A 391,033-nucleotide genomic window follows, 5' to 3' on the forward strand; every position below is an offset into this window, starting at 1 on the left:
CCAGGGCGCAGGCGTGATGGTCGGCTTTACCGACGTCCAAGCCGACGTAGACGTCGAAGTGGTGCTCGGATGGGTCCATCGCGTCCTCCTGGTCGCCGTCGACGCACACGCGGCAGGCCAGCCCGGACCCCCGCGTCGCAGCCACGTTACGAACAGCGAACGACTCCGCAGGTCCCTATCAGCGATCACCAGTGCCCACCCGCCGCCGGTGGCAACACCCCCCAGATCATCGGTGCACAGGGGAACTCAGCCGTGCCGGCGGCGGTGGCCTGCCACCCCATCGCTGGGGTGATCAAAAAGGTAACGGGGGAGGGGTGGTGACGTCGGAGTTCGCGCGCAGCGCTGTGCTGCCCCACCTGGAAGCCCGCCGCTCCTGCCAGCAGAACACCTGCTACCGGCCGCACGCCCACGACGCCCTCTCGGTCGGGCTCGTCGAGGAGGGCGCGTCGGTCTTCACCGCTCCCTCCGGCGACGCCGTGCAGCTCCACGTCGGGGACGTCGTCGTCATCGCCGCCGGGCAGGTCCACCAGTGCAACCCGCGCAGCGGGCCCTGGCGGTACCAGATGGTGCACGTCGACCAGGACTGGGCGGCCGCGCAGGCCGCGAGGACGGGGGCGGGGTCCCTCCTGGCGGGCGTCACGGTGCTGCGCGACGCCCGCGCGCACCAGCGGTTCCGGGAGTGGAGCGAGCTGCTCTTCTCCCCTCGCCCCGTCGAGGACGCCGACAGCATCGAGAGCGGCTTCCGCAGCCTCGCCCGGGCGCTGGCTGAGGCGGCGCCGGCGCACACCGTGGCGGGCGGCGTCGACCCCGTCGTGCTGGAACGGGTGCGGCCGGTGCTCGAGCGGCTGCGAGACGACGAGACCAACCCGCGCCTGGACGAGCTCGGCAGGCTCGTGGGACTGTCCCGCTTCCAGCTCGTCCGGGCGGTCAAGAGCGCCACCGGGCTCGCCCCGCTGGCGTGGCGCCAGGACCAGAGGGTCACCCGGGCACGCCACCTGCTGCGCCAGGGGACCTCCGTCGCGGATGCGGCGCACGCGCTGGGCTTCGCCGACCAGAGCCACTTCCACCGCGTCTTCCGCGCGCACGTCGCCGCGACCCCGAGCACCTACCGAGGCTGATCCCCAGGCTGAGGGCAACATCGTTCAAGACACCTCGCCCGCCGGTGGCTGACCGTGGTCGCAACGGTCCAGCGGACGACGGGGAGTGGCGTGGAGCAGTTCATCGCGGTGGCGGTCGCGCACTTCCTGGCACTACTCATCCCCGGAGTGGACTTCTTCCTCATCTCCCGCACCGCGATGGTGAGCGGCTGGCGGAGCGCGAGCGGGGTCTGCTGGGGGATCGCGGCCGCCAACGGGATCCCCATCACCGTGGCCTTCTGCGGCCTGTCCCTCATCTCCTCGCCGCTGGTGCTGCTGGTCGTGCAGCTCGCAGGCGGTGCGTTCCTGACGCACGTCGGAGTGGTGTTCGTCCGGTCCGCCGGCCACACCGACCTGGAACCTGCTCCGGCTGCCAGGCAGCTGACGTGGCGCAGGAACGTCGGGCTCGGTCTGGCCTCCGGGCTGCTGAACCCCAAGAACGCGCTGTTCTACGTGAGCCTCGCGTCGGTCATCGCCGGGGCCGCCCCGCACGTCCTGGTCGGCTACGGGGTGTGGATGGTCGCCGTCGTGCTCGCCTGGGACCTCCTCGTCGCGGGTGTCCTCGGGTCTCCGCGGGTGCTGGCCCGGTCGACGCGCGTCGTGCCGTGGGTGACGCGGGTCGCGGGCTCGTTCCTGTTCGTGTTCGGCATCGGCACGACCGTCGGCGCGCTGCTGCGCCTGGTCGCTCGTGGTTGAGCAGGTCCGCTGGTGCGAGCGTGGTCCGCTGGACTCCCGGCGTCACGCGAGGAGGCGGCTCCACCCGCGGGCGCCCGCTGCGCTCTGCACCAGGTGGCTCAGCGCCTGGACTGCGACGGCGTCTGCGGCGACCTCCTGGTCAGCCGTCAGCCCGCGGTGACCGATCGCGCACCAGGTGGAGTAGGCCAGGGCCCGCAGCTGGCTGTTGAGGAGCCCTGCGAAGCGGAGGGAGGCAGGTGCCTGGTGCTGCCCTCCTGACCTTCCGTAGGCGTCCAGCGCTCGTCGGACGTCCGACGGGCTGGGGGAGTGCGGCGGCACCCGCAGGAAGGACCACAGGGTGCGGAGCCACTCGAGGTCAGGGACCTCCGGCCCTGCGCTGTCCCAGTCGAGCAGCACCGGCCCGTCGGCGGTGACGAGGACGTTCTCCGGTGTCAGGTCGCCGTGGCACAGGCGCGACAGCTCGGCCAGGTCGAGGACGGGCTCGACGTGGGCCTGCACGTCGAGCACGACGGGCAGGGACGCTCGGAGGCGGTCACCCACCTCTCGGCCGCGGTGTCGGGCCTGGTCCGCCCAGTCCCGCCACTCCTCAGCGGGGAACGTCCGGTAGGTGGAGCCCAGAGGCGACCGGCTGCGCAGGCCGAGCCCGTGGAGGGTCGCCGAGGTCTGGGCCGCCCACTCCAACAGCTCGGGATGGGCTGAGCCGCTCGGCGTCGAGCCGTCCACCCACGTGTGGACGCGGTAGGTGAGCGTCTGCCCACCGGTCGGGAGCTCGGCGAGGACGTCCGCGAGCGGCTCGGCGGGTGCGACGGGTCGTGGCATCCGCACACCCGCTGACTGGGCCGCCAGCTCCAGTGAGGTGCTCTCCTGGAACCCCTGGAGCCACCAGTCCTCGTGGACGCGCTGCACCTGCTTGACCGCCCAGGTGCCGCGGTCCGTCGTCAGGCGGAAGAGCCGGTGGGTGTTGCCCCCGGGGACGCGCACGAGCTCGGAGGTCGGGGCGCCCAGGCCGAAGCGCCGGGCGATGAGCTGCGCCGCCGTCACCGACGGTCCGCCCAGCGCTCCTGGAGCCACGTCCTCGCCCCTGCCAGCGACCGCCGCTGGTAGGCCAGCAAATCCGGGACGCTGTCCGGACGGGCGCGGAACGCCGCCTCCGTCCAGTACCCGGCGAGCACCGCGAGGTGCGCGTCGACGGCGCGCGCCTCCGCGCCGCAGGACAGCGGGCTCGCCGCGAACAGCGCCGCGGCGTCGTGGCCGTCGCCCTGCGCGGTGACCAGGAACGTCACGAGGTCCACCCACGGCGCGCCGAGGCAGCCGCGGCTCCAGTCGATCGTCCAGACCTCTCCGGTGGCGTCGTCGACGAGGTAGTTGTCGGTCCGAGGGTCGAAGTGGCACAGCGTCTCTCCCGCCGACGCCGCCGGCCACGCCGCCTCCAGCGCAGCGAGCTCGCCGAGGCCCTCGCGCGCCCAGTCGTCCAGGTCCGTCACTGCGAGTGCCCGCTCGCGTCCCGCGGCGAGGTCGTTCCACACCCTGAACGCTGACCCGACCATCTCCGCCACCGACCGCAGCGGCGCCACGGGGCTCGGCGTCAGGAGTCGCCCCCTCCTCTCGACCGCCGCAACCACTGCCTCGACGTCGGGCGCCGTCCACGGCTGCGCCGCCAGGTGCGCGTGCAGCGCGTCGAACCACAGGACCACCCACTCGCCGTCGACAGTCCACCCGCGCAGCCTCGGCGCCGGCAGGGCCCCGGGCAGTTGCGCGCCGATGCGCGCCTCGGTCAGGTGGTCCGCGCGTCGCTCCGGGTCTCGCGACGCCTTGACGAACACCTCTTCGCCGTCCTGGAGGACGACGACGGCTGCCGCGTCCGAGGCGTAGGTCCCCGCTGCCGCCGTCGCCGTCACCGGTGCGCTGGTGAGGTGCCGCTCCAGGACGGCGACCAGCGTCGCGGGCAGGTCCACCGCGGCAGTGTCGGCGTCAGTCCTCGATCACGTCCAGGCCCTGCTCGCGCAGACGCGCCAGCCCGGCGAGCATCCCCTGCAGCACCTCGGGGGAGTGGCCCTGCCAGTCGGCCACCTCGCCGACCACGCGCAGCGGGTGCAGGGTCCGGTACGACCCGGTCGGGTTGCCGGGGAACTTCTTGTCGGTGACGTTCGGGTCGTCCTCGAAGGGGCCGAGCGGCTCGACGACGTACACGTGCCCCCGTCCGGGCTCCAGATCGGCCTCGCCCGTCAGCGCGGTCGACAGCTCCGCGCCCCAGACGGCCGTCTCCTCCTTGGCGGTGAAGTAGACGTGCCGCAGCGCTCGCTCGCGGAACGCCGAGCGGTGACCCGGCACCAGCTCGTCGCCGACCGCGAGCGCTGCGCGCGTGCCGTGGAAGAACGGCCCCTCGACCTGGTCGCAGTGCTCGTAGGTCACCGGCACCCGTGGCTGCGGCGTGTTGGCGTCGGCGCTCACTGGTCCGAGCTCCGCCCCGCGAGCGCGCGCGCCGCGGCGGCTTCGTCGTCGTCGAGGCCCTCGTGGTCGACGGCGGCGTGCTGGCGGACCTGGTGGTCGATCCACCGCTGGTGCGCCTCCCACGCGGACTGCTTGCTGATGCCGAGGGCGTCTCCGATCTGCGACCAGCTGGCGCCCGCCGCGCGCGCGGTCCGGACGGTCAGCTGCCGGCCGTAGCCGGCCTTGCGGGTCAGCACCTCGCTGAGCGCCAGCAGCTCCAGCGCGCTGGTCGGGTCGCCGACGGCGGTGTCGACGCCGGCGGAGTCGGCGATCTCCTCGCGCCGCAGCGCGTCGTAGCGCGCGGCGGCGGTGAGCAGCGTGTGCTCGCGCTCCAGGGCTGCAGGCGTCGTCATGGTGCCAGCCTGGTCGTCAGTCTGTCCTGACGTCAACCCTCGTAGGCTGGGTCCGTGGTCGAGGTGCCCGGGGCGTTCGCGCGCATGCCGCGCTGGTGGCACGACGACGCCGGGCGGGCGTGGCTCGACGAGCTGCCCGCGCTCGTGGGTGACCAGTGCCGCCGGTGGCAGCTCGTGGTGGACGGCCGGCCCTGGAACGGGTCGAACGCGCTGGTCGTCCCGGTCCGCGCGGCCCGCGGAGGTGGCGAGCCGCTGGCGCTGCGCCTGGCGCCGCCCGGAGACGAGGTCACCACCCACGCGCGGGCGCTGCGCCTGTGGGCCGGACGCGGCGCCGTGCTCCTCCACGACGTCGACGACGACCACCGCGCCCTCCTGCTCGAACGCCTCGACGGCAGCGCCACGCTCGGCGGGGTGCCGCTGCCCGAGGCGGTCGAGGTGCTGGCGGGGCTCGCCGTGGTGCTCGCGGTGCCGGTCCCCGACGACGTCCCGAGCACCGCGTCGGCCGCCGCAGATCTCGCCTCCTCCATCGGGGGTGCCTGGGAGGCGCTGGGGCGTCCCTTCCCGCGCCTCCAGCTCGACGCGGTGCTCCGCGCCGCCCGAGCCAGGGCCACCGCGCCGTTCCCCGACCTCGCCGTCGACGGCGACCTCCACCCCGATCAGGTGCTGCGCGGGCGCCGCGCGCCCTGGCTCGTGGTCGATCCGGTGCTCCTGCGCGGAGACCTCGAGCACGACCTCGGCCGTGTGCTCTGGAGCCGCCTGGACGAGGTCGACGACGATGCCGGCGTGGTGGCGCTCTTCGACCGCTTCGTCGACGCCGCCGGGGTCCCGCGCGAGCGCGCCCGGGACTGGGTGCTCGTGCGCGCGGCGTCCTACCTCGTGTGGGGGCTGCAGCGCGGCCTCACGCTCGACCCGCCGAGGTGCCGCCGTCTCCTCGACGTCTTCACGTGAGGCGTGCCAGGTCGGTGCGCAGGACGGCGTAGAGCACGCCGTCGCGGTAGGCGCCGTCGCGCCACTGCCCGCCGCGCACCACGCCTTCGCGCAGCAGCCCGGCCTTCTCCAGGCTGCGCTGCTCGGCGAGGTTCTCCACGTCGGTGTGCGCCTCGACGCGGTGCGCCGCGGTGTGCGTGAAGAGCAGCTCCACCAGCTGCTGCTGGGCCGCGCTGCCGACACCCCTCCCGCGGTGCGTCGGGCGCAGCCAGATGCCGATCATCGGGCAGCCTGACGCGGCGTTGGGGCCCCATCGCCGGGCCTGCCAGTGCCAGCTGACCTCGCCGGCCACCTCGCCGTCGTCGTCGAGGACGGTGAGGGCGCCGCTGTCCTCGAGGTCGCAGTCGGCGGGCTGCGTCGCCGGCCGCCGGGGGCCGAAGTCGTCGAAGGGGCTCTCACCCCCGGTCAGCAGCGGCAGGTCCTCGGGGAGCTGGGGGCGCAGGACGACCACCTGCCGCAGTCTGCCCGGCTCTGAGGCTCATGCAGTGTCGTGATCATGCAGAAGACCCGCACCGGCTGGCCCGGGGTGCGGGTCTTCTGCATGAGCATCGAGCGAGGGGAGGGTCAGCGGCCGCTCGCGGCGGGAAGGCCTGAGGCTGCGAGCGCTGCGGCGGAGGCGGCGAGCAGCCGCTGCACCTCGGCCGTGCTTCGGCTCGGCGGGTTCCACACCTCCACGCCCACCACGAGGTCACCGACCCGCGCAGCCCCGCGGGTGGAGTCTCCGCCGCCGTCCGCGAAGGAGGCCGCCCACGCCTCGTCGGCGCCCGGCACGCTGGCGGCGCCCAGTGACGTCGGGTCGCTCATCCACCGGCACGCACCGGTGTCCTCCACGGCGTCCCGGAAGGCGCGGGCGCCTCCACCCGTCGGCCAGCCGGTCACCACCATCGTCACGCTGACCTGCGTGAGGTCGTTGGACTGCGGGTCTTCCGCCCAGCTCCACTGCCGGCCGGCCACGGTGTCGACGTCGGCTCCGTCGCAGAACTGCCCCGGCACGGTCGGCTCCAGCCGGTACTGCCCGAGGTCCTGGCCGAGCTGCACGCCGGGAGGCAGCGCCGCCGCGGTCGACGCGGCGGTGGCGACGTCGGGGATCTCGTACGCCACCGCGAACGGGTTCCAGCCGGGGGTGTCGCGCGCGGGGAACGTCTGGCCCGGGGAGAGCGGAACCACCGTGGCGCTCGGCGCCTGCAGGCCCTGCTCGCTGCCGGGCACGGCGGTCGGGGTGCTGTCAGGGAGGCCGGTGGGTCCGATGCCGGTGAGGGTCGGTGTAGGTGTCACCAGAGGTGGCCCCGCTGTGGGCACGACCGTCGCCGTCGGCTGCACCGTCACGGCCGAGCCGCCGACCGGTGCCGACGGCGGCAGCGCGCTCACCGTCACCGCCACGATCCCGGCGGCGCACGCCGCAGCGATGACCCCCGCCAGTACGGGCACCCCCTGCGCGCCGGGTGCGCGCGCCGGCCGGCGCCGCGCCCCTCGCCGCCGCACCTCCTCCAGGTCCAGAGGGCGGGCCCCGCTCTCGCCGTCCACGCCGCGCAGCGCCTCCCGCAGTCCCGCTTCGAAGGACGACGACGGCGCAGCCGCGCCCGAGCGAGCACCGCGGGCGTCGTCGTCGCGGTCGAGGTCCTGGACGGGCTGGTCGGAGGGAACGCGGTCGTCGGTGTTCACAGCACCGCCTCCTCGCTGGTCGTGGGGCTGGTCGTGGGGCTGGTCGTGGGGCCGGTGGCGCCGAGGCGCGCGCGCAGCGTGCCGAGGGCGCGGGAGGCCTGGCTCTTGACGGTGCCCTCGCTGCAGCCGAGGGCCTCAGCGACCTGCGCGACGGACTGGTCCTCCGCGTACCGCAGCAGCACCACCGCGCGCTGGCGGGGCGGGAGGGCGCGCACGGCCTCCAGCACCTGCTCGGCGGTCTCGCCGCCCGTGGTCGGGGCCGCAGCCGGGGAGGATCGCTCGGGCAGCAGGTCGTGCACCACCTCCAGGCGCCGCCACGGCCGCCGGCCGTCGGACACGAGCACCCGCACCAGCGTCGTGCGGGCGTAGGCGGCGGGGTTGCCGTCGGAGCGCACGCGCGGCCAGGCCGCCCACAGGCGTTCGAGGGCCTCCTGGACGAGGTCGTCGGCGCGGTGCGCGTCGCGGCACCAGGCCCTGGCCAGGCGTCGGAGCCCGGGCGCGGCCGAGGTGGCGAACGCGTCGAAGGACGCCTCCAGGTCGGCGGTCACAGCACCCCCTCGGACTCCGTGCAGCAGCGTCACAGCAGTACTACGCGTCGCGACCCCGCTGAGGTTGCACGAGGACGACGACGAGGAGAGCGCCAGCGCTGGAGACGGCTGGCGCGGCGCGCTGGCGCTGGCCCGCCGCGGTGCGCGACCCTCGGCCATGACCACCGTCGACCACGTGAGGCCGGTGTCCGTGCGACGCCCGCGCGGGGGGTGGCGCTGGACGGCCGCGGGCACGGTCGCCTTCCCCGTGCTGTGGGCCCTGTCAGCGCTGCTCGTCGGATCGCTCGGCATGCACCCGGTCTGGGGGGCGGTGCACGTGGCCGTCCTGGGACTGGCGGTGTGCGTGGGCCTGGGCCACCGCTGGGCGTACACCGGCGTCGTGGTGCTCGGGTCGGCGGTGTTCGTGGACAGCGTCACGAACCCGGGGATGCTCGCTGCCGCGGGCTGGGTCTTCGGGACGCTCTACCTGGCGATCGGCGTCGCGCTGCTGCTCGCGTCCCGCCGCGGCGCCAGCGCCAGGTCCTGACGAACCATCAGGCTGCTGAGGCCGGACCTGGCCTCGAGACCCTGACGCTCCGACCCGACCTGGTACTGCGAGGCTGGTGCTCCCGCCACCGCGACCCTCGGGACCCCCACTGGACAGCGACCGCCGGCACGCCGCACGCCCCCGCTCCGCGGGGTTCGCCGTCGCCTCGACAGCCCTCGTCCTCATCTTCGTCTCAGCCGGGACGCCGATCCCGCTGTACAACCTCTACCGCGCCGAGGACGGGCTCTCCACCGCCGACCTCACCGTCGTCACCGCCGCCTACCTGGCCGCCGCCGCGCTGTCGCTGCTGGTGCTCGGTCGGCTGTCCGACCACCTCGGCCGCAAGGTCGTGGGCGTGGCGGCGCTGGTCTGCTCGGCGCTGGGCCTCGTCGTCCTGCTGGGGGTCGACGGCGTCGCGCCGCTGGCGGTCGGGCGGCTGCTGCAGGGACTCGCCACGGGGATGGCCTCCAGCGCGCTCGGTGCGCTGGTCGTCGACACCGCTCCGGAACGCCGCCGGTGGCTTCCCGCCGTGGTGACCAGCGCCGCTCCGACGCTCGGCATCCCGCTCGGCGCGCTGCTGTCCGGCGTGCTGGTCGACCACGCGCCAGCACCCCACCTGCTCGGCTACAGCACCGTGCTGGTGCTGCTCGCGGCGGTGGCCGTCGGCGTGGCGCTCGGCCCGGAGACGTCCACGCGCACGTCGGTGCGCGCGGCGCTCGGCTCGCTGCGGCCGCACGTCACGGTGCCGGCGGGGGCCGGCCGGCAGCTGGGTGCCGTCGCCGGGTTCATCCTCGCCACGTGGTCGCTCGGCGGCTTCTACCAGGCGTTCGGGCCCACCATCGCCGAGCAGCAGCTCGGCTCCAGCACGGCGCTGCTGGCAGCGGCCGTCTTCGCGTCCTTCACGGTGCTGGCGGTGGTCGGCGGGCCGGTGTCCGCGCGGTTCCGCCCCGACCTGGCCCTGCGCTGGGGCGCGGTGGTCTACCTGCTGTGCGTGGGCGGGATCCTCGCCGCACTGGCCGCCGCGGCCACGGGACCGTTCCTCGCCGCGAGCCTGGCCGCCGGCGTCGCCCAGGGCGTCGCGCAGACCGGCGGCATGCGCGCGCTGCTCGCCCGCACCGGCCCCGCCGACCGCGCGGGCGTGCTGTCCACGGTCTTCCTCGTCAGCTACAGCTGCGCCGCCGGTCCGAGCCTCGTGGCGGGCCGCCTGACGGACACCTCCACGCTGGTGCAGATCAGCGCCGGCTACGGAGCGCTCGCGGTGGCGGGCGTCGTCGTCGTCCTGCTGGTCGCCCGCCCGCCACGTCCGTGATGCCACCACTCGACCCGAGCGCGTGCTCCTCGTGGTCGAGGTGGTCTCACCCGGGTCGGAGACGACCGACCGCGTGGTCAGGCGCGACCAGTGCGTGAGGTGCTCACCACGGTCCTCAGGACCACTGCCCTGTCCGTGCTGGAGGTCGACCTCCGCCGTCTGTGGGCCGCTGGCTGCGGCTTCTCAGAGCTGCCGGCCGAGCTGGGAGTCCATCCACCGCAGCGTGGTCCAGTCCGCCTGCTGGTCGGCCTCGACGAAGAGCTTGAAGTCGTGGCCGAGCGGCTCGCGCTGGTAGGGGAAGTCGACGCCCTGCTGGGCGAACAGGTCCACCACCTGCTCCACGCGGTCGCCGTTGAGGTCACCGCCGACCAGCCGGACCTGCGGTCGCTCCGCCTCCACACCGGACAGGAACTCCAGGTAGGACTGCGGCTCGCGGCTCATCGCGCCGTCCACCGACCACACCGCGGCGAAGTCCGCCGGGTGCTCCACCCCGAACCGGAACGCGCCGTGGCCGCCCATCGACCAGCCCACCAGCAGCCGCTGCGCGGCACCGGGCTCCACGCGGTACGTCGACTCGACGTGGGGGATGAGGTCGTCGATGAAGTGCGTGTCGTACGCGCCCTCCCACCGGCCGTCCTCGTTGCTGTCCGGCGTGACGATGACGACGTCGCGCAGCGCCCCCGCCTCCACCGCCGCCCGCAGCCGCTCCGCCTCGGGCAGGAAGGTGGCGTTGGACTGGTCGCGGCCGTGCAGCGCGTAGAGCACGGGGTAGGTCCTGCACGCGGTGTAGTAGTCCGCCGGGAGGCTCACGCTGTACGGGACCGCCTCGCCGTCGGCGCCGGTCATCTCCGTGTCGAAGCGCAGGTCGCCCTGGGTCGAGCTGTCGCAGCCGGCTGACCCGCTGGGCGACGACGACGGCGGCCCCGCCACCGGCACCCCGCCCACGCTGACCCCGTCCTCGCCGCGCTGGCGGAGCTCGCGGACGGCCAGCGCCGCTGCCGCCACGAGCACCACCGCCACCGCGGCGGCGATCACGGCGGCGAGCTGCGTGCGCCGACGAGGGCTCGGAGAGGACGGGGAGGCTGCCACCCGACGAGTCTGCGCCACGGAGATCGTTCCAGGCACCTCGCAGACCGCCGATCGGGCGCCTTCGCCCCCGCGCGCCGCGGGTGGCGCGGGACAGCTGCTCTCAGGCGGCCCCGACCTCAGCCTGGAGGGCCCGGACGACGTCGGCGAGCACGCCGGAGCTCAGCAGCCCCGGTCCCAGCGGACCGGCGGAGTCCGCGCCGAGAGCCGGCAGCTGCCGCAGCGCGGCCCGCACCTGCGGGTCCAGGAGCGCCACCTGCGCGACGACCTCCCGCTCCAGCGCTCCCGCGCGGTCAGCGGCAGGTGCTGCCAGCGACGCCGCCTTCGCGGCGTAGGCGGCGGCCCCCAGCGCGTGCGCGCCCATGTGCGCCACGCCGCTGGCCTGACCCGCGGCCCAGGCGGCGGCCTTCGCGGCCGGTGAGGTCACCGCGCTCGCGGCCCGCCCGGCGACCAGGCGTCGCCTGATCTCGCCCGCGGCGTCGAGGTCTCCACGGCTGAACGCGCGGGCCCGGGCGATCCCGTCCCGGGGGCGTCCGTCGTCGGGGGCCTCGGCGGTGAACAGGGGCAGTGCGCGCTCCGCGCAGTCCGCCGCCCATGCGGCCACGCACCGGCGGTCCGCCTCGCTGAGGGTCTGCGGTGACACCACGCGAGCACCTTCCCACGCGTCCGCCCCATCACCGGCAGCGCACGTGCGGCGTACTCGCGAGGTGCAGTGGGCCGGTCAGGCGGGGAGCGGACCGCCGCGCGCGTCGAGCAGGGCGTGCAGCACCGCCAGCTCGCTGGTCTGCGAGCTGACGATCGCCTGGGCGAGCGAGCGCTCGGCGGTGTCGGACTCGGGGAAGAGGTCGAGCGCGACCTGAGCCATCTCCACGCCGGCCTCGTGGTGGGGGATCATCAGCTGCAGGTAGAGCCGTTCGGCGTCGGTGCCCCGAGCGGCCTGCAGCCTGGCGAGCTGGTCGGAGGTGGCCATGCCGGGCATGGAGTCCACGCCGCTGGCTCCGGCGCTCGGGCCCGCACCCCCGTGGTCCATCCCGTGCATGCCGCTCATGCCGTTCATGCCGTCTCCAGCACGAGCCATCCACGTCATCACCGGCTGCGACCCGGTCTGCGGCAGCCCCCACAGCTCCAGCCAGCCGTGCATCTGACCCGCCTGCTGCTGCTGGGTGAGCAGGACGTCGGTGGCCAGCTGCCGGACCTCGGCGTCGTCGGTGGCGCCCAGCACGGACAGCGACATCGTCACCGCCTGCCGGTGGTGCGCCTGCATGTCACGGGCGAAGCCCGCCTCGACGGACGTGTCGGTCGGCACCGCGAGCGACGCCCCCGCCGTCGGGCCGGCGGGGGCGCGAGCCAGCAGGAACACCCCGAGCACCACCACCGCAGCCAGCGCCACGGCGACGAAGACCGCCAGCGCGGTGAGCACGGGTGGTCGCCCTGCCCCCGCAGGACGCTCCGCGGCGACGTCGTCGAACGGGTCGTCGCCGCGCCCGTCGTCGTCGCCGTCAGGAAGGCTCTGCGGGGGGTGGCTCACGCGGGCGTGCCCACCCCGCCGCTGCACGGGGCACCGGGCTCGGGGGTCTGCGGGCCCTGGACGTACTTGCGCAGGAACAGCGCCAGGCGCGGGTCGTCGGCGCTGGACAGCTGCAGCTGCTCGCCCCACGCGCTGGCGACCACGGGGCTCGGCACCCCGGCGTACGGGCTGAGCAGCGTGTAGTCGCTCACCGAGACGGCCTCGCGCAGCGTGGCCACCTGGTCGGCGGGCAGCGACGGGTCGTAGGTGACCCACACCGCGCCGTGCTCGAGGGAGTGGACGGCGTTGCGGTCGGCCACCTGCGCCTGGTCGGTGTAGACGCCGCAGTTCTGCCACACCGCGTCGTGGTTCCCGCCCACCGGGGGCAGCGGGTCGTACGTGACGGGGGTGGTGACGTGCTCGCGGCCGAGGTCCTTGCCGTACGTCCCGCCGAACTCCTGCACGCCCTCGATCGGCTTGGCCGCCTCCGCCGCGACCGCAGCGTCCTTGCGCTGGTCGACGACGATGACCGTCGCCACCGCCCCCACGACGACGGCGACAGCCCCCGCCGTCAGGGAGATGACGAGCGTGCGGTGCCGCTTCTCGCGGCGCTCGGCCTCCTTGCGGGCAGCGGCGGCTCGTGCGGCGCGCTCGGCGCGGTCGATCTTCTTGGCTTCGGCCACACCACCGATCGTCGCACGGCGTCAGCGCACGTCACGGCAGGTCACGGCGGGTCACCGCGGTCTGGCCTGCACGTGCAGCAGGACGGCTGTCCACCGCGTGGGCAGCGTCACAGCCAGCGCACCCCCGGGCGCCTGCGCGGTGGAGGCGTCGCTGGAGCGCGGGAAGACCACCGAGGCCGATGCGGGGTCGAGCCCGCCGGGCAGCGCGAGCTCGGCCGTCGCGTCGTCGTCGTCCCTCCTCCACACCGCCAGCAGTGCGCTGCCGCGGGCGGCGTCGTGCAGGCCGTGCGCCACCCAGCCGTCCTCCCAGCCGGGCAGTCCCAGCGGCCAGAAGGCCGTCGAGGCGGGGATGCTCGCCCGGTGCGCCTTGTAGGCGGTGACCGCCTCCGCCACCAGCGCCTTCTGGTGCGCGTCCATGTGGTCCAGGTGCCCGGACAGGTGCACGCGTCCGAGCAGCGGGGCGACCAGGGTGAAGGCGATCTCGTCGTCGGTGTGGCCGGGCTGGGGGTAGGCCCAGCTGGCGGCCTGCTCGGGGAGCACGGACGTGGCCGCGGCGGCGGCGATGGGCGGGTAGCGGCGCAGGTCCTGCTGGTCGGAGGTCGACTGCACCTGCGCCCGTGACATGACGGCGTGGTCGACGCGCATCCCGCCGGAGGCGCAGCTCTCCAGCACGAGGGTCGGGTGCCGGTCGAGCACCCCGTCGAGCCAGGCCAGGTGCGCCCGCTGGTGGCCGAGCAGCCCCTCGCCGGGGGAGGTGGCCTCGCGGTCGGTGCCGGAGCCGATGTCGATGTTGTGGTCGAGCTTGAAGTAGCCCACGCCGTGCTCGAGCACCAGCCTGTCGACGACGCCGTCCAGGTGCGCACGGGCTGCGGGGTGGCGCAGGTCGAGCTGGTAGCGGCCGTGCTCGACCAGCCGGCGACCCCGACGGCTGAAGAAGGCCGCCTCGGGCAGCTGGTCGGCCAGGGGGCTGCGGACGCCGATGACCTCGGGCTCCAGCCACAGGCCCGGCACCATGCCCGCGGCGCGGATGGCGTCCAGCACCTCGTCGACGCCGCCCGGGAAGCGGTCCGCGGCGGGCTCCCACGCGCCGACCCCGTCCCACCAGTCCTCGCCGACGCCGCCGTACCAGCCCGCGTCGATGCAGAAGACCTCCGCGCCCGCCTCGGCCGCGGCGGCCACCAGCGGCAGCAGCTTCGCCGTGGTCGGGTCCCCCATGAGGGTGTTCATGTAGTCGTTGAAGATCACCGGCAGGCCGGCGGTGTCGGGATGGGGGCGGCGCGTGGCGCGGCGAGCGGCGGTGAGCTCGGCGAAGGCGCCGGTGACACCGCCGGCGGAGACGGCCAGCGTCACGGGCACCGTGGTGAACGACTCCCCGGGCGCCAGCTCGGTGGACCACTGGTGCTGCGCGTCGGTGGGGCCGAGCGCCGACAGGTACGCACCGTCGGCGCGCTCGCCGACCTGCCAGTGCCAGCCCCCGGAGGACTCCACCTGCCACGCCAGCGCGAGGTCGGTGACCGGGTCGTGCAGGACGCCCACCGGCAGCGAGCCGTCGGTGGACCAGTTGCCGTGCGAGCCGCGCTCGAACGCGCCGCGCGGGTCGTGCTGGTGGACGGCGCGGTGCAGGTCGGGCAGCACCTCGCGCACCCCGGCGGAGGTCCAGCGGTTCTCGGCCAGCCAGTCGTTGTCCGCCCAGTGCAGCCGCAGCCGCTCCAGCGGTGCGCCCGGCAGCAGGCCCGCGAGCACGAGGCTGGTGACCCAGGCGACCTCGACCGCGTCCTCGCCGGTGTTGGTCAGCGTGGTGCGGGATCGGACCGCGCGGGCGCCCGGCAGCGCCTCGAACACCGTGCGCACGGCCAGCCCGGTGGGGCGGTGGAGGCTGTCGAGCGCCAGTGCGCAGGCGCCGTCGAGGGTCTCGGAGCCTGCGAGGAGGAGGCTCGGCGTGGTCGCGCTGTCGGCGTAGCGGCGCGCCGACCAGCTGCGTCCCAGCCCCACCAGGCCGACCTCCGCGGGGGGCAACGGGGCCTCGGGGTGGGCGACGGCGGTGCCGCCGAGGTCGAGGCGGGCGATGCGGGCCACGCCGTCGGCGTCGGTGCCGACGGTGAGGGTGAGGTCTCCAGCGGCCCAGGTCAGGGGCGCGGAAGAGCTGTCGGTGCTCGCTCGGAGGACGGCGCTCGCGCTGCTCTGCGCGACGCGCTCCGATGACGAACCGGTCACGGTGCTTGCCATGACGGGGATGTTACCGGTTACATTCCTCTCGTGGTTGTAACCGGTAACACGACGACGCCGTCCGGCCAGAGCGCCCCGGCTGCGTCCATCCGCGACGTTGCGCGCCAGGCCGGCGTGTCTCACGTGACGGTCAGCCGCGTCATCAACCACCACCCCAACGTCAGTCCGGCCACGCGCGAGAAGGTGCAGGCGGCGATCGAGGCACTGGGGTTCCGGCCCAGCTCCACGGCCCGGGCCCTCGCCTCCGGCGGGGCGCACCAGGTCACGGTCATCACCTCCGACACGAGCCTGTACGGGTACGCCTCCACGCTGCGCGGCGTCGAGGAGGCTGCGCGCGCTGCCGGGGTGGGGGTGGCCATCTCGGTGCTCGACTCCGCCGAGCCGCACGTGGTGCAGGCGGCGGTGGAGCGCGTGAGCGACCCCCGCGAAGGGGCGGTCATCGTGCTGGCCTTCGACAAGGCCGGGGTGCGGGCCATGGAGGCGCTGCCCGCGGGCGTGCGCACGGCGGCCGCCGTCGAGTCCATCGTCGGGCGGCGGGCCGGGTCGAAGAAGAAGGCCGCGGCGTGGGCGTGGTTCGACGACATCGCCGCCGCCCGCACCGCCACCGGCCACCTGCTGGAGCTCGGGCACCCGACGGTCCACCACCTCGCCATCCCCTCCTCCACCCGCGTCGGAGACCGCCAGCGCGGGTGGGAGCAGGCGCTCACCGAGGCGGGCGCGCCGGTCCCGCAGCCCGTGCCGGCCAAGGGCTGGGGCACGGCCGCGGCGCACGCCGCAGCGCTGGAGCTGCTGGGTGAGGGGCGCGACGGCGACGGCCACCCGGTGACCGCGCTGCTGTGCGGCAACGACGACCAGGCCCTGGGGGTGCTGCGCGCGGCGCGCGACCTCGGGCTGTCCGTGCCCGGCGACCTGTCGGTGGTCGGCTTCGACGACGTGCCTGGAGCGGCGTACTACGCGCCGTCGCTGACGACCGTGCGGTTCGACTTCGCCGCGCTGGGCCGACGCACCTTCGAGCTGCTCGGCATCGGCCAGCGCTCCGCGGACAGCACCGAGGTGGTCGTCCCCGCTCCCGAGCTGGTGGTCCGGGAGAGCTCCGGACCACCCCGCTGACCCCCGGCTCCCTCGAGGTGGGGGAGCCGGCTGCAGACCCCCGTCGCCACCGGGTGCCGGGGGTGTCCCGACCGACCGACAAGGCAGGACAGAACCATGGCACGACTGCTCCACAAGGTGGTGGCGCTCGCGACGATCGGGCTGGTGGCGGCGACGGCTGCCTGCTCCGACCCGGGGGCGGCCCCGGCCTCAGGTGGCGACGGCTCGGCATCTGCGGCCGCCTGGCCCGAGCCCACCGCGAAGCTCGACGGCACCACGCTGACCATCTGGGCCGCCCAGAACAGCAACACCATCCCCGCGGAGGTCGCGAAGGACTTCGAGGCCGCGACCGGGGCGAAGGTCGACATCGTCACCGTGCCGGACCCCTACGAGCAGGGCGTGCAGACCAAGGTCGCCTCCGGCGACAAGCCCGACCTCGCCTTCTGGCAGCCCACGGGCTCGCAGCTCACCGCGCTCAACGCCAAGCAGAACCTGCAGCCGCTCGACGGCGCACCGTTCATCGACTCCTACAAGCCCGCGCTCAAGGACGTCACCGGCATCCTCGACGGCACCCGGTACGCGGCGCTCGTCACCACGCCCGCCGTCGAGGGGGTCTGGTACAACAAGGAGGTCTTCGCCGAGTACGGGATCACCGAGACGCCGAAGAGCTTCGACGAGATGGTCGCCGACGCCGAGAAGATCAAGGCCGGCGGCGGCGTGCCCTTCTACGAGATGGGCGGCGACAAGTGGGCCACCCAGTGGTGGGTGCAGGTCCAGCTCGCCGACGCCGCGAAGAGCGGCCTGTGGGACGAGGTCAACAAGGGCCAGCAGAAGTTCACCGACCCCACCATCCTCGGCGCCGTCACGAAGTACGACGACCTCGTCAAGCAGGGCCTGTTCAACAGCAACATCACCTCGGCCACGTTCGAGGACCAGGGCCAGGCCGTCCTGTCCGGCGAGGCCGCGATGGCCGTGCAGGTCAACACCTTCTTCAGCCAGCTGCAGGCCAAGGCCAGCACCGACGAGCTCAACCAGAAGATCGGCTTCTTCCCGATCTCGCCGTCGGGCAACGTCGGCACCTTCATCCCCGACCAGTCCAACGCCCTGGTGGCCTTCAAGACCGGTGACTCCGCACGCGAGGCCGCTGCCCGCCAGTTCCTGTCCTTCTGGCTGTCGGAGACCGAGTACACCAAGTTCGTCGAGGCGCAGAACACCGTCTCGATCCTGCAGGGCGTGGACACCCCGGCCACCGTGCCGACGGCCCTGACGGCCAACGCCGACTCGATCGGCGACTCGGTGGGCTCCATGCAGGTCGAGGCGATCGTCAACCCGGACCTCTACCTCAACCTGGCCAACATGCTCGCCGGCCAGGCGACGCCGGAGCAGGTCGCGCAGACCACGCAGGACCAGTTCGCCCAGCTCGCCCAGGCGATCGGCGCCCCGGGCTTCTGAGCCCGCCACCGACCGGTCCCGCCTGCGCCGCCCTCCAGCACGGCGCAGGCGGGACCACCCCAGACCCCCGTCCCTACGGGCCGCGCATCCCCGGCCGGCCCGCGGGACGGGCCCCACACGGTCCTCGAGGAAGAGGCAGCGATGAGCACCACCTGGGTACGGACCCAGCACCCCCCGGAGGACCGAGCCGTGAGCACCTCGACACAGTCCACCCGCACCGGCCGCGTCCGCGGGCGCGAGCTCCCCGGGAGGAACCGTCGCCGGCAGCAGCCGCCGTCGCAGCCCAGCTGGTTCCTCGTCCCGGCCTTCGTGCTGCTGACGCTGTTCTTCCTGGTCCCGTCGGTCTACAACTTCGTCTACGCGTTCACCGACTGGTCCAGCTTCAAGTCCGCCATCGGCTTCGTGGGGCTGCGGAACTTCGAGAACGTGGCCAAGAACGGCGTCCTGCTGACGGACCTGCGGACCACCGTCCTGTACGCGGCAGGGGTCGCCGTCTTCCAGAACCTCTTCGGGCTGGGGCTGGCGCTCCTGCTGGAGGCCGACACCCGGCTCAACCGCTTCGCCCGCACGATGTTCTTCATCCCCGTGGTGATGTCGGCGCTGGCGGTGGGCTACATCTTCCAGGCGCTGCTCAAGCCCGAAGGTGCCCTCAACGCCCTCATCGGGCTCTTCACCGGAGGCTTCGACTACGCCTGGCTCGCCGACACCCGCTGGACCCTCCTGTGGGTCGTCCTCATCCACTCCTGGAAGTGGATGGGCCTGGCGATGATCATCTACCTGGCGGGTCTGAAGACCATCAGCGGCGACGTGCTCGAGGCATCCCGGCTCGACGGCGCGAGCCGGTGGCAGACCTTCCGCCTCATCCGGTTCCCGCTGCTCGCTCCCGCGCTGACGTTCAACGTCGCCACCGCGCTGCTCGGGTCGATGAACAGCTTCGACATCGTGCAGGCCACCACCGGCGGCGGTCCGGCGCAGAAGACGGAGATCCTCAACATCTTCATCTACCGGACCTTCGGGCAGGGCCTGTTCGCGCAGGCCACGACCATGAGCCTGGTCCTGTTCATCACCATCGCCGTGATGGCCTTCCCCACCATCTACCTGCTGCGCCGACGGGAGCGCGTCCTGTGAGCACCCCGACCTCCGTGCCCCTGCCTGCCGGTGCGCCGGCGGCGCCCACCGCTGCCGACACCGCTGGAGGACGACGACGGCGAACGCGTCCGGCGGTGGCCCCCGAGGGCGGAGGTGGTCCGCTGCACGCCGTCGTCGTCGTCCTGCTCACCGCGGTGGTGGTCGGCGTGCCGCTGTGGCTGGTGCTGGTCACGTCGGTGAAGAGCCAGGGTGAGGCGCTGCTGCCGAGCCTGGCGCTGCCGCGCGACGGGTTCCACCTCGTGGCCAACTACTCGACGGTCATCACCGACGGGCGCCTGGGCGCGGCGCTGCTCGGCAGCGTCCTCGTGGTGGCGCCGTCGGTGGTCTTCGTGCTGCTCCTCGCCTCGATGGCGTCCTGGGTGCTGGCGCGCCGCAAGGGCCGCTGGATCTCGGTGCTGTACGCCCTGGGCATCAGCGGGCTGATCCTGCCGCCGGCCGTCGTGACGCTCGTGCTGCTGCTGCGCCAGCTGCAGCTGGCGGGCACGGTCGGGGGCATGGTCATGGTCTACGTGGGCATCTACATGTCCACGGCGATCTTCTTCATCACCGGCTTCATCCGCACCATCCCTCCCGAGCTGGAGGAGGCGGCCCGCGTGGACGGAGCCGGTCCGGTGCGCACCTTCTTCACCGTGGTGCTGCCGCTGCTGCGCCCGGTGATGGCGACCGCGACCATCCTCATCTGCCTCTACATCTGGAACGACGTCTTCTACGCGTTCTTCGTCGTCGGCGGGCGGCTCGACACGCTGCCGCTGAACCTGTTCCAGGTGGCCAGCGCCGGGGCGTACCTCAACAACTGGCACCTGATCTTCGCGTACGTGGTGCTCATGAGCCTGCCGCTGGTGCTGGTCTTCGTCATCGCCCAGCGGCGGATCATCTCCGGCATCACCGGCGGCGCGGTCAAGTAGCCGACCCGGACCCACCGGTCTCGCCAGCAGCGGCCTGGTGCTCCTCGAGGAGCACCAGGCCGCTGCCGTCCGGGTCGTCGACGTGGAGCATCGGCGGCACTCCGTCCCAGCGCAGCACCTGGGCGTCGGGCGTGCCCAGGCCATCGGGCTGCGGACCCGTCGGTGCTTGACGACCGCGTACTCAGTGTCGCAGAGTAGTGCTACTTAGCGACGCTGAGTACTGGCTCGAGGGAGGCTCCGCTGGACAACCAGGCCGAGGTGCTCAAGGGCGTCCTCGAGGGGTGCGTGCTGCAGGTCATCGACCGCGGCGAGACCTACGGCTACGAGATCACCTCGACGCTGCAGGAGCTCGGCTTCACCGGCCTCGTCGAGGGCACCGTCTACGCGATCCTGCTGCGCCTGGAGAGGAACGGCCTGGTCAGCACCGACAAGCGCCCCTCCAGCAGTGGGCCGCCGCGCAAGTTCTACGCCCTCAACGACGCCGGCCGGCAGCGCCTCGCCGCGTTCTGGGGCACGTGGGACCACGTCTCGACCACCATCGACCACCTCCGGGAGGACAGCCGTGCGTGACCTGCTCACCAAGCTCGTCGGCGAGAAGAAGGAGTGGCGGGCCATGCAGGCCCGCGCCGCCGCGCTCCCGGTGGACTACCGCGTGGTGTACGCGGAGATCCAGAAGTACGTCTTCAACCTCGCCGGAGGTGACGGCCGCTCGATCATCGCCCTGCTGGAAGACCTGCTCGGCCTCTTCGAGACCGGTGCCGCCGACGGCCGGCGCGCGCTGGAGGTCACCGGCGACGACGTCGCCGGCTTCTGCGACGAGCTGCTCCGCAACGCCCGCACCTACACGCAGGACTGGCGCGACAAGCTCAACCGCACGGTGCACGAGAAGCTCGGCGGGCAGTCCTGAGGGACGACGACGACGGCGGGCGTCGCGTCAGGCGCGGCCCCACAGCTCGAACGGCGTCGCGCCGGGTCTGAAGCCGCACGCCTCGGCGAGCGCCGCGGCGTCGCGGAAGCCGTGCGCGAGGGCTTCCGGGTGGTGGGCGTCGCTGCCGAACGCCACCGCGTCACCGCCGGCCTCGTGCCACCAGCGCAGCACCCGGCCCTCCAGCGGCAGACGGGTGTTGAGCTCCAGCGCCCGGCCGGAGGTGGCGAGTGCCGACAGGGCCGTGCGGACGTCGTCCTCCAGCGCCTCCCAGGGGATCGGCCCGGCGGAGGCGGGCCAGGTGCGCAGCGGGTAGTCGATGTGGGCCAGCACCGCGAAGGGCGCGTCACTGGCGGCCAGGGCTGCGACCTCGGTGAGGTAGGCGCGGACCACGTCGACGGGGTGGCGCTGGTCGTAGCCGTGGCCGGTCTCCACGTGCTCGACGCGTCCACTGGCCGCGGCGTCGGGGTGCAGGTCGGGCAGGGCGTGCACCGAGCCGACCAGCCGCTCCGCGCAGGTGGCCCGGACGAGCTCGGCGACGGGGTCGGGGTGCCAGTGCGGTTCGCTGAGCTCGAGCCCGGACCAGATGCGCAGGCCCGGGAACGCCTCGCGGCAGCGCTCCACCTCCTCCAGGTACGCCTCCACCTGCAGGGCGTCGCCCAGGAAGGCGCCGTGGTCGTCGACGTGACCGCTGTAGCGCTCGGGCAGCGGCTGGCCGTGGAGGTTCCACCGCGTGAGGTCGACGTGCTCGGTGAACGCCAGCGCCGGCACCCCGACCTCCACGGCGCGGGCGCACGTCGCGCGCATGTCACCGGCAGGGGCGTCCCAGGAGAACTGGCTGTGGACGTGGCCGTCGGCGGGCAGCACCCTGCGACGCTAGCGCCGTGCGCGGTGGTGGGCAGGGGCGGCAGCCGGAGGACCCGTCGAGCGTCGACGAGCGCCTGGGGGTGCTTCCGGGCTTCCCCGGCTCGGCCGACCTCGGCGGGCTGCCCCTCGCAGGCGGTGGGAGCACGGCGCTGCGGCGCGTCATCAGGTCCGCCGTGCCGATCGCCCTGCCGATCGCCCTGCCGATCGCCCTGCCGATCGCCGTGGCGGACGCCTCGCCCGACGCGGTGGCCGGCGAGCTGCCGGACGAGCTGCGGCGGTCCGCGGAGCGCTTCGGGGTGAGGGCCGTCGTCGACCTGCGCTCTGACGCGGAGGCGCGCCTGCTGCCCCATCCTCTCGCTGACCTGCCCGGGTACCGGTTGCTCCCGCTGATCGACGTGGCCGCAGAGCCCCAGCGCGACGTGACCTCCGAGGCCACGTTCGGCGACCTGTACGCCCGCAGCCTGGGGCGCAACCGCAGGACGCTGGTCGAGGTCTTCCGCGCGCTCGCGGCCCACGCGCGGGCCGCAGCTGCCGGGCCTGGCGCTGGCGCTGTGCTCGTGTGCTGCGCCGCGGGTCGCGACCGGACGGGCATGGTGGCCGCGCTGCTGCTCGACCTCGCGGGTGCCGAGCGGGGGGCCGTCGTCGACGACTACCACCGCGCCGGCAGCGGCTCGCCCGTCGTCGACCCCCCGACGGCTCCCACGCCGCACCGGAGAGGGGGGCCCGACGTCGAGGCGATGCTCGACCACGTGCACGCCCGCTGGGGCGGCCCGGCGGACTACCTGCGCTGGCTCGGCCTGGACGACGAGGAGGTCGTGACCCTCCGGTCTCTGCTGCGTCCAGAGGGCGCGGCGTGAGCGAGAGCCTGTCATCGCGCGGCGCGCTGCACCACGTCGAGCTGTGGGTGCCCGACCTGGCGCGGGCGCTGCCGCGGTGGTCCTGGCTGCTCGGTGAGCTCGGCTACGAGCTCTTCCAGGCGTGGGAGGGAGGCGCGAGCTTCCGGCTGGGCGCGACCTACCTGGTGCTGGAGCAGTCCCCGGCGGTGACCGCTGACCGCCACGAGCGTCTGCGCCCGGGGTTGAACCACCTCGCGTTCCACGCCGGCACGCGCGAGCAGCTCGACGCGGTGGTGGCTGCCTGCGCCGACCACGGGTGGAGGCTGCTGTTCGCCGACCGGCACCCCTTCGCCGGGGGTCCCGAACACTGCGCGGCCTACCTCGAGGACGACGACGGCTACGAGGTCGAGCTGGTCGCTGAACCGCCCCTCGGGCCGGTCTCCGGGTCGGGCGCCGGAGCCTGACCGGGGCGGTGCGCCCGCCAGAAGGTGTCGACCCCCGCGGCCGCGCGCGCCCGGATGCGCTCGGCCGGAGGCGGCGGCTCGCCCAGCATGCCGCGGTCGAGGTCGGCGCCCATCACGAGGAAGGCGAACTGCTCGGCTGCCAGCTCCGGGCTGGCCACCGCCAGCCGACCCCGCTCGGTGAGCGCGGCGAACGTGCTGGCCAGGGCGACGAGCACGGCCTCAGGCGCACGACGCCGGTAGTCCGCGAGCAGGTCGGGGAACCGCTCGCCCTCGCGCGCCAGCAGCCGGCGCAGCGGCACCACCGGACCGGCGAGCACCGTCAGCGCCAGCTCCTCCGCGACCCGCCCCAGCCCCGCGCGGAGGTCGCGGGCCCCAGCCAGCTCGTGGACGTGTGCGAGCAGCTCACCGGTGAAGCGCTCGGCGGTGTCGATCGAGCGCTCCAGCGCGGCGCGGAACAGCGAGGCCTTGTCGGCGTAGAGGTTGAAGACCGTCCGCTTGGCCAGGCCCGCCTCCGCCGCGACCTGCTCGACGGTGGACGCGTCGTAGCCGTGCGCGAGGAAGCACGCGGTCGCGGCCGTCAGCACGCGCTGGCGCGAACGCGCAGCGCGCGGATCCTCGCCGCGCGCCTCGTCGTCGTCGTGAGTCTCGGCGGACGCCACGATCGCTCCCTCCGGGTGAGGTCCTGGGACGAGGGTCCCGTCGGGGCTACCGTACGACCAGCGGTGTTGCACCGATCGGTGCAACAGGAGGGGGTGGGGGTCGTGGCGAAGGACGAGCTCGACACGTCGGCGGCGGTGACCCGCAGCCTGCTGGGCTGGGGTGTGGTCGCGGGGCCGTTCTACGTGGTGGTCGGCCTGGTGCTGGCGCTGACCAGGCCCGGGTTCGAGCTGTCGCACCACGCGCTGTCGCTGCTGGTGCTCGGTGAGCACGGATGGCTCCAGCGCACCAACCTCGTGCTGACCGGGCTCATGGTGCTGGCCGCGGCGGCAGGCGCGGCGCGCGCTCTGCGCGACGGCCGCGGGCTGGCCATCGCGACGGCGACGGCGGTCTACGGCCTGGCGCTGCTCGCGAGCGCCGCCGCCCTGCCCGACCCGGCGGCGGGGTTCCCGCCCGGCTCGGCGACCGCGTCGACGTCGGCGATCAGCACGCACGGACTGCTGCACATCGTCTTCGGGGCTCTCGGGTTCCTCGCGCTCGCGCTGGGAGCGTTCGCGGAAGGGCGCTGGCGCGCATCGCTGGGGGAGCGCGGAGCCGCTGGGCGCGCGCGGATGCTGGGGGCCGTGGTGCTGGTCGGGTTCCTCGCCGGGGCGGCTCTGGCGCAGCAGGCGGTCGGGACGCTGCTGCTGTGGGTGGCCGTGCTCGCCGGCTTCACGTGGCTGGCGCTGGCGAGCGCGCGGCTGTACGCGCAGGTGCCGCACCCGCTGTACGCCCGGCGCTCCGCCGCTGCCGCCGGCTGAGGCCGCTGGCCGAGTTCGCTGACCGCGGCGGGCGGCGGGTGAACGTCACCTGATCTTGGCGATCGATCGGCTCGTCACGCCCCCAGGGCCGGCCGATCGCCAAGATCTGCACCATCCGGGCGGAGCACAGCGCGGCGGGTGGCTGGCGCCGGCGGGTCAGGCGTCCCAGCGGACGGGCGTCGTGGTGCCGCTGACCCAGTCGGCGCGCATGAGGCCGTGACCGATGCCGTCGAACAGACGGCCGCCCTCGCCGGGCCAGGCGGACCGGTAGTGCGACTCCTTGACGAAGCCGCACCGCTGCAGCACCGCGCGCATGACCGCGTTGTCGATGCGGGTGTTCGCCTCGATGCGCTGCAGCTGGGGGTCGCGGTCGGACAGGTGCTGGCTGAGCCAGCGCACTGCCGCTGTGCCGAGCCCCCGCCTGCGGTGGGACTCGTCGATGCGGAGGTCGAACAGCGGTGTGCCGTCGTCGACGTCGTCGAACCGGACCAGGCCCGCGCGCTCGCCGTCGGCCAGGAGCCAGTGGGCGTGGGTGTGGGGTCCGACCCAGGAGCCGTCGGCTGCACTGGCGAGCGCCTGCTCGCGCGTCCAGCGCTCGCGGACGTGGAACGGCCAGGCCTGCCGGGTGAGGAAGTCGGCGAGGTGCTCGGCGTCAGCGGACAGGTCGAGCGGAGCGGTGGAGAGCGTCATGCGCGTCGCTCGTCTCCAGGCTGGGCCGACCGCCCCGCGGTGAGTGACGCGCTGCGGGCCGTGACCGGGACCGCCGGCGCGGCTGCAGCCGGCGGCTCAGGACGAGGCGGGCGCGAGGCGCCGACGAGCGCCCCTGGATCGTCAGGGCCGCTGCTCTCCGCCTTCTGCACGCCGCGTCCCACCGGTCGAGCATCGTCAGCATCGCGGTCCGGCGTCCACCCGTTTCTGCCCGGCCAGCGGTCAGGCTGGCGTGAGGTTCCGCCGGGGGAGGGGGCTCGAGTAGACGACGCTCGTGGTGATGCCGCCGAGCGTCGCCAGCTTGCCGGTGATGCGCTCCAGGTCGCGCATGCTGCGCGCGAGCACCTTGAGGATGAAGCAGTCATCGCCGGTGACGTGGTGCGCCTCCACCACCTCGGGCAGCACGGCGAGCAGGTCGTGGAACGGCTTGTAGTTGCCGCTCGGGTACGCCAGCCGCACGAACGCCTGCACGGCGTAGCCGAGCGCCTCCGGGGCGACCACCGCTGTGTACCCGGTGATGACGCCGAGGTCGGTCAGCCGCCGCAGCCTGTCCGCGGTCGCGCTGGGGGAGAGGTTCACCGCGCGGGCGAGGTCGGCGACGCTCATCCGCCCGTCCCGCTGGAGGGCCTCCACGACACCCCTGTCGACGGTGTCCAGCACGATCTGCGGGTTCGACGGCACGAGCGGCAGGATGCCAGCCGATCCACGGCTGATCCGCCCCGTCGCCGTGGAACGCCCCTGTCCAGCGCAGCGCCGCGCCGGTTCCATGGACGTCATGAACGGTCTCACCACCTCAGCCACCGCAGCGATCTCCGCCGTCGGCTTCTTCGCCACCCGCCTCGCCCACCAGACCGACCCGGCCGACCTGGCGCACGCGCGCGCCACGGGCGCAGCGCCGCTCGTCCTCGACGTCCGCTCCGCCGCCGGGTGGGCGCAGGGCCGCATCCCCGGCGCCGTGCACATCCCCCTCGCCGAGCTCACCGAGCGCATCGGCGAGCACGCCCCCGACCTCGACGCCGACGTCGTCGTCTACTGCTGGGGACCCGGCTGCAACGGCAGCACCCGCGCCGGCCTCGCCCTGGCGCTCGCGGGCTACGGCTGCGTGAAGGAGCTCGTCGGGGGCTACGAGTACTGGGTCCGCGAGGGCTTCGCCGTCGTCAGCGACGCCGGTCGCAGCCGCCAGGTGCCCGACCCGCTCACCGCGCCCGCCGGGTGATCGGCAGGATGGGCGGGTGGTGCGCGAGCTGACCTACGAGCACGTCGGTGCCACCCGCCCTGCCGACGCCGACTGGCCGCCCGCCGCGGTCCCGGCCGGCTACCGCCGCCACGAGTCCACCGTGCTCATCGGTCAGGACGACGACGGCGAGGACGCCGTCTGGCGCGCAGCTTCCGCCGCCGTGCTCGCCTGGGGCGTCAAGACGCGCAGCGGCTTCACCGTCCACCCGCCCTCAGGCCCGGGCGGTGTCCGCGATGGCGAGGAGCTGTGGCTGCACGCCGCGCTGGGAGCTCGCGCCGCCACGGTCACCGTGCGCGAGCCGGTGCGCGTGGTCGCCGTCGTCGACACCGACGACCGCCGCGGCTTCGCCTACGGCACGCTGCGCGGCCATCCCGTCAGCGGTGAGGAGGCGTTCGTCGTCCACCGAGACCCCGAGGGCCGGGTGCACCTGACCCTGCGCTCCCTGACCCGCCCGGCGCCGGGCGGTCCGTGGCGCCTCGTGTTCCCTGCGCTGCTGGTCGCCCAGCGCGTCTACCGCCGGCGCTACCAGCAGGCCCTGGTCAGCCTGCGCTGAGGCACCCGTCGCGCAGCACCGGCACGCGGTCGCTGGTGTCGGGCTCGGCGGCCACGAGCACGTCGCCCCGGTGCCCGGCGGCCACCAGCTCGGCGCCGCTGGAGCACTCGAGGAGGGCGCTCCCGACGTCGTCCTGAGTCGCTGAGGAGGCAGCGCGTGCGGCGCGGGCCTCCTGCGACAGCCCGGTCCACCCCAGCGCCACCAGCCGGTCGACCACGGCGCCAGCGCCCCACACGTCCTCGACCGCCGGCCGCAGGCTCCCGTCGGGCCAGCGCTCCCCGGCGGCGACCACCGCCACGCTCGCGCTGTCGACTCCGCCCGCCAGGTCGGTCAGCCAGCGCGCCACCGCTGCGGCGTTCCGCAGGCACGCCGCCACCACCACCGGTGCTCGACCGGCCAGCTCCGCGCACAGGCGCGAGCCGTTCGGGGAGGGCAGCACCAGCCGCTGCGGCGATGCAGCGCGCAGCGACACCGGCGACAGGCTCACCCCTCCCGCAGCCCGCGCGCGAGAGCGCCCGACGGCGAGCACCGCGTCGTGCTGGAGCGCCAGCGCGGTGGCGCGCTCGTCGTCGTCCCACGGGCAGGGCCACACCCGGCCGCCGCCGTCCAGCACCACGCTGACCGCCGTCGTGAAGGACAGGACGTCGACGACGACGACCGCGGCGACGTCCTCGGCGATGGCCAGCGCCCCGGTCACCCCCTGCTCGAACCGGATCCTGGCGCTGCCCTGGCGATGGGCTGCCGGCACCGTCAGGCGAGCGCCGCCCTGGCAGCGGCTGCCTGGCCGACGCCCGGCCCGTGGACGAGGGCCTCGGCGAGCGTCGCGTGCAGGGAGACGACGCGGTTGACGCCGGTGATGGTCAGCAGCCGGACGGCCTGCTCGCTCGCGCCGACCAGGGCGAGGCGCCCGCCCAGCGCCAGCGTCCGGCGCAGGGTGTTGAGCAGCGCGCCGAGCCCAGCGGAGTCGATGAACTCCACCGAGGCGAGGTCGACCACCACGTCCGAGGCGCCGCCGGTGCCGTCGGCGGGCAGCGCGAGGTCGGTGGCCGAGCGCAGGCGGTGGATCGAGGCGATGTCGAGGTCGCCGACCAGCGTCATGACGCGCAGCGGCAGCGCCGATCCGGCACGGGAGTGGTCTTCCACGGCGACGCGCAGGCCACCGGTCCGCAGGGGGCGGTTACCGGACGCGCCGGCAGCTGAGCAGCTCATGGACGACCCATCGAGGAGGGCGCGTCGAAGACCGCGGGCGCGCGAGACCGAGGTGCGGGAAGCTCCGGAGCCGTCCGCCTGGGGCGGACGGTGCTGGAGATCACCCAACGTAGCCCTGTGGCTGCGGAGGATCAAGGCTGCGGAGGACGCACAGGGCAGACAGGACGCACCGCACCTAGCCTCGACGCATGGACCTGGGACTGAGCGGACGCGTGGTGCTCGTGGTCGGGGGCACCGGGCTCGTCGGGAGCGCCGTGGTGCAGCGGCTGCGCGAGGAGGGGGCGACCGCCGTGGTCGCCTCCCGCTCGACGACCCCTGACGAGCACGGAACGAGCCTGCGGCTCGACGCCCGCGACGACGCCTCCGCGGCCGCCGCCGTCGACGCGGTGCTCGCCCACCACGGACGCCTCGACGGCCTCGTGGTGGCCGCGGCGCCCAGCGCGCGCACGCTCGACGCCTCCCGCAACGACGACCCGGCCCAGGTGCTGGAGGCGTTCGACGCGAAGGCCGTCGTCTTCCTGCGGCTCGTCAACGCCGTCCTGCCGGCGATGGAGGGGGCCGGCTACGGGCGGGTGGTCGGCATCAGCGGCCAGAACGCCTTCCTCACCGGTAACACCACCGGCGCGGTGCGCAACGCGGCGCTGGTCGTGATCGCCAAGAACCTCGCTGACGCAGTGGCCGGCAGCGGAGTCACGGTCAACACGGTGAGCCCCGGAACCGTCACCCCGACGCCGGCCGCGGAGGTGCAGCCGGGACGGGGCGGGGAGTCGAGCCCCGACGAGATCGCCGACCTGGTGACGTTCCTGCTGTCGCCGAGGGCGCGAGCGATCTCGGGGGAGTCGATCGCCACCGGGCACCGCGTTCGCGGCGTCGTCTCCTGCTGACCCGCACCGTCAGGACGACGACGGGCGTCACGGCGGCAGGGCCGGTCCTCGCCGCGGCGGAGTCGAGGGTCACGACGGATCCGGTCCTGGCCCTCGACTCCGCCAGCGTGGAGAGCGGAGGTGGCACCGCCGAACTGCCAGCGGTCGGCCTGTTGACGCATCTGCCGTGAGCCGTCAGGCTTGGCCCCGCACCACCTGAACCACCAGCTCCACGTGTTCCACAGGTCATGAGCGTCAGCGACAAGCCCTGGCTAGCTGACCGGCAACCCTCGCTCTGCGGCGGGGTGCCCCAGGTGACGACCCGACCGGACCCGCACCACGCGGTCTCCGGTAAGCGCGAGGCCCCTCCTCGGGGCAGAAGACGAGGTGTCGCGATGTCCTCCCTGCACCTGGCGCTCGCCCTCGGCGGCGACCGCCCCAGCTCCCCGGCCACCTGGGCGCACCTCGTGCGCGAGGCGGAGGTCGGCCTGCTCGACCTCGTCACCCTCGACGTGCCCCCGAGCACCGTGACCGCTGCAGACGCCGCGGCGCAGGACGCCGACGGCCTCGACGCCGTCCGCGCGGCCACCCGCCTGGCCGCTACGACGCGGTCCATCGGCCTCGTGCCCACCGTGAACGTCGGGCGCACCGACCCCGGTCAGATCGCCCGCGCCCTCGACGCCCTCGACCGCGCCAGCGGCGGCCGCGCCGGGGTGCACCTGCAGGTGCCCGTGCCCGCCGACGAGCAGGGCTGGGTCACCGCCGTCCGCCGCCGCTCCGCGGCCACCCACCCGGGCGCCGGGCCGCTGGTCGCGCTGCCCGGCCGGCCCGGCCGTGGCAGGCACACGCTCCCCGGCCGTGCTGACCTGGCCTTCGTCACCCCGCGTGACGTCGCCGCCGCCCAGCGCCTCGCCGCGGCAGCGCGCAGCGCCGAGCAGGCGCCGCGGCACCTGCTCGCCGACGTCGTCGTCGTCCTCGACCACCACGAGGAGCACGCGCTCGAGCGCGCAGCGCACGCCGCCCACCAGGCCGCCCCGAGCACCGCACCCGACGGCGCGCAGGTGTTCGCCGGGACCCCCGCGCAGCTGGCCGACCTGGCCCTCGACCTCCACGGCGCCGGGCTGGCCGGCCTGCGGCTGCACCCCGCCGACCCCGCCCGCGACCTGCGGGGCATCACGCGCGGCCTGGTGCCCGAGCTGCAGCGCCGCGGCGCCTTCCGCCGGGCCTACCGCGGCACCGACCTGCGCGAGCGCCTCTCAGACCAGCGCCCGGCCGACCAGGACCTCGCCGCGCAGCACCGCACCGCCGCCTGAGCGGCCGTCGAGCCATCTGTCCACTGCTGGAACACCCGACAGAGAACGAGGAGACCGCACCATGCCGCTGCACCCGAAGGGTTCCGTCCTGACCTTCGAGCTCCACGGTGAGGGGGAGGGCGTCCTGCAGGAGGTCGCCATCACCGGCGGGCCGCACGTGGTCCGCGCCGAGGGCCACCCCGCGTTCGGGGGCACCGACAGCGCCCCCAGCCCGCTCGACCTCGTGCTCGCCGGCTACGTCTCCTGCAACCAGGTGACCTCGAAGATCGTGGCGCTGGGCCAGGGCGTCGAGCTGGGCGAGTTCCACGGCCGGGTCGACGCCGAGCTCGACAACTCCGTGCTCGTCTTCGGCGCCGAGGGCAACCCCTCCTTCTCGAAGGTGACGCTCACCGTGGAGCTGGAGACCGACCTCGACGACGCCGCCTTCGAGGCCTTCGTCGCCGAGGTCAGCCGCCGCTGCCCGGTGACGCAGCTGCTGCAGCGCGCCGGCACCGAGGTGGTCAACCGCTGGACGAACAAGGTCCGCGTCGCCGCCTGACCTGCGACGTCCCACGTCCGAGCGGGCCGGGGGAGCCCCTGGCACCCCCGGCCCGCCCGCGTGGCAGGGTCCACGTCAGCTCCACAGCTCCACCAGATGCACGGACCCACAGGTCATGAGCGTCAGCGACAAGCCCTGGCTCGCTGACCGGCAACCCCCACTCGCGGCGGGGTGCCCCAGGGGAAGACCCGGCAGGGCTCGACCGAGCCCCTGTCAGCGCGACAGCCCCTCCCCGGGGCAGGACACGGACGGACACGACCATGACGACGACGAGCGCCCTGCTGACGCGCCGCCGCCACGTCGACCTCCTGCGCACCGCCGCGCAGCGCTGTCGCCTCGTACGCCGCTCCGCCTGAGCCCACCGCCCTCCCGCCGGGCTCGGCGGCCCGCTGGCGCCCGGCGATCCGCCGACGCGCCCGCCACTCCTGGATCCACGCCCTGACGCACCCCTGCGCCGACTGCAGCGGGCGTGCGCCACCCCCTGCCCTGAAGGACCCCCGTGAGCGACAGCCCGACCGCCGTGCGCCCCGCGCCGGCACCCCCGAGACCCCCGGACGACGAGCGCGTCGTCCCGCTGCGCCACCCCTGGCGCTGGGTGGCCACCGCCCTCGTGCTGGTGCTGCTCGCGCAGGTGGTGCACGGGCTGGTGACCAACCCCTTCTACCAGTGGGACCGGTTCGGCTACTGGTTCTCGCGGCCCGTCATCCTCGAGGGGCTGCTCATCACCTTGCAGGTCACGGCGTACTCGGCCGTGCTCGGCCTGGCCGGAGGCGTGCTGCTGGCGCTCATGCGCCTGTCGGGCAGCCCCGTGCTGCAGGTGGTCAGCTGGACGTTCACCTGGGTGTTCAGGTCCGTGCCGCTGATCGTCGTCCTGATCTTCCTCTACAACGTCAGCGCGCTGTACCCCGAGCTCGGCCTCGGCGTCCCCTTCGGGCCGCAGCTCGTCACGTTCGGCACCGCCGACCTCGGCGACGAGATGCTCATCGCGGTGGTCGCCCTCAGCCTCAACGAGGCGGCGTTCGCCTCCGAGGTGGTCCGCGGCGGGCTGCTGTCGGTGGACGCCGGGCAGCGCGAGGCCGCCGCGGCGCTGGGCCTGCCGCGCGCGTACCGGTTCTGGCGGATCGTCATGCCGCAGGCGCTGCGCTCGATCGTGCCGAACTACGTCAACCAGCTCATCGGCATCATCAAGGGCAGCTCGCTGGTGTTCTACGTCTCCCTGCTCGACCTGTTCGGCACCGTGCAGACGATGGGCGCCACCTACCCCGGCGACGTCATCCCGCTGCTGCTCGTGGCCACCACCTGGTACGTCGTGCTGACCAGCGTCGTCTCCGCCGCCCAGTTCCACGTCGAGCGGGCCTTCGCCCGCGGCGCCGACAGGACCCCGCCGCCCACGCCGTGGCAGCGCGTCCGGGCCGGGGCCGGTGACCTGGTCGCGAAGGTCCGCGCGGCGTCGTCCCCGGCCGCCCCGGTCAGCCCCCGGCCCGGCGGCCCCGCCGGCGGGAGCGTCCGGTGAGCGCCGCGGTGGAGGTGGTGCGGGCGAGCAAGTCGTTCGGGGACCGCCGCGTGCTCGACGACGTGTCCCTGTCCGTGCCCGCCGGGCGCGTCGTGGCGATCATCGGGCCGTCCGGCTCGGGCAAGTCGACGCTGCTGCGCGCCGTCAACCACCTCGAGGAGCTCGACGGCGGGCACGTCGAGGTGGGCGGGGAGCTGGTGGGTGTTCGCCGGCACCGCGGCGTGCTGAGGGAGGTCGCCGAGCCGGTGGTCCTGCGGCAGCGCCGCCGGATCGGGTTCGTCTTCCAGTCCTTCAACCTCTTCGGCCACCTCACCGCGCTGGAGAACGTGGCGGCCGCTCCCGCCGCCACCGGACTGCTCAGCCGGGCCGAGGCCAGGCAGCGGGCGGCCGCGCTGCTGGCGCGCGTGGGCCTGGCCGCCCACACCGGCGCCTACCCGCGCCAGCTGTCCGGCGGGCAGGCGCAGCGCGTGGCCATCGCCAGGGCGCTGGCGATGGACCCCGAGGTCATCCTCTTCGACGAGCCCACCTCCGCCCTCGACCCGGAGCTCGTGGGCGAGGTGCTCGAGGTGATCCGCGACCTCGCGGCCAGCGGCACCACCCTCGTCATCGTCACCCACGAGATCGCGTTCGCCCGCGAGGTGGCCGACACCGTCGTCTTCCTCGACGCCGGCCGCGTCGTGGAGAGCGGACCGCCCTCGGCGGTGCTCGACGCCCCGCAGCACCCCCGCACCCGCGACTTCCTCCGCCGCGTCCGCTGACCGTCCGCCGACGCACCCCCGCCCCAGACCCCCTCAGCACCACCCAGGAGCCCGTCATGTCCCGACCGCACGCCCCCACCGCCCTGTTCGCCACCGCCGTCAGCGCCGTCCTCGCGCTGTCGCTGTCCGCCTGCGGCGGCTCGTCCGCCGACGCCGCCGGCAGCCCGTCGGCCGCGCCCGGCACCGTCACCGTCGGCGCCCTGTCCAACGGCGCGGCCACCGAGACCACCCTCGACGTGCCGGTCGTGCAGGAGATCCGCGACGAGCTCCCGGCCGAGGTCAAGGAGTCGGGCGAGCTCGTCATCGGCGTCGGTGCGCTGCCGTCGGGCTTCCCGCCGCTGGCCTACGTCGGCGACGACCAGAAGACCCTCACCGGCTCCGAGCCCGACATCGGCCGCCTGGTCGCCGCGACCCTCGGCCTGGAGCCCGTGCTGGAGAGCTCCACCTGGGAGAACCTCTTCGTGGGCATCGACTCCGGCAGGACCGACGTCGGGTTCAGCAACATCACCGACACCGAGGAGCGCCAGCAGAAGTACGACTTCGCCTGCTACCGCAAGGACGAGCTGGCGCTCGAGGCCCCCGAGGACGCCTCCTGGACGTTCACCGGCGACCCGTCGGTGCTCGCGGGGAAGACCATCGCGGTGGCTTCGGGCACCAACCAGGAGCGCATCCTCCTGGAGTGGCAGCGCCAGCTGCAGGCCGCGGGCCAGACCCTGGACGTGCAGCGCTTCGCCGACACCACCTCCACGTACACCGCGCTGAGCTCGGGCCGCATCGACGCGAACTTCGGTCCCAACCCGACGGCCGCCTACCACGTCACGCAGACGAAGGGCACGCCGCAGGCCACCAAGATCGTCGGGACGTCGTCCGGAGCGGGCGCCTCCCTGCAGGGCCTCATCTGCGCCACCTCCAAGAAGGACAGCGGCCTGGCCGAGCCGGTCGCCGACGCCCTGAACCACCTCATCTCCTCCGGTCAGTACGCCAAGACCCTGGAGGCCTGGAACCTCTCGAACGAGGCCGTGCCGACGTCGGAGATCAACCCTCCCGGCCTGCCGCTCACCGACCAGTGACGGAGGCTGTACCAGTGACGTCCTCTGCTCGCAGGGAGCACCTGCACCTCGCCGTCGCGCTGGACGGCGCGGGGTGGCACCCCGCCGCCTGGCGCGAGCCCACCGCCCGCCCCACCGAGCTGTTCAGCGCGGCGTACTGGACCGACCTCGTCCGCGAGGCCGAGGCCGGCCTGCTCGACCTCGTCACCGTCGAGGACGCGCTGCGCCTGCAGTCCGACGACCCCAGGTACACGGGCCGCCCCGACGAGCGCACCGACAGGGTCCGCGGCCGCCTCGACGCCGTGCTCCTCGCGGCGCGGCTCGCGCTGGTCACCGAGCACATCGGCCTCGTGCCGAGCGCCACGGCCACGCACACCGAGCCGTTCCACCTGTCCAAGGCCATCGCCACGCTCGACCACACCACCCGCGGGCGCGCCGGGGTGCGGGTGCAGGTCTCGCTGCGCCCCGACGAGGCCGCCCAGTTCGGGCGGCGTGCTGAGCTGGTGGCCCTCGCCGAGCTCGCGCCCGGCCGCACCCCGCCGCCCGCCCTCGTCGAGGACGTCTTCGACGAGGGCCGCGACTGGGTGGAGGTGCTCCGCCGCCTCTGGGACTCCTGGGAGGACGACGCCGAGATCCGCGACGCCGCCACCGGCAGGTTCGTCGACGCCGCCAAGCTCCACACCGTCGACTTCACCGGTCCGCGCTTCTCCGTGCGCGGCCCGTCCATCACGCAGCGCCCGCCGCAGGGCCAGCCGCTCGTGGCGGCGCTGTCGCACGTGCCCGTGGCGCACCGGTTCGTCGCGCGGTGCGCGGACCTGGGCTTCCTCACCCCCCACGACGACGACGAGGCGCGCCGGCTCGTCGCCGCCGTCCACGACGAGCGGGAGGTCCAGCCCCCCTGGCCGGACGGCGCGGGCGACCAGCCGCTGCGCCTGCTCGCCGACGTCGTCGTCGTCCTCGACCCCCGGCCCGGGGCCGCGGCGGAGCGGCTGGCCCGCCTCGACGAGACCGCCGGCACCCCGCTCTCCCGGAGCAGCGACGCCCTCGTCTTCGCCGGCACCCCCGGCGAGCTCGCCGACCTGGCCCTGGCGTGGCGCGACGCGGGGCTGGACGGGCTGCGGCTGCGGCCCGCCGCCCTCCCCGACGACCTGCACGCCATCACGCGCACCCTCGTGCCCGAGCTGCAGCGCCGAGGGGCCTTCCGCACCGCGTACGCCGAGCGCACGCTGAGGGAGCGCCTCGGCCTGGCGCGACCCGCCAACCGCTACGCCCTCACCGGCCACCACGACACCGCCACCACGGAGAGCAGCCGATGAGCCGCCACAGCACGCGCAAGCGCCAGGTGCACCTCGCGGCGCACTTCCCCGGCGTCAACAACACCACCGTGTGGTCCGACCCCGCCGCGGGCAGCCACATCGACCCGGACTCCTTCGTCCGCTTCGCGCAGACCGCCGAGCGCGGGAAGCTCGACTTCATGTTCCTCGCCGAGGGGCTGCGGCTGCGCGAGCACGCCGGGCGGATCTACGACCTCGACGTCGTCGGCCGGCCCGACACCTTCACCATCCTCGCGGCGCTCGCGGGCGTCACCACGCACCTCGGGCTGACCGGCACCATCAACTCGACGTTCAACGAGCCGTACGAGGTGGCCCGGCAGTTCGCCACCCTCGACCACCTCTCCGAGGGCCGGGCGGCGTGGAACGTCGTCACCAGCTGGGACGCGTTCACGGGCGAGAACTTCCGCCGCGGCGGCTTCCTGGGAGCCGGCCAGCGCTACGACCGCGCCCGGTCCTTCCTGGAGACGGCGCTGGAGCTGTTCGACTCCTGGCGCGGAGACGAGGTCGTGGCCGACCAGGCCACCGGCCAGTTCCTGCGGGCCCCCGGGCCCGGGGCGTTCTCCCACCGCGACGCCTTCTTCGACATCGCCGGCCACACCACCGTGCCCCGCAGCCCGCAGGGCCGGCCGGTCGTCTTCCAGGCCGGTGACTCCGAGGAGGGCCGCGAGTTCGCCGCCGAGCACGCCGACGCCATCTTCAGCCGCCACGCGACCCTGGAGGAGGGGCAGCCGTTCTACGCCGACGTCAAGGCCCGCCTCGCGAAGTTCGGTCGTCAGCGCGACGAGCTGCTCGTGCTGCCCGCCGCCACGTTCGTGCTCGGCGACACCGACGCCGAGGCCGAGGAGCTGGCCCGCGAGGTGCGCCGCGCGCAGGTCAGCGGCGCCACCGCCATCGTCTTCCTCGAGCAGGTGTGGAACCGCGACCTGTCGCACCTCGACCCCGACGGCCCCCTGCCCGACGTCGACCCCGTGGTCGGCGAGCAGGTGATGAGCCAGGGCCGCGCCAGCGTGCGGATGCACCGCGACCCGCTGGCCACCGCGAAGGCGTGGCGCGAGCGCGCCGAGGCGGAGGGCCTGTCGATCCGCGAGCTGATGATCGAGCAGACGGCGCGGCAGACCTTCGTCGGGTCGCCGACCACCGTCGCCGACCAGGTCGAGCACCTCGTGGAGGCGGAGGCCTCCGACGGGTTCATCCTCGTCCCGCACCTCACGCCAGGCGGCCTCGACCCCTTCGTCGACCAGGTGGTGCCGATCCTCCAGGAGCGCGGCGTGCACCGCACCGAGTACGAGGGCACCACCCTGCGCGACCACCTCGGCCTGCGGCCCCTGCCCGCCCCCGGCCTCCTCACGACGACGACGGGGGCACGCGCGTGAGCACGCCGCTGGCCGTCCTCGACCTGACGCCCGTCCCCTCGGGCAGCACGGCCCGGCAGGCGCTGGCGAACAGCGCCGACCTCGCCGAGTCCGCGGAGCGCTTCGGGTACGCCCGCTACTGGGTGGCCGAGCACCACCTCAACCCCGGCGTGGTGGGCGTCTCGCCCGCGGTCGTCCTGGCGCTGGTCGCGGGCCGGACGACCACCATCCGGCTCGGCGCAGCCGCCCTGCAGACGGGGCACCGCACGGTGCTGAGCGCCGTGGAGGACTTCGCGCTGCTCGACGCCGTCCACTCCGGGCGCATCGACCTCGGCATCGGGCGCCCCGGGGGGCCGCCGCGCGGACCCGACGGCTCGCTGCCGGCGCCCCCGCCGCCTCCCACGCGCGAGCAGGCCGAGGGGACCGTGGTCGACGGGCTGCGGGTGCCCGGGCCGTTCCCGCTGGGCCCGCTGCTCACGTCGCCGCGGTTCGCGGCGATCCCCGAGCTGGTCCCGGTGCCCGGGGCTGAGGCGCCGTCCTTCGCGCAGCAGGTCGACACCGTCCTCGGCCTCCTCGCCGGCACGTGGAAGTCCTCCACGGGCGTTCCCCTGCAGGTCCACCCCGGCACCGGTGCCGACCTGCAGCTGTGGCTGTTCGGCAGCACCGGCGGCACCACCGCCGCCGTGGCGGGGGAGCGCGGCCTGCGCTTCGGCGCCAACTACCACGTGGCCCCGCAGGGCGTCCTCGACGCCGCCCGCGCCTACCGGGCGGCCTTCCGCCCCTCCCAGGGCGCCAGCGGTCTGGCGCAGCCGCACCTGACGGTGTCCGCCGACGTCGTCGTCGCCGAGACCGACGAGGAGGCCGAGCACCTGGCCGCCGGCTACGGCCCGTGGGTGCGCTCCATCCGCACCGCCGCCGGGGCCATCCCCTACCCCAGCCCGTCCGAGGCCGCCGACCTGGCATCTCCGGACCACTGGACCGACGACGACGACGCCCTGGTCCGCGACCGGCTCGCGACGCGCTTCGTCGGGTCTGCGCGGACCGTGGCCGACGGCCTGGAGCGCCTGCGCAGCGCCACCGGCGCTGACGAGCTGCTCATCACCACCACCACCCACGACCACGCCGCCCGCGTCCGCTCCTACGAGCTGCTCGCCACCGAGTGGGGCGACCGGTGACCCAGCTCGCCCCAGACCCGCGCGGCGCGGACCTCCCCGTGCTCGACCAGCTCGACAGGTCCGTGTGGAACGCCCTCCACGGCCCGCACGCCGCGCTCGCGGTGCGGCGGGGCCGCGTGGTGACCTACCCCGACGACGTCGCCCGGTTCTCCTCCCTCCCGGAGCACCCGACGCCTGACGACTGGTCCGACGCCGCCGCGCTCGTGGGGACGCAGGGGATGCTCCTGCTCACCGGCGACGTCCCCGAGGCCCCCGCGGGCTGGACCGTGCTCATGGACCTGCCGGGCGTGCAGATGGTCGCCACCGACGCCGTGGCGTCGGCCCCTGACGCCGAGACCGTGCGGCTCGACCTGCACGACCCGGCCGACGTCGCCGACGCCCTCGCCCTGGTGGAGCACACCCAGCCCGGACCGTTCTTCGAACGGACGATGGCGATGGGCACCTACCTCGGCGTCCGCCGCGAGGGCCGGCTCGTGGCGATGGCGGGGGAGCGGCTGCACCCCGAAGGGGCGGTGGAGATCAGCGCCGTGTGCACCGACGCCGCGTGGCGGGGGCAGGGGCTGGGCACGCGCCTCGTGCACGCCGTGGCCCACGGCATCCGCGAGCGCGGGGAGGTGCCGTTCCTCCACGCCTCGGCGTCGAACACGGGCGCGATCCGCCTGTACGAGCAGCTGGGGTTCCGCCTGCGCCGGCCCACGCGCTTCGCGGCGCTGCGTCCGCCCGGCGGCACCGCCGAGCTCTCCTGACCCGGTCCGCCCTCCCGGCCCACCAGTGGGGCCGCAGCGCCACCCGGAGGCGTGTGAGAAGTCACTCAGTCGTGCATGCCGGACTGGGCGCGCGGCCCGGCGGCGACCTTCCTAGCGTCGGAGGAGCCGGTGGACGCCGGTGACCTTCGAGACGAGGAGGCGTGACGTGTCCGCAGTGGACAAGGCCAAGAACGTGGTGCAGCAGACGGTGGGCAAGGTCGAGGAGGCCGTCGGCAAGAAGACCGACGACGCCGAGCTGACCGCGCAGGGCCAGAAGGACCAGGCCATGGGCGCCCAGCGCCAGAACGTCGAGAAGGCCAAGGACGCCTACAAGGGCTGAGGCGGCCCCTGTGAGCACGCCGGTGGGCACGGTGACCGGTACCGGCGCCCCGTCGCTGGGCGCTGTCGCGCTCAGCGGGGCGGCCGAGCCCGTCGTGCACCAGCTCGTCAGCGCCGTCAGCTCCTCCGCAGAGCTGGCGGCGCTCGACCTGCACCAGCAGCTGTCGCTGCTCACCGCGGCCAGCGAGCCGTGGCGCCACCCGGACACCCGGCGCCGCTCGCGGGTGCCCGTGGTCCTGGCCCAGGCCCTGGGGCGGGAGTGGCCGAGCCGCATCCACGCCGGCCTCAGCGACCGCCCCGGTGACCCGGTGGCACCGCACCAGCTGCCGCACCTCGCCGAGGAGGTCCGGGCCGTCCTGGACGGTGACCGGGCCCGCCGCGACGAGTTCGTCGCCGAGGTGGTCCGCCTGCTGGGCGAGGGCCAGCCGCGCTGACCGGCTCGCGCGTCGGCCCGGGGTCTGTGACGGCGTCGTGGCGACGCCACCACCCTCGCCCGCTCAGCCCTCGCCCCGGACCGCTCCCGCGGCCGGGGCGTCGTGCTGGGCGGGTGTCGTGCTGGGCGGGTCCGGTGCCGGTGGGCCCTGCTGTCCGCGACCGCCGACGCGCCGTGTCGATCTGGGGCCAGTAGCGTGGTCAGCCGTGCTGACGGCGCCCTCCGACGACCCCGCCCTGACCGAGACGAGCTCGGACGCCACCCAGGTGGTGCCTGCTGACGTGGTGCTCCCCGAGGGCGAACCGCTCGCCGGACCCTGGCGGCAGGTGCCGCTGAGCGGGCTCCTCGCCCTGCTGGAGCACTCCGCGGGCGTGCCCGCGGGCCGCCCCCGCGTGGTGGCGGTGGACGGGCGCGGTGGCAGCGGCAAGTCCGCCCTCGCGGACCGGCTGCTGGCCGCCGTCGAGGGCGGCGTGCTGGTCCGCACCGACGACATCGCCTGGAACCACGGCTTCTTCGACTGGACCGACCTGCTCGTCGAGGGGGTGCTCCAGCCCGCCCGGGACGGGCAGGCCGTGAGCTTCCGGCCGCCGGCGTGGGAGGAGCACGGCCGCGAGGGCGCGATCGAGGTGCCCGAGGGCACGAAGTGGCTGTTCCTCGAGGGCGTCGGCGCTGCTCGCCGAGAGCTGGCGGACCACGTCGACGTGGCCCTGTGGGTGCAGTCCGACCCGGCCGAGGCCGAGCGCCTCGGCATCGAGCGCGACGTCGCCCTCGGCGTCAACGGCGAGCGCGAGGGCGCCACGCGGTTCTGGCACGAGTGGCAGGCCGAGGAGCTCCCCTTCATCGCGGAGCAGCGCCCGTGGGAGCGCGCCCGCATCGTCGTCGCCGGTGCTGGACTGGCGGGCGTGCTGCGCGAGGAGGTCGTGGTGGCGCCCCGCCCCCTCGTCGCGCCCGCCGGCACCCCGACCGGCATCTCCGCGGCCGAGGACGGCGGCGAGCCCGGCGAGATCACGTTCGACGAGGCGCGCTACCCGGCCCGTCCGCGCCGCCTGCGCCCGGCCGCCCAGCTGGAGACCCGCCGCCGCCGAGCGCCGCACCGGCGCACTGCTGACGGCACCAACCCCGCCTACGTGGCGTGGCTGGTGCAGCAGTCGATGCTCGCCGACGCCGAGGGCCTGTCCCGCCAGCTCAGCGGCAGCCCGGCGATGTGGCGCAACCCCTACGCCCGCCCGAACGCGCGCCGCGCGGTCTCCACGGCGTCGGTGTGGTTCACCGCCTACCCGATCTCCCTCATCACGCGGGAGGGGGAGTCCTTCCTGGCGTCGGTGGCCGACGAGCGCCTGTGGAGCGCCTTCGAGCAGATCGGCATCGACGGCATCCACACCGGCCCGGTGAAGAAGGCCGGAGGTATCACCGGCTGGGAGGAGACCCCCAGCGTCGACGGGCACTTCGACCGGATCAGCACCCAGATCGACCCGCTCTTCGGCACCGAGGACGAGTTCCGGGCCGTCTGCGAGGTGGCCGACGCGCACGGCGGCTCCGTCATCGACGACATCGTCCCCGGCCACACCGGCAAGGGCGCCGACTTCCGCCTGGCGGAGATGGGCCACGGCGACTACCCCGGCGTCTACCACATGGTGGAGATCCCCCGGGAGGACTGGCACCTGCTGCCCGACGTCCCGGAGGGCCGCGACGCCGTCAACCTCGACGCCATCACCGAGGCCCGCCTGGCCGACGCCGGCTACATCATCGGCGCCCTCCAGCGCGTGATCTTCTACGCCCCGGGCGTCAAGGAGACCAACTGGAGCGCCACCGCCGAGGTCACCGGCGTGGACGGCCAGGTGCGCCGCTGGGTGTACCTGCACTACTTCAAGCAGGGCCAGCCCTCCATCAACTGGCTCGACCCGACGTTCGCCGGCATGCGCCTCGTCATCGGCGACGCCCTGCACTCCCTGGCCGAGCTGGGCACCAGCGCGCTGCGCCTGGACGCCAACGGCTTCCTGGGAGTGGAGAAGTCCGCCGAGGGCGCCCCGGCGTGGTCGGAGGGCCACCCCCTGTCGGAGGCCGCCAACCACGTCATCGCCAGCACCGTCCGCAAGGTCGGCGGGTTCACCTTCCAGGAGCTGAACCTCGGCATCGAGGACATCCGCGACACCGGTCGCGTGGGCGCGGACCTGTCCTACGACTTCGTCAACCGCCCCGCGTACCAGCACGCGCTGGTCACGGGCGACACCGAGTTCCTGCGCCTCACGCTCAACACCTCCCTGGAGGTGGGCGTCGACCCCGCCTCGCTCGTGCACGGCATGCAGAACCACGACGAGCTGACCTACGAGCTGGTCCACTGGGCCACCGCCCACACCCACGACGAGTACCCCTTCCGCGGCCGCCCCACCACGGGCGCCGAGCTCGCCGAGGCCGTGCGCGCTGACCTGCTCCGCGGCATCACCGGTGAGGCCTCGGACTACAACCACGTCTTCACCACCAACGGCATCGCGTGCACCACGGCCTCGGTCATCGCGGCGTCCCGCGGCCACAGGACGCTGGACTCCATCGGCGACGACGACGTCGAGATGATCCGGCGGGCGCACCTGCTCCTGGCCATGTTCAACGCCTGGCAGCCGGGGGTGTTCGCGCTGTCCGGGTGGGACCTCGTCGGGGCGCTGCCGGTGCCGATCGAGCAGGTCGCGGCCCTCACCGACACCGGCGACACCCGCTGGGTGGAGCGCGGCGCGCACGACCTGCTCGACGTCGACCCGCAGGCCACCCACTCGGCCAGCGGCATGCCGCGGGCCCGCGTGCTCTACGGGTCCCTGCCCGAGCAGCTGCGCGACGAGGCGTCCTTCGCCTCCCGCCTCAAGGGGCTGCTGGCGCTGCGGGCCAAGCACGGGATCGCCACGGCCACGCAGGTGGACGTCCCCGCCGTGGCCCACCCGGGGATGCTCGTCATGGTCCACCGCCTCGACGGCGGCGACCCGAACCGCTCGGCCGGCCTGCAGGTGACGGTGCTGAACTTCACCGGCGAGACCATCGAGGGCACCGTCCGCTCGGAGCACTTCGAGCCGCGCATGGCGGTCCTCGACGCCCGCGACGACGGCGAGATCGGCTGGGTGGACGACCTGCGCAGCTTCAGCGTGTGGCTGAGCCCCTACAGCGGCCTGTTCCTCACCCTGAAGGACCCGGGCGCCCCCGAGGACGACCTGCGCCGCTCGGGCGCCCACCGCTGACGGCGGCCCCGGGGACGCTCCGGGGGCACGACGACGACGAGGGCCGGCCGCTGGGAAGCGGCCGGCCCTCGTCGTCGTCAGGTTGACGTCGGGTGGGGCGGTGCTGAGCGGTCAGGCCCGCCCGGCCACGCGCTCGCGCTGCGCCGTGCGCTCGACGCGGACGTCGCCGCGCTCCTCGCTGGTCGCCAGCAGGGACTTGTGCACCAGCGCGGCGATGACGCCGCCGACCAGCGGGGCCACGACGAAGAGCCACACCTGCCCGAGCGCCTCCGGGCCCGCGAACAGCGCCGGGGCGATGGACCGGGCGGGGTTCACGGAGGTGTTGGTCACCGGGATCGAGATGAGGTGGATGACCACGAGGGTCAGGCCGATGGCCAGCGGCGCGAGGCCGGGAGCGCCCTTGGGACCGGTGGTGCCGAGCACGACGAGCACGAACACCGCCGTCAGGACGACCTCGACCAGCAGCGCGGCGACGAGGCCGTACCCCTCGGGGGAGCGGTCGGCGTAGCCGTTGGTGGCGAAGCCGCCGGTGGGGTCGAAGCCCGCGCGGCCGCTCGCGACGCCGTAGAGCACGGCGGCCCCGGCCACCGCGCCGACGAGCTGGGAGACCACGTAGACGGGCAGCTCCCGCCACGGCAGGCGGCCCGCCACGGACAGGCCCAGGGAGATGGCCGGGTTGAAGTGGCCACCGGAGATGTGGCCGAAGGCGTAGGCGCCCGTGGTCACGGCCAGGCCGAACGCCAGGGCGACGCCCAGCCAGCCGATCGCCACCTGGGCGCCGGTGTCCCCGGGGGCCGCGGTGGTGGCGAGCACGGCGGCGCCGCACCCCGCGAACACCAGCCAGAACGTCCCGAGGAACTCAGCGGCGACCTTCTGCACCTCTCTGCTCACGGCAGTCCTCTCTTCGTCGAAGCCCCCGCGTCCGAGCGGTACCGGGGGAGTGCGGTCATGGGAACGGCGCGGGCAGGGCCCGCGCCGTCACGGCTTCTCATCGTGCGCGACAGGCCTCGGCTGCGCGATCCGGGACGAGGTCTGCCGCGCGGGTCCGAGGGTCAGCAGGACGCGTCGCCGGGGCCGGCCGCGTCCGTCGGGCCGGTGGCGCCAGCCGTGTCGACGACGTCGACCACCTCGACGTCGACGGCCGTGACCTCCAGGCCCATCAGCTCGTGCAGGGCCGTGGCCACGGCGGCGCGCACGTGCTCGGCCACCTCCGGAGCGCTCCGCCCCAGCTCGGTGACCACCGCCACGCCGACGCTGGCCTGCCGCTCACCGACCTCCACCTCCACGCCCGGGCAGCCGCCGCGGGAGGAGCCGGGGATCTGCTGGCGCAGAGCCGCCGCAGTCCGCTCGACCGTGCGCGCGGTGGGCGTGCCCAGGTCGTGCACGCCGGGGACCTCGCGCGCGGCGAGGCCCGCGAGGGTCGCGATGACGGCGTCCGTGGTGGTCGTCGCGCCGGCGGCGCGCACCGCTCGGGGAGCCGGTGCGGTCGCCCGCGTGAGGTCCGGCGCGCCGGGAGGGGCGGTCGAGAGTCCGCCGGCGCCGCTGGCGGTGCCGTGGAGCGTCGAGGTGCTCGGGGCGGCGGTCTCGGTCATGATCCTCCTCATCACGGCGGCGGCCGGGATGACCGCGGGCGCCGTGGGCCGGATCACCAGGCTTACACCGTAAGTGAGGGCCCGCCACTCGTGGGGGGTGCCGCGAGGCGCGTCGGCAGGGCGGCGAGGGGCCCTGCTCCGGACGAGCCCGACGACCTGCGCACCTCGCCGCAGGGTGACAACCTCAGCGGGTGACGATCAGCGATGGCCCCAGGAGCGGCGCTGCAGGGGGAGCGGGCGAGCCCGACGCGGACCTCCTGGCCGTGCAGGGCAAGGAGCCGCCCTCGGCGAGGGTGCCGCTGAGCCGCGAGCGCATCCTCGCGGCGGCCCTGGCCTTCATCGACGAGGAGGGCGTGGGCTCCCTGACCATGCGCCGCCTCGGCTCGCGCCTCGGCGTGGAGGCCATGTCGCTGTACCGGTACGTGCCCGGGCGGGAGGACCTGCTCGACGGCGTGGTGGACTTCCTCGTCACCGAGCTCGACCGCGATGAGGACGTGCTCAAGACCCCCGAGCACGGCTGGCAGGACTTCCTCCAGCGGATGGCGCACGGCGTGCGGCGCATGGCCATCGCGCACCCGAAGGCGTTCCCCCTCATCGCCTCCACGCCCCCGGAGGCCCCGTGGCTGCGGCCCCCGCTGCGCTCGGTGCGCTGGGTGGAGACCTTCCTGGCGGGGCTGCTGGCCGAGGGCTTCGACGACGAGCAGGCCGTGGCCGTCTACCGCGCCTTCACGAGCTTCCTGCTGGGCAACCTGCTGCTGGAGGTGTCCCACCGCGGCGGGGCCGTCGGCCCGCTCGACCTCGTCGACGAGGAGGTCCCCGCGCACGGCCTGCGCGACGCCCCGACCGTGGAGCGCCTGCGCGACCTCCTGGCCGACGACAGGTCGCTGCAGGAGTTCGAGGAGTCCTTGGAGAGCCTCATCGACAGGATCACCGTGCAGGTGGTGGGTGGAAGCGGGTCCTGATCTCGCGGAGGCGAGCGCTTACGGTGTAAGAATCTCGCCGTGCTCGACAGTCCCACCAGCGGGCCGACGGCGCCCGCAGAGCCCGTCGACGACGACGCGCGCGACCGCTCGGCCGCCGCGGCCCCCCTCGGGGCGGTGCGCGCCGTGGTCCGACAGCTCGACCGAGCCTGCTCCGCCGCCACGACCAGCACCGCCTCCTGGGAGGCGCTCGTGGTGGCGCTGCGGGCGTGCGCCGACGAGCTGGCCCGCCAGGACGCCGCCGCGTGGCGCCTCGCGGTCGGGTCCGCGGTGCCGCTGGAGCACTGGGTGGCGGGAGAGTGGGCGACCCGTCTGCGCGACGCCCTGGTGGACGACGGGTTCACGAGCCGGTGCGCGGTCCAGGCCGTCGAGGTGGTGGCGGTGCACCTGCAGCGCACCTGCCCGGCCGCGGTGGTGACCCCGAGCGGCTCCGGCGCCTCCAGCGCTCCCGGGGTCCCCGGGGCAGTGGGTCCGCTGTCCGCCTACCCGGTGCTGCAGCGGCTGCGCCCGCAGCTCTCCGCAGACACCGAGGGCGCCCCGGCGGCCTCGGTCCAGGCCCTCCTGGCGCAGGTCGCGGCGCTGCGCGCCTGAGGGGTCCGGACCGCCTCAGCCGCCCGCACCGACGTGAGCTGGCCTGCGCGGCCGGGTGAGCAGGACGACGACGACCCCCACGGCCACGCCGAGCAGCGTCTCCACGCCGCGGTCGGCCAGCAGGGCGGGCACCGGTACGGGGTGGGCGAGCTGGCCCATGAGCAGCGCGAGCGGCGTGATGACGAGCATGGCGGCGCCGTAGTGCCGCACCACGAGCAGCTCCGCGAGCACCTGCAGGACGGCGGCGACGGCCACCACGGCCACCGTCGGCAGCGGCAGCGACAGCAGCACCGCCGCCACGCCGAGGCCGGCGAGGGTGCCGAGCACGCGGTGCGCGGCGCGCACCAGCTGCGAGGACAGCGTCAGCGCGGTCAGCGGGGCGACGGCGGCGACCGCGGCCCAGTACGGGTGCTCGCTGGTGGTGGCCACGCCCAGCGCCCCGGCCACGGCCACCGCCGCAGCGCACCGGACCACCTGCACCCGCCGCCGGAGCGCTGGCCGCGCCGTCAGCGTCGACCGCGCAGCCGAGGTGGCGTGCGCACCAGGCGCCGCAGGTGTCACCGGGCGCGCCGCAGGACCCGGAGCCGCTGGGCCGGTGCCCGTGCGCGTGCTCGTGCTGGAGTCGGAGCTGGCCCTGCGCCGGGCCAGCCGGCGCACCAGAGGCCCCGACGCCGCGGTCAGCGCCAGGGCGAACGCCGCGGTGCCCAGCGCGGTGCCGACCGCTGCGACCGCTGCCACCGCGACGTCCACCGCGCCGCTGACGGCGCCACCCACCGGGACGGCCGAGCACGCCCCCACCGCGAAGACGCAGAAGAGCGGTCCGGGTGGCCGCCAGCCCTGCCGGTCGGACAGGTGCGCGGCGAGCGCCGCCCACGCCGCGGTCACGACCACCGCGAGCCACGCCCCGGCGCCGCTGAGGGAGACCGCGACGCCCGTGGCGACGGCCGCCACCAGCACCACGGCGAGCCGCAGCTGCACGCGCGGGTCCGCGGAGCCGTCGGGGCGGCGGCCGTAGACGGCGGTGAACGCCCCGAACGCGGCGTAGAGGGCGAGGTCCGTGCGCTCCAGCGCCACGAGCAGCCCCAGCGGCGCGGCCACGGTGGCCCCTGCCCGCAGCGCGGCGGGCAGCGTCCCCGACTGCGGGGAGTGGGTCACCAGTGCCCTGACCGCCGTGCCCGCCCGCGCTCCAGCCACGCCCCCATCTTCGCGGGCCGTCCGGTGATCACCCGGTCGACCGCCGGTAGCGTGCAGGGGTGACCACCCCTGACCGCGGCGCGCTGCGCGCGGTCAGGTCGGCGGTGCTGGCGCTGTTCGTGGTGGGCCTGTCCGCCGTCGGCCACGCCGCCGCGGGAGGTCACCTGCCCGGTCCCCTCGCGGCGACCGGCCTGGTCGCGGCCGTGCTCGCCTGCTGCTGGCTGGCGACCCGCTGGCACCTGCCCGCCGGTGCCGCGGTGCTGCTGCTGGCCGGCAGCCAGGTGGCGCTGCACGCCGCGCTCGAGGCCCTGGCCCCCACCCACCACCCGGGTGCTGCGCCTGCGCCCGCCCTGGCACCGCACCTCGCCGGGGCCGCCGGCCTCGACCACACCGGACACCTCGCCACCGCCGGGACCGCGTCGTCGCTGTGGCTGGGCGGTCCGTCGACGGCCGACGCGACCATGCTCCTCGCGCACGTGGTCGTCGCGTCGGCCCTCGCCCTGGTCTACAGCCGCGGCGAGGACGCGGTCTGGGCGCTGTGCGCCTGGCTGGCGCCGCTGGCGGCCGTGGTCGTCGCCCTGGTCCGGCTGCCCGTCGCCCCGCGTCCCCGGTCGCTGCCGGCGGTCGGCGTCGTCGTCCCGACCGGCCTGCTCGTCCTGCGCGCGGTGCGGCGCCGCGGCCCTCCGGCGGCCCTCGCCGGCTGACCCCGCACGGGGAGCGGCCGGCCTCGCGCCACCCGACCCGCCGGACCCCGGCCGCACACCCTGGAGCCCCACCGTGTCCTCGACGACCCCGTCGTCCCTGCCTGCCCGCCTGCCCTCCCGCCGCCTGCCGGCCGGAGCGCGCGCCGCCGCGACCGCCGCCCTGGCCGCGGGGCTGCTGCTCGTGCCCGTGGCCGCCGCCTCGGCGCACGTGCACGTCACTCCCGACACCACCGCGGCGGGCAGCTACGCGCTCCTCGACGTCCGCGTGCCGAACGAGTCGGCCACCGCCAGCACCACGAAGGTGGAGCTGACCCTGCCCACCGACCACCCCTTCACCTACGCCGCCGTGCAGCCGGTGCCGGGCTGGACCGCGCAGGTCACCGAGGAGCCGCTGGCCACGCCCGTCGTGGTGGAGGGGACCACCCTGACGAAGGCGCCCCGCACCATCACGTGGACGGCGCAGGCCGGCGCCGGCATCGCCCCCGGCCAGTTCCAGCAGTTCCCCGTCTCGGTCGGTGCCCTGCCCGCCGCCGGCACCACCGTGCAGCTGCCCGCCACGCAGACGTACTCCGACGGCACCGTGGTCGCCTGGGACCAGCCCGTCCCGGCGAACGGCGCTGAACCCGAGAACCCCGCCCCGGAGTTCACCACCACGGCCGCGGCGTCCGGCCACCACCACGACGACGAGAGCACCTCGGCGACCGCCTCCGCCTCCGGGGCGAGCGGGACCGGCGACGCCGGTGCGTCCGCTGGCGGCACGTCCGCGGGTACGTGGCTCGGCGCGACCGGTGCGCTGCTGGGCGCCGTGGCCCTCGTCGTCTCCCTGGTGCGCCGGCGTCCCGCGGCGGTGACCTCGTGAGCCGCGGTTCCCGACGCCTGCGCGGCCGGGCGCTCGCCCTGCTGGCCGGTGCCCTCCTCGTGCTGCTGCCCGCGCTGCCCGCGCAGGCGCACGACCGTCTCGAGGCGTCCTCGCCCGCGGACGGCAGCACGGTCCCGACCGCGCCGTCCGCAGTGGTGCTGACCTTCAACGCTCCCGCCATCGCGCTCGGCTCGAAGGTGGTGGTCACCGGACCGGACGGGGCCGTCGTGTCCGAGGGGGACGCGCAGTTCGTCGACACCGCCGTGACGCAGCAGCTGGCCGGTGACCTCCCCGCCGGGCAGTACCGCGTCGAGTGGCGCGTCACCTCCTCCGACGGCCACCCCGTCTCCGGGACCTTCGCGTACACGGCCTCCGCCCCGGCCGCGGGCAGCACCACCGCGAGCCCGTCGGGCACCCCGTCAGCGACCGAGTCGTCCACCCCGTCGGCCGCGGGGTCGGCGACTCCGTCGGAGGCGGCCTCCTCACCGGCAGGCCCGGTGCCGGATCCGTCGTCGACCTCCTCCGGGGCGCCGGCGTGGCTCGTGGCCGGCGGAGCCGTGGTGGCGCTCGCCGTGGTGGCGGCCGTGGCCGCTGCCGTCCTGCGCCGCCGCTGACTCGGAGGCTCTGTCAGGTGGAGCAGCAGCGCCAGGTCGTGGAGGCCGGATCCGGCCTCCACGACCTGGCGCTGAGCGTGGACCTGGGACTGCGGTGACCGACGTCCGCGCGGGTCAGCGCCGGTCAGCGCCGGTGAGCGCCGGTGAGCGCCCGTCAGTGCTCGGGGTGCAGCGCGGAGTGCGACGCGCCCAGCTGGTGCAGCAGCTCGTGGGCGGTGTCGTCTGCGAGGTGCCACCGGCTGAGGCGCCCGTCCCGCACGCGGTCCGCCAGGCCGCACGCGCGCAGCGCCGCCAGGGCCTGCGTGGTCGTGTTCGGCGACTGCCCGGTCGCCGCCGCCAGCGCCTTCACCGGCGAGCCGGGAGCGGCGTGGATCGCCACGAGCAGCTCCAGCCGGGTCGGGTCGGACAGGGCCGCGAAGCGGGCGAGCGCCTGCTGCAGCCCCGGGCGCGCCGCGGCGACCGCGTCACGCGCTGTGACCTCCAGCGGGTCCACCGCCGCCCCTTCCCGCTCCGCCCTGGCTGCCCCGACGTCATGTGTCTGCCCGCACACTTGTGACGGGCCTCCAGCACTTAGCATCCCGCCCATGGGCACCGCCACCACCGCCGGGCGGCACCCGCTGCTCACCAGCCACGGGCGGGCGGCGCTGCCGTTCCGCCGTCGCGTGGGCGCGGCGTTCGCCGTCGTCGCCGGCCTGCACCTGGTGGGGCTGGGCCTGCTCTCGCTGGGCGTCCTCGCCGGGGGCGCGGGCGCCGTCACGGTGGGGCTCGCGGCCGTGGCCTACCTGCGGGGGCTGGTGCACTCCTTCGACTTCGACCACATCTCGATGATCGACAACAGCACCCGGAAGTTCGTCGCCGAGGGGCGCAGCCCCGCATCGGTGGGCCTGGCGTTCTCCCTCGGCCACTCCACGGTGGTGGTGCTCACCGGAGTGCTCGTGATCGCCGGGGCCGGCTTCGTCCGCACCGCGCTCGACGAGTCCTCCAGGGCCGCGCGCGTGCTCGGCGTCATCGGCGTGAGCGTCTCCGGGCTGTACCTCGTGCTCGTCGCCGTGGCGAACCTCGCGACGTTCTGCCAGGCTTGGAGGCTGCGCCGCGCGCTGCGGCGAGACCCCGGCATGCACGTCCCGCCGCAGGCCCTCACCCCGCGCGGACCCGCTGCGGTGGTGATGACCGCGCCGCTGCGCCGCGTCCGCCACCCCTGGCACGTCTACGTGGTGGGCTTCCTGTTCTCCCTCGGGTTCGACACGTCCAGCCAGATCGGCGTCCTCGTGCTCACGGCGGGCGCCGCACTGGCCGGAGCCCCGGTCGTGGCCCTGCTCTGCCTGCCGGTGCTCTTCACCGCGGCCATGACCCTGGGTGACACCGCCAACGGCCTCATGATGGTGCGGATGTACAGCGCGGCCCAGGAGGACCCGGCCCGCAAGATCACCTACAACCTCGTCATCACCGGCGTCGGCATCCTCTCGGGCCTGCTCGTGGGCGCCCTGGCCGCGGCGACGCTGCTCAGCGAGCAGCTGGGCGTCACCGGCGGCGTGGTGGGCGCCCTGACCGCGCTCGACACCGAGCACGCCGGGTACGTGCTGGCGGGCTTCTTCGCGGTGGTGTTCGTGGTCTCGGGCGTCGTCTGGAAGCGTTCGCGGGCGTGACGCACCAGCCCGACCCCCCGAGCGACCTGCCGTACGACGCGGTCCTGTTCGACTGCGACGGGGTCCTCGTCGACTCCGAGCCCATCACCAACGAGGTGCTGCGCCTCATGCTGGCCGACCTCGGCTGGGACATGACGCCGCAGGAGTGCCTGCGCCGCTTCGTCGGGCGAGCCGTGGCCGACCAGGCCGACGCCATCGAGGAGCGCACGGGAGTGCGCATCACCCAGGCGTGGGTCGAGGAGTTCCGGCGGCGCCGCAGCGCGGAGCTGGCGGTGCGGGTGCAGGCCGTCGAGGGGGTGGCCGACGCCCTGGCCGCCGTCGCCGCCGCCTACGGGGGCCGGGTGGCGTGCGCCTCCGGCGCTGACCGCGCCAAGGTGCAGATGCAGCTGGACGTGACCGGCCTGGCCGCACCCTTCGGCGACCGGGTGTTCAGCGGCGTGGAGCTGCCCCGCAGCAAGCCCGCTCCCGACGTGTACCTCCAGGCCGCCAGCGCGCTGGGCGTCGACCCCCGCCGCTGCGCCGTGGTCGAGGACTCCCCGGCCGGGGTCACCGCGGGAGCGGCCGCGGGGGCGGTCGTGCTGGGGTACTGCCCGGGCGGGCCGGCGAGCAGCACCCCGGACGCCCTCGCGGCGGTGGGCGCGGCCACCGCGTTCACGTCCATGGACCAGCTGCCGGCCCTGCTCGGCGTCTCGCCGCGGTCGGTGGCCCCGGGCGCATGATGCGGCACGGACGGCGCCGCGCGGCGGCGCCGCGCCGGAAGTCGACCGTCGAGTTCTCCGAGATGGCGGACACAGCGCTGCGGCTGCCGCAGACTGGTGCCCGTGGCGGGGCAGACCGAAGGCAGCGGTGAGCGTCGGCGTGCGTTGGACGCCGAGCGCGCCGGCTCAGGACGGCGGGTCGCCGGCCACGTCGCGCCCGTCCTCCCGGTCGACTCCGCGCCCCCGGCTGCGCTGAGCCCGGAGTCGAGCCCCGCGTCGAGCCCGGCGCCGGCCGCCGCGGCCCGGGACCCGTTCACCACGCCGCCCGCTGGTGCGCCGGTCGTCCGGCCCGCGACCGGCGCCCACGCCAGCGCCAGCGCTCCCACGCCGCCGCTGGGAACCCCCCTGCCCAGCCGCCGCGACCGCGTCGCGCTGCGCCGCCCCACGGCCCTGGACGAGGCCGCCGTGCAGGCCTCCGACACCGCCGCCTGGCGCACCTCGCCGGCCCTGGAGGACCCCCGCACCGCCAGCGCCATCGCCCGGCCCTCGCCGCTCACGCACGCGCTGGCCCGCACGCTGACCGAGCACCTCGAGTCGCTGACGCCGCCCGCCGGCCTCTCCTCGACCCCGCCGCCGGCCTCGTCGACGACTGCGCCGTCCTCGCGCTCCGCAGGTGCGCTGCGCGAGGCGCCGTCGGTGTACGTGCCCCGGCGTCGTCCCGCCCCCGCCGTCTCCGGCCCCCTCCCCGTGGTCAGCGCGACGACGACGCCCGCCGAGTCCCGCCGCGAGCCGTCCTGGACGACCGAGCCCGTCGCGCCCCGCAGGTCGCAGCGTCCGGAGCCGCGCTCTCCGTTCACCTCCGCCCCCCTCGGTGCCAGTCCCCTCGGTGCTGGTCCGCTCGGTGCCGGCACGGACGGCGCCAGCCCCTTCGCCTCGGCCCCCGCCGCACCCCGCTGGTCCGGTGACCACAGCGAGCCCGAACTGCCTCCGCCCCCGCCCGCCGCGGAGGTCGAGGCCGCCGCCCGGGCGCGGGCCGCGCGGTTCTCCACCGCCCCGGTGCCGCCGCCGATGCCGGACCGGGTCAGCCCTGACCCGGCCGGCCGCACGTCCCTGGTGGTCCCCGGGCTGCCCACGACCGGCCTCCCCTCCTCGGCGGCACCCGCCGCCGGCGCCTCCGCTCCGTCGGGAACGGCCTCCTCGGGCCTGCCCACGACGGGCCTCCCGCCGGTGTCCGGGCCGACCGCCGCCCTGACCGCCGCCGACCTCGCGGTGCTGCGGGCTGTCACCGCCGACCGCACCGGTGCCACTCCCGCCGCGCCCGCCGCCCCCGCGGCCAGCTCGAGCGCCAGCAGGACCGCGAGCACGACGGCGCTGCCGTCCGAGCCCCGCCACGGCCGGCCGTCCCGCTCCTCCGCCCCCCGGACCGACCGCACCGCGCGCACCGGTCGCGCCGCGGGCCGCTCGGCGGGCCGCGGTGACCGCCAGGCCGCCGCTGAGGCCCCCACCACGTCGACCCCCTCGACGGACCCGCGCAGCGCAGACGGCGCAGCCAGCGCGGCCAGCGCCGGTCGCGGGGCCGCCAGGAGCGGCGGGAGCACCCGACCGCCGTCGCGCCCCGGTGCCCGTCCCGCTGCGGGCGGCCGCCGCTGGCACCAGCGCCGCGCCCTCGGGCTGCCGGTGGGCGTGCTGGCCGCAGCCGTCGCGCTGGCGGCTACCGTCGTCGTCGGCGTCGCCTCCAGCGGCACCGGTCACGACTTCGCCGCGGCGCTGACCTCCAGCAGCACCACCGACACCCCCGGCACGGCCACGCCCCCCGCTGCCTCTCCGGCCGTCGACGACGCGGCGAGCGCGGCGGCGAAGAGCACCGAGGAAACCGCGAAGGCGGCCGACGGCGCAGACAGCGCGGCCGGAGCCGCCGCTCCCGCCGCGGGGGAGCAGCAGAAGACCGCCGCCGAGCCGCCCGCCTCCTCCGCGCCCGCCGCGGCGGCCTCAGCGCCGGCCGCTGAGCCGCGCACCGCTCCGCTGGGCGACGTCACGTACGAGGGCTTCGGCACCGCGAAGAACACCTACGTCGAGCTCGGCACCAAGGACTCCCGCGAGGTCCACCAGGACCTCGGCGCCACGTTCACCAAGGCGGTGCCGGACTCCAAGGGCTGGCCCGGCTGGTACGTCGCGGTGAGCTCGCTGGGGCAGAAGAGCGACGGCAGCGTCGGTTGCCGCATCAAGGACGCCGACGGCACGGTCCTCGTCGAGCAGAAGTCCGACGAGGGCAAGCTGGTCATGTGCACCCTCGGGCTGCCGGCCGGCGTGAACTAGCCGCGGGCGAGCCCCCGCGCGGTGCGTACGGTGGGGCGATGAGCTCCACCCCGGACCCTCAGGACGAGGTCGTCAGCATCTGCCGCGACCTGCTGCGCATCGACACCACCAACCCCGGAGACGGCTCGGGCCCCGGTGAGCGGGCCGCTGCGGAGCTGGTGGCGGAGCTGCTGGCCGAGGTGGGCCTGGAGCCGCAGCTCTTCGAGAGCGAGCCGGGCCGGGCCAGCGTCGTCGTGAGGGTCGAGGGGGACCCCGACGGCACGCGCGAGCGGGGGGCGCTGCTGCTGCACGGGCACCTCGACGTCGTCCCCGCCCGCGCGGAGGACTGGACCGTCCACCCGTTCTCGGGAGAGGTCACCACCGAGACCACCTCAGACCCGGAGTCGCCCGAGCAGGAGTTCCTGTGGGGCCGCGGCGCGGTGGACATGAAGGACATGGACGCGATGCTCCTGGCGGTGGTGCGCGACCTCGTGCGCCGCGGCGAGCGGCCTCCGCGCGACCTCGTGCTGGCGTTCATGGCTGACGAGGAGGCCGGCGGCGTGCAGGGCGCGCACTGGCTGGTCGACCACCACCCCGGCCTGTTCGAGGGCGTCACCGCGGCGGTCAGCGAGGTCGGCGGGTTCTCCACCCAGATCGGTGGTCAGCGCGCCTACCTGCTGCAGACGGCCGAGAAGGGCATCGCGTGGCTGCGGCTGGTGGCGCACGGCCGCGCCGGCCACGGCAGCCAGGTCAACACCGACAACGCCGTCACCCGGCTGTGCGAGGCGGTGGCCCGCATCGGCGCCCACCCGTGGCCGGTGGAGGTCACCCCGACCGTGCGGGCCTTCCTCGACGGCGTCACCGACATCACCGGCGTCGCGTTCGACCCGGACGACCCCTCCGCTCTGCTCGACCAGCTCGGCACGACGGCGCGCTGGGTCGGCGCGACCCTGCGCGACACGGCCAACCCCACGCTGCTGGAGGCCGGGTACAAGCACAACGTCATCCCCGGCACCGCCACGGCGCTGGTCGACTGCCGCTTCCTGCCCGGTCACGAGGAGCGCCTCGTGCAGACCGTCAGGGAGCTCGCGGGGGAGTTCGTCGAGGTCCAGGACGTGCACCGCGACGTCGCGCTGGAGACGCCCTACGACGTGCCCCTGGTCGACCGGATGGTCGAGGCGCTGCTCGCCGAGGACCCGTCCGCCCGCGTGCTGCCCTACTGCCTGTCGGGGGGCACGGACAACAAGTCCTTCAGCCAGCTGGGCATCCCCGGCTACGGCTTCGCGCCGCTGCGCCTGCCCGCGGACCTCGACTTCGCGGGCCTGTTCCACGGCGTCGACGAGCGCGTGCCGCTGGACGCGCTGCGCTTCGGCACGCGCGTCCTGCAGCGCTTCGTGGCCAGCTCCTGACCGCCGGCCCAGCTCCTCAGCTGGGACGGACCACTCTGACGATGCGCCGCCTCAGCTGCACCTGGCGCCGCCCGCCCAGGTAGAGGCGCACCCGCGACAGCTCCCAGTGCCCGTGCTCGGCGGCCTCCGTGAGGAGCCGCCGCGCCTCGCTGCGGGAGGTGTCGCGGGACAGCGTGATCGTGCGGTACTCGTACTCGACGTCGGACCGGCCGGGGCGTCGGCCGCTGGTGCGGGGCGAAGGGATCTGCTCCATCGCCGTCCATGATGCCCACCCGCTACCGTTCGGGCCATGGCGACCGATCCCCGCGCAGCTCTCGACCGACTCGTCGCTGCGCTGGAGTCCCACCTGGCAGCCGCCCAGCGGCGGCAGGGCGACGAAGACCCCGCGGTCGAGGCGGCCTACACCGCCCTGGCCGACGCGTTCGAGGTGTACGAGGAGTCCCTCTACACCGCGTACGAGGAGGTCACCCCGTTCGAGCTCTTCGACGAGGACGAGGACGGCCTCGACGACGACGAGGACGAGGACGACGACCTCGACGACGACGCCCCCGAGGACGACGACGCCGACGGCCCCGCCGGCCCGGACGCCGTTCGGCGGTGAGCCTGCCGCAGCGCCTCAGCCGGCGCTGAGCTCGTCGAGCACCGCGCGGATCTCCGCGGGGAGCTCCAGCTCGTCGGCCGCGAGGCTGCCGAGCAGCTGGCCCGGGGTGCGGGCGCCCACGACGGCGCTCGCCACCCCGGGGTGGTCGCGCACCCACGCCAGGGCCACCTCCAGGGGAGCCACCCCCAGCCCGTCCGCGGCGGTGGCCACGGCCTGCGCCACCCGGCGCGACCCGGTGCCCAGGTAGGGCTGCACCCAGGCGGCGAGGTGCTCGGAGGCGGCCCGCGAGTCCGACGGCGTGGTCGAGCGGTACTTGCCCGTGAGCACCCCGCGCCCCAGCGGCGCCCACGCGAGCACACCGAGCCCGTGGTGGGCGGCAGCGGGAAGCACGTCGGCGTGGTCGCCGGCGAGGACGCTGAGCTCCACGCCCGCGGCGGCCAGCGGCTGGCCGGCGGCGCGCGCCGCGGCCGCGGCGGTGGCCAGCTGCCACCCCGCGTGGTCCCCGACGCCGGCGTAGCGGGCCCTGCCGCTGCTCAGGGCGCGGGCCTGGGCGGAGACGACCTCCTCTGGCGGGGTGCACCCGTCCCAGGCGTGCACCATCCACACGTCCACGTGGTCGGTGCCCAGGCGCGCCAGCGAGGCGTCCAGCCCGGCGAGCAGGGCGCGGGCGGAGGTGTCGGGGCCGGGGCGGCGGCCGCGGCCGGACTTCGTCACCAGCACCACGTCCTCGCGCGGGACGACGTCGCCGAGGAGCTCACCGAGCAGCTGCTCGGCGGCGCCGCCGCCGTAGACGTCGGCGGTGTCGACGAGGCTGCCGCCGGCCTCCACGAAGGGCACGAGCAGGTCGCGCGCCTCGTGGGCGTCGGTCACGCCGTCACTGCCCCAACCCATGGTGCCGAGGCCGAGCGCCGAGACGCGCAGACCCGACCTTCCGAGGGTGCGCTGCTCCACCGCGGCAACGTACTTCAGGCCGGTGACGCTCCGTGGCGGCACGGGGCTCGCACCGCGACCGGCCGGCCACCCCCTAGGGTCGGCGCGCATGAGGCTGGCGCTGTCGCTGGGGTACTTCGGCTCCGACCGCCCGGTGGCAGCGCAGGCCGCCGACGCGCTCGCGCTGGTGCAGCGCGCCGAGGAGCACGGCTTCGCCTCCGCGTGGGTCAGCGAGGCGTACGGCTCCGACGCCGTCAGCGTGCTCGCGTGGCTCGCGGGGCAGACGCGCACCATCGGCCTGGGCAGCGCGGTGCTGCAGGTGCCCGCCCGCAGCGCGGCGGCCACGGCCATGACGGCCGCCACCCTGGACGGGGTCTCCGGCGGCCGCTTCAGCCTGGGCCTGGGCGTGTCGGGGCCGCAGGTCTCCGAGGGCTGGCACGGCGTGGCCTTCGCGCAGCCGCTGGCCCGCACCCGCGCCTACGTGGCGGACGTGCGCCGCGCTCTGGCCCGCGAGCCCGGGCTGCACGGCGCGTCCCGGCTGCGCCTGTCGCTGCCGGCGCCGCGGCCCGACCTGCCGCTGCTGCTGGCGGCCGTCGGCCCGAAGAACGTCGAGCTGGCGGGGGAGGTGGCCGACGGGTGGCTGCCGGCGTTCCTCGTGCCCGAGGCGTCCGAGGAGCAGGTGGCCGCCCTGGCCCGGGGTCGGGCGCGCTGCGAGCTGCCCGGCGGCGCGGACCGGCCCCTCGACGTCGTCGCCGCGGTGACGGCGCTGGTGGTCCCGGAGGGGGCCGACCTCGACGACCCGGCCGTCGCCGCCCCGCTGCGCGCGCACACGGCCCTGTACCTGGGCGGGATGGGCAGCCGCGAGAAGAACGTCTACGCCGAGCAGGCCGCCCGGCTCGGCCACGGAGCGGCCGCCGCGGCCGTGCAGGACGCCTACCTCTCCGGCGACCGCACCAGCGCCGCGGCGCTGGTGCCGACCGAGCTGCTGCGCGCGGCGTGCCTGCTGGGCACCCCCGAGGAGCTGCGCGCGCGGCTGGGCGCCTACGCGGCGGCCGGGGTGGGCACCGTCGCCGTCGCCCCCTTCGGGGCCACCCTGGCCGAGCGGCTGGCGGTGCTGGACGCGCTGGCTCCCGCTACAGCCAGCCCGACCGCTTGAACGCCCGCCACAGCACCAGGCAGACCACCACCATGAGGCCCAGGGCGTACGGGTAGCCGTAGTGCCACTTCAGCTCGGGGATCACGTCGAAGTTCATGCCGTAGATCCCGGCGATGAGGGTGGGAACCAGCGCCATCGCGGCCCACGCGGAGATCTTGCGCGAGTCGGCGTTCTGCTGCACCGACACCTGCGCCAGGTGGACGTTGAGGATGTCGGTGAGGGACCTCTCGTACCCGGCCACCCGGTCCTCGGTGCGCATGAGGTGGTCGAGCACGTCGGCGAAGAACGGCCTCAGCCGCTTGGTCACCCCCGCCACCTCCCCCCGCGCCAGCGACGCGACCGGCTCCACCAGCGGCGCCACGGCGCGGCGGGCCTCGGAGACCTCCCGCTTGAGCCGGTAGATGTCCGCGGCGTCGACGTCCCCGGGGGCGCCGCCGGCGCCGGTGAAGACGCGGCGCTCCAGGTCGTCCAGGTCGTCCCCGAGCTCGTCGGCCACCACCACGAAGTGGTCGACCACGGCGTCCAGCACCCCGTGCAGCGCCCCCATGGCGCTGGCCCGCAGCGGGCCCGGTGCGGCGTCGAGGGTGTAGCGCACGCTCTTGAGCGGGGTGTGACCCCCGCGCCGCACGCTCACCACGTAGTGGGGGCCCACGAACATCGTCAGCTCGCGGGTCTCCACGCTGGAGGTGGGCTCGTCGTACTCCAGGGGCCGCAGCACCACGAGCAGGGAGTCGTCGTCGTAGCGGTCCACCTTGGGCCGCTGCCCGCCGTGGACGGCGTCCTCCACGGCCAGGGGGTGCAGGTGCAGCTCGTGGGCCAGGCGCTGGAGCTCGTCGGGGTCGGGCTCGTCCATCCCGATCCACACGAAGCCCTCGCCGCCGTCCTGGCAGCCGCTCAGCGCGCCCTGCCAGTCCTCCACCTGGTGGTGCCCCTCGGGACCCCACACCCACGTGCCCGCTATCACGCGCGCCATCCTGGCTGACGTAGCGTTCCGGCGTGCCCGTCCTCCTCCTGGTCCGCCACGGCCGCACCGCTGCCAACACCGGTGGCGTCCTGGCCGGCCGCACCCCCGGTGTCACCCTCGACGAGACCGGGCGGGCCCAGGTGGCAGCGCTCGCGCAGCGCCTGGCGCCGCTGCCGCTGGTCCGCGTGGTCGCCTCGCCGCTGGAGCGCTGCCAGGAGACGGCGGCCGCTCTGCTGGCGGTCCCCGGCCCCGACGGCGCCCCACGGCCCGAGCTGGTCACCGACGAGGGCCTGTCCGAGTGCGACTACGGCGACTGGACCGGCCGCCCCATCGCCGAGCTGCTCAAGGAGCCGCTGTGGGGCGCGGTCCAGGCGCACCCCAGCTCGGTGGTCTTCCCCGGGGGCGAGCCGATGCGGATGGTGCAGCAGCGCGCCCTCGACGTGGTCCGCCGCATCGACGCCGAGGTGGCCGCGGAGCACGGGCCCGACGCCGTGTGGGCCGCGGTCAGCCACGGCGACGTCATCAAGGCGGTGCTCGCCGACGCGCTCGGGGTCCACCTGGACGGCTTCCAGCGGATCGTCGTCGACCCGGCCTCGGTCTCGGTGGTCAGGTACACCCCGCTGCGCCCGTTCGCGGTGCGCACCAACGACACCGGCGGTGACGTCACCTCCCTGCTGCCGCCCCCGCCCGAGCCCTCCCAGCAGGGCGAGCCGGACGGTGACCAGCCCGACCAGCCCCCCTCCGTCCCGTCCTCCGACGCCGTCATCGGTGGTGGCGCCGGGGGAGGCCGCTGAGCGGGAGGTAGGTTCGCCACCATGCCCCGGCAGGTCTTCGACTTCGACCCCCCGGAGCGGTTCGTGGCCGGCACCACGGGCCCCCCGGGAGCGCGCACCTTCTTCCTCCAGGCCCGCTCCGGCACCGTCCTGACCTCGGTGGCCCTGGAGAAGACCCAGGTCTCCGCCTTGGCCGAGCGCGTCGAGGAGCTCCTCGACGAGGTGGTCCGCCGCAGCGGCGGCGCTGCCCCGGTGCCTGCGGTGACCCCGGCCGACGCCCGCGACGACGCCCCGCTGGACACCCCCATCGAGGAGGAGTTCCGCGTCGGCACGATGACGCTCGCCTGGGACGGCGACCGCCAGCTCGTCGTCATCGAGTGCTTCGAGGTCGGTGACGACGACGACGGCGGATCGGCCGTCGGCGCGGAGGAGGAGGACACCCGCTCCCTCCTGCGGGTCAACCTCACCGGCGCCAGCGCCAGGGCGTTCTGCAGCAGGGCCCTGGCCGTCGTCGCGGCGGGCCGCCCCCCGTGCCCGTTCTGCGGGGACCCGCTCGACCCGGCCGGGCACGTGTGCCCGCGCGCCAACGGGTACCGCCGCTGAGCAGCACCCAGCACGGCGGCGAAGGCGCTCCGGACCTCCTGACCCTGTTGTCAGCGGGTGATCTGGAGGTGACCGGCCGAGTGCTCGGCGCCTCCAACACCACGCTGCTCGCCCGGGTGACCTCGGGTGAGCGGTCGCTGGCGTGCGTCTACAAGCCCGTGGCGGGGGAGGCCCCGCTGTGGGACTTCCCCGACGGCACGCTCGCCGGGCGCGAGGTGGCCGCCGCGCTGGTCTCCGAGGCCGCCGGGTGGGGCGTCGTCCCGCCGACCGTGCTGCGCGAGGGCGAGTTCGGCCTCGGATCGGTGCAGGCGTGGGTGGGACCCCCGCCCGACGACGGGCCGTACGTCGACCCTCCCGGGACCCGGCGTCGCGCTGGGGCCGGCCGGGGCCTCGGTGAGCCGGGCGCGGGCGTCATCGACGTCGTCGCGCCCTCGCGGGTGCCTGACGGCTGGCTCACCGTGGTGCAGGGGGAGGGCTACCGCGGGGAGGCGGTCTCGCTCGTGCACGCCGACGACCCGGGCCTGGTGCGGATGGCGGCCTTCGACGCGGTGGCCAACAACGCCGACCGCAAGGGCGGTCACGTGCTGCGAGGCCTCGACGACCGCATCTACGGCGTCGACCACGGCCTGACCTTCCACGACGACCCCAAGCTCCGCACGGTGCTGTGGGGCTTCGCCGGCAGGTCGTTCGACGACGAGGTCGTGGTGCTGCTGGAGCGCACGGCCGCTGCCCTGGACGGCGACCTGGCCGACGTGCTGTCCACCCTCCTCACCGACGACGAGCTGCTCGCCGCGCAGCTGCGCGTGGAGCGGCTGCTGGAGCGGCGGCGCTTCCCGAAGCCGCCGCCGGGTGGTCGCGCGCTGCCCTGGCCGCCCTTCTGAGGCGCCCTCCGGCGCTGGGGGCCGCTCGCGCTGGGTAGGGTCGCGGGCGATGCGTCCCTGGTCAGCCCCCGCCGTCCCCCAGCTCCCCGGCAGGGGTGGCCCCGTGCGCGTGCACGACACCTCCACCGGTGAGCTGCAGGTCGCCGCGCCCGGCCCGAAGGCCCGCCTGTACGTCTGCGGCATCACCCCGTACGACGCCACGCACCTCGGCCACGCCGCCACCTACCTGGCCTTCGACCTGCTGCAGCGCGCCTGGCGCGACTCCGGCCTGCAGGTGAGGTACGCCCAGAACGTCACCGACGTGGACGACCCGCTGCTCGAGCGCGCCACCCGCGACGGCGTCGACTGGCGCGAGCTGGCCGCCTCCCAGGTGGACCTGTTCGCCTCCGACATGGAGGCGCTGCGGGTGCTGCCGCCCGACGCCTGGGTCGGCGCCGTCGAGGCGATCCCGCGGATCGCGGCCACCGTCCGGGCGATGCTCGCCCGCGGCGCCGCCTACACGGTCGAGCCGTCCACCGAGAGCCCCGCCCAGGTCGACCCGGCGAAGGGCGACGTCTACGCCGATCTCTCGGCCGACCCGGGTTTCGGCGCGGTCGCTCACCTGGCCACGGAGCAGATGCTCGCGCTGTCCGCCGAGCGTGGAGGAGACCCCCAGCGCCCCGGCAAGCGCGACCCGCTCGACCCGCTGCTGTGGCGCGCCGCCCGCGAGGGCGAGCCCGCGTGGGACGGCGGCACCCTCGGGGCTGGTCGCCCCGGCTGGCACGTCGAGTGCACCGTCATCGCCGCCGACGACCTGGGCTCCGGCTTCGACGTCCAGGGCGGCGGCTCCGACCTGGCCTTCCCGCACCACGAGATGAGCGCCAGCCACGGCGCGGTGCTGTACGGCCCGCCCTTCGCCGGCGTGTACGCGCACGCCGGGATGGTCGGCCTCGACGGCGAGAAGATGAGCAAGTCCAAGGGCAACCTCGTGCTCGTCTCCAAGCTCCGCGCCGCCGGGGTGGAGCCTGCTGCGGTGCGCCTGGCGGTGCTCGCCCACCACTACCGCTCCGACTGGTCCTGGACCCAGGCGGGTCTGGAGGAGGCCGTGGAGCGCCTCGTGCGGTGGCGCGCCGCCGTCGCCGTCGGCGGGGCCGACGACGGCGCAGACCAGCTCGCGGTGCTGGCGGACCTGCGCGCCCGCCTCGCCGACGACCTCGACGCCCCCGGCGCCCTCGTCGTCCTCGACGCCTGGGCCGCCACGGTCCTCGCCGCCCCCGGCGGCGCGGAGAGCGGCCAGCGCGCGGACCTCGTCGCGGACGCCGTCGACGCCCTGCTGGGCATCGCCCTCTGACGGGCTGACCCCGCGAGTGCGGAGGACAGGCGCAGGGACAGCGCGTCCCTGCCCCTGTCCTCCGCCCTCGCGGAGCCCCTCGACCCGAGGGCCGAGCGCTCAGCCGCTGGTGAGCCCGTCCTTGCCCTCGTCGGGGCGGCGGCGCAGGTACCTCTCGAACTCCCGGGCGATCGCCTCGCCGGTCGCCTCGGGGAGGTCGGCGGTGTCCTTGGCCTCCTCGAGCTGGCGGACGTACTCGCCGATCTCGGCGTCCTCCCCGGCCAGCTCGTCCACACCGTGCTCCCAGGCGCGGGCGTCGTCGGTGAGGTCTCCCAGCGGCACCGGCTCCCCGAGCACCTCCTCGATGCGGCCCAGCAGCGCCAGCACGGCCTTCGGCGAGGGCGACTGCCCCACGTAGTGCGGCACCGCCGCCCACAGGCTCAGCGACGGCAGCCCGGCGCTCGCGGCGGCCTCGGAGACCACGCCGACGATGCCCGTCGGGCCCTCGTAGGTGGACCGCTCCAGCGAGAGGCGGCGCAGCAGCTCCTCGTCGTCCGTGGTGGAGGAGACGGGGATCGGGCGGGTGTGGGGGACGTCCGCCAGCAGGGCCCCCATGGTGATCACCGTCTCGACGCCGAGGCGACGGGCGTGCTCGAGGAGCTCTCCGGTGTACCGGCGCCACCGCATCGACGGCTCGATGCCGTGCACGAGGACGACCGTGCGGCCGCTGGCCGGGGCGGTGGCCGCGAAGATGCGCGTGGTGGGCCAGGTGATGGTGCGGCGCCCGTCGTCGTCGAGCGCCACCTGCGGTCGGTTGACCTGGAAGTCGTGGTACTCCTCGGGGTCCAGCTCCGCGACCTGCTCCGCGCCCCAGACGCGACGCAGGTGGTCGAGCGCGCCGCTGGCGGCCTCGCCGGCGTCGTTCCAGCCCTCGAACGCCGCGAGCATCACCGGCTCGGCGAGCGGGTGCTCCTCAGGTGCCACGTCTGCCTCCTGTCAGCGCCCCCGTCTGCAGGGCGCCACGCGGCCAGCCTAGGCGGGGGGTGGGTCCACGGGCGGAGGCGCCGGGCGACGCGCTCACCCACCAGGACGACGCCGGGGCGCCCACCCGGCCCTAGCGTGGCCCGGTGATGGAGCGGGGCCAGCGTCAGCCCACAGGGGTGCGCGGCCGCGTCGACGCCTCCGAGGCCTGGGTGAGGACCCACCCCGTGGTGGTCGACGCGGCCCTGTTCTGCCCCCCTGCGCTGCTGCTGGCGGGGATCTTCGCCTCCAGCGGCTCGCCGTGGCAGTCGCTGGCCGCGCTGCTCCAGGTGGGCGTGCTCGCGCTGCGCCGCGCGCGGCCGGTGCTCACCGCGGTGGTCGTGTACGCGTTCGCCGCGGTGCACCTGCTGACCGGGGTGGTGGGCAGGGGGGCCAGCGAGGCGCTGCTGGTCTCCCCGTCCGACGTCGCCGTGCTCGTGGCGCTGTACTCGGTGGCCGCCCACGGCCCCCGCTGGGCCCGGTACTGGGGCCTCCTGGTGGCGCTCGCGGGGGCCCTGGGGCTGGGCGTGGCCCTGGGGTGGGCCTCCACCGACGTCGGCGAGGCGTTCGTCGTGGTGGTCTCGGTGACGGTGACGGCCGGGGTGCTGGCCCTGCTGGCGTGGACCCTGGGCCAGTGGCGCCGCACCCGGCTCGCGCACGTGCGCACCCTGGAGGAGCGCGCCCGCGGCGTGGAGACCGAGCGCGAGCAGCTGCAGGCGCTGGCAGCGGCCGCTGAGCGCGCACGGATCGCGCGGGAGATGCACGACGTCGTCGCGCACTCCCTGTCCGTGGTGATCGCCCAGGCCGACGGCGGGCGCTACGCCGCCGCCGCCGACCCCGCCGCGGCCGTCCGGGCGCTGGAGTCCGTGGCCGCCACCGGGCGGGCGGCCCTCACGGACATGCGGCGCCTGCTGGGGGTGCTCCGCGAGGACGGCGGCGCGGTCTTCGAGCCGCAGCCTGGCGTGGAGGACGTCCCCGCCCTGGTGGCCTCGGTGCGGGCCAGCGGGCTGCCGGTGGCGCTGGTGACGACGGGGGAGGCCCGCCAGCTGCCCGCGGGGGCGGGCCTGGCGGTGTACCGGGTGGTGCAGGAGGGTCTGACGAACGTGCTGAAGCACGGTGGACCCTCGGCGCGGGCGACCGTCCGGCTGCACTGGGCGCCGGGTCGGCTCGAGGCCCACGTCGAGGACGACGGGCGCGGCGCGTCGGCCACCGTCGACGGCGAGGGCCGCGGCGACGGGGTCGGTCGCGGCCTGGCCGGGATGGCCGAGCGGATGGCCCTGTACGGGGGCACCGCGCACGCCGGGCCGCGCAGCGGGGGCGGCTTCGCGGTGCAGGCCGTGCTCCCCGTGCCCGCCTCCGGTCGGAGCGCGCCGCCGCCTGCGGGTCAGCCGGCGGTATGACGGCGCGGGCGCAGCGCGGTCCCGGGCGCCGATGCGCTCGCGGCCCCGCGGCGCCGACAGTGGGGGCATGACCTCGACAGCACCCGCCGCGACGCCCGCCGGCAGCCCCTCGGGTGGCGCAGCGGCCACGGCCGTGGGCCTCACCAAGACCTACGGACGCGGCCCGGCCGCCGTGCACGCGCTGCGGGGCGTCGACGTGAGCTTCGAGCGGGGTGCCTTCACCGCGATCATGGGGCCGTCCGGTTCGGGGAAGTCGACGCTGCTGCACCTGCTCGCGGGCCTCGACACGGCGACCTCCGGCCGCGTGCTGCTCGGGGAGACCGACCTGACGGCCCTGGGGGACACGGCGCTGACGCTGCTGCGCCGCCAGCGCCTCGGCTTCGTCTTCCAGCAGTTCAACCTCCTGCCGGTGCTCACCGCGGAGCAGAACATCACCCTCCCCCTGGAGCTGGGTGGCCGGCGCGGGGGGCGCGGCGCCGAGCTCGACCGGGAGTGGATGGCCGACCTCGTGGACGTCCTGGGGCTGCGGGAGCGCCTGTCGCACCGGCCCAGCGAGCTCTCCGGCGGCCAGCAGCAGCGCGTGGCCATCGCCCGCGCCCTCATCGGCAAGCCCGAGCTCGTCCTCGCCGACGAGCCCACCGGCAACCTCGACTCCCGCTCCGGCGCGGAGGTGCTGGAGTTCCTGCGCCGCAGCGTGCGCGAGCTGGGCCGCACCGTCGTCATGGTCACCCATGACGCGGTCGCGGCCTCCTACGCCGACCGCGTGGTGCTCCTCGCCGACGGCAGGCTCGCCGGGGAGGTCACCGACCCCACCCCCGAGGCCGTCGCCTCCGCTCTGGACGCTCTGCGCACCTCCCTGCCCCCGGCTGGCGGGGTCGGCACGACGACGGCCCAGATGCGCGCCGTGGCCGCCGCGCACGTCCCGTCACCCGCTGCGGGCCTGTGATGCTGCGCCTCACCCTCCGCCAGGCCCGCTCCACCGCGGGCCGCCTGCTCCTCGCCGGCGTGGCCGTGGCCCTCGGGACCGGCTTCGTGGCCGCCGTGCTGCTGACGTCCGCCCTCTTCTCCCGCACCACCACGAGCTCGGTCGCCGCCCAGTACGCCGGCGCCGACGTCGTGGTCCGCACGAACGGCTCCCCCCTCACCGACGCCCAGGTCGCCTCGCTCTCCGGCACCCCGGGGGTCGCAGCGGTCGAGGGCCGCGTCGACGCCGGCGTCCAGCTGGTCGGGGCCGTCGGCACCGAGTACACCGCGCTGCGCAGCACCGCGACGGCGCCGGAGCTCGCGCAGGTCGACGCCTCCCAGCTGACCGCCGGGTCCCTCCCCGCGGCGGCGGGCCAGGTGGCCGTCAGCGCTGCGACGGCGCAGCGCCTCGGGGTGGACGTCGGAGGCACCGTCAGCGTGCGGACCTACCCGCCGGCTGCCGCCACCACCGGTGACGGCGCCGCCGCCGGCGACGCTCCGCTCGCCGACCCCGCTCCCGTCGACAGCCCGGTCACCGTGGTCGGGCTGGTCGAGGACGACGAGGGCGTCTTCTCGGGCACGGGTCCCACGACGCTGGCCACCGCGCCCGACGCCCTGGCCTGGTCCGCGGACCTCTACGGCGACCTGCCCAGCGGTCAGCCGCGCAGCGGCTACGGCACCGTCCTCGTGGTGGACGCGGCCGGGACGAGCCCGGAGCAGGCCCGGGACGCCGTCGCGCAGCGCCTGGGCTCAGCCGGGCTGCCGGTGCAGACCGGGAGCTGGGACCCCTCGCAGGGCTGGAGCGGAGACGCGCCGCCCGTCGACGTCCTCACCGTCGCGCAGGTGGTCGACAGGTCCGTCGACAGCGCCCTGGGCGGGACCCGGGTCCTCACCGGCGTGGTCCTCGCCTTCGCCGCGGTGGCGCTCTTCGTGGCCACCACGGTGATCACCAACACGTTCTCGGTGCTGGTGGCCCAGCGCACCCGGCAGCTGGCGCTGCTGCGCTGCGTGGGGGCCACCAAGGGGCAGGTGCGCCGCAGCGTGCTGCTCGAGGCCGCTGCGCTGGGGCTCGTCGCGTCGGTCGCCGGTGTGGCGCTGGGTTCCGGCCTGGCCGCTGTCGCCGCCCTGGTGCTCGCGCACTACGCGCCCGGGGCGCCGGTGCCCACCGGCGTGGTCGTCACGCCGGCCGCCGTGCTCGTGCCGCTGGCCGTCGGCGTCGCGGCGACCCTCCTGGCGGCGCTGGTCCCCGCCAGGGCGGCCACCCGGGTCTCCCCGCTCGCGGCGCTGCGACCGGCCACCGCGCCGGACCTGCGCACCCGCACCTCCCGGGTGCGCCTCGTGCTGTCCCTGGTCCTCCTGGTGGGCGGTGGCGCGCTCCTCGTGCTGGGGACGCTGTTCGCCACCGGGAGCTTCGCCGACGCCGTCGGCGCGGCGACGGGCACGTCCGACGAGCTGGCCCAGTACGGCGTGCTCGTCGCCGTCGCCGGGGGGATGGCGTCCTTCACCGGGGTGCTGGTCGGCCAGGTCTTCCTCGTGCCGCGCACGGTGTCGCTCGTCGGCGGGCTCGTGGCCCGCGCCGGCGGTGCACCGGCGCGCCTGGCCGCGCTCAACGCCGTCCGCAACCCCCGGCGGACCGCGTCCACGGCGGGCGCCCTGCTCATCGGCACCACGCTCGTGGCGCTCATGGTGGTCGGCGCCGCCACCACCAGCCGGACGCTCGGCGCAGCGCTCGACCGGCAGTTCCCGGTGGACGTGCAGGTCACGACGGTTCCCGAGGGGACGTCCCGCACCGGGCCGGGCCTCGACGCGTCCGTGGTCAGCGCGGTGCGCGCCGTGCCGGGGGTGTCGGCGTCCGCGCTGCTCACCACCGGTGAGGTGGTCACCAGCGGAGGGCCGGCCGCCCACTCGCGGGGGGAGGTCTACGGCCTCGACGTCATCTCCGGGAACCGCGACGACCTCGCCTCGGTGCTGGCCCACCCCGCGGACGTCGCCCCCCTGGCCCCCGGCACCGCGGTCATCTCCCCGGAGACCGCCGAGCGCCTCGGGGTCCGCGACGGCGATCAGCTCGACCTGAGGGCCGTCACCGCGCTCGACGGCGGAGAGGGCGCCGACGGCGCCACGACGACCGACGCCGCGGACGCCGCTGGCGCCGAGCACGCCGTGCGGGTCGCCGTGACGGACGTCGGAGGGCCGCAGGTGGTGCTGGACAGCTCCGACGCAGCGGCGCTGCAGCTGGGCGACGCCCAGAGCGAGATGTGGCTGCGCACCGGCCCGACCGCCGACGCCGTCGAGGTGGTCGACCAGGTCCAGTCCGCCGTCACGGAGGTCGCCGGCACCGACACGGGTGCCGCGCCGGTCTCCGTGAGCGGCCTCGCGGCGCAGCGCGCGGTCTACGAGAAGGTCATCGACACGATGCTGCTCGTGGTGGTGGGCCTGCTCGCCGTCGCCGTCGTCATCGCCCTGGTGGGGGTGGCCAACACCCTGAGCCTGTCGGTGATCGAGAGGACCCGCGAGAACGCGGTGCTGCGGGCGCTCGGGCTCACGCGGGGCCAGCTGCGCCGCATGCTGGCCCTCGAGGGCGCACTGGTGGCGGGCGTCGGCGGGCTGCTCGGCGTGGTGCTGGGGTCCCTGTACGGCTGGGCCGGGGCGGCCTCGCTGCTCGGCGGCGTCGCCGCCGCCGGCGGAGACGCCATCTGGACGCCCTCGCTGCCCTGGGGGCGGCTCGGGCTGCTGCTCGCCGTCGCCGTCGTCGCCGGTCTGCTCGCGTCGGTGCTGCCCGCCCGGCGCGCGGTCCGCACCCCGCCCGTCGCCGCCCTGGCGGACCAGTGAGCGGCGCTGCTGGTGGGTCGGGCGCACCCTCGGATGCCGCTAGGTTCGACGCCGTGACACCGGGTGACGACGTGATCAGGGTCCTCCTCGTCGACGACCAGCAGCTGCTGCGCGCCGGCTTCCGCATGGTCATCGACTCCCAGCCCGACCTGCAGGTGGTGGGGGAGGCCGGTGACGGCGAGCAGGCCGTCTCGATGGCCCGCGCGGTCACCCCGGACGTGGTGCTCATGGACGTGCGCATGCCCCGCGTCGACGGCATCGAGGCCACCGCGCGCATCACCGCGTCACTGCCGGACTCGAAGGTGGTGGTGCTCACCACCTTCGACATCGACGAGTACGCCCTGGCCGCCATCCGGGCCGGGGCCAGCGGGTTCCTCCTCAAGGACGCCCCGCCCGAGGAGCTGCTGGCCGCCGTGCGCACCGTGCACGCCGGCGACGCGGTCATCGCGCCGTCCACCACGCGGCGCCTCCTCGAGCACGTCGCGCCCCTGCTGGCCGCCGAGGGGGCCGAGGACGGCGGAGCGGCCAGCGCCCTGGACGCCCTCACCGAGCGCGAGCGGGAGGTGCTGGTGCTCATGGCCCGCGGCAGGTCCAACACCGAGATCGCCGGAGACCTCCACGTGGCCGAGGCGACCGTCAAGACGCACGTCGGCCGGGTGCTCGCCAAGCTGGGCGCGCGCGACCGCGTGCAGGCCGTCGTCACCGCCTACGAGACGGGCCTGGTGCGCCCCGGCGGGTAGCCTCGCCGCACGTGAGCGACGCACACCACCAGACCGGCACCAGCGACCAGCACCCGCTGCCGCAGGCGGTGCTCTGGGACATGGACGGCACCCTCGTCGACACCGAGCCGTACTGGTTCGCCGCCGAGTTCGGTCTCGTCGCCGACCACGGCGGCTCCTGGAGCGAGGCCCAGGCCCGCTCGCTGGTCGGATCCGACCTGCGCGAGTCGGCCCGCCGGCTGCGGACCGAGGGCGGTGTCGACCTCGTCATCGACGAGGTCGTCGCCGAGCTGCTGCGCCGCGTGGTCGAGCAGTTCCGCCGCGACGTGCCCTGGCGCCCCGGGGCTCGCGAGCTGCTCACCGCCGTCGGCGACGCCGGCGTCCCCTGCGCGCTGGTGACCATGTCGTGGAAGGTGCTGGCCGACGAGCTGGTCGCCCTGCTGCCCGAGGGGACCTTCGCCGCCGTCGTCACCGGGGACGCCGTGACGCGCGGCAAGCCCGCCCCCGACCCCTACCTCGAGGCCGCCCGGCGCCTGTCCGCGGACCCCTCCCGCTGCGTGGCCCTGGAGGACTCCACCACCGGCGTCACCAGCGCGCTCGCGGCGGGCGTGCCCACCGTCGGCATCCCCTGCGTGGTGGAGCTGGAGGGCCGTCCGGGCCTGGTGCGGGTGGCCTCGCTGGAGGGGCGCGACCCGGCGTGGCTCGCCGCCGTGGCCGCCGGTGCCGCCCCCGACGAGGGCGCCTCGACGCCCCTCGTGCGCTGAGCGGTCGCCCCAGGGACACCGGAAGATCACCGGCCGGCCGTGTCCGGATCGTGACCTCCAAGGTGGACCCCAGGGTGTTCGCAGGAGTTCCTACGGCTTAACGTGCTCGACGCCGCAGATCCAGCACCGGGACCGCGGCTCGACCGTCGATGCTCGAGGAGACCCCTGTGCGAGCCCTCCGTCGTCCCTCCCGCCCCGTGCGGCGCCGCGCGCCGCGTCTGGTGGGGGCCGCCGCCGCCGTCCTGGCCGCCGCTGTCGCCCTGACGGGCTGCGCGCAGAGCCAGCGCGACACCTCCTCCGCCGACGGCTCGTCGGGCTCCGGCGGCTCCGGGGGCGGCACGTTCGTCTTCGCGGCCTCCTCCGACCCGGTCATGCTCGACCCGGCGTTCGCCTCCGACGGCGAGACGTTCCGCGTGGCGCGGCAGATCTTCGAGGGCCTCGTCGGCACCCAGCCCGGCACCGCCGACCCCGCGCCGCTGCTCGCGGAGAAGTGGACCGGCAGCGCCGACGGCCTGACATGGACCTTCGACCTCAAGCAGGGCGTGAAGTTCTCCGACGGCACCGACTTCAACGGCGAGGCGGTCTGCGCGAACTTCGACCGCTGGTACGACTGGACCGGCGTCAACCAGTCCGGGAACATCAGCTACTACTACGGCTCGATCTTCAAGGGCTTCAAGACCAGCGACGACCCGGCCAAGCAGGGCGGCATCTACGGCGGCTGCACGGCGCCGTCGGCCACGCAGGCCACGGTGACCCTCACCAAGCCCTTCGCGGGCTTCATCCAGGCGCTGTCGCTGCCCGCGTTCTCCATGCAGAGCCCCACGGCCATGGAGAAGTACGACGCGAACAACACCGGCGGCACCGAGGACGACCCGCGCTTCTCCGCCTACGCCACCGAGCACCCCACCGGCACCGGGCCCTTCGTCTTCGACTCCTGGGAGCGCGGCCAGCAGGTCACCCTCACGCCGAACCCGAGCTACTGGGGCGACAAGCCCAAGGTCGACGAGGTCATCATCCGCACCATCGCCGACGGCAACGCCCGCCTGCAGGCGCTGCAGGCCGGTGACATCGACGGCTACGACCTCGTGGCACCCGGTGACATCGACGGCCTGGAGTCCGGCGGCTTCCAGGTGGTCAACCGCCCGGCGTTCAACATCCTCTACCTGGGCTTCAACCAGGCGAACCCGGCGCTGGCCGACGTCCGCGTCCGCCAGGCGATCTCCTACGCCATCGACAAGGACGCCGTCATCAGCCAGTCCCTGCCGCAGGGCAGCAAGCCGGCGGTCGAGTTCATCCCCGACACGGTGGCGGGCTACAACCCGGACGTCACGACGTACGACTACGACCCCGCCAAGGCCAAGCAGCTGCTCGCCGAGGCCGGCCAGTCCAACCTCACCCTGGACTTCAACTACCCGACCGACGTCTCCCGGCCGTACATGCCGGCGCCGGAGGCCACCTTCACGGCCATCCAGAGCCAGCTCGAGGCCGTGGGCATCAAGGTCAACCCCGTCGCCAACAAGTGGAGCCCGGACTACCTGGACAAGATCCAGGGCGGCTCCGACCACGGCATCCACCTGCTGGGGTGGACCGGCGACTACAACGACCCCGACAACTTCCTCGGCGTCTTCTTCGGCCAGAAGTCGAACGAGTGGGGCTTCGACAACGCCCAGCTGTTCGACGCGCTGACCGCCGCCCGGGGCCTGCCCACGCGCGACGAGCAGATCCCGGCGTACCAGGCCATCAACGAGCAGATCGCGCAGTTCGCCCCGGGCGTGCCGATCTCCTCGCCGGTGCCCTCGCTGGCCTTCGCGAAGAAGGTCCAGGGCTACCAGCCCTCGCCCGTCCAGGACGAGGTCTGGAACACCGTCACCCTCGCGCAGTCCTGATCCAGGGCTGACGCCAGCTCGTGCTGAGGTTCGTCGTCCGGCGCCTGCTGCTGCTGGTGCCGGTGCTGGCGGGGCTCGTGGTCCTGCTCTTCGCATGGCTGCGGGCCCTGCCCGGCGACCCGGCCCGCGCGCTGCTCGGCCAGCGCGCGACGCCGGAGTCCATCGCCCAGGTCAACGCCGCGTACGGCTTCGACCAGCCGCTGCCGGTGCAGTTCCTCACCTACGTGGGGCGGCTGCTGCGCGGTGACCTGGGCTCCTCGAGCGCCTCCGGTGAGCCGGTGCTCGACTCGTTCCTGTCGCGCTTCCCCGCGACCATCGAGCTGAGCGTCGCGGCGCTGCTGTTCGCCGTCGTCCTCGGCATCCCGCTGGGGTACGCGGCGGCGCGGCGCGCCGGAGGTGCGCTGGACACGCTCATGGTGGGTGGCTCGCTGCTCGGCGTGACCATCCCGGTGTTCTTCCTGGCCTACCTGCTGAAGATCGTCTTCTCGCAGTGGCTGCCGTGGCTGCCGACCTCGGGCCGCCAGGACCCCCGCATCGACGCCACCCACGTCACGGGCTTCTACGTGCTCGACGGGATCCTCACGCGCGAGTGGGACGCCAGCTGGGACGCCGTCGTGCACCTGGTGCTGCCGGGCATCGCCCTGGGCACCATCCCGCTGGCGATCATCGTGCGCATCACCCGCGCCTCCGTGCTGGAGGTGCTCGGGGAGGACCACGTTCGCACCGCGCGGGCCAAGGGCCTGCCGCGGGCGCTCATCAGCCGCCGGCACGTGCTGCGCAACGCGCTGCTGCCCGTGGTCACCACCATCGGCCTGCAGACGGGCCTGCTGTTCTCCGGGGCGGTGCTCACCGAGTCGGTGTTCGCCTTCAACGGCATCGGCAGCTACCTGTTCCAGGCCATCAGCCAGCTCGACTACGCCGTCCTGCAGGGGTTCATCCTGTTCATCGCCCTCACGTACGCCCTGGTCAACCTCGTGGTCGACCTGCTGTACGGCGTCATCGACCCCCGGGTGAGGCTCTCGTGACCCAGATCTCCGAAGCGCTGGAGCCCGCCACCCCCACCGCGCCCGACCCGGACGCGGTGGGCAGCGGCGGGCTGTGGCACAGCGCGTGGCGCCGCCTGCGGCGCAACCCCACCGCCATCGCCGGCGCGGTCATCGTGCTGGCGTTCCTCCTCGTGGCGCTGTTCGCGCCGCTCATCGCCCCCGGGCAGCCAGGCGTGCCGCTGCCCGACAGCGGCGTGACGCCGTCCTCGGTGCCCGGCCCCTCCCCGGGCCACCCGCTCGGGCTGGACAGCCCCGGCACCGACCTGCTGACGCAGCTCGTGTTCGGCGCGCGGCAGTCGCTGCTGATCGGCGTGGTCTCCACCGCGCTCGGACTGGCCGGCGGGGCCGTGCTCGGCGTGCTGGCCGGCGGCGTCGGCGGCTGGGTGGACACCGTGGTGATGCGCCTGGTCGACATCCTCCTGTCGATCCCGTCGCTGCTGCTGGCCGTCAGCGTGGCCGCCGTCCTCGGTCAGCGGCCGATCTCCGTGATGATCGCCATCGCCGCGGCGCAGGTGCCGATCTTCGCTCGGCTGCTGCGCGGCTCGATGCTCGCCCAGCGCGGCTCGGACTACGTGCTGGCCGTGCACTCCCTGGGCGTGCGGCGGCGCACGGTGGTCATGAGCCACCTGCTTCCCAACTCCCTGGGGCCGGTGATCGTGCAGGCCACCCTGACGCTGGCGACGGCGATCATCGAGGTGGCTGCCCTGAGCTACCTGGGCCTGGGCGCCTCCAACCCCTCCACCGCGGAGTGGGGGCGCATGCTGGTCAACGCGCAGTCGCGGCTGGCCACCGACCCGCACCTGGCGATCTGGCCCGGTGCCTGCATCGCCGTCACCGCGCTCGGCTTCACGCTCCTCGGAGAGGCCCTGCGCGAGGCGCTCGACCCCAAGGGACGCAAGTAGTGGCACTCCTCGAGGTCAGGGACCTCTCCGTGGCGTTCCCGGGCGGGTCCGGGCGCGGCTCGTCGTCGTCCCGACTGTCCGACCGGGCCGTCGACGGGGTCTCCTTCGACGTGGAGGCCGGCCGGGTGGCCGGGCTCGTCGGGGAGTCGGGCTCTGGCAAGTCGGTGACGTCGATGGCGGTCATGGGCCTCCTCCCGAAGACCGCGCAGGTCTCCGGGACGGCGGCCTTCGACGGGCGCGACCTGCTCTCGCTGCCCGAGCGCGAGCTGGAGGGCGTGCGCGGCCGCGACGTCGCGATGGTCTTCCAGGACCCGATGACCTCGCTCAACCCCGTGGTCACGGTGGGCACCCAGATCACCGAGGTGCTGCGCCGCCACACGGGGGCCTCGCGCAGGGCCGCGCGCGACGAGGCCGGTGAGCTGCTGGCGCGCGTGGGCATCCCGGCGCCCGTGCGCCGGCTGCGGGAGTACCCGCACCAGCTGTCGGGCGGGATGCGGCAGCGGGCGATGATCGCCATCGCCCTGGCGTGCAACCCCAAGCTGCTCATCGCCGACGAGCCGACGACCGCGCTGGACGTGACCATCCAGGCGCAGGTGCTCGAGCTCATGGGCGACCTCGTGCGCGAGCGCGGGACGGCGATGCTCCTCATCACCCACGACCTCGGCGTGGTGGCGGGTCTGTGCGACACGGTCACGGTCATGTACTCGGGGCGCGTGGTGGAGCGGGCGGGGCGGCACGAGCTGTTCGCCCGCCCGCGCCACCGGTACACCTCCGGGCTGCTGGCGTCCGTGCCGCGCCTGGACGCCCCGCGCGGGCAGCGGCTGACGCCCATCCCGGGCACCCCGCGCGACGTCATCGGGTGGACCGACGGCTGCGCCTTCGCGCCGCGGTGCACCGCCGCCTCCGACGCCTGCCGGGGGAGCGACCTGCCCCTGGAGCAGGACGACGACGCACCCGCCGGCGCTGGGCAGCACCTGCTGCGCTGCGCCCACCCCGTGCCGGCCCCTCACGACCACGAGCAGCACGACCAGCAGCAGGAGCGCAGCGCATGAGCACCCCGGACGCGAGCTCCCAGGGCGACGTGCTGCTGTCCGCGCGCGGTCTGGCGGTGCACTACCCCGGGCGGGGCACCCTGCTGCGCCGGGCCGCCCCACCCGTCAAGGCCGTGGACGGCGTCGACCTCGACGTGCGCCGCGGCGAGACGTACGGCCTGGTGGGGGAGTCCGGCTGCGGCAAGTCGACGCTCGGCCGGGCGCTGCTGCGCCTCACCGAGCCGACCGCGGGCACCGTCAGCCTGGACGGCACCGACCTGCGCTCGCTGGGCACCGAGCAGCTGCGGCGCGCCCGGCGGCGCATGCAGATGGTCTTCCAGGACCCGATGGCCAGCCTCGACCCGCGCATGGACGTCGAGGCGGCCGTCGCCGAGCCGCTGCGCGCCCACGGGCTCTTCACCGGCAGGGGCGAGCGCGGCCGGCGGGTGCGCGAGCTGCTCGGCCTGGTCGGGCTGCCGGCGTCCGCGGCCACCCGGTACCCGCACGAGTTCTCCGGCGGGCAGCGCCAGCGCATCGGCATCGCCCGGGCGCTGGCCGCCGAGCCGGCGCTCGTCGTCGCCGACGAGCCGGTGAGCGCCCTCGACGTGTCGGTGCAGGCCCAGGTCCTCAACCTCCTGGAGGACCTCCAGGAGGCCCTGGGCCTGACGTACGTGCTCATCGCGCACGACCTGGCCGTGGTGCGGCACTCCAGCGACCGGGTGGGCGTCATGTACCTCGGCGGGATCGTGGAGGAGGCCGACTCCGACGACCTCTACGCCCAGCCGCTGCACCCGTACACGCTGTCGCTGATGTCGGCGGTGCCGGTGCCGGACCCGTCGGCGGAGGACTCGCGCGAGCGGATCCTGCTCACCGGCGACCTGCCCAGCCCCGCCGACCCGCCCACGGGGTGCCGCTTCCACACCCGGTGCCCGTTCGTGCAGCCCACGCGCTGCGCTGACGAGCGTCCCCAGCTGCGCGAGCTGGGCCTGCCCGGAGCGGGCGCACCGGCGGCTGCTGTCAGGCCACCCGGCACGGGCACGCCGCACCGGGTGGCCTGCCACTGGGCGGAGGCCATCCGCGACGGGCAGCTGCAGCCGTCCCGGGCCTCCCGCGACCCCGCGGCGGTGGAGCCGGCCTGACGGCCGGCTACCTCACGACGTCGACGACGGCGTACACCCCGTCCTGGGGGATGCTGATCGTGGTCCTGTCGAGGGGCAGCCCCGCGCGCCGCACGAGGTCCACCAGCTCCTCGACGCTGCGCGGCACCAGCTGCGGCCAGCCGATCGCGCGCTGGTTGAACTGGAGCTCGCGGCGGTCGGAGAGCATGTTGGCCACCACCAGCGAGCCGCCCGGCCTCAGCAGGCGGAACGCCTCGCGCAGCAGGCGCACGCACGAGGTGTCGCGGAAGTACTCGAAGATGCCGAGCGCCTCGACGAGGTCGGCGCTCCCCTCGCCCACCTCCTGCAGCAGCGCGGGCCGGACGAGCAGGTCGCGCACGAGGTCACGTTGGAGCAGGGCGACGTCGGGCCCGAGCTCCAGGCCCTGCTCGACCACCATGCGCTCGGCCAGGGAGAGGGCGTGGGGATCGATGTCCACCAGGGTCAGGTGCGGGCGCTGCGCGAGGCCCTCGATGCCGGCCATGGCGTCCAGGACTGGGACGGCGGCTCCGCTGGCGAGGCTGACCCAGCGAGGGCGAGCTGCCTCGCTCAGCGTGCGGGCGTCTCGGCGCGCGATCTCCTGGAGCACCACGGCGCGGGTGCGCACACCGATCGAGTCCAGGGCGTCGCGGTAGATGGTCGCCGAGGTCTGGTCGAGCGCTGCCCCCGAGGGCAGGTGGCTGATGCCGGGGCGCTGCACCGGGAGCAGGGCGCCAGCGCCGGGGACGAGTGCGGTGCGCCACTCCCGCATGGTGGGGGAGGCGTAGAAGTACTCCGAGGCGGGGTTCTGGATGACGAGCTCGCCGTTCCGGACCACCGGTGCCTCCCACTCGGGGTGTGCTCGCAGCAGCGCGTCGTGGGCGGCGAACTCCGCCTGCAGCGCGGTGCGGGTCGGCGAGCCCGCATGGGCGTCGTCGACGACCAGCCTGCGGTGGCGCACGCCGTGCTGGTGGTCGACCACGTCGACGGCGAGCTCGACCCGGCCGCTGCGCTGGTGCGGCAGCAGCCGCACCCGCGTGGTCGCGGCCGCGGGGCGTGCTGTCACGGAGGCTGGATCAGCAGTCACGTTCTGTAGTGTCCCCGACGCGGGGGACCACACAGGGCCGACACGCTACTGTCTGTCACAAATTGGTGCGCTGCGAACACACTAGGTGAAGTCTGGGTGCTTCGTCAGTGCTGAACAGCGATGCGGGTAGGGCCATCGCTGCGCCCTGAGGCCGTCGCGCGCTCCAGGTGGGGCGCCGGGCGCCCGAAGAACCAGCCCTGCGCTGCGTCGCAGCCGTGCGCCACGAGCCAGGCCGCCTGGGCGCGGGTCTCGACCCCCTCCGCGACGACGCGCAGCCCGAGCGCCTTGCCCATCGCCAAGATCGCCAGGACCAGCGGCGCCTCCGAGGTCTCGGAGGTGATGTCGTCCGTGAAGCTCTTGTCGATCTTGAGGATGTCCACGCCCGACCGGCGCAGCCTGTCGAGGCTCGAGTAGCCCGTCCCGAAGTCGTCCAGCGCCGTGCGCACACCGAGCTGGCGGATCTGGTGCAGGTTGTTGGCCAGGTGGAGCGACTCGATGTCGTAGTGGCTCTCCACGAGTTCCAGCACCAGCCGCTCGGCCGGCAGGCCCGTGGCGGCGAGGGCGTCGTGGACGGTCCGCCAGTAGGTCGGGTCCTGCAGCTCCGGCCCCGAGGCGTTCACCGTGAGGTAGGGCACCGCGTCCTCGGAGCCGTCCGCCGTCCAGGTGGCCGCGGCGCTGCACGCGGTGCGCAGGACCCACGCCCCGAGCTGGACGATGACGCCGGAGCGCTCGGCGTCGGGCAGGAAGTCGCTGGGGGGCACCAGGCCCCCCTCAGGAGTGCGCCAGCGGACCAGCGCCTCGGCGGCTGTGGTGCGCCCTGTGCGGGGGTCGACGATCGGCTGGTAGTGCACCTCGAACTCCCCGCGCTGCAGACCCTCGAGCACGGCGCGCCCGTCTGGTCCGCCGCCGGCGTGCACGTGGGTGCGGGACCGCCCGGCGCGCTTGGCCGCGTAGACGGCCGACTCCGTGCGGGCCGTCAGCATCGACGCGGACTCCCCGGGCTCGTGCTGGGCCAGACCCGCGGAGCAGGTGGCGCCGGACGGCAGCGCGGCGTGCAGGCGGGTGAGCAGCAGCTCGGCCTCGGCCGCAGAGGTCTGCGGCAGCACGAGCCCGAACGCGTCGGCGCCCAGCCGGCCCAGGGCCGTGCCCGGGGGCACCACCTCCGCCCAGGCCCGCGCGACCTCCTGCAGCAGCCTGTCGCCCGAGGCCCTGCCGCGGGTGTCGTTCCAGGCCCTGAAGTGGTCCAGGTCGAGCAGGGCGTAGGCCAGGTCGGCCGCCCCGCCCGAGGCGATCGCCTCGTCCAGGGCCCTCTCGAGACCGCGGTGGTTGGCCAGACCCGTCAGGTGGTCCGCCTCGGCCCGCTGCAGCGCCCGCGCCATCCAGCCGACGACGGCGCCGAGCAGCACGGCGACGGACCACACGACGACCTGCTCGGCCGGGCCCACGCCCGCGGACAGCGCCAGCGACGGCGCTCCGACCAGCACGGTCAGCAGCAGGTGCACCGTGGCGGACCGCGGGGGCAGCAGCATGAACGCGTACCCGGGGGCCAGGCAGTACACCGCGGCGTACGCGACTGCGCTCGCACCACCTCCGGAGGCGTGCAGCGCCGTCGTGATGAGCACCACCCCGCCGCCGATGACGACGTGGGGCAGCAGGCGCGTCGTGTGCGCCCGCAGCAGCACCATGCCGATCCCTGCCACCACCGCCAGCCCGTTGACGACCCTCACGAGGGTGACGTCGCGCTCCGGCGCCGCACTGGGCAGCAGCGTGCTGAGGATCACCGCCAGGCCGGTGGCCACGAACAGGGACCCGCTCAGCCAGGCGACCGCCGGTCGTGCGGTGACGAGCGAGCTCCGTCCTCGCGACCACCTGGGCGCCGCGAGGAGTCCTGAGCCCCAGGCGGACGGGTGGGCAGGGGCAGCGGGAGCGTCAGCGGTCCGGTCCCTGCGGTGTCCGGCCGAGGAGGTGCGCCAGGTCACCTCCTCTCCATCGGCGAGTGGCGCAGGTCACTGCAGCAGGCGCCCCCGACCGGAGCAGCGTCAGGCCGGCGCGCCACCCTCCCGGTCGTCACCCGCAGGCGCCTCCGCCGCGCTGCCGGGCAGTGGCGGGGGAGTGCCGCCCCAGGCCGGGCAGATCGCCTGGTGGGCGCACCAGCCGCAGAGCCTGCTCTTGCGCGGCCTCCAGTCGCCGGTCTCCCGGGCGTGCTCGACGGCGGCCGAGATCGCCTCCAGCTTGCGCTCGGTGGCCAGCAGCTCGTCCTCGGTGGGCTGCAGGCGCAGCACGACGCCGTCACCGAGGTAGACCAGCTGCAGCAGCGCCGGGACCACGCCCTTGAGCCGCCACACGGCCAGGGCGTAGAAGCGCATCTGGAACAGCGCCTTGCCCTCGAAGCCCTCACCGGGGGAGCGGCCCGTCTTGTAGTCGACCACCCGCACCAGGCCGTTGGGCGCGATGTCGACCCTGTCGATGATGCCCCGCAGCAGCAGACCCGAGTCGAGCTCGGTCTCGACCCTCATCTCCCGCTCGGCGGGCTCGAGGCGGGTCGGGTCCTCCAGGGTGAACCAGGTCCGCACCAGCGCCGCCGCCGAGGCCAGCCAGCGGCGCTCGGCCTCCGACTCCTCGAAGAGGGCGGCGACGTCCGGCTCGTCCACCTGCAGCTGCTCCCACCGCTGGGGCAGCAGCGCCTCGGCCGCCTCCCGCGTGCGCTGGTCGGCCGGGAGGTCGAAGAGGTGCTCGAGCGCGGAGTGGACGAGCGTGCCCCGCACCGCGGCCTCGGACGGCGGCTCGGGCAGCTTGTCCACCGTGCGGAACCGGTACAGCAGCGGGCACTGCTGGAAGTCGCTGGCGCGCGAGGGCGACAGCGAGCGGCGGCTCGCCGGCGGCGCCTGGTCGGCCCGGGCCGGCGCCTCTGCGGACACCTCGAGGCAGACCTCGGCACGCACCTCGGACGGGACCTCGGTGGCGGGGGAAGCGGACACGACGCCCACGGTAGGCGCCCCCTCCGACACCGCGGGCGCCTCGAGGTGCTGCCTGTGGATCCAGAGCCGCGCACCGGGCCCCGTACCCTGGCGCCGTGGCTGGGGCGACGTCCGAGCGCTCCGAAGGACTGGTCCTGGGGCGTCTGCTCGGCGTCCCCGTGATCCTGGCGTGGTCGTGGTTCGCCATCGCCGCGGTGATCACGCTGCTGTTCCACGGCTCCGTGGTGGCGACCGCCCCCCAGCTCGGCGCCCTCGCGTCCTACGTCGTCGCCTTCGCCTACGCCGTCCTGCTGGGCGTCTCGGTGCTCGTCCACGAGCTGGCGCACGCGGTGGTGGCCCGCTCGCTCGGACTGCCCGCGAGCCGCATCGTGCTGACGCTGTGGGGCGGGCACACGCTCTTCGAGAACGAGCTGCCCTCGCCGTGGCGCAGCTCCGCCGTCGCCGTCGCCGGGCCGCTGGCGAACGCCGTCCTCGCGCTGCTGGCCTACCTGCCGCTGCTCGTCGTGCCGCTGTCGCCCGTCCCGACGCTGCTGCTGTCCGCGACCGTGCTCACCAACGCGTTCGTCGCCGTCTTCAACGTGCTGCCGGGCCTGCCCCTGGACGGCGGCCGGCTGCTCGAGGCCGTCGTGTGGGGCGCCAGCGGCAGCCGCGACCGCGGCACGGTGGCCGCGGGCTGGACCGGTCGGGCGCTCGCCGTGGGCGTGCCCCTCGTGGCGGTCGGGTGGCCGCTGCTGCAGGGGTACCGGCCCGACCTGTACACCGTCGTGTGGGCCGCCGCCGTCGGTGCGGTCCTGTGGTCCGGCGCCACCGCGGCGCTCGCCGCGCCCTCCTACCACCGCAGGATGCGCGGGGTCCGGGTCAGCGCCCGCGAGCTGGCCCGTCCGGCGGTGGGCGTCCCCGCGGCGGTCTCGCTCGCCGCGGCGCTCGAGCACGCGCGGACCGTCCCCGGAGGAGCGTGGGTGGTGCTGACCGCGCCCGACGGCCGCCCCGCCGCACTGCTCGACCGGGACGCCGTCGCCGCCGTCCCGCCCGAGCGGCGCGACGCGGTGCCCGCCGCGTCGGCCGCCCGCGCCCTCCTGCCCGGCACCGCCCTGCGCGACGACCTGGCAGGCTCGCACCTGCTGACCGCCATGTCGGGGCCGTCCAGCGAGGAGTGGGTGCTCGTGGGGCCCGACGGCGCCGTGACGGGGCTGCTGCTGGCCAGCGACGTGGCCGCGGCGGTCATGCGACCGGGCGCCGGGCGCCGCTGAGGCGCCCCGCCCGGCCCGAGACCCCCGCGGGCACCTCGCCAGCACCTGCCTGACCCCCTTGCCAGCCCCGTCCGTCCACGAGCCCTGAGGAGTGATCGAGCCGTGAGCACCGGCTCCGCGCTGAGGCGCGGCCCGTTCCGTGTGGGAGACCGCGTCCAGCTGACCGACCCGCGCGGTCGTCTGCACACCATCACGCTGGCGCCCGGCGCCACGTTCCACACCCACCGCGGCCACCTGCGCCACGAGCAGCTCATCGGCGAGCCCGACGGGTCCGTCGTGGTGAGCACCTCCGGGCACGAGTACCTGGCCCTGCGCCCGCTCCTGGCCGACCACGTCCTCTCCATGCCGCGCGGTGCGGCGGTGGTCTACCCCAAGGACGCCGGGCAGATCGTGGCCATGGCCGACGTCTTCCCCGGCGCCCGGGTGGTGGAGGCGGGCGTCGGGTCCGGCGCGCTGTCGATGTCCCTGCTGCGGGCCGTCGGCGACGACGGGCACGTGCACTCCTACGAGCGCCGCGCCGACTTCGCCGACATCGCCCGCGGCAACGTCGAGGGGTTCTTCGGCGGGCCGCACCCCGCGTGGCGCGTGACCGTCGGCGACCTCGCCAGCGCCCTGGTGGACCCCGAGACCGGCGAGGAGCCGGGCAGCGTGGACCGCGTGGTGCTCGACATGCTGGCCCCCTGGGAGTGCCTGGGGTCCGTGGCGACGGTGCTCTCGCCCGGCGGTGTGCTCATCGCCTACGTGGCCACCGCCACGCAGCTGTCGCGCCTGGCGGAGGACCTGCGCGGGCAGGGCTGCTGGACCGAGCCCAGCGCGTGGGAGTCGCTCGTGCGCGGCTGGCACCTGGAGGGGCTGTCCGTGCGCCCCGAGCACCGCATGGTCGGCCACACCGGCTTCCTGCTCACCAGCCGGCGCCTCGCCCCGGGCACCACCGCGCCGCAGCGGCGCCGCCGCCCCGCGCCGGGCGCCAGCGACGAGTCCGGCGCGCTGGTCTCCCCGTGGGCGGAGGAGGAGTTCGACGACACCGCCCTCGGCGTGCGCGGCACCTCGGACAAGAAGCTGCGCCGCTCCGCCCGGGACGCCGCGCGGATCGCCGACGCCGCGTCGTCGTCGGCGTCCTCCGCCTCCCCGGAGCCCTCCTCACCGGAGGCCTCCGGGGAGCCGTCGTCCCCGGACGCCGCGTCGTCCTAGTCCTCGCCGGCGGACGGGCCCGGCGTTGCCGCCGCCCGTCCGCCGCCACGGGTGCGCTGCGTCACAGCAGGGTGACGGTCGTGCCGCGGCGGGGGGATCTCGCCGCGCGACGTCGGGGCCGGGAGTTATCGTCGAGCACGGACTCGACTCCGGCCCGCCGCAAGCGGGCCGTGCGGAGGTGTGCCATGTCAGACGCGAGCTCAGGGTTCCCCGGAGGACCAGAGCGCGAGGGCCAGACCAGGCCCGTCGCGCCCGCCCAGGCCGAGGCCGAGCGCCCGGTGACGCACGAGCTGCACGAGCCCCCCGCCCAGAGGCGTGCGGTGGAGGGCCTGCGCGAGGAGGTGGGTGCCCTGCGGAGGCGCCTGGCGGAGACCCCCGCCCGCACGCGGGCGCTGGAGGAGCGGGCTGCTGACCTCGAGCGGCAGCTCGCGGCCTCGACGTCCCAGAACGACAGGCTGGTGCGCACCCTCACCGAGGCGCGCTCCCGGCTGGTGGAGCTCAAGGGCGAGGTGGAGCGCCTGGCGCAGCCCCCCTCGGGCTACGCCACGTTCCTGGAGCTGCACGAGGACGGCACCGCCGACGTCGTGCAGGCGGGCCGCAAGGTGCGCGTGGCGGTCAGCCCCGCCGTCGACGCCGCGGCGCTCGGTCACGGCCAGGAGGTGCTCCTCAACGAGTCCCTCAACGTGGTCCGCGCCGGCGGGTACGACCGCATCGGCGAGGTGGTGACCCTCAAGGAGGTCCTCGACGGCGGCCGCGCGCTGGTCACCGCCCAGGCCGACGAGGAGCGCGTGGTGCGCCTGGCGGCGCCGCTGCAGGCGGCCAAGCTGCGCGTGGGCGACGCCCTCAACCTCGATCCCCGCAGCTCGGTGGTCTTCGAGAAGGTGCCCAAGGCCGAGGTCGAGGAGCTCCTCCTGGAGGAGGTCCCCGACATCGAGTACACCGACATCGGCGGTCTGGCCGGGCAGATCGAGGCCATACGCGACGCGGTGGAGCTGCCGTTCGCCCACCCCGAGCTCTTCCGCGAGCACGGGCTCAAGGCGCCCAAGGGGATCCTGCTGTACGGCCCTCCCGGCTGCGGCAAGACGCTCATCGCCAAGGCGGTGGCGCGCTCGCTGAGCAAGCAGGCCGCCGAGCGCCAGGGCAAGACGGAGGTGCGCAGCTTCTTCCTGAACATCAAGGGCCCGGAGCTGCTCAACAAGTACGTCGGCGAGACCGAGCGGCACATCCGGCTGATCTTCGCCCGGGCCCGGGAGAAGGCGTCCGAGGGCACGCCCGTCATCGTCTTCTTCGACGAGATGGAGTCGCTGTTCCGCACCCGCGGGTCCGGCGTCTCCTCTGACACCGAGACGACGATCGTGCCGCAGCTGCTCGCGGAGATCGACGGCGTGGAGCGGCTCGACAACGTCATCGTCATCGGCGCCTCCAACCGCGAGGACATGATCGACCCGGCCATCCTGCGCCCGGGCCGCCTCGACGTGAAGATCAAGATCGAGCGCCCCGACGCGCAGGCCGCCCACGACGTCTTCGCCAAGTACCTGACGCCCGACCTGCCGCTGCACGCCGACGACCTCGCCGCGAACGGCGGCTCCCCGACGGCCACCGCCGTCGCGATGATCGAGCGGACCGTGGAGCGGATGTACGCGGAGTCCGAGGAGAACCAGTTCCTCGAGGTCACCTACGCCAACGGTGACAAGGAGGTCCTGTACTTCAAGGACTTCAACTCCGGCGCGATGATCCAGAACATCGTCGACAGGGCCAAGAAGTCCGCCATCAAGGACCTCCTGACCACCGGCCAGCGCGGCATCAGGATCGAGCACCTGATGGCGGCCTGCGTCGACGAGTTCAAGGAGAACGAGGACCTGCCCAACACCACCAACCCCGACGACTGGGCGCGGATCTCGGGCAAGAAGGGCGAGCGGATCACCTACATCCGCACGATCATCCAGGGCAAGCAGGGCTCCGAGCCCGGTCGGAGCATCGACACCGTCAACGGCACGGGTCAGTACCTCTAGCCCACCCCTCGGCCAGGGGGCCCGCTCCTGGCCGTCAGTCCTGGCCGCGAGGCCCGTGTCCGCTGGCCCGCGTGCTCCGCAGCACGCGGGCCAGCGGCGTCCTCAGAGCTCGCCAGCCCAGCAGGAAGACCGCCAGGACGACGGCGCTGACCACCGCGAAGCTCCACGCGCTGCCCTGGCCGGAGACCAGCCGCAGCAGGTGCCCGCCCACCAGCGTCCCCGCCCAGACCACCAGGCCCGCGGGGACCACCGCCAGCGGTGACCGGCCCTGGCGCCGTCCCAGCAGCACCGCCAGCAGCCAGCCGGCCGCGAGCCCCGCCAGGAACGGCCAGGCGGTGTGCGCCAGGCCGGCCACCGCGTCGGCCTCGCCGTGCGAGCGGCGGCCCACAGCGGCGAAGACCAGCACGAGGACGACGTCGACGACGAGCGCCGCCACCAGGGCCGGTGCGCTCGCCGTCGTCGTCCTCCGCGAGCTCCGGGTGGCCCGGGTCCGGGAAGGGGCTGCCGCGCGCTGCGTCACGAGCCGAGCCTAGGGTGGCCGTGATGAGCGTGCGCCGGGTCGTGGGTGTCGAGACCGAGTACGGCGTCTCGGCGCCGGGCCACCCCGAGCACGACCCCGTGCTGCTGTCCAGCCAGGTGGTGGCCAGCTACGCGGCACCGCTGGTCTCGGGTCGGCGCAGCGGTCCGCGCTGGGACTACGAGGACGAGGCGCCCCTGCGCGACGCCCGCGGCTACGAGGTGCCCCGCAGCGCGGCGCACTCCAGCCAGCTCACCGACGCCCCCGGCCGCCGCGAGACCGGTGACGGCGCCGGCGTGGGCGCCGAGGACCCGGCGAGCGCCAACGTCGTCCTCACCAACGGCGCCCGCCTCTACGTCGACCACGCCCACCCCGAGTACTCCTCCCCGGAGGTCACCGGTCCGCTGGCGGCGGTGCGGTGGGACCGCGCGGGCGAGCTCGTCATGCGCCGGGCGGCGTCGCGCGTGGCCGCCTCCCCGGGCCTGGACCCGGTGAACCTCTACAAGAACAACACCGACGGCAAGGGCGCCTCCTACGGCACCCACGAGAACTACCTCATGGCCCGCACCACGCCGTTCGGGGCGGTCGTGCGGGGCCTGGTGCCCTTCTTCGTCAGCCGCCAGGTGGTCTGCGGCGCTGGCCGCGTGGGCCTGGGGCAGCGGGGCGAGGAGCCGGGCTTCCAGCTGTCCCAGCGCGCCGACTACTTCGAGACCGAGGTCGGTCTGGAGACCACCCTCAAGCGACCGATCATCAACACCCGCGACGAGCCGCACGCCAGCGCTGACCGCTACCGGCGCCTCCACGTGATCATCGGGGACGCGAACCTGTGCGACGTCGCCACCTACCTCAAGCTCGGGACGACGTCGCTTGTCCTGGACATGGTGGAGGCGGGCACCGCCCCCGACCTGGTGGTCTCCGCTCCGGTCTCCGAGCTGCACGCCGTCAGCCACGACCCCTCCCTGCGGCACCGGGTGCGGCTGGCCGACGGCAGCGAGCTCACCGCGGTCGAGCTGCAGTGGCGGTACCTGGAGGCGGCCCGCGCCCACGTGGCCTCGCGCGGCGGCGGCCCGGACGAGGCCGCCCGCGCCGAGACGGCCGACGTGCTGGCCCGCTGGGAGCGGGTGCTCACCGACCTCGAGGCGGACCCGTTCCGCCTGGCCGGCCAGCTCGACTGGGTGGCCAAGCTGCGGCTGCTCCAGGGCTTCCGGGACCGGGACGGCCTGGCCTGGGACTCGCCCCGCCTCGCGCTCATCGACCTGCAGTACGCCGACGTCAACCCCGCCAAGGGGCTGCACGCGCGGCTGCGCGCCCGCGGCGCGGTGGAGGAGCTCGTCACCGACGCCGAGGCGGAGGCGGCGACCACCGAGCCCCCGGAGGACACCCGCGCCTGGTTCCGCGGCCAGTGCCTGTCGCGGTACTCCCGCGACGTCGCCGCCGCCAGCTGGGACTCGGTGATCTTCGACGTGCCCGGCAGGGGGGCGCTGCAGCGGGTGCCGATGCTCGAGCCGCTGCGCGGCACCCGAGCCGGCACCGAGGCCCTCCTGGACCGCTGCCCCGACGCCGCCTCGCTGGTGGACGCCCTGTCAGGTCGCTGAGGGCCGGTCGCTGATCAGCCCTTGAGGGCGCGCTCGAGGTTCGCGACCAGCTCGGTGTTCACGCGCTTGAGGCCCAGCGGCGCGAAGGTGCGCTCGAAGAAGCCCTTGACGCCCCCGGCGCCGTCCCACGTGGTCGTCGAGGAGACCGTGCAGGCGCTCATCCCGGTGGGGACCACCGTCCAGCGGGTGACCATCGAGGAGCGGGTGTCGCTCTCCACGAGGGTGCCGTCAGGCTCCTCGGAGACCTCCACGAGCTGCTCGCGCACCCGGCTCTTCGTGGCCTGGAAGCGCCACCCGACCGTGGTGCCGGGCCCCGTCCCGCCGGCCTCCACGCGGTACTGGCTGTACGCCCCGGGCATCGCCGCGCGCCGCGCGCCGGTGTAGTCGGCCAGGGCGGCGCGCAGCTGGTGGGCGGGGACGGCGGCGGGGTGCTCGCTGGAGGCGGTGACGCGAGGGCTCATGCCCCCAGTCTCCCCGACCCGATCACCGCTCCCGCCGGCCCGTCCGCAGGGTCAGCCGACCAGCGCGCCGGTGGGAGCCGGGCCGCCGCGCCACGGGGCGGGGCCGGTGAGGTCGCGCAGGGCCAGACCCTGGACCTCGTAGACGTCGGCGTCGTCCATCCGGTCGTCAGCGCTGTCGTCGTCAGCGTCGTCGTCGCGGACCTGCAGCGTCACCTGCTGGCCGACCAGGCCGTCCAGCTCGGCGGCGAACGGCTCGGCGGTGCCGTCGCCGTCGTAGTCCTGCAGGGCGGGCGCCGCGATGATCCACTCCGACGGGCCGAAGTCGACCTCGATGCCGTTCACGGTGAAGTCGTCGTAGCGGTCGGCCGGGTCCTGGGCGTCGTCATCGTCGTCGTCGGCGTCGCGCTCGAGCACGCCCTGCACGGTCTGCAGGGCGCTGACGGGCTCCGCCGGCAGCGTGGCCGAGGCGCTCCCCGCGCCGGTGGCCGCGCTCGCCACCTGGCTGCTGCTCGAGGCGGGGGCGACGTCGTCGACGGCGACGGAGCCCACGGTGCGCGCGTCCTGGCTGCCGCAGGCGGTGAGCGCGGCGGTGCCGAGCAGGCCGGCGGCGACGAGGGCGAAGGTGCGCTGGCGGGTCATGGTGTCCTCCTGGGTCGGGCTCAGCTGCTGTCGACCCCGAGGTTTCCCGGCGGGTGTGGCGCTGGCCTGTCGCGCACCTGACGGTCCTGTCATCTTCGCGCCAGGTGCGCGCCGTGGTCGCCCGGCAGGATGTCGGGCGTGGCTGTTCTGGTGGTCGAGGACGAGGCGGGCATCACCGCGTTCCTGCGCAGGGGGCTGGAGTCCGCGGGCTTCGCGGTGCTCAGCGAGTGCGGTGGGCGCGCGGGCGCGCTCGCGGCGCTGCGCGAGGACGTCGAGCTGGTCGTCCTCGACCTGGGGCTGCCGGACCTGCCGGGGGAGCAGGTGCTGGCGCGCATCCGCGCGGCCCGCCCGTCGCTGCCCGTCATCGTGCTCACCGCCAAGGACGCCGTCGCCGACCGCGTGGCGAACCTCGAGGCCGGCGCCGACGACTACGTGGTCAAGCCGTTCAGCTTCACCGAGCTGCTCGCCCGGGTGCGCGCGAGGCTGCGCCAGCCCGCCCAGCCGTCCTCGGTGGTGCTCAGCGCCGGCGGGCTGACCCTCGACGTCCGCACCCGCCGGGTGCGCGTCCACGAGGTCCCTGAGGGCTCAGAGGACGACGACGGCCGGTCCCGCGAGGTGGCGCTGTCGTCGCGGGAGTTCGCGCTGCTGGAGACGCTGCTGCGCCACCCCGGCCAGGTGCTCTCCCAGGTGCAGCTGCTCGACAGGGTGTGGGGCTACGACTTCGACGGCGCCAGCAACGTGGTGGAGACCTGCGTGCGGCACGTGCGCCGCAAGGTGGGCGCCGAGCGCATCGAGACCGTCCGCGGCGCCGGGTACCGGCTGGTCGCGTGAGCCGGCCGTCCGCCCAGCAGCCCGGTCAGCAGCCCGGTCAGCGCTCGGTGCGGCGCGGCGCCGGCCTGCACGTGCGGCTGACGGCCGTGGCGCTCGCGGTGATGGCCGCCACGCTCGCGGGCGCGGGCCTGGCTGCGTCCGAGCTGGTGCGCGTGGGGGACCGGACCTCCCTCGACCGGCTCCTCACCGACCAGCTCACCGACCTGCGCACCGACCTGCCGGCCCTCGTCAGGGCGCAGGCCGGGGCCGACGGCGTCGTGTCCGCCGACGAGGCGAGGACGGCCGCGGCCGCCTACCTGCTCACCCACGACGGCAGCGCCCGCCACCTGCTGGTGCTCGACGTCGACGGCAGGGTCCAGCGCTCGACCGCGGGGCCGCCGGCGCTGGCCGGCCTGCTCAACCGCGGAGACCTCCCCGCGGGAGAGCCCGGCCAGCTCCTCACGGCGCCGTCGGCGGCCGGAGACCTGCGCGTCCTCAACGCCCCCGTGGAGGTCGGCGGCCAGCGGGTGGCCACCGCGCTCCTCGTGGGCAGCCTCGAGCCGGGCCGGGCACAGGCGGTCGACGTGCTGCAGCGGATCGCGCTGACCGGTGGTGTGGGGCTGCTGGTCGGCGGAGCCGTGCTCGTCGTCGCCGTGCGCCGGGCCACCGCACCGCTGCGGCACCTGGCGCGGGCCGCTGCCGACGTCGACCTCGCCGCCCTCCCCGACGGCGCACCGCGGCTGCCCGGTGCCGACCGCCGCGACGAGGTGGGGGTGGTCGCCCACGAGGTGGAGCGCATGCTCGCCCGCATCAGCCGCGACGAGGCGCTGCGCCGCCAGGTGCTCGCCGCCGTCTCCCACGAGCTGCGCACGCCGCTGGCCGTGGCGCAGGGCCACCTGGAGGTCTTCGAGCTCACCGCCGCACCCCACGACGACGACGCCGCCGCGACCGCCGCGGTGCTGCGCCGCGAGCTGGACCGGTTGGCCCGCATCGTCGAGGACCTCACCGCCGTCACCCGCGGCGGCACCGCGGACTCCGCCGCGGTCGAGGCCGTCTTCGTGCCCGACCTGCTCACGGCCGTCGCGGAGCGCTCGCGGGGGCTGGGGCTGGAGGGCGTGGACGTGCAGGACGAGCGGGAGGCGCCGGCCGTCGTCGTCGTCGGTGACGAGGACCGGATGGTCCAGGCGCTGCTCAACCTCGTGCTCAACGCGCGCACCCACACGCCGCCGGGAACGCGCGTGAGCGTGGGGGCGCGGCGGCGGGAGGACGGCTGGGTGGTGCTGGAGGTCGCCGACGACGGCCCCGGCATGGACCCGGCGCTCGCGGAGGTGGCGTTCGAGCCGTTCGTGACGACCCGCTCCAGCGGCGACACCCGCGGGTCGGGACTGGGGCTGGCGGTGGTGCGGTCGGTGACGCTGGCGCAGGGCGGCGCGGTGGACCTGCAGACCGGACCGGGCGGGACGACCGTCTCACTGGCCTTCCCGCCGGCGGACTAGCCGTACTGCCCGGGGACTCCGGTCAGTCGCTCTCGGACGCTCCGGCGCTGCGGACGTCGGCGGCCAGAGCCGCGAGCCCCGGCAGCAGGTCGGCGGCGGTCAGCCACGGCTCGTCGAGCTCGGAGTCCGGGTCGTCCAGGGCGCGGGCCAGCGCGGCGCGGACGGCGGGCTCGGCGCGGTCGTCGGAGCGCCGCACCAGGCCGAGGGCGGCCAGGCCTCCGGTCTCGCCCGGGGCGTCGAGGCGGGCGGCCAGGGCGTGGGCCACCTCGGGGGTGGCGGCGGCCCCGGTGGGGTCCAGCTGCTCGGCGAGGGCGAAGACGGCCTGCTCGACGACGTCGTCGTCGTCGTCCCGGGTGGCCTGCAGGAGCGCGCCGACGGCGCGGCGGCCGGCGTCGCCGTCGAGGGAGCCCGCGTCAGCGCCGAGCGCCAGGGGCAGGCAGGTGACGGCCTGCCAGCGGACGTCGGGGTCGGCGTCGGAGAGGAGGACGACGAGCACGTCGAGGGCTGCCGCGGAGGGCCCGGCGGCGCCGAGCGCCTTGGCGGCGGCCCAGCGCAGGTCGGCGTCGTCGCTGGTGGCGGCCTGCGCCGCCTGCTCGGCCACCTGCTCGCGGGCGCGGTCGCGCTCGGCCAGGGGCAGCGGGGAGGCGGGCCCGGCGAGGACCGCGGACAGCTCCAGGCCGACCTGTCGGACGGCGGTCTCGGGAGAGCCCCACCAGGCGGCGGCGTCGGCGAGGGCCCCGGTGCGGCGGGCGTGAGCGGCCAGGGCGGCGGGGAACGCAGCGCCGGTGCCCTCGCGGGCCTCGACGAGCTCGCTGGGCACGCCGGCGGTCGCGGGCGCAGGGCCTGCGGCGGACGAGGCGGACGGGTCGGACTGGTCGGGCACGCGCCGATGCTGCCAGGTCGTCGGCAGGTCGCCGGATCGACCGGGTGCCGGTCGCGCCGTCGGCGCCCGCGCCTACGATCGAGAGAGCACGACCGGACCCCGCCCCGTGGGTGCTCCGGCCAGTCGAGCAGTCACCTGGAGGAGGCACCGGTGCCAGGTCAGGAGCAGCAGCGCCCGTCGCGGCGCGACAAGGACGAGGTCGAGCACGAGGTCGAGCCGCTGCCGCGCTCCGGGGCCGGGTCCGAGGAGGCCACGGCGTCGTCGGCCACCGACGACGTCGACGCCCTCCTCGACGAGATCGACGACGTGCTCGAGTCGAACGCGGAGCAGTTCGTGCGCCAGTACACGCAGAAGGGCGGCCAGTGACGGCAGCTCCGCTGCCGCCGGCGTTCACCACGCCCGGCAGCTCCTCGTTCACGGAGTTCCTCGGGGCGCACGCACCGGAGCTGCTGCCCGGCCGTCGCGCGGCGGCCCAGCACACGGGTCACGCCGGCGCGGCGGGGCAGGGCGAGCAGCTGGCGCCGCACGGAACCACGATCGTGTCGCTGACGTTCCCGGGAGGCGTGGTGATGGCCGGTGACCGGCGCGCCACCGCCGGGTCGATGATCGCCAGCCGCGACATCGAGAAGGTCTTCCCGGCCGACGCGTGGAGCTGCGTGGGCATCGCGGGGTCCGCGGGCCTGGCGGTGGAGCTGGTGCGCTTGTTCCAGGTGGAGCTGGAGCACTACGAGAAGATCGAGGGCGCGCTGCTCAGCCTGGACGGCAAGGCGAACCGCCTGGCCACGATGGTGCGCGGCAACCTCGGCCTGGCCATGCAGGGCCTGGCGGTGGTACCGCTGTTCGCCGGGTACGACCTCGCGCGCCAGACCGGCCGGATCTTCAGCTACGACGTCACGGGCGGCCGCTACGAGGAGCACGAGCACCACGCCGTCGGCTCCGGTTCGCTCTTCGCCCGCGGTGCCCTCAAGAAGCTGTGGCGCCCGGGCCTGGACGCCGACGGCGCCGTGCGGGTGGCCGTGGAGGCCCTCTACGACGCCGCCGACGACGACTCCGCCACCGGCGGTCCCGACGTGGTGCGCCGCATCTGGCCCGTCGTCGCCGTCGTGACCGCCGAGGGCTACGTGCGCGTCAGCGAGGACGACCTCGGCCGCGTGGCCGCCGCTGTCATCGCCGACCGCACCGCCGAGCAGGAGGGCCGCCGCCGATGAGCATGCCGTTCTACGTCAGCCCCGAGCAGCTCATCCGGGACAAGGCCGACTACGCCCGCAAGGGCATCGCCCGCGGCCGGTCCGTGGTGGTGGCCGAGTACGCAGGCGGCATCGCCTTCGTGGCGGAGAACCCGTCGAAGGCGCTGCACAAGGTCAGCGAGATCTACGACCGCATCGGCTTCGCCGCGGTCGGCAAGTACAACGAGTTCGAGAACCTGCGCGTGGCCGGGGTGCGCTACGCCGACCTGCGCGGGTACTCCTACGACCGCGCCGACGTCACCGCCCGGGGCCTGGCCAACGCCTACGCGCAGTCCCTGGGGGCGGTGTTCACCAGCGAGCCTAAGCCGCTGGAGGTCGAGGTGGTGGTGGCGCAGGTCGGCCCGGAGCCGGGCACCGACCAGCTCTACCGCCTCACCTACGACGGCTCCGTGGCGGAGGAGCACGGCGTGGTCATCATCGGTGGCCAGACCGAGGCGGTCGTCGGGCCGCTGCGCGAGGGCTGGCGAGCCGACCTCGACCTGCCCGGTGTGCTCGCGCTGGCGCTGCGGGCCCTCTCGCCCGACCCGGCGGGGGGCCCCGCCCGCACCCTGACCGCTGACCAGCTCGAGGTCGCGGTGCTCGAGCGCGCCCGTCCCCGGCGCACCTTCCGCCGCCTCGAGGGGCCGGTGCTCCAGGCGGTCATCGACGGCCGGTCCGCCGAGGCTGGCGCTGGAGCGACGTCCGCCGCCCAGGCCGCTGCTGCGCAGACTCCGCCGGCGAGCGGCCACACCGGTCTGCCGTCGGACACCGTCGACCTGCCGCCCGCCGACTGAGCCCTGTTCCCGGGGAGGTCTGGGGTGGCTGGCTGGCGGCTGCGTCCTGCGCGGGCGGGTGACGCGGGAGAGGTGCTGGTGGTCTCGCTGGCGGCGTTCGTCAGCGAGGCCCAGCGCTACGGCGACCCGCTGCTGCCGCCCCTGCGCGAGACCGTGGCTGACGTCCGCGCCGCCATCGAGGACCCGGCCCTGCGCGTCGTCGTCGCCGAGGCCGGTGCCTGGTCGGACTGGAAGCCGGACCGGCTCCTCGGTGCGGTCCGGGTCCGCCTGGCCCGTGACCCGTCACCTGCTCAGGGTGCAGGGCCGGACGACCAGGACGACGACGGCGGGGGTCCGCTCGTCGGGCACGTCGGCAGGCTCGTCGTCGTCCCCGACGCGCAGGGACGCGGGCTCGGCAAGGCCCTCCTCGGCGCGGCCGAGGACGAGGCCCGCCGATCTGGCGCTGCGCGGATGGAGCTGTTCACCGGAGCGGCGTCCGAGAGCTCGATCGCGCTGTACCAGCGCGCCGGGTACCGGGTGAGCGACAGACCCGGTGACGCAGACCGCGTCGACGACCGCGGCGTGCGCCTCGTGGTGCTCATCAAGCCCCTGACCTGACCGGCCGGGCGATCAGGGCGTCCTCAGAACCTCGCACACCCCTCAGCGACGATCAAGGAATCGAGCCCCACCTTGAGCCGCACGAGGATGCGCAGGGATGTCCGTCGTGGTGTGCAGTCAAGGTGCGTCGCGACGCTGGTCCTCGGCGGCCCCCCTGACGGCGGGTCATGTCAGAGGAGGACCGGATCGGTGCGGGTCGACCAGCGCGGCTCATGCTCTCGGCTCCACCCGAGGGGCCGCGTCCTAGAAGGGCGGCTCGTCAGGGAAGGTGGAGCGCGCGCCCTCGGACCGCTCGGCCGAGGGGGCCAGGTCCACCGGATGCATGTGCCGGCGTCCGAGGCGCTCCTCCTCGACGGGGTTGCGCGGTGGCCACGGCGTCAGGCGGTACCGCTCGTCGGGCAGGGCGGCGGGGCGGGGGGCGCTGTGGTGGTCGAAACCCAGGGGTGAGCGCCAGTGCGACGACCCGCGGTCGCACCGCCACTGCTGCCAGCGCGCCGTCCAGCGCACCCAGCCGTCGTCGAGGTCGCTCGGGTCGCCGCCGCCCGAGGAAGCGCCGCCGGTGAGCCTGCTGGTGTCGGTGCCGTGCTTCAGCAGGTGGTGGCGCCGGCACTTCGGTTCGAGGTTGCAGGCGCACGTGGTTCCGCCACCGGCGGCGGGGCCACCGCGGCGGTGAGGGACGACGTGGTCGAGGTCGCAGCGCGTGGCCCGTCGCCGGCAGCCGGGGTGGGCGCAGCGGCTCCACCGCCGCCTGACCACGCGGGCCTGGGCAGCGGCGGGCGTGTAGCGACCACCGTTGACGGACGCGACAGGGCAGTCGGAGGGGCTGGACGGTGAGCACGTGCCATCGGTGCAGGGGACGGGGGAGTCGGCTTCGGGGGCGAGCAGGAGGTCGTCCACGAGGCCGTGCGCGTCGGGCGCACCGAGGTCGCTCGCCTCGGTGGCCGTGAGCGACGCGTCGGCGGTGCTCGGAGGGGTGTCGTCGGGCTCTTCGGCGTCAGCGGCGTGCACCTGCTGGACGGGACGTCCGTGGAAGGTGCCCGGAGCAGTGCGCCCACCACCGCGAGGGTCCGAGCCGGTGCTCGGACTGGTGCCTGGGCGTGCGGGAGGGGTGCCAGGCGGCTCGGAGCGGGGCGGTGTCGAGGGCGGCGCCGGCGGCGGACCCGGGTCGGTGAGCCAGCTCGCGGGGTACGTGTGCCCGTCCACGGTGATGAGGTCGCCGGTGAACGGGTCGGTGAGGATCCGCCGCAGCCGGCATCGTTCCCACGTGAGGCCCTGGCGGACCAGCCAACCGGGTACCCATCCGTACCCCTCCAGCCGACCGGGCTGGTCGTCGTGGCCGCAGACCGTGGACAGCGCGGCGTGGACCTCGAGCGTCGTCTGCGGGCGCGGGGCACCCGGCTCGGCGGGAGAGGCGTCCTGCACCGCGGTGGCCAGGGCGTCGAAGCGGTGTGCGGGCATCCCCCGGGCGTCGTGGACGGCGGCGTCAGCCTCCGGACCGTCCGGAGCCCCGCCGAGCCCGTCCACCCCGTTGGCGTACGGGTCCCCACCGTCGGCGGGCAGCCGCCCCTCCGAGATCGCCTGGCGAGCCTCGGCCAGGTTCAGCCCGGCGATGGTGTCGAGGTGCTCGTACGTGGCCAGGACGGCGGGGGCGGGGCCCGTCATGACCAGCTGCGCGATGCCATCGCCGAGAGGCCGCATGACCACCGACCGCGCCGACACCTTCCGGCACGACCGGCGGCGCACCGCGGCGGCGTCCTTGCGGGCCACCACCTCGTCGACGACGTCCTTGAGCTCGGCGGTGTTCAGCCCCAGCCCGGAGCCGTCGGGTCCGAAGACCTCCTCGTCGAGCTCGAGCGCCAGCTGGGGGTCGAGCTCGAGGCTCTGCTCGGCGACGACGGTGACCAGCGCGAGGTCGAGCCGGCCGCCCTCCAGGCGCTCCAGGGTCCGCGGAAGGCAGCTGACCACGTGCTCCGCCAGCCGCACCTGCTTGCCGGCTCGGTGCTCCGTCCACGCGAGCAGCAGCGCCACCTCGCTGACGAGGTCGTTGAGGCCCGACGCCTCCAGCGCCGCGCGCTGACGCTGCGCGCGGGACGTGCGCCGCGTGCGGTCACCGTCGGGCCCTGGGCCGTCGGGGTCGCCGTCGGGGTGGTGGACCGCGGCCCGGTACAGCGGCGCCATCGCCGCGAGGATGCGGACCTGGCCGCCCTGAGCCCGCCCCACGGCGGCCTGCTGGGTGCGGAGCCTGTGGGCGTGCTTCCTCGCGGCGTGCGTGGCAGCCCGCTCGGCGACGACGGCGCGGACGCGGCGGCGCTCGTCGTCGTCGGCGTCCTCGGCGAGCCAGCGCTCGAACTCACCAGCGGCTCGCCGTGCGGCCCTGTCCTGCTGGAAGGGACGGGGTCCGTCGTCGAGGACGACGTCGACCGGGGCGTCGTCGGGGTGCTCGCACAGGCCGGAGACGTCACCGGAGACCCACGGGGCGTCGTCGGCGTCGGTCGCGACCCGCCAGGCGCCGCGGCCCTCGTCCCAGACCCACTCCGCGTCGGGCACGGCGCGGGTGGTGAGCACCTGGTCGAGCAGCGCCTGGTCCATGCCGGCCGGACCCGGTAGGCCGCGCCGGGCCACGTCCCGACGGGTGGCCTCGTGCCGGCGCCGGGCGGGGCCGCGCGGTGGCAGCTCGGACAGGGCGGCCCGGCGACGACGAGCCTGCGACCGGGTCCGGCGCGTCCGCGCAGGAGGCTGCGGAACCCCGTCGCCGACCGCCACCTCGGCGCTCGCGGGGGTCTCGTCCACGCCCCTCATCGTACCGACAGGCGTTCGATCCTTCAATATCAAGAAGCCTCTGACCTGCACAGAGGACCGTGATCGCCGGTGCTCGGAGATCGCCCTGTGCGACGGTAGTGGTCACCACCGACAGTCCTCAGGTGTGCGCCCCGCCCTCGCGCTCCCGCTGACCCGACGTACTGTGGCGATCGTGGACCGCCGGATCCTGGGTCTGGAGACCGAGTACGGGGTCACCTGCGCCGCGGACGGCCAGCGCCGCCTGTCCGCTGACGAGGTCGCCCGCTACCTCTTCCGCAAGGTCGTCTCGTGGGGGCGGTCGTCCAACGTCTTCCTCCGCAACGGCGCCCGCCTCTACCTCGACGTGGGCTCCCACCCCGAGTACGCCACCCCCGAGTGCGACGACGTGCGCCAGCTCGTCATCCACGACCGCGCGGGCGAGCGGATCCTCGAGGGCCTCACGGTCGACGCCGAGCGCCGCCTCGCCGAGGAGGGCATCGGCGGGGAGGTGTTCCTCTTCAAGAACAACACCGACTCCGCCGGCAACTCCTACGGCTGCCACGAGAACTACCTCGTGCCCCGGGCCGGGGAGTTCTCCCGCCTGGCCGACGTCCTCATCCCCTTCCTCGTCACCCGCCAGGTGCTCGTGGGCGCGGGGAAGGTCCTCCAAACGCCCCGCGGCGCGGTCTACTGCCTGTCCCAGCGGGCCGACCACATCTGGGAGGGCGTCTCCAGCGCCACCACGCGCAGCCGGCCCATCATCAACACCCGCGACGAGCCCCACGCCGACGCCGACAGGTTCCGCCGCCTCCACGTCATCGTCGGCGACTCGAACATGTCCGAGACCACGACGATGCTCAAGACCGGCGCCGTCGACATCGTCCTGCGGATGCTCGAGAGCGGCGTCGCCGTGCGCGACCTGTCCCTGGAGAACCCCATCCGGGCCATCCGCGAGGTGAGCCACGACACCACCGGTCGCCGGATGCTCAAGCTCGCCAACGGCGGCGAGGCCAGCGCTCTGGAGGTGCAGGAGGAGTACCTCGAGCGCGCCAAGACCTTCATCGACGAGGAGGGCGTGCGCAACAGCACCGACAAGCGCGTCCTCGACCTGTGGGAGCGCGGCCTGCGCGCCGTGCGCGAGGGCGACCTGTCCCTCGTCGACCGCGAGCTCGACTGGGTCATCAAGCTCAAGCTCGTCGAGCGCTACCGCGCCCGCCACGGCCTGGCCCTGTCCGACGCCCGCGTGGCCCGCCTCGACCTCGCCTACCACGACGTCTCCCGCACCCGGGGCCTGTACAACCTCCTCGCCGCCCGCGGCATGGTCGAGCGCGTCAGCAGCGACATCGAGGTCTTCGAGGCCACCAGCGTGCCCCCCCAGACCACCCGCGCCCGCCTGCGCGGCGACTTCGTGAGGACCGCGCAGGAGAAGCGCCGCGACTTCACCGTCGACTGGGTGCACCTCAAGCTCAACGACCAGTCGCAGCGCACCGTGCTGTGCAAGGACCCCTTCCGCTCGGTGGACGAGCGGGTGGAGCGCCTCATCGCGAGCATGTGAGAGCGCTGTGCCCCCGGGAGCACGCAGTCCCGTCGCGTAGCGTGCTGGGGTGATCGCCGTTCGTCGTCGTCCTGCTCTCGTCATCCCCCTGGTGGCCGGTGCGCTCGCGCTCGCGGGCTGCTCCGGCGGTTCTGGCGGCGGGGCAGCCGACCCCTCCAGCGCCCCGTCCAGCGCCGCCAGCAGCGCCGCGGCCACCGCCGACCTGTCCCAGGTGACGGTGACCGCGCCTGCCGCGGGCGCCACCGGCAAGGACGCCGTGCCCATCGTCGCGGTGCCCGCCGGCTTCAGCACCACCACGACCGCCTCCAAGGTGCTCACCGAGGGTGACGGCAAGGCCGCAGAGGTCGGGGACGTGCTCGGCGTGGAGTTCGTCGGGGTCAACGGCAAGGACGGCAAGACGTTCGGGTCGAGCGCCTGGAGCGGCACGCCGGCGCAGTTCGTGCTCGGTCCGGGCGTCATCCCCGGCTTCACCACGGCGCTCAAGGGCGTCAAGGCCGGCAGCCAGGTGCTCGCCGCGGTGGCCCCCGCCGACGGGTACGGACCCCAGGGCGGGCTCGAGCAGGCCGGGATCGGCGCCACCGACACCCTCGTCTACCTCATCGACGTGAAGTCGGTCTCACCCGGCTGGGCCACCGGCACCCCGGAGCAGGCACCCCTGCCGGCCGGCGTGGAGTCGGTCAGCGTGGACCAGGCGACCCACGCACCCACCATCAAGATCACGAGCGGTGCGACGCCTCCGTCGTCGCTCGTCAGCCAGGTGCTCATCAAGGGCACCGGTCCGGCGGTCCAGAAGGGCCAGCACCTGACGATGCAGTACACCGGCGTCACCTGGTCCACGGGGCAGGTGTTCGACTCGTCCTGGACCCGCGGCACCCCGTTCGACTTCACCCTCGGCTCCGGCCAGGTCATCAAGGGCTGGGACCAGGGCCTGGAGGGCGTGCCCGTGGGCAGCCAGGTGCTGCTCGTCATCCCGCCCGCGCTGGGCTACGGCGACCAGGCGCAGGGCGACAAGATCCCGGCAGGCTCGACCCTCGTGTTCGTCGTCGACGTGCTCGCAGCGCAGTAGTCCGAGCCCCCCGGCAGAGTGGACCCATGAGCAACGCACCCCGTCCCGAGGTCGACCCGCCCGAGGGTCCGGCCCCCACCGAGCTCGTCATCACCGACATCACCGTCGGCGACGGCCCCGAGGCCACCCCCGGCTCCACCGTCACCACCCACTACGTGGGCGTCACCCACTCCACCGGCGAGCAGTTCGACGCCTCGTGGGACCGCGGCGAGCCGCTGAGCTTCCGCGTGGGCGTCGGCCAGGTCATCAAGGGGTGGGACCAGGGCCTGCTGGGCATGCGCGTCGGCGGCCGCCGCCGGCTCGAGATCCCCTCGGACCAGGCCTACGGCAAGCGCGGCGCCGGCGGCGTCATCGGCCCGGACGAGGCCCTCGTCTTCGTGGTCGACCTCGTCGGCGTCCGCTGACCCGCCCCACCCCCGTCTGACCCACCCCGTCTGACGCAGCGCTCCCCTCACAGCCCCACCCCGGGGCGGTGAGGGGAGCGTTCACACGACGTCACACAGCGGCACGGGAGCGCAACACGCGGTCCGTACGTTCCGTGGCATGTCGCAGGACACCCGCGCCACGCGCGCTTCAGCGCCCGACCGCCTCGAGGTGGTCACCGACCCGAACCGTCCTGCCGACGTCGACGTCGATGCCGGCGGCGGCGCGGTGGGGACGACGACCGCCCCCCGCCGCGGGCGCTGGGTGGACGTCTGGAACCCCGAGGACCACGCCCAGTGGGAGGGCGGCGGCCGCGCCGTCGCCCGCCGCAACCTGTGGTGGTCCATCGCCGCCGAGTTCCTCGGCTTCACCGTCTGGCAGCTGTGGTCGATCGCCACCCCGGTGCTCATCGCCGCCGGCTACCCGATCACCACCAACCAGGCCCTCTGGCTCGTCTCCATCCCCGTGCTCGTGGGCGCCACGCTGCGCTTCCCCTACTCCTTCGCCGTGGCGAAGTTCGGCGGGCGCAACTGGACGATCGTCTCGGCGCTCCTGCTGGTCATCCCCTGCCTGGGGCTGGTCTACGTCGCCAACACCCCCGGCATCTCCTTCGGGCTCATGCTCCTCATCGCCGCCACGGCCGGCTTCGGCGGCGGCAACTTCGCCTCCTCGATGAGCAACATCTCCTTCTTCTTCCCCGAGAAGGAGAAGGGTGCGGCGCTCGGCCTCAACGCGGCCGGCGGCAACATCGGCGTGGCCGTGATCCAGTTCGTCACGCCGTTCCTCGTGGTGGCCGGCGTCGCCGCCAGCACCGCACGCCCGGCGTACATCCTCATCCCGCTGGTGCTGCTCGCCGCCGTGGCCGCCTGGAAGTACATGGACAACCTCTCCCAGGCGAAGTCCGACAGCGAGGCGTGGAAGCTCGCCGCACGCACCAAGCACACGTGGATCGTCTCCCTGCTCTACATCGGCACCTTCGGCTCCTTCATCGGCTACGCCGCGGCGTTCCCGCTGCTGCTCAAGACGCAGTTCCCCGACGTCGACCTCGGCATCGCCTTCCTCGGCGCGCTCATCGGGTCCCTCGCCCGGCCGTGGGGCGGCAAGCTCGCCGACCGCGTGGGCGGAGCCCGGATCAGCATCGCCGCCTTCGCCGTCCTCGCCCTGGGCGCCGTCGGCGCCGTGGTGGCGCTGCAGGCCAAGAGCCTGCCGCTGTTCTTCGGGGCGTTCATGGTGCTCTTCGTGGCCAGCGGCATCGGCAACGGCTCCACCTACCGCATGATCCCGGCGATCTTCCGCGGCACGACGCCGGTGGACGACGTCGAGGGGCTCGTCCGCGCCAAGCGCATCGCCTCGGCCTGCATCGGCATCTCGGCCGGCATCGGCGCCTACGGCGGCTTCCTGGTCAACCGCGGCTTCGCCACCTCCACCGCCCAGTTCGGCTCGCTGCAGCCGGCGCTGTGGAGCTTCGTGGCCTTCTACGTCCTCTGCATCGGCGTCACCTGGGCCGTCTACGCCCGCAAGGGCGCCCTCGGCCTGAGCGAGCGGATCTGAGCTTGGCCCCCACCACGGCGCTCCTGCCGACGCCCGTCGTCCGGACCGGGGACACCCCGGCCCGGGCGGCGGGCGCCGCCCAGCGCTCGACCACGAGGACGCACTGCCCGTACTGCTCCCTGCAGTGCGGCATCCTCCTCACCGCCGGCGGCCGGCCCGCCACCCTCGAGCCCGACCCCGACTTCCCCACCAACCGCGGCGGACTGTGCTCGAAGGGCTGGACGGCGCACGAGCTGCTCGACCACCCCGAGCGCCTGCTCACCCCGCTCGTGCGCGCCGTCCCCGGCGACCGCACCTCCCCGCTGGTGCCCGCCAGCTGGGAGGAGGCGCTCGACCGGGTCACCGCTGCCATCACCGGGACGCAGGCGCGCCACGGCCGTGACGCCGTCGGCGTCTTCGGCGGCGGGGGGCTGACCAACGAGAAGGCCTACGCCCTGGGCAAGTTCGCCCGGGTCGCGCTGCGGACCAGCGCCATCGACTACAACGGCCGGTTCTGCATGAGCAGCGCCGCCGCCGCGATGAACCGCGTCTTCGGCGTCGACAGGGGGCTCCCGTTCCCGCTGGCGGACCTGGCCGCCGCCGACGCCATCATGATCACCGGCGGCAACCCCGCCGCCACCATGCCCCCGGCGATGCAGCACTTCGACGCGGCCCGCGCCCGCGGCGCCTCGCTCGTCGTCGTCGACCCCCGCCGCACGCCCACCGCGGCGGCGGCCGCCGCGCAGGGCGTGCACCTGGCGCCGGTGCCCGGCACCGACCTGCCGCTGCTGCTCGGGATGCTCCACGTGGCGGTGCGCGACGGCTTCGTGGACCGGGAGTACGTGGACACCCGCACCACCGGCTTCGACGCCGCAGCGGCCGCCGCCGCCCAGTGGTGGCCCGACCGCGTGGAGCGCACCACCGGCGTGCCCGAGGGCGACCTGCGCCGCGCCGTCCGGCTCATGGCGGCCGCCTCCCCGACTCGTGGGGGGGCTGGCGCCATCATGCTCTCCGGCCGCGGGGCCGAGCAGCACGCCAACGGCACCGACACCGTGCTCGCCCAGGCCAACCTCGCCCTCGCCCTCGGGCTGCCCGGCAGCCCCGGCTCCGGGTTCGGCACCGTCACTGGCCAGGGCAACGGCCAGGGAGGGCGCGAGCACGGCCTCAAGGCCGACCAGCTCCCCGGCTACCGCTCCATCTCCGACCCCGCCGCCCGCGCCCACGTCGCCGGCGTCTGGGGCGTGGACCCGGACGCGCTGCCCGGCCCGGGCCGCTCCGCCTACGAGATGATCGACGCCCTCGGCAGCGCCGGCGGCGTGCGCGCCCTGCTCCTGCTGGCCTCCAACCCCGTGGTCTCCGCCCCGGACGCCGAGCGCGTGCGTCGCCGGCTCGCGGCGCTGGACCACCTCGTCGTCGTCGACTTCTTCCTGTCCGAGACCGCGGCCCTGGCCGACGTCGTCCTGCCGACGGCCCAGTGGGCCGAGGAGGCCGGCACCATGACCAACGTCGAGGGCCGCGTCATCCTGCGCCGCCGCGCGCTGGCGCCCCCGGACGGCGTCCGCGACGACCTCGAGCTGCTCAACGCCCTCGCCCACCGCCTCGACCTGCCCGCCGGGCTCGACGCCGACGCCGCGTTCCCCACCGAGCCGGAGGCCGTCTTCACCGAGCTGCGCCGCGCCAGCGCGGGCGGCCGCGCCGACTACTCGGGCATCACCTACGAGCGCCTGGAGGCCGAGCAGGGCGTGTTCTGGCCCTGCCCGTCGCTCGAGGGGCAGGACGACGACGGCGAGCAGCACCCCGGCACGCCGCGGCTGTTCGCCGACGCCTTCCCCACGCACGACGGGCGCGCCCAGTGCGCGGTGGTCCGGTACACCCCGCGCGCCGAGCGCACCTCGGCCGGGGAGTTCCCGTACGTGCTCACCACCGGCCGGACCATGGCCCAGTACCAGTCCGGCGCGCAGACCCGGCGCGTGCGCCAGCTGGTGATGACCGACCCCGACGCCCGCGCCGAGCTCCACCCCGACCTCGCCCGCCGCCACGGCGTGGCCGACGGCGACCTCGTGCGCCTCACCACCCGCCGCGGCACCGCCCTGTTCCGGGCCCGCGTCACCAAGGACGTGGTCACCGGGACGGTGTTCGTGCCGTTCCACTGGGGCGGGATGAGCGTGGCCAACGCCCTCACCGACACCCGCCTGGACCCGGTCAGCCGCATGCCGGAGTTCAAGGCGTGCGCCGTGCGCCTGGAGCGCCACGACCCCCACGACCCCCACGGCGCAGACGGCGCCGACATCGACTCCGTCGACCTGACCCGCGAGCCCGACCGCCACCCGACGACTGGAGAAGCCCGATGAGCTCGACCTTCCGCTTCCTGCAGGGGGTCTTCCCCGTCACCGGGGCCGGCCTCGACAAGCACGCGCTGCTCGACGAGTCCCTCACCTACGAGGTGCCCGAGGGCCGGCGCGCGCAGGTCCTGTACTTCCGCGGCGGCAACGCCAGCGACGAGCTGGTCATCGTCGTCCTGGTCCGCGACGGGGTGCCGATGCGCTGGTTCCCGATCGGCGCCAAGGGGGACGTGCACGTGCCGCTGCGGGTGGTGGAGGACGTCGAGGCCGGTGAGGTGCTCGAGCTGCACCTGGCCGCGCCGTCGGGGCTCGTGGCGAGCGTCGTCGTCGACCTGGGTCTCGTCGAGGTCTGAGGAGAGTCCTGATGCACATGAAGAAGCAGCCCGGCGCGAAGCGCCACCTGGTGCTGGTCGGCAACGGCATGGCCGGCGCGAGGCTCCTGGAGGAGCTGCTTGAGCGCGGCGCCTCCGACCAGTTCGAGATCACCGTCTTCGGCGACGAGCCGTACGGCAACTACAACCGGATCATGCTGTCGCACGTCCTGGCCGGCGAGGACGGCGAGGAGTCGATCTACCTCAACGAGATCGGCTGGTACGCCGAGAACGGCATCGAGCTGCGCTCCGGGGTGCGCGTCGTCGACATCGACCTGCCCGCGAAGGAGGTCGTCGGCGCCGACGGCGGCCGCACGGCCTACGACGTCGTCGTCATCGCCACCGGCTCCTCCCCGCACTTCCCGCCGATGGACGGGCTGCGCCGCGAGGACGGCTCCCTGCTGCCGGGCGTCTCGGGCTTCCGGTCGCTCGACGAGACGCGGGCGATGCTCGAGGAGGCCCGTCGCTACGGCACAGCCAGCACGCCCGCGAAGGCAGTGGTCATCGGCGGCGGGCTGCTGGGCCTGGAGGCGGCCAAGGGCCTGCAGAACCACGGCCTGGACGTCAGCGTCATCCACTCCCCGGCGCACCTCATGAACCAGCAGCTCGACGCCGAGGCCGGCGCGGTGCTGCGCCGCTCCATCGAGGAGGCGGGCATCTCCGTGGTCACCGGGGCCCGCACCACGGGGCTGACGGCGTGCACCGAGAAGGGCCGCGTCTCCGGCGTCACCCTCAAGGACGGGCGCACCTTCCCCGCCGACATGGTGGTCGTCACCGCCGGCATCCGCCCCAACACCGACGTCGGCGTGCGCGCCGGGCTCGTGGTGGAGCGCGGCATCGTCGTCGACGACCAGATGCGCTGCGTCGACCAGCCGCTGGGGGACGGCGACGGCGGGCTCGGCGGTCACGTGTTCGCGCTCGGGGAGTGCGCCCAGCACCGCGGTGAGACGTACGGCCTGGTGGCCCCCCTGTGGGAGCAGGCCACCGTGCTGGCCGACGTGCTGACCGGCGCCGACCCGGACGCCGCCTACCACGGCTCGAAGACGTCGACCAAGCTCAAGGTGGCCGGTGTCGACGTCGCCTCCATCGGCCAGTCCGGCCCGGTGCACCCCGAGGACGAGCACGTCGTCTTCTCCGACGCCCGCCGCGGGCTCTACCAGTCCGTGGTGGTGCGCGACGGCCGCCTGGTCGGCGCGACCCTGCTGGGCGACACCCGCAAGACCGCCGCTCTGCAGCAGGCCTTCGACCGCGGGCTGCCGCTGCCCGAGCAGCGCGTGGAGCTGCTCTTCGACCTGGGCGCGGGCGGGGAGACCTCCGTGGAGGACCTCGCTGACGACGCCCAGGTCTGCAACTGCAACGGCGTCACCAAGGGCGACATCTGCGGTGCCGTGGCCGGAGGGTGTTCGTCCGTGAAGGGCGTCATGGACGCCACCCGCGCCGGCAAGGGCTGCGGCTCGTGCAAGGAGGTCGTCGGCAAGCTCGTCGAGCACGCCGTCGCCGCCGGCGGCGGGGCGCTCACCGAGGACCCGTCGGTCCACTGGTACGTGCCCGGCGTGCCGCTGCGCAAGGACGAGCTGGTCGCCGCCATCCGCGAGCAGCACCTCACGTCGGTCTCGGCCGTCTTCGCGGCCCTCGCGCCCGGCGGCGCCGAGGACGCGAAGTCGAAGATGGGCCTCACCTCGCTGCTGCGGACCCTGTGGCCGACGGAGTTCGTCGACGAGCGCGACGCCCGGTTCATCAACGACCGCGTCCACGCCAACATCCAGCGCGACGGCACCTTCAGCGTGGTCCCGCAGATGAAGGGCGGGGTCACCACCCCCGACCAGCTGCGGCGCATCGCCGACGTCGCCGACAAGTACGGCGTCGGGATGCTCAAGGTCACCGGCGGCCAGCGCATCGACATGCTCGGCGTGAAGAAGGAGGACCTGCCCGGGGTGTGGGCCGACCTCGACATGCCGTCGGGGTACGCCTACGGCAAGTCGATGCGCACGGTGAAGACGTGCGTCGGCACCGACTACTGCCGCTTCGGGCTGGGCGACTCCACCGCGCTGGGCATCGCGCTGGAGGAGCGCTTCCAGGGCATCGAGACCCCCGCCAAGCTCAAGCTCGGCGTGGTGGGCTGCCCCCGCAACTGCGCCGAGGCCTACGTCAAGGACGTCGGCGTCGTCGCCATCGGCAACGGCAAGTGGGAGGTCTACGTGGGCGGGGCCGCAGGCGCCTCCGTGCGCAAGGCCGACCTGCTCGCCACCGTCGACTCGCCCGAGGCGGTCATCCAGCTCACGGGGCGGTTCATCCAGTTCTACCGGACCTGGGGCAACTGGCTGGAGCGCACCTACGACTTCGTGCCGCGCCTGTCGATCGAGCGGGTCCGGCTGGTGCTGGTCGAGGACTCCGACGGGATGTGCGCGCAGCTCGACGAGGAGATCGACGCCGCCTGCGCCGCCTACCGCGACCCGTGGAAGGAGCGCGAGGCCCCCGACGCCCCGGGCCGCTTCTCCGCTCCGGCGCTGCCGCTGCTGCCGCTGCCGGTGGTCCCGCGCCGCCCCATGGGCGCCCCCGGCGGCACCCCCCGCGACCAGCTCCCCGTCGAGATCGTCATGCCGAACGAGGAGGCCCTCATGGCTGGAGCACAGCAGTGACGCTCACCGACACGACCAGCAGGACGACGACGACGGCCGGCGTGCGGGTCGCCGCGCTCGCGGAGATCCCTCCGGGGGAGGGGCGCGCCTACGTCGTGCAGGGCGCTCAGGTGGCGGTGTTCCACCACCGCGACGGCCGCGTCTCCGCCGTCGACGCCGTCTGCCCCCACTCCGGCGGGCCGCTGGCCGACGGGCAGATCGACTCCTGCGTGGTGATCTGCCCGCTGCACCTCAACACGTGGGACCTGCGCACCGGGGCCTCCACCTCCGGCCAGGCCCCGGTGCGCGTGCACGGCGTGGCCGTCGTCGACGCCCCCGACGGTCCCCAGGTCCACGTCACCCCCGCCCGCTGACCCGCCCGCCCGTCCCTTCTCGCACTTTTCGTGGCAAGTGCCCCAACGACGCCTTCCTTCCCGCACTTGCCGCGGAGAGTGCGGGAGGGACGGGTGCCGGAAGCGCACTCGCCGTGGAAAGCGCGAAGGGGGCGGGGAAGGACCGCAGGGGCTCACAAGATCCACACCGGGGTGAGAGGCCAGTCGCAACAGACCGCAACCTGACGCAACACCGACGTCACACACCCCGGGCACCCTCGTCCGCATGAGCCCGAACTACCCGCTGCACCTCGACCTGGAGGGGCGCCGCGCCGTCGTCGTCGGCGGCGGCCCCGTCGCCGCCCGCCGCGCCCGCGGCCTCCTCGAGGCCGGAGCGGACGTCCTGCTCGTGGCCCCCCAGGCCTGCGAGGAGGTCACCGAGCTCGACGAGTCCGGCCGGATCACCTGGCGGCGCGGCCGGTTCGCCGCCTCCGACCTCGACGGCGCCTGGCTCGTCCACACCGCCACCGGCGTGCCCCGCACCGACGACGCCGTCGCGGCCGAGGCCACCTCGCGCAGGATCTGGTGCGTGCGCGCCGACCGCGGCGAGGGGCACACCCGCTCCCGCGCCTGGACACCCGCCGTCGTCCGCCACGACGACGTGCTCGTCTCCGTCACCGCCGGCGGCGACCCCCGCCGCGCCACCGCCGTCCGCGACGGCGTGCGCCTGGGCCTCACCTCCGGCGCGCTCCCGCTGCGCCGCCACCGCCGCCCCACCGGCCCCGACGGCACCGCACCGGCCATCGGCCGCGTCACCCTCGTCGGCGGCGGCCCCGGCGACGCCTCCCTCATCACCCTCGCCGGACGGCGGGCGCTCGCGGAGGCCGACGTCGTCGTCGTCGACAGGCTCGCCCCGCGCGACCTCCTGGCGGAGCTGGACGCCGACGTGGAGGTCGTCGACGTCGGCAAGGCCCCCGACCACCACCCGGTGCCGCAGCGCGAGATCGAGCGGGTGCTCGTCGACCGCGCCCTCCGGGGCCTGCGGGTGGTGCGCCTCAAGGGCGGCGACGGCTACGTCTTCGGCCGCGGCGGGGAGGAGCTCGCCGCCTGCCGCGCCGCGGGCGTCCCGTGCGACGTGGTCCCGGGCATCACCAGCGCCCTCGCCGTGCCCGCCGCCGCGGGCATCCCCGTCACCCACCGCGGCGTCTCCCGCTCGGTGACCGTCATGACCGGCCACGACTCCCTCGGCGGCGACGAGCTGCTCGACCTCGCCGCCCAGACCCGCCGCGGCGGCACCCTCGTGGTGCTCATGGGCGTCTCGCGGCTCGCTGAGCTGGCCGAGGGGCTCGTCACGCACGGAGCCGACCCGCAGCTGCCCGTGGCGGTGGTCGAGAGCGGCTGCACCCCGCAGCAGCGGACGACGACGGCGACGCTCGCCGACGCCGCGGCCGTGGCCGAGCGCCGGGGCGTGAAGGCCCCCGCGGTGCTCGTCATCGGCGCCGTGGCCGCGATGGCCCACGGCAGCGACTCCCGGTCCACGCGCGCCGCGCGCTCCGCGGCCACCGCTCCCTCCCCGTGAGCAGCGCGACGACGACCGGGCGGATGATCGAGTCGATGACACCCGCCACCGGCTCAGGCCCCGGCTCCTGCTCCGAGCTCGACCCCGCCCAGCTGCTCGGCGCCACCATCGGCGTGACGAGCCACCGCCGCTCCGACGAGCTCATCGCCACCTTCACCCGGCGCGGCGCCGACGTCGTGCACGCCCCGACGATGCGCATCGTCCCCATCACCGAGGACGCGGCCCTGGTGGCCGACACCCGCGCCGCCATCGCCGACCCTCCCGACGTGCTCGTGGTGACCACCGCCATCGGGCTGCGCGGCTGGATCTCCGCCGCGGAGGCCCACGGCCTCGACGAGGCGCTCGTCGAGGCGCTGTCCGGCGCGCAGGTGCTGGCCCGCGGCCCGAAGGCCCGCGGCGCGGTGCGGGCCGCGGGCCTGTCGGAGGCCTGGACGGCCGCCAGCGAGCAGACCGCCGAGGCCGTCGAGCACCTGCTCGCCCAGGGCGTGCGGGGCCGCTCGGTGCTCGTGCAGCTGCACGGGGCGGCCGGCCTGGAGGACCTGGAGCCGTTGCGGGCCGCCGGCGCCGACCTGCGCACGGTGGCCGTCTACCGCTGGGAGCCCCCGGAGGACCCGGGCGCCGTCGACCGGCTGGTCGACGCCCTCGCCGCTCGCAGCCTCGACGCGGTGACCTTCACCTCCGCGCCCGGGGCGGTGGCGCTGCTGGAGGCCGCCGAGCGCCGCGGCAGGCTTCCGGAGGTGCTCGCCGCGATGGACGGCAGCCCTCGGGGTGGCAGCGCACCGGTGGTGTGCTGCGCCGTCGGCGACGTCACCGCCGCGCCCCTGCGCGAGCGCGGCGTGGAACCCCTCGTGCCCGACCGCTGGCGCCTGGGCGCCCTCATGCGGTGCCTGTCGGCGCACCTCGCCGACCACCCCCGCGCCCGCGTGGCCACCCCGGCCGGTGAGCTGGTCGTCCGCGCCCGCGCCGCCGTGCTCGACGGCCGGGTGCTCGACCTCGCGCCCGGCCCGCTGGCGCTCCTGGCCCGGCTGGCGGCTGAGCCCGGCCGCGTCGTCGGACGCGCCGAGCTGCTGTCCGAGCTGCCCACCGCCACCGACGGGCACGCGGTGGAGGTGGTGGTGGCGCGGCTGCGCGCGGCGCTGCCCCGCGGCGCGGGCGCCGAGCCGCTGGTGCGCACGGTGGTCAAGCGCGGCTACGCCCTGGAGGTGGCGTGAGCCTGCAGCCACCGGGTCAGCCAGCGGGCCCGCCCGTGCTGGTGGCCGTCTCCCACGGCACCCGGTCCGCCACCGGTCGGCGCACCATCGCCCAGCTGCGCCTGGCCGTGGCCGCCGCGCGCCCCGGGGTGGAGGTGCTGGCCGCCCACGTGGACGTGCAGAAGCCCGCCCTGGACGACGTCGTGGCGCGCCTGGCGGCCGCAGGACGGGCGTGCGTCGTCGTCCCGCTGCTGCTGTCCACCGGCTACCACGTGCGCTCCGACGTCGCGTCTGCCGTCCGCGCAGCCCGCGCTGCAGGAGGCAGCGCGGTGGCCGCGGCGGCGCTCGGACCCGACGACGCGCTCGTGGACCTGCTCTGCGACCGCCTCGCCGCCGCTGGCGCCCACGACGACGACGCCGTGGTGCTCGCCGCCGCCGGGTCGCTCGCGCCGCGCGCCGTCGCCGACGTCGAGCACGTGCTCGCCGCGCTGTCCGCCCGCAGGGCGGGACCCGTCACCGCCGGGTACGCCAGCGCGCAAGAGCCGACCGTGCCGCAGGCGTGCGCGGCGCTGCGCCAGCTCGACGGCGGCCCCCCGGGACGGCGGGTGGCGGTGGTGCCCTACCTGCTGGCCCCCGGGGTGTTCTCCCAGCGCCTGGACGCGCTCCTGGGCGACGGGACCGCTGACGTCGTGGCGAAGACGCTGTGCGCCGACGGCGAGGTCGACCAGCGCCTGGCCGACCTCGCGCTGCGCCGCTACGACGAGGCCCTCGCCGCGGCCGGCGCCCTCGAGGAGGGGGACCTCAGCCCGCTGGCTGGCGTCCGATGAAGTCGGCCATGCCGGGCACGGTGAACGCCACCACCCCGTGCTCGGGGGCGTAGACCAGACCCTTGGCGATGAGGCTGGCGCGGGCAGGTCCCAGGCTGGCCACCTTGCGGCCCAGCCGCGCGGCGACCTCGCCCGAGGGGGAGCCGGCGTCGCCGTCGGCGGCCATGGCCCGCAGGTATGCCTGCTCGGCGGAGGTGGCGCGGTCCCAGCGAGACCTGAAGAACCCGTCGTCGAGGGCCGCGCGGCCGCGCGCGGCGCCCACCCGGGCGTCGGCGTGGGCGATGGTGCCTCCCTCGGCCTCGTTCCAGCACTCCTGGCCGAACTGCTGCAGGAAGTAGGGGTAGCCGCCGGTGGCGGCCACCACCAGCTCCACGGCGCCGTCGGTCCAGTGGACGCCCTCCGCCACCGCCGGCGCCACCAGCGCCTGCACGGCGGCGTCCGGCGGGAGCTGCTCGATGCGCTCGTAGACGAAGAGCCGCTCCGCGTACGACTTCGCCTCGGCGAGCACCCGCGGCAGGCTCGGCAGGCCCGCCAGCGCGACGAGCACCGGCCAGTCCTGCTGGCCGGCGGCGTGGGCGACGGCGCACAGCGCGGCCAGCTCGTCGGCGGTGGCGTCCTGCGCCTCGTCGACCAGCAGCGCCAGTCCCACCCCCTCCTCCGCGGCGCCGGCGGACACGTCGCGGACGAGCTTGGCGAGGTCGGCCTCGAGCACCCCGGTGTCGGCGCCCCCGCCCTTCGCGTCGCCCAGGTCCACCCCGAAGTTCCACGTCCCGGCGGTGTCGTAGGAGGCCTTGAAGCTCAGCGCGGTGCGCAGCGCCGCGAGGAGCCGGCGGCCGGCGCTGGGGCGGGCCAGGTCCACCAGGGGTGCGTGCAGCGCCTCGCCGATCGCGCCGCGCAGGCTCGCGCGAGACCCGGCGCCGCTCGCACCGCCGCCGGAGCTGCCCCGCCCGGCCTCCACCTGCGCCACCACCCATCCCCGCGCCGCTGCGGCGGAGCGGAAGCTGGACAGCAGCACCGTCTTGCCCACCCCGCGGAGCCCGTAGAGCACCACCGGCTGCGCCGTGCGGCCGCGCTCCACCCGGTCCAGACCGACGCGCCAGGCCTCGCGCTGGCGGTCGCGGCCCACCAGGGCCGCCGGTGTGCGTCCGGCACCCGGTGCGTACGGGTTGGCCACGGGGTCCACACGACCACCCTACGGCCGTGTGTAGCGATCTGTAGGGGGGTGTAGCGAACCGCTACACCCCCCTACAGATCGCTACACGTGCATCCACGCCGGAGCGGAGGCGTCGTCCTCGTCAGAGCCACCTTGAGCTGGGGCCCGCGCCGCCGGCGCCGGCACGCCCCCCCGAGGGTCGCCACGACCGCCGAGCCGCTGGCCTGCGTGCCCAACACCGAGAGCGGCGCCGTCGACGTCATCGACCCCACCTCGACGGAGGTCGTCAGCCTGCACCTGGGGGCGCGCCGGCACCCGTGACGCCCTGCCCGCCGTGCTCGACGGGCTGCGCCAGAAGGGCCTGCGGGCGGTCACCGCGTCCCAGCTGCTCGGTGTCCGGTAGGCGTGCGCTGAGCGGGAGGGCCTCGACGGGGTAGCCTCCCCGCCGTGGCAGCAGCCTCGGGGGACCGCCGGACCGAGCGCCTCCTGAACCTCGTCATCGCCCTGCTGTCCACCCGCACCTGGCTCACCAAGGAGCAGATCCGCAGGGCGGTGCCGCAGTACGAGGACTGCGCCAGCACCGAGGCGTTCGACAGGATGTTCGAACGCGACAAGGAGGAGCTGCGCGAGCTCGGCGTCCCCCTGGTCACCGGCTCCGCCTCGGCCTGGTTCGACGACGAGCAGGGCTACAAGGTCGACCGCGACGCCTACGCCCTCCCCGCGGTGTCCTTCACCCCCGCCGAGCTGGCCGTCCTGTCCCTGGCGGCGCGCGTGTGGGCGCAGGCCAGCCTCGCCGGGCCCGCCGCCCGCGCCGTCACCAAGCTGCGGGCCCTGGGGGTGGACGTCGACGAGCAGTCGCTCGTGGGCGTGGAGCCGCGGGTGCGCACCGCCGAACCCGCCTTCGAACCCCTGTACGCCGCCGCGCGGGACCGCCAGCGCGTCACCTTCACCTACCGCCGCCCCGGCGACGCCCAGCCCGCCAAGCGGAGCGTGCAGCCCTGGCAGGTCACCTCCTGGCGCGGCACCTGGTACCTCGTCGGCCACGACCTCGACCGCGGCGCCCCCCGCGTCTTCCGGCTGTCCCGCATCGAGGGCACCGTCCGCCGCACCGGCCCCGCCGGGGCCTACGACGTCCCCGACGACGTCGACGGCCGCGCCATGATCGCCGCCGCCCAGTCCGGCCGCGACGCCACCCCCCGCACCGCCCGGCTCCGCCTGGCGCCCCGCGCCGCCGGCCAGCTGCGCCTGCGCGCCGGCGTGCCCGCCGCCGACGCCGACCGCGAGGTGGTCGCCGAGGTCGAGTTCACCGACGCCGGCGAGCTCGCCGCCACCGTGGCCGCCGCCGCTCCCCACGCCGTCGTCCTCGACCCGCCCGACGTCCGCGACGCCGTCGTCCGCCGCCTGCGCGGAGTGCTGGAGGCCCACCGGTGACCACCGCCCCGCCGCCGGGCCCGCACCAGCCGAGCCCCTCGAACCAGGCCGGCCAGCTGCGCCGGCCCGCCCCGCGGCGCTCCAAGCCGCCCGTGCAGGTCTCCGCCGCCGACCGGCTCTCCCGCCTGCTCGCCATGGTCCCCTGGGTCCTGGAGCACCAGGGCGCGCCGCTCGAGGAGGTCGCCGACAGGTTCTCCATCACCACCGACCAGCTCGTCAAGGACCTCGAGCTGCTCTTCGTCTGCGGGACCCCCGGGCACCTGCCCGACGACCTCATCGAGGCCGACTGGGAGGGCGGACGCCTCCACATCGGCAACGCCGACGCCATCGCCCGGCCCCTGCGCCTCGGCATCGACGAGGCCCTCGCCCTCATCACCGGCCTGCGCACCCTCTCCGAGGTCCCCGGCTTCTCCGCCGGCGAGGAGGACCGCGAGGCCCTCACCGGTGCCCTGGCCAAGCTCACGGAGGCCGCCGGCGAGGCCGCCCGGTCCTCGCGGGCGCTCGCGGTGGACCTCGGCCGGCGCGACCCCGGCCCAGGAGGCGCGCCTCCGGCGGGGGAGGAGGGCGCAGCGGAGGTCCTCGCCACGCTGCGCGAGGCGCTGCGCCACCCCGCCGGGCGCCGCCGCCTGCGCCTGCACTACCTCGTGCCGAGCCGTGACGAGACCACCGAGCGCGACGTCGACCCGATGCGCCTGCTCACCGTCGACGCGCGCTGGTACCTCGAGGGGTGGTGCCACCGCGCCGGCGGCGTGCGCCTGTTCCGCGTGGACCGCGTGGTCACGGCCGCCGTGCTCGACGCCGACGGCACACCGCCGCCGGAGGCGGTGGCCCGCGACGTCGACGAGTCGCTGTTCACCCCCGGCGAGGACGACCTCGTCGTCACCCTGGAGCTGGCGGGGTCCGCGCGGTGGGTGGCCGAGCGCGTCCCGCTGGAGTCCGTCGAGGAGCTCGACGACGACGGGCTGCGCGTGGTCCTGCGCACCCCCGACGACCGCTGGCTGCGCCGGCTGCTGCTCCCGCTGGGGGGCGCCGCCGTGGTCGTGCACCCGCCCGAGGTGGCTGAGGGGTTCGCGCTCGCTGCTGCTGCCGGGCTCGCCGCTCACGGCGTCGACGATCACGAAATCGCAGGTCAGGGCGGTGGAGGTGGTGGGCGCGGGTCTGCGGCCGTGCCCCGTTCGGCCGCCGCCCGACCGGAGCAAGCGCGCACCTGAGCGGTCAAGGGGGCCCTCCAGGGCCCCGAAGACGTCAGTACCCCCCGAGGAGCCGGGGGGCACCTGACGGAAGGACCCGCCCCATGACCACGATCAAGGCCTCCTGCCCCACCTGCGGCGACGTCGAGCTGACCCCGCCCCAGGTGCGCCTCGTGGTGTGCACGGTCCCCGCGTGGAGCTTCTACGCGTTCGACTGCCCCGAGTGCACCGACGAGGTGCGCAAGCACGCCACCGACGAGGTCGCCCGCCTGCTGACCACCGGCGGTGTCCCCGCCGAGCACTGGTCGGTCCCGGCCGAGGCGCTCGAGGAGCACACCGGATCCACCATCAGCTGGGACGACGTCCTCGACTTCACCCTCGCGCTGGAGAGCACCGACGTGGTGGCCGCCGCGGCCACCCGCCTGCCCCATCCGGCCTGAGCCGCCCACCGGGCGGCCGCGCTCCGCCGCCCGGGGCCCCGGCCCGCTGACGACCCACCACTAGCCTGCTGCGATGGGCTGGTGGTGGGTCGCGGTGTTCCTGGGGCTGGGTCTGGCCGGCGCGGTCGTGCTGGGCCTGGTGGCCTGGGGCGTGGTGAAGAAGGGCTTCGGGGTGCTCAGCGCCCTGGGGGAGGCCTCCGCCCGCTCTGGTGAGCTCATGGCCCAGGTCGAGCACCTGCCCGCCCAGAAGCCGGCGCACTCCGTCATGGACGACCCGTACGCCCTGCGCGCCCAGCGGCGCCGGGAGCAGGCGAAGCTGCGCAAGAAGCGCGCCCGCCGGGTGGCCGCCCAGCGGGAGGCCCGCCGCGAGCAGCTGCGCCTGCGCCGGGCGATGGGCTGAACCTTCGGCGGACTCCCAGGCGGAGTGCTGCTGACTCGCCCCGCGCCGGGGTTACAGTGGGCCGAACCCACATCGGAGGTGGACTGTGCGCGCAATCTTCGACAACCCGGTGCTGCTCGTCGTCGTGCTGCTCCTGGTCGTGCTGCTCTTCGGCGCCAAGCGCCTGCCCGACGCCGCCCGGAGCATCGGCCGCTCCATGCGCATCTTCAAGTCCGAGGTCAAGGAGATGAAGACGGACGACGAGCGCCGTCCGTCCTCCGCGCACGACAGCGACCCGTCGCGCCCGCTCGAGGGACGCGTGGTCGACGAGCCGCGCCGCGAGCAGCCCCCGACCTCGGCGTACGACCAGCAGCAGCGCCACTCCGCCTGACGGCCTCGCCGCTCGCCCGCCCGACCACCTGACCGGAGGCTGACCGTCGTGGCCACGGAGACCCCGCCGCGCCCTGCCAAGCGCGGCAAGGACCCCGAGGGGCGGATGCCGCTGAGGGAGCACCTGCTCGAGCTCCGCAAGCGCGTCGTCATCTCCGCCATCGCGGTCATCATCGGCTCGGTGGCCGGCTGGTACCTGTACCAGCCGGTGTTCGACTACATCACCGAGCCGATCTCCGCCGCCGAAGCGGCCGGCCAGAAGGTGAGCATCAACTTCGGGCAGGTCGGGTCCGCCTTCGACATGCAGCTGAAGATGTCGGTCTGGATCGGGTTCATCATCTCCAGCCCGGTCTGGATCCTCCAGCTGTGGATGTTCATCACCCCGGGGCTGACGAAGAAGGAGAAGAGGTACGCGCTCGGCTTCGTCGGGGCGGCCGTGCCGCTGTTCCTGGCCGGGGTGTACCTGTCCAGCTTCTTCATCCCCAACGTCTTCGAGTTCTTCACGTCCTTCACCCCCGCCTCCGGCTCCAACATCATCTCCGCCGAGGTCTACCTGGGCTTCGTCATGCGGACGGTGCTCGCCTTCGGCATCGCCTTCCTGCTGCCGGTCGTGCTGGTGGCGCTCAACCTCGCGGGGCTCATGTCCGGCAAGGCCGTCCTGAAGGCCTGGCGCTGGGTGACGGTGGTCTGCTTCGCCTTCGCCGCCATCGCCACTCCTACGCCGGACATCACCTCGATGTTCCTGCTCGCGCTGCCGATGCTCTTCCTCTTCGCGGTCGCCATCGGCATCTGCCTGCTCAACGACAAGCGCCGCCCCAAGAGCGACCCCCAGTACGCGGGCCTGTCCGACGACGAGGCCAGCACGCTCTGACCGCCGGGGCCCCCTCGCGGCTGCGCCCAGGCGCTGTCAGCCGGGGCGCATAGGCTCGACGCATGGCTGTGCCGTCGTCCTCGCCTTCCTCGCCGGCGGAGCGGTTCGCCGCTGCCAGGGCCCGTGCCCAGCGCGAGCGGAAGATCCAGAGCAGCGAGCTGGGGCGGTTCCGGGAGGCCCTCGGCTTCGACCTCGACGACTTCCAGCTGCGGGCCTGCGAGGCACTGGAGGCCGGCCGCGGCGTGCTCGTGGCGGCGCCGACGGGAGCGGGGAAGACGGTGGTGGGCGAGTTCGCCGTGCACCTGGCCCTGGCCTCGGGGCGCAAGGCGTTCTACACCACGCCCATCAAGGCGCTGAGCAACCAGAAGCACGCCGAGCTGGCCGAGCGGTTCGGCTCGGAGCGGGTGGGCCTGCTCACCGGTGACACCTCCGTCAACGGTGACGCCCCCGTCGTCGTCATGACCACCGAGGTCTTGCGCAACATGCTCTACGCGGGCTCCCCGGCGCTGGACGGGCTCGCCCACGTGGTCATGGACGAGGTGCACTACCTCGCCGACCGCGCCCGCGGCGCCGTTTGGGAGGAAGTGATCATCCACCTCGCCGACGACGTGCTCATCACCTCCCTGTCCGCCACCGTCAGCAACGCCGAGGAGTTCGGCGACTGGCTGGCCACCGTGCGCGGCGGGGTGGACGTGGTGGTCTCCGAGCACCGTCCCGTCCCGCTGTGGCAGCACGTCATGGTGGGCACGCGCGTGGTGGACCTGTTCACCGAGCGCGAGGCGGGTCACAGCCACGGCCGCGCGGTGCCCAGCCGCCGCGGCACCGCGCCCGACGAGCCGAGCACCCAGCTGGAGGTCAACCCCGAGCTGGTGCGGATGTCGCGCGAGGACGTGCACCGCGGCGGCGGCCCTGGCGGTCGGGGCGGGCGGACCCACCCGGGGAAGCGGCCCCCGCGCGGCGGGCAGCGCTCCCCGGCAGTGCGCGCCCGCATGCACGCGCCCTCCCGGGCGGAGGTGCTGGCCGAGCTGGAGGAGGCGCACCTGCTGCCCGCGATCCTCTTCGTCTTCTCGCGCGCGGGCTGCGACGCCGCCGTGCGCCAGTGCGTCGCCGCCGGCGTGCGCCTCACCACCGACGCCGAGCGCCGCGAGATCCGCGCCGTGGTCGAGGAGCGGTGCGCCGCCCTGCCCGACGCCGACCTGGCGGTGCTCGGCTACTGGGACTGGCTCGACGGCCTCTCCCGCGGCGTCGCCGCCCACCACGCGGGTATGCTCCCCACCTTCAAGGAGGTGGTGGAGGACCTGTTCGCCCGCGGTCTGGTCAAGGCCGTCTTCGCCACCGAGACCCTCGCCCTGGGCATCAACATGCCCGCCCGCTGCGTGGTGATCGAGAAGCTGGTGAAGTTCAACGGCGAGTCCCACGTCGACGTCACGCCCGGGGAGTACACCCAGCTCACCGGCCGCGCGGGCCGGCGCGGCATCGACGTGGAGGGCCACGCGGTGGTGCTGTGGCAGCCGGGGCTCGACGCCGAGGGCGTCGCCGGTCTGGCCTCCACCCGCACCTACCCGCTGCGCTCCAGCTTCCGGCCGACCTACAACATGGCCGTCAACCTCGTCGCGCAGGTGGGGCGGGCGCGGGCCCGCGAGGTGCTGGAGACCTCCTTCGCCCAGTTCCAGGCCGACCGCGGCGTGGTCGGGCTGGCGCGTCAGGCGCGCACCCAGTCCGAGGGGCTGACCGGCTATGCCGAGGCGATGACCTGCCACCTGGGCGACTTCTCCGAGTACGCCGCGCTGCGCCGCCGCATCTCCGAGCTCGAGGGCGAAGGATCACGCCGCCGCCGCCGCGGGCCCGTGGAAGAGCTGTCGCTGCGGGGCGCGGAGGCGCGCCAGAAGGGTGGTGTGAGCGACCGAGCCGACCAGCGGCGCCCGCTGCGCGACGACCAGGTGGCCGCCGAGGTGAACCGGCTGCGCCGCCAGATGCGCCAGCACCCCTGCCACGGGTGCCCCGACCGCGAGGACCACGCCCGCTGGGCCGAGCGCTGGGAGCGTCTGCGCAAGGAGCACGAGGGCGTGCTGGCGCGCATCGACTCGCGCACCGGCACCATCGCACGGACCTTCGACAGGGTCTGCGACCTCCTCGTGGAGCTCGGGTACCTCGAGCCCGCCACCTCCTCCGGGGAGGACGGCGAGCGGCCCGGGGAGTTCCCGGGCGAGCTGCGCGTCACCCCCGCCGGCCAGGTGCTGCGCCGCGTCTACGCCGAGAAGGACCTCCTCGTGGCGGAGTGCCTGCGCTCAGGGGCCTGGGCGGCCCTGGACGCCGCCGGGCTGGCCACGGTGCTGTCCTCCATCGTCTACGAGGCGCGCCGGGAGGAGGGGCCTCCCGCCGCGCACACGCCGGGCGGGCACGCCGTGTCGCAGGCCCTGAGCGCCACGGTGCGCGCGTGGTCGCAGCTGTCCGACGCCGAGGAGGCCCACCACCTGCGGCCCACCGGCGAGCCCGACCTGGGGCTGGTCTGGCCGGTGCACCGCTGGTGCCGCGGGGCCTCCCTGGACGCCGTGCTCGACGCCGCGCGAGGGCCTGTCGACCTCGCCGCGGGCGACTTCGTCCGGTGGGCCCGCCAGCTGCTCGACCTGCTCGACCAGGTGGTCGTGGTGGCCTCTCGGGCTGGCAGCGACGAGGGGGACGCCCTGGCGCGGACTGCGCGGCAGGCCATCGCCCTGGTCGACCGCGGCGTGGTCACCTACTCGGCCGGTTCCGCTGCCCGCACCGCCTGAGCAACCCTCAACTCGCCTCTGAGCAGGGGGGACAGAGGACCCTCGCGTCGAGGTTGAGCATCAACCTTCACGTGAAGGTTGATGCTCAACCGCGGCGATCGGCGGCGTTGCACGTCCCAGGGTGTGCAGCTGCCTCGATCGTCGCGGGGGTGGGCGGGGCAGCAGGGGTCAGCGGGTGAGGGCGGCCACGAGGCGCTCGGCGGGGGAGCGAGCGCCCCACCGCTCAGCCAGTGCCGCCACGGCCGCCTCGTCGACCCGGCCGGAGGCGGGGCTCAGGTCGAGGCGCGGGACGTCCTCTGCGCGGGCCCCTCGCTCGTCGTCGCCGAACGGCTCCACCACCTCCCCGTCGCGCAGCACGCGCACCACGCGGGGGGCGACGTCGAGGTAGTCGGCGGCCTCCGCCAGGCGCCTGCGCTGCGAGGGGGTGAGCGGGTCAGGCGAGCCGGCTCCGTCGAGGGCCGCCTGGAGGACCCCGGCCAGGTCCCCGTGGCGGCGCAGCAGGCTCGCCGCGGTCTTCTCCCCGATGCCGGCCACGCCGGGCAGGCCGTCGCTGGGGTCGCCGCGCAGCACGGCGAGGTCGGCGTAGGCGTCACCCGGGCGCTGGGCGGGCAGGGCGTACCGCTCGGCCAGGGCCGCGCCGTCGACCACCTCCGCGCCGCCGACCCCCTTGCCGATCCACACCACGCGCACCCCCGCGCCGCCGTGGGCGTCGTCGTCGACGAGCTGCAGGAGGTCGCGGTCGCCGCTGACGACGTCGACACCACCGCCGCCACCGGCGCCGTCCCCGCCTCCGAGGACTCGCGGACGGGTGGCCAGCACCCCGGCGACGTCGTCGGCCTCGCAGGCCGGCGCTCCGGTGCGAGGCACACCGAGTGCCGCGAGCAGCTCGATGATGCCGTCGACCTGGGCGGGCAGGTGCTCGGGCACCTCCTCCTGGCTGGCGCCCCCGGCTGCCGGTCCCTCGCTCGCCACGCGGTGGGCCTTGTAGGAGCCGATGCGGGCCACCCGCCAGGCCGGGCGCCAGTCGTCGTCCCAGCACGCGACCACGGCGGCGGGGCGGAACCTGTCCACGAGCGTGGCGGTCATGTCCAGGAAGCCGCGCACCGCGCCGGACGGCGTGCCGTCGGGAGCCGTCACCGAGGAGGGGATGGCGTAGAAGGCGCGGAAGTAGAGGGTCGCGGCGTCGAGCAGCAGGAGGCGCTGGCTCTGCGGGGCATCGGGCACGGCCGTCAGCGTAGGGGGGAGGGCGCGTCGGAGTGATAACAGAATCGGGCGGTGCTGGGAACGGGCGTCCAGACGACGACGGCAGAATGAGCCGGTGAGCGACACCACCGCCCTCGACGACGACGCGCCCGCGCGCGTCCTCTACCGCGGCGGCAGCGTCTACTCCCCGGCCGACCCCTTCGCCACCGCCGTCCTCGTCGAGGGCTCGGCGGTGACCTGGGTCGGTTCCGACGAGGCCGCTGACGCCCAGGCCGCTCGCGCGCGCGGTGCTGGCGAGCCGCTGGCCGTGGTCGAGCTGGACGGCGCGCTGGTCACCCCGGCCTTCGTGGACGCCCACGTCCACGCCACCGAGACCGGCCTGGCGATGGCCGGCCTCGACCTGACCGGAGCTCGCAGCGCCCGCGACGTCCTCGACGCCGTGGCCCGCGCCGCCGCCGAGCACCCCGGTGAGCCGGTGCTCGGCCACGGCTGGGACGAGACCGGCTGGCCCGAGGGCCGCCCACCCACCGCCGCCGAGCTGGAGCGCGCCGCCGCGGGCGCCGAGGTCTACCTGTCCCGGGTGGACGTGCACTCCGCCGTCGTCTCCCCGGCCCTCGCAGCCCGCGCCGGCCTGACCGACAGCGCCGACGGGAGGGTGGAGCGCGAGGCCCACCACGCCGCCCGCGACGCCGTCCACCGGGCGCTGCGCCAGGACCCGGCCCGGCGCCGCGCCCTGCAGCGGCGGGCACTGCGGGCAGCCGCGGCGGCGGGGATCGGCAGCGTCCACGAGTGCTCCGCGCCGCACGTCGGCTCCCACGACGACCTGCGCGACCTCGTGGGGCTCTCCTGCGGCTCATCACCCCAGGACGACGACGGCGGTGGAGGGGCGGCGCTGCCGGACGTGCTGGCCCTGTGGGGCGAGCTCGTGCCCGACGCCGACGCCGCCCGCGCGCTCGTGGCGCAGCTGGCCCTGCCCGCGGGGAGGCTGCTCGGGTTCGGCGGGGACCTCTGCGTGGACGGAGCCCTCGGCTCGCGCACCGCGCTGCTGCGCGAGCCGTACGCGGACCTGCCCGCCGGCGCCGAGGCGCCTCGCGGGCACGCCTACCTCGACGGCGCCGCCCTGCGCGACCACGTGCTCGCCTGCACCCGCGCCGGCCTCCAGGCGGGCGTCCACGCCATCGGCGACGCCGGCCTCGAGCTGGCCCTGGAGGCCTTCACCGCCGCCGCTGACGCCCTGGCCGCCGAGGGGGCGCCGCCACTGGCGGCCTCGCGCCACCGCATCGAGCACGCGGTCGCCGTGGACGCCGCTGGGATCGCCACCATGGCCCGGTTGGGCCTGGTCGCCAGCGTCCAGCCCGCCTTCGACGCCGCCTGGGGCGGCCCGGAGGGCGTCTACGCCGCCCGCCTGGGCCGCGAGCGGGCCCTGGCGCTGCACCCCTTCGCCTCCCTGGCCGCAGCCGGGGTCCCCCTGGCGCTGGGCTCGGACAGCCCCGTCACCCCCTTCGCCCCCTGGGAGGCGGTGCGCGCGGCGGCGTTCCCGCACGTGCGCGAGCACGCCGTCTCGGCACGGGCGGCGTTCCTGGCCTCCACCCGCGGCGGCTGGCGCGCGGCCCGCCGCGACGGCGAGGGCGCACTGGTGCCCGGCGGTCCGGCGACCCTGGCGGTCTGGGAGCCCTCCTCCGACCTCGTGGTGCAGGCCCCCGACGACAGGTTCCAGGCGTGGAGCACGGACGTGCGCTCCGGCACCCCCGGCCTGCCCGACCTCACCCCCGGCACCCCCGCACCCCGCTGCCTGCGCACCCTGGTGCGCGGGCGCACCGCCCACGACGCGGGGGTCCTCGCATGAGCACGGCGCGTGTCACCCAGCCGGCGCGTGCCACCGCGCCCCCGCTGCGGGTGCGGTGGGCCGTGCCGGTGGCCATCGGCGCGGGACTGCTGCTCTACCTCGCCTTCCCCGGCCACGACCTGTGGTTCGGCGCCCCCCTGGGCATCGGGGCGCTGCTGGTCGCGGTCACCGGCCGCCGCGCCTGGCGGGCGGCAGGCCTGGGCCTGCTGGCCGGCCTGGGGTTCTACCTGCCGCTGGTCTCGTGGTCCGGCATCTACCTCGGCCTGATCGCGTGGATCCCGCTGTCCGTGGCCTGCGCCCTGTCGGTGGCGGTGGCGGCCGTGCTCATGGCGTGGACGTCCCGGCTGCGACTCCCGCTGCGCGCTGCGACCGGCGCTGCGACCAGCCCGACGACGAGCGCCGGGCACCGGCTGCCGACGGCGCTGGTGCGCGCGCTGACCGCCGCCGGCGCCTGGACGGCGGTGGAGGCGGGCTTCGCCCGCTGGCCCTTCGGCGGGTTCGGCTGGGGCCGGGTCGCCTTCAGCCAGGCGGACGCTCCCACCCTCGGTCTGGCGGCCCTCGGCGGCGCTCCGCTGGTCTCCTTCGCGGTGGCCCTGGCCGGTGCGCTCCTCGCCCAGGCGCTGCTGCACCTGCCCGCCTCGAATGCTCGGCGGGCTCGGCGTGCTCGAGGCGAGGGGCGTGCTGCGACTGCGGGGACCGCGCGGCAGCCGCTCGCCGTCGTCGTCCCACTGACCTCCCTGGTGGCGGCGCTGGCCGTGACGGCAGCCGGGGCCCTGGTGCCCCGGCCCACGTCCGCCCAGGACGGTGACCTGTCGGTGGCGGCGGTGCAGGGGAACGTGCCCCGCGCCGGGCTGGAGTTCAACGCCCAGCGCCGCGCCGTGCTGGACAACCACGTCAAGGGCACCCTGGGGCTGGCCCAGCGGGTCCGCGACGGGCAGGCACCGGCTCCGCAGCTGGTGGTGTGGCCGGAGAACTCCTCCGACATCGACCCGCTGCGCAACGCCGACGCCAACTCCGAGATCCAGGCCGCCGCTGACGCCGTCGAGGCGCCCATCGTGCTGGGGGCGGTGCTGGTGGGGGACTCGCCCGGCACGGTGCGCAACACCTCCCTGGTCTGGGAGCCGGACGGCACGACCCGTGACGGGCTGAACGGCGTCGGGGGCGTGGTCGAGGCCTACGACAAGCGCCACCCGGTGCCGTTCGCGGAGTACATCCCCTACAAGTCCTTCTTCCGGCTCTTCACGAAGAAGGTCGACCTCGTGGTGAGCCAGTTCGTCCCCGGGGACCGGGTGGGGCGCCTGGACGCCGGGGGCGCGAAGCTGGGCGTGATGATCTGCTTCGAGGTGGTCGAGGACGGCCTGGTCGACGACACCGTCGACGATGGCGCCGACCTGCTGGTGGTCCAGACCAACAACGCCACGTTCGGGTACTCCGACGAGAACGTGCAGCAGCTGGCGATGTCGCGGCTGCGGGCGGTCGAGCACGGGCGCGCCGTCGTCCACGTCTCCACCGTGGGCACCAGCGCGCTGGTGATGCCCGACGGCACCCTCGTGGACCCGACCCAGCTCTACACCCCAGCCGTCATCTCGGGGCAGGTCCCGCTGCGCACGTCCTTCACGGTGGCCGACCGGGTGCGTCAGGCCGGCGTCCCCGTGGAGGGGCTGCTGTCCCTGCTCGGACTGGTCGGGGCGGCCGGCGGGCTGCTGCTCGGTCGCCGCGACCGCCGAGCTGCCTCTGCTCCGGACGACGACCACGGCCGGGGTGACGGGCCCGTCCCGGCGCCCGTCCGCCGCGAACCCGTCGCGTGAACGCACCCAGGGACGTCGACGCAGACGTCGCGACAGACGTCGGCGAGGTGGCAGCTCCCGAGCGGGTGCTGGTCATCACCCCGACCTACGACGAGCTGGAGTCGCTGCCGGTGACGCTGGCGCGCCTGCGCGCGGCGGTGCCCTGGGCCGACGTCCTCGTCGTCGACGACGGCAGCCCCGACGGGACCGGCGACCTCGCCGACCGCATCGCGGCCACCGACCCGGCCGTGCACGTGCTCCACCGCCCCCGCAAGAGCGGACTGGGCGGGGCCTACACGGCGGGGTTCACCTGGGGGCTGCAGCGCGGGTACCAGGTGCTCGTGGAGATGGACGCCGACGGCTCCCACGCCCCCGAGCAGCTGGTGTCGCTGCTGGCGGCCGTCGGGGTGCGCCGAGCCGTCGGCGGTGAGGGGCCCAGCGGCGGTCCCAGCGGCGGCTCACGCGAGGGCGAGGAGTCGCTGGGGGGTGCCGACCTCGCGCTCGGGTCCCGGTGGGTGCCCGGCGGGCGGGTGGTCGACTGGCCGCTGACCCGCCAGCTGCTGTCCCGCGGGGGCAACACGTGGGCCCGCTGGGCGATGGGCGTGCCGCTGCGCGACGCCACCGGCGGCTACCGCGCCTACCGCGCCCGAGCGCTGCACGCCGTCGACCTGCCCTCGGTGCGCTCGGAGGGGTACTGCTACCAGCTGGACCTCGCCGCCCGTGTGGTCCGCGCGGGCCTGCCGGTGGTCGAGGTGCCCATCACCTTCACCGAGCGCGCGGCGGGGGCCAGCAAGATGAGCCGCGCCATCGTGGTGGAGGCGCTGTGGCGCACCACCGCGTGGGGAGCGCGCCGCCGCGCCGACCAGCTCCTCGCCCTGGCCGGACGCGCCCGGACACGGCGACGGGCCGGCCTCCCCCGGTAGGGGGAGGTCCGGCCCGTTCCCAGGGGACCCGCGGGGTCGAGGCCCTCACCCGGGTCCGCGCGGCGCGGACGCCAGGGACCCTGGGAAGAGGTCCCGGCGCACGCCGCGCGGGGCGGCGGGCAGCGTCAGGCGCTGCGCCGCTGGTGCAGGGTGCCGTTGCGGAGCTTGGTCAGCCGCTCCTCCAGCAGCACCTCCAGGTCGGCCACGGAGCGGCGCTCCAGCAGCATGTCCCAGTGGGTGCGAGCGGGCTTGACCGGCTTGACCTCCGGCGCCTCGCCGTTGCGCAGCAGCGCCTCGGCGTTGCAGCGGCACTCCCACACGGCCGGCACGTCGGCCTCGGCCGCGAACGGCAGCTGCGTCACGTGACCCTGGGGGCACTCGTACACGGCGAGCTGGCGCGGCGCCAGCTCGACGCCCTCCTCGCTCTCCATGCTCGAACCGCCCAGTCGCGTCCCGCGCAGGCTCCTGTCACTCATGATGTCCTCCAGTCGCTGTCCACGCCGGTGTCCCCCCGGCGCGGGCGTCGTCGTGCGCCCAGGTGCCACGGGGGTCAGGCCGCGCTGGCAGGGGCTGCACACTCGACCCCCCGCCGCAGCAGCCGGTACGCCTCTCACAACGGTCCACTACCCCGATCTGTTCCCTTCGGTCGTGAACGATCCGACTCTGGGTGTGATCTCGGTGACACCCTGTCCCCGTGGTCACATCTGAGGTTCGACGCACGCCCCCCGCAGGACTGCCCGCAGGACTGCCCGCCGCCCCGTCCCCTGCCCCGTCCCCAGGGCCCCTCGCCGAGGCCCTCGCGCTCGGCCCCCTCCTGCTCGACGGCGGCCTGTCCACCGAGCTGGAGGCCCGCGGCCACGACGTCACCAGCGCGCTGTGGTCGGCCCGGCTGCTCCTGGACGACCCCGCCGCCGTCGTCGAGGCCCACGCGGCCTTCGCCCGCGCCGGCGCCGCCGTCCTCACCACCGCCAGCTACCAGGCCACCCTGCCCGGCCTGCTCGCCGCAGGCCTGGACCGCGCCGCCGCCGAGCGCGCCATCACCTCCTCGGTGCACCTGGCCCGCCAGGGGCTCGCGCTCGCGGGCGCCGCCGGGTGGGTGGCCGGGTCGGTCGGTCCCTACGGCGCCCACCTCGCCGACGGGTCGGAGTACACCGGCGCCTACCTCGACGCGGGCGCCTCAGGTAGCGGCCGGGTGGACGAGCGCGCGCTGCGCGCCCACCACCGCCCCCACCTGCACCTGCTCGCCGAGGCCGGCGCCGACGTCATCGCCTGCGAGACCCTGCCCGGAGCCGCCGAGGTCGACGCCCTCCTGGCCGAGCTGGACGCTCTCGCGGTGCCGGCGTGGGTCTCCCTCAGCGCCCGGCTGGACGAGGCCGGAGCGGTCCGCACCCGCCGCGGCGAGCCGATCGGCCCGGTGCTCGCTGCGGCCGCCCAGGTGGGGTGCGTGCTGGGCGTCGGGGTGAACTGCGTGGACCCCGCCGCGGTGCTGCCGGCCCTGCAGCAGGCCGGTGAGGTGGTGCCCGCTCCTGAGGTGGGTGGCGCGGGCGGGGCGGTGCTGGTCGCGTACCCCAACAGCGGGGAGGCGTGGGACGCCGCCGCCCGCACGTGGGCCGTCCCCGAGGCCACCGGCGGGCCCGGCGATCACGCCGCCGGCCAGAACGGTCCTGCCGACCGGGCCGTCGCTGGCGCCCGGGACGCCGCCGTCGCCGGGGTGGCGTCCTGGGTGTCCGCCGGTGCCCGCCTGCTCGGAGGGTGCTGCCGGGTGCGCCCGCACCACACCGCCGCGGCGGCCGCCGTCCTGGCCGCCGAGCGCTGACCCCGTCCCGCGCTCCGTCGCCCACCAGCCGGCGACGGTCGTGCGCGTGAGCGCCGCGTCGAAGGGCAGCTCCACCGCTGCTGGGGACCCTCGCTCCCGGTGGGGACGCTGAGTCCCGGCTCCGAGGGCGTGACCCGGGACGGAGCGTCCCCACCGGGACTCAGCGTCCCCGCCCCCGGGGTGCCGCTCCGCCGTCAGCGTCCTGGATCCCTGCGCTGTGACCAGCGCCGGTACCGGCCTGGGCCTGGGCGCGACCACGCGCGACGTCCACCCGCAGCAGCAGGATCCCCCCGACCACGAAGAACACCACCAGCGAGGCGATCGCGGGCCGGTAGGACCCCGTCAGCTGGAACACCAGTCCGAAGACGAGGGTTCCCAGCCAGCTCGTGCCGCGCTCGGCGGACTGGTACAGGCCGAACCACTCCGCCTCCCGGCCCACCGGCACCAGCTGGCTGAACACCGACCGCGACAGCGCCTGCGTGCCGCCCAGCACCAGCCCGATCGCCGCGGCCAGGGCCAGGAACAGCCCGAACTCGCCAGCGGGGATGACCATGCCGGCCACCACCACGGCCATCCAGACCACCAGGCTGCCCAGGATCGTGGCCCTGGCGGAGGTCCGCTGCGCGATCCACCCGGCGGCCAGCGCACCCAGCAGCGCCACCACCTGCACCAGCAGGATCGCCACCACCAGCTGGGAGGAGGCGAAGCCCAGCTGCTGCTGGCCGTAGATGCTCGCCGCCGCGATCACCGTCTGCACCCCGTCGTTGAAGAACAGGTAGGCGATGAGGAACAGGAGGGTCTGCGGGAACGCCGGCGCCCCCTTGAGGGTGCGCACGAGCTGCCCCAGGGACCCGGCGACGACGCGGGCCGTGCTCGCCGGCGCGGCCCCGTCCGGACCCTCCAGAGCGACGACGGCGGGCTCCCCGTCCAGCCGGCGCAGCCCCAGGTGCGGCACCAGCGTGAACGCGCCCCACCACAGACCGGCGCTCAGCAGCGAGACCCGCACCGCCGAGCCCTCGTCCAGCCCCAGGGAGTCCGCCTGCGCCAGCAGCACGAGGTTGGCCGCCAGCAGGACCGCCCCACCGGCGTACCCCAGCGCCCACCCGCGCGAGGAGACCCGGTCGCGCTCGTCGGGCCCGGCCAGGCGGACCAGCAGGGAGTCGTAGACCACCAAGGACGCGCCCAGGCACAGGCTCGCCACCAGCTGCAGCGCCGCACCCAGCACCCAGCGGTCCCCGACCACGAAGACCATCGCCGCCGCCGCGGCCGCCCCCACCCACGCGAAGCCGGTCATGAGCCGACGCGGGGAGCGGGACCTGTCGGCCACCGCCCCCACCGCCGGCAGGACGACCGCCGACAGCAGCGTCGCGAAGGTCACCACGTACAGCGCCAGCGAGCCGGCTGCCACGGGGATCCCCAGCACGCTCAGCGGCACCGGGCACGTGGTCGCGCCGTCGCGCACCACCTCTCCGACCCCGCCCGGGCAGGCCGCCGCCTCGGCGACCGCCGTGAGGTAGGGCGAGAACAGCACCGTGGACGTGGTGGTCACGTAGGCCGAGTTGGCCCAGTCGTAGACGTACCAGGCGCGCCGGGCGCGTCCGAGCTGGGCCGGCGTCAGGCCTGCGGTCACCTGGGCGCTCACGGGCGCACCCCCTCGTCGTCGTCCTCGCCGTGGGCGTCGTGCCGGTCGTCGTCCTCGCCGTGCAGGGTGCTCTCCCGCGGCGGCCAGGCGCCGCGCTCGCGGAGCACCTCTCGGGCCGCGGCGGCGTCGTCGGTGACGACCCCGTCCACCCCGATGTCGAACAGGTGTCTCATCTCATCGGGGTCGTCGACGGTCCACACGTGGACCACCAGCCCCGCCGAGTGCGCCGCGTCCACCAGCGACGGCGTCACCAGGTGCACCCGCCCGCCGCCCAGGGACGCCGGCAGGGCGCGGCTCGGCGGCACCTGCAGCGCGTCCGCGCCCACCAGCGCCCGCAGCGCCCGCCCCCGCAGCCCCAGCCGCGCCCCGGCGAGGAAGCGGACCACCCCCGCCGTCCCGGCCGAGCTGGTCACCCGCACCCCCCGGTCGGCGAGCCCCGCCACGACCGCGCGGCGCCGCCCGTCGGAGAAGGAGGCCACGCACACCCGGCGCGCGTCGAGCGGCCGGTCGGCGAGCAGGTCGACCAGCGCAGCGATGGCGGCCGGCTCCTTGACGTCGACGTTCAGCCGCACCCCGGGCCGGGTGTGCGCCCAGGAGCCCAGCAGGTCCACCAGGCGCACGGGAGCGTGGTCCGTCACCGCGCCCGAGGCGTCCCGCAGCCTCAGTTCGGACACCTGTTCCCACGTGCGCTCGGACACCGGCCCGCTGCCGTCGGTCGTGCGGTCCAGCGTCGGGTCGTGCAGCGCCACCAGCACCCCGTCGGACGTGGCGTGCACGTCGGTCTCGAGCACGCGGAAGCCCATCGCCACCGCCGCGTCGAAGGCGGCCAGGGAGTTCTCCGGGTGCTCGCTGCCGCCCCGGTGCGCCAGGCCCAGCGGTCCGCGCAGCCCCAGGAACGGCTGCCGCGCCCCGGGCCCACCCGCGTCTCCACCTGCGTCCAGCGGTGGCAGGGGCGCGGGTCGCGCGGGTGGGCTCGTCGTCGGGCCGGTCACCCGCGCAGTGTGGCGCAGCCGGCCGTGCGTGCGGAGCGTCTCGGGGCCGCTCGTGGCGTCCGGCAGGTGAACAGCCCGCGCCACCCGGCTCAGGCTGCGCCCTCTCCCACCCGCCCGTGGTGGCCCTCGCGGGCGGGAGGGCGCTGGCGAGGTGCTGGCCGTCCCGGGGGTGCTGGGCGTCCCTACGATGCTGGGCGTGGTGCCTGAGGAGCTCTCCGAGCCGACCAGCAGCGTGTCCGGGAGTGCGACCGGCAGCGCGACGGGGGGTGAGGGAGCCGCAGGGCGCGGGAGCGCCCCGGTGGGCCCCGTCGACTCCTCCCGCGTCCCGCGCTTCGCCGGACCGGCCACCTTCGCCCGCCTCCCGCGCGCCGACGAGGTGGGCCGCGCCGACGTCGCCGTCATCGGCGTCCCCTTCGACTCCGGGGTGTCCTACCGCCCCGGCGCCCGCTTCGGCCCGGCCGCCGTGCGCGATGCCTCCCGCCTGCTGCGGCCCCACCACCCCAGCCTCGACCTCGACCCGTTCGCCGCGGTGCAGGTGGTCGACGCCGGCGACGTCGTCGCCAACCCCTTCTCCATCGAACAGGCGATCGAGCAGGTGGAGGCTGGCGCGGACGAGCTCTCCGGCGCCGGGGCCCGCCTGGTCACCATCGGCGGCGACCACACCATCGCCCTGCCCCTGCTGCGCTCCGTCGCCCGCCGCCACGGCCCGGTCGCCCTGGTCCACTTCGACGCCCACCTGGACACCTGGGACACCTACTTCGGCGCCCCCTACACCCACGGCACCCCCTTCCGCCGCGCCGTGGAGGAGGGCCTGCTCGAACCCGGCGCCCTCACCCACGTCGGCACCCGCGGGCCCCTGTACGGCCGCTCCGACCTGGCCGACGACGCCCGCCTCGGCTTCGGCCTGGTCACCAGCGCCGACGTCATGCGCCGCGGCGTCGACGAGGTCGTGGACGGACTGCGCTCGCGGATCGGTGACCGCCCGCTCTACCTCAGCATCGACATCGACGTCCTCGACCCCGCGCACGCCCCCGGCACCGGCACCCCCGAGGCCGGTGGCATGACCAGCCGCGAGCTGCTCGAGGTGCTCCGCGGCCTGGCCGGGCTGCAGCTGGTCGGGGCCGACGTCGTGGAGGTCGCCCCCGCCTACGACCACGCCCAGATGACGGCGGTCGCCGCCAGCCACGTCGCCTACGACCTCGTCTCCCTCATGGCGCTGTCCCCCCAGCACGGGCAGCACGGACAGCACGGACAGCCCGCTGGCCTCGCAGCCACCGCACGGGCCGGGTCCGAGGCCGGGGCCGAGGCCGAGGGGAGCCAGCGGTGACCGCCGCCACCGGCGAAGGGGTCCTCGGCGCCCTCGCCCACCCGGAGGTGACCATGCTCACCCCCGACTTCCCCTTCGAGCACGACCGCTGGCTGGCCCACCCCGCTGGCCTGGGGTCCGTGCCGGACGAGGCCCGCGGCGCCAGCGTCGCCGTCGTCGGCGCCGGCATCTCCGGCCTGGTCGCCGCCTACGAGCTCGCCCGCCTGGGCGTGCGCCCCGTCGTCCACGAGGCCGACCAGATCGGAGGGCGCCTGCGCTCGGTGCCCTTCCCCGGCGGGGTCGACGGCGTCCTCGCCGAGCTCGGCGGCATGCGCTTCCCCACCTCAGGTCGCTCCTTCACCCACTACCTCGACCTGGTCGGGACCCGCACCACGCCGTTCCCCAACCCCCTGACCCCCACCGCCGGGTCCACCGTCATCGACCTCGGCGGCCAGGTCCACTACGCCGAGACCGCCGCCGACCTGCCGCCGTTCTTCACCGAGGTCGCCCGCGCCTGGGCGGCCGCCCTGGCCGAGATCGGCGTCCCCGACCTGCAGCACGCCATCGCCACCCGCGACCTGCCCCGCGTCAAGGCCCTGTGGAACCCGCTGGTGCGCGCCCGCGACGAGCAGAGCTTCTACGGCTTCGTCGCGGCCTCGGCCGCCTTCCGCGCCCTGCCCTACGCCCACCGCGAGGCCTTCGGACAGGTGGGGTTCGGCACCGGGGGGTGGGACACCGACTTCCCCAACTCCATCCTGGAGATCCTGCGCGTCATCGCCACCAACGCCGACGAGGACCACCAGCGCATCCTCGGCGGCGTCCAGCAGGTGCCCCTGCGCCTGTGGGCCCGCCCCCTGCCCGACGGACCGTTCGCCGGGCAGAGCCTGCGCGACCTGCACGGCGGAGCCCCCCGCCCCGGCGTCGCAGCCCTGGCCCGCGCCGGCTCCACCACCTCGGGCACCGCAGGCGGCTCACGGATCGCCGTCACCGACCGCTGGGGACGCACCACCACCCACGACGCCGCCGTCATCACCTGCCAGTCCTGGCTGCTGTCAGCGCGCATCGACACCGAGGAGGCCCTGTTCGACCACCCCACGTGGATGGCGATGGACAGGTCCCACTACGCGCAGTCCTCCAAGACCTTCGTCATGGTCGACCGCCCCTTCTGGCGCGACCGGTCACCGGACACGGGACGTCGGGTGATGTCCACCACCCTCACCGACCGCATGACCCGTGCCACCTACCTCCTGGACCCCGAACCGGCAGCAGGTGGGGGAGACGACAGCAACCAGCCCGCCACCATCTGCCTCAGCTACACCTGGAACGACGACGCCCTCAAGTGGCTCGCCCTGTCCACCGACGAGCGCGTCCGCCTCATGGTCCGCTCCCTGGGGGAGGTCTACCCCGACGTCGACATCGCCAGCCACATCATCGGCGAGCCCGTCACCGTCTCCTGGGAGTCCGACCCCAACTTCATGGGCGCCTTCCGCGGAGCCCTGCCTGGCCACTACCGCTACCAGCGCCGCCTGTTCACCCACTTCGTCAGGGACGACCTGCCGCCGGCGCAGCAGGGCCTCTTCCTCGCCGGCGACGACATCTCCTTCACCCCCGGCTGGGCCGACGGCGCCGTCACCACCGCCCTCAACGCCGTCTGGGGGGTCGTGCGCCACCTCGGAGGCACCACCCACCCCGACAACCCCGGCCCCGGGGACGCCTTCGACGCCCTGGCCCCCGTCGACCTCGACGCGACCGACCCCGGCACCAGCTCCACCACCAGCACCACCACCAACTCCGCCACCAACTCCGCCACCAGCACAGCCGACAGGAGATGAGGAACCCCTACCGCGAGGTCCTGCGCACCCCCGGAGCCCCCGCCTTCGTCACCGCCGGGCTCCTCGCCCGCCTGCCCATCGCCATGTACGGCCTCATCTACGTCTTCCTCGTCCAAGAGGCCACCGGCTCCTACGGCGCCGCAGGAGCCGTCGCCGCAGCCGCCTCCATCGCCTCAGCCCTCGGCGCCCCCGTCCTGTCCCGCCTGGTCGACCGCCACGGCCAGGCCCGCGTCGCCGTCCCCGCGCTCGCGGTCCACACCGCCTCCGTCCTCACCGTCCTCACCACCACCTGGACCACCAGCAGCTCCTCCACCACGCACGCCCACGTGCTCCTCATCGGCGCCGCCGCCGCGCTCGCGGGCGCCAGCTTCACCAGCTGGGGCTCCCTGGTCCGCGCCCGCTGGGCCTGGGCCCTGCGCGACGGCGACCACGCAGCGCACACCGCCCGCCTGCACCCGGCCTTCTCCCTGGAGTCCGTCCTCGACGAGGTCACCTTCACCCTCGGCCCACCGCTGGCCACGGTCCTCGCCGTCGCCGTCTCTCCCGCCACCGCCCTCGCCACCGCGCTCGCGGCGACGGTGGTCGGCGGCACGGCCCTGGTGGTGCAGCGCTCCACCGAGCCCCCGTCCGCCCGCACCCGGGCACAGGCCGACCAGCAGCAGGAGCAACAGGTCAGGACGACGACGAGCGCGGCCGCGACCCGCGACTGGCGCGCCGCGCTCCGCTCGGCGGTCGGGGTGATGGAGCACGCCGGGATGCGTGCCCTGGCGCTGGCGTTCGTGGGCACCGGCGTGGTCTTCGGCTCCGTGGAGGTCATCGCGGTGGCCTTCACGGCCGAGCGCGGCGCTCCGGCCGCCGCGGGTCTGGTGCTGGCGCTGTACTCGGTGGGCAGCCTGCTGGCGGGGCTCGTCTTCGGCGCCGTCACCTGGCGGGGCAGCCTGCCGCGGCGCTTCCGGCTGGGAGCGGTGGGCATGGCGGTGCTCATCGCTCCGGTGGCCGCCTCCGGGAGCATCCCGGTGCTGGCGGCCACGCTGTTCCTGTCCGGGCTCGCGATCTCCCCGACGCTCATCTCCGGCAACGCCCTGGTCGCCCACCTGGTCGCGCCTCGCCAGCTCACCGAGGGCCTGGCGTGGGTGGGCACCTCCCTGGGACTGGGGGTCTCCCTCGGCGCAGCGGTGGCGGGTCGGATCATCGACGGCCCCGGGTCCCAGCCGGCGCTGCTGCTGCCGGTGGCGGCCGCGGCGCTGGCCGCCCTCGTCGTCGTCGCCTGCTCCCGGGCGCTGGGCGTGGTGCCGCGGGGTGCGGGCCCTGCCTGAGGGGAGCTCGCGCCAGACCTGCGTCCTGCCTGCGTCGTGCTCGAGGGTGGCCGGGTCAGGCGGCGCTGATCCGGGGGGCGCTGGGGGCGGTGGCGCGCACGGCCTCGAGGCGGGCGGTCAGGGACGCGGAGTCCTCACCGGGGGCGGGCACCGCCACCACCTGGTCGAGGGCGCCGAGCGGTGCGGCGCGCACGAGGCCGGGCCGGCCCAGCGCCCCCGGGGCGACGACGGCGACGGTCCGCTCGGCCCGCGCCACCGCCGCGGCCACGAGCGCCGCAGCTGCGGAGGTGGGTGCCCAGGCGCCGCGGGCGTCCAGACCCGTGGGCGTCAGGACGGCGACGTCGAGGTGCAGGTCCTCCAGCGCCGCCAGCGCCGAGGGGCCGACCAGGTCGGTGCCGGCGGGCTCGGCCTCCCCGCCGAGCACCACCAGGCGCACGCCGGGGGCTCCGGCCAGGACGGTGGCCGGGGCGAGGGCGGTGACCGCCACGGTCAGGGGCGTCGCGGGGGAGCGGGAGGCGAGTCTGGCGACGTGGTGGGCCAGGGCCAGGCAGCCGGTGCCGCCGGTCAGCAGGACCGCGGCCCCGGGGGTGAGGTCGCTCAGGGCTGCGTGGGCGGCGCGGGCCCACGGGTCCTCCAGAGCCGCCGACGGTGCCGCCTGCGCTGACGGCGCCGGGGTGGGGGGAGCGGCGTGGCCGCCGGGGTGGTCGGCGGGCGGGAGGTCCCACCCGGGGGGCGCCTCGGGCTCGCGCGGCGCGGACCGGGGTTCCCCGGAGGAGGCGTGCGCTGCGGTGGGGTAGCCGGTGACCGTGGCCTCGGTGGGGCGCTCCTGGGCGCTCGGGTCACCGGCGCCCTGGTCTCCAGGGGTGCCGGTGGAGCCGCTGTGCGGGCCAGGGGATGTCGACGGGAAGCCCGTGGGCAACGCTCCTGCCCACGACGCGATAACGGAACCGAGCGACGACGGTGCCCTGGACAGGTCGAAGCCGGGGGAGGGGAGGCCCTCGAGGTCGGAGGTCGGCTCTCCCGCCCCGGGGACGTCGCCCCGGCCGCCGCCCCGGGGGTCAGGACGAGTAGCGGTGGGGCCATCGACGCGGAGACCACCTCGAGGGTCAGTCACCGCGGCCCCGCCCTCCCAGGCGGTGGATCCTGCTGCGCCGACGGTCGAGGCGACAGCTCCTGGCGCAACACCAGGGCCAGTGCCGGCTGGGCGGGTCAGCGGAGGCGTCGCGCGGCCGGGCTGCGCGGGGGAGCTGGAGGAGGGGGGTGCGCTGGTCAGGCTGACCGCGCCGCCCCTCACACGGCGCAGGCGACCGGCTGCGGTCAGGGCGTCGAGGTCGCGCCTGATGGTCATCTCTGACACGCCGAACCGCGACGCCAGGTCGCCCAGCCCGACCCGTCCGTCGGCGTCGACCCACCGTGCGATCTCATCCCACCGCTCACCACTCACATCGCACAGCCAACCAGACCGCTCATGTGAGGTACAGGCCCGCGTCCCGATTGTGAGGTTGAGCGGCTGTGACGTGTCGCGCGTGAGAGAAGTTGCTGGATGTGAGATGACACCTTGTGATGGTTGATTCGTGACAGTGTGATGTGACCTGTTCGGATGGGTCACGGCGTGAGGATGGCGGCGATGAGTGCGATCACCGGAACGGACAGCGCTGTCGTCGCGAAGATGGCGTCGCGGGCGATGATGACGCCCCGGTCGTAGCGGGTGGCGTGGACGGAGATGTTCTGAGCTGTCGGCAGGGCCGCCAGCACGGTGACCGCCAGCAGCGACGCGCCGACCGCGAGCTCACCCGCCCCGGCGCCGGGGCGGGGTCCGAGGCGCAAGGAGATGCCGTAGGCGATGAGCATCGCCGGAACGGCCATGCCGGCGACCAGCTGGAGCGGGTCGGCGACCAGGGCGGGGATGCGAAGACCGGTCAGCGACAGGGCGAGCCCGACCAGGGAGCCCACCGTCAGGGGCGTGCTCAGCGGGCGCCGCAGCACTCTGCGCAGCGGCGGGCGGCGGTCGGCGACGCCCACGTCGAGCGCGACCAGGGCCAGGGGCTGCAGCAGGAGCAGCTGCAGCAGCCACGTCGGAGCCACCAGTGCGGCATCCCCCAGGACGTAGGCGGCGATCGGCAGGCCGAGGTTGCCGGCGTTGACGTAGGCCGCCGAGAGGGCGCCGACGGTCGTGCGGGCCAGGTCGTGGCGGAAGGCCAGTCGGGACGCCGTGACGTACAGGCCCGCAGCCACCGCGAAGGCCGCAGCGCTGGCGACGAGGTTGGCCGAGAGCACCTGGTGGACGTCGGCCCCCGCGAGGGTCACCACCATGAGCGCGGGGGAGGCCACGTAGAAGGCCAGGCGCGAGAGCACCTTCTGGGCGTCCAGGTCCAGCACGCGCAGCTGGGCGAGCAGCGCCCCCAGGGCGATGAGGGCGATGATCGTCACGAACCCCGCCAGCACCCCAGCCACACCACGATCGTGGCGCACCCGAGGGCGTCTGATGGTGAGTGGTGGCTTGTGTCTGATAACAGAACCATGCACGAAGGAGGCTGCCGTTCTGGGGGAGTCACCCCCGAAGACCTCGATGCGCGACGCGGCGTCACCTCGGCGGGCCGCGGGCTGCGGGCTGCGGCTCGAGCCCGCCCGGACGCCATCCCCGCCCCGGGCCGGGGCTCTCAGACCGCCACCTGGAGCCGGATCCTGGGTCGACGGGGACGAGGCCATCGCGCACGGGCCGGCCGAGGCAGGTCGCCCGACCACTCGCGCTCGACCTGCCTCGACCGTCCCGCTAAGCGCACCAGGCGAGGCCGGAGCCGATGAGCCGCGGCCGCGGGTCGCAGCGCCACAGGTGCCGGGGGAGCCAGCGGCGCCAAGGGGGTCGACTGGTCCGGAGCCGTGACCAGCGCTGGCTGACGCGGCGACCAGCAGTGACCACCACGTCGGGGGCGACGAGATCCGCCCCTGTCAGCCACCTCGCCACCTGGTCCTGGCGAGCTCGACGGCAACGGCGCCCCACCTTCTCCAGGCGCCTCCACGACCTCGACGAGACCTGCTCCCCTGCACGTTCCTAATGCGCCGATAATCAACGTTATGTCAGACAATCCGGAGAAGGTGCAGGTCGACGCTCCCCTGGGCACTCCTTCGGCGCTCCCGCTCAGCGTCGCGGCTTGAGGTCCTCCAGGCACGTCACCGACACGCTCAGGTCCCCGCGCCAGGCGACACCGTTCTCCTCCAGCAGCGCCATCGTCCGCACGAGGGCTTCGGTGGCGGCGTCCTCGTCGGCCTCGACCGCCGAGGACGCCGGGATGACCAGGAGGTGGCGCACGGTGAAGCGGGTCAGGGTCAGGCCGTAGGTCCAGCAGCCGTCCTCGGTGAAGGCCGAGGAGAACACGTCGTGGGCGCCCTGGTCCGCCAGCAGCCGCGCGCGCAGCTCACCCTCGGGACGTGCGAACTGGCCGATGACCTCAGTCCGGTACGTGCGAGTCGCCGTTGCGGGCCGGGCTGGCTGTTCCGTCACGGCAGGTGAGTCTGCTCCAGCAGCTCGCCGCGGCGCGAGCCGTTTCCCCGAGGTCGGTGCGGGCGGACGGCCTGGGCTCGTCCCTCGTCGTCTCCAGTGCGCTAGCTGTACTGCCCAGGCTCCCCCAGGGCTTCTCGGCCCTGCGTCCCACGACTCGGCCGCTGGGCCGTCCAGCCACTCGGGTGCGCCGTCACCGCTTCCGCTGCTGTCGTCAGCATCCGCGCCTGCTTCCGGGCGGTCGCTGGTTACCCGTTCCGGCCCCCTCGGGATCGCCCCCGCGCCCGTCATCGTCACGCCGACCCAGCATTTTGATAACGGAACCATGCCGCGACCACCACCCCACCCCGAACCGACCCGTCAGTACGTCCAGGCCAGACCAGGCCCGAACGGTGTTCGCGAGGACCCGGGGTTCCCTGGGGGTGCCCCGGGATGGAGGGGTGAGCTTGGTTCCGTTATCAAGTGCCATAGGATGGCAGTCGTGACGCAGGACGACGACGCCACCCGTGCCACCAGCTCCGCTCAGGTGGGCCCCCCGGCAGCCCCTGCAGCAGCGGCCACCGATGCCCCCACCGCGCGCCCCACGGCCCTGAGCCGCCTCGTCGAGGACTACCTGGCCACCCTCGGGTCCACCAGCCCCTCCACCCAGCGCCAGCGCACCTGGGCCCTGCGCGAGCTGCTCGCCTGGGTGGAGCCCTCAGGCGCCTCCTCCCCCACCACCGCCCTGGCCCCCCAGCCCGTGCGCGCCTGGCTGGACACCGCCGCCACCGCTGACCCACCCGCATCCCTGCCAGGACTGCGCGCCCGCGCCGGTGCCGTGCGCGCCCTGACCCAGCACGCCGAGACCACCGGAGCCGTCCCCGTGGGCACCGCGGCCGCGCTGGCCGGCGTCCTGCGCATGCCCGCCCCGCCCCTGGCCCCCGGCCCCGACCCCGACCCGGTGCGCCGCCTGCTCATCAAGGCCCACCCCGACGCCCGCCCACTGGCCGTGCACCCGGCGGTGTGGACCCGCTTCTGCGCCCACGTCCACCTCCTCGCGCTCACCGGCGAGCGCGAGGACGTCATGGCCACCCTGCGCCTGGCCGACGTCACCACCAGCGCCGCCCCGAGCAGCACCCCGGCCGACACGACGGACAGCACGACAGACAGCCGTGGCACCTCACACTCCCGCTCGGCGAACACCTCACAGGACGGGGGCGACCTCACAGGTGTGCGAAAGGATGGGTTTCTCGCAGATGCTCACACCTCGCCGCATCCACCTCACATCGACCCGGTGAGCGGTTCTCACATCGACGGGGATGCGGTGACTCCCCCACTGTTCACCGAGAACTCACACGACGGCTCTCGCCCCGACTCGCGGGAAGGTCTTCCCCCAGAGGGTGAGGAGTCCGACGCCGCGCTGGCCCCTGCCGCGGTGGACGCCGGTGCGGGCTGGGAGCGCCCCGAGGGGTGGGCGGGTACCGCGGTCGCCACGCACGTGCGGATCGAGACCGGGCTCGCCCCGCGGGCCTGGAAGCTGCCCGAGCCGGCACGCACGGCCCTGTCGGGGTGGCTGGCCGACCGCACGGTGCTGGCCTCCCTGCTGCGCGGGTCGGACCCGGGGGCGCTGTGGCTGAGGGTGCGCCCCTCCACCGACCTGCGCACCGGAGCGCTGCGTCCAGCGGGGCTGCCGCTGTCGGACCGGGGGCTGCGGCTGGCGTTCACCACCACCCTGGCGGTGCTGGCCCTGGAGGACCGGGACCTGGAGGACCTCTCCACGGCGGCGGTGCGGGCCTACGCTCGGGGGCGTGGACCGGTGTGAGTCGTGAGCGACGCGACGCGTGAGGGCTCCGGGGGGCACCTGCCCACCAGCGCTGCCTCGAGCCTCCCGTCGGCCGTCCACCCAGAGCACCACCCGGATCTTCCGGGTCTCCCAGGTCCGACCCAGGCGGCGCACCCGCGGCACCCAGCAGGTCGGCCGAGCGTTGCGGCCGTGAGCCTCGTGGACGGCAGCCCGGTAGACCTCGGCCAGGGCGGCCACCCCGATCGACCGGGCCGTCCTGGCACGCCTGGTCTCTCAGGCCTCCCGGACCTCTCAGGCCCGGGAGGTCGAGGGGGCTCCAGCGGCCGGGCGCAGCAGGTTCAGCACGGGCCGGCGCAGACCCGCGGGCCTGGTGGGGACCCAGCACCTGAGGGGGCGCCGTCAGCCACGGTGCTCGACGTCGTCGTCCCGGTCTACAACGAGCAGGACGACCTGCCGGGCTGCGTGCGGGCCCTGCACGCCCACCTGCTCGCCCACCTGCCGTACTCCTTCTGCATCACGGTGGTGGACAACGCCAGCACCGACGCCACGCTGGCCACCGCCACCGACCTGGCGGGCGAGCTGGACCGCCCCGGCGCAGGGGTCTCGGTGGTGCACCTGGACCGCAAGGGCCGCGGCGGCGCGCTGCGCGCGGCGTGGTCGGGCTCGGCCGCGCAGGTGGTGGCCTACATGGACGTGGACCTGTCCACCGACCTCGCCGCGCTGCTGCCGCTGGTGGCACCGCTGGTCTCGGGACACTCCGACCTGGCCATCGGCACCCGGCTGCACCGGGCCTCCCGGGTGGTGCGCGGCCCCAAGCGCGAAGCGGTCTCGCGCTGCTACAACGTGCTGCTGCGCTCCACCCTGCGGGTGCGCTTCTCGGACGCCCAGTGCGGCTTCAAGGCGATGCGCAAGGACGTCGCCGACGCGCTGCTGCCGCTGGTGGTCGACGACGGCTGGTTCTTCGACACCGAGCTGCTGGTGCTGGCCGAGCGCGCGGGCCTGCGCATCCACGAGGTCCCGGTGGACTGGGTGGACGACCCCGACTCCCGCGTGGACATCCTCGCCACCGCCGCCGCCGACCTGCGCGGCCTGGCCCGCCTGGGCGCCTCCCTGGCCCGGCGCGAGCTGCCGCTGGCCGACGTGCACGCCGCCCTGGTGACGCGCCCCTCCCCCACCACCCCCACCGGGCTGCTGTCCCAGGTGCTGCGGTTCGCCGTCGTCGGGGTGGCCTGCACCCTCGCCTACGCGCTGCTGTACCTGCTGCTGCGGCCGGCGCTGGGCCCGCAGGGTGCCAACCTCGCCTCGCTGCTGCTGACCGCGGTGGCCAACACCGCCGCCAACCGCGCCTTCACCTTCGGGGTGCGCGGACGCGCCCACGTCGGACGCCACCAGGCGCAGGGCCTGGTCGTGTTCGGCATCTGCTGGGCGCTGACCTCGGGGTCCCTGGTGCTGCTGGACGCCGTCGCCCCGGGCGCCTCCCACGTGGTGGAGGTCGTCGCCCTGACCGCCGCCAACCTCGCCGGCACCGTGCTGCGCTTCCTGCTGCTGCGGGTGTGGGTCTTCCGGCGCCAGCGGGTGCCCAGCGCGGACTGGAACGGCTGAACCCTCCCCTTCCTCCACGCCCGGACGCTTCCCGCCTCCTCGGGCGGCTCCTCTCGCCGTCGGGGCCGGCCGGCGGCCGGCCCCGACGGCGAGGTGCAAGATCACCACACTTGGTTCTGTTATCAGGACTTCGAGGGTGCCGAGACCGGGCCGCAGCCCGACCGGTCAGGCCAGGACAGCGCTGACCAGGGCCTGCAGCTGCTCCCGGCCCGCCGCGGGGGCCTCCGCCGCCGCCCTGCGGGCGGCGGCGCGTCCCTGCTCCCCCGTGGCCCAGGCCAGCCGCGCGTGCAGGCCCCCCAGGGGGCCCGGGCCACCGCCGAGCAGCTCCTCGGCGCTCAGGAGAGCCGGCCACCCCCACGCCGCGGCCTGGGCGGTGACCTTCCCGCCTCCGGCCACCGGGTCCACGGCCACAGCGGGCACTCCCGCCGCCAGGGCGAGCACCAGGCCGTGCAGGCGCATCGTCACCACCGCGTCGCAGCGGCGCAGCAGCGCCAGCACCTCCGCGGGCGTGCTGGGATCGCGCCACCCGCGCGGGTCCAGGCGGGTGTCCAGCGCCAGGCGGGCGTGGGGCGAGGCGTTCAGCTGCTCCCCCAGCGCCTGCGTGACCTCGTCGTGGCGGCGACGAGCGCCGTACTCGGCCTGCCCCGGGGCCAGGTACACCCCGACCACGCCCGCCTCAGGACCACCAGGCGACGACGGCGAGGCGGTGGGCTTCGGGCCGGTGGACGACGACGAGGAGGAGGTGCCCGCGACGACCGGCAGATCGCGGGCCAGCGCCGCGGCCGGACCGGCGGCGAGGTCGCGCACGGCGGGGCGCCCGGGGGCGTCGCGGGCGAGGACGAGGTCGAAGGCGCACGGGCCTTCGTCGTCGTCGTCGACCACCGAGACCCCGACGGCGCTGCGGCGCAGCCCGGAGAACCTCGCCGCCACCTCGGCGACGGCGCGTCCGTGCAGCGGGCCACAGGCCCAGACCAGGTCGGTGTAGTCCGCCGGGTCCGCCGCGGACAGCTCCACTCCCCCGGCGCCGGGGGCGGCGGCCATCACCGGGCTCCAGGCGAGGTCGACGCCCACGCCGGCCTCGAGCAGGGCCGCCTCGACGGCGCGCATCGACAGGACGTCCCCGGCGGTGGCCTCCCCGTGCACGACGCTGGACCAGCCGACCACCAGGGCCCGCCGGTGCCGCCTGCTCACCGGGTCGGGCGGGTCGGGCGGGTGCGCCGCAGCCAGGCCAGGCCCAGCAGCGGCAGCACCAGCGGCACCCAGCCGTAGTCGCGGCCGAACTCCCCCCAGACGGTGCCGTCGGGGAAGTCGGCGGCGTCGAGGACCGTCAGGGTGCCCACGGTGAGCACCCCGACCAGCTCCACCAGGACCGCGACCAGCGCGACGCGCCAGGCGCGCGGTGTGGCGCGCACGAGGGCGGCCGTGGCCGCCACGTAGACGAGCCCGGCGAACAGGCTGAGCAGGTAGGCCAGCGGCGCCTCGGAGAACTGGAAGAGCACCTGGTAGGTGCCGCGCACGGTGGCCGACAGGCCCAGGACGGCGTAGACGGCCACGAGCACCCGCCCCGGGCCGTGGCGCATGGCGCCGCCGGCGCTGGGACGGGTGCCCTTGGCGGTGGGACTGCTAGGCACCGGTGCTCCAGACCTGCTCGAGGCGGACGACGAGGATGGCGGTGGTCAAGGCGGCGACGAGCAGGACGCCGGTGCCCCAGCGCGACTTCTCCCCCAGCGCCCAGAACGCACCGACCGGCGGCACGAGCACCGTGGTGACCAGGTAGCTGCCGAAGACGACGCCGTCGACGCTGCGGTCGGTGAGGGCCAGCGCGACGAAGCCCACCACGGCCTGCACCAGCAGCGCCGTCTCCAGGACGGCGACGGCGATGAGCAGGCGGTCGTCCAGGCGGCGACCGCGGACCGTCACCACGGCGGCCAGAGCGGCCACGGCGAGGGCGAGGACGCCGCAGGCCCAGGCGAGCACCGGGGTCACGGCGGGGATCCTCCTGGACGGGCGGTGTGCTGACGGGGAGCTGTGAGCTGGCAGAGCCAGGCGCGCGGAGGCGCCACAGCGCCTGGAGCATCGTAGGTGGGAGGCCCCCGCGCGCGGGCGCGGGCCGGCTGGCAGCCTGGCGCCGTGAGCTCGAAGGGTCGTCTGCTGCTGCTGCGTCACGGTGCCACCGAGTGGTCGAGCTCGGGGCGGCACACCGGGAGCACGGACGTGCCGCTGACCGATCAGGGCGAGCAGCAGGCCCGCGCCGCCGCCGCGGTGCTGGGCCGCGTGCTGAGGGCCGAGCCGGTGCTGGTGGCCACCAGTCCCCGCCAGCGGGCGCGTGAGACGGCCCGGCTGGCGGGCCTGGGCGTCCCGGTGGGCGACGGCGGGCTGGGCGGGGGCGAGGCCGTCGTCTGGGAGGACCTGGCGGAGTGGGACTACGGCGCCTACGAGGGGCTGACCACGCCGCAGATCCGCGAGCAGCGCGGCGACGACTGGCGGGTCTTCCGCGACGGCGTGGCCCCCGGCGGCCCCGGCCAGCCGCCCGGTGAGCAGCTGGACCAGGTGGCCGCGCGCTGCGCGCGGGTGCTGGAGCGGGTGCGCGGCGACCTGAGCGGCGGCGACGTGGTGCTGGTGGCCCACGGGCACGTCCTGCGGGTGCTCGCGGCGGTGTGGCTGGAGGCCGACCCCGCCGCCGGTGCGCAGCTGCTGCTGGACACCGCAGCGGTGTGCGTGCTGGACACCGAGCACGGCGTGCCCGGGGTGAGGCGCTGGAACCTCACCCCGGACCTGCTCGCCTGAGCCCTCCCGACGCCGGTCAGGCGGTGACCTTCCGCGCCTTCTCCAGGTCGTCGGCGAGAGCGTTGATCACGCGGGCCTGCTGCACGTAGTCCATGGAGCCGAAGTACCAGGGGTAGAGCTGGTCGGCCTGCGCGGCCGGGGTGGGGGCGAAGGTGGGCTGGGCCTTGAGCCCCGCGGCGTCCAGGGCGTCGATGGGGCTGTAGAGGACCACGTCGGGGGTGTACTTGCTGGCGTTCTCCCAGGAGGCCGTCTCCCAGTAGTAGTCGCTGGTGGTCAGCGGGAGGAACGTCACGCCCAGCGACTCGTAGAAGGCCAGGCCGGGGTCGTCGGAGGCCTTCGCCCAGTACATGCCGTCCGTGGGAGTGGCGTACAGCGCTCCCACGACGAGCCCCTTGGAGGCTGTGGCGCGCACCCGGTCGCAGGCTGCCTCCCAGTCGGCCTTGGCCTTCTCGACCTCGGCGGAGCCGGGGTCGGCGCCCAGGGACGCGGCGAGCTCGCCGTTGCGGGCCACGACCTGGTCGGCGGTGCCCTTCTGGGCGATCGCGACGATGGGAGCGATCTTCGCCGCGCTGTCCTGCTGGGCCTGGTCGGCGAAGGAGAACAGCTGCTCGCCCAGCTTCCCGGAGGAGTCGCTGGGGTAGCCGGTCACCACGAGCAGCTCGGGGCCCAGGGCGGCGAGCGCCTCGAGGTCGATCTCGCCGTAGGTGGTGCCGAGCACGGTCACCTCCGAGGTGTCGCGGTCGGCGAAGTTCGCGTCCTGGTCGAGCTTGTAGCGGTGCCAGATGCCCGCGGGCACGATGCCGAAGCCCCACAGGGCGCTCATGGCGTCGGCGTAGCCGGCGATGCGGGTGGGGACGGCGTCCAGGGTGGTGGTCTGGCCGCGGTCGTCGGTGAAGGACCACGGTCCCGACGGCGCCGCCGAGGCCCCGTCCGAGCCCGCGGAGGCGCCCGCGCCGGGACCGGTCGAGCTCGAGCCGCACGCGGCCAGCAGGGCCGCCAGGCCACCGGCGCCGGCCGCGAGGACGGCGCGGCGGGAGGTGCCGACGCCTTCGGCCGGCAGGTGCGCGCCGAGCAGCGAGGCGAGGTGAGGGGTCGGGCGGGTCATCGAGGAGCTCCAGAGGTCACGGGGGTTGACGGGTGGGAGTGCTGAGGCCCGGTGGGCGGCGCGGTGGACGACGCGGTGGACGGCGCGGGTCGGGTCTCCTGGACCACGGACAGCACAGGCCCCTGGCCGGGCTCGCCGGGCTGGCTGGGCTGGCTGGGCTGCTCGTCGTCGTGCGCCTGCGGGGCCGCGGTGGCGTGGCGTCCGGCGAGGGGGACGATGAGCGGCCCCCCGGCGACGGGGTCCTCCAGCACGCGGGCCCGCACGGAGAAGACCTGCTCGAGGAGCTCCTCGGTGAAGACCTCGGCCGGGGTGCCCGCGGCCACGACGGCGCCCTCCTTCACCGCGACCACGTGGTCGGCGTAGCGGGCGGTGAGGTTGAGGTCGTGGAGGACGGCGACGGCGGTCCGCCCGCCAGAGCCCTCGGCCCCTTCGCCACCCTCGGCGCCGCCGGCACCGGAGGGGTGGACCAGCTCGTGGACGAGGTCGAGGACCTCCAGCTGGTGGTTGAGGTCGAGGTAGGTGGTGGGCTCGTCGAGCAGCAGCAGGTCGGTCTCCTGCGCCAGCGCCAGCGCGATCCAGGCGCGCTGGCGCTGGCCGCCGGACAGCTCGTCGACCACCCGGTCGGCCAGGTCGAGCATGCCCACGCGGCCCAGGGCGCGGGCCACGGCGTCCTCGTCGGCGGCCGAGGCGGTGGAGAACCAGCGCTGGTGGGGGTGGCGGCCGCGGGCCACCAGGTCGCGCACGGTGAGGCCCTCGGGGGCGGTCGGGCTCTGCGGCAGCAGGGCCAGCTGCTGGGCGACGGCCCGGGTGGGCATCGAGTCGATGGCGCGCCCGTCGAGCAGCACGCGGCCGGCGGTGGGGCGCATCAGGCGGCCCAGCGCCCGCAGGACCGTGGACTTGCCGCAGCCGTTGGGGCCGACGACGACGGTCAGCGCTCCGTCGGGGACGGCGAGGTCCAGGCCACCGCCACCGCCGACGACGACGCGCTCGCCGTAGGCCAGGCGGATCCGCTCCGCGCGCAGGCGGCTGGTCGGGCCGGGGGTGCTCCCGGGGCTGGTGGAGGCGGTCATCACACGGTCCTCTCTCGGGCTCGTCGCACGAGCAGCCAGATCAGGTAGGGGGCGCCGACGATCGAGGTGATGACCCCGACGGGGACCTCGCCCGGCAGGGTGAAGAGCAGCTCGATCCCGAGGCTGGTGCGCCCGATGCAGTCACCGAGCACCACGAGCACGGCTCCCAGGACGGCGCTGGCCAGCACCGGCGGGCGTCCGCGGGCGGCTGGTCCGGCCAGGCGCAGCGCCACCTGCGGCACGAGCAGCGCCACGAACCCGACGGGTCCGCAGGCCACGACGGCGGCGGCTGCGGCGGCCACGGAGACCAGCAGCACCGCCAGCTGGCTGCGCTGCAGCGGCACGCCGAGGGCGCGGGCGGAGTCGTCACCGAGCACGAGGGCGTCGAGGCGGTGGCCGAGGACGAGCGCCACGGGCAGCAGGACCGCGAGGGCGACGCCCGCCTGGGCGACCTGCTCGTAGCCGCGCCCGGACAGCGAGCCGGACAGGTAGCGCACGGCCTCAGCGGCCCACTCCAGGCGAGCGCCGATGAGCATCCAGGAGACCAGCCCCTGCAGCGCGGCGGCCACACCGATGCCGATGAGCACCAGCCGTGTGCCCTGCACGCCGTGGCGCCAGGCCAGCAGGTAGATGAGCACCGCGGTGCCCAGGGCCCCGGCCCCGGCGGCCGCGGGCACCCCGACGGCCTGGAGCGGGCCGGCCGCGGCCGGCAGCGCGGTGGCGGCGAGGATCACCGCCAGGGCTCCGACGGCGGCGCCGCGGTCGACGCCGAGGATGTCGGGACTGGCCAGGGGGTTGCGGGCGAAGGCCTGCAGCAGGGCTCCGGACAGGCCCAGCAGGGCGCCGACCCCGACGGCGGTGGCCGTGCGCGGCAGGCGCAGCTCGGTGACGATGAAGCGCGCCCCGCCCTGGCCGCCGCCGCTCAGGACGCCGAGCACGTCTCCCAGGCCCAGCTGGCCCGAGCCGCGGGACAGGTCGACGGCCACGACGAGCAGCAGGACGAGCAGGGAGGCGACGACCAGCGCCACCGAGCGCAGCCGCAGCCGCACCGAGACCGGCCCGGCGCGCAGCACGCGGGTGCCGGGGGCGGGCGGCAGCGGCCGCGGCAGTGGACGTGCGGCAGCGGCGGCGCTCACCGAGCCGCCCACCATGCCGTTCACAGGGCTGTTCACAGGGTTGTTCACAGGGCCGCCAGCTTCCGGCGGCGCACGAGGACGACGAAGGCGGGACCGCCGACCACCGCGAGCACCACCCCTACGGGGATCTCGGCGGGCACCGCCACCAGGCGGCCCAGGACGTCGGCGAAGAGCACCAGCACGGCGCCCACGAGCGCTGAGACGGGCAGCAGCCAGCGGTGGACGGGCCCCACCAGCGCCCGGGCCACGTGGGGCACCACGAGCCCGACGAAGGCGACCGGCCCGCAGGCCGCGGTGGCGGCCCCGACCAGCGCGACGACGGCGAGGACGCCCAGCAGCCGGGCCGGGCCCAGGCGCACGCCGGCGCCGCGGGCGACGTCGTCGCCCAGGGCCAGCAGGTCCAGGCTGCGGGCGCCGAGCAGGGCGAGCACCAGGCCGAGCGCGACCACCGGCGCCGCGATCGCCACCACGGGAGCGGAGCTGACCAGGGACCCGACCGCCCAGAAGCGGAAGGCCTGCAGCGCGGTGGCGTCGCCGAGGATGACGGCCTGGACCAGCGCGCCCAGCAGGGCGGTGACCGCGGCGCCGGCCAGCACCAGGGTCAGCGGGTCGCGCAGGCCGCGCCCGCTCCCCCCGCCGGCTCCGGCGATGCCGAGGACGACGAGGGCGCCGGCGGCGGCGCCGACCAGGGCCGCGGTGACGGTGGCCACGGGCGGCAGGACGCCGTCGGCACCGAGGAGGACCGCCGCCAGGACCACCGCCAGGCCAGCCCCCTGGGTGACGCCGAGCAGACCGGGGTCGGCCAGGGGGTTGCGGGTGTGGCCCTGCATGAGCGCGCCGGCGACGCCCAGGGCTGCGCCGGCCAGCAGTCCCAGGGCCGTGCGGGGCACGCGCAGCTGCCAGACGATGACGGCGACCTCGCCGTCGGCTCCGGCCGCGCCCGCCGCGCCGGGACCCTGCGACAGCACCTGGGTGACCGTCGACAGCGGCAGGGCGCGCGATCCGAGCGCCAGGCTGGCGGCGGCGCCGGCCACGGCGAGGACGAGCAGGAGGAGCACCGCGGTGAGCCGTCGGCTGCGCCGCTGGCCCGGCTGTCGGTCGGCCCGAGGAGGCGCCGGCGGCGCGGAGGGGCCGGCGCCCGCTGCGCCGGGGCGCGCGGAGGCGGCGGTCGCGATCACAGGGGTGAGGTTAGCCTGCCCTCACCTCAGAGGGAAACCACCCCCGTCATCGTCCTCGTGGCCCAGGGAGGACGACGACGGGGGTGCGGGCTCGCGAGCGGGGTGGGCTCAGGTCGTCGTGATCTCCACGACCAGGTCGCCGCCCTCGACCTGCTGCACCTTCCCGATGGCCAGGCGCCGGACGGTGCCGGCGACGGGGGTGGTGATGGAGGCCTCCATCTTCATGGCCTCGATGGTGGCGACCGTCTGGCCGGCCTCGACGGCATCGCCCTCGCCGACCACGAGCGTGACCACCCCGGCGAAGGGCGAGGCGACGTGGCCGGGTCGGGAGGGGTCGGCCTTCTCGGCCGAGGCGACGGAGACCTCCAGGGTCCGGTCGCGCACGGCCACCGGGCGCAGCTGGCCGTTGAGGACCGTCATGACGGTGCGCAGGGCCCGCTCATCGGCCTCGCCGACGGCCTCGAGGCCGGCGATGAGGGAGACGCCGCGCCCCAGGGCGATGACGGACTCCTCCCCACGGCGCAGGCCGTAGAGGTAGTCGCGGGTGTCGAGCACCGAGACGTCGCCGTAGGCCTCCCGCACCCGGGCCAGCTCAGCGGACGGGCCGGGGAAGAGCAGGCGGTTGAGCAGGTCGCGGCGCGAGGCGCTGGTGCCGCGCTCGCCCAGGTCGGGCGGCGCCGCGAGCGCGGTGGCGTCGTCGGGGGCGAGGGCGGTCTCGGCGGGGGTGGTGCGGGTGGCGCGGCCCGCGAGCGCCTTGGTGCGGAAGGGCTCGGGCCAGCCGCCGGGCGGGTCGCCGAGCTCTCCGGACAGGAAGCCGATGACGGAGTCGGGGACGTCGAAGCGCTGGGGGTCGGCGGCGAAGTCCTCGGGGTCGGCGCCGACGGCGACGAGGTGGAGGGCGAGGTCTCCGACGACCTTGGAGGAGGGGGTGACCTTGATGAGGTGGCCGAGGATGCGGTCGGCGGCGTGGTACGTCGCTTCGACCTGTTCGAACTTCTCGCCGACGCCGAGGGCGATGGCCTGCTGGCGGAGGTTGGAGAGCTGGCCGCCGGGGATCTCGTGGTCGTAGACGCGTCCGGTGGGGGCGCCGATGCCGGACTCGAAGGGGGCGTAGAGGCGGCGGACGGCTTCCCAGTAGGGCTCGAGGTCCATGACGGCGCGCAGGTCGAGGCCGGTGTCGCGGTCGGTGTGGCGCAGGGCGGCGACCAGGGCGGAGGCGGGGGGCTGGCTGGTGGTGCCGGCCATGGGGGCGGAGGCGGCGTCGACGGCGTCCACGCCCGCCTCGACGGCCGCGAGGAGGGTGGCGAGCTGGCCGCCGGCGGTGTCGTGGGTGTGCAGGTGGACGGGGAGGTCGAAGCGCTGTCGGAGCGCGGAGATGAGCTTCTTCGCGGCGGGTGGGCGCAGGAGGCCGGCCATGTCCTTGACGGCGAGGACGTGGGCGCCGGCGTCGACGATCTGCTCGGCCAGGCGCAGGTAGTAGTCGAGGGTGTACAGGTGTTCGGACGGGTCGGACAGGTCGGAGGTGTAGCAGAGGGTGCCTTCGGCGACGGCGGTGCCGGTCTCGAGGACGGCGTCGATGGCGGGGCGGATCTGGGTGATGTCGTTGAGGGCGTCGAAGATGCGGAAGACGTCGACACCGGTGGCGGTCGCCTCGGCGACGAACGCCCTGGTCACCGCCTCGGGGTAGGGGGTGTAGCCGACGGTGTTGCGTCCGCGCAGCAGCATCTGCAGGGCGAGGTTGGGCATGGCCTCGCGCAGGGCGGCCAGGCGGTCCCAGGGGTCTTCGCCGAGGAAGCGCAGGGCGACGTCGTAGGTGGCCCCTCCCCAGCACTCCACGGAGAGCAGGTCGGGGAGGGTGCGGGCCAGGTGGGGGGCGGCGGCGACCAGGTCGCGGGTGCGCACGCGGGTGGCGAGCAGGCTCTGGTGGGCGTCGCGGAAGGTGGTGTCGGTGACGGCCACGGGCACCTGGGCGCGCAGCTGGGCGGCCCAGGCGGCCGGGCCGAGGGCGAGCAGGCGCTGGCGGGAGCCGTCCGGGGCGGGCGCTTCGAGGTCGACGCGGGCGGGTAGCTTCGCGGCCGGGGCCAGGGAGGTGGGGGCCTCTCCGTGCGGGCGGTGGACCGTGACGTCGGCCAGGTAGGTCATGAGCTTGGTGCCGCGGTCGGCGGGGGTGCGGGCCCGCAGCAGCTCGGGGCGCTCCTCGATGAAGGAGGTGGCCACGTCACCGGCGATGAAGGCCGGGTCGTCCAGGACCGCCTGGAGGAAGGGGATGTTGGTGCTGACCCCGCGCACGCGGAACTCCGCGAGCGCGCGGCGCTGGCGGCGCACGGCGGTGGGGAAGTCGCGGCCGCGGCAGGTGACCTTGACGAGCATGGAGTCGAAGTGGGCGCTGATCTCGACGCCGGTGTCGATGGTGCCGCCGTCGAGGCGGACGCCGGCGCCGGCGGCGGAGCGGTAGGCGGTGATGGTGCCGGTGTCGGGCCGGAAGCCGTTGGCGGGGTCCTCGGTGGTGACGCGGCACTGCAGGGCGGCGCCGCGCAGGACGATGCGGTCCTGGGACAGGCCGAGGTCGGCGAAGGTCTCCCCCGCGGCGATGCGCATCTGGGACTGGACGAGGTCGACGTCGGTGACCTCCTCGGTGACGGTGTGCTCCACCTGGATGCGGGGGTTCATCTCGATGAAGACGTGCTGGCCGGCGCGCTCGCCGGCGGTCTCGACGAGGAACTCCACGGTGCCGGCGTTGACGTAGCCGATGGAGCGGGCGAAGGCGAGGGCGTCGCGGGTGAGGGCGTCGCGCAGGGCCGGGTCGAGGTTCGGGGCGGGGGCGATCTCGATGACCTTCTGGTGGCGCCGCTGCAGGGAGCAGTCGCGTTCGAACAGGTGGACGAACCCGTCGTCGGTGGAGCCCTCGCTCCCCTGCTCGTGGGTGCCGGCGGTGCCGTCGGACAGCACCTGCACCTCGATGTGGCGCGGGCGCAGCACCGCCTGCTCCAGGAACACCGTCGGGTCCCCGAAGGCGCCCTCGGCCTCGCGCATGGCCGTCGCGAGGGCCTCCGCGAGCGCGGCGGGGTCGTCCACGCGGCGCATGCCGCGTCCGCCGCCGCCGGCGACGGCCTTGACGAAGATCGGGAACCCGATGTCGCCGGCTGCGGCCACCAGCTCGTCCACGTCGGACGAGGGCGCTGAGGAGCGCAGCACGGGGATGCCGGCCTCGCGGGCGCGTCCCAGGGCGCGGACCTTGTTGCCCGCCAGCTCCAGCACCCCTGGCGGCGGGCCGACGAAGGCGATGCCGGCGTCGGCGCAGGCCTGGGCCAGGCGGGGGTTCTCCGAGAGGAACCCGTAGCCGGGGTAGACCGCGTCGGCGCCGGACTCCCTGGCGACGCGGACGATCTCCTCGACGTCGAGGTAGGCGCGCACGGGGTGGCCGCGCTCGCCGATCTGGTAGGCCTCGTCGGCCTTGATGCGGTGCACCGCCCCGCGGTCCTCGTAGGGGTAGACCGCCACGGTGCGGGCTCCCAGCTCCACGGCGGCGCGGAAGGCGCGGACCGCGATCTCCCCGCGGTTGGCGACCAGGACCTTGCGGAACACGGGACCTCCAGGAGGACGGCGCAGCACGCGACGGCCCCGGCGGTGCACCTGCGGTCGTGCAGGAGGTGCAGCCACGGGGCAGCGCCGCCGGGCGTCCCGCGACCGTAGCGGGGGCCGATCAGGCAGCGCACCCCTAGGTTCGGCGCATGGCACGAACCATCGCGACCACCACCCGCGTCGACCTGGGCGGGCTGCTCGACTTCGCGCGCACCCGCCACGACGGCGTCCTGACCACGTTCCGCCGCGACGGGTCCCTGCAGTCCTCTCCGGTCACCTGCGGCGTCGCCGGCACCGGGGAGCAGGCCCGCTTCGTGGTGTCCACCTACCCCGACCGCGCGAAGGCGGTGAACCTGCGCCGCGACCCGCGCGCCTCCCTGGTGGTGCTCTCCCCCGGGTTCGGCAACGACTGGGTCCAGGTGGACGGCACCGCGCAGGTCGTCGACGGCGAGGACGCCGTGGAGCCGCTGGTGGAGTACTTCCGCTGCATCTCCGGGGAGCACCCCGACTGGGACGAGTACCGCCAGGCCATGCGCGACCAGGGCAAGTCGCTGATCAGCATCACCCCCACCCGCTGGGGCCCGGTCGCCACCGGCGGGTTCCCCGCCCGGCTGGCCTGAGCAGCCGACCCGGGCTGAGCCGCCACGGCGCGCGCTCGGCGCACCTCGGGTCGGGCCAGGTCAGATCACGCCAGGTCACGCCAGGTCGGGCCAGGTGTGCACGGGCTCCCCGCCGTCCTGGTGGTCCGCGTAGCGCTCCACCACCCCCGCGAGCGCGGTGCGCCGGTCGGCGCCGCGCTCCTCCAGGGCCGCCAGTGCGCGGGCCTGCCACTGGGCTCCGGTGCGTCCGGTGGTGGCGCGCTCCTGCGCGACCTGCAGGTACCTGTCGACCTCGGCGGCGGCGACCCCGGCGGCGGCCAGGCCGTCCGCCGCCAGGGGCAGCACCTGGTCCAGCAGGAGCCGGCGGGCCTCGGCCATCCCGAGCCCGGGCCACGGCAGCCGGGCCCGCAGGCCCTCGCGGGCGCCGGCGTGCAGGCCGGCGACCACCGCGCTGTGCGGCAGCAGGAGCGCGGGGTCGGGTCCGCTGGTGCGCAGGGCGTGCACGGCCCCCAGCCAGACCGCGGCGTCGGCGACGGCGTCCAGCACCGTGGGGGCGGCGGGCAGGACGCGGTTCTCGATGCGCAGGTGCGCCCGCTCGGGGCGGTCGGCTGCGCCGCCGCTCGGGGCGACGTCGTACACGGGACGGTTCCAGCGCCACACCGTCCCTCCCTGCAGGCACAGCTCGGGCAGGCGCGGCGCACGACCGGCGGCCAGCTCGGCGGCCGGGTCCTCGGTCCAGGTCTGGGGCAGCAGCGGCGGGAAGTCGCGGACGTTCTCGGCGAACAGGTCCCACGCCGCGAGCGCCCCGCGGCCGGCGTCGAGCCAGTCGCTGCCGCTGAACACCCTCGGGGGCGCGCCGGCGGCGGCCAGCTCGGGGGGACGGGTGTCGACGGCCTGGGTGAACACCGGCACCCGCGACTCCTCCCAGCACCGCGCGCCGAACGCGAACGGGCTGTTCGCCCCGAGCGCGAGCTGCGGCCCCATGAGCAGCTGGGCGGCGTTCCAGCTGGCCGCGAACTGCTCGGGGGCCACCTTGAGGTGCACCTGGGTGCTGGTGCAGGCCCCCTCGGCGGCCAGGGTGTCCAGCAGCAGCGAGAGCCGCTGCCCGCCGGGGGTGCCCGGCGCCGCCTCGACGTCGAGGGCGAGGTCCTCTCCTCGGGCCTCCAGCACCGCCTCCTGCAGCGCCCGGTACCGCGCCGAGGGGGTCATCCAGTCCCCACGGGTGTGCTCGGGCAGCAGGGTGGGCAGCAGGCCCGTCATGAGCAGGCGGCCACCGACCTCCCCGGCGCGGGCGTGGGCGGCGTCGAGGCGGCTGCGCAGCCCCCGCTCCAGCGCCGCCAGGCCGCGGCCCTCCAGCGCTCCGGGCGGCAGGTTGACCTCCAGGGTGTGGGCGCTGATCTCCGGCCCCCACAGCTTCCCGTCGGAGCCCCCCGACCCTCCTGGGCCCCCTGAGGCTCCGGGTCCGGAGGCGGCGGCGATGCGCTGCAGCACGGCGTCGTTGGCGCGCAGCGGGGCGCTGCTGGCGGGGTCGACGAGCACCAGCTCCAGCTCGACACCCACCCGCGGCGCGTCGTCCTCGAAGCGGGCGCGGCCGCGGGCGTGCTCGGTGAGCATCCCCTCCAGCGCACCCAGGCACAGCGCGAGGCGCTCCCGGTGCGCGCGGCGCCGCTCGCGTCCCAGCGCCGCGGCGTCGACCTCCTGCCCCACCGCCCCCACCTCCTCGTGCACCCACCTGCCAGACGGACACCTGCTCCGAGCGGGTGACCTCCTGCCGGCCCGCACCGCGCTGCGCTGCGGGCGCCTGCGGTGCGTGACCCGCCGGACGGGCTGTCGGTGGGGCCGCCTAGCGTCCCAGGGGTGCGGATCCTCCACACCTCCGACTGGCACCTGGGGCGCAGCTTCCACCGGGTCGGCATGCTCGAGCACCAGGCGTCGGCCCTCGACGCGCTGGTCGAGGTGGTGCGCTCCGAGCGGGTCGACGCCGTCGTCGTCGCCGGTGACGTCTACGACCGGGCGCTGCCAGCGGTCGACGCGGTGGAGGTCCTCGACGACGCCCTGCACCGCCTGCTCGGGGCCGGAGCGCAGGTGCTGCTCACCAGCGGCAACCACGACTCGCCCGCCCGCCTCGGCTTCGGCGGGCGTGCCCTGGAGCGCGCCGGGCTGCACCTGCGCACCCGCGTGGCCGACGCCGCCCGCCCGGTGGAGCTGTCCGACGCCCACGGGCCGGTGGCCCTGTACGGCATCCCCTACCTCGAGCCGGGGCTGGTCGCGGGCCCCCTGGGCGTGGCGCGCAGCCACGCCGCGGTGCTCGGGGAGGTCGCAGGCCGGGTCCGGGCTGACCTCGCCGCCCGCCGCGCCGGGGACGGTGCCCGGGGGCGCACCCGAGCGGTGCTGGCGGCGCACGCCTTCGTCGTCGGTGGCGAGGCCAGCGGTGACGAGCGCGACATCACCGTCGGCGGGGTCGGGTCGGTGCCCGCCGGCGTGCTCCTGGGCGGCCCAGGACAAGAGCCAGGACCAGAGCAGGACGACGACGCGGGCCCGGGCACCTGCCCCGGGACCTCGCTGGACTACCTGGCCCTGGGGCACCTGCACGGACGGCAGGTCGTCGCCGAGCACGTGCGCTACTCCGGGTCGCCCCTGGCGTACGCCTTCTCCGAGGCCGGGCGCACCAAGGGCCACTGGCTCCTCGAGCTCGGCGCGGCCGGGGTGGAGCGGGTCGACGCCGTGGACGTGACCCCACCGCGACCGCTGGCGCTGCTGCGCGGGTCCCTGGACGAGCTCCTGAGCGCCCCCGAGCACGAGCACGCGCGGCAGGCGTGGTGCCAGGTGGTCCTCACCGACCCCGAGCGGCCCCGCGAACCCATGGCTGCGCTGCGCACCCGCTTCCCGCACGTGCTCGTCCTGTCCTGGGAGCCCGAGCGCGCCGACAGCGACCGTCGCCCGCAGGGCTACGCCGAGCGCGTCGCGGGCCTGGACGAGGAGTCGCTGTGCTGCTCCTTCGTCGACCACGTGCGCGGACGCGCCGCCGACCCGGCCGAGCGAGCACTGCTGCGCGCCGCCCTGGAGGCCACCCGCCCCGAGCTGGTCGAGGCCGACCACCGCCCTGACAGCTCAGCACGCCCAGAGCTGGTCGACGAGCCCGCCGAGGTCGACCTCCGCGAGCGCCACCTCGGCGCCGCAGGTCGCTCGCGCGCCGCCGAGGCGGCCAGCGCGTGAGGCTGCACCGCCTGTCGGTGACGGCCTTCGGTCCCTTCGCCGGCTCCGAGCGCGTCGACTTCGACGCCCTGTCCGCCGACGGCCTGTTCCTGCTGCACGGACGCACCGGGGCCGGCAAGACCAGCGTCCTGGACGCGGTCTGCTTCGCCCTGTACGGCGCTGTGCCCGGTGCCCGCGCCGGCGGCGCACCGGACCTGCGCTCCCACCACGCGCCACCCGAGGTCGCTCCCGTGGTCGAGCTGGAGCTGACCGCCGGTGGCCGCCGGCTGCGGGTGGAGCGCTCCCCGGCGTGGACCCGGCCCAAGCGCCGCGGGACGGGCACCACCACCGAGCAGGCCCGCACCCTGCTCGCCGAGTGGGCGCCCGCAGCACCGGACGCCGGGGCCGACGGCTGGCGGCCGCTGTCCTCGCGCAACGACGAGGCCTCCCAGGTCCTCACCGACGCCCTCGGCATGGGGCTGGCGCAGTTCGCCACCGTCGTCCTGCTCCCGCAGGGGGAGTTCGCCACCTTCCTGCGCTCCGGCGTCGCGGAGCGGCGTGCCCTGCTGCAGCGGTTGTTCTCCACGGACAGGTACGAGCGCGCCGAGCGGTGGCTGGCCGCCGAGCGCGCCCGCACCGGCGCGGCCCACGAGGCCGCGGCAGCGCGGCTGGCCGCTCTGGCCGAGCGCGCCGAGCACGTCGGGGCCGAGTGGGCGCCCACCGCTGCGGTCCCCGGCGCCCCACGGCCCACCTCCAGCACCGACGCCGACGCCGACGCGGGTGACGACCCCGGCCAGGACGACGACCAGAACGGCGACCAGAACCGCGACCCGGACGGCGGAACAGCGGGCCAGGCGCTGGGAGCGGGCTCGGCTCCGGCGCCCGCCGGCCCGCCGGCCCCGGCCGAGGTCCTCGAGCGCGTGCGCGCGCTGGCGGAGGCCACCCGGCAGGCAGCCCTGAGCACCGAGACCGACCGGGTGACCACCGGCGCCGCCGCCCGCACCGCAGCGGCCCGCGAGCACTCCCTGCGCGAGGCGGCGGAGCGCGCCCGACGTGCGGCGCAGGTGCGCCACCAGCAGCGCCAGCTCGCGCTGGCCGAACCCGTGGTCGCGCACCAGCGCGCGGAGCTGGAGGCCGCGATGGCGGCCCAGGCCCTCGACGGGCACCTGCGGGTCCTGGCCGCGGCCACCGGCGCCGCCACCGAGGCCGAGCGCCGCGCCGCGGCGGCCGCGGCGGCGCTGTCTGCGGTGGCCGGGACCGAGGTCGACGCCGGGGCCGGGACGCCGCCGTCAGCGCCGTCAGCGCCATCTGCTGCTGACCGGAAGGACCGCTCCGAGGAGCTGCGCGTGCGCGCAGCCCGGCACCGCCAGGAGCAGGGGCGCCTGGCCGAGCTCGTCGAGCTGGAAGCGGAGACGGCCCAGCGCGAGCGCCAGGCCCGGCAGGTGGCCGCCGAGCACGACGCCCTCGCCCAGGAGCAGGCGCGGCTGCGCGAGCGCCTCTCCGCGGCAGCCGGGCAGCGCGCGGACCTCGAGGCGCGCGTCGAGGCCGTCACCGAGGAGGCGACCGGCGTCGAGGAGGCGGCCGCAGCGCTCGGGCGCGCTCAGGAGGTCCTGGGGCACGCCAGGACGGCAGAGCAGCTGGCCGGGCGCTGCGAGCGGGCCCGGCACGACGCCGCGGCAGCTGACCGGGCGGCTCTGGACGCGCGAGGCCGCTGGCTCGACGCCCGCCAGGCCCGCTGGGAGGGCGTCGCCGCCGAGCTCGCCGCCAGGCTCCAGCCCGGTGACGCGTGCCCGGTCTGCGGCTCCTGCGAGCACCCGGCCCCAGCCGGCCGCGCTGCGGCTCGCGCGACGGGCCAGGCAGCAGACCCCGCAGCAGACCCCGCAGCAGACCCCGCAGCGCAGGAGGGTCCGAGCGACCGTGTCGATGAGGGAGGAGACACCGCGGAACCGCCGCCAGCGCACCTCCCGGCGGCCGCCGCGGAGGCGGAGGAGGCCGCTCAGGCGGCCTGCGAGCGCGCCGAGGCCGACGCCCGCGCCGCCGGGCAGCGGCTGTCCGCCCTCGAGCGTGACAGCGCCAGCGCCGCCGGCCTCTCCGGCGGAGCGGACGTCGCGACGGCCACAGTCCACCTCCAGCACGCGCAGCTGACCGCCGCCCGCACCAGGGCCGCGCGGGAGGCGCTGGTCTCACTGCGCGCCCAGCTGGGTGCGGTGCAGGCAGCGCAGGCCACCGACGCAGCTGCGCTGGAGGAGGTCTCCACCGCCCTGGTGCGCCTCACCGAGCGCGCCGACCAGCTGGCCACCTCCCTGGGCGCCGACCGCGCCCGCCTGGCAGCTGCCGGCGGCGAGGAGGGCCTGGCCGCCCGCAGCGCCCGGCTGGCGGCGCTGGCGCAGGCCGCTGAGGCCCTCGCTGCTGCCGGCGAGGCGGAGGCCGCTGCCCGGGCCGCGGCCCTCGAGGCCGAGGGCGCCGCCCAGGAGGCCGCGTCCGCAGCGGGCTTCCCCGACCTGGCCGGCGCTCGCGCCGCACAGCGCTCCGCGGCCCACCGCGGCGAGCTGCAGGGAGCTGTCGCCGCCCACGAGCGGGCGGTCGCGGCCCTGGCGGCACAGCTCGCCGAGCTGGCGCGCCCTCACGAGGGCGACGGCGACGCCGGCGCGGCGGTGACGGACGGCGCCCTCATGAGCGCCGCTGGTGGAGGCCGTGCCGGCGGAGGCGGGCCGGTCGACGACGTCGACGCGGCGCTGGCCTCGCTCGCCGGAGCCACCCAGCAGCGCGCCGCCGCCGAGGCGGCCGCGGAGGGGGCCGTGCGCGCCGCCGAGCGCGCCAGCACGGCCGCGGCAGCACTCGAGCGCCTGGAGGCCGAGACCACCGCGGCGTGCGCGGCGCTGGAGCCCCTGGCCCGTCACGCCGAGCTCACCGGAGACCTCGCACGCTGCGCCGAGGGCACCGGCGGCGGCAACGCCCGTCGGATGAAGCTGTCCACCTACGTGCTGGCCGCGCGGCTGGAGCAGGTGGCCGCCGCGGCCAGCGAGCGGCTGGAGGTCATGAGCGACGGCCGCTACCGGCTGGTGCACACCGACGCCCTCGAACGCCGCGGCGCCGGCTCCGGGCTGGGACTGCGCGTGCTGGACGCGTGGACGGGCGTCGAGCGCGACGTCGCCACCCTGTCCGGCGGTGAGACGTTCATGGCCTCCCTGGCCCTGGCCCTGGGCCTGGCCGACGTCGTCCGGGCCGAGGGCGGTGGCACCCCCGTGGAGACCCTCTTCGTGGACGAGGGCTTCGGCACCCTCGACCCGGAGTCCCTCGAGGAGGTCATGGGCGTCCTGGAGCAGCTGCGCGCCGGAGGCCGCGCCGTGGGACTGGTCAGCCACGTGCCCGAGCTGCGCACCCGCGTACCAGCGCGCCTGGAGGTGCAGCGCACCGCCACCGGGTCACGACTGGCCACCGTGCTCGCCTGAGCGCCCCGGCCAGGGGACCCGGGCGCCAGGATGGTCGGGTGGACCGCCGCTTCCGCGCACACGTCCTGGCCGCTGCCTCCGAGCAGGGACCGGAGCACCTCGCCCGCGCTGCGGCGTGGCTGGAGGACCTGCCCGCCGTCGTCGAGCGCTGGCGCCGCCACTGGCACCTGGGACCGCTGACGGCGGTGCAGGCGAGCATCCACTGGGTGGGCCGCGGCGTGCGGGAGGACGGCCGCGGCTGCGTGCTCAAGCTCGCCGTGCCCGGTGCCCCGCAACCCCTGGCCGAGGTGCACTGGCTGCGCCGCACCGCACCGCGGGGGCAGGACGCCGAGGGCGGTGGCGCCTCGAGGGTGCGTCCGGTGCGCCTGCTCGACGCCGACCCGGGCGCTGGCGCACAGCTGCTCGAGCTGGTGGAACCGGGGGGCACCCTCGCGACCGACCTGCTCGCCACCGCCGGCACCGCCCGCTTCGCCGCCGCTGACGACGCTGCCTGCGAGGTGCTCGGCCGCGCCGCGCGCGCCGTGCGCCGCCCCGCTCCCACCCCTGCCGACGACGACGAGCGCGCCGACCCCGCCGGCCGCGCGGCGCTGGCGTCGGTGCCGGGCCACCTCGGGGTGGGGCTACCGCCCGCGTGCGGAGGACTCTTCGCCGTCGCTGAGCGCCGCGACCCGCGGCACCGGCTGCTGCCGGCGCACCTCGTGGAGCTCGCGGCAGCACAGGCGCGCCACCTCTTGGACACCGCCGCGGCGGCGGGCCAGACGGACGTGCTGCTGCACGGAGACCTCCACCACGACAACGTGCTGCGCGCGGCACCGACGACCAGCGCAGGGGGCGCGTCGGGCAGCAGCTCGGCGCTGGGCGCTGACGGGGCCTGGGTGGTCATCGACCCGCACGGCGTGGTCGGCGAACCCGCCTACGAGGTGGCCTGCGCGGTGTACAACCCGTTCGCGCTCGGCGGGCTGGCGGCTCAGCGCGCCGAGGCGCGGTGCATGCGGCTGGCGGACGCCGCGGAGCTGCCGCTGGAGCGCGTTCGCGCCTGGGCGCTGGTGCAGGCGGTGCTGTCAGCGGTGTGGTCGCTCAGCGGCAGCACCGAGCAGCACTGCACCGAGCAGCAGGTGCCCGAGGAGGTCAGGCAGGTCCTGGCCGTCGCTGAGCGCCTGGCGGGCTGACCGGGCCTCTCAGAGCCCGAGGGCGACCGGGCTCGGACGGCGCGGTCGCGCGGGTGCTTCCTCAGCCAGCGGTGCGGCGGGCGGCGCGACGCGCCGCCAGCTCGTCGGTGGCGGAGGAGCCGCCGTCGACCTTCTCGCTCGGCAGGGTCGCCAGCGAGGACTCCACCTCGCGCCAGACACGGCCCACGGCGATCCCGAACACGCCCTGACCGCCCTGCACGAGGTCGACGACCTCCTCGGCGGAGGTGCACTCGTAGACGCTGGCACCGTCGCTCATGAGCGTGATCTGCGCCAGGTCCTCCACCTCGCGCTCGTGCAGGTGGCCCACGGCGGAGCGGATCTGCTGCAGGGAGACGCCCGTGTCGAGGAGCCGCTTGACGACCTTGAGCACGAGGATGTCGCGGAACCCGTACAGCCTCTGCGTCCCCGAGCCGCTGGCAGGCCGCACGCTCGGCTCGACCAGGCCGGTGCGGGCCCAGTAGTCCAGCTGCCGGTAGGTGATGCCGGCCGCCTTGCACGCCGTCGGACCCCGGTAGCCCGCCTCACGGTCGAGCGCCGGCAGCGCGTCGGTGAAGAGCAGGCTCTGCGCAGCCGCGGTGCGCCCGCTCCCGCCGTCTCCTGAGCCCCTCACGCGGTCCTCCTGTCATGCGCCTTCCCGGGCCGGCGCGGGACCGCGGCTCGAGGCGAGTCGCAGACCGCCGGCAGCTCCGGTGCAGGGCGTCCTCATGACGGTAGGGCCGGGCACGCCCCCCGTCAACGAACGCGACCCTCAGCGCTCCGGCGTGTCGCGTCCTGGCGTGTCGTCGCCGCCCTCGCCGGGCGGGTCTCCCTCGAAGTCCTCGGCGCTGACGTGGTCGAGGAACTCGCGGAACTTCTCGACCTCGTCCTCGTCCTGGTCAGGCACGGGAACGCTCGCCGTGGACAGGACCTCCTCGGCGCCGAGGATCCGCGAGCCGGTCCTTAGGGCCAGGGCGATGGCGTCCGAGGACCGGGCGCTCACCGTCGTTCCGCCGTCGAGGACGAGCTCGGCGTGGTAGACGCCGTCCTTGACGGCGACGATGCGCACCTCCACCAGGGTGCGCCCCACCGCCTCGAGCACGTCCTTGAGGAGGTCGTGGGTGAGGGGGCGCGGCGGGACCACGCCCTGCTGGGCGAAGGCGATGGCGCTCGCCTCCGGCGCACCGATCCAGATCGGGAGCATGCGGTCTCCCTCGCGCTCCCGCAGCAGCACGATGGGGTTGTTCGAGGGCATCTCCACCCTGACCCCCACGACGTCGAGCTCGCGCACCCGACCACCGTAACGCCGCCGACGACGTCGGCCACCGGCGGGCGGCGCGACGGACGACCACCTGCGACCACCGGCTGCGGCCGGCGTCGACGGCGTCAGGACAGCGGCGCGACCTCGTCCAGGGCGCAGCCCAGGGCCGCCGCGTGCAGGGACAGCAGCGACGTCACCAGCTCCAGCGCCACCCGCTCGGCGTCGTCGGCGCGCTCGTCGGCGCGCTCGGGCCGCTCGCCGGGACGAGCTCGCCGCAGCGGGCTCACCACCTGGTCGACCAGGGCCGCCTCGGCGCCCACCGCGGTGCGCAGGGCGCGCAGGTGGCGCGGTTCGATGCCGTGCTCCCCGAGCACCACGGCCGCGCGCACCAGGTCGAGGGCTGAGCGGGGGTAGCGCCCGGCGCTCTCACGAGGCAGCAGCCCGTGGTCCTCCAGCGCCTCCAGCAGCGCCAGGGAGCCGCCCGCCTGCTCCAGCACCTCCGAGCGGGACACGGGCTCGCGACGATCCGCCCCACCACCGCCCCTCGTGACCGAGGACGCGGCCGGAGGGTCCTCCGACGTCTCGACGGACGCCGTGGACGCCGTGGACGGCGGGGACCCCGTGGACGGCGACGGCGGGTCGTCGTCCACGGGGGTGTCGTCCTGGTGGGTCCCGGCCGCGGCGCCCGCGCCGCCGTCCGCGCTGGCGTCCTGGGCGGCGAGGTGCTCGCGGATGACGCGCAGCGGCATGTACTGGTCGCGCTGGAGCCTCAGGACGGTCCGCAGCCGCTCGACGTCGGCGGGGGTGAACTTGCGGTACCCGCTGGGGGTGCGCTGCGGGGAGACCAGGCCGCGGTCCTCCAGGAACCGCACCTTGGAGTGGGTCACGTCGCTGAACTCCGGCGCCAGCTGCGCCAGCAGCTCGCCGATGGTCAGCAGCTGCTGGCGCCCGCCGTCGGCGGAGGCGGGCTGCGGCGCGCGGGAGGCGGCCCGCTCGCTCACCGCGAGCGGAAGGAGTGGAAGGTCAGGCGGTACTTGCCGATCTGGACCTCGTCACCGTTGGTGAGGAGGACGTCGTCGACGCGGTCGCGGTTGACGTAGGTGCCGTTGAGGCTCCCGACGTCGCGGACGCGGAAGCGCTGCCCGTCGCGCACGAACTCGGCGTGCTTGCGGGAGACGGTCACGTCGTCGAGGAAGATGTCGCTGCTGGGCTGGCGCCCGGCGGTCGTGCGGTCGTCGTCGAGGAGGAAGCGCGCCCCGGCGTTGGGACCGCGCTGCACCACGAGCAGGGCGCACCCCTCGGGCAGCGCGTCGACGGCCCGCTGCTGGTCCGACGTCAGCCCGGGGGTCGCGTCGGACGAGGTGTCGACCTCCGGCACCGAGATGGCCGGGAAGGACATCGTCGTGTCCGAACCGCCCTGCCAGCTCGGCTCCTCGCGCTCGCTCACGGGGCCACCCTAGCCGTCGCGCGCCGGCGTGCTGCAGGCCCGCCGGACTCGCGCCCGGGCTCGTGGATCACGAGATGTGGTCCCGGTACCCGGCGGCGTCGAGCAGACCCTCGAGCGCGGCGGGGTCCTCCAGGCGGACCTCGAGGACCCAGCCCTCGCCGTAGGGGTCGGAGTTCACCAGCTCAGGGCTGCCGTCGAGGCTGTCGTTGCGGGCGGTGACCTCGCCGGTCACCGGCGCGTACAGGTCGCTGACGCTCTTGGTGGACTCCAGCTCCCCGCACGAGGCACCGGCCTGCACGCGGTCGCCGACAGCGGGCAGGGAGACGTACACGATGTCTCCGAGCTCGCCCTGCGCGTACGCGGTGATGCCGATCCTCACGACGCCGTCGTCGGTGGGAGCCACCCACTCGTGCTCCGCGGTGTAGCGCAGCTCTTCGGGGACCTCGACGTCGGGCATGGAGGGGCCTCCTGGAGGGGGAGCATCGGGTGGTCGACGGCGCTGGAGGCCCGGGCTCAGCCCGTGCCGCTGGGCGCGACCGGGCGAGCGTACGCAGGCGCGCCCGCGGGCTGCAACGCCGTCACGTCGACCTCGTCGAGCTGCTCCACGGAGATCGAACCGCCGACCCGCCGGACCGTCGGACCGACGCCGTCGGGGAACTCCATCGCGCTGGCCAGCGTCTGGGGACCACCGATCGCCAGCACCGTGAACGGGGCTCTGACCTGCACCACGGCACCCGGGGAGCCGACGGAGACCGAACCGTCGGCGGCGTCGGTGAAGGCGGTGCTGGCGATCACGCGCGCGTCACCGATCTGGATGGCCTCGGCGCCGGCGTCGCGCAGCTCCTGCACCGCCCCCAGCAGCAGCGTCGCGGCGCTCGGGCTCGAGCCCGCCGGCACCTGCACCGTCAGCCGGATGCCCGGGCCCGTCGCCGGCAGCGTGCCGGCGAGGATGCCGAGGGTGTCCACGCGCTGCTGCGCGAGCTCGCGGGCCGCGGCGCGCTGGTCGCCGCTGGCGCGCAGGTCCGCCTGAGCGCTCTCCAGGTCGCTGATCTCGCGCTGGAGCCGGTCGGACCGGTCGGTGGCGTCGTCCAGCAGGCCCAGCAGCTCCGACTGCGGGAGGTTCGCGAGGTCGGCGCCGGTGCGCTGCTGCACCTGCACCGCCGCGGCCAGCCCGAGCAGCAGGCACAGCAGGCCCACCACCAGCTGGCCGCGGGTGGCTCGCGGCGCCAGGGCGTAGCGCAGGCCGCGCCGAGCAGGAGCCGCGGGAGCGGGCGACGACTCCGCGGGAGCAGGCGCCGCGGGTGCGGCAGCCGGCTGCTCCGCCGCCTCGGCGGTGGGGCGGGCAGCCACCTCGCGCGACTCCTCCTGCCCGGTGGACGCCGGTCCGGTGGACACCGCCGCCGCAGCGGCGAGCGGCTCACCGCCGCGCTCGTCGGCGGCGGTCGTGGTGCTCGCGAGGTCGAGCTGCAGCTGGTCGGCGGGGGCGGGGCCGCCGTCGGCCGGCGGGAGGTCCAGGGCGAGCTGACCGGGGCCCGGGACCGCGGCCGGGGAGACCTCGGCGTCTGGGTCGCTCATGGGGCGCTCACGCCTTGAACAGGTGCCGCCGGATGGAGGCGACGTTGGAGAAGATGCGGATGCCCAGCACCACGATGACGCCCGTGGACAGCTGGCTGCCCACGCCCAGCTGGTCGCCCAGGTAGACGATGAGGGCCGCCACCACGACGTTGGACAGGAACGACACCACGAAGACGCGGTCGTCGAAGAGGCCGTCCAGGGCGGCGCGGAAGCCCCCGAAGACGGCGTCGAGGGCCGCGACCACGGCGATCGGCAGGTACGGCTGCAGCCACGTGGGCACGGTCGGGTCCAGCACCAGCCCCAGGACGATGCCGACGACGAGGCCGACGGCGGCGATCACGGGGCGCTGCTTGCGAGGGCTGCGGTGGGCGTCGGCGGGGCCGTGGCGGTCACGGGGAAGACTCCTGCTGCTCCGGTCGGGCTGAGGGCGAGGTGCTGGACGGGGAGGCGCTCGGGCTGGCGGAGGCGGCCCCGGGGACCCGAGCACTGTAGAGGCGCTGCGCGTCGAGCGCGGGCAGGTCCAGCGCCTCCTCGGTGCTCACCTGCACGCCGATGCCGTACTGGTCCTGCAGCGCCTGCAGCCAGCGCGCCGCGGGGGTCAGCGCGAAGGACGCGGCGAGCGCGTTCGGCGACCCGATGGCCTCGACGCGGTACGGCGGCGACAGCGGGCGGAAGTTCACCAGCACCGCCCCACCGGCGCTGCGGATGGCGGTGGCGGCGGTCAGCCGCTGGCCGTTGACGGCCACGGCCTCCGCGCCGGAGGCCCACAGGCCGTTGGCGACGCGCTGGAGGTCGCCGTCCTGGACGCGCGCGTCGGCGGCGGGGTCGACGTCGCGGGGGTTCGCGGGGTCGGTGGCGGCGGCGCGGCCGTCGGTGAGGGTGACCACGAGCCCTGGGCCGGTGACCTCGGTGGTGCCGGAGGCCACGAGCACGCCGTCGCTGGCGCTGGGGGCGCCGGGGTCCCCCTCGAGCAGGGCGTCCTGCTCGGACTGCACGTCGGCGCGCAGCTGGGAGGCGCGAACGGCCAGGGCGTCGGCCTCTGAGGTGCGGCGCTGGATGTCGGCCACGAGCTCGGAGCGGTCGGAGGGGTTCGAGGGGGTGTGGAGCGCCAGGACCGCGCCCGTGACCAGCAGGCCCGTCGCGGCGGCCAGGCCCGCCGTCAGCGCGGCGCGGCGCCGGGAGCGGGGGGCCGCGCTGACGCCCGGAGAGCTGGCGGCGGCGCGGCGGCGCTCAGCGGCAGCGGCGTAGCCGGGGTCGAGGGGGCGCTCCAGCACCTCCACGAGCAGCGTCATCGACGCGTCGGGCCGCGCACGTCGGGCGGACGACGGCCCGGAGGGCGCAGGGGTGGCCGGAGCGGGCGTGGGAGTGGGGGTCGGGGCGCTCACGGGGCGCTCCCCGACCTCGCACCGGTCCCGCTGTCGACCTCGCGGCGGGCGCGGAGCATCGCCCGCACCTGGGCGGCGTAGCGCAGACCCGCCCACCAGTACAGAGCGGTGCCCCAGAGCGCGAACGCCCAGCCCAGCGGACGGGCCACCGCGCCGACGTGCCCCCCCACCGAGGACAGCAGGATCAGCGGGAAGGCGTACAGGAGGGCGAAGGTGGCCGCCTTGCCCAGGTCGCTGACGGGCAGCGGCCCGTGGCCCAGTCGCGCCAGCGGCGGCCCGAGCGCGAGGATCAGCAGGTCGCGGGCCACGATGACCGCCACGAGCCACCACGGCACGAGGTCGCGCAGGGCCATCCCGAGCAGCGTCGCCAGGATGAACAGCCGGTCGGCGGCCGGGTCGAGCACCTGGCCCAGGCGGGTGACCTGGCGCCAGCGGCGGGCCAGGCGCCCGTCGAGCCAGTCGCTGGCGCCGGAGACCGCGAGCACCGCGAGCGCCCACAGGTCGTGGCCGGTCAGGATGAGGACGGCGAAGACGGGCACCAGCGCCAGGCGCAGCGCCGAGAGCGCGTTGGGGACGGTGAGCACGGCGTCGCTGGGGTGGTCGGCGGTGCCCGCCGGCCCAGGGCTGCTCACGCCTCCAGCATCGCAGCCCTCGGTGACCGCGGGCTCAGCCCCGGGTGGGAGGGGTGGGCACCGGGGCTGGTCTGCGGGCGGGGCGGGGGCGGGCGGTGGCGAGGGCCGCGCGCAGGCTGTCGCCGGCGGCGCCGCGGTCCACCCGGACCAGGGCGAGAGCGGCGACGACGAGGGCGGTGACGGACTCCCCGAGCTGGTCGCGCTCGCCGCCGTCGAGGTCGGGGCGGGCGGCGGCCAGGCCGGCGGCGACGGCGGCGCGCAGCTCGTGGCGGTAGGCGGCGACGACGGCGCGGACGGTCTCGTCCTGGCCGATGGGTGCGGCGGCGGCGTTGAGGAGCAGGCAGCCGAGGCGCGCGTCCGCGGCCGGCCCGGCGCCACCTCGCCCGTCGTCGCCCTCCCCGGCGCTCCCGGTCTCGCTGCCGCCGGTCTCGGCGGGGGCCACGGCGGCGATGGCCGCGAGGAGACCGCCGAGGTAGGTGGCCAGCGCGTCCGGGGCGACGGGAGCGGTCTGCAGGGGGCGCAGGCGAGGGCGGACCACCTCGTCGAGGTAGCTGGCCAGGGCGGCGTCGTAGAGGCCCCGCTTGCTGCCGAAGGCGTGGTAGAGGCTCGAGCGCCCCAGGCCGGTGGCGCGCTCGAGGTCGGGCACGGAGGCCTGCTCGTACCCGTGCTCCCAGAAGACGCGGCGGGCGGCGCGCACGGCGCTCGCCTCCTCGAAGCCCGCTGGCCTGCCCATGGTCGCCCCTGCCTGTCGATCGGCGTCGCACCCTCCGCCGTCCGGTGGGGTGCGGTGCGCAGAAGTTCTGCAATGACCGTTACAGTACTGCCTCGTGGTCATCGCCGGACTCGTCCTCATCAGCGCCGCCGCCCTGCTGCACGTGTGGATCTTCGTGCTCGAGTCGCTGGCGTGGACCAGCCCGCGAGCGCGCCGCACCTTCGGCCTCAGCCGCGAGGAGGCGCTCGCCACCCAGCAGATGGCGTTCAACCAGGGCTTCTACAACCTCTTCCTCGCGGTCGCCGCGGCGGCGGGCGTCGTCGTCCTGAGCACCGGCGGTCCGGTGGGCGTCGGCGCTGCGCTCGCGCTGACCGGTGCCGGCTCCATGGCCGGCGCCGCCCTGGTGCTGGCGGCCTCGGACCGCAGCAAGCTGCGCGCCGCCCTGGCCCAGGGGACGGCCCCGCTGCTCGGCGTCGTCGCGCTGGCCGTGGGCCTCGCCACCCGCTGACCACCTCCCTCCCACAGCCCCGTCGAACGACCAGGAGGTCTCCTCATGACCAGCACGACCAGCTCCACCACCTCGACCAGCCGCCAGTGGCAGCTCGTCTCCCGCCCCGTCGGCGAGCCGAAGCCCTCCGACGTGCGCCTGGTCGAGGTGCCCCTGCCCGACCTCGGCCCCGGCCAGGTGCGCGTGGCCAACGAGTTCGTCTCCGTGGACCCCTACATGCGGGGCCGGATGAACGACACCAAGAGCTACGTGCCGCCGTTCGGCCTCGGTGAGTCGATGAACGGCGGGGCCGTCGGCCGCGTGGTGGCCTCCAGCGCCGACCAGCTGCCCGTGGGCACCCTCGTGGTGCACCAGCAGGGCTGGCGGGACGTCGCCCAGGGCGACGCGGCCGGCTTCCGCGCCGTGCCCGAGGTGGAGCGCGACGGCGTCGCGGTGCCCTCCTCGGTGCACCTGGGGATCCTGGGGCTCACCGGGCAGACCGCCTACGCGGGGCTGACCGCCGTCGGCCGCCTCCAGCCGGGTGAGGTGGTGTTCGTCTCCGGCGCCGCCGGTGCTGTGGGCACGGCCGTGGGCCAGGTGGCGCGCCTGCTGGGAGCCTCCCGGGTGGTCGGGTCCGCCGGTGGCCCGGAGAAGGTGGCCCGCCTCGGCGAGCGCTTCGGCTTCGACGCCGCCCTCGACTACAAGGCCGCCCCCGTGCGCGAGCAGCTGCCCGCGCTCGTGCCGGACGGCGTGGACGTCTACTTCGACAACGTCGGCGGCGACCACCTGCAGGCCGCGCTCGACGTCATGAACCGCCACGGCCGCCTCGTGCTGTGCGGCGCCATCTCCGGCTACAACGCCAGCCCGGCCCAGCCCGGTCCGGCCGGTCCGGACAACATGGCCAACACCATCACCCGGAGCCTGACCCTGCAGGGCTTCACCCTCGGCGACTTCGCGTCCCTGCTGCCCGAGGCCACCACCAAGCTCGCCGAGTGGTTCGCCGCGGGGCAGCTGCAGCACGACGAGACCGTGGTCGACGGCGTGGAGAACACCTTCGAGGCGTTCCTGTCCATGATGCGCGGCGGCAACACCGGCAAGATGGTCGTCCGGGTGGGCTGAGCCCCTCCGGGCTCACACCCCCCTCGGAGGAGGCGCACCTACCGTCGCGGCCGTGCTGTCGCGACGCGGCCTCCTCACCGGCGGGCTCACCCTCACCGCGGGCTCCGCGCTCGCCGCCTGCGCCGCTCCGGCGTCGCGGGCGGCGAGCGCGTCCCCGCCAGGGTCGGCACCTCCCGGAGGCGACCCACCCCTGCTGATGGTCATCCGCCACGCGGAGAAGCCGCCGAGCTCGGGCGCGCCCCACGGGGTGCTGCCCTCCGGGGAGCAGGACGGCGAGTCGCTCACCACCACGGGCTGGGCCCGAGCCGGCGCGCTGGTCGGGCTGTTCGAACCGGTCGACGCCGAGGGACCCGCAGCGCTGCGCGCCGGACTGTCGCGGCCGGCGGTGCTGGTGGCCGCCGACCCCTCCCGCGGCAGCCGGCGCCCCTTCCAGACCCTGACGCCGCTCGCCGCGCGGCTGGGGCTGGACGTGCAGACGTCCTTCGCCAAGGGGCAGGAAGCCGCCCTCGCCTCGTCCCTGCGGGACGTGCGGTCGCCGACGCTCGTGGCGTGGGAGCACCAGGCGATCCCCGCGATCGTCGCGGACTTCGGCCCCGTGGCGCCGGCACCGCCGTCCAGCTGGCCCGGTGACCGCTTCGACCTCGTGTGGTGCTTCAGCCGGACGGACGACGACGGCTGGCGCTTCAGCCAGGTCCCGCAGCTGCTGCTCGCCGGTGACAGCGCGCAGCTGCCCTGACGCTCACGGGACGACTGCCCCCGGAACGACGAAGGCCCTGGTGAGCAGTGCTCACCAGGGCCTTGCTGTCGGGCTGACAGGATTTGAACCTGCGACCCCTTGACCCCCAGTCAAGTGCGCTACCAAGCTGCGCCACAGCCCGTGGCTCCTCAGAACCGTGGAACACCTTACAGGTCCGGATGCTCGGCACTGCCACCAGGTGGCGACTCCTGGCGCAGCAGCGCTTCCACAGCCGCCACAGGGTCTGCCTCGGGCCCTACAGGACGGACGTACCGGCTGGTCGACCGCTCGTCCCGGTGCCCCAACCGGCCTGCCACACGTTCGCTGCTCACTCCCGCCCCACTCAGCCATGAGGCGTGGGTGTGGCGCGTCTGCCGCGCCAGCGGCCGGAACTCGAGACCAGCGTTCTTGACCGCCCTCGACCACTGCGCCGCCCAGGCGTGGCGCGACACGCCGGGGAAGGCGTCTGCACCTGCCTCACCGCCGCGCCCCGGTGGGACCGTCGCGGACGACCGCGGAGGAGCCGCGCCTGCGCGCTGGTCCCGCCGGGCACGTCGCCTCGCTGACGAGTACTCCGAGACCGCCTGGCGACAGGATGCGCACCGACACGCCCCCGTCGTGTAGCCGTTGACCGTCCCGTGGCCGTAGGTGCGGCCGTTGGGCCCGGTGAACGAGCCCAGCTCGGCGAGCCGCTCCGGCGTGAGAGGAGTGGTGTGGATCTTCGCAGGGAAGGACTTCCCGGACGGCTCCGGCAGGACGAGACGGCGTGGGAACAGCAGGTCGCCGTCGGCCAGGTGGTGCTGCTCGCACCAGCGCTGCAGCTCCGCCGCGAACGGCCCTCCGACCTCGACCCGCCGCTCCTGCCCGGACTTCGTGCCCGACCTCAGCGCGAACCTCTGGCCGTCCTCCGAGGAGCTCCGCCCCGGCTCGACGAGCCTGCGCCGCACCACCAGCGAGTCACCGAGGACGTCCTGCGGCTGCAACGCCAGAGCTTCTCCGATCCTCAGACCTGAACGGACCAGCAGGTCGGCCAGGAGACGTGCGCCCGGCGTGGGCAGCGCCTCGCGCACGAGGAGGAACTCCTGCGGTGTCATCACCCGGCCCCGCGGGGCGGCCGACCTCGCCTGACGGGGCAGGAGGACGTCGCCGGTCGGCACCTCGCGGATGGCTCCCACCTCCCGAGCCCGGCGCAGCAGCAGACCGAGCACCACGCGGCACTGCCTCACCAGCTCGGCCCCAGCACCCCGCGACGCGATCCCCGCGAGCAAGGCCTCCACGTCCTCGCGGCTGGTGCTGGCGACGCGCCTCGGCCCGAGGACGGGGTCGACGTGGCGGAAGTACCGGCTCTCGTAGGACTTCAGGGTCACGACGTCGACCCGCGCCGTCGCGGCGTACGACGCCCACGCGTCGGCCACCGTCATGGTGGAGCGGGCGACCTGCTCGTCCCTCTCATCGTCTTCTTCCACGCGGTGGATCGTGGCGGACACCACCGACACCCCGACCCCCGCGAAGAGCCCCGGAGGACGACGAGGGGCGGGCGGCTGCACCTCGCAGCCACCCGCCCGTCGTCGTCATTCTGGTCCCCCCCTGCGAGCAGGAGGAGGCGGCGTCAGCGGCGGCGCTTCTCCCGCACGCGCACGCTGACCTCCACCGGGGAGCCCTCGAAGCCGAACTGCTCGCGCAGGCGCCGCTCCAGGAACCGCCGGTACTGCGCCTCGAGGAACCCGGAGGCGAACAGCACGAACCGCGGCGGCCGGGTGGACGCCTGCGTGCCGAAGAGGATGCGCGGCTGCTTGCCGCCCCGCAGCGGGTGCGGGTGGGCCTGCACGACCTCGGACAGGAACTGGTTCAGGCGGCCCGTCGGCACGCGCGTGTCCCAGCTGTCCAGCGCCACGTCGAGCGCCGGGACGAGCCTGTCGGTGTGCCGGCCGGTGCGCGCGGAGATGTTCACCCGCGGCGCCCACGCCACCTGCGCGAGGTCGGTCTCGATCTCGCGCTCGAGGTAGTGGCGGCGCTCCTCGTCGGTGAGGTCCCACTTGTTGAACGCCAGCACCAGCGCCCGCCCGGACTCCACGACGGTGGAGATGATGCGGGTGTCCTGCTCGGTGAGGCGCTCGGAGGCCTCCAGCAGCACCACGGCGACCTCGGCCCGCTCCAGGGCCGCCTGCGTGCGCAGGGAGGCGTAGTAGTCGGCGCCGGAGGTCTGGTGGACGCGGCGGCGGATGCCGGCGGTGTCCACGAACCGCCACGGGCGCCCGCCGAGCTCCACGAGCTCGTCGACCGGGTCGCGGGTGGTGCCGGCGGTGCTGTCGACGACGACGCGCTCGGAGCCGACCAGCTTGTTGAGCAGGCTCGACTTGCCGACGTTCGGACGGCCCAGCAGCGCCACGCGCCGCGGCCCGCCGGGCGCCTCGGCGTCCCCCACGAGCTTCTCGGGGACGGCCTTGAGCACGGCGTCGAGGAGATCTCCCGAACCGCGACCGTGCAGCGCCGAGACCGGGTGCGGCTCCCCCAGGCCGAGCGACCACAGCTGCGAGGCGTCGGCCTCGGTGCGCTCGTCGTCGACCTTGTTCGCCGCCAGCACCACGGGCTTGCCCGAGCGGCGGATGAGCTTCACCACGGCCTCGTCGGTGCCGGTGGCGCCCACGGAGGCGTCGACCACGAAGACGACGACGTCGGCCAGCTCGATGGCGATCTCGGCCTGCTCGGCCACGCGGGCGTCGAGCCCGTGGACGTCGACCTCCCAGCCGCCGGTGTCGACGACGACGAAGGGCGTGCCGGCCCACTCGGTGGTGTACCGGACGCGGTCGCGGGTGACGCCGGGCACGTCCTGCACGACGGCCTCTCGGCGGCCGAGGACGCGGTTGACCAGCGTCGACTTGCCCACGTTGGGGCGTCCGATGATGGCGACGACGGGCAGGACGCCCTCGTCGTCGCTGCCGTGGACGTCGTGCTCGCCGTCGAGGACGGCGAGGTCGTCGTCGGACAGCTCGTAGTCCTCCAGCCCGACGCGCAGCGCACGGGTCGGGTCCAGCTCCTCGCTCATGCGCGGGCTCCTGCGGTCTCGGGTGCCGGTGCGGCGGGGTGGGCCGGCAGGGCGGCGGCGGCCAGCGCCAGCAGCGCCTCGACCCCCTCCTCCAGCGTGCCGGAGTTGTCGAGGACGGCGACGCCGTCGGCGGCCTCGGTGAAGGAGGCGACGGTGGAGTCGTCGCGGTCGCGCCGGACCACCTCGTCGCGGGTGCGCTCGACAGCGGCCTCGTCGGACGTGCCGTGCAGCTCCAGGGCCCGGCGCGCCAGGCGGCGCTGCTCGTCGACGACCACCAGGACGCGCACGGCGGCGTCGGGCGCCACCACGGTGGTGAGGTCGCGACCCTCGGCCACGACGCCCCGCTCGGCGGCCTGGACGGCGATGGCGGCGCGCTGGCGGGCGATGAGCTCGGCGCGGACCTCGAGGTTGGTCGCCACCGCGCTCACGGCGGCGGAGATGCGGCTCTCCCGGATCGCGGCGGTGACGTCGGTGCCGCGGACGATGACGTACGGGCGCTCCGGGTCGGTGCCCACCCGCAGGTCCAGACCGCGGGCCAGGCTGGCGACGGCCTCGTCGGACCCGTGGTCGCGCCCTCCCGGCGTCGACGACGCGGCGGCGGCCGCGGCCAGGTCGACACCGTCCTCCAGGGCCGCCCAGCACACCGCGCGGTAGTAGGCGCCGGTGTCGAGGTAGCCCGCGCCGAGCGCGGCGGCGGTGCGGCGGCACAGCGTGGACTTGCCGGAGCCGGAGGGACCGTCGACGACGACGACGAGCCCGCGCGCGGGGGGCTGCGCGCTGGACGGGGTGGGGTGTTCGGGTGGAGCGTGCACCCCCCGAGGGTAATGGCCAGCAGCGACGGCGCTGGTCACTAGCCTGGTCGCGTGGCCACCTCACCCCGCCCGACCGGAACCCCCGAGCAGGTCGAGGAGGCGACCGCGGCGCTGGAGTTCGTCGCCGCCCTCGCCACCCGCCTCGGCGAGGAGGCGACCCGCCGCCAGGCCGGCGCCGTCGAGCAGCGCAAGCCCGCCGCGGCGCTGACCGGCTCGGTGGTCACCGACGTCGACCTCGACACCGAGCGCGCCGTCGACGAGGCCCTGCGCGAGCGCTTCCCCGCCGACGGGATCATCGGCGAGGAGGGCGCCGACCGGCCCCCCGCGGACCCCGAGCGGGGGCGGACCTGGGTGGTCGACCCCATCGACGGCACCCTCAACTACGCCCGCCGGCTGGGCCCGTGGTCGGTGGTGGTCTCCGCGTGGCGCGGCCCGCGCGAGCGGCCGCACGCCGAGTCCGTCGCGGTGTGGACCGGCGGGCACCTCTACACCGCCCTGGTCGGCCACGGCGCCTTCGTCCGCGTGGGCGGGCCGGACGCCGAACCGCGCCGCCTGCACCTGGAGGGGCCGGCGGAGGCCGGCGGCGTGGTGAGGGCCGGCGCCGGTGTGCTGGGTGCTGTCAAGGAGGCCGGCTGGCTGGCCAAGGTGGTGGAGAGCTCCGCCGCCGAGGTGGTCTCCATCGCCGACGGCCGCGTCATGGGCACGCTGCGGCTGGGGGGCGACCGCCGCGACCTGCACGGACCCGCGCTGCTGGTCGCCGAGGCCGGCGGCGCCGTGGTGCCGCTGGACGGCGAGCCGCTGTCCGGCGTGAGCCGCTCCCTGGTCCTGGCCCACCCCGGCGCCGTCGACGACCTCGTGGCGCTCGCCACGGCGAACCTCCCCGTCAGCGGCCCCGCCGACTGACGCGGCCGGCCGAGGTGGCCTCCCCGGGGGCACCTCCCGCCTGAGGCCTCAGCCGGCGAGCAGCCTGTCGAGGTGGGCTGCGGCGACGGCGAGGGCCCGCCCGGGCGGCATCCGCGCCGGCTCGCGGGCCACGGCCACGGCGAGCCCGTCGGCGAGGGCCAGCAGCGCAGCGGCCTCCTGGGCTCGCGGCGCGGCGGCCAGGGCGGGCAGCGCGGCGGCCAGCAGGTCGTCGAGGAGCTGCTCCAGGAAGCCCCACTCCTCGGCGTGGCGCTGGGCGGCCGGCGGGTGCACCTCGGCGCGGGCGAGCCGCGCCACCCACAGCACGGTCGCGGGCCGCTGGTCGGGCCGGGCTCCCACCAGCGCGGCCACCACGGCGCGCAGGCGCTCCGCGGGCGGGCCCGGCGCGGCGAGAGCGGCGCGCACGTCCTCGGCGACCACCTCGCTGGCGTGCTCCATCGCCGCCTCGAGCATGGCGTCCTTGGTGGGGAAGTGGTGCTGCACGGCGCCGATGGAGACGCCGGCCCGGGTGGCCACGCGCCGGATGCTGACGCCCTCGAAGCCGTCGGTGAGCAGGACGTCGACGACGGCCGCGAGCACCGCACCGCGCCCACCGGCATCACGCCGAGGCTGCCCGGAGGCACGTCGGTGCTGGTCAGGGGGTGACACGCGACCGATCGTCCCACGACGCTCGACGACCATACAGTCGTATGGCTAGGCTCCACCGGCATGGAGCAGCCGTCCGCGCGCAGCGCCGCCCTCGACCTCGCCCGCGGCGTGGCGGTCCTCGGCACGCTGGCCACCAACGTCTGGATCTTCACCGACCCGCAGGGCTTCGTCGGGTACACCGCGCGCATCGGCTCCAGCGCGCGCGACCTCGCCGGGTGGGGCGGGGTCGAGGTCGTCGCCCAGCAGCTGGCGCAGGGCAAGTTCCTCGGGCTGCTCACCCTGCTCTTCGGCATCGGGCTGGAGCTGCAGCGCCGCTCGGCGCTGCGCCGCGGGTCGCCCTGGCCCGGGCGCTACCCACTGCGTGCGGCCCTGCTGCTGCTCGACGGAGCCGTCAACTACGTGCTCGTCGCCGAGTTCGACGTGCTCATGGGCTACGCCGTGACCGGCGTCGTCGTCGCCTACCTCCTGGCGACCTCCGAACGCGCCCAGCGCGCCTGGCTCGTCACCGCGGCCGCGGTGCACCTGGTCGTGCTCACCGCGCTGGGGCTGCTGCTGTCAGGACTGCCCGAGGTCGAGCAGCAGCCGCTGGCGCCCAACCCCTACGCCGACGGGTCGTTCTGGGCCCTGGCGGCCTTCAGGGTGGACAACGCCGCGGCGTTCCGCGCCGAGCCGGTCCTCATCGGTGCGCTGTCGGTGGCGCTCTTCCTGACCGGCTCGCAGCTGGTGCGCCGCGGGCTGCTCGAGGCCGGTTCGCAGCGCGGCGCCCGCCTGCGCCGGCGCCTGCTCGTCACCGGGGCGGTCGCGCTGGGCGTCGACCTGGCCCTGGGGTTGTTCGGCGGCGTCGCCGGCGTGGTGGTGGCCCGGTACGGCACCGCGCCCCTCGTCGCCGGGGGCCTGCTCGCCGCGGCCGTGGAGCTGGAGCGGCGGCGCCCCACCCCCGCGGGCGCCGAGCGCTTCGCCCGCGCGCGCCTCGCCGAGGTCGGCCGCACGGCCCTGAGCTGCTACGTGCTGCAGAACCTGCTGGCCGGAGCGCTCTGCTACGGGTGGGGCGCAGGCCTGGCCGCCGCCACTCCCGACGCGCTGCGGGTGCCGGTGACGCTGACCGTGTACGCAGCCGTGTGCGTCGCGGTGGTGGCAGCGGCCTGGGCGTGGCTGCACCGCTTCGAGCGCGGCCCGCTGGAGCTCCTCACCCACCGCGTGCTCGCCGCGGCCGCGACCCAGCGCCGAGCGAGCTCGCTGCGCTGAGCCGACGAGGGTGGCGGAGGCCCACGACCACGGCCAGATGTTCGTGATCATGGGCGTCCTCCACCCTCCCTGGAGCGGGAGTGCTCAGTCGAGCAGGGCCCAGCCGAGGTCGCGCAGAGCGGACTCCAGCACGGTGCGCGCCGCGGGCAGCACCGACACCTCCGCCAGGCCCACCGGCTGGCCCGGGGAGTGCTCCAGGCGCAGGTCCTCGAGGTTGACACCGGCCGCGCCGACGTCGTGCAGGAGCCTCGCCAGCTCACCGGGAGCGTCCGGCACGAGCACCGTCACCACGGCGTAGGACGTCGGCGGGGCGCCGTGCTTGCCCGGCACCCGGGCGCGCCCGGCGCCGCCGTCGGCGATGAGGCGGGCCACCGCGGCCAGCGCGCCCGGGCTGTTCGCGGCGGCGTCAGCGGCGTCCTGCACGGTGTCGAGCTGCTCCAGGGCCGCCAGCACGGCGTCGAGGTCGGCGCGCAGGTCGCGCAGCACCGCCGCCACCGGACCGGCGTTCGCGCCGAGGATCTGCACCCACAGCGCCGGGTCGGACTCGGCGATGCGCGTGACGTCCCGCAGGCCCTGCCCGGCCAGGTCGACCGCCGGCTCCGGCGCCTCGCGCAGCCGCGCGGCCACCAGCGACGCGGCCACCTGCGGCACGTGGGAGACCAGCGCCACCGCCTCGTCGTGCGCCCCGGCCTCCATCACCACGGGCACGCCGCCGAGGTCGTCGGCGAGGTCGCGGACGGTCGCCACCGCCACCGCCGACGAGCTCGCCGTGGGGCACAGCACCCACGGCCGCCCCGCGAAGAGCGTGCCGCGGGCGGCGACGGCACCGGAGCGCTCCCGCCCGGCCAGCGGGTGGCTGCCCACGTAGCGCGCCAGCGCCCGCTCCCCGGCGGCCCCGTCCAGGCCGTGGACTCCGGCGGCGAGCAGCCGGCGCAGCTCGTGGAGCACCGTGAGCTTGACGCTGGCCACGTCGGTGACCACGGCGTGCGGCCAGCACGCCAGCTGCTCGGCCACCACCGCGGCCGTCACGTCGGGCGGGGAGGCGACGACGACGAGCGCGGGCGGCGCTTCGTCGTCCTGGCGCAGCCGTCCGGCGCCGAGGTCGCGGGCCAGGGCGGCCGCGGTCGGCGAGGGGTCGGCCAGGGTGGTCTCGACGCCGCGGGCGCGCAGCGCCAGCGCGGCACTGGTGCCCAGCAGGCCCGTGCCGACCACGTGGACGGGACCGCGCGTGCGCGCGTGGAGCGTGGTCATCGAGCGGTCTCCGCCGTCGTCGTGGTCCTGCTGGTCGTGGTCGTGGGAGGCGGGGTCACTGGGCGATGTCCCGGCGCAGCGCAGCAGCACCGCGCAGGTACACGTGCTGGACTTCGCTGCGCGCCAGCGCCGTCTCGGCCAGCGCCATCAGCCGGACCACGCGGGGCATGGCCCCGCGGACGTCCACCTCGACGGCGCACATGAGCGGCACGTCGCCCAGGCCCAGCTCGCGCGCTGCCACGGCCGGGAACTCGCTGGTCAGGTCCGGCGTGCAGGTGAACGTGATGCTGATGAGGTCGTCGGTGGACAGCCCGTTCGCCTCCAGGACGGCGGTCACCAGCTCGCGCGTGCTGGCGAGCAGGTGCTCCCGCTCGTCGGCGTCGAGCTGCACCGCTCCCCTGACCGCGCGCACGGCGCGCGCGGTCAGCGCGGGGTGGGACGCCTGCGCGGCGTCGAGCACCATCAGCGCCCGCCCTGGCCGCGCTGCTGGTTCCGCTGCTGACCGCGCTGCTGGCCGCCCTGCTGTCCGCCCCGGGTGGTGCGCGCCGCCTTGGCGTTCTTCGCGGCGCGGGTGGACTTCGACGACGCCGCCGTGCGCCGGGCGGCGCCGGTGACCATCTGGATGCCCTTGCGGTCGGGCGCCTTCGCCACCGGGCGCTGGCCCTTGGGACGCGGGGTGCGGGCCCCGGGCTGCGAACCGGGCCCGGCGCTGCGCAGCGAGGAGACCTCCTCGCGCGTCAGCGAGCGGGTGACCCCGGGGCGCAGGTCGCCCAGCTGGATCGGGCCGATGGCGGTGCGCGCCAGGCGGATGACGGGGTAGCCGACCTCCTCCAGCATGCGGCGCACCACGTGCTTGCGGCCCTCGTGCAGGACGATCTCCACGAACGCCTTGCCGGGCGCGGAGTCGACCAGGCGGAAGGAGTCGGCCTTGGCCAGGCCGTCCTCCAGCTCCACGCCGTCGCGCAGGCGCTTGCCGATCCCCCGCTCCACCGGCCCGTGGATCTCGGCGACGTACGTGCGGGGCACCTCGAAGGAGGGGTGCTGCAGGCGGTGCGCGAGGTCGCCGTCGTTGGTGAGGAGGATGAGGCCCTCGGTGTCGACGTCCAGGCGGCCGACGTGGAAGAGGCGCACGCCCTGCTCGGTGCGGTCGTCGAGGATGTCCGCCAGCGTCAGGCGGCCCTCGGGGTCGGACATCGCCGACAGGTACCCGCGCGGCTTGTTCATGGCCAGGTAGACCTTGGTGGGGTCGAGCTGGAGGAGCATCCCGTCCACCTCGACCTGGGCGGTGGCGGTGTCGACGCGGACGCCGAGCTCGGTGACGACCTTCCCGTCCACGCGCACCCGCCCGCGGGTGATGAGCTCCTCGCAGGCGCGCCGCGAGCCCATGCCGGCGCCGGCGAGCACCTTCTGCAGGCGCACGCCGTCGGGGTCGTGCACGTCGTGCTCGTCGTGCCCGGACTGCTGGCTGCGCTGCTGGTCGCGCTGGTCTCGCTGCTGGCTCACTGCTGCTCTTCTCCTGCTCCGCCGCTGCTCACGGCCCGTCGTCGAGGGCGTCGAGGAGCGCGTCGATCTCCGTGTCGTCCGGCAGGTGCGGCGCCAGCGGAGGGAGGTCCTCGAGGCTGTCGACCCCGATCTTCTCCAGGAAGGCCGTGGTCGTCCGGTACAGGGTCCCACCCCCGGGACCCTCCTTGCCCGCCTCGGTCACCAGACCGCGGGTGAGCAGGGTCCGCACCACCGAGTCGACGTCGACCCCGCGCACCGCCGCCACCCTCGCCCGCGTCACCGGCTGCGTGTACGCGATGACCGCGAGGGTCTCCAGCGCCGCCTTCGACAGCCGCGCCGACGCCGCCTCACCGGTGAAGCGCGCGACGAGCTCCGCGGCCTCGGGCCGGCTCCAGATCCGCCAGCCGCCCGCCGCTGCCCGCAGCTCGAACCCGCGCTGCTCGTCGCGGTAGGACTCCGCCAGCTCCCCCAGCACCCGGTCGACGCGCTCGGCGGGCACGCCGAGCCCGTCGGCGAGGTCGTCGGTGGACACCGGCGCGTCCACCACCATGAGCACCGCCTCCAGCGCGGCGCGCAGCCCGCCGGGCAGGGCTGCCAGGTCACCAGCGGAGTCGTCGGGCTCGTCGCGCTCGTCGACGGGGCGGTGGCTCACGAGGGTTCCCCCGGCGGGTCGGTCTCATCGGGCTGCGCGGTGAGGTCGACGACGCCGCGCCAGCGCACCTGCAGCGGCTGGGCGGGGTCGGTCTGGTCCAGGTCGAGCTCGCCGCGGCGGTACAGCTCCAGCACCGCCAGGAACCGCCCGACCACGAGGACGACGGCGGCCCGTCCGTCCCCCGCGGATCCCTCGCCGGCGTCGGCGATGAGCTCGGCGAAGCTCACCGCCTCCGCGCCGCGCTCGGCGAAGCGGGCCACGAGGCGCGTCCGCAGCAGCGCCACCTGCTCGGGGACGCTGACGGTGGGTGCGTGCAGGTGCTCGACGTCCACCCGTGCCGGCAGGCCACGGCGGCCCTTCACGGGCGCGGCGATGGCCGCGGCGGCCAGCGCCGCCAGCTGGTCGGGCGTGGTGGCCAGCACCAGCTCGGGCAGGGCTCGCTCCACGAGCGGGTCGGCGGCCCCGGTGCCCCCGGGACGGGGCGTGCGCAGCGCGCCCTCGGCCAACCGGTCGGCCAGCAGCGCCGCCACCTGCGCGTAGGCGCGGTGCTGCAGCAGCCGGGCGAAGAGCAGGTCACGGGCCTCCACCAGGGCCAGGCCCTCGGCGTCGAGCTCGTCGGTCTCGTCGGTGGGCAGCAGGCGCGCCACCTTGAGGTCGAGCAGGGTGGCGGCCACCACGAGGAAGCCGCTGGCCTGCCCGAGCGCGGCGACCTCGGCCTTCGCGGTGGCCCGCGCACCGGAGGCACCGTCGCCGTCGCCGTCCGGGTCCTCGGCGGCCTCTGCGGCGTCGACCGCGGCGAGCATGCGCCGCAGGTGGGCGATGAACTCGTCGGTGACAGCGGCCAGCGCCACCTCGGTGATCTCCAGGCGGCGCCGCGAGATCAGGCCCAGGAGCAGGTCGAACGGCCCGGAGAAGTTCTCGAGGTGGACGTCGAAGGAGGGGGCGTCGCGGTCGGTGAGCACCCCACCTGGGACTGCTGTCGGGACCGCTGCCGGGACGTCGGGAGGAGCTGCCGGGGCGGTGCTGGCGTCAGCGGTGGACTCGGAGGCGCCGGCGGCGCGGGGCGCCGGGAGCACGGTCAGGCAGCGGCGCCGCGGGCGACCAGCTCGCGGGCGAGGCGGCGGTAGGACTCAGCGCCGGAGTGCTCGGGGGCGTACGTGGTGATCGGCTCCCCGGCCACGGAGGCGTCGGGGAACTTCACGGTGCGGCCGATGACGGTGTCGAACAGCGTCGACCCGAACGCCTCCACCACGCGGGCGATGACCTCGCGGGAGTGCAGCGTGCGGGCGTCGTACATCGTCGCGAGGATCCCGTCGATGGCCAGGGCCGGGTTGAGGCGGTCCTGCACCTTCTCGATGGTCTCCACCAGCAGCGCCACGCCGCGCAGCGCGAAGAACTCGCACTCCAGCGGGATGAGCACGCCGTGCGCGGCGGTCAGCGCGTTGACGGTGAGCAGGCCCAGGGAGGGCTGGCAGTCGACGAGGACCACGTCGTAGTCGTCGGTGCCGGTGCGCAGCGCCCGCGACAGCGCCTGCTCGCGCGCCACCTCGCCGACCAGCTGGACCTCCGCGGCGGACAGGTCGATGTTCGCGGGCAGGATGTCCACGCCCGGCAGGCGCGTGGGGACGACGACGTCGGCCACGGTGGCGCGCCGGTCCATCAGCAGCGTGTAGACGCTGTGCTGCAGCTCGTGCGGGTTGACGCCCAGGCCCACCGAGAGCGCGCCCTGGGGGTCGAAGTCGACCAGCAGCACCTTGCGCCCGTACTCCGCGAGCGCCGCGCCCAGGTTGATGGTGGTGGTGGTCTTGCCCACCCCGCCCTTCTGGTTGCACATGGCGATGATGCGTGCGGGGCCGTGGCCGGACAGCGCCGGCGGGACGGGGAAGTCGACGAGGGGGCGCCCGGTGGGACCGAGCAGGCCCTGCTGAGCGCCCTGCACGTGGCGTGCCTGCAGGTCGCTCGTCATGGGTGGGAAGACTACCCCAGGGGTGTGCTCCGAGCGGGTGAGCAGGCCGGTGCGTGGGCGCGCGGCGGCCACGCTGCGTGAACGGCCCGCCCGTCAGCCCAGCGCTCGGGGGTGGGCGGCCGCGTAGACCTCGCGCAGGGCGTCGGCGGTGACCATCGTGTAGATCTGCGTGGTGGTCACGCTGGCGTGGCCGAGGAGCTCCTGCACCACGCGGACGTCGGCGCCGCCCTCGAGCAGGTGCGTGGCGAAGGAGTGCCGGAGCGTGTGCGGGGTGACGGGGTGGTCCGGGGTGCCGACGCCGGCCCGCTCGGCGGCGGTGCGCAGCACGGCCCAGGCGCTCTGGCGGGACAGGCGCGCCCCGCGGCTGTTGAGGAACACCGCCCCTGCCGAGGCGCGGTCCTCGGGGGCGCCGGCGGCGGCGAGGGCGGGGCGGGCGCGGACGAGGTAGGCCGACAGGGCCTGCACGGCGTAGGAGCCGAGCGGCACGACGCGCTCCTTGCCGCCCTTGCCGCGCAGGCGCAGCAGCGCCGCCCTCGGCTCGGCGGGGTCGTCGCCGTCGTCGTCCTGCTGCCGGAGGTGGTGGTCGGAGAAGACCTCGGGGGGCAGGTCGTCGACGTCGAGGCCGACGGCCTCGGAGATGCGGGCCCCGGTGCCGTAGAGCACTTCGAGCAGGGCGCGGTCACGCACGGGCACGGGCCCGTCGCCGAGGCCGGAGGCGTCCAGGAGCGCGAGCACGTCGGCCACGGGCACGGCCTTGGGCAGGCGCCGGGGGGTGGAGGGCGGGCGGACGGCGGCCGCCGGGTCGGCGGGGGTGGCGCCCTCGAGGGCGAGGAAGCGGTGCCAGCCGCGCACGGCCACCACGGCGCGGGCGGCGGAGGAGGCGGACAGCGCTGGTCCGAGCTCGCCGTCGGCAGCGCCGGACGGGGCGGTGGCGGCGCCGGTGCGCAGGTCCTGCAGGTGGGCGGCGACGTCCTCCTCGCCCACCTGGGCGAGGTCGCAGCGCCTGCGGCGGCGCAGCCAGCCGGCGTAGCGCTCCAGGTCGCGGCGGTAGGCGGCCAGGGTGTTCTCGGCCAGGCCGCGCTCCACGCGCAGGTGCGCGAGGTACTGGGACAGGGCGCGGGACAGACCGTCGACGACGGGCTGCGGGGGGTCGGCGAGCGGCTCGACCACCGTCGGTCCCGGCTGCGCCGCGGATGCGACGAGCACCTCAGCCCCCACGTCCCTCACTGTAGGGCGGCCGCACGCGGCAGGCTGTGGGTGTGCGAGAACGACGTCATGGGCGCCCCGCTGCTCGTCCTTCCGAGCGCCCCGACACCTCCGCCCCCGTCGAGGGCGCCTTCACCACCTCCACCGGGCAGGCCGCCTGGGTCCCGGAGCACGACGGCTCGTGGACGCTGTACGTCAACGGCGTGCCCAGCTCTCCCGTGCGCGTCGGTGACCCCGCAGCGCTCGACTTCGAGTACCTGCAGTGGATGGCCGACGCCATCGCCCTGGTGCTCCCCCCGCCCGGTGACGGCCCGCCCGGCCGGTCAGCGGGGTCTCCCGGCGCGCCGCTGCGCGCGGTCCACCTCGGGGGCGGGGCGTGCGCGCTGCCGCGCCACCTGTCGGCGGTGCGCCGGCAGACCGGGCAGCCGGTCCGCCAGGTGGTGGTCGAGCTGGACGCGGAGCTGGCCACCCGGGTGCGCGAGTGGGTGGACCTGCCCCGCTCCCCCGAGCTGCGGATCCAGACCGGTGACGCCCGGGCGGGCCTGGCGGCCCGGCGCGACGCCTCCGCGGACCTCGTGGTCCGCGACGTCTTCGCCGGCGACTGCACCCCGCGGCACGTCAGCACGCGGGAGTTCCTCCTCGACGTCGACAGGGTGCTCGTGCCGGACGGGCTGTACCTGGCCAACACGGTGGAGCGGACCTCGCCGGTGGGCCTCAAGGCGGAGATCGCCACGCTGCGGTCGGTGTTCGGCCACACCGCCGCCGCCATCGAGCCCGGCGTGCTGCGCGGTCGGCGCCACGGCAACGCCGTGCTGCTGGCGAGCCGCTCGCCGCTGCCCGTGGCAGCGCTGGCGCGGGTGCTGGGCGCGGGGGCGGCGCCGGCGAGGCTGCTGCACGGAGAGGCGCTGGAGGACTACGCCGCCGGCGCCCACGTCATCCTCGACCCCGTCCCCGCGGAACCCGCTCCGACGGCCTGAGAGTGCTCCGGAGCCCCATGATCACCGTGATCATGGGGCTCCGGAGCACTGCCTCGCCGTGGTCGTGGACTTCCGGGACGGGTCCCCCTCAGACGGCCTGCAGGTGCACCAGCGTCACGCTCCAGGGGAACCTGCGGGGCAGCACCAGTCCCACCGACCCCAGCACCGCACCGGGCAGCGCGTCCGCACCCAGCGGGCCGGCGGCGTCGACGTCGCCGGAGCGCCAGCCCAGCGCCAGGTTGGCGCGGGCGCCGCGGTCGGCCTCGGGCACCGGGCCCACCCAGCGCGCGCGGTAGCGCAGCCCCGGCTCCAGGCCGGGGTCGCCGGGGTTCCACGCCACCGGCAGCCGGACCGGCACCGGGTGCTCCACCCACGACTCACCCATCTGCACCTGCGCCACCAGCGCCTGCGACCCGTCGAGCGCCACCACGCCGTGGCTGCGCACCGCAGGGTCCGGGGAGTCCGCGCGCCAGGTGCGCCCGGAGTGCAGCAGCCCGCGGTGCTCCTTGAACACCGCCACCCAGTCCGCCAGCCGCGCCCGGTCGGACTCGGAGGCCGTCGAGACGTCCCACTCGATGCCGAACGCCCCGAACAGCGCGGTGGCCGCACGGAAGTCCAGGGGGATGCTGCGGTGCGTCTGGTGCGAGACCGGGGCGGAGACGTGGGCGCCCAGGTACTCCGGCGGGGCCTGCTGGACCATCCACCGCTGGATGTCCTGGCGGGCCACCGCGTCGGTCATGTCGGAGGTCCACACGCGCTGCACGCGCTGCAGCACCTCCACGTCCACGCGGCCGCCGCCGGAGGCGCAGCTCTCCCACTCCACCTGCGGGTGCAGCGCCCGCAGCTCGTCGAGCAGGCGGTAGAAGCCCGCCGTGTGGGCGGACACCACGGGCTCGCCACCGGCGGCCGCGCCGCCGGCCTCGAGCAGGTCGCGGTTGTGGTCCCACTTGACGTAGTCGACCTCGACGGCGCTCAGCACGGCGGAGACCGCATCACGGACGTGCTCGCGCACCTCGTCGCGGGAGAGGTCCAGCACCAGCTGGTTCCGCTCGAGGGTGGGCGTGGTGCCGCGGGCGGAGAGCACCCAGTCGGGGTGGTCGCGGAAGAGGTCGGAGTCGGGGTTGACCATCTCCGGCTCGAACCACAGCCCGAACTGCATCCCGTACCCGTGCACGGCGTCCGCGAGCGCCGGCAGACCGCCCTCGGCAGCCGGCCAGGCGTCGGGCGAGACGGTCCAGTCACCCAGCCCGGCGGTGTCGTCGCGGCGGGCGCCGAACCAGCCGTCGTCCAGCACGAACCGCTCCACACCGATCGAGGCGGCCAGCTCGGCCAGGGTCAGCAGGCGGGGCAGGTCGTGGTCGAACCACACCGCCTCCCACACGTTGAGCGTCACCGGCACCGGGCGCCTCGGCGCAGCCCCGGTCGCCTGGCCCACCGCGCGCAGGAACGCGTGGTTCGCCGCCGCCAGCCCGTCCAGGCCGCGGGTGGAGGCACCGAGGTAGAGCCACGGCGTCGTGTAGGAGGCCCCCGGCTCCAGGGAGGTCTCCCCGGGGAGCAGCAGCTCACCGCCGCCGAGGGTGGTCTGGGTGGACGGCGAGCGCTCCAGGCGCTGCACGGTGTTCCCGCTCCAGCCCACGGCGGCGCTGCGCACCTCGCCCTCGCCGAAGGAGAAGCCGGGGGTGCCGACGACGACGTCGCCGGCCGCGTCGTGCCCGGTCTTGCCGGTGCGGTTCTCCCGCAGCCACAGGCCGTCGCGCACAGGGGCGCGCTGCGGAACGCGCTCGTGCAGCCAGCCTCCGGTGTGGTCGAGCACCTCCGCCGCCTCGTCGGGCAGCGGCACCAGCACCTCCAGCCCCTCGAGGGCGTACGGCGAGGCACCGGCGTTGGTCAGGGTGTGGCGAGCGCGCAGCAGACCACCGGGCAGCGCCTCCAGCTCCGTGCGCAGCCCGAGGCCCGCCACGGCGTCCTCGGCGACGACGACGACGCGGGCGGCCGTCCCCGCGGTCCCGGCTGCGCCGCCCGCCGCGCCGGAGGCGCTGGACGAGGCGTCGCCGCGCTCGTCGTCGTCGGTGGTGGAGCTGTCGACGGTGTCGTCGAGGTGCAGGTCGACCAGGCGGAAGGCGGTGGACCAGGCCGGGTCCTCCACGCCGGTCTCCGTGGCTGCCGGCTGCGGGCGGTGGCCGCGCAGCGCAGGACGGGTGTAGCGGCCCGTCGAGTGCTCGGGCAGCACGGCCAGGCCCTGCACGCCGAGCAGACCGAGGCGGGCCGCGACGACGTCGTCCGCGGTGGCGCCGGCGACCTGCGAGGCCGGGCCCCACCAGACCGCGCGCGGCAGCGAGCCGTCGGCCGGGACGGCGAGCACCAGCGCCGCCGCCTCCGGGCCGGCGTCGGGGCGGGACAGCAGGACGGCGCTGGGGTGAACGGGCATGGGTCCTTCCGGAGGTGGGAGCGGCGGGCCGGTGCGCACGCAGTGCCGTCACCGTGTCACAGCAGCGGCGCCGCACCGAGAGCCGGTGCGGCGCCGCTGGAGGTGGTGCGGGGTGCGACGTGCTCAGCCCTTGACGGAGCCCGCCGTCAGGCCGCGCACGAAGTACCGCTGGAGCGAGAGGAACACGATGATCGGCAGGATCATCGTGAAGAACGCACCCGCGGTGAGGAGCTGGTCGCCCTGGCCCTGCTGACCAAGGAGGGAGTTCAAGGCCAGGGTCAGCGGCTGGTTCGGCCCGGGACCGATGAAGATCAGCGCGACGAGCAGGTCGTTCCACACCCAGAGGAACTGGAAGATCGCGAACGACGCGAGAGCCGGCACCGACATCGGGATGATGAGCTTCCAGAAGGTCTGGAAGTGGCTGGCGCCGTCGATCTTGGCGGACTCGAGGATCTCCTTGGGCAGCGTGGCCATGTAGTTGCGGATCAGGTAGATGGCCAGCGACATGCCGAACCCGATGTGCGCGCCCCACACGGCGATGAACTGCCCGTTGATGCCGAGCTGGCCGTAGATGTTCAGGATCGGCGCGAACGCCACCTGGTTGGGGACCACCAGCAGCGCCACCACGAGCACGAGCAGGAGGTTCCGGAACGGGAACTCCATGAAGGTGAAGGCGTAGGCGGCGAACGCCGCGATGAGGATCGGGATGACGGTCGCGGGGATCGAGATGGCCAACGAGTTGACGAACGCTTGCGCCATGGGCGCCCGCTCGAACACCTCGACGTAGTTCTGCACCGTGAGGCGGCTCAGCTGCGACGGGCTGGTGAAGATCGTCCACCAGCCGCTGGCGGCTGCGTCGGTGCGGTCCCGCAGCGACGTCACCGCCAGCCCGAAGACGGGCAGGATCCACGCCAGGCAGAGCAGGCCGATGACGACCCTGACCCAGATGGGCGCGGGACCTCCGACGTCCTCTCCGTGGCCGCCCCTGGCCGCCTTGCGAGGACGCAGGGCGCGTGTGGACGGGTCCTTCGTCTGCCCCGGGTTCGACACGGGCGGGACGGTGGTGGACTGGCTCATCGCGCGGCCTCCTCAGCCCGGAACTGGCGGATCTGGTAGACGAGGAACGGCACGATCACCAGCATGAGGATGACCACGATGGCGGCCGCCTGGCCGGCGTCGCGGCTGACGAAGAGGGCCTGGTAGAAGTTCAGCGCGATGATGTTGGTGCCGAAGTTGCCGTTGGTCGCCACGTAGACGACGTCGAAGGTCTTCAGAACGCCGATCAGCACGGTGATGAACACGGTCAGCATGGTCGCCCGGATCTGCGGGATGACGATGCTGAAGAAGATCTTCCCCTCTCCGGCTCCGTCGATGCGGGCCGCTTCCAGGGTGTCTGTGGGCACGCCCTTGATGGCCGCCGACAGCAGGACCATGGCGAAGCCCGCCTGCGTCCACACGAGGATCACCATGAGCAGGAAGCTGTTGACCTTCCCGTCACTGAGCTGCAGCCAGTTGACGGGGTCTCCGCCGAACATCGTCCACACGGCGTTGAGCACGCCGGTCTGGCTCTGGTTGGCGGGCACCGCGTTGTAGACGAGCCTCCAGATGGCCACGGCGCCGACGGCGCTGATGGCCAGCGGCAGGAAGATCAGGGTCTTGGAGAGCTTCTCGCCCGTCGGACGAAGGCGGTCAGCCAGCGTCGCGATGATGAGGCCGAAGACGATGGCGAAGGTCGGGACGATCAGGATCCAGAGGAAGGTGTTGATGAGCGTCGTCTGGAAACCGGGGGAACTCAAGAGCGCGGTGTAGTTGGCGAAGCCCACCCACGCGGTGCTGTTGCGGTTGGCGAAGCTGTAGATGACCGTCTGCACGAACGGGTAGATCAGGTAGAAGGCCAGCGCCGCGAAGGCCGGCAGGATGAAGACGTAGGGCTTGATGAGCTCCTGGGGCTTGCTGGGCAGGAGCTCGGTGAGCTTGTTGAGGATCCAGTAGAGGACGACGACGCCGGCGACTCCGCCGACGACCGCGATGAGCGCGTTCAAGATGGTGATGGTCACGGGACCTCCACGTCCGGCGGACCAGATGACTGGTGGCGGCTGAGTGTGGCGGGTGGGCGCCTGTGGCGCCAGGCGAGCCCCCGAGCGGACGGCGCCGGGCCCCTGACCAGGGACCCGGCGCCGCCACGGGGAGGTTCGCTCAGCTGGTCGCGGGCCAGCTGGCCTCGATGTTGTCGAGGGCGGTCTTCTCGTCCTCCGAGCCGGAGATCCAGGCGGTCATCTCGCGCCAGAACGAACCCGACCCGACCTCACCAGGCATCTGGTCGGAGCCGTCGAAGACGAAGGCGGTCGAGTCGTAGGCGAAGCCGGCCATCTGCTTGGTCAGCTCGTTCGGGTAGTTGTTCTGGTCGAAGTCCTTGCGCGGCGAGATGAAGCCGTTGGCCTTGGCCCAGTCCGCGCCGAAGTCCTTGGACGCCATGTAGTTCATGATCTTCTTGGCGTTCTCGGAGTCGGTGAACACGGACGCGAGGTCACCGCCGCCGAGGACGGGCTTGTCAGCGGCCGTCAGGCCCGGCATCGGGAAGACGCCGACCGTGCTGTCGAGGTTCTGCAGCACGTTGTCGGGGAAGCCGCCGTCGCGGGCGACGAAGTTGCCCTGGCGGTACATGAAGCACTTCGGCGGGGTGTCGAACATCGGGTTGGCCGCAGTGGCGAAGTTGTTGCTCGCGATCGACTGGCGCCCGCCGTTGACGTTGCCCTCGGTGAGGAGCAGCTGGCTCATCGTGTCAGCGGCCTTGACCACCGGCTCGGAGTTGAAGGCGATCTTGTGGTCGACCCACTCGTTGTAGACCTCAGGGCCGTTCTGGATCAGCATGAGGTTCTCGATCCAGTCGGTGGCCGGCCAGCCGGTGGCCGCCGCCGACTCGATGCCGAAGCACCACGGAGCCGTCCCCGAGGACTTGATCTGGTTGGTGAGCTGGAGCAGTCCGTCCAGCGTGTCAGGCGCCTTGTAACCGGCCTGGTCGAAGGGGCCCTTGGGGTAGAAGACGATCGACTTGATGTTGAGGCTCATCGGCAGCGCGTACTGGACGCCGTCGATCTGGCCGGCCTGGACGATGCCGGGGACCATCGCATCGAGGTTGGACTTGTCCACGACGTCCGTCAGCGGCGTCAGGTCGTCCTTGAAGGACTTCATGATGCCCGGCTGCGGGAAGATCGCGATGTCCGGGGCGCTGTTGCCGGACACGCGGGTGGAGATGACGGTGTTGAAGTCCGGCGTGGGCTCGAACTTGACGTTGATGCCCTCAGCCTTGGCGAACTTGTTGATCTCCGCCTGGAACTGGTCCGAGCTCGAGTCCGTGAAGCCGTACATGATCGTGACGGTGCCGTCGCTGTCACCGCTGGCGCCGCCGCTGCCGCCGTTGCCACCGCCGGACTGCTGGAGGCAGCCGGCCGTGAGGACCGTGACGAGACCGGCGGTGAGCAGCGCGCCGACGGCGCGACCGTGACGTGACCTGATGCGCATTGCGTGGGCTCCTTCGTCCACCCGGGAGGGCTCCGCACCGACCTGCGGGCCCGTCGGCGGACTCGCGCCCGCCACTGGTCGCTGAGTTTTGCCTCAGATGCTCCGCAACGTCAACTGCAGATGCGAACGACCTGCGCCCCAGCCTGTTCGGGTCTGTGGGTTTCGGTGCGAAAGCGCCTGTTCGTGACCGTCCCGTGACCTTCCCGTGTCCAGACCGTGTCCGCCGCAGCCCCTCGCGCGGTTGACCGAGCTCGCTCGACGCTGGCACGTTTGCCCCCGCGCAACGGGACGAGGAGGTCCGTGGACAGTCACAGCAGGGCCGCTCGACCAGCCCCTCCCCCGACCCCAGGAGCCGCAGGGGTCCGGCCGTGGCGCCCGCAGGCGGCCACCTCCCCAGTCTCCGAGCACCCGTCGGCCACCGCCACGGGAGCACCGGGCGCCGTGCACGACGTCGCCGTGGAGGTGCTGCGCCACGGACCGCTCCCCCGCAGCCAGCTCGCGCGGCGCCTCGGGCTGTCGGCCGGCAGCCTCACGCGCCTGTCCAAGCCGCTCATCGCCAGCGGTCTGCTCGTCGAGGCGCCGCCGGCCTCCGACCCCGAGACCCGCCGCCCGACGCGGCCGCTCGACGTCCCCGCCGACCGGCACCGCTTCGTGGGCGTCGACCTGTCCGCCGACGCCGCCTGGGGCGTCGTCACCGACCTGCGGGCCACCGTGCTCGCTCGCGAGGACGCCCCCCTGGTCGACAGGTCGCCGGCCGGCGTCGCCGACACCACCGCCCGCCTCGTGGCGTCCCTGGCCGCACGGGCCGGCGGGGTCGGTGCGGTCGAGGAGGTCGGCGTCTCCCTCGACGGCTACGTCGACGGCTACGGCGTGGTGCGCCGCGCCCCGCAGCTGGGGTGGGCCGCGCCGGTGGACCTCACCTCCACCCTCGAGGAGCGCCTCGGGCGGCGCGTCGTCGTCGGCAACGGCATGCACGCCTTCACGCAGACCGAGCACTGGTTCGGCGAGGGGCGGGCCACCACCTCCTTCGCCGTGCTGGCCGTGGGGGCGGGCATCGGCTACGGGCTGGTCATGCACGACGCCGTGGTCGAGACGCCCGACACCGCGCTGCACCTGCTGAGCCACCTCCCCATGGACGGCTCGGGTCCGCGCTGCCCGGCGGGGCACCGCGGCTGTGCGGCCTCGCTGCTGACGCTGGGGGCCCTCGAAGCAGCGGCGCGCCTGGCGCTGGGCCGCCCGGCCACGGCCGCCCAGCTGCTCGCGCGGGCCTCTGCGGGCGACCCCGCCGCGCAGGTCGTCGTCGACGACGCGGCTCGGCACCTCGGCACGCTCGTCGCCGCCGTCGCGAGCTTCACGATGGTGGAGCGGATCCTGCTCACCGGCGACGCGGCGCCGGTCGCGACGGTCGGCCGAGCGGCGCTGGCCGAGGGCGTCCACGCGGCGCGCGACCCGGAGGCGTCAGCGGTGGACCTCGTCGTGCGCACCGACGACTCCTCCGTCTGGGGCCGCGGCGCCGCAGGGATGGCTGTGCAGGCCTACGTGTCAGGGCCGGAGTGGCTCGCCCTGGAGGCCGCCGAGGCCGGCTGATGACCAGGCGCGCCTGCTGCCGTTATCAGCACGCTCGTCAGGCGCACCGCGTGACGGCGAGGGGCGAGGAGGCGCAGTCCTCGTGGGGACGCAGAGTCCCAGTGGGGACGCAGAGCCCCGGCCCAGCGCGCCGCAGCCGGGACGGAGCGACCCCAACGGGATCCAGCGTCCCCACGAGCAGCACTCCCGCCGGGGCTCGCACTGTCCAGCCCAGGACCGTGCGCCTCGCCTCGCGGCGTTCCGCTGCGAGCGTCGCAGCCCGCAGCCGACGCGGCGGTCAGCGGGTGGTGGCCGCCTGGCGGCCGGTGCGCTCGAGCAGCTCCGCGAGCGCGTCGCCGCCACCAGCACCCGCCGCGGTGGATGCGTCCCCCGACGCGGACGTCGGCCAGGTGCGGACGTGCGCCAGAGCACACGCGACGACGGCGGGGTCGAGAGTGGCGGCCGGGTCCGCCGCCCCGGAGGCCACGGCGACGTCCCAGGTGGCGCCGACCAGGTCGACGAGGACGCCGTTCGCGCCGGCCTCGGCCACCTGCGCCACCTCGGAGGCTTCGGCGGTGGCCTCCGCGCCGTCTCCGGCGCCGGTCTCCAGCGACCGCGTCCAGGCCTCGAGCAGCGCCGCGAGGGCCTCGCGCCAGCCGGTCGCGGGGTCGGCGCCCAGCCCCCCGACGGCGCCGGCGACGACGTCGGCCACCGTCAGCGCGCCGCCCGGCGTCGTCGTCGTCCAGGTGGCGGAGGGCAGGGGTGCCAGCACGGCGGCGAGCCCCCCGGCCGCCACGGGCAGCAGCTGGCGGGCGGTGGTGCCGCGCAGCGCGAGCAGGGCCAGGGCGTAGGCCTCCTCGGCGTCGGCGGCGACCGTGGCCGCCACCACCTGCGCGGCGCCGCGGTCACGGCGGGTGGTCACGCCCCACTGCGCCCCTGCGGGCCGCAGGCAGACCATGGCGCCGCCGAGGTGCTCGCGCAGCTGCCCCTCGCGCGGCAGCCACAGCACCTCGGCGGCGTCGACGCTGTCCAGCGCCCACTCGGTGGTGCCGTTGAAGCCCAGCACCTGACCCGACGGCAGGTCGTGCGCCTCGATGGTCATGTCCGAGACGACGAAGACGACGTCGTCCATCTCGCGGTCGGGGATGACGAACCGGTCGCCCTTCGCGGGGCGCCACTGCAGGCCGGTGTCGCGCAGGGCGCGCGCCGTCGTCGTCGAGGTCACGACGGCGAGCCTGCCACGCGCGTCAGCCCTCGGAGACCCGGGAGCTGCGCGCCTTCAGCTCGTCGATCATCTCCGAGGCGTGCGCCTTGGTGAGGTCGTCGGGGACCTGCTCGCCGGCCTCGGTGGCCAGGGTGCTCAGGTAGCTGAGCTGCGCACCGGTGGCGGGCTCGTCACCGGTGACCCAGGTCTCCGGGTCCTTGACCGCGGTCGGGTCGGCCTGCGAGCCGGTGCCGGCCTCGTCGGGCGAGGTCTGCGCGTGCGAGTGGGAGTCGTTCGAAGACGCGTTCTCGGTCATGTGTCCGAACCTAGGGCGCCGGGTCGCGGTGCGCCCGTCGACGTGGTCGGCTCGCTGCATGGCCTCCTCCCCCCGCTCGACGCCACGCAGGGTGCTCGTCACGGGCGCCACGGGCAACGTCGGCACAGCGCTCCTGCGCCGCCTGGCGCGCGAGGGCGTCACCGTGGCCGGGGTCGCGCGGCGCACGCCCGAGCAGCTCCCGCCAGCGGAGCGCTCGCCCGCCGCGCCGGTGCGCTGGCACGGCATCGACCTGTCGGCGTCCTGGGCCGCCGGGGCGCTGCGCGAGGCGATGGAGGGCGCCGACGCCGTCGTCCACCTCGCCTGGCGGATCCAGCCCAGCCACGACCGGGCCGCCATGCGCGCGGTCAACCTCGACGGCACCCGCGCCGTGCTCGACGCCGCTCGCGAGGCGCGGGTGCCGCACCTCGTGCACGCCTCCTCCACCGGCGTGTACGCCCCCGTCCCGGAAGCCGACCAGCGCAGCGGGCACAAGCCCGTGGTCGACGAGTCGTGGCCGCGCACCGGGGTGCCGACGTCGGGCTACAGCCGCGACAAGGTCGACGCCGAGGACCTCCTCGACGCCTACGAGGCCGCCGGCTCCTCACCGGTGGTCGCCCGCGTGCGCCCGGGGCTGGTGCTGCAGCGCGAGGCCGGCGCGGAGATCGCCCGCTACTTCGGCGGCCCGTTCCTGCCCGCGAGCCTGCTGGGAGGAGCAGGACGACGACGCGCGCGCGTCCTGCCCGTGCTGCCGCTGCCGGACGCCTTCGTCGCGCCGGTCGTCCACGCCGACGACCTCGCCGACGCCCTGTGGCACCTGCTCGCCGCGGGCCCGCAGCGGGCGAGGGGCGCCTACAACGTCGCCGCGGACGACGCGCTCGGCCCCGACGACATCGCCGCAGGCCTCGGCGCCCGCCGCCGCGTGGCCGCACCCGTGTCGCTCCTGCGCTCCGCGGCCGACGCCTCCTGGCGCGCCCGCCTGCAGCCCACCGACCCCGGCTGGGTGGACCTCGCCGCGGGCACGCCGCTGCTGGACTGCTCCCGCCTCAAGGAGCTCGGCTGGAGACCCACGACGACGGCGAGGGCCGCCCTGGACGACCTCGTGTCCGGCATGCGCGCGGGTGAGGGCGCCGGGACGCCCGCCCTCGCGCCGCGCGGCGCGCTGCACGGGAGGGTCGCGGTGTGAGCACGTCACCGACGACACCGGCGGCAGGGCAGGTGGAGCGGCCCGGCGCGCAGGAGTGGGTGCCGGAGCGCGCCGAGGGCGTCGACGCGCTGCGAGCGGCAGCGCCGTCGTGCCGGGGCTGCGAGCTGTGGGAGCCCGCCACGCAGGTGGTGTTCTCCGCGGGCAGTCCGCACGCGAGCGTCGCGCTGGTCGGCGAGCAGCCGGGCGACCAGGAGGACCGGCGCGGCATCCCCTTCGTCGGCCCCGCCGGGCAGCTGCTCCAGCGGGCGCTGGAGGAGGCCGGGCTGGCACGCGACCAGGTCTACGTGACCAACGCCGTCAAGCACTTCCGCTTCACCCCGCGCGGCAACCGCCGCATCCACGCCACCCCCGAGGCCGCGCACATCACCGCGTGCAAGCCGTGGCTGGCCGAAGAGCTGCGGCTGGTGGACCCGCGCGTCGTCGTCCTGCTGGGGGCGACGGCCGCGAAGGCGCTCCTGGGGCCCGCCATCCGCATCGGGAAGGACCGCGGCCACCCCATCGAGCGCGAGACGACCCGGGGCACCAAGACGTTCTTCGTCACCACCCACCCCTCGGCGGTGCTGCGCACCCCCGAGGACGCCCGCGACGCCGCCTACGCGGCGCTCGTCGACGACCTGCGCGCCGTGGCGGGCCTGCTCAGCGGCTCCTGAGCATCAGGCCAGCTCCCCCGCCTCGACGACCGCCTCGAGCCGGTCGCCGGGCGGGGCGAGCGGGCAGGCCCACTCCGGGTCGTACGCGCACGAGGGGTTGTAGAGGAAGTTGAGGTCGAGGACGAGGCGCTGGCCACCGTCCCCGTCGTCATCCCCCTCCACCGCGCCGAGGTCGGCGCCCTTGACGGTGTCGAGCAGGTAGCGGCCGCCTCCGTAGCTGGTGGCGCCGGAGGAGCCGTCGCGCACGGGCAGCCAGACGCCGCCGCCGTACCCGGACAGCCACCACAGGTCGAGGGGCCCGAGCGGCGTGGCGGCCCGGCCCAGCCGCGTGAAGACGACCTCGCCGTCGGTGCCGGTGGTGACGCGCAGCTCGTGCCCGGGCTCCTCCGGGCCCGCACCCTCGAGGGGTGCGGTGAATCGCAGGTCCGGGTCGTAGGGGGCCACCGGCAGGCCGGTGCGGCGGCGGGGGTCGTCGGGCAGGAGCGGGGAGTCGACGTGGGTGGCGTACAGCTCGTCGCGCGCGGTGCGCCACAGCTCGTGCGCCTCGCGGGGACTGCGCCGCGCGGCCGTCTCGCGGACGTCGGCGTACAGCTGCGAGACGCGGCGTCGGTAGTCGAGCAGGCTCAGCGATCCGGTTCCCACACCGACCACTGTGGAGGCCGACTGCCCATGATCACGACCGGAGGGGCGCTGTCCCTGCAGCCGCACCGCCACGACCGCGGTCAGGACGGGGACGAGGGAGCGGTCTCGCCGGGGGGCAGCCACACCTGGCGCGCCAGCGGCACCCCCGCCTGGCGCAGCTGGTGGGCCAGCCCCACGCCGTCAGGTGCCCGCACCTCCGGCACCGCCGCCACGACCCCCGACCGCGCCGACCCCGAGACCGGCACCGGGAACACGTGCGAGAGCACCTGCTCGGCAGCCGTGAGCTGGCGGATCGCCACGGCCCGCACGTGCTGGGACTGCTCGCGGGCGAACTCGCCGTAGATCTCCGGGTCGTGCTGGCCGTCGTCACCGACGAGCAGCCACCGCACCTGCGGCAGCTCCTCGGCCAGGCGCCGCAGCGCCGCGCGCTTGTGCTCCTGCCCGCTGCGGAACCACCCGGTGTTGGTGGGGCCCCAGTCGGTGAGGAGCAGCGGACCGGCCGGGTAGCCGTGGCGCAGCATGAAGCGCGTGATGGTCGGGGCGGCGTTCCACGCACCCGTGGACAGGTAGAGCACCGGGGTGCCCTCGTGGGCCTCCGCCGCGGCCGTCAGCAGGTCGGCCATGCCCGGCACCGGGCTGCGGGCCTGCTCGTGCAGCACGAACGTGTTCCACGCGGCGATGAGGGGACGCGGCAGCGACGTGACCATGACGGTGTCGTCGATGTCGGAGACCACGCCGTCGCGCTGGTCGGCCCCCACCACCGTGATGCGCGCCGTGGACGGCGCCCCGGTCCGCTCGTCGGCGTCCTCCTCGCCGGGCGGCGCGGTGGAGAACGTGACGTCGTGGACCCCGGGCGGCAGGTCCGAGGGGAGCCGCGCGTCGAGGTACCCGCCGCGCTCGGAGACGAGGCGGTGCGTGCGCTCCCCCACGGTCACCCAGACGGCCGTGCCCTCCACCGGCGCGGAGATGAACGCCCGCCAGCCGCGCAGCGCCGTCAGCGCCCGCTCCTTGAGCTGGTCGCGGTCGTAGGGCCCCACCCAGTCGCGCAGGGCCACCGGGTCGTAGGGCCCCTGGGGCACGGGCGTGCCCGCGTCGTCGTCGCCGTGCTCGGGTGGCCGGGTGGCCAGGACGCGACCCAGGACGCGCACCCACCCCTCCCCGCCGTAGGAGGCGTAGCCCAGCACGCGCGGCGTCCAGCCGCGGCGGCGCAGGTGCCCGGCCAGCAGCTTGTTCAGCCGGTCCTCGACCCGCGCAGCGGTGTGGCGCACGCGGGGGTGGTCGGCGGAGCGGTCTGCAGCGCGCGGGGCGCCAGGGCGTGCCGGGCTCACGGTCGGCGAGTCTGCCAGCCCTCGGCACCCCTCGGCCCGTCGACGGGGGCCGCCCGCGCCAACCGGCGCCGCTGCGCGGCGAGGTAGGGCCGGGCCCGGCGCTGCCCGCCCCGCGCGGCGATCGCGACCTCGAGGGCGTCCAGCGCGGCCCGCAGCGCGGCGGCGTCGGGGTGCCAGCCGCGACGCCCGCACTCCTCGAACCAGTCCGCCGGGGTCGTGTGGCCGCGCTGGCCGTTGCAGCGCGAGCAGGCCGCCACCTCGTTCTCCACCCAGCTCGGGCCGCCCTTGACGCGCGGCACGAGGTGGTCGGTGGTGGCGGGCACCAGCGGTCCGAACCGCCTGCCGCACCACAGGCACCGCCCGCCCTGCCTCGCCACCGCGAGCGCGAGCCGCTCGGCGCGGCCCGCCTGGTGGGAGGGCTGGCCGCCCGGCTGGAGGGCGGTGCTCACCGGTCGCTCACCGGTCGCTCACCGGTCGCTCACCGGTCGCTCACCGGTCGCTCACCGGTCGCTCACCGGTCGCTCACCGGTCGCTCACGGGTGGAAGACGACCTTGACCGCGCCGTCCTCCTTCTCCTGGAAGGTCTTGTACGCGGCGGGAGCGTCCTCCAGGGGCACGTGGTGGGTGGCGAAGCCCTCCACGCCGAGGGGGTCGTCGTCGCCGAGCAGCGGGAGGATCTCCGGCACCCAGCGGTGCACGTTGGCCTGCCCCATGCGCAGCTGCAGCTGCCGGTCGAACATGTAGAGCATCGGCATGGGGTCGGCGGCGCCGCCGTACACGCCGGACAGGGAGATGGTGCCGCCGCGGCGCACGAGGTCGACGGCGGAGTGCAGCGCGGTGAGCCGGTCCACGCCCATCGTGCGCATCATCCTCTCCGCGACCGCGTCGGGCAGCCAGCCCACGAAGGTGTGGGCGGCCTTGGCGGCCGACCCGTGGGCCTCCATGCCGACGGCGTCGACGACGGCGTCGGCCCCGCGACCGGCGGTGAGGTCGCGCACGGCCCCGACGAGGTCGTCGGTGGCGCCGGGGTCGATGACCGTGGTGCCTCGGGCCTGCGCACGGGCGCGCCGCTCGGGGACCGGGTCGATGCCGATGACGGTGGAGACGCCCAGGTGGCGGGCCACGCGGGTGCACATGTCGCCGATGGGGCCGAGCCCGAGGACGACGAGGCTGTCGACGGCCGGCCCTGCGTCGGCGCCGCTGCCCGCCCCGCCGGTGCGGGGTCCGCTGACGCCGGCGTACCGGACGGCCTGCCACGCGGTGGGGAGCACGTCGGACAGGTAGAGGTAGCGCTCGTCGGACACCCCGTCCGGCACCTTGACGGGCCCGTACTGGGCCTGCGGCACGCGCAGGTACTCCGCCTGGCCGCCGGGCACCTGCCCGTAGAGCTTGGTGTAGCCGAAGAGGGACGCGCCGAAGCCGGTCTCGCGGTTCTGGGTGGTCTCGCACTGGCTCTGCAGCCCGGTGCGGCACATCGCGCAGTGCCCGCAGGAGATGTTGAACGGCACGACCACGCGGTCACCCGGCTTGATGTGGGTCACCTCCGCGCCGACCTCCTCCACGACACCCATGGGCTCGTGGCCGAGCACGTCACCGGGGTCGAGGAAGGGCCCCATCACCTCGTAGAGGTGCAGGTCGGAGCCGCACAGCCCGGTCGCCGTGATCCGCACCACCGCGTCGGTGGGCTGCTCGATGCGCGGGTCCGGGACGGTCTCCACGGAGACCTCGCGCTTGCCCTGCCAGGTGAGTGCTCGCATGACGGCCCCCTACCCCGCTGCGGCGCCCCCACGCGGCGGCAGGCGGTGCAGGACGACGTCGCGCAGCCCACCGGGCACCCCGCGGTCGGCGACGGCGGTCATGAAGGTGCACGCGGGCTGGCGGCGGCGGTCGGTGGGCGAGCCGGGGTTGAGCAGCCGCAGCGCCCCGCCGTCGGCACGCGCGGCGGTGCTGTCCCACGGGACGTGGCTGTGGCCGAACACGAGGACGTCGGCCGGGCGCTCCCCGCCGCCGAAGGCCGCCGCGCAGCGCCGCTCGCGCCCGCTGGCCGCTCCGGTCTCGTGGACGACGACGAGGCGCACCCCCTCGACGTCGTCCTGGGCGACCTCCGGCAGGCGGGCGTGCAGCTCGGGGCCGTCGTTGTTGCCCGCCACGCCCAGCAGCCGCGCCCCGGCGGCGGCGCAGCGCGCCTCGAGCTCGTCGAGGACGGCCTCGCCCACCCAGTCGCCGGCGTGGACGACGACGTCGGCCGCCTCGACGGCGGCGAGGACCTGCGGCGGCAGGGCGCGGGCGCGCACGGGCACGTGGGTGTCGGCGAGCAGGAGCAGACGGGTGGGCACCCGCCATCCTGACCCGGACCGGTGCGGCAGGATGGACGCCCGTGAGCATCAGCCCTGGCCGCCCCGCGAGCGCGCTCCTGCTGGAGAACATCCACCCCCTCGCCGTCGACGTCCTCGGGCGCGCCGGAGTCTCCGTGCAGCAGCGCCCCGGAGCCCTGTCGGAGTCCGAGCTGGTCGAGGCCCTGCCCGGCGTCAAGCTGCTGGGCATCCGCTCGACCACCCACGTCACCGAGGCCGTGCTGGACGCCGCGCCCGACCTGGAGGCCATCGGCGCCTTCTGCATCGGGACCAACCAGATCGACCTCGAGGCCGCCGCCGCGCGCGGTGTCGCCGTGTTCAACGCGCCCTTCTCCAACACCCGCTCCGTGGTGGAGCTGGTCATCGCCGAGGTCATCGCCCTGACCCGTCAGCTGACCGTGTTCGACAGCGCCCTGCACGCCGGGGTGTGGCAGAAGTCGGCGGCCGGCTCCCACGAGGTGCGCGGACGGACGCTGGGGATCATCGGCTACGGCAACATCGGCAGCCAGCTGTCCGTGGTGGCCGAGGCCCTCGGCATGCGCGTGGTCTTCTACGACACCGCCGAGAAGCTGGCCATGGGCAACGCCGTGCGGCTGTCGAGCATGGAGGAGGTGCTGGCCGTCGCCGACGTCGTCACCCTCCACGTGGACGGCCGTGCCGGCAACGGCGGCCTGTTCGGCGCCGACCAGTTCGCGGCCATGAAGCCCGGCGCGATCTTCCTCAACCTCTCCCGCGGCTTCGTGGTGGACCACGGCGCCCTGCGCGACCACCTGGTCTCGGGACACCTGGCCGGCGCGGCGGTGGACGTGTTCGCCAACGAGCCGCGCCGCAACGGCGACCCCTTCGACTCCCGTCTGCGCGGCCTGCCCAACACCATCCTCACGCCGCACGTCGGCGGCTCCACCGAGGAGGCGCAGGAGGACATCGGCCGGTTCGTCGCCGGCAAGCTCCGCGACTACGCCGCGCACGGCAGCACCTCGCTGGCGGTGAACCTGCCGCAGGTCATCACCGACGCCGGCCACGGCACGCGTCTGGGGCACCTGCACCAGAACGTCCCCGGCGTGCTCGCCACGGTGAACTCGGTGCTGGCGCACCACGGCGTCAACATCGTCGGGCAGTCGCTGACCACCCGGGGACAGCTCGGCTACGTGGTCACCGACATCGCCAGCGCCGTGGAGCCCGCGGTGCTCGCCGAGCTGGGGTCCATGCCCGAGACGGTGCGCCTGCGCGTCCTGTCCTGAGGTCGCGGCTCCCCGACGACCCGACGACGAGGGCCCCGGGCGCAGCAGCGCTCGGGGCCCTTCGTCGTCACCGGACCGCGAGGACTCGCGCAACCGGTGGAGGTGGTGCTGGCGTCGGCCGGTGGTCCGGCCGGGCGTCAGATGCGGACGCGGCGGGGGTTGGCCAGTGGCGTCCAGTCGGGGTGCTGCTCGCCCGCGGTGTCGTCGGTGCGGGTCTCGTCGACGGGAGCGGTGGTGTCGGTGGTCGGTGCCATGTCGTGCCTCCTGGGAACGGGTGGGTCCAGCGGCCGGGTCTCGCGGTGTGTCGCGGGGCCGGCGGGTCTCGCCGGCTCCACGGTGGATCCGATGCCTGGACAGCACCTGCGCGCCAGCGCTTGTTCCCCTGTCGTCCGCGTGCCGTGCGTCTGCCGTGCGCGTCGTCTGACCGGGGAGGTGCCACCAGGTCACCCATCGTGACCGTGATCGCGGGGCCGCGCCACCTCCCACACCGAGATCGGTGGCACCGACAGCCCCGAGGTGGTGGACGTCACAGGCGTTCGGCACCACCCCGTCACGCAGAGTCACAGATCGTTGCGCTGGGCCTGGTCGGGTCGAGGACGACGTGCTCGCCGTCGACCGGCCGGAGGCCCGACGGCCTCCCGCGCCGGCGCCGGGCGGCGGGTCCCTGCGCGCCGGGAGCCCCGCCGCAGTGCATGCTCTCGACGAGGCGAGATCGCCGGCCTGGAGCACGGCCGGCGGGCCCGAGCAGGAGGTTCCCGTGTCCCGGGTGCACGTCCCCGTGAGTCCCACCCCGTGAGGGGCGCACGCCCCTGGCGTCCCCGCCTGGTCGCCGCCGCCGCGGCGGCGCTGGTCGGTCTCGGAGCGCTCGGCGCCGCCGGGCCGGCGGCGGCCAGCTCCACCAGCCCGAGCGCCAGTCCCAGCAGCACCCCCACCGACACCCCGGTCGAGGGCGTCCGCGAGGAGCCGCTGACGGTCCCCGTGGGCCCGGAGCCGGGCGGCGCGCAGGTCACGATCGACGCGACGCTCTACGAGCCGGACGCCGCCAGCCAGGCGTCCCCTTCGCCGGCTGTGCTGCTGGCCCACGGCTTCGGCGGGTCCAAGGCCGACCTCGCAGCCCAGGGCCGCTCGCTCGCGCAGGCGGGGTACGTGGCGCTGGCCTACACCGCGCGCGGCTTCGGCGCCTCCGGCGGGAACGTCCACCTGGACGACCCCGACTACGAGGTGGCCGACGCCCGCGCCCTGGTGGACCTGCTCGCTCAGCGCCCCGAGGTCCAGCAGGACGGCCCCGGCGACCCCCGCGTCGGCGTGGCCGGCGCCTCCTACGGCGGCGCGGTGGGCCTGCTGCTCGCCGGCACCGACCCCCGGGTCGACGCGGTCGCCTCGGGAATCACGTGGTCGGACCTGTCCTCCGCGCTCGACCCGCAGGCCGCGCAGGGGCAGTCCGGCGGCGTCTTCAAGGCGGGGTGGGCCTCGCAGCTGCTGACCAGCCTCACGGGCAGCGCGCTCGACAGCGCCCGCTCCGCCACCTCGGCGACGGCGACGGCGACGGCGAGCGGCACGAGCGGTGGTGGCACCGGCGGCGGTGCCCAGCTGGGCGTCTCCACGGCCGCGTGCGGGCGCCTGGCCCCGGACCTGTGCCGCGGCTACCTGCAGGCCGCCGAGACCGGCGTGGTGCCGGACTCGCTGCGCGCGCAGCTGGCCCGCTCGGCACCGGCGGCCGTGCTGCCGGACAGCCGCGCCGCGGTGCTGCTGGTGCAGGGCGAGGGCGACTCCCTGTTCGGCCTGGGCGACTCCCTCACCAACGCCGAGGCCGCTCAGCGCTCGGGCGCACCGGTGTCGGTGGCGTGGGTGGGGGGCGGTCACGACGGCGGCTTCGACGGCGCCGCCTTCGACGACCGCGCCCGGACCTGGTTCGACGAGCACCTGCGCGCAGGAGCGTCCGCGGGTGCCCAGACCGGGGAGCCGGCGGGGTCCGGGGAGTCGGCGGGCGACCCGACGGCGGCGTTCTCCGTGGCCGTGCCGCGGCAGAGCCTCTTCGGAGGGCGCGGCGGCGGGGGTGGTGGCGGCGGGTCGACGCCCGACGAGCGGACGCTCGACGCGGTGCCACCGCTGGCGGGGACGGCTCAGCAGATGGCCCTGTCCCCCGCAGCCCCGTCCGGGCAGCAGGGCCGGCAGGGCCAGGGCGGGCAGCAGGCCCAGCAGGGCCCGCAGCTCGTCCTGTCACCCGCCGGAGGGCGCCCCGCGGCCATGACGGCCCTGCCGGGCCTGGGCGACGTCGCCTCCCTGGTCGGGCTGGCCGCCGGCGGCGGCTTCAGCACCGCCGTGCTCCCCGGCCAGGCGGCGGTGTTCGAGACCGAGCCGCTCGAGCAGCCGCTCACACTGCTCGGGGCGTCGTCGGTGCGGCTGTCGGTGACGTCGAACACCGACGACGCCGTGCTCTTCGCGTCCCTGTCCGACGTCAGCCCGGACGGCAGCACCGCGCTGCCCTCGGGTCTGGTGGCGCCGCTGCGCGTGACCACGACGCCGGGGCAGCCGACCACCGTGGACGTCTCGCTGCCGGCCGTGGTCCGCGACGTCGCCGCCGGTCACCGGCTGCGCCTGGTGGTGGCCACCACCGACTCCGCGTACGCGGTGCCCACCGACCCGCGCGTCTACGGCGTCGGCCTCGCCGACGGCCAGCTCGCCGTGGCGGCGGCGCCCGCCGCCATCAGCGAGCCGACGGGCGACTCCGTCGACGTGCCGTGGGCGCACGTGCTCGCCCTGGCCGGCGTGGTGCTCGCGGCGCTGGCGCTGGCGCTGGTCGACGCGGCCCGCCGCCGTCGTCGTCCTGCTGCCGGCGGCGCCCACGACGGCGCGCTGGAAACGACCGGTGCTGGCCGAGGTGACCTCGACGACGTGGTGCTCGAGGTCAGCGGCCTGGAGAAGGTCTACGGCGACGGGTTCCGCGCGGTCGACGGGGTGTCGTTCACCGTGCGCCGCGGGCAGGTGGTCGGACTGCTCGGTCCCAACGGCGCCGGCAAGACCACCACGCTGCGCATGCTCATGGGCCTGCTCCGGCCGAGCGCCGGGTCGCTGGAGGTGCTCGGGCAGCGCGTCAAGCCCGGGTCGCCGGTGCTGGCGCGAGTCGGGGCGCTCGTGGAGGGACCCGGGTTCCTGCCGCACCTGTCGGGGCTGGCGAACCTGCGGCTGTTCTGGGCGTCCACCGGGCGCCCGGCGGCCGACGCGCGCTTCGAGGAGGCCCTCGAGGTCGCCGGGCTCGGCGACGCCGTGCACCGGCGCGTGCGCGGCTACAGCCAGGGCATGCGGCAGCGGCTGGGCATCGCCCAGGCGATGCTCGGCTTCCCCGACCTGCTCGTGCTCGACGAGCCCACCAACGGCCTCGACCCGCCGCAGATCACCGCCATGCGCCAGGTGCTGCGCGACTACGCCGCCACCGGCCGCACGGTGCTCGTGTCCTCCCACCTGCTCTCGGAGGTGGAGGCCACCTGCAGCCACGCGGTGGTGATGGCGCGCGGGAGGGTGCTGGCGGCGGGGTCGGTGGCCGAGCTGGTCGCGGGGTCGGGCGAGGTGCTGGTGAGCGTGGGCGAGGGGCAGGTGGACCGGGCCGTGGAGGTGCTGCGCGAGGTGCTGGGGCGCGACGACGACGGCGGGCGCGTGCTGGGCGTCCGCGACGGCGGCGTGCTCGTCGCGCCGGGGGCGTCCGGGACGGGCGGGCTGGTGGCGGCGCTGGTCGCCTCCGGAGTGCAGGTGGACCTCGTGGTGCCGCAGCGGCACCTGGAGGAGGTCTTCCTCGAGCTGGTGGCCGCCCCGTGAACGACCCCGTGAGCGACCCCGTGAGCGGCATGAGCAGCAGCACCACCACGACGACGAGCGGGGCGGCGGGTGCGGGGTCGCGCGGCAGCGCGCTGCCGCTGCGGGTGGAGGTGGCGCGGCAGCTGTCGCGCGTGCGCACCCGCTGGGTGGGCGTGCTCGTCGTGGCGCTCCCGCTGCTGCTGGTCGCGGCGTTCGCCCTCGGCGGGGAGGACGACCCGGCCGACGGCAGCGCGTCCTTCGTGGACCTCGCCACCTCCAGCGCCGTGAACTTCGCGGTGTTCGCGCTGCTGGCCGCCTCGGGCTTCCTCTTCGTCGTCCTGGTGGCGCTCTTCGCGGGCGACACCGTGGCGGCCGAGGCCAGCTGGTCGTCCCTGCGCTACCTGCTCGCGGCGCCCGTGGGGCGGCGGCGGCTGCTCGCGGTGAAGGCGGTGGTGGCGGCGGCGTCCTCGACGCTGGGGATCGTGGCGTTCATCGCCGTCTGCCTGCTCATCGGGGTGGTCGCGTACGGCTGGGGACCGCTGACCAGCCCGCTCGGTGACGCCCTCGGCGGCTGGGAGGCGCTGGGGCGCCTCGGGTTGGCGACGGCGTACGTGGTGGTGCAGCTGTCGTGGGTGGGGGCGCTGGCGTTCTGGCTGGGCACGCGCACCGACGCGCCGCTGGGCGCCGTGGGCGGCGCGGTGCTGGCGAACATCCTCTCCGCGATCCTCGCGTCCATCACGGCCCTCGGTGACCTGCGCGCGTGGCTGCCCACGTACGACGCCGGCGCGTGGACGGCGCTGCTGCAGCCGGCGGTGGTCTGGGACGACATGGTCCGAGGGCTGGCGACGTCGCTCATCCTCACGGTGGTGTTCGGGGTGCTCGCGGTCATCGGCTTCGAGCGCAAGGACGTCACCAGCTGACGCCGGTCCCCCTCGACGCAGCCGGGCGCCCGGTTGCGGTTCCCGCTCCCTCAGGGACCGCGACCGGGCGCCCGGCTGCGGTGCGGAGCAGGACTTCCATGATCGCCGCAGGTCAGAGGGGGGCTGCCGTTGCCGGGCGAGCGGGCGCGTGGTCTGCTGAGCCGTGGCCATCGACGAGGGACGTCGGGCGAGCACTCCGCCGCAAGGGCGGGCGCGCTCGCTGGGACAGCGCGTGACCGGGCTGTGGCCGGTGCTGCGCCAGGTGACGGGCAGCGACAAGACGGCGCACGGCGCCGCCGTGCGCACCGCGCACACCGATGCGATCACCGCCCGCACCGAGACCGCCGACCGCGTGGTCAAGAGCGTCTGCCCGTTCTGCGCGGTCGGCTGCGGCCAGGACGTCTACGTGAAGGACGAGCAGGTCGTCCAGATCGAGGGCGACCCCGACTCCCCCATCAGCCGCGGGCGCCTGTGCCCCAAGGGCAGCGCCAGCAAGAGCCTCGTCACCTCCCCCACGCGCGTCACCACGGTGCGCTACCGGCGCCCGGGCGGCACCGACTGGGAGGACCTGCCGCTGGCGACGGCCATGGACATGATCGCCGACCGCGTGCTGCAGGCCCGCCACGACGGCTGGCAGGAGCTCGACGACCGCGGCCGCAAGCTCCGCCGCACGATGGGCTTCGCGAGCCTGGGCGGCGCGACCCTCGACAACGAAGAGAACTACCTCATGAAGAAGCTGTACACCGCCCTCGGCGCTGTGCAGATCGAGAACCAGGCCCGGATATGACACTCCTCCACGGTCCCCGGTCTGGGGACCTCGTTCGGCCGCGGAGGGGCCACCACCTTCCTCCAGGACCTCGTCAACGCTGACTGCATCCTCATCCAGGGCAGCAACATGGCCGAGGCGCACCCGGTGGGCTTCCAGTGGGTGATGGAGGCCAAGCGCCGCGGGGCGAAGGTCATCCACGTCGACCCGCGGTTCACGCGGACCTCGGCCGTGGCCGACCTGCACGTGCCGCTGCGCGCGGGCACGGACATCGCCTTCCTCGGCGGGCTGGTCAACCACGTGCTCGCCAACGACGCGTACTTCCACGACTACGTGGTGGCGTACACCAACGCCGCCTCGATCGTCGGCGAGGAGTACCGCGACACCGAGGACCCCGAGGAGGACGGCCCGTCCACCGACCCGACCGGCCTGTTCTCCGGCTGGGACGAGGACAGCCGCAGCTACGACCCGTCGACCTGGGCCTACCAGGACGCGAAGGACGTCGCGGCCGCCGGTGACCGCAGCCCGAGCGGTCGCAGCAGCGGCGGCACCCAGGGCGGGGAGACCCACAAGGCCACCGCTGGTGGGGACGCCTACGGCAGCGGCGGCGCCACCATCGGCTCCAAGCCCGACCGCGACGAGACGCTGCAGCACCCGCGCACGGTGTTCCAGATCCTCAAGCGGCACTTCGCCCGCTACACCCCGGAGATGGTGGAGCGGATCTGCGGCACCCCGCAGGACGCCTTCCTGCAGGTCGCCCGGGCGCTGGTGGAGAACTCCGGCCGCGAGCGCACCACGGCGCTGGCGTACGCGGTGGGCTGGACGCACCACTCCCAGGGCGCGCAGTACATCCGCACGTCGGCGATCCTGCAGACGCTGCTGGGCAACATCGGCCGCCCCGGCGGCGGGATCCTCGCGCTGCGCGGGCACGCCAGCATCCAGGGCTCCACCGACATCCCCACGCTGTTCAACCTGTGGTCGGGCTACCTGCCCATGCCGAAGGCGGGCCAGGACGACGTCGACTCCTACGTCGGCTCCTCCGAGGACCTCGCCGGGTTCTGGGGCAACATGCGCGACTACAGCGTCAGCCTGCTGAAGTCGTGGTGGGGTGACGCGGCCCAGCCCGAGAACGACTTCGCGTTCGACTACATGCCGCGCATCTCCGGCGACCACGGCACGTACCGCACGGTCATGGACATGGTCGACGGGAAGGTCGACGGGTACTTCCTGCTGGGGCAGAACCCCGCGGTCGGCTCGGCGAACGCCCGGCTGCAGCGCCTGGGCATGGCCAACCTCAAGTGGCTCGTGGTCCGCGACCTGCAGATGATCGAGTCGGCCACGTTCTGGAAGGACGGGCCGGAGGTCGAGACCGGCGAGCTGCGCACCGAGGACGTCGGCACCGAGGTGTTCTTCCTCCCCGCGGCCAGCCACGTGGAGAAGGCCGGCACGTTCACCCAGACGCAGCGGCTGCTGCAGTGGCGCCACCAGGCGGTGTCCCCGCCGGGCGAGTCGCGCAGCGAGCTGTGGTTCTACTGGCAGCTCGGGCGCATCCTGCGGGAGAAGCTCGCCGCGTCCACCGACCCGCGCGACAGGCCGCTGCTCGACCTGACCTGGGACTACCCCGTCCACGAGGACGAGTTCGGCCCCGCGTCGGACCCGCTGAGCTGGGAGCCCGACGGCGAGGCGGTGCTGCGCGAGATCAGCGGCACCGAGACCCACCTCGACGACGACGGCACCGTGGTCGACCGGGCGCTGTCGTCCTACACGGAGCTCAAGTCCGACGGGACCACGCGCTCGGGCTGCTGGATCTACTGCGGCGCGTACGCGGACGAGGTCAACCAGACCGCTCGGCGTCGTCCCGGTCGTGAGCAGGACTGGACGGCCGCGGAGTGGGGCTGGGCCTGGCCGATGAACCGCCGCCAGCTGTACAACCGCGCCTCGGCGGACCCGCAGGGCAGGCCCTGGAGCGAGCGCAAGGCGCTCGTCTGGTGGGACGAGACGGCCGGCGAGGACGGGAAGGGCCGCTGGGTGGGGCACGACGTGCCCGACTTCGAGGCCACCAAGCCGCCGTCGTACGTGCCGCCGGCCGGCTCGAGGGGTCCGGCGGCCATCGCCGGCCGCGACCCGTTCATCATGCAGGCGGACGGCAAGGCGTGGCTGTTCGCGCCGTCCGGAGTGGTCGACGGTCCGCTGCCCACCCACTACGAGGGCGCGGAGTCGCCCGTGGGCAACCCGCTGCACCCGAACCGGGTCTACAACCCGGCCCGCCGGGCGTTCCCCCGGCCGGGCAACCGCGGGGTGCCGACGCGCTCGGACGTCTACCCGTTCGTGTTCACCACCTACCGGCTCACCGAGCACCACACGGCGGGCGGCATGAGCCGCACGCTGCCGTACCTGTCGGAGCTGCAGCCGGAGATGTTCATCGAGGTCTCCGCGGAGCTGGCGCGCGAGCGCGGGCTGGAGCACCAGGGGTGGGCGACCATCGTCACGCCGCGCAGCGCCATCGAGGCGCGCGTCATGGTCACGCCGCGCATCCGCCCGCTGCGGCTGCCCGGAGGCGGCGAGGACGGCAGCGAGGTGCAGGTGGTGCACCAGGTGGGCATCCCGTGGCACTGGGGGCCGAACGGCATCAGCCGCGGTGACGCCGCCAACGAGCTGGTGGAGATCCTCCTGGACCCGAACACGCACATCCAGGACAAGGTCGGGGCGTGCGACGTCGTCCCCGGACGGCGTCCGCGCGGGCCCGCGCTCGTGGAGTTCGTGGCGCAGCGCCGCGCCGCGGCCGGGCTGCCGACCGACGACGACGTCCCCTCCCTCCGCGGCGGAGCCGAGCTCGACGCGGAACCGAACGACGGGCGGAACACCCCATGACGAGCACCACCCCGCGCCAGACCGGCGAGGAGTACGACCCCGCGTCGCACTCCGGGTACGGCGAGGACCACCCGCCCCGCATGGGCTTCTTCACCGACACCTCCGTCTGCATCGGCTGCAAGGCCTGCGAGGTGGCGTGCAAGGAGTGGAACGAGGTCCCGGCCACCGGCGAGATGGACCTCACGGGCTGGTCGTACGACAACTCCTCGATGCTCGGCGCGAGCACGTGGCGGCACGTCGCGTTCATCGAGCAGGCAGCGCCGGCTGCCACCGAGCCGCAGAACGCGAAGCCCGCGGTCTCCCTCGGCATGCCGAGCATCCGCCCGGAGGGCTTCCTCGAGCCCGAGGTCACCCGCCCTCCGCACGAGAGCGCTGGTGAGCAGGGTCCGTCCGGCTCCATCGAGGGCGTGCGGTGGCTCATGAGCTCCGACGTGTGCAAGCACTGCACGCACGCGGCCTGCCTGGACGTCTGCCCCACGGGCGCGCTGTTCCGCACGGAGTTCGGCACCGTCGTCGTCCAGGACGACGTCTGCAACGGCTGCGGCTACTGCGTCTCCGCGTGCCCCTACGGCGTCATCGGCAAGCGCGAGTCCACGGGCCGGGCCCACAAGTGCACGCTCTGCTACGACCGGATCGGCGCCGACAAGCAGCCCGCGTGCGCGACGGCCTGCCCCACGGAGTCCATCCAGTACGGACCGCTGGACGAGCTGCGCGAGCGCGCCGACGCGCGCCTGGCCGAGCTGCAGGCGAAGGGCGAGCCGAAGGCGCAGCTGTACGGCCGCGACCCGCACGACGGCGTCGGCGGTGACGGGGCGTTCTTCCTGCTCCTGGACGACCCGGAGGTCTACGGCCTCCCGCCGGACCCGGTGGTGACGACGAAGGCGCTGCCGTCGATGTGGCGGCACGCCGCGGCCGCCGCCGGGGCGCTGTTCGGCGTGGTGGCGCTCTCCTTCCTGGGGCGCAGGCCGTGAGCACCGGTGGGGTCGGCGACGGCGGGAAGGGCGCTGAGCACCCCAGCGAGCAGGGCGCTCCCCGGGCGACGACGCAGGGTGTCGGCGACCGCCCGCGCCGGCGCCGCGGGGCCGAGTCCGTCGTCGTCCCCGACGCCGACTTCCAGTCGTACTACGGCCGCCAGGTCATCCACACCCCCGTGTGGGAGGTGCCGCAGGTGCCGGGCTACCTCTACCTGGGCGGCATGAGCGGGGCGGCGTCCGTGATGGGCGCGCTGGCGGACGCCACCGGCCGTCCGGCGCTGGCGAAGGTGGGGCGCCTGGCGGCCTCGGGCGGGTCCGTCGTGTCGGTGGTCCTGCTCATCGACGACCTCGGCGTGCCCACCCGGTTCCTCAACATGCTGCGGGTGGTCAAGTGGACCTCACCGCTGAGCGTGGGCTCGTGGATCCTCATGCCGTTCTCCACCGGCGCGGGCCTCGCCGCCGTGCACGAGCTGTCCGGCGTCGTCCTGCCGCTGGTGCGGAAGGTGGCCGGCCAGCGGCTCGGCCACCTCGCCGAGGTGGTGCTGCCGGTGGCCGGGCGGCTCGGCGGCGTGGGCTCGGCGCTGTTCGGACCGCCGCTGGCCACGTACACCGCCGTCCTCATCGCCGACACCGCCGTGCCCGCGTGGCACTCGGTCTACCCCGAGCTGCCGTTCGTCTTCGCCGCCTCGGGCGCCGCGAGCGCGGGCGGCATCGGGATGGTGGCGGCGCCGGTGGGAGAAGCTGGACCGGCGCGGCGCATGGGGGCGCTGGGAGCGGTCGCGGAGCTGGCGCTGAGCCGCCGCATGGAGCACCGCATCGGGATGATCGGTGAGGCGTACCGCACTGGTAGGGCGGGCGTGCTGCTCCGGCTGAGCCGCGTCGCCATGGCCGGTGGGGCGGCCGGAGCGCTGGCGAGCGACCTGCCGGTGTGGCCGAGGACGGCGAGGGCGCAGCGGGCGCGACGCGTGGTGTCGGTGGTCGGCGGGGCGCTGCTCAACGCCGGGGCGGCGCTGACGCGGTTCGGGGTGTACGAGGCGGGGATGATCTCCGCGCGCGACCCGAAGTACACGGTGGTGCCGCAGCGCGAGCGCCTCGACGCCCGCCGCGAGGGCCGCGAGCCCGACCCGCACCTGGCACCGGAGACGGCGCCCTGAGATCGGGCGCAGAAGTCGGGTGAGCCGGTAGTGGTCATGGAAACCCCGGGTAGAGGACCTGTGACCGTGACCGCTCTGCTCCACGGAGGTCTCCTGTGGCTCGCAACACCTTCTCCCGCTCCCTGCACGACGTCGGCCTGGCCGCCTGGTTCGGCGGCACCCTGGCGAACGCCGTCGCCCTGAACGCCGCCGCTGGCGAGGCCGACGAGAAGGACGCCGGCCGCGTCACGAACGCCGGCTGGAACCGGTGGACGCCCGTGAACGCCGTCGCGATCGGCGCGCACCTGGTGGGGTCGGTCGGTCAGCTCGCCGGCAACAGCAGCCGCCTGGCCGCGCAGCCGGGCGTCAAGACGATGTCGGCGGTGAAGACCGTGGTGACCGTCGCAGCCCTGGGCGCCACCGCGTACTCGCGGGCGCTGGGCAAGGTGGTCGACGCCGCGGGCGACCCGCGCGTCAAGGGCGGCACCAAGCCGTCCCGGCGCACCCCGGCCGAGGTGGTCGAGGCCCAGGGCAAGCTCGACCTCATGCAGTGGGTCATCCCCGCGCTGACCGGCACGCTCGTGGTGATCAGCTCCTTCGCGGGCGAACAGCAGCGCGCCTCCGAGGTGCTGCCCGGCGTCACGGGCGCCAACCGCCGCTGACTCCACCCCCCTCCGTGATCATGGGCGATCGGAACACCTGAGAGAGTCGCAGCGTCGGGCGTCCGCGCAGCGTCAGGTCACCGGGGCTGGACCCGGTGACCTGACGCTGCGGCGGCGCCCGGCGCTGCGACCACCTGCAGTGCGCCAACACCCATGATCACCACGAGTCGTGCACGCAGCGCCCATGATCGCGAAGAGGGCGAGCGGGGTCAGCGGACGACGACGACGGCCCCGTCCGCCCGGCGCGGCACCAGCTCCCCCACCAGCGCCGAGCCGGGCAGGGCCGCGGTGAGGTCGGCCGCCACGAGCAGGCCTCCGGAGGTCTGCGCGTCGGCGAGCAGCAGCAGCTCGTCCTCGTCGACCCCGGGACCGGTGGACAGGTGCGGCCGCACCCACGCGAGGTTGCGCCGCGACCCGCCGGGCACGTACCCCTGAGCCATCGACGAGCGCACGCCGCCGAGGTAGGGGACGGCCGCCGCGTCGACCACCGCCGTCACCCCGGACGCCCGCGCCAGCTTGTACAGGTGGCCCAGCAGACCGAAGCCCGTGACGTCAGTGGCGGCGCGCGCACCGACGGCCAGCGCCGCACGGGAGGCGTCGCGGTTGAGGGTGGCCATCACCGCGACCGCTTCCTCGAACACCTCCCCCGTCGCCTTGTGGCGGTTGTTGAGCACCCCGAGGCCCAGCGGCTTGGTCAGCGTCAGCGCCAGCCCGGCCTCGCCGGCGTCGTTGCGCAGCAGGTGCGCCGGGTCGGCCAGGCCGGTCACGGCCATGCCGTACTTCGGCTCGGGGTCGTCCACCGAGTGGCCGCCGGCCACGAAGCAGCCCGCGGCGCGCGCTGCGTCGAGCCCCCCGCGCAGCACCTCAGCGGCCAGCTCCACCGGCAGCGGTGCCTCGCCCGTGCGCGGCCAGCACAGGAGGTTCAGCGCCACCAGCGGGTCGGCGCCCATCGCGTACACGTCGGACAGGGCGTTGGTGGCGGCGATGCGGCCCCAGTCGTAGGCGTCGTCGACCACGGGCGTGAAGAAGTCGGTGGTCGACACCACGGCCTTCCCGCCGGCCGCCTCCGAGGGCAGGACGACGACGGCCGCGTCGTCGCCGTCGTCGAGGCCCACGAGGAGCTCCGCGCCGGCCACGGCGGGTGCGCCGGGCTGCCGGCCGACGAGCCCCGCGACGGCGGCCTCCAGCTCACCGGGCGGGATCTTGCAGGCGCATCCCCCGCCGTGCGCGTAGCTCGTCAGCCTGCGGGTCGTCGGCGTGGTGCCGGTGGTGCTCATCCCGCACGGTAGGCACGCCCGTTCCGGCTTAGCCTGTCGGAACGGTGCTGCCCCGCCTCGTGCGGGACGGCGCCGGGGAGGCGTCTGCTCACCTGGTGGGAGTCGCGGCCTTCAAAGCCGACGAGACCGAGCACCTCGGTCTGGCGGGTTCGATCCCCGTCCGCCTCCGCTAGCGTCGTGGTGTGCTCATCGCTGAGGACCTCACCCTGCTGCTGCTCGACGACGTCAAGGGCACCTGGCTCCTCGACGGGTCCCACCGCGGACCGGTGCTGGCCGGCGCGGTGCTCACGGAGCTGGTGCTGGCCGGCAGGCTCCAGCCCGAGCCCGGCCCGGACGGTCGGCAGCCCGGGCCGAAGGCGAAGCTCGTCGTCGTCGACGACGCTCCCCTGGGCGATCCCGTGCTCGACGCAGCGCTGCGGCGGATCGGTGCCCGGCGCCCCAGCCGCGCCGACGCGCTGCTGGGACCGGTGGCCAAGGACCTCGAGCACGAGCTGGTGAGCCGCCTGACCGCCTCCGGCGCCATCACCGCGCGCCAGGAGACGGTGCTGCTGTTCTTCCCGCGCACCACCCACCCCGCCGCGGACCCGACGGCTGAGCGGTCGGTGCGCGACCGCGTGGCCAGCGCGCTGCGCGGCGGGCGCGCCGACGACCAGCGCACCGCCGCGCTGGTGGCGCTGCTCAGCGTGTCGGGCAGGCTGCCGAAGGTCGTCGACCCGGCCTCGGTGGGTCTGGAGAAGAAGGAGCTGGTCGCGGCCGGAAGGGCCGTGGCGGCCGACGACAGGATCGCCGGGGGCGTCAAGAGCGCCCTCGCCTCGGTGGACGCCGCCGTGATGGCGGCGATCATCGTGCCCGTGGTGGTGACCGGCTCGAGCTGAGCCGTCCGCTGACCGGGGTCGACGGGCTGGCCTCCACCAGCGCACGGGCTCACGGCCCGGCGTGGGGCCCGAGGAGCTGGCTGATCTCGTCAGCCGCGAGCTCCAGGTCGGTCACCAGCGACGGCACCCGTTCCAGGTGGTCCACCAGTGACGGCGCCAGCACCCGGTGCAGGTCGTCGTCGGCGCCGAAGGTGATGAGCTGCCCGGCCGTGCCGAGCGCGTCGGGGTCGAGGTCGAGGCCGACGTGGTTGCCGCTGCCGTCGTGCGTGAGCGGGACCCACCCGGGCAGCCAGCACCTCGAGCGCACGAAGCCCTCCGGCTCCGAGCCGGCCGGTTCGTCCGCGTCCGGTCCGAGGTCGAGCGACGCCCACTGGTCCCACTGGCGCAGGACCTCCTCCAACGGCAGCAGCGCCAGTCCGGCGACCAGGCCGTGGGCGCCCCTCCTGCGCGCGTCCACCTCCTGTCCGTCGTGCAGGAGGTAGAAGGCGGTCACGTCCGGCGGCAGGCGGCGCCCGAGGTGCTGCTCGACGGCGTCGAGCTGCGCGCGGGTCGCAGCCGGCCGCAGCAGCAGGTCAGCGGCTGCCGCGACCGCCACCCGCTCCAGGGCCGCCAGCACGCGCTCGGCGGCGTCGCCCCCGTCCCGGACCGCCGGACTGCTGGCCTCGCGGGTCATGCGGACCAGCATGCCCGGTCGTCGTGCCGGGCTCGCGCTAGCCGGGCGACGAGCCCCCGCCGGGCAGCGGCGGCTGCCGCGGTCCCGGGAGGTCGATCCGGCGGACCACCCCCACCATCCGCAGCCCGAAGCACAGCCCCGCAGCGACGAGCGCCCACACCGACCCGACCCCGACGACGTCGGTGTGCGTCACCTGGGCGCTCAGGACGACGACGGTCGCCGCCAGCAGCGCCGGCACGGCGTACAGGCCGGAGCTGAGCACCTGGGGCGTGCGGCCGGTGAGGAGGTCGCGCAGGGTGCCCCCGCCGATGGCCGTCAGGCCCCCCAGCAGGACCGACTGGACCGGGCCCAGACCCGCGGCGAGCGCCGTGCCGGTCCCGGTGACGGCGAACAGCGACAGGCCCGCGGCGTCGAGCACGGTGAGGCTGCGGGCCACGCGGCGCCTGCCCATGCGGTGGCCGAACAGGCAGACGAGCACGCCGCCGGTGGCGGCGACGGCGAGGTAGCGCCAGTCCGAGAAGGTCGCCGGCGGGACCCTGCCGATGAGCAGGTCGCGCATGATGCCGCCGCCGAGGGCGGTGATGACGCCCAGCGTGACGACCCCCACCACGTCGAGGCGCGCGGTGCGCGAGGCGGTCAGCGCCCCGTCGACGGCGAAGGCGAGCACGCCGATGAGGTCGAGCACGAGGAGGAGGGTGGAGCCGGGCACGCCGTCATCGTCCCGCGTCGGTGAGGAAGGGGTGGCCGGGTCGACCGGCCCGCCTGCAGGATCGGGAGGTGGCTGGGCCGGAGGTGCAGGTGGTCGTCGCCCACCGGGCGCGCGCGACGCTGCGGGTCGGTGACGTGTTCCTCAAGGTCGACCCCGACCGCGCCGGCATCGACGCGGAGGTCGCGGCGATGGCCGCCGTCGCCGTCCCCACCCCGCGGGTGCTGTGGCGCGAGCACCCCGTGCTGGCGCTCGAGCGGGTGCCCGGCACGGCGCTGGGGACGTTCGGTGGCGCCACGCCGGTGGGCGCTGCGGCGTGGACGGCGGCGGGCGCCGCGGTGCGCAGCGTCCACGAGACACCCCTGCGGGCAGCGGGCGCAGAGGCTGCTGCCAGCGCGTCCGTCCCCTCCGCGGACCGCCTCGACGACGCGTGCGCCTGGTTCGCCGCGCGCGGCCTCCTCCCCGACGGGGTGCTGGAGCGCAACCGCCGGCTGGGGCAGCAGGTGCTGGGCTCGCCCCGCCGGGCGTTCGTCCACGGCGACCTGCAGCCCGACCACGTCTTCGTGGACGAGGACGACCGCGTCACCGGCGTCATCGACTGGTCCGGCGCCGGAGCCGGCGACCCGCTGCTCGACCTGGCGGTGCTCACCCTCGGACACCCGCAGCACCTCGGCGACGTCGTCGCCGGGTACGGACGCGACGTCGAGCTGCCGGCGGTCCGGGCGTGGTGGGCCTACCGCTGCCTCACGGCCGTCCCGTGGCTCGCGGAGCACGGCTTCGGCCCGCCGGAGACCTACCCCGAGACGGCGGTGCTCCTGCGGGACGGCGGCTGACGGGTCGTCGGTCCGCCGAGGTTCCCGGCTGCCCGAGAGGTCGATCCTCGGACGCGCCCGCAGACTCGACCGGTGAGCGGACCCGGAGACCGGCCCCTGCCCGAGCCCTCCGAGCCGGGCGCGGCGCTCGACCCGCTCCCGACCTCCCGCCTCGGGGCTGCCCTCTTCCGCTTCGGCCGGGCGCGCCGCGACGTCCTCGCCACCGTCCTGCAGCAGCGCGGCTGGAGCTGCGCCGTGCTGCCCTACCCGGGGTACGGCACGGGCGGGCGGGTCAGGGTGCTCGCTCGCGTCGTCCTGGCCCCGCCGGGCCGCGAGCCGAGCGCGGTCCGGGGCGTCGCGGCCTGGCGGCGGCTGCTGACGCTGCAGCGCTCCCGGGTCGTCGTGGACGTCTCCGGTGACGGCCTGGACGGGGTGCACCGGGTCCGCAGCGGTCCAGGGGGCTTCATCGACGAGGTGCTGCCGTGGAGCGCGGAGCCCGGTCCGCACCGCGTGAGCTTCCGGGTCGGGGACCGACCTGCGGTGGAGTCCGTGGTGCACGTCGCCGACCCGGGCGCGCGCACGGGCGTCGTCTGCGACATCGACGACACCACGCTGGTGACCGGTCTGCGCCACCCCGTCCGCGCCGCGTGGCAGACCATGACCCGGGCGTTCGCCCAGCGGGTCCCCGTGGAGGGCATGGCCGACCTCCTCACCGCTGCACACGCCCAGCACGGCAGCCAGGACAGCCCGGTCGTCTACCTCAGCACGGGCCCGTGGAACTTCAACGGGCCGCTGGCCCGCTTCCTCGACCGCTGCGGGTTCCCCGCCGGTCCCCTGCTCCAGACCCAGTGGAGCCCCACCACCCAGGGGTTCTTCCGCGACGGCCGCGCCCACAAGCGGCGCAGCCTGCAGCGGCTGCGGGCGGACTTCCCCGACGTCCGCTGGCTCCTGGTGGGGGACGACGGCGAGCACGACCCGGCGATCTACGCGGACTTCGCCCGCGAGCACCCGCAGCACGTCCTGGCCGTCGCGCTGCGCCAGGTCGGTGCCAGCGCCCGTGGGGGGACCGGCGCTCAGGGGGCCGTCGGTGCGGTGCCGGTGGTGGCGGCGCCCGACGGACACCTCCTCGGCCAGCGCCTCAGCGCCGCGCTCTCGCCGGGTGCTGCCACCGCCCGTGAGGAGGGGCGCTCCGGAGGCGCCGCCTGAGACGCCTTCCTAGGGTGGGGCGGTGGTGACCGGTCCCGACGTCCGCCGTCAGGTGCCCCGCACCGACGCGGTGCTCGGCTCCCCCGCCGTCGCCGCTGCCGCCACCCGCCTGGGCCGTCCGCTGGTCCGGGCCGCCGTCGCGCGGGCGCAGCAGCGGGTGCGCGAGCAGACCCTCTCCCCCGACCTCGAGGCCGTCGTCGCCTCCGTCCTGGCCGACCTGCCTCCCACCGCCTCCTCGCTGCGCCCGGTCATCAACGCCACCGGCGTGCTGCTGCACACCAACCTCGGCCGCGCGCCGCTGTCGCAGGCCGCGGTGCAGGCCGTGGTGGACGCCGCGGGCACCACCGACGTCGAGCTCGACCTCGCCACCGGCCGCCGCGCCCGCCGCGGCCGCGGAGCCACCGCGGCCCTGGCCGCCGCCGTGCCCGACGCCGAGGCCGTGCACGTGGTGAACAACGGCGCCGCCGCCCTGGTGCTCGCCGCGACAGCGCTGGCCGGCGGCGGGCTCGGCCGCGACGTGGTCATGAGCCGCGGCGAGATGGTCGAGGTGGGAGACGGGTTCCGCCTCCACGAGCTCATCGCCTCCACCGGCGCGCGGCTGCGCGAGGTGGGCACCACCAACCGCACCACCGCCGCCGACGTCGCCGCGGCGTTCGGGGCCGCCGAGTGCGAGGGCCGCCGGGTGGGCCTGGTGATGAAGGTGCACCCGTCGAACTTCCGCGTGGAGGGCTTCACCGCCGCCCCGAGCACCGCGGACCTCGCCCGGGTGTGCGCCGCAGCGGCCGCGGTGACCGGGGAGCCCGTGCCGCTGCTCGTCGACACCGGCTCGGGTCTTCTCGCCCCCCGCCGCGACCTGCCCGACGAGCCCGACGCCGCCACCGCGCTGAGGGCCGGCGCCGACCTCGTCACCGCCAGCGGCGACAAGCTGCTCGGCGGTCCGCAGGCCGGGCTGGTCCTGGGCCGCGCCGACCTCGTGGAGCGGCTGCGCCGCCACCCCCTCGCCCGCGCGCTGCGCGTGGACAAGCTCACCCTCGCGGCCCTGGAGGCCACGCTCACCGGCCCGCCTCCCCCGGTCGTCGGGGCGCTCGAGGCCGGCCTCGACCACCTGCGGGAGCGGGCGCGGCACTGCGCGGCCGTCATGCGGATGGCCGACCCCGACCTCGACGTGCACGTGGTGGACAGCGAGGCCGTGGTCGGCGGCGGCGGCGCCCCCGGCGTCGTCCTGCCCTCGGTGGCCCTCAGCCTCCCGGAGGCCTTCGCCGAACCGCTGCGCCACCCGCGCCGCGCCGTGCTGAGCGAGCTCGGCCCGATCGCCGTCCTCGACCCGGGCCCGGTCGGCGCACCCGTGCTCACCCGGGTGGAGGGCGGCCGCTGCCTGCTGGACCTGCGCGCCGTCGCCCGCGACGACGAAGGAGCGCTGCGCCTCGCCGTCAGGCTCGCGGCCCGCGCGCTGGCGGGTGGGGACGTGGGCGAGCACAGCCGCGGCGGCTCCCGCGCTGACCTGCTCGACAGCGAGCGCCGGCTCTACCGCGACCTCCACGACGACCTCGTCCGCCAGGTGCGCTACGAGGCGGCGGTGGAGGCCAACCCCGGCGGCTTCGTCTGCCCGGGGGACTGAGTGCACGTCGTCGCCACCGCCGGGCACGTCGACCACGGCAAGTCCGCCCTGCTGCGGGCGCTGACCGGCACCGACCCCGACCGCCTCGCCGAGGAGCAGCGGCGCGGCATGACCACCGACCTCGGCTTCGTGCACACCCGCGTGAGCGTCGCCGGCGACGGTGACAGCGACGGCTGCGAAGACGTGGCGTTCGTCGACGTCCCCGGTCACGAGCGGTTCGTGCCGACCATGCTCGCCGGCGTCGGCCAGGTGACGGCCGTGCTGCTCGTCGTGGCCGCTGACGGAGGGTGGATGCCGCAGACCACCGAGCACCTCGATGCCCTGGCCGCCCTCGGCGTGCGCCGGGGCCTGCTGGTGGTCTCCCGCGCCGACCTCGCCGACCGCACCCAGCGCGACCAGGTCCTCGCCCGCGCCACCACCGAGCTCGAGGGCACCGGCCTGGAGGACCTCGTGCGCGTCGAGGCCAGCGCCGTCACCGGCGAGGGGCTGCCCCAGCTGCGCGACGCCCTCTCCCGCGTGCTGGCCGGCGCCCCGCGGCCCGACCCCGACAGCCCCGTGCGCCTGTGGGTGGACCGCAGCTTCACCGTCCGCGGCGCGGGCACGGTGGTCACAGGCACCCTGGCGGCCGGCACGGTGACGGCCGGCGACGAGCTCGTGCTGCCGGACGGCACCGCCGTCGTCGTCCGCGGTCTGCAGAGCCTCGACGCGCCGGTCGCGGCGGCCACCGGCCCGGCGCGCGTGGCGCTCAACCTGCGCGGAGTGGCCCCGGCGGCTGTCCGACGCGGCACCGCGCTGGGCGCCCCCGGCACCACCACGACGACGACGAGCGCCGACGTCCGCCTGCTGCCCGTCCCCGGCCGCACCGCCGCTCGCGGCGATGGTCGTGGTGGTGGTCGTGGCCGCGGGCTCGGCGGGGAAGACCGCTGGCCCGAGCACCTCGTGCTGCACCTCGGGACGGCGGCGGTGCCCGTGCGGGTTCGCCCCCTCGGCCCGGCGGGCAGCGGGCCCGACGGTGATCGCGTCGGGCAGCACGGCGGTCATGTGCGCCTGTCGCTGGCCACCGCGCTGCCGCTGCGCGCGGGAGACCGCGCACTGGTCCGCGACCCGGGCGGCCACCGGGTGCTGGCCGCCGCGCTCGTGCTGGACCCTGCTCCCCCGCCGCTGGCGCGGCGCGGCTCAGCCCGCGAGCGCGCGGGCGTGCTGGTGGCCGTGTCCGAGGAGGCGGTGCTGCGCGGGGACCCCGCCGGCGAGCTGGAGCGCCGCGGTCAGACCACCCGCTCCGCGCTGCGCGCCCTGGGGCTGCGCGCCGCCGAGGTGGAGGCGCTGGCAGCGGTGGCCGGGGTGCTCGCCGACGGGGACCACCTCCTGTCGCCCGTGCTCGCCGGCGCCCTGCGCGGTCGGCTGCCCGGCGAGCTGGCGGCGCACCGGCGAGAGCACCCTCTGGAGCCGGGCCCGCCGGTGGAGGTGGTGAGGCGCCGGCTCGGACTCGCCTCACCGGGGCTCGTGGCAGCGCTCGTCGGCTCCTGGTCCGCGGGTGGCTCTCCGGTGGCGGTGCGCGACGGGCGCCTCGTCGACGCGACGGCGCCGGCGGGAGCGGCGCTGCCGCCCGCCGTGCAGCGGGCGGTGGCCGCGGTGCTCGGCGACCTGGAGCGCGCCCCGTACGGCGCTCCGGAGGCGCACCGGCTGCGCGAGCTCGGGCTGGGTCCCCGGGAGCTGGCGGCGGCCGTGCGCTCGGGCGAGCTGGAGCGCGTGGCCGAGGGCCTCTACCTGACCGCCGGCGCCGCGCTCGCGGCGCCCGCGGTGCTGGCAGAGCGGCTGGAGGACCCCTCGGCCGCGTTCACGGCCAGCGAGGCGCGGCGGGCCCTGGACACCACGCGCCGCGTCGTCGTCCCGCTCCTGGAGCTGCTGGACCGCCGCGGCGCCACCCGACGCCTGCCCGACGGCACCCGCGTGCTGCTCCGTGCGGGTGGTGCGGCCGACGCCTGAGCGGCGCCGGGTCTCCGGCGGCGCAAGGTCCTCCGTGCGCGTGCCGATCGCGAGGTGGTGGCGGGGCGACGAGGCGCTGGGCGCCCGGTGTGGCAGCACCTGGCGGTGCTCGCCGTGCTGCCTCTGCTCGCCACGGCGCTGCTGGGCGCAGAGGCCGTGCGGGTGCGCGCCGAGGAGGTCGCCCACGTCCGGACCGCTCAGCAGCAGCTGGAGGCGAGCCGGCAGCTCGACGCGCTGCGCCGCGCCGTCGACCAGGAGGTGCTCCCCACGCTCGCGCTGGCCGTGGCCCGCGACCCGGTGGCCTCCGCCCGCGCGGGCTTCGACGTCGGTGGCACCGCCGAGCGGCTGCTGGCCGACGGCCCGGCGGCGCAGGCGGCCGCCCGCGCCGCCACCGACGCCGCGCTGGACGCGGTGGACCAGGGCCGGGCGGCGCCGGCGGCGCAGCTGGCGCGCTCGCAGCTGCGCCTCGTGCGCGAGGCCGCCGACCAGGGCACGCCCAGCCCCGACACCCTCTCCTGGTGCTACCTGCAGGCCTCCGACGCGCTCCTGGTGGCCGAGCGCGGTGCCGCGGTGCGCGCCGGGAGCGCGGGGCTGCGCGCGCACAGCGCGGTGGCCGTCAACGACGTCGGGCTGGTGGTCGAGCTCACCGGCCTGGCCAGCCGGCAGCTGCCCCTGCTCTTCACCGCCGCGGTGCTCCCCGTGAACCTGCGCGGGCCCGTGATGCGGAAGTGGCGCGGCGTCTCCGGCAGCTACGACCTGCAGACCGGTGCCGCCTCGGGTCTGTCCACCGCGCAGCTGCGCGCCAGCTGGACCGCTGCCGTCAGCGACCTGCGCCACGAGCGCCTGGGGCACCAGCTGGGCGCGTCCGACGCGCTCACCCGCGGTGCTCCTGGGGAGCTGACGCCCACGTCACTGCTGCTGCTGCGGCAGTCGAGCGCCGAGCGCGACCTGGCGCTGTCCCGGGTGCTCGACCAGGCGCTGGCGGGCGCGACCGCGGCGTCGTCGGCGGAGCTGGCGACCAGCGAGCGCGCCCTGGCCCTGACGGTGGCCCTGTGCCTGACGGCCCTGGCGACCTCCGCGGTGACGACCGTGGTGCTCGCGCGACGCCTCAGCGGTTCCCTGCGGCACCTCGCGGCGGCCGCCCGCAGCGCGCTGGAGGGCTCACCGCTGGCCCGCCGGGTGAGCGGGCCCCGCGAGGTGCGCGACGCCGGGGACGCCCTGGAGAGCACCGCCGCCGGGCTGCGCCGGGTGGGCGAGCAGGTGGAGGCCGTCGCCCGGGGAGACCTCGCCGCCGCCCTGGCCCTCCCGGCCGCTCCCGGGCGGCTGGGACGGGCGGTGCAGACCTCGGTGGAGGCGGTGGTGCACGCCGTGGAGGCCCGCGACGCGCTGCGCGCCGAGCTCGTCCACCGCGCCTCCCACGACCCGCTCACGGGACTCGCCAACCGCGCGACGGTGCTCGCCGAGCTCGCCGCGGCGCTGGAGGTCGTCACAGCGCTCGCGCAGACGAGCGGACCGTCCGCCGGGGTGGCCCCCGCGGCGCCCGAGCCGGTGGCGGTGCTGTTCGTGGACCTCGACGGGTTCAAGCGCGTCAACGACCGCTGCGGCCACGCCGCTGGTGACGTCGTCCTGAGGACCGTGGCCGCCCGGCTCGTCGCGCAGGTGCGCACCGGGGACCTCGTGGCGCGCCTGGGCGGGGACGAGTTCGTGGTGCTGGTCCGCGGCGCGGAGCTGCCCGACGTCGTCGAGCTCGGGCGGCGGCTGGTCGAGGCCGTGCGCGAGCCCGTGCCGCTGGGGGCGGACGAGCCGGCGCAGTCGGTCGGCGCCAGCGTGGGCGTGGCGCTGTCGGCGGGCGCTCAGGACGACGACGCGTCCCGCGCCGGAGCGCGCCTGCTGGCCGAGGCCGACACGGCCGTCTACCGCGCCAAGCGCGCGGGCCGGGGCCGGGTGGTCGTCTTCGACGGGGAGCTGCGCCGCGAGGAGGCCGAGCGCGCACGGCTCGTCACGGAGGTCCGCGCAGCGCTCGCCGCCGGTGACCTGGCGCTGCGGTGGGAGCCCGTCGCCAGCACCGCCGACGGCGCTCTGCTGGCGTGGCACGCCCTGCCGCACTGGGCGCGGCCCGGTGGCGGCTCGGTGCCGGCCTCGCGCTTGGTGGCCGCCGTGCAGGAGGCCGGCGCCGACCGCGAGCTCGGACGGTGGCTGCTCGGGGCGGCCCTGGCGCAGGCCGCGGCGTGGCGCAGCTGCGGGGCCGCGGGCTTCGGCGCCGAGCGGGCGCCGGTGGTCGCCGTCGCCGTCACCGACCGCCACGCCTGCGACCAGCGCCTCCTGGACGACGTCACCGACGCGCTGGTCGCCGCGGACGTGCCGCCCGAGTCGCTGACCGTCATCGCCGGCGAGTCAGCGGTGGGTGCTGACCCCGCGGCGTCGTGGCACCTGGGGGCGCTGCGCGCGATGGGCGTGAGGATCGCGGTGATCGGGGTGGGCAGCACCCCCGTGTGCGACCTGCCGGCGCTGCCGGCGCACGCCGTGTCGCTGTCGGAGGAGCTCACCACCTCCGACGACCCGGTCCACCACCGCGTCGTGGAGCTCCTCGCGGTGGCGGCGCGCTCGGTCGGCGCCGACGTGGTGGCCACGGGCGTGGCCACCACCGGACAGCTCGGGAGGGCGCGGGCCGCCGGTGCCCACGCGGTCCGCGGGCCGCTCGTGGGACGCCCGATGACGGCCGAGCAGGCCGCCGCGCTGCCGCTGCCGCTCCCCCTGCCGGTCGCGGCGGCGCCAGCGACGAGGAGCGCGGTGCCGGTCAGCTCGCCGGTGTGACCGGCCCCTGCGCCGACCAGGGGAAGTCGATCCACCGGTCGGTGCGCTTCCAGACGTACTCGCACTGCACGATCGAGCGGGGCTTGTCGTAGATCACCGCGGACCTGACCTCGCTGACGTGCCCGGCGCAGAAGTCGAGCACCATGCGCAGCGTGCGGCCGGAGTCGGCGACGTCGTCGACGACGAGCACGCGGCTGCCGGCGATGTCCACGGCCTGCAGCACCGGCGGCAGCACCACCGGCACGGGGAGGCGCTCGTCCACGCCCGTGTAGAACTCGACGTTCATCACGGCGGTGTTCTTCACGCCGAGCGCGTAGGCGATGGCACCGCCGGGCACGAGGCCTCCGCGGGCGATCGCGAGCACCACCTCGGGCTCGTAGCCGCTGTCGGCGACCTGCTGCGCGAGCTCGCGCGCGGCCGTGCCGAACAGGTCCCAGGTGAGCACCTCGCGCGGCGCGGTGGTCATCTCGCCGCTCGTCTGGCCGGTCGTCACGAGCGCCAGCCTAGGGCTGGGCCCTCGGCCGCAGGGGCTGCCCGGTCCGCCCGGTCTGCGGGGTCTGCAGCGGGGAGGGGCCGGGCTGGCAGTGGGGGCACCACCACGTGCGGCGGCGGACGCCCGCGGCGGCGTCGTCGTCCTCCGGGACACCTGCCACCTCCGCGACCACCTCCACCCGGGTGCCGCAGCGGCGGCACGGCTGCCCGGCCCGGCCGGCCACCCAGTGCTCCTGCCCGGGGCGGGTGTTTCCGGTGGTCACCTGGTAGCCGGTGACCCCGGCCGCTGAGGCCCTCAGGGCGCGCGCCGCCCTCACCACGAGGCGCGCCACCCCGGCCTCGCCCAGCTCGGCCACGGGCGTCCACGGGCTGCGACCGGTGAGGAAGCACAGCTCGTTGGCCCACAGGTTGCCCAGCCCTGCCACGAGGCGCTGGTCGAGCAGGGCCGCGGCCAGCGGGCGGGACGGTTCACCGGCGAGGCGCGCCGCGGCGGCCGGGACGTCGAGGTCGGGGTCGAGCAGGTCCGGGCCCAGGTGCCCGGTGGCGCGGTGCTCGTCGGCGGTGCGCAGCAGCTCCACCACGGGCATCCGCAGCCCCGCGGCGGTGCGCTGCTCGTCGGTGACCAGCAGCACGCGGACGTCCGGGAGGAGCCGTGCGGGCAGCCGCTTGCCGGGGCCGAGCAGCGCCCAGTCGCCGTCCATGAGCAGGTGCGTGTGCAGGGTGAGGGCCTCACCGGCGAGGTCGAACCGCGTCAGGAGGTGCTTGCCGTGGGTGGCGACGCCGAGGACGCGGGCGCCGGCCAGGTCTGCGGTGGCGTGCGCGGGGACGTTCAGCCGGCCGTGGACCAGGGTGCGGCCCTCGAGCAGCGGGCGCAGGCGCCGCGCGAGCCGCGCGACGGTGTCTCCCTCGGGCACCCCTCGATCCTCACCCGCCGCGCCGCGCGCGGCGACCCCGGTCCAGCGTCAGTCGCGCGACGAGGGGTCCGCCAGGCGGACGGCGGCCACGCACGAGGTGGCACCGGCTTCACCGGCCAGGCGCAGCGCCTCCAGGACCAGCGAGGGCTCGTGCTCGACGGCCCGCCGTGCCGCCCGCGCCCGCGCCAGCTCGGCGATCCGGGCCGCGGGCTGCGGCGCACCGTGCAGCAGGAGCACCGCCACGAGCGCGACCGCAGAACCGGTGACGGCCAGACCCGCTCCCACCACCATCGTGGCCCGCAGCCCGAAGCCCGCCGCCAGCACCTGCGCCCCTGCAGCGGCGCCCAGCGCGTTGGCGGCGTTGAAGGCCGCCTGGTTGAACGCCGAGGCCATGAGCCCGGACCCGGGAGCCACGGAGATCGTCCGGTTCATGAGCGCCGGGCCCACGAAGAACGCCAGCACGGCGAAGACGACGAGACCCACCAGCGCACCCGCCGGGGAGCCCGACAGGACCAGCAGCAGCAGGCAGGACAGGCCCAGCCCGAGCAGGCCCAGCACCACGGCGGCCTCGGGGAACCTGTCCGCCGTGCGGCCGCCGAGCAGGGTCCCCGCGACGGTGCCCAGGCCGTAGACGACGAGCACCCACGCGACCGCGCCGGCGGAGAAGCCGGCGACGTCGGTGAGGATCGGCGCGACGTAGCTGTAGACGGCGAAGAGGCCGCCGGTGCCGATGGCGGTGGCGGCCAGCGTCAGCAGCACCTGCGGTCGGGCGAGGTCGGCCATCTCCTGGCGCAGCGGGGTGGCGGTGTCGCGGCGCAGCGGCACCCAGCGCAGCACCGCGAGCGCCGTCGCCACGCCGAGCAGGCCGATGGCGGCGAACGCCCAGCGCCAGCCGAGGTGCTGGCCGAGCAGCGTGCCGAACGGCACGCCCAGCACCTGCGCGACGGTGAGGCCGGTGAAGACCCGGCTGATGGCGGAGGCCGCCTTGCCGGGGGCCGCGAGGCGGCTGGCCACCACCGCCGCGACGCCGAAGAACGAGCCGTGCGACAGCCCCGTGACGAACCGGCCCACCAGGAGTCCGTCGTAGCCCGGCGCCAGCGCTGTGACGGCGTGGCCGAGCACGAACAGCGCCATCAGCCCGGTGAGCACGCGCTGGTGGGGGAAGCGGGTGGACAGCGCCGTGAGCGTCGGGGCGCCGGCGACGACGCCGAGCGCGTACGCCGAGATCGCGTACCCGACCGCCGGCACGGAGACGCGCAGGTCGGCGGCGACCTGCGGCAGCAGGCCCATCATGAGGAACTCGGTGGAGCCGATGGCGAAGGCGCCGATGGCCAGAGCGAGCAGGGCCGGTCCGGGCCGGGCGGCGGCGGGGGGCCCCTCGGACGAGCTCGGGGCGTGCTGGGGTGCGTCCACGGCGTGCGCGGCCTCCGGTCTGGCGTGCTGGTCTGCGTGCAGCCCTGCGGGCAGGGGGTCGGGTCGGCTGCGCTGTCGTCCCGCTGCCATCTTCCCAGCCCTAGGCTGCCGCTGTGGCCACCCACGCCGAAGCCGCTGACTCCGCGGCGCTCATCGCTCTGAGCCGGAACAGCTACGTCCGCCTGACCACGTTCCGCCGCAGCGGCGCACCCGTCCCCACCCCGGTGTGGGTGGTGGCCGACAGGTCCGCGCTCGGCGGGCGCGACGGGGACCTGCTCGTCATCACGGGCGCCCAGGCCGGCAAGGTCAAGCGCCTGCGCCACAACGGCCGGGTGCTGCTGGTGCCGTGCGACCGCCGCGGCACCCCCCGCCCCGGCGCGACCGAGCTGGAGGCCCTCGCCGAGGTGGTGGTCGACCCGGCCGTCGTCCGCCGGCTGCGCCTGCTCGTGCAGATCAAGCACCCGCTGCTGGGCAGGGTCCTGCTCGGCGGTCAGCGCGCGGGTGCCGCGGCGGCGCGCAGGCGCGGCAGGACGCCGCCGGAGCAGGTCGCGCTGCGCATCCACCCGCTGCAGCCCCGGGAGTCCTAGCCCGCAGTCCCAGCCGCCCGGTCCCCGCCGCCTCGGCGTGCGGGACCGCGCCAGCAGGCGCAGCGTGGGGAGGCGTGGACACCCGCACACTGGGACGCACCGGCGTCCAGGTCAGCCCGCTCTGCCTCGGCGCCATGATGTTCGGCGCGTGGGGCAACCCCGACCACGACGACTCGATCCGCATCATCCACCGCGCGCTCGACGCGGGCATCAGCTTCGTGGACACGGCCGACGTGTACGCGCAGGGCGAGAGCGAGGAGATCGTCGGCAAGGCCCTCGCGGGACGGCGCGACGAGGTGGTGCTCGCCACCAAGGCCCACGGCCAGATGGGCGACGGCGCCAACCGGCAGGGCAACTCCCGGCGCTGGCTCGTGCGCGCCGTCGAAGACAGCCTGCGCCGCCTGCAGACGGACTGGATCGACCTCTACCAGGTCCACCGGCCCGACCCCACCGTCGAGACCGAGGAGACCCTGGCAGCGCTCACGGACCTGCAGCGCGCGGGGAAGATCCGGTACTTCGGCTCCTCGACGTTCCCCGCCCACGAGGTGGTGGAGGGGCAGTGGATCGCCAAGGAGCGCGGGCTGTCGCGGTACGTCACCGAGCAGCCGCCGTACTCGGTCCTCGTGCGCGGCGTCGAGCGCGACGTGCTGCCCGTCGCGCAGCAGCACGGCCTGGGCGTGCTGCCGTGGAGCCCGCTGGCCGGCGGCTGGCTCACCGGGCGCTACCGCAGGGGTCAGGAGGCGCCGACGTCGTCGCGGGCCCAGCGCACCCCGGCGCGGTTCGACCTGTCGACACCGGAGAACCAGCGCAAGCTCGACGCCGCCGAGGCCCTGGCCGTCCTGGCCGACGAGGCCGGGGTGTCGCTGGTCCACCTGGCGCTCGCGTTCGTGCTGCGCCACCCGGCCGTGACCAGCCCGATCATCGGGCCGCGCACGATGGAGCAGCTGGAGAGCCAGCTCGGCGCCGTCGACGTCGTGCTCACCGACGACGTCCTCGACCGGATCGACGAGATCGTGCCGCCGGGGACCACCCTCGCCTCCGCCGACGCCGGCTACGTCCCGCCGTCGCTCACCGACGCCTCGCTGCGCCGCCGCTGAGCCCGCCGTCGGCGCCGACCCCCGGCGCCGGACGGGCGCGTGACGCCGGACGTGCAGAAGTCCTCGGTGGGAACTCCTCAGCCCCGCTCGGCGGGGTTCTGCACGTCCGGCGTCACGGCCGGCGGTCGGGTCAGCGCTTGATGACGCCGTGCGGGTCGAGCACGTACTTCTTGGCGGCGCCCTTGTCGAAGTCGGCGTAGCCCTGGGGCGCCTCCTCCAGCGAGATCGGCGTGGCGTTGACGGCCTTCGCGATCTGCACCCGGTCGTGGAGGATCGCCATCATCAGGCCGCGGTGGTACTTCATCACCGGGCACTGCCCCGTGGTGAAGGACAGCGACTTGGCCCAGCCCGTGCCGAGGTCGAGGGAGAGCGCTCCGCGCTTGGCGGCGTCATCCACACCGCCCGGGTCACCGGTGACGTACAGGCCCGGGATGCCCATCGCACCACCGGCCGCGGTGATCTCCATGAGGGAGTTCAGCACCGTGGCCGGGGCCTCCGTGCCGGCGCCGGAGCCGTGGCCGCGGGCCTCGAAGCCCACGGCGTCGACGCCGCAGTCGACCTCGGGGACGCCGAGGATCTGCTCGATCTGGTCCTTCGGGTCTCCCTGGGAGACGTCGACGGTCTCGCAGCCGAAGGCGCGCGCCGCGGCGAGGCGGTCCTCGTTGAGGTCACCGACGATGACGACGGCGGCACCCAGCAGCTGGGCACCAGCCGCCGCGGCCAGCCCCACGGGGCCGGCGCCGGCGATGTAGACCGTGCTCCCCACGCCCACGCCCGCGGTGACGCAGCCGTGGAAGCCGGTCGGGAAGATGTCCGACAGCATCGTCAGGTCGAGGATCTTCTCCATCGCCTGGTCCTTGTCCGGGAACTTCAGCAGGTTCCAGTCCGCGTAGGGCACGAGGACGTACTCGGCCTGGCCACCGACCCAGCCACCCATGTCGACGTACCCGTACGCCGAGCCGGGGCGGTCGGGGTTGACGTTGAGGCAGATGCCGGTCTTGCGCTCCTTGCAGTTGCGACAGCGGCCGCACGCGATGTTGAAGGGGACCGAGACGAGGTCGCCCACCTTGATGAACTCGACGTCCGGGCCGACCTCGACCACCTCGCCGGTGATCTCGTGGCCCAGGACCAGGCCCTCGGGGGCGGTGGTGCGGCCGCGGACCATGTGCTGGTCGGACCCGCAGATGTTGGTGGAGACGGTCTTGAGGATGACGCCGTGGCGCACCGGCCGCCCCACGTTGGCGGGGTTGACGCCCGGACCGTCCTTGAGCTCGAAGGTCGGGTAGTCGATGTCGACGACGTCGACACCGTGTCCGTTGTAGGCCACAGCGCGGTTGCTGCTCATGCACGCTCCCGAGGTGAGCCGGGCACCCGCGTCACCGCTGACGCCGACGTCCCGGTGGCTCCGACCGTAGAGGGCCGACTCCTCTCGTTCAACACCGGGGGGCCTGTGATGCATCAGAGGAACATCAGATGTTGATCTTCCGGTGGTCAGCCGAACGGGTGCCGCAGGTGTGGACGGCCGCGCACGGGGCAGGAGGGGGCATGGCTGAAGAGCAGACCTTCCGCAAGGGTGACGACGTCGAGTGGTCGTCCCACGGCAGCACGGTCGAGGGCACGGTGGAGAAGAAGATCACGGACGACACGAAGGCCGCCGGCCGTCAGGTGCGCGCCAGCGACGACGATCCGCAGTACCTCGTCAAGAGCGACAAGACCGGGAAGGAGGCCGTCCACAAGCCGGAGTCCCTCGACGAGGCCTGACCGCTCCTTCCTCGGTGGTCGTGGGCGCTGGCCACCCTCGACCCGGGTGGCCAGCGCCCACGATCACGACGTGGACCGCAGGGGGGCAGCGGTGGCGGTCAGGTGCACGCGGTCGCCCGGCAGCGGGACGCCCGAGCGGACGGCCAGCGACCACCCGCCCTCGGCGGTCCCAGCGCCGAGGGGCTCCGCGCACAGGGCAGCGCGCGAGCCGAGCAGCAGCGGCGAGCCCCACCGGGCGCGCACCTCGACGGTGGGCCCGAGCCGGTGCTCCACCTGCCCCACCGCACGGGTCAGCGTCCACACGCCGTGCGCGATGGTGCCCCGGAAGCCGAAGGCCTTCGCCGCGAGACCCGACAGGTGGATCGGGTTCACGTCGCCGCTGACGGCGGCGTAGCGCCGACCGGCGCCGGTGGGCACGCGCCAGCGGGCCACCGTCCGGGTCGCCGGTTCCGGCAGGTCGAGGTCGGTGCTCGTCGGACCGCCGCTGGCGTCGACGGGGGCGCTGGCGTCCGGGCTGCCCGCGGAGGCGCCGCGGGCGAGGTAGCCGCTGGTGCCCTCCCACACCACCTCACCGCCGGCGGCGGTGAGCGTGGAGTCCAGCTCGACGACGACGCCCTTCGCGTGCGGCAGCGGTCCGCGCGCCACCACGCGCACGTCCACGCGCTCCCCGGGTGCGAGGGGCCGGTGCTGGCGCACCACCTGCGTGACGTGCACGAGACCGGGCAGCGGCAGCGGGAACTCCTCGGCGGAGAGCAGCTGCAGCTGCGCGCCGAAGGCCAGCAGGTGCGGCCCGAGCACGGGGAGCACCGGGCGCAGGGGCACCCCGGTGGCGCGCGCCAGCGCCGCGGCGCGATCGGCCCCCACAGCCACCCCCGGGTGCACGAGCACCGCGGGAGCACCGCCCGGCCCGTGGGGCAGGACCAGCGGCTCCCCCGCCGCAGCCCGAGCCCGCGCAGCGGCGCCCTTGCGGCGCGCTGACAGCACCGCCCGCGCGTACACCCGCGTGAGCGACCTGCCCGACCCCGAGCCACCAGCCCCGGCGCCAGCCCCACCGCCACCAGACCCGGCGGCACCAGCGGGGGCCACCGGGCTCTGCCCGCTCACGCGCCCACCAGCGCCTGGCCGCAGACCCGGACCACCTGGCCGGTGACACCGGCGCTGGCCGGCTCGGCGAGCCAGGCGACGGTCTCGGCGACGTCGACCGGCAGCCCGCCCTGCTGCAGGCTCGCGGTGCGCCGCCCCAGCTGCCGCAGCAGCGGTGGGATCCTCGCCGTCATCTCGGTCTCGATGAACCCCGGTGCCACCGCGTTGGCCGTCGCGCCGACCTCCGCGAGCCGCGGCGCGAGCGCCCGCACCATGCCGGCGACACCCGCCTTCGAGGCGGCGTAGTTGGCCTGCCCGCGGTTGCCCGCCAACCCGGACGTCGAGGAGACGCCCACCACGCGCGCGCCCTGCCCGAGCAGCCCCGCGTCCAGCAGCGCGTCGGTCAGGCGCAGCGGGGCCGCGAGGTTGACGCCCAGCACGGCCTCCCAGCGGGCGGCGTCGAGGTTGACCAGCAGCCGGTCACGGGTGATCCCGGCGTTGTGGACGACGACGAGGCGGCCGGTCGCGGACCCACCCAGCGCCCGCTGCAGGTGCTCGACCAGCCGCGACGGCGCGTCGGGGGCCGTGACGTCGAGCGCCAGCGCCTGCCCGCGCACGTCGTTGGCGGTGCGGGCGAGGTCGCCGCTGGCGGCCGGCACGTCCACGGCGACCACGTGGGCGCCCTGTCGGGCGAGCACGTGCGCCGTGGCCCGGCCGATGCCGCGGGCAGCCCCCGTGACGACGGCCACGCTCCCGTCCAGCGGTCGCTCGGCTCCGCGGCGCGCGTCGTCGTCGTCCTGGGCGGCCCCCCAGGACGACGGCCGCACCGACGGCGCGGGGGCGATGTCGACGACCTGCCCGTCGACGAACGCCGAGCGCGCGGAGGCGAAGAAGCGCAGCGGCCCGTCGAGGTCCGCGGGGCCGGCGCCGGGGGCGAGGCGGAGCAGGTCGGCGGTGGCGCCGGCGCGCAGCTCCTTGCCGACCGTGCGGACGATCCCCTCCAGGCCCTGCTGGACGGCGGCGGCCTCCACGCGGTCGACGCCGTCGAGGTGGGCCGGGGTGCGGCCCACGAGCAGCACCCGGGCGCTGGGTCCGAGGCGGCGCACGGCGGGGCCGAGGGCCAGGCCCAGGGCGGCGAGGTCGCCGACGCGGGTGGCGCCGGTGGCGTCGACGACCACCGCGCCGAGGCGCGCCTGCGCGGGCACGTCGGGGAGGTCGAGGTGGACCTCGGCGCCGGCCCGCGCCAGCAGCGAGGCGAGCGCCCCACCGGCCTCGCGGGTGCGGAACGCGGAGGCGCCGGAGCCGGTGGTCAGCAGGAGCGCGGGGCCGTCCAGCAACGGCGCGCCGGCCTCGTGGCGCCGCAGCACCGCCGGGCGCGGCAGCCCCAGCTTCCGGGCGGCCACCGCACCGGGCCCCGTGCGGACCAGCTCCGCGTAGACGTCCCTCACCTGCGAGCCCCGGGCCGGCCGCGCGCTCACGCCGCCTCCAGCGCCATGACCACGCCCTGTCCGCCCGCGGCGCAGACGGAGATGAGCGCGCGGGGCTTCCCGCCCGCGCCGGCGCCGCGGGTCCCCTGCTGCTGGGCGAGCTGGTGCAGCTGCTTGGCGGCGGTGGCGAGCACGCGACCGCCGGTCGCGGCGAACGGGTGACCGGTGGCCAGGGAGGAGCCGACGGGGTTGAGGCGCGTCCTGTCGACGGCGCCCAAGGCCGGGCGTCCGAGCCGCTCGCGGCAGAACTCCTCGGACTCCCACGCGGCCAGGGTGGCGAGCACGGTGGAGGCGAAGGCCTCGTGGACCTCGAGGACGTCGGCGTCCTGGAGGGTCCAGCCGATCCTGTCGAGCAGGCGCGGCATGGCGTAGACCGGCGCGGTGAGCAGGCCGTCGGTGCCGGTGACGAAGTCGACCGCGGCGGACTCCGCGTCGACCACGCGCGCCAGCACGGGCAGCTGGTGGGCCGCCGCCCACTCGCGGCTGGCCAGCAGGACGACGGCGGCGCCGTCGGTCAGGGGCGTGGAGTTGCCGGCGGTCATGCTGGCGGCACCGGGCTGCTCAGCGGGCAGGTCGCGCCCGAACACGGGCTTCAGCGCGGCGAGCGCTTCCACGGTGGTGGAGGGACGCAGCACGTCGTCGCGGCGCAGGCCCAGGCAGCTGGTGACGAGGTCGTCGAAGAAGCCCTCGTCCCAGGCCCTCGCCAGCGCCTGGTGGCTGCGGGCCGCCAGCCCGTCCTGCGCGGCGCGGCTGACGCCCCAGGCGGCGGCGGTCAGCGCCGCGTGCTCGCCCATCGACAGACCGGTGCGGGGCTCGGCGTTGCGCGGCGCGTCGACGCGCAGCGCGCTGGGGCGCAGGCCCGCGAGCGCCTTGAGGCGCTGCCCCGCTGACCGCGCGGCCCGTGCGGCGAGCAGCGTGCGGCGCAGGTCGTCGCCGACGGCGAGCGGCGCGTCGCTGGCGGAGTCGGCTCCCCCGGCGATGCCGGACTCGACCTGCCCGACGCGGATGGCGTTGGCCACGATGACCGCGGCCTCCAGGCCGGTGGCGCACGCCATCGACAGGTCGGTGGTGGGGGTGGTGGGCGCGAGAGCGCTGGACAGCAGGGCCTCGCGGGTGAGGTTGAGGTCGGTGCTGTGGCGCAGGACGGACCCGGCGACCACGGTGCCCAGGCGCTGGCCCGCCAGGCCGGTGCGCGCGGTGAGCCCGTCCAGCGCCGCGGCGAGGAGGTCCTGGCTGGACGCGCGCGCGTAGGCGCGCCCGGCGCGGGAGAAGGGGGTGCGGTCCGCGGCGACGACCACGGCGTCGCGCAGCCCCGGCCCCGGTGTCGGTGGCGCCGAGGAGGCGGGGGCGGGGGCGTTGGAGGTGGCCACCCGACGACGGTACCGGCAGGAGCGGTCTATCCGGTACTGGAGGTAGCGGGTACTGCCGGTATCGGGTTACGCTCGCCCCGTGACCGGCACCGCGACGACGCCCCCGCCGGTGGGCGCTGCCCCGGCGCCGGCCGTGCCCGCCGCCGCCCCTGTCGCCGACGGACGCAGCACCCGCTGGGAGGCGCACCGCCGCGCCCGCCGCGAGGAGCTGGTCCAGGCCGCGCTGCGCGCCATCACCCAGCACGGCCCCGGCGTGGGCGTCGACGAGATCGCCGCCGCCGCCGGCACCAGCAAGACCGCGCTCTACCGGCACTTCGCCGACAAGGAGCAGCTCTACCTCGCCGTCGCCGACCGCGTGAGCCGCCGCATCCTGCGCGACCTGGTGGCCGCCGCCAGCGAGCACGTCCGCCCGCGCGCGGCGCTCGGAGCGGTCATCGCCACCTACCTGCGCCTGGTCGAGCACGACCCCGACGTCTACTGGTTCGTCACCCGCGGCGCCGGCTCGATGGCCACCAGCAGCTCCAGCGCCGCAGGAGGCGCCTCCGACCCGCTGGCCGGGCTGACGCAGGCCGTCAGCGCCGAGTTCGCCCGGTCCATCGCCCGCCAGCTGCGCGCCGCCGGCCTCGACGCCGCGACCGCCGAGCCGTGGGCCCACGGCCTGGTGGGCATGGTCCGCGCCGCCGCCGACCACTGGATGGGCACGCCGGTGCCCGAGGGCGGGCGGCGCACGCCGGCCGCCGTGCTCGCGGAGCAGCTCACCGCGCTGGCCTGGGGTGGGCTGTCGCGCGCTCCGCTCGCGTCGTCGTCGTCCTCCACGACGGCGACGACGACGGGCGCAGCCAGCGACGTCCGCACAGCCCCCGCAGCACAGCAGACCCCGCAGACCGACCGCCGAGACCCGGCGGCCCAGCACCACCTGGAGGAGACGCCATGAGCAGCCCCACCACGCAGAGCGCGGCCCGCGAGAGCAGCACCACCGCCGACGTGGCCGCCGGCGTCGCTGCTGAGGTGGCAGAGACCGCCGACGGCGCGCCCAGCCGCCTCGACGGCCAGGGCGAGGGCGAGGCGGGGCACGTCTGGCCGGTCGACCCCGAGCAGCTGGCCGCCGACCCGCGCGCGGTGCAGAAGGTGCTCGACGGGCGGTGGGCGCACGTGCGCGACCGCGCCCGCGACACCATCCCGGCGCAGTGGTGCGAGCCGACGGACCACCTCTCCACCGAGGAGCACCGCAGGGTGACGCTGGAGCGCCTGCGGGACATCGTCCCCACCGGCGAGCACCGGTACGGCTTCGCGGCCAGCGCCACCGGCGGTCTCGGCGGCGACAGCGTCGGCGCGCAGACGGTGAACTTCGAGATGCTCGGCCACGCCGACCTGTCGCTGACCATCAAGGCCGGCGTGCAGTGGGGCCTGTTCGCCGGGTCCATCCAGGCCCTGGGCACCGCCAAGCACCACGAGAGGTACCTGCGCGACGCCGTCGAGCTGGACCTGCTCGGCTGCTTCGCCATGACCGAGACCGGGCACGGCTCCGACGTCGCCAACCTGCGCACCACCGCCACCTACGACGAGGCCACGCACGAGTTCGTCGTCCACTCCCCCGGGCCCGAGGCCCGCAAGGACTACATCGGCAACGCCGCCCGCGACGCCCGCCTGGCCGTGGTGTACGCCCAGCTGGTCACCAAGGGCGAGCGGCACGGCGTGCACGCCGTGCTCGTGCCGATCCGCGACGAGGCCGGGAACGCGCTGCCGGGCGTCACCCTGACCGACTGCGGCCGCAAGATGGGCCTCAACGGCGTGGACAACGGCCGGATCGTGTTCGACCAGGTCCGCGTGCCGCGCGAGAACCTCCTGGACCGCTACGGCCAGGTGGCCGAGGACGGCACCTACACGTCCTCGATCACCAACCCCAACGCCCGCTTCTTCACCACGCTCGGTGCGCTGGTGAAGGGCCGCGTCTGCATCGGCGCCGCCGCGCTGGCCGCCGCCAAGAGCGGTCTGGCCATCGCGGTGACGCACGCCGAGCGGCGCGCGCAGTTCCCCAAGGCCGGGGGCGCGGAGGGCGAGGAGGTCACCCTCCTCGACTACCGCACCCACCAGCGCCGGCTGCTGCCGCTGCTGGCCTCCTCGGCGGTGTACGCCCTCGCCCAGGACGACGTCGTCGCCGAGCTGCACCGGGTCACCAACCCCGTGCTGCTGGGCGCCGCCCCCGCCCCGGGCCCCCAGAAGGCGCTGGAGGCCAGGGCCGCGGGCATGAAGGCGCTGCTCACCTGGCACGCCACCCGCTCCCTGCAGGAGGCGCGCGAGGCGTGCGGTGGCTCCGGGTTCCTCTCGGAGAACCGGATCGCCCAGCTCAAGGGCGACACCGACGTCTTCACCACCTTCGAGGGCGACAACACCGTCCTCATGCAGCTGCTCGGCAAGCACCTGCTCTCCGAGCACCGCGACAGCCTCAAGGGCGCCGGGAAGATCGGGCAGGCCAAGGCCGTGACCACGTCCCTGGTGGACGCCTACGCCGGTCGCACGCCCGCCCGCGCCGTCGCCGGCTTCGTCGGCGAGGTGGTGACCGACATCTCCGCGCTGCGCCAGCGCACGGAGAAGAAGCAGGGGGCCACCGACGACGCAGACCCGGAGCTCTTCGACCGGGCGTGGCAGCTGCGGGTGCTGGAGCACCGCGAGCGCCGCACGCTGGAGAGCCTGGCGCTGCGCATGCGCAAGCGGGCGCAGGCCGGGCAGGACGGCTTCACCGTGATGAACGAGGTGCAGGACCACCTCGTGCTCGCCGCCCGGGCCCACCTCGACGCGTGGGTGGCCCGCACGGCCGACGCGGCGATCTCCCGCGCCGAGGACGAGCGCGCCAGGGTGCTCCTCTCGCGTCTGCTGGACCTGCACGTGCTCTCGCTGGTGGAGGCCGAGCGCGGCTGGTACCTGGAGCGCGGGCTCATCACGCCCGGGCGCAGCCGTGACCTGACCACCGCGGTGAACGCGCTGTGCGCGCAGGTGCGGCCGCACGCGCTGCGCGTGGTGGACGCCTTCGGGCTGCCCGAGGGCTGGCTGGGCGCCCACATCGCCAGCTGACGCAGAAGGCGCCCCTTCGCCGCAGTTGACGCCCCATCAGCACCCTTGATGGGGCGTCAGCTGCATCCACGGGGCGGAAGCTGCACTGGGAACTCCCTCAGCGGGACGCGGCGAGGGCCTCGGCGGGTTCAGCGCTGTCGTCGTCGGGCTGGGATGCCAGGTCCGAGACCAGCTGCGGGAGCAGCTCCTGAACGGGAGCGGCCACCTTGAGCACCGGGTCGCCGTCCGCGCGGGTGGCGCCGTCGGTGACCACCGCCACCGGCTGGCCCCGCCGCACCGCAGCGCGCACGAACCGGTACCCGCTCATGACCGTCAGCGACGAGCCCAGCACCAGCAGCGCGGGGGCCAGCTCCAGCAGGTCGTAGGCGCGCTCGACGCGGTCCTTCGGGACCGGCTCGCCGAAGTAGACGACGTCCGGCTTGAGGGTGCCGACCTCGCACACCGGGCACGGGACCACCACGAACGAGGCCACGAGGTCCTCGGGGAGGTCGACGTCGCCGTCGGGGTTGACCCGCAGCTCGTCCGCCACCGACTCCGCCGCCTCGGCGAAGCCGGGGTTGGCAGAGCGCAGCCGCCGGTCCATCTGCACGCGCGGCACCACCGCGCCGCAGTCGAGGCAGACCACCCGCGCGAGCGTCCCGTGCAGCTCGAGCACCCGGCCGCTGCCGGCGGCCTGGTGCAGCCCGTCGACGTTCTGCGTCACCACCGCGCCCACGGCACCGGAGCGCTGCAGGTCGGCGACCGCGGCGTGGGCGGCGTTGGGCCGGGCGGTGGCGATCTGCCACCAGCCCACGTAGGAGCGGGCCCAGTAGCGGCGGCGGCCCTCGGGGTCGTGCAGGAACTCCTCGTACCGCATCGGGGAGCCCTTGCGCTGGGACCCGGTCGGCCCGCGGTAGTCGGGGATGCCCGACGCCGTGGACATGCCGGCGCCGGTGAGCGCCATGACACCGCGCCCGGAGGCCCGGGCGGAGGCCAGCAGCGCGACCAGCTCCTCGACGGACCCGGCGGGGAGCTCGCTCACCGGATCACGCTAAGCCAGCACCGATGACTCCCGCGCGCCCGGACGGTCACACTCCACAGGACCGAGAGGAAGGACGACGAACATGCCCGAGATGGTGACGTGCCTGTGGTTCGACGGGGCGGCGGAGGAGGCCGCCCGCCGCTACACCGAGCTGTTCCCGAACAGCTCCGTCGACGCGGTGGTCCGCTCCCCCGCCGACAACCCCAGCGTCTCCGAGGGGGCGGTGCTCACCGTCGAGTTCACCCTCGACGGCCGGCGCTTCCTGGGGCTGAACGGCGGGCCGGCGTTCACGCCCGACGAGGCCGTGAGCATCCAGGTGCACACCTCCGACCAGGCCGAGACCGACCACTACTGGGACGGGCTCATCGCCGACGGGGGCGAGGAGAGCCAGTGCGGGTGGCTCAAGGACCCGTGGGGCTTCTCCTGGCAGGTGGTCCCGAAGCGGCTGACCGAGCTCATGGCCGACCCGGACCCCGACCGGGCGCGCGCCGCGATGCAGTCGATGATGACCATGCAGCGCATCGACGTGGCGGAGCTGGAGCGGGCGGTCGCGGCGCTGCCGCCGTCGTCGTCCTGATCGGCTGACCAGGACGACGACGGCGGCGGAGCCAGCGAGCGGGTCCTCAGGCCCCGGCGCTGCCCGGCTCCGGCGGGGACACCTCACCGGCCTGCAGCTCCTGGAGCTCGCGCTCCGGCGTCTCCGCCGCGGCCGGGTCCGCGTTCGCGCCGGGGAGCCCTCCGGTCTTGCCGACTCCCTGCTCGTGGGTGCTCTCGCTCATGCCTCCTGCCTACAGCTCCCAGCCTCGTGCGGCACGCTGAGGGCGTGGGCGGGGGCATCGGCGCAGGCGCGGACGACGAGCACGTGCTGCTGCGCCCCACCCGGCGCTGGCTGTGGATCGGGGTGGCGGCCTGCGCCGGGCTCGCGGTGACCGACCTCGTCTCCGGCGAGCTCAGCGGAGACCCGGGTGCGGCGAACATCGGGGGCGCGTTCGCGCTGGCCCCCACGCTCACGGCCATCGGCGGGGCCCGCTGGCACGTGGTGGTGGTGGGGCTGCTGGCCACCCTGGTGGCGCTGTGGACGTGCCTGGTGGACGGCACCCCGCCCCTGACCACGCTGGTGAGCTGCGCCGTGGTGGCGCTGTCGACGGCGGTGGTGGCCGTGGTGGCGGGGGTGCGCCGCTCCCACCTGGCGCAGCTGCAGGACCGCCGCCAGGCCGCGCGCACGCTGCAGTCGGCGATGCTCACGCACCTGCCGCAGCCGCGCGGCCTGCAGCTGGCCAGCCGCTACACCCCGGCGAGCTCCGGAGACCAGGTGGGCGGCGACTGGTACGACGCCCTCGTGGACGCCTCCGGCGCCACCACCCTGGTCATCGGCGACGTCATGGGCCACGACATCCGCGCCGCCGCCACCATGGGGCAGGTGCGCGCGGTGCTGCGCGCCTACGCCGTGGAGGGCGGGCAGGAGCCGTCGGCGCTCATCGCCCGCACCGAGACCGCCCTGGACGCCCTCGGCCTGGACGTCATGGCCACGCTGGTGGTGGCCCGGGTGGACCCGCCGGAGACCCCCGGAGGCCCGCGGTGCCTGGTGTGGAGCAGCGCCGGCCACCCGCCGCCGGTGCTGCTGCGCACCGGACCGGACGGACGGGCGCACGCGTCCGTGGTGCCCACCAGCGGCGGGGAGCCCGGGCCCGACGTCATGGTGGGCGTGGTGCCCGGGTCGCCCCGCCGCGACCACCGCTGCAGCCTGCCGCCCGGCGCCACGCTGCTGCTGCACACCGACGGCCTGGTCGAGCGGCGCGACGCCGACCTGGAGCAGGGCACGGCCGCGCTGCTCGCCGAGCTGGAGCGCGAGGGGCACCGCGACCTCGACGACCTGCTCGACACCGCGCTGCCCGACCTGCTGCACGGGCACCACGACGACGACGTCGCGGTGCTCGCCGTCCGCACGTCCTGACCCGCCGCCGGAAAACCCGCGGGCCCCCCGTCGCCTCCGCCGCCTACCCTGGACGGCGAGATGACGACGACGACAGCGGGCCCCGACCCCGACGTGCTGCGCAGCGGGCTCGTGGCCACCACCCTCCGCGACGAGCGCCGCCTGGGGCGGCGCCTGGACGGCGCAGAGCGCGCCAAGGGTCCCCGGCGGGCCCAGCAGCTGGCCGAGGTGGCCGAGCAGGTGGTCGCCGCGCAGGGGCGCCTGGCCTCGCGGGCTGCGTCCGCGGACGCGCTGGTCGGCTCCCTCACCTACCCCGACCTGCCCGTCAGCGCCCGGCGCGACGACATCGCCGCCGCCATCGCCGGACACCAGGTGGTCGTCGTCGCCGGCGAGACCGGCTCGGGCAAGACCACGCAGCTGCCGAAGATCTGCCTGGAGCTGGGCCGCGGCGTCCGCGGCCTCGTCGGGCACACCCAGCCGCGGCGCATCGCCGCCCGAGCGGTGGCCGAGCGCGTGGCCGACGAGCTGGGCGGTGAGGTCGGCGGCGCGGTCGGCTACGCCGTGCGGTTCACCGACGAGGTCGGCCCGGACAGCCTCGTGAAGCTCATGACCGACGGCATCCTCCTGGCCGAGGTCCAGCGCGACCCGGACCTGCTCGCCTACGACACGATCATCATCGACGAGGCGCACGAGCGGTCCCTCACCATCGACTTCCTCCTGGGGTACCTGCACCGGCTGCTGCCGCGCCGCCCGGACCTCAAGGTGGTCATCACCTCCGCGACCATCGACCCGCAGCGCTTCGCCGACCACTTCTCGACCGTGGCGGGCGAGGTGCCGGTGGTGGAGGTCTCCGGGCGCACGTTCCCGGTGGAGGTCCGCTACCGCCCGCTCAGCCTGGACGAGACCCCCCTCGACGACGATGCAGCGGACGACGGCTCCGACGACGACGGCGAGTCCCTCGAGGCCGACCCCGACGACGCGCGGCGCGGCGGCGGAGCCTCGGGCTCTGCTGACAGGGACCAGACCGAGGGCGTGGTCGACGCCGTCGCCGAGCTCACCGCGCTGGGCGACGGTGACGTGCTCGTGTTCCTCTCCGGCGAGCGCGACATCCGCGACACCGCCGACGCGCTGACCGCCGCGATCGAGCGCGGCGAGGTCCCCGGACTGCGTCCGGCGGGCTCGGGGGGCGCAGGCGCCACGGAGGTGCTGCCGCTGTTCGGCCGCCTGTCGGCAGCCGACCAGCACCGGGTGTTCTCCAAGCCCGGCGCGGGCACCTCGCGGCGCATCGTGCTGGCCACGAACGTGGCCGAGACGTCGCTGACCGTTCCTGGCATCCGGTACGTCGTCGACACCGGCACCGCCCGCATCTCGCGGTACTCCGCGCGCACCAAGGTGCAGCGCCTGCCCATCGAGCCGGTGAGCCAGGCGAGCGCCGCACAGCGCTCCGGCCGGTGCGGTCGCGTGGCCGACGGCGTGGCGATCCGCCTGTACTCCGAACGCGACTTCGAGTCGCGTCCCCGGTTCACCCAGCCCGAGGTGCAGCGCACGTCGCTGGCCAGCGTCATCCTGCAGATGGCCTCCCTCGGCCTGGGCGCGGTGGAGGACTTCCCCTTCCTCGACGCCCCCGACCGCCGCCAGGTGCGCGACGGCCTCGCGCTGCTGCACGAGCTCGGCGCGATCGACACCGCCACGCCGGAGGGGAACCCCCGCCTGACGGAGGTCGGCAAGCGGCTGGCGCAGGTGCCGGCCGACCCGCGCTTCGCGCGGATGCTGCTCCAGGCCGACCGCGAGGGCGTCGTCCCCGAGCTGCTCGTGCTCGTGGCGTCCCTGTCGGTGCAGGACGTGCGCGAGCGCCCCCTGGAGAACGCCGACGCCGCCCGCGAGAGCCACCGGCGCTTCGCCGACGAGCACTCCGACTTCGTCTCCACGCTGAACCTGTGGAAGCACCTGACGGAGCAGGCCGCCGAGAGGTCGTCGTCGTCGTTCCGGCGGATGTGCAAGGCGGAGTTCCTCCACCACCTGAGGATCCGCGAGTGGCAGGACGTCCACGCGCAGCTGCGGCGGGTGCTGCGCGGGCTGGGCGTCTCCACGCCCAGCGGGGCGGAGAGCGCCCGCGTGCGGACGGGCGAGGAGCTGGAGCCCGTGCGGGCGCAGGTGCACGCCGCACTGCTCGCGGGACTGCTGACGCAGGTGGGCAGCAAGGACCTGCGCGCCGAGGAGAAGAACGGGCAGGCTCGGGGGGGCCGCGACGGCGGTCGGGACGGGGCTTGCGAGGTGCGGCGCCGCGGGCCGGCGGAGTACGTCGGGGCCCGCGGCACGCGGTTCGCCATCGCCCCCGGGTCGGTGCTCGCCAAGCGGTCGCCGAGCTGGGTGGTGGCCGCCGAGCTGGTGGAGACCTCGCGGCTGTGGGCGCGCGTGGTGGCCCGGGTCGACCCCGAGCAGGTGGAAGCCCTCGCCGAGCACCTCGTGGTGCGGAGCCACTCGGAGCCGCGCTGGAGCAAGCAGCGCGGCGCGGCCGTGGCCACCGAGCGGGTCACGCTCTACGGCCTGCCGCTGGTGGCCGGGCGCACGGTGCCGCTGGCCCGCCTCGACCCGGTGGCTGCCCGCGACCTCTTCATCCGCCACGCCCTCGTGGGCGGGGAGTGGGACGCGCGGGGCGCCGCCGTGGCCTTCGTCGACGCCAACGCCGCCGTGGCGCGCGACGTCGAGGAGCTGCAGGCCCGCACCCGCCGCCGCGACCTGCGCGTCGACGACGAGGCCCTGGTCGCCTTCTACGACGCCCGGCTGCCCGCCGACGCCACCAGCGCCCGCGCCTTCGAGGCGTGGTGGCGCCGCGAGCGCCGCACCCGCCCCGACCTGCTGACGCTGACCGTCGCGGACCTCACCACCGGTGAAGCCGACGTGGAGGACGCCCCGACGTCGTGGAGCTCGGGCAGCTTCGACCTGTCGCTGAGCTACCGGTTCGACCCGCACGCCGCCGACGACGGCGTCACCGTCCACGTGCCGCTCGCCGTGCTCGCGCAGGTCCCCGAGACCGGGCTGGACTGGGGCGTGCCCGCGTGGCGCACCGAGCTGGTGACGGCGCTGCTGCGGGCGCTGCCCAAGCCGGTCAGGGTGCAGCTCGTACCCGTCCCGGACACGGCCCGCGAGGTGGCCGCGGCGCTGCCGGACGTCCCGCCGCCGGGCGTGAGGCTCGTCGAGGCGGTGGGCGAGGTGCTGCGGGCGCGCCGCGGCGTCGTCGTGCCAGCGGAGGCGTGGGACGCGGCGCGCCTGGCGGAGACCGCACCGCACCTGCTGCCGACGTACGCCCTGGAGGACGCCGACGGGCGCGTCGTCGCCACCGGCAAGGACCTCGCCGCGCTGCGGGAGAGGACCGCCGGGGCCCAGCGCGCCGCCGTCGTCCAGGCGGTGACGGCGGGCGCACGCGCGTCGGGGCAGCAGCTGGAGCACGAGGCGCTGACCTCGTGGCCCGCTGGACTGGTGCTCGCCGAGCAGGTGGAGACCGCCGCGCCCGACGGTCGGCCGGTGGTCGGGTTCCCGAGCCTCGTCGTGGAGCGGTGGTCCGCAGGGTCGAAGGGGGCGGCGAAGGGGAAGGAGGGCGGCGAGCGCCGCATCGCGGTGCGCGTGCTCGCCACCGAGGCCGAGGCTCGCGCCGCCCACCCGCGGGGCGTGGCGCGCCTGGCGCGGCTCGTGCTGGCCAACCCCACCAAGTCGCTGCTGGACGGGCTGGGGACGCCGGGGCGCCTTGCGCTGGCGCGCTCTCCGCACGGCACGGTGGAGGCGCTGCTGGCGGACTGCGCCGATGCCGCTGTCGACCACCTCGTCGGCGCCCGTGCTCCCGGCGGCGGGCTCGGCGTCCGCGACGCCGACGCGTTCGACGCGCTGCTGCGCGCCGTGCGCCCCGACCTGCTCGCCACGACGCAGCAGGTGCTGGGCCTGGTGCAGCGGGTGCTGAAGTCGGCCCGCGACGTGGAGCACGTCCTCGACAGGACGCCCGCCTCGCTGCCGCTGATCGCCTCACTGGCCGACGTGCGCGCGCAGCTCGGGGTGCTCGTGCACGCCGGGTTCGTCGCCGAGGCGGGGCTGGAGCGGCTGCCCGACGTGCAGCGCTACCTGCGCGCGCTGCTGCGGCGGCTCGAGGTCCTCGGCGGGGCCGGTGCTGCCCAGGCGGCCCAGCGCGACCGCGACCGCACCGGCGTCGTCCAGCGGCTCGAGGCGGACCTCGACCGTGCGGTGGCCGCGCTGCCGTCGGCCCGCCGCGACGCCGCCGAGGTGCGCGCGGTGCGCTGGCAGCTGCAGGAGCTGCGCGTCAGCCTCTTCGCGCAGACGGTGGGGGCGAGCGGCCCGGTGAGCGAGAAGCGCGTCTCCGCCGCCATCACCGCCCTCCGCTGACCCCTCGCCCCACCCCTGCGGCCCCGACCCCGACCCCTGTCACGATCACGCACCTGCGCGCCACGACCCCGGCACCCCACCGCCGGGAGTGACGCTCGGCCGCATGATCGTGGAGGCGGTCAGCGGCGGCGGACCAGGGCGTTGAGCACGACGACGGCAGCATCCGGCCGGCAGCGCTCGTCGTCGTCCCGCTCCGACCGCGGTGGGGGCGGAGGGTGCGGGCGGGTGTCGTCGTGGTGCGCGTGCCAGCCAGGCTGGGCGGGACGGCTGGTCGGCGGCTCGCCGGCGACGTGCCCGGGTGCGTCAGGAGGACGCGGGCTCCGGAGCGAGCTCAGCAGGCGGAGTCGCCGAGGGCGCGGTCTCCCCGTCCGGCGAGCTGGGTGCGGCGGTGGGCGGGTCGCTCCTGCGCGTGGCCCCGGCGTCCTCGCCGAGCAGGAGCCGGAGCTGCTGCTCGTCGGTCTGGCCGGGGTCCTCCCCCAGCACCCCGCCGGCGGTGGCGCCCTCCGGGAGGGTCGTCCGGTCGGCAGGGCCCCCGGCGGAGCGGTCACCGGTCGGGACGGCGGTCGCTCCCCAGCCGTCACCGGAGCTCTCCGCAGGAGTCTGCGCGTCGCTCGGTGAGGTGGTCGCCGCAGCCGTCGGTGCGCGGCCGGCGGTGTCACCCGGGGAGGACTCCGCGGTCGGAGCTGCGGTGCTGAGCGGCGCCTGCCACCCGCTCCAGGCCGGTGTGTGGGCGATGGTCAGCGCGTGGCCGACCAGCCAGCCGCAGGCCGCCGTGCCGACGATCGCCCCCGTGCCGAGGACGGCGGCACGCACCACACCCGCGATCAGCGACGCCACGCCCGCTCCACTCCGTCCGCGCTCCGCGCTCCGCGCGGTCCGGCGGCTTCTCCTCACCGGCAGCGATCACCGTGACGCGCTGCGTGAGCGCCGTCCAGCCGCGCTCGGCCGTCAGTGGCCCGGTGGCCGTCTCACGTCATCCGCTCGGCGGTCCCGCGTCCGCGCGGCGGTCTGCAGCCGAGCGCGGACGCGGGACCGCGGCGTCACAGGGCGGTGAACGCGCTCTTGCGGACCTCGGCCACCACGCCGACCGGCGGTGCGCCAGCCGGTGTGGTGCCGAACTGGCCCGCGACGCTCCACGCGGTGGTGTAGAGCGCGCCGTCCCTCCACTGCAGGCCCAGCGGCATCGTCACCTGCGCCGCAGAGCGCCGGCCGTCCGGTGCGACCGCGACGATCCGGCCGATGGTCGAGGGGTCGAAGCCGGCCGGAGGCGGTCCGTCCTGAGGGGGTGCCCCCTCGAGCAGCTCGCTGACGTAGACGGTGCCGTCGTCGCCCACGGCCACCCCGGTGGGGCCGGTGAAGCCGGTGATCTCGCGCACCTGGTGGCCCGTGCGGTCGAGCACGTAGACGCGGCCCTCGCCGGGCACCTCCGCGGTGAGCGCGGCGACGTAGACCTTCCCACCCGGGCCGTAGGAGAGCCCGGTGGGGACGGAGTCGCAGCCCGTGAGGCTGCCGTTGTTCGGCACCCCGGCGCAGGCCCCGGTGGTCACGGTGGGCGGCACGAAGAAGGTGCTGACCCGCCCGTCCGCGGCCACCGCCAGCACGTCGTTCGCACCGCCGTCGGCCACGTACGCCAGCGGCGCGTGCTTCCCGCTGCCGGCCAGCACCGAGAACGGGTTGGACAGGGCGTCCGGTGCAGCCTGGTCCTGCCCGTCGGGGTTGGTGCTCTTCTCGTAGCCGAGCAGGTCCACCAGCGCGCGCAGCTGGCCGGGAGGCCCGGCGTACAGGGTCGCCTGCCCCGCGACGGCGGGGGCGTCGGGTGCCCCGCCGGAGGTCAGCGCGAGCACGGTGCGCCCGGAGGTGTCAGCGGCCGCCAGGCCCGGCTGCGTCGCGAGCACGCGCTGCCCGCCGGCTCCCGGTCCCTCGACGCGCGTCACCTCACCGGTGCCCTGCTCGGCCACCACGAGACGCCCGCGACCGTCGAACCTCACGCTCCACGGGTCGGACAGCCCCGACGCGACCACCTCCACCGGTGGCCCTGCGTCGTGGTGACCCCCTCCGTGGCGGCCGTGGGCTCCGGCCGGTGGTGCCAGCAGCACCAGCGCGGACCCGACCGCCGCGGCGGAGAGCACCGCCCTCGCGCGCCTGGACCGCGCACTCGTCACCAGCATCCGGACCACCCCCTCGTGGCCGGGACCCCACGTCCCGGGACGGCCCACCAGGATCCTCACAGCGGACCCCCAGCAACAGGGGCCCACCACCCTGGCGCGACGGGACCCCCCGGGAGCACGATGAGCGGTTGGCCGCGCTCACCGCGCGGTGGACTCCCTCGACCGCCGCAGGGGCGTCGCCCTCAGGACGAGCCGCTCCCGGCGTGGGTGATCACACCGACGGTCAGCAGCACGAGGAACAGCGCCACCGCTGCGGCCGAGGTGAAGAACCCCGCCAGGACCGTCTTCGGGTTGCTCGCATCCCCGTCGATGACGCGCCGGCGCGCCCGCACCGCGAGCCACACGCCGACCCCGCCACCCAGCAGCAGCACGGGCACGACCACGCCCAGCAGCAGCGAGACCAGCCCCACCGCCAGCGAGACCGTCCCCAGCCCGTTGTTCTCGCCCGGCACCCTCGGCACGCCGCCCCCTGACCGTCGTCGTCCTGCTGTGGTCCGCCAGCCCTCGGGGCGGGCGACCGGCTCAGGAGCCGGTGGCGGCCAGGCCGCGGCGCTGCAGCAGCGGCTCCACGCGCGGGTCGCGGCCCCGGAACGCGCGGTAGGCGGCGGCGAGGTCGACCGTGCCGCCGCGCGCGAGGACCTCGCGGGCGAACGCGGCCCCGTTCTCGCGGCGCATGCCGCCGTTCTCGGAGAACCACTCGACGGTGTCGGCGTCGAGCACCTCGCTCCACAGGTAGGAGTAGTACCCGGCCGAGTAGCCGCCGGAGAAGACGTGGTTGAAGTACGTGGAGCGGTAGCGCGGAGGCACCAGCTCCAGCGCGATGCCGCGGCGCTCCAGCGCAGCCGCCTCGAACGCCTCGACGTCGTCCGCCGCCACGGACTCCCCGGGGGCCAGCTGGTGCCACGCCTGGTCGAGCAGCATCGCCGCGACGATCTCGGTGGTGGCGAAGCCCTCGCCGTAGGAGCGCGACGCCAGCAGGGCCTGCACCTGCTCCTCGGGGAGCGGCTCGCCGGTCTCCACGTGGCGCGCGTAGGCGGGCAGCAGCGCCGGGCCCCACGCCCACACCTCGTTCACCTGGGAGGGGAACTCCACGAAGTCGCGCGGCACGGTGGTGCCGGACAGCCGCGGGTAGCGGACGTCGGAGAGCAGTCCGTGCAGCGCGTGCCCGAACTCGTGGAAGGCGGTCTCCACCTCCTCGACGGTGAGCAGCGCCGGCTCGCCGTCGGGCGGGCGGGGCACGTTGAGGTTGTTGACGACGACGGGACGCGATGACCGCGCGGGCCGGCCCCCGGCACCGGGGAGGGCGACCTGGTCGACGTAGTTGCTCATCCACGCGCCGCCGCGCTTGGACTCGCGGGCGAAGAAGTCGCCCAGGAACAGCCCGACGGACGCGCCGCCCTCGTCGAAGACCTCCCAGGTTCGCACGTCGGGGTGGTAGGTCGGCAGGTCCGGACGCTCGGTGAAGGTGAGGCCGTACAGCGCGGTGGCGGCGGCGAAGACGCCGCGGGTGATGACGGCGTCCAGCTCGAAGTACGGCTTGAGCTCGGACGGGTCGAGGCTGAACCGGCGTGCGCGCACGCGCGCGGCCGCCCACGCCCAGTCCCACGGGCGCAGCTGCGCGTCAGCGTCCCCGCCGACGCCCCCGCCGGCGGCGCGCAGCTCCTCGGCGAGCTCCAGCGCCTCCCCGCGGGCGTTGCTCACCGCGGCCGGGACCACGGACGTGAGCAGGTCCATGACCGCTTCCACCGAGGGGGCGGTGGCGTCCTCCAGCACGTGCTCGGCGTGGTGCGCCGCCCCGAGCAGGCCGGCGCGCTCAGCGCGCAGCGCCGCGATCCGCACCAGCAGCGGGCGCGTGTCGTGCTCGCCGCCGAGGCCGCGCGTGGTCGAGGCGCGGAAGACGCGCTCGCGCAGGCCGCGGTGGTCCAGGGACGCCAGCACCGGCTGGTCGGTGGGCAGCGACAGCGGCAGCACCCAGCCGTCCAGTCCGCGCGCGACCGCGGCCTGCGCGGCCGCCGAGCGCTCGCCAGCCGACAGGCCCGCGAGCTCGGCCTGGTCGGTGACGTGGACGGCGGCGGCGTTGGTGGCGGCCAGCAGCTCGGTGCCGAACTGCGTGGTCAGCCGCGACAGCTCCCCGTTGAGCTCGCGCAGCCGCACCTTGGCGTCGTCGTCGAGACCGGCCCCCGCGCGGGCGAGGTCCCGGTACCAGCGCTCCAGCACGGCCCGCTGCTCGTCGTCGAGCACGGTGCCGTCGGCGTCCGGGGCGCCGCCTGCGCACCGGTCGCGGACCGCTGCCAGGCGGGCGAACAGCCGCGGGTCGAGGTGGATCGCGTCACCGTGGGCGCTCAGCTCCGGCGCCAGCTCCGCCTCGACGGCGCGCAGCGCGTCGTCGGAGTGCGAGGAGACGAGGTTGTAGAAGGCGTTCGCGGCCCGGGCCAGCAGCTCACCGGAGGCCTCGAGAGCCCCGACGGTGTTCTCGAACGTCGCCGGCTCGCCGCCCGTGGCCACGGCCTCGACCTCCGCGCGCTGCTGGGCCATGCCCTCGCGCAGCGCCGGCGCGAAGTGCTCCGTGCGCAGGACGTCGAACGGCGGCAGCCCGTGCGGCAGGGTGCTCGGCGCGGCCAGGGGGTTGGTGGGGTCCAGCACCCTGGCGACGCTATCCCAGCGTCCCGCCCCCCAGCACGACCGCGCCGCAGGCCCCTCAGCAGCGGCCGTTGGGGTGGACCTGCGCCCCGGGGAGCGGGTCGGGTGCCACGACAGCGGTAGGGATGGAGGTGGGCGTGCCGATGGGTGTGCCAGCAGGGACGCCCGCGAGACGGGCGGCCCCGAGGACGACGACGGCGGGGGCTCGTGTGGACGGCGTGGTGTGGACGAGGCGCGCGGTGCTCGCCGGCGCGGGGCTCGCGGCGGTCGGGGCCGCGGCTGCGGGCGCCGGTCCGCTGGTGCCGTCGGCGCGGGCGGCTGCCGCCCCCGACGTCGACCAGCTGCTGGCCACCCCGGGGTTCGTGGTGGCCCACCGCGGCGGCTCGCGGGACTGGCCGGAGATGTCGGCGTTCGCCTACACCAGCGCCGCTGCGCTCGGCGCCGACGCGCTGGAGCTGTCGCTGTCGCGCACCTCCGACGGGGTGTGGTTCGGCCTGCACGACGGCACCCTCGACAGGACCTCCGGCACGCAGGGCTTCAAGGCCTCCGAGCACACCTGGGCCGAGGTGGCCTCCTACCGGATCAGCCCGTCGACCACCCGGGACCGCACCCAGGCCAAGCGCCCCTACGCGCGCCTGGAGGAGCTGCTGGAGCGGTGGGGTGGACGGCGCGTGCTCTTCGTCGACCCCAAGGCGGCCAGCGCCAGGTTCCACCCCGAGCTCGTGGCGGCGCTGCGCAAGGTGCCCTCCTCCCAGGACTGGGTGGTGGCCAAGGCACCGGTCGACACCACGTGGTGGGCCGACGCCGCCCGTCGCGAGGGCTGGCGCAGCTGGGGGTTCTTCTGGGCCAAGGACCTCGACGCCGACCCCGGCCTCCTCGCCCGCACCGCGGGCGCGTGGGACCTGCTCGGCATGGACGTCGACGCCCCCGACGCTCGCTGGAAGCAGGTGCTGGACCTCGGCGCACCGGTCATGGCGCACGTGCTGACCTCATCGAGGCAGCTCGAGCGGGCCCGCGCGCTGGGAGCCGCCGGCGTCATGGTGTCGGACCTGGTGGCGGTGCTGCCGGCGCGCCGCTGAGGCCTCCCGACCGGCCCCGCAGCCCCGCCCGGCGCCGACGTGCCGGACGGGGTGAGCGGGTCCACCATGTGCGCCATGCCTCCCGCGTCATCGTCGACAGCGGCCTCCGGCCACAGCGGTCACAGCGGTCACACCGGTCACCGAGGGCCCCGGGCCCAGGGCTCGGGCCGGTCCCCCGGAGCGGACGCCCGGCGCGGCGCCCGCCAGGCCCGCGAGCGCCTGGAACCCGTGGCCCGCGCGGGCTTCGTGGTCTCGGGGCTCCTGCACGTGCTCATCGGCGCGCTCGCGGTCCGCATCGCCCTCGGTGGCGGCTCGGGTGGCAGCGCGGACTCCAGCGGCGCCCTCGGTGAGGTGGCCCGCACCCCCTTCGGGGCCTTCGCCCTGTGGGCGGCCGTGGTCGCCCTGGCCGCGCTGGGGCTGTGGCAGCTGCTCGACGGCGCGCTCGAGGCCCGCGCGAAGGAGGCGAAGGAGGCCGCCAAGGGCCTCGGCCAGGGCGTGGTCTTCCTGGCGCTGGCCGGGACGGCCCTGACGTTCGCGCGCGGCGGGTCGTCGTCGTCGGAGTCCTCCACCGACGACGCCACCGCCACGCTCATGGGCTCCCCCGGCGGGGTGCTGCTGGTGGGGGCCGTCGGGCTCGCGGTGGTGGGCGGGGGCGGCTACCTCGTCTACAAGGGGTGCTCGGACAAGGTCAGGGACGACCTCGGCGGCTCCGGCCCTGGAGGTCGCGCCGGGAGGGCCGCGCTGTGGGCCGGACGCACCGGCTACGTGGCGAAGGGCCTGGCGCTGGCGGTGGTCGGGGTGCTGTTCGTGGTGGCTGCGGTGCGCAGCGACCCCTCGCAGGCCGGTGGCATCGACGCCGCGATGCGGACCCTGGTCGGCGCGCCCTTCGGGGTGGCGCTGCTGGTGGCGGTGGGCGTGGGTTTCGCCCTCTACGGCGTCTGGTGCTTCGTGCGCGCCCGCTGGGGCGAGCTCTGACGGCGAGGCCGCCGGGAGGCGCACCAGCGACGACGCGCAGGAGCGGCTCGACCGGCGCGCGAGCCGGCGCCGAGGCGCGCGGACGGCTGCACGGCCTCCTGCGGCGCCTCCCGTCGGGGCGGCCGCAGCGCCTCGTGCAGAGCCTGCTGGCGTGGGTCGACCGCGACGGCGACGGCGAGGTCTCGGACGACGTCGAGGACGGTGCCCGCGCGGCCCGGGAGCACCTGGAGCCGCTCGCGCGGGTCGGGTACGCCCTGTCGGGGCTCATGCACGTGCTCATCGGGGCGCTCGCGGTGCGTCTGGCGGCGGGCGCGCGCGGCGGCACGGCGGACCAGGGCGGGGCGCTGGCCGCGGTGGCCGGCACCCCCGGCGGGCAGGGGCTGCTGTGGGCCGCGAGCGCGGCGCTGGCAGCGCTGGCGCTGTGGCACCTCGTGGACGGCGCGCTGGAGCTGCGGTGGCGCCAGCGGGGCGAGGGCGTCAAGGACCTCGCCAAGGGGGTCGTCTACAGCGCCGTGGTGGTCACGGCGGTCACGTACGCCGCCGGCGGCAGCACGGACGCCGAGGACGCCAGCGACGACGTCACCGAGCAGCTCATGGAGGACCTCCTGGGCACGGCGGCGGTCGCGGTGGCGGGCCTGGCGGTGGTGGGGGTGGGGCTCTACCACGTGGCCAAGGGGGTCCGGCTGCGCTTCCGGGAGGACCTGAGGCTGCCGGAGGGGCCGACGCGGCTCGGCGTGGACGTGGCGGGCGTGGTCGGCTACGCGGCCAAGGGCCTGGCGCTGTGCGTGGTGGGCGTGCTGTTCGTGGTGGCGGCGGTGACCAACGACCCGCGCGAGGCGGGAGGCCTGGACGCGGCGCTGCGTGCCCTGCTGCTGCTCCCGGCGGGGTCGGTGCTGCTGGTCGGCGTGGGCGCCGGGTTCGCCGCGTACGGGGTCTACGCCGTGGTGAGGGCCCGGCTGGGCCACCTCTGACCGCCTGCGACCACCCCGACGGAGCACCACCGGACCCGTCGGGGAAGAAACGGGCGACGCTCGTCGCTCACCGATCACGTGACCACCACCTCTCTGCCGGACACCGCACCGACCACCGGCGCGCAGGACGTCCACCCGCTCCTGTCCGAGCGCTGGAGCACCCGCGCCTTCGACCCCGGCCACGTCCTGGACGGGGAGACGGCCGGCCGTCTCCTGGAGGCCGCGCGCTGGTCCCCCAGCGCGAGCAACACCCAGCCGTGGCGCTTCGCGCTGGCGCTGCGGGGGACGCCCGAGCACGAGGTGCTCTTCGGCACGCTCATGGGCTTCAACACCGCCTGGGCGGCGAACGCCTCGGCGCTGGTGCTCGTGGCGGTCGAGCGGACCACCCCGGAGGGGAAGGGCCTGCGCTGGGCGGACCTCGACGCCGGCCAGGCGGTGGCGCACCTGACGGTGCAGGCGGCCGCCGAGGGTCTCGTGGTGCACGCGATGGGCGGCTTCGAGGTCGACGCGGTGCGCGAGGCCTACGAGGTCCCCGAGGGCGTGGAGCCGCTCGTGGTGGTGGCCGTCGGGCGCCAGGGAGACCTCGCGACGCTCGACGAGACGTCGCGCCGCCGTGAGCTGGAGCGCTCCCGCAGGCCCCTCAGCGAGCTCGTGCTGCCCCTGCGCGGCGCCGCGCGGTGAGGGCAGGGGTGGAGCAGGAGTGAGGCAGGAGTGAGGCGGGAGTGAGGCACCGCCTCGCCCCGGACCGGGAGGCGCTGCACGGTCGCTTCGACCCGTCGCTGCCCCCCGCACTCGTGGTGGACGACGGCGACGTCGTCGTCGGCTCCTGCCTCGACTCCGGCTGGCACGCGTCCGAGCAGGCGCCGCAGGCCCTGGCGACCGGTGAGCTGCTGCCGTGGCCCCAGCACGACCCCGTGCTCGACCCCGGCCACGCCCTGACCGGACCGGTGGCCGTGCGCGGAGCGAGGCCGGGGGACGTCCTGGAGGTGCGGGTCCTCGACGTGCGCCCCGGGGCGTGGGCGCTGACGGGCGCGGGCTCGAGGGAGACCTTCGCCGACCGCGCCGCCGGGGTCGACGAGCTGCCCCGCGAGGTGCTCGTGTGGCAGCTGGACGACGCCCGGACGCGCGCGGTCGACCAGTTCGGCGACGCCGTCGCGGTGCGGGCGTTCCCGGGCCTGGTGGGGACCTGCCCCGCCGTCCCGCCCGGCGCCGGCCCGCGCTCGACCGTGCCGCCGCGGCGCACCGGTGGCAACCTCGACTGCCGCGAGCTGGTGGCCGGATCAGCGCTGTTCCTGCCGGTGGAGGTCCCCGGGGCGCTGCTGTCGTTCGGGGACGGCCACGCCGCGCAGGGCGACGGCGAGGTGGCAGGCGTGGCGCTGGAGTGCCCGCTGGAGGTCCTCGAGCTGCAGCTGCTGCTGCACCGCGGGGACGGAGACGACGACGTCGACGAGCGCGGTCGTGCGCCGTGGGCGCTGCCCGGTGGCCGTCCCTGGGCCACCACGCCGGCGGGCGCGGTGGTGTTCGGCACCGGCACGTCGCTGGACGAGGCCGCCGCCGACGCGCTGGGCGGCGTGGTCGACCTGCTGTGCGCCCGCCACGCCCTCTCGCGGCAGCGGGCCCTGGCCCTGGCGTCGGCCGCCGTGGACCTGCGGGTCACGCAGGTGGTCAACGGCGGGGTGCACGGGGTGCACGCCGTCCTGCCGCCGGGCAGGCTTGAGATCGCCGGCTGACCCGGTGGCAGGAATACCTGTCGTGCACGATAGGTTGCTGCACGTGCGTCCGGGACGTCCCGGACGCACGGACGACAGACGTCGAGAGACGAGGAGACGAGATGCCCACCCGCACCGCTCGCACCGCCTGGAACGGCACCCTCGAGCAGGGCTCCGGCCAGGTCGAGCTCACCAGCTCCGGCGTCGGCACCTACACGGTGTCGTTCCCCAAGCGGGCCGCTGACGACGCCGACGGCACCACGAGCCCCGAGGAGCTCGTCGCCGCGGCGCACTCCTCCTGCTTCGCCATGCAGCTGTCCGCGCTCATCGCGGCCGCCGGCGGCACCCCGCAGTCCCTCGAGGTCAAGGCCGACGTCTCCCTCGGCCCGGACAAGGAGGCCGGTGGCTTCAAGCTCACCGGCATCAAGCTCACCGTGGTCGGTGAGGTCGAGGGCCTCGACGAGGCCGGCTTCCAGAAGGCCGCCGCCGACGCGAAGGCCGGGTGCCCCATCAGCAAGGCGCTGACCGGCGTGGACATCACGCTGGACGCGAAGCTGGAGTCCTGACCTCCCGCTGCACCACCGGGACCGCCAGGTCCACCTGACGCCGCGAGGGCGCCCGGGGCCGAGGCCTCAGGCGCCCTCGCGCACGTCCTGGCCGCTGGCGCTCGGCGCGCCCTGCGCCACCTCGCCCGGGGCGTCCGGGCCACCCGGGGCGCCGGCGGAGGTGTCCCGGTGCTGCGCTGCCAGCACCGAGCCGCTGCGCAGCCGGAGGTGCTTCACCAGCACCACCGTGGTGCCCGCCTCGCCCGGCTCGAAGTGGAGCTGGTCCACGAGGATGCGCATGAGGCCCAGGCCGCGTCCGTGCGTGAGGTCGCTGCTGGGGCCTTCTGCGAGCACCTCCGCGGCCGCGCGCGCCGGGTCGAACCCGCCGCCGCCGTCGACCACCTCGATGCGGCACCACTCCCCCTCCACGCTGACCCGCACCTCGAAGTCGGCGCCGGAGCCGGCGTGCTGGACGACGTTGCTGCAGGCCTCGGTGACGGCGAGCGCGATGTCGTCGATGCTGTCGGGGCTGACGCCCAGCTCGGTGAGGGTGGCGGTGGCGAGGTGCCGGACGACCGGGACGTGGCGCACGTCCGTCGGCAGCCGGAGCCCGTAGCTGAGGTGCACGGAGCCTCCAAGTCGGCGGGTGGCGCAGCAGCGGTGCGATGATGGCACGGACCTACCCGCGCTGGCCGCCCGCACACGTGGTGATCCGCCTCCGATCCGCATCGTGACCGGACGGAGACCCTCCCCCGCACGACCCGCCACCGACAGCTGGAGCTCTGTGCACGCCTCGCGGCCCCCGTCCGCCTCCTCCGCACCGGCACCGGCTGGTGACCCCTTCGACGACGACGAGGCGCTGGCCGCCGCCGCTGCCGCGTGCGCCGACGAGCCGATCCGCGTGCCGGGTTCCGTCCAGCCCCACGGCCACCTGCTCGTGGTCGGTCCCGCCGGCGAGGGCCTGCCGGTCCTGTCGGCCTCCGCCGGCGCCGCCGCTGCGCTCGGCCCCTCGGCGGCCGCGGGCGGGCGCCTGCCCGACCTGTCGGCGGAGCTGGCGACCCTCGTGGCGTCGGTGGCCTCCGGCGAGGACGACCAGGCGACCACCGCGGAGCCCGTGGAGCTGCCGCCGGGGTCGGGCGCGCGCCACCACGCCGTGGCCCACCGCGTCGCCGCAGGCCCCGCCGGCGGGCAGGGGCAGCCCCTCGTCGTCCTCGAGCTGGAGCCCGCCTCCGGTGACGAGTCGCCGGCGAGCCCCTGGCACCTGCAGCTGCCCCCCGTGCTGCGCCGCCTGCAGGACGCCGGCAGCGTCGTGGAGCTGGCCGACGCCCTGGCCACGGGTGTGCGCCGGCTCACCGGCTTCGACCGGGTGATGGTCTACAGCTTCGACGACGAGTGGAACGGCGAGGTGCTCGCCGAGGACCGACGCGCGGACCTGGAGCCCTTCCTCGGGCTGCGCTACCCCGCCTCCGACATCCCGGCGCAGGCCCGGGACCTGTACGCCCGCCAGTGGCTGAGGATCATCCCCACCTCCACCTACGACCCCGTGCCGCTGGAGCCCGCGCAGCCGACGGGCGCTACGCTCGACCTGTCGCTGGCGGTGCTGCGCAGCGTCTCGCCCGTCCACCTGCAGTACCTGCGCAACATGGGCGTGGCCGCCTCCATGTCGATCTCCCTCCTGCACGGGGACCGGCTGTGGGGCCTCATCGCCTGCCACCACTACGCCGGCCCCCACCGGCCGAGCGTCCCGGTGCGGACGGCGGCGGAGTTCCTGGGGCGCACCGCCTCGCTGCTGCTGCCCGTGGCGGTGGGCCGCGAGGCCGACCAGCACGTGGTCGCCTCCGCTCGCGTGCGCGCCCGCCTGACCGAGCTGCTCGCCGAGACGCCCGAGATGCCGCTGGAGGCGCTGACGCGGGAGTCGGTGACCATCGCCGACCTCGTCCCGTGCGGCGGCGCCGCGCTGCGGGTGCACGGGGAGCTGAGGCTCCTGGGCACCGCCCCGCCGCCGTCCGTGGTCACCGCCCTGTCCGCGCTGCTCGCCGACGGGCCGCTGGTGACGGCGTCGCTGGCGGCCTCTGCGCCGGGGCTGGCGCAGGGTGCGGCCGCAGCGGGGCTGGACCCCCAGGAGGTCTGGGCGGTGGCCAGCGGTGTGCTCGCGGCTCCCGTCTCCGGCGGCCAGCCGGGCGACCTGGTCGCGTGGTTCCGCCCCGAGGTGCTCCAGGAGGTCACCTGGGGCGGCGACCCCCGCTCCTCGAAGGTGGTCGGCGAGGACGAGGGCGGTGGTCTGCGCCTGAGCCCGCGGCGCTCCTTCGCGGCCTGGAGCGAGACCAAGCGGCAGGTCGCCGTGGCGTGGGCGCCGCACGAGGTGGAGGCCGCCCTCGGCTTCGCCGGGCACCTGTCCGACGCGATGCTGCGGGAGGTCGAGCGCACCAACCGGCTGGCGACCGCGCTGCAGCAGACGCTGCTGCTGGAGAAGCTGCCCGACGTCCCCGGCCTCGACCTGGCCGTGCGCTACGTCCCCCACAGCGACGACGTGGTCGGCGGGGACTGGTACGACATCGTCCCGCTGCCCGACGGCCGCACCGGCGTGGTGCTGGGCGACGTGGCCGGGCACGGCCTGGCCGCCTCGGCGATCAGCGCGCAGATGCGCAACGCGCTGCGCGCCTACGTGCTCTCCGTGCGCGACCCGGCGCAGGCGCTGGAGCGCCTCAACGAGCTGGTGACGCGGCTGCTCCCGGGCGAGCTCGCCACCGCCGTCGTCGTCGTGGTCGACCCGGCGACCGGGGCGGCGCGCATCGCCAACGCCGGCCACCCCCCGCTCGTGCTGCGCGGGGGCGACGGCACCGCGCGGCTCGTGGACGACGGCGTGCGGGGACCCGCGGTGGGCCTGCTCGACGAGGTCACCTACTCCGCCACCGAGGTGGCCCTGGAGCCGGGCGGTGCGCTGCTGCTGTACTCCGACGGGCTCGTCGAGGAGCGCCGCACCGCGTGGACGGACCGCCTGGCGCGGGTGGTGGCCACGGCCAGCGGCGACGCCGGCTCGCTGGACGCCCTGTGCGACCAGCTGATGCGCACGGTGTCCGCGCGCGCCGACGACACCACCGTCCTCGCCGTCGGGTGGGTCCCGGGCGCCTGAGCTCGCGGGGCCGGACCTCCTGCGCTCGTCTGCTGGTGGAGGCGGCGCCGTAGGGTCGCAGGTGTGAGCAGCGCTCCTCCCCCGTCCTCCGGCCAGCCCTCCCACCCGCCGGTCGCGCGCCGGGAGCGTGTGACCCGCGAGCACCACGGCGACGTCGTCGTCGACGAGCACGAGTGGCTGCGCGACGCCGAGGACCCGGGCGTGCGCGAGCTGGTCGACGCCGAGAACGCGTGGGCGGCGGCGCGCACCGCGCACCTGGAGCCGCTGCGCGAGCAGCTGTTCGAGGAGGTGCGCTCGCGCACGCAGGAGAGCGACCTGTCGGTGCCCTCCCGCGACGGCGCGTGGTGGTACTACCGGCGCACGGTGGAGGGCCAGCAGTACGGGCTCATCTGCCGCGTCCCCGCCGCGGTGGCCGCCGGCGAGCCCGGCGGCTGGGAGCCCCCGGCGCTGCCGGAGGACGGTTCGGCGCTGACCGGCGAGCAGGTGCTGCTCGACGGCAACGTGGAAGCGGGCGACTCGGCGTTCTTCTCCCTGGGAGCCGCGTCGGTCAGCCCGGACGGGCAGCTGCTGGCGTGGTCGGCGGACACCACCGGTGACGAGCGCTTCACGCTGCGCGTGCGCGACCTCGTGACGGGCGCCGACCTCGACGTCGCCATCGCCGGGCTGGGACACGGGGCCACCTGGGCCTCGGACTCGCGCACGCTGCTGTACTCGGTGGTGGACGAGGCGTGGCGCCCGTTCGAGGTGCGCCGGCACGTGCTGGGCGAGAGCTCCCCCGACGGCGAGGGTGACGCCGTGGTGCTCCGCGAGGACGACGAGCGGTACTGGCTCGGCGTCGGGCGCACCCGGTCGGGGCGGTTCCTCGTGCTGTCGGCGGGGTCGAAGAACACCTCCGAGGTGTGGCTGCTGGACGCCGGCGGCCCGGACCGCGCCCCCGGCGAGGTGCCGGTCTCCGTGGCGGGCCGCCGCGACGGCGTGGAGTACTCCGTCGACCACGCGGTCCTGCCGGGTGCTGGCGGAGGGCGCGACGTGCTGCTGGTCCTCCACGACGACGACGCCCCCGACTTCGCGCTGGCGCTGCTGGACGCCGAGGGCGTGCTCGACGGCTCGGTGGACCCCGCGACCGCGCACCAGCGGTGGACCACCGTCATCGACCACGAGCCGGGCCGTCGCCTGGAGGACGTCGACGCGTTCAGCGGGCACGTCGCGGTGTCGTGGCGGCGAGAGGCGCTGCCGCGCGTCGCCGTCCTGGAGGTCTCGGAGGACGGCGCGCTGGGCGAGCCGGCGGAGGTGCCGGCGCCGACGGCCCTGGCGTCCTCGGTGCTGGCCGGCAACCCGTCCTTCGACGCGCCGCTGCTGCGGCTGCAGCAGACCTCGTTCACCACGCCGGTGCGCGTGGTGGACCTGGACCTGTCCGGCGGCGAGCGCGACGGGCAGCTGGTGCTCCGCCGCGAGACCCCGGTGCGCGGCGGGTACGACGCCTCCGCCTACGTCGAGGAGCGCGTCTGGGCCACCGCCCCCGACGGCGTCCGCGTGCCCCTGTCGGTGGTGCGCCGCGCCGACGTCGCCGCGGACGGGACCGCCCCGGGCTACCTGTACGGCTACGGCAGCTACGAGATCAGCCTCGACCCGTGGTTCTCCGTGCCGCGGCTGTCGCTGCTGGACCGGGGCGTGGTCTTCGTGGTGGCGCACGTGCGCGGCGGCGGCGAGCTGGGCCGGCGCTGGTACGAGGGCGGGCGGCTGGCCGAGAAGCGCAGCACCTTCACCGACTTCGTGGCGGCGGCCGAGCACCTGGGACGTGAGGGGCACGTCGACCCGGCGCGCCTGGTCGCCTCCGGCGGCTCGGCGGGCGGGCTGCTCGTCGGTGCGGCCCTGAACCTCGCGCCGCAGCTGTTCACCGGGGTGCTGGCGGCAGTGCCCTTCGTCGACCCGCTCACCACGATGCTCGACGAGACGCTGCCGCTGACCGTGCCCGAGCAGGAGGAGTGGGGAGACCCCATCCGCGACGCAGACGCCTACGCCCTCATCAAGGGCTACGCCCCCACCGAGAACCTGCCCTCGGTCGCCGACGGCGGACCGGGCTCCCCGACGTGGCCGCGGATGCTCGTCACCACGAGCCTGCACGACACGCGCGTGCTCTACGTGGAGCCGTTCAAGTGGGTGGCGCGGATGCGGCTGCAGGCAGCCGACGGCGCCCCCGACGTGCTGCTGAAGACCGAGGTGGACGGCGGGCACGGCGGTCGGTCGGGCCGCTACGAGGCGTGGCGCGAGCGGGCCTTCGAGGACGCGTGGGCACTGGACGTGCTCGGCCTGGCCTGACGTCCGCGCCGCCTGCGCTCGGTGTGCACGCGGATGACGGGTCGGCAGGGGGACCCTCTGACGGTGCACCTCGAAGCCGCCGCCCCTGCCGACGCCGCCACCATCGCCGAGCTCATCCGCACGAGCAAGGCGGCCGCGATGCCCTGGCTCGCCGTCGTCCACACCCCCGAGGAGGACCTCGGGTGGGTGACCTCGGTGCTGCTCGTCCAGCACGACGTCGCGGTGGTCAGGCACGACGACCTCCTCGTGGGCGTGCTCGCCACCAGTCCGGGGTGGGTCGACCAGCTGTACGTGCTCACCGACCACCAGGGACGCGGTGTCGGCCGAGCGCTGCTGGACCGTGCGAAGGCCGCCAGCAGCGGTGACCTCCAGCTGTGGACGTTCGCTGGCAACGCCCGGGCCCGGGCGTTCTACGAGCGCGCCGGGTTCGTCGCGGAGGAGGAGACCGACGGTTCGACCAACGAGGAGCGCGCACCCGACGTCCGCTACCGCTGGCGGGCCGGCTCCTGACCGGGCGCCGTCCACCGGGAGCCATCGGTGCTGACCGTCCCGCACCGCAGCGGCAGCCCCTGACGCGGCAGGAGCGCATCGTTCGCGGCCGGGGCGGGTTCGTCGTCGTCGACGACCTGGCGGTGCCGCGCCGCCTGGCCCGGCCCCATCACCTGCTCGCGCGGTCAGCCACCCAGCGGCGGACGCCGTCGGAGCTGACCGTCACGAGCACCACCACCGACGCCCCGGCGTGCAGCAGCGAGGTCAGGCTGCCGTGGCCGCCGTGGAACTGGCTCGCGCGGTGGACGAGCAGCGCCGCTTCGACGGTGCACACGCCCATGAGCAGCACCCGATGACCAGCTCCACCGGGGGCGCCCCGCGGTCCACCAGCCGGCGCCGGGCGTCGTCGGCCTCCGGGGCGCCAGGCCGCGGTCCCGGCAGATCCGTGAGGTCGAGGACGACGAGGCTGCCGTCCGTGCGGACCACGTCCCCGCCACCGTTGCGGGAGTGGAACGCGGCCACGAAGTGGCGCAGCACCTCGGTGCGGGCCTGCGGCACGCCTCGCTGGAGGGTGACCACCACGTGGTCGCGCTCCACGTCGATGTCGGCGTCGATCTTGTGCGTGACCTGCAGGGTGAACAGCGACAGGCCGACCGCGCGGTCGAAGGTGCCGGCGGCCAGCCAGTCGACGCGGTGGTCGCCCGGCAGCACCCAGCCCGGGGGCGTCGGCCAGAACCTCACGTGGTGGCGCCGGGAGGCGTCCCCGCCCACCTGCATCTCGTAGGCGAACGCCTGCACCCGTCCGAAGAGCAGCAGCGGCGACACCGGCGCCGACGGGTAGGGCCGGCGCAGCAGCGCCGAGACGACGATCCCCCAGGAGGTGCGCAGGGTGACCTCGTCGGCGCGCGTCCACCCCGCCGCCGTCATGGCGGCGTGCACCTGGTGCTCGCTGCCCAGCAGGCCCAGGTTGACCGGGTCTCCGAGGATCCCGGAGGAGGTGGTCGTGCGGCCGATGAAGTAGTCGGGCACGTAGACCTTGGTGAGCACCTGCTGCAGCCGCGGCAGCCCCACGTAGGCCACCAGCGCCCAGAACAGCACCAGCCGGCCGAGCTCGCCCCACGCCAGCGCGCGGTGGTCGCGCAGCAGCACCCAGCCGAGCCAGAACACCAGCGCGGTGCCCGCCACGAAGAAGGCGCCGTCGACGGCCTCGCCACCGCTCCAGGTGCGGGCGAGCCGCTTGCGAGGGAGCCTCGGGCGGTCCGCGCTGCGGCTCGAGCTGTGACCTGAGCTGTGACTCGAGCCGGGGGCCTGCTGCGCCTGCGTCACGCCGTCATGATGATCCTCGCGCCTGGGAGCGCGACCGGCGCAGCAGCTCCTCCACGCACGCGCCGACCGTCGCGGCGTGCGTGCCGACGGGCCGGTGCCCGGCCGCCTCGGACGCGGAGGTGTCCAGGAAGAACGGCGGCCACGTGCTCCACGGCGACGGCTCGCCGTCCGGGCCCCCGTCGTCGTCGACGACCTCCACCTCGACACCCATCGCGGCTGCGACAGCGGTGACCACCTCGGCGGCCGTCGGGGTGCCGGGATCGGCGCTGTTGAGCACGCGGTGGGCGGGCCGCTGCGCGCACAGCAGCGCCAGGGCGGCGAGGTTCGCGGCGGCCGTGGTGTGGTTGCCCGCCGTCACGGCGTGCGGCAGGCGGAAGGTCCGCTGCCCGGCGAGCACCCGGTCGACCACCCACCGCTCGCGCGGCTGCGCGCTGCCCGGCCCGTGGATGCGCGAGGGCCGCAGCACCGAGACCGGCACGTCGGCACCGCGGTAGAGCTCCTCGACGGCGGCCTTGTTGGGGCCGTAGCCCTCGCGGGAGCGGTACTGCCCCGACCAGTCGGGCGCCAGCAGCGGGGTGTCCTCGGTGACGGGACGGCCGAAGTCGGGCGGGTCGTCGCTGTTGGAGTGGCGGCCGCGTGCGTCGCGGTAGACCGCCTTGCTCGAGACGACGACGACGGAGCCGACGTCCGCCGACGCCTCGAGGACGCTGCGCGCGTGCGCCGCGGTGTACGCCACCACGTCGACGACGACGTCAGCCCCGTCCGCCAGCGCTGCGCGCACCTGGGCGGGGTCGTCGCGGTCGGAGCGCGAGAACACCACCCCGCGCTCGCGCAGCGCGGGCGGGAACCCGTCGGGCGAACGGCCGGTGCCCACCACCTCGTGCCCGGCGTCCGCGAGCGCCGCGGCGACCGCACGCCCCGTCATGCCGCTCACACCCAGCACGACAGCCTTCACGACGGTGCCTCCTCCTCGCCTCGTCCGGCCTCGCAGTGTCCGCGTCTCGGGTGCCCCGACCGGGTGCACCTGGTCCAGCGGCCTGTGATCCACGACCCAGGGAACACCTCCACACTGGGCGGCATGGCAGCCCCCGCCGTGGTGTCCACGGCCCTGAGGACCCTGGACGCCGTCAACGCCCGCCACCCGTGGTCCCACAACGACGTCTACGCGCCGGTCGTCCTCCACCACGCGCGCCGCGTCGCCGCGGCCGGTGGCACCCGCGCCGTGGACGTCGGCTGCGGGACGGGCCGCCTGCTGCGCCGACTGGCCGACGTCATGCCGGAGGTGACGGGCGTCGAGCCCGACGAGCGCAGCGCCCGGCTGGCCGCAGAGGCCACCGCGGGGCTGCCGAACGTCCAGGTGCGCCACGCGGCGTTCGAGCCGCTGCCCGAGCGCTCCGTCGACCTCGTCACCTTCGTCGCGAGCCTGCACCACCTGCCCCTGGAGCCGACGCTGACCGCCGTGCGCGCGGCGCTGCGACCGGGCGGTCGCCTCGTGGTGGTCGGCCGGTACCAGGACACCCCTGCCGACAGGTACCACTCGTGGGCGTCGCTGGTCCTCAACCCGGTGGTCGGCCTGGTCAAGCAGCCCCGGACGGCCACGTCGCTGCCGCCGCACATGACCTGTCCGATCAGGGAGCCGCAGGAGCCCTTCGAGCAGATCGCCGCCACCACGCGGGCGCTGCTGCCGGGAGCGCACGTCCGCCGCGGGCTGTTCTGGCGCTGCGTCGCGGTCTGGACCGCCCCGCGCTGACCGAGGGGCCGGGGGCGCCCGGCCGAGCGACCGCTGTCGGTGGCGCACGGCAGAGTGGAGCCTCGTGAGCACCGCGACCACCACCGCGACCCCGGCGTCCGCGCCCACGGACCTGCGCGAGGCGGCCGAGGCGCACCTGCGGGCCCTGGCCGGCGAGGGCGCCCGCCTGCGCGAGGACCAGTGGGCCGCCATCAGCGCGCTCGTGGCCGAGCGCCGCCGCGTCGTCGTCGTCCAGCGCACGGGGTGGGGCAAGTCGGCGGTGTACTGGGTGGCCACCGCGCTGCGGCGCCACCACGCCGAGGTCGGGGGGGCGGGCCCGACGCTCGTGGTCTCCCCGCTGCTGGCCCTCATGCGCGACCAGGTGGCCGCGGCCACCCGGTCCGGGCTGCGCGCGGTGACGCTGAACTCGGCCAACGTCGACGACTGGCCCGCCATCGAGGAGCAGATCGCCGCCGACGCCGTCGACGTCCTGCTCGTCAGCCCCGAGCGCCTCAACTCCGTGGGCTTCCGCCAGCGCGTGCTCCCCCGCCTCGCGCCGCGCCTGGGCCTGCTCGTCGTCGACGAGGCGCACTGCATCTCCGACTGGGGCCACGACTTCCGCCCCGACTACCGCCGCCTCGCCTCGGTGCTGGCCGGGCTGCCGCAGGGCACCCCGGTGCTGGCGACGACGGCGACCGCCAACGCCCGCGTCTCCGCCGACGTCGCCGCGCAGCTGTCGGCCGACGGCACCCCGGCGCTGACGCTGCGCGGCCCCCTGGACCGGGAGGGCCTGGAGCTGGCGGTGGTGCCCACCCCCGACGTCGCGCACGCCTACGCGTGGACCGCGCAGTTCCTGCGGGAGTCCACCGGCAGCGGCATCGTCTACACCCTCACCGTGGCCGAGACGGCGCGGCTGGCGGAGTTCCTCGCCTCCGACGAGGGCGGCGGGCACGCGGTGGCCGCGTACTCCTCGGCCACCGAGCCCGCGGAGCGCGAGCGCCTCGAGGCGGCGCTGCTCTCGGGCGAGCTGCGCGCGCTGGTCGCCACCTCGAGCCTGGGCATGGGGTACGACCACCCGCGCCTGGCGTTCGTCGTCCACCTCGGGGCACCGAGCTCGCCGGTGGCGTACTACCAGCAGGTCGGCCGCGCGGGCCGCGCGCTCGACGGTGCGGTCGGCGTGCTGCTGCCGACGGCCGCTGACGAGCGGATCTGGGCCTACTTCGACTCCACCGCCTTCCCGCCCGAGCCCGTGGTCCGCCGCGTGCTGGAGGTCCTCGAGCGCCTCAGCGGCGGGCAGGAGGGCGTCGGCCTGCCCAAGCTCGAGGTGGAGGCCGGGCTGCGGCGGGGTCGGCTGGAGGCGCTGCTCAAGGTGCTCGACGTCGACGGCGCCGTCGAGCGCGTCGCCGGCGGCTACCGCACCACGGGACAGCCGTGGCACTACGACGCTGAGCGCATCGCCGGGGTCGCCGCCGCCCGCCGCGCCGAGCAGGCGGTGATGCGCCGCTACGCGGCCACCCCCGCCGGAGCGGTCTCCGACGCGTCAGAGCCCGGAGCCCGTTGCCTCCTGAGGGTGCTGCGTTCGGAGCTCGACGACGACGGCGCCGTCGACTGCGGTCGCTGCTCCGCCTGCACCGGCCGCCTGCCCGCACCGGGGCTGGCGGTCGACGAGCAGCTGGCAGCCGCCGCGCTGCGCCACCTGCGCAGCCAGACCACCGTGCTCGAGCCGCGCAAGATGTGGCCGTCGGGCACCTCGGGCCGCCGGGGACGCATCGCCGAGGACGTGCGCGCCGAGCCGGGCCGCGCCCTGGCCATCGGGGAGGACCCGGCCTGGGGTGACGCCGTGGCCGCGGTGCTGCGCGAGGGCCCAGCGGCGGTGACGTGGAGCGACGTGCTCGACGGCTGCGTGCGGACGCTGGGCCGCTGGCGCTGGCCCGCGGGCCGGCCCGCGTGGGTGACGTGGCTGCCAGACGGCTCCGGCGGGACGTCGGCGCGTGAGGCCGCCTCCCGGGCGCTGGCCGAGGCGCTGGGCGAGGTGGGACGCCTGCGCGTGCTGCCGGCGCTGGAGGCCGTGCCGGGAGCCCCGCTCGAGGCGCCGCGCCGCGAGGGCGCCGGGCCCGCCCCCGCGTCGGCGGCGGCGGGCGTCGCGCTGGCCCGGCTGCAGCTCTCACCCGAGGGACGGGAGGCCGTGGAGGCCTCCGGCGGGACGCCCGTGCTCGTCGTGGACGCCGAGACCCGCACCGGCTGGTCGCTCACCGTCGCGTCGGTGCTCCTGCGCGAGGTCGGCGCCGGTCCGGTCTACCCGCTGGCGCTGCTCAAGCGCGCCTGATCTGGTCCGCGAGCGCCGCGCCGCGCACCGCAAGGTCCAGGAGCAGCAGGCCTGGCACTCTCACCCACGATCATGCGGCTGAGCGCCAGGACGTGCGTCCGGACGGGCGGGCGCGGACCAGACCGGTCGGTGCAGCGGGAACGGCTCAGTGGTGGGTCTCCACCGCGACGCGCACCTCGTCACCCAGCTCGAGCCGCTCCCTGGTGCGCACCGCCTTCTTGAGCGGCAGCACGTAGCGGGGCCCCTCCCCGCCCGCACCCGGCTCCGGGAAGATCGACGTGGTCCACCGCGAGCCGCCGATCGTCACCGTGACCTTCACCGCGCCGAAGCCCGCACGCGGCCGGGGCACGGCGGCGATCTCGTCGGAGGCGTCCTGCGGCAGGCTCACGAAGACCCACTCGTCGGTGCGCGCCTGCCAGCGCCACAGCTCGGCGGTGAACTCGTAGCGCGTCTGCGCGCCGAGGCGCCCGCCGCCGTCGTCGTCCAGCCCGTCCGGGCCCACCGTCGCCACCTCCCCAGACTGGCCCACTCCGGCTCGGTGCACACAGGTGCACCCGGGCGTGCAAGATGGGTGCCGTGGGGACAGCAACGACCGGCGACGGCGCCGCAGACGGGCCCTGCGGCTCGATCGACCTCGCCGACGCGGACCCCACCCGGCTGGTGGTCAGCGGTGAGCTGGACATCTCCGTGACGCAGGACGTCCTGCACGAGCTGCCGCTCTGGGCCGACGTCGAGCAGATCGATCTGACGGGCACCACGTTCCTGGACTCCTCCGGCATGCGGCTGCTGGTGCAGGTGGCCCGCTTGGTCGCCCCGCGCCGCGTGCGGGTGGTCGGGGCGAGCGGTCAGCCGCTGCACGCGCTGAGCATCTTCGGAGCCGACCACGTGGTGGACGTGGTCCCCGTCCAGGAACGCCCCACCGGCACCTGACCGGGCCCCCGGGGCGTCGCGTCAGCCGGCCGTGAGGTGGGCCCGCACGGCCTCGGCCACCTCGCGCGCCTGTCCGGGGGCGTAGCGGCGGCGCGGTCCGAGGAAGAACCGCAGCCCGTCGCCCCGGCGCCTCGGGACCACGTGCAGGTGCACGTGCGGCACGCTCTGGCTGACGACGTTGTTGTTCAGCAGCAGCGCCCCGTCGGCGCCGGTGGCCGCCTCGACTGCGCGCTGCAGCGCCTGGCTGGTGGTGAGCCACTCGTGAGCGAGCTCGACGGGCAGCTCGTCCCAGGTCTGCACGTGCACCGCCGGCACCAGGAGCGCGTGCCCCGGGAAGAGCGGGTGCGCGTCGAGGAAGGCCACGACGGTGTCGGTGCGGTGCACCACCTCGGCCGCGGACTCCCCGCGCACGATCGCGCAGAACACGCACGGCTGGTCTGACCCCCGCGGGGTGAACTCCTGCACCACGCCACCTCCCTGCCCCGCGCGCGTGGCCAGGAAACCCCGTGCGCCGGTCGGGGTGCGCCTCCTACCGTCGGCCGTCGTGGCCGAGCAGCACACCCAGCAGCACACCCAGCAGCACACCCAGCAGACCCAGGACCGGGAGGAGCAGCGCGGCCGGCCGGTGGTGCTGGTGACCGGAGCAGGACGGCGACGGGGCATCGCCGCCGGGATCGCGCTGCGCCTGGCGACGGCGGGCTGGGACGTCGGCCTGACGTGGTGGACGCCCTACGACGCGCGGATGCCGTGGGGCGAGCAGCCCGGCGACCCCGCCTCGCTGCTGGCGGACCTCGCCGCGGCCGGAGCGAGGACGACCGGAGCGGAGGTGGACCTGTCCGACCCCGCCGGGCCCGCGGCCGCCTTCGAGGCCGTGCAGGGCGAGCTCGGTCCGGTGACGGCGCTCGTGGTCTGCCACTGCGAGAGCGTCGACTCGAGCATCCTCGACACGGACGTGGAGTCCTTCGACCGCCACATGGCCGTCAACGCCCGCGCCACCTGGCTGCTGGTGCGCGAGCACGCGCTTCGCTTCCGCGAGGCCGACCTCGCGCCCGGCACCGGGCGCGTGGTGGCGCTCACGAGCGACCACACCGCCCACAACCTCCCCTACGGCGCCAGCAAGGGAGCGCTGGAGCGGATCGTCGTCGCTGCCGCCGAGGAGCTGGGCGGGCTCCGGATCTCGAGCAACGCGGTCAACCCCGGGCCCGTCGACACCGGCTGGATGGACGACGACGTGCGCCGCTCCGGACGGGCCGCCACACCGCTCGGACGCCTGGGCACCCCCGCTGACACCGCCGACCTCGTGGAGTTCCTCCTGTCCCCGCGCGGCGGCTGGGTCACGGGGCAGGTGCTCTTCAGCAACGGCGGCTTCCGCACCCACCGCTGAGGCACCCCACCGCAGAGGCCTCCGGGCGGTGGTGCCAGGTCGTCGGCGCAGTGACCGCTCGGACCTCGATCCGGACCCGCTGCCCACCTCGAAGTGACCTCACACGTAACTCACACACCTGCACTTCACACCTCACACCGGTGGTGTGAGGTGTCAGCGGCGGGCGTCAGCGCAGGTCACACAGGTGTGAGATGTGGGCCTGGCCAGCAGCCTCCCTGGAGCGATCTCACACCCGCAGCGCTCGCAGCGTCCGAAGGTCCCGTCAGCCACGCGCCCCAGCGCGGCGTCGACCTCCCGCAGCCGCGACCGCTGGCGGTCTCGGACGGCGATCGCCTGGGCCCGCTCGAAGGCGATGGTGGCGCCCTCCGGGTCGTGCTCGTCGTCGGCGTTGGAGTCGCGGGAGGCCTCCACCACCCCGGCCACCGCCCGGTCGAGGTCGAGCACCTGGGCGGTGGCGTCGGCCCGCTCGGCCTCCAGCGCGGCCACCACGTCCGCCAGCGACAGCTGTGGGGACGGCGGGTGTGAGCTCACGGGCGGATCATCGTGACGCCGACGGGTGCCGTGCCGTCGTCCATGGCACGGACCAGCTGCTCGATCCCGTCGGCGTCGGCCAGGGGAAGCCAGCGCGCCACGAGGTCCTGAGGGCGCAGCTTCCCGGAGGTGACCAGAGCCATGAGCTCGGGGTAGCTGCGGGCGTCCATGCCGTGGCTGCCCAGCAGCGCCAGCTCATGCGTGATCACACGGGTGACGGCCACGACGGGCTCGGCGGCCACGAGCCCGATCTGCACGTGCCGGCCGCGCCGGGCCAGGGACAGCAGGCAGGCGTCCAGGGCGCCGGGGCGTCCCACCGCGTCGACGCTGACCGCCGCACCACCGCCTCGGCCGCCACCTCCACCGGCCGAGGCGACCGCCTCGGCGACCTCGGCCGGTGACAGACCGGCCGTGGCGACGGTGGCGGTGGCGCCGAGCTCCACGGCGCGCGCCAGCGCCCTCTCGTCGACGTCGGCGGCGACCACCTCGGCGCCGGTCGCGGCGGCCACCATGACCGCCGACAGGCCCACGCCCCCGCAACCGACCACGAGCACCCGCTCGCCGGGCTGCAGCCGCGCGCGCTGCACCAGGCCGCGGTAGGCGGTGGCGAAGCGGCAGCCGAGCAGGGCGGCGGCTCCGCCGTCGACGTCGTCGGGCACCTCCACGAGGTTCACCGCGGCGTGGCGGACCACCACCTGGTCGGCCCACGACCCCTGCGCGGTGAAGCCCGGCTGGGTCTGGTCGCGGCAGACCTGGCCGTCCCCGCCCCGGCACTCCGGGCAGCTGCCGCAGGCGTGGACGAACGGCGTGGTGGCCCGCCGTCCCAGCCAGGAGGGGTCCACCTCGGAGCCGACGGCGACCACCCGCCCGGCCAGCTCGTGGCCGGGCACGTGCACGAGCGGGGTGCCGCCGGGGCCGGCGTGGGCACCGACCACGACGTCGGAGTCGTGCCCGGCCCACGCGTGCACGTCGCTGCGGCACAGTCCGGTCGCCTCCACCGCGAGCACGGCGCCGTGCGCCGGGGGCTCGGCGTCGGGCAGGTCGACCAGGGACAGGGGGCCGCCGGGCTCGGCGTACTGCAGCGCGCGCACCGGCGCAGGCTAGACGGTCTGCACCTGCCTCACCCGCGCCGTCAGGGCGGGCACCTGGCCGGCGGCGGCCAGCGCGGCCTCCACGTGCAGCCGCGCCGACGGCAGCAGCGGCACGCCGGCCGGGGCGTCCTCGGGGCCGAGGAGCAGCTCGAGCTCGGTGCAGCACAGGCCCACGGCCTGCGCGCCGCGCTCGACGAGGTCGGCCACCACCGCGGCGAGGTCGGCGCGGGTCGCGGGCGAGAACACCCCGCGGCACAGCTCGCCGAACACCGCGGCGTCGACCCGGGCCACCCCGGCGGCGTCAGGCACGACCACCTCCACCCCGGAGGCGGCCAGGCGCTCGGCGTAGAACGGCTCGGTCATGGTGCCTCCGGCACCGAGCAGCCCGATGGTGCTGGCCCCGCGGGCCAGCGCCGCCTGCGCCACCACGTCCGCCAGGTGCAGGAACCTCACGCCACGCTCGGTGAGCGCCGCCTCCAGCGGCCCCGCCGCCTTGTGCATGTAGTTGGTGGCGACGACGACGACACCGGCGCCCGCCCCCGCCAGCGCCAGGCCCTCGCGGCGCAGCTGGTCGGCGGCGTCGTCCCAGCGGCCGGAGAGCTGCAGCTCGCGCACGGGGGCGAAGTCGAGGCTGCGGACCAGGAGGTCGGCGCTGGCGAGCGGCTCGGCCGGCTGCCCGTGGGACCCGTCGGCGCGGTGCCCGCGGACCAGCTCGTTGGCGAGTCGGTAGTACAGCGCGGTCGACTCCCAGCTCATGCCGCCGAGGACCCCGAGGACGGTGCTGTTGCTCGTGCTCATGCCTCCACGCTCGGCCACGGGGCACCAGGAGCGGTAGCCCACAGCGCCGGCAGGCACCCACAAGCGGTGCTTGTGGGACAGTCGGGAGGGTGGACCCACGCCGCCTGCTCGTGCTGCTCGCCGTCGAGGAGGCCGGCTCCCTGACCGGCGCCGCCGCCCGCCTGGGCACCACCCAGCAGGCGGTGAGCCAGCAGGTCACGCGGCTGGAGGCCGAGGCGGGCACGGCCCTGCTGGTGCGCGAGGGGCGCGGCAGCTCGCTCACGGAGGCAGGGCGGGTGCTCGCCGCCCGCGCGGAGGAGCTCGCCGAGGTGCTGCGGGCCGCCCAGGACGACCTGGCCGCGCTGTCCGGCCTGGTGCGGGGCGAGGTGGCGCTGGCGGCCTTCCCCACCGCCTCGGCGGTGGTGCTGCCCAGGGCGCTCGCGGCGCTGGCGGCGCGCGCCCCGGGCCTGTCGGTGCGCCTCACGGAGGCCGAGCCGCCCGAGGCGGAGGCAGCGGTGCGGGAGGGGCGGGCAGCCCTGGCTCTGGTCTTCCGCTACGCCGGGGACAGCGAGCCCGTCCCCGGGGACCTCCTGCGGGTGCCGCTGGGGAGCCACCGGGTGCACGCGGTGGTGCCCGCCGGTGAGCGGCCCCCGCCGCACCTGGCCGACCTGGCGGAGCGACCCTGGATCGCCGGGTGCCCGCGCTGCCGCGCCCACCTCGTGCGGTGCGCGTCTGCGGCGGGCTTCACCCCCGACGTCCGCCTCGAGACCGACGACCACGTCGCGGTCCAGCACCTCGTGGCCGCCGGCCTCGGGGTGGCGCTGCTGCCGTCCTGGGCGCTGCGCGCGAGCACCGTGCCGGGCGTGGTCCACGCCCCCCTCGGAGGCCTGGACGCCCGCGCCGTGGAGCTGCTCCTGCGACCGGAGTCGCAGCGGGTGCCCGCCGTGCGGGCGCTGGCGTCGGAGGTGCAGCGCGTGGTGGCCGAGGTCGACGGAGCCGGCTGACGCGCGACAGCGGTGTGGTCCACGTCTGCTCGACGCGCGACGCGCGTGTGGTTCACGCCTCCCTACGGACCCCCCGCGTGTGGTTCACGACGACGCGACGGGCCACCCGCGTGTCGTTCACGGAGACCGACGCGCAGCGCGCTTGTCATTCACGGTCCGCTGACGCGTCACACGCGTGGGAGTCAAGCGCGAGTCGAACAGTGCTGACAGGGTAGCGACGCGTAACGACGCGGGTGCTGCACCGCTTTACTCGTTGCCGACTCGCGCCTACTGGAACAGGTGAGGCACTGACTCGTGCGCTCCTGGGTGTGCGCCGCGTCGCTGCGGAGAGCAGGGTGGAGCGGTGGAGACGAGGCTCATGGGAGCAAGCGGGTGCGCCGTCTCGGCGTTCACCCTCGGGACGATGACGTTCGGCAAGGAGACCGACGAGGCGGGGGCGCACGAGCAGCTCGACGCCTTCGTGGAGGCGGGCGGCACGCTCGTGGACACCGCTGACGTCTACAACGCCGGGGTCAGCGAGGAGATCGTCGGGCGGTGGCTGGCGGACCGCCCTGACGACGTCACCGACCGCGTGGTGCTGGCCACCAAGGGGCGCTTCCCCACGGGCGAGGGCGCCAACGACGTCGGCCTGTCGCGGCGGCACCTGACGCGCGCCATCGACGGCTCCCTGCGCCGGCTGGGCCGCGGGGTGGACGCGATCGACCTCTACCAGGTGCACGCGTGGGACCCGCTCACCCCGCTGGAAGAGACCCTGCGCACCCTCGACGACGCGGTGCGCGCGGGGAAGGTCCGCTACGTCGGCCTGTCCAACTTCACCGGCTGGCAGGTGCAGAAGGCCGTGGCGCTGGCCCGCCAGCTCGGCACCGCCGTCCCCGTGACCCTGCAGCCGCAGTACAACCTCCTGGCCCGCGGGGTGGAGCTGGAGGTGGTGCCCTCCTGCCTGGACGCCGGGCTCGGGCTGCTGCCGTGGTCACCGCTGGGAGGTGGGTGGCTGACCGGCAAGTACACCCGCGAGCAGCGCCCGACGGGCGCGACCCGGCTCGGTGAGGACCCCGAGCGGGGCATGGAGGCCTACGGCAAGCGCTCCTCCCAGCAGCGCACCTGGGACGTGGTGGACGCGGTCCAGCAGGTCGCGCAGCAGCGCAGCGCGTCGATGGCCGCGGTGGCGCTGGCGTGGCTGGTGGCGCGCCCGTCGGTGACGTCGGTGATCCTCGGGGCGCGCACCACCGAGCAGCTGCGGGAGAACCTCGGAGCAGCGGACCTGCGCCTGGAGCCGGGCGAGGTCGAGCTGCTCGACGCCGCCAGCGACCCGGCCCCGGAGGACTACCCGTACGGGCCGGCCGGCACCGCCCAGCGCACCCGTCCGGTCACCGGCGGCCGCGCCAGCTGACGGCGCACGGGCGGGGGCCGACGGGGCTGGGAGCTGCTCAGCCCTCCTCGAGGAGGGTCCGGGCGATGACCCGGGCCTCCTCGAGGCCGTCGTAGCGCAGCTTGTAGGTGGCCGTCCGGCCCGAGCCGGTGGTGGACAGCAGGTGGCGACGGCCGGCGAGGTGCTTGGTGTAGTTGCCGGTGTCGAGCAGGCCGAGGCGCTCCACCTCGGCGCGTACGACGGCGTCGGGCACGGGCTCGCCGCCGTCACGGCCGCTCCAGCGCAGCGCCGCCAGCAGCAGGACAGCGGCGGTGCCCACGCGCTGGGCGCGGGTGCGGCCGAGGCGAGCGGGGTCTCCGGCGAGCTGCAGCTTCCCGGAGCGCTCCTCCCACACCCTGTCCAGCAGCTCGGGGCGCACGCCGAGCGCGTCGGCGATGGACCCCCACGGCTCCTGGTCGGCGCCGGAGGCTCCCGACCACGTCCGCGGCGCCACGGCCACGAGGCGCTCGGAGCCCCGGCGCGGTGCGGACCAGTCGGCCCCGGAGCCCACGTCGGTCAGGTCGGGTCGGGGTGCCAGGCGGGGCACGCCCGCGCGCTGCGCGGTGGTGCTGCTCAGCGGGCGCAGCACGCGCGGTGGCTCGGGCCAGTCGGGGCGCAGGTCCGGCCGGGGGTCGGTGCGCTGGTCTGCGCGGTGGTCCGAGCGGTGCTCGGCCCGCTGCTCGGAGCGCTCCGCCCACGGGTCACCCCGGTGGTCGAGCTCCCAGGGGCGCTGGTCGGCACCGTCGACGTCGCGAGCGGGCTCAGCGAAGGCGGGGTGCTCGCGGCCGGTGCCGGAGCGGGGGTCCGCGCCGTGCAGCCTCAGCGCCGGCCCTGCGGACCTGTCGGGGGTGCGGTCCGGCGTGCGCTCGGCGGCCGGGTCGCCAGGAGCCCGCGGGCTGGCCAGCGGCGGCTCACCGGCGGCGCGCAGCACCAGCTCAACGGCGGTGGTGAAGGCCACCGCGCGGAGGTCGCTCGAGACCCCGGAGCGGTCGACGGCTTCCGCGGCGCAGCGGAGCACATCGGCGACGTCCACCCTCCGAGCGTAGTGGCCTGCGGGCGGCGTGCGCGCCGGGTGACGGGAACGCGTTGAGATCGACTCGCGGCGCGCTTCCACGGCCGGCACCGCCTCTGGCGCTCCTACTCGTGCGCGTACTGCGGAACTGCGGAGGTCGAGTCGCGCCCGAGGCTGGCGACTCGACGGATCCAGGCGCCGACTCGCGAGCCACCCGGCACCGACGGGGTCCGACGCTGGTGCTCCCGCAGCCACTGGACCTGCGGGGACGGCCCTACTGGGCGCGTGACGCGGCGACGACGCGCTCGAACACGTCGCGGGGCAGCGCCGCGCCCTCCCGGCGCACGGCCTCGGCGGGCAGGTGGAGCACCCTGTCGAGGCGCACCTCGCTGGGACGGCGCTGGGAGTCCCACGCACCGGTGCCGACGTCCATCCACCGGCGGCCGTCGTGGTCGCGCTCGCCCTGGGTGCGCGGCCCGGCGTGGTCCTTGCTCGTGAGCATCAGGCCGAGCACGTCACCGTCCTCGCTGACGTCGAGGACGAGCACGGGCCGGTCCTTGCCGCGGGAGGCGTCCTCCTCGTAGGGCACCCACGCCCAGACGACCTCGCCGGGGTCGGGCAGGCCGTCGGCCTGCGGCGCGTAGCGGGCTCCGCGGACCTCGTCGCCGGCGGCCCCGTCGCGGCGCGTCGAGTCGCGGGTCTGGGGGTGGGGGGCCGGCTCCCGCCGCAGGCGCGAGCGCTCCGACGGCTTCTCGGCGGGTGAGGACGACGAGCGGCGCTGCGGCGCCGCCGTCCGCTGCGCGGGACGCCCCGGCATCTGGTCGGCGGTCCGGTCGGCGGTCCGGTCGGCGGTCCGGTCGGCGGTCCGGTCGGCACGGGCGTCGGGGGGCGGGGTGGACCTGGCCGCGGAGGCCACGGCCTTCGCGAGGTCGAGCAGCTGCGCCAGGATCCCCTTCGCCACGTGCACCACCGTAGAGCCGGGTGGAGGGACCGGCCCCCAGCGACGGTCCCTCCACCCAGCGGTCAGCGGCCGGCCGGGGCTGCCCGGCCGGCTGGGTGCTGCCTCAGCGCACCGCCGAGGAGGCGGGCACCAGCTCGACGACGGCCCAGGACAGGGCGGGCAGGGTGATCCGCGCGGTCTGCGCACCCCGCTCCCCCGCCTCGAGGGCGGCCGAGCCGCCGGCGGAGGCCAGCGGACGCAGGCCCACGGCGGTGGGCGAGGACTCGGTGTTGGAGGTGTACCTGTCCTGCCCGTCGGCTGCGGCGAGCACCAGCGCGTCGCCGACGGCGAGGTCCCCGGCGAAGCCGCCCAGGGCGACCGTGGTCTCGGCGGACTCCTCCAGCGAGCGGTTGGCGAGGAAGAGCGTGACGCGGGCGAGCCCGCCGTCGTCGTCGTGGTGGAGGACCGCGGAGGCGTCGACGAGGTCGACGTCGCCGTACTTGCCCGTCTCGTACCGGTCGCTGGTGGTGCGCACGTCGAGCACGTGGCCCCCCAGGGAGCGGCGGCGCACCTGCTCGAAGGGCAGCGCGATGGTCTGCTTCCACGCCGGCCCGCCCGCCTCGGAGCGCAGCAGGCCGATGACGTTGACCAGCTGGGCCTGGCAGCCGACGAGCACGCGGTCGCCGTGGCGCAGCAGGGAGTTGAGGAGCGTGCCGACGACCACGGCGTCCTGGACGGTGTACTCGTCCTCGATGACGCGGGGGGCGACGTCCCACGCGGTGCGGCCCTTGGCGCGCTCGGAGGAGTTCCAGGCGGTCTGGTTCCAGACGTTCCACTCGTCGAAGCTGATGCCGATCTTCTTGCGGCTCTTCAGCTTGGCGCCCACGGCGTCGGCGGTGGCGGCCACGGAGTCGATGAAGACGTCCATGTCGACGGCGGAGGCGAGGAAGTCCGCCAGGGGCGTGGTCTCCGACTCCTCGTAGTAGGCGTGGGCGCTGATCATCTGGACGTCCTCGTAGGTCTCCTCCAGGACGATCCGCTCCCACTCGCCGAACGTCGGCATGGAGCGGGAGGAGGAGCCGCAGGCCACCAGCTCGATGGTCGGGTCGACCTGGCGCATGGCTCGGGCGGTCTCCCCGGCGAGGCGCGCGTACTCGTGGGCGGTCTTGTGGCCGGTCTGCCAGGGGCCGTCCATCTCGTTGCCCAGGCACCACAGCTTGATGCCGTACGGGTCCTGCCGGCCGTGGGAGCGGCGCAGGTCGGAGAACTTGGTGCCCGAGGGGTGGTTGGCGTACTCGAGGACGTCGCAGGCCTCCTGCAGGCCGCGGGTGCCGAGGTTGACGGCGTACATGATCTCCGTACCGGCCTTGTCGGCCCAGCGGGAGAACTCGTCCAGGCCGAAGGCGTTGGTCTCCACCGTGCGCCACGCCCTGTCGATGCGGCGCGGGCGCTCCTCGACGGGGCCGACGCCGTCCTCCCAGTCGTACCCGGAGACGAAGTTGCCGCCGGGGTAGCGGACGACGGTGGGGCCGATCTCGCGGACCAGCTCGAGCACGTCCGAGCGGAGCCCGTCGGCGTCGGCGCTCGGGTGGTCGGGCTCGAAGATCCCCGTGTAGACGCAGCGGCCCATGTGCTCGACGAAGGAGCCGAAGAGGCGGTGCGGCACGGGTGCCGTCGTGTAGGCGGCGTCCAGGGAGATGCGGGCGCGAGGCACGGGAGGTCCTTCCGGGCGGGGCGGTGAGGGCGCTGCCGCGTGCCGTGGCGCTCCGGACGTGCGGTGGGGCGGTCCGCGGCGCTGCGGCACGGGCTGACGGGCTGTCTGTCCGACGGTCTGACGGGGCGGTCTTCAGGGCACCACCTGTTTTACAACGTGAGAAATCCTGTCGGGCGCCACCACCCGTGTCAACCCCGTCGGTCGTCCAGCGCGTCGCCGGGAGCAGTCACGGCGGGTGGTCACCCGGCCCCGTCCGACGCCCTCGGCACCCCGGTCGGCGGCGGGTCGCCACGGGACGGTCAGCCGGTCGGTCGACGGGGGCGATCGACCTCGGGGGCCCGGCGGGACCAGACTGCGCCGGTGAGCACCACGCCGACGCGCCGCCCGGTGACCATCCGCGAGGTCGCCGCCGCCGCCGGCGTCTCCCCCAAGACCGTCTCCAACGTCGTCAACGCCTACGTGCACGTCCACCCCGACACCCGGCGCCGGGTGCAGGAGGTCATCGACGCCCTCGGGTACCGGCCCTCCGCCGTCGGACGGCAGCTGCGCAGCGGCCGCACCGGCATGATCGCGCTCGCGGTGCCGTCCATCTCCGCCCCGTACTTCGCCGAGCTCGGTCGGCACGTGGCCACCCAGGCGCGCCTGCGGGGCCTGGTGCTCGCCGTCGAGCAGACCGAGGGCCAGCTCGAGCGCGAGCGGGAGGTCGCCGACGGCAAGCCGGTGCGCTTCGCCGACGGGCTCCTGCTCTCAGCCCTGGAGATGCCCGACGACGAGCTGGCCGCCCCCCACCCCGACACCCCGATCGTGCTCATCGGCGAGCACGGAGGGTCCGACCTGCCCGTGGACCGGGTGGGCATCGACAGCGCCGGCGTCGCCCGCCTCGCCGTGGAGCACCTGCTCGCCTGCGGCCGCACGAGGGTGGCCTACCTCGGGCACAAGGCACCGGTGCACAACAGCGCCCGCGAGCGCATGGTCGGCTACCGCTCCGGGCTCGAGAGCGCCGGGCTGCCGTTCGAGCCGTCGCTGGTGCCGCCGTGCGGTGACTGGTCCCGCGAGGACGGGCGCACCACCACCGCGTCGCTGCTCGCCGCCCGCCCCGACGTCGACGCGGTCTTCGCCGCCAACGACGAGCTGGCGCTGGGCGCGCTCGCGGCCCTGCGCGAGGCCGGGCGCGCCGTGCCCGGTGACGTGGCGGTGGTGGGCGTGGACGACGTCGCGGAGGCCCGGTACGCCGTCCCGGCCCTCACCACCGTGGCCATCGACAGGGCGTTCGTCGCCGAGCGCGCCGTCGACCTCCTCGCGACCCGCCTGACCGACCCGGGGCTGCCCCCGCGGCACCTGCAGACCCCGTACCACCTCGTGGTGCGCGAGAGCACCAGCGGGACCAGCGGGACCACCCGGGACAGCGGGGCCGCTGCCGGGTCCGAGCACGTCTGAACCCGTGTGCGGCGAGGGTCACCCGGTCGCCGCAGACGTCGGGGTCCGACGGCTCGGTGGGCGGCCGCGGGCACTAGGGTCGCTGGCGGCTGACGAGCGGTCGGGTCCCCGTCGCACGCCGAGCACCACGCGACGAGGAGGGCTGGACGTGACCCTGTGCGCCCCCGTCCCCTCCCCGGGCGGCACCTCGTCCGGCGGTCCGGCCGACGGTCCCGGAGCCGCAGCACCCGAGGTCGCCTGCCGCTCGCACCTGCCGGGGCACCGGATGCCCCGGCTGCTCGCCGAGCTGGTGCGCCGCAGCCCCTGGGGGTGGCGTCGCGGCACGGTGACCGCGGTCAGCCCCGACGGCTGGATCCTGCTCGACTGCTCCGAGCACCGCCTCGGCGAGGACGGCGTCGGCGTGCTCGGCCGCACCCCGGTGCACGCGTGGCACCACGTCGACCTGTCCGCCCGCCTGCTGCCCGGCACCGCGGTGCGCCTCCACCAGCGGGCGGTCCGCCACCCCGACGCCCCGCTCGGCGTCGGCTCGGCTGCGCTGGCCGCGCCGCCCGGCGTGCTGCCGGGCCTGGTGAGCCTCCACGTGGCGCAGGGCCCCGCACCGGTGCCCGACCCGGTGGCGCTGGAGGAGTGGGCGGCCCCGACCGACGCGGTGGTCATCGACCTGCGCACCCGCGAGCCGATCGGCCTCCGGCACTGACCCTCGAGCGGCGCTGATCGCGCGCAGAGCCGGTCGGCGCTAGCGTCCGGTGCGTGGCTGACGACGTCCACCCGAGCCCCCGCACCGACACCCACTTCCTGCCCGACGCCGCCTCCGCGGTCGCCGACGCCGCCCGCGGGCTGGCGATGGCGCACCCGGCCGACGTCGGCGTGGTGCTCGACCCGCTGCACCTGTACGCGCGCCGCAAGGCTCCCGGGCGGCAGGTCGCGATCGTCTCGGGCGGGGGTGCGGGTCACGAGCCGATGCACGCCGGGTTCCTCGGGCCAGGTGGGCTGGACGCCGCGTGCCCGGGACTGGTGTTCACCTCCCCCCACCACCGCCAGGTGCACGCGGCCGCGCGCGGCGTCGCCGGGCCGGGCGGTGTGCTGCTCGTGGTGAAGAACTACACCGGCGACGTCATCTGCTTCGCGATCGCCGCCGAGCGGCTGCGCGCCGAGGGCGTGCCCGTGGAGACGGTGCTCGTGGACGACGACCTCGCCACCGAGGGCACCCCCTCGGACGGGGACGACGACGGGGGCACCGCCAGCCAGCGCCGCGGCACCGCCGCGACCGTGCTGGTGGAGAAGGTGCTGGGCGCTGCGGCCGACCGCGGCGACGACCTCGCGTCCCTGGCGGCCCTCGGGCGCGACGCGGCGGCCCGGGCCCGCAGCCTGGCCGTGGCCTCGCGCGCGCAGACGTCGCTGGCCACCGGGCAGCCGGCCTTCGAGCTCGGCCTCGACGAGCTGGAGCGCGGCGTCGGCATCCACGGCGAGCGCGCGGCGTCCACCACGTCCCGGCCGCCGACCCGTGAGCTGGTGGCCGGGATGGTCTCCGAGCTGCTCACCGGGCTGGAGGCCGCCGGTGCCGGTGTCGACGACGAGGGCGTCGCACTGCTGGTCAACGGCCTGGGCGGGGCGACGTCGCTGGAGCTGCACGCGCTGCGGGCCCTGGTCGGCGACCTCCTCGCCGAGCGCGGCGTGCGGGTGGCCACCTCCCTGGTGGGCACCTTCACGGCGGCCCTGGACATGCGGGGCTTCTCCCTGACGCTGCTGGCGCTGCGCCCCGGCTGGGCCGAGCTGCTCGCCGCGCCGACGGCCACGCCGTCGCTGCCGGCGCTGCCGCGCGAGGAGGCGCCGCAGGTCGCAGAGCGCCTCGACGACGCGTCAGCTCCGGGCAGCGGGGACAGCAGCACGGGGAGCCCCCACGGGCAGGACCGCGACGACGCCGGCGCCGCCGTGGTGGCCGCCTGGGCGCAGGCGCTGGGCGAGGCCCACGACGACCTCACGCGCCTGGACCAGCTGGCCGGCGACGGCGACTTCGGCGACAACGTCGCCTCCGGCCTCACCCACGCGCAGCGCCGCGGGGGCACGCTGTCAGCGGCGGCCGGCGCCTTCCTCGACGAGGTCGGCGGGAGCAGCGGCCCGCTGCTGGGGCTGCTCCTCACCGAGCTGGTGCCGGCGGTGCGCCGCGGCGACCCCTCGGAGGTCGGCCCTGACGTCGGCGCCGCGCTGCGCTCGGGGGCGCAGGCCGTGACCCGCGTGGGTGGCGCGCAGGTGGGTGACCGGACCTTCCTGGACGCTCTCGTGCCCGCCGCGGACGCCCTGGACGCCGGCGCCTCGCTGGTCGACGCGGCGAGGGCGGCGATCGAGGGCGCCGTCGGCACGGCGCAGCTGGTCGGCCGCCGCGGCCGGTCCCGCTACCTCGGTGACCGGGCGCTCGGCGCGCCCGACCCGGGCGCTGCAGCGGTGGCTGCGCTCGTCGTCGTCCTCGCCCAGGTGCTCGACGGCTCCCCGCAGGCGCGAGCACTGCCGTCGCCCGCAGCGGTGGCGTCGGGGACGATCAGGGAGTGACCTCTTCCTCCACCAGCACCTCCGAGACCCCCGTCAGCCGCAAGGGCCCCTACCGGATCATGACCGTCTGCACGGGCAACATCTGCCGCTCCCCCATGGCCGAGGTGGTGCTGAGGCACCGGCTCGACGAAGCGGGCTTCGGGGAGGACGCGGTGGTGGTCGACTCCACGGGCGTCTCCGACGAGGAGGAGGGCAACCCGATCGACCGGCGCGCCCGGAGGGTGCTGGTCGACGCGGGCTACGACGTCCCCGAGCACGGGGAGGGGGCGCACCGCGCGCGGCAGGTGCGGCCCGGGCAGGTGGCCGAGCGCGACCTCGTCCTGGCCATGACGTCCGCCCACCGGCGCGCGCTGCAGCGGCTGGCTCCCGGGCTGTCGCACCGCGTGGCGCTGTGGCGCTCGTTCGACCCGGCCGCGTCGGGGCTGGTCGGCGCGGGGCTCGACGTGGCCGACCCCTGGTACGGCGACATGAGCGCCTTCGAGGAGTGCCTCGCGCAGGTGGAGGCCGCCGCCGACGGCGTGGTCGAGCACGTGAGGGCGGCGCTGGCCCAGAGCGTCTGAGCCTCAGCGCAGGGTGCGCGCCGCCTCGCGCAGGCGGGCGTGCACACCTCCGAACGCGCGGCTCGCCGGGGCGGGCAGCAGCGCCTTCGGCACCTTCGCGAGCGCGGCGTAGGCCGGGTCGACGACGTTGGCCAGCGGCGCCAGACCCACCTGGCTGAGCAGCTGGTAGGCGTCGAGGTCGTCCAGGCCGTAGAGCTCTCGCAGCCAGCGGACCATCTCCACCTGGCTGGCGCGCCACGCGTCCTCCAGGGGACGGCCCGTGCCGACGGTCATCCAGTGCTCGTCGTCCTCCAGGCGCGGTGTCGCCGGGGCGGACGCCGGAGCGCCCGTCGTCGTCCTGAGCTCACCGGCCTCCACGAGGTCCACGAGCACCGTGGTGGTCATGGCGCCCTCGACGGCGGTGCCGCAGGTCTCGCCCTCGCCCTGGCGGTAGTGCCCGTCGCCGAGGCTGAACAGGGCGCCCTCGACGTTGACCCGCAGGTAGCAGGTGGTGCCGGCGCGCATCTGCGGGGTGTCGAGGTTGCCGCCGAAGACTCCGGGCACCAGGGAGGTGCGCACCTCGCCCGCCGCCGGCGCCACCCCGACCGTGCCGAGCATCGGCTCCAGCGGCAGCTCGACGCTGAAGGCGCCCGAGGTCAGCTCCACGGCGAGGGTCCGGCGGGCGGAGTCGAGGTGGTAGACCCACGTCCGCTCCGGCAGCGGCGGGGTCAGCAGCGCTGTGGTGTCGGTGCCGGTGAGCCCGCCGAAGAAGGGGACGAGGCTGGAGACGCCGGTGTCGCGGGCCGGTTCCAGGCTGACCAGGTGCAGTGCGAGGACGTCTCCGGGACGGGCGCCCTCCACGAGGAACGGACCGGTCTGCGGGTTGAGGCCGGGTGCCGGTGGGGTGTTCGAGGTGACGTCGGCGGTGGTCCGCAGGCCGCCGCCGAAGGCGTCCTCGCTCCACAGGCGCAGCGCCTGCCCGGGGCGGACGGTCCTCAGCGGGGCGACCCCGCCGAACGTGTAGGCGTACTGCAGAGGAGCGGGGTGGACCTCGACGACCTCCATGCCGCCCACCCCACCACAGCGGTGCGGGATCCGGGGGTCGGGCAGCGGATGCTGACGCGAGGTGTGCCCGCAGGTCTCGGCTGAGCCGGGTCCCGGGCCGGCGCGGTGGTGCAGTCCAGGGTCAGACCGGGGCCGATCCTGACCCTGGACTGCACCACCGCGCCAGCGGAGCTGACCCGCACCGACCAGCGCTGCCGTCGTCGTCCTGCGCCCTCCCGGCCGGGTGACGGGTGGCTCGGCGCCACTGCCCCGCTGACACGGGGGTTGCCCTGCGCCGGTCGGCGGCTGGTGCGGATCAGCTGACGTCGAGCACGCCGACCACCTCTCCGGTGAGCGGGCACGTCCACAGCGGGCGCGGGTCGGCGTCGTCGCCGGCGGCGAGCTGGAGCGGGTGGGTCGTCGGGTGGTCTGGGCACGGCGGCCAGTTGGTGGGCCTGTGCGCCCACAGGGACTCGACCACCTCGGAGTGCGCCGCGTCCGCGACGCGCGCCGCCTCCTCGGCGGCCGTCTCGCCGTCAGCTCCACCGCCGGAGACGCCCACGTCGCCGCCACCACGGACGCGGAACCAGCCCCAGGGCAGCGGCCACGGTGCCGGCCAGTCGCGGTCGCGGGTGGCTGGCACCTCCAGCTCCACGGCGATGCGGTCGGCTGCGGCCAGGACGACGAGCGCCTCCAGCGCCGCGACGGCGGGCGCGCGCAGCGGCGGCTCGTCGGGGTCGGCCTGCGGTCCATGCCGGACCGCAGGGCCGGCCGCCGTGTCGAAGGAGGTCTTGAGAGTCGACGAGTAGCCGTCACCGTGCCCGCCCATCTCCCGAGCCTGGCACAGCGGGCGCTCGCACCGCGGGGCGTGACGCCGGACGGGCAGAAGTCCGCGACGCGCCGCTGGCCGTGCCCGCGAGAGCACTTCTGCACGTCCGGCGTCACGGGAACACCCGGGCGTGCGGGGCGGTTGAGACCGAAGTCCATGCAGATGCATAGACTTGGCGCAGACCCGAGCACCTCAGGAGGCGCACCGTGCAGTTCGGCGTGTTCACCGTCGCGGACCAGACCCCCGACGTCCACACCGGGAAGACCCCGGACGACGTCGAGCGGATGCGCTCCCTCGTCACCATCGCCCAGCACGTCGAGGCCGCCGGCCTGGACGTCTTCGCCATCGGCGAGCACCACGAGACCGGGTTCGTCACGTCGAGCCCCACCACGGTGCTGGGCTACATCGCGGGACGGACCTCGCGGCTGCGCCTGTCGACGTCCATCGCGCACATCACCACCAACGACCCGGTGAAGCTCGCGGAGGACTACGCCACCCTCCAGCTGCTGTCCGACGACCGCGTGGACGTGATGTTCGGCCGCGGCAACTCCATGGCCGGCTACTCCGCGTTCGGCAAGGACCCGCGCGCCTCGGTGCAGCTGACGGTGGAGAACTACCAGCTCCTGCGCCGTCTGTGGGACGAGGACGGCCCCGTGGACTGGCAGGGCCAGTTCCGCAACCCGCTCCACCAGTTCACCGCCACCCCGCGCCCCGTCGACGGTGTGGCCCCGTTCGTCTGGCACGGCTCCATCCGCACCCCGGAGGTCGCCGAGATCGCGGCGTACTTCGGCGACGGCTACTTCGCCAACAACATCTTCTGGCCGAAGGAGCACTACATCCGGCTCATCGACCTCTACCGCGAGCGCTGGGAGCACCACGGCCACGGGCCGGGCAGCACCGCGGTGGTGGGCCTGGGCGGCCACGTGTTCATGCGGAAGAACAGCCAGGACGCGGTGCGCGAGTTCCGCCCCTACTTCGACGTCGCGCCGGTGTACGGCGGCGGCCCGAGCCTGGAGGAGTTCGCCCGGCAGACCCCGCTGACGGTCGGCACCCCGGAGCAGGTGGTGGAGAAGACCCTGACGTTCCAGGAGTTCTTCGGCGACTACCAGCGCCAGCTGTTCCTGGTCGACCACGCGGGCCTGCCGCTGAAGACGGTGCTGGAGCAGATCGACATGCTCGGCGAGCACGTCGTGCCGGCGCTGCGCAAGGAGATGGAGGCTCGTCGTCCCGCCGGTGTGCCGAGCGACCCACCCAGCCACGCCAGCCGCGTCGCCGCCCGCGCCCGGCAGTCGCAGCCGGCGTGACCAGCACCAAGCTCGCCGTCGAGGCCTGGGAGGCGCTCTTCCGCACCCAGGCCTCGCTGGTGCGCCGCTTCGCCGAGCAGGACGTGTGGGCACCGGAGCGCGGCGTCGGCCTGCGTGAGTACGACGTCCTCTACACGCTCACCACGGTCGACGGCGGGCGTGCGCGCCTCGGCGCCCTGGCCGACGCGGTGCTGCTGCCGCAGCCGTCGCTGAGCCGGCTCGTGGACCGGCTCGTCGCGCAGGGGCTGCTGGAGCGCGAGCCGGACCCGGCCGACCGGCGCGGCGTCGTCCTCGTCCTCACCGGCGCGGGGCGCGCGGCGCAGCGCGAGGTCGGGCGCCGCCATGCGGCGGCCATCGCCGAGGCCCTCGGGGAGCACCTCGACGACGACGACCTGCTGGCTCTGCGGGACCTGTGCCGGAAGGTCCTGTGCGCACGACTCCCGTGATCACGGGGATCAGGACCAGATCGCCGCGGGCCAGCCGTCGGGGGTGACCTGCGGCGGGTCGGGCAGCGGTCGGGCTGCCCCCAGCCCCACGCGGCGCGCCACCCAGGCCACGACGGCCGCGTCGAGCACGTCGTCCACCGCCGCGCGGCCGGCCTCACCCATCTCGTCGGGAACGACGACGCCGGCAGCGGCGAGCAGCGCCCTGCGCCGGGCGGCGCCGGCCCAGCTCTTCTTGCGGTCGGCGAGCGGGTGGCAGCCGTCGGCGTCACCGGCGCGCAGCGCCGCGAGCCGCCCGAAGGCGACCTCCGGGTGCACCTCGACGACTCGCGGTGCCTCGACGCCTGAGCGTTCGCGGACCCACGCGTCCACCTCGAGGACCTTCGCCCGCAGCCCGTACGCCTGCACGCTCACGCCAGCGCCGGTCGCCTCGCGGGAGATCACCACGGCCTCGGCGTGCGAGCCGGCCTCGAGCGCCGCGCGCACGGGCGTGACGAACACCGACGACCGGCGCGCGCCGAGGACCCGGCGCGCCTCGAGGTCGGCGGCGCGGTGACCGCGCTCGGCCAGGCCGATGGGGACGTCGAGCCCCACGACGGCGAGCGGCCCGCCCCGCTGCGCCGCGGCCACGAGCGCGCGCACGTCGGCGGCGGTGTGCGCCTCCACCCGTCCGCCGACGACGTCGTCCACGCTGTCGTCACCGTCGTCGAGGACGACGCCCACCCACCGCCCGTCCCAGACGTCGGCGCCCAGCACCCTCATCGCCGCACCGCGCTCACCCGAGCGATGGTGCCGGAGCCCGTCAGCGGGCGCTGACCAGCCCGGCGCGTTCGGCCTCGAAGGCGTCGACCACGGCGCGCGGCAGCCTGCCGCGCGGGCTGACCTCGACGCCCCGCTCGCGGGCCCACGCCCGGACGGCGGCGCGGGCCGCGGGATCGCTGAGGTCGAGCGGAGCAGCGGCGTCGGCCGCGGTGAGGTCGACGCCAGCGTCGTCACCGGCTGGCCGCTCCGCACGCGGGGCCGGGAGGCGCACCGCGGCGAGCGCCTGGGTCATCGGTCCCGCAGCAGCGCCGGGGACCACGGGCACCGACCCGGTCGCGACGGCGGCGGCGTGCAGCGCCGCGAGGACGTCGTCGACGTCCACGGCCAGCACGCGGGCGGCGGTCAGCAGCTCCTCGCGCTCCGCCTCACCGGTGGTCGCCTCACGGCCGACGGCGGCGGCCAGGGCCAGGACCACGCCGCGGGAGGCGGCGCGGACCTGGGCGCGGGTGAGGTTGGCGGCCTCGGCCAGGAGCGCCAGGGCGCGGGCGTCGTCGTCGTCCAGGGGGCCCGCCGCGAGGGCGTCGGCGAGCAGCTCCACGTGACCGGCCACGGCGGGCAGCGGGAGGTCGGGCCCGTCCAGCGCGAGCGACTCCAGCGCGACGGCCAGCCGGCCGGGCGGTGCGGTGAAGGACGGCAGCGACGGCGGGGCGTCGGTGCGAGGTGCGGCCGAGCTCATCGGCGGCACCTCCACCTCGGGCCAGGTGGCGGCGGCGGCACGGGCCACGACCGCAGCCTGCGCCTCGCCGCGCTCGCCGGAGCGGGCGAGGTAGCGCTGCAGCAGGCCTGCGGCGGCGCGGGCGTCGGTGAGAGCGGTCGGCACGCCGTCCAGGGCCACCCCGGCGGCGCGGCAGCAGTCGACGAGGCGGCGGCGGTGCAGACCGGGCAGGTGGCGCCAGCTGGCCTCGAGCGTGCAGAGCACGGGGACGACGGGCAGCACCACCCCGACCGCGGCGAGCTCGCTGCGCAGGTGCGCGAGGTCGGAGGTGGCGCCGTGCGCCACGAGCACGCGGCCCGCGAGAGCGGCCACCAGCTCACCGGCGACGTCGACGAGGGTGGGGGCTGTGGCCAGCTCCTCCAGGGAGGCGCCGGCGGTGGCGGCGAGGCGGGCGAGGTCGAGGCCCTGATCTGCGCCGTGGACGACGGACCGCGACGCACTGGCCGGGGTGGCGCCGGGCGCGGCGTCGACGGGGTCGTGCGGGCCGGCGTCGGGGCAGGTGACGGACGGGCGCAGCAGGGAGGTCCACTCGCCGACCACGGCGCCGTCGGCGTCCAGCTGGACCACGGCCACCTCGAGGACGCGGTCCCGCTCGGGCGAGGGACCGCTGGTGACCACGTCGAGGACGGCGTACCCGTGCTCGTGCGCAGGACGACCGGCGAGGACGGGGACCGACCCGAAGGCGTCCGGCACGACGCCCTCGGCGCGGGCGGCGACCTCGGCCACCACGGACAGGGGCATGGTGGAGGTGTGATCGGCCGGGCGGCCGGTCAGGTGGCTGCCGGCGTCGTCGCCGCGCGGGGCACCCGTGTCAGCGCCGCGCAGCGCCTGCGGCATGACCGCGACGCCCGCCGGTGGCGCGGCGTTCGAGGTCGAGGCGGAACCGGACCCGGTCAGCGAGAAGCGGCGGACGCCGTCGGAGCGCCTCATCAGCCTGTCCAGCACACCCACGTCTCTGCCCTCCCGTCACGGTGGAGCCCATCCGCCACAGCGGCCCCACGGTCGAGTCTGGCGCGGCGCGCTCCTCGGCGGGCGGGAACGCTGAGACCCGCTGCCGAGCCCGGCGCAGGACCACGGGCATGGCGCGGCAGGGGGCGCCACGCCGCAGCAGCGGCGCCCGACCGGCGCGTTCACCCGTCCGGGGGAGCCCGCTGGGGGCAGGGTGAGCGCGTGCCGATCCTCGAAGGGGAGGATGGGCGGTCGGACGGGGAGGTGACCTGCGGTGACGTGCGACGCGTGCGGAGGCCGGGGCTTCGAGCTGGTGGGCGTGGAGCCCGCCGGAGTGGTGGCGATGCGCTGCGCCCGCTGCGGGCGCGTGGAGCGGGTCGTGGCCGACCTGCGACCACCGGCGGGCACCCCTGCGCGCCCCTCCCGCTACCTCGCGCTGCACGAGCAGCGATCCCAGGGGGTCCCCGAGCCCGTGCACGCCGCTGCTCCCCTGAGCTGACCTGGTCTGAGCCGACCTCGTCTGAGCTGACCCGGCCTGCGCTGCTGGGGCCTGCCCCACCGCTGGCCGGCGCACCGGTGACCCCTCCCGCGGCCGTGCGGGAGCGCGCGCCGCGGGGGTGGACGGGCAGGATGGGGGCGTGACGAGGATCGCTGCGTGCCAGCTGGCCCCCGTCCCCGACGGCCTCGCGGCCAACGCCGAGCTCACGGCGGACGCCGTGCGCGAGGCGCTGGCTCAGGGGGCGGACGTCGTCATCCTGCCCCAGCTGGTCACCACCGGCGGGGTCCTGGAGGACGCCGAGCAGGCCCGCGCGGTGGCGGTGGCCAGCGGCCACGGCGTGTTCGCCGCGTGGGCGGCGGCCTGCACCGCTCGCCAGGGGTCGGTGGTGGTCGGTGGGTTCTGCGAGGCCGGCGACGACGGGCAGCTGTACAACAGCGCTGCGGTGGTGGACGCCACCGGTCTGAGGGCCGTCTACCGGTGCGCGCACCTGTGGGACCGCGAGCGCGTGGTCTTCGCGGCCGGGTCGGCGCCGCCGCCGGTGGTCGACACGGCGCACGGGCGCATCGGGGTGCTGGTCAACTACGACCTCCGCTTCCCGGAGTGGACGCGCACGGCCGCGCTGGCCGGTGCCGACCTGCTGGCGGTGCCGGTGGCGTGGCCCGCGGCGCAGCCTGGAGAGGGCGGGGGGCCCGACGGGCAGCTGGTGGCCGCGGCCACGGCGCGGCTGGAGCGGGTGGCGGTGGCGTGCGCCGACCGCAGCGGGCCCGGGTGGACCGCGGGCAGCTGCATCGTGTCGGCGAGCGGGCAGCTGCTGGCAGCTGCCGGCCCGGGGCGCAGCGCCGCCTGGGCCGACGTCGATCCCGAGGCCTCTCGGGACAAGCTGGTCGCCGGGTCGTCGGACCTGTGGCTGGACCGCCGCCCGGAGCTGTACGACCGGTTGACGGCCCCGCGCTCTACCAGCGGTTGACGGGACCGCGCGCCTGAGCGCGCCGGCGCAGCCGCACCAGGACGTCGGCGGCGGCCACCGCGGCCAGGCGGCCCGCCACGAGCATGGCGACCACCGCCAGGCCCACGGACAGCCACCAGGGCAGGCCGCGGGTGAGCATCCGCGTGAGCACGAAGGCGCCCAGGGAGACCAGGAAGGACGCGACGGGCACCCAGGCCGGCGCCTTCACCGCCCTGCCAGCCCGTCGTCGTCGCTGGTCGTCACCGGTACCACCACCTGACAAGCATGCACCCCCCTCGCCCACCCGACGCCAGGCGCCGAGGAGGTGAGGGGGGTGCGTGCGGAGCGGCTCACTCGCCGCGGGTCGCTCAGAAGCGGCCGAACACCACGTTGCTGCCCCAGATGGAGCGCTCGGTGACGGACTTGCCGGAGCGCGGGGAGTCCATCATCTGACCGTCGCCGGTGTAGATGCCCACGTGGTAGGCACGGCCACCGCGGACGAAGAAGACCAGGTCGCCGGGACGCGCGTCAGAGGCGCTGATGCGGGTGCTGGCGTCCATCTGGGCGTCGGCGGTGCGCGGGATGGAGATGCCGTTCTCGGCGAAGACGTGCTGGGTGTAGCCCGAGCAGTCGAAGCCGGACGGGCTGGTGCCGCCGTAGCGGTAGGGGGTGCCGATGTACTGGGTGGCGGTGGCCAGGACGGCGCCGCTGTTCAGCACGGGTGCGGCGTTCGCCGGGGCCACGGCCGCGGCCATGAGGCCGCCGCTCAGGGCGACGCCGGCGGCCACGCGGGCCAGGGTCCGGCGGGGCCTCGACGTGGCCGGGGCGCCGGTCGAGCCGTTCGCGCAGCGGGAGCAGGAGACGTGACGCCCGTGATGGGCATGGGTCATCGACATGTGGGGGTGAGCCTCTCCGACGCCTGCGAGGTGAGCTGTCGGGTTCGGGAGGTGAGGTCCCCCGGCTCGCTAGGCGAGCTTCACCCCGAGGACGCGTGAGCGCTCCGAAGAGCACCGCGCCCGGAAGTGGTTCCCCCGTCCCCTGCCACTGGGTTCGTGGACCTCCGACGCGCTGGCAGGGGCTCGGCGTGCGCGGTGAGGACTCCCGGTTGTCACCGGGAGCGGACAGAAAGTACCGGGAAGTGACGGAAACCCCCAAACATCCCAGGTCGCAACCGTGATCTGTTCGTGACACGCCGGTCGACGACACGCATCTGGCGAAAGTTTCGGCCGCACTGCCGCGCCTCCGGACGGGTCTCACCGGCGCGCCGGGTGATCGTCGCTCCGGCAGGATGGCGCCCGTGGCAGGCGGCGCGAAGCTCACGGACCGCATCGACGCCTTCCAGCGCCGCCACCCCGCGAGCGCGTTCCCCCTGGCCGTCGTCTACAAGTTCGCCGACGACCGCGGCCCCCACCTCGCCGCGCTCATGGCCTACTACGGCTTCGTCTCCGTCTTCCCGCTGCTCCTGCTGCTCGTGTCGGTGCTGGGCTTCGTGCTGGCGCCGTTCTCCGGGGCCGACCCGGAGCTGTCCGGCCGCGCCGTGACGACGACGATCGACGCCCTCGCGGGCGTTCCCGTCCTCGGCAGCGCGCTGCAGGGCAGCATCACGGGCCTGCGGGGCAGCGGCGTCGCCCTGACCATCGGCGCGCTCGGCACCCTGTACGGCGGCATGGGCGTCATGCAGGCCACGCAGGCGGCGCTCAACCGCATCTACGCGGTGCCGCGCTACAAGCAGCCGAACCCGGTCCTGTCGCGCCTGCGCAGCATCGTGCTCATGCTGGCCCTCGGCGTGCTGGCGCTCCTCGCCACCGCCATCTCGGTGGTGCTGCCGGAGGTGGCCGACGCCGTCCCGGTGGGCGGCGGGCTGCTGCTCGCCGCGGGCACGCTGGTGCCGTTCGCCATCAACACGTGCATCTTCGTCGTCGTCTTCCGGGTGCTGACCGCGGTGCGGCTGGGCTGGCGCAACGTGGCGATCGGCGCGCTGGTGGCCGCGGGGCTGTGGGAGGGGCTGCAGACGGCGTTCGCGCGCCTGGCCGGTGCGTACCTGCAGCACGCCGGCGACGTGTACGGCGTGTTCGGCGTCGTCCTGGGGCTGCTGGCCTGGCTGTACCTGCAGTCGATGGCGCTGGTGCTGGCCGCGGAGATCAACGTCGTCCGCCAGCGCCGCCTGTACCCGAGGGCGCTGCTGACCCCGTTCACCGACGACGTCGACCTCACGCCGCAGGACGTGCGCGCCTACACCGGGTACGCGCGCAGCGAGACGTACAAGGGCTTCGAGACGGTCACCGCCTCCTTCGACAAGGACGCCGCCGCGGGTGGCGACGAGCCCACCACCCACCCCGCTGAGGACGACGACGGCGAACGCGCCGGAGCGGGCTCGCGCGCTGCAGGCTGACCCTCACCCGGCGTTCGCGGCTGTGGCGGGCGCTGCGGGAGCGACCTGCACCACCGTCCGGTCCCGGCCCAGCTCCTTGGCCCGGTACAGGCAGTCGTCGGCGGCCCTCACCGCCGCCAGCAGCTCCGCGCGCGACGCACCGCGAGGCTCCGCGCCGGGGACGACCACCACGCCCACGCTGACCGTCACCGACCACTCCGCCAGCCACTGCGCCGCCCGGGACCGCAGGCCCTCGGCGCACTCGTGCGCACGGTCCGCGGGCACGTCGGTCAGCACGAGGAACTCCTCGCCCCCCAGACGCACGGCGAGGTCCGTCGCCCGCGTCTCGCCCGCCAGCCCCGCGGCGAAGCGGCGCAGCACCTCGTCGCCCACCTCGTGGCCGAAGGTGTCGTTGACGGCCTTGAAGTGGTCGAGGTCGAGCACCATCACGCAGCGGAACCCCGTGGGGGCGTCCGCGGCGCCCGGCAGCCGCTCGTGCAGCCCGCGGCGGTTCAGCAGCCCGGTCAGCGGATCGGTGGCGGCCTGCTCGCGCAGCGCGCCGAGCGCGCCGCCGAGCTCCGAGCGCAGGCGCAGCACCACCTCGGCGGTGCCGAGGAACGCCAGGACGGGGACCGCTGTCAGCGAGACCCACTGCAGGACGCCGTCGGCCACCGCCTCCATCACCACGGCGGCACCCACGACCAGCACGGCCATGACCGTCCGGCACTGGCGGGGCGACAGGTGCACCGCCGCGTACACGGCCAGCGGCAGCAGCAGCACCACGTTGAGCATGCCGCCGGAGCGCGTCTGGTTGGCCAGCACCGAGAGCACGACGACGCCCTGCAGCCCGCACACCACCGCCGTCAGCGCGGCACCGGACCAGCGCTGACCAGAGGCGAGCAGGGCGGCGCCCACGGCAGCGCCGGTCACGAGGGCGGCGGTGAAGGCCACGGTCCACGCGCCCGGGCGCAGGGTCGTCGGGTCGAAGGAGGCCACCACGCCGACGGCGACGGCGGCCAGCACCAGGCAGGCCAGCACGCGGGCGCGGAGGCGCCCGTCCGCAGCGCGATCCGGCACGTCGCTCCTGCTCGGGACAGGCCCGCGCACACCGCGGGCAGGTCCTCCTCCATCGGCCGGCCGGGGCCGCGCCTGGAGCCGGACCGGAGCCGCCTCGTCCGGTCGGACGACGCGGCTCAGCTGAACGCGGGCGCCTCCCCGGGCTCCACGACTCGGCGCGGACGGGGCCGGCGGGGTGTGAGGCGCACCGGGGGCAGCGGCGGGGACGGGATCCGCTCGGAGGCGGCGTGGCCGGGCACGCGGCCGAAGCGCTCGGCGGCGGCGTCCGGGTCCTCCCAGTCGGCGCGGGCGGCGGCGACGTCCTCGTGGGTGCGCCCGATGAAGTTCCAGAACATCACCAGGTCGTCGGTGGTGGGCACCCCGCCCAGCAGCAGCTGGCGCGCACCGTCGGCGTGCCGCAGCCGCAGGCTGGTCCGGCCCGGCGCCCAGTGCCGCAGCGCCGGCGCTGCGCCTCCCGCGCCGTCCTCGTCGAGGGTGAGCAGCGCGTGCTCGTGGGTCGGGTCGACCTCCACCTCCACGTCGGCGCCGGCGTCGAGCACCACGTCGGCACCCACGAGCCCGGGCGCCACTCCCGCGGGCGAGGTCGCCCCACCCAGCGACCCCACCAGCACCGTGGCCCGCACGCCGCCGCGCGCACCGCCGACCTCGAGCACCGGCAGCTCGCGCTGCTGCTCGAAGCGCGGCGGGCAGCCGTCCTGCTCGCGCGGCAGCACCACCCACAGCTGCACCGCGGACAGCAGCGGGGGCTGGCCGGAGCCGGCCGGGAGCGAGAGCTCGCTGTGGGAGACCCCCCGCCCGGCGGTCATGAGGTTCAGCTCCCCGGGGCGGACCACCACGTCGCTGCCCACGGAGTCGCGGTGGCGGATCTCGCCGGTCAGCGGCCACGTCACCGTCTGCAGCGCCGTGTGCGGGTGGGGCTGCACCCGCATGTCCACCCGCTGCGGGCCGATCCGGTCCAGGAAGCACCACGCCCCCACCGTCGGCACCTCCCGGTGCGGCAGCCACCGCTGGACGCTCATGCCGCGCACACCGCCCAGCGGCACCTCGCGCCCGGTCAGCAGCCGGTCCGGCGTCCCCTCGTCCACCCGAGGAGTCTCCTCCCCGCAGGATGTGGGCGTGACCGCCGCTCTGCTGCTGCGCCGCTGCCGCCTCGCAGGGGCCCCCGCCGGGCCGGACGGGCTCGTCGACGTCCTCCTCGACCGCGGACGGGTCACCTCCGTCCGCCCGACGACGAGGGGCGGCGCCGTCCCTGAGCGGGTGGTCGACCTGGACGGGCGCTGGCTGCTGCCGGGCCTGTGGGACGAGCACGTCCACCTGGGCCAGTGGGCGCTGGTGCGCCGCAGGCTGGACGTGTCCGCGGCGACGAGCGCCGCGGACGCCGCGGCGGCGGTCTTGCGACGCGCGGCGGCCGAGCGCGGCACGAGCAGCGGCGCGGGGGTGCTGGTCGGGTACGGGTTCCGCGACGGGCTCTGGACGGACGCGCCGTCCGCGGCACTGCTCGACAGCGCCGTCGCGCGAGCCGGCGACCCGCGGCGGCCGGTGGTGCTCGTCTCGGGAGACCTGCACTGCTCGTGGCTGTCGGCGGCAGCGGCGCAGCAGGTGGCCGCCCCGCTGGGCGTGGTCCCCGACGAGCACGGGCTCGTCCGCGAGGAGGCGGCGTTCGCGGTGCAGCGCGCGCTCGGCAGGGTCGGCGAGGCGGAGCTGGACGCCGCGGTCGCCGACGCGCTCGCCGAGGCCGCCACCCGCGGCGTGGTGGGCGTGGTGGACCTGGAGATGACCGACGCCCCCGGAGGGACGGTCGCCGTGTGGGCGCGCCGCGCGGGTGCGGACGGGGCGGGGCGGGCGGCGTCGGCCGGGCTGAGGGTGGAGGCCGGCACCTACCCGCAGCACCTGGACGAGGTGGTGGCCAGCGGGGTCCGCGGCGGGACGCCGCTCGCGGGAGGGGACCCGCTCGTGCTGGCCGGGCCCCTCAAGGTCATCACCGACGGGTCCCTCAACACCCGCACCGCCTGCTGCCTGGAGCCCTACCCCGGACGCACCGGCCCCGGCAGCCGCGGGGAGCTCACCTGGCCGCCGGAGGCGCTGCTGGAGCTCCTCCGCCGAGGTCGCGCCGGAGGGATGCTGCCGGCGGTGCACGCCATCGGCGACGCCGCCGTGCGCGCTGCGCTCGACGCCCTCGAGGCCGTGGGGGGCGGCGGTCGGGTCGAGCACGCCCAGCTGGTGGCCGACGACGACGTCCCCCGCTTCGCCGCGCTCGGCGTCGTCGCCAGCGTGCAGCCCGCCCACCTCCTCGACGACCGCGACGTCGCCGAGGTCCACTGGCGCGGCCGCACCGGCCGGGCCTTCCCGCTGCGCGCGCTGCTCGACGCCGGCGCGCGCCTGGCGATGGGCTCGGACGCGCCCGTCGCGGCGCTCGACCCGTGGCTCGCGGTGGCCGCCGCCGTCGACCGGACCGACCCGCGCGCGCTCGCCGGGGGGCACCCCCGAGGGGCGTGGCACCCCGAGCAGTCGATCACGACGGCGGAGGCGCTGGCAGCGAGCGCCCGGGGCAGGTCGGTGGTGGCGGTGGGCGACACCGCGGACGTGGTCGCCCTGGACGCCGACCCGCTGGCGGACGGCACGGCCGCGGCCGTGGCGCGCGGGGCCGCGCGCGTGGCCATGACGGTGGTCGACGGCCGCGTCGTGCACGCCGACGGCGTCTCGTCGGTGGTGTCGGCGGCTCGCTGACGATCTCCGGCGTCCCCCCGCAGGGGGGTTCGCAGGGCTACTCTCGGTGATCCTTCCGAGCGTCCTCCCGTGCAGGGCGCTCCGTCCCCCGAGGAGCCCCGCCGCAGTGCCCGAACGCCCCGCCGCCAGCCCACCGCTCGCCGAGGCGAGGCCCGTCCGCCAGCCACCCGCGCACCTCGGTCGGGCCTACGCGAGCGCCTTCGTCGAGACGGGCGTGCTCGAGGTGGTGCTCCCGCAGACGGAGCAGCTGCCGGCCACTGCGGTGACGACGACGACGACGACGGCGACGACGGCGACGACGGCGGCGACGGGCTCGCTCGTGCCCGCGCCGCGCGCCGCGGTGACCTCCGACAGCCCCACCCCGGTCGTGCCGCAGGCGTCGTGCACGTGCCCGGGCCGGGGACGCGGCCAGGGGTCGGACGGCCGTCGAGCGGGAGACCTGCTCACGGGGGTGGCGATCGGCGTCGTCCTGGGGCTGCTGGCCGTGGTGCTCGCCGGCCTGACGGCCGCGCAGCTGGGCGTCCTCCCCCGCTGACCGACGAGGACGGGTGCAGCGCCTCGAGAGCTCGGGGGGCGGGAGGAGCACACGAGGAGCGCAGGACGGGTCGGCATGATCGGTGCGCATGAGGTCGAACACGGACCGCAGCGCCCGCACCGCCTTCGACGCGGTGGCCGACGCCTACGAGGCCGCCCGCCCGCGGTTCCCCGCCGAGCAGGTGGCGCGGGTCCTGCGGTGGGCGGGTGTCGAGCCCGGGCAGCGGGTGCTGGAGGTCGGGGCGGGCACCGGGCAGCTGACCAGGGCGCTGCTCGGTGCGGGTCACCCGGTGCTGGCCGTCGAGCCGGGCCGGCAGATGGCCGGGCGGCTGCGCACCCTCGACGGCACCGGTGCGCTGCGTGTGGAGCAGGCGCACCTCGGCGAGGTGGACCTGCGCGGAGAGGCCTTCCCGGTGGTCGTCGCCGCGAACAGCTTCCACTGGCTCGACCCCGCCGTGGAGCACCCCGTGGTGGCGGAGGCCCTCGAACCCGGGGGCCGGCTCCTGCTCCTGTGGACCTTCCTCCTCTCGCGCGACGACGCGGTCGCGACGCTCGCGGCAGACCCAGTCGTGGGGCCGGAGCTGGGCTTCCTCGACGTGCGACCTGACGCGGAGGAGCACCTGGAGCGCACCGCCCGCGACGGGCGGGCCGAGCTGGACGCCGCGGGCCTGTTCCGCGTGGACGCGTGGCAGTTCGACCGCCGGACCGAGACCCGCGACGCGACGGGACTGGTGGCGCTCGTCCGCTCCTTCGCCAACGTCGCCGCGCTGCCTCCGGAACGGAGGGCGGCGCTCGAGCAGCGGGTGGCCGACGTCCTGGCCGACGGCTCGCAGCGCGACGTCTCGCTCGACGTGCTGACCTGCGCCGTCCTCGCGTCGGGGGCCGCCGACCTCAGCGCGGGGTGAGCCGGTCTCGCAGCAGACCCACCCCGTGCCCGGTCAGGGCGCACCAAGGCCGGCCGGGGCGGCCGGTCATGACCAGGAGCAGCGCGCTGGCCGAGGGGCCACCGCACGTCCAGGCCGTGGGCGAGGAGGTCCACCAGCGGTGCCTCCGGGCCGGAACCGGGCGGGGTGGACCTGGAGTCCGGCTGCTCGCGGAGCACGTGCAGCAGCTCCGAGAACGGTCGGCGGGCGAGGCGGGCGGTCACCCGCTCGTTGGCGCGGTCGGACCTCCCACCAGCTGCCAGCACCTGCAGGACCACGGCGGGGACGCTGACCTCCAGCGGGATGACCAGGTGGGCCACCACGTGGTGGACCGTCCACGCCGGGCACAGGCTCGGGCTGGCCTGCTGCTGCGGGGCCGGGTCTGCGAGCTGGGCCGCGAGGGCCCGCCGCTCGTCGGCGATCACGGCGAAGAGGTCCGCGGGCCGGTGCTGGCAGCGCACCTGGTGCTGCGGCCGGCTTCCGGACCAGCTGATCACACTGGTGCCGTGGACCTCGCGCTGCGCTCAGACCCTCGACCGACCACCTCCGAGGAGGGCCCCCACCGCCAGCTCGACCAGCAGGCGCCTCCGGAGCTGTGGGGGCGCCTGGTGGCCGAGGTCTTCGCACTGCCGCACGTGCGGGAGGGGCACAGCCAGGTGTCGCCGGCGTCATCGCGCGCTGTGCTCTTCGACGACCTGGACGCGGTGGCCGACGCCTCGACGTCGTTGGCGCCCCTGCCTCCGCTGGAGCCCGTGCACCTCCACGGCGTCAGCGACACGAGCCTGCACCTGTGCCTGCCGAGCGAGCGGGCCCGCGAGGTCTGCGACCTGGGCTGGGGCGAGCCGCACGAGTACGCCGACCACGACACGGAGGTGATGCTCTACGGGCCGCGCACCGAGGCCGAGCTCGCTGTGGTGCTCGCCCTGGTGAGGGAGAGCCTGAGGTTCGCGCGCGGTGCCGACCGCTGAGAGCGCGTGTTCGAGGACGTCGTCGACGTCGTCCCCTTCGAGGTCCAGGACCGTGGAGCACCGTGCTGTCGGGGCCACCCCCACCTCCTCGGCCCCTTCATGCGCGCCGGGTGGTCAGGAGCTCGGGAGGGAGCTGTGATCTCGTGGCGAGGTCGTCCGGGCAGACTCATCCGGGTGACGGAGCACGCACACGCAGAGCACGACGACGCCGACCACGACGCCGACGCAGCCCCCGGCTGGGACGCCGTCGAGGCCGCGGTGCAGTCGGTCACCGCAGTGGAGCCCGTCCACTTCGCGGTCGGCGGCCTCCCAGACGCAGGGGGCGTCTACGCCGTCGACGGGTACCGCACCGCCGACGGGTGGCTGCTGGTCACGCTCGGCCTGAGCGAGCTGTTCGAGAAGACCAGCGACGACCCGGCCACCAGCGGCTGGGGCCTGGAGCTCACGCTGCGCCTCCCCGCCGCCCTCGACGAGGAGCAGCCACCCGAGTGGGCGCTGAGGCTGCTGGTGCGTCTGGGCGACCACATCGACGAGACCGGATCCGTGGTGGGGGACGGGCACCGCTTCGACCCGGGAGGTCCGATCACGGGCAACCCCGACACCCGTCTGAGGGCCCTGGCGTTCGCGCTCGACCCCGAGCTCGGAGGGGTGGACACCCCGCACGGGCACCTCGACTTCATCCGCGTCGTCGGCATCACGGCGGACGAGCTCGCCCGCATGCAGGCCACCCGCACGCGACAGGTGCTCGACGAGCTGCAGCGCTCCCCCGCCGTCGGCCCGCTGATGCTCACCGACCCCGGCCGCTGACGCGGTGGCCCCACACCCTCAGGGGTTCGTCTGTCCGAAGGCAGCTGACCCGGCCCCGCCTCCGGGAGGGGGCTCCAGGGACATCGCCATCGCCACACCGCACACGCCGAGCCATCCGCGTGCGGTGGTCGAGCGTCCCGGCGCGAACCACGCCGGCGTCGGAGGGCGCAGCTGACCGAGGTGCGCCGTCCAGAGGTCGAGCAGCCCGAGCGCCACCGCGGTCGGGAGCAGCTCGACGAGGGCCGCCGCCTCCGGGCGGTGCGCCTTCAGGACCGACCGGGCAGCCCTCAGCTGCGCAGCGACCTCGTCGCCGGAGCGGGTGCGTCGTCGTCCTGCGTGCACGCCTCGGAGGTGCTCGAGCAGTCCCACGGGCAGCGCGTGCGCGCTCGGCGCGAACCACCCGCGCTCGACGACGTCGTCGTCCAGGGCAGCCAGCACCCGCGGGACGTCGGCGTGGGCGCGCACCCGAGACAGGAGCCGGTTGGGAGTGTCCGCGACGAGGGTCAGCAGCAGCCGCTCGTGCGAGCGGAGGGTGTCCGCGCTTCCCGGGCGAGGCGCCCCTCGGTCGAGGGCGGGCCACGGCTCGTGCTGCGGATGGGCGGTGCGGACCTGCGCGAGGTCGGTGGCATCCAGGCCGACCGGTGGCGCCTCTCCCGGCAGCAGGAGGTACCAGTCCAGGGCGTAGCCGAGCGTCGGGTCGTTGCCTGCGTCGTCCACCCGGAGGTGCCCGCGAGCGGCCAGGTCGAGCACGGTGGCGGCGAGGTGCCTCCGCTGGGCGTGCCGCAGGTGGAGGGCGCCCAGCTCAGCCGGTGTCGCCAGCTGCAGGACCGGGTCGCTGCTCACTGCTGCGGCTCCTGCGGACGGGAGGACCCACTCTGCCGGGCGGAGTGCCGGAGGAAGGCCTTCAAGCCCGCCACCCCGAAGCACACGAAGCCCAGCACGAGCAGCACCACCTGCGCCGCTGTTCCCAGACCGTCGTGGGGCAGGACTGACGGGGCCCGCGAGACGAGCTGCACCACGACCATGCCGGTGACGAACCAGCCGACGGTGCGCCAGGTCCCCCGCTCGAGGCCTGCGAGCCCCGCCGGCCGTGAGCCGACCGGCGGCGCGTGTCCAGCCGCCCTCGTCACCGCGCCGCTGGGCTGGGCTCCACCCGAACGGGCGGCGTCCCAGCGCCGGCCAGGATGCAGCGCGGTCGCGTCACCCCAGGCGTTGCGGCGCGTCCTACCCGGTCGGCGGATCGTCAACCCCCGCCCGTCGAGGTCGGTGGAGAACGGGTGACTGGCCGCCCACCGGAAGAAGACCATCTGGAAGACCAGCAGCGCCGTCCAGCACAGCGCGGCTCCGGCGTGGCCGTCGAGGGCCCTGGACACCGCCAGCACCCCGCTCGTCACCGCCGTGAACAAGCAGGCCGTCGCGGGAGTCGGTGATCCCTCCTCGCGGTCGCTCCGCAGCAGGCCGGTGAGGTCGGGCACGGCATCCGCCACGGACGTCCGCTCGCCTGCCGGACTGGTGCGCTCTGGCCCCACGGCCCGCTCCTCCCACCGGTGCTGCACGCCGCGATGATCAGAACCTAGGACGCTCAGGCACCGGTCCGCACCCCGAAGATCGACGGGTCCGCAAGCTCCGCCAAGCCCGCGATGATGGTCGTGTGAGCGGCACGCGCAAGATGACCGTGCACGACGTCGCTGCCCGCGCGCACGTCTCCGCGCAGACCGTCTCGCGGGTGGTCAACGGCTCGCCCCACGTCTCAGCAGCTATGCGGGCGCTGGTGCAGCGGGCGGTCGACGAGCTCGGCTACGTGCCCGACCCTGCCGCGCGCTCCCTGCGAACGGGCCGCAGCCGGCGCATCGGCGTCCTCACCCACCAGCTCACCGCGACCGGTCCGATCGGCAACACCGCGGCAGCTCTCGCCGAGCTGCGCGCTGCCGGCTACGAGCTCGATGTGGTGCCCCTGCCCGACGACGTCGGCGACGACGAGGGAGCCGCCGTGCGAGCCGTGCGCGAGGCGATGTCCGGCTTCTCCAGAACGGCGTGCTCGGTGATGGCGCTCGCGCAGACCGAGCGCATCAGAGACGCGGTGCTCGCCGTCGACATGGGACTGCCGGTGTACGTCGACGAGCACCTCGGGCGCGGGACGGTGGACCGCCCGGGCGCGGAGGACCTCGTCGGACGGGCCGCGGCCGGGCACCTGGTCGCACTCGGTCACCGCGGTGTCGCGCACCTGCCCGGCCCGGCGGGGTCGCTGTCGGGGCGCTACCGCGCCGAGACCTTCACCGAGGCGCTCGCGGCGCACGGCGTGCCGTGCGCGACGTGGACCCCGGGTGATTGGTCAGCGGGTTCGGGCTACCGCATCGCCACCACCGCGGACCTCACCGGGGTGACCGCCGTGTTCGTCTGCAACGACGCGATGGCTCTTGGCGTGCTGCGGGCGCTGCGCGAGCGCGGCGTGGGCGTGCCCGGTGAGGTGTCCGTCCTGGGCGTCGACGACCTGCCGGAGTCGGAGCACACCTCTCCCTCCCTCAGCTCCGTGCACCACGACACCGCCGCCGAGGGCCGGTTGGCCGCGCGCGTGCTCCTGGCCGACCTGACGAGTGGCGCACGGCCGGACCCGGCGGAGCACCTGCGCGTGGAGGTGCGCGCGCGGGAGAGCACGGCGGCTGTCGGGGTGGCCCGGCGAAGAGGTGATCGTTAACAGGTCAGATCCGGCCGTCGCTGCGGCGGAGAGCTCCTAGCGTCTGCTCCTCGTGAGCCAGCACTCCACCGCCGGCGGCTTCGACCGCAACGCACGGGTCGCCATCGCGACCGAGGGGCTGTGGGCGCTCTTCGGCACCCCCGCCCTGTTCTACGTGGCCGTCTACATGACGACCGGCGGCCTCAGCGCCGCACAGGCGGGGCTGCTCATCTCGGTCGGCACCTACCTCGGCTGCGTGTGGCAGTTGTTCGCCGGTGCCATCACCGACCGGTGGGGACGGCGGTGGACCACGACCGTCTTCGACCTCCTCTCCTGGGTGCTGCCGATGCTGGTGTGGGCCTGCGCGCAGGACGTGTGGTGGTTCCTCGCCGGGTGGGTGCTCAACTCCGCGGCGAAGGTGGTCGGCGTCTCCTTCGGGCTGCTGGCCGTGGAGGACTCCCCCGAGCACGTCCGGGCCCGGATCTTCGCGGCGCTGAAGCTGATCGCGCTGCTCGCAGGTCTGTTCGTGCCCCTCGTCGGCCTGGCCATCACTCGGTGGGGACCCGAGACGGCCTTCCGGTGGCTGTTCGGCATCGGCGGTGTCTCGATGCTGGCGCACGTCGTCGTCCGGCACGTCCTCGTCAGGGAGACGCGCGCGGGTGCGGAGGCGATGGCGGCCCACCGGCCGGCGGGGTTGAGGACTGGCCTGTGGGTGAGCGTGACCGCGGTGGTGCGCGCCTGCCAGCGCGGCGGGGCTCGACGAGTGGTGGTGGTCTACGTGGCGACGACGCTGGCCTCCCAGCTGACCCTGTTCCAGGCGCTCTTCCTCACCGACGCGCTGGCCGTCTCGCCGCTGTGGGTCAGCGCGGTGCCCGCAGTGGGCGCGCTGGCGTCGCTGGCCTGCTACCTCGGGGTGATGCCGCGGTGGGACAGGCGCCTGTCCGCGGGCCGCGCCACCGCGTGGGCGCTGGTGGTCGCGGTCGCCGGGTGGACGCTGTTCGCGGCGCTGCCTGCTGCGCCGCCGGTCGCCGTCGTCGTCATCGCGGCGGGGGTGGCCGCTGCGGGACCGTTCCTGCTGGAGTCCTACCGCGACGCGGTGGTGGTCGCCGCGGCCGAGCCAGATCGCACCGCCAGCTTCTACGCGGCGGTGCAGACAGCGGCGAGCTTCGCGGCGGTGCCCGTGGGACTGGTCGCGGGGACGCTGTACGACTGGTCGCCCCGGGGACCACTGGCGCTGTCGGCGGTCCTGTACGCGGTGGCGCTGATGGCCGCGCTGCCCGCGACGTTCGGGCAGCGCCCTCAGGGATCGGTCTGACGCGGTGGAGGACGTCGGTGGGCGTGGCCGTGACGGGCGTCCCGCCGCACCGCGGGCGGCGAGAAAGCGGGTGTCAGGCAGCACCTGCGGCTGCCAGGGTGCGGCGGTGACCACTGCACCTGCCTCGTCCATCGACGGGTCCCGCGGCTGCCTCATCCTCTCCGGGGTTCCGGGTGCGGGGAAGTCCACCGTCTCCGCGCTGGTCGCGCGGGCGCTGCCCCGCTGCGCGGTCGTCAACGCCGACGCCCTGGCGATGATGGTCCGCAGCGGGTGGGTCGGGCCCGCCGACGAGCCCGCTGACGAGGCACGGGCCCAGCTGGTGCTCCGCGCCCGTGGAGCGTGCCTGCTGGCCGGGTCCTTCTCCGAGGCGGGCTTCTTCCCCGTCATCGACCACGTGGTGGCTGACGCCGCGATGCTCGACGCGATGCTGGGGTGGCTGGCACCGTCGCCGGTGTGGCTGGTCACGCTGGCACCGGACCTGACGACCTCCGCACGCCGCAACGAGGAGCGGCCCGTGGAGGAGCAGATCGACTACGACATCTCGGGACTCGACGCCAGGATCCGGGAGGAGCTCCGCGACCGGGGCTGGTACTTCGACACCTCGGCTCTGGACGCCGCGGCCACAGCGCGGCGCATCCTCGACGAAGTACCCCGGCGAGCAGTGGTGCTGCGGGGCTGACGGGTCCCGCCGGGACCTGCGGGGGGCCTCCGCCGGGCGTGTTTTCCTCACGTTCTGTGAAGCTGCGATCACGGTTCTGACCTGGGGTGATGAGGCCCACCGGGCTGTCGGTGGTGACCTCTAGCGTCTTCGACATGACCTTGAGTGCGCCTCCGGTGTGGGCGGTCGGTGATGATGCCGACCCACCCACCGCGCGCACTGGCTCACCCGAGGTCGAGGACTCTGCCTTCGACCTGGACGACCACGACGACGAGCACCTGGTCCGCTTCAGCGCCCCCTGGTGGACCCGCGTTCTGTCCGAGGACCCGTTGACGGGGTCCATCGCCGAACGTCGCCGGATCCGCCCCGCCATCGCCGCCGCCGTCACCGGGGATCCCGGCCCTGCGCAGCTGGCGGCGTTGGACGCCCTGCAGGCCGCCCTCGGGCAGGCCTGTGACATCCCCGGGCTGGGCCTGTCGAGCAGGGAGTGGACCGAGGTGGTCGCTGCCAGCGACCGCTGCGCCTCCTACCTGCACGCCCTGCACCTGTTCCTCATCGCCGGCCTGGACGTCGCCAAGCTGGCTGAGGCCCCCACGCGAGCCCAGGCCAAGGACTCGCGTCGCCCGGCCTCTGATGAGCTGGCCCCGGTGCTGCGCATCGCCGGGCGCACCGCCACCGCGCTGGTGGGCCTGGCCCGCCAGCTCACCGACCTGCCCGCTGCCGAAGCGGCGCTGGTGCGGGGGCAGATGAGCCCGGCCCAGCTGCGGGAGCTGGCCACGGTGTGCCGGCGCCTGCCCGAGGGACCCGCCGGCCAGCACGCCCGGACGGTGGTGGAAGCGCGGGCGGTGGCTGCGGCGGCGACGTTGAGCCGGGCCCGCCTGGCGCACGTGCTGGAGGAGGCGGCGCTGGCGGCGGATCCGGGGTTTGCGACGCGGTCGATGGCCGCGGGCATCGGCGAGCGGGATGTGGTGCTGCGGCCCTCGCCGGTGCCGGGGTGCAAGCGGGTGGTGGCGGATCTGGAGGCGGCGGATGCGGCGCGGGTGTGGCAGGTGATCGCCCAGATCGCGGCCAACGCCAAGGACGGTGACACCTACGCCACCGACAGCGCCGATGACGCCGACAGCACCGACAGCGCTGAGGGGCAGAGCGAGCAGCAGCGGGAGGAGGAGGACCAGCGGACGGCGGCGCAGATGCGCGCTGATGTGCTGGTGAGCCTGGTGGTGGGGGACTTCAGTCCCACCCCGCAGCTGGTCGCCACCGCCCTGGGCCAGCCCGTCCCCACCGCTGACCCCAACACTGCGAGCGCCGACGCCGACGCCACTCCCGACGCCACTCCCGAAGACGCCGACGAAGACGCCGACGAAGACGCCGACGAAGACGCCGACGAAGACGGCGACGAAGACGCCGGCGAGGACGGCGGCGAGGACGGCGGCGAGGACGGTGAGCAGGTGCCGGTGAGCGGGCTGGTGCCGGACACCCGCGCCCTGGTGCGCATCCCCACCCCCGAGCAGCGGGCGCGGCTGTCGGAGGTGCACATCGTCGTCTTCGCCGACGACCTCGCCGACGACGACGGAGGCGAAGACTCCGAGGGTGATCTCGACGGGACTGATGGTCCCGAGAGCCCTGAGGGTCCCGGTGAAGGCCCCGGCGAGGGGCCTGAGGGTGGGGTCGATGACGGGTTGGTCGGCGAGGGCCCACCGCCGCGGCCCCAGGGAGGCACACCGACCCCCGCCGACAGCGACCACCCCTCCGGGGCACAACCAAGACCCGCGCCGTCCGCGCCGTGCCTGCCGTCCCCGCGGGGCCGAGAACGGCCCCGCCCCACAACTGCACACCCCGCAACCGGCACCACCGACCCCACCGGCTCAGGCACCGGCACAGGCACCGGCCACCCCACCGGTCCCGGCGGCGCTGGCGCGCGCCTGCACGCGGCTCGCCGCACCCGCGCGGCTCGCCGGGCGCTGGCCGGGTACGGACCCTTCGGCTACATCCCGGGCATCGGACGCCTCGCCCCGGACACCACCCGCGCTGCGATCCGCGCCGCCCGCTGGCGCCGCCTGGTCGCCGACACCGCCACCGGGGTGCTGCTGCACCGCTCCCGCTGGACCCTGCCCGCCCCCGACACCCTCACAGCCACGACCACCCGCGCAGGCCTCAACGACACCACCGGCAGCACCACCGGCACCACCACCCGCAGCACCGCTGAGCACCTGGGCGTGCTGCTGGACCAGCACGCCGCCCCCCATCCGAACGATCCCGCCACCCGCGTCGAGGTCACCTACCGGCCTTCGGTGCTGCTGGCCGCCCACGTCCGCTCCCGCGACGGGGTCTGCATCTCCCCGGTCTGCCACCACCCCACCCGCGCAGGAGGCACCCAGCTGGACCACACCACCGCCTGGGGACCTGCCACCCCCACCCGCGTGCGCGGAGGGCTCACCGAAGCCGGCAACCTGGGGTGCATCTGCCAGCGCTGGCACACCGCCAAGACCCACGGGGACTGGGACCTGCACCAGCCCAGTCCGGGTTCCTTCACCTGGACCTCACCGACCGGGCGGGTCTACCACCGCAGGTCCACCCCGCTCCTACCCGACCTCGCCGATGCCCTCCCATGACGCGGACCCGGGTCCCGTCATCACCTTGTCTGCAGTCACCGGAGGTGGAGCTTCATGCCTTCGTGCGTAGCAGCGAACCCGAGGCGCTCGTAGAAGCGGTGGGCATCGGTGCGCCGCTTGTCGGTGGTCAACTGGACCAGGGCGCAACCTCGTCGGCGCGCCTCCTCCGCCGCCCATCCGACCATCGCCGTCCCGAGTCCGCTGGACCGGTGAGCAGCCGCCACGCGCACCGCCTCGAGCTGGGCGCGCAGCGCTCCACGACGAGCGAGCCCCGGCAGGAAGCTCAGCTGCATCGTGGCCACCACATCTCCGCAGCGGTCGTCGTCATCCCCGTGCGAGACCGCCACGGCCACCAGCAGCAGGTGCGCTGGGTCTGCGTCGATGGCCTCGAAGGCACTCAGGTACGGCTCCAGCTCGCGTACGTCCGCAGCACGGTCTCGCGAGGCACCGAGCTGGTCGTCCGCGGGCAGGGCTACGACCTGCCGGACGTCGCCCGCTGCTGCCCGGCGCAGCCGCACGGTCGCGGCCGAGGTCACCAGATCGACGTGTTCCTCCACCGGGCCAGGATCTTGTGACCGCACCTGCCACGCTCAGGTGGTGGCCTCCTCGACCCAGGTTCCGCTCCCAGCACCGCGAGCCGCTGTACCCGCCGATGCCGACGAAGTGCTCCGCCTCGCCGCGGTGATGTACGCGGCGATGGGGGTTGTCGTCGTCCCCGAGTGGTACGAGGTCGCCCGTACGAGTCTGCTGAGCCGGCTCGGTGAGGACGTGGCGGTGGTCGTCGTCGACGATGCGACTCGTCCCGGCGCCCTCGCGGCCTGCGGGGCAGGTGTGACGTCACAGCGACTGCCCGGCCCCACGAACCTGACGGCGCGCGTCGGCTACCTGCAGTGGGTCTGCACCGACGAGGCGTGGAGGAGGCGTGGGCTCGCCCGCGCCGTGACGACCGCGCTCCTCGAGGACTTCCGCCGCCGCGACGTCTGGGCTGTCGAGCTGCACGCGACTCCGGACGGCGAAGGGTTGTACCGCTCGCTCGGCTTCACCGAGGGTCCCAATCCCGGCCTGCGCCTGCGGCTGCTGTGATCCATGACGCAACGCGAGGACGGGCATGCACGTGACGTCCGCCCACCACCGCGAGCTCCAGCGCGTCTACCGCGAGGCGTTGGCGGCGCAGGTCGTCGTCGTCCTCAGCGACGAGGATCGGGAGGACCTCTCGTGGAACCTCGCCGACGTCACCGCCTCCAGCACCAGCTGGGAGGCGGTGCGCGCAGCGCTGGTCGCAGAGCTCGCGCACCGCGGTGTCGGTGAGGACCACGGTGAGGACCGCCTCGCGCCCCTCGCCGACGCCCTGCTGCACGCGGTGCAGGCAGCCCCGGACCCCACCCCGACCAGCGGCGCAGCTGGTGGAAGCGCTGGCGCGAGGCACACGCCTCTCGCACCGGTCGCTGGCGCACCGTGGACCCCTGGGGTCAGGACGACGACGACCGCGTCGTGCTGCGAGCGGTGCTGAACGCGCTGCGACCGTGGGCCGAGCAGCTCCAGACCGACCTGCCGCTCGCGCTGCGTGAGCAGTGGCCGCGCGAGGTCGTCGCGGCGGCCGAGCACCTGCACGCCGTCTCGCCGCGCCACCGCGGTGACACGGACGAGCACGCCACCACCGGGTGGCTCTCCGCCGACGACGACGCGACGTGGGCGGCGTTCGTGGCCTTCGCACCGCACGCGCTGGACGCTGACGTGATGACCGATGGCGGTCGCGCGGTCGTCGGCCTCGCTGACGAGGGCACCTCCCTGGCCCTGAGGCTGACCGCCGAGCAGCAGGAGGCTGTCGAGGCGGTGCTCGGGAACCGGCGACTGCGCCCGCTGCGGTGAACAGCGTCGACCCGCGCCGCGCAGCTACCCCAGCGCAGCAGCGCTGAGCGCCTGCGCCACCGGAGCGAGCACCGGCCACCGCCAGCTCTCCTGCACGCAGCGGGCGAACAGCCACTGCACCACGCGTCGATCGTCCAGCCCGGCAGCCCCTGCCACGGCGCGCACGAGCCCCCGTGGGTCGGTGTGCAGCTCGCGGTCGCAGTTGAGGAGGTGCTGCACGAGGTCGTAGCAGCGATCGCCGACGTACGGCTTGGGGTCGACGACCAGCCACGCGGACCGCTGGGCGGAGAGCACGTTGCTGGCGTGCAGGTCGGTGCAGAGCAGCGCCTGCTCGGCCGCGGTGCGCGGAAGCTCGTCCCACAGCGCGAGGCCCTCACCCACCAGGCCCGGGTCGAGGGCGCTCGGGGCGCGCTCGTACCCGGCGCGGGCCTGCTCGCCCCACGCCACGCACATCTGCTGCAGCGTGCGGAAGCCGTGGTCGGCGGGCAGCGGGACGGCGTGCAGCTGGCGGACGAGGTCGCCCACCACGCGGTGCTGCTCCTCGACGGGACGCGTGCGCAGCTCCACCCCGGGACGGCAGCGCTCCACCAGCACCACCGTCGTCTGCTCCTCCACGGCGTGCGCGAACACCTCGACGGCGCCGCGCCCGGCCCACACCGCGAGACCGGCTGCCTCGTCACGGCTCTCCGCGTGGGTCCAGGCGGCCTTGAGCACGGCGTCGCGCCCGTGGACGTCGAGCGCCGGCGCCACCCAGGACGAGGTCCCACCGGGCTCGAAGGGGGCACCGAGGTGGAGGCGCCAGCGGTCCGCGACGTCAGCCACCCGGTGCGGCAGCTCCGCCAGCCACCGAGCGCGAGCCGGGTCACCGCTGCGAGCCGTCGCCTCGGCGAGCGCTGGGGTCACCGTCACCGCGGCCGGGTCCACCCCGGCAGCCTAGGAAGTCGGCTGCTGCGGCGACGGACCAGACCGGGCTAGCGTCGGGACGTGGACGGCGTGCGACTCACGGGGCAGCTGGTCTGCCGCACCGACGACGACGTCCGCGTCGTCACCGAGCACCTCCCCGAGCACGTCCGGCTGACGAGGGCGGAGCCCGGGTGCCGCAGGTTCGACGTCGTCCTCAGCGGCGACGGCCTCACCTGGCAGGTCGAGGAGGCGTTCGACGGTCCGGACGCCTTCCGCGCCCATCAGGCCCGCGTCTCGACGAGCCGGTGGGGCCGGGCGACCGCCCACCTGGAGCGCCGGTACGCGGTGGAGGGGATGGACCGATGAGCCCCTCGGCCGGTGGTCGCCACATCGGCATCGTCCTGTTCGACGGCGTGGAGGAGCTCGACGCCGTCGGGCCGTACGAGGTGCTGGCCTACTGGACGCGCAACCACCCCGACGACGGGTGGTCGGTCTCGTGCCTGTCCCACGACGGGGCACCCGTCACCGGCGCCAAGGGCCTGGTCATGGGCGCCCACTCCTCCTTCGCGGACGCCCCCGTCATGGAGGTGCTGCTGCACCCCGGCGGTCAGGGCACCCGTCCGCAGCTGCACGACGAGGCGCACCTGGCCTGGGTCCGCGCACAGCGCGCCGCCGTGCCGCTCATGACCAGCGTGTGCACCGGATCGCTCGTCTACGCGGCCGCCGGCCTGCTGACCGGCCGCCCCGCGACCACGCACTGGGCCTCGCTGGACCACCTGGGTCGACTCGACCCGACCGTCGACGTCAGGCCCGACGAGCGCTTCGTGGACGACGGCGACGTCATCACCTCCGCGGGCGTCTCCGCCGGCATCGACATGGCCCTGCACCTGGTCGCGCGGCTCGCCGGCGTGGAACGAGCGCGTCAGGTGCGCCGAGGCATCCAGTACGACCCCGCTCCCCCGGTCTGACGCGCAGGCCGCTCAGGCCGGCGCGGCGGCAGCGGCCAGCGCGGCGAGCTGGTCGACGCTGGTGACGTCGAGGTCGTCCTCGGGGTGGACGGGCACGAGCGTCCTGTCGCTGCGCACCTGCCAGGCGGCCCCGCTGTCGCTGAGCTGGCTCATCGGTGCTCCCGACTCGGACGTGGCCAGCGCGAGCAGGTAGTCGCGTCCCTCGTCGGTCGGCAGCGGACGCTCGGTGCACATGTTCTGGCTCACCTCGACCAGGTCCCCGACGGCGACGTCGCCCTTGATGACCTCCACCACCCGCACGGTGATGGCGGTGAGGTCCAGCGCCGCCTCCTCGCGGAACTGCGCGAACTCCTCCGGTGACATCCCGGTCTGGGGGCTGGTGGCGGGGTCGTCGCTGGTCGGTGGCAGCGGGTAGGACTTGTAGCCCCGGGAGGCACCCGTCGGCGAGGCCCTCACCACGACGGCGGCGCCCGCGACGAGCTGCGCAGCAGAGCCGTACGACGAGCCGTAGTCGGCGATGCACGTCGGCTCGACCACGGGGATCGGCTCGGGCTCCTCCACCGCCGCGGGTGCGGCGGCTGCCCCCACCGCCGCCTGCCCGCAGCCGCTGAGGACGACGACGAGCGCCGCCGCCCCGAGGGCGCTCGTCCCAGTGCCGCGCCGGTCCAGCAGGCCCATCAGCGTCCTCACCCCATCCGTCGTCGACAGGTCCGGACGCGCGGCGACGCGTCCGGACACCACCAGGACGCCGACGCCGCCGGGGCCGTTGCACCTACTTCGCGACGAAGACGAAGAGGTGGACGCCGGTGCCCTCCGGCGCCTGCTCGTCGGTGCCGGGCGTCGCCTTGACGACCATCCCCGAGGGGGCTGACCCGGCGTCCCGGACCGTGACCTCGCTGACCGGGATGTGGTAGCGGTCCAGGACCCACGTGGCTTCCGCCTGGGTGAGGCCGACGACGTCGGGAGCGATGAAGCCGCCCGTCGCCGCCTGCTGCGCCGCCACCTTGGTCTGCTCGCGCAGCGCCTGCTCCTCCTCGGGTGTCAGCGACCTCACGGGCTCCGGCGTGTGCGGAGGGATGGGCTCGCGCTGGTACCAGAGGTTCTCCGCCAGCTGCCGCCGCCCCAGCGCCGGCCAGCCGGAGGTGTCGAGGTCGTCCGGGACCAGCCACGCGGTCGCGAGGTCGTTCGACTCCTGGTCCTCGATGGAGACCATGGTCCCTTCACCTGCCAGCTGCTGCGGCGACTGGCACGTGCTACCGGCCACCCCTGGCACGAAGTCGAAGAAGCAGAACTTCCCCAGCGGCAGGGCTCCGACGACGTACGTGCCTTCTTCCCCCTCGTGGAGGAGCCTCAGGGAGCCCGGGACGATCGCGTTGATCCCCGCGTACTCGAACCCCGCCGCCCTCTCGTCCGCAGCGGTCGGTGCAGCGCGCAGCTGCGCGTACCGGTCCACCGGGGGCGTCGCCGCGCGCGCCTCCACCCACACCCCGTGGACGTAGGGGACGACGCCCTCGGCGGTCAGGGGCTCGGTCTCGGCGTCGGGCGCGCCGGCCGGCACCAGCCACACCCGCGGCGCGACGGACCCGTCGGAGACCTCCACCGGCTTCGCCAGCGCGGCCTCCGGGGCGCAGGCGCCCTCGTCCGCGCCCGGTCCGACGACCTTCCAGCACACCCCGCCGTCGCTGGTGAAGCCCGCCCAGTACTTCACCTCGCCGAGCTGGGTGATCATCCGCACCGACCCCGCCACCACCTCGTCTCCGAGCTGCGCGACGCCCTCCAGGTCGGACGGCCACTGCGCGTGCGCCAGTCCGTAGAAGCCGGACCACTCCTCCCCCGGGTAGGAGGACGACGGCGACGGCTGCGAGGTGGCCGCCGGGGCCGGCGCACCGCTGCCGTCGTGGACGGCGCTCAGCACGGCGGCGGCGATGACGGCCGCCGCCGCGGCGGACGCCACCGCCGCGACCACCAGGCGCGACCGCCAGCGCTTCGGCGCGGCGTCGTCGTCCTGAGCTCCCACCAGCTCGACGACCGGGGCCGGCGCAGCCGGACCGGTGGCGCCGGCGCCGTCCCCGGCGGCGGCGTGCACGCGAGCCAGGCGCTCCCCCAGCGCCGCGGGCTCGACGGTCTTGAGGGCGGCTCGGGCGCCGAGCGCCTGCGCGACCCGACGCTCCAGCGGCTCGTCGGTCGTGCGCTCGGTCGGGGTCATCGCGGGTCTCCTGCGGACGTCGAGGGACCGCCGAGCCGGCGGTGCAGCGCGGCCATGGCCTTGAGCGCGGTGGACTTCACGGTGCCGCGGGTGATGCCCATGGCCTCCGCGGTGGCGGCCTCGTCGAGCTGCGACCAGTAGCGCAGCACCACCACCTCGCGCTGGCGCTGCGGGAGGGCGGCGACGGCAGCGAGCACCTCGCGGCGCTCGTCGCCGAGGAGGGCGAGCTCTTCGGCGGAGGGGTCGGGCGGGGCGTGCGGCGGGGTCCACGCGCGGGCGGTGCGGCGGCGGCGCAGCGCCGAGCGGGCCCCGTTGACCACCGACCTGTTGAGGTAGGACTGCGCGCGGCTGGGGTCGCCGAGCTGGTGCCAGTGCCGCAGCAGACCGGTGAACGCCTCCTGTGCGACGTCCTCGGCGGTGGCCTCGTCGTCGACGAGGAGCAGCGCGAGCCGGACGGTGGCGGCCCACCGCTGGACGAACAGGTCGTCGAACGTCGGCGCCGCCTCTGCCGTCGGACCGGGCGGCGGGTGGTCGTCGTCCTGCGTGGTGGCCACTGCTGACATCACCGGGTCTCCTCGGGCGCCACCACGGTGATGGCTTCCCCTGCAAGACGTCTCAGGCGCCCCTGGGGTTGCCTGCCGCGCCGGACTTCTTCGACGGCGAGGCGGAGCAGCGCCGCGGTGGGCCGCGCTCAGGGCTCCGGGTGCCAGGGCTCGAGGTAGGTGACGGCGACGCCGCGCGCCCGTGCGCACGCGATCTCGCCGCGGGTGCTGGTCCCCACGTACCCGCCGAGGTTGATGACGTGGATGCGCTGGCTGAGGTCGATCTTGCGCTGGTGGAGGGCGTCGAGGTCCACCTCGACCTGCGAGGACTCGTCGAGACCCTCCTCGTGCCCGAACATCCCCACGCTGAGGACGATGCGCCCCTCCAGCGTGAGGCGCCGCTGCTCAGCCTCGAAGGCCTCGCGGAACCGGGTGGACCCGCACAGGGTCACGACCTCGGGGAACGGTCCGGGTCCGGGTCCGGGCACGGCAGCACGCTAGAGGGTGGTGGTCCTGCGTCGTCGCCGTCGCACCCCACGGCGCGGGCGGGTGATCGACGGGCAGGGACCCGGGACGTGATCGACGCTGGGACCTCTGAGGCCCGAGCGGTGGTCCCCGGTGAAAGCGAGCGCATGGCTCACGGCCTGCAGATCCACCTCCACCTCGACCGGGGGGTCCCCGTCCTGGAGCTGACGGGTGACCTGGACCTCACCACGGCGGACGAGCTGCGGGTGCACGGTCGGGAGCTGGTCGACGCGGCGCTGGACCGGACGCGCTCGGACGCCGCGGGCGTCTCCGAGCCACCCGCGGTGGTGGTGCTCGACGCGTCCGGGGTCACCTTCGTCGACTCCTCCGGCCTCGGTGCGGTGGTGAGCATCCTCAAGCGGGCGCTGGCGCACCGGGCGGGGTTCAGCATCGCCGGGTCAGGGCCCCAGCTGCGGGCCCGGCTCGCGCAGACCGGGCTCGACCGCGTGGTCGCGCTGCACGCCTCCACGGGTGAGGCGGTGGTCGCGGCCATCGGCCCGGCGGCCGATCCGAACAGGCGTATCCCCGAAGGAGGCCATCGCGCTGGCCGCGGTGACGGTGCTGGATGACATCATCAGGACCGGCACGGAGGTGTCTGACAGCTCCTCCGGTTCCACAGACCCACCACCCGGGGTGGGTCGGCGCCCCCGCTCCGGCGCTGACGACCACAGAAGGCGAGACCGTGATCGGCTCCGACCCCGTCGCTGCGGGATCACCCCCTGCCCGTCAGACCCCGGGCCGGACGGCGGCCGTGGTGCAGGTGCAGTCAGACGCGTCGGCGGCCGTCCTCATGGTGGACCTGCCCTCGCGCACGGTGCTGTACGCCAACGACGTCGCCGCGCAGATGGCGCCCGGCCTGTCCCTCCCGGTCAGCGCCGACGCCTGGTCGACCGCGGCGGACCTGCGCGACCTCGACGGCGAGCCGCTGGACGAGACCGACCACCCCCTCTCCCGCATCGCCCGCTTCGAGCCGGTCGCCGGTCAGGGCGTGTCGGCCGCGCGCCGCAGCGACCTGGGCGAGCGCCGCGAGCCGCTGTGGGTGGTGGCGCTCCCCCTCGACGACGCCCCCAACCTCGCCGGCCACGCGCTGGTGGTGTTCCTGCCGGTGCGCGACCGCGAGGAGCTCCAGCAGCGCGCCGAGGACGCCCACGCCGCGAGCCCGTCAGCGGCGGAGGTGGGCACCTCCTCCTCCGGTGACGGCGTGGCCGTGCGGGAGGCAGCGGTGCTCGCCACGGGCCTGTCCTTCACCGTGGCGGACGCGCGCACGCCGGACATGCCGCTGGTCTGGGTGAACCCCGCCTTCACCGCGGTGACCGGGTACACCTTCGAGCAGACGGTCGGCACCAACTGCCGCTTCCTGCAGGGGACGGCCACCGACCGGTCCGCCACCGCCCGCATCCGCGCGGCGCTGCGCGCCGGGGAGCCCATCACCGAGACGCTCCTCAACTTCCGCGCCGACGGCACCGCCTTCTGGAACCAGGTGGCCCTCAGCCCGGTGCACGACGCCGACGGTGTGCTCAGCCACTACGTGGGCATCCAGACCGACGTGTCGGCCCGGGTGGCCGCGGACGCCGAGCGCGAGCGCGCCCTGGCCGCCGCCAGGGAGGCGCGCGCCGAGGCCGAGTCCGCCCGCGCCGAGGCGGAGGCGGCCCGCGCCGACGTGGAGGGCGCGCACGCGCGCCTGCAGCTGCTGGCCGAGGTGACCCGGCAGCTGTCGGAGGTGGTCGACCCCCAGGCGGCGCTGGACCGGCTGGCGCACCTCGTGGTGCCGGGCATCGCCGACTTCGCCATCCTCGCCGTCGTCGCCGACGGGGTGCAGCTGCCCGTGCCGACGCGCGACAGCCAGCGGGCCGTGGCCTCCGGTGTGCGCAACGGACGCCTGGGCATGCACGACGTCGCCTGGTGGCACCGCGACCCGGAGAAGCTCGACGCGCTCGCCGAGCACGCCCGCCTCCGGCTGACCTCCATGACCCCCGAGGGCCGCCGGGCCCTGGCCTCTCTGGTGGGCCCCGACGCGCAGACCGTGCTGGCGCTCCCGGCTCAGGACGACGACGAGCGCGCGGCGACCACCGGAGTCGCTGCCGGCACCGGCGGCTCCGACGAGCCCGACGTCGTCGCCACGATCTGCTCGCTGCTGGCTCCGGGCCCCGCACGGACCACGATGGAGCAGCTCGCGCCGTCGTCGATGGTGACGCTCCCCCTGCGCAGCCGCGGTCGCACGCTCGGCCTCATGACGCTGGCCACGGACGGCGTGCGTCCGCCGCTGGGCCGCACCGAGCTGGCGCTCGCCGCGGACATCGCCGCCCGCGCGGGCCTCGCGCTGGACCGCGCGCGGCTGTTCCGCCAGCAGCGCGACCTGGCCGAGGGTCTGCAGCGCGCCCTGCTCGACCTGTCGCCCACGGCCGCGCCGGGGCACGTGAAGGTGGCGGTCCGCTACGTGGCCGCAGCGGAGGCCGCGGCCGTCGGCGGCGACTTCTACGACGTCTTCACCCAGCCCGACGGCGCCGCCGTCGCCGTCATCGGCGACGTCATGGGGCACGACACCCAGGCCGCGGCGGCGATGTCCCAGCTGCGCTCGATCGTGCGGACCCTCGGCATGGTCGGCACCGACGACCCGCGCCAGGTGCTGACCCGCGCTGACGAGGTCATGCGCGCCTCCGGCGTGGAGACCACCGCGACCGCCGCCGTCGTCCGGATCGACGTCCTGCAGGACGGCGGGCCCGCGATCGAGGGCGTGCCCGGCTCGGTGGAGGTGCAGTGGTCGAACGCCGGCCACCCGCCGCCGGTGGTGGTCGGCGCCGACGGCCGGGTCTCGCTGCTCGAGGCGAGGACCACCGACCTGCTCATGGGAGTCGACCCGCGCACCAACCGCCGCCTGCACCGCACGCAGCTGGCCCCCGGCGCGCTGCTGCTGCTCTACACCGACGGGCTGGTGGAGCGGCGCGGGCAGGCGCTCTCGGAGGGCATCGCCCGGCTGCAGGAGGTGGTCGCCGCGGCGGTGGCCTCCTGCGGTGACCTGGAGGAGCTGGTGGACGCCGTCCTCGAGCAGCTGCTCCCCGCGGCCGCCTCCGACGACGTCGCCGTGCTCGCCGTCTGCCTCAGCTGACGGCACCGGCCTCGGCACGTCAGGGCAGGAGGCCCGAGCGGTAGGCCCACACCACGGTCTGCAGGCGGTCGCGCGTGCCGAGCTTGGTCATCACGCGGGTCAGGTGGGACTTCACCGTGGCGGTCTCGACGACGAGCCGGGCGGCGACCTCCTCGTTCGACAGCCCCTCCCCGAGCAGCCGCACGACCTCCACCTCGCGCGGCGTCAGGTCGTGCTCGGGCGGTGCGGGGGCGGCTCGGCGCCGGGCGAACTCGGCGATGACGCGCCGGGTGGTGGCCGTGTCGATGGCTCCACGACCGGCGGCGAGGGCGCGCACCGCGGCGACCACCTCGGCGGGCTCGGCGTCCTTGAGCACGAACCCGCTCGCTCCGGCCTCCAGCGCCCCGAAGACGTGCTCGTCGAGGTCGAAGGTGGTCATGACGAGCACGGGCGGGGCGTCGTCGCGGGCCGTGATGGCCCGGGTGGCCTCCAGGCCGTCGCCGCCGGGCATCCGGACGTCCATGACCACGACGTCGGGCCGCTCCCGGCCCACCACGGCCACGGCCTCGCGGCCGCTGGAGGCCTCGCCGACCACGGCGAGGTCGCCCTCGGACTCGAAGACCACCCGGAAGCCCGCTCGCACCACGGCCTGGTCGTCCGCCACGACGAGGCGGATCACGGGTGCGCCTCTGCCACCGGGACGGCAGGGACCGCGACCTCGAAGACCACCCGCCACGTCCCGCGCCCGGTCATGCCCACGTCCAGGTGTCCGCGGACGAGGTCCGCGCGCTCGCGCATGCCCGTCAGCCCCAGCCCCGGTCGCGAGACCGGACCCGGCTGACCGGGGTGTGCAGCGCTCCCCTGCCGCACCTCGCTCTCGACCTCCAGCCGCACCCGGTCCGCGGCGGTGGTCACCGCCAGCACCACCCTCGCGCCCGGCGCGTGGCGGCGCGCGTTGGCGAGCGCCTCCTGCGCGGTGCGGTACACGGCGACGTCGGCGAGCGGCGGGAGCACCACCTCCGGCCCGCTCCACCGCGCCTCGACGCTGTCGCCGGCGGACCTGGCCGACTCGACGAGGGCGGGCAGCTGCGCGAGGCCCGGGACGGGCGCGCCTCCGCCGTCGTCGTCCTGCTGGCCCGCGGCCGACGCGTCCGCGCTGGCGCGCAGGATGCCGACGATCGAGCGCATGTCGCGCAGGGTGGCACGGCCCTGCTCGCGCAGTTCGCGCAAGGCGGCCTTGGCGCGCTCGGGGTCGGTGTCGACGAGGCGCTCGGCGGCGCCGGCCTGCACGACGATCCCTGACAGGTGGTGGGCGGCGACGTCGTGCAGCTCCCGCGCCATCCGGGTCCGCTCCTCCGCCACGGCCGTCCGGGCGAGCACCGCCTGGTGCTCCACCTGGGCGGCCGCAGCAGCCAGCAGCGACCGCTGGTGCGCTCGGCGCAGCGCCACCCATCCGCCGACCGCCGCGGCCGCGGACGTGGTGGTGGCAGCACCCGCAGCCGCGAGGAGCGCTGCGCCCGGGCCAGGGGCGGCTGCCGCGAGCCCGACGGCCTGCACGGCGACCGACGCGGTGACCGCCACCACCAGGCGGCGGCCCGGCAGCAGCGTCCCCGCGGTGTACGCGGCGACGAGCAGCCCGGCGCCCTGCAGGCTCGTGTCGGCCGGCAGGACGGCGAGCAGTCCCGCCTGCAGGACGGACACCAGCGCCAGGGTCACGAGCGGCCTGCGGTGGCGCAGCACCAGCAGCAGGCACTGGGCCACCGCCACCGCGACGACGCTCGCCGTCAGCAGCGGGGCCACCTGGACGCCTTCGCTGCGCGCGACCGGACCGAGCAGCAGCAGGAGCCCGCCCGCGCTCACCACCGCCCACGCCAGCGCCGCCACAGCGTCCCGGCGGTGGGCGTGGTCAGCGTGGGACCGGGCTGTCACACCGGCGATCCTGCCGAGCGGACCGGGGCACCGCCCAGCGGAGCGGTCCCGCGGGGCAGGCCGAGACGGCCTCGGGTCAGGACGACGACGACCGCCGCCGCCACCGCCGCCCCCAGGAGCAGCCAGCGCTGCAGCTCGTCGCCGCCGACGCCGGGGAAGGTCGCCGCCCAGAAGACCGTGACGGTGTTGTTGAGGCTGACGTGGAAGAGCATGACGATCGGCAGGCTCTGCCCGGTCCGGTTGAACAGCCAGATGATGACGACGTTGAACAGGGCGCTGAAGGCGACGAACACCACCACGGCCGTCCAGGTGACGTCGGGCCAGGAGCCCCACTCGGTGAGGAACAGGGGCAGGTGCCACACGCCCCAGAGCGGTCCGAGCACCGCGGCAGCGCCGAGCGGGCCGAAGCGCTCCTGCAGGAGCGGCAGGGCGAAGTCGCGCCACCCCGGCTCCTCCGCCAGTCCCGTGGTGAGCATCTGCAGCAGCAGGAGCGGCACGTAGGAGACCACGAGCAGGAGGCCCGGGGCGCGCACGTCACCGCCGGAGGCGACCGCTCCCAGCGACAGCACCGCGACCGGCACGGCGAACAGGGCGACGGCGTACCAGCGGGGAGCAACCCGCCAGCGCAGCAGGCGACCGACCCACACCCGCAGCCCGGCGCGGCCGGTGGTCAGCGCGGTGACGACGAAGGCAGCGCCGAGCGGGCCGAGGTAGGCGCCGGGGAGCATCCCTGTGAACTGGGTGGTGCCCAGCACCGAGGGGAAGGAGAAGTCGAGCACCCCCAGGCCGTTGCGGGACAGCACCCACGGTGTCCACGCGAGCCAGCTCAGACCGAGCGCGAGGGTGAAGAAGGCGACGAGCGGGTGCTCGCGCACCAGGGTGGCGGCGCGCGGCGCACGGGTGCGCTGCGGCCTGTCGACGACGGTCATGGTGGGGTCCTCCCTGGGTGAGAGCCCCTCGAGCGGGGCTGCTCCGACGCTAGGAACGGGACCCCTCCCGACTCGACGTCCACAGGTCGGCACCTGGCCTGCGACTCGAGTCGCAAGCCAGGGCGTGGCGTTCACGGACGTCGGCCATCACTGACGACCACCGCGTCAACCTAGGGTTGACGACTGAACGCGTCAACCCTAGGTTGACGACATGACCAGCTCCCCGAGCATCCGCCTGCACGACCTCATCGACGCCGTCGACGCCGCGCACCCCGACCCGCTGCAGCGCCTCAGCGGAGCGGTGCAGGTGGCCGAGCAGCTGGGTGAGACCGCTGACTCCCTCGTCGGCCACTACGTCGACCAGGCCCGGCGCTCCGGCGCCACGTGGACGCAGATCGGCGCCAGCATGGGCGTCAGCAAGCAGGCCGCCCAGAAGCGCTTCGTCAGCGGCGGGGCGCAGCCGGCGGCGACCTCGGCGGACCAGGGCTTCCACCGCTTCACCGACGACGCCCGCGCCGTGGTCGTCGAGGCCCAGCGCCTCGCGCACGAGGCACACCACGACCGGATCACCCTGGCCCACCTGGTGCTGGCGCTGCTGCAGGGGGGCGACGGGCCGGTGGGGCCCCTGGTCGCCGCGGCGGGCGTCGACGTCGCCGAGGCCGTCCGCATCACGTCAGCGCAGCTGCCGGAGCGCTCGGCGGAGGTGCCGGCGCTGGTCCCCTTCGACGAGCGCTCCAAGCAGGCGCTGCAGCGCAGCTTCGCGGAGGCGGACCGGCTCGGCGAGGACCTGGTCGACGCTCCGCACGTCCTCCTGGCCGTCCTGGCCGTCGAGGACGGCACCGGTGCGCTGGCCGGGCTGGGTCTGAGCGAGCAGGCCGTGGTCGACGCTCTGCGCTCCCGGAGCTGACGCCAGCGGGCCCCGGTCGCTGCGACCACCTCCACGGCGGTGCAGTCCAGGGTCAGAACGGGCCTGTCCTGGCCCTGGACCGCACCACCGTGAGGACGGGCGGAGGCACGGAGGGCGCGGAGGCGCCTGTTGTCCGCGGACCGGTGACCGTCGGTCAGGTCCTTCGCAGGAGGCTGACGCGGCTGAGCATCCGGTCGCCGTCGGTGATGGGCAGGTCGAGCACGCAGTTCGGCCCTTCGGCGGCGAGCACGACGAGCCGGACGTCGCGGTCCCAGCAGAGGTCGACGAGGTTCGCGAAGCGGCGCCACGGGTCCACCCCGGCCGCAGCCGGAGCCGGGACGCCCACCAGGACGACGGTGCGGTAGCGGTCGGTCAGCTCCAGGAGGTCGCCCACGGAGGTCGGCTGCTCGCACAGGTCGGCGAAGTGCAAGTGCACCGCCGGGACAGCGCTCTCGTCGTCGTCATGGTCGAGGGGGTCTGCCGCCAGCACGTGCAGCGGGCGACCACCCACCACCAGCTGGCGCCGGTGGGACGGGTCGGGCGGGGCGAGGCCCACCGCCACCAGCTGCGCCGCCCCTCCCGGTGAGAGCCACGCCCCGGTGCACCAGTGCGGGCGACCTCCGCCGTGCCCGACCGCTCGGTGGTCGACGGCTCCGTCCACCGCGACCACGTGGCACGTCGTCTCCAGGGCGGCGACCAGCGGTAGCACGAGGTGGTGGTGGCGCGGGTCGGGCAGGAGGCCCGAGGGGGCGTAGTTCGACGTGGCGAGCAGCACCACCCCGCGCTCCGGCAGGGCCCGCAGGAGGCGCGAGAGGAGCATCGCGTCGCCGGGGTCGTGGGCGTGCAGCTCGTCGAGGAAGAGCACCCGGGCGCCCCCGAGGAGGTCGGTGGTGGCGCCGTCCAGGCCGGTGCTGGTGCCGACCCGGGCGGCGACGGCCCGGTGGAGGCGGCGGGCGGCCTCGTAGGCGTGCAGCCGCAGCACCGCACCGGCGGGGAGGTGTGCTGCGAGGTGCTCGGCGAGCACCTCGACGAGCCAGGTCTTGCCGCGCCCGACGGGCCCGTGGAGGTAGGCACCGCGAGCCGGCGGGCGGCGCAGCCGGCTCCCCGCTCCCCTGGCGGGTGGGGCGGCGAGCAGGGAGACGCCGACCGCGGCGAGCACGTCAGCGGCCGGCTGCTGCTCGCGGTCGAGCTCGGAGCCGAGGTCCCGCGCGGCGCGGTCGAAGACCTCGCGCAGCCCGGCACCGGCGTTCCGCGCGACCACCACCGGGGCAGCCTGCCGCACGCGAGCGCCGACTCAGGCGTCGGCCAGGACGCGGTCGATGATGTGGAGCTGGGCCTCCTGCTCGGCGTGGTGCAGCTGCTCGTCGAGCGCGCGCAGCTCGGCGAGGACGATCAGCGCCTTCCACAGCGCCCACGCCCGGCCGCGGGCCCACGCGCCGTCGTCGAGCTGGGCCGCCTCGCGGAACGCCTGCCGCGCGTCGCCGTCGAAGCGGGTCCAGGCGAGGACGAGGTCGCAGGCGGGGTCGCCGACGCCGCACGTGCCGAAGTCGATGGCGGCCGCGAGCGCTGCTCCGCCGTCGTCGTCCTCCTCGACCAGCAGGTTCCCCGGGGCGACGTCGCCGTGGAACCAGACCGGCGGGTGCTCCCACGCCGTCGTCATCCCCTGCGCCCAGGCGCGTTCGCAGGCGGCGACGTCCACCGCGCCCGCCAGCTGCTCGAGTGCGACCTGCACCTCGTGGCCGTAGGCGCTGGGGTGGCAGCCGCGGAAGAAGGAGTGCTGGCCGCCGGCCGGGCCGCCTGCGGTGGGGGCGGCGCGCAGCTCTCGCAGGAACGCGCCGACGTCAGCGGCGAGCTGTTCGTCGTCGACGACGGCGGAGGTCGCGTCCAGGGCGGTGCCCGGCAGCCAGCGGCGCACCGAGAAGGACATCGGGAACGCCTCGCTCGGGCGGCCGGTGGCCACCACTTCGGGGACGGCAGTGCGGAGGTGGTGGCGCAGCAGCGGGAGGGCGGCGTCCTCCTTGGCGACGCCCGCGGCATAGCGCTGGTGGGAGGGCAGCCTGACGGTGAGGTCGTCGCCGAGGCGGAACGTGCGGTTGTCGTTGCCCTGCGCCTCGACGGTGACGACGGGCAGGTCCGCCCACTGCGGCAGCTGCTCGCGCAGCAGCCGGCGCACCAGAGGGACGTCGGCCTCCACGCGCGGGTCGGCGTGCGCCATGCCCGAACGCTAGGACGGGCGCCCGCCCGCGACCATGCGTTTTCGCGGCGCCGCCGATCAGTCGAGAGACGAAGGCCGGTTCGCGACGCCGTCCAGGTGCAGCTCGGTGGAGGCGTCGCGGTGGCTGCCCGTGGTGCCGACGTGCTTGTCGCTGATGGTCGAGCCGTTCTTCAGCACGCCGTAGAAGGCCATCGCGTGGCCGCGGCCGATGCCGTACTCCTCGGCGAGCCACGCGACCACCTCACCGGCCTTGGTGGTGGGGCCGTAGCCGCGCTCGGCCGCGACGTCGAGCAGCTGGCGCGGCGTCCTGCCGCTCTTGGCCTCGATGGCGTCGAGGTAGGCCTGGTAGGACACGGTTCCTCCGCGGTCGGTCGTCTTCGTCGTCGTCACTGTGACCTGTGGACGGGATCGGACTCATCGGTCGTCACGGCTGGGTTCCGTACGCCTCAGGCAGCGGCAGTCCGAAGCGCGTCGCGAGCGCGAGCACGTCGGCGCGGTCCTCCGGCTGCGGCTCGTACCCCTGGTGGGCGCGCAGCTGCGACTCGGCGCTGACGCACGCCACCTCCACGCCGTCGAGGTGCCCGGTGGACGGCGGCCCGTAGTGGAAGGGCGGGTCGGGGGCGAAGAGCTCCTGGTCCCCTCCGCCGTCGGCGGTCGGGGTGACGGGGTGCAGGTCGACCTCGCGGCCGTCGGGGTGCCGCACGGCGAGCGCCGTGGGCAGCCACTCCCTCAGGATGGCGAAGCCCGCCTCCGCGAGCAGCTCCCGCGCCCGCGGGACGTCGGCGACGAGGACGACGACGTCGAGGTCGGCGTGCGGTCGCGTCTGCTCTCCGAGGAGGGCGTCCACGCCCCACCCGCCGTCGACCCACACCTCGATGCCGGCGCGCTCGAACAGTCGCAGGAGGTCGAGCGCGGTGGAGGCCGTCATCACGGTGAGACCTCCTCCGCCAGGAAGGTGCTGAGGACGCGCGCCCACTGGTCGAACGCGTCGAGGTGCGCGTCATGCGAGGCACCCGCCAGGTCGGCGCGGCGGACCCGGCGACCGGCAGCGACGAAGGAGCGCTTCCGCTCCTCGGTGAACATGCCGCCGTCGGCGTAGACGACGAGCGTCGGTGCCTCGACGCTCGCCCACTCCGCCCGACGGGGCGTGCTCATCGTCCGCGCGACAGCCCCCACCACGGCGGCGCCGAAGCGCGGGTGCAGCCCGTCCGGTCGCTCCTCGAGGTCAGCCACCCACGCTGCGGCCAGGGGGCCGTCTCCCAGCGCCTGCCGCGCCGCCGCGCGATCGGCGAAGGGCACGGGCCAGGAGGCGAAGAACGCCTCCAGCGCGTCGCTGTCCTCGCCCTCCCCGTCAGCGCTCCCGCCCTCGTGGCACTCCAGCAGCACGAGCCGGCGCACCAGGTCCGGCCGGGCCGCGGCGACCAGCATCGCCGTGTGGGCACCCATCGACTGGCCCACCAGGTCGACAGGACCGGTGCACTCGCCGAGCACCACCTGCACGACGTCCTCGATGAACGCCTCGCGCGAGAGGTCGTCCGGTCTGCGGGTGCTGCCGCCGTGGCCGCGCTGGTCGACGACGAGCACGCGCCGCCCGGCCAGCGCCCGCGCCGTCGGGAGCATCTCGCGACCGCTGCCCGCCAGGCCGTGCAGCAGGACGACGTCGGGTGCTCCGCCGTCGAGGACGGCGTAGGAGATGACCGTCCCGTCGTCCACGGTGGTCGAGCGGTGCTGTGGGTCCACGACCCGAACCTAGGCGGCGGGGAGCGTCGACGTACGAGCACGCGATCATGGGCTCGTGCGGACGGGGATCGATGGGTGAGCGGCAGCACGGGGTCCCGCGGTCGCCGCAGGGACCCGAGAGGGCCGAAGCCCGCCCTGGTGGAGATCCGGGAAGGGCTGGTCGACGGGCTCGTCGGCCTGCCGCGCCGTGTCGTGAGCGCACTGCTCGAGGAGGTGGTGTGGCTCGTCGTCGCCGTCCTGCCGCTGTGGGGCCTGTCCCTGCTCGCCTGGTGGGTGAGCCCGTGGGCGCTCGTCGCGCTCGTCGTCGGGGTCGTGGGGTGGACGGCCTGGTCGCTCCTGCACGCCGGCACCTCCGGATGGGCCCTCGCAGGCGTCGTCAGTGGTCTGGCGCTGCTGCAGCTGGCGCCCGTCCTCCTGGTGATGGCCCTGTGAGACGCCTCCGCCAGCTCAGACCGGTGCCGGCCAGGGGTCCACGCGCAGGGACGGCCACTCGGTCTTCCACCGGTTCGCCTTGGTCTCGTACACCGACCGCGGTGCCAGCACCGGGTTGGGCCTGACGCGGCGGCCGAAGAGGTCGTCGTACCCGTGCGGGGCGTACACCTCCACGGTGCCGTCGGCGGCGGACGTGACGGCGTAGCAGCACGTGGTGGAGGAGAAGTGGTCCACAGCGTCCCTGGAGCTGGTGAACGGCCTCGCCGGAACGCCGAAGTGGTCCTCGTACCAGAGGTGCACGCGCGCCTCGTTGCGGACCTCGACGGCGGCGTCGACGTCCGCGAACAGGCGGGCGGCCGCCTGGATCGCGCGGTCCTCCGCGCCGTGGCTCACGTCGTCGTCGAAGTAGAAGAGGTCGTAGTCGCGGATGCCGGCGGTCGGGTCACGGCCGTCGAGACCGTTCCACACCGTCTGGAACAGGGCGCCGGCGGTGAGCCACCAGTCGGGCAGCCCGAGCAGAGGGGCTCCCTCGAGGACCGCCCGGTTGACCGGGTTGGCCATGACGAGCTCGAGGAACCTGGCGCGGTCGTCCACAGAGCGAGTCTGGTTCGCCCCACCGACAGCCGGTGCCGGCAGCGCGACGGGTCACAGGCCGCCGGCGACCCGCAGCGTCGCGCCCGTGGTGTAGCTCGCCTCCGCGCCGAGCAGCCAGGCGACGGCCCGGGCGACCTCCACCGGCTGCCCCGCACGTCCGGCGGGGATGCGCGGCACCACCCGCTCCAGCCGGTCCGGATCACCAGCCGCGGCGTGGATGCCCGTGGCGACCAGCCCGGGAGCCACCGCGTTCACCCGCACCCCCTCGGCGGCGAGCTCCTTGGCGAGCCCGACCGTCAGCGCCTCCAGCCCCGCCTTCGCCGCCGCGTAGTGCACGTACTCGTGGGGTGAGCCGAGGGTCGCCGCCGCGGAGGAGACGTTGACGACAGCGCCGCCCGCACCGCCTCTCGCCGTGGACATCACCTGCGCTGCGCGCCGGGCGCACCAGATCGCCCCCAGGAGGTTGGTCTCGACCACGCGCACGATCACCTCGACGGGGGTGTCCGCCAGGTCCCCGAGGTGGGCGGTGAGGCCGGCGTTGTTGACCAGGCCGGTCACCTGCCCGAGGTCGCCGGCCGCGTCGAAGAGGAGGTCGGCGGTGGCCGGGTCACGCACGTCTCCGGGGACGATGACGACCTCGGCCCCTCGCGCGCGTGCGTTCGCGGCGACCGCGTCGACAGCGGTGCGGTCGGAGAGGTGCCCGAGGACGAGGTCGTGGCCCCGCTGGGCGAGGAGCTCGGCGGTCGCGGCGCCGATGCCGCGCCCGGCTCCGGTGACGACCGTGACCGGACGCGGCATGGGGGGCTCGGGTGACATGGGCCGAGCATGGTCCACCTGGACCGCTGGGAGCCGGACGCGGAGTGACCGCTGTCACCACCCGCGGCGGGGACCGCTGGACCGGGCCACGCCCTCGTCGTGCGATCGGCGACCACCACCTGCCATGATCCAGGGGGTTCTCGGTCCGGTACTGCGAGCGTGAAGCAGCAGCGCGCTCCGCCGGACGTGGCCCGGCGGGCAGGGGACACGACGTGGAGATCGCAGCAGAGCAGTACGACCGAGGCCGCTTCCGGGTCCTCGCGGTGAGCGGTGAGGTCGACGTCTACAGCGCCCCGTCGCTGAAGAGCGCCCTCGTCGACGTCGTCGACACCGTCTCCGGCTCGACGGCGCGCAGCGCCGGTGGTGAGGCGGTCAGCGGCGTCGTGCTGGACCTGTCCGGGGTCACCTTCATGGACTCCGCCGGACTGGGCGTGCTGGTCGGGGCCAATCGCCGGGCACGCGACGCCGGGATGACGATGCGGCTGGCCGGCGGGTCCGTGCAGGTCCTCAAGCTGCTTGCCATGACCGGGCTGGCGAGCGTCATGCCGCCCTTCGACGACGTCGCCTCCGCCACCGCCTGAGCAGAGGACCGCGGCATGACGGCGTCCCGTCGAGCATGCAGAACCCTCCCCGCACCGGTTCCCAGGCCTTCCAGGACGACTTCTGCCTGCTGGTCGGGACACCTTCCCCCGTCGACGCTCCTGCGCGGGGGATGGGAGCATCGGCGCAGGCCGGGCCCGGGCGGACCGACTGGCCATCGCGACGGCGGGAGGGTGCATGGAGGTCGGCGACCGCTTCGGCGGCTACCGGCTGGACGCGCAGCTCGGCCGCGGCGGCATGGGCGTCGTGTACGAGGCGTACGACACCGTCCGCGAGCGCCGCGTGGCCCTGAAGGTGCTGGTGCCGCACCTCGCCGACGACGAGACCTTCCGGGCGCGGTTCCTGCGCGAGGCGCGCACGGTGGCGGGCCTGAGCAGCCCGCACACCGTCCCGGTGCATGACTTCGGGGTGCTCGACGGCCACCTCTTCCTCGACATGGCGCTGGTGGACGGCAGCGACCTGGCGGTGCTGCTGGCGCGCGGCCCCCTCTCGCCGGTGCGGGCGGTGGGGATCGCCGAGCAGGTGGCGGACGCGCTGGACACGGCCCACGAGCGGGGCCTGGTGCACCGGGACGTGAAGCCGGCCAACGTGCTGCTGGCGCGGCGGCGCCCGGACCAGCCGGACTTCGCGTACCTGTCGGACTTCGGGCTGGCCCGCTCGACGTCGGGGAGCGACGGCCTGACCGCCACCGGCACGGTGGTGGGCACGGCCGACTACATGAGCCCGGAGCAGATCGAGGGCCGTCCGGTGGACGCGCGCAGCGACGTGTACGCGCTGGGCTGCCTGCTGTTCCACTGCCTGGCGGGGCGGCCGCCGTACACCGGCTCCAACCAGGTGCTGGTGCTCGACGCGCACCGCACGGCCGCTCCGCCGCTGCTGCCGGCGGGCGGGACGTGGGGCGACCTCGACGCGGTCGTCGCGAGAGCCCTGGCCAAGGACCCCTCACAGCGCTTCCCGTCGGCCGGGGCCCTGGCGACCGCAGCGCGCGCGGCCCTCGCGAGCGCTGCGGCCAGCGGGTCCGCTCCGACGGTGATCGGCCCGCGCACTGACCCGACGCCCACCGTCGACCGGCACACGCCGCCGCCGGCGTCCGAGGCTGCGACAGGGCCCGCAGCGGCCTCCTGGCAGCACGAGCCCCCGCCGCCCTCCTGGCAGCCGCAGCCGCCCCCGCCTGGCGCGGCGGGCCTGCAGCACCTGCAGCACCAGATGGCGCAGGCCTCCCCCACGGGCACCGTCGGTGCGCCGCGCCCGCAGGGGCTGAGCCGGCGAGCGGTGGTGGGCGTCGTGCTGGGGTCGGTGGCGCTCGTCGTCGTCCTCGGGGGTGCGGCCGCCCTGGCGCTGGGGATCGCGCTGAACGGCGGCTCGTCGTCGGCGAACGGCACGAGCACCGGCACGACCACGAGCGGCAGCAGCCAGAGCGGCGGTCAGCCCAGCCCGTCGGACCCGGCTCTGGGCGCCACCCCCGCCGGCGAGGTGCTCCCGGAGGACGCGGCGCTCATGCAGCAGCTGCCGGCGGACCTCACCGGCTGCCGCTCGGCGGCGCTGGACGAGTACGGCGGCGAGGCGTCGGTGGCAGCCGTCGCGTGCCTGGCCCGGAGCCTGCCCGGCGCACAGGTCAACGCGCTCGCCTACCCCGACGAGGCCAGCCGCGACGCCGCCTTCGCGGCGTACAGCGGCCCGGACGCCACCGGCGACGTGCGCTGCCCCGAGGTCGGCGGGGTGGGGCCGTGGAGCTCCCCCGACGGGACCAGCGGCGGGCGGGCCCTGTGCTACCTCGTGACCGACCCCGCCTCCGACGACGGCGCGGAGTACGCCGTCATGACCTGGTCGGTCACGGGCCGCGCCTTCTTCCTCGTGGTGCACGACGCCGACGGCACCGACCCGGCCCCGCTGTACGACTGGCAGCAGCGGCACGCCGCGCACTACGGGACGGGCACCGCGACGTCGTCCTGAGCTGTCCGTGCTGTTCCGGCTGGGCGGGCCGCAAGCGGCTCGCCAGCGGGCTGCAAGCGGCCCGCCCCACCGTCTCCTCCGTATCCGGGCGGCGTCCCGGACGGCGCAGCGGGCAGCGGCCCGCGGGACGAGGAGCCAGACGTGGACATCGGGCAGCAGTTCGGCGGCTACCGCATCGAGGGGCAGGTCGGCAGGGGCGGCATGGGCGTCGTGCACGAGGCTTACGACACCGTCCGCGAGCGCCGCGTGGCCCTCAAGGTGCTCGCCCCCGACCTCGCCGACGACGAGGGCTACCGCGCCCGGTTCCTCCACGAGGCGCGCACCGTCGCCGGGCTGACCAGCCCGCATGTGGTGCCGGTGCACGACTTCGGCGTGGTGGACGGGCGGCTGTTCCTCGACATGGCGCTCATCGACGGCTTGGACCTGGCCGCGGTGCTGGCCGCCGGCCCGGTGAGCGCGGCGAGGGCGGTGGGGATCGTCGAGCAGGTGGCCGACGCGCTCGACGTCGCCCACGAGCGCGGGCTGGTGCACCGCGACGTCAAGGCCGCCAACGTGCTGGTGGTGCGGCGCCGCGCCGACCAGCCCGACTTCGTCTACCTGTCCGACTTCGGCCTGGCCCGCTCGACCGCCCCCTCGGCGGCCGCGGCGGGGCTGACGGCCGTGGGCACGGTGGTCGGCACGGCGGAGTGCATGAGCCCGGAGCAGATCGAGGGCCGCCCCGTGGACGCGCGCAGCGACGTCTACGCGCTGGGGTGCCTGCTGTTCCACTGCCTCACCGGCAGACCCCCCTTCACGACGACGGCGGACGGCCGCCCCGCCAGCGCCATCAGCGTGCTGGACGCCCACCGCGCCGCGCCGGTGCCGCTGCTGCCGCCGGGCGGTGCGTGGGGCTCCCTCGACCTGGTGCTGGCGACGGCGATGGCCAAGGACCCCGCCCACCGCTACGCCAGCGCCGGAGCCCTGGGCCGCGCCGCCCGCGAGGCCCTGTCCGTCGCTCCGGCCGCAGCTCCCGCGGCGGCTGCTGCGGCTCCTGTGCTCGCGCACGCCGCGGCCGGCGGCCAGACAGCACCGACAGCACCGACGGCCCGCGGGCTCGACTCCAGCGAGACCATGGCCGCGCCCGCCCGCACCGCTCCTCCCACCACCGCACCCGCGGGTGGCGGCGGTGGAGCGTTCGGTCCGGCCTACGGCGGCCCGGTCACGCCCCTCGCGGCGACGGCCGTCGCCGCCTCGTCGGTCCCGCCCGTCCCGGTGGCTCCTCTCGCCCCCACCGGCCGGCCACCGGTGCCGGGCCACGGCGCGGGTGGGTACGCCGGGCAGCCCACACCGCCCGGGCGGGGTCTGCGCACCGGCGCCGTCATCGGCATCGTCGGAGGCAGCCTCGCTGTGCTGGGTCTCATCGCAGCCGGCGGCGTGATCGCGGTCGGCGCGTTCTCCGAGGACGAGCCGGCGGCGGCTGCCAGCACGCCGAGGCCGTCGGCGAGCGCGCCGGCGTCGTCGTCGTCCTCCGCCCCCTCGAGCACCTCGCCGAGCACCTCACCGAGCGCCGCCACCCCGGCGCCGCCGGCGACCGTCCCCAACCCGGCGCTGGGCGCCACCACCACCCAGCCAATGGACGCCGCCCACACCGCGCTGCTGGCCGCTCTGCCCAGGGAGCTCAACGCGTGCGAGCCGATCACGCTGGACCCGGGCGACAGCCCCATCCCCACCGCGGCCGCGGTGAGCTGCCTGGGCACCAACCTGCCCGGCGGTGAGGTCTACGCGATGAGCTACCCCGACGAGGCCACCCGCGACACGGCCTTCAACGACCTCGTCCACATGGAGGGCAACACCAACGGGCAGTGCCCCAACAACGACGGCGCGGGCCCCTGGACGTCACCGAGCGGGGCGAGCGGCGGCACCGCCGCCTGCTACCAGGTCTTCGACGACCCGGAGGACCCGGACTCGACCTCCCACGCCGTGATGGCCTGGACGGTGGCCGGGCAGCCGATCTTCCTCACGGCGTTCGACCCGTGGAGCAGCCTCGTGCCGCCGCTCGTGCAGTGGCAGCAGGGCCACGCCGCGGAGTACGCCGCCACCGTCCCCGACCCGGCGCTCGCGTCGGCACCCGCGACGGCCCCCGCATCCGCCGGCCAGGTCTGACGGCCAGGCCCGACGACCAGGCCCGACGACCAGGACACCTCCGACCCCGGGCTACCGCCCGGCCCGCCCCGACGCCGCGGGGCACCCCGCCCCCCGGCGGTGCGCCCGCCCAGCGCACCGCCGGGCGGCGTGTCTGCGCCGGATCACCTCGTGGACGACCTACCGTCACCGTGACGGACCCGCCGGTCCGTGGACGACCAGGAGGCACCACGTGGCACGCGAGCGGGCGATCGACCTGACGGCCCTCGGAGAGGGCGCCCGGCCCGCGCACGACCGCGTGCCGTCCCCGCGCTTCCCGTCCTGGGAGGAGCTCGGGCTGCAGGGCACGGCGCCGACCAGCGCCCAGAGCGGTGCGCAGACCAGCGCTGCCACCGCGCCCGTGGCCGCTCCGCAGCGCCGCCGCGACCTGCGCGCCAGCACCCCCGCCCCGGCCGCCGCTCCCGCTCCTGCCGCGACCACCCGCTGGGTCTCGCCGCAGCAGCCCGCGACCGAGCGGTCCTGGTACGACGACGACAGCGCGCCCACCCACCACGGCGAGTTCGGCGACCACGGGTCGTACGACGCCTACGGCAGCGCCGACGCGTACGACAGCTACGCCCAGCTCCCTGCTGCGGCCCGCACCGCGGCTGCCCCCTCGGCCACGGCCTCCTACGCGGCCCCGCGCAGCGCCCGGCAGCCGGTGTCGTACGAGCTGCCGCGGCCGGTGGGCCCGGAGCTCGAGCTGGCCGACGAGGCCTACGACGACGAGTACGACGACCTCGCCCCGCGCCGCCAGCGCCCGCCCGTGCTGACGTGGCTGCTGGTGGCGGCCGCGCTGGTGCTCACGGGCATGGTCGGCTACCTGCTGGGCTCCAACGGCCAGACCGCGGAGCTCACCGCGGCGCGCACGGCGGTGGCCGACGCCCAGCAGGCGCAGCACACGGCCGAGAAGCAGCTCGCCGACCTGCAGCAGGCCCCGGCGGACGCTGCGGCCGCCGCCGCGCAGGACGCGAAGGCGCAGGTGGCTGAGGCCGCCGAGCCCGCGGCCAGCGCAGCCGCCACCGCCAAGGCGAAGGCGTCCGCCGCCCCCTCGGCCAGCGCGGAGCCGGCCACTGCTGACGCCGCCGGGGTGACCGGTACCGGGTCCGCCGCGGCCCCCGTCGCTTCCAAGGCCCCGTCCAAGGCCCCGACCTCCGACGCCGGCTCGGGCTCCAGCTCGGACGCCGGCGCTGACCAGGGCGCCGGGGACTCGGGCTCCATCGGCTCCGACCCGGCCGCCCCCGCCGCGGCCCCGATGGGCTGAGCCCCTCGACCCTCCTCGCCCCGGCTCCCGTCACGGGAGCAGCACGGCTCCTAGACCAGCAGAGCGCGGACCGCGTCGACGTCGTCGGCCTGGTCCGCGCTCTTGTCGGGGCGGTAGCGCAGCACGCGCGCGAAGCGCAGCGCCACGCCCCCCGGGTAGCGGCTGCTGCGCTGCGCGCCGTCCAGGGCCACCTCCACCACCAGCTCCGGGCGCAGCACCACGCCCCAGGCGGGCTCGTCGGTGGCCAGTCCCGGGAACGTGGCGGTCTGCCAGGCCAGCAGCTCGTCCGTCATGCCCTTGAACGTCTTGCCGACCATCACCGGCGGTCCGCCCTCGGGGTCGCGGGCGCCGAGGTGGATGTTCGACAGCGTCCCGGTGCGCCGCCCGTAGCCCCACTCGGCGGCGAGCACCACGAGGTCGAGGGTGTGGACCGGCTTGACCTTCTGCCACGCCTTGCCGCGGCGGCCCGCCGCGTACGGGGAGGCGAGGTCCTTGAGCACCACGCCCTCGTGCCCGGCCTCCAGGGCGCTCGCCAGGGCAGCGTCTGCGGCCGCTGAATCGGGTCGGCGCGCACCGGGCATCCGCAGCCGCGCGTGCAGCTCGGGGGCGAGCAGCGCGTCGAGGGCCGCCAGGCGCGCCTCGAGCGGCTCGTCGAGCAGGTCGCGCCCGTCGAGGTGGAGCAGGTCGAAGAAGAACGGGCTCAGCAGCACCTGCGCGTCGTCGTCCTGCTCTCCCGGGGTGCTGCCGAAGCGGCTCATGGTGTCCTGGAAGCGGCGGGGACGGCCGTCGTCGTCGAGGGCGAGGGTCTCGCCGTCGAGCACGGCGCGCTCGGCCGGGAGGGCGAGCACGGCGGCGGCGATCTCCGGGACCCCGTCGGTGATCTCCCGCAGGGTCCGCGTCCAGACGCGCACCCTCGGTGACGGCTCGGGCGCCGTCCTGTCGAGGTGCACCTGGATGCGGGCGCCGTCCAGCTTCGGTTCGACGACGACGTCGGCGCCCAGGGCCGCGAGCGCGTCCGCGACGGTGCCGCCGGGGCTGGCGAGCATCGGCGCCACGGGCGTGCCGACCCGCAGCCGCACCTGCTGCAGCGCACGGGCGGCCGCCTCCGGCGAGCCGGCGCCGAGAGCCGTGGCGGCGGTGGTGGTCAGGCTCCCCGACAGCATCGCCGCGCGCCGCACCAGCGCGGCCGGGGCGCCCGAGGCGGCGGCCACCGCGTCGAGCACCAGACCCTCCAGCGCGCCCTGGCGCAGCTCGCCCGTGACGAGGCGCACGAGGAAGCCGCGCTCGTCGGGGGTGGCAGCGGCGAAGAGCTCGTCGAGCAGGGCCTCGCGGCGAGCGGTGGAGCCGGCGCCGGTGGTGGCGGCGAGGCGCTCGAGGACGTCGTCGACGACGAGCACCTCCAGGCGCGGCTCGTGGGAGCCGGCGGGCGGCCCCGCCGCGGAGCTCGCCGGGGTCGCGCCGTCCACCCGGCCGGCCAGCGTGCGCCAGCCCACCCCGAGCTTGCGCTGGCGCGGCTCCCCCGCCAGCCAGCTGGTGACGACGGGCACCTCGGCCGCGGAGACCTCCCGGAGCACGTCGGCGACCAGCTGCGCCTTGGTGGAGCGGGCGCGGGTGGCGGCGACGGCCGCCGACGCGGCGACGACCTCGGCGAGCAGCACCCGTCGATCGTCGCAGCGCCCCCGCCCGGCGGCTCGTCGGCGGCTGCGGCGCGTGACCTCCGGACGGGTGCTGCCCAGCGGACACCCAGGTGCGGTGCCCACGGTGGGTGCATGAGAGCGACCACGACGTCCCTCACCCGCTCCACCGTCGCGCCGGGGGTGGTGCTGGTGCCGGGCACCCTCGCCGACGTGACCACCGCCGCCCGGCTCCTGCAGCCCCTGGCCCCCGCCGGCACGGGCGCCCGCGAGCGCGAGGCGCTGCTCCGCCTGGCGCTCGCCCACGCGGCGCTCAGCTCGGGGGCGCTGTGGCTGGCGCTCGACCCGTCGACGCAGGAGGCGGCGTCGGCGGTCGCGCTGCTCCCCCCGCCGACCCACCCCGACGTCGCCGCGACGGTCTGGATGGCGCACCTGCAGCTGGAGCTGGCTCCGCCGCCCGGGCGGGACGCGCCGGAGGCGCACCTGCTGCTGCCCCCGCGCCGGGCCACGGCCGCCCGGGACCTGGTGCACGCAGCGCTGGCCGGGGCGGACGGGCTCGAGGTCGTCGCGCCCGTCCCCAGCCACCCCGTGGTCGCTGCGGTCCTGCGCGCCCGGGGCTTCCGACCGGACCGTCCGCAAGGCCTCTTGCGCCGAGCGGGCTAGCGACCTGCTGCGAACGGATGGCAGTTGATCACCTTCCCTCAACCGCTCTCCGGCGGAGCCCGATCCCCCTGACGTCCCTGCCCGTTCAGAAAAGGACGTCTGACTGATGAGCAGCACCACTGAGCCCCTGCGCACCGCCGTCCTCCCCCGCCAGCGGCGGGACCTGACCGGCTTCGACTTCGTCGCCCTCGACGTCGAGACCTGGAACGGCCGCACCGGCTCCGTCTGCGCCGTCGGCCTGGCCGTGGTCCGCGGCGGCGTCGTCGTGGACGAGTACGAGGCCCTGTGCCACCCCGCCGCCGAGCTGGGCGAGGCCGACTACGCCCACATGGCCGTCAACCACCTGCAGCTGGGCGACATCTACCACGCGCAGCCGTTCACCGACCTCCTCGAGACCGTCAGCGCCTTCGTCGGCGACCTGCCCGTCGTCGCCCACCGGGCGCCCCTGGACGCCCGCCACCTGGCCCGCGCCTGCGAGGTCGCCGGCGTCGAGGCTCCGACGTGGGAGTGGCACTGCACCGAGGCGATCGCCCGCAAGGCGCTGGACCTCACCAGCTGGGCCCTGCCGGACGTCGCCGCCGCGCTGTCGCTGCCGCGCTTCTCGCTGCACCAGTCCGGCGCGGAGGCCCGCTCCACCGCGGCCGTGCTGCTGGGCCTGGCCGAGCAGACCGGCGCCGTCCGCCTGGGACACCTGCCCCGCTGAGCCCTCCGGAACCGCCACGCCCGTCCGTGACCGTGCAGAAGACCCGCACCGGGAGGTCCCCGGTGCGGGTCTTCTGCACGGTCACGGCGGAGGCGGGGTGGGTCCGCGCATCGTGTCGAGCAGCACACCGCTGACCAGCGGCATCAGCGCCTCGGGGCTGCCGTCGTCGGGGACGCCGTCCCACGCGACGGGCTCACCGCGCTCCGCGCCCACCGGGTAGAGGCTGACGCCCCAGCTGCGGTGCTCCGCGCGGCGGGCGGCCAGCCAGCCGTCGACCTCGGTGATCACGAGCGCCTGCCCGTCGTCCAGCACCACCTCGATGGCGCGCAGCTCGTCGCCGTCGTGGGTCAGGGAGGCGTCGAGGCCGGCCCGGTCGAGCAGGTCCAGCACGTCGCAGTACTCCCCGTGGCCTCCCTGGCGAGGGAGGGCTGTGGGCGTCGTCGCCCCGTCGCGAGTCACCTGTCCCAGCCTGCCCCACACCGCCCCTCCTGGCGAGCGCGCAGAGGGTGGTGTGGATCACCACCCGAGGCCGGGACGGCAGATCAGGACGACGACGGGGCCCAGCCGAGCGCGGGCCCGAGCGAACCCGCGGTGTCGGTGAGGATCTGCTCGTGGTCGGCGGCCTCGAAGGTGAACGGCAGGGCGAACACCGCCTCGTCGATGACGCGGAACCCGGCGTGGTCCCAGAGCCGCTCAGCGATCTCGGCGGAGCTGCCGACGAGGTCGCGGGCGAACAGCAGGCGCCCAGGACCCTGCGGCCTTGCCGTGCGGGCGTCCCGCGAGGCGGCGTACGCGCGGTAGCGCTCCACCTGGGCGGGGGTGGCGGAGTCGGTGGGGATCACGACCAGCCCCTGCGAGATCCGCCCCGCTCCTGCGCGCTCGCCCCAGCCGGCGCGGTAGGCAGCGACGTGCTCGGCCTGGACGGAGCCGAAGTCCCAGGCGTGGTCCTCCTCGGGCGCAGCGCCCGGGCGCTGGCCGACGCCGTCCTCGGCCCTCACCACCGAGGAGAGCAGCAGGTTCAGCCCCTGCTGCCCGGCCCAGTGCGCGGAGGAGGTGCTGCCGACACCGCACCACGTGCGCGCCGCCAGCCCGGGCGAGTGCGGCTGCACCCGCTCGGAGAACACCTCGGTGCCCAGCGCGGCGCGGGTGCCGGCGGGTTCGCCGCGCAGCAGCGCGAGCAGGCGCTCGCCGCGGCGGTGGGTGAAGTCCTCGACGTCGGCGGTGTCGGGGTAGAGGGCGTCGCGCACGTCGTCGAACCGCATCGGGGTGCCGGTGGAGAACCCCGGGTTGAGACGACCGCCGGAGAGGACGTCGACCGTGGCCCAGTCCTCCGCGACGCGCAGCGGGTTCTCCCAGCCGAGCGGGGTGACCGCCGTCCCCAGCTCGATGCGGGTGGTGCGCTGCGTGGCGGCGGCGAGCACCGCGACGGGTGAGGAGATGCCGGGCTGGAGGTGGCGGTGGCGCAGCCACGCGGAGTCGAACCCGAGGCGCTCCCCGAGCTCGATGACGCGGAGGACCTCCTCGTGGCCGGGGCCGGGGTCGTCTTCGGCGAAGGTCCCGATGGTGAGGAAGCCGAGCCGGCGCAGCGGCTCACCCTGGTGCGGCACACCCGTCACGCTAGCCGCGGCTCACAGCGCGGGGTAGGCGGGGAAGGTGCAGGCGGGTGCTGCTCCCGCGGACGGCGCTGCGGCAGCGCCGGGCAGGGGCGCTCCCCCGAACGTCGCGCCGGAGGCGGTGACGTGCGCGTGCGCGACCAGCACGTGGGGGGCGTCCACGGAGACGCCGGCCAGGGTCAGGTCGAGCGGGTGGTCGTCGTCGTAGCCGTCCAGGGTGGAGGTCGCCCCAGGGGGCGAGCGCACGGCCGTGAGGCCGTCCACGGTGATGCCGGTGAACCACGGCACACGAGCGCCGCTCTCACTCGGACCGCTGGGGTCGTCGTAGCGCGGGTCGACGTCGATCGGGGCCGTCACCGCCGCCACGCAGACGTCGCGGTAGACGACGTCGTCGACCGCGCCACCGGCCTTCGGGTCGCTCTTGATGCGGATGCCGGCGCTGTCCGCGCTGGGCGTGCCGCTCGGGTCGGTGCCGCTGACGGTGTCGTCGGTGACGAGCACGTCGCTGACACCCGCCGTCGTCTCCGAGCCGATGGAGATGCCGTGCGTGCCGTAGAAGTGGTCGTTGCTGACGGTGGTGTGCGACGACGGCGCGGAGCCGCCCTTGATGGCGACGCCGTCGTCACCGTCGGCGATCCAGCTGTCGGTGATCGTGACGTCGGTGGCGCCGGCGGGGTCGATGCCGTCGGTGTTGCGGGCGGTGGCGGGCTCGTCGATGCGCACGCCCCAGGCGGTGAAGCCGTCGCCGCCCTCGTCGGAGACGTTGGAGCCGGGGGCGTCGACGAGGTCGACGTCGTGCAGGACGACGTCGTCGGAGTGCTCCGACTCCACCAGCCGCGGCACCTGCTGCTGCCCTCCGCTGCCCTTCGCGGCGGTGGCGAGCTGCCACCAGCTGGTGGTGGTCCCGAGCACGGGCAGGTCGCCCCGGCCGTCGACCCGCCCCCGGGTCCCGTCGGCGGCGCGGGTCGACTCGAGCCCGTCGTCCCCGCCCCTGAGGGCGATGAACGGCCGGCACCCGCTGCTGCCGCCGCTGCGGGCGACGGTGCCGCAGGTCGGCTGGCCGGGTGCCTGGTAGTCGGCGGCGTCGCGGGAGGCGTAGAGGGTGGTGGCCGGGTCGAGCAGCAGCACCTCCCCGCGGTGCACGGTCAGCGGCCCGGACAGGAAGCTCGACGAGCCGTGCTGACCGGCCCCGGCGACCAGCCGCACCGCGACGACGGCACCGCCCTCCTGCGCGCACCGGTCCAGCGCCTGCTGGATGCGTGCGGTGTCGGGCGGGGCGGCCTCGTCGGCGGCGCTCGCCGTGCGCCCGGTCATGACCACCTGCGCCGGGACGGTGGCGCACGTGGTGGTGGGGGCTGTGGGCTCGACCACGTGGCGGCGGTCCCCGGGGACGCCGTCACCCGTCGTCGTGCTCGACCCGGTGGCCGTGCACCCCGTCAGCCCGAGCAGGACGACGACGGCAGCCGCTGCGAGGCCCGGGGCGCGCACAGCGCCGAGCCTCACCGCACCGGCTCCGACTCCGCTGGACGGCACCTGCGCGGTGGGGGTGGAGCCGCACGCTGGAGAGCCCGTCGGCGCCGCCACCGGACCGCGGCCGCAGCGTTGGCGGCCGCCACGAGCAGCGCCCCGACCACCTCGTGCGAGGTGACCTCCTGGTGCAGCACCAGCGCTCCTGCCGCGAAGGCCCAGACCGGGTTCGCGCTGGCGAGCGTGGAGAACAGGGAGGCCGGGAGCAGCCGCAGCGCACTGAGGTCGGCGGCGTACGGCACCGCGGAGGACAGCAGCCCGCACACGACCGCCAGCGCCACCGCCTGCCACGGCGGGCCCGCCAGCAGGGTGACGACGAGCACGGGCAGCGACCAGGTCAGGGCCAGCACGGTGGTCGCCGCGGTGGCACCGCCCAGACCCGGCAGGCGAGGGCCCAGCGCGCGGTTGAGGAGGATGTAGCCGGCCCACATGGCCGCGGCCACCAGCGCCAGCGCGATGCCCGCGACGTCGCTGGAGGGGCCGGGGCGCACGAGGACCAGCACCCCCAGGGCTGCCAGCAGGGCTGCGAGCACGTCCACCGCCCGTCGGGAGGACCCCACGGCCACGGCGAGCGGTCCGAGGAACTCGAGGGTGACCGCCAGACCCAGGCCGATCCTGTCGATGGCGGCGAAGAGGGTGAGGTTCATGGTGCCCATGACCGCCGCCAGCGCCACCACGAGCAGCCAGGTGCGGCGGTCCACGCTCCGCCAGGCCGGGTGGGCCACGGCGTTCAGCGCGAGAGCCGCCACCACCTGGCGCACCGCGACGACCCCGGGCGCGCCCAGGGAGGTCATGGCGACGGCTCCGGCGCTGGCGCCGCCCTGGTTGGACAGCGAGGCGGCCAGGGCGAGGGCCACCCCTGCGGTGCGGTGCCCGGACGGGGTGCGCCCACCGGGGCGGCGGGAGGCCCTGCCGGCGAGGCGGGTACCGGCTGCGGGACGGGCGGGGCGGGTCACACGACCATCCGAGGGCATCACCGGCCATGCGGGAAATGCACCGCGCCATCGGGCCATACGCTGCACGCATGGCTGGAGCGCCGCACTCCGAGGAGGGGGCGACCTGGGAGCTGCGGCACCTGCGCTGCTTCCTCGCGGTGGTGGACGAGGGCACCTTCACCGACGCCGCCATCGCCCTGGGGACGTCGCAGGCAGCGGTGTCCCGCACCGTCGCGGCGCTGGAGCAGGCGCTGGGCGCCCGGCTGCTGACGCGGCACCGGTCCGGTGCGCACCCCACGAGCTCGGGGCAGGACCTCATCGCGCCGGCCCGCCGGCTGCTCACCGACGCCCAGCGGCTGCAGCAGGCCGTCGCCTCCCGGGGCAGCACCCTCCGCCTGGGCTACGCCTGGGCCGCGCTGGGAGAGCACACCACCCCGCTGCTGCGCGGCTGGGCCCGGGCGCACCCCGACGTGGAGCTGCAGCTGGTGCGCCACCACTCGCCCACCGGTGGCCTGGCCGAGGGGCTGTGCGACGCGGCGGTGGTCCGCACGGCGGTCGACGAGCGCCGCCACGCCTCGGTGGTGGTGGGACTGGAGCGCCGTCTGGTCGCCTTCGCCGCGGACGACCCGGTGTGGGCGCGGCGCCGTTCGCTGCGGATGGCCGAGGTCGCCCAGCGCACCGTGCTGGTCGACGAGCGCGCCGGGACCACCACGCCGGACCTGTGGCCGCCGGGACAGGGCCCTGCGAGCACCGCGCCCACCGCTGACGTGGAGCAGTGGCTCGACGACATCGCCGCGGGTCGCGGGGTGGGCACCACCGCGCAGGCCACCGCGGTGCACAACCCCCGGCCCGGTGTGCTGTACCGGCCCCTCAGCGACGGGCCCCCGATCACGGTCCGGCTGGTCTGGGACCGTGAGGACCCGCCGCCGGCCCTGCGGGCGCTCGTCGAGGCGGTCTCGGCGCTCTACGCCCGCTGAGCGGTGGGGCGCAGGGCCGCGAGGAGGGGCTCGACGAGCCGGTGCTGCTCGCGGCCCGCGCCGGCCGCCGGACCGCTGAGCACGAGGCGGCGCCGCAGCTCGGGGACCAGCGGCAGCAGCCGCGCCCCGCTCGGCACCAGCGGCGCCGCCAGCTCGGGCACCACGGCGACGCCGTCACCGCGGGCCACCATCGCCATCAGCGCCAGCATGCCCGCGACCTCCGCGACGGGCCGGAACGGCAGGCCCGCCACCCGGTGCAGGGCGCGCAGCTGCGCCTGGCAGCCGCCGCTGCCGGCGAGCAGCCGGTCGTCGGCGAGCTCCTCCAGCGACACCACGGTCCGTCCGCTCGACGCGTGCCCGGCGGGCACCACGGCGCACAGCGGATCTCCCGGGAGCTCCACCGCGCCCGGGCCGAGGTCGCGCGGGCCCGGGTCGACGAGGACGGCCACGTCGGCGAGGCCGGCGTCGAGCCAGTCGGGCATCTCGGAGTCGTCGCCCTCGATCACCTCCACGGCGACGGCGGGCAGCGCCTGCCCCCACGTGCGCAGCAGCCGCGGCACCAGGCCGGCCCGCACCGACGTGACGACGGCGAGGCGCACGGCCCCGTGCGGGGCGCCGCGGTGCTCCGCGGCCGTCGCCGACAGCCCGGCCAGCGCGTCGAGGGCGGCGCGAGCGTGCGGGAGCAGCCTCTCGCCCAGCGGGGTCAGCGCGACGGGCCGGCCGGAGCCGCCGCGGTCGAGCACGGCGCCGCCGACCTCGGCCTCCAGGGCCTTGACCGCCCCGGACACCGCGGGCTGCGACACGCCGAGGGCGTCTGCAGCGGCGGAGAACGACCCGCTCCGCTCGACCTCGACGAGCGCTCGCAGCTGCACCAGGGTCAGGGCCATCAGAAGACCTTATGGCGCTTCGGTCGTGCTTCTTCGCCTCCGGGCCCCTCCTCCCCGAGACTCGGACGCGTGTCCGCACCACCCCGCACCCGCACGCCCCGCGCCCGGTCCCGCTCTCTCGGCACCGGACGCCCGCGCACCGGCGTCCTCGTCGTCTACGGTCTGCTCGCCCTCACCTGGGGCAGCAGCTTCCTGCTCATCAAGGTGGCGCTCGAGGGCTTCAGCGTGGGCGGGGTCGCCGTCGGGCGGATCGTGCTGGGGGCGGTGGCGCTCGTCGTCCTCATGACCGCGTCCCGGACCCGGTGGCCGCGGCAGCGGTGGCTGTGGGCGCACCTCGCGGTGGTCGGGGTGCTGCTGTGCCTGGCGCCGTTCCTGCTCTACTCCTGGGCGGGCACGCAGCTGCCGTCCGGGCTGTCGGCCATCCTCAACGCCAGCACGCCGATCTGGACGGCGCTGGCGGTGACGGCGGCCGTCCGCAGCGAGCGGCTCACGCTCGGCCAGGTGGCGGGGGTGGCGCTCGGGGTGGTCGGCGTCGCCGTCGTCATGGGGGTGTGGCGGGTGCTCGGTGACGCCGTCGACGGAGGCTTCGCAGCCTCGGTGCCCGCGCAGCTCGCGTGCCTGGGGGCGACCGCCTGCTACGGCGCGGGCTTCGCCTGGATGCGGCGCTTCGTCACCGGGCGGCACGAGCACGGGCCGCTGGCGGTCGCCGCCGGGCAGGTGGGGGCGGCGGCGGTGCTCGGGCTGCTGCTGAGCCCGGTGCTCGTGCCGCATCTGGTCGCCGGTGGTGGCGCGCTCGGCAGCGTCGGCCTCGCGCCGGTGCTGGCGCTCGTGGCGCTCGGGGTGCTCGGCACCGGGCTGGCGTACGCGTGGAACATGCGGGTGGTCGTGGAGTGGGGCTCGCTGGCGGCCTCGAGCGTCACGTACCTGACGCCGGTGGTGGGTGTGCTGGCCGGAGTGCTGGTGCTGGGCGAGCGGACCACCTGGAACGAGCCGGTGGGCGCGCTCGTGGTGGTGGTCAGCGTGCTGCTCGTCCAGAAGCGCTGGCCCCGGCCCTCCCCCACCCCCTGACCGCGGTGGTCGAGGTCAGAGGACGGAGCGCAGGGCGTCCAGGAGGCGGGTGACGTCGTCGTCGGAGGTGTACGGCGCGGTGCCCACGCGGATGCCCGGCCCGTCCAGCGCGCCCGCGCGCTGCAGCGCCCGGTACGGCTCCTCGGCGTAGAACCACCCGGCCGGCGCGAGCACCCGCTGCTCCGCGAGCGCGGCGGACACGGCGGCGGCGTCGCGGCCGGGGGTGGAGAAGTACAGCGTGGGCGTGCGGTCGGCGGCGCGGGAGTGGACGACGACGGCGCCGCGCTCGGCGAGCTCCGCCAGGCCCGCCTCGATGCGGGCGCGCAGCCGGTCCTCGTGGGCCTCCGCGGCGGCGCAGGAGGCGGCGAGGCGCTCGCGCCGCGACTCCTGCGCCGCTGGCGACGAGGGGACCAGCCCGGCCAGCACGTCCACGGCGGCGGTGACCCCGGCGAGCTGCTCGTAGGGCAGGGTGCCGAGCTCGAAGCGCTCCGGGACGGCGTCCGTGGACGGGACGAGCTTGTCGGGGCGGAGGGTCTCCAGCAGGGCCGGGTCGGCGGCGAGGACGCCGCAGTGCGGGCCGAGGAACTTGTACGGCGAGCACACCCAGACGTCAGCGCCGCTGGTCCGCAGCGACGGCAGCTCGTGGGCGGTGGCGTGCACGCCGTCCACCCACAGCAGCGCCCCGACGGCGTGGGCTGCGTCGGCGATGAGCCGCAGCGGCGGCCTGGTGCCGAGCAGGTTGGAGGCGCCGGTGACGGCGACCAGGCGGGTGCGGTCGCTGAGCAGCTCGCCCAGCTGGTCCACGCGCAGCTCGCCGGTCGCGGCGTCGACGTCGAGCCAGCGCACGACCGCGCCGGCGCGCTCGGCGGCCTGCACCCAGGGGCGGACGTTCGCGTCGTGGTCGAGGCGGGAGAGCACCACCTCGTCGCCGGGCTGCCACGTGCGGGCCAGCGCCCGGGAGAGGTCGTAGGTGAGGGCGGTGGCGGAGCGGCCGTGGACGACGCCGCGGGGGTCGGCGTCCAGGAGGTCCGCGGCCGCGGCGCGGAAGTCCGCCACGGCGTGCTCGGCGAGGCGCTGCGACGGGGAGGCGGCCCCGCGGTTGGACAGCGGCCCGGTGAGCGCCGCGGCGACGGCCTCGCCGACCTCCCGCGGGGTCTGCGTGCCGCCGGGGGCGTCGAACAGCGCCCAGCCACCACCGCGGCCAGCCGGGTCGAGGGAGGGGAAGCGGGAGCGCAGGGCGTCGACGTCGAGCGCGGGGAGGCTGGCGGTCTGGCTGGCGGCGGTCACCCGAGCATCCTGGCCCCAGCACGCACCGCCACCAGTGCCAGGTCCTGGCGCAGTGCCAGGTCACCGAGACCGGATCCGGCCTTCACAGCCTGACGCTGCGGCTCGGGGTCACCAGGGCCAGGGGGACGGCCAGCGGCGGCGCTCCTCGTCGGCGCGCTGCCAGCGCTGGTGGGCGACGTCCGCCTCCAGCCGGGCGTCCGCGAGGTCGCCCACCAGCTCGGGGTAGTCGCGGCTGCGGTACTCCAGCGTCAGCACGCGGTCCTCCGCGGCGCGCAGCGCGCGGTGGCAGCGGCGCTCCTCGTCCTCGGCGGCGCGCCGCAGCCGGTCGCTCTCGGTGCGGTGGGCCCGCTCGCGCGCGAGCCGCTCCTGCTCGTCGCGGCGGCGGCGCTCGTCGTCCTCCCGCTCCCTGCGGCGGCGCTGCTCGTCGTCCTGGCGCCGCTCGGCCTCCTCCAGCGCGCGCCGGCGGTGCTCCGCGTCGGTGCGGCGGCGCTCCTCCTCCCGGCGCAGCTGCTCGTCGCGGCGCCGGCGCTCGTCCCACGTCATCGTGATCGGCCCCCAGCCCGGTGGCCTCCCCAGGGGGCCACCGGGTCGCAGCGTGCCACTGCGCACCTGCCCATGACGAGTCGAGCGCCTGCACAACTCCTCCACACGTCCGGTACAGGACCTCCGCCACCGCGTGCGCCGGCGTCCCTAGCCTTCGGGGCGTGGTCACAGGAGGTCAGCCAGCGCAGCAGCCGACGCCCGCCGCCCGGCGCGCCCGGGTGGTGGTGGTGGAGGACGAGCCGGCCATCGCCGACGCCGTCGCCGCCCGCCTGCGCGCCGACGGGCACGAGGTGAGCATCGCCGCCGACGGTCCGGCGGGCGTGGAGCTGTGCCGCCGCGCGCGCCCCGACCTCGTGGTGCTCGACCTCATGCTGCCCGGCTTCGACGGCTACGAGGTGTGCCGCCGCATCCAGTCCGAGCCGGGCGGGCTGCACGCGGCCGTGCTCATGCTCACCGCGCGCGACGACGAGGCCGACCTCGTGCTGGGCCTGCGCCTGGGCGCAGACGACTACCTCACCAAGCCCTTCAGCCCCCGCGAGCTGTCGGCGCGGGTGGGGGCGCTGCTGCGCCGCGCCGCCCGCTCGGCCGGCGCGAGCAGCACGACGACGACCGCCAGCGCCGCTGCGCCGGCGCTGCGGCTCGGTGACGTGGCGGTGGACGTGGAGTCGCGGCTGGTCCACCGCGGGGAGCAGGTGGTGCACCTGACGCCCACGGAGTTCGACCTGCTGGTGCGCCTGGCCGAGCGCCCCGGCGCAGTGGTCTCCCGCGAGCAGCTGCTCACCGACGTGTGGGGCTGGCGCGACCTCGACGGAAGCCGGAGCGGGGCTGAGGTGTCGACGACCACCCGCACCGTCGACAGCCACGTCGCCGCGCTGCGCCGCAAGCTGGGCGACGACGTCGTGCGCACCGTCCACGGCGTCGGCTACGCCGGCGCCCTGCCGGGGGCCGGCTCGTGACGAGCCCGCTGGTCGCGCCGCTGGCCTGGATGACGTCCGTCAAGGCCAAGCTCGGCGCGGTCGTGCTCGGGTCGGTGGTGGCGGGCCTGGCCGGTGGGGCGTTCCTGCTGCTGCAGGGCTTCCGCATGCGCTACTCCCTGGTCATCGCCGTCGTCGTGTCCGTGGTGGTCATCCAGGTGCTGGCCCGCGGCGTCACCGCCCCGCTGCGCGAGATGGCCGCGGCCGCCGGGCGCATGGCCCGCGGCGAGCACGGCGTGCGGGTCTCCGCGGCCGGACGCGACGAGGTGGGCCAGCTGGCCGCCGCCTTCAACTCGATGGCCGCCGAGCTGGAGCGCACCGACGCGCAGCGCCGCCGCCTCGTCGCCGACGCCAGCCACGAGCTCCGCACCCCGCTCACCGCGCTGCAGGCCCAGCTGGAGAACCTCGCGGACGGCGTCACCGAGCCCGACCCGGCGGCCCTCGAGGTGGCGCTCGCGCAGACCCAGCGCCTGTCCCGCCTCGTGGCGCAGCTGCTGGACCTGTCCCGGTTGGAGGCCGGCGAGGTGCCCCTGCACCGGCGCCGGGTGCTGGTCCGGGACCTGCTGGAGTCCGCTGCCGCGGAGGCGCGGGCGCAGTGCGCGGCGCTGGGGCGCGACGTCGCCGTCGTCATCTCCCTCGACGAGCACCCCGACCCTCCCGACGACGGCGAGGGGCTCGTGCTCGACGCCGACCCGGAGCGCCTCGCCCAGGTGCTCGCCAACCTCCTCGACAACGCCACCCGCCACTCCCCGCCCGGCTCCGCCGTGCACGTCACCGGACGCCTCCAGGAGGACGACGGACGACCCACCGGGTGCCTGGTCCTGGAGGTGCTCGACGCCGGCCCCGGCGTGGACCCCGCCGACCGCCAGCGGGTCTTCGACAGGTTCGCCCGCACCGACACCTCCCGCGCCCGCTCGGCCGGGCAGACCGGCGGCAGCGGGCTGGGCCTGGCCATCGTGAGGTGGGTGGTGGACCTGCACGGCGGGTCCGTGCGCATCGCCGACCCGCTGCCCGACCTGCAGCCCGCCGGTGGCTGCCGCGTGGTCGTCACCCTCCCCGCCTGAGACGCCCTCCTCCTCCTTCGTCGCCCCTTCGTCGCCCCTTCGTCGTCGCCAGGCACCCGGACACCCCGGGGGCCTCCACCCGCCTGCCCCCAGGAGGCCCTCCGTGCCTGCACCCGCTCCCCCGGCTCCGCCCGTCCGGTCGGTGGGCCGGGAGCTGCTCACCCACGCCCCCGCCGCGCCGCTGCGCGCGCTCGTGGCGGTGGGAGCGGTCGCGGCGCTGGCCGCCCGCGTGCTCCCCGGCGAGCGGCCGGGCGCGGGCGTCGCGGTGCTGGCGCTGGCCGTGGCGCTCGCCGTCGTCGTCGTGGTCCGCGACGCGCGGCCGGCCGGTCGGGCGGGCCGGCCCGGTGGCTGGCAGCTGGTGCACGGCACCGCGGCGGTGCTGCTGGCCGGCTCGGCGGCGCTGCGCGACGCCGGCTGGGTGGTGGCGCTGGACCTGCTGGCCGCGCTGCTGCTGGGAGCCCTCGCGCTGGCGCCCACCGGCCGCGTGCGGGTGTGGAGCGCCGTGCTGCTCGCTCCGCTGCGCCCGCTGGCGCGCGTCGCCTCGGGCACGGGGTGGACGGCCCGCGGGGTGCGCCGCGTGCTGCTGCTGCGCGCCGCCCGTCCCCGCCGGGCAGTGCGGCGGTGGCCGTGGCTCGTGCCCGCGCTGCGGGCGACCGCGGTGACGGCCGTGCTGCTGGTGGTCTTCGTGCCGTTGCTGGCCAGCGCCGACGCGCGCTTCGGCGGTCTGCTCGAGAAGCTCACGGGCAGCACCGGAGCCTGGCTCGCCGACGCGCTCTCCCGGCTGACCAGCACGCTGCTGGGGACCCGCCCCGACCTCGTGGTGGGCCGCGCCGTCGTGTTCGCCCTCGCCGCGGTGGCGCTGTCCGCGGCGCTGTCCACGGCCTGGGACGCCGCCCGCCGCTCCCCCGCGGGGAGCACGTCTGGCAGCACAGGTGGCCCGCCGGCGGGGCGGCGTCCGCGCCCGGTGCTGGCGCGCCGCGTGGAGTGGCTGCTGCCGCTGGGCGCGCTGGACGCGCTCTTCGCCGCCTTCCTCGTGGTGCGCCTGACGGCGCCGGAGGTGGCCGACACCGCCGGTGCCACGCTCGCCGGTCAGGTGCACGCCGGCTTCGCGCAGCTGGTGGTCGCCACGGCGCTCGTGCTCGCCGTCGTCGCCCTGGCGGTGCGGTGCACGCCCATGACGGCGGGGCCGCGGGCCGCGCTGGCCCTGCTGTGCGCGCTGTCCCTCGGCCTGGACGCCGCGGCGCTGGCCGACCTGCGGGCCTACGTCGACGCCTACGGCCTCACGCGGCTGCGCATCGGCGTGGGGGTCGTCTGCGCCGGGCTCGCCGGGCTGCTCGTGCTGCTGCTGGTGGCCGGTGCCCGCTGGCAGCGGCGCCGCCAGCAGCCGTGGGTGCCGCACGCCGCCGTCGCGGTGGCCGCCGCGTGCCTGCTGGGCCTGACCGCTGCCGACCCCGACGCCGCCATCGCCCGTGCGCAGCTGGCGCGCGGCGCCGCGGGCACCGCCGGCAGCAGCGCGAGTGCAGGCCCCGACGTGGCGTACCTGTCGACCCTGTCGGCAGACGCGGCCCCGGGGCTGGCCGACGCCCTGCGCGAGGACCCGGCGGCGCTCGGCGCCGAGGGGCCCTGCGTGCTGTGGAGCGTGGCCGGAGGACGGTCGGAGCAGGACGCCTCGGACGAGGGGTGGCCCTCGGCGAACCTGTCCCGGGCACGGGCAGCCGGTCTCGCCGGGCTCCTCAGCGCGGCCGAGCAGCCGTGCGCGGAGGTCGGCGCGCTCGGCTGAGCCGCCTCACCAGTCGGCGTCGGACTCGGCCTCGCGCAGGCGGGGCATCATCGCGGTCACGCGGTCCTCGGTGATGACGCCCTCGGAGATGACGGCCACGTCGGTGCGCAGCTCGGGCCTGTCGTCGAGGCGGCCGGCGGCCTCCACGGCCGTGGCCAGGCAGGTCGACCAGGGCGTCGAGCGGGCCGACGGCGCGTCGAGCAGGTGCAGCGCGTCGACGACCTCCCGCGGGAAGCTCCACGAGGAGAGCACCAGCGCGGAGACCTCGCTGTGCGGCACCCCGAAGGCGCGCACCTCGGCGGCGACGAGCGCCGCTCGGCCGCCCTCTGCCACCTCCTGCTCCTCCAGCAGCCCGGTGTAGACGTCAGGGGCGGCGTGGGAGAGCACCGCCTGTCCGAGCCCGGCCAGCAGGCCGAGGGTGAACGCGTCCAGGCGGGCGACGCCGAAGGACGGCGCCATCTCGTCGCAGGCACGAGCGACGGCCCGGGAGCGGGCCCAGAAGCTGCGGGGCAGCACCTCCTCGGCGTCGGCCCCGACCACCGCCGCGGCGGCCATGGCGCGGATGGTGGTGAAGCCGACCAGCGTGACGGCGAACGGCACGGTGCGGACCCGGCCGCCGAGGCCGTAGTAGGCGCTGTTGGCGAGGCGCAGCACCCGGGCCGTGAGGGTGACGTCGCACGTGAGCACCGCCGCCAGCTCGGGCGAGCCGACGGAGTTGTCGGCGGTCATCGCCACGAGCCGGGCGGCCACGGGGCGGCGGGCGGCCAGCTCGTCGACGACGTCCAGCAGCTCCTCGACCGTGTGCAGCGCGGTCGCCCGCTCACCGGCTCCGTCCGCCTCGCTGCTCCCACCGTCGGCGGCGCGCTCCACGGGGCTGTCGAGCAGGCTCACCGGGCGCGCCCCGGCGTCCGGTGGCGGGCGGAGCCGACGGCCGGCTCGACCTCGGGTGCCGTCGGGTGGGGCCGGGGGTGACCGGTCTGTGCGGGGGTGTTCATCACGGACCTCTCGGTGCTCGAGCGCCGAGGGGCGCTCACAGAGTCCATCGGCCGGTCTGCGGCGCACCTGATGCCCGGGACGTCGGCGGATCTCCGCGTGGTCTGATCGGCGCAACACCGCGGCCGTCAACGGCCCTCACGCAGCAGCCGCCGCCCGCTCCGTCGGAGGACGAGGGCGCGGACGGCGGCTGGTGAGGGCCCGGCCCAGCGCGGGCCGGGTGGAGCTGTGGCTCAGGGAGCGGTCTGCATGCTCGCGGCGAGCGCGAAGATCCCGATGTAGCCGATGATGGCGAAAGCGGTGAAGGCTGTGCCCAACCACATGCCGGCGGTCGCCAGGCCGCGGCCGCTGTTGCCGTTCCTGGCGATGTTCTTGCGCCCGATGACACCGAAGACGATGCCGAGCGGGGAGAACACGAACGCGAAGATGATGGCGAGGATCGCCATGGTCTCGGTGGGCCGCTGCACGGGCGCGGCGCCGTACCCGTACTGCGCAGGCTGCTGGGACATGGCGTCTCCCTGAGGTCTCGGTCGATGATCAGGCGTGCGCCGGGCATCCTGGCGCAGCCGGTGATCCGAGCACCAGCGGCCCCGCCGCAGTCCCCTCGTCCGTCCCGGGCGGGTCACCCGTGTGCACCTCAGCGCAGCGCCGGTGCCCCGCGCCGCCGGAACTGCTCCGCGACGAGCGCGAGCACGTCCACCGAGCCCTCAGCCGAGCCCGCGGGGGTCCCGCGCAGCAGCGCGGCCAGGAGCACCCGCGCCTGCCCGGCGCGCAGCAGCCCCGCGGGCACGGCACCGGCGGCCACGAGGTCGGCGCCGCCCCCGCCGTCGCCGTAGGAGGGGACCACCGTCCCGTCGGGCACGCGCGTGGTGAGCACCACGGGCACCCCGCCGGCGGTCGCGCCGCGCACCGCGGTCACCACGGCGGCGGTGGCGTTGCCGGACCCCAGCGCCTGCAGCACCACGCCGCGTGCGCCGAGGCCGAGGACCGCGCGCAGCACCGCGCCGTCGTCACCGGGCACGACGGCGACGACGTCGACGCGCGGCCACGGGACCGGTGCTGCAGCGGGGGTCAAGGGCGCGGTTCGCGGCAGCGGTGCGGCGGCCGGGGCGAAGGCGGCGAGGTCGGTGGTGTGCCGCTTGGTGGTGCCCGCCACCGGCAGCAGCGCACCGCCGAAGGCCACGAGCACCCCCGCGCCGCGGTGGACCGGGTCCGCGGCGGCGACCAGCGCGGCGAGGAGGTTGGCGGGGGCGTCGGAGGCGGGGGCGTCGGCGGTGCGCTGCGAGCCGGTGACCACCACCGGGCGCTCGTCGTCGTGGTGGAGGTCGAGCAGGTACCCCGTCTCCTCGAGGGAGTCGGTGCCGTGGACGACCACCACCCCCACCACCGCGGGGTCGGTGAGGGCGTCGGCGACGGCGGCGCGCACGGCGTCGGCCTGAGGGAGGGTCGTGGTGGAGGAGTCGACGCGCAGCGCCTCCACCACGCGCACCTCCACACCGGCGCGCTGGGCGGCGTCCCCGAGGACGCCCTCGCCAGAGAGCGTGGGGCGGCTGACGCCGTCCTCGCCGGTGGTGCTGGCGATGGTGCCGCCCGTGGTCACCACCGCGACGAGCGCCCGCGCGGGGCGTCCGCCGGCGGAGGGCGTCACGAGATGGCCCGCCAGCCCAGGTAGCCGGCGCCAGCGGCGAGGACGAGCAGCAGCGGCGCGGCGATGGCCCAGCCCGACGGGGGGGCGAGCGGGTCGCGGTCGGGGAAGGGCCGGCTCAGGTCCGTGCCGCCAGCGGCACCGGTGAGGAAGCCGTCCACGCCGTGGCCGACGGAGTCCGCGAAGCGCGAGGCGCTGTCGTGCCGGGCGGCCTGCGGGTCGACGGGCCGCTCTCCCGGCCGTCGCTGTGCTCGGTCGCTGCGGCGAGGGTCGTCGTCGTGCGCTGCCACGGTGGTCCTCCGCTCAGGGGTGGTCACCGGAGTGTGCCGCACGGCGGCTGCCGAGCCGGTCGCGGTGGTCGGGGCGCCGGACCGCTGGCACCCTCGGGCGCGTGCCCCTCGACGAGCGCGACCTCGCGCACCTGACCCGCTGCGTCGACCTCGCCGAGGAGGCCGTCGCCGCGGGCGACGAGCCGTTCGGGTCGCTGCTGGTCAGCGCGAGCGGTGAGGTGCTGTTCGAGGACCGCAACCGCGTGGGCGGCGGTGACGGCACGCGCCACCCTGAGCTGGCGCTGGCGCAGTGGGCCGGCGCGCACCTGCCGGTGGAGCAGCGGTCGTCGACCACGGCGTACACGTCCGGTGAGCACTGCGCGATGTGCTCCGCGGCGCACGGCTGGGTGGGCCTAGGGCGCATCGTCGTCGCCACCACCACGGCCCAGCTCACGGCGTGGCGGCGCGAGACGGGCGGCGGAGACGATGCCGGCGAGGACGCGTCGCCGGTGGCCGCGCTGCCCATCAGCGCCGTGCTGCCGGCCGCGGTGGTCGACGGACCGGCGCCGCAGCTGGCCGACCGCGTCCGGGAGCTGCACGCGCGGAGCCTGCGATCAGGCGGTTCCCAGCCCTAGGCTCGCGCCCGTGCACCAGGCCTCCGCGCTCGAGCCCGACACGTCCGCCGTCGCGGGGGTGCGGCGGTGAGCGGCGGGCTGTTCGCGCTCCTCGACGACGTCGCCGCGCTCGTGCGGATGTCGGCGGCCTCGATCGACGACGTCGCCGCCGCCACGGGGCGCGCCAGCGCCAAGGCGGCCGGGGTGGTGGTGGACGACGCCGCGGTGACGCCCCGCTACGTGCAGGGCATCGAGCCGAAGCGCGAGCTGTCGATCATCTGGCGCATCACCAAGGGCTCGCTGCGCAACAAGCTGCTGATCATCCTGCCGGTCGCGCTGCTGCTGAGCGCGTTCCTGCCCTGGCTGCTCACGCCGATCCTCATGCTGGGCGGGCTGTACCTGTCCTACGAGGGCGCGGAGAAGATCTGGGAGAAGGTCCAGGAGAGGCGCGGCGTGGTCGGCCACGGGCACGCGGCCGCCGCTGACGAGGCCGCCAGCGCCGCGCAGGACCCGGCCGAGCGCGAGAAGGGCATCGTCTCCTCGGCGGTGCGCACCGACCTCATCCTGTCCGCGGAGATCATGGTGATCGCCCTCAACGAGGTCGGCGCCGAGCCGGTGTGGGAGCAGGCGATCATCCTCGCCGTCGTGGCGGTCTTCATCACGGCGGTCGTCTACGGCGCGGTGGGTCTCATCGTGAAGATGGACGACATCGGGCTCGCGCTGTCGAAGCGCAGCTCGAGCGGGGTGGCGGCGTTCGGGCGCGGGCTCGTGAAGGCGATGCCGGTGGTCCTCTCGACGCTGTCGACCGTGGGCGTCGTGGCGATGCTGTGGGTGGGCGGCCACATCCTGCTCGTGGGCACCGACGAGCTCGGCTGGCACGGGCCGTACGGCCTCGTGCACCACGCGGAGGAGGCCGTGCACGACGCGACCGGCGCGCTGGGCGGGGTGCTCGGGTGGCTGGTCAACACGGCGTTCTCGGCGCTGGTCGGCGCACTGGTCGGAGCGGTGCTCGTCGTCGTCATGCACCTCGTGCCGAAGCGCGGCGCGAAGGCCGCCGGCTCCGCCGCCCACTGACGACGCCCCGTCGGCGGGGCAGACGACGCCTCTTCCTCGCAGAAAGCGCCCCATCAGCCGGATCGATGGGGCGCTTTCCGCATCCATGAGGCGTCTTCTGCACCCATGGGGCACTTCCTCCCCTGATCGGGCCGATACCCGAGACCCGCCCCCCCCCCGGGGCAGCCCCCGGGCCGCGTCAGGTCGACGGCGAGGGAGGCAGCACGCAGAGCTCGTTGCCGGACGGGTCGGCGAAGACCAGCCACGGCAGCTCGCCAGGAGCCGACAGGGACGTCGCGCCCAGCGCGAGCAGCCGCTCGACCACCGCGCGCTCGCCGTCGTCGTCCTGCTCCTGCAGGTCCGACGCGTCGCGGCGCACGTCGAGGTGGACGCGGTTCTTGCCGCCCCGTCCTGCTGGCTTGGGGCGCGGCTCCGGGCAGAGCGCCAGCAGGGGCCCGATGCCGCCGGGGTGCTGCAGCGCGGGCGCACCAGCGACGTCGTCCGTGCGCCTCCAGCCGGAGACCGCCGCCCAGAAGGCGGCGTCGCGCTCGGGGTCGGCGCTGTCGAGGGGCAGGCCGACGACCGGGCCGGTCGTGACCTCGTACCCGGGGCGGTCGGGCATGACGCAGAAGGCACCGCCCTCGGGGTCGACGAGGACGGTCCAGGGGACGTCGTCGCCCTGGCCGACGTCCGCGGGCTCAGCCCCCAGCCCCAGCAGCCGCTGGACGAGGTCGTCGAGCGCGGTGCCGCCGCGGAGGTCCAGGTGGAGCCGAGGCGGCGCGGCGCTGGGGTGCCCGACGCGGGGGAAGCACAGGTCGAGGAACGCACCGGTCGCCGGGTCGAGCGCCAGCCGCGCCTCCAGGAGGTCGGGCTCGTCGGTGATGACGCGGGCGCCGAGCGCCGCGGCCCAGAAGCCGCCGAGCGCGCGCGGGTCGCGGGCGTCCCAGACCACGTTCTCCAGGTGCACGCCGCCCATGCTCGCCGCTCTCAGCCAGCACTGCGCGCTGTGAGGAGGTCGTCACTGAGCGCACGACGACCTGACACACCGTTGACGCGGGGACGTCGTCGACTGTCCACGAGGCCAGTTCCACCCGGCCCCCCGATCCGAGCGAAGGACGTGACGTGGCCGACCTCTTCTCCCCCTTCACCCTCAAGGGCGTGACGCTGCGCAACCGGATCGTCATGTCACCGATGACGATGTACCGGTCCGTGGACGGCCACGCCAACGACTTCCACGTCATGCACCTGGGTGCCCGGGCCGCCGGCGGCTTCGGGCTGCTGTTCCCCGAGCAGATCGCCATCACCCCCGACGGCCGCACCACCGTGCACTGCGGAGGCCTGTACGACGACAGCCAGATCGCCGGGTGGAAGCGCACCACCGACATCGTGAAGTCCATGGGTGGCGTCAGCGCCATCCAGCTGGGCCACACCGGCCGCAAGGGCAGCGCGGTGGCGCCCTGGGAGGGCGGACACCAGATCGCCGCCGACCACCCCGAGGGCTGGGAGTGCCGCGGCCCGTCCGCGGTGCCGTACGGAGCCGACCACCCCCACCCGGTGCACGAGCTGACCGTCGCGGAGATCGCCGAGGTCCACCAGGCGTACGCCGAGACCGCCGTGCGGGCCGTCGAGGCGGGCTACGAGTGGATCGAGATGCACTACGCGCACGGCTACCTCGGCGCGAGCTTCTTCTCGCCCCTCGCCAACCAGCGCACCGACCAGTACGGGGGCAGCCTGGAGAACCGGGTGCGCTTCCACACCGAGGCCCTCGACGCGGTGCGGTCCGTCATCCCCGAGCGCATCCCGCTGACGATGCGCCTGGGCGCCGACGACCTGCACCCCGCCGGCGCCACCATGGACGAGGCCGTCGCGGCGATCTCCCTCATGAAGGAGCACGGTCTCGACCTGGCCGACATCTCCGCCGGCTTCAACACCCCCGACATGGACGGCACACCGCTCGGTGAGCCGTCCGGCTTCCTCGCCCGGGCCCTGCGCGTCAAGCGCGAGGCGGGCCTGCCCGTCGGCGTGAGCTGGAACCTGGGGGTGCCGGCCAACGCCGAGCGCGCGGTGCAGGCGGGCCTCGACCTCGTCTTCCTCGGCCGGCCGGCGCTGGCCAACCCGCACTGGCCGGTGTGGGCCGCGCGCGAGCTGGGCCACCCCTCGCCGTTCGACCTCGTCCCCGAGGATTACAGCTGGTGGCTCAAGAACTTCCGCGGCCACGCACCCAGCATCGGGTGGCCCGAGCCCGCCCCTGCCGCGGAGATCGACCTCGACGCCGCGGGCACCGGCGTGCCCCACCAGCAGCGCTCGCGCGTCGACGCCTGACGCACCGGGCACTCCTGCCGGCTGCGGCGGAGTCCAGGGTCAGGATCAGTGCGTTCCTGACCCTGGACTCCGCCGCAGCGGGAAGTGGGCTCAGCCTCAGCCGAAGACGTCGGGGTCCGGGCCGAGGCGCTGGCCGCGCTCGAGGCCGGCGATCGCGCTCATGTCCTCGTCGGTGAGCTCGAAGCCGAACAGGTCGATGTTCGACCGGATGCGCGAGGGCGTCACCGACTTCGGGATGACGATGTTCCCCAGCTGCAGGTGCCAGCGGAGCACGACCTGCGCGGGCTCCTTGCCGTGCGCGGCGGCGATCTTGCCGATGGTCTCGTCGGCGAGGAGGTCACCGCCCTGGCCGATGGGGCTCCACGCCTCGGTGGCGATGCCGTGCTCGGCGTGGAACGCGCGCAGGTCCTCCTGCTGCATCCACGGGTGCAGCTCCACCTGGTTCACCGAGGGGACCACGCCGGTCTCGTCGAACAGCGCGCGCAGGTGCGTCTTCTGGAAGTTGGAGACGCCGATGGAGCGGATGCGGCCGGCCTCCTTGAGCTCAGCGAAGGTCTTCCACACCTCCACGAAGTTCACCTGGTCCGAGCCGGGCCAGTGGATGAGCCACAGGTCGAGGCGCTCCAGCTGCAGCTTGGCCATCGAGTCGTCGAAGGCCGCCAGCGCCGCGTCGCGGCCGCCGGCGCGGTCGGCGTTGGCGAGCTTGGTGGTGACGAAGACGTCCTCGTGGGTCAGGCCGAGGCTGCTCTGGGCGGTGCGCAGCGCGTCACCGACACCGGCCTCGTTGCGGTAGCCGGCCGCGGTGTCGACGTGCCGGTACCCACTGGACAGAGCCTCCAGCACGGTCTCGTCGGTCCTCTCGGGCGCGACCTGGAAGACGCCGAGGCCGACCTGCGGGATCTGCACGCCGTCGTTGAGGGTGACGAAGGGGACGGTGGTTCCGAACTCGAGGGGCATCGTTCGACCGTAGGCGCGCCGGCGCGGCGCGGCACGTCAGAGGACCGGTGCACGCTCGCTCCCTCGGCGGCCGCTGGTGCACCACCACCCCGCCCGGCCCGGCACCACCTCGCACGATCATGCGGCTCCGCGCCACATCCGCAGAGCGGTCCGCCCTTCGACCGAGGAAGCGCCTCATGAGTCGAGAAGACGCCCCGTCAGCGCGCCTCTTGGGGCGTCTTCTCGGGCGGAGGGACGCTTTCGCGTGCGCTCCGGTCGGTGATCGTCCGCACCACCGCCGCCACGTCCAGACCGCCGTCGCCGCGCTCCACGCCCTCCGCGCACAAGTCGCGGCAGACGTCGAGCAGCGGGCTCGCGATCCCGGCAGCGCGCGCGGCGTCGGTCATGAGGGAGGCGTTCATGAGCACGTCGGCCAGTGAGGCCCGTGGCGCCCAGTCCTGGTCGACGAGCTCGGCGGACTTCACCCTGGAGATCGGCGACGACACCTGCCCGGAGTCGAGCACCTCGCGCAGCAGCGTGGGATCGAGTCCGTGGGCCGCGGCGAAGTGGAAGGACTCCGCCAGCCCGGTCATCAGCGCGATGAGGAACGTGTTCACCGCGAGCTTCGTCGTCAGCGCCGCTGGGACCTCACCGCAGAACGTGGTGGAGGCGCAGAAGTGGCGCAGTAGCGGGGTGACGCGCTCGACGGCGTCGCGCGCACCGGCCGTCATCCCCACCAGCGCCGCCTCCTCGGCAGGGCGGCGGGACCCGGAGACCGGCGCCTCGACGAGCACGCCGCCGTCGGCCGAGACCCGCTCGGGCAGCGCGCGCGAGCGCTCCGGCGCCACCGTGCCGGTGTTGACCACCGTCCGCCCGGCGAGCAGCTCGCTGCGCCGGTCACCCAGGGCGGCGAGGACGTCGTCGAGGGCGTCGGCGTTCGCGGGCATGAGGACGACGACGTCGCTGCGCTCGAACAGGTCGAGGACGTCGACGGCGCGGCGAGCGCCGGCGGCCTCCAGGGCCAGCGCCGGTGCTGGCGAGCGGTTCCACACCGTCAGCGGGACACCCGCTCGGAGGAGGTGGCCCGCCATCGGAGCACCCATGATCCCCAGCCCGGCGAACCCCACGCGCACGTCGTCCACGCCGGGGATCGTGGCACCGCGCTCCGGCTCCTTCGTGATGGCCCCTTGGCTGCGCAGATGCCCCATCGGCAGCGTCGATGGGGCCATCTGCGTCGCGAAGGGGCCATCTCAGCGGGCATGGGGCCACCTCCGCAGCTCAGGAAGGAGCGGTCGGGCCAGGGGTCCGGCGGGAAGGGAGGTGTGGGGCTCGTCCGGCGCTGCGGCCCCCCGGTCTCGCAGCGCCGGACGAGCGGTCAGGACAGCAGGTCGTCCACCAGGGGGGACGGCGTGCCGAACCGGTGGGCCGTGGCGCTGACGGCCTGCTCGCGGAGGAACGGGAGCAGCTCCAGGCGGCCGGAGGCCGTGACCTGGCCGTGCCACACGGCGAGGTCGGGACGACCGCCGGTGGCCCCCGCGAGCGCGCTCGCCGCGGCGGCAGCGCCCTCACGAGCACCGGCCGGGCCGATGAGCCTCACCCGCGTCAGCGACGACGACGGCGCAGCCGCGGCGCGCGCCAGCCAGGCGTCGTCGTCCTCGACCACGGCGGTCGGGGCGCACGGCAGGGGCGCGGCCAGCGACACCTCGACGGGCGCTCCGGTCCGCGCAGCAGCGGCGAGGACTCGCTCGACGTCGACCGGCGAGGCACCGGGGACGGCGCGCACGGTGACCGGCGTCGGCACGTGGCGCAGCCAGTTGCGCTCGGAGACCAGGCCCGACGGGTCCTGCGGGGAGCCGAGCAGCGACTCCCACGCGGCGGCGTCGGACGCCGCGGCGCGGGCCAGGAAGCCCGCACCCTCGAGCGCGTCCGCGTCATCAGTGCGCTCCCACCGGGTGAGCCCCAGCAGGTAGGAGGGTCCACCGGCCTTGGTGCCCGCGCCCACCGCGGAGCGCTTCCACCCGCCGAACGGCTGGCGCTGGACGATGGCGCCCGTGGTGCCGCGGTTGACGTAGAGGTTGCCGGCCTGGATGCGCGACGCCCACCGCCGCAGCTCGCCCGCGTCGAGGGAGTGGATGCCGGAGGTGAGCCCGTAGTCGACGTCGTTGACGACGTCGATCGCCTCGTCCAGCGTGCGCGCCGTCATGACGCCGAGCACCGGCCCGAACACCTCGGTGCGGTGGTACTTCGAGCCGCGCGCAACACCGGAGCGGATGCCCGGCGTCCACAGGCGCCCCGCGAGCGCGGCCTCGGGGCCGTCGGCGGGGACGTCGAGCGCGCGGGGCGCGAGCGCCCAGTGCTGCCCGGGCTCCAGCTCGGTGAGCCCCCAGTGCAGCGCGGAGCCCGGCTCGGGCCGCTCGGTGACGGGGCCGACCTGCGTGCGCGGGTCCCACGGGGCACCCACCACGAGGGAGGCGGCGGCGTCGAGCAGCTGGTCGTGGAAGCGGCGCGAGGTGGCCACCGACCCGACGAGCACCACGAGCGAGGCCGCGGAGCACTTCTGCCCGGCGTGCCCGAACGCCGACGCCACGACGTCCCTCGCGGCGAGGTCGAGGTCGGCCGACGGCGTGACGACCATCGCGTTCTTGCCGGACGTCTCCGCCAGCAGCGGCAGGTCGGCGCGGAAGGTGCGGAACAGCTCAGCGGTGGCGTACGCGCCGGTGAGGATGACGCGGTCCACACGGGGCGAGCTCACGAGCTGCCGGCCGAGGCCGCCCTCGTCGACGGTGACCACGCGCAGCGCGTCGGCCGCGCCGACCTCGGCCAGGGCGGACGCGATGGCCTCGGCGAGCACCGCGCCGCAGCGCTGCGCGGGCTCAGCGGGCTTGAGGACGACGGCGGAGCCCGCGGCCAGCGCCGCGAGCACGCCCCCGGCGGGGATCGCCACGGGGAAGTTCCACGGCGGGGTGACCAGGGTGAGGCGCGCGGGCACGGCCCGGACGCCGTCGCGGGCCTCGACCGCGGCCAGCTCGAGGGCCTGCCGCGCGTAGTAGTGCGCGAAGTCGACGGCCTCGGAGATCTCCGGGTCGGCCTGGTCGGCGGTCTTGCCGGCCTCGGAGGCCATCACCTCGAGCAGCTCGGGGCGGCGCGCCTCCAGGGCGCGACCGGCGGCGTGCAGCACCTCAGCCCGCTCGCGCGCAGGGCGGCGGCCCCACGCCTCCCCGGCGGTGGCCGTGCGGGCGAGGAGCTCGTCGAGGAGCTCGGCGTCATCGACGAGCGAGCCGGTGGCGCTGTGCCGGCCGGTGGTCCCGGCGCGCGACGTGGCGGCGCGGGTGAGCGCGGCACGCACCCAGGCGCGGTGGCCCTCGACGGCCGGGTCGGAGTCGGGGGTGTTGACGAACCCCTCTTCCCACGGCACGTGCGGCAGCGCGAGGTACCGGTCCGCGGGCCGGTCGTAGCGGCGGTGGGCGAGCGGGGGCGCGTCGGCGTCGCCGTGCTCGACGAGCGCCTGGTCGCGCCAGCTCTCGAGCAGCCGCAGCGACTCCTCGTGGCGGGCCAGCTCGCGGGCGAACAGCGGAGAGGCGGGCGTGATCTCCGTGATGGCCGACATGAAGTTGTCGGGGCTGGCCACCTCCTCGAGGCGTCGCACGAGGTAGGCGATGGCCACGTCGAACTCCCGCGGGTGCACCACGGGTGTGTAGAGCAGCAGCGAGCCGGTCTCGCGACGCACGGCGGCGGCCTGCCCGGCGGCCATGCCGAGCAGCATCTCCACCTCCATGCCCTCGCGGGCGCCGCGCGCACCGGCGAGCAGCCAGGCGTGGGCGATGTCGAAGAGGTTGTGCCCGGCCACGCCCAGGCGCACGTTGGCGGTGCGCTCGGGGGTGAGCGCCCAGTCGAGCACCCGCTTGTAGTGGGCGTCGGAGGCGGCCTTGGTGTCCCAGGTGGCCAGGGGCCAGCCGTGGACGTCGGCGTCGACGCGCTCCATGGAGAGGTTGGCGCCCTTGACCAGGCGCACCTTGATGGGGGCGCCTCCGGTGGCCACGCGCTGGGCGGCCCAGGACTGCAGGTGCTGCATGGCCGCGAGGGCGTCGGGCAGGTAGGCCTGCAGCACGATCCCGGCCTCGTAGCCCTTCAGGGACGGGCGGTCCAGCAGCCGGGTGAAGACCTCGAGGGTGAGGTCGAGGTCCTTGTACTCCTCCATGTCGAGGTTCAGGAACGTCGGGCGTCCGGCGGTGCGCGCTGCGGTCTCGTACAGCGGCGCGAGGCGCTCGACGACGTGCTCGACGTCCTCCTCGAACCCCCAGGGCGCGTGCGGGCCGACCACGGCGGAGGTCTTCACCGAGACGTAGTCGACGTCGGGTCGCTCCACGAGGCGGCGCAGTCCCGCGAGGCGGCGGTCGGCCTCCCGCCCGCCGAGCACGGCCTCGCCGAGGAGGTTGAGGTTGAGGCGCACGGGGGCGTCCGGCGTCCCGGCGCGGCGGGTCCGGGCCAGGCTCGTGCCGAGCTTGGCGTCGGTCGCGTCGACCACGAGGTGGCCCACCATCTCGCGCAGCGCCCGCTTGGCGGCGGGGACGACGACGCCGGGCACCACCGGCCCGAGCGCGCCTCCGGCCTTCACGGCCGAGCGCAGCGCCGGGGACAGGAACGCCGGCGGGCGCTGGGCGAGGCGGCGCAGCACGGCGGCGCCGGCGGCCGGATCCTCGGGACGGACGACGCCGTCGACGAAGCCGGTGGCGAACGCCAGGCCGTCGGGGTCGCGCAGGAGGCCGGCGAGCTGGTCGGCGGCGCGGGCCTCGGCGCCCTTGACGGGGTGTGCGGCGGCCTCGTCCAGCCAGCGGCGCACGAGGGCGGCGACGTCCTCGACGGACACCTCCGGAGCCGTGGGAGCGGCGGGGCGGCTGAGCTCGGCGGCGGTCATGCAGCGAAGTCTGCGCCGGACGGGCGTCGTGCAACAGGTCACCACCGATGAGCGTTGAGGCGCAGTACCGTTCACCCCAGGTGATCGCTCGTCCCGCCACCAGGACGACGACAGCGACGACAGCAACGACGACGGCGAGGAGCGCCCGTGCTCGACGTGAGGCGGCTGCTGCTCCTGCGCGAGGTCGCCGCGCGCGGCACGCTCGCCGCGGCCGCGGAGGCGCTCAGCTACTCCCCCTCCCACGTCTCCCAGCAGCTCACGCTGCTCGCCAAGGAGGCGGGGGCGCCGCTGCTGCGCCGCTCGGGCCGCCGGGTGGTGCTCACCGCCGAGGCCGAGGAGCTGGTGGCGGCCGCCGGTGAGGTGCTCGACGTGCTCGAGCGGGCCAGCGCCCGCGTGGCCGTGACCTCCCGCGAGCGCGGCGGCGGCCCGCTCGCGCCGCTCACGGGGCGCGTGCGCCTGGCCGTGTTCCAGTCGGCGGCGCTCGCGCTGGTGCCGGGCGCGCTGCGCCAGCTCGCCGTCGAGCACCCCGGGCTGCGGGTGGAGGTGGTGCAGGCCGAGCCCGGCGCCGCGCTGGAGTCGGCGGCCCTGCGCGCAGAGGCCTCACGCGCCCGGGACTTCGACCTCGTCGTCGCCGAGGAGTACCCCGCGCACTCCCGGCCGCACCTGCCGGGCCTGGCGCGCACCGAGCTGGTCCGCGACCCCCTGCGCCTGGCGCTGCCGCCGGAGCACCTCGCCCCCGACGTCCACGACCTCGCCGACCTCGCGTCGGGGCTGCCGTGGGTGGCCGAGCCCGAGGGCACCGCCAGCCGTGACTTCACCGAGCAGACGTGCCGCACGAGCGGCTTCGAGCCCGACGTGAGGTTCACCAGCGCCGACCTGCAGACGCACCTGCGCCTGGTGGAGACCGGCTGCGCCGTCGCCGTCCTGCCCGACCTCGTGCACGCCGGGCGCCAGACGACGGCCCGCCTCGTGGAGCTGCCGGGTCAGCCGCGCCGCACGGTCTTCGCCGCGCAGCGGGCCGCGGCGTCGGGGCAGCCTGCCCTCGCCGTCGTCGTCGCCGCCCTCAGGGCCCAGGCGGGTCCGCCGACCTGACGCTCAGCCGCACGATCGTCAGACGGCGGCGGCGCGAGCCACGGGCTGGGCCACGAGCTCACCGGGGAAGTGGCACGCCACCTGGTGCCCGCCGCCGCAGCTGGCCCCCTCGGCCGGGGCCAGGGAGGGCGCCGTGGTGCGGCAGACCTGGCGGTCGTGGCCGACCGGACAGCGCGACGCGAACGGGCACCCCACCTCGGGGCGGCGGGCCAGCGGCTCGCCGCGCAGCAGGATCCGCTCGCGCGCCCGGGTGCCCCGCGGCTGCGGCGCCGCCGACAGCAGCGCCGCCGAGTACGGGTGCAGCGGCGAGGCGAAGAGGTCTTCCGACGTCGCGGTCTCCACCACCCGCCCGAGGTACAGCACCATGACGCGGTCGCAGAAGTGCTCGGCCGCGGACAGGTCGTGGGTGATGAACAGGTAGGTCAGCCCCAGGCGCCGCTGCTCGCGGCGCAGCAGCGTGAGCACCTGCGCCTGCACGGACACGTCGAGGGCGGAGATCGGCTCGTCGAGCACGGTGATGTCCGGACGCAGCACCAGCGCCCGCGCGATCGCCACGCGCTGGCGCTGACCACCCGACAGCGCCGGCGGCAGGCGGTGGGCGAAGTCTCCGCCCAGGCCGACGTCGTCGAGCATCTCCGCCACGAGCCGCGCCCGCTCCGCCGGCGGGGTGCCGTGCACGGCCAGCGGCTGCTCCACGACCTCCTGCACGGTCATGCGCGGGTCGAGGGAGCCGAACGGGTCCTGGAAGACCATCTGGAAGCGGCGGCGCTCCCGCCGCAGCGCGGCCCCGCGCAGCGAGGCGAGGTCGACGCCGTCCAGCTCCACGCTCCCGTCGTCGACGGGGTCGAGGCGCACGAGCGCGCGCGCCAGCGTCGACTTGCCGCAGCCGGACTCCCCCACCACGCCCACGGTCTCGCCGCGGCGCACGTCGAAGGAGACCCCGTCGAGCACGGCGTAGGACCGCGGTCCGCCGTAGGAGCGGCGCAGGTCGCGCACGCGCAGCAGCGGCGCACCGGCGTCCGCGCCGTGAGGGGTCTGCTCAGCCACGGGTCGCCTCCTGGGCTCGGGCGTCGGCTCGGGACTCGGAGCGGCCGGAGGCCACGACGTCCAGCGCGCGGCGGCACTCGGCCGCGTGCACCGGACCACCAGCGCCACCAGGGCCGGGGACGACGACGCGGGGCGGCTGCCCCGCGCTGCACTCCGGCTGCGCCCAGGCGCACCGCGGCGCGAAGCTGCACCCGGGCGGCAGCGCCGCCAGCGGCGGCGGCGCGCCGGGGATCCACGTCAGGTCCTCCGACCGCGGACGCCCGGGCACCGGCAGCGACCCGAGCAGCGCGCGCGTGTAGGGGTGGGCCGCGCCGTCGAACAGCGCCGCCGACGGCACCTCCTCGACCACGCGGCCCGCGTACATCACCAGCACCCGGTCGCAGAACTCCGAGACGAGCCCGATGTCGTGGGTCACGAGCACCACGGCCACGCCGAGCCTGTCGACCAGGGAGTCGAGCAGGTCCACCACCTGCGCCTGCGTGGTGACGTCGAGGGCGGTGGTGGGCTCGTCGGCGATGAGGACGGCGGGGTCGTTGGCCACCGCGATGGCGATGAGCGCGCGCTGGCGCATGCCGCCGGAGAACTCGTGGGGGTACTGCTTGAGCCGTCGCTCCGGCTCGGGCACGCCGACGGCGGTGAGCAGCTCCGCGCAGCGCGCCCGCACCGCGGCCCGCGACGCGCGGGGGCTGTAGCGGCGCAGCGCCTCGGCGATCTGCGAGCCGATGGTCTTCACGGGGTCGAGCGAGGTGAGCGGGTCCTGGAAGACCAGCGACAGCTGCGAGCCGCGCATCCGGTCGAGGGCCTTCTCGTCGCGGTAGTCGACGCGGGCCCCGCTCACGCTGACCACGCCGCCGGTGACGGAGCCGCCGCTGGCGAGCAGCCCCATGAGCGCCAGCGCGACGGTCGACTTGCCGCAGCCGGACTCCCCCACCACGCCGACCTTCTCGCCGGGGCGCACCACGAGGTCGACGCCGCGGACCACCTCGACGTCGCCGTAGGCCACGCGCAGGCCCTCCGCCGACAACGCCGGCAGCGCCGTGCCCGTCGTCGTGCTCACTTCGAGCCTCCCCTCACGCGCAGGCGCGGGTCGATGAGTGCCACGGCGAGGTCCGCGACCGTGTTGGCGGCCACGTAGAGAACCGCCGAGAGCAGCACGAACGCCTGCACCACGGCGAAGTCCTGCCGCTGGATGCCCTGCACGAGCACCTGCCCGATGCCGGGCCAGTTGAAGACGGACTCCACGAGCACGCTGCCGGTGATGAGGCTGGCGAGCACGAGCCCCGCGGAGGAGACGCTGGGCAGCAGGGCGTTGTGCAGCACGTGGCGGCGGTGGGCCGCCCACCGCGAGACGCCCTTGCTGCGGACCACCGTGACGAACGGCGCCCTGGCGACGTCGAGCTGGTTGGCGGTGAGCAGCCGGGTGAGGAACGCGCCGGGGATGATGGCCAGGCTGATGGCGGGCAGCGCCAGGTGGGCGAGGGCGTCGGAGAAGACGATCGGCTGCCCCGCCAGGAGGCCGTCCACCGTGTACAGCCCGGTGACGTGGGGCGGCGGCTCGAGGAAGCTCGTGAGCCGTCCCGAGGGGCCGGGAAGCAGGCCCAGGCCGCCGCTGCCGAGCAGCAGGATGAGCACGAGCGCCACCCAGAACTGGGGGGTGCCGAGCCCGACCAGCGAGACGACCTTGGCGACGGCGGCGAGCGCGCCGCGGCGGAAGCTGGCGAGGGTGGCGACCACCACGGAGCCGACGACGGCGAAGAGGAACGCCCACAGCGCCAGCTCCAGCGTGGCGGGCAGGCGAGCGGCCATCACCGCGGTGACGTCGGCGCCGTTGCTGTAGGAGTAGCCCCACTGGCCGGTGGCGAAGTCGCGGACGTAGCGCAGGTACTGCAGCCACAGCGGGTCGTCCAGGCCCAGCTGGGCGCGCACGCCGGCGAGGACGTCGGGGGTGGCGAGCGGTCCCACGATGAGCCGGGCGGGGTCACCGGGCACCGCGCGCAGCACGACGAAGGAGACGACCGAGGCGAGCAGCAGCGTCGCGAGGACGCCGAGCAGCGCGCCGGCGCCGCGCCGCAGGGCTGCGGCACCGGGCAGCCGGGAGGTGGTCGTGGTGGGCATCAGGCCTCCTTCGCGGACGCGGCGGGGACGGGCTCGGAGCCCACGACGACCGGAGCCGCTGACGACGCGGACGACCGGGACGACGGCGGCCGGGCGCCGCGGCGCCGGGCGAGCCGCGCGGCGCGGACGGCGGGGATGCTGTCGGCGAGGAGGTTGACGGCCACCACGGTGACCAGCAGCGCCAGGCCGGGGAACACCCCGGTCCACCACTGACCGGTCAGGGCGTTCTGCAGGCCGTCGGTGATCATCGCGCCCCACTCGGGAGTGGGGGGCTGCGCGCCGACGCCGATGAAGCTCAGCCCCGACAGCACGAGGATGACGTTGCCGACGTTGGCCGCCGTCTGCACCGAGAACGTCGTGCCGAGGTAGGGCACCACGTGGCGCACCGCGATCCGCGGGGTGGACAGGCCGATGGTGCGGGCGGCCTGGACGAACGGCTCCGAGGTGGCGCGCCGGGCCTCGGCGCGCAGCGTGCGGGCGAACACCGGGATGACCGTGACCACCACGCCGAGCAGCGCGGTGAGCAGCCCGGTGCCGAACGCCATCGTGACGGCCAGCGCCAGCAGGAGCGCCGGGAAGGCCATCACCGCGTCGAGCAGGCGCACGAGCACGGCGTCGAGCCAGCGCGGCCCCAGGCCGCAGACCAGCGCGATGAGCAGGCCGAGCCCGCCGCCCACGGCGACCGTGCCGAGCCCGGACGCCAGGGCGATGCTCGTGCCGACGGCCACCCGGGAGAAGACGTCGCGGCCCTGGGCGTCGGTGCCGAACCAGTGGCCCGGCCCGGGCGGCTGCAGCGCCTGCGACACGTCGACGGCGATCGCGGTCTCGCGCAGGAAGACGCCGGCCACGGCGAGCACGACAAGCGCCGCCAGCAGCCCCACGGCGGCGCCGGCCTGGACGCGGGTGCCCTTCACGACGCCTCCTCGGTGTCCCGGTGGTCTCGGTGGTCTCGGGGGGTCCGGGACACCACGGCGCCGCCGGCGAGGACGAGCCTCGGCCGGGTGGTCATGAGGAGGTCGGGGTGCGCCAGCAGGTCGCCGTCGAAGACGGCGACGTCCGCCACCTTCCCCACCTCGAGGGTTCCGACCTCGTCGGCGATCCCGCAGATCTCGGCGTTGACGCGGGTGGCGCGCTGCAGCGCCACCGACGCCCCGGACAGGCGCGCGTGCAGCGCCACCTCCCAGCCGCGGCGGTGCTGGCGCTCGCCGATGAGGTCGGAGCCGCAGCCGAGGCGCACGCCCGCGCGCTCCAGCGCGTCGATGGCGCGGGCGGCGGACTCGCGCAGCCGCGCGGAGTCCCCGGCGTCCACGGGGCCGGCGCCGAGGCTGGCGGGGTCCACGCGGAGCACCTCCGAGACGGTCAGCGTGCCGACCGCGGCGACGTCGTGCGCGGCCATGAGCTCGACGGTCTCCTCGTCGACCAGGGTGGCGTGCTCGATGCAGCGGGCTCCGGCGCGCACGGCGCGCTGCAGCCCGCGAGGGCTGTGAGCGTGGGCCGTCACGTAGCTGCCGCGGTCCGCGGCGACCTCGACGACGGCGCGCAGCTCCGCCTCGCTCAGCTGCGGCGCCTCGATGGGGTCGCCGTGCGACAGCAGCCCGCCGGTGGCGAAGACCTTGATCTGGGTGGCGCCGCGGTGGAACTGCGCGCGGGCGGCGCGCGTGGCGGCGTCGGGCCCGTCCACCAGGAGCATCGGGAGGGTGAACCCGTCGGCACCGGTGCTCGGGTTCTGGCAAGGGTCCGCGCCGCCGGGCGTCGGACCGCGGAAGTCCCCGTGGCCGCCGGTCTGGCTGAGGATCTGCCCGCTGGGCAGCAGTCGCGGACCGGGCACCAGGCCCCGGCGCACCGCCTCCACCAGGCCGCCGTCGACGCCGCCGAGGTCGCGCAGAGTGGTGAAGCCCTGCGCGAGGGAGTCGGCGAGGACCGCGAAGACCATGGCGGCCTGCACGGGGGCCGGCAGCGCCGCCTGGCCGTGCAGGCGCAGGATGCCCACGTGGGCGTGGGCGTCGACGAGCCCGGGCAGCACCGTGGTCCCGGTGACGTCCTCGACGACCACCCCCGGCCCGCGGCGGTCCGCGGGCCGGGCGGTCGGGTCGAGGGCTACCACCTCCGCGACCCGCCCCGCGCTGACCCGGAGGTCAGCGCGGAACGGCTCCCGGCCGGTGGCGTCGAAGACGGTGCCCCCGGTGAGCCACACGTCCGCGGCGGGAGTGCTCATCAGGCTCAGGCGGCCTTCCAGGTCCGCATGTCGGTGATCGGGTTCCACAGGTACGTGGTGCCCTTCTTCACGGCGACGGCGGTCTTGTCGAGGTAGAGGATCGCCTTGGGGCTGGCTGCCACCCAGTTCGCCTGCAGCTGGTCGAGGGCTGCGGTGCGGGCCGCCTCGTCGGAGCTGGAGCGGACGGTGTCGAGCAGCGCCGCGTTACCCGGCACGCAGATCACGCCGGTGTTGTACTCGATGCCGCAGCGCTCGTCGTAGGACAGGTAGTAGCCGGCGTTGAAGACCGCGGGCCCGTCCAGGCGCAGCGCGGCCTGCGCGGTGCGGCCGTAGACCGCCTCGCCCCACGCGCTCTCCGACAGCGGGTTGACGTTGACCGTGATGCCGATCTCCTTGAGGGAGCCCTGCAGGATGGTCGCGATCGCGGCCTGGTTGGTGTCACCGGAGATGGTGTCGAGGGTGACCTCGACGGGTCCGCTCACGCCGGCCTCGCTCATGAGCTGCTCGGCCTTGGCGAGGTCGTAGGTGCGCGCGCCGGCCACCGAGGCGTCGTAGCCGGGCATGCTCGGCGGGACGGGGCCGTAGTACAGCTGGCCGTAGCCCTTGAGGACGTTGTCGAGGATGTCCTGGTAGGGGATGGCGTACGTGACGGCCTCGCGCAGCTTCGCGTTGTCCCACGGCGCCTTGTCGTTGGGCATGAGCATCTGCATGTTCGCCGTCGCCGTGCTGGCGATGACCTGCGTGTCGGCGCTGCCCTCGAGCGACTTCGCGGAGCTCTTGCTCAGCCCCTGGGCGACGTCGAGCTCGCCGTTCTGGGCCTGCAGCAGCATCGCCGAGTCGGTCTTGACCCAGCTGACGTTGATGGTCTGCGAGGCCGGGGCCTCGCCCTTGAAGTCGGGGTCGCGCTCGAGCACGGCCTTGGTGCCCGGCTCGAAGGACTTCAGGCGGAACGGGCCGGAGCCGGCCTCGTGGGAGGCCATCCACTCGTTGGGCTTGCCGGCGGTGGTGCCGCCGTTGGCCTCGACCACCGACGGGTCGACGATCGAGCCGGCCGGGGTGGCCAGCGCGAGCGGGAAGTCGGGGTCGGGGGTGGACAGCTCGACGGTGACCGTCGTGGCGTCGGTCGCGGTGACCTGCTTGATGAGCGTGGGCGAGAGGTAGAGGTCGTTGATGATCGCCGACCCGCAGCCACCGATGGCGGTGGTGCGGTCCAGGGAGTACTTGACGGCCTCAGCGTCCATGGGCTCGCCGCTGGGGAAGGTCCAGCCGTCCTGCAGGTGGAACGTGTAGGTGAGGCCGTCCGAGGACACGTCGTAGCTCTTGGCGAAGTACGGCTCGGCCTTGGTCGGGTCGAACGACGGGACGCCGTCTGCGTCCTTCGTCTGGCCCGGCTGCAGCAGCTGCACGTAGAGCGCCATGGTGAGGCGGGCGTCGTCGAGGGTGCAGCCCGACGCCGGGTCGATCGTGGTCGGCGCCACGTTGAACGCCACGTTGAGCGGCCTGGCCGCGCCGGACGTCCCGGAGCCCGAGCCGGAGCCGGCGGGCGCCTGGGCGGTGCAGCCGGCGAGCAGCGCGGCGGCGGCGAGAGCGGCGCCGGTCAGCAGGCGTGCGCGCGGCCTGCGACGTGGGGGTGACGAGACCATGGGTCCTCCGGTCTGCGGGGCAGCGCGTCCGGGGTGGGCGCTGCGAGGGGGCGTGCGGTGGTGCGGGTGGATCGGGTGGAGCCGCACCGGCCCGGCGGTCGGGGGGGGCTGCGCCGGGCCGGTGCGGGATCAGGCGCCGGCGCTGTGCTCTCGGGCGCTGGAGCGCAGCGCGGCGGTGGCCTCGTCGTCGACGTCCCAGGTGCCGGGCAGGGTCCCGGGCACGAGGGCCACCCGGTACAGGTCTGCGGCCTGCTCCAGGGTGATCCGCTCGTCGCGGACGTCGCAGGCGACGCGGTGGGGGTCGCGGGCCGTGGGGCTGCCGAAGCCGCCACCGCCGCCGGTGCGCTGGCGCACGACGGTGCCGACGGCGACCGGCCTGTCGACGATCCGCTCGTCGACGCGCTCGAGGGTGCCGTCGGGGTGCACCAGCTCCACGTGCGTGGGGGCCCCGGTGAGGCCACCGCGCACCCCGAGGGCGATCGGGTCGACCGTGCTCTCCGAGGCGGTCTTCGTCATGGAGCCGGTCTGCAGCACGCGCAGGTCGCGCCGCACCCCGGCGCCGCCGCGGAACTCCCCCGCACCGGAGTGCGCGGTCTCCAGGGCGAAGGCGTCGCAGCGCACCGGGAAGCGCAGCTCGAGCACCTCCACGGGGGTGTTGGAGCAGTCGCCGTCCGTCACGAACATCATGCAGGCGCCGTCGCGGCCGGGGAACGCCCCGTGGCCGCCCTGGACGGGCTCGGCGAAGACGTAGGCGTCCTCGGCGTCGCCGCGCGTGGACATCACGTACGTCGAGACCATCTGGTAGCCGCCGGCGCGCACGCGGTCGGGGGCGACCTCCGCGAAGGACTGCTGCATGGTCTCGATGACACCGGTCATGAGGTAGCCGTAGGAGTCGCACGGCGCCGGCTTGACGGGGTTGACCAGCGAGGGCGTGCTCGGCCAGACGATGTCGGCCAGCTCCAGGTGCGCCTGGTTGGCGGTCCCCAGCGGGTCGAGCACGCCCTTGAGCGCCTCGGCCACCGTGGCGCGCACGGCCTGCTCGCCGGCGTTGATGGGTCCGGAGGACTGCTTCGAGGTGCCCTCGAAGGAGACCTCGACGCGGTCACCGGTGATCGTGGTGCGGATGCGGACCACCGGGACCTCCTCCCGGTCGACGCCGCTGAAGTCGAACCGGAAGCCGGTCTCCAGCACGCCGTCGGGCATGGCGGCCACCTCGCGGCGCAGGGCGCGCTCGGTGCTGGCGATGACGTGCGCCATGAGCGCCTCGACCTCGTCGGCGCCGTACCTGTCGCACAGCTGCTGCACGCGCTCGGCGCCCGTGCGGGCGGTGGCGATCTGCGCCCACAGGTCGCCCATCACCGTCTGGGGCACGCGCATGTTCTCGGCGATGAGGTCGAAGACGTCCTCGTTCACCTCGCCGCGGCGCAGCAGCCGCTGGTGGGTGAAGGCGATGCCCTCCTGGTAGATCTCGGTGGAGTTGACGGTCCACCCGCCGGGGCTCATGCCGCCGACGTCGGCCCAGTGGGCCATGGACCCGGTGAAGGCCACGAGCCGCCCGCCGTGGAAGACGGGCATGTACACGGCCGTGTCGGAGATGTGGGTGCCGTTGAGGTACGGGCTGTTGACGACGAAGACGTCGCCGTCGTGGATGCCGTCGCGGCCCCACTTCGCCAGCCCGGACTTCACGCTGGCGGGCAGCACCCCGGTGAAGACGGGAAGGCCCGGGGCGTCGGCCCACAGGTCGCCGTCGGCGGACATGACGCCCACCCCGAAGTCCTTCACGTCGAAGATCAGCGGGTTGTAGGCGCTGCGCACCAGGGTGGTGTTCATCTCCACCGCGGCCGACTGCAGCGCGTTGCGCGTGATCTCGGCCTTGACGATGTCGACGTCCTGCTCGCTCATCTCAGGCACCCGCCTTCTCGTCGTCGTCCTGCTCGGTGTGGTGGGCCGGCTCGTGGGTCAGGACCGCGGTCCCGTGCTCGTCCAGGGCCGCGGTCCACCCCGGCGGCACGATGACGGTGGTGGTCCACTCGTCCAGCACGCACGGGCCGGCGAGCACGTCGTCGGCGCTCATCTGCTCGCGCTCGTACACCGGCACCCGCTCCACCCAGCCCGTGGCGGGGAACCAGACCCGGCGGTGGGCCACCGGCTGCGCCGGGGTGTCGGCGAAGACCCCGACGGTGCGGGGGCTGGTCACCGGGGCGATGGCCCGGCACCGCAGGGTGACCACCTGGACGGCGGCGCCGTCCTCGCCGTGGCCGTACCGCTGGCGGTGGCGAGCGGCGAACGCGCCGGGCAGGTGGGCCACGAGACCGGCCGCGTCGCCGTCGAGCCAGGACGGCTCCACGGGCGTGGTGATGGTGTGGTCCTGCCCGCGGAACCTGACGTCGGCGGAGAACGCCGCCTGCAGCGCGCCCGGCGCGAAGCCGTAGGCGACCAGGGAGGCGCGGGCCTCCTCCGCGAGGCGCGCGAAGGCGTCGCGCAGGTCGGGCGCCGAGGCCGCGTCGACGTCGTGCACGCGGGTCAGCGTGGCGTCCTCGCGGTAGTCGGCCGTGAGCATGCCCCACGCGGAGAAGCCCGCCGCGGCCTGCGGCACGAGCACCGAGGTGATGCCCAGCTCCTCCGCCACACCGGCGGCGAACAGGCCTCCCCCGCCGCCGAAGGACAGCATCGCGAAGCCGCGCGGGTCCAGGCCCCGCTGCGTGGTCATGATGCGGATGGCGTTGGCCATGTTGGCCTGCGCGATGGCCATGACCCCGCCGGCCAGCTGCGTGAGGTCGCGGTGCTCGCCGAGGTGCTTGCTCAGCGCCGTCTCCGCGCGCTCGCGGTCGAGGTGCATGCGGCCGCCGAGGAACCTGTCGGGGTCCAGCAGCCCGAGCACCACCTGGGCGTCGGTCACGGTGGGCAGCTCACCACCGAGCCCGAAGGCCGCGGGGCCGGGCGAGGCACCGGCGCTCTCGGGGCCCACGCGCAGGCTGCCGGAGGTCGGGTCGATGCTCGCGATGGAGCCGCCGCCTGCGCCCACGGACACGATGTCGATGACCGAGCCCATGACCGGGCGACCGGCGATGTCGGTGTTCGACCTCTCGACGATCTCGCCGTCCTGGATGAGGGCGACGTCGTAGGTGGTGCCGCCGACGTCGGCGCACACGATGTTGCGGATGCCGGTGCGCTCGGACAGGGCGTGGGCGCCGATGACTCCACCGGCCGGCCCGGAGCCGAGCGTCTCCACCGGGCGCCCGCCGGCGGCCGCGAGGGTCATGACGCCGCCGTTGGAGCGCATGAAGGCGACACCGCGGGAGTAGCCCAGCTCCTGGACGCGGGAGTCGATGGTGGAGGCGTAGCGGCTGAACAGCGGCTGCGTGTAGGCGTTGGCCACCGTGGTGGCGGTGCGCTCGTACTCGCGCCACTCGCGCACCAGCTCGCTGGAGGCGGTCACGGAGACGCCCGGGAGCATCGCGCGGACCAGCTCGGCCACCGCGGCCTCGTGGGCGGGGTTGGCGTAGGCGTGGAGGAAGCAGATGGCCACCGCCTCCACGCCGTGGGCCGCGAGGAACTCGACCTCGGCGCGCACCGCGTCCAGGTCGAGCGGGACCAGCACCGCGCCGTCCGGGGCGGTGCGCTCGGTGACCTCGCGGCGCAGGTAGCGGGGCACGAGCGGCTCGGCCGGCTGGTAGCGCAGGTCGTAGATGGCGGGGCGGCCGGCACGGCCCAGCTCGAGCACGTCGCGGAAGCCCGCGGTGGTGAGCAGCGCGGTCTTGGCGCCGCGCTCCTGCACCAGGGTGTTGAGGGCCACCGTCGTGCCGTGGATGAACATCGACAGCTCGCTCGGCGCCACGGGCAGGCGCTGCAGGCCGCGGACGAACTCGTCGGCCAGCGCGCTGGCGGTGGCCGGCTGCTTGTCGATGACGACCGACCCGTCCCGCTCGTCGAGGAGGATGTAGTCGATGAAGGTGCCGCCGACGTCGACGGCGAGCCTGTGGTGAGCAGGAGCACTCACAGCACTCCCTCCCCTCCGGTGGTCCGTTTGGTAGTGGGTAGAGCATTACGCATGACCCGCCACGTGAACAGAGGGTGGCGCCAACTCCGCGAGGACGTCTTCGCGGCGGGACGGGGGTCGCAGACCGCTCAGGCAGCCGTCAGCACCCCCTGGGGCAGCGGCGCGACGGGGGTCCTGCGGGGTGGGGCGACCAGCCCCACCCGCTCACTGCGGCGGGTCGCCGCTCCAGTCGTCCAGGACGTGGTGGAGGTGCTCGGTCATCCGCTGGGAGGCGGCCACCGGGTCGGCGTGGCGCAGCGCGTCGAGGATGCCGGAGTGCTCCGCGGCCGAGCGCAGGATGGAGGTGTGGTCGGCGAAGAGCCGGGTCCGGTCGCGCATGAGGGCCACCACGTCCACCAGGGCCTCGTTGCCGAGCAGCCGGAGCAGCCCGAGGTGGAAGCGCCGGTCGGCGTCGAGGAAGGCCAGCAGGTCGTTGGCCTCGGCCGCCTGCGTGATCTCCTCGGCGACGCGGGTGAACTCCGAATCGGCGCGCCAGTACTCCTGCCGCCCGGCCAGCTGGGCCATGGCGGGCACCTCGAGCATCATGCGCACCTGGAGGATGTCCTCGCGCTCGCGCCGGCTGAGCTGCACCACGCAGAACCCGCGGTTGCGCACCGCCTCCACGAGGCCCTGGTTCTGCAGCTCGAGCATCGCCTCGCGCACCGGGGAGTTGGAGACGCCCAGCTCAGCGGCCAGCGCGGTCACCGAGTAGATGCGGCCGGGCACCAGGGCCCCGGTGACGAGGCGCTGGCGCAGCACGCGCAGCGTCTGGTCGCGCAGGGAGGGTCGCACGAGCTGCAGGCCGGCCCCCGGCGCCACGGAGGTCGCCGGCTCGGACGCGCTCACAGGGCCGCCGGGACGGGCAGGGCGCTGCGCCGGTGCACGGCCTCGGCGACGACGAGGTCCTGCCAGGCCATGCCGGTGCCCTTGAAGACCAGCGCCCCGCCCGGCACGGGAGCACGCCCGCTGACCAGGTCGGCCATGGTCACGAGCTCGTCGGCGCGCAGCGCGCCCGCCTCGACCGCCATCACGACGTCCCCCGCCTCCCTCAGCGCGGTGGCCAGGTCCTCCACCACCACGGTCGCGCGGCCCAGGAGGGCGTCGTCGAGCTCGCGGCGGTCGCGCTCGTGCGAGCCTACGGCCACGACCACCACGTCGTCGCGCAGCAGCGCGGAGTCGAACAGCGGGGTGGCCGCCGAGGTGGCGCAGACGACGACGTCGGCCGCGGCCAGCGCGGACTCCGCCGACGGCGTCCCCAGGCCCACCACGCTCCCGAGCACCCCGACGGGCAGCACGGTGGAGGGGCTGAGCGCCTCGGGGCGGCGGACGAGCACGTCCACGCGCTCCAGGCCGCGCTCGCCGTCCTGCCCCAGCACGTCGGCGAGGACCTCGGCGTGGGCGCGGCCCTGCACGCCGCCTCCCACGACGACGACCCGCAGCGGGCCCGCCGCGGCGCCGCCGCGGCGCAACGCCGGGAGCACCGCCGCCACCGACGTCGCGGAGGTGCGCAGGCCGGTCAGGGCGGGGCCGTCGAGGGTGGCGAGCGGCGCCAGGGTCTCGCCGTCGAAGAGGACGTAGACGCCCTGGATGCGAGGCAGTCCGAGGGCGGCGTTCCCGGGGGCGACCACGGCCAGCTTGACGCCCGCGCACCGCCCGGAGCTCGCGGGCATGGTCAGCAGCTCGCCGCTGCCGAGGGGGCTGCTCGTGCGGGGCGGGTCGGCGGCCGGGTCGAGGCCGGCGCGCAGCGCGTCTGCCAGGAGCGCGACGGCGTCAGCCGGACGGACGGCGGCGCGCACCTGGTCTGCGTCGTGGTGGGGCAGCACCGCTGCACCGTCCTCTCGGATCTTGGAGTAGTGCGTAAAGTATTACCAGGCTTCCCTGGAGTCCGGAAGGTCTCCGTCGCGGTCCGCTCGCCCTCCGCGAGCGCCGGCCCAGCGCGTCGGGGGGCTCGTCCTGTGCCCACCGCCCACCGGGGCTCGCGTGGGTGGGCGTGCGGCACATCTCGCAGGACGACCCTCCGCCGTACGTTCCGGCCCTCGACACGACGAGGACGACGGCGACGACGAGGAGCAGGACGTGCCCGAACAGCCTTCCCCGGGGCGAGCCCGGGTCAGCATGGACATCGGCGGGACCTTCACCGACGTCGTCCACTACGACGAGACGACCGGCGCGGTGACCGCCACCAAGGCGTCCACCACCCCGGCGGACCTGTCCGACGGCGTCCTGGCCGGCCTCGGTGCGGTGGTGGCCTCCCCGGCGGAGATCTCCTTCCTCGTGCACGGCACCACGCAGGGGCTCAACGCCTTCCTCGAGCGGAGGGGCGTGCCGGTGCTGCTGCTCGCCACCGCCGGCGTCGAGGACAGCTACCACATCGCCCGCGGCACCCGGCGCCGGCTGTACGACCTGCACTACCGCAAGCCCACCCCGCTGGTGCCCCGGCGCGACGTGGTCGGCGTCGGCGGCCGGATCGCCGCCGACGGCGGCGAGCTCGAACCGCTGGACGAGGACGCCGTGCGCGCCGCCGCGAAGCGGGTGCGCGACGAGGGCCACGGGGCCGTCGCCGTCGCCCTGCTCTTCTCCTACGCCAACCCGGCGCACGAGCTGCGGGCGCGGGAGGTCCTGCGCGAGGAGCTCGGCCCGGACGTGTCCGTGTCGCTGTCGCACGAGGCGGCGAAGGAGTGGCGGGAGTACGAGCGCACCTCCTCCGCGGTGGTCGAGGCCTACACGGGCCCGGTGGTGCGGCGCTACCTGCAGCGCCTGGAGCGGCGCCTCGACGACGACGGCCTCGCGGTGCCGCTGCACGTCATGCAGTCCTCCGGCGGCATCGTCACCGCGACCTCCGCGCAAGAGCGGCCGCTGCAGACGCTGCTGTCCGGGCCGGTCGGCGGCGCGATCGCCTGCGCCGAGCTGTCCGCGCGCAGCGGGCGCCCCGACCTCATCGGCGTCGACATGGGCGGCACGTCCTTCGACGTCTCGCTGGTGGCGGACGGCGAGCCCGACGTCACCGCCGAGGCCGAGCTCGAGGGCCTCCCGATGCTCATGAGCATCGTCAACATCCACACCGTGGGAGCCGGCGGCGGCTCGGTGGCCTGGAGCGAGGCGGGGGGCCTGCGCGTCGGGCCGCGCTCGGCGGGGGCCCGCCCGGGACCGGCCTGCTACGGCCGCGGCGGCGCCGAGCCGACCGTGACCGACGCGAACCTCGTGCTGGGGCGCATCGACCCCGAGGGCTTCGCCGGGGGCCAGATGACGCTGGACGCCGCCGCCGCGGAGCGCGCGGTGGGGGCGCTGGGCGAGCGGTTCGGTCTGAGCGCGCAGGCCATGGCCGAGGGCGTCTGCGACGTCGCGAACGCCACCATGGCGCAGGCGATCCGCACCATCACGGTGGCGCGCGGCATCGACCCGCGCACCTCCTCCCTGGTCGCCTTCGGCGGCGCCGGGCCGATGCACGCGGTGTTCCTCGCCGACGAGCTGGGGATCCCCGAGGTGCTCGTGCCGCGCCTGCCGGGCGCGTTCTCGGCGTGGGGGATGCTGCACACCAGGATCCGTCGCGACTACACCGAGCCGCACTACCGCCTGGACGCCGACGTCGACGCCGAGGAGGTGCGCGCAGTCCTGGCCCGCCTGGAGCTGCAGGGGCTGGCCGACCTCGCCGCCGAGGGGGTGCCCGAGGCCGACCGCAGCGTCGCCCACGCCGTCGACGTGCGCTACGAGGCCCAGGAGTTCACCCTCACCGTGCCGCTCACCAGCGCCGCGGAGCCGTTGGAGGAGGGCTTCACCGCGCGCCTGGCCGAGCGGTTCACCACCGCGCACCAGGCGCGCTACGGGCACGCCAACCCGGGCGCCCCGATCGAGCTGGTGACCCTGCGGACCACGGCCACGGGCGACCTGGGCGCGCCACCGCGCCACCCCCACCCGCGGGCCGAGACCGACGCCTTCGAGAGCACCACCCGCCGCGTCGTCTTCGCCGGGAGCGCGCACGACGCGCTCGTCGTCCACCGGGACCAGCTGCTCGCCGGGCACACCTTCTCCGGTCCCGCCGTGGTGGTCGAGGGGACCGCCACCACGGTGGTGCCCCCGGCGCACACCGTGACCGTCGACGACGACGGCACCCTCGTCATCCGCCAGCAGGAGGCCCGCGCATGAGCACCACCGGCTCCCAGGTCGACCCGGTCACCGTCGAGATCATCCGCAACGCGCTCAACGCCGCGGCGGACGACATGAACGCCACCCTGATCCGCTCCGCCTACACGCCGATCATCTACGAGGGCGGTGACTGCGTGGTCGCGCTGCTCGACGCCGACCACCAGGTGCTGGGCCAGTCGGCGGGCCTGCCGATCTTCCTGGGCAACCTGGAGACCTGCACCCGCGCGACGGAGGAGCGCTTCGGGCGCGGGGTCTGGCGGCCGGGCGACGTGTGGATCCTCAACGACTCCTACCTCGGGGGCACCCACCTCAACGACGTCACGATCTTCGGGCCGGTCTTCGTGGCGGCGGGGACCGACGACGAGCAGCTCGTGGGCTTCACCGCCAGCCGCGCGCACTGGATCGACGTCGGCTCCAAGGACCCGGGCGGTTCCATGGACTCCACCTCGATCTTCCAGGAGGGGCTGCGCCTGGGGCCGCAGCGGCTCGTGGTGGGCGGGGTCGAGCAGGAGGGGCTGGTCGACGTCATCTCCACCAACGTCCGCTTCCCCTACCCGACGCTGGGCGACATGAGGGCGATGGTCGCCTGCACCACCATGGGCGAGAAGCGGCTGCAGGAGGTGGTGGAGCGCTTCGGCCTGGAGGTGCTCCTCGGCGCCCGTGACGAGATCTTCCGCCAGACCGAGGCGCTGGAGCGCGCCGTGATCGCGCAGATCCCCGACGGCGTGTACTCCGCGGAGGGCGTGCTCGACAGCGACGGGGTCGCCCTCGACGTGCCGGTGCCCATCCGGCTCGACGTCACCGTGCGCGGCGAGAGCATCGACCTCGACGTGACCGGCTCCGCGGACCAGCAGACCGGTCCGGTGAACTGCGGGGTCGCGCAGGCGGTCTCCGCGCTGCGGGTCGGCTACAAGCTGCTGGTCTCCCCCGACCTCCCAGGCAACGGCGGCAGCTTCCGCACCATGACCACCCAGGTGCGCCGGGGGTCGGTGCTCGGCGCCGTCGCCCCGGCCGCCTGCCAGTGGTACTTCTCCCACCTGGGCCTGCTCATCGACCTGGTCGCCAAGGCCCTGGCCCCGGCCGTGCCCGACCGGGTGGCGGGCGCGTCCTTCGGCGACTCGATGATCGTCCTCACGGCCGGCAACGACCCGCGCAGCGGCCGCGACTACGTGACCCTCGAGGCGACCGTCGGCGGGTGGGGCGGCTGGGAGGGCAGCGACGGCGAGACCGCGCTCATCAACAACGTCAACGGGTCGCTGAAGGACCTGCCGGTGGAGGTGCTCGAGACGAGGTACCCGATGCGCATCACCGAGTACCGGGTGCGCCCCGACTCCGGCGGAGCCGGCCGGTACCGCGGCGGTGACGGCGTGGTCCGGGAGTACGAGATGCTCACGGACTGCACGGTCTCGCTGTGGTTCGAGCGGTCCCAGCAGCCCGCCTGGGGACTGTTCGGCGGCCAGGACGCCGTCGGTCCCGACGTCGTCGTCAACCCGGGCCGCCCCGACGAGCGGCGCGTCCTCAAGGCGAACGGCATGCCCCTGCGCGCGGGGGACGTGCTGCGGTGCTCCACCGGCGGCGGGGGCGGCTACGGCCCGGCCGCGGAGCGCGACCCCCAGCGGATCCGCGACGACGTGCTCGACGGACACCTCACGCCGGCGGGAGCGCGCGACCAGTACGGGCTCGACACCACCGCCTGACAGGGACCGACGGCCCACGACGGCCCCCGACGGCCCTGACGACAGGTCGACGGGTCAGCCGCTGCCCGTGGCCCGCCACGCGCGCACCAGCCCGTGGCAGGCCACGTGCAGCGGCAGCCGCTGGGCCGGGTCGTCCAGGGCCAGGCCCAGCTCCCGCGCCCGCGCGGTGCGGGCGAGCACCGTGTTGCGGTGGACGCCCAGCTCGGCCGACGCCGCCACCAGCGAGCCGCCGTGGTCGAGGACCGCCGCGACCGTCTCGGCGAGCACCAGGCGGTCCCTCGCCGCGGCGAGCCGGGGCAGGGCGAGCGCCGCGACGTCGGCCACCGCGGGCGCGGAGACCTGGGCGAGCACGGCGCGGACCCCGACGTCCTCGAACCACGTGACCGGGTCGCTGCCGGCGCGGGTGGCCAGGCAGGCCTCCTCCACCGAGCGCACCAGTCCCGCGGTGCCGCGGTGGCCCGCACCCACACCCATCACCAGGCCGTGGTCGGCCAGGAGCGGCTCCAGGCCGGCGAAGGCGCGGCGCACCACCGCCGGCGCGGGCTCCTCGGCCGCGTTCTGCCAGGAGACCCACCCACCCTCGTGGGGCACCAGCGGCCAGCCCGGCCGCAGGCGGGCCCACTGGACGCGCAGGAGCTGCGTCAGCTCGGCGGCGGGCTCGTCGTCGCCCTCGCGGGCGGCGGTCCGCTCCAGGCGCACGGCGCGGTTGACGCCCTCGACCCTCCACCCGAGCTCAGCGCTCCAGCTGGGGGCCTCGTCCCCCGCCGCGCCACCGGCGGGACCGGCGGCGGCGTCCCGCTCACCAGGAGCGGTGTCCGCACCGTCCGCCCGCGAGCGCGCCGCGGCGCGCAGCACCGCGAACGCCGCGCGCTCGGCCTCCGCCTGCGCCGAGGTGTCCAGGCGGCGCTGCGCCCACGCCGCCAGCAGCGGCAGCCGCGCCAGGCGCAGCACGGACTCCGCGCTGCGGGCCTCGACCTCCGCCGCCACCGCGGAGGTGGCCTCCGGCAGCGAGGCCACCAGCGAGGCCCAGGCCCGGCCGCCGGGCCCGTTCACGGCCATCCGCACCTCGCGGTAGCCCTCTCGCTGCTGCACCGCGGCGGCCCGGCCGGCGAGCACCGAGCTGCCGGTGACGAGCGCGACCACACCGGGGGCCAGCTCGGCGTTGAGCACTCCCAGGACTCCCCGCACCGTCGACTGCTCCGCCAGCTCCTCCGCGCAGCGGGCCACGCGCAGCGCCCGGGCCGACTCCGGGGCGGCGGTGCGCGCCGCCAGCTCCAGGGCGACGTCGACGGCGTCGTCGTCGACCACCACCAGCGCCGTGCCCAGACGGCGGGCCAGCAGCGCGCTCGCACCGCTCATCGCGGCCCGCGGCACCACCACCCCGGCAGCGCCCCGCTCCCACGCGACGTGGAGCGCCGCGGCCAGCGACCAGCCTCCCGTGGCGGCCCCGGCGTGCAGCACCACCAGGCTGTGGGCCGGCGTCCGCGCCAGCCGGTCGAAGGTCTCGGCCAGCTCCACGCCCAGCACCCGCTGCGCGGGGTCGGGCAGCACCGCCACCTCCCCGCGGGCGAGCGGGTCCACCCGGACCAGCTCGGCCAGCGCCAGCGGGGCCGTCGCCCTGCTCACCGGCGGCGGGGGTGGTCGAGGGTGATGCCGTGCGAGGCCGGGCCGACCATGGTGAGCGCCTCCGCGGAGTACCAGACGGGGTGGGCGGGGATGACGAGGACGTCGACGAGGTCGCCCGGCCACAGGCTGTCGAGCGGGGCGATCACCCCGCGCTCCACGTCGAGCAGGGTGATGAGGTCCGGGGCGGCCGCGGTGAGGGAGCCGTCGCTGAACACGGCCACCACCTCGCTGCGCAGCTCCAGCCGCAGCTGGCGGGCGTCGGGGCCGACCTGCTCCACGACGACGCTGCTGGGGTGCGTGGGGATCGTCGCGTCGGTGGGCCGGGAGAGGTGCTCCAGCGCCACGATCCGGCCCCGGCCCACGCGGCGGCACCCGTTCACCGCGGCCAGCCGCGCCACCACGGCGTCCGGGTCGCGCGTGCCGAGCAGCACCCGACCGGCCTCGACCAGGCGGCTCACCGTGCCGGGCAGGCTGGCGGTCGCGAGCTCCCCGGCGGTGCTCGGGTAGGCGGCCAGGGCGCCCCAGCCGCCGAGGGCGTCGATGCCGGCGCGCAGCAGCGCGTCGGCGCGCCAGGCGTCAGGCACCCGCAGGCTGATGCTCTCCCCCGTGGCGCCGGCGACGACCAGCGGCGTCACCGGCAGGCCCGCCAGGTGCATCGAGGTGTGGTGGATGAGGGCGAAGGTGCGGCCCATCCCGTCGGCGTCGATCAGCGGGACGCCCAGCTGGCGGGCCACCGCGGCCGGCACCAGCGCGCTCACCGTGGCCGCCGACAGCGGCAGGACCGCCCCGACCTCCCTGCCGGACAGCCGCTCCAGCTCGCGCACGGCGGCGACGAACTCGTCACCCGTCGGCGGCAGGTCGGCCAGGGCGGCCCCGGACCCGATGACGCAGACCGCCGCACAGCCCACGTCAGGCGGGAGCGCTCGGGGCGCCACCAGCCGCAGCGGCCCGCCGCGCTCGAGCAGGTCGGTGAGCCACGCGACCGTCGCCGCCAGGCTCGAGGGGGCCAGCGACGGCGAGTAGAGCATCGCGCCCGCGGTCAGCGCCGGGACGTCGGCCGCGGTGAGCTCGCCGTCGCTCATCGGCGGCTCACCGGCCGACCCCGCCCACCCGCACCCGCACCCGGACCGTCCCGGACCGGCTGTAGGGCACGGCCACGGTGGAGACCTCCACCACGTCGGCGCTGCCGGGCTCGGCGCCGTTGGCGGTGGCCAGGGCCGTGGCCCGCTGCACCGCGGCGCGCTGGACCGCGGCGAGGTCGTCGGCGGAGCCGATGGCCGCGATCTCGTCGAGCCACGACAGGGGCCGGGCGAGGGCCGCGCCGACGCAGGCGAGCACGTCGAGCTCTCCGTCGGCCACGACGTCCGGGACCCGGCCGCCGAGGGCCCCGTCGCCCTCAGCGCTGTGGGGGCTGGCACCGCGGTCGGCGCGGTCGGCGGGAAGAGCGGGGTCCAGGGCCACGGAGGGCACCACCAGCTCGGCGGCGGGCTCGCCCACCACGAGGGGGCGCACCAGTGCGAGGCCGTTGCGCACCCCGGCGACGAGGTGCCCGCCGTCGGGGGCCGGGAGCAGCACCCGGCAGCCGTCCGCCCCTGCGACCTGCGCGGCGCCCAGCACCGCGGGGCCCAGGCCGCCACCGAGCACCAGCACGGGCGCCGAGCGCGCCCGCTCGGCGCTCAGCGACCCGCCGTCGCCGCGGCACAGGCGCAGCTCCGCGCCGCGACGCCCCGCCCGCCGCCGCAGCACGGCCTCGACGCGGTCCACGAGGGCGTCCACCGCGGCCCCCAGGGCGGCGTCCGCGACCACCGTGGCCTCCCGGGCGGCGCTCCCGTGCCCGCCGAAGTCGTGCGCGGCGCTGATGCGGGCGCCCGGCAGCGCTGCCTGCACCGCGTCGGCCACGGTGCGCTCGTGCACCGGCTGCCCCGCCGACCCGGCGGCGACCACGGCCACGCACCGCGGCGCGGCCGCGGACAGCTCCCCCACGACGGCGGTGAGAGCAGAGCGGTCGAGCAGCCGCAGCTCGCGGCCGAGCAGGTCGTGGCCGCCGGGCACCACCCAGCGGCAGCGGACCAGAGCCTCCACGAGCGGCGACGGGTGGCGCGCGAGCGCCGGGTCGGTGCCGGCTCGCGGCGCGACGCGGACCACCCCGACCGGGTCGAGCAGCTCGGGGTGGTGCAGGAGGTGCTCCAGGTGGGGGCCGAGGTCGAGCACGACCGAGACCGGTCCGCCCGAAGCTCCTCCCGACGGTCCGCCCGGGGCTGCCAGCGCCGCGCCCAGGGCGGCGACGAGCACCCGCTCCAGCGCGTCGGGACCGGCCGCCCGCTCCACGTGCACGACCTGGGCACCGGGCCCGCCCGCGCCGCCGCCGGGCGCTCGCACGACAGCGGCGGTCGCGCCGCCGGGCCGGAGCTGGGCACCGACGAGCGAGGGGCCGGTGTGCTGGGAGCACTCCGACCCCTCGCTCGGGGATGCTGTCGGCACCACGGTCGCAGGCTAGCGCCGCCCTCCGTCCTCAGCGGGCCCGGCGGCGCAGCACGCCGTCGACGGTCACCGCCAGCAGGATGAGCCCGCCGGTGGTCACCTGCAGGTAGGTGGTGTCCCAGCCCAGCAGGTTGAAGCCGTTGCCGATGAGGGTGAGCAGCAGGGCGCCGACCACGCCGCGCCACACCGCGCCCTCACCGCCGAGGATGCTCGTCCCGCCGATGACGGCGGCGGCGATGGCGTTGAGGTCGTACCCGGTGGCCATGGCCGACTGCGCCGAGCCCGCCCGGGAGGCGAGGATCAGACCCGCCAGCGACGCGCAGACGCCGCTGATGGTGTACGCGGCGATGTGCACGCGGTCGGTGCGGATGCCGGACAGCCGCGCGGCCTCGGCGTTGCCGCCGACGGCGTACAGCCGGCGCCCGAAGGTGGTCGAGGAGACGAGCAGCGCGGCGGCCACGGCCACCACGACGAACATCACGGTCGCCGAGGTGAGCCCGAACAGCGACGGCCAGGTGAGCATGCTGAACTGCTCGGCCTGGTCGGCCAGCGGGTAGGCGATGGCTCCGGCGGTGATGACCACGGCCATGCCGCGGTAGATGATCGAGGTGGCCAGGGTGCCGATGAAGGAGTTGACCCTCGACTTCACCACGATCGTGCCCGTGAGCAGGCCCAGCAGCGATCCGGCCACGACGGCGGCGGCGAACCCGCCGACCACGCCGACCTCCTGGCCGACGGTGACGCCGACGATCGCGGAGACCGCGAGCGTGGCGCTGGCGGTGAGGTCGAAGACGCCGCTGATGATGCAGATGGTGGCGCCGATGGCCAGCAGCCCGACCACCGAGGCCTGGTCGAGCAGGTTCACGAGGTTCTGCCGGGTGAGGAAGGTGTCGGTGCTCAGCGACAGCGCCACGACGATGGCGACCAGCGCCACGAGGATGCCGTAGTCGCGCACCTTCACCCCCGGACGCGGACGGGGGCGGGCGCTGACCGCGCTCGTCGGCGCGGCCGTGGTGCTGGTGCTCATGCGGAGGTCCTCTCGGCGGGCTGGTCGTCGGGCTGGCCTGGTGCCTGGTCGTCCGGGCGGTCGTCCGGCTGGTCGTCCGGGTGGTCGTCCGCCTCGTCGTCGCCGAACGCGAGGGCCACGACGGCCTCGCGCGGCGCGTCGCGGCCGAACTCCCCCACCACGCGGCCGTGGCGGAGGACCAGCACGCGGTGGGACAGCGCGAGGACCTCCTCGACCTCGCTGGAGACGACGACGACGGCGCGCCCCTGGGAGGCGAGGTCGACCACGAGGTGGTGCAGCTGGCTCTTGGCGGCGACGTCGACGCCGCGGGTGGGCTCGTCGACCAGCAGCACGCGGGGCTCGCGCAGCAGCCACTTGGCGAAGAGCACCTTCTGCTGGTTGCCGCCCGAGAGCGCGCCGACCGGGGCGGTGGGGTCGGCGGCGCGCACGTCCGTGCTGCGGGCGACGGCGCCCACGGCCTCGCGCTCGGCGCGGCGGCGCACCACCCCGCCGAGGGACCGCGACGTGAGGGACCCGAGCGCGGTGTTCTCCGCGATGGAGCGGACGAGCACCAGGCCCTGCTCCTTGCGCGACTCGGGCACCAGCGCGATCCCGGCCTCCATCGCCGCCCGCGGAGAGGGCCGGGCGATGACCGTCCCGTCCACGCTGACGGTGCCGGAGGTGGCGGCGTCGGAGCCGAAGAGGAGGTGCAGGAGCTCGCTGCGGCCGGAGCCGACGAGGCCGGCGATGCCGACCACCTCACCCGCGCGCACGCGCAGGTCGACGTCGTGGACGGGGCGCGCGCCCGTCGTGCGGCTCAGGCCCCGGGCCTCCAGCAGCACGGGGGCGTCCTCGGGGACCGGCGCGGGAGCGGGGTAGAGGACGTCGACCTGGCGGCCGACCATGTGGCCGACCAGGGAGGCGGGGGTCTGCTCGGCGGCGTCGCCGGTGTGCACGAGGTCGCCGTCGCGCAGCACGGTGAGGCGGTCGGCGACGGCGAGCACCTCGTCGAGGAAGTGGCTCACCAGGAGGACCGTGGTGCCGCCGGCGGCGAGGTCGCGCATGAGCTGCAGCAGGCCCGCCTTCTCGTGCTCGGTGAGCACGGCGGTCGGCTCGTCGAAGGCGATGACGCGCGCGCCGCGGGCGAGCGCGCGCAGCACCTCGACCTGCTGCTGGGCCCCGGTGGAGAGGTCCTTCACCCGGGCGGCGGGGTCGAGGTCGAAGCCGGTGCGGGCGATGAGGGCGTCGAAGGCGGCGCGGTCGGCCCGGCGGGCCACCCAGCCGGCCCGGGCCCGCCACCGCCCGAGCACCACGTTGTCCAGCACCGTCATGGCGGGGACGAGGGCGCCCTCCTGGGTGATGAGGCTGACGCCGTGGGCGATGGCGTCGCGGGGGCTGGCGATGGTGGTGACGACGCCGTCGAAGCTGACCTCGCCCTCGTCGGCGCGCACCGCACCGCCGAGGACCTTGAGCAGCGTGGACTTGCCCGCACCGTTCTCCCCGACGAGGGCGTGGACCTCGCCCGGGGCGATGTCGAGGTCGACGCCCCGCAGCACGGACACCCCGCCGTAGCTCTTGCCGACGCCGCGGACGCTGATGTGCGGCGCTGCTCGCTCTGTCACGGTCTGCTCCTGGATCGGGCGGTGGGGGGGTGCTCGGGGGGTGGGGCACCCGGCGACCGGGACGGGGGGACCCGGCCGCCGGGCGGTCTGGTGGCCCCTCGGTCAGTCGCTGTACTCGGCGGTGAGCCCCTGGAGGGACTCCTTGGTGCCGAGCGCCTTGAAGGGGGTGAGGTCGGCGGAGTCCGTGGCCACGGGCACGTCCTCGCCGCGGTGCTTCTTGAGGCCGAGCTCCGTGGCCGTCTTCCCGTCGGTCTTCTCGGGGATCACGTAGGTGCCGTACCAGGTGCCGTCCATGACGCCGGCGTACGCCTGGGCGGAGCCGCCGTTGCCGACGTAGAGGACGTCGGTGCGGCCCTCGGTGAGGGCGGAGGCGCCCTCGATGGCCTGCGAGGAGCCGATGACGACGTTGACCCCGGGGTTGGCCTGCAGGACGTTCTGCATGGCGGTGCGGCCCGAGTCGGGGGTGTAGCCGCCGATGGGGCTGGCGACGACGTCGGCCCCGCCGGCCTTGAGGGCGTTGACGGCTGCCTCGGTGCGGGCGGCGTCGAGCGGGTAGTTGTCGAACCCCTGCAGGTAGGCGACCTGGCAGGGCTGCTTGCCGAGCTGCTTGCAGGCGTCCAGGCCCATCTTCGCGAGGCCCTCGCCGTTGGCCGTGGGGGCGTCGACGATGGAGATGACGCCGTCGACCTGCGGCTCGACGGTGTCGAAGCGCCCGCCGACCGGGGTGAATTCGACGACGACGGTGATGCCGGCGGCCAGGGCCTGCTTGACGGGCTGGGTGATGGCGGTGCCGTCGTTGGCCTGGATGACCACGACGTCGAAGCGCTTGCTGGTGACGGCGTCCGTGAGCTGCTGCACCTGAACGGCGCCGTCGAAGTTGGAGTCGACGAACTCGGCCGTGGCGTTGTTCTCCTGGGCGGCCTCCTGCACGCCGGCCCAGGCGGCCTGCGCGAAGGAGTTGGCCTTGGCGAAGCCGAAGAACCCGACGCGCAGCTGCTGGTCGGCGTCGACGGTGCTCGACGCCGCGCTCGAGGCGGTGGTGCCGGCGCCGGCGTTCGGGTTGCTGCAGGCGCCGGTCAGGGCGAGGGCGGCGGCGCCGAGCACGGCGGCGACGGCGCGGGTGGAGCGCTTCACGGGGTTCTCCTCGGGGCTTCGGGTGCGGGGCGGGACGGGGTGGGGGTCGGGGGCGCAGCGGTCAGGAGGCGGGGCGGAGCACCGCGCCGGCGGGCGGGGCGGCGTCGCCGTCGAGCAGCGGGGCCAGCGCGTCGCCCACCTCGTTCCGCCACGGGTCGGCGACCCAGGCGGCGTAGGCGGCCTCGTCGTCCCACTGGGCGATGACGACGTGGGTGGCGCTCCCGGAGGCCAGCGAGCCCTCGACGGTGCGCAGCAGCACGGCGCCGCGGCAGCCGGGGAAGGCGCGGGAGCGGTCCAGCACGCCGCGCTCGGCGTAGAGGTCGTCGACGGCCTGCTCGCTGCCCGGGCGGGCGCTGAGCTGCAGCACGCTGGTGATCACCGGAGTCCTCCTGCTGGGGTGCGGTCGCGGGACCGAGCTGTCATGAGCTGTCACGAGCCGTCGGGAACAGTCGCGGACCGTCGCGGACCGGGGGGGCGGTCGTGGGTGGGCGAATGCTGGCCGAGGCGCACCGGTGACGGGTGTGCCCGCAGCACACCCGCGGCACCGGCTGCTGTGACGGCCGCCGGACCTGAGCGGGGTGGTTGACAGCCCTCGGCGACGCGTGCCAGCGTCCGGACCCTCGTCCGACCCCAGGCTGACGCCGGCCGTCGGTCCCGGACGAGCGGCCGGGTCCGTCAGACGCCCGCCCCCGCCAGCGCGCCACGCCGCCTCGGGGCACGGAGCGCGCGGTCCACCCGCCGTCGGCGCGACAGCGCCCCTCCCTCCCACGCGCCCCGAGTCCCGGGGCGCGCCGTCGGCTACCCGGCGCTCCCCCGCGCCGGCGAGAGGTGGACCCCGTGAGCACCAGCCAGACCCCCACCAGCAGCAGGAGCGCGCGCGTCGCCATCGACGTCGGCGGCACCTTCACCGACGTCGTGGAGCTGCTGCCCGGGACCGGGGCGCTGCGCTTCGAGAAGGTCCCGACCACCCCCGACGCCCCCACGCGCGGCGTGATGGCCGGCTTCGCGGCGACCAGCGGCGAGGTGTCCGCGGTGCGCACCTTCACGCACGGCACCACCCTCGGGCTGAACGCGCTCCTGACGCGCACCGGGGCGCGGACCGCCGTCGTCGGCACCCGCGGCTTCCGCGACGTGTACCTGCTGGGCCGCACGGACCGCCGCGTCAACTTCGACATCACCTACCGCAAGCCCACCGCGCTGCTGGAGCGCTGCGACACCTTCGAGGTGACCGAGCGCTCGTGGCACGACGGCTCGGTGGTGACGCCCTTCGACCGGGAGGACGCCGCCCGCGTGGCCCGCACCGTGGCCGAGCGCGGCTACGACGCGGTGGCGGTGTGCTTCCTGCACTCCTACGCCAACCCCGACCACGAGCTGGCGATGCGGGAGGTGCTGGCCGAGCTGGCCCCCGGGGTGACGGTGACGCTCTCGCACGAGCTGAGCCGCGAGTACCGCGAGTTCGAGCGCACCAGCACCGCCGTGCTCGACGCCTACGTCAAGCCGGTGGTGCGCCGCTACCTGGGGGCGCTCGAGGGAGAGCTGGAGACCGCGGGCTTCGGCGGCCGCTTCCTCATGACCCGCTCGGGCGGCGGCGCGATGAGCGCCACCGCCGCGCGCGAGCAGCCGGTCAGCCTCGTCCTGTCGGGTCCGGCGGGCGGCGTGGTCGGGGCGGTGGCCCTCGCTGAGGCGCTCGGGATGCCCGACCTCATCACCATCGACATGGGCGGCACCTCGCTGGACGCCTCCCTCGTGCTCGACGGTGAGCCGGTGCTGCACCAGGGCGCCGAGTTCGAGGGCATGCCGATCAACACCCCCTCCCTGTACATCCACACCATCGGCGCCGGCGGCGGGTCGCTGGGCTGGCTCGACGCCGCCGGGGCCCTGCAGGTCGGCCCGGCGAGCGCCGGGGCGGTGCCCGGGCCGGCCTCCTACGGCCGGGGCGGTGACCGCCCGACGTTCACCGACGCCGCCCTCGCCATCGGCTACCTGGGCACCGAGGCGCCGCTGGGCGGGACGCTGCGCCTGGACGCCGAGCTCGCGCACAAGGCCCTGCAGCCCCTCGCGGAGGAGCTGGGCCTGTCGGTGCCGGCGCTGGCGCGCGGCATGGTCGCCATCTCCACCACAAAGATCATGGGGGCCGTGCGGGCCATCACCGTGGAGGTGGGCCGCGACCCGAAGGACTTCGCGATGCTCTCCTTCGGCGGCGGCGGCGGGCTGGTGGCCGTCGACGTCGCCGTCGAGCTCGGGATCCCCACCGTGGTGGTGCCGCCGGGGCAGGGGGCGTTCTGCGCGTTCGGGATGCTCCTGGCCGACGTCCAGCACGACGCCTCGCGCACGGTGGTCACCGCCCTGGACGACCTCGACCCTGCGGAGGCCGACACCCAGTGGCGGGCGATGGAGGACGACGCCCGCGCGGCGCTCGCCGAGGAGGGCTTCACCGGTGACGCGGTGGTGGTGGCCCGCAGCCTGGACGTGCGCTACTCCGGCCAGGAGCACTCGGTGACCCTGCCCGTGGGCGCCGGCCCGCTGGACGCCGCCCGCGTCGCCGCGGACTTCGCGGCGCTGCACGAGCGCCAGTACGGGCACACGATGACCGACCCCGTGGAGGTGACGACGCTGCGGCTGCGCGCCACCGGTGTGGTCGACAAGCCGGAGCTGCCGCGCCTGCGCCAGCGCACCGCGTCCGACGGGCCGCTGCAGCGCGACGGCGAGCGAGCCGTCCACGTCAGCGAGGAGGCGCCCGCGGTGCCCTACGCCCTCTACACCCGCGAGGCGATGCTCGCCGGCGACGAGGTCGCCGGCCCCGCCGTCGTCACCGAGCACACCGCCACCACCGTGCTGCACGCCGGCGACGTGCTGCGCGTGGGCTCGCTCGGCGAGCTCGTCATCACCGTCGGCCAGCGCTGAGACCCGGAGGCACCCCATGAGCACGACCACCAGCACCGACGCGATCACCACCGAGGTCATCCGGCACGGCCTGCTGGCCAGCGCGGAGGAGATGGCGCGCAACCTGTGCCGCACCGCCTACAACACCGTGGTCTACGAGATCCACGACTACGGCATCGGGCTGCACGACGCCGCCGGCGACGTCGTGGCCGACGCCCCCGGCATCGCCGTGTTCACCCGCGGCAACGACCACGGCATCAAGCGCGCGGTGGAGTTCCTCGGGGCGGAGGCCATGAGGCCGGGTGACGTCTTCATCCTCAACTACCCGTACTGGTCGAGCGCCCACACGCTCGACCCGCTCGTCTTCGCCCCGATCCACGCCGACGACGAGGACGGCGCGCAGCAGCTCGTGGGCTTCGCCTCCTGCCGCATCCACGTGCTCGACCTCAAGCAGAAGGACCCGGGCTACGTGCTCGACTCCACCGACGCCTCGCAGGAGGGGATCTTCTTCCCCGCCACGCGGCTGTACGTCGAGGGCCGGCAGAACGACGACGTCTTCAACATCATCCGGTTCAACTCCCGGATGCCGGAGCGGACCATCGGCGACATCCAGGCGCAGGTCTCCGCCTGCGTCACGGGCCGCCGGCGGATGCAGGAGCTGGTCGCGAAGTACGGGATGGCGACCGTGCGGGCGGCGATGCGGGCGATCAACGAGCACGGCGAGAAGCTGGCGCGCCTGGCGCTGGCGGGGCTGCCGAAGGGCACCTGGACCGCGCACGACTTCGTCGACAACGACGGCGTCGACCTCGACCGCCTCATCAGGATGAACTGCACGGTGACCATCACCGACGACGAGTTCGTCATCGACTGGACCGGCTCGGAGACGGGCGTGCGCGGCCCCATCAACCTCCCCGTGGGGCAGACCGAGGCGTTCTGCTCGCTGGTCTTCAAGGCCATGACGACGCCGGACACGCCCGTGGTGGCGGGCAACTTCGCGCCGCTGCGGATCGTCACCGAGCCCGGTTCGGTGATGCACGCCGTGCACCCGATGCCGACCTTCACGCTGTGGACCGCCCTCATCGGCGGCGAGGTGGTGCTCAAGGCCCTCGCCCAGGGCATGCCCGACCGGGTGCCCGCCTCCTCCGGCGGTGACGTCTGCTCGATGATGGGCCTGGGCACCCACCCGCGCACCGGGGAGGCCTGGCTGGAGGCCACCAACGAGGCGGTGGGCTTCGGCGGGCACGCCGGGGGCGACGGCGAGGACGGGATCATGCACCTGTCGGAGCCGGGGTGCCGCAACAACCCCGTCGAGGTGCTGGAGACGAAGTCGTCGATGATCATCGACTCCTACGGCTACCGCCCCGACACCGGCGGCCCCGGCCGCCACCGCGGCGGCGTGGGCGTGGCCCGCAGCTACCGCTTCACCGGTCCCTCCACCGGCATCTGCCTGGTCTACAAGACCCGCACGAAGCCGTGGCCGGTGCTCGGGGGCATGCCCGGCGTCAACAACCAGGTCGTCCTCAACCCGGGCACCGACCGGGAGGTCGTGCAGGGCGGGTCGTACAACCACCTGGACGCGGGCGACGTGCTCGTCAACGCCACCGGTGGGGGCGGCGGGTACGGCGACCCGCTGCTGCGCGACCCCGCGGCCGTCGGCCGTGACGTGCGCAACGAGTTCGTCTCCGTGGGCGCGGCCCTGCGCGACTACGGCGTGGTGGTCTCGTCCGACGGCACCGTCGACGAGGCGGCCACCGCCGCCGAGCGGGCGTCGCGGGTGCCAGCATGAGCCTCACCGACCTCGTCGGCCCGGCCGGCCTCGTCGTCGTCGGCGCGGACGTCTGGGACGGTGAGTCCGACTCCACCGCTCCCGCCACCGTGGTCTGCGAGGGCGGCAGCGTCACCGAGGTGCTCGACCCCGGCGTCGCCTCGGACGCCGCGGTGACCCGCGTGCGCGAGGCCGGGGGCCGGGTGCTCGAGGCGGCGGGGCGTACGGTGCTGCCCGGGCTCATCGACGCCCACTGCCACGCCTACGCGGCGGCCCTGTCGCCCCGCGACATCGAGTCGTGGCCGCTCAGCTACGTCGCTCTCAACGCCCGGCGCCGCCTGGAGGCGGCTCTCGCGCGCGGCTTCACCACCGTGCGCGACGTGGCCGGTGGCGACGCCGGGCTGGCCCGGGCCCTGGAAGAGGGCCTGGTCGCCGGCCCGCGCTACCTCTACACCGGCGCCGCCCTGTCGCAGACCGGTGGGCACGGCGAGGTCCGCGGCCGCGGGGAGGAGCTGTGCGGGTGCAACGCCCACACCAGCGAGGTGGTCGACGGCGTCGACGCGCTGCGGCGCGCCGTCCGCGAGCGCTTCCACGGCGGGGCGCACGCCATCAAGGTGATGGCCTCCGGCGGGGTGGTCTCCGAGACCGACCCGATCCGGGTGCCGCAGTACTCCTCCGAAGAGCTGCGGGCGGTGTGCGACGAGGCGGCCCGGCGCGGCTCCTACGTGGCGGCGCACGCCTACTCGCCGGAGGCGATCGCCCACGCGGTGGCCGCGGGGGTGCGCAGCGTCGAGCACGGGAACCTGCTCGACGCCCCGACGGCGGCGCTGATGGCCGAGCGGGAGGCGGTGCTCGTGGCGACCCTCGGCTGCTACGAGGCGATGGCCCGCCGCGGCGCTGACCTCGGCATGAGCCCGGTGGCGCAGGCGAAGAACCGGGAGGTGCTCGCCGCGGGGCGCGACGCGGTGGGCCTGGCGGTGGCCGCCGGGGTGCCGGTGGGCTTCGGCTCGGACCTCATGGGCCCGCTGGAGGACGAGCAGCTGGCGTGCCTGCGGCTGCACCTCGACGTGCTCGGCCCGCTGCAGGGGCTGCGCTCGGCGACGTCCGTGAACGCAGACGTCCTCCAGCGCCCCGACCTCGGCCGGGTGCGCGTGGGCTCCGCCGCCGACCTGCTGGTCGTCGACGGCGACCCGTTCACGCGGCCCGACGTGCTGTGGGGCCCGCCGTCGGGCCGCACGGTGGTGCTCGGCGGACGCGTGCTGCGCGTCGGCGGCTGACGCAGCGTCGGCGGCTGACGCAGCGGCGGCAGCAGGCCGCGAGCCGGGCCGCAGCCCCCACCGCTCCGGTGCGTCGCGGCGCGCACCGGGTGCGGTGGGAGACGGCCCCCTCGACCGGGCCGGACGTCGAAGGGGTCACCGTCCAGGCACACCTGGTGGCCGCGCTCATCGCCCTCCGGAGGTCGCCGCGCTGCTCACCGCGTGCTGACACCCAGCAACGACGTCGGCGTCCACCTCCCAGGAGCGGCCGGCGCCGAGGAGGACCAGTGGCGAGCGCGAGGGGAGAGCACGAGCGAGACACCGGCGACGTGCGGCAGCGCCGCTGCGCCCGGGCCGCCTTCGAAGGCCTGGTCGCACTGGCCCCGATGGCTCACCGCCACGGCACCGACCCGTGCTGGTCGTCCAGCTGCAGCCCCTGGCTGGAGCAGCCGTTCCGCAGTCCCCCGTTACCTTTTTGATCACCCCAGCGATGGGGTGGCAGGCCACCGCCGCCGGCACGGCTGAGTTCCCCTGTGCACCGATGATCTGGGGGTGTTGCCACCGGCGGCGGGTGGGCACTGGTGATCGCTGATAGGGACCTGCGGAGTCGTTCGCTGTTCGTAACGTGGCTGCGACGCGGGTGTCCAGGCTGGCCTGCCGCGTGTGCGTCGACGGCGACCAGGAGGACGCGATGGACCCATCCGAGCACCACTTCGACGTCTACGTCGGCTTGGACGTCGGTAAAGCCGACCATCACGCCTGCGCCCTGG

The 391,033-nt window shown here is 75.6% G+C and carries 358 protein-coding genes, 2 tRNA genes, 3 pseudogenes and 3 riboswitches; of the genes and pseudogenes, 190 read left to right on the plus strand and 173 right to left on the minus strand.

What is annotated here, in order from left to right; translation table 11 throughout:
- Positions 1-317 precede the first annotated feature (317 nt).
- Positions 318-1,118: a helix-turn-helix transcriptional regulator gene (locus FMM08_RS07195; RefSeq protein ID WP_147925700.1), complete on the plus strand. Its 801-nt coding sequence runs from the start codon at positions 318-320 to the stop codon at positions 1,116-1,118.
- A 90-nt stretch (positions 1,119-1,208) separates the two neighbouring features.
- Positions 1,209-1,832, plus strand: coding sequence for a LysE family translocator (locus tag FMM08_RS07200; protein WP_147925701.1), 624 nt, complete (start codon positions 1,209-1,211; stop codon positions 1,830-1,832).
- 42 nt (positions 1,833-1,874) lie between these two features.
- Here FMM08_RS07200 and FMM08_RS22925 read toward each other — a convergent pair whose 3' ends face one another.
- Genes FMM08_RS22925 through FMM08_RS07215 form a run of 4 tightly spaced genes read right to left on the minus strand, consistent with a single transcriptional unit; the run spans position 1,875 to position 4,675 of the window.
- The gene (locus tag FMM08_RS22925) at positions 1,875-2,903 is read right to left on the minus strand and encodes an aminoglycoside phosphotransferase family protein (protein WP_187279610.1); all 1,029 of its coding nucleotides are present in this window, start codon (positions 2,901-2,903) and stop codon (positions 1,875-1,877) included.
- On the minus strand, positions 2,870-3,787 hold the full coding sequence (locus FMM08_RS22930; RefSeq protein ID WP_187279611.1) for a phosphotransferase: 918 nt from the start codon (positions 3,785-3,787) through the stop codon (positions 2,870-2,872). The genes FMM08_RS22925 and FMM08_RS22930 overlap by 34 nt, the downstream gene beginning before the upstream one ends.
- Positions 3,788-3,803: 16 nt before the next feature.
- Positions 3,804-4,250, minus strand: coding sequence for an NAD(+)--rifampin ADP-ribosyltransferase (gene arr, locus FMM08_RS07210; protein WP_147925978.1), 447 nt, complete (start codon positions 4,248-4,250; stop codon positions 3,804-3,806).
- A gap of 29 nt (positions 4,251-4,279) precedes the next feature.
- Positions 4,280-4,675 carry a hypothetical protein gene (locus FMM08_RS07215; protein WP_147925702.1) on the minus strand — a complete coding sequence of 132 codons (396 nt, stop codon included), beginning with the start codon at positions 4,673-4,675 and terminating at the stop codon, positions 4,280-4,282.
- Between the two features lie 54 nt (positions 4,676-4,729).
- Here FMM08_RS07215 and FMM08_RS07220 point away from each other — a divergent pair, with 54 nt between their 5' ends.
- Positions 4,730-5,623: an aminoglycoside phosphotransferase family protein gene (locus FMM08_RS07220; protein ID WP_222710512.1), complete on the plus strand. Its 894-nt coding sequence runs from the start codon at positions 4,730-4,732 to the stop codon at positions 5,621-5,623.
- Here FMM08_RS07220 and FMM08_RS07225 read toward each other — a convergent pair.
- The 3 genes from FMM08_RS07225 to FMM08_RS07235 all read right to left on the minus strand — a co-directional run bounded on the left by FMM08_RS07225 (position 5,616) and on the right by FMM08_RS07235 (position 7,872).
- Entirely contained in the window at positions 5,616-6,113 is a 498-nt protein-coding gene (locus tag FMM08_RS07225; protein ID WP_222710513.1) for a GNAT family N-acetyltransferase, read from the minus strand. The two genes, FMM08_RS07220 and FMM08_RS07225, sit on opposite strands and share 8 nt — an antisense overlap.
- A 113-nt stretch (positions 6,114-6,226) precedes the next feature.
- Positions 6,227-7,324, minus strand: coding sequence for a hypothetical protein (locus FMM08_RS07230; protein WP_147925704.1), 1,098 nt, complete (start codon positions 7,322-7,324; stop codon positions 6,227-6,229).
- Positions 7,321-7,872, minus strand: coding sequence for an RNA polymerase sigma factor (locus FMM08_RS07235; RefSeq protein WP_222710514.1), 552 nt, complete (start codon positions 7,870-7,872; stop codon positions 7,321-7,323). Before FMM08_RS07235 ends, FMM08_RS07230 begins: the two co-directional genes overlap by 4 nt.
- Before the next feature lie 64 nt (positions 7,873-7,936).
- Between FMM08_RS07235 and FMM08_RS07240 the strand changes: the two genes are divergently transcribed.
- From FMM08_RS07240 to FMM08_RS24065, 3 genes and pseudogenes are all read left to right on the plus strand, one after another.
- Positions 7,937-8,398, plus strand: a complete 462-nt coding sequence (locus FMM08_RS07240) for a hypothetical protein (protein ID WP_187279644.1) — start codon at positions 7,937-7,939, stop codon at positions 8,396-8,398.
- 76 nt (positions 8,399-8,474) lie between these two features.
- The gene (locus tag FMM08_RS07245) at positions 8,475-9,707 is read left to right on the plus strand and encodes an MFS transporter (RefSeq protein ID WP_187279612.1); all 1,233 of its coding nucleotides are present in this window, start codon (positions 8,475-8,477) and stop codon (positions 9,705-9,707) included.
- Positions 9,708-9,714: 7 nt separating this feature from the next.
- Positions 9,715-9,798: pseudogene (locus FMM08_RS24065) on the plus strand (Uma2 family endonuclease); the annotation flags it as partial.
- A gap of 92 nt (positions 9,799-9,890) precedes the next feature.
- On the opposite strand, the gene FMM08_RS07255 reads toward FMM08_RS24065, so the two are convergent.
- The 5 genes from FMM08_RS07255 to FMM08_RS07275 form a co-directional block, all read right to left on the minus strand.
- Entirely contained in the window at positions 9,891-10,796 is a 906-nt protein-coding gene (locus FMM08_RS07255) for an alpha/beta hydrolase (protein WP_147925708.1), read from the minus strand.
- Positions 10,797-10,896: 100 nt separating this feature from the next.
- The gene (locus FMM08_RS07260; protein WP_147925709.1) at positions 10,897-11,439 is read right to left on the minus strand and encodes a putative immunity protein; all 543 of its coding nucleotides are present in this window, start codon (positions 11,437-11,439) and stop codon (positions 10,897-10,899) included.
- A gap of 75 nt (positions 11,440-11,514) precedes the next feature.
- The gene (locus tag FMM08_RS07265) at positions 11,515-12,321 is read right to left on the minus strand and encodes a DUF305 domain-containing protein (RefSeq protein ID WP_147925710.1); all 807 of its coding nucleotides are present in this window, start codon (positions 12,319-12,321) and stop codon (positions 11,515-11,517) included.
- Complete coding sequence (locus FMM08_RS07270; protein WP_187279613.1) at positions 12,318-12,983, minus strand: thioredoxin-like domain-containing protein; 666 nt, start codon at positions 12,981-12,983, stop codon at positions 12,318-12,320. Before FMM08_RS07270 ends, FMM08_RS07265 begins: the two co-directional genes overlap by 4 nt.
- Before the next feature lie 51 nt (positions 12,984-13,034).
- A complete protein-coding gene (locus tag FMM08_RS07275) occupies positions 13,035-15,209 on the minus strand; it encodes a glycoside hydrolase family 36 protein (RefSeq protein WP_147925711.1) in 2,175 nt (724 codons plus the stop codon).
- Between the two features lie 30 nt (positions 15,210-15,239).
- Here FMM08_RS07275 and FMM08_RS07280 point away from each other — a divergent pair, with 30 nt between their 5' ends.
- The 4 genes from FMM08_RS07280 (at position 15,240) to FMM08_RS07295 (ending at position 19,804) form a co-directional block, all read left to right on the plus strand.
- Entirely contained in the window at positions 15,240-16,319 is a 1,080-nt protein-coding gene (locus tag FMM08_RS07280; protein ID WP_147925712.1) for a LacI family DNA-binding transcriptional regulator, read from the plus strand.
- Positions 16,320-16,415: 96 nt separating this feature from the next.
- On the plus strand, positions 16,416-17,750 hold the full coding sequence (locus FMM08_RS07285) for an ABC transporter substrate-binding protein (protein WP_147925713.1): 1,335 nt from the start codon (positions 16,416-16,418) through the stop codon (positions 17,748-17,750).
- 189 nt (positions 17,751-17,939) lie between these two features.
- Entirely contained in the window at positions 17,940-18,878 is a 939-nt protein-coding gene (locus tag FMM08_RS07290) for a carbohydrate ABC transporter permease (RefSeq protein WP_222710517.1), read from the plus strand.
- A 95-nt stretch (positions 18,879-18,973) separates the two neighbouring features.
- Positions 18,974-19,804, plus strand: coding sequence for a carbohydrate ABC transporter permease (locus FMM08_RS07295; protein WP_147925981.1), 831 nt, complete (start codon positions 18,974-18,976; stop codon positions 19,802-19,804).
- On the opposite strand, the gene FMM08_RS23580 is transcribed toward FMM08_RS07295, so the two are convergent.
- On the minus strand, positions 19,797-19,922 hold the full coding sequence (locus FMM08_RS23580) for a hypothetical protein (RefSeq protein WP_255472144.1): 126 nt from the start codon (positions 19,920-19,922) through the stop codon (positions 19,797-19,799). The genes FMM08_RS07295 and FMM08_RS23580 overlap by 8 nt on opposite strands.
- A 122-nt stretch (positions 19,923-20,044) precedes the next feature.
- Between FMM08_RS23580 and FMM08_RS07300 the strand changes: the two genes are divergently transcribed.
- Together FMM08_RS07300 and FMM08_RS07305 are read left to right on the plus strand one after the other, a co-directional pair.
- The gene (locus tag FMM08_RS07300; protein WP_147925715.1) at positions 20,045-20,374 is read left to right on the plus strand and encodes a PadR family transcriptional regulator; all 330 of its coding nucleotides are present in this window, start codon (positions 20,045-20,047) and stop codon (positions 20,372-20,374) included.
- The gene (locus FMM08_RS07305) at positions 20,367-20,711 is read left to right on the plus strand and encodes a DUF1048 domain-containing protein (protein ID WP_147925716.1); all 345 of its coding nucleotides are present in this window, start codon (positions 20,367-20,369) and stop codon (positions 20,709-20,711) included. Before FMM08_RS07300 ends, FMM08_RS07305 begins: the two co-directional genes overlap by 8 nt.
- 27 nt (positions 20,712-20,738) lie before the next feature.
- On the opposite strand, the gene FMM08_RS07310 is transcribed toward FMM08_RS07305, so the two are convergent.
- Positions 20,739-21,596, minus strand: coding sequence for a PHP domain-containing protein (locus tag FMM08_RS07310; RefSeq protein WP_147925717.1), 858 nt, complete (start codon positions 21,594-21,596; stop codon positions 20,739-20,741).
- 17 nt (positions 21,597-21,613) lie between these two features.
- Between FMM08_RS07310 and FMM08_RS07315 the strand changes: the two genes are divergently transcribed.
- Both FMM08_RS07315 and FMM08_RS07320 read left to right on the plus strand, forming a co-directional pair.
- The gene (locus tag FMM08_RS07315; RefSeq protein ID WP_147925718.1) at positions 21,614-22,453 is read left to right on the plus strand and encodes a tyrosine-protein phosphatase; all 840 of its coding nucleotides are present in this window, start codon (positions 21,614-21,616) and stop codon (positions 22,451-22,453) included.
- A complete protein-coding gene (locus FMM08_RS07320; RefSeq protein WP_147925719.1) occupies positions 22,450-22,896 on the plus strand; it encodes a VOC family protein in 447 nt (148 codons plus the stop codon). Before FMM08_RS07315 ends, FMM08_RS07320 begins: the two co-directional genes overlap by 4 nt.
- Here the strand turns inward: FMM08_RS07320 and FMM08_RS07325 are convergent.
- Positions 22,830-23,555, minus strand: a complete 726-nt coding sequence (locus FMM08_RS07325) for a TetR/AcrR family transcriptional regulator (RefSeq protein ID WP_187279614.1) — start codon at positions 23,553-23,555, stop codon at positions 22,830-22,832. The genes FMM08_RS07320 and FMM08_RS07325 overlap by 67 nt on opposite strands.
- A 102-nt stretch (positions 23,556-23,657) precedes the next feature.
- Between FMM08_RS07325 and FMM08_RS07330 the strand changes: the two genes are divergently transcribed.
- Positions 23,658-24,353 carry a DUF998 domain-containing protein gene (locus FMM08_RS07330; RefSeq protein WP_222710519.1) on the plus strand — a complete coding sequence of 232 codons (696 nt, stop codon included), beginning with the start codon at positions 23,658-23,660 and terminating at the stop codon, positions 24,351-24,353.
- A 156-nt stretch (positions 24,354-24,509) separates the two neighbouring features.
- On the opposite strand, the gene FMM08_RS07335 is transcribed toward FMM08_RS07330, so the two are convergent.
- Together FMM08_RS07335 and FMM08_RS07340 are read right to left on the minus strand one after the other, a co-directional pair.
- A complete protein-coding gene (locus FMM08_RS07335) occupies positions 24,510-25,043 on the minus strand; it encodes a GNAT family N-acetyltransferase (RefSeq protein ID WP_147925721.1) in 534 nt (177 codons plus the stop codon).
- A 240-nt stretch (positions 25,044-25,283) separates the two neighbouring features.
- On the minus strand, positions 25,284-25,742 hold the full coding sequence (locus tag FMM08_RS07340; RefSeq protein WP_147925722.1) for an Lrp/AsnC family transcriptional regulator: 459 nt from the start codon (positions 25,740-25,742) through the stop codon (positions 25,284-25,286).
- Between the two features lie 94 nt (positions 25,743-25,836).
- Here FMM08_RS07340 and FMM08_RS07345 point away from each other — a divergent pair, with 94 nt between their 5' ends.
- The gene (locus FMM08_RS07345; RefSeq protein ID WP_147925723.1) at positions 25,837-26,277 is read left to right on the plus strand and encodes a rhodanese-like domain-containing protein; all 441 of its coding nucleotides are present in this window, start codon (positions 25,837-25,839) and stop codon (positions 26,275-26,277) included.
- A gap of 19 nt (positions 26,278-26,296) precedes the next feature.
- A complete protein-coding gene (locus FMM08_RS07350) occupies positions 26,297-26,851 on the plus strand; it encodes a DUF1990 domain-containing protein (protein ID WP_369431687.1) in 555 nt (184 codons plus the stop codon).
- Here the strand turns inward: FMM08_RS07350 and FMM08_RS07355 are convergent.
- Positions 26,838-27,548, minus strand: coding sequence for a 2-phosphosulfolactate phosphatase (locus FMM08_RS07355; protein ID WP_222710521.1), 711 nt, complete (start codon positions 27,546-27,548; stop codon positions 26,838-26,840). The genes FMM08_RS07350 and FMM08_RS07355 overlap by 14 nt on opposite strands.
- Positions 27,549-27,601: 53 nt before the next feature.
- Positions 27,602-28,060, minus strand: coding sequence for an STAS domain-containing protein (locus FMM08_RS07360; RefSeq protein ID WP_147925725.1), 459 nt, complete (start codon positions 28,058-28,060; stop codon positions 27,602-27,604).
- A 188-nt stretch (positions 28,061-28,248) separates the two neighbouring features.
- Between FMM08_RS07360 and FMM08_RS07365 the strand changes: the two genes are divergently transcribed.
- The 13 genes from FMM08_RS07365 (at position 28,249) to treS (ending at position 42,694) form a co-directional block, all read left to right on the plus strand.
- Entirely contained in the window at positions 28,249-28,944 is a 696-nt protein-coding gene (locus tag FMM08_RS07365) for an SDR family NAD(P)-dependent oxidoreductase (RefSeq protein ID WP_147925726.1), read from the plus strand.
- A gap of 223 nt (positions 28,945-29,167) precedes the next feature.
- Positions 29,168-29,287: riboswitch (SAM riboswitch) on the plus strand.
- A gap of 31 nt (positions 29,288-29,318) precedes the next feature.
- Positions 29,319-30,236, plus strand: coding sequence for an LLM class oxidoreductase (locus FMM08_RS07370; RefSeq protein ID WP_147925727.1), 918 nt, complete (start codon positions 29,319-29,321; stop codon positions 30,234-30,236).
- A 61-nt stretch (positions 30,237-30,297) separates the two neighbouring features.
- A complete protein-coding gene (locus FMM08_RS07375; protein WP_147925728.1) occupies positions 30,298-30,774 on the plus strand; it encodes an OsmC family protein in 477 nt (158 codons plus the stop codon).
- 111 nt (positions 30,775-30,885) lie between these two features.
- Positions 30,886-30,999: riboswitch (SAM riboswitch) on the plus strand.
- A 274-nt stretch (positions 31,000-31,273) separates the two neighbouring features.
- A complete protein-coding gene (locus FMM08_RS07380; protein ID WP_147925729.1) occupies positions 31,274-32,287 on the plus strand; it encodes an amino acid ABC transporter permease in 1,014 nt (337 codons plus the stop codon).
- Complete coding sequence (locus FMM08_RS07385) at positions 32,284-33,045, plus strand: amino acid ABC transporter ATP-binding protein (RefSeq protein ID WP_147925730.1); 762 nt, start codon at positions 32,284-32,286, stop codon at positions 33,043-33,045. The genes FMM08_RS07380 and FMM08_RS07385 overlap by 4 nt, the downstream gene beginning before the upstream one ends.
- A 56-nt stretch (positions 33,046-33,101) precedes the next feature.
- The gene (locus FMM08_RS07390; RefSeq protein WP_147925731.1) at positions 33,102-34,115 is read left to right on the plus strand and encodes an ABC transporter substrate-binding protein; all 1,014 of its coding nucleotides are present in this window, start codon (positions 33,102-33,104) and stop codon (positions 34,113-34,115) included.
- Between the two features lie 14 nt (positions 34,116-34,129).
- Positions 34,130-35,410, plus strand: a complete 1,281-nt coding sequence (locus FMM08_RS07395) for an LLM class flavin-dependent oxidoreductase (protein ID WP_222710522.1) — start codon at positions 34,130-34,132, stop codon at positions 35,408-35,410.
- Positions 35,407-36,801, plus strand: a complete 1,395-nt coding sequence (locus FMM08_RS07400) for an NtaA/DmoA family FMN-dependent monooxygenase (protein WP_147925732.1) — start codon at positions 35,407-35,409, stop codon at positions 36,799-36,801. Before FMM08_RS07395 ends, FMM08_RS07400 begins: the two co-directional genes overlap by 4 nt.
- Positions 36,798-37,955: an LLM class flavin-dependent oxidoreductase gene (locus FMM08_RS07405; protein ID WP_147925733.1), complete on the plus strand. Its 1,158-nt coding sequence runs from the start codon at positions 36,798-36,800 to the stop codon at positions 37,953-37,955. Before FMM08_RS07400 ends, FMM08_RS07405 begins: the two co-directional genes overlap by 4 nt.
- Positions 37,952-38,701: a GNAT family N-acetyltransferase gene (locus tag FMM08_RS07410; protein WP_255472147.1), complete on the plus strand. Its 750-nt coding sequence runs from the start codon at positions 37,952-37,954 to the stop codon at positions 38,699-38,701. The genes FMM08_RS07405 and FMM08_RS07410 overlap by 4 nt, the downstream gene beginning before the upstream one ends.
- A 166-nt stretch (positions 38,702-38,867) precedes the next feature.
- Positions 38,868-39,041, plus strand: coding sequence for a CsbD family protein (locus FMM08_RS07415; protein ID WP_147925734.1), 174 nt, complete (start codon positions 38,868-38,870; stop codon positions 39,039-39,041).
- Between the two features lie 10 nt (positions 39,042-39,051).
- A complete protein-coding gene (locus tag FMM08_RS07420; protein ID WP_147925735.1) occupies positions 39,052-39,474 on the plus strand; it encodes a hypothetical protein in 423 nt (140 codons plus the stop codon).
- A 967-nt stretch (positions 39,475-40,441) separates the two neighbouring features.
- Positions 40,442-42,694 carry a maltose alpha-D-glucosyltransferase gene (treS, locus tag FMM08_RS07425; protein WP_369431688.1) on the plus strand — a complete coding sequence of 751 codons (2,253 nt, stop codon included), beginning with the start codon at positions 40,442-40,444 and terminating at the stop codon, positions 42,692-42,694.
- A 111-nt stretch (positions 42,695-42,805) separates the two neighbouring features.
- On the opposite strand, the gene aqpZ is transcribed toward treS, so the two are convergent.
- Positions 42,806-43,573, minus strand: coding sequence for an aquaporin Z (aqpZ, locus tag FMM08_RS07430; RefSeq protein ID WP_187279637.1), 768 nt, complete (start codon positions 43,571-43,573; stop codon positions 42,806-42,808).
- 173 nt (positions 43,574-43,746) lie between these two features.
- Positions 43,747-44,286, minus strand: coding sequence for an Asp23/Gls24 family envelope stress response protein (locus FMM08_RS07435; RefSeq protein WP_187279615.1), 540 nt, complete (start codon positions 44,284-44,286; stop codon positions 43,747-43,749).
- 257 nt (positions 44,287-44,543) lie between these two features.
- Between FMM08_RS07435 and FMM08_RS07440 the strand changes: the two genes are divergently transcribed.
- Both FMM08_RS07440 and FMM08_RS07445 read left to right on the plus strand, forming a co-directional pair.
- Positions 44,544-45,248 (plus strand): TetR/AcrR family transcriptional regulator C-terminal domain-containing protein, encoded by a 705-nt coding sequence (locus FMM08_RS07440; protein ID WP_439653553.1) that lies wholly within the window; start codon positions 44,544-44,546, stop codon positions 45,246-45,248.
- A 39-nt stretch (positions 45,249-45,287) separates the two neighbouring features.
- Positions 45,288-45,857 (plus strand): hypothetical protein, encoded by a 570-nt coding sequence (locus FMM08_RS07445; RefSeq protein ID WP_147925738.1) that lies wholly within the window; start codon positions 45,288-45,290, stop codon positions 45,855-45,857.
- A gap of 15 nt (positions 45,858-45,872) precedes the next feature.
- Here FMM08_RS07445 and FMM08_RS07450 read toward each other — a convergent pair whose 3' ends face one another.
- Positions 45,873-47,051 (minus strand): FUSC family protein, encoded by a 1,179-nt coding sequence (locus FMM08_RS07450; RefSeq protein ID WP_147925739.1) that lies wholly within the window; start codon positions 47,049-47,051, stop codon positions 45,873-45,875.
- A gap of 59 nt (positions 47,052-47,110) precedes the next feature.
- Between FMM08_RS07450 and FMM08_RS07455 the strand changes: the two genes are divergently transcribed.
- From FMM08_RS07455 to FMM08_RS07465, 3 genes are all read left to right on the plus strand, one after another.
- On the plus strand, positions 47,111-47,755 hold the full coding sequence (locus FMM08_RS07455) for a hypothetical protein (RefSeq protein ID WP_147925740.1): 645 nt from the start codon (positions 47,111-47,113) through the stop codon (positions 47,753-47,755).
- A gap of 73 nt (positions 47,756-47,828) precedes the next feature.
- Complete coding sequence (locus FMM08_RS07460; protein WP_222710524.1) at positions 47,829-48,614, plus strand: YcnI family copper-binding membrane protein; 786 nt, start codon at positions 47,829-47,831, stop codon at positions 48,612-48,614.
- Positions 48,611-49,228 carry a copper resistance CopC family protein gene (locus FMM08_RS07465; RefSeq protein ID WP_187279616.1) on the plus strand — a complete coding sequence of 206 codons (618 nt, stop codon included), beginning with the start codon at positions 48,611-48,613 and terminating at the stop codon, positions 49,226-49,228. The genes FMM08_RS07460 and FMM08_RS07465 overlap by 4 nt, the downstream gene beginning before the upstream one ends.
- Before the next feature lie 154 nt (positions 49,229-49,382).
- Here FMM08_RS07465 and FMM08_RS07470 read toward each other — a convergent pair whose 3' ends face one another.
- On the minus strand, positions 49,383-49,721 hold the full coding sequence (locus FMM08_RS07470; RefSeq protein WP_222710525.1) for an ArsR/SmtB family transcription factor: 339 nt from the start codon (positions 49,719-49,721) through the stop codon (positions 49,383-49,385).
- Positions 49,722-49,812: 91 nt separating this feature from the next.
- Here FMM08_RS07470 and FMM08_RS07475 point away from each other — a divergent pair, with 91 nt between their 5' ends.
- The 4 genes from FMM08_RS07475 to FMM08_RS07490 all read left to right on the plus strand — a co-directional run bounded on the left by FMM08_RS07475 (position 49,813) and on the right by FMM08_RS07490 (position 55,276).
- Complete coding sequence (locus FMM08_RS07475; protein WP_147925743.1) at positions 49,813-50,874, plus strand: HoxN/HupN/NixA family nickel/cobalt transporter; 1,062 nt, start codon at positions 49,813-49,815, stop codon at positions 50,872-50,874.
- Positions 50,871-51,593, plus strand: coding sequence for an HAD family hydrolase (locus FMM08_RS07480; RefSeq protein WP_222710526.1), 723 nt, complete (start codon positions 50,871-50,873; stop codon positions 51,591-51,593). Before FMM08_RS07475 ends, FMM08_RS07480 begins: the two co-directional genes overlap by 4 nt.
- Before the next feature lie 102 nt (positions 51,594-51,695).
- Complete coding sequence (locus tag FMM08_RS07485) at positions 51,696-53,888, plus strand: hypothetical protein (protein ID WP_147925744.1); 2,193 nt, start codon at positions 51,696-51,698, stop codon at positions 53,886-53,888.
- A gap of 38 nt (positions 53,889-53,926) precedes the next feature.
- Entirely contained in the window at positions 53,927-55,276 is a 1,350-nt protein-coding gene (locus FMM08_RS07490; protein ID WP_147925745.1) for a M20/M25/M40 family metallo-hydrolase, read from the plus strand.
- Between the two features lie 16 nt (positions 55,277-55,292).
- Here FMM08_RS07490 and FMM08_RS07495 read toward each other — a convergent pair whose 3' ends face one another.
- Positions 55,293-55,529: a DUF5703 family protein gene (locus tag FMM08_RS07495; protein WP_147925746.1), complete on the minus strand. Its 237-nt coding sequence runs from the start codon at positions 55,527-55,529 to the stop codon at positions 55,293-55,295.
- 36 nt (positions 55,530-55,565) lie between these two features.
- Between FMM08_RS07495 and FMM08_RS07500 the strand changes: the two genes are divergently transcribed.
- A complete protein-coding gene (locus tag FMM08_RS07500; RefSeq protein ID WP_147925747.1) occupies positions 55,566-55,877 on the plus strand; it encodes a hypothetical protein in 312 nt (103 codons plus the stop codon).
- Positions 55,878-55,892: 15 nt separating this feature from the next.
- Here FMM08_RS07500 and FMM08_RS07505 read toward each other — a convergent pair whose 3' ends face one another.
- Positions 55,893-56,828, minus strand: coding sequence for an aldo/keto reductase (locus FMM08_RS07505; protein ID WP_147925748.1), 936 nt, complete (start codon positions 56,826-56,828; stop codon positions 55,893-55,895).
- 88 nt (positions 56,829-56,916) lie between these two features.
- Here FMM08_RS07505 and FMM08_RS07510 point away from each other — a divergent pair, with 88 nt between their 5' ends.
- Positions 56,917-57,963, plus strand: coding sequence for an LLM class flavin-dependent oxidoreductase (locus FMM08_RS07510; RefSeq protein WP_147925749.1), 1,047 nt, complete (start codon positions 56,917-56,919; stop codon positions 57,961-57,963).
- On the opposite strand, the gene FMM08_RS07515 is transcribed toward FMM08_RS07510, so the two are convergent.
- The gene (locus tag FMM08_RS07515; RefSeq protein ID WP_187279617.1) at positions 57,941-58,927 is read right to left on the minus strand and encodes a magnesium and cobalt transport protein CorA; all 987 of its coding nucleotides are present in this window, start codon (positions 58,925-58,927) and stop codon (positions 57,941-57,943) included. The genes FMM08_RS07510 and FMM08_RS07515 overlap by 23 nt on opposite strands.
- Before the next feature lie 32 nt (positions 58,928-58,959).
- Between FMM08_RS07515 and FMM08_RS07520 the strand changes: the two genes are divergently transcribed.
- The 4 genes from FMM08_RS07520 (at position 58,960) to mshC (ending at position 62,514) form a co-directional block, all read left to right on the plus strand.
- The gene (locus FMM08_RS07520; protein WP_147925751.1) at positions 58,960-59,721 is read left to right on the plus strand and encodes a histidine phosphatase family protein; all 762 of its coding nucleotides are present in this window, start codon (positions 58,960-58,962) and stop codon (positions 59,719-59,721) included.
- A gap of 21 nt (positions 59,722-59,742) precedes the next feature.
- Positions 59,743-60,303, plus strand: a complete 561-nt coding sequence (locus FMM08_RS07525) for a DUF3090 domain-containing protein (RefSeq protein ID WP_147925752.1) — start codon at positions 59,743-59,745, stop codon at positions 60,301-60,303.
- 68 nt (positions 60,304-60,371) lie between these two features.
- A complete protein-coding gene (locus FMM08_RS07530; protein WP_222710527.1) occupies positions 60,372-61,184 on the plus strand; it encodes an SCO1664 family protein in 813 nt (270 codons plus the stop codon).
- Positions 61,185-61,233: 49 nt separating this feature from the next.
- Entirely contained in the window at positions 61,234-62,514 is a 1,281-nt protein-coding gene (gene mshC, locus FMM08_RS07535; RefSeq protein ID WP_147925753.1) for a cysteine--1-D-myo-inosityl 2-amino-2-deoxy-alpha-D-glucopyranoside ligase, read from the plus strand.
- Between the two features lie 99 nt (positions 62,515-62,613).
- On the opposite strand, the gene FMM08_RS07540 is transcribed toward mshC, so the two are convergent.
- Positions 62,614-63,441, minus strand: coding sequence for a PAC2 family protein (locus FMM08_RS07540; RefSeq protein ID WP_147925990.1), 828 nt, complete (start codon positions 63,439-63,441; stop codon positions 62,614-62,616).
- A 182-nt stretch (positions 63,442-63,623) separates the two neighbouring features.
- On the opposite strand from FMM08_RS07540, the gene FMM08_RS07545 reads away from it, so the two are divergent.
- The 10 genes from FMM08_RS07545 (at position 63,624) to FMM08_RS07590 (ending at position 76,192) form a co-directional block, all read left to right on the plus strand.
- Positions 63,624-64,913, plus strand: a complete 1,290-nt coding sequence (locus tag FMM08_RS07545; RefSeq protein WP_147925991.1) for a sensor histidine kinase — start codon at positions 63,624-63,626, stop codon at positions 64,911-64,913.
- A gap of 67 nt (positions 64,914-64,980) precedes the next feature.
- A complete protein-coding gene (locus FMM08_RS07550) occupies positions 64,981-65,859 on the plus strand; it encodes an ABC transporter ATP-binding protein (RefSeq protein WP_147925754.1) in 879 nt (292 codons plus the stop codon).
- A complete protein-coding gene (locus tag FMM08_RS07555) occupies positions 65,859-68,705 on the plus strand; it encodes an ABC transporter permease (RefSeq protein WP_147925755.1) in 2,847 nt (948 codons plus the stop codon). Before FMM08_RS07550 ends, FMM08_RS07555 begins: the two co-directional genes overlap by 1 nt.
- Positions 68,706-68,776: 71 nt before the next feature.
- Complete coding sequence (locus FMM08_RS07560; protein ID WP_222710529.1) at positions 68,777-69,445, plus strand: response regulator; 669 nt, start codon at positions 68,777-68,779, stop codon at positions 69,443-69,445.
- 11 nt (positions 69,446-69,456) lie between these two features.
- Complete coding sequence (locus FMM08_RS07565) at positions 69,457-70,188, plus strand: HAD family hydrolase (protein WP_255472152.1); 732 nt, start codon at positions 69,457-69,459, stop codon at positions 70,186-70,188.
- A gap of 167 nt (positions 70,189-70,355) precedes the next feature.
- On the plus strand, positions 70,356-72,074 hold the full coding sequence (locus FMM08_RS07570) for an ABC transporter substrate-binding protein (protein WP_255472153.1): 1,719 nt from the start codon (positions 70,356-70,358) through the stop codon (positions 72,072-72,074).
- Positions 72,075-72,094: 20 nt separating this feature from the next.
- The gene (locus tag FMM08_RS07575; protein WP_147925757.1) at positions 72,095-73,099 is read left to right on the plus strand and encodes an ABC transporter permease; all 1,005 of its coding nucleotides are present in this window, start codon (positions 72,095-72,097) and stop codon (positions 73,097-73,099) included.
- Complete coding sequence (locus tag FMM08_RS07580; protein ID WP_147925758.1) at positions 73,096-74,022, plus strand: ABC transporter permease; 927 nt, start codon at positions 73,096-73,098, stop codon at positions 74,020-74,022. The genes FMM08_RS07575 and FMM08_RS07580 overlap by 4 nt, the downstream gene beginning before the upstream one ends.
- The gene (locus FMM08_RS07585; RefSeq protein WP_147925759.1) at positions 74,022-75,074 is read left to right on the plus strand and encodes an ABC transporter ATP-binding protein; all 1,053 of its coding nucleotides are present in this window, start codon (positions 74,022-74,024) and stop codon (positions 75,072-75,074) included. Before FMM08_RS07580 ends, FMM08_RS07585 begins: the two co-directional genes overlap by 1 nt.
- The gene (locus tag FMM08_RS07590) at positions 75,071-76,192 is read left to right on the plus strand and encodes an ABC transporter ATP-binding protein (protein ID WP_147925760.1); all 1,122 of its coding nucleotides are present in this window, start codon (positions 75,071-75,073) and stop codon (positions 76,190-76,192) included. The genes FMM08_RS07585 and FMM08_RS07590 overlap by 4 nt, the downstream gene beginning before the upstream one ends.
- Positions 76,193-76,199: 7 nt before the next feature.
- Here the strand turns inward: FMM08_RS07590 and FMM08_RS07595 are convergent, their stop codons facing one another.
- The 3 genes from FMM08_RS07595 to FMM08_RS07605 form a co-directional block, all read right to left on the minus strand.
- A complete protein-coding gene (locus FMM08_RS07595; RefSeq protein WP_147925761.1) occupies positions 76,200-77,255 on the minus strand; it encodes a class I SAM-dependent methyltransferase in 1,056 nt (351 codons plus the stop codon).
- A 125-nt stretch (positions 77,256-77,380) separates the two neighbouring features.
- Positions 77,381-79,075: a putative bifunctional diguanylate cyclase/phosphodiesterase gene (locus tag FMM08_RS07600; protein ID WP_147925762.1), complete on the minus strand. Its 1,695-nt coding sequence runs from the start codon at positions 79,073-79,075 to the stop codon at positions 77,381-77,383.
- Positions 79,076-79,315: 240 nt separating this feature from the next.
- Complete coding sequence (locus FMM08_RS07605; protein ID WP_255472154.1) at positions 79,316-80,254, minus strand: RecB family exonuclease; 939 nt, start codon at positions 80,252-80,254, stop codon at positions 79,316-79,318.
- Between the two features lie 95 nt (positions 80,255-80,349).
- On the opposite strand from FMM08_RS07605, the gene FMM08_RS07610 reads away from it, so the two are divergent.
- From FMM08_RS07610 to arc, 3 genes are all read left to right on the plus strand, one after another.
- Positions 80,350-81,504, plus strand: a complete 1,155-nt coding sequence (locus FMM08_RS07610) for a site-2 protease family protein (RefSeq protein ID WP_147925763.1) — start codon at positions 80,350-80,352, stop codon at positions 81,502-81,504.
- An 84-nt stretch (positions 81,505-81,588) separates the two neighbouring features.
- Positions 81,589-82,695: a tRNA (adenine-N1)-methyltransferase gene (locus tag FMM08_RS07615; protein ID WP_147925764.1), complete on the plus strand. Its 1,107-nt coding sequence runs from the start codon at positions 81,589-81,591 to the stop codon at positions 82,693-82,695.
- 185 nt (positions 82,696-82,880) lie between these two features.
- Complete coding sequence (gene arc, locus FMM08_RS07620) at positions 82,881-84,707, plus strand: proteasome ATPase (RefSeq protein ID WP_147925765.1); 1,827 nt, start codon at positions 82,881-82,883, stop codon at positions 84,705-84,707.
- A 34-nt stretch (positions 84,708-84,741) separates the two neighbouring features.
- On the opposite strand, the gene FMM08_RS07625 is transcribed toward arc, so the two are convergent.
- Positions 84,742-85,146 carry a DUF3054 domain-containing protein gene (locus FMM08_RS07625; RefSeq protein ID WP_369431689.1) on the minus strand — a complete coding sequence of 135 codons (405 nt, stop codon included), beginning with the start codon at positions 85,144-85,146 and terminating at the stop codon, positions 84,742-84,744.
- A gap of 104 nt (positions 85,147-85,250) precedes the next feature.
- Here FMM08_RS07625 and dop point away from each other — a divergent pair, with 104 nt between their 5' ends.
- Positions 85,251-86,819: a depupylase/deamidase Dop gene (gene dop / locus FMM08_RS07630; protein WP_147925766.1), complete on the plus strand. Its 1,569-nt coding sequence runs from the start codon at positions 85,251-85,253 to the stop codon at positions 86,817-86,819.
- 14 nt (positions 86,820-86,833) lie between these two features.
- Here dop and FMM08_RS07635 read toward each other — a convergent pair whose 3' ends face one another.
- Together FMM08_RS07635 and FMM08_RS07640 are read right to left on the minus strand one after the other, a co-directional pair.
- Entirely contained in the window at positions 86,834-87,280 is a 447-nt protein-coding gene (locus FMM08_RS07635; RefSeq protein ID WP_147925767.1) for an SRPBCC family protein, read from the minus strand.
- Between the two features lie 51 nt (positions 87,281-87,331).
- Entirely contained in the window at positions 87,332-87,919 is a 588-nt protein-coding gene (locus FMM08_RS07640) for a hypothetical protein (RefSeq protein ID WP_147925768.1), read from the minus strand.
- 138 nt (positions 87,920-88,057) lie between these two features.
- On the opposite strand from FMM08_RS07640, the gene FMM08_RS07645 reads away from it, so the two are divergent.
- Together FMM08_RS07645 and FMM08_RS07650 are read left to right on the plus strand one after the other, a co-directional pair.
- Positions 88,058-88,750, plus strand: coding sequence for a response regulator transcription factor (locus FMM08_RS07645; protein ID WP_147925769.1), 693 nt, complete (start codon positions 88,058-88,060; stop codon positions 88,748-88,750).
- Positions 88,747-90,225 (plus strand): sensor histidine kinase, encoded by a 1,479-nt coding sequence (locus tag FMM08_RS07650; RefSeq protein WP_147925770.1) that lies wholly within the window; start codon positions 88,747-88,749, stop codon positions 90,223-90,225. Before FMM08_RS07645 ends, FMM08_RS07650 begins: the two co-directional genes overlap by 4 nt.
- Positions 90,226-90,247: 22 nt before the next feature.
- On the opposite strand, the gene FMM08_RS07655 is transcribed toward FMM08_RS07650, so the two are convergent.
- Positions 90,248-91,108 (minus strand): HEAT repeat domain-containing protein, encoded by an 861-nt coding sequence (locus FMM08_RS07655; RefSeq protein WP_187279618.1) that lies wholly within the window; start codon positions 91,106-91,108, stop codon positions 90,248-90,250.
- Positions 91,109-91,258: 150 nt separating this feature from the next.
- Between FMM08_RS07655 and FMM08_RS24070 the strand changes: the two genes are divergently transcribed.
- The 4 genes from FMM08_RS24070 to FMM08_RS07675 are packed head-to-tail and all read left to right on the plus strand — an operon-like array spanning position 91,259 to position 93,725.
- Positions 91,259-91,474: a ubiquitin-like protein Pup gene (locus FMM08_RS24070; RefSeq protein WP_187279619.1), complete on the plus strand. Its 216-nt coding sequence runs from the start codon at positions 91,259-91,261 to the stop codon at positions 91,472-91,474.
- A complete protein-coding gene (gene prcB / locus FMM08_RS07665; RefSeq protein ID WP_147925773.1) occupies positions 91,471-92,316 on the plus strand; it encodes a proteasome subunit beta in 846 nt (281 codons plus the stop codon). Before FMM08_RS24070 ends, prcB begins: the two co-directional genes overlap by 4 nt.
- Positions 92,313-93,128 carry a proteasome subunit alpha gene (prcA, locus tag FMM08_RS07670; protein WP_147925774.1) on the plus strand — a complete coding sequence of 272 codons (816 nt, stop codon included), beginning with the start codon at positions 92,313-92,315 and terminating at the stop codon, positions 93,126-93,128. Before prcB ends, prcA begins: the two co-directional genes overlap by 4 nt.
- Before the next feature lie 24 nt (positions 93,129-93,152).
- The gene (locus tag FMM08_RS07675; protein WP_147925775.1) at positions 93,153-93,725 is read left to right on the plus strand and encodes a GNAT family N-acetyltransferase; all 573 of its coding nucleotides are present in this window, start codon (positions 93,153-93,155) and stop codon (positions 93,723-93,725) included.
- Between the two features lie 243 nt (positions 93,726-93,968).
- Here the strand turns inward: FMM08_RS07675 and FMM08_RS07680 are convergent, their stop codons facing one another.
- The gene (locus FMM08_RS07680) at positions 93,969-96,515 is read right to left on the minus strand and encodes an HNH endonuclease signature motif containing protein (RefSeq protein ID WP_147925776.1); all 2,547 of its coding nucleotides are present in this window, start codon (positions 96,513-96,515) and stop codon (positions 93,969-93,971) included.
- A 181-nt stretch (positions 96,516-96,696) separates the two neighbouring features.
- On the opposite strand from FMM08_RS07680, the gene pafA reads away from it, so the two are divergent.
- The 11 genes from pafA (at position 96,697) to FMM08_RS07735 (ending at position 110,336) form a co-directional block, all read left to right on the plus strand.
- Positions 96,697-98,058, plus strand: coding sequence for a Pup--protein ligase (pafA, locus tag FMM08_RS07685; protein ID WP_147925777.1), 1,362 nt, complete (start codon positions 96,697-96,699; stop codon positions 98,056-98,058).
- A gap of 49 nt (positions 98,059-98,107) precedes the next feature.
- Positions 98,108-99,124 carry an FKBP-type peptidyl-prolyl cis-trans isomerase gene (locus FMM08_RS07690; protein WP_147925778.1) on the plus strand — a complete coding sequence of 339 codons (1,017 nt, stop codon included), beginning with the start codon at positions 98,108-98,110 and terminating at the stop codon, positions 99,122-99,124.
- A 26-nt stretch (positions 99,125-99,150) separates the two neighbouring features.
- The gene (locus FMM08_RS07695) at positions 99,151-99,528 is read left to right on the plus strand and encodes an FKBP-type peptidyl-prolyl cis-trans isomerase (RefSeq protein ID WP_147925779.1); all 378 of its coding nucleotides are present in this window, start codon (positions 99,151-99,153) and stop codon (positions 99,526-99,528) included.
- Positions 99,529-99,667: 139 nt separating this feature from the next.
- Positions 99,668-101,098, plus strand: a complete 1,431-nt coding sequence (locus tag FMM08_RS07700; protein WP_147925780.1) for an MFS transporter — start codon at positions 99,668-99,670, stop codon at positions 101,096-101,098.
- Positions 101,099-101,100: 2 nt separating this feature from the next.
- Positions 101,101-103,428, plus strand: coding sequence for a molybdopterin oxidoreductase family protein (locus tag FMM08_RS07705; RefSeq protein ID WP_222710532.1), 2,328 nt, complete (start codon positions 101,101-101,103; stop codon positions 103,426-103,428).
- Complete coding sequence (locus tag FMM08_RS07710; RefSeq protein WP_147925781.1) at positions 103,425-103,772, plus strand: molybdopterin oxidoreductase; 348 nt, start codon at positions 103,425-103,427, stop codon at positions 103,770-103,772. Before FMM08_RS07705 ends, FMM08_RS07710 begins: the two co-directional genes overlap by 4 nt.
- A gap of 17 nt (positions 103,773-103,789) precedes the next feature.
- The gene (gene nirB / locus FMM08_RS07715) at positions 103,790-106,429 is read left to right on the plus strand and encodes a nitrite reductase large subunit NirB (protein WP_147925997.1); all 2,640 of its coding nucleotides are present in this window, start codon (positions 103,790-103,792) and stop codon (positions 106,427-106,429) included.
- Positions 106,426-106,782: a Rieske (2Fe-2S) protein gene (locus tag FMM08_RS07720; protein WP_187279620.1), complete on the plus strand. Its 357-nt coding sequence runs from the start codon at positions 106,426-106,428 to the stop codon at positions 106,780-106,782. The genes nirB and FMM08_RS07720 overlap by 4 nt, the downstream gene beginning before the upstream one ends.
- A 244-nt stretch (positions 106,783-107,026) precedes the next feature.
- The gene (gene cobA / locus FMM08_RS07725) at positions 107,027-108,319 is read left to right on the plus strand and encodes a uroporphyrinogen-III C-methyltransferase (RefSeq protein ID WP_147925782.1); all 1,293 of its coding nucleotides are present in this window, start codon (positions 107,027-107,029) and stop codon (positions 108,317-108,319) included.
- Between the two features lie 35 nt (positions 108,320-108,354).
- Positions 108,355-109,530, plus strand: a complete 1,176-nt coding sequence (locus FMM08_RS07730) for a uroporphyrinogen-III synthase (RefSeq protein ID WP_147925783.1) — start codon at positions 108,355-108,357, stop codon at positions 109,528-109,530.
- A complete protein-coding gene (locus FMM08_RS07735; protein WP_222710534.1) occupies positions 109,527-110,336 on the plus strand; it encodes a sirohydrochlorin chelatase in 810 nt (269 codons plus the stop codon). Before FMM08_RS07730 ends, FMM08_RS07735 begins: the two co-directional genes overlap by 4 nt.
- Here FMM08_RS07735 and FMM08_RS07740 read toward each other — a convergent pair.
- Positions 110,311-111,519 (minus strand): ATP-binding protein, encoded by a 1,209-nt coding sequence (locus FMM08_RS07740; RefSeq protein WP_147925784.1) that lies wholly within the window; start codon positions 111,517-111,519, stop codon positions 110,311-110,313. The genes FMM08_RS07735 and FMM08_RS07740 overlap by 26 nt on opposite strands.
- Positions 111,520-111,936: 417 nt before the next feature.
- Between FMM08_RS07740 and FMM08_RS07750 the strand changes: the two genes are divergently transcribed.
- The 7 genes from FMM08_RS07750 to FMM08_RS07775 all read left to right on the plus strand — a co-directional run bounded on the left by FMM08_RS07750 (position 111,937) and on the right by FMM08_RS07775 (position 118,961).
- Positions 111,937-112,920 carry a helix-turn-helix transcriptional regulator gene (locus FMM08_RS07750; protein WP_147925785.1) on the plus strand — a complete coding sequence of 328 codons (984 nt, stop codon included), beginning with the start codon at positions 111,937-111,939 and terminating at the stop codon, positions 112,918-112,920.
- The gene (locus tag FMM08_RS07755; RefSeq protein WP_255472156.1) at positions 112,917-114,131 is read left to right on the plus strand and encodes a helix-turn-helix transcriptional regulator; all 1,215 of its coding nucleotides are present in this window, start codon (positions 112,917-112,919) and stop codon (positions 114,129-114,131) included. Before FMM08_RS07750 ends, FMM08_RS07755 begins: the two co-directional genes overlap by 4 nt.
- 83 nt (positions 114,132-114,214) lie before the next feature.
- Positions 114,215-114,550 carry a hypothetical protein gene (locus tag FMM08_RS07760; protein ID WP_147925786.1) on the plus strand — a complete coding sequence of 112 codons (336 nt, stop codon included), beginning with the start codon at positions 114,215-114,217 and terminating at the stop codon, positions 114,548-114,550.
- Positions 114,551-114,623: 73 nt separating this feature from the next.
- Positions 114,624-114,950 carry a hypothetical protein gene (locus FMM08_RS22940; RefSeq protein WP_187279621.1) on the plus strand — a complete coding sequence of 109 codons (327 nt, stop codon included), beginning with the start codon at positions 114,624-114,626 and terminating at the stop codon, positions 114,948-114,950.
- A gap of 94 nt (positions 114,951-115,044) precedes the next feature.
- On the plus strand, positions 115,045-115,320 hold the full coding sequence (tatA, locus tag FMM08_RS07765; RefSeq protein WP_147926001.1) for a Sec-independent protein translocase subunit TatA: 276 nt from the start codon (positions 115,045-115,047) through the stop codon (positions 115,318-115,320).
- A gap of 48 nt (positions 115,321-115,368) precedes the next feature.
- Positions 115,369-116,190 carry a twin-arginine translocase subunit TatC gene (gene tatC, locus FMM08_RS07770; protein ID WP_255472157.1) on the plus strand — a complete coding sequence of 274 codons (822 nt, stop codon included), beginning with the start codon at positions 115,369-115,371 and terminating at the stop codon, positions 116,188-116,190.
- A gap of 62 nt (positions 116,191-116,252) precedes the next feature.
- A complete protein-coding gene (locus FMM08_RS07775; protein ID WP_147925787.1) occupies positions 116,253-118,961 on the plus strand; it encodes a DEAD/DEAH box helicase in 2,709 nt (902 codons plus the stop codon).
- A gap of 168 nt (positions 118,962-119,129) precedes the next feature.
- Here FMM08_RS07775 and FMM08_RS07780 read toward each other — a convergent pair whose 3' ends face one another.
- Entirely contained in the window at positions 119,130-120,185 is a 1,056-nt protein-coding gene (locus tag FMM08_RS07780; RefSeq protein WP_147925788.1) for a 5'-3' exonuclease, read from the minus strand.
- 94 nt (positions 120,186-120,279) lie between these two features.
- Between FMM08_RS07780 and FMM08_RS07785 the strand changes: the two genes are divergently transcribed.
- From FMM08_RS07785 to FMM08_RS07795, 3 genes are read left to right on the plus strand one after another with little or no spacing between them, the layout of a single operon-like run.
- Positions 120,280-122,010, plus strand: a complete 1,731-nt coding sequence (locus FMM08_RS07785) for an amidohydrolase (protein ID WP_147925789.1) — start codon at positions 120,280-120,282, stop codon at positions 122,008-122,010.
- Positions 122,007-123,818 carry an apolipoprotein N-acyltransferase gene (gene lnt / locus FMM08_RS07790; RefSeq protein WP_147925790.1) on the plus strand — a complete coding sequence of 604 codons (1,812 nt, stop codon included), beginning with the start codon at positions 122,007-122,009 and terminating at the stop codon, positions 123,816-123,818. The genes FMM08_RS07785 and lnt overlap by 4 nt, the downstream gene beginning before the upstream one ends.
- Positions 123,819-123,865: 47 nt before the next feature.
- Positions 123,866-124,720, plus strand: a complete 855-nt coding sequence (locus FMM08_RS07795) for a polyprenol monophosphomannose synthase (RefSeq protein WP_147926003.1) — start codon at positions 123,866-123,868, stop codon at positions 124,718-124,720.
- A 125-nt stretch (positions 124,721-124,845) separates the two neighbouring features.
- Here the strand turns inward: FMM08_RS07795 and FMM08_RS07800 are convergent, their stop codons facing one another.
- Positions 124,846-125,196 (minus strand): RNA polymerase-binding protein RbpA, encoded by a 351-nt coding sequence (locus FMM08_RS07800; RefSeq protein ID WP_147925791.1) that lies wholly within the window; start codon positions 125,194-125,196, stop codon positions 124,846-124,848.
- A gap of 218 nt (positions 125,197-125,414) precedes the next feature.
- On the opposite strand from FMM08_RS07800, the gene mmuM reads away from it, so the two are divergent.
- Positions 125,415-126,536, plus strand: coding sequence for a homocysteine S-methyltransferase (mmuM, locus tag FMM08_RS07805; protein WP_222710536.1), 1,122 nt, complete (start codon positions 125,415-125,417; stop codon positions 126,534-126,536).
- 160 nt (positions 126,537-126,696) lie between these two features.
- Here mmuM and FMM08_RS07810 read toward each other — a convergent pair whose 3' ends face one another.
- Positions 126,697-128,178 carry an MFS transporter gene (locus tag FMM08_RS07810; RefSeq protein WP_255472158.1) on the minus strand — a complete coding sequence of 494 codons (1,482 nt, stop codon included), beginning with the start codon at positions 128,176-128,178 and terminating at the stop codon, positions 126,697-126,699.
- A complete protein-coding gene (locus tag FMM08_RS07815) occupies positions 128,175-129,170 on the minus strand; it encodes a glycerophosphodiester phosphodiesterase family protein (RefSeq protein WP_222710537.1) in 996 nt (331 codons plus the stop codon). The genes FMM08_RS07810 and FMM08_RS07815 overlap by 4 nt, the downstream gene beginning before the upstream one ends.
- A 298-nt stretch (positions 129,171-129,468) precedes the next feature.
- On the opposite strand from FMM08_RS07815, the gene speB reads away from it, so the two are divergent.
- Genes speB through FMM08_RS07830 form a run of 3 tightly spaced genes read left to right on the plus strand, consistent with a single transcriptional unit; the run spans position 129,469 to position 133,624 of the window.
- Entirely contained in the window at positions 129,469-130,497 is a 1,029-nt protein-coding gene (speB, locus tag FMM08_RS07820) for an agmatinase (protein ID WP_369431691.1), read from the plus strand.
- Between the two features lie 53 nt (positions 130,498-130,550).
- A complete protein-coding gene (locus FMM08_RS07825) occupies positions 130,551-132,308 on the plus strand; it encodes a flavin monoamine oxidase family protein (protein WP_147926008.1) in 1,758 nt (585 codons plus the stop codon).
- Positions 132,305-133,624 (plus strand): MFS transporter, encoded by a 1,320-nt coding sequence (locus FMM08_RS07830; RefSeq protein WP_147925792.1) that lies wholly within the window; start codon positions 132,305-132,307, stop codon positions 133,622-133,624. Before FMM08_RS07825 ends, FMM08_RS07830 begins: the two co-directional genes overlap by 4 nt.
- 55 nt (positions 133,625-133,679) lie before the next feature.
- On the opposite strand, the gene FMM08_RS23590 is transcribed toward FMM08_RS07830, so the two are convergent.
- The 4 genes and pseudogenes from FMM08_RS23590 to FMM08_RS07845 form a co-directional block, all read right to left on the minus strand.
- On the minus strand, positions 133,680-134,543 hold the full coding sequence (locus tag FMM08_RS23590) for a DeoR/GlpR family DNA-binding transcription regulator (protein WP_255472162.1): 864 nt from the start codon (positions 134,541-134,543) through the stop codon (positions 133,680-133,682).
- 357 nt (positions 134,544-134,900) lie between these two features.
- Positions 134,901-135,233: pseudogene (locus FMM08_RS24075) on the minus strand (DeoR family transcriptional regulator); the annotation flags it as partial.
- The gene (locus FMM08_RS07840; protein ID WP_147925794.1) at positions 135,230-136,078 is read right to left on the minus strand and encodes an AEC family transporter; all 849 of its coding nucleotides are present in this window, start codon (positions 136,076-136,078) and stop codon (positions 135,230-135,232) included. The pseudogene FMM08_RS24075 and the gene FMM08_RS07840, both read right to left, overlap by 4 nt.
- 685 nt (positions 136,079-136,763) lie before the next feature.
- Positions 136,764-137,126, minus strand: coding sequence for a DUF6204 family protein (locus FMM08_RS07845; protein WP_147925795.1), 363 nt, complete (start codon positions 137,124-137,126; stop codon positions 136,764-136,766).
- Between the two features lie 478 nt (positions 137,127-137,604).
- Here FMM08_RS07845 and FMM08_RS07850 point away from each other — a divergent pair, with 478 nt between their 5' ends.
- Entirely contained in the window at positions 137,605-138,924 is a 1,320-nt protein-coding gene (locus FMM08_RS07850) for a hypothetical protein (RefSeq protein WP_147925796.1), read from the plus strand.
- A gap of 390 nt (positions 138,925-139,314) precedes the next feature.
- Entirely contained in the window at positions 139,315-140,508 is a 1,194-nt protein-coding gene (locus FMM08_RS07855) for a bifunctional glycosyltransferase family 2/GtrA family protein (RefSeq protein ID WP_222710539.1), read from the plus strand.
- Between the two features lie 165 nt (positions 140,509-140,673).
- Here FMM08_RS07855 and FMM08_RS07865 read toward each other — a convergent pair whose 3' ends face one another.
- The 3 genes from FMM08_RS07865 to FMM08_RS07880 are packed head-to-tail and all read right to left on the minus strand — an operon-like array spanning position 140,674 to position 142,494.
- Positions 140,674-141,699, minus strand: a complete 1,026-nt coding sequence (locus FMM08_RS07865) for a polysaccharide pyruvyl transferase family protein (RefSeq protein ID WP_222710540.1) — start codon at positions 141,697-141,699, stop codon at positions 140,674-140,676.
- Positions 141,696-142,139, minus strand: a complete 444-nt coding sequence (locus FMM08_RS07875; protein WP_255472163.1) for a hypothetical protein — start codon at positions 142,137-142,139, stop codon at positions 141,696-141,698. The genes FMM08_RS07865 and FMM08_RS07875 overlap by 4 nt, the downstream gene beginning before the upstream one ends.
- Complete coding sequence (locus FMM08_RS07880; RefSeq protein WP_147925798.1) at positions 142,132-142,494, minus strand: hypothetical protein; 363 nt, start codon at positions 142,492-142,494, stop codon at positions 142,132-142,134. Before FMM08_RS07880 ends, FMM08_RS07875 begins: the two co-directional genes overlap by 8 nt.
- Before the next feature lie 144 nt (positions 142,495-142,638).
- Between FMM08_RS07880 and FMM08_RS07885 the strand changes: the two genes are divergently transcribed.
- Positions 142,639-143,295 (plus strand): histidine phosphatase family protein, encoded by a 657-nt coding sequence (locus FMM08_RS07885; protein ID WP_255472164.1) that lies wholly within the window; start codon positions 142,639-142,641, stop codon positions 143,293-143,295.
- Between the two features lie 16 nt (positions 143,296-143,311).
- Here FMM08_RS07885 and FMM08_RS07890 read toward each other — a convergent pair whose 3' ends face one another.
- The 5 genes from FMM08_RS07890 to FMM08_RS07910 all read right to left on the minus strand — a co-directional run bounded on the left by FMM08_RS07890 (position 143,312) and on the right by FMM08_RS07910 (position 151,369).
- Entirely contained in the window at positions 143,312-144,400 is a 1,089-nt protein-coding gene (locus tag FMM08_RS07890; protein WP_147925799.1) for an ABC transporter substrate-binding protein, read from the minus strand.
- Entirely contained in the window at positions 144,397-145,470 is a 1,074-nt protein-coding gene (locus tag FMM08_RS07895; protein ID WP_147925800.1) for an ABC transporter ATP-binding protein, read from the minus strand. Before FMM08_RS07895 ends, FMM08_RS07890 begins: the two co-directional genes overlap by 4 nt.
- Positions 145,470-146,642 (minus strand): FecCD family ABC transporter permease, encoded by a 1,173-nt coding sequence (locus FMM08_RS07900; RefSeq protein WP_222710541.1) that lies wholly within the window; start codon positions 146,640-146,642, stop codon positions 145,470-145,472. Before FMM08_RS07900 ends, FMM08_RS07895 begins: the two co-directional genes overlap by 1 nt.
- A gap of 8 nt (positions 146,643-146,650) precedes the next feature.
- Positions 146,651-147,784, minus strand: a complete 1,134-nt coding sequence (locus tag FMM08_RS07905; protein ID WP_255472165.1) for a FecCD family ABC transporter permease — start codon at positions 147,782-147,784, stop codon at positions 146,651-146,653.
- Between the two features lie 108 nt (positions 147,785-147,892).
- Positions 147,893-151,369 (minus strand): pyruvate carboxylase, encoded by a 3,477-nt coding sequence (locus tag FMM08_RS07910; RefSeq protein WP_147925801.1) that lies wholly within the window; start codon positions 151,367-151,369, stop codon positions 147,893-147,895.
- A gap of 146 nt (positions 151,370-151,515) precedes the next feature.
- Between FMM08_RS07910 and FMM08_RS07915 the strand changes: the two genes are divergently transcribed.
- The gene (locus FMM08_RS07915) at positions 151,516-151,986 is read left to right on the plus strand and encodes a PPOX class F420-dependent oxidoreductase (protein WP_147925802.1); all 471 of its coding nucleotides are present in this window, start codon (positions 151,516-151,518) and stop codon (positions 151,984-151,986) included.
- Positions 151,987-152,061: 75 nt separating this feature from the next.
- Here the strand turns inward: FMM08_RS07915 and FMM08_RS07920 are convergent, their stop codons facing one another.
- Positions 152,062-153,672, minus strand: coding sequence for a glutamate-cysteine ligase family protein (locus tag FMM08_RS07920; protein WP_147925803.1), 1,611 nt, complete (start codon positions 153,670-153,672; stop codon positions 152,062-152,064).
- A gap of 150 nt (positions 153,673-153,822) precedes the next feature.
- Here FMM08_RS07920 and FMM08_RS07925 point away from each other — a divergent pair, with 150 nt between their 5' ends.
- Genes FMM08_RS07925 through FMM08_RS07935 form a run of 3 tightly spaced genes read left to right on the plus strand, consistent with a single transcriptional unit; the run spans position 153,823 to position 159,781 of the window.
- Complete coding sequence (locus tag FMM08_RS07925; protein WP_147925804.1) at positions 153,823-155,181, plus strand: exonuclease SbcCD subunit D; 1,359 nt, start codon at positions 153,823-153,825, stop codon at positions 155,179-155,181.
- Complete coding sequence (locus tag FMM08_RS07930) at positions 155,178-158,612, plus strand: AAA family ATPase (RefSeq protein WP_147925805.1); 3,435 nt, start codon at positions 155,178-155,180, stop codon at positions 158,610-158,612. Before FMM08_RS07925 ends, FMM08_RS07930 begins: the two co-directional genes overlap by 4 nt.
- A 38-nt stretch (positions 158,613-158,650) precedes the next feature.
- A complete protein-coding gene (locus FMM08_RS07935; protein ID WP_147925806.1) occupies positions 158,651-159,781 on the plus strand; it encodes an aminoglycoside phosphotransferase family protein in 1,131 nt (376 codons plus the stop codon).
- Positions 159,782-159,842: 61 nt separating this feature from the next.
- Here the strand turns inward: FMM08_RS07935 and FMM08_RS07940 are convergent, their stop codons facing one another.
- The 10 genes from FMM08_RS07940 to FMM08_RS07985 form a co-directional block, all read right to left on the minus strand.
- Positions 159,843-160,412, minus strand: coding sequence for a MerR family transcriptional regulator (locus tag FMM08_RS07940; protein WP_147925807.1), 570 nt, complete (start codon positions 160,410-160,412; stop codon positions 159,843-159,845).
- A 138-nt stretch (positions 160,413-160,550) separates the two neighbouring features.
- Complete coding sequence (locus FMM08_RS07945; protein ID WP_147925808.1) at positions 160,551-161,069, minus strand: bifunctional nuclease family protein; 519 nt, start codon at positions 161,067-161,069, stop codon at positions 160,551-160,553.
- A gap of 95 nt (positions 161,070-161,164) precedes the next feature.
- Positions 161,165-161,977, minus strand: coding sequence for a transcriptional regulator FtsR (gene ftsR / locus FMM08_RS07950; RefSeq protein ID WP_439653554.1), 813 nt, complete (start codon positions 161,975-161,977; stop codon positions 161,165-161,167).
- 59 nt (positions 161,978-162,036) lie between these two features.
- Positions 162,037-162,486, minus strand: coding sequence for an FHA domain-containing protein (locus FMM08_RS07955; RefSeq protein WP_304653973.1), 450 nt, complete (start codon positions 162,484-162,486; stop codon positions 162,037-162,039).
- A 67-nt stretch (positions 162,487-162,553) separates the two neighbouring features.
- Entirely contained in the window at positions 162,554-162,943 is a 390-nt protein-coding gene (gene gcvH / locus FMM08_RS07960; protein WP_147925810.1) for a glycine cleavage system protein GcvH, read from the minus strand.
- 56 nt (positions 162,944-162,999) lie between these two features.
- Positions 163,000-164,061 carry a DUF881 domain-containing protein gene (locus tag FMM08_RS07965; protein ID WP_147925811.1) on the minus strand — a complete coding sequence of 354 codons (1,062 nt, stop codon included), beginning with the start codon at positions 164,059-164,061 and terminating at the stop codon, positions 163,000-163,002.
- A 7-nt stretch (positions 164,062-164,068) separates the two neighbouring features.
- Positions 164,069-164,401 carry a small basic family protein gene (locus FMM08_RS07970; RefSeq protein ID WP_147925812.1) on the minus strand — a complete coding sequence of 111 codons (333 nt, stop codon included), beginning with the start codon at positions 164,399-164,401 and terminating at the stop codon, positions 164,069-164,071.
- A gap of 49 nt (positions 164,402-164,450) precedes the next feature.
- On the minus strand, positions 164,451-165,446 hold the full coding sequence (locus FMM08_RS07975; protein WP_147925813.1) for a DUF881 domain-containing protein: 996 nt from the start codon (positions 165,444-165,446) through the stop codon (positions 164,451-164,453).
- Entirely contained in the window at positions 165,443-166,078 is a 636-nt protein-coding gene (gene clsA, locus FMM08_RS07980) for a cardiolipin synthase ClsA (RefSeq protein ID WP_222710542.1), read from the minus strand. The genes FMM08_RS07975 and clsA overlap by 4 nt, the downstream gene beginning before the upstream one ends.
- A gap of 34 nt (positions 166,079-166,112) precedes the next feature.
- The gene (locus FMM08_RS07985) at positions 166,113-166,811 is read right to left on the minus strand and encodes a TetR/AcrR family transcriptional regulator (RefSeq protein WP_147925814.1); all 699 of its coding nucleotides are present in this window, start codon (positions 166,809-166,811) and stop codon (positions 166,113-166,115) included.
- A gap of 94 nt (positions 166,812-166,905) precedes the next feature.
- On the opposite strand from FMM08_RS07985, the gene FMM08_RS07990 reads away from it, so the two are divergent.
- The 3 genes from FMM08_RS07990 to FMM08_RS08000 are packed head-to-tail and all read left to right on the plus strand — an operon-like array spanning position 166,906 to position 169,132.
- On the plus strand, positions 166,906-167,298 hold the full coding sequence (locus tag FMM08_RS07990) for a DUF1304 domain-containing protein (protein ID WP_147925815.1): 393 nt from the start codon (positions 166,906-166,908) through the stop codon (positions 167,296-167,298).
- A 45-nt stretch (positions 167,299-167,343) separates the two neighbouring features.
- Positions 167,344-168,396, plus strand: a complete 1,053-nt coding sequence (locus FMM08_RS07995; RefSeq protein WP_147925816.1) for an NADP-dependent oxidoreductase — start codon at positions 167,344-167,346, stop codon at positions 168,394-168,396.
- Positions 168,397-168,448: 52 nt separating this feature from the next.
- Positions 168,449-169,132 (plus strand): hypothetical protein, encoded by a 684-nt coding sequence (locus FMM08_RS08000; protein WP_222710543.1) that lies wholly within the window; start codon positions 168,449-168,451, stop codon positions 169,130-169,132.
- A 68-nt stretch (positions 169,133-169,200) separates the two neighbouring features.
- Here FMM08_RS08000 and FMM08_RS08005 read toward each other — a convergent pair.
- From FMM08_RS08005 to FMM08_RS08020, 4 genes are all read right to left on the minus strand, one after another.
- A tRNA-Pro gene (locus FMM08_RS08005) sits at positions 169,201-169,274 on the minus strand.
- Positions 169,275-169,299: 25 nt separating this feature from the next.
- The gene (locus FMM08_RS08010; RefSeq protein ID WP_147925817.1) at positions 169,300-170,598 is read right to left on the minus strand and encodes a tyrosine-type recombinase/integrase; all 1,299 of its coding nucleotides are present in this window, start codon (positions 170,596-170,598) and stop codon (positions 169,300-169,302) included.
- A 143-nt stretch (positions 170,599-170,741) separates the two neighbouring features.
- Positions 170,742-172,178, minus strand: coding sequence for a ribosome biogenesis GTPase Der (der, locus tag FMM08_RS08015; RefSeq protein ID WP_147925818.1), 1,437 nt, complete (start codon positions 172,176-172,178; stop codon positions 170,742-170,744).
- Positions 172,175-172,990, minus strand: coding sequence for a (d)CMP kinase (locus FMM08_RS08020; RefSeq protein WP_147925819.1), 816 nt, complete (start codon positions 172,988-172,990; stop codon positions 172,175-172,177). The genes der and FMM08_RS08020 overlap by 4 nt, the downstream gene beginning before the upstream one ends.
- A 51-nt stretch (positions 172,991-173,041) precedes the next feature.
- On the opposite strand from FMM08_RS08020, the gene FMM08_RS08025 reads away from it, so the two are divergent.
- The gene (locus FMM08_RS08025) at positions 173,042-173,893 is read left to right on the plus strand and encodes an inositol monophosphatase family protein (protein WP_147925820.1); all 852 of its coding nucleotides are present in this window, start codon (positions 173,042-173,044) and stop codon (positions 173,891-173,893) included.
- Between the two features lie 48 nt (positions 173,894-173,941).
- Here FMM08_RS08025 and FMM08_RS08030 read toward each other — a convergent pair whose 3' ends face one another.
- A complete protein-coding gene (locus tag FMM08_RS08030; protein ID WP_222710544.1) occupies positions 173,942-174,559 on the minus strand; it encodes a TetR/AcrR family transcriptional regulator in 618 nt (205 codons plus the stop codon).
- A gap of 60 nt (positions 174,560-174,619) precedes the next feature.
- Here FMM08_RS08030 and FMM08_RS08035 point away from each other — a divergent pair, with 60 nt between their 5' ends.
- Positions 174,620-175,804, plus strand: coding sequence for a DUF418 domain-containing protein (locus tag FMM08_RS08035; protein ID WP_147925822.1), 1,185 nt, complete (start codon positions 174,620-174,622; stop codon positions 175,802-175,804).
- Positions 175,805-175,888: 84 nt separating this feature from the next.
- Here the strand turns inward: FMM08_RS08035 and FMM08_RS08040 are convergent, their stop codons facing one another.
- From FMM08_RS08040 to FMM08_RS08070, 7 genes are all read right to left on the minus strand, one after another.
- A complete protein-coding gene (locus FMM08_RS08040; RefSeq protein ID WP_147925823.1) occupies positions 175,889-177,055 on the minus strand; it encodes a prephenate dehydrogenase in 1,167 nt (388 codons plus the stop codon).
- A gap of 55 nt (positions 177,056-177,110) precedes the next feature.
- Positions 177,111-177,518, minus strand: coding sequence for a chorismate mutase (gene aroH, locus FMM08_RS08045; protein WP_147925824.1), 408 nt, complete (start codon positions 177,516-177,518; stop codon positions 177,111-177,113).
- Positions 177,518-178,558, minus strand: a complete 1,041-nt coding sequence (locus FMM08_RS08050) for a pseudouridine synthase (RefSeq protein ID WP_147925825.1) — start codon at positions 178,556-178,558, stop codon at positions 177,518-177,520. The genes aroH and FMM08_RS08050 overlap by 1 nt, the downstream gene beginning before the upstream one ends.
- Before the next feature lie 28 nt (positions 178,559-178,586).
- Positions 178,587-179,210 (minus strand): SMC-Scp complex subunit ScpB, encoded by a 624-nt coding sequence (gene scpB / locus FMM08_RS08055; protein WP_222710545.1) that lies wholly within the window; start codon positions 179,208-179,210, stop codon positions 178,587-178,589.
- On the minus strand, positions 179,207-180,286 hold the full coding sequence (locus FMM08_RS08060; protein WP_222710546.1) for a segregation and condensation protein A: 1,080 nt from the start codon (positions 180,284-180,286) through the stop codon (positions 179,207-179,209). Before FMM08_RS08060 ends, scpB begins: the two co-directional genes overlap by 4 nt.
- Before the next feature lie 2 nt (positions 180,287-180,288).
- Positions 180,289-181,176 carry a ParA family protein gene (locus FMM08_RS08065; RefSeq protein ID WP_147925826.1) on the minus strand — a complete coding sequence of 296 codons (888 nt, stop codon included), beginning with the start codon at positions 181,174-181,176 and terminating at the stop codon, positions 180,289-180,291.
- Positions 181,177-181,269: 93 nt separating this feature from the next.
- Positions 181,270-182,346 carry a site-specific tyrosine recombinase XerD gene (locus FMM08_RS08070; protein WP_147926020.1) on the minus strand — a complete coding sequence of 359 codons (1,077 nt, stop codon included), beginning with the start codon at positions 182,344-182,346 and terminating at the stop codon, positions 181,270-181,272.
- 89 nt (positions 182,347-182,435) lie between these two features.
- On the opposite strand from FMM08_RS08070, the gene FMM08_RS22945 reads away from it, so the two are divergent.
- The gene (locus tag FMM08_RS22945; protein WP_187279622.1) at positions 182,436-183,359 is read left to right on the plus strand and encodes a spermidine synthase; all 924 of its coding nucleotides are present in this window, start codon (positions 182,436-182,438) and stop codon (positions 183,357-183,359) included.
- A gap of 88 nt (positions 183,360-183,447) precedes the next feature.
- Here the strand turns inward: FMM08_RS22945 and FMM08_RS08080 are convergent, their stop codons facing one another.
- The 4 genes from FMM08_RS08080 to FMM08_RS08095 all read right to left on the minus strand — a co-directional run bounded on the left by FMM08_RS08080 (position 183,448) and on the right by FMM08_RS08095 (position 189,309).
- Complete coding sequence (locus FMM08_RS08080) at positions 183,448-185,787, minus strand: alpha-galactosidase (RefSeq protein WP_147925827.1); 2,340 nt, start codon at positions 185,785-185,787, stop codon at positions 183,448-183,450.
- Positions 185,788-185,910: 123 nt separating this feature from the next.
- Positions 185,911-186,864, minus strand: a complete 954-nt coding sequence (locus FMM08_RS08085) for a carbohydrate ABC transporter permease (RefSeq protein WP_147925828.1) — start codon at positions 186,862-186,864, stop codon at positions 185,911-185,913.
- Complete coding sequence (locus FMM08_RS08090; protein WP_147925829.1) at positions 186,861-187,844, minus strand: carbohydrate ABC transporter permease; 984 nt, start codon at positions 187,842-187,844, stop codon at positions 186,861-186,863. The genes FMM08_RS08085 and FMM08_RS08090 overlap by 4 nt, the downstream gene beginning before the upstream one ends.
- Positions 187,845-187,983: 139 nt before the next feature.
- Entirely contained in the window at positions 187,984-189,309 is a 1,326-nt protein-coding gene (locus FMM08_RS08095) for an ABC transporter substrate-binding protein (protein ID WP_147925830.1), read from the minus strand.
- A gap of 441 nt (positions 189,310-189,750) precedes the next feature.
- Here FMM08_RS08095 and FMM08_RS08100 point away from each other — a divergent pair, with 441 nt between their 5' ends.
- Positions 189,751-190,896, plus strand: coding sequence for an ROK family transcriptional regulator (locus FMM08_RS08100; protein ID WP_187279623.1), 1,146 nt, complete (start codon positions 189,751-189,753; stop codon positions 190,894-190,896).
- A gap of 277 nt (positions 190,897-191,173) precedes the next feature.
- Here the strand turns inward: FMM08_RS08100 and FMM08_RS23335 are convergent, their stop codons facing one another.
- Together FMM08_RS23335 and FMM08_RS08110 are read right to left on the minus strand one after the other, a co-directional pair.
- Entirely contained in the window at positions 191,174-192,100 is a 927-nt protein-coding gene (locus FMM08_RS23335) for a hypothetical protein (RefSeq protein ID WP_222710547.1), read from the minus strand.
- Positions 192,101-192,122: 22 nt separating this feature from the next.
- Positions 192,123-192,395: a DUF3072 domain-containing protein gene (locus tag FMM08_RS08110; RefSeq protein WP_147925832.1), complete on the minus strand. Its 273-nt coding sequence runs from the start codon at positions 192,393-192,395 to the stop codon at positions 192,123-192,125.
- A gap of 58 nt (positions 192,396-192,453) precedes the next feature.
- Between FMM08_RS08110 and FMM08_RS08115 the strand changes: the two genes are divergently transcribed.
- Complete coding sequence (locus FMM08_RS08115; protein WP_147925833.1) at positions 192,454-193,578, plus strand: NAD-dependent epimerase/dehydratase family protein; 1,125 nt, start codon at positions 192,454-192,456, stop codon at positions 193,576-193,578.
- Positions 193,575-194,249, plus strand: a complete 675-nt coding sequence (locus FMM08_RS08120) for a UdgX family uracil-DNA binding protein (protein WP_147925834.1) — start codon at positions 193,575-193,577, stop codon at positions 194,247-194,249. The genes FMM08_RS08115 and FMM08_RS08120 overlap by 4 nt, the downstream gene beginning before the upstream one ends.
- 3 nt (positions 194,250-194,252) lie before the next feature.
- Here FMM08_RS08120 and FMM08_RS08125 read toward each other — a convergent pair whose 3' ends face one another.
- The 5 genes from FMM08_RS08125 to FMM08_RS08145 all read right to left on the minus strand — a co-directional run bounded on the left by FMM08_RS08125 (position 194,253) and on the right by FMM08_RS08145 (position 198,555).
- Complete coding sequence (locus FMM08_RS08125; RefSeq protein WP_255472171.1) at positions 194,253-194,891, minus strand: DUF1684 domain-containing protein; 639 nt, start codon at positions 194,889-194,891, stop codon at positions 194,253-194,255.
- Between the two features lie 80 nt (positions 194,892-194,971).
- Positions 194,972-196,219 (minus strand): App1 family protein phosphatidate phosphatase, encoded by a 1,248-nt coding sequence (locus tag FMM08_RS08130; protein WP_147925835.1) that lies wholly within the window; start codon positions 196,217-196,219, stop codon positions 194,972-194,974.
- Positions 196,216-196,668: an HNH endonuclease gene (locus tag FMM08_RS08135; protein WP_147925836.1), complete on the minus strand. Its 453-nt coding sequence runs from the start codon at positions 196,666-196,668 to the stop codon at positions 196,216-196,218. Before FMM08_RS08135 ends, FMM08_RS08130 begins: the two co-directional genes overlap by 4 nt.
- Before the next feature lie 84 nt (positions 196,669-196,752).
- The gene (locus tag FMM08_RS08140) at positions 196,753-197,976 is read right to left on the minus strand and encodes an alcohol dehydrogenase catalytic domain-containing protein (protein ID WP_147925837.1); all 1,224 of its coding nucleotides are present in this window, start codon (positions 197,974-197,976) and stop codon (positions 196,753-196,755) included.
- Positions 197,977-197,985: 9 nt separating this feature from the next.
- Positions 197,986-198,555: a metallophosphoesterase family protein gene (locus tag FMM08_RS08145; protein WP_147925838.1), complete on the minus strand. Its 570-nt coding sequence runs from the start codon at positions 198,553-198,555 to the stop codon at positions 197,986-197,988.
- Positions 198,556-198,596: 41 nt separating this feature from the next.
- Here FMM08_RS08145 and serA point away from each other — a divergent pair, with 41 nt between their 5' ends.
- The 7 genes from serA to FMM08_RS08185 all read left to right on the plus strand — a co-directional run bounded on the left by serA (position 198,597) and on the right by FMM08_RS08185 (position 210,932).
- Entirely contained in the window at positions 198,597-199,814 is a 1,218-nt protein-coding gene (gene serA / locus FMM08_RS08150) for a phosphoglycerate dehydrogenase (RefSeq protein WP_369431684.1), read from the plus strand.
- A gap of 792 nt (positions 199,815-200,606) precedes the next feature.
- Entirely contained in the window at positions 200,607-203,627 is a 3,021-nt protein-coding gene (locus FMM08_RS08155) for an alpha/beta fold hydrolase (protein WP_147925840.1), read from the plus strand.
- Between the two features lie 8 nt (positions 203,628-203,635).
- Positions 203,636-204,526: a DUF2705 family protein gene (locus tag FMM08_RS08160; RefSeq protein ID WP_222710548.1), complete on the plus strand. Its 891-nt coding sequence runs from the start codon at positions 203,636-203,638 to the stop codon at positions 204,524-204,526.
- Between the two features lie 220 nt (positions 204,527-204,746).
- Positions 204,747-208,163, plus strand: coding sequence for a formate dehydrogenase (gene fdh / locus FMM08_RS08170; protein ID WP_439653555.1), 3,417 nt, complete (start codon positions 204,747-204,749; stop codon positions 208,161-208,163).
- Positions 208,160-209,134: a 4Fe-4S dicluster domain-containing protein gene (locus tag FMM08_RS08175; protein WP_147925842.1), complete on the plus strand. Its 975-nt coding sequence runs from the start codon at positions 208,160-208,162 to the stop codon at positions 209,132-209,134. The genes fdh and FMM08_RS08175 overlap by 4 nt, the downstream gene beginning before the upstream one ends.
- A complete protein-coding gene (nrfD, locus tag FMM08_RS08180) occupies positions 209,131-210,291 on the plus strand; it encodes an NrfD/PsrC family molybdoenzyme membrane anchor subunit (protein WP_147925843.1) in 1,161 nt (386 codons plus the stop codon). The genes FMM08_RS08175 and nrfD overlap by 4 nt, the downstream gene beginning before the upstream one ends.
- Before the next feature lie 95 nt (positions 210,292-210,386).
- On the plus strand, positions 210,387-210,932 hold the full coding sequence (locus FMM08_RS08185) for a hypothetical protein (protein ID WP_147925844.1): 546 nt from the start codon (positions 210,387-210,389) through the stop codon (positions 210,930-210,932).
- A 209-nt stretch (positions 210,933-211,141) separates the two neighbouring features.
- On the opposite strand, the gene selD is transcribed toward FMM08_RS08185, so the two are convergent.
- Entirely contained in the window at positions 211,142-212,209 is a 1,068-nt protein-coding gene (gene selD / locus FMM08_RS08190) for a selenide, water dikinase SelD (RefSeq protein ID WP_147925845.1), read from the minus strand.
- Between the two features lie 76 nt (positions 212,210-212,285).
- On the opposite strand from selD, the gene FMM08_RS08195 reads away from it, so the two are divergent.
- A tRNA-Sec gene (locus tag FMM08_RS08195) sits at positions 212,286-212,378 on the plus strand.
- A 13-nt stretch (positions 212,379-212,391) separates the two neighbouring features.
- Positions 212,392-213,084: a GOLPH3/VPS74 family protein gene (locus FMM08_RS08200; RefSeq protein WP_147925846.1), complete on the plus strand. Its 693-nt coding sequence runs from the start codon at positions 212,392-212,394 to the stop codon at positions 213,082-213,084.
- 49 nt (positions 213,085-213,133) lie between these two features.
- Here FMM08_RS08200 and FMM08_RS08205 read toward each other — a convergent pair whose 3' ends face one another.
- Both FMM08_RS08205 and FMM08_RS08210 read right to left on the minus strand, forming a co-directional pair.
- Entirely contained in the window at positions 213,134-213,757 is a 624-nt protein-coding gene (locus tag FMM08_RS08205; RefSeq protein WP_187279624.1) for an SMI1/KNR4 family protein, read from the minus strand.
- A gap of 37 nt (positions 213,758-213,794) precedes the next feature.
- The gene (locus FMM08_RS08210; RefSeq protein ID WP_147925848.1) at positions 213,795-214,466 is read right to left on the minus strand and encodes a trimeric intracellular cation channel family protein; all 672 of its coding nucleotides are present in this window, start codon (positions 214,464-214,466) and stop codon (positions 213,795-213,797) included.
- A gap of 68 nt (positions 214,467-214,534) precedes the next feature.
- On the opposite strand from FMM08_RS08210, the gene FMM08_RS08215 reads away from it, so the two are divergent.
- From FMM08_RS08215 to FMM08_RS08235, 5 genes are all read left to right on the plus strand, one after another.
- Complete coding sequence (locus FMM08_RS08215) at positions 214,535-215,296, plus strand: phosphotransferase family protein (RefSeq protein ID WP_147925849.1); 762 nt, start codon at positions 214,535-214,537, stop codon at positions 215,294-215,296.
- A 72-nt stretch (positions 215,297-215,368) separates the two neighbouring features.
- Positions 215,369-216,481 (plus strand): App1 family protein phosphatidate phosphatase, encoded by a 1,113-nt coding sequence (locus FMM08_RS08220; RefSeq protein WP_147925850.1) that lies wholly within the window; start codon positions 215,369-215,371, stop codon positions 216,479-216,481.
- Positions 216,482-216,503: 22 nt separating this feature from the next.
- On the plus strand, positions 216,504-218,099 hold the full coding sequence (selA, locus tag FMM08_RS08225) for an L-seryl-tRNA(Sec) selenium transferase (protein WP_222710549.1): 1,596 nt from the start codon (positions 216,504-216,506) through the stop codon (positions 218,097-218,099).
- Positions 218,100-220,085, plus strand: coding sequence for a selenocysteine-specific translation elongation factor (locus tag FMM08_RS08230; RefSeq protein WP_147925851.1), 1,986 nt, complete (start codon positions 218,100-218,102; stop codon positions 220,083-220,085).
- Between the two features lie 87 nt (positions 220,086-220,172).
- Positions 220,173-222,899, plus strand: a complete 2,727-nt coding sequence (locus FMM08_RS08235) for a diguanylate cyclase (protein WP_147925852.1) — start codon at positions 220,173-220,175, stop codon at positions 222,897-222,899.
- On the opposite strand, the gene FMM08_RS08240 is transcribed toward FMM08_RS08235, so the two are convergent.
- The 3 genes from FMM08_RS08240 to FMM08_RS08250 are packed head-to-tail and all read right to left on the minus strand — an operon-like array spanning position 222,883 to position 225,808.
- Positions 222,883-223,365, minus strand: a complete 483-nt coding sequence (locus FMM08_RS08240) for a phosphoribosyltransferase (protein WP_147926025.1) — start codon at positions 223,363-223,365, stop codon at positions 222,883-222,885. The genes FMM08_RS08235 and FMM08_RS08240 overlap by 17 nt on opposite strands.
- A gap of 37 nt (positions 223,366-223,402) precedes the next feature.
- Positions 223,403-224,305 (minus strand): DNA-formamidopyrimidine glycosylase family protein, encoded by a 903-nt coding sequence (locus FMM08_RS08245; RefSeq protein ID WP_147925853.1) that lies wholly within the window; start codon positions 224,303-224,305, stop codon positions 223,403-223,405.
- Between the two features lie 48 nt (positions 224,306-224,353).
- Entirely contained in the window at positions 224,354-225,808 is a 1,455-nt protein-coding gene (locus tag FMM08_RS08250) for an MFS transporter (RefSeq protein ID WP_147925854.1), read from the minus strand.
- 23 nt (positions 225,809-225,831) lie between these two features.
- Between FMM08_RS08250 and FMM08_RS08255 the strand changes: the two genes are divergently transcribed.
- Both FMM08_RS08255 and FMM08_RS08260 read left to right on the plus strand, forming a co-directional pair.
- Positions 225,832-226,305 (plus strand): PPOX class F420-dependent oxidoreductase, encoded by a 474-nt coding sequence (locus FMM08_RS08255; protein WP_222710550.1) that lies wholly within the window; start codon positions 225,832-225,834, stop codon positions 226,303-226,305.
- Between the two features lie 74 nt (positions 226,306-226,379).
- Complete coding sequence (locus FMM08_RS08260; RefSeq protein ID WP_147925855.1) at positions 226,380-227,402, plus strand: aldo/keto reductase; 1,023 nt, start codon at positions 226,380-226,382, stop codon at positions 227,400-227,402.
- A gap of 130 nt (positions 227,403-227,532) precedes the next feature.
- On the opposite strand, the gene fdhA is transcribed toward FMM08_RS08260, so the two are convergent.
- On the minus strand, positions 227,533-228,747 hold the full coding sequence (gene fdhA / locus FMM08_RS08265) for a formaldehyde dehydrogenase, glutathione-independent (RefSeq protein WP_147925856.1): 1,215 nt from the start codon (positions 228,745-228,747) through the stop codon (positions 227,533-227,535).
- 200 nt (positions 228,748-228,947) lie between these two features.
- On the opposite strand from fdhA, the gene FMM08_RS08270 reads away from it, so the two are divergent.
- Positions 228,948-229,163: a hypervirulence associated TUDOR domain-containing protein gene (locus tag FMM08_RS08270; protein ID WP_147925857.1), complete on the plus strand. Its 216-nt coding sequence runs from the start codon at positions 228,948-228,950 to the stop codon at positions 229,161-229,163.
- Between the two features lie 63 nt (positions 229,164-229,226).
- Here the strand turns inward: FMM08_RS08270 and FMM08_RS08275 are convergent, their stop codons facing one another.
- The 3 genes from FMM08_RS08275 to FMM08_RS08285 are packed head-to-tail and all read right to left on the minus strand — an operon-like array spanning position 229,227 to position 233,103.
- Positions 229,227-230,267: a MaoC/PaaZ C-terminal domain-containing protein gene (locus FMM08_RS08275; protein WP_147925858.1), complete on the minus strand. Its 1,041-nt coding sequence runs from the start codon at positions 230,265-230,267 to the stop codon at positions 229,227-229,229.
- Complete coding sequence (locus FMM08_RS08280) at positions 230,264-231,694, minus strand: 3-oxoacyl-ACP reductase (RefSeq protein ID WP_147926027.1); 1,431 nt, start codon at positions 231,692-231,694, stop codon at positions 230,264-230,266. The genes FMM08_RS08275 and FMM08_RS08280 overlap by 4 nt, the downstream gene beginning before the upstream one ends.
- Before the next feature lie 26 nt (positions 231,695-231,720).
- A complete protein-coding gene (locus tag FMM08_RS08285) occupies positions 231,721-233,103 on the minus strand; it encodes an acetyl-CoA C-acetyltransferase (protein ID WP_147925859.1) in 1,383 nt (460 codons plus the stop codon).
- A 79-nt stretch (positions 233,104-233,182) separates the two neighbouring features.
- On the opposite strand from FMM08_RS08285, the gene FMM08_RS08290 reads away from it, so the two are divergent.
- A complete protein-coding gene (locus FMM08_RS08290; protein ID WP_222710552.1) occupies positions 233,183-234,037 on the plus strand; it encodes a TetR/AcrR family transcriptional regulator in 855 nt (284 codons plus the stop codon).
- Entirely contained in the window at positions 234,034-236,175 is a 2,142-nt protein-coding gene (locus FMM08_RS08295; protein ID WP_147925860.1) for an acyl-CoA dehydrogenase family protein, read from the plus strand. The genes FMM08_RS08290 and FMM08_RS08295 overlap by 4 nt, the downstream gene beginning before the upstream one ends.
- Before the next feature lie 97 nt (positions 236,176-236,272).
- Here FMM08_RS08295 and FMM08_RS08300 read toward each other — a convergent pair whose 3' ends face one another.
- Positions 236,273-237,196 (minus strand): NAD-dependent protein deacetylase, encoded by a 924-nt coding sequence (locus FMM08_RS08300; protein ID WP_255472180.1) that lies wholly within the window; start codon positions 237,194-237,196, stop codon positions 236,273-236,275.
- An 82-nt stretch (positions 237,197-237,278) separates the two neighbouring features.
- Between FMM08_RS08300 and FMM08_RS08305 the strand changes: the two genes are divergently transcribed.
- Complete coding sequence (locus tag FMM08_RS08305) at positions 237,279-237,773, plus strand: VOC family protein (RefSeq protein WP_147925861.1); 495 nt, start codon at positions 237,279-237,281, stop codon at positions 237,771-237,773.
- Between the two features lie 46 nt (positions 237,774-237,819).
- Here FMM08_RS08305 and FMM08_RS22950 read toward each other — a convergent pair whose 3' ends face one another.
- On the minus strand, positions 237,820-237,975 hold the full coding sequence (locus FMM08_RS22950; RefSeq protein WP_187279625.1) for a hypothetical protein: 156 nt from the start codon (positions 237,973-237,975) through the stop codon (positions 237,820-237,822).
- Between the two features lie 44 nt (positions 237,976-238,019).
- On the opposite strand from FMM08_RS22950, the gene FMM08_RS08310 reads away from it, so the two are divergent.
- On the plus strand, positions 238,020-239,150 hold the full coding sequence (locus FMM08_RS08310; RefSeq protein WP_147925862.1) for a PP2C family protein-serine/threonine phosphatase: 1,131 nt from the start codon (positions 238,020-238,022) through the stop codon (positions 239,148-239,150).
- Positions 239,151-239,210: 60 nt separating this feature from the next.
- Complete coding sequence (gene hrpA, locus FMM08_RS08315; protein WP_147925863.1) at positions 239,211-243,521, plus strand: ATP-dependent RNA helicase HrpA; 4,311 nt, start codon at positions 239,211-239,213, stop codon at positions 243,519-243,521.
- Between the two features lie 303 nt (positions 243,522-243,824).
- Here the strand turns inward: hrpA and FMM08_RS08320 are convergent, their stop codons facing one another.
- The 4 genes from FMM08_RS08320 to FMM08_RS08335 form a co-directional block, all read right to left on the minus strand.
- Positions 243,825-244,358 (minus strand): hypothetical protein, encoded by a 534-nt coding sequence (locus tag FMM08_RS08320; protein WP_147925864.1) that lies wholly within the window; start codon positions 244,356-244,358, stop codon positions 243,825-243,827.
- Between the two features lie 203 nt (positions 244,359-244,561).
- Complete coding sequence (locus tag FMM08_RS08325; protein ID WP_147925865.1) at positions 244,562-245,689, minus strand: ScyD/ScyE family protein; 1,128 nt, start codon at positions 245,687-245,689, stop codon at positions 244,562-244,564.
- A gap of 182 nt (positions 245,690-245,871) precedes the next feature.
- Positions 245,872-246,150 (minus strand): hypothetical protein, encoded by a 279-nt coding sequence (locus tag FMM08_RS08330; RefSeq protein ID WP_147925866.1) that lies wholly within the window; start codon positions 246,148-246,150, stop codon positions 245,872-245,874.
- Positions 246,151-246,211: 61 nt separating this feature from the next.
- On the minus strand, positions 246,212-248,332 hold the full coding sequence (locus FMM08_RS08335) for a M3 family metallopeptidase (RefSeq protein ID WP_147925867.1): 2,121 nt from the start codon (positions 248,330-248,332) through the stop codon (positions 246,212-246,214).
- Positions 248,333-248,547: 215 nt separating this feature from the next.
- Here FMM08_RS08335 and FMM08_RS08340 point away from each other — a divergent pair, with 215 nt between their 5' ends.
- The 6 genes from FMM08_RS08340 to FMM08_RS08365 all read left to right on the plus strand — a co-directional run bounded on the left by FMM08_RS08340 (position 248,548) and on the right by FMM08_RS08365 (position 253,629).
- Complete coding sequence (locus tag FMM08_RS08340; RefSeq protein ID WP_222710553.1) at positions 248,548-249,408, plus strand: glycerophosphodiester phosphodiesterase family protein; 861 nt, start codon at positions 248,548-248,550, stop codon at positions 249,406-249,408.
- A 75-nt stretch (positions 249,409-249,483) separates the two neighbouring features.
- On the plus strand, positions 249,484-250,383 hold the full coding sequence (locus FMM08_RS08345) for a DUF1206 domain-containing protein (protein ID WP_147925869.1): 900 nt from the start codon (positions 249,484-249,486) through the stop codon (positions 250,381-250,383).
- Positions 250,384-250,517: 134 nt separating this feature from the next.
- Positions 250,518-251,354 carry a DUF1206 domain-containing protein gene (locus FMM08_RS08350; protein ID WP_222710554.1) on the plus strand — a complete coding sequence of 279 codons (837 nt, stop codon included), beginning with the start codon at positions 250,518-250,520 and terminating at the stop codon, positions 251,352-251,354.
- Positions 251,355-251,432: 78 nt separating this feature from the next.
- On the plus strand, positions 251,433-252,035 hold the full coding sequence (locus tag FMM08_RS08355; RefSeq protein WP_222710555.1) for a nitroreductase family protein: 603 nt from the start codon (positions 251,433-251,435) through the stop codon (positions 252,033-252,035).
- A 41-nt stretch (positions 252,036-252,076) separates the two neighbouring features.
- Positions 252,077-253,084, plus strand: a complete 1,008-nt coding sequence (locus tag FMM08_RS08360) for an acetamidase/formamidase family protein (RefSeq protein WP_147925870.1) — start codon at positions 252,077-252,079, stop codon at positions 253,082-253,084.
- Between the two features lie 101 nt (positions 253,085-253,185).
- Complete coding sequence (locus FMM08_RS08365; RefSeq protein WP_147925871.1) at positions 253,186-253,629, plus strand: OsmC family peroxiredoxin; 444 nt, start codon at positions 253,186-253,188, stop codon at positions 253,627-253,629.
- 66 nt (positions 253,630-253,695) lie between these two features.
- Here FMM08_RS08365 and FMM08_RS08370 read toward each other — a convergent pair whose 3' ends face one another.
- Entirely contained in the window at positions 253,696-254,235 is a 540-nt protein-coding gene (locus tag FMM08_RS08370) for an ATP-binding protein (RefSeq protein ID WP_187279627.1), read from the minus strand.
- 157 nt (positions 254,236-254,392) lie between these two features.
- Here FMM08_RS08370 and FMM08_RS08375 point away from each other — a divergent pair, with 157 nt between their 5' ends.
- The 3 genes from FMM08_RS08375 to FMM08_RS08385 all read left to right on the plus strand — a co-directional run bounded on the left by FMM08_RS08375 (position 254,393) and on the right by FMM08_RS08385 (position 259,570).
- On the plus strand, positions 254,393-256,741 hold the full coding sequence (locus FMM08_RS08375) for a SpoIIE family protein phosphatase (protein ID WP_147925873.1): 2,349 nt from the start codon (positions 254,393-254,395) through the stop codon (positions 256,739-256,741).
- A 63-nt stretch (positions 256,742-256,804) separates the two neighbouring features.
- Positions 256,805-259,060 (plus strand): S9 family peptidase, encoded by a 2,256-nt coding sequence (locus tag FMM08_RS08380; protein ID WP_147925874.1) that lies wholly within the window; start codon positions 256,805-256,807, stop codon positions 259,058-259,060.
- A 63-nt stretch (positions 259,061-259,123) separates the two neighbouring features.
- Positions 259,124-259,570, plus strand: coding sequence for a GNAT family N-acetyltransferase (locus FMM08_RS08385; RefSeq protein WP_222710556.1), 447 nt, complete (start codon positions 259,124-259,126; stop codon positions 259,568-259,570).
- Between the two features lie 243 nt (positions 259,571-259,813).
- On the opposite strand, the gene FMM08_RS08390 is transcribed toward FMM08_RS08385, so the two are convergent.
- Entirely contained in the window at positions 259,814-260,875 is a 1,062-nt protein-coding gene (locus FMM08_RS08390) for an LssY C-terminal domain-containing protein (protein ID WP_147925876.1), read from the minus strand.
- Positions 260,876-260,879: 4 nt separating this feature from the next.
- Positions 260,880-261,830 carry an NAD-dependent epimerase/dehydratase family protein gene (locus tag FMM08_RS08395; RefSeq protein WP_147925877.1) on the minus strand — a complete coding sequence of 317 codons (951 nt, stop codon included), beginning with the start codon at positions 261,828-261,830 and terminating at the stop codon, positions 260,880-260,882.
- 123 nt (positions 261,831-261,953) lie between these two features.
- On the opposite strand from FMM08_RS08395, the gene FMM08_RS08400 reads away from it, so the two are divergent.
- A complete protein-coding gene (locus FMM08_RS08400; RefSeq protein ID WP_147925878.1) occupies positions 261,954-262,625 on the plus strand; it encodes a class I SAM-dependent methyltransferase in 672 nt (223 codons plus the stop codon).
- Between the two features lie 64 nt (positions 262,626-262,689).
- Positions 262,690-264,930, plus strand: a complete 2,241-nt coding sequence (locus FMM08_RS08405; RefSeq protein ID WP_147925879.1) for a DEAD/DEAH box helicase — start codon at positions 262,690-262,692, stop codon at positions 264,928-264,930.
- Between the two features lie 145 nt (positions 264,931-265,075).
- Here FMM08_RS08405 and FMM08_RS08410 read toward each other — a convergent pair whose 3' ends face one another.
- Positions 265,076-265,432, minus strand: coding sequence for a DUF1905 domain-containing protein (locus tag FMM08_RS08410; RefSeq protein ID WP_369431693.1), 357 nt, complete (start codon positions 265,430-265,432; stop codon positions 265,076-265,078).
- 74 nt (positions 265,433-265,506) lie between these two features.
- Here FMM08_RS08410 and FMM08_RS08415 point away from each other — a divergent pair, with 74 nt between their 5' ends.
- Positions 265,507-265,860 carry an STAS domain-containing protein gene (locus FMM08_RS08415; protein WP_147925880.1) on the plus strand — a complete coding sequence of 118 codons (354 nt, stop codon included), beginning with the start codon at positions 265,507-265,509 and terminating at the stop codon, positions 265,858-265,860.
- Positions 265,861-265,881: 21 nt separating this feature from the next.
- Here the strand turns inward: FMM08_RS08415 and FMM08_RS23340 are convergent, their stop codons facing one another.
- On the minus strand, positions 265,882-266,286 hold the full coding sequence (locus FMM08_RS23340; RefSeq protein ID WP_222710558.1) for an HIT family protein: 405 nt from the start codon (positions 266,284-266,286) through the stop codon (positions 265,882-265,884).
- 118 nt (positions 266,287-266,404) lie between these two features.
- Between FMM08_RS23340 and FMM08_RS08425 the strand changes: the two genes are divergently transcribed.
- Positions 266,405-267,244 (plus strand): SDR family oxidoreductase, encoded by an 840-nt coding sequence (locus FMM08_RS08425; protein WP_255472182.1) that lies wholly within the window; start codon positions 266,405-266,407, stop codon positions 267,242-267,244.
- Between the two features lie 153 nt (positions 267,245-267,397).
- Here FMM08_RS08425 and FMM08_RS08430 read toward each other — a convergent pair whose 3' ends face one another.
- From FMM08_RS08430 to FMM08_RS08440, 3 genes are read right to left on the minus strand one after another with little or no spacing between them, the layout of a single operon-like run.
- Complete coding sequence (locus tag FMM08_RS08430; protein WP_255472184.1) at positions 267,398-267,775, minus strand: TraR/DksA family transcriptional regulator; 378 nt, start codon at positions 267,773-267,775, stop codon at positions 267,398-267,400.
- Complete coding sequence (locus FMM08_RS08435) at positions 267,772-268,866, minus strand: zinc-binding dehydrogenase (RefSeq protein ID WP_147925883.1); 1,095 nt, start codon at positions 268,864-268,866, stop codon at positions 267,772-267,774. The genes FMM08_RS08430 and FMM08_RS08435 overlap by 4 nt, the downstream gene beginning before the upstream one ends.
- A 9-nt stretch (positions 268,867-268,875) precedes the next feature.
- Positions 268,876-269,664, minus strand: a complete 789-nt coding sequence (locus tag FMM08_RS08440; protein WP_147925884.1) for an aspartate/glutamate racemase family protein — start codon at positions 269,662-269,664, stop codon at positions 268,876-268,878.
- An 89-nt stretch (positions 269,665-269,753) separates the two neighbouring features.
- Between FMM08_RS08440 and FMM08_RS08445 the strand changes: the two genes are divergently transcribed.
- Entirely contained in the window at positions 269,754-270,647 is an 894-nt protein-coding gene (locus FMM08_RS08445) for a LysR family transcriptional regulator (RefSeq protein WP_147925885.1), read from the plus strand.
- Positions 270,648-270,990: 343 nt separating this feature from the next.
- Entirely contained in the window at positions 270,991-272,037 is a 1,047-nt protein-coding gene (locus FMM08_RS08450) for an aldo/keto reductase (RefSeq protein ID WP_147925886.1), read from the plus strand.
- 37 nt (positions 272,038-272,074) lie between these two features.
- Here FMM08_RS08450 and FMM08_RS08455 read toward each other — a convergent pair whose 3' ends face one another.
- The 3 genes from FMM08_RS08455 to arfA form a co-directional block, all read right to left on the minus strand.
- Positions 272,075-273,088 (minus strand): hypothetical protein, encoded by a 1,014-nt coding sequence (locus tag FMM08_RS08455; protein WP_147925887.1) that lies wholly within the window; start codon positions 273,086-273,088, stop codon positions 272,075-272,077.
- Between the two features lie 253 nt (positions 273,089-273,341).
- Positions 273,342-274,028 carry a type II toxin-antitoxin system PemK/MazF family toxin gene (locus tag FMM08_RS08460; protein ID WP_255472188.1) on the minus strand — a complete coding sequence of 229 codons (687 nt, stop codon included), beginning with the start codon at positions 274,026-274,028 and terminating at the stop codon, positions 273,342-273,344.
- 103 nt (positions 274,029-274,131) lie between these two features.
- The gene (gene arfA / locus FMM08_RS08465) at positions 274,132-275,721 is read right to left on the minus strand and encodes an arabinosylfuranosidase ArfA (protein ID WP_147925888.1); all 1,590 of its coding nucleotides are present in this window, start codon (positions 275,719-275,721) and stop codon (positions 274,132-274,134) included.
- A gap of 360 nt (positions 275,722-276,081) precedes the next feature.
- On the opposite strand from arfA, the gene FMM08_RS08470 reads away from it, so the two are divergent.
- The 4 genes from FMM08_RS08470 (at position 276,082) to FMM08_RS08485 (ending at position 280,265) form a co-directional block, all read left to right on the plus strand.
- Entirely contained in the window at positions 276,082-277,158 is a 1,077-nt protein-coding gene (locus FMM08_RS08470; RefSeq protein WP_222710559.1) for a LacI family DNA-binding transcriptional regulator, read from the plus strand.
- Between the two features lie 148 nt (positions 277,159-277,306).
- A complete protein-coding gene (locus tag FMM08_RS08475) occupies positions 277,307-277,855 on the plus strand; it encodes a hypothetical protein (protein ID WP_147925889.1) in 549 nt (182 codons plus the stop codon).
- Positions 277,856-277,908: 53 nt separating this feature from the next.
- A complete protein-coding gene (locus FMM08_RS08480; protein ID WP_222710560.1) occupies positions 277,909-279,705 on the plus strand; it encodes a dihydroxyacetone kinase subunit DhaK in 1,797 nt (598 codons plus the stop codon).
- A gap of 59 nt (positions 279,706-279,764) precedes the next feature.
- The gene (locus FMM08_RS08485; protein WP_147926037.1) at positions 279,765-280,265 is read left to right on the plus strand and encodes a low molecular weight protein-tyrosine-phosphatase; all 501 of its coding nucleotides are present in this window, start codon (positions 279,765-279,767) and stop codon (positions 280,263-280,265) included.
- 3 nt (positions 280,266-280,268) lie between these two features.
- On the opposite strand, the gene FMM08_RS08490 is transcribed toward FMM08_RS08485, so the two are convergent.
- Both FMM08_RS08490 and FMM08_RS08495 read right to left on the minus strand, forming a co-directional pair.
- Positions 280,269-281,309 (minus strand): acetamidase/formamidase family protein, encoded by a 1,041-nt coding sequence (locus tag FMM08_RS08490; RefSeq protein ID WP_147925890.1) that lies wholly within the window; start codon positions 281,307-281,309, stop codon positions 280,269-280,271.
- 295 nt (positions 281,310-281,604) lie between these two features.
- Positions 281,605-282,117, minus strand: a complete 513-nt coding sequence (locus tag FMM08_RS08495; RefSeq protein WP_147925891.1) for a hypothetical protein — start codon at positions 282,115-282,117, stop codon at positions 281,605-281,607.
- Positions 282,118-282,323: 206 nt separating this feature from the next.
- On the opposite strand from FMM08_RS08495, the gene FMM08_RS08500 reads away from it, so the two are divergent.
- Positions 282,324-283,421 (plus strand): CE1758 family FMN-dependent luciferase-like monooxygenase, encoded by a 1,098-nt coding sequence (locus FMM08_RS08500; protein WP_147925892.1) that lies wholly within the window; start codon positions 282,324-282,326, stop codon positions 283,419-283,421.
- The gene (locus FMM08_RS08505) at positions 283,418-283,867 is read left to right on the plus strand and encodes a MarR family winged helix-turn-helix transcriptional regulator (protein WP_147925893.1); all 450 of its coding nucleotides are present in this window, start codon (positions 283,418-283,420) and stop codon (positions 283,865-283,867) included. The genes FMM08_RS08500 and FMM08_RS08505 overlap by 4 nt, the downstream gene beginning before the upstream one ends.
- Positions 283,868-283,876: 9 nt before the next feature.
- Here the strand turns inward: FMM08_RS08505 and FMM08_RS08510 are convergent, their stop codons facing one another.
- Positions 283,877-284,626 (minus strand): DUF429 domain-containing protein, encoded by a 750-nt coding sequence (locus tag FMM08_RS08510; RefSeq protein WP_147925894.1) that lies wholly within the window; start codon positions 284,624-284,626, stop codon positions 283,877-283,879.
- 40 nt (positions 284,627-284,666) lie between these two features.
- Positions 284,667-286,331, minus strand: coding sequence for a 3'-5' exonuclease (locus tag FMM08_RS08515; protein WP_147925895.1), 1,665 nt, complete (start codon positions 286,329-286,331; stop codon positions 284,667-284,669).
- A gap of 292 nt (positions 286,332-286,623) precedes the next feature.
- Between FMM08_RS08515 and FMM08_RS08520 the strand changes: the two genes are divergently transcribed.
- Positions 286,624-286,848 (plus strand): hypothetical protein, encoded by a 225-nt coding sequence (locus FMM08_RS08520; RefSeq protein ID WP_147925896.1) that lies wholly within the window; start codon positions 286,624-286,626, stop codon positions 286,846-286,848.
- A gap of 139 nt (positions 286,849-286,987) precedes the next feature.
- Positions 286,988-287,815 carry a nitrilase-related carbon-nitrogen hydrolase gene (locus tag FMM08_RS08525; protein WP_147925897.1) on the plus strand — a complete coding sequence of 276 codons (828 nt, stop codon included), beginning with the start codon at positions 286,988-286,990 and terminating at the stop codon, positions 287,813-287,815.
- Here the strand turns inward: FMM08_RS08525 and FMM08_RS08530 are convergent.
- Positions 287,802-288,005, minus strand: a complete 204-nt coding sequence (locus FMM08_RS08530) for a hypothetical protein (protein ID WP_147925898.1) — start codon at positions 288,003-288,005, stop codon at positions 287,802-287,804. The genes FMM08_RS08525 and FMM08_RS08530 overlap by 14 nt on opposite strands.
- A 157-nt stretch (positions 288,006-288,162) precedes the next feature.
- Complete coding sequence (locus FMM08_RS08535; protein WP_255472190.1) at positions 288,163-288,582, minus strand: C40 family peptidase; 420 nt, start codon at positions 288,580-288,582, stop codon at positions 288,163-288,165.
- A 115-nt stretch (positions 288,583-288,697) separates the two neighbouring features.
- A riboswitch (cyclic di-AMP (ydaO/yuaA leader) is annotated at positions 288,698-288,860 on the minus strand.
- A gap of 231 nt (positions 288,861-289,091) precedes the next feature.
- On the opposite strand from FMM08_RS08535, the gene FMM08_RS08540 reads away from it, so the two are divergent.
- Entirely contained in the window at positions 289,092-290,186 is a 1,095-nt protein-coding gene (locus FMM08_RS08540) for a YihY/virulence factor BrkB family protein (protein ID WP_187279628.1), read from the plus strand.
- A gap of 3 nt (positions 290,187-290,189) precedes the next feature.
- On the opposite strand, the gene FMM08_RS08545 is transcribed toward FMM08_RS08540, so the two are convergent.
- Both FMM08_RS08545 and FMM08_RS08550 read right to left on the minus strand, forming a co-directional pair.
- Positions 290,190-291,242 (minus strand): GGDEF domain-containing protein, encoded by a 1,053-nt coding sequence (locus FMM08_RS08545; protein ID WP_147925901.1) that lies wholly within the window; start codon positions 291,240-291,242, stop codon positions 290,190-290,192.
- Between the two features lie 116 nt (positions 291,243-291,358).
- Complete coding sequence (locus tag FMM08_RS08550; RefSeq protein WP_222710561.1) at positions 291,359-292,327, minus strand: pirin family protein; 969 nt, start codon at positions 292,325-292,327, stop codon at positions 291,359-291,361.
- 31 nt (positions 292,328-292,358) lie between these two features.
- On the opposite strand from FMM08_RS08550, the gene FMM08_RS08555 reads away from it, so the two are divergent.
- The 3 genes from FMM08_RS08555 to FMM08_RS08565 all read left to right on the plus strand — a co-directional run bounded on the left by FMM08_RS08555 (position 292,359) and on the right by FMM08_RS08565 (position 295,408).
- Positions 292,359-293,969, plus strand: a complete 1,611-nt coding sequence (locus FMM08_RS08555; protein WP_222710562.1) for an amidohydrolase — start codon at positions 292,359-292,361, stop codon at positions 293,967-293,969.
- 106 nt (positions 293,970-294,075) lie between these two features.
- Entirely contained in the window at positions 294,076-294,504 is a 429-nt protein-coding gene (locus FMM08_RS08560; protein WP_147925903.1) for a hypothetical protein, read from the plus strand.
- Positions 294,505-294,592: 88 nt separating this feature from the next.
- On the plus strand, positions 294,593-295,408 hold the full coding sequence (locus FMM08_RS08565) for a class I SAM-dependent methyltransferase (RefSeq protein ID WP_147925904.1): 816 nt from the start codon (positions 294,593-294,595) through the stop codon (positions 295,406-295,408).
- 20 nt (positions 295,409-295,428) lie between these two features.
- On the opposite strand, the pseudogene FMM08_RS24080 reads toward FMM08_RS08565, so the two are convergent.
- A pseudogene (locus FMM08_RS24080) lies at positions 295,429-295,923 on the minus strand (maleylpyruvate isomerase family mycothiol-dependent enzyme); the annotation flags it as partial.
- 9 nt (positions 295,924-295,932) lie between these two features.
- On the opposite strand from FMM08_RS24080, the gene FMM08_RS23345 reads away from it, so the two are divergent.
- Both FMM08_RS23345 and FMM08_RS08580 read left to right on the plus strand, forming a co-directional pair.
- Positions 295,933-296,394: a luciferase domain-containing protein gene (locus tag FMM08_RS23345; protein WP_222710563.1), complete on the plus strand. Its 462-nt coding sequence runs from the start codon at positions 295,933-295,935 to the stop codon at positions 296,392-296,394.
- A gap of 174 nt (positions 296,395-296,568) precedes the next feature.
- Complete coding sequence (locus FMM08_RS08580) at positions 296,569-297,201, plus strand: suppressor of fused domain protein (protein WP_187279629.1); 633 nt, start codon at positions 296,569-296,571, stop codon at positions 297,199-297,201.
- 18 nt (positions 297,202-297,219) lie between these two features.
- Here the strand turns inward: FMM08_RS08580 and FMM08_RS08585 are convergent, their stop codons facing one another.
- Complete coding sequence (locus tag FMM08_RS08585; protein WP_147925906.1) at positions 297,220-298,044, minus strand: DUF2207 domain-containing protein; 825 nt, start codon at positions 298,042-298,044, stop codon at positions 297,220-297,222.
- On the minus strand, positions 298,041-298,688 hold the full coding sequence (locus FMM08_RS08590; RefSeq protein ID WP_147925907.1) for a hypothetical protein: 648 nt from the start codon (positions 298,686-298,688) through the stop codon (positions 298,041-298,043). Before FMM08_RS08590 ends, FMM08_RS08585 begins: the two co-directional genes overlap by 4 nt.
- A gap of 164 nt (positions 298,689-298,852) precedes the next feature.
- Here FMM08_RS08590 and FMM08_RS08595 point away from each other — a divergent pair, with 164 nt between their 5' ends.
- From FMM08_RS08595 to FMM08_RS08610, 4 genes are all read left to right on the plus strand, one after another.
- Complete coding sequence (locus FMM08_RS08595; RefSeq protein WP_147925908.1) at positions 298,853-299,896, plus strand: LacI family DNA-binding transcriptional regulator; 1,044 nt, start codon at positions 298,853-298,855, stop codon at positions 299,894-299,896.
- Positions 299,897-299,948: 52 nt separating this feature from the next.
- Positions 299,949-301,190: an MFS transporter gene (locus FMM08_RS08600; protein WP_147925909.1), complete on the plus strand. Its 1,242-nt coding sequence runs from the start codon at positions 299,949-299,951 to the stop codon at positions 301,188-301,190.
- A gap of 106 nt (positions 301,191-301,296) precedes the next feature.
- Positions 301,297-301,869 (plus strand): AAA family ATPase, encoded by a 573-nt coding sequence (locus tag FMM08_RS08605; RefSeq protein WP_187279630.1) that lies wholly within the window; start codon positions 301,297-301,299, stop codon positions 301,867-301,869.
- A 134-nt stretch (positions 301,870-302,003) separates the two neighbouring features.
- Positions 302,004-304,460, plus strand: coding sequence for a 13E12 repeat family protein (locus tag FMM08_RS08610; protein WP_147925911.1), 2,457 nt, complete (start codon positions 302,004-302,006; stop codon positions 304,458-304,460).
- A 35-nt stretch (positions 304,461-304,495) separates the two neighbouring features.
- On the opposite strand, the gene FMM08_RS08615 is transcribed toward FMM08_RS08610, so the two are convergent.
- Complete coding sequence (locus FMM08_RS08615) at positions 304,496-305,017, minus strand: GNAT family N-acetyltransferase (RefSeq protein ID WP_222710564.1); 522 nt, start codon at positions 305,015-305,017, stop codon at positions 304,496-304,498.
- Between the two features lie 40 nt (positions 305,018-305,057).
- Between FMM08_RS08615 and FMM08_RS08620 the strand changes: the two genes are divergently transcribed.
- From FMM08_RS08620 to FMM08_RS08630, 3 genes are read left to right on the plus strand one after another with little or no spacing between them, the layout of a single operon-like run.
- Positions 305,058-305,543, plus strand: a complete 486-nt coding sequence (locus tag FMM08_RS08620; RefSeq protein ID WP_147925912.1) for a GNAT family N-acetyltransferase — start codon at positions 305,058-305,060, stop codon at positions 305,541-305,543.
- A 25-nt stretch (positions 305,544-305,568) separates the two neighbouring features.
- Positions 305,569-305,970 carry a hypothetical protein gene (locus FMM08_RS08625; protein ID WP_147925913.1) on the plus strand — a complete coding sequence of 134 codons (402 nt, stop codon included), beginning with the start codon at positions 305,569-305,571 and terminating at the stop codon, positions 305,968-305,970.
- Positions 305,916-306,329: a hypothetical protein gene (locus FMM08_RS08630; RefSeq protein ID WP_147925914.1), complete on the plus strand. Its 414-nt coding sequence runs from the start codon at positions 305,916-305,918 to the stop codon at positions 306,327-306,329. The genes FMM08_RS08625 and FMM08_RS08630 overlap by 55 nt, the downstream gene beginning before the upstream one ends.
- A gap of 24 nt (positions 306,330-306,353) precedes the next feature.
- Here FMM08_RS08630 and FMM08_RS08635 read toward each other — a convergent pair whose 3' ends face one another.
- Positions 306,354-307,253 carry an aminoglycoside phosphotransferase family protein gene (locus FMM08_RS08635; RefSeq protein ID WP_147925915.1) on the minus strand — a complete coding sequence of 300 codons (900 nt, stop codon included), beginning with the start codon at positions 307,251-307,253 and terminating at the stop codon, positions 306,354-306,356.
- A gap of 60 nt (positions 307,254-307,313) precedes the next feature.
- Between FMM08_RS08635 and FMM08_RS08640 the strand changes: the two genes are divergently transcribed.
- The gene (locus FMM08_RS08640) at positions 307,314-307,598 is read left to right on the plus strand and encodes a putative quinol monooxygenase (protein ID WP_147925916.1); all 285 of its coding nucleotides are present in this window, start codon (positions 307,314-307,316) and stop codon (positions 307,596-307,598) included.
- Positions 307,595-308,200: a DJ-1/PfpI family protein gene (locus tag FMM08_RS08645; RefSeq protein WP_147925917.1), complete on the plus strand. Its 606-nt coding sequence runs from the start codon at positions 307,595-307,597 to the stop codon at positions 308,198-308,200. Before FMM08_RS08640 ends, FMM08_RS08645 begins: the two co-directional genes overlap by 4 nt.
- Before the next feature lie 12 nt (positions 308,201-308,212).
- Here the strand turns inward: FMM08_RS08645 and FMM08_RS08650 are convergent, their stop codons facing one another.
- The 4 genes from FMM08_RS08650 to FMM08_RS08665 form a co-directional block, all read right to left on the minus strand.
- Positions 308,213-308,890, minus strand: a complete 678-nt coding sequence (locus FMM08_RS08650; protein ID WP_147925918.1) for a hypothetical protein — start codon at positions 308,888-308,890, stop codon at positions 308,213-308,215.
- A gap of 82 nt (positions 308,891-308,972) precedes the next feature.
- The gene (locus tag FMM08_RS08655) at positions 308,973-310,406 is read right to left on the minus strand and encodes a PASTA domain-containing protein (protein ID WP_147925919.1); all 1,434 of its coding nucleotides are present in this window, start codon (positions 310,404-310,406) and stop codon (positions 308,973-308,975) included.
- The gene (locus tag FMM08_RS08660) at positions 310,403-310,969 is read right to left on the minus strand and encodes an RNA polymerase sigma factor (protein ID WP_187279631.1); all 567 of its coding nucleotides are present in this window, start codon (positions 310,967-310,969) and stop codon (positions 310,403-310,405) included. The genes FMM08_RS08655 and FMM08_RS08660 overlap by 4 nt, the downstream gene beginning before the upstream one ends.
- A gap of 128 nt (positions 310,970-311,097) precedes the next feature.
- Entirely contained in the window at positions 311,098-311,436 is a 339-nt protein-coding gene (locus FMM08_RS08665) for a hypothetical protein (protein WP_147925920.1), read from the minus strand.
- 144 nt (positions 311,437-311,580) lie between these two features.
- Here FMM08_RS08665 and FMM08_RS08670 point away from each other — a divergent pair, with 144 nt between their 5' ends.
- Entirely contained in the window at positions 311,581-312,042 is a 462-nt protein-coding gene (locus tag FMM08_RS08670; protein WP_147925921.1) for an STAS domain-containing protein, read from the plus strand.
- A gap of 185 nt (positions 312,043-312,227) precedes the next feature.
- A complete protein-coding gene (locus FMM08_RS08675) occupies positions 312,228-314,579 on the plus strand; it encodes a SpoIIE family protein phosphatase (RefSeq protein WP_187279632.1) in 2,352 nt (783 codons plus the stop codon).
- Positions 314,580-314,598: 19 nt separating this feature from the next.
- Here FMM08_RS08675 and FMM08_RS08680 read toward each other — a convergent pair whose 3' ends face one another.
- From FMM08_RS08680 to FMM08_RS08690, 3 genes are read right to left on the minus strand one after another with little or no spacing between them, the layout of a single operon-like run.
- Positions 314,599-315,237, minus strand: coding sequence for a response regulator transcription factor (locus FMM08_RS08680; protein WP_147925923.1), 639 nt, complete (start codon positions 315,235-315,237; stop codon positions 314,599-314,601).
- Entirely contained in the window at positions 315,234-316,487 is a 1,254-nt protein-coding gene (locus FMM08_RS08685) for a sensor histidine kinase (RefSeq protein WP_147925924.1), read from the minus strand. Before FMM08_RS08685 ends, FMM08_RS08680 begins: the two co-directional genes overlap by 4 nt.
- Positions 316,484-317,416, minus strand: a complete 933-nt coding sequence (locus tag FMM08_RS08690) for a CPBP family intramembrane glutamic endopeptidase (RefSeq protein WP_147925925.1) — start codon at positions 317,414-317,416, stop codon at positions 316,484-316,486. Before FMM08_RS08690 ends, FMM08_RS08685 begins: the two co-directional genes overlap by 4 nt.
- 211 nt (positions 317,417-317,627) lie before the next feature.
- Between FMM08_RS08690 and FMM08_RS08695 the strand changes: the two genes are divergently transcribed.
- Positions 317,628-318,323 carry a Clp protease N-terminal domain-containing protein gene (locus FMM08_RS08695; RefSeq protein WP_147925926.1) on the plus strand — a complete coding sequence of 232 codons (696 nt, stop codon included), beginning with the start codon at positions 317,628-317,630 and terminating at the stop codon, positions 318,321-318,323.
- Positions 318,324-318,477: 154 nt separating this feature from the next.
- On the opposite strand, the gene zapE is transcribed toward FMM08_RS08695, so the two are convergent.
- The 5 genes from zapE to FMM08_RS08720 all read right to left on the minus strand — a co-directional run bounded on the left by zapE (position 318,478) and on the right by FMM08_RS08720 (position 322,278).
- Positions 318,478-319,587, minus strand: a complete 1,110-nt coding sequence (gene zapE / locus FMM08_RS08700) for a cell division protein ZapE (protein WP_147925927.1) — start codon at positions 319,585-319,587, stop codon at positions 318,478-318,480.
- Between the two features lie 30 nt (positions 319,588-319,617).
- Positions 319,618-320,538 carry an aminoglycoside phosphotransferase family protein gene (locus FMM08_RS08705; protein ID WP_147925928.1) on the minus strand — a complete coding sequence of 307 codons (921 nt, stop codon included), beginning with the start codon at positions 320,536-320,538 and terminating at the stop codon, positions 319,618-319,620.
- A gap of 57 nt (positions 320,539-320,595) precedes the next feature.
- Positions 320,596-320,892 (minus strand): DUF4287 domain-containing protein, encoded by a 297-nt coding sequence (locus FMM08_RS08710; RefSeq protein ID WP_147925929.1) that lies wholly within the window; start codon positions 320,890-320,892, stop codon positions 320,596-320,598.
- Positions 320,893-320,962: 70 nt separating this feature from the next.
- Positions 320,963-321,466, minus strand: coding sequence for a nucleotidyltransferase domain-containing protein (locus tag FMM08_RS08715; protein WP_147925930.1), 504 nt, complete (start codon positions 321,464-321,466; stop codon positions 320,963-320,965).
- Positions 321,466-322,278, minus strand: a complete 813-nt coding sequence (locus FMM08_RS08720; protein WP_222710565.1) for an alpha/beta fold hydrolase — start codon at positions 322,276-322,278, stop codon at positions 321,466-321,468. The genes FMM08_RS08715 and FMM08_RS08720 overlap by 1 nt, the downstream gene beginning before the upstream one ends.
- Positions 322,279-322,353: 75 nt before the next feature.
- Between FMM08_RS08720 and FMM08_RS08725 the strand changes: the two genes are divergently transcribed.
- Complete coding sequence (locus FMM08_RS08725) at positions 322,354-322,710, plus strand: hypothetical protein (RefSeq protein WP_147925931.1); 357 nt, start codon at positions 322,354-322,356, stop codon at positions 322,708-322,710.
- 15 nt (positions 322,711-322,725) lie between these two features.
- Here the strand turns inward: FMM08_RS08725 and FMM08_RS08730 are convergent, their stop codons facing one another.
- Both FMM08_RS08730 and FMM08_RS08735 read right to left on the minus strand, forming a co-directional pair.
- Positions 322,726-323,271, minus strand: a complete 546-nt coding sequence (locus tag FMM08_RS08730) for a nucleotidyltransferase family protein (protein WP_147926043.1) — start codon at positions 323,269-323,271, stop codon at positions 322,726-322,728.
- A gap of 84 nt (positions 323,272-323,355) precedes the next feature.
- Positions 323,356-324,120 (minus strand): SDR family oxidoreductase, encoded by a 765-nt coding sequence (locus tag FMM08_RS08735; protein WP_255472193.1) that lies wholly within the window; start codon positions 324,118-324,120, stop codon positions 323,356-323,358.
- A gap of 212 nt (positions 324,121-324,332) precedes the next feature.
- On the opposite strand from FMM08_RS08735, the gene FMM08_RS08740 reads away from it, so the two are divergent.
- From FMM08_RS08740 to FMM08_RS08755, 4 genes are all read left to right on the plus strand, one after another.
- Positions 324,333-324,701 (plus strand): STAS domain-containing protein, encoded by a 369-nt coding sequence (locus FMM08_RS08740; protein ID WP_147925932.1) that lies wholly within the window; start codon positions 324,333-324,335, stop codon positions 324,699-324,701.
- 196 nt (positions 324,702-324,897) lie between these two features.
- On the plus strand, positions 324,898-326,673 hold the full coding sequence (locus FMM08_RS08745) for a serine/threonine-protein kinase (RefSeq protein ID WP_147925933.1): 1,776 nt from the start codon (positions 324,898-324,900) through the stop codon (positions 326,671-326,673).
- A gap of 141 nt (positions 326,674-326,814) precedes the next feature.
- The gene (locus tag FMM08_RS08750) at positions 326,815-328,815 is read left to right on the plus strand and encodes a serine/threonine-protein kinase (protein WP_147925934.1); all 2,001 of its coding nucleotides are present in this window, start codon (positions 326,815-326,817) and stop codon (positions 328,813-328,815) included.
- Between the two features lie 211 nt (positions 328,816-329,026).
- Entirely contained in the window at positions 329,027-330,097 is a 1,071-nt protein-coding gene (locus tag FMM08_RS08755; RefSeq protein WP_147925935.1) for a hypothetical protein, read from the plus strand.
- A 50-nt stretch (positions 330,098-330,147) separates the two neighbouring features.
- Here FMM08_RS08755 and FMM08_RS08760 read toward each other — a convergent pair whose 3' ends face one another.
- Positions 330,148-331,755: an ATP-dependent DNA ligase gene (locus FMM08_RS08760; protein WP_147925936.1), complete on the minus strand. Its 1,608-nt coding sequence runs from the start codon at positions 331,753-331,755 to the stop codon at positions 330,148-330,150.
- Between the two features lie 111 nt (positions 331,756-331,866).
- On the opposite strand from FMM08_RS08760, the gene FMM08_RS08765 reads away from it, so the two are divergent.
- The gene (locus FMM08_RS08765) at positions 331,867-332,394 is read left to right on the plus strand and encodes a hypothetical protein (RefSeq protein WP_147925937.1); all 528 of its coding nucleotides are present in this window, start codon (positions 331,867-331,869) and stop codon (positions 332,392-332,394) included.
- Between the two features lie 106 nt (positions 332,395-332,500).
- Positions 332,501-333,097: a 3'-5' exonuclease family protein gene (locus FMM08_RS08770; RefSeq protein WP_147925938.1), complete on the plus strand. Its 597-nt coding sequence runs from the start codon at positions 332,501-332,503 to the stop codon at positions 333,095-333,097.
- 81 nt (positions 333,098-333,178) lie between these two features.
- Here the strand turns inward: FMM08_RS08770 and FMM08_RS08775 are convergent, their stop codons facing one another.
- The 4 genes from FMM08_RS08775 to FMM08_RS08790 all read right to left on the minus strand — a co-directional run bounded on the left by FMM08_RS08775 (position 333,179) and on the right by FMM08_RS08790 (position 337,193).
- Positions 333,179-333,556 carry a hypothetical protein gene (locus tag FMM08_RS08775; protein WP_147925939.1) on the minus strand — a complete coding sequence of 126 codons (378 nt, stop codon included), beginning with the start codon at positions 333,554-333,556 and terminating at the stop codon, positions 333,179-333,181.
- Positions 333,557-333,639: 83 nt separating this feature from the next.
- A complete protein-coding gene (locus FMM08_RS08780; protein ID WP_147925940.1) occupies positions 333,640-334,704 on the minus strand; it encodes an LLM class flavin-dependent oxidoreductase in 1,065 nt (354 codons plus the stop codon).
- Positions 334,705-334,725: 21 nt separating this feature from the next.
- The gene (locus FMM08_RS08785) at positions 334,726-336,213 is read right to left on the minus strand and encodes a glycoside hydrolase family 28 protein (RefSeq protein WP_222710567.1); all 1,488 of its coding nucleotides are present in this window, start codon (positions 336,211-336,213) and stop codon (positions 334,726-334,728) included.
- A complete protein-coding gene (locus FMM08_RS08790; RefSeq protein ID WP_222710568.1) occupies positions 336,210-337,193 on the minus strand; it encodes an EamA family transporter in 984 nt (327 codons plus the stop codon). Before FMM08_RS08790 ends, FMM08_RS08785 begins: the two co-directional genes overlap by 4 nt.
- Positions 337,194-337,261: 68 nt before the next feature.
- On the opposite strand from FMM08_RS08790, the gene FMM08_RS08795 reads away from it, so the two are divergent.
- Complete coding sequence (locus FMM08_RS08795; protein ID WP_147925941.1) at positions 337,262-338,149, plus strand: LysR family transcriptional regulator; 888 nt, start codon at positions 337,262-337,264, stop codon at positions 338,147-338,149.
- Here the strand turns inward: FMM08_RS08795 and FMM08_RS08800 are convergent.
- On the minus strand, positions 338,137-339,036 hold the full coding sequence (locus FMM08_RS08800) for a LysR family transcriptional regulator (RefSeq protein WP_147925942.1): 900 nt from the start codon (positions 339,034-339,036) through the stop codon (positions 338,137-338,139). The two genes, FMM08_RS08795 and FMM08_RS08800, sit on opposite strands and share 13 nt — an antisense overlap.
- 69 nt (positions 339,037-339,105) lie before the next feature.
- On the opposite strand from FMM08_RS08800, the gene FMM08_RS08805 reads away from it, so the two are divergent.
- A complete protein-coding gene (locus tag FMM08_RS08805; protein ID WP_147925943.1) occupies positions 339,106-340,104 on the plus strand; it encodes a DMT family transporter in 999 nt (332 codons plus the stop codon).
- A 15-nt stretch (positions 340,105-340,119) separates the two neighbouring features.
- Here FMM08_RS08805 and FMM08_RS08810 read toward each other — a convergent pair whose 3' ends face one another.
- A complete protein-coding gene (locus FMM08_RS08810) occupies positions 340,120-341,391 on the minus strand; it encodes a cysteine desulfurase-like protein (protein WP_147925944.1) in 1,272 nt (423 codons plus the stop codon).
- Between the two features lie 108 nt (positions 341,392-341,499).
- Positions 341,500-341,934, minus strand: a complete 435-nt coding sequence (locus tag FMM08_RS08815) for a hypothetical protein (protein ID WP_147925945.1) — start codon at positions 341,932-341,934, stop codon at positions 341,500-341,502.
- 161 nt (positions 341,935-342,095) lie between these two features.
- Between FMM08_RS08815 and FMM08_RS08820 the strand changes: the two genes are divergently transcribed.
- From FMM08_RS08820 to FMM08_RS08830, 3 genes are all read left to right on the plus strand, one after another.
- Positions 342,096-342,890, plus strand: coding sequence for a response regulator transcription factor (locus tag FMM08_RS08820; RefSeq protein ID WP_222710569.1), 795 nt, complete (start codon positions 342,096-342,098; stop codon positions 342,888-342,890).
- Positions 342,887-343,972: a sensor histidine kinase gene (locus tag FMM08_RS08825; RefSeq protein ID WP_255472196.1), complete on the plus strand. Its 1,086-nt coding sequence runs from the start codon at positions 342,887-342,889 to the stop codon at positions 343,970-343,972. Before FMM08_RS08820 ends, FMM08_RS08825 begins: the two co-directional genes overlap by 4 nt.
- 103 nt (positions 343,973-344,075) lie before the next feature.
- Entirely contained in the window at positions 344,076-345,752 is a 1,677-nt protein-coding gene (locus FMM08_RS08830; RefSeq protein ID WP_147925946.1) for a DUF4153 domain-containing protein, read from the plus strand.
- A gap of 6 nt (positions 345,753-345,758) precedes the next feature.
- Here the strand turns inward: FMM08_RS08830 and FMM08_RS08835 are convergent, their stop codons facing one another.
- The 4 genes from FMM08_RS08835 to FMM08_RS08850 form a co-directional block, all read right to left on the minus strand.
- Positions 345,759-346,643, minus strand: coding sequence for an HDOD domain-containing protein (locus FMM08_RS08835; RefSeq protein WP_147925947.1), 885 nt, complete (start codon positions 346,641-346,643; stop codon positions 345,759-345,761).
- A 335-nt stretch (positions 346,644-346,978) separates the two neighbouring features.
- Complete coding sequence (locus tag FMM08_RS08840) at positions 346,979-347,254, minus strand: DUF4190 domain-containing protein (protein WP_147925948.1); 276 nt, start codon at positions 347,252-347,254, stop codon at positions 346,979-346,981.
- Positions 347,255-347,382: 128 nt separating this feature from the next.
- The gene (locus FMM08_RS08845) at positions 347,383-348,393 is read right to left on the minus strand and encodes an asparaginase domain-containing protein (protein ID WP_147925949.1); all 1,011 of its coding nucleotides are present in this window, start codon (positions 348,391-348,393) and stop codon (positions 347,383-347,385) included.
- Complete coding sequence (locus FMM08_RS08850; RefSeq protein WP_147925950.1) at positions 348,390-348,680, minus strand: hypothetical protein; 291 nt, start codon at positions 348,678-348,680, stop codon at positions 348,390-348,392. Before FMM08_RS08850 ends, FMM08_RS08845 begins: the two co-directional genes overlap by 4 nt.
- 101 nt (positions 348,681-348,781) lie before the next feature.
- Here FMM08_RS08850 and FMM08_RS08855 point away from each other — a divergent pair, with 101 nt between their 5' ends.
- Together FMM08_RS08855 and FMM08_RS08860 are read left to right on the plus strand one after the other, a co-directional pair.
- The gene (locus FMM08_RS08855) at positions 348,782-349,294 is read left to right on the plus strand and encodes a nucleoside deaminase (protein ID WP_147925951.1); all 513 of its coding nucleotides are present in this window, start codon (positions 348,782-348,784) and stop codon (positions 349,292-349,294) included.
- Between the two features lie 66 nt (positions 349,295-349,360).
- Positions 349,361-350,347, plus strand: a complete 987-nt coding sequence (locus FMM08_RS08860) for a DUF808 domain-containing protein (RefSeq protein ID WP_147925952.1) — start codon at positions 349,361-349,363, stop codon at positions 350,345-350,347.
- A 178-nt stretch (positions 350,348-350,525) separates the two neighbouring features.
- On the opposite strand, the gene FMM08_RS08865 is transcribed toward FMM08_RS08860, so the two are convergent.
- Positions 350,526-351,293, minus strand: coding sequence for a VOC family protein (locus FMM08_RS08865; protein ID WP_147925953.1), 768 nt, complete (start codon positions 351,291-351,293; stop codon positions 350,526-350,528).
- 155 nt (positions 351,294-351,448) lie between these two features.
- Between FMM08_RS08865 and FMM08_RS08870 the strand changes: the two genes are divergently transcribed.
- A complete protein-coding gene (locus FMM08_RS08870) occupies positions 351,449-352,648 on the plus strand; it encodes an NADH:flavin oxidoreductase/NADH oxidase (protein WP_147925954.1) in 1,200 nt (399 codons plus the stop codon).
- A 96-nt stretch (positions 352,649-352,744) separates the two neighbouring features.
- On the opposite strand, the gene FMM08_RS08875 is transcribed toward FMM08_RS08870, so the two are convergent.
- From FMM08_RS08875 to FMM08_RS08885, 3 genes are all read right to left on the minus strand, one after another.
- Positions 352,745-353,605 (minus strand): aldo/keto reductase, encoded by an 861-nt coding sequence (locus FMM08_RS08875; RefSeq protein WP_147925955.1) that lies wholly within the window; start codon positions 353,603-353,605, stop codon positions 352,745-352,747.
- A 197-nt stretch (positions 353,606-353,802) separates the two neighbouring features.
- Positions 353,803-354,726 (minus strand): NAD(P)-dependent oxidoreductase, encoded by a 924-nt coding sequence (locus tag FMM08_RS08880; protein WP_222710570.1) that lies wholly within the window; start codon positions 354,724-354,726, stop codon positions 353,803-353,805.
- Between the two features lie 233 nt (positions 354,727-354,959).
- Positions 354,960-358,499 (minus strand): proline dehydrogenase family protein, encoded by a 3,540-nt coding sequence (locus FMM08_RS08885; protein ID WP_147925957.1) that lies wholly within the window; start codon positions 358,497-358,499, stop codon positions 354,960-354,962.
- Between the two features lie 147 nt (positions 358,500-358,646).
- Here FMM08_RS08885 and FMM08_RS08890 point away from each other — a divergent pair, with 147 nt between their 5' ends.
- On the plus strand, positions 358,647-359,591 hold the full coding sequence (locus FMM08_RS08890; protein ID WP_147925958.1) for a LysR family transcriptional regulator: 945 nt from the start codon (positions 358,647-358,649) through the stop codon (positions 359,589-359,591).
- An 18-nt stretch (positions 359,592-359,609) separates the two neighbouring features.
- On the opposite strand, the gene FMM08_RS08895 is transcribed toward FMM08_RS08890, so the two are convergent.
- From FMM08_RS08895 to FMM08_RS08940, 10 genes are all read right to left on the minus strand, one after another.
- Complete coding sequence (locus FMM08_RS08895) at positions 359,610-360,638, minus strand: ABC transporter ATP-binding protein (protein ID WP_147925959.1); 1,029 nt, start codon at positions 360,636-360,638, stop codon at positions 359,610-359,612.
- Complete coding sequence (locus FMM08_RS08900; RefSeq protein ID WP_147925960.1) at positions 360,631-361,695, minus strand: ABC transporter ATP-binding protein; 1,065 nt, start codon at positions 361,693-361,695, stop codon at positions 360,631-360,633. Before FMM08_RS08900 ends, FMM08_RS08895 begins: the two co-directional genes overlap by 8 nt.
- Positions 361,692-362,753, minus strand: coding sequence for an ABC transporter permease (locus tag FMM08_RS08905; protein ID WP_147925961.1), 1,062 nt, complete (start codon positions 362,751-362,753; stop codon positions 361,692-361,694). Before FMM08_RS08905 ends, FMM08_RS08900 begins: the two co-directional genes overlap by 4 nt.
- Positions 362,753-363,667 (minus strand): ABC transporter permease, encoded by a 915-nt coding sequence (locus FMM08_RS08910; RefSeq protein WP_147925962.1) that lies wholly within the window; start codon positions 363,665-363,667, stop codon positions 362,753-362,755. The genes FMM08_RS08905 and FMM08_RS08910 overlap by 1 nt, the downstream gene beginning before the upstream one ends.
- On the minus strand, positions 363,664-364,968 hold the full coding sequence (locus FMM08_RS08915) for a metal-dependent hydrolase family protein (protein WP_147925963.1): 1,305 nt from the start codon (positions 364,966-364,968) through the stop codon (positions 363,664-363,666). The genes FMM08_RS08910 and FMM08_RS08915 overlap by 4 nt, the downstream gene beginning before the upstream one ends.
- Before the next feature lie 5 nt (positions 364,969-364,973).
- A complete protein-coding gene (locus FMM08_RS08920; protein ID WP_147925964.1) occupies positions 364,974-366,611 on the minus strand; it encodes an ABC transporter substrate-binding protein in 1,638 nt (545 codons plus the stop codon).
- A gap of 129 nt (positions 366,612-366,740) precedes the next feature.
- A complete protein-coding gene (locus FMM08_RS08925; RefSeq protein ID WP_255472204.1) occupies positions 366,741-368,513 on the minus strand; it encodes a hydantoinase B/oxoprolinase family protein in 1,773 nt (590 codons plus the stop codon).
- A 1-nt stretch (position 368,514) separates the two neighbouring features.
- A complete protein-coding gene (locus tag FMM08_RS08930; protein ID WP_147925966.1) occupies positions 368,515-370,611 on the minus strand; it encodes a hydantoinase/oxoprolinase family protein in 2,097 nt (698 codons plus the stop codon).
- Positions 370,612-370,815: 204 nt separating this feature from the next.
- A complete protein-coding gene (locus FMM08_RS08935) occupies positions 370,816-371,496 on the minus strand; it encodes a GntR family transcriptional regulator (RefSeq protein ID WP_222710571.1) in 681 nt (226 codons plus the stop codon).
- Complete coding sequence (locus tag FMM08_RS08940) at positions 371,493-372,473, minus strand: ornithine cyclodeaminase family protein (protein ID WP_222710572.1); 981 nt, start codon at positions 372,471-372,473, stop codon at positions 371,493-371,495. The genes FMM08_RS08935 and FMM08_RS08940 overlap by 4 nt, the downstream gene beginning before the upstream one ends.
- Positions 372,474-372,765: 292 nt before the next feature.
- Between FMM08_RS08940 and FMM08_RS08945 the strand changes: the two genes are divergently transcribed.
- Positions 372,766-374,793 (plus strand): hydantoinase/oxoprolinase family protein, encoded by a 2,028-nt coding sequence (locus tag FMM08_RS08945; RefSeq protein ID WP_147926051.1) that lies wholly within the window; start codon positions 372,766-372,768, stop codon positions 374,791-374,793.
- On the plus strand, positions 374,790-376,490 hold the full coding sequence (locus FMM08_RS08950) for a hydantoinase B/oxoprolinase family protein (RefSeq protein WP_147925967.1): 1,701 nt from the start codon (positions 374,790-374,792) through the stop codon (positions 376,488-376,490). The genes FMM08_RS08945 and FMM08_RS08950 overlap by 4 nt, the downstream gene beginning before the upstream one ends.
- Before the next feature lie 54 nt (positions 376,491-376,544).
- Here the strand turns inward: FMM08_RS08950 and FMM08_RS08955 are convergent, their stop codons facing one another.
- From FMM08_RS08955 to FMM08_RS22955, 7 genes are all read right to left on the minus strand, one after another.
- Positions 376,545-378,116 carry a PucR family transcriptional regulator gene (locus tag FMM08_RS08955; RefSeq protein ID WP_147925968.1) on the minus strand — a complete coding sequence of 524 codons (1,572 nt, stop codon included), beginning with the start codon at positions 378,114-378,116 and terminating at the stop codon, positions 376,545-376,547.
- Complete coding sequence (locus tag FMM08_RS08960; RefSeq protein WP_147925969.1) at positions 378,113-379,198, minus strand: S-methyl thiohydantoin desulfurase family protein; 1,086 nt, start codon at positions 379,196-379,198, stop codon at positions 378,113-378,115. The genes FMM08_RS08955 and FMM08_RS08960 overlap by 4 nt, the downstream gene beginning before the upstream one ends.
- 7 nt (positions 379,199-379,205) lie before the next feature.
- On the minus strand, positions 379,206-380,600 hold the full coding sequence (locus FMM08_RS08965; RefSeq protein ID WP_147925970.1) for a hydantoinase/oxoprolinase family protein: 1,395 nt from the start codon (positions 380,598-380,600) through the stop codon (positions 379,206-379,208).
- Positions 380,601-380,628: 28 nt separating this feature from the next.
- Positions 380,629-381,624, minus strand: a complete 996-nt coding sequence (locus FMM08_RS08970; protein ID WP_147925971.1) for an ABC transporter permease — start codon at positions 381,622-381,624, stop codon at positions 380,629-380,631.
- The gene (locus tag FMM08_RS08975) at positions 381,621-383,225 is read right to left on the minus strand and encodes a sugar ABC transporter ATP-binding protein (RefSeq protein WP_147925972.1); all 1,605 of its coding nucleotides are present in this window, start codon (positions 383,223-383,225) and stop codon (positions 381,621-381,623) included. Before FMM08_RS08975 ends, FMM08_RS08970 begins: the two co-directional genes overlap by 4 nt.
- A 102-nt stretch (positions 383,226-383,327) precedes the next feature.
- Positions 383,328-384,359 carry a sugar ABC transporter substrate-binding protein gene (locus tag FMM08_RS08980; protein ID WP_222710574.1) on the minus strand — a complete coding sequence of 344 codons (1,032 nt, stop codon included), beginning with the start codon at positions 384,357-384,359 and terminating at the stop codon, positions 383,328-383,330.
- Between the two features lie 61 nt (positions 384,360-384,420).
- Complete coding sequence (locus FMM08_RS22955) at positions 384,421-384,738, minus strand: putative quinol monooxygenase (protein ID WP_187279634.1); 318 nt, start codon at positions 384,736-384,738, stop codon at positions 384,421-384,423.
- A 458-nt stretch (positions 384,739-385,196) separates the two neighbouring features.
- Here FMM08_RS22955 and FMM08_RS08990 point away from each other — a divergent pair, with 458 nt between their 5' ends.
- Genes FMM08_RS08990 through FMM08_RS09000 form a run of 3 tightly spaced genes read left to right on the plus strand, consistent with a single transcriptional unit; the run spans position 385,197 to position 390,284 of the window.
- Positions 385,197-387,263, plus strand: coding sequence for a hydantoinase/oxoprolinase family protein (locus FMM08_RS08990; RefSeq protein WP_147925974.1), 2,067 nt, complete (start codon positions 385,197-385,199; stop codon positions 387,261-387,263).
- A gap of 16 nt (positions 387,264-387,279) precedes the next feature.
- A complete protein-coding gene (locus FMM08_RS08995; protein WP_147925975.1) occupies positions 387,280-389,028 on the plus strand; it encodes a hydantoinase B/oxoprolinase family protein in 1,749 nt (582 codons plus the stop codon).
- The gene (locus tag FMM08_RS09000) at positions 389,025-390,284 is read left to right on the plus strand and encodes a metal-dependent hydrolase family protein (RefSeq protein WP_147925976.1); all 1,260 of its coding nucleotides are present in this window, start codon (positions 389,025-389,027) and stop codon (positions 390,282-390,284) included. The genes FMM08_RS08995 and FMM08_RS09000 overlap by 4 nt, the downstream gene beginning before the upstream one ends.
- Positions 390,285-391,033: the final 749 nt, after the last annotated feature.

The organism is Quadrisphaera setariae (assembly GCF_008041935.1).
GTDB lineage: Bacteria > Actinomycetota > Actinomycetes > Actinomycetales > Quadrisphaeraceae > Quadrisphaera > Quadrisphaera setariae.

Excerpts from the sequence above, each read along its gene's own strand:
- FMM08_RS07215 (WP_147925702.1), bottom strand. The coding sequence starts at position 4,675 with ATGACGACGCCTGCAGCCCTGGAGCGCGAGCACACGCTGCTCACCGCC.
- FMM08_RS07275 (WP_147925711.1), bottom strand. The coding sequence starts at position 15,209 with ATGGCAAGCACCGTGACCGGTTCGTCATCGGAGCGCGTCGCGCAGAGC.
- FMM08_RS07285 (WP_147925713.1), top strand. The coding sequence starts at position 16,416 with ATGGCACGACTGCTCCACAAGGTGGTGGCGCTCGCGACGATCGGGCTG.
- FMM08_RS07335 (WP_147925721.1), bottom strand. The coding sequence starts at position 25,043 with ATGACGCTCTCCACCGCTCCGCTCGACCTGTCCGCTGACGCCGAGCAC.
- FMM08_RS07345 (WP_147925723.1), top strand. The coding sequence starts at position 25,837 with ATGAACGGTCTCACCACCTCAGCCACCGCAGCGATCTCCGCCGTCGGC.
- FMM08_RS07360 (WP_147925725.1), bottom strand. The coding sequence starts at position 28,060 with ATGAGCTGCTCAGCTGCCGGCGCGTCCGGTAACCGCCCCCTGCGGACC.
- FMM08_RS07365 (WP_147925726.1), top strand. The coding sequence starts at position 28,249 with ATGGACCTGGGACTGAGCGGACGCGTGGTGCTCGTGGTCGGGGGCACC.
- FMM08_RS07370 (WP_147925727.1), top strand. The coding sequence starts at position 29,319 with ATGTCCTCCCTGCACCTGGCGCTCGCCCTCGGCGGCGACCGCCCCAGC.
- FMM08_RS07375 (WP_147925728.1), top strand. The coding sequence starts at position 30,298 with ATGCCGCTGCACCCGAAGGGTTCCGTCCTGACCTTCGAGCTCCACGGT.
- FMM08_RS07390 (WP_147925731.1), top strand. The coding sequence starts at position 33,102 with ATGTCCCGACCGCACGCCCCCACCGCCCTGTTCGCCACCGCCGTCAGC.
- FMM08_RS07400 (WP_147925732.1), top strand. The coding sequence starts at position 35,407 with ATGAGCCGCCACAGCACGCGCAAGCGCCAGGTGCACCTCGCGGCGCAC.
- FMM08_RS07435 (WP_187279615.1), bottom strand. The coding sequence starts at position 44,286 with ATGACCGAGACCGCCGCCCCGAGCACCTCGACGCTCCACGGCACCGCC.
- FMM08_RS07475 (WP_147925743.1), top strand. The coding sequence starts at position 49,813 with ATGGGCACCGCCACCACCGCCGGGCGGCACCCGCTGCTCACCAGCCAC.
- FMM08_RS07490 (WP_147925745.1), top strand. The coding sequence starts at position 53,927 with ATGAGCTCCACCCCGGACCCTCAGGACGAGGTCGTCAGCATCTGCCGC.
- FMM08_RS07495 (WP_147925746.1), bottom strand. The coding sequence starts at position 55,529 with ATGGAGCAGATCCCTTCGCCCCGCACCAGCGGCCGACGCCCCGGCCGG.
- FMM08_RS07500 (WP_147925747.1), top strand. The coding sequence starts at position 55,566 with ATGGCGACCGATCCCCGCGCAGCTCTCGACCGACTCGTCGCTGCGCTG.
- FMM08_RS07510 (WP_147925749.1), top strand. The coding sequence starts at position 56,917 with ATGAGGCTGGCGCTGTCGCTGGGGTACTTCGGCTCCGACCGCCCGGTG.
- FMM08_RS07525 (WP_147925752.1), top strand. The coding sequence starts at position 59,743 with ATGCCCCGGCAGGTCTTCGACTTCGACCCCCCGGAGCGGTTCGTGGCC.
- mshC (WP_147925753.1), top strand. The coding sequence starts at position 61,234 with ATGCGTCCCTGGTCAGCCCCCGCCGTCCCCCAGCTCCCCGGCAGGGGT.
- FMM08_RS07540 (WP_147925990.1), bottom strand. The coding sequence starts at position 63,441 with ATGCTCGCGGCGTTCGAGGGCTGGAACGACGCCGGCGAGGCCGCCAGC.
- FMM08_RS07545 (WP_147925991.1), top strand. The coding sequence starts at position 63,624 with ATGGAGCGGGGCCAGCGTCAGCCCACAGGGGTGCGCGGCCGCGTCGAC.
- FMM08_RS07550 (WP_147925754.1), top strand. The coding sequence starts at position 64,981 with ATGACCTCGACAGCACCCGCCGCGACGCCCGCCGGCAGCCCCTCGGGT.
- FMM08_RS07555 (WP_147925755.1), top strand. The coding sequence starts at position 65,859 with ATGCTGCGCCTCACCCTCCGCCAGGCCCGCTCCACCGCGGGCCGCCTG.
- FMM08_RS07590 (WP_147925760.1), top strand. The coding sequence starts at position 75,071 with ATGAGCACCCCGGACGCGAGCTCCCAGGGCGACGTGCTGCTGTCCGCG.
- arc (WP_147925765.1), top strand. The coding sequence starts at position 82,881 with ATGTCAGACGCGAGCTCAGGGTTCCCCGGAGGACCAGAGCGCGAGGGC.
- dop (WP_147925766.1), top strand. The coding sequence starts at position 85,251 with ATGAGCGTGCGCCGGGTCGTGGGTGTCGAGACCGAGTACGGCGTCTCG.
- FMM08_RS07635 (WP_147925767.1), bottom strand. The coding sequence starts at position 87,280 with ATGAGCCCTCGCGTCACCGCCTCCAGCGAGCACCCCGCCGCCGTCCCC.
- FMM08_RS07640 (WP_147925768.1), bottom strand. The coding sequence starts at position 87,919 with ATGACCCGCCAGCGCACCTTCGCCCTCGTCGCCGCCGGCCTGCTCGGC.
- prcA (WP_147925774.1), top strand. The coding sequence starts at position 92,313 with ATGAGCATGCCGTTCTACGTCAGCCCCGAGCAGCTCATCCGGGACAAG.
- FMM08_RS07695 (WP_147925779.1), top strand. The coding sequence starts at position 99,151 with ATGAGCAACGCACCCCGTCCCGAGGTCGACCCGCCCGAGGGTCCGGCC.
- FMM08_RS07700 (WP_147925780.1), top strand. The coding sequence starts at position 99,668 with ATGTCGCAGGACACCCGCGCCACGCGCGCTTCAGCGCCCGACCGCCTC.
- FMM08_RS07710 (WP_147925781.1), top strand. The coding sequence starts at position 103,425 with ATGAGCTCGACCTTCCGCTTCCTGCAGGGGGTCTTCCCCGTCACCGGG.
- nirB (WP_147925997.1), top strand. The coding sequence starts at position 103,790 with ATGAAGAAGCAGCCCGGCGCGAAGCGCCACCTGGTGCTGGTCGGCAAC.
- cobA (WP_147925782.1), top strand. The coding sequence starts at position 107,027 with ATGAGCCCGAACTACCCGCTGCACCTCGACCTGGAGGGGCGCCGCGCC.
- FMM08_RS07730 (WP_147925783.1), top strand. The coding sequence starts at position 108,355 with ATGACACCCGCCACCGGCTCAGGCCCCGGCTCCTGCTCCGAGCTCGAC.
- FMM08_RS07760 (WP_147925786.1), top strand. The coding sequence starts at position 114,215 with ATGACCACGATCAAGGCCTCCTGCCCCACCTGCGGCGACGTCGAGCTG.
- FMM08_RS22940 (WP_187279621.1), top strand. The coding sequence starts at position 114,624 with ATGGGCTGGTGGTGGGTCGCGGTGTTCCTGGGGCTGGGTCTGGCCGGC.
- FMM08_RS07775 (WP_147925787.1), top strand. The coding sequence starts at position 116,253 with ATGGCTGTGCCGTCGTCCTCGCCTTCCTCGCCGGCGGAGCGGTTCGCC.
- lnt (WP_147925790.1), top strand. The coding sequence starts at position 122,007 with ATGAGCACGGCGCGTGTCACCCAGCCGGCGCGTGCCACCGCGCCCCCG.
- FMM08_RS07800 (WP_147925791.1), bottom strand. The coding sequence starts at position 125,196 with ATGAGTGACAGGAGCCTGCGCGGGACGCGACTGGGCGGTTCGAGCATG.
- FMM08_RS07825 (WP_147926008.1), top strand. The coding sequence starts at position 130,551 with ATGCTCACCCCCGACTTCCCCTTCGAGCACGACCGCTGGCTGGCCCAC.
- FMM08_RS07830 (WP_147925792.1), top strand. The coding sequence starts at position 132,305 with ATGAGGAACCCCTACCGCGAGGTCCTGCGCACCCCCGGAGCCCCCGCC.
- FMM08_RS07890 (WP_147925799.1), bottom strand. The coding sequence starts at position 144,400 with ATGACCCGCCCGACCCCTCACCTCGCCTCGCTGCTCGGCGCGCACCTG.
- FMM08_RS07895 (WP_147925800.1), bottom strand. The coding sequence starts at position 145,470 with ATGACCGCCTCCACCAGCCCCGGGAGCACCCCCGGCCCGACCAGCCGC.
- FMM08_RS07915 (WP_147925802.1), top strand. The coding sequence starts at position 151,516 with ATGGCACGAACCATCGCGACCACCACCCGCGTCGACCTGGGCGGGCTG.
- gcvH (WP_147925810.1), bottom strand. The coding sequence starts at position 162,943 with ATGCCCGACGTCGAGGTCCCCGAAGAGCTGCGCTACACCGCGGAGCAC.
- FMM08_RS07965 (WP_147925811.1), bottom strand. The coding sequence starts at position 164,061 with ATGAGCGACCCAGACGCCGAGGTCTCCCCGGCCGCGGTCCCGGGCCCC.
- FMM08_RS07985 (WP_147925814.1), bottom strand. The coding sequence starts at position 166,811 with ATGGGCAGGCCAGCGGGCTTCGAGGAGGCGAGCGCCGTGCGCGCCGCC.
- FMM08_RS07995 (WP_147925816.1), top strand. The coding sequence starts at position 167,344 with ATGACCAGCACGACCAGCTCCACCACCTCGACCAGCCGCCAGTGGCAG.
- der (WP_147925818.1), bottom strand. The coding sequence starts at position 172,178 with ATGAGCGAGGAGCTGGACCCGACCCGTGCGCTGCGCGTCGGGCTGGAG.
- FMM08_RS08035 (WP_147925822.1), top strand. The coding sequence starts at position 174,620 with ATGGAGCAGCCGTCCGCGCGCAGCGCCGCCCTCGACCTCGCCCGCGGC.
- FMM08_RS08040 (WP_147925823.1), bottom strand. The coding sequence starts at position 177,055 with ATGACCACGCTCCACGCGCGCACGCGCGGTCCCGTCCACGTGGTCGGC.
- aroH (WP_147925824.1), bottom strand. The coding sequence starts at position 177,518 with ATGGTGCTCGACGCCGCGCAGGCGTCCCACCCCGCGCTGACCGCGCGC.
- FMM08_RS08065 (WP_147925826.1), bottom strand. The coding sequence starts at position 181,176 with ATGACGAGCGACCTGCAGGCACGCCACGTGCAGGGCGCTCAGCAGGGC.
- FMM08_RS08080 (WP_147925827.1), bottom strand. The coding sequence starts at position 185,787 with ATGCCCGTTCACCCCAGCGCCGTCCTGCTGTCCCGCCCCGACGCCGGC.
- FMM08_RS08085 (WP_147925828.1), bottom strand. The coding sequence starts at position 186,864 with ATGAGCCAGTCCACCACCGTCCCGCCCGTGTCGAACCCGGGGCAGACG.
- FMM08_RS08095 (WP_147925830.1), bottom strand. The coding sequence starts at position 189,309 with ATGCGCATCAGGTCACGTCACGGTCGCGCCGTCGGCGCGCTGCTCACC.
- FMM08_RS08110 (WP_147925832.1), bottom strand. The coding sequence starts at position 192,395 with ATGACCGAGAACGCGTCTTCGAACGACTCCCACTCGCACGCGCAGACC.
- FMM08_RS08115 (WP_147925833.1), top strand. The coding sequence starts at position 192,454 with ATGGCCTCCTCCCCCCGCTCGACGCCACGCAGGGTGCTCGTCACGGGC.
- FMM08_RS08140 (WP_147925837.1), bottom strand. The coding sequence starts at position 197,976 with ATGCGAGCACTCACCTGGCAGGGCAAGCGCGAGGTCTCCGTGGAGACC.
- FMM08_RS08175 (WP_147925842.1), top strand. The coding sequence starts at position 208,160 with ATGACGAGCACCACCCCGCGCCAGACCGGCGAGGAGTACGACCCCGCG.
- selD (WP_147925845.1), bottom strand. The coding sequence starts at position 212,209 with ATGAGCACCACCGGCACCACGCCGACGACCCGCAGGCTGACGAGCTAC.
- FMM08_RS08205 (WP_187279624.1), bottom strand. The coding sequence starts at position 213,757 with ATGACCCGCGAGGCCAGCAGTCCGGCGGTCCGGGACGGGGGCGACGCC.
- FMM08_RS08240 (WP_147926025.1), bottom strand. The coding sequence starts at position 223,365 with ATGACCACCGCGCCGCGCGAGGTGCTCACCTGGGACCTGTTCGGCACG.
- FMM08_RS08250 (WP_147925854.1), bottom strand. The coding sequence starts at position 225,808 with ATGGCAGCGGGACGACAGCGCAGCCGACCCGACCCCCTGCCCGCAGGG.
- fdhA (WP_147925856.1), bottom strand. The coding sequence starts at position 228,747 with ATGAGCAGCAACCGCGCTGTGGCCTACAACGGACACGGTGTCGACGTC.
- FMM08_RS08270 (WP_147925857.1), top strand. The coding sequence starts at position 228,948 with ATGGCTGAAGAGCAGACCTTCCGCAAGGGTGACGACGTCGAGTGGTCG.
- FMM08_RS08295 (WP_147925860.1), top strand. The coding sequence starts at position 234,034 with ATGAGCAGCCCCACCACGCAGAGCGCGGCCCGCGAGAGCAGCACCACC.
- FMM08_RS08305 (WP_147925861.1), top strand. The coding sequence starts at position 237,279 with ATGCCCGAGATGGTGACGTGCCTGTGGTTCGACGGGGCGGCGGAGGAG.
- FMM08_RS22950 (WP_187279625.1), bottom strand. The coding sequence starts at position 237,975 with ATGAGCGAGAGCACCCACGAGCAGGGAGTCGGCAAGACCGGAGGGCTC.
- hrpA (WP_147925863.1), top strand. The coding sequence starts at position 239,211 with ATGACGACGACGACAGCGGGCCCCGACCCCGACGTGCTGCGCAGCGGG.
- FMM08_RS08325 (WP_147925865.1), bottom strand. The coding sequence starts at position 245,689 with ATGCTGGTGACGAGTGCGCGGTCCAGGCGCGCGAGGGCGGTGCTCTCC.
- FMM08_RS08345 (WP_147925869.1), top strand. The coding sequence starts at position 249,484 with ATGCCTCCCGCGTCATCGTCGACAGCGGCCTCCGGCCACAGCGGTCAC.
- FMM08_RS08365 (WP_147925871.1), top strand. The coding sequence starts at position 253,186 with ATGCCCACCCGCACCGCTCGCACCGCCTGGAACGGCACCCTCGAGCAG.
- FMM08_RS08400 (WP_147925878.1), top strand. The coding sequence starts at position 261,954 with ATGGCAGCCCCCGCCGTGGTGTCCACGGCCCTGAGGACCCTGGACGCC.
- FMM08_RS08440 (WP_147925884.1), bottom strand. The coding sequence starts at position 269,664 with ATGAGCACGAGCAACAGCACCGTCCTCGGGGTCCTCGGCGGCATGAGC.
- FMM08_RS08485 (WP_147926037.1), top strand. The coding sequence starts at position 279,765 with ATGACCGTCTGCACGGGCAACATCTGCCGCTCCCCCATGGCCGAGGTG.
- FMM08_RS08490 (WP_147925890.1), bottom strand. The coding sequence starts at position 281,309 with ATGGAGGTCGTCGAGGTCCACCCCGCTCCTCTGCAGTACGCCTACACG.
- FMM08_RS08495 (WP_147925891.1), bottom strand. The coding sequence starts at position 282,117 with ATGGGCGGGCACGGTGACGGCTACTCGTCGACTCTCAAGACCTCCTTC.
- FMM08_RS08510 (WP_147925894.1), bottom strand. The coding sequence starts at position 284,626 with ATGAGGGTGCTGGGCGCCGACGTCTGGGACGGGCGGTGGGTGGGCGTC.
- FMM08_RS08515 (WP_147925895.1), bottom strand. The coding sequence starts at position 286,331 with ATGAGGCGCTCCGACGGCGTCCGCCGCTTCTCGCTGACCGGGTCCGGT.
- FMM08_RS08565 (WP_147925904.1), top strand. The coding sequence starts at position 294,593 with ATGAGGTCGAACACGGACCGCAGCGCCCGCACCGCCTTCGACGCGGTG.
- FMM08_RS08610 (WP_147925911.1), top strand. The coding sequence starts at position 302,004 with ATGACCTTGAGTGCGCCTCCGGTGTGGGCGGTCGGTGATGATGCCGAC.
- FMM08_RS08625 (WP_147925913.1), top strand. The coding sequence starts at position 305,569 with ATGCACGTGACGTCCGCCCACCACCGCGAGCTCCAGCGCGTCTACCGC.
- FMM08_RS08645 (WP_147925917.1), top strand. The coding sequence starts at position 307,595 with ATGAGCCCCTCGGCCGGTGGTCGCCACATCGGCATCGTCCTGTTCGAC.
- FMM08_RS08655 (WP_147925919.1), bottom strand. The coding sequence starts at position 310,406 with ATGACCCCGACCGAGCGCACGACCGACGAGCCGCTGGAGCGTCGGGTC.
- FMM08_RS08660 (WP_187279631.1), bottom strand. The coding sequence starts at position 310,969 with ATGTCAGCAGTGGCCACCACGCAGGACGACGACCACCCGCCGCCCGGT.
- FMM08_RS08670 (WP_147925921.1), top strand. The coding sequence starts at position 311,581 with ATGGCTCACGGCCTGCAGATCCACCTCCACCTCGACCGGGGGGTCCCC.
- FMM08_RS08690 (WP_147925925.1), bottom strand. The coding sequence starts at position 317,416 with ATGACCGTCGTCGACAGGCCGCAGCGCACCCGTGCGCCGCGCGCCGCC.
- FMM08_RS08695 (WP_147925926.1), top strand. The coding sequence starts at position 317,628 with ATGACCAGCTCCCCGAGCATCCGCCTGCACGACCTCATCGACGCCGTC.
- FMM08_RS08705 (WP_147925928.1), bottom strand. The coding sequence starts at position 320,538 with ATGGCGCACGCCGACCCGCGCGTGGAGGCCGACGTCCCTCTGGTGCGC.
- FMM08_RS08715 (WP_147925930.1), bottom strand. The coding sequence starts at position 321,466 with ATGACGGCCTCCACCGCGCTCGACCTCCTGCGACTGTTCGAGCGCGCC.
- FMM08_RS08730 (WP_147926043.1), bottom strand. The coding sequence starts at position 323,271 with ATGGCCAACCCGGTCAACCGGGCGGTCCTCGAGGGAGCCCCTCTGCTC.
- FMM08_RS08735 (WP_255472193.1), bottom strand. The coding sequence starts at position 324,120 with ATGTCACCCGAGCCCCCCATGCCGCGTCCGGTCACGGTCGTCACCGGA.
- FMM08_RS08745 (WP_147925933.1), top strand. The coding sequence starts at position 324,898 with ATGGAGGTCGGCGACCGCTTCGGCGGCTACCGGCTGGACGCGCAGCTC.
- FMM08_RS08765 (WP_147925937.1), top strand. The coding sequence starts at position 331,867 with ATGAGAGCGACCACGACGTCCCTCACCCGCTCCACCGTCGCGCCGGGG.
- FMM08_RS08770 (WP_147925938.1), top strand. The coding sequence starts at position 332,501 with ATGAGCAGCACCACTGAGCCCCTGCGCACCGCCGTCCTCCCCCGCCAG.
- FMM08_RS08795 (WP_147925941.1), top strand. The coding sequence starts at position 337,262 with ATGGCTGGAGCGCCGCACTCCGAGGAGGGGGCGACCTGGGAGCTGCGG.
- FMM08_RS08800 (WP_147925942.1), bottom strand. The coding sequence starts at position 339,036 with ATGGCCCTGACCCTGGTGCAGCTGCGAGCGCTCGTCGAGGTCGAGCGG.
- FMM08_RS08815 (WP_147925945.1), bottom strand. The coding sequence starts at position 341,934 with ATGACGTGGGACGAGCGCCGGCGCCGCGACGAGCAGCTGCGCCGGGAG.
- FMM08_RS08840 (WP_147925948.1), bottom strand. The coding sequence starts at position 347,254 with ATGTCCCAGCAGCCTGCGCAGTACGGGTACGGCGCCGCGCCCGTGCAG.
- FMM08_RS08875 (WP_147925955.1), bottom strand. The coding sequence starts at position 353,605 with ATGCCCCTCGAGTTCGGAACCACCGTCCCCTTCGTCACCCTCAACGAC.
- FMM08_RS08885 (WP_147925957.1), bottom strand. The coding sequence starts at position 358,499 with ATGACCGCCGCCGAGCTCAGCCGCCCCGCCGCTCCCACGGCTCCGGAG.
- FMM08_RS08905 (WP_147925961.1), bottom strand. The coding sequence starts at position 362,753 with ATGCCCACCACGACCACCTCCCGGCTGCCCGGTGCCGCAGCCCTGCGG.
- FMM08_RS08915 (WP_147925963.1), bottom strand. The coding sequence starts at position 364,968 with ATGAGCACTCCCGCCGCGGACGTGTGGCTCACCGGGGGCACCGTCTTC.
- FMM08_RS08920 (WP_147925964.1), bottom strand. The coding sequence starts at position 366,611 with ATGGTCTCGTCACCCCCACGTCGCAGGCCGCGCGCACGCCTGCTGACC.
- FMM08_RS08925 (WP_255472204.1), bottom strand. The coding sequence starts at position 368,513 with ATGAGCGAGCAGGACGTCGACATCGTCAAGGCCGAGATCACGCGCAAC.
- FMM08_RS08945 (WP_147926051.1), top strand. The coding sequence starts at position 372,766 with ATGGACATCGGCGGGACCTTCACCGACGTCGTCCACTACGACGAGACG.
- FMM08_RS08950 (WP_147925967.1), top strand. The coding sequence starts at position 374,790 with ATGAGCACCACCGGCTCCCAGGTCGACCCGGTCACCGTCGAGATCATC.
- FMM08_RS08960 (WP_147925969.1), bottom strand. The coding sequence starts at position 379,198 with ATGAGCGACGGCGAGCTCACCGCGGCCGACGTCCCGGCGCTGACCGCG.
- FMM08_RS08970 (WP_147925971.1), bottom strand. The coding sequence starts at position 381,624 with ATGAGCACCAGCACCACGGCCGCGCCGACGAGCGCGGTCAGCGCCCGC.
- FMM08_RS08995 (WP_147925975.1), top strand. The coding sequence starts at position 387,280 with ATGAGCACGACCACCAGCACCGACGCGATCACCACCGAGGTCATCCGG.
- FMM08_RS09000 (WP_147925976.1), top strand. The coding sequence starts at position 389,025 with ATGAGCCTCACCGACCTCGTCGGCCCGGCCGGCCTCGTCGTCGTCGGC.